This is a genomic window from Erwinia wuhanensis (genome assembly GCF_030484085.1).
Classification (GTDB): domain Bacteria; phylum Pseudomonadota; class Gammaproteobacteria; order Enterobacterales; family Enterobacteriaceae; genus Erwinia; species Erwinia aeris.
Genome location: NZ_JAUJUH010000002.1, coordinates 172,581 through 629,155, shown reverse-complemented (window position 1 = coordinate 629,155; position 456,575 = coordinate 172,581). Strand labels below are relative to the sequence as shown.

Sequence of the window (456,575 nt, the reverse complement as noted above, 5' to 3'; positions counted from 1 at the left end):
ACCGAACGTTTTTATCGCGTCGATAAGGCGCGCTCGCGGCAGACCGGCGGCAGCGGGCTGGGGCTGGCTATCGTCAAACACGCGCTCAGCCATCACCATGCCCGTCTGGAAATTACCAGCCAGCCGGGTAAAGAAACCTGTTTCTGCTTCTCGCTGCCTGCAAGGTTGATCGTCAACAACGAACTGGCTCAGAATGCGGTTCACTGAGCTGGCGGATAAAAAAATGAAAAAGTGGTTTTTGGCGCTGCTGCTGCTGTGCGGCACGGCAACAGGCGCGAACGAAGGGATGCTGGCGGGCAACCTCAGCAGCGTGGGTTCGGATACGCTCGGCACGCTGATGGCGCTGTGGGGGGAGAGCTTTAACCGCCACTATCCGGGCGTTAACGTACAGATTCAGGCTGCGGGATCGTCGACGGCGCCGACCGCGCTGGCGGCGGGCGCCGCACAGCTTGGCGCGATGAGTCGCCCCATGCAGGCGGTGGAGCGCCAGCTGTTCGAGAACCGCTACGGCTATGCGCCGCTGGCCGTGCCGGTGGCGATGGACGCGCTGGTGGTGGTGGTCAATCAGGATAATCCGCTACAGGGCATCAACGCTCAGCAGCTCGACGCTATTTTCTCCGTAACCCGCCGCTGCGGCGCGACGTTTGCCGTACGCAACTGGGGCGATCTTCAGCTTAAGCAGCAGCAATGGGCGCAGCGGCCTGTGCAGCGCTTTGGCCGCAATTCCGCTTCCGGCACCTGGGGGTTCTTCCGCCAGCAGGCGCTGTGCAACGGCGATTTTCGTAACGACGTGGGCGAATATCCCGGTTCCGCTGCGGTGATCCAGGCGGTGGCAAGCACGCTGAACGGTATCGGCTACGCCAGCATGGGCGCGCATATGACCGGGGTAAAAACGCTGCCGGTCGCCCTTGACGGCGATCGCGAGATTGCGCCTTCGGTAGAGAATATTCGCAGCGGCCGCTATCCCTACGCGCGTCCGCTCTATATCTATGTCAACAAAGCGCCGGGCCAGCCGCTGGAGCCGCTGACAAAGGCTTTTTTACGGCAGGCGCTGTCGGCGCAGGGCCAGGCGCTGGTCACCCAGGCGGGCTATCTGCCGCTGTCGGACGATCAGCTGAAGAAGGCCAGAGCGATGGTGGAGGGGTAAGCACCATCAACATGAATTTTTTTCATGGGTAATGAAATTTCCTCGTTTGCCGCTGAATCTTTCTCATGACATTCTTGCATTCAGCCATTTAGACATCCAGATGTCTCAGGATAACAAACAGTAACTATTTCACCATGAAATTATGCGCCGCTGCGCAGGCCAGGAGTGACCGATCATGCAAAGAGATTCAGCCCAATACCGCGCCGAAGTTGTAGGAAGTTTTCTGCGTCCTGCCGTTATCAAGCAGGCCCGCGAGCAGTTTCAGACCGGGGAAATCGACGCCGCCGCCCTGCGCCAGATCGAAGACAAAGCGATCCGCGAGGTGGTAGAGCACCAGCGCGCCAGCGGCCTGAAAGTAGTCACCGACGGCGAGTTCCGCCGCGCGTGGTGGCACTTCGATTTCTTTGACGGCCTGGACGGCGTGGAGCGCTATGAAGCGGAGCAGGGCATTCAGTTCAACGGCGTGCAGACCAAAGCCCGCGGCGTAAAGGTCACCGGCAAGCTGGGCTTCGGCAACCATCCGATGCTGGAAGATTTCCGTTTCCTGAAAAGCATCAGCGGCGACGCTATCCCTAAAATGACTATCCCAAGCCCAAGCGTGCTGCACTTTCGCGGCGGCCGTAAAGTGATTGACGCTAATGTCTATCCCGATCTGAAGGATTACTTCAACGATCTGGCGCTGACTTACCGCGATGCGATTAAAGGTTTTTATGACGCCGGCTGTCGTTACCTGCAGCTGGACGATACCGTCTGGGCTTATCTGTGTTCGGAAGATCAAAAGCGTCAAATCCGCGAGCGCGGCGACGATCCTGAAGAGCTGGCGAACATCTATGCTCAGGTGCTGAATAAAGCGCTGGAAGGCAAGCCGGACGATATGACCGTGGGCCTGCATGTTTGCCGTGGTAACTTCCGCTCGACCTGGATTTCCGAAGGCGGCTATGAGCCGGTCGCGGAAATTCTGTTCGGCACCGTGAATATCGACGCCTTCTTCCTGGAGTACGACAACGAGCGTTCTGGCGGGTTTGAGCCGCTGCGCTTTATCAAACCGGGCAAACAGCAGGTGGTACTGGGTCTGGTAACGACCAAAACTGGCGAATTGGAAGATCCGGAAACGGTGAAGAAGCGCATCGCGGAAGCGGCGCAGTTCGTCAGCCTGGATCAAATCTGCCTCAGCCCGCAGTGCGGCTTTGCTTCTACGGAAGAGGGCAACAGCCTGACCGAAGCGCAGCAGTGGGCCAAGCTGCGCCTGGTGGTGGATATCGCTAAACAGGTCTGGTAAGCCGGGCAAAAGATGCAAAAGGCGCGTTTATACGCGCCTTTTGTGCATCCATTGGCAAAATAATGCAGAAAATAACGCCGGGAAGTTCAAAAAAAATACAAATCATGTAAGGCATCTCGCCTGTAATCTGAAGTGATTATCTGGCTTAAGCAATTTCTACGCTATATCACTCTGCTTTCTCGATCCCGTATTGCCTTTCTCCGCTATAAACGTTTTACTTACCGCCGTTTTATTTATCTCCCTGTATAAAAGATCATAAATAGCGCAAACGCGCCGGTATTTCTGTCAGGCAGTTATCCGCCGTGGCAAAAGATCGGGCGCTGAAAGCGCACGGGGAAACGGAACCGACATCGCGATTTCACTCAACATCAGTACGGGCCTTATGACAAATCGTTTAACTTCTAAAGATATCCTCGCGCTGGGCTTTATGACATTCGCCCTGTTTGTGGGTGCCGGTAACATTATTTTCCCGCCGATGGTGGGTATTCAGTCCGGGGAACACGTCTGGATCGCCGCGCTTGGCTTTTTGCTGACCGCCGTCGGCCTGCCGGTTATCACCGTTGTCGCGCTGGCGCGCGTGGGGGGCGGTATCGATGCGCTCAGCTCGCCGATTGGCAAAGCGGCGGGCATCGTGCTGGCCACCGTCTGCTATCTGGCCGTCGGCCCGCTGTTCGCCACGCCGCGCACCGCGACCGTCTCTTTTGAAGTGGGTATTGCGCCGATGACCGGCGACAGCCCGCTGCCGCTGTTTATTTACAGCCTGGTCTATTTCGCTCTGGTCATTGGTATCTCCCTTTATCCGGGCAAGCTGCTGGATACCGTCGGGCATATCCTGGCGCCGCTGAAGATCGTGGCGCTGGCCGTACTGGGCATCGCCGCGCTGATCTGGCCAGCGGGCGGCCTGGCACCGGCTACCGAGGCTTATCAGCATGGCGCTTTCTCCAGCGGCTTTATTAACGGCTATCTGACGATGGATACGTTGGGCGCGCTGGTGTTTGGCATCGTTATCGTTAACGCGGCGCGTTCTCGCGGCGTCAGCGAAGCCGGTCTGCTGACGCGCTATACCATTATCGCGGGCCTGATCGCCGGGGTTGGTTTGACGCTGGTTTACCTTGCTCTGTTTAAACTGGGTTCCGACAGCGCCTCTATAGTCGATCAGAACGCCAACGGCGCTGCTATTCTGCACGCCTATGTGCAGCATACTTTCGGCGACCTGGGTAGCCTGTTCCTGGCGGCGCTGATTTTTGTTGCCTGTATGGTGACGGCGGTTGGCCTGACCTGCGCCTGCGCCGAGTTCTTCCAGCAGTATCTGCCGCTGACCTATCGCCAGCTGGTATTTATTCTGGGCCTGTTCTCGATGCTGGTGTCGAACCTGGGGCTGAGCCAGCTGATCCAGTTCTCTATACCCGTGCTGACGGCTATCTATCCGCCTTGCATCGTGCTGATTTTGCTGAGCTTTACGCTGCGCTGGTGGAACAAGAGTACGCGTATTATCGCACCGACCATGCTGGTGAGCCTGATTTTCGGCGTTATCGACGCTATCAAAACCACCGGTTTTAAGGATGCGTTGCCTGCATTTACGGCCAATCTGCCGCTGGCCGAGCAGGGCCTGGCCTGGCTGCCGCCTTCGCTGGCAATACTGGTCGTCGTGGCCATCTGCGATCGCGTTATGGGACGCGCGCAGGTGAATGCGCACCAGCAGTAAAAGTGTGATACCTTCTCCTGCCCGATCTCCGGCAGGAGAAGTTGACAGAGTTTAAGCAGAATGAAAGATGAAAAATAATACGCTCAAAAAGGGACTGAGTACCCGCCACATCCGCTTTATGGCGCTCGGTTCGGCCATCGGCACGGGTCTGTTTTACGGTTCGGCTGACGCAATGAAAATGGCCGGGCCAAGCGTGATCCTCGCCTATATTATCGGCGGCGCTATCGCCTATATCATCATGCGCGCGCTGGGCGAAATGTCGGTGAACAACCCGCAGGCCAGCTCGTTCTCCCGCTATGCTCAGGATTATCTTGGCCCGCTGGCTGGCTATATCACCGGCTGGACCTACTGCTTTGAAATTCTGATCGTCGCCATTGCCGACGTCACCGCTTTCGGCATCTATATGGGCGTCTGGTTCCCCGACGTGCCGCACTGGGTGTGGGTGCTGAGCGTGGTGCTGATTATCGGCGCGATTAACCTGGCCACGGTAAGAGTGTTTGGCGAGGTAGAATTCTGGCTGTCGCTGTTCAAGGTCGCCACCATCATTATTATGATTGTGGCAGGCATCGGTATTATTTTCTGGGGCATCGGCAACGGCGGCCAGCCTACCGGCATCAGCAATTTGTGGACTAACGGCGGCTTCTTTGCGCACGGCGTTATCGGCATGGTGCTGTCGTTGCAAATCGTGATGTTTGCCTATGGCGGTATTGAGATTATCGGCATTACCGCTGGTGAAGCGAAAGATCCCGCCACGTCGATCCCACGCGCCATTAACACGGTGCCGCTGCGTATCCTGGTGTTCTATGTCGGCACGCTGTTTGTGATTATGTCCATCTATCCCTGGAACCAGGTTGGCACCAACGGTAGCCCGTTCGTCCTCACTTTCCAGCATATGGGCATAGCCGCTGCGGCAGCCATTCTGAACTTTGTGGTGATTACGGCTTCGCTTTCGGCGATTAACAGCGATGTTTTCGGCGTTGGCCGGATGCTGCACGGTATGGCGGAGCAGGGCCATGCGCCTAAAATTTTCGCCACCGTCTCACGCCGTGGTATTCCGTGGATCACCGTGCTGGTGATGATGTTAGCGATGCTGATTGCGGTATACCTGAACTACCTGATGCCGGAGAAAGTCTTCCTGGTGATTGCCTCGCTGGCGACGTTTGCCACCGTCTGGGTATGGATTATGATCCTTTTCGCCCAGATCGGCTTCCGCCGCACGCTGACGCCCGCGCAGGCGAAAGAGCTGAAGTTCGCCATGCCTGGCGGGATATTCACGGCCATCGTCGGTATCCTGTTCCTGTTCTTTATTATCGGCCTGATTGGCTACTTCCCGGATACCCGCGTATCGCTTTACGTCGGTATTGGCTGGATAGCCCTGCTGCTGATCAGCTGGACGCTGGTGAAGAAAAGAATCAAGGCGTAGGCCGGAAAGCGAACAGCATTTCTGCCTGCCACCCTGAAAAAGCCTGAGTCCGGCAGCACGCCCGGCTCAGGTTTTTTTATGCGTCAGACTCAGGGCGACGATGGCAAACAGGCGGTAAAAAAATTTTATTTGCAACGCTTGAAATAGATTCGGCCGACCCTATTTTACTTACGAGCAGGCGGCGAACCTGCCCGAAATGAGCTTTTGAATAGAGACTGTATTCAGGAGGTTATGATGATGACCGTACGCAACTTCTCCCTGATCCCTTCCTTAAGCGACGCGCTGTTTTCAGACCGTTTCAACCGTATGGATCGGCTGTTCAGCCAGCTGACCGGCGACACGCCCGTAGCCGCTACGCCCGCCTATGATATTCGTCGCGTAGATAAAGATCGCTATGCGCTGGCGATGAGCGTACCCGGCTGGAAAGAGAGCGAGCTGTCTATTGAAACGGTAGGCGGACAGCTAACCATTTCCGGTAAGAGGGAAGAGCAGAAAGAAACGGAAAGCGCAGAAAATGGCTGGCTGCATCGTGGCATCAGCCGTGCCGACTTCCGTCTTAGCTACACGGTGCCGGAGCATGTAAAAGTCACCGGCGCGAAACTGCAGGACGGCATTCTTGCTGTGGATCTGTATCAGGAAATCCCTGAAAGCGAAAAACCTCGCCGTATCCCTATCACTCACGGCCAGCAGGCAATTGAAAGCCAGCAGGCTATTGAGCATCAGTCTGCGTAAAAGCTTTGTGGCATAAAAAGACCGCTATCTTTTGGTAGCGGTCATTTTTTAATGAAACGCGCGGAAAGCTATTATTAACGGGACAATGCCGGATGCAAAAATCCTCCGGCATTTTTGAAAGCGCGATTTATAATTTAATGGCGAAAATATCAGGCGTTAGAAGCTATAGCCGAGGCCGATATTAAAACCGTTGACAGAATGGTTTTTATCGCCAGCATTAAGGCGAGAGCCTTCATAACCGATATCAATGGCCAGATACTCTACCGGGTTGATTTGCAGGCCGATGCCGTACATCAGAGAGGCTTTATTTTGATTGCCGGACTCTTCTCCCTTGTTAATATACCCTCTGTCACCCTCATAATTATTCCATTTTGAGCGATAATCCAGCTTGTTATAATTTAACCCTAATAATCCATAGGCGCTGATATACTCATTGAAACGATATGTTGGGCCAGCTGCGAAAGAGTAATATTTTAAATCGATATGGTTATTTATTATATCCCGGTATGCCATAGAAGTACTGTTTTCTTTACCGCTCATATAAGTAAAGGAGCCAATAATTCCAAAAGGTGAATTCCACTCGTAACGGTATTTAAGGTTAACTCCTCTGATATTTTTAAAATCCTGCACTTTGCTTTGTGCGTAACCGATGCTGAAGGTCTGTTGATCGGCATTCGCGGTCGCGCTGAAACCCAGAGTTGCAAAAACAATGCTGACAATAGCCAGATTTTTCATAAATCATCCTTAATTTAAAATTGACATTGTGTTACAGATTCAGCTAAAGGGCGTGCTTACTATAAAGATTGAAGATGCCTGTATTTCTGCTGAAACAGCTGCATAATAACATGGTGATATTTGCTTTGGGAAGGGTGAGATTTAAATTATGATCCAAGTCTTATTTTTATTTCATTGTTTTTTGTCATGATAATCAATAACCTTTGTCTGGATTTTCTGTTGTTTTGCTTGGTTTTTAACAAAAAAATAGCATTACTTAACGTAAATGGCATAATTTGTTATTATTTTAAAATGCTTATACTTATTGTGTGTCGATTATCCTGCTGTCATAAATCACTGTCCTGAAGGTTAATTATGTAAAATCCGATTTATATAGAGTTTTACGCGGACCTGTCTCGCCTGATGCAGGATAAAAACAGGGGGCTTAACGGTATGTGTTATTTATAATGCTGGTGCGGAAACCGACCTGAATTTTATCCTGTTCTTTATAGCGCGGAATGCTGATAATCCTTGCCGCTTTGCAGGTTAGTCTCAGTCTGAAAGGGTAGGGGAGAATAATTGATTTTTCCGAGTCGCCTCGCATTTTAATATTGTCTTTTCAGTGAGTTTGCATGGGGGAGGGTGTATATTTAAACAGATAAAAGCAGGAAGAGTAAAAGTGGATAGATGATTTTTAGCGCGGCGATATTGGGCTGGACCCCTTTACCGCCGCTAACCACAAGCAACTATGAAGGAGTTGATCATGGCTGAGCATGATATTAAGCCAGAGGCGGGTATTTCCAAAGCATTACGTAAACTGAAAGTGGGATATACCAGCATACGTCACGAAAATCGTTCAACCGGTATGACCACATACTACAGCCAGTGCCCCACCATTAACCTCAAAGGTCACTGGCTGGAAGAGGCGGGGTTTGCGACCGGGCAGGCGGTTGAGGTACGGGTGCTGCCCGGCTGTCTGATCCTGAGCCTGTGTGAACCGGCGGCGGAATTGCCCGCCGAACCGGAGGTAGTAAGCACGCTGCGTAAGGCCTGTAAAAAGCTTTCGGCTCACAAGCAACAGCAGGTTGAGGAGTTTATCCGGGTAATTGCCACGCCGCAAAAGCGGCCCCGTAAAATCCCGGAAGGGACGATTGAGTGGCGGCCTGTCTGAGGTAACGGACTGGTTATAAGGTAAAATCCCGGCGTTTTGGCCGGGATCCCTGTTTATTGAGGATCTGACGGGGGAGATTTTCGGCTCTTAATTTTGTTTATCAAATCAGTACGCCATCTTTATAACCCTCAACAATGGCTTTAGTAATATTTGCGCCTTCCGGTAAATCACCTTTCGCATTCTTACTCAGCGCGGCACTGGTTTCTTCCATGGTTGCTCCGGCATCAATCATTGAGATTCCCTGCGTTGAAGCTGCCTGGCCGTATCCCATTAGCCCGCCTGGCATTGAAAGGTTATTGTTTTCGGACGAGTTTTTCCCAGCCTGCGCCCCGGCAACAGCATTACCGGTACTGTCACCAGCAACGCCTCCGGCAAGACCTGTCGCCAGCGTGCCCAGCGCGCTGATGGTCTGTTTCTCCGTTTCAGTCAGGTCACCGACGTCTTTACCCGGATACAGCTGTTTCATCACCAGCCCGGCCATCAGCTCGCCGCTGACCGCGCCCGCTGCGCCCGCCAGCGCCGAGTTGCCGGATGCGTAAGACGCTACCGCCCCGACGACCGCGTGGGCCATCGCTTTCGCTTCCGGGTTACCTTCCGTCAGGGTATGGATTTGCTCCGCCAGTTAAGGTCTTGCCGCACCGCTGATGGCCTGACCGATGTTGCCACCCGCCAGGCCCTGTATCGCCGCCGTCGCTGCCTGAATACCCTGTTGCAGCGCGCTGCCGGTGTCGAACGGCGCCATCGCGTTGTTGTACGCAACAAATATTAAAAACCTTTAACCCCAAAATATCGAAGCATGGCAATCCCTACTCCCATTATACCTCCTCCACCGGCCCCAACTTTCAGGTAGTGCCATGCTGATGTCAGGTCAAAATTAAAACTTCCAAGCATCACATACTCAATGATAAGTAAAAAAACATATGCAATTTCAGCTAAAAGTATCCCTGCCAAGATTGAAAATAAAGTGAAAAGGATATTGATCATTTTTTATCTCCATTACTGCTTGGAGATGATATTTTTTCGATTCCTTTACCTGTTACTTCAGAGAAAACAGAACCACCTAAGTCCCCAAAAGAACTGGGAACATTGCTGGGTGTTATTTCTTTTGAAATCCCAAATCCTCCTTTAATATCAGTATATTTTTGAAGCGTTGGATTGAATTTCGGATCCCAGCCACCTTTCCACCAGTTTGCCCCGGCATTAACTCCCCATGAGAGTCCTTTACCAATGCCATAGCCGATACCAGATCCAGCACCATTGATGAGCGCACCAGACAGTGAATCTTTGTCATCAATCCAGTTACCCAGCGCACCACCTGACGAATTTTTCCCGCCAGGATGCTCAGCTTCAGCTCGCCGCTTTTCAGATCCTGTGAAGGCGCCAGCACGCGAGTGGTGATATAGCCGTGATCGATCAGGCGGTTTTGCAGCGCGCTCATCAGCAGATTAATGCCTTTCCCGCCCAGACAGTGACCAACAGCCTGACCGGCGATCCGCTGCAAAGGCAGCCAGTGCGGTAGCGCGCCTGTTCCCGTCAGAACAACCCGATTCAGTGGGAAACAGGGCTTTTCCTGGGGAAAGACCAGCCGACTGAAACCTGAGGCCGGTGGCGTAAGGCGTACGTCCGGCACCGTGGGCCGCAACTGCTGCTCCAGGGCATTTTGCCGCTGCAAAATCAGCGGTTCGTTAGCGGGCGTTACGGCGGGTGTTTTTAATGGCAACATTGCCGTTGTGAAAATGAAGCTGTAAAGGCAAAGCGGGGCGAAACGATGGCCGAAAACCAACATTGACGAATCCTTGTCAAATAATTAGTTAATTAATAAAGAATTTTTCAGCGTAACGATCGAGGGTCGATCGGGCAGCGTAACTATATCGCCTTATGATAAGTAGGGTTTTTCTGATTTACAATCAGAAATATTGTCTGGTCAGGAAGGTGAGGGGCCGAAGCCGATCCTGCTTTCGGCCAGAACTAAGGAAGCAGCGCTTCAGAGAAAGGCGATCGGCCCCTTCCTTACAAAGGGGCGATATGTTTTTCTATCCGCTGCATAGCGGCCTGCCAGGGACACAGCGTGCCTGGGGCCATTTGCCTGCATCCCGGAAACGTCAGCTCGGTCAGCAGCGGAGGGTGCTGCTTATCGAGTGGCGTAAGCTCGCGCAGCTGGGCAAGGCTTTGCGCCTGAAAATAGATGCGGATAAAACGCTCGCCCTTGTATCGCCACCGTTCGAATACCAGACTGCCGCCGGGCGGAATATTGCCGTGCGGATAATCGGCCTGCTGCCAGCGGAAATCCAACAGGGTACGCAGCCAGGCGATATTGATATCATGAGCGACATAGAGCAGCCAGCGCACGTCCGGCGGCGCGTCGGTTGCTCTCTCTCCGGTCGCGCCTGCGCGCAGCGCGCTGGCAATCTGGCTCATCAGCCCTGAAGCGCCGCGGCTGGCCAGCGTGGGCAAATCGTTGGTGTAATCATATTTAGCGCTCAGCAGCGGCAGCAGCGCGGCCAGTTCCGCCTGATTATTAACCTTGCCAAAGGCCACTTCGCTAAGTGGCTTGTTTTCGCTCCATTCCAGCCGCAGCGTTTCCGCCATTGCAGCCAGCGTATCCAGTCCCTGAATGCCGACCGTGCCGTTCGACCAGGTGGCAAGCTGCCAGGGCTGGCTGAAAACAGGGCAGGGCCGGGCGGGCTGACAGACGGCTTTTTTTAACGCGTCGATTTGCGGTTGCAGCCGCCGCTGCGCGTCTGCCAGGCTGCCGCCCATCGCGCGTAGCGCTTCCTGACGATGCGTCGCGGCCTGCTCCTGGCTGACTTTCTCGTTGGGAAGCTGAAACAGCGAGGCCGCCATGACATGTGCCGCAATGTCGCAGCCCGGAAAAGCCGCCTCGGCTAACACCTGCGCTGTGGCCCGGGTACGCTGCATCGGACTGGCTATCAGGTGAAAATCCCGTTCCTTCGGGCAGCCTTCGCCCAGCAGGCCCGCTTCACGATAGTAACTGCTCTCGTAACGTCCTTTCAGCCAGGCTGCCGTATAGCCGTGACCGGTCAGGTTACCGTCTGCGGTCAGCCAGTCGGGCCAGCGCCGGGCCGAACCGTTTTCAATAGCTCGTCGGTTATCCGGCGAAGGCGGGCGAACGCCATGTCGGCTGACTTCCACTACCTTTTCCAGCACGTAGTCCGCCTGTACGGGCTGGCTAAAAAAAGCCGTGAGGCCAGCAAAAAGCACGGCCGCGGAGAAAAACTTGTACATCCATACATCCTTAAAGATTCGTGCTGCCAAAAGCATCCTGGTGACTATTCAATCTGTAGGGAGCGAAAAACGCAGCTTCGCCTGCTATAACACCTGAATATCCCTCTCAAAAAACAGGCTGACAGAGTATTACACTGCGGGCCGCACTTTTTGCTACAAGAAATCGGCTTGTACAACTTCAAAATAGCTGTACACATTTGCCGAAACTGGTTAACTTAAGCGCAGAATTATTTAAACACGTTTTAACCTACCAACTGAAGGGGGCTGTATGCGTCAGGATGGATTTAACCCGAAAACTGAAGGTGATATCAGTCGCTACTTCAGTGAAGCGATGATGCCCTCTCAACAGGAAACGTTGGGGCAGATCGTGGTGGAGATTCTGCGTTCGGGTAAAAATATTAACCGCAAGGCGATCTGTTCTAAACTGCTGAGGCGGCTTGAACTGGCCTCCGATGCGGAACAGGAAAAGCATTATCACGAGCTGATAGGCATGTTGTTTGGCCGTGAGGACTGAGTTTCAAAGCCTGGATGATGATTACCAGACGTCCTAACTTTTCTGCTCGGCCCGGCCTGCTTTCCCGCCTGGCCCTTTGATCGGCGGTGGTTGGCAAACCTGCTGCCTCCCAGGGTTACTTCCGGGAACTGTGGCTATTTATGTGCCCACATCACTGATACAGAGAAGCTGGTATGTACAGAAATGACGATGAAAAACTGATTGATATAGTGCTGGGTGAGGCCGTACTGGTGCTGTTAAAAACCGATGCTACCATCAATAACGCCGCGCTGATCCGTCAGCTGCAGGCGATGGCCGCCGTGGAAAAAAGCGCTGCCAGGCACCGTGCCTGCAAACAGGCTATTATCGATGTCAGAAATAATATAAAGACTGGTAACAATCGCTATACGCACGAAATTCGAGACGTGGATAACGTGACGCACCTTTTTACCAGCGAAGGCCCGCCGGACGGCACCAAAAAACATTGAGTCAATTCAGGTGGGGATATCCCGCCCTTTATAAAGGCGAATACTATGCAGCAGCACTCTTCAGAGCCGGGCATCCTTGAACATTTTCAGGGAGAAGGTGATTTACTGGCTCAGGAAACCAAAGTTATCGGCGCCGTGATCAGAGAAATTGCGGCAGCCGGTGGCTACGTAACGAACAAAGCGATTATCCTGAAGCTGATTGAAAAGCTGGAAAACACCTCTGATGTCGTCCAGCTGGATATCTTCCGCCAGGCGCTGGAAGTGGTGGTGGCCCGCACGCCTGACGACGCATAACCTTCACCCACATCCCAGGCGGCTTATGCAGATCGGCAAAAAGCCATAGCCGAAGCCTGCTGCCTGGGACAGTTGAAAAAAGGGGTTGTGCAGGGACTATAAGGGGTTAATGGAAGCGGTCGAGTATCGATCGGAAAGCGCGCTGAATAGCGGCCTTCATGTTTTCGTCTGTAGCTTGTGCGCTGTGGATCTGAAGTCTAATCAGGATGTTATGTCGTCCTACCGGTTCGCCGCTTTCCAGCAGCTCTGCTACGGCTCTGCCGATGAGGGCACAGATTTCTGAAGAATACGCCTGCTCTTTTTTGGGCACTCTCTTCCCTCTTTGAACTGTACTGGTAAACAGACTATCACAGCCCGCCGCGGCGTGCTGTATATTTAACCTGGTGCGCCCGCATCAAAAGCTTAAGCCGCCTGAATTGCCCGCATAAAAAAAGCTCGCCGAAGCGAGCTTTATTCAGCAGTCTGCAAAAAGATATTACAGCTTGCCAGCGTTCTCAGACAGGTATTTCGCTACGCCGTCCGGAGAAGCGCCCATGCCTTCTTTGCCTTTTTCCCACTGAGCCGGGCACACTTCGCCGTGCTCTTCGTGGAACTGCAGCGCGTCAACCATACGCAGCATTTCATCAACGTTACGGCCCAGCGGCAGATCGTTAACAACCTGGTGGCGAACCACACCGGCTTTGTCGATCAGGAAAGAGCCGCGCAGCGCAACGCCTGCATCCGGATGCTCGATGCCGTAGGCTTTCTGGATTTCACGTTTGATATCCGCAACCATCGCGTATTTTACTTCGCCGATGCCGCCTTTATCGATTGGGGTCTTACGCCATGCGTTGTGAACGAACTCGGAGTCGAAAGAGACGCCGACCACTTCCACGCCGCGCTTCTGGAATTCTTCATAACGCTTGTCGAAAGCGATCAGCTCAGAAGGGCAAACAAAAGTGAAGTCCATTGGCCAAAAGAACACAACGGTGGCTTTACCAGCGGTGTGTTTTTTAAAGTTAAAGTTTTCTACGATTTCACCGTTGCCCAGCACGGCTGCGGCGGTGAAATCAGGGGCCTGACGAGTTACGAGAACCATAGTCACTCCTGTAAGGATAAATTAAGGGAAACGGCCGCCAGTATGGGGCGGGATAGCGTTGTAAACCAGCGATAACCGCCGATTTCTCTGATAGGCTTTACCTATCAAAAAGCTTTTTTATTCAATGTGTTCGCCAACAATAACCTTTTTCAGCAAAAGGGCAAGCGGCAATCGTGGCTACAGTAACTGCTGGCGGGCTTTTGCCATCATCTGCGGATAAAACTGCCGGAAAACAGCGTCGAGCTGTTGATAATTATCAACAAAATCCTGATAGCAATCTGCCAGCGCGGCCAGGCGAGGACGGCGGCTGGCCATCCCGGTCAGCACGTTTTGCAAATAGGGCGCTTCCGCATACTTTTCCATCCAGCGATCCGTCCACAGATAGCGATTCAGATGCTGGAAACGCTCCGGCGTGGTGGCAAGGTGCGGGCCGATCTCCGTCCGCGCCTGACGTAAAAAATACGGTAAGGCCGTTTCCGGCACGATCTCATCCCAATGACGGGATAAAAAGTGATCCCAGATGACGTCCAGCGCGATAGGCGATACGCGATAGGTTTCGGGGCGGAAAAAACCGCGTGCGACCCGGACTTCCGGCAGGGCGTCGGTCATGACGTCAACGCGTCGGTGCAGCAAAATGCCGGCGGCAACGTTATCAGGCCAGACGTCACGCGGATTGCCGCGCACGAAGTCAGCCATCAGGTTGCCGAGCAGGGAGCTGTTGGCCAGCCGCGCCAGATGAAGGTGAGCGAGAAAGTTCATCGCGGCAGTATATCGGCTTCTGACGTGTCGGGATACCGTTGATAGTGGCGTGCAGAGCGCATCGACGCCCGTTGGCGGACGGTTTAACCGATAGATGCGGCGAATGGTTCAGAATTGGCGGGTTTTCAGCTAGAATGTGCGCCCTGATTTCCCTGACTGTGAATGACCATGCGCGTTGCCGATTTTTCTTTTGAGTTGCCCGAATCTTTGATTGCCCACTATCCGCAGGCCCAGCGCAGCGGATGCCGTCTGCTGTGCCTTAACGGCCCGGACGGCGCGCTGACCCACGGGGTGTTCACCGATTTACTGGATTTGCTCAATCCGGGCGACCTGCTGGTTTTTAACAATACGCGCGTGATCCCGGCGCGTATTTTCGGACGTAAAGCCAGCGGCGGCAAAATCGAAGTGCTGGTTGAACGGATGCTGGACGAGCATCGCGTGCTGGCCCATATTCGCGCCTCTAAAGCGCCGAAAGCGGGCGCCGAGCTGCTGCTTGGCGACGACGAAAGCGTCAAAGCGACGATGGTTGCCCGTCACGACGCGCTCTTTGAGCTGCATTTCGACGACGAGCGCGCCGTGCTGGATATTCTGGACGCCGTCGGCCATATGCCGCTGCCGCCTTATATCGATCGTCCTGACGAAGACGCGGATCGCGAGCTTTACCAGACTGTTTACAGCGAACGTCCCGGCGCGGTGGCTGCGCCTACTGCTGGCCTGCATTTTGACGAACCTATGCTGGAAGCGCTGCGGGCGAAAGGGATTGAAACCGCTTTCGTTACGCTGCACGTCGGCGCGGGCACGTTCCAGCCGGTACGCGTGGACAGCATTGAAGATCATATTATGCACGCCGAGTATGCTGAGGTTCCGCAGGAAGTGGTGGATGCGGTGCTGGCGTGCAAAGCGCGCGGCAACCGTGTCGTCGCCGTAGGCACAACTTCCGTGCGCTCGCTGGAGAGCGCGGCGGCGGCGGCCAAAGACGCGCTGATTGCGCCGTTCTTCGACGACACCAAAATTTTTATTTATCCCGGCTATGAGTATCAGGTTATTGATGCGCTGGTCACCAATTTCCATCTGCCGGAATCGACGCTGATTATGCTGGTTTCCGCTTTCGCGGGCTACCGTCACACCATGCACGCTTACGAGCAGGCGGTAGCGGAGAAGTATCGCTTCTTCAGCTATGGCGACGCGATGTTTATCACCCGCAATCCGCAGGCGATAAACGAGCAGGTCGGTAAATAATGCCATAACCGGCTTTGTCCGGTTGCGACGCCTGCGCCCGACCGGGGCGCAGGTCAACTCTTAAGCATCAGACTGTTTCTCTGATGGAGGCAACGTGAAGTTTGAATTAGATACTACTGATGGGCGCGCGCGCCGTGGCCGTCTGGTTTTCGATCGCGGCGTGGTGGAAACCCCGGCCTTTATGCCTGTGGGCACCTACGGCACCGTAAAAGGCATGACGCCGGAAGAAGTGCAGGATACCGGCGCGCAGATTATTCTCGGCAACACTTTCCATCTGTGGCTGCGTCCCGGCCAGGAGATCATGAAGCTGCATGGCGATCTGCACGACTTTATGCAGTGGAAAGGGCCAATCCTGACCGACTCCGGCGGTTTCCAGGTGTTCAGCCTGGGCGACATTCGCAAAATCACCGAAGCGGGCGTGCATTTCCGCAACCCGATTAACGGCGACAAGATCTTCCTCGATCCTGAAAAATCGATGGAGATCCAGTACGATCTCGGTTCCGATATCGTGATGATTTTCGACGAATGCACGCCTTATCCTGCCGACTGGGATTACGCCAAACGCTCGATGGAGATGTCGCTGCGTTGGGCGCAGCGCAGCCGCGACCGCTTTGATTCGCTTGAAAATAAAAACGCGCTGTTCGGGATTATTCAGGGCGGCGTTTACGAAGATTTACGAGATGTCTCCGTAAAAGGACTGGTAGAGATCGGCTTTGATGGTTACGCTGTGGGCGGCCTGGCGGTCGGCGAGCCGAAAGAGGACATGCACCGTATTCTGGAGCACGTCTGTCCGCAGATCCCTGAGGACAAACCGCGCTATCTGATGGGCGTCGGCAAACCGGAAGATCTGGTTGAAGGCGTACGTCGCGGTATCGATATGTTTGACTGCGTGATGCCTACCCGCAATGCCCGTAACGGCCACCTGTTCGTGACTGACGGCGTGGTGAAAATCCGTAACGCGAAATATAAAGATGATACGGCGCCGCTGGATGCGGAGTGTGATTGCTACACCTGTCGCAACTATAGCCGCGCCTATTTGTATCATCTGGATCGTTGCAACGAAATACTGGGTGCGCGTCTTAACACTATTCATAACCTGCGCTACTACCAGCGTCTGATGGCTGGTTTACGCAAGGCTATTGAAGAGGGTAAATTAGAGCACTTTGTTACCGAATTTTATGCGCGGACGGGCAAAGCGGTTCCGCCGTTAAACGTCTGATAATTAATCAATGAGGGAAAATTAATGAGCTTGTTCATTTCTGATGCAGTGGCTGCTGCGGGTGCGCCAGCACAGGGAAGCCCGTATTCGCTGGTCATCATGCTGGTGGTTTTTGGTCTGATCTTCTATTTCATGATCCTGCGTCCACAGCAGAAACGTAGCAAAGAGCATAAAAAACTGATGGATTCCATCAGCAAGGGTGACGAAGTGCTGACCACCGGCGGCCTGGTCGGACGCGTAACCAAAGTGGCGGATACCGGCTATGTAGCTATCGCGCTGAACGAGACGACGGAAGTTGTGGTCAAACGTGATTTCGTGGCTGCCGTTCTGCCGAAAGGTACGATGAAGGCGCTGTAATTTTTTGTTTTCCCTAAGGGAACTGCCGTGTTAAACCGTTATCCTTTGTGGAAGTACATCATGCTGATCGTCGTGCTTATCGTCGGTCTGCTCTATGCGCTTCCCAACCTGTATGGTGAGGATCCGGCTGTTCAGATCACCGGCGCGCGCGGAAGCGCCGCCAGTGAACAGACGCTGAATCAGATCCAGAATGCTTTAAAAGAAGAGAAAATCCAGAGCAAATCCATTGCGCTGGAAAACGGCGCTATCATGGCGCGCTTCGCTAACGGCGACGTGCAGCTGCGCGCTCGTGACGCCATCATCAAAACGCTGGGCGAAGACTACGTTGTCGCGCTCAACCTTGCTCCAGCCACGCCAGGCTGGCTGAGTATGCTGGCCGCAGAACCGATGAAACTCGGTCTCGATCTGCGCGGCGGCGTGCACTTCCTGATGGAAGTCGATATGGATACCGCCCTGGGCAAGCTCCAAGAGCAGAATATCGATAACCTCAGAAGCGATCTGCGCGACAAAAATATTCCCTACACCAACGTGCGTAAAACCGATAACTACGGTCTGGAAATTCGTTTCCGTGACGCACAGGCGCGTGACGACGCCGTCAGCTATCTGACCGGCCGCCATCGCGATCTGGTGATCAACGCCAGCGGCAGCAACCTGCTGCGTGCGGTCATGTCGGATGACCGCCTGCGTGAAGCGCGCGAATATGCGGTTCAGCAGAACATTACTATCCTGCGTAATCGCGTGAACCAGCTTGGCGTTGCCGAACCGCTGGTGCAGCGTCAGGGCGCTGACCGCATCGTGGTCGAGCTGCCGGGTATTCAGGATACCGCGCGTGCTAAAGAGATCCTGGGCGCGACCGCCACGCTGGAATTCCGTTTGGTTAACACCTCCGTCGATCCTACCGCTGCCGCCAACGGCCGCGTACCGGGCGATTCCGAAGTGAAAAATACCCGCGACGGCCAGCCGGTAACGCTGTACAAGCGCGTGATCCTGACCGGTGATCACATCACTGACTCGACGTCGAGCATGGATGAGTACAACCAGGCACAGGTTAACATCTCGCTGGACAGCGCGGGCGGCAACATCATGTCCAACTTCACCAAGGATAATATCGGCAAGCCGATGGCAACGCTGTTTGTGGAATACAAAGACAGCGGTAAGAAAGACGCCAACGGTCGCGCTATCCTGGCGAAGCAGGAAGAAGTGATTAACGTCGCGAATATCCAGTCTCGCCTGGGCAACAGCTTCCGCATCACCGGCATCAGCAATCCAAACGAAGCGCGTCAGCTGTCGCTGCTGCTGCGTGCGGGCGCGCTGATTGCGCCAATCCAGATTGTGGAAGAACGCACCATTGGTCCAACCATGGGCGCGCAAAACATTACTCAGGGTCTGGAAGCCTGCCTGTGGGGCCTGATCGCCTCTATCGTGTTTATGGTGGTTTACTACCGTAAATTCGGCGTGATTGCGACCACTGCGCTGGTGGCAAACCTGGTGCTGATTGTGGGGATTATGTCTCTGCTGCCCGGCGCCACGCTGACCATGCCGGGTATTGCCGGTATCGTGCTGACGCTGGCGGTCGCCGTTGATGCTAACGTACTGATTAACGAACGTATCAAGGAAGAGCTGAAGAACGGACGCTCCGTTCAGCAGGCGATCCATGAAGGCTACAGCGGCGCGTTCTCCAGTATTATCGACGCCAACGTCACCACGCTGATCACGGCTATTATCCTTTATGCTGTCGGTACGGGATCCATTAAAGGCTTCGCTATCACCACGGCTATCGGTGTAGTGACCTCTATGTTTACCGCTATTGTCGGTACCCGCGCCATCGTCAACCTGCTGTACGGCGGTAAACGCATCAACAAGCTGTCTATTTGAGGAGTGCGTTGTGGCACAGGACTATAGCGTTGAACAACTGAACTACGGCCGTAAAGTCCATGACTTTATGCGCTGGGACAAGCTGGCCTTTACTCTTTCCGGCCTGCTGCTGATCGCCTCATTTGCGATCATGGGCCTGAAAGGGTTTAACTGGGGTCTGGATTTCACCGGCGGTACGGTGATTGAAATTACCCTGGAGAAACCGGCCGAGCTGGATAACCTGCGCGGCGCGCTGGAGAAAGCGGGCTTTACCGATCCGCAGGTGCAGAACTTCGGCAGCAGCCGCGACGTGCTGGTGCGTATGTCGCCGCACGAAGGCAACGCGGGCCAGGAGCTGGGCAACAAGGTCGTCAGCATTATCAATCAGGCGACGGCGCAAAACGGCACCGTGAAGCGCATTGAGTTTGTTGGCCCAAGCGTGGGCAGCGATCTGGCGCAGACCGGCGGCATGGCGCTGCTGGTGGCGCTGATAGCCATCCTGGTTTACGTCGGTTTCCGCTTCGAGTGGCGACTGGCGTTAGGCGCCGTGCTGGCGCTGGCGCATGACGTGATTATCACCATGGGCATTCTTTCTCTGTTCCATATTGAGATTGATTTGACCATTATTGCGTCGCTGATGTCGGTTATCGGTTACTCGCTGAACGACAGCATCGTGGTATCGGACCGTATTCGTGAGAACTTCCGCAAGATCCGTCGCGGTACGCCTTACGAAATCTTCAACGTCTCGCTGACGCAGACGCTGAGCCGTACCATTATGACCTCCGCCACCACGCTGGTGGTGGTGCTGATGCTGTTTATCTTTGGCGGCGCGCTGCTGGAAGGCTTCTCGCTGACCATGCTAATCGGCGTGTCCATCGGGACAATTTCATCTATCTACGTGGCTTCGGCGCTGGCGCTGAAACTGGGGATGAAACGCGAGCATCTGCTGCAGCAGAAAGTGGAGAAAGAGGGCGCCGATCAGCCTTCGATTCTGCCTTAAGCTTTCCGCTGTTAAATAAAAAGCGCCGCATCTGCGGCGCTTTTTTTATGGTTTCGTCTGGGCCACAACGTCATGAACCCGGACATAGCCCAGCTGTTCCGGCGGCAGATTGCTCAGGCGCAGCGGCACCGTGACTTCGCTACGAGGCAGCAACGAGGCCGCCACGCTGAAGGTCTGGCTCTGGCTGTTTACCTGTAGCGGTTTGCCGGTAGTCGGATCCAGCTCGCCCCATTCTACCGTTGCGCTGAACGCAGGCAGATTGTTGTCGCCGGCAGAGCGAATATGCAGCATCGCCCGCGTGCCGTTGGCTTCATTTTCTATATGGCTCAGCGACAGCTTCACCTCGCCCAGCTGGCTTTGCAGCGGCACGGCCGTATTGGTGGCCGGCAGCAGCCAGGCGCCCTGGGTAGAATTGCCGTTAAGCATATTCTGCCGCGTCAGCGCCGTTGCCTGCTCGGTAAGCTGCTGCATCTCATTGTTGAGCTTGCCCACCTGGTTATGCAGCTTGTTGATCTGCGGCTGCTGCGGTGAGGCGCAGCTTGCCAGCAAAACAACCAGCGGCAGCAGCGAGGCCTTTTTCAGGTATCCGGCCATAGTTGCCTACTGAGGAATGCGTAAGGTCTGACCCGGATAGATCTTGTTCGGATCGGAGAGCATCGGCTTGTTAGCCTCAAAGATTTGATTGTACTTGTTCGGATCGCCATACACTTCTTTCGAGATAGCGCTCAGCGTGTCGCCTTTCTTCACCGTATAGAATTTTGCTTCGGTCGCGGTTTCAGCCACCTTCACGTTATCCTCAACGTGGGTGATACCGGCTACGTTACCGGCCGCTACCAGGATTTTTTCCTTCAGCTCTTGCGAAATGCTGTCGCCGCTGATGCTGGCCTTATCGCCATCCACCTTAACGTCCACCTTGTCGCTGCCCGGCAGGCCCAGCTTGTGGATATATTCTTTCAGCTTCGCGCTCTGGTCTTCACCAGCGCCGCTTACGGAATCCCACAGCTTCTCGCCAGCTTCTTTTACAAAGTTAAATAAACCCATATTTCCTCCGGCTAATCCTTGTTTTTAAAAAAGTTACGCCTGAGCGTTCTCTCATTATAGCGGAAGAACGAGGAGATACCTGGTCAGATGCCAGACAAAGCGATACGGCAGGGGAAAGAAGGGCAACCCGATATTTTGTTGCTCGCCACTTCGCGCTACACTGTGTTCACTTTTCCAGGATCCAGGAATTATCATGCATTGCCCGTTCTGTTCTGCTGTGGATACCAAAGTTATCGATTCCCGCCTTGTGGGGGAAGGAACCTCGGTGCGCCGTCGCCGTCAGTGCCTGGTGTGTCATGAACGCTTCACCACTTTTGAAGTGGCCGAGCTGGTGATGCCGCGCGTGGTGAAAAGCAATGATATCCGTGAGCCCTTCAATGAAGACAAGCTGTGCAGCGGCATCATGAAGGCGCTGGAGAAGCGGCCGGTCAGCTCGGACGACGTTGAAAACGCCGTCAGCCATATCAAAAGCAAGCTGCGCTCCACCGGCGAACGGGAAGTACCCAGCAAGATGATCGGCAATCTGGTGATGGACGAGCTGAAAAAGCTGGATAAGGTGGCCTATATTCGCTTCGCCTCGGTTTACCGCAGCTTTGAAGATATCCGCGAATTCGGCGAAGAGATCGCCCGCTTACAGGATTAAGGCATGGATGAAATCTATATGGCCCGCGCGCTTGAACTGGCCAGGCGCGGACGCTTTACCACAACGCCCAATCCGAACGTAGGCTGCGTTATTGTACGCGACGGGGAGATTGTCGGCGAAGGCTACCATTTTCGCGCAGGCGAACCCCATGCTGAAGTTCACGCTCTGCGTATGGCTGGCGAAAAGGCGCGCGGCGCGACGGCTTACGTCACGCTGGAGCCCTGTAGCCACCATGGCCGCACGCCGCCATGCTGTGAGGCGTTGATTGCCGCAGGCGTAGCCCGAGTCGTCGCCGCCATGCAGGATCCCAACCCGGAAGTGGCGGGGCGCGGCCTTTACCGCTTGCAGCAGGCCGGTATCGAGGTCAGCCACGGGCTGATGATGCAGGAAGCGGAAGCGCTGAATCGCGGCTTTCTGAAGCGGATGCGCACCGGCTTTCCCTGGGTGCAGCTGAAGCTGGGCGCGTCGCTGGATGGCCGTACGGCAATGGCAAGCGGCGAAAGCCAGTGGATCACCTCGCCAGAGGCGCGACGCGACGTGCAGCGCCTGCGGGCGCAAAGCGCCGCGATCCTGACCACCAGCGCGACGGTGCGGGCGGACGATCCCTCGCTGACCGTGCGCTGGGACGAGCTGAACCAGGACGTGCGCGCAATCTATGCGCAGCAGGATTTACGCCAGCCGGTCAGAGTGGTTATCGACAGCCACAATCGCGTTACGCCGCAGCATCGGCTGATTTCCCAGCCGGGGGAAACCTGGCTGGCGCGTCAGCAGCCCGACGGGCTAAGCTGGCCGGATAACGTGCAACAATTTTGCGTGCCGCGCCTCAATGGGCAAACCGATCTGGTTTCCCTGCTGATGCTGCTGGGACGCCGCCAGATCAACAGCGTCTGGGTAGAAGCAGGCGCTGCGCTTTCCGGTGCGCTGCTGAGCGCGGGCGTGGTTGATGAGCTGATCGTTTATCTTGCGCCGAAATTATTGGGCGATGCGGCACGCGGTTTGTGCCATCTGCCCGCTTTAGCACAACTTGCTGAAGCGCCGACGTTTATATTCAGCGATAGTCGTCAGGTTGGGCCAGATTTGCGCCTGACGCTGACGCCGCGATAGCGCTCTGCAGAAAAGCGGAAGCAGAGCGTTAAAGAGTGTGATAGAATCCGCCCCCCTGCGGGGCCATAACAAACCCTGAAAGGAAGATTATGAACGTTATTGAAGCTGCTGTTGCTACTCCTGACGCGCGCGTGGCCATTGTTATTGCGCGTTTCAACAATTTTATCAACGACAGCCTGCTGAGTGGTGCCCTTGATGCGCTGAAGCGTATCGGCCAGGTAAAAGATGAAAACATCACCGTTATCTGGGTGCCGGGCGCCTATGAAATGCCAATGACGGCGCGTGCGCTGGCGAACGCCGGCAAATACGACGCGGTTGTGGCACTGGGCACCGTGATCCGCGGTGGCACCGCCCACTTCGAATATGTTGCTGGCGAAGCCAGTTCTGGCCTGGCCAGCGTCGCTATGAACAGCGATATTCCGGTTGCCTTTGGTGTTCTGACGACGGAAAACATCGAGCAGGCCATTGAGCGCGCCGGAACCAAAGCGGGTAACAAAGGGGCGGAAGCCGCTCTGACCGCACTTGAAATGATTAACGTATTGAAAGCCATCAAAGCCTGATTTTAAGGGGAATTTTGTGAAACCTGCTGCTCGTCGCCGCGCCCGTGAATGTGCTGTCCAGGCGCTTTACTCCTGGCAGTTGTCAAAGAACGACATCTCTGATGTCGAATACCAGTTTCTGGCGGAGCAAGACGTCAAAGACGTTGATATCAGCTATTTCCGCGAGCTGCTGGGCGGCGTTGCGACCAACAGCGCGTACCTTGACGGCCTGATGAAGCCTTACCTTTCCCGCCAGCTGGAAGAGCTGGGTCAGGTGGAGAAGGCGATTCTGCGCATTTCGCTGTACGAGCTGAGCAAGCGCTCCGACGTTCCCTACAAAGTGGCTATTAACGAGGGGATTGAGCTGGCGAAAGTGTTTGGCGCTGAAGACAGCCACAAGTTCGTTAACGGCGTGCTGGATAAAGCCGCTCCGCATATCCGCCCCAACAAGAAGTAATCCTCTCAGGCCGGTCTTATCCGGCCTTCTTCCTTTTTTCTGCTGGAAAGCATTATGGCATGTGGCGAATTTGAACTTATCACGCGCTATTTTGATCGCATAACTAGCTCTCGTCGTGATGTGGAAAAAGGCATTGGCGATGACTGCGCCCTGCTTAACCTGCCCGAAAAACAGACGCTGGCGATCAGCACCGATACGCTGGTAGCGGGCGTACACTTTTTGCGTGACATCCATCCCGCCGATCTCGGTTATAAAGCGCTGGCGGTCAATCTCAGCGATTTGGCGGCAATGGGCGCCGATCCCGCCTGGCTGACGCTGGCGCTGACGCTGCCCGAGGTAAACGAAGCCTGGCTGAAAGAGTTCAGCGACAGCCTGTTCGAACTGCTGGATTATTACAATATGCAGCTGATCGGCGGCGATACCACGCGCGGCCCGCTGAGCATGACGCTGAGCATTCACGGCCTGGTGCCGCAGAGCAGGGCGTTGAAGCGGTCTGGCGCAAAGCCCGGCGACTGGATTTACGTTACCGGCACGCTGGGCGACAGCGCGGCAGGCCTGGCGCTGTTGCAGCACCATATCAAAATTAACGATCCCGCCGCGCATGAAGCCTTAATCAAACGCCACTTGCGCCCGATGCCGCGCATTCTGCAAGGGCAGGCGCTGCGCGACCTGGCCAGCGCCGCTATCGATATCTCCGACGGGCTGATCTCCGATTTGGGGCATATCCTGAAAGCCAGCGGCTGCGGCGCTCGTCTGCATCTGGATGCGCTGCCGCTTTCTGGGGTGATGAAAAGCCATTTTGACCCGGAGCAGGCAATCAGCTGGGCGCTGAGCGGCGGTGAAGACTACGAACTCTGCTTTACCGTCCCGGAAATCAATCGCGGCGCGCTGGACGTGGCGCTGGGGCATTATGGCGTGCCTTTTACCTGTGTAGGCCAGCTGGCGCCGCAGTCAGAAGGGCTGGTACTGCTGGAAAACAACCGGCCCGTCGAGCGCAAACTGAAAGGATTTGATCACTTTGGATAAGCACGAGGCGAAAAAACGCCTGAAGATGAGCAATCCCTGGCACCTGCTGGCAACCGGTTTTGGCAGCGGATTAAGTCCGGTGGTGCCCGGCACCATGGGATCGCTGGCGGCTATTCCTTTCTGGTATCTGATGTCGTTTCTGCCGCCGGATATCTACTCTCTGCTGGTGATGTTCGGCATCTGCATCGGCGTTTATCTCTGCCATCGCACCGCGAAAGATATGGGCCTGCACGACCACGGCAGCATCGTCTGGGACGAGTTTATCGGTATGTGGATCACGCTGATGGCGATCCCGGTGAACAGCTGGCAGTGGGTGCTGGCCGGATTCGTGATTTTCCGCATCCTGGATATGTGGAAGCCGTGGCCGATCCGCTGGTTTGACCGCAACGTCCACGGCGGCATGGGCATTATGATAGATGATATTGTCGCCGGCATTATTTCCGCCGGTATTCTCTATTATGCCGGGCACCATCTGGCGCTGTAGCGAGCCGTGTAAAAAGGAGGCCAGCATAGCTGGCCTCTTTGCTTTATGCTTTAGTCCTGGCGCAACAGCGGCGCGGCTTATTCAAATCCCACCACGTGATGCGGCTGATAAACGCTTTCCAGTTCCGCGATCTCTTCCTGCGTCAGCTCAATATCCACTGCTTTTACCAGATCGGCCAGCTGCTCTGCGCGTGAAGCGCCGATAATCGGCGAGGTGACCACCGGTTTTGCCAACAGCCATGCCAGCGCTATCTGCGCACGGCTCACACCGCGAGCTTCGGCAATAGCCGCCACGCGCTGCGCAATCACGCCGTCGTTCTCTTCGCTTCTGGCATACAGCGTGCTGCCGTATTCGTCGGAAGCGGTACGCGCGGTGGTTTCACCCCACGGACGGGTCAGGCGACCGCGCGCCAGCGGGCTCCACGGCAGCACGGCGATATTTTCTGCCTGGCAGAGCGGGTGCATTTCGCGCTCCTCCTCACGTTGGATCAGATTGTACTGATCCTGCATGCTGACAAACCTTGTCCAGCCGTGACGATCCGCCGTGTAGAGCGCCTTAGCGAACTGCCAGGCATACATAGAAGACGCGCCAATATAGCGCGCTTTCCCGGCCTTCACCACGTCGTGCAGCGCCTCCAGCGTCTCTTCCAGCGGCGTGTTGTAGTCCCAGCGGTGGATCTGCAATAAATCCACGTAGTCGGTGCCCAGGCGCGTCAGGCTGTCATCAATCGACTGCATAATGCTGGCGCGTGAAAGGCCGCCGGCAAGATTACTCATCGGAAAGTAGACTTTGGTCGCCAGCACGATATCTTCGCGGCGCGCGTAGTCTTTCAATGCGCGGCCCACAATCTCTTCGCTGCTGCCGTCGGAATAGCTGTTGGCGGTATCGAAGAAGTTAATGCCCGCCTCCAGCGCCTGTTTGATCAGCGGACGGCTGCTCTCTTCAGGCAGTGTCCAGGCGTGGCGGCCGCGTTGGGGTTCGCCATAGGTCATACAGCCCAGGCACAAACGGGAAACGGTGAGATCGGTATTGCCTAACGGAAGGGTTTTCATGCGTGCTCCTGCTGATGTTAAAAAGGCGCAAAGGCCTAAGCATAGCAGGTACAGGCTCCCCGGAAGGGGAGCCTCGTGCGGTATTACAGCGCCAGCCAGCGCTTAATCTGCTGTTCGATGCCTTCGGCGTCCAGCTGATAATCGTGGCGGATCTCTTCCTGGGTGCCCTGCGGAATAAACTCATCCGGCAGGCCGATATTCAGCACCGGCACCAGCACGCGTTTCGCCATCAGCGCTTCAATCACGCCGCTGCCCGCGCCGCCTTTAATCGCGCCTTCTTCCAGCGTGATCAGCGCCTCGTGGCTGGCGGCCAGCTCAACGATCAGCGCCTCGTCCAGCGGTTTCACAAAGCGCATATCCACCAGCGTGGCGTTCAGCGATTCCGCGACGGCGGCGGCTTCCGGCAGCAGCGTGCCGAAGTTCAGGATTGCCAGCTTCTCGCCTTCGCGTTTCACCACGCCTTTGCCCAGCGGCAGCGACTGCAACGGCTGCAGCTCCGCGCCGGTTCCGGTGCCGCGAGGATAGCGTACCGCGCTTGGGCCAGCGCTATAGTGATAGCCGGTATAGAGCATCTGACGGCATTCGTTCTCGTCGCTTGGCGTCATGATCACCATATTCGGAATGCAGCGCAGGAACGAGATATCAAAAGCGCCCTGGTGCGTCTGACCGTCCGCGCCAACGATGCCGCCGCGATCGATAGCAAACAGCACCGGCAGCTTCTGGATCGCTACGTCGTGGATCAGCTGATCGTAGGCGCGCTGCAAAAACGTCGAGTAAATGGCGACCACGGGCTTATAGCCACCAATCGCCAGTCCGGCGGCAAAGGTGACGGCGTGCTGTTCGGCAATCGCCACGTCAAAATATTGCGCCGGATAGTCGCGCGAAAAGCTGACCATGCCGGAGCCTTCACGCATGGCAGGCGTAACGGCCATCAGCTTGTTGTCATCGGCGGCGGTTTCGCTCAGCCACTGGCCGAAAATCTTCGAGTAGCTCGGCAGACCTTCGATCGCTTTCGGCAGCAGGCCGCTGGCCGGATCGAATTTCGGTACGGCGTGCCAGCTGATCGGATCTTTCTCCGCAGGGGCGTAGCCTTTGCCTTTTTTGGTCATGATATGCAGGAACTGCGGGCCTTTCAGATCGCGCATGTTTTTCAGCGTCTGCACCAGCGTCAGCACGTCGTGGCCGTCGACCGGGCCAATATAGTTAAAGCCCAGCTCTTCAAACAGCGTGCCGGGCACCACCATACCTTTCAGATGCTCTTCGGTGCGTCTGACCAGCTCTTTGATCGGCGGCAGGCCGGTCAGCACTTTTTTGCCGCCTTCGCGCAGCTTCGAGTAGGTTTTACCGGAAAGGATTTGCGCCAGGCGGTTGTTCAGCGCGCCGACGTTTTCCGAAATCGACATCTCGTTGTCGTTCAGCACGACCAGCAGATCGGATTTGATATCGCCCGCGTGGTTCATCGCCTCAAACGCCATGCCCGCCGTGATGGCGCCGTCGCCGATCACGCAGGCGGTGCGGCGGCCTTTGCCTTCTTTCTCTGCGGCAACGGCCATGCCCAGTCCGGCGCTGATCGAGGTACTGGAGTGGCCGACGTTCAGCACGTCATATTCGCTTTCGTCGCGCCATGGGAACGGATGAAGGCCGTTTTTCTGACGGATAGTGCCAATACGATCGCGGCGGCCGGTCAGAATTTTATGCGGATAGGCCTGGTGACCCACGTCCCAAATCAAATGATCAAAAGGCGTGTTATAGACATAGTGCAGGGCAACGGTCAGCTCTACCACGCCCAGTCCGGAGGCAAAGTGGCCGCTGGAGCGGCTGACGCTGTCGAGTAAATACTGTCGTAGCTCATCACAGAGTTTTGGCAGGCTCTCTTTAGGAAGCGAACGTAGTTCTTGTACCGAAGCGGCCTGCGCCAGCGTTGGATATTTTGCAGTATCAAAACTCATCAGAGACTCATTGTGAAAGTTATTTATTGCGTTCAATTATGTAACTTGCAAGCAGCTGTAGTGATGCTGTGTCAAAGCCTTGCGCGGCAAGTATTTCCAGTGCGCTGAGCGACTCCTGACAGAGCTCCCACGCTTTTGCCCGCGCGCGCTCAAGTCCCATCAACGCCGGGTAGGTACTTTTTCCTAACTGCTGATCGGCTCCCTGCCGTTTGCCGATGATGGCGGTGTCGCCCACCACATCCAGAATATCGTCCTGCACCTGAAACGCCAGGCCGATGGCTTCGGCATAGCGATCGAGCGCGGGCAGCGCGTCGCGTCCTCTGTCGCCGGCGGTCAAAGCGCCCAGGCGAACCGCGCAACGGATCAGCGCGCCGGTTTTATAACGGTGAATTTGCTCAAGCTCGCGCAGACCGACCTGCTGGCCTTCCGCCGCCAGATCCAGCGCCTGGCCGCCGCACATGCCCGCAACGCCGCTGGCCTGCGCCAGCTCGGAAATCATCGCAATACGGTACTCTGCCGTTACGCCAGGCAAAGGCGTATCGGCAAGTATAGTGAAGGCCAGCGTTTGTAGCGCGTCACCGGCCAAAATAGCCGTATCTTCGCTGAATTTAATATGGCAGGTCGGCTGGCCGCGACGCAGGCTGTCATCGTCCATCGCAGGCAGATCGTCATGGATCAGCGAGTAGGCATGAATGCACTCGACCGCCGCAGCGGGCGCATCCAGCGCGGCATCGTCAGCATGAAGCATTTTGCCGGTAGCATACACCAGAAACGGGCGCAGGCGCTTGCCGCCGAGCAGCGCGCCGTACTCCATGGCATTCACCAGCGGAGACTGCTGAAAGGGCAGCGCGGTAATAAAGCGTTGTAAAGCCTGGTTGACGCGCGCGTGATGCGCGGTAAGAAGAGCGCTAAAATCCATCAGTCGTTTTCCGGCGTGAAGGGCTGAAGGTCGCCATTTTTGTCGTCGTTAAGCAGGATTTGCACACGCTGTTCCGCCTGCTGCAGTTTCTGCTGGCCCGCTCGCGCCAGCTGCACGCCGCGTTCAAATTCGTTGAGCGCCTCTTCCAGCGGCAGCTCGCCGCTTTCAAGACGGGAGACAATTTGCTCCAGCTGGGCAAGCGAGGTTTCAAAACTGGCGGGCTGTTCGGCTTTTTTCGGCATAATAACGGTTGCTCGGTGATGTTTTAGTCTGTCAGGTCACTCATGGTAGCCGACTCAAATTGATTAGCAAAATAATGATTCCGGGCGCTGTTGAAGAAGCAGTCGCCGGGCAGATGTGATACACTCATCTCCCCTGGATGTGAAGGGCGTAAGCTACTTTGCAATTCTCTGATTTTACCAGCTAAGTGCGCTCCATTTCAGCACTTAATTGCCCGTTGAGCCCGTGCCACCATGAAGTTTATCATTAAATTATTCCCTGAAATCACCATTAAAAGCCAGTCCGTTCGCCTGCGTTTTATCAAAATGTTAACGACGAACATTCGTAACGTATTGAAACAGTGCGACGAGACGCTGGCCGTGGTGCGCCACTGGGACCATATCGAAGTCCGTTCCAAAAACGAAAGCCAGCGCGGCTATATTATTGACGAACTGTCGCGCATTCCCGGTATTCATCACGTGCTGGAAGTCGAAGAGCGCGGCTATACCGATCTGCACAACATTTTTGAGCAGACGCTGGCGATGAACCGCGAGCGTATCGAAGGCAAAACCTTCTCCGTACGCGTCAAGCGTCGCGGCAAGCATGAGTTCAGCTCGCAGGACGTTGAGCGCTATGTAGGCGGCGGGCTGAATCAGCACGTCCAGAGCGCGCAGGTCAAGCTGAACCATCCGCAGGTCACGGTCAACCTGGAGATCGAAGACGATCGCCTGCTGCTGATCACCGGACGCTATGAAGGCATCGGCGGTTTCCCTATCGGCAGCCAGGAAGACGTGCTGTCGCTGATCTCCGGCGGCTTCGACTCCGGCGTGTCCAGCTATATGCTGATGCGTCGCGGCTGCCGCGTGCACTACTGCTTCTTTAACCTTGGCGGCGCGGCGCATGAAATCGGCGTGCGTCAGGTGGCGCATTATCTGTGGAACCGTTTTGGCCGCTCGCACAAGGTGCGCTTCGTGGCTATCAACTTCGAACCGGTGGTTGGCGAGATCCTGGAAAAAGTGGACGACGGCCAGATGGGCGTGGTGCTGAAACGCATGATGGTGCGTGCGGCCTCGACTATCGCCGAGCGCTACGGCGTGCAGGCGCTGGTGACCGGCGAAGCGCTGGGCCAGGTCTCCAGCCAGACGCTGACTAACCTGCGGCTGATCGACAACGCTTCCGATACGCTGATCCTGCGCCCGCTGATTTCGCATGACAAAGAGCACATCATCAAGCTGGCGCGCCATATCGGCACGGAAGATTTTGCCCGCACCATGCCGGAGTATTGCGGCGTGATCTCGAAAAGCCCAACGGTAAAAGCGGTAAAGGCGAAAATCGAAGCGGAAGAGCAGAACTTTGATTTTGCCGTGCTGGAGAAAGCTATCGAAGAAGCCACCAATGTCGATATCCGTCAGATTGCGGAAGAGACCGAGCAGGAAGTGGTGGAAGTCGAAACCGTGGTGTCGTTTGGCGACAACGACGTGGTGCTGGATATCCGCTCGCCTGACGAGCAGGATGACAAGCCGCTGGAGCTGGAAGGCGTTGAGGTAAAAGGCATGCCGTTCTATAAACTCAGCACCCAGTTCGGCGATCTGGATCAGAGCAAAACCTGGCTGCTTTACTGCGATCGGGGCGTAATGAGCCGTTTGCAGGCGCTCTATTTACACGAGCAGGGCTTTAAAAACGTTAAGGTTTACCGTCCGTAAGCGGAAAGGTAAAAGGCGCTGGCTTCAGCGCCTTTTTTATCTCTTAACTCCGCTTTTGTTCGCAACAGGTTACCGGCTAAAGCGCTGGCCTGGCTGCTTCTCTGTCGCCAGCAGGCCTTTGCCCGTCAGCGACGCCGCTCAAACGGGTAGTCGCGCAGGCCGGATCTATTCCACCCATTCCCGATAGTCAAAAATACCCGCCGCCGGCACCAGCTGCTGCGCCACCTCATGCGCTTTCTCTTTACCTGCCAACAGATCGATCAGCTTCAGGGCAAAGTCGATCGCGGTGCCGGGCGCCTGGCTGGTGAGCAGATTGAAGCGGCGATCCCAAACCACACGTTTATCCATCCACTGGCTTTCGGGAATAGTCTCCTTCAGGCCGGGAAAGCCGGTCATATTGGCAATCGGAAACAGCTTATGCGGCACCAGCACCGTGCCGGCCGCTGCGCAGATCGCCGCGACAATACGGCCGGACTGGTGAAACTGCCGCACCGTTTCCACCAGCAGCGGGCTGTCGCGAAAGGCTTCCGCGCCTTTCAGGCCGCCGGGCAGCACGATGGCGGCAAAATCGTTGTCGGCTACCTCAACCAGCGTGGCATCGGTTAACAGCCGTACGCCGCGCGAACAGCGGATTTCTTTGCTGCCGTCATCCGTTACGCTGGCGGTAGTGACCGTGAAGCCCGCGCGCACCAGCAGATCGATAGTGGTAACGGCTTCGGTTTCTTCACTGCCAGGTGCCAGGCAAACCAGTACGCTCGCGCTCATAATCTTGTTCCTTACGCTTAATCATTTCATAAAGTCGGCTGTTTTCCGGCGTGGTCAGCCCCTGCGCCCGCGCACGACGGATAACGTAGCCGGTAATATAGTCAATCTCCGTACGCCGCTGCGCGCGGATATCCTGCAGCATGGAAGAGGTATTGGCGGCGGTCGCGATAATAATCTCTTTCACGTAGTCCAGCAGCGCCTCGCGAGAGGTATGTTCACCTTCACGCTCCATAACCATCGCCACTTCATCGCAGAGCAGGGCTACCTCCTGCGGATGGTTAAGCAGCTCGCCGTTGGTGCAGTCATACTGAACCGTCAGCGGATTGATCACGCAGTTTACGGCCAGCTTTTGCCAGGCGGCGGAGGAGACATTGTTATGCCAGGCGACGTCCGGCAGCGCCTGTTGCAACGTTTCTGCCAGCCTGCTGAGCATGGCGCCGTCCGGAGAAGTCGGGCCGATGTGGGTAATGCCGGAAGCAACATGGATAACCATGGTGCCGTCGCGCTTTGCCGCATGGGTCGTGATCCCGCGCAGCAGCGGCTGCGTGAGCATTTTAAGCTCGTCAAGCGTGCCCATGCCATTATGCAGCAGCAGGATCGGGCAGTCTTCACGCAGAATAAACCGCAAATTTTTTACCGCTTCGGATACCTGCCACGCTTTCAGCGTTACCAGCAGCAGGTCGCTTTCCGCTAAAAAAGCAGGGTCGTTGGCAATAAAGGTTTTGTTACTTATGTTGCCCTCAAGATCCACCACGTTGACCGAGCAATAAGGCTGCGGTACGCGTAGCCACCCCTGCACCTCATTGCCCTGAGCGTCCAGCGCAGCCAGCCAGATCTGCCCTAAAGCGCCGCATCCCAATACGGTAATCTTCATTCTTCCTCTCCGCAGCGGGTTGGATTAATTCTGCCGGGCCGAAGGCCGCGCTGGCAGAGCTGTTCTTATTATAGCTTTCCATGCCGATGGTTTTTTTACTGATGCTAAGTCGGTATTATGCCTGTCACAACAGAATCAGGAGAAAAAATCATGCCATCATTCGATATCGTATCTGAAATCGACCTGCAGGAAGTGCGCAACGCCGTTGAAAACGCCAACCGTGAAATTTCCACCCGCTTCGATTTTCGCAACGTGACGGCCAGTTATGAGCTGAACGAGAAAAACGAAACGATCAAGGTGCTGAGCGAGTCTGATTTTCAGGTGAAGCAGCTGGTCGATATTCTGCGCGAGAAACTGCTCAAGCGCAGCATTGAAGGCGGCGCGCTGGAAGTGCCGGAAGAGATTGAGCACAGCGGCAAAAGCTGGAGCGTGGAAGTCAAACTGAAAAAAGGCATCCCGTCTGACGTGGCGAAAAAAATCGTCAAGCTGATCAAAGACAGCAAGCTGAAAGTGCAGTCTCAGGTGCAGGGTGAAGAAGTGCGCGTGACCGGTAAGTCCCGTGACGATCTTCAGGGCGCGATGGCGCTGGTGCGCGGCGGCGACCTGGGGCAGCCTTTCCAGTTTAAAAACTTCCGCGATTAATGATAAAAGGGCGATGCATCGCCCTTTTATTCAGTTTTCCCCGCCTGAATTCCACCGCTTCCGCCAGACTTTGTCATCGTAAAGGCGTTATCACGGCATTACGCAGCGCGACAAAGAGGGGAGGGCGGGGAGCGAGGCCGGAAATAATGGGGCGACAGGCCCCATTAACAGATAATCAGCAGCTGCCGACCAGCGCTTCCAGCTCGGGGCGATTGGTGACTTTGCTGTCAATCTTCACGTAGGCGCTTCGCTCTTCCGGCACGATAAAGACGGCGGCGACGCCAGGCTGCGCCCTCAGGCGTTTTTCCAGCGCGGCGGTGTCGGTAATATCATCGTGCAGCACGATACGCAGGCTGCTGACGTACGGCGGCTCCTGCATGGTGCAGCTCACCAGCAGCCAGACTACGGCGATAAAAGCGCCGACCACAAAGACGGTGGAGGCATCGAAGTGGCCATACAGCCAGCCGCCCAGGCTACCGCCGATCGCCACGCCAATAAACTGGCTGGTGGAGTAGACGCCCATCGCGGTGCCCTTATAGCCCGGTGGCGATTCTTTACTGACCAGCGAAGGCAAAATCGCCTCCATCAGGTTAAAGCCGATAAAGAACAGCTGCACGCCTAAGACCTGCGTCCAGAAGTGGTTGCCCGCGCCCCAGAGCACGATTTCTGCGATCAGGATAATCGCCACGCAGGCGATAAATACCCGCTTCATCTGGCGCTTCACTTCCGCATAGATAATAAACGGGATCACGCCGCAGAAAGCGATCAGCATGGTGACCAGATAGACTTTCCAGTGCTGCTCCGCCGGGAAGCCAGCCTGCTCGAACTCGCCGGGCAGCGCCACGAAGCTGGACATCAGCAGAATATGCAGGCACATAATGCCGAAGTTCAGCTTGACCAGGCGGCTGTTGGCCAGCACCGCGCGGAAGCTGCCCTTAACAATGCCGGATTCGCGGTTAAGCATATGGTTAGAGGCAGAAGGCACCACCAGCAGCGTGATCACAATGCCGCTGGACGCCAGCAGCGCAATCATCCAGAACAGCGCATGCAGACCAAGCGCATGGGTCACAATCGGCCCAAGCACCATCGCAATCGCAAAGGTAACGCCGAAGCTGATACCGATAAAGGCCATTGCTTTGGTGCGGTTCTGCTCGCGCGTCAGGTCGGAAAGCAGAGCCATTACCGCCGCCGCAATCGCGCCGGAACCCTGTAAAGCGCGGCCCAGGATCACACCCCAAATAGAGTTGGTGCTGGCGGCAATCACGCTGCCGAGCACGAAAATCAGTAGTCCGCCGACAATCAGCGGCTTGCGGCCGATACGGTCGGAAAGCAGACCAAAAGGAATTTGAAACACGGCCTGTGCCAAACCGTAGATGCCGATAGCAAGACCTATCAGCGCTTCGCTGGCTCCCTGTAATGCCATGCCGTAAGTGGTCAGGACGGGCAGAACCATAAACATGCCCAGCATACGCAGGGAGAATACCGTTCCCAAACCCCATGTCGCACGCAGTTCGACCGGAGTCATTTTATTATCGTTCATTACTACCTCAGTTTATCTGGTGAGCATATTTTAAGGCGTTGGGAAAGGTGGGTAAAATTATTATTAACGAGAAGTGGTAACAAAAAGAAAGGGCGCGATAATCGCGCCCTTCGGAGGAGGTGGAAGTTACCAGACGTAAGTCAGTAAATCCTTTGAGGCCGGCGTCATAAAGTCAACCGACATCATCACGCTTAGCGCGGTGATGGCGACGATGGAGAAAACGAACAGCTTGCGTGCCCAGACGCGATCGTTCTGCGTCTTATAGCCCGAAAGCGCCATTCCCAGCCACCATACGCTCACGGCGGCGGCGACCACCAGATATTTGTAGCCCGCGTAGCCCACCAGCGTCAGCATCAGTGTCGCAACCATAAACGCCAGGATATACAGCGTGATATGGTTTTTCGCCACGGAGATGCCTTTTACCACCGGCAGAACCGGGATATTCGCTGCCTGGTAATCTTTAAAGCGGAAGATAGCAATCGCATAGGAATGCGGCATCTGCCACAGGCTAAAGATAGCCAGCAGGATCAGCGCGCCAGCGTCGAACTGGTTGCTGACGGCACAGTAGCCGATAACCGGCGGCGCAGCGCCGGAAAGGCTACCAATCAGCGTGCCGTAGACGGATTTACGCTTCATATAGAGGCTGTAAATACCGACGTAAACCACAAAGCCCATCACCGCCAGCCACATGGCCAGCGGGTTTGCTCCGAGATACAGCAACGCGAATCCAGCAATACCCAGAACGGTTGCATAAACCAGAGAGACTGTCGGAGAAATGAGGCCTTTTACCAGCACACGGTTTCTGGTTCTCTCCATTTTTACGTCGATGTCGCGGTCAATAAAGTTGTTATAAACACAACCCGATGCGACCACCAGCGAGACGCCGACTAAGGTGGTGAGAAACAGGGAATAGTCGATGCTGCCTTTAGAAGCCAGCAGAAATCCCCCGATGACAGAAATTAAATTCCCGAAAATAATTCCTGGTTTCGTTACTTGCAGGTATTGCTTAATCATCACAGGCGACTCTTTAACGGACCATCATGTTGTAATTGAGGTTCCACATAATCCATATAGAGCCCACTACGACAATCAGAATGATGACGGCGGAAAACACTATCGCCACCAGATTCCAACGCTGATCGGTAGACGTGCTGAGGTGCAGGAAGTAATAAAGATGCACCAGCACCTGTACCACGGCTGCAATTACCACCACGGCCAGCATCGTCGTTTTAGACGCGCCACCTTCCATGACGATCCAGAATGGAATCGCAGTCAGAATGATCGACAGAATAAAGCCGATCATATAAGTCTTCACGTTACCGTGAGAGGTACCATGATCGCTTAATGTCTTGCTCATTACATGGCCCCCAGCAGATAAACAATGGTAAATACGCAGATCCAGACAACGTCCAGGAAGTGCCAGAACATGCTCAGGCACATCACGCGGGTGTGGTTGGTGGAGGTCAGGCCCTTAGTGGCAACCTGATACATCAGCACCAGCATCCAGATCAGACCTGACGTCACGTGCAGACCGTGCGTACCTACCAGCGTGAAGAACGCCGACAGGAAGCCGCTGCGCTGCGGACCAAAGCCTTCGGTAATCAGGTGATGGAACTCATAGATTTCCATCCCGATAAAGCCAAGACCAAACAGGAAGGTCAGGCCCAGCCAGCCGAGAACGGCAGACTTAGTCCCTTTTTCCATGCTGATAACGGCAAAGCCGTAGGTAATGGAGCTGAACAGCAGCAGGGCGGTTTCAACCAGAACAAACGGTAATTCAAAAATATCTTTCCCTGACGGGCCGCCAGCGGTGTTGTTGACCATAACAGCATAGGTCGCGAACAGCGTGGCGAAGATGATGCAGTCGCTCATCAGGTAGATCCAGAAGCCAAACAGCTTATTGGCTCCCGCATCGTGATGCCCATGCTCCGCATGGGCGTCGTGGTGCTTAGTCAGAGTTTCAGTTGACATTTTTCAGACCTGCTTTGCTAATTTCGTCAAAGTGCTGATTCTCGATTTTTTCGATCTCGGCAACGGGAACGTAGTAATCCACGTCATCGTCGAAGCTCTTGATAATCCAGGTAAGGATCATGCCGAGGAAGGTGAGACCAGCCAGCCACCAGATGTGCCAGATAGCGGCAAAACCAAACACCATGCTGAACAGACCGATGACCAGACCCGCGCCGCTGTTTTTCGGCATGTGGATCTCTTCATACTTAGCAGGACGTTTGTACGCTTCGCCTTTCTCTTTCATTTCCCAGAACGCATCGCGCTCGTGGATAACAGGCACTTCAGCAAAGTTGTAGAACGGTGGTGGTGAAGAGGTTGCCCACTCCAGCGTACGACCGCCCCACGGGTCACCGGTCAGGTCGCGCAGCTGCTCGCGGTCACGTACAGATACCCAGAACTGGGTAAGCTGGCACAGGACGCCACAAGCGATCAGCGCAGCACCGACTGCCGCAACCACCAGCAGAGTGTGGAACTGAGGATCGATATTCTGGCTCAGACGACGGGTCATACCCATGAAGCCCAGCGCGTACAGCGGCATAAAGGCAACAAAGAAACCAATGATCCAGAACCAGAAGGCGCGGATACCCCATTTTTCGTTCAGGCAGAAGCCGAACGCTTTCGGGAACCAGTAAGTCACGCCAGCAAAGCAACCGAATACCACACCACCGATAATAACGTTATGGAAGTGGGCAATCAGGAACAGACTGTTGTGCAGAACGAAGTCAGCACCCGGCACCGCCAGCAGAACACCGGTCATACCACCTACAGAGAAGGTGACCAGGAAGCCTACGGTCCACAGCATGGCAGAGTGCATCTGAATGCGGCCCTGGTACATGGTGAACAGCCAGTTGAAGATCTTAACACCGGTCGGGATGGCGATAATCATCGTCATGATACCGAAGAAGGCGTTAACGTTCGCACCGGCACCCATCGTAAAGAAGTGGTGCAGCCACACGATGAAGGAAAGGACGGTGATAACAACCGTTGCCCAAACCAGCGAGGTGTAACCAAACAGGCGTTTTTTCGAGAAGGTTGCAACCACTTCGGAGAACACGCCGAAGACAGGCAGAACCAGGATATAAACTTCCGGATGTCCCCAGACCCAAATCAGGTTGACGTACATCATCATGTTGCCGCCCATTTCGTTGGTAAAGAAATGGAAGCCCAGATAACGGTCAAGGGTCAGCAGCGCCAGCGTCACGGTCAGAACCGGGAAGGAGACGATGATCAGTACGTTAGTACACAGGGATGCCCAGGTAAACACAGGCATTTTGAACATGGTCATGCCCGGAGCGCGCATTCTCAGGATAGTAACGAAGAAGTTAATACCTGTTAATGTCGTCCCGATACCGGAGAGCTGCAGACTCCAGATCCAGTAGTCGACCCCGACCCCCGGACTGTATTCCGCGCCGGAAAGCGGTGGATAAGCCAGCCAGCCGGTCTGAGCAAACTCGCCCACACCCAGTGACAGGTTAACCAGCACCACGCCCACAGCCGTGAACCAGAAGCTCAGGTTGTTCAGGAACGGGAAGGCCACGTCGCGCGCGCCGATCTGCAAAGGAACAGCAATGTTCATCAGACCGATAACGAACGGCATTGCTACGAAGAAGATCATGATCACGCCGTGAGCGGTGAAGATCTGGTCGTAGTGATGAGGCGGCAGGAAGCCTGGATCGCCCATCGAGGCCATCACCTGCTGGCTACGCATCATGACCGCATCGGCAAAGCCGCGCAGCAACATGACGAAAGCCACGATGATATACATGATACCCAGTTTTTTATGGTCGACTGACGTCAGCCATTCAGTCCACAGGTATTGCCACTTACCGAAGTAAGTGATTGCTCCAGCAACAGCCAGACCACCAAGAATGATGGCGGCAACCGTAACCATGATAATCGGCTCATGGTACGGAACAGCATCAAGGGTTAATTTTCCCAACATCGTATTATTCCTCGGCTCCCGCGTGAGAGGCGTCGTTCATGTCCATGCCTTCATGCTCAGAGGACATAGCCATATTCCCGTGGTTCATCTTGAATTTGCCAATAACCTGCTTGAACAAATCAGGATTCGCCGTAGAGAAGAACTCCACCGGATGGTTTTCGCTTGGCGCAGCCAGTTTCTCGAAATCATCCATGGTCATCAGCTGGTTAGAAGACTCTTTCGCTTTCGCTACCCACTGATCGAATGCTGCATTATCAGGTGTGGCGATAGCTTTGAACTTCATGCCGGAGAAGCCGCGACCGCTGAAGTTAGAGGAGATACCGTCAAACGTGCCGGCCTCATTCGCGATCAGGTTCAGCTGAGTCTGCATACCCGCCATAGCGTAAATCTGGCTACCGAGGGTAGGAATGAAGAAGGAGTTCATCACGGAGTTCGAAGTGATCTTAAAGGTCACTGGCGTGTTGGCCGGGAAAGCAATCTGGTTAACGGTTGCAATACCCTGTTCAGGGTAGATAAACAGCCATTTCCAGTCCAGCGCCACCACATCAATCTCAATGGGTTTCACATTGGAAGCCAACGGTTTGCTTGGTTCCAGCGCGTGGGTTGATTTCCACGTCAGGACGCCAAGGAAGAGAATGATAAGGATGGGCACAGTCCATACCACGGCTTCCACTTTATTCGAGTGTGACCAGTTTGGACTGTATTTTGCTTCGGTATTCGATGCCCGATATTTCCAGGCGAACACCACGGCCATCAGGACTGCGGGAATAACGACGATCATCATCAAGCCGAAGGCTGTCAGTATCAGCGAACGTTGCTCCATTGCAACCTGTCCTTTGGGACTCAACAATGCACTATCACAGCCACTTAACAATACAGTGCCTGCGATTAATGACAGAATCCCCAAACTTTTATTGTATTTCCTGAGTCTCATTTAACGACCTCAATGACAAGGGCTCTATTGTCGTTTAAGTGTGGCGGCATTTTACGGGAACGTTTCAGTACTGTAAACCAGCAACAGCTTGTGTCAGCGAGGTGTTGACACCTTTTGCAAACACTGTCACACATGTTTCGGAGGGTGACAAAATATGAATAATAGCAGGGCTTTGGGGGTGATATAACAAAAACAGATGGAAAATCCCCTTCAGAAATCAGGGTCGCTATAAACAGCGAAATTGGTACTCAATTATTTAACATAGCCGTAGCATTTGATCTATGTCAAATAAACAAAAATAGTTTCGCAGCGGTTGTGTTTTCTCGTTTTATTGTAAATGTAAAGACGAGAATCTTTAGGAAATAACGGACGAGGCAAAATAAGCGCAGCGGTGGAATTGTTAAAAAATGATTAAATTACCTACACCACTGACGCTATTTACAGCGAAAAAAAAGGGCGTTTGTTACGTTGCTGTTAGCTTATTTTCTGCTATGGGCAATAAATAATAGCCGTTAAGGGTGCACAGAACAGCGCTGCTAATGTATTCCGGCTTCTTCAATGCTAACCCGATGTAATCAGACGGCACTGAGTTTGCCTTAAATCCGGGGTGGTCTGCATCCGCTTTCTCGGGTGAACGAGCTTGTTACGTGAGGTTTATCACACTATTCACTCTGGTTATCAATTGTTGTTGACAATGGCAAACGCACATCAATGAGTGAAGCCCGGCCCGGCCAGACGGGTGACAACGGGAACCGCCGTCCGATTGCCGGACGGCAAATGACCTTAGTCCTGCGCGCTGCGCTGCGCCAGATAATCGAGCAGCGAACCCAGCATCACGCCCGCCAACCCCAGCAGCGCCGCGCCGCCAAACAGCGTTGCGAGTAAATGGTCGATATGCGCCACGCCCAGGGCATCCAGTGCCAGCAGCGCCAGCGCAATCCCCGCCAGCGCGCAGCCCAACAGCAGCAGACGGATAGCCCAGCGGTAGGCATGTGGCCAACGATCGCGGGGAGCGAAGTCGCGCGTTTTCTCTGCCCTGTCCAGCGTGCGCTTACAGCCCGCCAGCAACACCAGCCCCGGCAGCGCCGCCGCGACGGAAAAGGCGTAAAACGCGGGCCAGCCCCAGCCTGCCACAAACCAGCCCGCGACCGGCCCGACATAGACGCGACCGACGGCGGACAGGGCAGAAAGCAGCGCGAACTGCGTGGCGGAAAACGACTTGTTGCACAGCGTCATCAGCAGCGCCACAAAGGCCGCCGTGCCCATACCGCCGCACAGATTCTCTGCAAAGACGGCCGCCGCCATGCTGTAAAGGTGTTTGTCGGTCACCGACAGCAGCCAGTAAGCCAGGTTTGACAGCGCCTGTAGGATGCCAAACAGCATCAGCGCGCGATAAAGGCTCAGCCGCTGCATCAGTACGCCGCCGAACAGCGCGCCGATAATCGTGGCGAACAGACCAAGCGTTTTGTTCACCAGCCCCACGTCGCCTGCGTCAAAGCCCACGCCGCGAATAAGGAAGATAGTGGTCAGGCTGGCGGCAAAGGCGTCGCCAAGCTTATAAAGGACAATCAGCGACAGGATCAGCCAGGCGTTATTACGGGTGAAAAAATCGCGCAGCGGCGCAATCACCGCTTCTTCCAGCGAGCGCGGCTGAACAATTACCTCATCCGGTTCCTTCGCCAGCAGCGTGGCGATCACGCCCGGCACCATCATCGCGGCCATCAGCCACCAGATGGCCTGCCAGCCCAGATAACGGTCGGCCAGCCAGAGCGCCAGCCCGCCGGAAACCAGCATCGCCAGCCGGTAGCCGAACACGCTGATTGCCGCGCCGCTGCCGCGCTCTTCGGCAGGCAGGATATCCGTTTTCCAGGCGTCAAAAACAATATCCTGCGAGGCGGAACAGAAGGCGACCAGCACCGCCAGCGAGGCGAGCAGCGTCAGATCGCGTGACGGCTGCATAAAGCCCATCAGCGCAATAGCGACGATCAGCAGCAGCTGGGTCACCAACAGCCAGCCGCGCCGACGTCCTAAAAACGGTGGCGTATAGCGGTCCATCAGCGGCGACCAGAGAAACTTAAAGACGTACGCCTGCCCAACCAGCGAAAAAAAGCCGATGGTTTTAATATCGACATTTTCTACGGCCATCCAGGCCTGTAACGTGCCGGACGTCAGCGCCAGCGGCAAACCGGAAGAGAAACCGAGCAGGAGCAGAAGGGCGGCGTTACGACGAGTGAAAATTTGCAGATAGTGACTGGGCATACAAACCTTAAACAGTGCCCGCCAGCGCGGCGGGCAAGGCTATATTAACGGGCGTTTTGCTTGATAAACTCGTGAATACTGGTGTCCTGCGCCATATCGTCGATGACGTCGCCCAGCGTCGCGTTGACCGCGTTGGTGATCTTATCGTTGGTGGCGTTAAACGCGCCTTCGACGCTGTAGGTCTGACGGTAGTTTTTCACCTGCTTGTTGCCGTTTTTTGCGGTAGCAATAATAGAGATATCGGCCTTGGTGGTAATGCTGTAGCGCACGTTGCCCTGGGTAACGTCTGAATAAAGGTTGTTCACCACGATCTGCAAATCAACCGCGCCGTTCGGGCCGATCATATAGCCGCGCGCGCCCATCTGTTTCTCCAGCACTTCCTGAAGCAGGAAACGCAGATCGCGGGACGGCGTCAGCGTGACCAGCTGGCCGTCGCGGTTCACTTTGGCGAGCGCTTTATCACTGCGCTGATCGGCACCGTTAATGCTGACGGTGACGCCCATCAGGCTGGGATCCTGCTGCGGCAATTTGATGACTGGCGAAACGTTCAGCGTGGTGCTGTTGGTGGCGCAGCCGGCCAGCATAAATACCGCCAGCAGAGGGAAGAATAATTTTTTTAGCATGCTTATGTTCTCGATTTTATGGGGTGTAGTCCGGACAAAACCGAGGTCATCATAACATTGCCTGTAGCAAGAGGAAGCCCCGGCGACGCGCAAATTCATTACCTTATCTTTTCACCCGGGCGGTCGGACGCGCTTTCTGCGCGCGGACAGTTGCAGCCGCCAGCGGGAAAATGCACAGTAGCGCGCCTGAACGGCGGATATTTTTCCGTAAACGGATCGGCAGGCGGCGAAATCCGGCTAATATTGAATAAGATGGGGCGCATCAGGTCGTAGAGGAGTGTGGTTATGATCCGCGAACAAATAGAAGAAAAGTTGAGAACGGCATTTACACCCGTGCACCTGGAGGTTCATGACGAAAGCTATCGTCACAATGTGCCTGCAGGGGCGGAAAGCCACTTCAAGATAGTTATCGTCAGCGACAGCTTTCTTAACCAGCGCTTTCTGATGCGGCATCGCGCCATTTATGGCGTGCTGGCCGACGAGCTGGCGGGAAGCGTCCACGCGCTGGCGCTGCATACCTATACCGAAAAAGAGTGGGTAGGGTTACAGGACACGGTTCCGGCTTCGCCCAACTGTCGTGGTGCCGGTACGCTGGCCTGAGGCAATCTCTGAAAATCTGAAGCGGCCTGCGGGCCGCTTTGTTGTTTCTGGTCGAAAAAACCGCGTTAACCCTTTCTTTTACTCCTTTCAGATGCAAAAAGCGTGAACCTTAACAAAATGGCGGCGCGTTGCAGCCTCGACTCGCTTTGCCGTTGCCGCTATAATGCTGCGTCTGTTTTTCCGAATGTCTTCGGGACGCTTCTGACAACAGGGAATGCGGTTCTGACATCAGAGGCCGTCCCGGTTCTTAGTCTTACTTTGCCCTGACGGGTAGAGCGAGTCTGAAGTTGACCGAGCACGTGATTTTTTGAGGTAATAAGATGCAAGTTTCAGTAGAAACAACTCAGGGCCTGGGCCGTCGCGTTACGATTACCGTTGCTAAAGATGTGATCGAAAACGCGGTGAAAAATGAGCTGGTCAGCGTAGCGAAAAAAGTGCGTATCGACGGTTTCCGTAAAGGGAAAGTGCCGATGACCGTGGTTGCACAGCGTTACGGCGCGTCTGTTCGTCAGGACGTGCTGGGCGATCTGATGCAGCGCAACTTTGTTGATGCGATCATCAAAGAGAAAATCAATCCGGCTGGCGCGCCAAACTACGTGCCGGGCGAATACAAAACCGGCGAAGACTTCACTTTCTCCGTAGAGTTCGAAGTCTATCCGGAAGTCGAGCTGAAAGGCCTGGAAGCAATCGAAGTTGAAAAACCGGTTGTTTCCGTGACCGACGAAGACGTCGATGCCATGCTGGACACCCTGCGCAAGCAGCAGGCGACCTGGAAGGAAACCGATCGCGCAGCGGAAGCTGAAGATCGCGTGACCATCGACTTCTCCGGCTCTGTAGACGGCGAAGAGTTCGAAGGCGGCAAAGCGTCCGACTTCGTACTGGCGATGGGCCAGGGCCGTATGATCCCAGGCTTTGAAGACGGTGTGGTTGGCCACAAAGCGGGCGAAACCTTCACTATCGACGTGAACTTCCCGGAAGACTACCACGCTGAAAACCTGAAAGGGAAAGCGGCGAAGTTCGAGATCGTGCTGAAGAAAGTTGAAGAGCGCGAGCTGCCGGAATTCACCGAAGAGTTCATCAAGCGTTTCGGCGTGGAAGATGGCTCCGTAGCGGGTCTGCGTACCGAAGTGCGTAAAAACATGGAGCGCGAGCTGAAAGGCGCCGTGCGTAACCGTGTGAAGACTCAGGCTATCGACGGCCTGGTCAGCGCTAACGAAATCGAGGTGCCGGCTGCCCTGATCGACAGCGAAATCGACGTGCTGAAGCGTCAGGCTGCACAGCGCTTCGGCGGTAACGAGAAGCAGGCTCTTGAGCTGCCTCGCGAACTGTTCGAAGAGCAGGCTAAGCGCCGCGTGGTGGTTGGCCTGCTGCTGGGCGAAGTTATCCGCAGCCACGAGCTGAAAGCGGATGAAGATCGCGTGAAGACCCTGATCGAAGAGATGGCGTCTGCCTACGAAGATCCGGCTGAAGTGATCGAGTTCTACAGCAAAAATAACGAGCTGATGAACAACATGCGCAACGTCGCGCTGGAAGAACAGGCGGTGGAAGCCGTGCTGGAAAAAGCCAAAGTGACCGAAAAAGCGACAAACTTCCAGGAACTGATGAACCAGACCCAAACGGCCTGATCGTCTGATTTTTCAGGATAAATTAAAGCCCGCGGTCATCATGACCGCGGGCTTTTTTCTTTTATCCGCCGGATGGCGTGACATTATGGGCCTTATTCGCTCATTAAAGCGGCAAATTATCGACTATGCTACTTTTCCTGGTTAGCAGCCGCCTGAAAACGTTGTTATGCTTGAATTAGCGGGGGTGTATCCCCAGATAGTAAAGTTACGGTAAGGCTTTAGGATCGCCGATAGCTTTCGGGTGAATAAAGTTGGGGACATAGTGTTCCGGAACGCTCTCAAGTAGAATTGGTAGTGTGGCCAAATGAAAAATCCAGGAGACGGTAATGTCATACAGTGGCGAACGTGAACAAACAGCACCTCATATGGCTTTAGTGCCAATGGTGGTTGAACAAACTTCTCGCGGAGAGCGTTCTTACGACATCTTTTCCCGCCTGCTGAAGGAGCGCATTATCTTCCTGACCGGCCAGGTCGAGGATCATATGGCGAACCTGATCGTCGCGCAGATGCTGTTTCTGGAAGCAGAAAACCCGGAAAAAGATATCCACCTTTATATTAACTCTCCTGGTGGCGTAATTACCGCGGGCATGTCTATTTACGACACCATGCAATTTATCAAACCTGACGTCAGCACCATCTGTATGGGCCAGGCCTGTTCAATGGGTTCTTTCCTGTTGACCGCCGGCGCGAAAGGCAAACGCTACTGCCTGCCGCATTCCCGCGTGATGATCCACCAGCCGCTGGGCGGCTTCCAGGGTCAGGCGTCGGATATCGATATTCACGCGCGTGAAATTATCAAAACCAAGCAGATGATGAATGAGCTGATGGCCAAACATACCGGTCAGAGCGTCGAAACCATCGAGCGCGACACCCAGCGCGATCGTTTCCTTTCTGCCAGCGAGTCGGTGGAGTACGGTCTGGTCGACGCCATTTTGAACCAGCGCGGTTAAGCGGCGCTGGTTGGTAAAAGAGATTGCTGCCGTCATAAAGGCAGACTGACGGCCCGGGCCGTCAGCGTTAAACAAGAGGGGCAAGTTAATGACAGATAAGCGCAAAGACGGTTCAGGGAAGCTGCTGTACTGCTCTTTTTGCGGCAAGAGCCAGCATGAAGTCCGCAAGCTGATTGCCGGCCCGTCAGTGTATGTCTGCGACGAATGCGTCGATTTATGTAACGACATCATTCGCGAAGAGATCAAAGAAGTCGCGCCCCACCGCGAGCGCAGTTCGCTGCCGACGCCGCACGAAATCCGCGAGCATCTGGACGACTACGTTATCGGCCAGGAGCGGGCGAAGAAGGTGCTGGCGGTGGCGGTCTACAACCACTACAAGCGCCTGCGCAACGGCGACACCAGCAACGGCATCGAGCTGGGCAAAAGCAACATCCTGCTGATTGGCCCGACCGGCAGCGGCAAGACGCTGCTGGCGGAAACGCTGGCGCGCCTGCTGGACGTGCCGTTTACCATGGCCGACGCCACCACGCTGACCGAAGCGGGCTACGTGGGCGAGGACGTGGAAAACATCATCCAGAAGCTGCTGCAGAAGTGCGACTACGACGTGCAGAAAGCGCAGCGCGGCATCGTTTACATCGATGAAATCGACAAGATTTCCCGCAAGTCGGACAACCCATCCATCACGCGCGACGTGTCGGGCGAGGGCGTGCAGCAGGCGCTGCTGAAGCTGATTGAGGGCACGGTCGCCGCGGTGCCGCCGCAGGGCGGGCGCAAGCATCCGCAGCAGGAGTTTCTGCAGGTGGACACCTCGAAAATCCTGTTTATCTGCGGCGGCGCGTTTGCCGGGCTGGACAAGGTTATCTCGCAGCGCGTGGATACCGGCTCGGGCATCGGCTTTGGCGCGACGGTAAAAGGCAAGGCGGAGAAGGCGACGGAAGGCGAGCTGCTGGCGCAGGTGGAGCCGGAGGACCTGATTAAGTTCGGTCTGATCCCGGAGTTTATCGGTCGTCTGCCGGTGGTGGCGACGCTGACCGAGCTGAGCGAGGAAGCGCTGATCCAGATCCTGTGCGAGCCGAAGAACGCGCTGACCAAGCAGTATCAGGCGCTGTTCAGCCTGGAAGGGGTGGAGCTGGAGTTCCGGGAAGAGGCGCTGAAGGCGATAGCGGGCAAGGCGATGTCGCGCAAAACCGGGGCGCGCGGGCTGCGCTCAATCGTGGAGGGCGCGCTGCTGGACACGATGTACGACCTGCCGTCGATGGACGACGTGGAAAAAGTGGTGATCGACGAGTCGGTTATCGCGGGCGAATCGGATCCGATGCTGATTTACGGCAAGGGCGAGGCGCAGCAGGCGTCCGGCGAATAGTTCTCTGTACGACCTGCCCCCCTGAAAAAGAGAGCCTTCCGGCTCTCTTTTTTTATCGGCCCGATCCTTCAGCCATTGACCGCCTGAAAAGCCAGATGTGGAGCCTGCTGCCTGTCGTGCCCTCAGCCTGCTCTGACGCTACGGCCCCGCAGCATCTTCCACGCGCCGCCTCTTTCAATCAAATGGTAGAGATGTTTTGAAATAAACAGCGACAGCGCGATAAACAGCAGCAGAACCGCCACCTTGATCGGGGAAGAGTCCAGGCCGACACGGGCAAGATTATTAAAGACAATCCACTTCGCGGTATAAAAGTTGGCATGGAAAAGATAGAGCGAATAAGAGTACATGCCGATAGCGTGAAGTTTATCGTAGGCAAAGCCTTTAAAATCCTCCATGTTGGCCATCAGCAGCACAAAGGTCCAGGAAGGCAGGCATGACCCCAGCAGATCGCGGATTTGCAGATTGGTTACGCCCTGTCTGGCCATCAGCCACAGCAGCAGCATAGCGACAGGGATCAGCAAAAATACGGCGGGATTTTTTTTCACGTGGTGGAAACCCAGCTGCCGTCCGCACATGCCGACGATAAACGACAGCAGCGCAAGGTTGCCCGCCACGGATTTGAACGTAACGCCGTGCCAGCCCAGATAGCCGTCATTACCCCAGGTCATGTTGGTCGCAATAAGAATGGCGAGCATCGCTACGGTGGTAAAGGAGAAAACAAAGGCTTTTTTATTCAGCAACGTTTTGCCTACGCAAAGCAGCAGATAAAAATAGAACTCGTAGACCAGCGTCCAGGCCGCCGGATTCGCCATCGATTCCGACCAGTTATAGGGCAACGCCTCTCTGTCCCACTCCGTCCAGGGGATGAGAAAGAGATTATGCAGAAGATAAGTTAATGAGCCGGTCTTGTGGAGCGTATATAAGATAAGGGGAATGGAGAGGATGAGGTAGGCGGGGTAGATCCTTTTTATTCTGTTTTTAATAAAGGCGCCCGCTGACTGATCCTCTCTGAAGGTGTGCATCATAATATAGCCGCTCAGGAAGAAGAACATCGATACGCCAACCTGTCCTGCACTGAAGAAGTGAGCAACGGCGCGGGGTGAGAGATGCTCCAGCACCACGCACAGCGCGGCCAGCCCCCTGACAATCTGCAGATTGTAGATTTCTTTACGGATCATTTTCTTTTCCTTAACCATAAACGGCAAGGAATATACACGGAGTTATGGCTGGTACATATTCCTGGGCGGGAGATTCGGATAATGCTTAGTTTTACTTATGATTTGGCAGTGAGGCAGAATAAAAAAAGCCTCCGGTTAAGGAGGCTTCAGGCTGCTGAAAATTAAAGGGTCTGTACGAAATGGTTTTTTACAGCGAAACATCAGCTTCGTAGCAGCAGAGGCTGAGCGGACAAACGGACCGTTTGGCGCATGGACGCGCCAACCGAGCCTCCACGGACGGATCTACGGCGTGTCCGTATTCCGATCTGCCTCTGGTGTTATTCTCCGGCCCGAACGCGACTTAATGAAAGGGCAGGAGTTTGTCAGCAACCTCAGCCTCCGGTTAAGGAGGCTTCAGAAGGAAGGAAAAGGGATTAACCTTTCAGCTCGTCCCAGTGGGTGATCAGATGGCTGGCGATGCCGTATTCAATCGCCTGCTGTGGACCCATCCAGTAGTTGCTGTCCGTATCCTGTTCCACTTTTTCCAGCGGCTGGCCGGTTGCTTTGCTGATCAGCCGGTTGATACGGTCACGCGCGCGCAGCAGCTCGTTGGCTTCGATTTCGATATCGGAAACCTTGCCGCGCACGCCGCCCAGCGGCTGGTGGATCATAAAGCGGGTATTAGGCAGCGTATAGCGATCTTCTTTCTCCGCCGCCAGGAAAATGGTGATGCCCGCGCTGGCTACCCAGCCGGTGCCGATAACCTGTACCTTCGGCTTCACGAACTTGATCATATCGTGAATGGTATCGCCAGCTTCGACGTGGCCGCCCTGACTGTTGATAAACAGCTTGATCGGCTCATCGCCCATTTCCTGCAGGATCAGCAGCTGGGCGGTAACTTTCTCCGCCAGCGCCTGATCGATTTCGCCAGAAATGATCACAGATCGGGCTTGCAGTAACTTGTTAAGCGCCAGAGAGGATTTCTCTTCCGGGCTCTCTTTCTTTGGCTCCTGAGACATTATTTAGACTCCATAGGAAACGATCTGTATAAGTGACAAGAGTTTAGCATAATCCATTCAACAGCTAAATCAACTGTGGCGGCGCTGAATGATTGCCTGCCAAAACAGCGGCTTATTAGCCGTTCCCGTTACTTTTCATCACCTGGCAACCGCTGCCTTACCGGATACTGATAAAAAATCACGGCGGCTGACAGGCGCAGCGCGTCCCGGTTTTGCTGCCAAAACGCCCCTGAAATGCGCTATATTAGGATCTGGTCCATTAATGAACACAGCCTGTAAGGGCCGCTGATAAGCCATGAGGTTAACTGATGACAGATAAGCGCAAAGACGGTTCAGGGAAGCTGCTGTACTGCTCTTTTTGCGGCAAAAGCCAGCATGAAGTCCGCAAGCTGATTGCCGGCCCGTCAGTCTATATCTGCGACGAATGCGTCGATTTATGTAACGACATTATTCGCGAAGAGATCAAAGAAGTTGCGCCCCATCACCGCGAGCGCAGTTCGCTGCCGACGCCGCACGAAATCCGCGAGCATCTGGACGACTACGTTATCGGCCAGGAGCGGGCGAAGAAGGTGCTGGCGGTGGCGGTCTACAACCACTACAAGCGCCTGCGCAACGGCGACACCAGCAACGGCATCGAGCTGGGCAAAAGCAACATCCTGCTGATTGGCCCGACCGGCAGCGGCAAGACGCTGCTGGCGGAAACGCTGGCGCGCCTGCTGGACGTGCCGTTTACCATGGCCGACGCCACCACGCTGACCGAAGCGGGCTACGTGGGCGAGGACGTGGAAAACATCATCCAGAAGCTGCTGCAGAAGTGCGACTACGACGTGCAGAAAGCGCAGCGCGGCATCGTTTACATCGATGAAATCGACAAGATTTCCCGCAAGTCGGACAACCCGTCCATCACGCGCGACGTGTCGGGCGAGGGCGTGCAGCAGGCGCTGCTGAAGCTGATTGAGGGCACGGTCGCCGCGGTGCCGCCGCAGGGCGGGCGCAAGCATCCGCAGCAGGAGTTTCTGCAGGTGGACACCTCGAAAATCCTGTTTATCTGCGGCGGCGCGTTTGCCGGGCTGGACAAGGTTATCTCGCAGCGCGTGGATACCGGCTCGGGCATCGGCTTTGGCGCGACGGTAAAAGGCAAGGCGGAGAAGGCGACGGAAGGCGAGCTGCTGGCGCAGGTGGAGCCGGAGGACCTGATTAAGTTCGGTCTGATCCCGGAGTTTATCGGTCGTCTGCCGGTGGTGGCGACGCTGACCGAGCTGAGCGAGGAAGCGCTGATCCAGATCCTGTGCGAGCCGAAGAACGCGCTGACCAAGCAGTATCAGGCGCTGTTCAGCCTGGAAGGGGTGGAGCTGGAGTTCCGGGAAGAGGCGCTGAAGGCGATAGCGGGCAAGGCGATGTCGCGCAAAACCGGGGCGCGCGGGCTGCGCTCAATCGTGGAGGGCGCGCTGCTGGACACGATGTACGACCTGCCGTCGATGGACGACGTGGAAAAAGTGGTGATCGACGAGTCGGTTATCGCGGGCGAATCGGATCCGATGCTGATTTACGGCAAGGGCGAGGCGCAGCAGGCATCTGGCGAATAAATAACCACATCTTTCCAACCGGTTAGCGCAAATGGGGGAAATTTTTCCCCCATTTACTTTTCTCTCGCACATAACGTTGAATGTCTTACATTCATCCCCATATACTCAACTACCTGTGGGTAAAACTGCATGCCTGACGATTGCGGTTCCCCTCACCCTGGCGGAAATTAAACTAAGAGAGAGCTCTATGAATCCTGAGCGTTCTGAACGCATTGAAATCCCTGTGTTGCCGTTGCGTGACGTAGTGGTTTATCCGCACATGGTAATTCCGTTGTTTGTAGGCCGTGAAAAATCGATTCGCTGCCTTGAAGCCGCCATGGATCATGACAAAAAGATCATGCTGGTCGCACAGAAAGAGGCTTCAACGGATGAACCTGGCATTAACGATCTCTTCTCTGTAGGGACCGTAGCGTCAATTTTACAGATGCTGAAGCTGCCTGACGGCACGGTAAAAGTGCTGGTCGAAGGGCTGCAGCGCGCGCATATCACTACGCTCGCCGATAACGGTGACCATTTTACGGCTCAGGCGGAATATCTGGTTTCGCCTGAAATTGACGAACGCGAGCAGGAAGTGCTGGTCCGCACGGCGATTAACCAGTTTGAAGGCTATATCAAACTGAACAAGAAAATCCCGCCGGAAGTGCTGACCTCGCTGAACAGCATTGAAGACGCCGCGCGTCTTGCGGATACCGTCGCGGCCCATATGCCGCTGAAGCTGGCCGACAAACAGTCCGTGCTGGAGATGTCCGACGTCAATGAACGTCTGGAATATCTGATGGCGATGATGGAGTCGGAAATCGATCTGCTGCAGGTGGAAAAACGCATTCGTAACCGCGTGAAAAAGCAGATGGAAAAGAGCCAGCGCGAGTACTATCTGAATGAGCAGATGAAGGCGATTCAGAAAGAACTGGGCGAAATGGACGACGCGCCGGACGAAAACGAAGCGCTGAAGCGCAAAATCGACGCGGCGAAAATGCCAAAAGAGGCGCGCGATAAAACCGAAGCCGAGCTGCAGAAGCTGAAGATGATGTCGCCAATGTCTGCGGAAGCAACGGTGGTGCGCGGCTATATCGACTGGATGGTCCAGGTGCCGTGGAACGCGCGCAGCAAGGTGAAGAAAGATCTGGTGAAGGCGCAGGAAACGCTGGATACCGATCACTTTGGCCTGGAGCGCGTGAAAGACCGTATCCTGGAATATTTAGCGGTGCAGAGCCGCGTCAGCAAAATCAAAGGGCCGATCCTGTGCCTGGTGGGACCGCCGGGCGTGGGTAAAACCTCGCTGGGCCAGTCGATCGCTAAGGCGACCGGCCGTAAATATGTCCGTATGGCGCTGGGCGGCGTGCGCGACGAAGCGGAAATCCGTGGGCACCGTCGTACCTATATTGGTTCTATGCCGGGCAAGCTGATCCAGAAAATGGCGAAGGTTGGCGTGAAGAACCCGCTGTTCCTGCTGGATGAGATCGATAAAATGTCCTCGGACATGCGCGGCGACCCGGCATCGGCCCTGCTGGAGGTATTGGATCCCGAGCAGAACATCGCTTTTAACGATCACTATCTGGAAGTCGATTACGACCTTTCCGACGTGATGTTTGTAGCGACGTCTAACTCCATGAACATTCCGGCACCGCTGCTGGACCGTATGGAAGTGATCCGTCTGTCGGGCTATACCGAGGACGAAAAGCTTAATATTGCCAAACAGCACCTGCTGCCGAAGCAGATTGAGCGTAACGCCCTGAAAGCGAGCGAGCTGACCGTAGACGACAGCGCCATCGTGGGTATCATTCGCTATTACACCCGTGAAGCGGGCGTGCGTAGCCTTGAGCGTGAGCTGTCTAAGCTGTGCCGTAAAGCAGTGAAAACGCTGCTGATGGATAAGAGCGTTACCCATATCGAAATCAATGCCGATAACCTGAAGGATTTCCTGGGCGTGCAGCGTTTCGACTATGGCCGCGCCGACAGCGAAAACCGCGTAGGACAGGTTACGGGTTTGGCATGGACGGAAGTGGGCGGCGATCTGCTGACCATCGAAACCGCGTGCGTGCCGGGCAAAGGCAAGCTGACCTATACCGGCTCGCTGGGCGAGGTGATGCAGGAGTCCATCCAGGCGGCACTGACCGTGGTACGCGCGCGTGCAGAGAAGCTGGGCATTAACGGCGACTTCTACGAAAAACGCGACATCCACGTGCACGTGCCGGAAGGCGCCACGCCGAAAGATGGCCCAAGCGCGGGTATCGCTATGTGTACGGCGCTGGTTTCCTGTCTGACCGGTAACCCGGTGCGCGCCGACGTGGCGATGACCGGCGAGATAACGCTTCGCGGCCAGGTTCTGCCTATCGGCGGCCTGAAAGAGAAGCTGCTGGCAGCGCATCGCGGCGGCATCAAAACCGTGCTGATCCCGGATGAAAACAAGCGCGATCTGGAAGAAATTCCGGACAACGTAATTGCCGATCTGGATATCCACCCGGTGAAGCGTATCGAAGAAGTGCTGACCCTGGCCCTGCAAAATGCCCCATACGGCATGCAGGTTGCCACGGCGAAATAGTGATATAAGACAAAAAGACCCTAAATCCAGAGCTGGCAGACGAATTCGTACTTGCCAGCTTTTTTTTGTGCCGTTAATTTAGGGGGCTGTTAAGCCGGTGAAGGTCTGAACAGGCCCTGCTTTTACGACTCGACAAACAACGATAATTGATGCGTGCTCGTAACGGGGGGAAGCCCGTTTGCGAAGTAAATAATAAAGAGGGGATGATTGAGTGAATAAGTCACAGTTGATCGACAACATTGCTGCAAACGCTGATATCTCTAAAGCAGCGGCGGGACGCGTGCTGGATGCTTTTATGGAAGCGGTAACCGACTCTCTTAAAGCGGGCGACGAAGTGGCGCTGGTAGGGTTTGGCACATTTTCCGTGCGTGAGCGCGCAGAGCGTACCGGACGCAACCCGCAAACCGGTAAAGAAATTACTATTCCTGCGGGCAAAGTCCCGGGATTCCGCGCCGGTAAGGCGCTGAAAGACGCGGTTAATTAACGTCAGGCAAGCAATTTCTTCGGTGGAATGAGGACTGTCCTGACGTTCTCATGTACCATACGAGGCACATCACACTATGATGTGCCTTTTTTGTTTCAACGGTCGCAAGAGCCTGATACGCAGCGGCGTGGAGCGCCCCGGGAACGTGGGAAGCAAGCGCAAGGGTTTACATTCATAATACAGCGGAGTGTTGTCACACCATGATGGACAATTTACGCGCGGCGTCGAACCATGTCGTGCTCAAAATTATACTGGGTCTGATCATCCTCTCTTTTGTTCTGACCGGGGTGGGCAACTACCTGATCGGCGGCAATGGAGATTATGCAGCTAAGGTCAATGGCCAGGAAATCAGTCGCGCCCAGTTGGAAAGAGCGTTCAGCAACGAACGTTCACGTCAGCAGGAAATGCTGGGCGAGCAGTTCTCACAGCTGGCCAGCAATCCCGCTTATCTTCAGCAGATCCGCCAGCAGGCGCTTTCTCAGCTGGTAGATGAAGCGCTGCTGGATCAGTATGCGAAAGATCTGCAGCTGGCGGTTAGCGACGATCAGATCAAGCAGGCTATTTTCAACCAGCCGGCCTTCCAGACTAACGGCAAATTCGATAACGCCCGTTATCTGGCGATTATTAACCAGATGAATCTCACTGCCGATCAGTACGCTCAGGCGCTGCGCAAGCAGCTGACCACGCAGCAGCTGATTGCGGCGGTGACCCGCACAGACTTTATGCTGCCGGGCGAAACTGAATCGCTGGCCGCGCTGGTTTCTCAGGAGCGCCTGGTGCGTGAAGCGACTATTAACGTCGCGGCGCTGGCAGCGAAGCAGAACGTCAGCGACGAAGAAGTCAAAAACTACTACGAGCAGAATAAAAACAGCTTTATGGCGCCGGAGCAGTTCCGCGTCAGCTATATCAAGCTGGATGCGGCCTCGTTGCAGAAAGCACCGAGCGAAAGCGATATTCAAAGCTGGTACGACAGCCATCAGCAGGATTATACCCAGCCGCAGCGCAGCCGTTTCAGCGTGATCCAAACCAAAACCGAAGCCGATGCGCAGGCGGTTCTGGACGCGCTGAAAAAAGGTGGCGATTTTGCCGCGCTGGCGAAAGAGAAATCCATCGATCCTATCTCTGCCCGTAAAGGCGGCGATATGGGCTGGCTGGAGCCGGATACCACGCCGGACGAGCTGAAAAGCGCTAACCTGACGCAGAAAGGTCAGCTGTCGGGCGTGATCAAATCCTCCGTCGGCTTTATCGTTGCTCGTCTTGATGACGTTCAGCCGCAGCAGATCAAACCGCTGGCGGCCGTACACGACGACATCGCCGCTAAGGTGAAACACGAAACGGCCGTCGACGCTTATTACAAGCTGCAGCAGAAAGTGAGCGACGCGGCCAGCAACGACAACGAGTCGCTGGCGAGCGCGGAAGAAGCGGCAGGCGTAAAAGCGGTGGAAACGGACTGGTTCAGCCACGACAATCCACCGGCCGAGCTGAATTTCAGAGCGGTAGAGCAGGCGATCTTTAACGGTGGTCTGCTGGGGGATAACGGCGCGCCGGGCAGCAACTCCGATATCATCACGGTTGATGGCGATCGTGCTTTTGTGCTGCGTATCGCTGCCCACAAGCCGGAAGCGGTTAAGCCGCTGGCCGAGGTCAGTGCCGAAATCGTAGCCACGCTGAAAAACCAGAAGGCGCAGGCGGAAGCGAAGGCCCAGGCGGAAAAACTGCTGGCCGATCTGCAGGCGGGCAAGGGTATGGATGCCATGAAGGCGGCTAATCTTAGCTTTAGCGAGCAGAAAACGCTGACGCGCAGCGGTCAGGATGCGGTAACGCAGTCCGCCTTCGCGCTGGCGCAGCCGACCAAAGACAAGCCTGTGTACGGCATCAGCGAGGACGGACAAGGCAACGTCGTGCTGCTGGCGCTGGATCAGGTACGCAGCGGCACGCTGCCGGAAGCGCAGAAGAAAGCGATGGTGCAGGGCATCACGCAGAACAATGCGCAGATCGCCTTCGAAGCGCTGCTGAGCAACCTGCGCAAAGAAGGCAAGATCAAGTACGGCGCAGCCGCGCAGGCGCAATAAGCCTCGCAAAAATCCTGCAAATTATTGCAAACCCAAAGGCCGCTTATGCGGCCTTTTCCATTTCTGTCATCTGCCGTTTGTGGCGCCGGTTGGTTGGGCGTAGCCTGACGTTGCTGTCAAACACATGGAGGAGAACAGCATGAAAACAACCTTACAGGCTTTATGTTTTACCCTGCTGCTGGGCGGCGCTTCGCCGCTGTACGCCGGGCCGGCCATCGATAACGTCAGCGCGCCGCAGGCCAGCGCGCAGCCGAGCGAGGAAAAGAAACCGCCGCAAAGCGAATCGGTCAGTATTAATCACGCCACGGCCGAAGAGCTGAGCGCCGTAATGAACGGCGTAGGGCTAAAAAAGGCGCAGGCTATTATCAGCTATCGCGAGCAATACGGCCCTTTTACGCAGATAGAGCAGCTAAAAGAAGTGCCCGGTATTGGTAATGCGCTGGTAGAGAGGAACCTGACCAAACTGAAACTGTGATCGCTTTCTCGACTTGTCGTTGCGGCCCCACGCATCGTGGCGTACGGGCTGCTACGCTGAAAGAGGTCATACCAGTCGGTATGGCCTTTTTTGGGAGAAGATTATGCAGATTACGATTAAGGTTCGCGGTTATCATTTGGATGTTTACCAACACGTCAACAACGCGCGCTATTTAGAATTTCTGGAAGAGGCGCGCTGGGCCTGGCTGGAAAAGCTGGCCGCCTTTCGCTGGATGAATGATAACCGGCTGGCTTTTATCGTAGTCAATATTAACATTAACTACCGTCGCCCGGCGGTGCTGGGCGACGAGCTGGCGATTGCCAGCCATCTGGTGCAGCTGGGCGGGAAAAGTGGCGTTATCGGCCAGACCATCACGCTGCTGCCGGAGGGGGAAGCAATAGCCGATGCGACGCTGACCTTTGTCTGCATCGATCTGCGCACGCAAAAAGCGCAGCCGATCGTCGGCGAGCTGAAGCAGCGGCTGGAAGAGATGCTGTCAGCGTAGCCCAGTTTTGCGCTGCATCTCCTGCATCACCGTAGCGCTGTTGATCTGGTAATCGCGCAGGCCGTTGGCGCGCAGATGGCAGGCAGCGCATTCGCCGCAGCCGTCGCCCTTGATGCCGTTATAGCAGGTAAGCGTGTCGTTGCGCACCAGCGCCAGCTGCTGCCAGTAGTCCGCCAGCGCCCAGGTTTCGGCTTTGTTCAGCCACATCAGCGGCGTTTCAAAGCGAACCGGACGCGCCATACCCAGCTCCACGGCATGGTTCAGCGCCTTAACAAATTCGTCGCGGCAGTCCGGGTAACCGGAAAAGTCGGTTTCGCAAACGCCGGTAATTACCGCTTCGGCCTCAACCTGGTAAGCATAAATTGAGGCCAGCGTCAGAAACAGGATATTACGTCCCGGCACAAAAGTGCTTGGCAGGCCGCTGGCGTCGGGATCCCAGGCCGGAACGGGGATGCTGTCGCGGGTCAGGCTGCTGACGGCCAGCTCGTTAAGCAGCGTGACGTCCAGCACTTTGTGCGCTCTTGCGCCCAGCGACTGCGCCAGCTCGCGAGCGATATCGATCTCTGCACGATGCCGCTGACCATAGTCAAAGGTCAGGCAGTGCACTTCGTCATACTGCTGCAAAGCCTGGATCAAACAGGTGGTTGAATCCTGTCCGCCGCTGAATACCACTACTGCACGTTTCATACTTTTTACCTCATTAATCTGTTGGGGCGTATGGTACTGCCTGACGTGGCATAAAAACAGGGGCAGGAGCCGCGCATGTTGGTTAGCCAGGCGAAGCCCGGCACGGCGTTGTGTTGCCCGCGCGGAAGCTGACAACATGGCTATAAACCTGACGGCAACGCCCTGGCGGCTCGGGTCGTTACGGTCATGCGTGCCAATGGTTCGTGAACAAAACGCTGTTTCTTCAGGTAACAACAGGCTGAACGTAACGCATTTACGGGAAAATCATTTACGCTATTCCCTGTAAACTACAGGGGCAACGGAGATTTATTCTTCTGCAGGCGCATACAAAAGATAAAACAGGGTCCAGGCTGTTTTTACGGCACCCGATAGCGGAACAAGGCCACCGTAAATTATGGCGGATGCCGCGTCTCTCATTACTCCGACATGCCGGAAACGCTTGAAATGGCCGGAACAGGAAGGCTATATTCGCGGCCGGGTCGCGCTGATGGCGGCGGTCCAGAGAAATAAATACACATTGGCGCTGCCGCTGAACCACGGCGCTCGCCCGAACCTGACCAGGACGTTTATTGTGCGACTTTTCAGCCAGTTGAGCTGGTACTTTATGCGTGAATGGCGCCGCTATCTTGGCGCCGTTTTTCTGCTGATTATCATTGCGCTGCTGCAGCTGCTGCCGCCGAAGCTTGTCGGTACTATCGTGGACGGCGTCTCCCATCAGCAGATGAGTGCTTCGCGCCTGCTGATGTGGGTGGGCGTGATGCTGCTCACGGCTATTGTGGTCTATCTGCTGCGCTACGTCTGGCGCGTGCTGCTTTTCGGCGCCTCCTATCAGCTTGCCGTCGAGCTGCGGCAGGACTTCTATCGTCAGCTCAGCCGTCAGCATCCCGAATTTTACCTGCGTCACCGTACCGGCGATTTGATCGCCCGCGCCACCAACGATGTGGATCGCGTGGTGTTTGCCGCCGGAGAAGGCGTGCTGACGCTGGTGGACTCGCTGGTGATGGGGCTGGCGGTGCTGGTGGTGATGAGCACGCAGATTAGCTGGCAGCTGACCCTGCTGGCGCTGCTGCCGATGCCGGTCATGGCGATAGTGATCAAACGCTACGGCGACCAGCTCCATCATCGTTTTAAGCATGCTCAGGCCGCCTTTTCGTCGCTTAACGACAGAACGCAGGAGAGCCTGACCAGCATTCGTATGATCAAAGCCTTTGGGCTGGAAGACCATCAGTCCGCACAGTTCGCCGATATCGCCCGCGACACGGGCCAAAAAAACCTGCGCGTGGCGCGGATTGACGCCCGCTTCGATCCTACTATTTATATTGCCATCGGGCTGTCGAACCTGCTGGCGATCGGCGGCGGCAGCTGGCTGGTCTGGCACGGTCAGATGACGCTGGGCCAGCTGACCAGCTTTGTCATGTACCTTGGCCTGATGATCTGGCCAATGCTGGCGCTGGCCTGGATGTTCAATATCGTCGAGCGCGGCAGCGCGGCCTGGAGCCGCATTCGCTCGCTGCTGGCAGAGGCGCCGGCGGTAGAGGACGGCAGTAAAACGCTGCCGGAAGATCGCGGCCAGCTGCAAATCGCTATCAGGGAATTTTGCTATCCTGGCGCGCAGCAGCCCTCGCTACGCCATATCAACGTTAACCTTAAGCCCGGCCAGATGCTGGGGCTGTGCGGGCCGACAGGCGCCGGGAAAAGCACGCTGTTAAGCCTGATCCAGCGGCACTTCGATATTGCGCAGGGCGACATCCGCTATCACGGTATTCCGCTGCCGCAGCTGCGTCTGGACAGCTGGCGTAGCCGCATGGCGGTCGTCAGCCAGACGCCGTTTCTTTTTTCCGACACCATCGCCAACAATATCGCATTGGGTCGACCTACGGCGCAGCAAAGCGATATTGAGCGCGCCGCGCGGCTTGCCTGCGTACATGAAGATATTCTGCGGCTGCCCCAGGGCTACGATACCGAAGTTGGAGAGCGCGGGGTGATGCTTTCCGGGGGACAGAAACAGCGTATATCTATTGCCAGGGCGTTGCTGCTGAACGCGGAAATCCTGATCCTGGACGATGCGCTGTCGGCGGTCGACGGCCGTACAGAACACCAGATACTGCATAATTTAAGAAAATGGGGCGCAGGAAGAACCGTGATTATCAGCGCGCACCGTTTGTCCGCCCTGACGGAAGCCAGTGAAATCCTGGTGATGCAGCAGGGCACGGTGGCCCAGCGCGGGCAGCATGAGGCGTTGATTGCCCAGGACGGCTGGTATCAGGATATGTATCGTTATCAGCAGCTGGAAGCCGCGCTGGACGAGGACGAAATCGCGAAAGGGGTACCGCATGGCGAATCTTAATCAGCTCTGGCCCACGCTGAAACGCCTGCTGCGCTACGGTTCGCCGTGGCGGAAATCGCTTGGCCTGGCGATAGTATTGCTGTGGATAGCGGCGGTGGCGGAAGTGCTCGGCCCGGTGCTGGTCAGCTATTTTATCGATAACATGGTGGCGAAGCATTCCATGCCGCTGGGGCTGGTCACCGGGCTGGCCGTCAGCTTTCTCCTGCTGCAAATCCTGGCCGCCGCGCTGCACTACTGGCAGTCGCTGCTGTTTAACGAGGCGGCGGTAGGCGTAGTGCAGCGGCTGCGTACGGACGTCATGGACGCCGCGCTGCGCCAGCCGCTGAGCGCTTTTGATACCCAGCCCGTTGGCCAGATTATTTCACGCGTGACCAATGACACCGAAGTCGTGCGCGATCTCTACGTCACCGTGGTAGCCACCGTGCTGCGCAGCGCGGCGCTGATCGGTGCCATGCTGGTGGCGATGTTCAGTCTCGACTGGCGCATGGCGCTGGTGGCGATAATGATTTTTCCGGCCGTGCTGACCGTGATGCTGATTTATCAGCGCTACAGTACGCCTATCGTACGGCGAGTGCGTAGCTATCTGGCCGATATTAACAACGGCTTTAATGAAGTGATCAGCGGCATGAGCGTGATCCAGCAGTTTCGTCAGCAGGCGCGCTTTGGTGAGCGGATGAGCGAAGCGAGCCGCTCGCACTATCTGGCGAGAATGGAAACGCTACGGCTGGATGGCTTTCTGCTCCGGCCGCTGCTCAGCCTGTTTTCCGCCATGATCCTGTGCGGGCTGATGCTGCTGTTTGGCTTCTCCTCCAGCGGCAGCTTCGAGGTTGGCGTGCTTTACGCGTTTATTAACTACCTGGGCAGGCTGAACGAGCCGCTGATTGAGCTGACCACCCAGCAGTCGATGCTGCAACAGGCGGTAGTGGCCGGCGAGCGCATTTTTGAACTGATGGACGCGCCTCGCCAGCACTATGGTCAGGATAGTCGGCCGCTGGCCTCGGGGCGCATTGAGATTGAACATCTGAGCTTCGCCTACCGCGACGATCGCAACGTGCTCAACGATATCAACCTCAGCGTGCCTTCGCGCAGCTTTGTGGCGCTGGTCGGCCATACCGGCAGCGGGAAAAGCACGCTCGCTAACTTGCTGATGGGCTACTACCCGGTGAAGCAGGGTGAAATTCGCCTGGACGGCAGGCCGCTGACCGGGCTCAGCCACGGCGTGCTGCGCGAAGGCGTGGCGATGGTGCAGCAGGATCCGGTGGTGCTGGCCGACACCTTTTTCGCTAACGTGGCGCTGGGGCGTTCGATAAGCGAAGAGGCGGTCTGGCACGCGCTGGAAACCGTTCAGCTTGCCGAACTGGCGCGCTCGCTCTCCGACGGTATCTATACGCGGCTGGGCGAACAGGGTAACAATCTTTCCGTGGGTCAGAAGCAGCTGCTGGCGATGGCGCGCGTGCTGGTCGCCTCGCCGCAAATTCTGATCCTGGATGAAGCGACGGCGAATATTGATTCCGGCACGGAGCAGGCGATCCAGAAAGCGCTTAAGGCCGTTCGTCAGCAAACCACGCTGGTGGTTATCGCTCACCGACTCTCTACTATTATCGATGCGGATACCATTCTGGTGCTGCACAGAGGCCATGCGGTAGAGCAGGGCAACCATCAGCAGCTGTTGGCGAAACAGGGCCGTTACTGGCAGATGTATCAGCTCCAGCTGGCGGGCGAGGAGCTGGAAGAAACGTAATACCGCTTCGCTGCACTAAAAGCAGGCGGTCGGGCTGATAAAACAGCGGCGATGCACAATTTCGACGCGTAACGCACCTTAATGGTGCGTTTTCTTTTTCCCTCTATGCTTAATGTCATCATCAGGCCGCCACGCGTACGCAATATCTGCCGCCGCGCCTTTTAAAACGCACGTTTCTGATTTATGGCACAGCCTTTGCTTTGGTTAACGCAGGGCGGAATCACCGTTTTCTTTAGCTGGAGGGGATCGTATGAAGCTGGTTACCGTGGTAATCAAACCGTTTAAATTAGAAGACGTGCGCGAGGCGCTTTCTGCCATTGGCATTCAGGGCCTGACCGTCACCGAAGTCAAGGGATTTGGTCGCCAGAAAGGCCATGCCGAGCTTTATCGCGGCGCTGAATACAGCGTGAACTTCCTGCCAAAAGTTAAAATCGATGTGGCGATAGCGGACGACCAGCTGGACGAGGTTGTCGACGTTATCAGCAAGGCCGCCTACACCGGCAAAATTGGCGACGGTAAGATTTTTGTCGCTGAACTACAGCGGGTTATCCGTATTCGCACCGGCGAAGCGGACGAAGCCGCACTCTGATCTCGGGGCTAAGAATTGTGATGGGATGGGATAAAATGAGAAAAATGACTACCTTCGGCCTCGCCAGCCTCAGCCTGTTGCCCTCGCTTGCGATGGCGGCGCCGCCAGCCGTGGCGGACAAGGCCGATAACGCCTTTATGATGATTTGCACCGCGCTGGTGCTGTTTATGACGCTACCCGGCATTGCGCTTTTCTACGGCGGCCTCATCCGGGCCAAAAACGTCCTGTCCATGCTGACTCAGGTTTCCGTGACCTTTGCAATGGTGTGCGTTATCTGGATGCTCTACGGCTATTCGCTGGCCTTCAGCACGGGCAACGCTTTCTTTGGCGACTTCAGCATGGCGATGTTGAAAAACATTCAGCTGACGGCGCTGGTTGGAACCTTCTACCAGTATATTCACGTTTCGTTCCAGGCTTCCTTTGCCTGCATTACCGTCGGCCTGATCGTTGGCGCGCTGGCCGAGCGTATTCGTTTCTCTGCGGTGCTGATCTTTGTGGCTATCTGGGTCACTTTCTCCTATCTGCCCATCGCGCACATGGTCTGGTCCGGTGGACTGCTGGCGCAGGACGGCGCGCTGGACTTTGCCGGCGGCACCGTGGTGCATATCAACGCCGCCGTTGCCGGTCTGGTCGGCGCTTACCTGGTCGGCAAACGCGCGGGCTTTGGCAAAGAAGCCTTTAAACCGCACAACCTGCCGATGGTCTTCACCGGCACGGCGATCCTGTATGTCGGCTGGTTCGGCTTTAACGCCGGTTCGGCGAGCGCGGCTAACGAAATCGCGGCGCTGGCATTCCTGAACACCGTTATGGCGACCGCAGGCGCGATGCTGAGCTGGACGTTTGGCGAATGGGCGCTGCGCGGCAAGCCTTCGCTGCTGGGCGTCTGCTCTGGTGCGATCGCGGGTCTGGTGGCGATTACGCCAGCCTGTGGCTATGTTGGCGTCGGCGGCGCGTTGGTTATCGGTATTATCGGCGGTCTGGCGGGCCTGTGGGGCGTTACCGTGCTGAAAAGATGGCTGCGCGTTGACGATCCCTGTGACGTGTTCGGCGTGCACGGCGTGTGCGGTATTGTAGGCTGCATCCTGACCGGCGTTTTCGCTTCTTCTTCACTGGGCGGCGTCGGCTATGCCTCTGGCGTAACGATGGGGCATCAGATTTGGGTGCAGCTCTATAGCGTAGGCATTACGGTGGTCTGGACCGGCGTGGTCGCCTTTATCGCCTTTAAGGTTGCGGATATGACAGTCGGCCTGCGCGTGACCGAAGATCACGAACGTGAAGGTCTGGATGTGAACAGCCACGGCGAAAACGCTTATAACCAGTAAGCCGACTCGCAGCCGCTCTCGCTATCAAACCCCGCGCTCTGCGGGGTTTGTTATTTCAGCTACTGACGTAGGCGCATCACGCCTTCCTGCACCGTTGAAGCGACCAGTACCCCATCCTGGGTAAAGAATTCGCCGCGCACAAAGCCTCTGGCGCCGGATGCTGACGTGCTCTCCACACTATAGAGCAGCCACTGATTCAGGTCGAAAGGGCGGTGAAACCACATCGAGTGATCGATAGTGGCGACCTGCATTCCCGGTTCCAGAAACCCTTTGCCGTGCGGCTGGAGCGCGACCGGCAGGAAGTTAAAGTCCGAAGCGTAGCCCAGCAGGTATTGGTGTATACGCCTGTCGTCCGGCATGGGGCCGTTAGCCCGCAGCCAGACATGGCGCACCGGTTCGTCAACGTGGCCTTTCAGCGGGTTGTGAAATTTAACCGGGCGGATTTCAAACGGTTTTTCTGACAGGAACTTTTCCCGCGCCTTTTCAGGAATAAAATGCGACAGCTGTTTGGCGATTTCGCCTTCCGTGGTGAGGGACTCCGGGCCGGCAACGTCCGGCATCGGTTTCTGATGCTCAAAACCTGTTTCCGGCGCCTGGAAAGAGGCGGTCATATAAAAAATAGGCTGGCCGTTCTGGATGGCGCTGACCCGGCGGGCGCTGAAGCTGTGCCCGTCGCGCAGGGTTTCTACGTCGTAAATAATGGCTTTCTGGCTGTCGCCGGGCCGCAAAAAGTAGCTGTGGAACGAATGGATAATGCGCTCCGCCGGGACCGTCTGCTTGGCGGCATAAAGCGCCTGGCCGACCACCTGACCGCCAAAAACCTGACGCAGGCCGAGATCCTCGCTCTGGCCGCGAAACAGGCCCTCTTCCAGCTTTTCCAGGTTCATTAAATTTAACAGTTCGTGCAGTGCCTGACTCATGGCGGCTTCCTCAATAGTCGGTTCCCTTTCAGTTTGCGAAACCGAACCCGCTGCCGTCAACGTCGGGGAAAAATATTCTTCCGCACGCGTTCCTTATTTGGCTTACAGGCGAAAATCAATAACCTGTGCCAGAATTAAGGCTTACGGGGCAGGCTTGCTGTCCCTTATGTCCCGCATTGATCGCAAGGAGAATAAATCAATGAAACTTTGGCCTGTATTGACCGGCGCCGCTTTGGCGGTCGCACTTTCCGGATGTGCTGATAAAGGTAGAGATGTCCCCACGCCGACGCTGGCTTCCAAAGTCGCGGGGGAAGCAGATACGCTGCGCCAGCCGCACGTTAGCGGAACCATTACGCTTCCGGCCAACGTGCGCCTGCCGCCTGATGCTTCATTAACCGTGATGCTTTCTGATGCTTCCCTGTCAGACGCACCGGCAAAAGTGATTTCACAGCGCGTAGTGCTGACCGATGGCAAACAGGCGCCGTTCAAATTTATCCTGCCTTTCAATCCGGCGGACATTCAGCCTAACGCCAGGATCCTGCTGAGTGCAGCGGTAATTGTCGATCGCAACGTCGTATTAATAGCCGATTCTATTAAGCCGGTTATTAACGGCGGCGGTACAAAAGACCAGACGCTTAACCTGAAGGCCGTGCCGGCGAAAGCCCTACCGACGGCTCAACGCGCGCCTGTAGCGGTACCCTCGACTTCACCTACGCTGGTGACGCCGACCTCAACCGTGCCTGCGCCAACTTCACTGTAATGGTTTCCGCCCCTTTACGGGGGCGGTTCATCCCTGCCAGCGGTAGCGCTCCAGCGCGATTTTTCCGTTATGATCTACTTCTACGCCCTCTGCCAATAAAGCCTGGCGTTGGCGATCGAGATCGCCGCCCGTTAACGAAATCTCACCCAGCCGGTTAATGACTCTGTGCCATGGAAGCTTGCTGCCTGCCGGTAGCCGTTTTAATACGCCGCCAACCTGACGCGCGGCGCGCGGCGAACCCGCCAGCCGGGCAATATCGCCATAGGTGGTCACCTTACCGTAGGGGATAGCGGCAACAATTTGCCAGATACGGCGTGGAAAAGTGTCTTGTTCAGTCATCTCTGCTCCCCGTTACTGCAAATAAAGTAATCGAAAGCGGTCTTAAGCTGAAGGGATGTGGCGGATAATAGCAGGGGAAAGGGCGATGTTGTGCAAGAAAACAACGGTCGTCGGGCGCGGGCTTGCAATTGCCCAGGGGTTCATTGATAATGCCCTCGCTCCATTACATGGGGCAATCAATGGGGGCCCGGTTGGTTCTCCCGCAACGCTAACTTGTGAACTCGGTCAGATCCGGAAGGAAGCAGCCGCAGCAGGTGACGCGTGTGCCGGGATGTAGCTGGCAGGGCCCCCACCCAATTCCTCCGGGGAACCCTCACCGCTTCATCTCTTATCGTACAAACTTCCAGACAGAAACCGGCACTTTATCGTAAAGCTTATTCATGGTCAGTTCGGCAAGCCGATGATCCGCCGCTGAATAAAATACGGCCAGCTCATTATCAGATAATTCGTATTTGTTTTTTTCGATAACGCGTTCGAGCGTGTCAATTGAACGGCATCGTCTTAAACGCATCAGATAATCAGTTTTCGTAAGTAGTTTATCTGTCATTATTAAACCATTGAAAAAATAAAGGTTACTAAAATGAATGGCTTGTCTGTGCGGTAACGACAGCACATTCCTCTGTAAAAACGTTGAACAGCCGTTTCGCTGATTTCTGCCAGCGCTGAAGATCCTGGCCATTAATACCGTAGTTGCTGAAAAGCATAAAGGTATCGTCAAGATATTCATCAATCTGACTAATCAACTCGCTGTCTTCAATATGCTTAATTTTGTAATTCATGGTAAACCCGGCAATATGCTCAATCAGGTCATTAAGCTGCAGGTTAATTGCTGAAGTTGGATCGTTAACCCAGCCGTGATGGCTATCGCCTAACGTGGCCAGACTTTCATCATACAGGTTTTCACACAAAAATTTCAGCTGGGCAATATCATGCCTTTTCGGTGAGTATTCGTCCATCTTTTTCCCCTCCATAGCCAGTGAAAAATGGTATACCGCAGGCTTTCTGCGAGCGGGGTGCCAGGAAGCGATATTGAATCTCGTGCGAGTGCTTTAATAAATATAACTCTCTTAAATTGTATTTTGAGTACTATTACTAAAAATTACAATTCATCCGCGGCTGCGGCGCGTTCCGTATCAATAAAATCAAATATCAGCGCATCGGGCTGGCTTTCAAAATTTACTGACTGGGTGGTCGTTTCATCTGCATCGATATCAAGACAGGCGTTGAAAACGTTCCAGCAGAAACTGTAAGTCATTTTGTAACCCGACGGCGCCGTTTGTTCAACTGAAATAATTTTCACACTTCCCGGAACATATTGCGCATTTTGTGAATACCATAACAGTGAGCCAGTTAACTCGGTTTCTATTTTGGGAATAATCCGCTGAATAAGGCTAATCCATTCGGACTCATTTTCTTCATCAGGCGCTGAAGAGACAGGAATACGTTTGCGCATTTTTTCTCCACAGAGTTAATAAACGCTTATACAGATAATTGTTGTTAGCTTTAAAATAATCAAGCCGCTTAAAAAGAGAAAAAACTATCTTGATGATTTGACTGTTAATTATTTTAGTAGAGGATCCCGCTTTCTGCGATAGAAAAACCCGATTAAGGTGAAGAAATTTTATATAACCGCATCTCTTTTTATTACTTTTTGTGGAAATAAAAAGATACATTTTAGTTCAGCGCGCTTTCCATCATCGTAATATGCTATTGTTATGTTATAACGTAACTATAGTGCTGCCATGTTAAGTTTTACTGCTTCTTCTCGTCCCACATTACTGATGCAATCAGCCCGAGCACGTTTACTTTTTGCTCTGATCGCCGTGCTGGCTTTGCTGGCGCTGAGCGGATGGGCGGTATCCCCATGATTACGCTAACAGATCTCCGGGTCGGCTATCGCGGGAGCGCCGTTACCCCGTCCCTTAACGGGACGTTCCAGCCGGGGTCAATGACCGCGCTGGTGGGGGCAAACGGCTGTGGAAAATCCACGTTGCTAAAAACCTTCGCGGGCCTGCTGCCGCCCGTAAGTGGTCAACTCAGCTGCCTGACGCAGGATACAGCATGGTTACCGCAGCAATCCGAAATTGAGAGAAATTTCCCTGTCAGCGTAGCCGATCTGGTGGCGATGGGCTGCTGGCGACGCTGCGGCTGGTTTGGGGCTATCGGTCGACCTGAAAGGCAGCGGATTATGGCGGCGCTGGAAGAGGTCAATATGGCTGAATTCGCCGCCGCGCAGCCCGGCACGCTTTCTGGCGGACAGCTGCAGCGTGTGCTTTTTGCCAGGCTACTGGTACAGGATGCTTCGCTACTGCTGCTTGATGAACCTTTTACCGGCATCGATACGGCAACGACCAGTCTGCTGCTGGCGCTGCTGCAGGCGCGGCATCGGGCTGGCTGCACGCTGATCGTGGTGCTGCACGATATGACGATGGTTACGCGATCCTTCCCGCAGATCCTGCGGCTGGACTCCACTCAGGCGGAATGGATCACGCAATCGCCGGAACCGATCGTGTTGGAGTCAGCATGACGCTTTTACAGCCTTTTATCGAATTCGCCTTTATGCGCCGCGCGCTGGTTGCCTGCATTGCGCTTTCGCTCAGCGCCACGCCGCTGGGCGTCTTTTTGCTGCTGCGTCGCATGAGCCTGGTCGGCGACGCGCTTTCCCATGCGGTGCTGCCCGGCGCGGCTATCGGCTATTTGATTTCCGGCCTTTCGCTGGTCGCAATGGGCATTGGCGGCATTATCGCCGGGCTGTCGGTAGCGCTGCTGTCGGGCGCGGTCAGCCGCTATACGCCGCTGCGTGAAGACGCCAGTTTTGCCGGTTTTTATCTCGGCTCGCTGGCGCTGGGCGTGACGCTGGTTTCACTGCGCGGCTCCAGCGTCGATCTGCTGCATGTACTGTTCGGCTCGTTGCTGGCCGTTGATAATCCCTCGCTTCTGCTGGTCAGCGCGATAGCGTCGGTGACGCTGCTGGCGCTGGCGTTGATTTATCGTCCGCTGGTGATCGATGCCTTCGACCCTGCTTTTTTACGCGCGCAGAGCCGCTGGGCTGCACTGCTGGTACACGCGCTTTTTCTGATACTGGTTGTGACCAACCTGGTGGCAGGCTTTCAGGTTCTCGGCACGCTGATGTGCGTGGGGCTGATGATGCTGCCCGCAGCGGCATCCCGCTTCTGGCGTAAAGAACTGCCCGGCATGGTTGGCACCGCCATGACACTGGGGCTGATCGCCAGCTTCAGCGGTCTGTCGGCCTCATTCTACCTGGCGCTGCCTGCCGGGCCCGCCGTGGTGCTCTGTGCCGCGCTGCTGTTCTTTATCTCGATTTTAGTAGGGCCATGCGGCGGAATATTGCGCGCGCGTTTTTTTACTGTTGATAAGGAAAAAAGATGAAAAAGTTACCCCTTATGCTGGCGCTGGCCGCCCTGTGTGCCACGCCGCTGGCGATGGCGAAAACGCTGGAGACGGTAGCCAGCTTCACGGTGTTGGCCGATATCGTTAAGCAGGTCGGCGGCGAGCATGTAGAGGTAAAAAGCCTTGTCGGGCCGAATGGCGATCCGCACAGCTTTGAGCCGACGCCGCAGGACAGCCAGGCGCTGGCTAAAGCGGATGTGGTGTTCGTCAGCGGCCTGGGGCTGGAAGGCTGGATGGACCGCCTGATCTCAGCCTCGGAATACAAAGGCCATGTCGTTGTCGCTTCAGCAGGCATTACGACGCGCACTATGGAGGAGGAGGGGAAAACGGTTACCGATCCGCATGCCTGGAACAGCATGAAAAATGGCGAAATCTATGCCAGCAACGTGATGAACGCATTGATTGCTGCCGATCCGCAGGATGCAAACGACTTCCGCCAGCGCGGCGCGGCCTATATTGCCCGACTGCAAAAGCTGGACGAATGGGCCGCTGACCAGTTTGCGGCCATCCCGGCGGCGAAGCGTAAAGTGCTGACCAGCCACGATGCCTTCGGCTATTTTGGCCAGCGCTATGGCGTAACCTTTATGTCGCCAGTCGGCTTCTCTACGGAATCTGAGGCCAACGCTGCCGACGTGGCGGGGCTGATTACCCAGCTGAAAAAGGAGCATATCCACAGCTACTTTATTGAAAACCAGACCGATCCTCGCCTGGTGCAGCAGATCGCTTCGGCAACCGGCGCCCGGCCCGGCGGCGAGCTCTACCCGGAAGCGCTGACGGAAAAAGGTGGCGCGGCTGATTCTCTGGAAGCGGCTTTTCGTCATAACGTAACGGCGATGCTGGCCAGCATGAAATAAAAAAGCGGGCCGATAACCGGCCCGCCTGAATAAATACTCCTGACCAGATAAAAGTAGCCTTCTTGTGGACTGCATTCCTCAGCACTTTTTATTGCATAAGCAGCCTTCTGGCGGATCGCATTCTTCAGACGCTTTTTATGGCAAAAGCAGACTTCATGCCGGTTGCTTTTTCCCGGCATTTAATCGACAGAAATAGAGTACGTGGTGGATACGGTACCGGAAGAGAACGCGCACGATATTCTTTATGGCAAAAGCGGCTTTGATGCCGCTTGCATATCCTCAGCGCTTTTTCTTTTTGCCCTGAACCGCTTTAAAGCGCGGATTGCTTTTGCAAATCACAAAAACCCGGCCGTGACGACGCACGATCTTGCAGTCTTTATGGCGTTTTCTGGCCGAAGCCAGCGAGTTAAGCACCTGCATTTTCACTCCTTACTTACTAAAAAAGCGGCCAAAGCGCTGGTTAAAGCGGTGCGCGCTGCCTTCTTTGGCAAACTCTTTTTGTTTGCCGGTGTAGTAAGCATGGGAAGCCGAAGAGACGTCCAGTGTTACATAAGGCAGCGTTTTACCGTCCAGCTCGATTGTGCGGTCGGTTTTAATGGTAGAGCCGACGACAAAAAAGGTATCGGCGCTGGTGTCGTGAAAAGCGACAGTGCGGTAAGCCGGATGGATTGCTTGTTTCATAAAACCCCCTGATTTTGTATGTTATAACATAACAATAATTATGCGCGCCGTGATTTTAAAATGCAAGCGTAAAGGAGGCACGCAGACCAGCAACGATAACGGAACACAGAAACAGAGAGCCCCGGAGCAGAAAAACATTGGAACAGGGGAGCAGGAGAGCAGGAGAGCAGGAGAGCAGGAGAGCAGGGGAACAGGGGAGCAAGGGAGCAAGGGAGCAAAGGAGCAAAGGAGCAAGGGAGCAGGCGAGCAGGCGAGCAGGCGAGCAGGGGAATAAGGGAACAAGGTAGCAGGGTACGAAAACAGAGAACAAAAAAGTATGGCGGGAAGATGATTGGAAGAAGAAGACGCGTGCGCTGCCAGAGACGGTCACAAAAACAGGCATTACCGGCACCTGAAGAAAAAAGAGGCCGCAAAAGCGGCCTCTTAAAGATCAAGCGGGATGCCTTAGTGAGGACGGTCCGTATGATGCGGTTCCAGATCCTCTTTATGCTTGCTGAAGCGGCGGCGAACCACCACGAAGAACACAGGCACGAAGAAGATAGCCAGAATAGTTGCCGTTACCATACCGCCCATTACGCCGGTACCTACCGCGTTCTGCGCACCGGAGCCTGCGCCGGTACTGATGGTCAGCGGCAGTACGCCCAGGATAAAGGCCAGCGAGGTCATCAGAATAGGACGAAGACGCATACGTACCGCTTCCAGCGTCGCTTCTATCAGACCTTTGCCTTCTTTCTCCATCAAATCTTTGGCGAACTCGACGATTAGAATGGCGTTCTTCGCCGACAGCCCGATGGTGGTCAACAGGCCTACCACAAAGTACACGTCGTTGCTCAGGCCGCGCATAGTGGTGAACAGCAGGGCGCCGATAACGCCCAGCGGCACAACCAGCATAACCGAGAACGGAATCGACCAGCTCTCATACAGCGCTGCCAGACACAGGAACACGACGATCAGCGAGATAGCATAGAGCGCTGGCGCCTGGTTACCCGAGAGACGTTCCTGATAGGACATGCCCGTCCACTCGTAGCCAATGCCCTTCGGCAGCTTCGAGGCCAGCTCTTCCATCAGGTTCATGGCATCGCCCGAACTTTTGCCTGGCGCAGCCTGACCCAGGATCTCCATAGAAGGCAGACCGTTATAGCGTTCCAGACGTGGTGAACCGTACTGCCATTTCGCGCTGGCGAAGGACGAGAACGGCACCATTTCGCCATTTGAGGCGCGCACGTACCATTTATCGATATCGCCAGGCAGCATACGAGCATCGGCTTGTCCCATCACGTAAACTTTCTTCACACGACCGCGATCGATGAAGTCATTGACGTAAGAGCCGCCCCAGGCCGCACCCAGCGTGGTGTTGATATCAGAAATAGACACGCCCAGCGCTTCCGCTTTCTCCTGGTCGATAGTCAGCTTGTACTGCGGCGTATCTTCCAGACCGTTTGGACGCATACCTACCAGCGTATCCGGATGCTGGGCAGCCATGCCGAGCAGCTGGTTACGGGCATTGGTCAGGGCTTCATGGCCCAGGTTGCCCTGGTCAATCAGCTCAAAGTCAAAGCCGGTGGCGTTACCGAGTTCGATAATCGCCGGCAGGTTAAACGGGATCACCATCGCATCTTTGATGGCGCCGAAAGCCTGCATGGCACGACCAGCAATGCCTTCCACTTTGTTTTCCGACCCGCTGCGCTCGTCCCACGGCTTCAGGCTGACGAAGGCGATACCGGTGTTCTGGCCGCGTCCTGCAAAACCGAAGCCGTTAACGGTAAACACCGAACGCACGTTATCCTTCTCTTTGGTCAGGAAGTAGTCCGTTACCTGGTCCAGCACCTTCTGCGTACGGCCCTGAGTCGCGCCGGCAGGCAGCGAAGCCTGAGCCAGCAGCAGCCCCTGATCCTCTTCCGGCAGGAAGGCGCTTGGCAGCTTCACGAACATATAAGCCATGCCGACCACAATCACCAGATAGATCAGCAGATAGCGGCCGGTGCTGCGAATGATATGGCCAACGCTGTCGGTATAGTGGTTGGTACTTTTGTCGAACATGCGGTTAAACCAGCCGAAAAAGCCGGTGGTTTTACCGTGGTCGCCTTTCTTGATCGGCTTGAGTAACGTTGCGCACAGCGCAGGCGTCAGGATCAGCGCTACGATAACCGACAGCACCATCGCGGAAACAATCGTGATGGAGAACTGGCGATAGATAACGCCGGTAGAGCCGCCGAAGAAGGCCATCGGAATAAATACTGCCGAAAGCACCAGCGCAATACCGACCAGCGCGCCCTGGATCTGCCCCATGGACTTGCGGGTAGCCTCTTTAGGCGGCAGACCTTCTTCCGCCATCACGCGTTCGACGTTCTCCACCACCACGATGGCGTCATCCACCAGCAGGCCGATGGCGAGCACCATCCCGAACATCGTTAGCGTGTTTATCGAATAGCCGAAGGCGCTGATAATGGCAAAGGTCCCCAACAATACGACCGGCACAGCGATCGTCGGGATCAGCGTGGCGCGGAAGTTCTGCAGGAACAGATACATGACGATAAAGACCAGCACGATCGCTTCGATCAGGGTTTTTACCACCTCCATGATGGAGATTTTAACGAACGGCGTAGTATCGTACGGATAAACCACTTTCAGGCCGGCCGGGAAGAACGGTTCCAGCTTGCCCAGCTCCGCTTTGACCGCTGCCGCCGTGTCCAGCGCGTTAGCGCCGGTAGCCAGTTTGATACCGATACCGGAGGCCGGTTTGCCGTTATAACGCGCGACAACCTCGTAGTTTTCGCCGCCCAGCTCGATTTTCGCCACGTCTTTTAACAGCACGCGAGAACCATCCGTGTTGACTTTCAACAGGATCTTGCCGAACTCATCGGTAGAGGTCAGACGGGTTTGCGCAATGATAGAGGCGTTAAGCTGCTGGCCCGGCACCGGCGGCGAACCGCCAAGCTGACCGGCGGCCACCTGGGCGTTCTGCGCGGTGATAGCGCTGATGACGTCAACCGGCGTCAGCTGATAGTTATTCAGCTTGTGCGGGTCCATCCAGATACGCATCGCATACTGAGCACCAAATATCTGGGTATCGCCTACGCCGGTGGTACGGCTGATAGGATCCTTGATATTTGACGCCACGTAGTCCGCAATATCATTCTGCGTCATGGTGCCGTCTTCGTTGACGAAACCTGCCACCATCAGGAAGCTGCTGGAGGATTTTTGTACCTGGATACCCTGCTGCTGAACTTCCTGCGGCAGTAGCGGCGTGGCCAGCTGCAGTTTGTTCTGCACCTGAACCTGCGCGATATCCGGATCGGTACCTGACTCAAAGGTCAGGGTCAGCTGCAGCGTGCCCGATGAATCGCTGTTTGACGACATATACATCAGGCCGTCAATCCCGTTCATGTTCTGCTCGATAACCTGCGTTACCGAGTCCTGCAGCGTTTTAGCATCGGCACCCGGATAGGTGGCGCGAATCTGTACGGCCGGTGGCGCAACATTAGGATATTGCTCAATCGGCAGTTTTAGAATCGACAGCACGCCCACCAGCATAATAATGATGGCGATGACCCATGCGAAGATGGGGCGATCGATAAAGAACTTAGCCATGTATCAGCGGCTCCTGTTTAAGACTTCGGTTGGTCAGACTGCGTTTTGGTCACGTCGTCTGCACTCACTTCCTGCGGAGTCACAGTGGCGCCCGCTTTGGCTCGCTGTACACCGGTGGTGATGACACGGTCGCCCTCTTTCAGACCTGCCGTAACCAGCCACTTGTCGCCAACTGCCTGTTCCGTGGTCAAATTACGGGATTCCACTTTATTGTCCGCGCCCACGACCATTGCCGTAGCCTGGCCGGTTGGCGTGCGGGTAACGGCCTGCTGCGGCACTAACAGCGCGGAAGGATTGGTGCCTTCTTCCAGGCGAGCGCGCACAAACATACCGGGCAGCAGCGAATGATCCGGATTAGGGAACACGGCGCGCAGCGTAATGGAACCGGTCGTTTCGTCCACCGTCACATCGGAGAATTCCAATGTTCCGCTTTGCGCGAATTCGCTACCATCCGGTAATAACAGTTTCACTTTTGCCTTACCGTCGGCCTGCTGCAGCTTGCCAGAGTTCAGCTCCTGACGCAGACGCATGAAATCTTCGCTCGATTGCGTGACGTCGACGTAAATAGGATCAAGCTGCTGAACTGTGGCGAGAGCAGTGGTCTGGCCGCTCTGAACCAGCGCGCCTTCGGTCACGGCAGATTTACCAATGCGACCGCTGATAGGCGAAATCACTTTGGTGTAGGCCAGATTGATGCGGGCAGTCTCTACGCTGGCTTTTGCCACCTGTACGGCTGCGGCGGTCTGGCTCTGCGTCGATACGGCGTTATCGTAGTCCTGCTGACTGATATATTTGGTACCCATCAGCGGCTTATAGCGTTTAACGGTCAGCGCGGCGATTTGCGCGTTGGCCTGAGCCTGAGCTAAATCCCCTTTTGCGCTGTCGTAGGTCGCCTGATAAGGCGCCGGGTCAATCTGATAAAGTGACTGACCGGCTTTTACATCGCTGCCTTCCACAAAATTACGCTTGAGAATGATGCCCGAAACCTGAGGGCGAACTTCTGCAACACGGAACGAGGAAGTACGACCCGGAAGATCGGTCGTAATGGTTAGCGGTGCGCTTTTCAGGGTAAGTACGCCCACTTCCGGCGCTTTTTGCTGACCGCCCTGTTGTGCGTCTTTGTTATCACATCCCGTTAGCACCAGGCTGCCTGAAAGCATCAGAACGGCCGCCAGAGGCGTTAACCCCCTGTTTTTGTTCATAAATAAACCTCGAGTGTCCGATATCGATTGTTCAATGGATCACAAAATCCATAAACCCATTGCTGCGTTTAAATTATGGTCGTGCTATGGTACATACATTCGCAAATGTATGTAAGTGCACCCTGGTTGTTAACATCCCCTTATGGCACGAAAAACCAAACAGCAAGCGTTAGAAACACGAAATCATATCCTTGACGCAGCTATCGCCAGGTTTTCCGAGCATGGTGTAGCGAAAACTTCTCTGGCCGACATCGCCGCCGCTGCCGGCGTAACGCGTGGCGCAATTTACTGGCACTTCAAAAACAAAACCGATTTGCTCAATGAAATATGGGCGCAGTCCGAGACCGGACTGGAGAATATAGAGCTTGAGTATCAATTAAAATACCCATCCGATCCACTCTCTGTTTTACGCGCCATGCTGACTTATGTCCTTGAAGCTACGGTAAGGGATACGCGCAGGCGTGCGCTGATGGAAATTATCTTTCATAAATGCGAATTTGTCGGCGAAATGACCACGTTGCAAATGATGCAGCAAACGTTATATCTGGAATGTTACGACAAAATTGAAGATGTATTGCGGCAGTGCATGACGCAGCAGCAGCTGCCGGGCGAGCTGGATACGCGGCGAACGGCCGTGGTCATGCGCGGCTATATAACCGGTATTATGGAAAACTGGCTGTTTATGCCGGAAAGCTTCGATCTGGCTTCGGATGCGCCGCAGCTGGTAGAGGTGCTGCTTGATACCGTCATGCACAGCCCGGCGCTCCGCAAGGCCGCCTGCTAGGGAAGGGCGCCTGGATTTTCGCCGCGCGCCTTTTTCTCAAAATCTCGTTGCACGATAGCTAAAGCAGCCAGTACCGTTTGCGGCGCGATCTGGTTCTCCTCAAGCAGCATAATCAAATCAACAGCCAGCTTTACTTCTTCTGGCGCGCTTTCCAGCGACATATTCTTCTCCCGATTTAAATACGGAGTTTTTTAGCAACCAATACCATCAGCAGCGCGCCAGCCAGCGCAATCAGCTGCGCTCTGGGTTCCGCTACGGCCAGGCTGCCATAATTAAAAAAGACCCCGATATAGCCGCCGACCAGCGAGCCAATGATGGCCAGCGCCAGCGTCGCTATCAGGCCGCCGGGGCGGCCAGGAAAGACATAGCGGGTAACGAATCCTACCGATAGCCCGATGATTATCCAGGAGAGAAGTCCCATTTGCGATCTCCAGTCAGCTTTTTCAAAAAGTATAGCAACGCCGCTGCGTACTCATTGTCGGTCGCGGTTTTCAATCGCGCGCTCGATTTTTTTTAATGCCAGCAGACAACGCTGTAACCGCCCCTCCAGCGCCGCGATTTCCTGCTGCAGCTTCCGCTGCTGCGCCAGCGTTTCCTGATGAGCAAGCTGGCTTTCCCGATCGGCGACCATTGCGCGCAGGCGGCGCTCGTAATCCTGATGTTTCGCCAGCTTCTCGTAAAGATTCTCCGGCTCTGGCTCCGGTCTGGTTTCGCTGTTGCGCAGCTTTAGCGTAGCCAGCTCGCGCTGTAGCGCGCTTATCTGCAGCACCACGCGTTCGGCCATCCAGGCAACGCGCTCCGTGCGGTGGCCGTTTACGCTTTGCCTGAGTAAGGCCATACTTTGCCGCGCTTCCTGTAGATAGTCGGCAAGCCGCGTACCGTGGCAGTGAAACAGCTGGCTGTCAAAACGCGCTTTCGCGGTGCGTTGGTTAGCGTGAGGCGCAATGGTCTGCGCCAGTTGTTCCAGCTTTGCTTCCAGCTGCTCAAGCAAATGGGCGCTTTTCATTTTTCTCTCTCCCCTGGTGAGCCGCGCCTATAATACGCTTAATTTGATCGATCTGTGCGCTGGTCTGCTTTTTCCTGAGCGACTCAGGTTGATTAAGGGCAACAAATACGTGGATTTTGCTTCCGACGGTTGCAATTGTCGGACGATTTGCATAGATTTGGTCGTTTTCGTGCGTGGCTTCCCCCGGACACTCCCGTCTTGCTCTGCGACTTCCTCGCCAGAGCAACGAAGCTGCGCGAGTCAGATTTGTATTTACCAGGCATAACACTATGACCGCGACTGCGCAGCAGCTTGAATTTCTTAAAAACAGTATCAAAAGCATTGAGGATTATCCTAAGCCAGGCATTCTGTTCCGTGACGTCACCAGCCTGCTGGAAGATCCAAAAGCCTATGCACTCAGCATTGAACTGTTGGTTGAACGCTATCGTGATGCAGGTATTACTAAAGTTGTAGGTACCGAAGCGCGCGGCTTCCTGTTTGGCGCGCCGGTGGCTCTGGCACTTGGCGTAGGCTTTGTGCCCGTACGCAAGCCGGGCAAGCTGCCGCGTAAAACCTTCGCTGAAACCTACGAGCTGGAATACGGCACGGACTGTCTGGAACTGCATTGCGATGCCATCGGACCGGGCGATAAAGTGCTGGTGGTAGACGATCTGCTGGCTACGGGCGGCACGATTGAAGCGACCGTCAAACTGATCCGTCGCGCAGGCGGCGAGGTAAAAGACGCGGCGTTTATCATCAATCTGTTTGATTTGAGTGGCGAAGCGCGCCTGAAGGCGATGGGGCTGGAGTGCTTCAGCCTGGTGAACTTCCCCGGTCACTAAGCCGTTGCAGAAAAAAAAAGGCTGGCGCTTGCCAGCCTTTTTTTATTTAAAATTTTATGTTGAAGGAGGCCGAAACCGCCTGAGCAGTTTCGTGCGACGATTTTTGCAGGTCGTAATGCAACCCATAGGTCAGATCGCCTTTTTGCAGCACCGCGCCCGTGCTGAAGCTGAAAGCCGAACCGTCGGCAAGCCGGGACTCGCTCCAGCCCGTGCCGCTAACGTCGGCCATGCTGACGCGGGTACCGTGAGTGGTATCGCCGGTGGTGGCGATAAATGAAAGATCCACTCTGGGCTTCAGCGTATAGCCCGATTCGTACTGAAATTCGCGAGCCAGGCTGACTCCCAGCGGCACCGACCAGAGCGAGGCCGAAGCGGCAGCGTTATTGAACAAGGATTTACCGCTGCTTTTCGCCGTAAAGCTATTGGTTTTCAGCCGGGTGTAGCGCAGGCCGATATGCGGTATCACATCCAGATATTCCAGGTTGAACAGATACTCCGCCGTCAGCCCGGCGCTTATGATGGTTGATTTCGCTTCGCCTGAGAGGGTTGGGTAGCCCGCAGCCGGAAGCGACATCTTCATATCATGGCTCACCCGCGAGTAGTCTACGTCAGCCACCAGATCCCAGTTATTGTTCAACCAGCTGCCGTACAGGGAGCCGCCCCAGAAATCCAGGTCGTTTTTCACCGGATAGAGATTGCCGCTTGTCCTGCTTTTTCCCCGGCCGGTATGCAGTGCGACGCCGGTTTTCAGGATCGCGCCCTGTTGCGTAATCAACGTATCTTCAGCGCCGATAAAAGCGCCGCCCATACTGGTTTTACTTTTACTGTCAAAACCGCCAGCGCTATAGCCTTTCAGACGGGCGTTATCGTAGAACAGCGATGTCCACAGATTAAAGCCTTCTTCCGGCGGCGTGCCGTCAAAAAGATGTTCGCTTTGGGAAAGATGGCGGGCGAGGGCGCGGGTCGCGGCAGACATCGTCTGATAGCTGGCGCCTGCAACGTTAGCCACGGAGGCGAAGTTAATGGCGGATTCCACCAGGCGTGCAGCGGTAGCGGCATCGCTGACGTAGCGCACGTCCATCGTTTGTGAAAGGAACTGCTGGGCAGCGTTGTCGGAAGCCGTGTTTACCCCAACTTCAGCAGTCATCGCCTTAAGCAGCTTTACCGAGCCGGCAGAGAGCTTCGGCAAGGCAGCGCTGTAATCGGCATTGCCGAGCGTAAGCAGCGTTCCTTCTGCATTGGTCGATGAAGTCGCCATTATCAGACGGCTGGTGGTATTAATGTTCGCCTGCTGCCAGCCGGGCGTCGTCAGGGGGTTTGCTCCTGTTGCTATCGTAAAACTTTCACCGGCGGCTACGCCATCATCCGTCAGCACCAGCAGGCTGGCTTTATTGTCAATCTGCGCATTGCCCAGCGCCAGCGCGACTTTGCCGGAGTCTATGTAGGATCGGGCATGGATCACCGTTAGCGAAGAGGATCCTAATCCCTGCGTTGCCTCATCGCCGCCGATCCGCCAGGCGAGCTCGTTGCTGGCGAAATCGATCGTGCCGTCGCCGCTCAGGATCAGCTTGCCGTTCCAGCTTGTTTGCAGCGCTTGCTGAAGCTGCGCCACGCTTTCCTGCCAGTGATGCGCGTTCAGCTCCGTAGAGCCAAAAACGATCGAGCCGTCGCCGCTGACGGTCAGCGTTCCCTGCGTCGCCTCCAGCGTTTTACTGGTAAAGGTGCCGCCGCTGACGATCAGGCTGCCGTTGTTCAGTTCCGTATTATTGACCCGGAAAGTCCCGCCGCTCTGCAAATAGCGCCCGTCTGCCGTTGAGGCGACGCCGGTCAGCGCGTTCCAGACCGTGGCGGTGCCGATAGCCAGCGTGCCGGCGGTAAAGGTGCCGCCGCGCAGTTCCAGCTGGCCCGTGCCGCCAGCGCCAGCTGTCTGCGCCCAGGCGCTGCTGTTTAATACGCCGTTGTGGCTGCCGCTGGCCCCGCCGAGCTGAACGGTTGTACCGATTTGGCCGCTGCCGCTGGTGAAGATGGCGATACCGTTGCCGCCGTTACCCGCTTTGCCGCCGTTGCCCGAGCGACCTTTGGCACCGTTGTTGCTGCCGCCATCGCCCGCATCGCCTCCCTGGCCGCCCAGCTGTAGCGTGCCGCCGTTGTTGAGCGTACCGCTGTTAAACCACAGCGTACCGGCCGCGCCGTTGGAAGCATTGCCGCCACTACCGGCGGCGGCGCTGCCCTGTAACGCACCGCCGTTGCCGCCGCTGCCGCCGTCGCCGCCAAGAGAGATGCCGGAGGTCACGGTCAGCGTGCTGCCTTCCACCGTCAGCATGCCGGTGCCGGCCTGTCCGGCGTTGCCGCCCAAACCGCCCTGGCCGCCAGCTGCGCCTTTTCCGGCTGCCGCAACGCTATCCGCCGCGCCTGCCTGGCCGTTGCTGCCGCTGTTGCCGCCGTTAGCGCCTTTCCCACCGTTAGCGCCAACCTTCAGCGCCTGCGCGTTTACGGTGCTGTTGTTAAGCAACAGCCTGCCTTCGCCACCGTTGCCGCCGTTAGCGCCGCGCCCGCCGTTTCCGCCTTTAGCGCCGCCGCCGCCGTTGCCGCTGTCGCCCGTTTCGCCTGTGACGTTGGTTTCGATATAGGGATCGGCAGTGTGTCCCGCATCGCCGCCGTTGCCGCCGTTTGCGCCATCGCCGCCGTCCGATCCGTCACCGGCTGCGCCGCCGACGGCCAGCGTACTTCTGACCGTTACCGTAGTGCCGTTGAGGGTCAATACGCCGCTGCCGCCGTTACCGCCATCGGCTCCGTTGCCGCCGCTGCCGCCTTTGCCGCCCGCGCCACCGCTGCCGCCGTTGCCCGGCATCCCACCGGCAGCCTGCAAACCGGGGACGCCCGCCTCGCCGCCGCTTTTTCCGGCACCGCCGCCGCCGCCGGGCTGACCGTTTCCTCCCGCACTGGCGGCGCCGCCATCACCGCCGACGGCCAGAACCGTGCTGGTAAAAGCGCTTTGATTAATAGTCAGCGTGCCGTTTCCGCCTGTCGCCGCGACGCCGCCGCTGCCGCCGTTCGCGCCATGACCGCCGCTGCCGCCGTCGCCACCGTTACCGCCATCGCCGCCCATGCCTGCATTACCGCCGCTGCCGCCGTTTCCGCCTTTTCCTGCCGCGCCGCCGCCGGCACCGGCTGAGGCTTCGCCCGCCAGACCGCCATGGCCGCCGCCGCCGCCAATTTGCAGTATGCCCAGCTGTCCTTTCACATTATGCAATGAGCCAGTCGCGTCGGAGCCTCTGGTGCCGATCGCGCCGTCGACGCCCGGCGTACCGTTGGCGCCGTTGCTGCCCGACACGCCGTCGCTGCCGCTGCCGCCGTTGCCGTTTCCCGCCGCGTTAGCACCGTTGCCGCCGTTGCCGCCGGTGCCTGCTTCACCCGGCAGGCTGGCGGTGCTGCCGCTGCCGCCATCGCCGCCCTGGGCGCCGACGGTAATATTATCTTCCGCCTGGGCAGAATGAATAAAAACGGTGCCGGGCGAGATAAAGATTGCCAACGCATTAAAAGCGCCGAGCCATATTTTTTTATTCTGCATACCCGGCTTTTCAGGATGAAATGTCCTTTTCTTATTTTCCATTTTACCAGTCCATTAGTTTTATTTGACAAGGATTGTATAAATTTTTCTTATAAAATCGCTTATTTTCAATTGGTTAAATATAATGTAATTTGATTCACTCTTAAATAACTCCAGCTCCTCCAGCTATTTTTTAATAAAGCTATTTTTTAGGGTGTCGTTATTAAATACGTTAATTTTTGGAGGGTAAATCTGTTTTGTCATTTTAGGAAAAGTGACTGATTTTCGGGTTGTGCGGTTTTCTGGCTGCAACAGGTAATTTTCTGCCCAACTTCACGCTATTCTTTTTTTATCATTATCTGAACGGCGTTTTTACTGGTGCTGGCCACAAGCGGATTTAGCCGCTGGTTTTACGCAAAGTGATAGGAATGACCCAGGCCGTACTGGTACACTGTAGCGGCAATCAGCAACGAGGCTAAAACACGGGTTAACGGTGTTTAGATGAATTATTCTCTATAAATCAATGATGAATCACGAATGAGCTACCAGGTACTGGCCCGCAAGTGGCGTCCCCAGGCGTTCAGTGATGTCGTCGGTCAGGAGCACGTGCTGACCGCGCTGGCGAACGGCCTGTCGCTTGGCCGCATCCATCACGCTTATCTTTTTTCCGGCACCAGGGGCGTGGGAAAAACCACTATTGCCCGTCTTCTGGCAAAAGGCCTTAACTGTGAAACCGGCATTACCGCTACGCCCTGTGGAAAATGCGACAACTGTCGCGAAATCGAACAGGGCCGCTTTGTCGACTTAATTGAGATCGACGCCGCCTCGCGCACCAAGGTCGAGGATACCCGCGATCTGCTGGATAACGTGCAGTACGCGCCCGCGCGCGGCCGCTTTAAAGTTTATCTGATCGATGAAGTGCATATGCTTTCGCGGCACAGCTTTAACGCGCTGTTGAAAACGCTGGAAGAGCCGCCCGAGCACGTGAAGTTTTTGCTTGCTACTACCGATCCGCAAAAGCTGCCGGTCACTATTTTATCGCGCTGCCTGCAATTCCATCTGAAGGCGCTGGACGTTGGCCAGATCCGTGGCCAGCTTGAACACGTGCTGGAAGCGGAGCAGATCGCCTCCGAAGCGCGCGCGTTACAGCTGTTGGCAAGAGCCGCCGATGGCAGTATGCGCGACGCGTTAAGCCTGACCGACCAGGCTATCGCCATGGGGCAGGGGCAGATCACCACGGCGACGGTCAGCACTATGCTTGGCACGCTGGACGACGAGCAGCCGCTGGCGCTGATCGAAGCGCTGGTGAACGCCGAAGGCGAGCAGGTCATGTCTTTGCTGGACCAGGCCGCTTCACGCGGCGTCGAGTGGGAAGCGCTGCTGGTAGAAATGCTGACGCTGCTGCACCGCGTGGCGATGATACAGCTGCTGCCCTCCGCGCTGGGTGAAGAGTTCGCCACTGCCGAGCAGCGCCTGCGCGAGCTGGCGCGCGTTCTGCCGCCTGCCGACGTACAGCTTTATTATCAAACGCTGCTGGTCGGCCGCAAAGAGCTGCCGCTGGCACCCGATCGCCGCATGGGCGTAGAGATGGCGCTGCTGCGCGCGCTGGCTTTTCATCCTAAACAGGTGATTGCAGAGCCGGTCGCGCGTCCTGCGATGGTGCCGCAGGCTCAGCCTTCAGCGCCGGGCCAACAGGAAACGATCCCGTCGCCGTCCGCAGCGCAGAGCCAGCCGCCGGCAGGCCCGGCGCCGACGCATACCGTGCAGGCCAGCGCGCCGCTGCCTGATACCACCAGCCAGCTGTTGCAGGCGCGAACGCAATTGATGCGCCAGCAGGGAGCGACCAAACTAAAAAAGAGTGAGCCGGCAGCGCCCAATGCGCGGCCGGCAGGCTCGGCGCTGGAGCGGCTGGCTGCCGCGACCGAGCGTGGTCAGAAGCGGCAAAGCGCCGTTATCGCGACTGAACCGGTAAAGCCGGAGGCCTATCGTTGGAAAGCGCAAACCGTCGAGGCGAAGCCGGAACCGGTGGCCACGCCCAAAGCCTTGCGCACGGCGTTAGAACATGAGAAAACCCCGGAGCTGATGGCGAAGCTGACCACGGAATCGCAGCAGCGCGACGCCTGGGCGGCGGAAATCGCCGGGCTGACGCTGCCGAAGCTGGTGCAGCAGCTGGCGCTGAACGCCTGGAAAGAGCAGACGGCAGACGGGATCTGTCTGCACCTGCGTTCCAGCCAGCGTCACCTGAACTCGCCGTCGGCACAGAAAGCGCTGAGCGAGGCGCTGAGCGCGGCGGCAGGCAAGCCGGTTGAACTGACGCTGATTGAAGACGATAATCCGACGGTGCTGACGCCGCTGGAGTGGCGACAAAAAATCTACGAAGAGAAACTGGCGCAGGCGCGTCAGTCAATTATCGCGGATAATCATATTCAGACGCTGTGTCGCTTTTTTGATGCGGACGTGGATGAAGAGAGTATTCGCCCCCTTTGAAACGCTGTTCCCGTGCTGCGGCATGAGTACGGCCCTTCTTAAGAGAGAAAATTATGTTTGGAAAAGGCGGACTGGGTAACCTGATGAAGCAGGCCCAGCAAATGCAGGACAAAATGGCGCAGGTGCAGGAAGAGATCGCGGCCATGGAAGTAACGGGCGAATCGGGCGCGGGACTGGTGAAGGTCACCATCAACGGCGCACACAACTGCCGTCGCGTAGAGGTTGATCCAAGCCTGCTGGAAGACGACAAAGATATGCTGGAAGATCTGGTCGCTGCCGCATTTAACGATGCCGCCCGTCGCGTAGCGGAAGCGCAGAAAGAGAAAATGTCTGCGGTATCCAGCGGGATGCAGCTGCCGCCTGGCTTCAAGATGCCGTTCTGATGCAGACCAGCCCGCTCCTTGAAAGCCTGATGGAGTCGCTGCGCTGTCTGCCCGGCGTGGGGCCGAAATCGGCCCAGCGTATGGCGTTCCAGCTGCTGCAGCGCGATCGCAGCGGCGGAATGCGTCTGGCGCAGGCGCTGACGCGCGCCATGTCGGAAATTGGACACTGTGCAGATTGTCGCACCTTTACCGAGCAGGAAATCTGCACCATCTGCGCGAATACTCGTCGTCAGCAGACGGGTCTTATCTGCGTGGTAGAAAGCCCGGCCGACATTCACGCCATTGAGCAGACCGGGCAGTTCGCCGGCCGCTACTTTGTGCTGATGGGGCACCTTTCGCCGCTGGATGGCATTGGCCCGAACGATATCGGTCTTGACCGGCTGGAACAACGGCTGGAAAAAGAGGCGATTCAGGAGGTGATCCTGGCCACTAACCCTACGGTTGAAGGCGAGGCGACCGCCAACTACATTGCCGAGCTGTGCGGTCAGTATGGCGTTGACGCCAGCCGCATCGCCCACGGCGTGCCGGTTGGCGGCGAGCTGGAGATGGTGGACGGCACCACGCTGTCCCACTCTCTGGCCGGGCGCCACAAGATTAAATTTTAGTCATTTAACGGCACGATGCGTCGTGCCGTCTTGAAAACCCGCCAGTCGTCCCCATTCTACTTCTCAATGTAAACCGCCAAGTTAACTGAGGTAGCAATGACCATGAAAGGACAAGAGACGCGTGGCTTCCAGTCAGAGGTAAAACAGCTTCTGCACCTGATGATCCATTCCCTCTATTCAAACAAAGAAATCTTCCTGCGTGAGCTGATCTCCAACGCCTCCGATGCGGCCGACAAGCTGCGCTTCCGCGCGCTTTCTTCGCCGGAACTTTACGCGGGCGACGGCGATCTGCGCGTGCGTGTTTCTGTTGATAAGGAAAATCGTACCCTGACGCTGAGCGATAACGGCATCGGGATGACGCGAGACGAAGTCATTGAGAATCTGGGCACCATTGCCAAATCGGGCACCAAATCCTTCCTGGAATCATTAGGATCCGATCAGGCGAAGGACAGCCAGCTAATCGGCCAGTTCGGCGTCGGCTTCTATTCCGCCTTTATCGTGGCGGACAAGGTTTCCGTGCGCACCCGCGCTGCCGGCGCCGCTGCGGATGAAGGCGTGTTCTGGGAATCCGCAGGCGAAGGCGAGTACACCATTGCCGATATCACGAAAGAAGATCGTGGTACGGAGATTACGCTGCATCTGCGCGAAGGCGAAGACGAGTTCCTGGACGCGTGGCGCGTGCGCAGCATCATCAGCAAATATTCCGATCACATCGCGCTGCCGGTAGAGATCGAAGAGCATAACGAAGAAGAGAAAACCTCCAGCTGGGAAAAAATCAACAAGGCGCAGGCGCTGTGGACGCGCAACAAGTCTGAGATCAGCGACGACGAGTACAAAGAGTTCTACAAACACGTTTCGCACGATTTTGCCGATCCGCTGACCTGGAGCCACAACCGCGTAGAAGGCAAGCAGGAGTACACCAGCCTGCTGTATATCCCTTCGCAGGCGCCGTGGGACATGTGGAACCGCGATCACAAGCACGGGCTGAAGCTCTACGTGCAGCGCGTGTTTATCATGGACGACGCCGAGCAGTTTATGCCGAACTACCTGCGCTTCGTGCGCGGCCTGATAGATTCCAGCGATCTGCCGCTGAACGTCTCGCGTGAAATCCTGCAGGACAGCCGCATTACCCAGAATCTGCGTAACGCCCTGAGCAAGCGCGCGCTGCAAATGCTGGAGAAAGTGGCGAAGGATGACGAAGAGCAGTATCAGAAATTCTGGCAGCAGTTCGGTCTGGTGCTGAAAGAAGGCCCGGCTGAAGACAGCGCCAACAAAGAAACCATCGCCAAACTGCTGCGTTTTGCCTCTACCAGCAGTGAAGGCTCCGCGCAGACCGTGTCGCTGGAAGACTATGTCAGCCGCATGGTGGAAGGGCAGGAGAAGATTTACTACATCACCGCCGACAGCTATGCCGCCGCGAAAAGCAGCCCGCATCTGGAGCTGTTCCGTAAGAAAGGCATCGAGGTGCTGCTGCTCTCCGATCGTATCGACGAATGGATGATGAGCTATCTGACCGAGTTCGATGGCAAAACCTTCCAGAGCGTCAGCAAGGCGGACGAAGCGCTGAGCAAGCTGGCAGACGAAGAAAGCGAAGAGCAGAAAGAAGCGGAAAAAGCGCTGGAGCCGTTTGTCGACCGCGTGAAAACGCTGCTGGGCGAGCGCGTGAAGGATGTGCGTCTGACGCACCGCCTGACCGACACGCCTGCTATCGTCACCACCGACGCCAACGACATGAGCACCCAGATGGCGAAGCTGTTCGCCGCTGCGGGCCAGCCGGTGCCGGAAGTGAAGTACCTGTTTGAGCTGAACCCGGAGCACGCGCTGGTTAAACGCGCTGCGGATACGCAGGATGAAGCCCGCTTCGGCGAGTGGATTGAGCTGCTGCTCGATCAGGCGATGTTTGCCGAGCGCGGCACGCTGGAAGATCCTAACCAGTTTATCCGCCGCATGAACCAGCTGTTGCTGGGCTAAATCGGTCAAAGGCAGGGGGCAACGCCCTCTGCCTTTCTGTTTGGTTTCCCTCCTGCCTGGTTCTTAACTCAACTCCCTGTCATCCCGACGCTTTCCCGCAAGCGCGATCCTGCCGAAAACCGCGTCTCTCAAGGGACTATACCGGTAGCGATCCTGCTGGCGAAAAGGTGAAATTGTCTGAAAACAAGGCTTTCGGCACGACGGCGCCCGTAAAGCGCTAAAGCGGCGTCAATAATGCCGAAACCCCCTGGCGTTACCGGTAACTTTACCGGGCGATAACCCAGCTTAACGGCCGCGTTCCTTGTGGATACAGGGGCATGATGGTATGTTCATGCCCTACATAACTTGATTAAAGCGATTCGCAAGGGGATTTACGCAATGCGTATTATTCTGCTCGGTGCTCCGGGTGCAGGTAAGGGGACACAGGCTCAGTTTATTATGGAGAAATACGGCATTCCGCAGATCTCCACGGGCGACATGCTGCGCGCAGCGGTTAAAGCCGGCAGCGAGCTGGGTCAACAGGCCAAAGAACTGATGGATGCAGGCAAACTGGTCACTGATGAACTGGTTATTGCCCTGGTTAAAGAGCGCATCGCGCAGGAAGATTGCCGTAACGGTTTCCTGCTTGATGGCTTCCCGCGCACTATCCCTCAGGCTGACGCCATGAAGGAAGCGGGCATCAAAATCGACAACGTGCTGGAGTTCGCCGTACCGGACGAGCTGATTGTTGAACGTATTGTGGGTCGTCGCGTTCATGCGCCATCCGGCCGCGTTTACCATGTGACCTTCAACCCGCCTAAGGTGGAAGGCAAAGACGACGTGACCGGTGAAGAGCTGACCACGCGTAAAGACGATCAGGAAGAAACTGTGCGTAAGCGCCTGGTGGAATATCATCAGATGACCGCGCCGCTAATTGCCTACTACAGCAAAGAAGCGGAAGCGGGCCACACCGCTTACCACAAAATTGACGGCACCCGTAAAGTGTCTGAAGTCAGCGCCGAACTGGAAAAAATCTTCGGTTAATACCTTCCGGGGCCAGCAAAAGCTGGCCCTACTACAGCAATTGGTTACCCCTTCCTGATTTTCCGCTAGAATGATTCTCGTTTTCATCACCTGACATGCCCAGAGAAGGAATAACAATGAGGCAAGATAAACCCGGCGTGCTGCTGGTGAACCTAGGTACACCTGACGCGCCAACCACGCCTGCTGTTAAACGCTACCTGAAACAGTTCCTCAGCGACAAGCGCGTGGTCGATACGCCGCGCTGGCTGTGGTGGCCAATCCTGAACGGCGTGATCCTGCCGATCCGTTCGCCGCGCGTTGCAAAACTTTACGCATCGGTCTGGATGGAAGACGGCTCGCCGCTGATGGTCTACAGCAAACGGCAGCGCGAAGCGCTGGCGGCCCGGCTACCTATGCCTGTGGAACTGGGCATGAGCTACGGCAATCCGAGCCTGAAAAGCGCGCTTGACAGCCTGATGGCGCAGGGCGTAACCCGCCTGATCGTGCTGCCGCTGTACCCGCAGTTTTCCTGCTCTACCGTGGCGGCGGTCTGGGACGGCATCACCGAGGTCTTTGCCGGTTATCGCAGCCTGCCTTCGGTGCAGTTTATCCGCGATTACGCCACGCATCCGGCCTATATTGCCGCGCTGAAGGCGTCGGTCGAACGGTCGTTTGCTAAACATGGCAAGCCGGATCTGCTGGTGATGTCTTTCCACGGCATTCCGCAGCGTTTTGCCGATCAGGGCGACGATTATCCGCTGCGCTGTCGGGAAACCAGCGAGGCGCTGATTGCCGCGCTGGGCCTGGCCGAACACGAAGCGATGCTGACTTTCCAGTCGCGCTTTGGCCGCGAGCCGTGGCTGACGCCCTATACTGACGAAACGATGCAGTCGCTGCCGGCAAAGGGCGTGAAGCATGTACAGGTCATGAGCCCTGGCTTCTCCGCCGACTGTCTGGAAACGCTGGAAGAGATCAGCGAGCAGAACTGCGAATTCTTTATGCACGCGGGCGGCACCAAGTTTGAATATATCCCGGCGCTGAACGACGATGAGCTACATATCGATATGATGGTTGAGCTGGTCAACAGCCAGCGCTAAAAAAGAGGGGTGTGGGCACTTAGCCGCATCCCTGTTATCATTGGCTGCTTCCTATTCTTTCCAGAAGTCAGCAATATGAAATTTCCCGGCCAGCGTAAATCCAAACACTACTTTCCCGTCAGCGCGCGCGACCCGCTGCTCCAGCCCGTGCAGCCGGAAAGCGAAACCGCGACCAGCTGGATAGCGGGTATCGATCAGATCCTGGTGGATATCGAAGCGAAGGTGGATGACGCTTTTGTGGCGCGCTACGGCCTGAGTGCGGGCCACTCGCTGGTGATTGAAGACGAGGTTGCCGAAGCGCTGTATGCAGAGCTGACGCAAAACAACCTGATCACCCATCAGTTTGCGGGCGGTACCATCGGCAACACGCTGCACAACTACTCGGTGCTGGCCGACGACCGCTCGGTGCTGCTGGGCGTGATGTGCAGCAACGTGCAGATCGGGAGCTACGCCTATCGCTACCTGTGCAATACCTCCAGCCGTACCGATCTGAACTATTTGCAGGGCGTCGACGGCGCTATCGGCCGCTGCTTTACGCTGATTGGCGAACACGGCGAGCGTACCTTTGCCATCAGTCCGGGCATGATGAACCAGCTGAGCAAGGAAAGCATTCCTGAAGAGGTGGTAGCGGGCGCGTCCGCGCTGCTGCTGACCTCTTATCTGCTGCGCTGCAAGCCGGGCGAACCGATGGCGGAAGCAACGATGCAGGCCATCGCCTGGGCGAAAAAGCATAACGTACCGGTGGTGCTGACGCTGGGCACGAAATACGTGATTGGCGACAATCCGCAGTTCTGGCGCGATTTCCTGCGCGATCACGTTTCCGTGGTGGCGATGAACGAGGAAGAGGGCGAGGCGCTGACCGGCTTCAGCGATCCGCTACAGGCGGCGAATATGGCGCTGGACTGGGTGGATCTGGTGCTGTGCACCGCCGGGCCGAACGGTCTGTATATGGCGGGCTACACTGAGGAAGAGGGCAAGCGCAAAACGCAGCATCCGCTGCTGCCAGGCGCGATCCCGGAGTTCAACCAGTATGAGTTCAGCCGCGCGATGCGCCACCAGGACTGCGAGCAGCCGCTGCGCATTTTCTCGCATATCGCGCCTTATATGGGCGGCCCGGAGAAGATCATGAACACCAACGGCGCGGGCGACGGCGCGCTGGCGGCGGTGCTGCACGATATCACCGCTAACGACTATCATCGTCTGAACGTGCCGAACTCCAGCAAACACGGTCGTCGCTACCTGACCTATTCCTCGCTGGCGCAGGTTTGTAAATACGCCAACCGCGTCAGCTATCAGGTGCTGAATCAGCACTCGCCGCGCCTGACCCGAGGGCTGCCGGAGCGCGAAGACAGCCTGGAAGAGTCCTACTGGGAAAGATAAGACGAGCGCGGCCTCTTCCAGAGACCGCCTGAGACTGTTAACAAAGCTATGCTCAGCCATCAGTTGGCTATCAGTCTGGTAAATAGCCGCAGAGGCAGAGCGGAACACGGACGCGCACGTCCATGTAGGCTCGTTTCGCGCGTCCATGCGCGAACGCCTATCCGCTCAGCCTCCGCCGCTGTGAAGCGGTTGGATCGCTGTAAAAATGGCAGTGTAAGCCGCAGGCTTTTAAGTTTGTCATCAAACTCGCCTTTTCAGATCGGGCTGGGTTGCGGCGCGCTTGCCTTTTCATTGGCGAGCATAATATTCAGCATGCTGTTGGCAATCTCCCGCTCGCCCATCACCACCTGATTTGCGCCGCGCTCGGTAATGTAGTGCACCTCTTCGTCATGATGCGCCCGCGCGAGGATCTCAATCGATGGGCGCTTCTCTCGTGCGGCGATGACGATTTCGCCCGCTTCAAAACCATTAGGGATAGTGAGCAGCAGCCAGCGCGCGCAGTCCAGACGCGCCAGATCCATCGTCTCCGTGCGGGCAGCATTGCCCAACACAGCGCTGATCCCTTCCGCCCTTAAGGCATCCACCCGCGTCCGGCTGTTCTCAACCACCACAATCGGCACGCCATTTTCTATCAGTTTCCTGCCCAGCAGGCTGCCGACGCGGCCAAAACCGACGATGATGGCGTGGTTACAGAGATTAACCGGGATCGGGTTTTCCTCTTCCATTATTGCGGCCTGCTGCTGCTCTTCCTCGGCCTCTTTTTTACCGAGATAGCGCTGCAGCAGCGCGAAAAGCAGCGGATTAAGCATGATGGAAAGGATGGCGCCCGCCAGCACCAGATTGCGGCCTTCATCAGGCAGCAGCTTTAGCGAGATCCCCAGTCCGGCGAGAATAAAGGCGAACTCGCCGATCTGCGCCAGGCTCACCGAAATGGTCAGCGCGGTACGGCGGGAATGGCCGAACAGCAGCACCAGCAGCAGCGCGGCCAGCGATTTGCCCAGCACGATAATAGCCAGCACGCCCGCAACCGCCAGCGGCTGTTCCAGCAGGATCATCGGGTCGAACAGCATCCCGACGGAGACGAAAAACAGCACCGCAAAGGCGTCGCGCAGCGGCAGCGTATCATGCGCGGCGCGATGGCTCAGCTCGGACTCGTTCAGCACCATGCCCGCAAAGAAGGCGCCCAGCGCAAAGGAAACGTCAAAAAACTCTACCGCGCCAAAAGCGATGCCCAGCGCCAGCGCCAGCACCGCCAGGGTAAACAGCTCTCTGGAACCGGTTGCGGCGCTGCGAGCGAGGATCCAGGGCACCGCGCGTCGACCGACCACCATCATCAGCACCATAAAGGCCACCACCTTGCCGATGGTAATCAGCAGATCGATCAGCAGCATACTTACGCTGGCGTTGCCTTGCTCAAACATGCCCGCGATAGCCGGAAGCAGCACCAGCGCCAGCACCATTACCAGATCTTCCACAATCAGCCAGCCGATAGCGATCTGCCCGCGCTGACTGTCAAGAAGCTGCCTGTCTTCCAGCGCGCGCAGCAGCACCACGGTACTGGCGGTCGAAAGGCAAAGGCCGAACACCAGCCCGGTCATCCACGGCCAGCCCAGCAGCGAAGACAGCCCCATCCCTAACAGCGTGGCGACGGCAATCTGTGCCACGGCGCCGGGGATGGCGATTGCTTTAACCGCCATCAGATCCTTCAGCGAGAAATGCAGGCCAACGCCAAACATCAGCAGCACGACGCCCAGCTCCGCCAGCTCGGGTGCCAGATTGGTATCGGCGACAAAACCGGGCGTGAACGGGCCGGCCAGCACGCCAGCCAGCAAATAGCCAACCAGCGGCGAAACCCGCAGCCGATTGGCCAGCATACCCAGGAGAAAAGCGAGAACAAGCCCGCCGACAATGGTGGTGATAAGCGGGGTAGTGTGGTGCATGCTTCTCTCCTTGTATGTGCAAATGTATCCGAATGTAAGCTTAAAGTGTATGGTATATCCGGCTAGTCTGCCTGCCTTATTCAGGTAAAAATGTGAAAAAAAGCGCTGGCAGCAAAAACACACAGGATCGCGTGATTTTAATGTGTTAAGTGGCTGGAGAGCTGAATAATGACTGTTCTGATAATAAAGATTATGCAGTTATCTTTCAAAACGCAGGCCGCTTTTTTGCGACACAGCTGCAAACAACCGCACTAAACAGGATGCGTATGCAGCAAGGCCGCAGATTTAGCACTCATCTTGCCGTCGCGCTTGTTTTAAGGGCCCGTGACGCGCTATCGAAAACCGGCACCGCTTGCCATTCGCCGCGCCTGTAGTAGATTGCTGGTTACGCCAGCCTTATAAGTGCTTCAACAAGGAGATCCGTTGTGCTTTCACTGAAAAAAAACTCGCTGACGCTATTGGCGCTGGCTTTACTCAGCGCGCCGCTTGCCGCGCAGGCCTGGGTTAAAGACCGGGTTTATAAATTCACCGTGCTGCATACCAACGATCATCACGGCCGCTTCTGGCAAAACGAGCATGACGAGTACGGGCTGGCGGCGCAAAAAACCATGATGGATCAGATCCGCTACGACGTGCAGGCGCACGGCGGCGCGGTGTTGATCCTCTCCGGCGGCGATATCAATACCGGCGTGCCGGAATCGGATTTACAGGATGCCGAACCCGACTTTCGCGGCATGAACCTGATTGGCTACGATGCGATGGCGATCGGCAACCACGAGTTTGATAACCCGCTTTCCGTGCTGCGTCAGCAGCAAAAATGGGCGAAATTTCCGCTGCTTTCCGCCAACATTTATCAGAAAAGCACCGGACAGCGCCTGTTCCAGCCCTATGCGTTGTTTAATCGGATGGGACTGAAAATCGCGGTGATCGGACTGACCACTGACGACACGGCTAAAATCGGCAACCCAGAGAATTTTACCGACATCGTTTTTCATAAACCGGCGACGGAAGCGAAGGCGGTGGTGGAAGCGCTGCGCCAGCAGGAGAAGCCGGACGTGATTATCGCGGCGACGCATATGGGCCACTACGATAACGGCAATCACGGCTCCAACGCGCCGGGCGACGTGGAGATGGCTCGGGCGCTGCCGGCAGGCTATCTGGATATGATCGTGGGCGGCCATTCTCAGGATCCGGTCTGTATGGCGAAGGAAAACGTTAAGCAGGCGGATTACGTGCCGGGCACGCCGTGCCAGCCGGATCGGCAAAACGGCACCTGGATTGTTCAGGCGCACGAATGGGGAAAATATATCGGCCGGGCCGATTTTACCTTCCTGAACGGCAAGCTGACGCTGGAACATTACGAACTGGTGCCGATCAATCTGCGGCATAAGGTGACCAACGCCGACGGCAGCGTCAGCTGGGTGAATTACACCCAGGAAATCGCCAAAAATCCGGCGATGATGAAGCTGCTGACGCCTTTCCAGAAAAAGGGAGAAGCGCAGCTTAACGTCAAAATCGGCAGCGTAGACGGCCATCTGGAGGGGGATCGCAGCAAGGTGCGCTTTGTGCAGACCAACCTTGCCCGTGTGCTCCTGAGCGCGCAGGCAGAGCGAACCGGCGCTGATTTCGCGGTAATGAGCGGCGGTGGCGTGCGGGACTCCATCGAACCCGGCGACATCACCTACAAGGATGTGCTGAAGGTGCAGCCTTTCGGCAACACGGTCGTCTATGTCGATATGAAGGGCAGCGAAGTTGAAAAATATCTGGCGGTAGTGGCGAATAAACAGGTCGATTCCGGCGCCTACGCGCAGCTGGCCAACGTTAGCCTGACGGCCGATGGCAGCAGCGTTCATGACGTAAAAATCAAAGGCGAACCGCTCCAGGCGGACAAAACCTACCGCATGGCGACGCTCAGCTTCAACGCGACCGGCGGCGACGGCTATCCTGTTATCACCTCTATGCCGGGCTACGTAAACACCGGCTTTGTCGATGCCGAGGTGCTGAAACAGTATATTGAGAAGCACTCGCCGCTGAAAGCCAGCGCTTTTGCACCGCACGACGAAATTCTTTATCAGCAGAAGGCCGCCGTGACGGAACAAAAAGCCGACGAGCCGCCGAAAAAATGGCGGCTGCCGCGTATTGAACTGGCTATGCGCCAGGTCTGGTCGTCACTGTTCTGAAGACACAGGATGCGCTTTGCGCTGCCATTTGGCGCGAAGCGTATCGTATAACCAGTTATAGACCACCGTATAGGGCAGGAAGAAAAGGAAAAAGCCGATTTCCAGCAGCAGCGCCTGCCACAGCGAAACGCCCAGCATCCAGGCGGCGATTGGCAAACCAATCAGAATAAACCCGCCTTCAAAAGCCAGCGCGTGCACGATACGCAGCAGCCAGCTCTGACGGCCGTTCGGGAATAGACGGTCGAAACCGGCGTTGTAAACCATGTTCCAGAGCATGGCGACGGTCGACAGCATAATAGCCAGCGCGCCCATCTGGAACAGCGGTTTATCCATTGCCCACGCGGCCAGCGGCGAAACTATCGTCACGGCCAATGCTTCAAAACCCAGGGCGTGGAAAAAACGTTCTTTCAGTGTACGGCTCATTGGTTCTCCTTAAAATCAGACCGGTATTTTGCCTGCCCGGTTTGCTAAGATAAAATGATTACCCATCGGAAAAAGCGATACTTAAATGCGATATTCACCGGAATCGTTACAGGCGTTTGTACAGACGGTGGAAAGCGGCTCCTTTTCTGCCGCTGCCAGAGCGCTGCGTAAAAGCCAGTCCACCGTCAGCGCTGCCGTGGCCAACCTGGAAACAGATTTGGGGTTCGCCTTGTTCAGCCGCGACGGGCGCTCGCCGGTGCTGACAGAGAACGGGCAGCGGGCGCTGGCACAGGTGCGGGAAATACTGGCGGCCAGCGAGCGGCTGGATGAGCTAGCTATCCGCCTGACTGGCGATGTGGAACCCTGCCTGAGCATGGCGATCTCCGATTTCTGGCAGGCGGATTACCATGAATCGCTGCTGAGACGCTTTGCCGATCGCTATCCGCAGATTGAATTTGAATGCATGATTGCCGAAGATGCCGACGTTATCGATCTGATCCAGGCCGGAAGGGCGCATATTGGGGTGATCCGCGTGCAGCCGCATTACCCGGCTGATATCGCCACTGCAAGGCTTCAGGTTAAAGCGCAGATGGCTATTTATCTGCATCAGGATCATCCGCTGACGCGGCAGGCTGTCGTCAGCAGCGAAGCGTTAAAAAGCGAGCGGCAGCTCTGTCTGAACACGTGGGTAGAGAAGGGGCGGCCCCGGCCGGGCAACGGCGTCTGGTCTGCGCCTTCTTATCTGCTGCTGCTGGAGATGGCGGAACAGGGCTTTGGCTGGACGATACTGCCGCGCTGGCTGGTGGAGCAGTTCGGCCATCAGGTGCTGCGCGAGCTGCCGATCGCCGGCTGGCCGCAGAATCTTTCGGTGGATGTCGCCTGGTCGCGGCTGTCGCCGCCCGGCCCGGCCGGGCGCTGGATGATCGATCGGCTGCTGGCGCAGACCAACTAGCTGCGGTCGCGCTTCGCGATAGCGGCAAAGCTGGCGTTGAGCTGCCGCGCCAGATCCTGCGGAGCCAGCTCTATCTCAAGCCCGCGTCGTCCGCCGGAAACAAACACGGTGGGAAACTGCTGCGCCAGCGTATCCACCACTACGGGCAAACGTTTTTTTTGCCCCAGCGGACTGATGCCGCCCAGCTGATAGCCCGTGATTCGCTGGGCGATCTGCGGATCGGCCATTTCGACTTTCTTTACGCCCAGCGCTTTGGCGACGCTTTTTAAATCCAGCTGGCCGGCAACGGGCGTGACGGCTACCGCCAGCGTGTTCGCCTCGCCATTCAGCGAAACCAACAGCGTTTTAAACACCCGATCGGGATCCTGGTTCAGCATCCGTACGGCTTCATCGCCAAAGTGGGTCTCGCTGCTGTCGTGCTCATAGCTGTGCAGCTGAAATTTTATTTTTTGCTTTTCAAGCAGTTTTACGGCTGGCGTCACGACGCTTCTCCTCAGGTGGCGCATGGAACAACTGGCGAAAAAAAGTACTGGCGAAAATGTGGGATCCAGGCGACAATCTTTGCCCCTTCGGCCTTTGTCGAAGGCGAACTAAAATCATAAAACAGATCTTATTCATGGCCGGTAGCGATATTGGCCTTTTTTTTAGCCTTTTTTCAGCAGGTCCGGCAAATTGCCTTCGCCATACAGGTGCAGCGCGCCCACGGCCACCACATACTCCCCTGGCGGCAACGCCGTCAGATCCTGCCGCCAGCGCTGATTGCGTTGCAGCATCAGCACCTCGTTTAACGCGCTGTTAAAGGTACCGGGCAGGGCCGGTCGGCTGTCCGCAGGCGGCGTTTCCAGCCACCAGCCAATCATGGTTTGCAGCAGGCGCGCGTTGGTGTGCCAGTGCTGCAGCGTATCCTGCAGCAGCGACAGACCGTTATCGGGCAGCGCTTTCAACAGATCCAGCTGCGCCTGCGGCCCTTCCAGCTCGATGATTTTTTTCCCCTGCGCTTTGGCGGCGCTGAGCAGCTGGAAATCGATACCGTAATCCGTCCGCAGCCCAAGACGCTGGGCCTGCTGCGCCTGCAGCATTAAGGCTAGCTGCCAGGCGGGCAGCCGATCGATAACTTCTGCGTCAATAGCGACCTCGCGGCAGACACGCTGCAGTTCCTCCAGCTCCCGCTCGCTCAGACGCTCCGCCAGCGGCGGGCAGATTTCACTGGCGCTAAAAGGCGAGGCGCCGGAGGTGATATCCGCCTCCACAATCAGCGCATCGGCCCGCGCCAGTTTTTTTTGCAGCGCCGCCGGAAGCGGCATCATGGTTTGCGTGCCCATATGAATACTGCCCACCAGATGCAGCTGGCGGGCGCCGAGCGCCATATCCTGCGCCGGATAGGCATAGCTAATGGGCGAGAGTTTGCGCCACAGCGCGACAGCCTTTTGCAGTAATTTTCCCATAGGCTCCGCTCCGTTAGTTTCCCTTATGCTAACGGTTTAGCCCACCGAAGGACAGACGGAGACCGGGCTTTCAGACAAGACCGTGCGTCACTTTGGCGGCTGATAGCGAAGCAGTCGGTTGGCGTTGCTGACGACGGTTACCGAAGAGAGCGCCATCGCGGCACCGGCTACGACCGGGCTGAGCAGGGTGCCGGTTAACGGATAGAGCACGCCAGCCGCAATCGGGATGCCGCAGGCGTTATAGATAAACGCTCCCAGCAGGTTCTGCTTCATATTGCGCAGCGTCGCTTTTGCCACGGCCAGCGCGTCCACCACGGCGTGCAGATCGTGACGCATCAGCGTGATGCCTGCCGTCTCAATCGCCACGTCGCTGCCGCTGCCGATAGCGATACCCACATCCGCCTGCGCCAGCGCCGGCGCGTCATTAATGCCGTCGCCAATCATCGCCACGCTGGCTCCCTGCTGCTGTAGTTTTTTAATCGCTTCTGCTTTCCCGTCCGGCAAGACCCCGGCAATAACGTCATCGATGCCGGCTTCGCTGGCAATAGCCTGCGCGGTGATTTCATTGTCGCCCGTCAGCATCACTAAACGATAGCCCTGCTCGCGCAGCTGCTGCAGCGTGGCGACGCTTTCCTCACGCAGGGCATCGCGCAGGAAAAAGATAGCTTTAAGCTGATTGCCCGCTGCCAGCAGCACCGGCGTCATGCCTTTCGCGGCCTGAGAGGCGATCGCCTTGTCCATTTCCTCCTCAACCACATTGTGTTGCGCCATCAGCGTACGGTTGCCCAGCCGCCAGGTTTCGTCCTGGATCTGCCCGCTGACGCCCAGGCCGCCCAGCGTGCGAAAGCCGGTGACCTCGGGCAAAGCAGCCTGACCGGCGCGCCCGATAATGGCGCGGGCCAACGGATGCTGCGAACCTTGCTCCAGCGCGGCCGCCAGCGAGAGCACCTGCTGCTCGTCGGCACCGTTAAACACCCGGATGGCCGCCACCTGCGGTTTGCCTTCCGTCAGCGTACCGGTTTTATCAAAAACCAGCGTATCCAGCGTGCTGGCGCGCTGCAGCGCGTCCGCGTCCCGCACCAGCACGCCAAACTCGGCGGCGCGGCCCATCCCGGCGGTAAGCGACATCGGCGTGGCTAACCCAAGCGCGCAGGGACAGGCGATGATCAGCACCGTCGTGGCAATAACCAGCGTATAAACCAGCTGCGGCGCAGGCCCGATAAAATACCAGACGGCCGCGCTCAGCAGCGCGATAGCGACCACGGCGGGCACGAAAATCGCAGAAATTTTATCTACCAGGCGACTGAGTTCGGGCTTGCTGCTTTGCGCCTGGCGAACCAGATTCACAATGCGCGACAGCGTGGTATTTTTTCCGACCGCGCTGGCGGTGAACAGCACGCTGCCGTCCTGCATTACCGTGCCCGCGTGAACCTTGTCGCCCGCGCTTTTCTCCTGCGGCAGCGCTTCGCCGGTCAGCATCGCCTCATCCAGCCAGGCCTGGCCCTGGACGATGACGCCATCAACGGGCACGCGATCGCCCGTGGTCAGGCGCAGCGTCATGCCCGGCGTCACTTCGCTGAGCGGCATCGCTTTCTCTTCACCGGCGATAACCACACGGGCGGAAGGCGGGGTGAGATCCAATAATCGCTCCAGCGCCTGAGAAGATCGCTGGCGCGCGCGCTGTTCAAGCATATGGCCAAGGTTAATCAGGCCAATAATCATTACGCTGGCTTCGTAGTAAAGGTGACGCGCTTCTGAAGGAAAAGCAGCGGGCCACAGGGTGACCGCGCTGGAATAGAGCCAGGCCGCCGCCGTGCCGAGCGCGACCAGCGTATCCATCGTCGCGCTGCCGTTCAGCAGGCTGCGCCAGGCGCTACGATAAAAATGGCCGCCCGCAACGACCATAATTACCAGCGTCACGGCGCCCAGTGTCAGCCAGGTGACGCGGTTATCGGCGGTTAACATCATGTTGTCGCCGAGCATGCCCCAGCCCATCAGGGGCAGACCAAACGCCAGCGCCAGCAGCGCCTGCCAGCGAAAACGACGCATCGCTTTAAGCGCCGTTTGCTGCTGTTTTTCGCGGCGCTCGCTTTCATCTTCGATAATTTCGGCATCGTAGCCCGCGTTGCGCACCGCCTGAATCAGCGCATCGGGCGAAACGTCGCCCATCACCAGCGCGCTGCGTTCGGCAAGATTTACCCGCGCCTGATGCGTGCCGGGCACCTGCTGCAGCGCGTGCTCAACGCGCCTGACGCAGCTGGCGCAGCTCATGCCGCCAATTAACAGATGAAAGCTGTCATCGGTTGCCGGAAGCTGAGAAGGGGCCGCTGTCAGCGCTTCCGGCTGGGGATCTGATACTGTCAGCGGTTCAGGCTTTGGGCGCGCGTCGTCCGCCAGCGCGGCCTGATAGCCTGCCTCTTCTACCACCGCGATAAGCGCCTGCGGTGCAGCGTCGCCGGTTACGCGGGCTTCATCCAGAGATACCTCGGCCTGATCCACATCATCCCGTTTCTCCAGCGTTTCTTTGACTCTTTTTATGCAATGACCGCAGGAAAGGCCATCCAGTTTTAATACCGTTGTTTGTGACATAAAAACTCCTTTGCTTAGTCGGAACACCGTCAGGATTAAGGATAAACCTTCCATCAAGGGGAGGGTCAAGCTTGTCTCTGGCCGGCACGGACAATTTTAGTCCCACCGTGAAGAGTGTTAAAATTAAGCGATAGCAGACAGGCGGATCCCTATATGAACATTAGCGACGTAGCTAAAAAAACCGGGCTGACCAGCAAGGCCATCCGATTTTATGAGGAAAAAGGGTTGTTGACCGCGCCTTCGCGCGGCGAGAACGGCTATCGCCACTACACGACAAAGCATCTGGAGGAGCTGACGCTGCTGCGCCAGTCGCGCCAGGTGGGCTTTAGCCTGGAAGAGTGCCGTGAAATGCTGCTGCTCTTCCACAATCCGCAGCGCCATAGCGCCGAGGTAAAAGCCAGAACGCTGAATAAAGTGGCGGAAATCGAAGCGCATATCAGCGAACTGAACCTGATGCGCGAGCGGCTGCTGGCGCTGGCGGCCAGCTGTCCGGGCGATGAGGGCGCCGATTGCCCTATTATTGATAACCTGGCGGGATGCTGCCACGAGAGCAAGGGGCGTTAAGCGGGCGCTCGCTAAGGCATCTTTACGGCCCGTAAAAATCGAAAGGGCTACGCCGATTGCTCGTTGTTGGGATCTCGCCTGACGATCCGCAGCGTAATCCCTTCCACCGCCACCACCGTAACCGGCGTACCGGCAGGAAGGTTTTCCGTAGCCTGGACGCGCCAGCTGCTGTCGCCAACGCGAATATGCCCTATACCGTCGTGCAGCGCTTCCTCCAGCCGTAGCGCAGAGCCAATCAGCTGGCTGCCGCGCTGGTTAAGCGAGGAGGGCGGCTGCTTACGATCCCGGCCGCGCAGCCAGCTATACCACCACAGCGCGGAAAGGATGGTCAGGATGGCAAAGCATAAACCCTGCCACTCCCAGGGCAGCGGCACCAGCCAGACCAGCAGGCTGACCAGCACGGCAGCGACGCCGCTCCAGAGCAGATAGCCGCTGGCGCCCAGCATTTCCGCCGCAAGCAGGATGCCGCCCAGCGTCAGCCACAGCCAGGCAGGATTGGCGAACAGTTCGCTCGCCATCAGCTTTGCCTGTCTTTTTTGGTTTCCTTCAGCAGCTCGGCGATGCCAGCGACCGAACCGATCAGGCTTGACGATTCCAGCGGCATCATAATCATTTTGCTGCTTTGCGAGGTGCCAATCTTCTGCAGCGCATCGGTGTATTTCTGCGCCACGAAGTAGTTGATGGCCTGAATATCCCCGGCGGCGATGGCTTCTGAAACCATTTTGGTGGCGCGTGCTTCGGCTTCTGCGCCGCGTTCCCTCGCCTCGGCCTGGAGGAAAGCTGACTGGCGCTCGCCCTCCGCTTTCAGGATCTGTGACTGCTTCTCGCCTTCCGCACGCAGGATCGCGGCCTGGCGGACGCCTTCCGCTTCCAGAATATCGGCGCGCTTGGTACGTTCCGCCTTCATCTGCGCGTTCATAGAGGCAATCAGCTCGGCCGGTGGCCGCACGTCGCGAATTTCAATGCGGGTAATTTTGACGCCCCACGGGTTGGTCGCTTCATCCACGATACGCAGCAGCCGGGTGTTGATGTTATCGCGCTGCGACAGCATCTCGTCCAGCTCCATCGAGCCCAGTACGGTACGCATATTGGTCATGGTTAAATTCACGATAGCCAGCTCAAGGTTGCTGACCTCGTAGGCCGCGCGTGGCGAGTCGATTACCTGAATAAAGCAGACGGCATCGATAGTCACGCTGGCGTTATCTTTCGAGATGATTTCCTGCGAGGGGATATCCAGCACCTGTTCCATCATGTTGATCTTGCGACCAACGCGATCCATAAAGGGCACCAGAAGGTTAAGGCCGGGCTGCAGCGTTTTGGTGTAGCGGCCAAAACGTTCGACCGTCCACTGGTAGCCCTGCGGCACAATTTTGATGCCGGACCAGACAATCACCAGCGCGACAAGAATAATAACGGGAATAACAGTCAACATATAACCTCCGGGTTGTTGAAAAACGGGCTGATCCATTCAGCCCGGATGCTTTGTTAGTAAAGCAGGGAATAGAGCTGGCGACGGTATTTTGCGGCCAGCGCATTGCCCGTGCCCAGCGCCGCCAGGATCTCCTGCAGGATCTTGCGCGCGTGGCCGTCCGCCGCACCTAAATCTTTTTGCAAATGGCCGAACAGCAGCGCCAGCGCCTCTTCGTTGCGGCCGACCTGATGCAGCTGAACGGCCAGCCTGGTCGCCAGTTCAGGGTTGTCAGGATCGGCATCAATTTGCTGCTGCAGCTGCTGAATTTCCGGCGTATCGGCCGCCTGCTTCAGCAGGTCGATTTGGGCGATCAGTCCCTGATAGCGGGTATCTTTATCCTGTAACGGCACCACGTCCAGCACCGCCTGCGCTTCATCGCTGCGGTTCAGGCTGATTAACACCTCGGCCAGCAGAAAGCCCATTTCGCTGTTTTGGTTGCTTAACTGCCAGGCTTCTTTCAGCAGCGGCAGCGCTTCCAGCGGCTTACCTTCCTCCACCAGCTGCATGGCCTGCTGCGCCTTCAGCTCTTCTTCTTTCGGCAGCACCTTGTGCAGCAGCGCGCGCACGGCTTCTTCCGGCTGCGGGCCCTGGAAACCGTCTACCGGCTGACCGTTCTGGAACAGATAAACGGTAGGAATGGCGCGCAGGCCAAACTGCTGGGCAACGGCAGGCTCCGCGTCGCAGTCCAGCTCGGCAAGGATAAACTGACCGGCATACTCCTGCGCCAGGCGCTCCAGCAGCGGCGTCAGCTCCTGACAGTGCTGGCTGCGCGCAGACCAGAAGTAAAACAGCACGGGGATCTGCATCGACTGCTCAAGCGTCTGATGCAGGTTGCTTTCGTTAATGGTGACAATAGCAGCTTGTGATGACATGAATTCGTCTCTTTATTCCGGGTTTCTTACTTTATTGGGGCGGATGCTTTGGCTTCAAGGTTTTGTTGGCGTCTGCGTCGGTTTACCGCGCAAAATGCGATCCAGCATCCGGCCCGGCAAAATACGCCGCAGCAGCGTGATGGCGTGAGCGACCATCGTTACAGGATAGCGTAAGCGAGGTCGCGGGCTCTCCAGCGCGTGGCGCAGCTTCGGCAGGATCGCCTCCGGCGGCAGCGTAAAGCGGGCGGCGATACCGGGATTTTCTACCGGTTTCTCCCGTTCGGCCTGATTCACATTGTCGGTAAAACGGGTTTTGATCGGGCCTGGCTCAATCAGGCTGACCTGAACGCCGCTGCCGTGCAGCTCCATGCGCAGCGTGTCGGACCAGGCTTCCAGCGCATATTTGCTGGCCGCGTAGGCGCCGCGTCCCGGCGTGGCGATCAGGCCCATTACCGAGCTGGTATTGATAACGCGCGCGTCGCCGCTGGCGCGTAAAGCCGGCAGCAGCAGCATCGTCAGCTGATGCGTGCCGAAAAAGTTGGTGGCGAACTGCTGTTCCATCTGTTGACGGCTAATTGCGGTAAGCGGGCCGTAAACGCCATAGCCGCCGTTATTAAACAGCGCGAAAATCCGGTTATCGCTTAAAGCAAGGATCTGCTCTGCCGCGCGGATAACGCTTTCGCTGCTGTTCAGATCCATTTCGACGCCGGTAAAACCCAGCTCGTCCATGCGCTGCACGTCTTCCGGTTTACGGCAGACGGCCAGAATACGGTAGCCGCGTCGCAGCAGATCGTTGGCGGCGACCAGGCCGATCCCGCTGGAGCAGCCGGTGATAACAACTGTTTTTTGCATAACTTTACCTGTAGGCGATCTGCAATCTCGGTTACTCATGGTTAACTAGCGGAGCCAGCGCTTTTGCCATCTGATCGGCAATAAAGGGCTGCGCATCAGGATTCGGGTGAATGCCGTCCTGCTGCATCCATTCCGGCTTCAGATAGACCCGCTCCATAAAAAAGGGCAGCAGCGGCAGAGAAAACTCTTTCGCCAGTCTGGGGTAAACGTCGCTGAATGCTTCGGTATAGCGACGGCCATAGTTAGGCGGCAGGCGAACCTGCATCAGCAGCGGCTGTGCGCCAGCCGTTTTCACCAGGCGAATAATTTGCCGCAGTTCCTGCTCCAGCTGCTGAGGAGGAAAACCGCGCAGCCCGTCGTTGCCGCCCAGCTCAATCAGCACCCAGCGAGGCTGATGCTGCTGCAGCAAAGCGGGCAGGCGGGCCAGACCCTGCGCCGCCGTATCGCCGCTTATGCTACCGTTAATAATGACGGGAGATTTCTGCCATTTATCATTGAGTAACGCTGGCCACGCGGCGCTGGCGGACATGCGATAGCCCGCGCTCAGGCTGTCGCCCAGCACCAGCAATTTGTCCGCCGCCGCCGCACGCAGCGTCGTCAGAGCCAAAAATAACAGGATAAGGTAATGCCAGCGGAAAACATTCTTGAAGTTCATCGTCTTAGTAAGTCCGTCGGTCAGGGTGAGCATCAGCTTTCCATCCTTACCGGAGTTGAGCTGGTTGTCAAACCGGCCGAGACCATCGCGCTAATCGGCGAGTCCGGTTCCGGGAAGTCGACGCTGTTAGGGATCCTGGCCGGTCTGGACGACGGCAGCGAAGGCGAAGTTTTTCTGCTGGGGTCGCCTTTACATCAGATGGATGAGGAACAGCGGGCAGCGCTGCGTGCTAAAAGCGTCGGCTTTGTGTTTCAGTCCTTTATGCTGGTGCCGACGCTGAACGCGCTGGAAAACGTGCAGCTGCCAGCGCTGCTGCGCGGCGAAAGCGATGCGCAAAGCCGCGAACAGGCGAAAAACCTGCTGGGCCAGCTGGGGCTGTCGGCGCGCCTGAGCCATCTGCCGTCGCAGCTTTCCGGCGGCGAGCAGCAGCGCGTGGCGTTAGCGCGTGCCTTTAGCGGGCGTCCGGCGCTGCTGTTCGCCGATGAGCCGACCGGTAATCTCGATCGCCAGACGGGCGAACGGATCGTCGAGCAGCTGTTTTCACTGAACCGCGATTTTGCCACCACGCTGATCCTGGTTACCCATGATGAGCAGTTGGCCGCCCGCTGCGATCGCCGCTTAAGAATGCGCGATGGCAAACTTCAGGAGGAAGTATGATTTGGCGCTGGTTCTGGCGGGAATGGAAATCGCCTTCGCTGCTGATCGTCTGGCTGGCGCTAACGCTGGCGGTGGCCTGCGTGCTGGCGCTGGGATCGCTCAGCGACAGGATGGAAAAGGGGCTGACCCAGCAAAGCCGCGACTATATGGCGGGCGACCGCACGCTGCAAAGCTCGCGCGAGGTGCCGCAAGCCTGGCTGGATGAGGCGCGCCGCGAAGGGTTGCAGGTGGGCCGTCAGCTGACGTTTATGACCATGACCTTCGCCAGCGACACGCCGCAGCTGGCTGCCGTAAAAGCCGTGGACGACCGCTATCCGATGTTCGGCCAGCTTGCTACCGAACCCGCCGGGCTGCGTCCCGTGGCGGGCACCGTGCTGGCCGCACCGCGGCTGCTGGCGCTGCTGGATGTGAAGGCGGGCAGCAAGCTGGACGTGGGCGATGCCACGCTGCACGTAGCCGGAGAGGTCATTCAGGAACCCGACGCCGGGTTTAATCCCTTTCAGACCGCGCCGCGTCTGTTAATGAACCTGGCGGATGTGGCAAAGACCGGCGCCATTCAGCCGGGAAGCCGGGTGACATGGCGTTATAAATTTGCCGGGACGGCTTCGCAGCTGGCGAACTACGACCGCTTTATCGCGGCGCGTATTCAGCCCGAACAGCGCTGGATCAGCGTGGAGAACTCAGAGGACGCCCTCGGCAAATCGATGCAGCGCGCGCAGCAATTTTTACTGCTTTCAGCGCTGCTGACGCTGATGCTGGCGATTGCCGCCGTGGTTGTCGCCATGAACCACTACTGCCGCAGCCGTTACGATCTGGTTGCCGTGCTGAAGACGCTGGGCGCCAACAGAGCGGCCCTGCGCAAACTGATTGTCGGTCAGTGGCTGGCCGTGCTGCTGCTGGCGGCGCTTTGCGGCGGCATCGTGGGAAAAGGCTTTGAGGCGCTGCTGCTGCAAATGCTGCGGCCGGTATTGCCGGGCGAACTGCCTGCGGCCAGTTTCTGGCCCTGGCTGTGGGCAACGGGATCGCTGTTTGCCATTTCCCTGCTGGTTGGCCTGCGGCCCTATCGGCTGTTGCTGGCTACCCAGCCGCTGCGGGTGCTGCGGCGCGATGTCATCGCTTCCGTCTGGCCGCTGAAATTTTATCTTCCGATAATGGCGCTGACGATAGTGGTTCTGCTTGCACTGCTGGTCGGCGGCAGCAGGCTGCTCTGGGCGCTGATCGCCGGCATCCTGCTACTGACGCTGCTGCTGGGCGGGCTGGGGTGGGGCGCGTTGTTGCTGCTGCGGCGGCTGCGCGTGCGTAACCTGGCTTTCCGGCTGGCGGTTAACCGACTGCTGCGTCAGCCCTCGGCGACCTTCAGCCAGCTGGCCGCTTTTTCGCTTTCTTTTATGCTGCTGGCTCTGCTGCTGGTTATGCGCGGCGATCTGCTCGATCGCTGGCAGCAGCAGCTCCCGCCCGACAGCCCTAATTATTTCCTGCTTAATTTAACCGGGGAGCAAATCTCGCCGGTGCGTGCTTTCCTGGAGCAACATCATATCCAGCCACAGACTTTTTATCCGATTGTCAGAGCGCGGCTAACCTCGATTAATCAGCAGCCTGCCGATCCGTCGCTGGATAACGCGCTGAACCGCGAGCTTAACCTGACCTGGCTTGAAAAGCTGCCCGACCATAATCCGCTGGTTGCCGGTAGCTGGCCGCCCCGGGCGGGCGAAGTCTCGATAGAAGAAGCGCTGGCGGAGAGGCTGGGCGTTAAGCCTGGCGATACGCTGACCTTCACCGGCGATACGCAAACCTTCTCTGCAAAAATTACCAGTCTGCGCAAAGTGGACTGGGAAAGCCTCAAGCCCAACTTTTTCTTTATCTTTCCGCCCGGCGCGTTGGATGGACAGCCGCAAACCTGGCTGACCAGCTTTCGGCTTGATCATGATAATGCGCTGCTGGCGCAGCTGAATCGCGCCTTTCCTACGCTCAGCCTGCTGGATATCGGCACTATCCTGCGGCAAATAGGGCAGGTGCTGGCGCAGGTGAGCCAGGCGCTGGAGATCATGGTCGTGCTGGTCACCGCCTGCGGTATTTTACTGCTGCTGGCGCAGATACAGGTCGGGATGCGTCAGCGCAGGCAGGAGCTGGTGGTATATCGAACGCTGGGCGCCGGTAAAAAGCTGCTGAGGCACACGCTGTGGTGCGAGTTTGCGCTGCTGGGCTGCGTCTCCGGCATCGCCGCCACGCTGGGCGCCGAGGCGGCGCTGTGGGGCCTGCAGCGTAAGGTGTTTGATTTCCCGTGGCAGCCCGACTATCTCCTGTGGGTAAGGTTGCCTCTGGCCGGCACCTGTTTACTGTCGCTGTGCGGCGGCTGGTTAGGCATAAGGTTACTTAAAGGAAAGGCATTGTTCAGAGGGTATAACGCAGCGTAGAATAAAGGCCGATATGTATCGGCCTTTATCATTTATTTTCTTTCGTATTCTGAGGCGGCCGGGAACCTCTGAATCGTTTCGCCTGACCGGTTTTGCTTTCCTGCGGGCTGTGATAAAGGTCATAAATAACGTAGATAGTGGAATAGGGAAATAGCTGAAATGTTGGATCTGCTGGATATAAAATATCGTCATCTCTCTGAAATGAAGTCAACTGAGCTATTTGGTTTAAGAAAAAGAGTATTTAAAGACAGACTCAACTGGATGGTCAACAGCCAGGATGAGATGGAGTTCGATGAATATGATAATGAACAAACCACTTATGTTTTTGGCGTCCACCAGGATACCTGCGTTTGTAGCCTTCGCTTTATAGAAACCCAACACCCGAATATGATTACCGGCACGTTCCGGTCATGGTTTAAAGATTTTACGCTTCCCGAAGGGAACTACGTAGAGGCCAGCCGTCTGTTTATCGATAAAGAGCGGATGACGATGTTAAAGCTGCGTGAGAAACCCGTCAGCGCGCTGCTTTTTTTATCGATGATTAATTATGCCCGGCACTATAAATATGACGGCATATACGCCATCGTCAGCCATCCTATGTATCTCATTTTTAAGCGTTCTGGCTGGAAGGTTTCGGTAGAGGCACAAAGTCTTTCCGAGAAAAAAGAAAAGATATTTCTGATCTTTATGCCTGTAGATGATGATAACCAGCGTATATTGATTGACCTGGTAAAATCTAAGGCACCCGAGTTAACAATGGCCCTGGATGCCTGGCCGCTCTCATTCCCCGTCAGTCAGCACCGGCCTGATTAGCTGTAGCTCAATGCTTAATCTGATGGCATGTTTCATATTGGTAACGCCCAACTTTTTCACCGCGTTACCAATATGATATTTAACCGTGGTGAGCTTGATGCCCAGAATTAACGCGATTTCCTGGTAGGATTTGCCCACGCTGGCCCAGTAAATAATCTCATTCTCTCTTTTAGAGAATATTTCCCGCGTGTTCATTTCATCAAAATCAGTTTTTCTTGCCTGCTCCTGATACAGCTCCGTCAGCTTTTCATGGGCGTTAATCAGCAGCATTTGCAATTTGCTTTTATTCGTCTGGATCACTTCTTCAATATTATCGTCACAGTGCTCGTCCAGCATGATTGAGAGCACGACAAGATTGTTATTGTGGTCGTGAAGAACAAACGTATAGCCGTTGATGATATTGTGGTTACGCGCCATATCAAAAAGCTTAGGAACCTTGACGCCCTTGTTCAGCATAATGTTTTCGTCCCATGAGAAGGGCGAAACACGGTAAAGCGCCGTGATCAGAACGGGATCGATAAACTGAAAGTTGTTTTCGACATAAACCTGAAACCATTCCGGCCTGTTAGAAATTATAGAGAAATCCGCAGGGTTGCGTTTACTCATAATCGCATAGGCATACTTAACGTTACTGAACTGAGTCAGTTTCCTCTCAAGGTAATCTTTTATGGAGGAATTGATAACCTGATTACTAAAATATGATTTAGACATGTAATTATCTCCCTGAGAAAGTGGGGCTTCCATCGTCAATAGCCGACTTTACCATGTTTTTAAAGCCAGACCTAACGATGCACCCTGCTCAGACAGGCTGCCGTAGATGAGCGGCGTTAAAGTAAATGGCGGAATAATGTTCAGCACGTCCGGCGCAGCCGAAAAATCATAGTAACTTTTTATGGAAGCTGAAGAAACAGGGTGTTGACGTAAGGGCACAATTTGATGAGAGAAGCGAGGGAGGAGAACCAAACCAGACCCTGACACGTCAATCATGAAGCAAAATTTACGTGTTTATCCAGAAAATCTGAGAGTGGTTCCCTTGGTGTTGGCAAAAAAAACTTCTAATTACTTAATAGTATTATGTATTTATTGTTTTGTTCGCCAATACAATACGACTTTCACCAACAAATTAATAGCCATACTTAAGTACAGTTAAGCACTGTCTTTTTTCAGATGGGTGTTTGCCCAGGCAATGCCTTCAGCATAATCGGCAGGTAAATCCTGCGCCAGCGCGCTCAGTGCCTGCTGAAGCGATTCACGGCTGGTATCGCAAAGGTTCAGGTGCCCTACCTTGCGTCCCGGACGCACTTCTTTTTCATACCAGTGCAGGCGAACCAGCGGTTGCTCCAGCCACGCAAGGTTAACTGCCGTGCCGATCAGGTTAATCATAACCGACGGCGTGCTGACGACGGGCGCAGGCAAAGGCAGATCCAGAATGGCGCGCAGATGCAGCTCGAACTGGCTGATGGAAGCGCCGTTCTGCGTCCAGTGGCCGCTGTTGTGCACGCGGGGCGCCAGCTCGTTAATCAGCAGTCCTTCCGGCACCACAAAGCATTCCATGGCCATAACGCCTACATAGTCCAGCTCGTTCATAATAGCGGCCAGCATACTTTCAGCCTGCTGTTGACGTTCCGCATCCGGCGTCGGTAACGCGACGCTGGCGCGCAGAATACCGTCCTGATGCAGATTGTGGGTGAGGGGATAGAAAACCGTGCGGCCGTCATGAGCGCGAGCGCCAACCAGAGACACCTCGCCGGAAAAATTAATGCCCTGTTCCACAATGCACTCGCCGTAGCAATCCGCAGGCAGGGAAGCGACATCGTTCTGCCGTAAACGCCACTGGCCGCGACCATCGTAGCCGCCCGTACGGCGCTTAACGATAGCCAGCTCGCCCAGCCTGGCGAAAACATCGGGCCACTGCGCGGCATCGCTCAGCAGCTGCCAGGGCGCGGTAGCCAGGTTCAGCCGATCCAGCAGCTGTTTTTGCGTCAGACGATCGGCCAGCAGCGGGAAAATATCGCGGTTTACAAAGGCATTATGATGCGAGAGTTCACGCGTCAGCGCCGTTTCCGGCCAGCGTTCGATTTCCGCCGTGATCACGCTTTGTTGGATAGGCAGCGCTTCCGGTTCCGCATCCAGCCCGACAGGATAAACGGCTATTCCCAGCGGTTCACCAGCCTGGCGCAGCATCCGCCCCAGCTGACCATTTCCTAATACGCAGACTGGCTTCATGCTTCCTCCCGCGGATCCGGGTTATTCAGAACTTCGTCAGTCTGGCTTTGACGCCAGGCGGACAGACGCTGGTTTAACTCCGCATCGTGTAGCGCCAGGATTTGTGCGGCCAGCAGCGCCGCATTAGCCGCGCCTGCTTTACCGATAGCCAGCGTGCCGACCGGGATGCCGCGCGGCATCTGGACAATGGAGTAAAGGCTGTCAACGCCGCTCAGCGCCGCGCTCTGCACCGGTACGCCCAGCACGGGCACCAGCGTTTTCGCCGCCAGCATGCCGGGCAGGTGCGCCGCGCCGCCAGCGCCGGCGATAATAACCTGAATACCGTTCTCTGCGGCCTGTTCGGCAAAGCTGAACAGCTTGTCCGGCGTACGGTGCGCTGAAACCACTTCACAATGAAAAGGAACGGCCAGGCTGGTGAGAATGTCCGCGGCGAATTGCATGGTTGCCCAGTCGCTTTTAGAACCCATTACAATGGCGATGCGGGCCGGTGCGGCAGTAGAAGACATGCGGGTGTGACTCCTGTGATTATACAAACAGTGTCTGAAAGCTGGTCGGTCAGCCAGACAGGAAGGGCTGAGAGAATAGCATGACTCACCGGGCAGGAAAACGGTTGCGTCGGTTCAATCGCATCACGGAATGGGGAACTTCGCGCCTGTCAGCTGACCAGCAGCAGGCTTAAAGCCACTGCATCAGATGCCGGAACGTTAAGCCGGGAGGCTTTTGGCGTAGCTCAGACAGCAAGCGTTTTGGTCGACGCAATATGGGAAGAATTTACAGGGGAAAAGCGATCAGTTCCGTTCCGGATGAGGTTACGCGGATCATCGATCCTTCCGTGTGCCAGGCGCCCAGCACCACGCGTTCGGCGGGCAGACCGTTAACGGTGAGCGTATGAACGGCGGGGCGGTGCGTATGGCCATGAATAAGGCACTGCACCTGATAGCGGCTCATCGTATAGGTAACGGCTTCGTTATTAACGTCCATAATCGCCATCGTTTTGCTGCTGTTGGCCTGCTTGCTGCCAGCACGCATTTTCTGAGCGATACGCTGGCGCAGCGACAGCGGCAGCGACAGGAAAAGCTTTTGCAGCCAGCGCTGATGGACCTTGCGGCGAAAGCGCTGATAGCCTTCGTCATCAGTACACAGCGTGTCGCCATGCATAATCAGCAGCGGCCGACCATACAGCTCCAGCCGTTGCGCTTCCGGCAGCAGCCGCATACCGCATGATTTTGCAAAGCGCTGACCGAGCAGGAAATCGCGGTTGCCGTGAATAAAGTAGCAGGGAACGCCCGCCAGCCTTAATTCATCAAGCGCGGCGGCGACTTTGGCGTGAAGCGGATTGGGATCGTCATCGCCAATCCAGGCCTCAAACAGGTCACCGAGGATGTACAGTGCATCGGCCTGACGCGCGTCACGCCGCAAAAAAGCAAGAAAACCGGCAGTGATTGCCGGTTCTTCTTCACACAGATGTAAATCTGCGATAAACAGCGTATGCGACATTATTCGCTAACGGTGACTTTCTGGATCACGACGTCTTCTTTTGGCACGTCCTGATGCATTCCGCTGCGGCCAGTAGAAACGGCTTTGATTTTCTCAACCACGTCCATGCCTTCCACAACTTCAGCAAAGACGCAGTAGCCCCAGCCCTGCAGACTTTCGTCACGGAAGTTCAGGAAGTCGTTGTCCGCCACGTTAATGAAGAACTGCGCGGTCGCGGAGTGTGGCGCCTGGGTACGGGCCATCGCCAGCGTGCCTTTGGTGTTTTTCAGGCCGTTGTTGGCTTCGTTACGGATTTCCGCTTTGGTGGCTTTCTGCTGCATGCCAGGCTCAAAACCGCCGCCCTGGATCATAAAGCCGTTGATAACACGGTGGAAAATGGTGTTGTCGTAAAAACCTTCACGGCAGTAATCCAGGAAGTTTTTAACAGTTTCAGGCGCTTTATCGTCAAAGGTTTTGATAACGATATCGCCATGGTTAGTCTGGAAAGTGACCATATTCTCATCCTGTAAAGGTTGAAGGGGTGGATTTAGCTGCCGTCAGCGGAATAATCAGGCTGACAGGCGATAAAATAGAGGGCTCTTATATCACAAAATGTGATGACGAGTCAGCACCGCCGCATAAACGGAAGCGTGCCGAACCTTGCTTTGCGTGGCGCTTGCGTTAACAATACGGCAGAATATGCCTGTTACTATCACGATCGCACACGTTAAAAACGGAATGTCTCAATGCTAAAGATTTTCAACACCCTGAGTCGTCAAAAAGAGGAATTTAAGCCTATTCATGCCGGTCAAATCGGCATGTACGTGTGCGGCATCACCGTCTATGACCTGTGTCATATTGGTCACGGGCGCACCTTTATTGCCTTTGACGTGGTCGCCCGCTATCTGCGCTATTTAGGCTACTCGCTGAAGTACGTGCGTAACATCACCGATATTGATGACAAAATCATCAAGCGCGCCAACGAAAACGGCGAAACTATCGACGTGCTGACCGATCGGATGATCGCGGAAATGCACGCTGACTTCGCCGCGCTGAATATTCTGCCGCCGGATCTGGAACCTCGCGCTACGCACCATATCACCGACATCATTGAACTGGTCAGCAAGCTTATTGAGCGCGACCATGCTTACGTCGCCAGCAACGGCGACGTGATGTTCTCTGTTGCCAGCGACGCCGATTACGGCCTGCTGTCGCGTCAGGATCTGGAACAGCTCCAGGCCGGCGCGCGCGTTGAGGTGGCCGCCGACGTTAAACGTAATCCTATGGACTTTGTGCTGTGGAAAATGTCCAAGGCCAATGAGCCGGGCTGGCCTTCGCCGTGGGGCGAGGGGCGTCCGGGCTGGCATATTGAATGTTCCGCCATGAACTGCAAGCAGCTTGGCGAGCACTTCGATATTCACGGCGGCGGTTCCGACCTGATGTTCCCGCATCATGAAAACGAAATCGCCCAGTCTACCTGCGCGCATGACGGCCCCTACGTCAACTACTGGATGCATTCCGGCATGGTGATGGTTGACCGTGAAAAGATGTCCAAGTCGCTGAACAACTTCTTTACCGTGCGCGACGTGCTGGGCTATTTCGATGCCGAGACCGTGCGCTACTTCCTGATGTCGGGCCACTATCGCAGCCAGCTGAATTACGGCGAAGATAACCTGAAGCAGGCGCGCGCGGCGCTGGAGAGGCTTTATACCGCGCTGCGCAACACCGATCCGCAGGCTGAAGCCGTGGGCGGCGAGGCTTTTGAAGCCCGTTTCCGCGAGGCGATGGACGACGATTTCAACACGCCGGAAGCCTATTCCGTGCTCTTTGATATGGCGCGCGACGTTAACCGCCTGAAAACCGAAGACAGGGCGGCCGCAAACGGGCTGGCGGCAAAACTGCGTCAGCTGGCTGGCGTGCTGGGCCTGCTGGAACAGGATCCTGAAGTCTTTTTGCAGAGCGGTGCGCAAAGTAACGACGATGAGGTCGCCGAGATCGAAGCGCTGATCAAAATGCGCCTGGATGCACGTAAAGAGAAAAACTGGGCGCAGGCTGACCTGGCGCGTGACAAGCTGGTCGAAATGGGGATCGTGCTGGAAGACGGCCCGCAGGGAACCAGCTGGCGTCGTAAATAAGCTAAAAAAGTTCAGGAGCCAATTGGCTCCTGAATGGTTTTTACTTTCTTCACCGACCGCTCAGCTTTTAAAATGCAGCCTGCAGCTGACTTTACTCAGCGACGGTGATGCTGTTGCCGTTAAAGCTGACGGTCTGGCCCGCAACGATTTTACAGCGTTTACGGGTTTCTGTTTTGCCATCTACCGTAACCTGGCCGTCCGCGATTGCGTCTTTTGCCGCACCGCCGCTTTCCACCCAACCTTCCAGCTTCAGCAGATCGCATAAATCGACGTGGGCATGTTTACCCAGAGAAAAAGTTGCCATTATTGTACTGCTCCATCATGAAATTCTTCGCAGGCTTGCAGGGTATTCTGAATCAGCGTTGCCACGGTCATCGGGCCAACACCGCCTGGAACCGGCGTAATATAAGCTGCCCGCTCGGAAGCTGCAGCAAAATCTACGTCACCAACCACTTTGCCGCTTTCCAGACGATTAATGCCCACGTCAATCACGATCGCGCCAGGCTTGATCCAGTCGCCAGGAATAAAGTTTGGTTTACCCACGGCCACCACCAACAGATCGGCATGTTCGATATGGTGACGAAGGTTTTTGGTAAAGCGATGGGTAACGGTAGTGGTGCAGCCTGCCAGCAGCAGCTCCATGCTCATTGGACGACCAACGATATTGGACGCGCCAACCACCACGGCGTTCAGGCCAAAGGTGTCAATGTTATAACGCTCTAGCAGCGTGACAATGCCGCGCGGCGTACAGGGACGCAGCTTAGGCGCGCGCTGGCACAGGCGACCAACGTTATAAGGATGGAATCCATCGACGTCTTTTGACGGCGAGATGCGCTCCAGCACCTTAACGTTATCAATGCCTGCCGGGAGCGGCAGCTGCACCAGAATGCCGTCAATTTCGCTATCGTCGTTCAGCTTATCGATCAGCGCCAGCAGCTCCGCTTCGCTGGTGGAGGCCGGCAAATCGTAAGAGCGGGAGATAAAGCCCACTTCTTCACAGGCACGGCGTTTGCTGCCCACGTAGATTTGTGAAGCCGGGTTCTCACCTACCAGTACCACCGCCAGGCCAGGCGCGCGTTTACCCGCGGCCAGACGCTGCTGCACTTTTTCTGCAACCTCAAGGCGCACCTGCTGCGCAATCGTTTTACCGTCAATAATCTTTGCTGCCATCAGAGAGAGGATCCATCTGTGTTGAGTTGAAACGGGAGATGGCGCCTATTCTGGCAGAAGCGCGCGCCGCTGTCAGGCACAGATTCGGAGCGGGCTGTTCAATAGTGCAGCAACAGATTGGCTTAGTAAGCAAAATCGTTGACTCGACGGCTTCGCGCCGTATAATCCGACCCTGTTCCCCATGCGCCCTTAGCTCAGTTGGATAGAGCACCGGCCTTCTAAGCCGTAGGTCACAGGTTCGAATCCTGTAGGGCGTACCATTATCTTTCAATAGCTTACGCTAATTTCAATCCCATCTGATTTCCGCCTTGTGTCGTATTTGTGTCGTCACTCCCCAAAAGTGAGTCAATTTTACGCGCATGCTCGGTCAAATGGTTCGGTGCGAGATGCGCATACCGGCGCACCATTTCTATCGACTCCCAGCCACCCATTTCATGTAAAGCAGAAAGCAGAAAGCGGAACGCCGGACGGTATCAGCCAGCTCGCCTAAGGGTGTCGCAAATCTTGAAAGCGGAAATCCTTAATGCCTTCCTGATTAACGCTGCCCGCCAGGCCGTATTCGAGCCACCCCACATTTTCCTGTAGCCGTCGTTTCGTCATTATGCTTGACCGCTTCAGCGTGCACAAACACCCAGCAGCTATGTCTGATTGCCTCTGCAGTTCCGGGCAGCCTGCCTCTGCGTGAGTACCTGTCACCAGATCGTTTCTGGATATCGGCTTAAGGATATAAAATACAGGCCACGCCAGCGCACAGCTCCTAAAATGACATACGTGCAAAAGATATTAAGAATATTTCCGATTGCATTAAATTAATAATCCTTTGAAAGCCTGAATAAGATTAATTTCTATAAGTTGTTGTTTCCTTGGGTTACTCCAGAGTATGAATTTTCAAGTTGTAAAATACAAAGTTCCTTCCAACCGCTTTTAGCAGAAGCTGCTTTCAGCGCCGCTCGTGCTTTAATGTAATATACATCTATTTCTTCAACTGTTGGTTCAATAAAGGGAATTCCGCAAATATGCTCGATATTGTCTTTGTTGAGATATTGTAATGTTCCTATGGTATTGTTTATCAATGCTTCAGCCATCGAAATATGTAATCCTTCCTGAAAATAAGTGATGCTTAAAAAGGGTTCTTTGTCGAGCGCAGGGTAAAGATTTATCCAGCGATCCTGTCCTTTAGATAAGTACTCTAATATGTTCTCGTAATCCGTATCAGAGAATTTTTCGGTTTTCTGCTCATTAATGGCCATTAACACCTTTCTGTAAAGCTTATCCTCTGAGCTATTTAATGCGCAAGCGCTGAGCAGCAATATAAGAAGAGCGGTTGTGAATTTTTTCATTGTACAATCAGCTCCTTATCGCCGCTTTCTATTATCTTTTCCCTGTATCCCCGCATCAAAATAATACAGCCATTGGATGCGGTTCCTCTGCCATTACCACCATGAATCAAAAACCCCTCACGCCCGCACATGCTGTTCCCGCTGTGTGGCGTAAGCCTGATAACATATCTTCCTGCCGTAGGGTGAACTGCAATCGGGCCAGTTATATGATAATTGCCGCGCGGCAGCAGCCCTTTATTCTTAACGCACTCATCATCAGGGTTGTCTTTGTAACCCGGCGATCCCGCATACTCAGCGCTAAATTTATAGTCGCCATTGCGGGAGAATTTTTTAGTTATTACATTGTAGATCCAGGCCATAATTCTATATCCTTATATTATTAAATTTATTCCATCTGCTTCGCCAGCATCTCTACAAACCGCGTGACCGGCCACCCCTTAAGATCTGAAACCTGCCCGTCGCCAATTTCCACCAGCCGTGGTTATCCGAGCGTATTCTCAATCATATCTATCGTAAAAAACGAGCTGTCTATCCGGCTGGCTATCTCTCTTACGCTTGTCGATACATCGCCGTCGGCGGCGTAAACCTGTTTGTTCAGCACAAAATAGCGCTTTTCACTGTGAGGTTTAAAAGATTCAAAACGACGCAGGCAAATACCGCCTTCGATTTCGCCACGAAATTTTTTCAGCAGCTGAACAATCTCGCGGATCTCATTGGCGTTATGCGCAACCGATCCTCGGGACGTGGTTAAAGATTTTACGTAGTCTTTGACAAAACAGACGGGCCACTGTAGCTCAGCCAGCAGGGCATCAAAATCTACATCGGGATGAACAACTCTCGTTTCCGGCGTGAAATCGCGGCAAAGATTATACCAGCCCGGCAAATGATGGCAGCGAAGATAGTCTTCTGGCGACGTCATCATCGCGGCCCCACGCACGGTTACGGCATGATGCAGCTGCCGATATTCCAGTGCCGACATCATCCAGCCGCGCCAAATCACGTGGTCGGACAGAAAAGGCGAGGAAAAACGATAATCGCCCATAGCCGCCGCATCTGACGACAGGAGCAGGCAATGCAGACCTTTTTCACGCGCGCAATAATACTCTTGCGCAAAGGCTTCATCAGGACGTTTTGGTTGAAATAACTCGCTGGGATAGATAATTTGCATCGAATTCTCCTTTTCTTTGCACAAGCAGTCCTTTAGCCCATACCCAGCCCGATAACGATATTGACAAAAGCGGCGATCGGCATCACAAAAGCGGGAAAAAAGTAATTTTTCTCTTTTTTCCTCCGGCCTGAATAAACTAATACCAGCCCAACAGCCAGAAAGGGAAACCGAGTATTAAATAAGGCACGGAAGCTCCTGAGATGAGTATGCTGGCAGCTATTTATCAGGCCGCTCAAGGTAGCAATATTTATAACGCTGTTTTGACGATAAGCAAAGCGGCATCGGCCAGCGGCAAAAGCACTTAACGCTGTAGCGGCATTTTTTACCCTGTCAAAATGAACCGTACTCAGAAATATTGGGTAAGCAGGGCGTGTGCTAAGTGGCAGGCGGGAAAGAAAATGGCTGAGGCAAATTGTTTATCGGCGGCAGGGGAAACATAGCCATCATCAGCAATCTGCCGATTAATGAGCAGCATTCATAGCTTTAACTCCATATGGCCTATAAATGTCCCGAATTTTAGCTGCTATGCTTCCTCACGCTATGGCTATATAAGCCCTGAACAAGCTAAAACCGGCATATAGCTCTATTTAATTACAACATACTAAAGACGATAGCGGCAGAAGAGAAAAGACAATGCAGCGAGAGCAGATCATCATTTATGAGCTGGCGGCCTGGATAGACGCCAACATTCATCGGCCGTTAAAAATCGACGACGTGGCGGAAAAAGCAGGCTATTCAAAATGGCATTTGCAGAGAATGTTTCAGCGCGTGATGGGCAAAAATCTGGGCAACTACATTCGCGACACCAAACTGGCGCTGGCGGCAGGGGACTTAATCAAAACCACCGAAACGGTGATGACTATCTCACAAAAATACGGCTATGAATCTCAGCAGACCTTTACCCGTATTTTTGCTAAAAAATACCATAAGCCGCCAGCCGCCTTCAGAAAATACAATGCGCTAAAAAACGGCCCGGACTGCTGTCGGACTAACCGTTAGTTAAAGACGTTATCAAGCCAGTACCTTATACATAATCGTCACGACACAGAATCACTCGGCCAGCCGGCCGTCATTCATTCAGTCATTGTCAGCAGTTATTGTCAGTCGTTCAGTCAGTCAACCCGTGAGTCGGTAAGGCCCGGCGTTGATTCCCTGCGCTGCGGCTGTCTGGCTTTAACGCTTAGTAATTAATTCGGTTCACCCTTTCTTTGTTGCCCTGTACTTTTCTTCACCGGTGCCGATAACACTCACAGAGTGATAAGCCGCGTGCCGTTGTGCGCCGCTTACCAGCGTACAAACAGTCAGGCAACCCAGAGGTAGTAATGGATAATTTCCAGAAAGAGATTGATGAGAGAGCGAATCTCGCCTTATCCAACAAGTTTGAGCTTCTGTTATTCCGTTTAGGCTCAGATCAGAACGATGCGAAATCAGAACTTTTCGGTATTAACGTGTTTAAGCTGCGCGAGATCGTCCCTATGCCGACTATTACCAAAGCGGCGGGTATGAAATCACCTCTGCTGGGCATGGCGAACATTCGCGGCCAGTTTATCCCGGTTATCGATCTGCCGGCCGTTGCAGGCTGCACGCCGGAAACAGGCTTAAACCTGCTGCTGGTTACCGAATATGCCCGCAGCACGCAGGCTTTCGCCGTGGAATCCGTGGACGATATCGTACGCCTCAACTGGAGCCAGATCCATACGGCGGAATCCGGTATCAGCAGCCGCAATATCACCAGCATTGCCTGCCTGGATGACAAAACCAACAGCATGGCGATGGTGCTGGACGTAGAGCAGATCCTGCATGACGTTATTCCTTCCGTGCGGGACGTAAAAGCAGAAGACGTTAAGGTGAAAGAGTTTAATATCAGGCCCGGATCGGTCGCTATCGTAGCGGAAGACTCTAAGGTCGCGCGCCAGATGCTGGAGCAGGGTCTGAAAGTGATGGGCATCCCTGCCGTTATGCACACCACGGGCCTCGAAGCCTGGGAAAAAATCAAGCTGATGGCGCAGCAGGCGATGACGGAAGGCGTTTCCATTCACGACAAAATCGCGATGGTATTAACCGACCTTGAAATGCCGGAAATGGACGGTTTTACCTTAACGCGCAATATCAAGAGCGATCTGGGCCTGAAAAATATCCCGGTAGTGATCCACTCTTCGCTTTCGGGCAGCGCTAACGAAGACCACGTGCGTAAAGTCGGCGCCAACGGCTACGTGGCTAAATTTGAGATCAACGAGCTTTCCGCCGTGATCCACAAAGTGCTGGAAGAAGCCGGTAACTGATTTGTTATTATCGGCGGTTAACAGGCCGCCTGATAACAATGACGTGCTGATAAGGCGAAATAAAAAAATACTGCTTCTTTAAAGTTTATATTAATGTCAGTAAATGCCGGACGATGCGCCAGAACATTATCTGTAGGTAAAGAAGAGGAAGTCATTTATTATTCAGCCGCTGTCAGACCATAAGGAGATCAGGATGACAATGCTGGAACAAATAAAAGTTCTTTATCTTAATGACGAACAGGGCGAATTTCTCAAATACGCTATTCTGGCCGATCAAACCGGACGCGCCGCGCTGGTTCTGGTGCATATCTCATTGCAGCACCAAATCGGGCAGCTGTCCTGGGCCGTCTGGACGAAAGTAGACGAGCTGAGCGTGCCGCTGGCGGAGGAAACGCCCGAAGCGGCGTTAAGGCTGGCGGTCGCGGCCTGCGTCGACCATCGCGCCAGCTGGCAAAAGTAGCGCTTAAGCTGCCTGCGGGCAGCTTTTCTACGCGGTTGCCTCGCCACATTGCTGCTGTTACTCTGACGCCCCCTGTGCCCGCAATTCCCGGTAAAAAAATGATCTGGCTGATGCTTCTGACTTTGGTGGTGGTTTTTATTATTGGCTTTCGCGTGCTGAATTCACGATCCCGCCGCGCGACCAGCGCGCTGACGAAGCGGCTGAATATCGATCCGGTCTACGTTGAATCATTGCTCAGCCTGATGGGGCGACCGGCCGGAGAAGAGTTTGTTGCCTATCTTTCTCGCGATAACGAGGCGCATTTAAGCAATGCGGCAAGCGTGCTGCTAATCTGGCAGCTTTGCCTGGTGGATGAATCGGAAGAAAATATCGCTTTCTGGCGTGGCGTACTGCGCGAAGCCTGGCTGCCGACCGAGCTTTCCAGTGAACACGTTCGGCTGGCGCTGAAATTTTTACGCGAGCTGGAGCCGGACGCGCAGGAAATGCACGCATTTCGCCTGCGCTATAACGCCCGGTTCGCACCCGATAGCAATACTGTGGAGAACGGAAGCAATAACGTGGTATCGATTCATTCTCATTCTCATCACCACTGAATAATTTTTTCCGTCTGTTCAGTGTGGGCATTATCACTTATCTGAATTATTTTTAAGCGGTTATAAGGAAATAGTGCCTTAATCGGGCAGGAAAGTAATGGCGAAGCGCTTTTTTTGTACACAACACTCGGGTATCAATTCTATTGCAGTTTTATAACAAATTTATAAAGCTTAACTAAAAATAATTAGAGTTTAATTTTTACATTTAGAAATAATTTTATCCATAACATTACTTTTTTTCTGGTCGATAACAAAATCTATTAACTCAAATTACATTTTATTATCATGTGAGAGTCGTAATGTTATGTTGCTACAAAAAGAAACTACCCGGCGCAAGTTTTTACTGGGGTCGCTGTTAGCATTACCGCTCGGCGAGCTGGTCTTTAAAGGATTAACGGCGGCGCAGGCTGCTGAAATGGCCGCACCCGAGCTGCTCGATTATAAACCCATCTTTTTTTCTGCCGACGAATGGCAATTCGTGATGGCCGCCTGCGATCGCCTGATCCCGGCCGGTGGCAAAGGCAAGGCGCCAGGCGCGCTGGAAACCAACGTGCCGATTTTTATCGATCAGCAAATGCATGGCGATATGGGCAGCGAAATCTATATGCAGGGGCCGTTCAACCCTCATGCGCCGGCCACCATGGGGTATCAAATCCCGTTCCGTCCGCAGCAAATCCTGCAAACCGGTATTCGGCTGGTCAACAGCTGGTGCCAGCAGCAGCATCAGAAGGCGTTCCACGAGCTGGAAATAGCCGATCGTGAAGCCGTACTGACTCAGGTGCAGAAAAACCAGATCGTCTTTGCCGACCTGGGCGAAAGCGCCCTGCAGGGATCGCAATTCTTCAGCGAATTACTCTCCAATACCAAGCATGGCTACCTCTCCGATCCGATGTATGGCGGCAATAAAGGGATGAAAGCCTGGATTGCCATCGGCTTCCCCGGCGCGCGCGCCAGCTATATGGAATGGGTGAAGCAGCACAACGTGCCGTATCCGCTGGGCCCGATAAGCATTAAAGGCGAGCGAGCCTGAGTTTTTCTCTGATTACAGACTGGCAGGATTAAAAATGGCAACAATCAATAAAGAAGAAGTCGACGTTGTAGTCGTCGGCCTGGGCTGGGCTGGCTCGCTGATGAGCATCGAGCTGGCGATGGCCGGATTAAAAGTGCGCGCGCTGGAACGCGGCGGCGATCGGGGATATGAAGAGTTCGCCTATCCTAAACCGGCCGATGAATACGCCTACGCCGTGCGTAATAAAGTGATGGCGACCCCGGCGGAAGCGGCGGTGACCGTCCGTTACAACATGAGCCAGACGGCGCTGCCGACGCGTAAATGGGGCGCTTTTGCGCCAGGTACGGGCGTGGGCGGTTCCGGCCTGCACTGGACGGCGGTGCTGATCCGTCCAACGCCAACCGATCTGAAGCTGAAAACCTATGCGGATCAGGCCTACAAGCCAGGTATCCTGCAGGAAGATATGCGCATCATGGATTTCCCGTTCACCTGGGATGAAATCGAGCCGTATTACACCAAATTTGAAAATATCTGCGGCCAGTCCGGCAATACCGGCAACCTGCGCGGGCAGATCCTGGAAGGCGGCGACCCGTTTGAAGGGCCGCGCTCAGAGCCTTACCCGCTGCCGCCTCTGGAAGATACGCTTAATACCAGCATGTTTGCGAAAGCGGCGAAAAAGCTCGGCTATCATCCGTTCCCGAACCCGTCCGCCTGCGTTTCCCGTGCCTGGACCAACCCTTACGGCAACCAGATCGCGCCCTGTAACTACTGCGGCTACTGCAGTAAATATCCGTGCCTGAACTACTCCAAAGCCTCGCCGCAGACCGCCGTTATGGATGCGCTTAAGCGTATGGATAACTTCTCTTATGAAGTGCACGCCAACGTGATGAAAGTGGTGCTGCATGACGATAAGAAAACGGCTAAGGGCGTGATTTATATCGATGCGCAGGGCAACGAGTGCTTTCAGCCCGCGAAAATCGTGGTATTGAGCAGCTTCCAGTTCTGTAACGTTCGCCTGATGCTGCTGTCCGGCATCGGTCAACCTTACAACCCTATCACCGAAGAGGGCGTGATTGGTCGTAACTACGCTTTCCTGAGCAACGGCGGCGCCACGCTGTTCTTCAAAGACAAAAACTTTAATCCGTTCGCTACGGCTGGCGCTACCGGCCAGATGATTAACGATATTTCGCCGGGCAACTTTGACGGCCCGTCGCTGGGCTTTATCGGCGGCGCGAAAATTCACAGTTCGCAGGCTACCGGCACGCCAATCAGCACCGCGCTGCCAAAAGGCACGCCGTCGTGGGGAACCGGCTGGAAAGAGGGGCTGGAAGAGTGGTACGGCCATTCGATGAAAATCAGCATTACCACCACCTGCCAGTCCTATCGCGATATCTATCTCGATCTGGATCCGAACTACAAGGATGAATACGGCTATCCGCTGCTGCGTATGACCTTCGACTGGAAACAGAACGAGCTGAAGCTGCAGCAGTATCTGAAAGACGTGGTCAGCAACATCACCAAAGAGCTGAACCCGGACAGCTACAGCGAAAGCTTCCTGCCGATGGACGCGCATTTTGACCTGACCAAATACGTCTCGACCCATAACGTGGGCGGTGCAGTAATGGGCGATAACCCTAAAACCTCGGCGCTGAACAAGTATCTGCAAAGCTGGGATGTGCATAACGTCTTTGTGCCGGGCGGCAACGCTTTCCCGCAAAACTTCCAGGCGAACCCGACCGATACCATCGGCGCGCTGACGCTGATGGCGGCGCAGGCAATCAAAGATATCTATCTGAAAAATCCCGGTCCAATGGTACAGGCGTAAGCGACGATGAAGATTAAACATTTTTTACTCGCCAATGCCGTGCTGCTCAGTGCAGGTTCAGCGCTGGCGGCTCCGGCAGACAACGGCGAACTGATTAAACAGGGCGAGTATCTTTCACGCCTGGGCGACTGCAGCGCCTGCCACTCGCTGCCCGGCAAACCGGCTTTTTCCGGCGGCCTGGCGATCGAGTCAAACCTGGGCACCATTTATTCGACCAATATCACGCCGGATAAAGAGCATGGCATCGGTAATTACAGCGAACAGCAGTTTTCCGACGCGGTACGTAAAGGCGTGCTGCCTGACGGCAAGCGGCTGTATCCGGCTATGCCTTATCCTGATTACGCTAAAATCAGCGACGAGGATATGCACGCGCTTTACGTCTATTTTATGCAGGGCGTGAAGCCGAGCGCGGAACAGCCGCCGGAAACCGATCTGAGCTTTCCGTTCAGCCAGCGTTGGGGCATGCGCTTCTGGAACTGGGCCTTTGCTTCCGATAAGCCTTTCCGGCCGATTGGCGGCGCTTCGGCCGAGGTTAATCGCGGCGCCTATATCGTCGAAAGCCTGGGTCACTGCGGCAGCTGCCACACGCCTCGCGGACTGGGCATGAACGAAAAAGCGCTCGACAGTGGCGACAAGGATTTCCTTGCCGGCGGCAGCCTGAACGACTGGGAAGTGCCTTCGCTGCGCGGCTTACCGCGCTGGACGGAGCAGGAAACCATCGATTACCTGGCGACGGGCCGCAACGATAAGGCAGCGGTAGGCGGCGAGATGACCTCGGTGGTGGAGCACAGCACCTCTTATATGAGCGAGGCAGATCTGAAAGCGATCACGGCCTATCTGAAGTTCCTGGGCGGCAATCCTTCACTGCCTGCCGGTGACGACAAAGCGGCCAGCGCGACGGAGGCTAAGCTGACGGCGGCCAAAAACCTGACCACCGGCGAGCGTCTCTATCTGGATAACTGCGGCGCCTGCCATTTTGTGACGGGCAAGGGCGCGCCTGGCGTCTTCCCGCAGCTGGATCAGGCCACTATCGTTAACGCAGGCGATCCGACAGGGCTTATCCATACCATTCTGGCCGGCGCACAGCAGCCTTCTACGGCGAAAGCGCCTTCCACGCTGGCGATGCCGGGCTTTGTTGCCCGCCTGAACGACGAGGAGGTCGCGCAGCTGGCTACCTTTATCCGTCAGGGCTGGAGCAATAAAGCCGCTGCGGTGAAAGCCGCCGACGTGAAAAAAGTGCGCGAAACGCTGAAGCACTAGCGGTAACAGGAGAGGCGCAACGCCTCTCCTTTTTTATGCCTGAACCGCCTTTCCCGTTATATCAGAAAAAAATCCAACGTTATGCGGGCCACTTCTGTGTATTTAGCCAGCTTTACGCCTTTAACCTATATATCAAACGGTTATCAAGGATCGCCAGGCTGCGTCGTTTGCATCGCTTATCAATATGAATAATCAGTGACAGCGGAACTCCACTGTATTTTCCGCCACTTAGCTCAGGTATCAGACGTTCCGGCTAATCAGACGTTCCGGCTAAGGAGATATACCGTGCTATCGGGGATCAGAACAGCTTTCGCATCAGCATCAAGCAGCGCACAGCGCACCACTTCATCGCAAACCCGTCATGACATGCTCCGGCAGCAGGACGCTTCGCCCAGCCAACGCGGTGGCGGCACACTACAGAGCAGCGAGCCGCCAGATACCGCGGGTTTGCAGCAGGGCAGCGCGGCGCGTGCGCCCGGCCAGGGACGTTTTCGTGCCTTTAGCCATCTTCCGCTGTTTAAGAAAAACCACGCCCGCGCGACGATAGCCAACCCGGAAAGCCATCCGCTGCGCCCGCTAAACCAGCTGGACGTTGCCATTCCCTCTATAGCCGAAGGCGCGCTGGAGCAGGAGATTATGACAACGCTGGCCGACCGGCTGGCGCATCAGCCGGAGGAGAAAGGCTCGCTGGGCGTGCAGCTGACCGCAAAGCGCAACGCCGCTATCGCCGCGCCTGCGGGCCGTGACGCTCAGCGCGCGCTGCTTAAGCAGACCGTTGGCCATCCCAAAATGCACTATCAAAGCGTGGCGGCCAATAAAAACGGCCAGCAGCACGCGTTGCTGAGCGACGAAGGTAAACTGCTGTCGCTGCACTCATCGCGGGATACGCTGGTCGGCGTGGCCCACAGCAAACCGGCCTGGGCAAGAGAAGAGACGCCGGGCAGCGCATTTCCCCGGCGTAAAGCGGCAGAGGTCGTTGACCACCAGCTGACGTTCAGCGAGGACGGCGGCAGCGTGCAAATTCGTCGTAGCGATGCCCCCGGCGGACGAGCAGCCGAGGTAAAGCTACCGGATGCCGCCGTACTCAGCCAGCTTACCGGCGTGCATCATCAGGCGACGCCCGACGGCAGCCGCGCATTTTGCCTCAGCGACAACAAACTTTATCAGCTGGCTTCGCATGAAGAAGGCTGGCAGAAGGTCGACCTTTTCGGCGACGACAAAGACCAGTCGAAGCTGTCACGTCAGGGCGACAACTCGCTCTATCTGATCCATGACGATCGCCATCTGCATCATTTATCGACGCAAACGCAGAGCGCGCGCTTTGCCGATAAAATCAGCGGCGCCTCTGTGGCGGCGGATGGTCAGGCAATCGTGCTGCTTGCCAGCGAAGAGAGCAAGCAGCAAAGCATTAAGCTGCTGCCGCGCATCGACAGCCCGGAAGCGCAACACCGTACGCTACAGCCAATACCGGCTAAAACCTCGCTGGCGGCGGTAGCGCAGACCGACAGCCTGGTTATCGCCGCCGATCATCAGGGCCGTCTGCTGGTGGCAAACCGCCCCGGCGAGGCGAACGAGCTTAATTTTGGCGACGCGCAAAGCCTGAGCCTGCGCGACGCGCTGCATCAGCAAATCGCCGACGCTATCGGCGACCGCTTTCACGTACAGAGCCTGCTGTGCGGCGAAAACGGCCAGCTGCATGCGGTGGTAAAAGACAGCATGGACAGGCAGCACGCTATCGCGCTGAACCCTCATGCAGACAGGCCGCAGACGGCCTCCGGCTGGAACCTCAGCGACAGCCTGGTGATGGATTACCAGAAAGGCCTGCCAAAACCCACGCCGGCCCGTACCGATATTGTTTCTATTGGCGCCAACGGCAAGCTGGCGCTGCACGACGGCAAGGTGCGCTTCTTTAACGAGCTGACCAGCAGCTGGGAAGCGACAGAGGTCAAAGCCGACCAGCTGCGCGCCGGGCAGGACGGTCAGGCCTGGGCGCTGAAAGATAACCAGCTGAAAAGGCTGAAGGTCAACGTAGCCAGCAACAAGATAAATTTTCAGCAGAACACCTTTGCGCTGCACCAGGTGAAAAAAAGCGTCAGTGAAGAGCTGGCGATGCCCGGTCTGGATAAAAAACAGAAAACCGTCGCGGCCAGCGCGCTGGACGACGGGCGTTTCGTCACGCTGGAAGAGCAAGGCGATATCCATTTTCATCACGTTGATACGGAAAGCCGCCGTAACAAGCGGCTGCCGCAGACGCTTTCGCGTCAGGCGCTGAGCCAGGCGATGAATCAGGCCGGTGCGGTACTGAGCCGTCTTCCTGAGGATCGGCTTGAGCATAAAGCCAAAGACATAGTGCTTGGCCCGGAAAACCGCCTGTTTATATTGAGCGATAAAGGCAAAGTTTTCAGCCTGCCTGCCGAGAGCTGGCAGCAAGGAAAAGTTACCGACATGCAGGCGGAGCGGCTGCCTGCGCCGCTGAAAGATGAACTTGGCGAAGCCGCCGAGGCGCTGCCGGTTAAATTTTATGGCAACCAGAAAGGCACGCTGCTGCTGGAGAGGGATAATAAACAGGTACTGACGCGAGACGAGCACGACTGGCATCCGGTTTCCGCCGATATTTCTGCGGGCGTGCACGATACGGAAAATCAGGCCGATCGGCATTTTGAACGACTGAGCGCCGCCACGCGCGATGCCAAATTGAGTAAAACCGGTCTTACCTACAAGCGCGAGGTCAACACCTTCGGGCAGTCCGGTCACGACGGACACAAAGTCCATACGCCTTTCCGCACGCGGCTCAGCACCTTTGTATTCCGTCCCACGCTGGAGACGCCGCGCCCGCTAAAAAACCTGGGCAATCTTGTGCAGCACGCGCACGGCGGTCGTCAGGGCCTGACGGCGATCTATCAGCAGCAGTCGCAGCAGATAGCGGCGCTGACGCAGCATCTTAAACGTCAGCCAAAAGGCAGGGCGGAAGAGCCGCTCAGCCTGAAGCTGAAAACGCTGGCCGCGCGGGAAGATTTGCCCGGCTGGTTCGGCGAAATGCAAAAATTCAATACGGTGCTGGCAGACAGCGCCGCGCATCAGGCCGGTCTGCTTCAGCAGCATTATGGCGCGCAGAGCGGCGCAGGCAGGCAGCTTGATAAGCTGACCGGCAGCCTTAATCCGGCCAGCAGCCAGGGCGACGATCTGTTGAACAAGCTGCAGCAGCTTTACGCCTTGCATCCCAGCGGTAAAGGCAATCACGCGCAGCTCTCCCTGGCGGCGATGCGCGAGAGCAACGTCACGCTTTCCTGGCAAAAGCCCACGGAGGCGATCCCGGCAGGGATAAATCGCGACAAGCACGATCCGATGGGGCTGACGAAATCCCGCCTGATCCTCGACGGCCTGACCAACGTCAAAATGCACGATTTAACGACGCGCCTGACGCGCGCGCTGGATTTACAGGGAGAACCCCGTGAAAAAGCGTTGCAGGCGCTGGGGAGAGAGTTCCGCGAGCTGCGGGATGACGAGTGGGAAAATAATCCGCTTAAACAGCTCACCGGCCAGGGATTTACCGGGAACGACAGGCTGGAGGCCAACTACGACGCCATCAAATCCATGACCAAAGCGTTCAGCAAAACGAACCACGCGATGAACGTCACCACCCGCACCGTGATGCAGGCCGAGGATCAGCAGCTGCTTGCCCGCAGGCTGGAAACCACGGTGCTGGACATGGATAAGGGCGAAAGCCTCTCTTTCAGCCGGGCTTACGGCGCAACAACCACCATCAGCGCGCTGCCGGGTTCACAGGTCATTGCGGGCGTAGGCGGCAGAGGCAGTCTGGATCGCGGCTACAGCATGAGCCTGACGCGAGGCGAAGGCGGCGTGACCGTCAGCTTCGGGCGCGACGGCGGCGGCGCGTTAACCGCCTTTACCGGCCTGGGCTACAACCTGCTGACCGGCTATATGAAAGATCCGGCGCACGATGTCGCCGTCGATCAGCAGCGCAATCTGGCGCCTGCCGTTCGGCTGGGCGGGGTCTTCTCTGTCACGCCGCTGGATCTAAAAAAGCAAAACAGCGTCAGCTTCGAGATTACCGAAGCGGAACTGCCCGCTTTTATCGAAGGGCTGACGCAGGGCACGCTCGATCCGCTGGCGCTGCTCAACCGTGGAATAAATCACAGCGTGAAGCATGGCGAGGTGCTGAACGTCAGCCTGGACGCGAATGCCGCCGCGCTGGCTTCGGCGGGCGTGCCGTTGACCAACAAACATGAAAAGGATACGCCTGCCAGCTTCCGCGTGGGCGGCGGCGCTTATGCAGGCGTTAACGTGCTTTCCGGCACACGGGAAAGAGGCGCCACCACCAAAGAAAGCAGCAGCGCCATCAGCCGCAGCAATAACCGTCCGCGCGGTCTGAACAAAGCCAGCGTGGGCGTGAACTTTGCGTTGCCGACCGGCGTGCTGATTAAGGGCGAAACGGGACGGACGCCGATGTTCGCCGGGCCGGCCGCCAGCGTGCAGCTTTCGATAGATAACAGGACAAAGCAGAGCCTGGCGATAGAAACCAAAACGGCCCGGCCGCTGGCGGAAGTGCATATCGACAAGCTGACCGAAACGCTGGGGAAAAAATTCAGCGATCCGGCTACGGCGGCGCTTATCGCGTCGCTGAAGGATAAAGACGATGAAACGCCGCTGACGCCCAGGCAGAAGCTGGACAAGCTGGACGCGCATTTTTCGCCGCGCGATCTGCGCGAAAAAAGCAACGAACAGCAGGCCGCGTTGCGCGATCTTGATAAGCATCTGCGTCAGCAAAGCGCGGCGGAGCGGGGGCAAAAACTGTTGCAGGGCGGCGAATATCAGACAACCTACGCCAACCTGAGCAAGGTCGACAGCAACGGGCTGTGGCATCAGCTTTCGCATCTGCTCGACGGCAGCCTGAATGCCAGCAACGCCAACAAAATGCGCGAGCTGATGAAGGACGACCACCAGCTGCAAACCCTGATTGCAGCGCTACAGGACAACGTCAGCACCGAGGCGACCGTCACGCTGGAGCTGAAGGACGAGGTACGGGAGAGATTAGAGCAGCGCTGGTTGGAGCAGGGCAACAGCCCGGAAGAGATGCAGGCCGAGCTGACCAACCGCGATAATCTGCGGCTTAAATCCATCGCCTTCACCAAGTCGCAGGTAAAAACGGACGGCTTCGCCACGCCCGCTTTTCTGCTTGGCGGCGCCAACAGCGCTTCGGTTTCCATGAAGCGTAACCTGGGGAAAATCAACTTCAGCTACGGCGAAGATCAGGATAAACCGGTCAATTATGCGCTGGAAGGGCGTATCGCCAAAGCCACGACGGAACTTGCCGGCGCGCTGCGCCAGGGGCAGGAACAACACTTTGTGCTTAAAAGCTAACGGAGACAGGCATGAACGCAACAGAGCAGCTTAATCACTTCCTGGCCGGGTATGGCCGCCGCCTCAATCTTAGCCTGGGCCTGAAAAACGGCGTGTGCGCGCTGATGCGCAACCGGCACGAGGTTGCCATTATCGAACTGCCGCCGGACAGCGACTGCGTGATTTTTCACCGCAGGCTGGAGGATCTGCAAAGCGCTGCGGAAAGTCACTTGCGCACGCTATTGGCGCTGAATTTTGAGATGAATGCGATGCGCGGCTGCTGGCTGGCGATGGATGGCGACGACGTTCTGCGGCTTTGCAGCCAACAGCCGCTGGCCTCTCTGGATGCCACAGGCTTTAGCGCAGCGCTGAATGCGTTTATCGTGCAGGCAGACGAAGTCGGCGAATTTCTGGCCGAAAATCACCGCGCCGCCTGACTTAACGCAAATTATTGCCGGGCAGCGGATCCACAATTCATTCACAGTGTTAAGAAAGGGTCAGGGCGAGGTAAAGTACGGTAATTAAAGAGGTTTTAAGACAGTTAGCGATATTTTTAAGGCCAGGGTTAGACGATAGTGTCGTTCAACGGTGCGACAAAAGCCGTGAGCAAATCGAGGATATAACCATGAAAAAAACGCCCCTGGCGCTGTTGATTGCCGTATTTTCAGCAAGCTCGCTCTTTTCAACCGTTACGCAGGCCGACGGCCCTCCGGGACAGGCGTGGCATCATCAGGGCGGACATGAAGGACACGGCGGCCCGGGCGATCGCGACAGGCCTGGACGTGGCCCGGATCGCGGCCCCGATTTCGATAGTCACAGAGGTCATGGCCCCGATCGCCATTTTGAAGAGCGCGACCGTTTTGCCTGGCAGGGGCATGAATTCCATCGCGGCCAGCCGCTGTCGCCTCGCTTCCGGGGTAACGATTACCGGGTAAACGACTGGCATGCTCGCGGCCTGCACGAGCCGCCGCGCGGCGAGCGCTGGGCCTCTATCGACGGCAACTATGTGCTGATTGCCGCTGCGACGGGCGTCATTACCTCTATTCTGCTGAACAACGCTTTTCACTAAAAGCCACTTGCCGACATCGCAGGATGTCGGCATATTTTCACGCACTTCACGCACTTCACGCACTTCACGCACTTCACGCACTTCACGCACTTCACGCACTTCACGCACTTCACCTGTTGGCTTTTTTGCCCCTTTCACCAAAGCAGACCGCTGCCCAAATCCCGCTATCCGCTCTCCGACTAATGAAATTCTTTTTCTTTGTTGCAGTAATTTTCATCAATATTTCAGAGGATTGCCGCATTTTCCTCGCAAAAAAACGCTGGTGTTTTTTTGTTCATATCCTATGATCGCATCAAGGCTGGCTTAGGCTAAAGGGAGAAAAAAATGGAGCAAAAGATGAAGCTACTGGAAGGAAAGGTCGAGACGCTGCTGATTGACGTTGCCGTTATCAAAGCGAACTACGCCACGAAAGTCGATATAGAAAGCGTCAGAAAAGAGCTACATTCCTCGCTCAACACGCAAACCATCTGGCTAATCGCCGCGCTGTTTGTGGTGCTGGGCGTTGGGCTGGGCGTGGCCAGGCTGATTTTTTAAACGAATGCCCCTGTTTTCCTGACCATCTCAACAGGGATAAAAAGGGCTGCTCAAAAAGGACAGCCCCCCGATCGGTCTGGTAAGGCAGATTAACTGCCGTTAGTGATGCGCGATCACCGAGACGATTGCGCCGGTCGCGATGGCAATCAGCACATAGTTACCATCAATGTTCTGCCAGCGATGGCCCGCCGGTGGCGCTTTCAGGCCGCGTTTATGCCAGTCATTTACCTGATAGCCTTCGCCGCGATATTTTTCCGGCAGCGGACGGCCCTTGCGGAATTCCGGATGCGCTGCCTGACGGCGCTCTGCCGGATGCGCGTTGTGCCGGGGGTCGCGGTGCTGTTCTGGTTGTGAATTGCCGTGCGATGGATTGCCGTGCTGCTGCTCATGCTTAACCGGCGGCTGGCCGTCCTGCCGTGGCCCCTCGGCAAACGCGCTCAGGCTGGTGGCGAATAAAAGCGCGGAGAGGGCAATAGCGCCTGACTTTTTCATTTTCATTTCCTTGCAGGTCTGATTTTTTCTGGTCGATGGCGTTAATCTGGGGGGCAGGCGGGCGCTTAACAATATCATTATTCTTAAGAAGCAGGGGTTTAACGGTTAATTTACGCTTTGCTGGCAGAAAGCTGACAGGCTTCGCCGCTTCTGTCAGGCACGAGCGGTAAAGCCTGTTGTCGCAAAAGGTAAGGCAAAGTTTGCCGCTTCTGTCGGGCGCGGCGGTAAAGCCTGTTGTCGCAAAAGGTAAGGCAAAGTTCGCCGCTTCTGTCAGGCACGAGCGGCAAAGCCCGTTTTCGCAAAAGGTGAGGCAAAGTTCGCCGCGCTTGTCGGGCGCGGCGGTAAAGCGGGATTACGGCAAATATCAGGCGATATGGAACGCCTGCTCCAGCATAAAGCGCAGCTGCGCCTCGCTGTACTCGATCAACGCGTTCTTGCTGTTGGCGCGTGTCAGGATCCAGTCGGCCTCGGCCTGCGTGAGCGGCGGCGGATCCTGCCAGAAAGGCGTGATGGCTTTATCCTGTAGCCATGAGGCCAGCATACGCGCGGGCGGCAGCGTAAAACCGGGGAAAAGCGCGACGGCCAGCTCGTCCATCAGCTTTTGCTGTTGCGCATTTTCACTGTCGTTCAGCAGCTGTAAGAACGGCAGCAGCAGACGCCCGCACACTTCGCCGTGGTGATAATCTTTAATCGCGCCCAGCTCGCCTGCAATACCGTGGATTACGCCCAGCCCGGCCATGCTCAGGCTCAGCCCGCCCTGCCAGGAAGCAATCATCATCTGTTCGCGTGCCAAATCGCCCTGTTCGCCAGGATCGTTCAGATAAGGCCACGCGCTGAGAAAAGCGCGCAGGCCGCTAAGGGCAGCGTGACGGCTGAACAGATTGCCTTTGGCAGACAGATAAGCTTCAAAAAGATGGGTGAAAGCGTCGATAGCGCAGCAGGCCAGCACGTGGTCTGGCGCGCCGCGCAGCAGATCGGGATCGAGGATCGCAACGTGCGGCACAAAATGGGCGTGACGCAGCGAAGCCTTCACTTTGATGTCGGCTTTATCTGTTACCACCGCGTTTTGCGTCGCCTCGCTGCCGGTTCCGGCCGTGGTTGGTACCGCAATCACGGGCAGCGTGTTGCCGCTTATCGGCGTATCGCCCACCTTTTCCAGATAGCGCAGAGTATTTAACGGATGCTGACTTACGGCGGCAAAGGCTTTAGCGGCGTCCAGCACGCTGCCGCCGCCAATTGCCACCACGCGCGCGGCCCGCTCGCGCCAGCGTGCCACCCAGCCGTCGATTTCTTCAGGCGATGCTTCGTGGCGCACTACTTCAATCCCGATCAGCAGCGGCTCCAGCTCGGCTTTTATTTTTTGCCAGGCTTCGCTCTGTAAAAACGAGTTGGCGCAAAACAGCAGCGTCGGCTGCGGATCTTCGCTTAGCAATGGCACCAGCTTGTTCAGGCTGCCACGGCCGAAAAAGGTTTGTCGGTTTGCTAACTGACTGACGATCATTTCTGTCCCTCGGCACTTAAAATAAAAACAGCTTTGCGCACTCAGATGGCGCGCGCAGGGCAGCTGAAGGTAATCATCCTGTCCTGCTGCGCGTTGATCACGCTAAAGCGGGTATCGGAAAGCCGCTGCGCCAGCCAGCCCTCTCTGGTCACGGCAGAAGGAATATATTGCTGCGGGTTGCTGGAGTAAAGCTCGCCGCTTTCCAGCTTCAGCTTGTCCATAGTGACGTGAAAAGAGGTAAAGCGGTCGATAATTTTACCTTCGGTATTGCCCAGAACCTGGCCGCTCAGCGTTTCGACTTTACCTTCGCAAACCATACCGCTATTGCCGGAGGAACAGGCAGACAGCAGCAGCGGGGCCGCAATCAGTAAAGCCGTCGTGGGGAAAAGGTCGGAGAGTTTTAGTGGATCCAGCCAGCGCATGATATTCCCTTAACAACGGATAATGGCCTAAGTATAGCCTTCGCTCTGGATCCGCCCTGTAAAAGCGCAAAACCGCACAAAAAGCGGGGTCAAGCCGCGCCGCGCGGGGATGTAACGAACCTATTATCATTTTGTGGCTTATTGCTGAATCAGTTCAGCCAAATCTTTAACAACGGTTGCAAACAGGTTATTGAGTGCTACAATCCGGACGTTTTTGATACTTTCATCTTATTCTCAGCCTGCGCACAGGCGTTTGCACGGGCGGAAAGCGCAATTACCCTTATTTTGCAGGGGATTAGCAGGCAAGTTTCAAAACAGCTTGTATACTTTTTCTGCGCTGGCGATTTTATCGACAGCAGAGAAGCTTTATCGGGCGTCAGGCTGCACGCATTCTGGCAACGAATTGATCAACCGAACCAATCCTGTGAATAGAAAATCTGCTCTTTTATTGACGCCGCTGGTCCTGCTTCAGCCTGCGACCAGCCATGCACAGTCTGCCGCCGCGCAGAAGGATGCCGCCTCCACGCCGGAGAGCTCGCTGATGGTCATCAAACAGCGCAGCGGGCTTTCTGAACTGGATACGCCAGCCGCCGTCAGCGTGGTCAGCGGTCAGCAGCTGCGCAACAGCGCGCCACAGGTGAATCTGTCAGAAACGCTGGGCAGCGTGCCCGGCCTGCAAATTCAGAATCGACAGAACTACGCACAGGATCTCCAGCTCTCCGTTCGCGGCTTTGGCAGCCGTTCCATGTACGGCGTGCGCGGCGTGCGCGTCTATGTTGACGGCATCCCGTCCACCATGCCGGACGGGCAGGGCCAGACGTCTAATATAGATATCAATTCGGTTGATAAGGTTGAAGTGCTGCGCGGCCCTTACTCCGCCCTTTACGGCAACGCTTCCGGCGGCGTGGTAAATATCGACAGCGAAACCGGCAGCCAGCCGACCACCTTAACCGCAGGCACTTATTACGGCAGCTACGGCAGCTGGCGCAACAGCGTTAAAGCGAGCGGCGCCACCGGCGACGGTACGCATGCGGGCGACGTAAACTATATGATTTCCGGGTCGCGTTTCACCACGCACGGTTTCCGCGACCAGAGCGGCACGCAAAAAAGCCTGGGCAACGGCAAATTCGGCGTGCGTATCGATGATGTCAGCACGCTGACGCTGATGTTTAACAGCGTTTCGGTGGATGCCAACGATCCGGGCGGCCTGACCCGCGACGAGTGGAAAGCGAACCCTCGCCAGTCGCCGCGCGGTGAGGCTTACAATACTCGCAAGAGTCTTGACCAGACCCAGCTGGGCCTGCGCTATCAGCGCGAAATGAGCGATAACGATCGGCTTACGCTGACGGCCTGGCACGGCGAGCGTCACACCACGCAGTATCAGTCGATCCCCGTCGCCGTACAGAAAAACCCGGCTTATCCGGGCGGCGTGATCGTGCTGGAGCGTAAATATTCCGGCGTGGATACGCGCTGGCAGCACGACGATCGGCTCGGTTCCGTGCCGTTCAGCCTGATCGGCGGCCTGGACTATGAAACCCTGACCGAACGTCGTCAGGGATTTGAAAATTACCGTATCGATAACGGCAGCACGCTGTTGGGCGAAAAGGGCAGCCAGCGCCGCAACGAAAAGAACGTGATGTGGAATCTCGATCCTTATCTGCAAACCAGCTGGAACCTGACCTCAAAATGGACGCTGGATGCCGGGCTGCGCTACAGCACCGTCAGCTTTGATTCCACCGACTATTATATGACCGCCGGCAACGGTGACGACAGCGGCAGCAAGCGCTATCACAAGCTGTTGCCGATGGGCTCGCTGAATTATGCGCTGACCGACGCCTCCAATCTTTACTTCTCTGCCGGTCGCGGTTTTGAAACGCCGACGATTAACGAGCTTTCCTACCGCTCCATCAGCGGCAGCCAGACCGGGCTGAACCTGGGCCTGAAGCCGTCAACCAGCGACACCTTCGAGCTGGGCAGCAAAACCCGTATCGGCTACGGTTTATTTACCGCCGCGCTGTTCCAGACCAATACCGATAACGAGCTGGTGGTGGCGCAAAGCAGCAACGGCCGCTCCGTGTATAAAAACGCGGGTAAAACCCGGCGTCGCGGCCTGGAGCTGGCGCTCGATCAACAGTTCGCCGAAAACTGGCAGCTGAAAATGGCCTGGACGCTGCTGGACGCTACCTACCGCAACGAAACCTGCGATAGCGCTGGCAGCTGTACGCCTTCCGGCAATCGCCTGCCGGGTGTGGCGAAGAATATGGGCTACGCTTCTTTAGGCTGGCTGCCGGAAGAGGGCTGGCACGCGGGCGCGGAAGTCCGCTATATGGGCAGCATTCAGGCCGACGATGAAAATGACGCTAAGGCGCCATCCTATACCGTTGCCAGCCTGAATAGCGGCTATCGTTTTAACTGGGATAAGTGGTCGCTCGATACCTTTGCCCGCGTCGATAACCTGTTTGACAAAGAGTACGTCGGATCGGTCATCGTTAACGAAGGCAACGGACGCTACTACGAACCGGCGCCGGGACGGAATTACGGCGTCGGCGCAACGCTCACTTATACCTTTATGTAAACTCTAATCCAGAACAGCCAGCCGTCGGGCGTAAGCCTGGCGGCAGGTTCAAAGCACCGGGATGGATAAGCTGTATGTAACCGGGTGTTTTTTTACGATTGGGCTGCTGCCTAATCGAAGACGTTAAATTTTGGTAAGGTCCATACTATGCAAAGTAAAGCACCGTTATCACGGACTCTCGTGATCCTTACGGCTGTATTTGCCGCACTCAGCGGGTTATACCTGCTGATTGGCGGTATCTGGCTGGCCAAACTCGGCGGCTCGTTCTACTACATCATCGCGGGTGTGGTTGAACTGGTTGTCGCCTGGCTGCTGTTCCGTCGCCGTTCTTCAGCGCTGATGCTGTATGCGGTATTCCTGCTGGCAACGCTTATCTGGTCGTTGTGGGAAGTAGGCTCAGACTTCTGGGCGCTGACGCCGCGTCTGGACGTGACCTTCTTCCTCGGCCTGTGGCTGGTGCTGCCTTTCGTTTACCGTGGATTGTCTCAGGGCAAAGCGGCACGCGGCGCGCTGAGCGCGGTGCTGGCGGTTACGGTTATCGCCCTGGCTTACGCGGTGTTCAACGATCCGCAGGAAATCAACGGCTCACTCAGCACGGAACAGGCCGCGAACGCTGAAAAATCGGCTGACGGCATCGCTGCCGGCGACTGGCCTGCTTACGGTCGTACCCAGGCCGGTACTCGCTATTCGCCGCTGACGCAGATCAACGATAAAAACGTTGGCCAGCTGAAAGAAGCGTGGACCTTCCGTACCGGCGATATGAAGCGCCCAACCGATCCGGGCGAAATGACTGACGAAGTCACCCCGATTAAAATCGGTGATTCCCTGTACCTGTGTACGCCTCACCAGATCCTGTTTGCGCTGGATGCGGCTACCGGTAAAGAGAAGTGGAAATTCGATCCGCAGCTGAAAACCGATCCTTCCTTCCAGCACGTAACCTGCCGTGGCGTTTCCTATCATGAAACCCCGGCGGCGGCCGATGTGCCGGCTGGCGGCAAGCCTGCGCTGTGCGCACGTCGCATTATCCTGCCGGTGAACGATGGTCACCTGTACGCACTGGATGCGGAAACCGGCGCGCTGTGCCCGGAATTCGGTGAAAACGGCAAGCTGAACCTGCAGCAGAACATGCCTAACGCGCGTGCTGGTGCTTACGAACCGACTTCTCCGCCAATCGTTACCGATACCACTATCGTTGTGGCCGGTGCGGTAACCGATAACTACTCCACCAAAGAGCCTTCTGGCGTGGTGCGTGGTTTCGATGTCAACACGGGTAAACTGCTGTGGGCATTCGATCCGGGCGCGAAAGATCCAAACGTGGTGCCGGAAGGCGAGCAGCACTATGTGGCTAACTCACCTAACTCGTGGGCGCCTGCTGCTTACGATGCCAAACTGGATCTGGTTTACCTGCCAATTGGCGTAGCTACGCCGGATATCTGGGGCGGTAACCGCACGCCAGAAATGGAGCGTTACGCGACGGGTATGCTGGCGCTGAATGCGACCACCGGTAAAGTGGCCTGGTTCTACCAGACCGTTCACCACGATCTGTGGGATATGGATGTGCCGGCCCAGCCGACGCTGGCGGACATTACCGTTAAAGACGGCAGCACCGTTCCGGTTATCTATGTACCAACCAAAACCGGCGATATCTTCGTTCTGGATCGTCGTAGCGGTAAAGAAGTCGTTCCTGCGCCAGAAACGCCAGTGCCTCAGGGCCCGGCAAAAGGCGACCGTCTGTCTCCTACTCAGCACTTCTCTGAGCTGACCTACCGTCCAAAAGACAAGCTGTCCGGCGCGGACATGTGGGGCGCGACGATTTACGATCAGCTGATCTGCCGCGTGATGTTCCACAGCCTGCGTTATGAAGGCCCGTTCACGCCACCGTCAGAGCAGGGCACCCTGGTATTCCCGGGTAACCTGGGCATGTTCGAGTGGGGCGGTATTTCAGTTAATACCGATCGTCAGATTGCCATTACCAACCCAATGGCGCTGCCGTTCGTTTCCCGTCTGATCCCACGTGGTCCAAACAACCCAATGTGGCCGGATGAGAACGACAAAGGCGGCAGCGGCAGCGAGACTGGCGTTCAGCCGCAGTACGGCGTGCCGTACGGCGTGACCCTGAACCCGTTCCTGTCTCCGCTGGGCTTCCCTTGTAAGCAGCCAGCATGGGGCTACATCTCTGCGGTTGACCTGAAAACCAACGATATCGTGTGGAAAAAACGCATCGGTACCGTTCGTGACAGCTCGCCGGTGCCGCTGCCGTTCAAAATGGGTATGCCTATGCTGGGCGGCCCAATCTCTACGGCGGGTAACGTGATGTTTATCGGCGCAACGGCGGATAACTATCTGCGTGCGTTCAACGTCACCAACGGCGAAAAACTGTGGGAAGCGCGTCTGCCAGCTGGCGGCCAGGCAACCCCAATGACCTATGAAGTGAACGGCAAGCAGTACGTGCTGATCGCGGCAGGTGGTCACGGCTCCTTCGGCACCAAGCTGGGCGACTATATCGTTGCCTATGCGCTGCCGGACGATGCGAAAAAATAAGTCCGAAGCCGCTGGCTTCTGACGGATAACAAGGGCGGCCTTCGGGCTGCCCTTTTTTTATAGGCTGGCGACAGGGCGCAAAGCCTGCCCAACAGGAGCGCCGCCGAAAGAGAAGCAATGCAGAATGATTATCGGTATAGTCAGCCTCGCTTATTTTTAAAGGAGAGATGCAATGATCCGCCGCTGGCTGTTACTGGCTTCCCTGGCTGTGTCTGCGGGCGCCGCCGCGACTACCTATCCGCTACAGATTACCGATATGGATAATCAAAACATTACCCTGGCCAAAGAACCGCAGCATGTCATCCTGCAGGACGGTCGTGACATCATGGCGCTGGCCTTGCTTGATCGGGAGAACCCTTTTCATCGCGTCGTAGCCTGGAATAACTTGCCGAAAAAGCAGGATCCGCAGACCTGGGCGCTGCTCAGTAAAACCTGGCCGGATGCAGCTAAGATCATTGATATGGGCTTTAATGACCAGGGACAGGTGAATCTGGAAAGCGTGGTGGCACAGCAGCCGGATCTGATGATCGCTCAGCTGCGCGCCAAAGCGGCATTAAAGCAAACTGGCGTGCTGGATACGCTGCAGCGCCTGCATATCCCGGTCATGTTTATCGATTATGAACTGCACCCGGCGCAGAACACTGCCAACAGCATCACGCTGCTGGGCAAGGTGCTGAACCAGGAGCCGCGCGCGAAGGCTTATACGGATTTTTATCACCAGCGTTTTGATGCCATGCAGCAAACCATTGGGCAGATCGCTAAAAAACCTACGGTCTTTATTGAACCGATAGCGGGCAACTCGGACAGCTGCTGCTTTACGCACGGCCATAACGGCTGGGGCGGTCTGGTAGAAGCCGTTGGCGGTAAAAACATCGGCTCGGCGCTGCTGCCCGGGGCTTCAGGCTTTGTCGCGCTGGAGAAAATTATCGCCATGAAACCAGACGTTTATATTATGACAGGCTCGAAACGGCCGAATAAAAACGTGCTGCCGTTTGGCTATAACGTGTTGCCGCAGGAGGTAAAAACGACCTTTACCACGCTGGTCAACCGCAGCGGACTTCAGCAGATTACGCCGGTGCAGCAGGGCAGGGTGTACGGGATTTACCATCATTTCTACAATCACCCGTATAACATTATCGGGATGGAAATTCTGGCGCGCGATCTTTATCCACAGGCGTTCAGCAAGCTGGATCCCACCGCCGATTTCCACCAGATTATTACCCGCTTTACTAAATTGCCTGATGCGCCCGTCACCCTCAGCTATGCGCAGCAGTAAACGACGGCGTTTGTGTGGATTGATAACGTAAGGGAAGAGGCATTGCGGGGAAAAAAAGCGGGCCGTAAAGCCCGCCTGAACAACATCAGAAGTTGATGGTAGCGGTAATGCCGCCAACAAAGGCATCTTTCACTTCACTGACTGCACCCGGCGATGCAACGTATTGCAGGTTAGGACGCAGGTTCATCCAGTTAGTGACGTGCGCGTTGTAATAAATCTCGTAGTTATATTCCGAACCGCTCTGGATCGGCAGATAAGTTGGATTATCGTAATCGTTCACGCCGTTTTCACGGTTGGTCTGGCGCAGCATTTTGCTGTAGTCGTCATTGACGTGAATACGCGCCGCGCCGATACCGATTTCATCTTCCGTACGGGAGTCAAACGGCCCGGTCCAGACCAGCGCCAGCGACTGGTAATTGTCGGTTTTCGAGGTCTTGTGATCGTTCATTACGCCCTGGGCCACAATGCTCAGGCCGCGCTTGTTATCGCCGCCCATCGCGAACAGCTGCTGTTGTAACAGCAGGTAGCCGCCGTAAGAGTGGTTATCCTCGCCGTATTGACCGTTGCTGTAAGAGCTGTAGTTGTCGCCTTTTACCGAAGAGTAGTAGAAGCCCGCGCGGTAGTTGCCCTGCAGCTTATCCGCGCCCAGCGTCGGCTGCCAGCCCAGCTCGACCGGTACCAGATTGCCTTCGGTAGGGCTGCCGTCAAGGCGGAAGCCGTTGCCGGTGTCGTAGTTGGAAGGCGTCTGGTTATAGAAGCCGACCTGCAGGAAGACTTCCGGCGTAAAGTTGAACTTCACGCGGCCGCCCCACTGGGAAACCGGCCAGTTATACCAGCGATCGCCACGCCAGTTGCCCGCCTGACCGCCGCCGAACGCCAGGTTCTGGAACTTGCTTGGCCAGCTGTCGAAGTCTTCACCCACGGTTACGCGACCCGCTTTCACTTCCACCGTGTGGTCAAAGAAGCCTTTGTTGATCCAGAACTGCGTCAGACGCCAGGTTTGTCCACGTCCCCAGACTTCCTGCACCGATGACAGGCCGCCGGAGCGCGGATCGTTGATATAATCCGTCAGGTTCTGGCCGTTACGGCTGGTGATGGTTGCCTGAAATTGGGTATCGGTCCAGTTCAGCAGTTTTTCCAGGTCCAGCGTGGTGCCGAAGCCCCACTGATCGGTATAGCGTGCCGACGTGGACTGGTTATAGCCGCCGGAGAAATTGCTGGCGGATTCCATGGTGTAGTTCACCTGAAACTGCACGCCGTCCTGCTCAAGCTGGCTACGGTTGCCGCCCCAGTCGCCAAAGGCGTAAGGCGAGTCGATGCTGAGCGGCGCGTAGTCCGCCAGCGCCTGGCCGGAGGCCAGCAGTAATCCAACACCACAGAACGCCACTGTTCTTTTCAAGGTGGATTCGCTTTTCATATTGGGAAACCCTGTTTTAGTGATAGCGCTGCGCTTCCACAAGCGGAAACGCTGTCGCGGCCATCATGCTTTTATCAGCATTATCTCCGGCACAATGCGTACTGTAAGGAGGAAACGGCTGACTAAAGGCGGGAGCGATGGCCTGTGCGGCAGAATGAAAGCACTAATTCGGAATTTTATTGTTATAAATAGTGCTGAATAAGTCCGGGTTTTGCCAAAAAAGCGGCATGGATCACGGTTTGCAGGGCCTGTGCGGGCGAGGGCGGGGGGAAAAAGGACAAAACGACGAATGACGGGCAAAAAAAAGGGCCGGATAACCGGCCCTGATGCAGTAACGTTACGCGACTAGCGGCGACCGAAAATCTTCGCGGCAAGGAAGCCCACGCCCGCGGCAATCGCCAGCGAAACGAAAGGGGAATCCTGCGTTTTGGTCTTCACGCAGTCCAGCGCATCGTCAACGGCATAAGAAGCTTTGGCTGCGCCCTGACGAACCTTGCCTTTGAACTCATGCTCCGGAGACTCGGCGGCCTTACCAAACTGCTCCTGGCCTTTGCCCAGCGCTTCTTCGGCTTTATCGTTAGCTTTATCTAGTAGACTCATAGTGCCTCCTTCTTGATGACATGATTTCCTCATGAGAAATTAAAGCATAGACCATCAGTGAAGGCTTGCCGCTGCGGTTGTGTGTAAATTTATGAATGATGTAAAGAAAAAGCGGTAAAAGGCTCGGATAGTTCCTGGCCTCACGCGCTTTAAGTACGCCAGGCATAAAAAAAGCCCACGCGGGCGTGGGCTTTCAAACAACCGGCAATCAGAGTATCAGTGAGACTTCATGCCAGCTGCGGTCATCATAAAGCGAAACAGTGTCGCGACAACGCCAAGCGCCAGCACGCTGCCTGCATAAATGACGGCCAGCCACAGGATGCGTTTCCACACCGGAAGCTTAGGCGCCTGCTGAGTTTCAACCATACTATCCTCCGATAAGCCGTAATTAATGGTAATGCTCGTCCGGTTTGATCTTCCCGCGGAACACGTAGTAGCTCCAGAAGGTGTAGAACAGAATAACCGGGATAATCAGCAGCCCGCCAACCAGCATAAAGCCCTGGCTCTGCGGTGGCGACGCCGCCATCCAGATGGTGATGTGTGGCGGAATAATGTTTGGCCACACGCTGATGCCCAGACCGGTAAAGCCCAGGAAAACCAGCGCCAGCGTCAGCAGGAACGGCGAGTAGTGCGCATGACGCTTCAGCGCGCGCAACAGCGCGATGGAAGCCAGCAGCACCAGTACCGGTACCGGCAGGAACCAGAACAGGTTAGGCAGCGTAAACCAACGATGCATAATGTCGGCGTGCTCCAGCGGCGTCCAGACGCTGACGATAGCGATAATCGCCAGCAGCACCAGCAGCAGGGGCTTAGTGATCGCGGTCATTTTGCGATGCAGCTCGTTCTCGGTTTTCATAATCAGCCAGGTGCTGCCCAGCAGCGCGTACGCCACGACCAGACCCAGACCACAGAACAGCGAGAATGGCGTCAGCCACAGCAGCTCAGGGCCGCTGTAGGCACGGTTAGTTACTTCAAAACCGTTGATAAAGGTGCCCAGCACCACGCCCTGGCTGAAGGTCGCCAGGAACGAGCCCACGATAAAGGACTTGTCCCAGAACGGACGGTGCACTTCGGTTGCCTTAAAGCGGAACTCAAACGCCACGCCGCGGAAGATCAGACCAATCAGCATCAGGGTCAGCGGCACGGAAAGCGCATCCAGGATCACCGCATAGGCCAGCGGGAAGGCGCCATACAGCGCCGCGCCGCCCAGTACCAGCCAGGTTTCGTTGCCGTCCCACACTGGCGCGACGGTATTGACCATCATGTCGCGCTCGGCGGCATCTTTATTGAACGGAAACAGAATACCGATACCCAGATCGAATCCGTCCATCACGATGTACATCAGCGTCGAGAAGACGATGATGGTGAACCAGATAATAGAAGTATCAATGCCCACGTTATTTATCCTTTTCCGGCGCGTTTAACTTTTCTTTCACGGCAGACAGAGGACGCGCCTGAGTATGACGTGTGCCAGGGCCGCCTTCAGGTTCATCGTGGCCTTCGCCCTGTTTCGGTCCTTTTTTGATCAGGTTAAACAGGTAGATATAGCCCACGCCGAACACCGACATATAGACCAGGATAAAGGCGAGCAGGCTGATGCTCATATGCATCTCGCCGTGCGCCGATACCGCGTCTTTGGTACGCAGCAGGCCATAAACCACCCACGGCTGACGACCAATCTCGGTGGTGAACCAACCCGCCAGCAGCGCGATCAGACCGGAAGGGCCCATCAGCAGCGCGAACCACAGGAAAGGACGCGAGGTGTACAGGCGTTTGCGATAACGCAGCCACAGGCTGACCACGCCCAGGGTAATCATCAGCATGCCCAGGCCGGCCATCACGCGGAATGACCAGAACACGATCAGCGAGTCAGGACGATCCTCTTTCGGGAAAGTCTTCAGCGCCGGCACCTGCTTGTCCAGGCTGTGCGTCAGGATCAGGCTGCCCAGGTAAGGAATTTCCAGCGCGTATTTGGTTTTTTCCTGCTCCATATCCGGGATACCGAACAGGATCAGCGGGGTAGGTTCGCCCGGCGGATTTTCCCAGTGGCCTTCAATCGCCGCGATTTTCGCCGGCTGATGCTCAAGCGTATTCAAACCGTGGGCATCGCCCAGCACCGCCTGGATTGGCGATACGATCAGCGCCATCCACAATGCCATAGAGAGCATTTTGCGAATTGCCGGCGTGTCGTTTTTGCGCAGCAGATGCCAGGCAGCGGAAGAGCCAACAAAGAAGGCGCTCGCCAGGAAAGCCGCGGTGGACATATGCAGCAGGCGGAACGGGAAGGACGGGTTAAAGACAATCTTAAACCAGTCTACCGGCACCACCAGCCCATCCTGAATGGCATAGCCCTGCGGCGTCTGCATCCAGCTGTTAGAGGCGAGGATCCAGAAAGTAGAGATGATGGTGCCCAGCGCTACCATGCAGGTCGCGAAGAAGTGCAGGCCCGGCCCCACGCGGTTCCAGCCAAACAGCATCACGCCCAGGAAGCCGGCTTCCAGGAAGAATGCGGTAAGCACTTCGTAGGTCAGCAGCGGACCGGTGATGCTGCCCGCAAACTGCGAGAAGCCGCTCCAGTTGGTGCCGAACTGATACGCCATCACCAGGCCGGACACCACGCCCATACCAAAGTTGACGGCGAAGATTTTCGACCAGAAGTGGTACAGGTCGCGATAATCTTCGTTTTTCGTTTTCAGCCACAGACCTTCCAGCACCGCCAGGAAGCTGGCGAGCCCGATGGTGATAGCCGGGAAGATAATATGGAAGGAAACGGTAAACGCGAACTGTATCCTCGCCAGGTGGAACGCATCTAATCCAAACATTGCTGACCTCGATCTAACATAAACTGCCTTTCTTTTTTATTTACCGCACGTTAACAATAGAGCTGCAGTGCAGTCCCTGTTTATGCGGTTATTTCAACGAAGTTTGATCCTGAGACCAAATCGGGAGAAGGAGTAGCAACAGTAATAGGAATCTCAGATATAACAGCATGGATCTTTGCGATGAATTGTTTCACCGCTGCGTTAAATTATTGACTCCTATTGTTAAACTATAATTACCTCTTGCTACATTTGTGTAAAAATAATGTGCTTTTCAGCGCGTGAAAACGTTTTCATTGCGTTTTGACGCCTGTGGACGGGTGAGCCAATAAAAAAAGAAACTTATCTTTTTTTTATAATAGCGCGTAGCACAGAAACTTAACAGAATATCAATCCTGCGAATAAGCGCACAAATTGGAAATTAAACTGCCGATTAACGCCCCTACAGAAGCTAATGTTATCTTTATGTTGCCATTAGGATTTCTGAGGTTTAAAAATTGCGTGAATGATTGTTACCACCGGGCTGATAGTTCCCGAAAGCAATCATCGTTACGCAAAGCAATGTAAATGTTAAACCAGAAAAACGCATTTCGATGCATACAGAATTATTTTGTTACATTATCTTTGGCTTTAAGTCAAATTTGCTTGTTGCAGGTCAAGTCGGCGGACTAAAAAGTATGTGTATGGATTTGCCACAGGGACAGGAGGATGACGGCCATAGTGTTAACATTATTACCGATGTATCTGGCTTCCTTAGCGTCGGCCCAGACAATCTGGCCATGATGAGCGTGGCGATACGGCAGGGCAGGCGGCCCTCGCTGGCTTTAGCTGCTGACGTTATGAGTGGCTTTCCGTGCCGGGCGGTATTCGGCAGCTATACGCCGCTTTTCCAAACCGCTATAGCCGCCCAAACTTACCTGGGTGCGGCGTCTGATTGAGGCAGCTTTTGCGCTCTTTTTGGCGCTGCCGGTATTGGCTTGTTGATTAAAAGGCAGACCGCTGTTTAAAACAGGGTTGGCCTTGCGGTCAGGCTGGGTTCTTCTCACAGTTGTTATCATTACGTAAAAAACGGTAGTAACAAAAGTTTGATCTTCATCTCAAATTGTAAATTCCTCTGCGGCAGCCCATTTTAGTTGCGCCATGTTACCGTTAACATGCCAGCAGCAGGTCACTACCTGTCTGTTGTTCCCTACTTATGCCTGCCGCATCTGGCAGAAAAACAGAAGCGGCCCACAGGCTGCCGGAGAAACATCATGCCAATACTCTTTGTCGTCATCGGCGTAGCGCTGCTGCTGTTGCTGATGGTTCGTTTCAAGCTGAACGGTTTTATCGCCCTGATCCTCGTGGCGCTGGCGGTGGGCGTTATGCAGGGAATGCCCGTCAATAAAGTTATCACCTCAATAAAAGCCGGCGTTGGGGGTACGCTGGGCAGTCTGGCGCTGATTATGGGATTTGGCGCAATGCTGGGGAAGCTGCTGGCGGACTGCGGTGGCGCGCAGCGCATCGCCACTACGCTTATCAATAAGTTTGGCAAGGATCACATTCAGTGGGCGGTGGTGCTGACTGGCTTTACCGTCGGCTTCGCGCTGTTTTACGAAGTTGGCTTTGTGCTGCTGCTGCCGCTGGTATTGTCGATCGCGGCGGCGGCCCGCGTGCCGTTGCTGTTTGTTGGCGTGCCGATGGCGGCCTCGCTTTCGGTGACGCACGGGTTTCTGCCGCCGCACCCAGGCCCCACGGCTATAGCAACGCTGTTTCATGCCGATATGGGCAAAACGCTGCTGTACGGCACGCTGCTGGGGATCCCGACGGTAATCCTGGCCGGGCCGGTATTTGCACGCTTTTTAAAAGGAATTGATAAGCCGGTGCCGCAGGGGTTGTATAACCCGAAGAGCTTTAGCGAAGCGGAGATGCCAACGTTTGCAGTCAGCGTCTGGACGGCGCTGGTGCCGGTAGTGCTGATGGCGGTGCGCGCGGTGGCGGAGATGGTGCTGCCAAAAGGGCATGTATTGCTGCCGTACGCGGAGTTTTTCGGCGATCCGATTATGGCCACCCTGATTGCGGTGCTGATTGCCATCTTTACGTTTGGGCTGAATCGTGGCCGCACCATGGAGCAAATTACGGACACGCTGGGCGATTCCATTAAAATCATCGCCATGATGCTGCTGATTATCGGCGGCGGCGGTGCCTTCAAGCAGGTTCTGGTCGACAGCGGCGTGGATAAATATATCGCCAGCCTGATGGAGGGCAGTTCGGTATCGCCTATTTTGATGGCATGGTCTATTGCCGCCGCGCTGCGTCTGGCGCTGGGGTCGGCCACGGTTGCGGCGATCACCGCAGGCGGGATTGTGGCGCCGATTATTGTCACCACGGGCGTCAGCCCCGAGCTGATGGTGATTGCGGTGGGTTCCGGCAGCGTAATTTTCTCGCACGTTAACGATCCTGGTTTCTGGCTGTTTAAAGAGTACTTTAACCTGAGCATCGGGGAGACGCTGCGCTCCTGGTCAGTGCTGGAAACGATTATTGCGGTATGTGGGCTGGCAGGCTGCCTGCTGTTACAGATGGCGCTGGGGTAATGTCGCGGCGGAGCTGGCGCAAGGCAGTGATGCTGGAGTCAAAGTCGCGGCAAGCCTGAGGTAAGGCAGCAAGGGCAGATCGGAACACGGACACGCCGTGAATCCTTCCCTGGAGGCTCGGTTGGCGCGTCCATGCGCCAAACGGTCCGCTTATCCGCTCAGCCCTTTCTGCCCTCTGACTGTGGCATTGCGGTAAGAGAGTGGCGGCAAGCCTGAGGTAAGGCAGCAAGGGCAGATCGGAACACGGACACGCCGTGAATCTTTCCCTGGAGGCTCGGTTGGCGCGTCCATGCGCCAAACGGTCCGCTTATCCGCTCAGCCCTTTCTGCCCTCTGACTGTGGCATTGCGGTAAGAGAGTGGCGGCCAGCCTGATGTAAAGCAGAAAGGGCAGATCGGAACACGGACACGCCGTGAATCCTTCCCTGGAGGCTCGGTTGGCGCGTCCATGCGCCAAACGGCCCGCTTATCCGCTCAGCCCTTTCTGCCCTCTGGCTGTGGCATTGCGGTAAGAGAGTGGCGGCCAGCCTGAAGCAGAGCGATAAAGGTTGTGATGCTGTACATAGGGTTGCGGTAGGCCTGGCGTAAGCGCAACGGCTGCGCCGGTTTGCCCTATGCCGGTTTAAAACCAGTAAAAACCTTTCGCCATCAGCGCCGCCAGCCCCAGCACCGAGGTAATAAGCACAGCAAACATCAGCCGAAAGTCGGATTTCATTTCCAGACGCAGATTGATGTTTAATTTGTCGATATCGTAACGCATCTCCCGCAGGTCCGTTCTGATATCGCTGATATGGTTTTTGATGTTATCCACGTCAGATTCAAGTTTTGCGATTTTGACTTGCATGCTTTCTCCTTTTGCGTTGCTTCCTGCTGAAACGACCGGCCCGCGAGCTGGGATAATTCGTGTTTACCATGCTGCCTCACCTTATCGCTTTGCTTCTCCTGAGTGCTGCCGCGCTGATGTTTCAGGCCAGTGCCGTTTTGCTGCGGTGCGGATCAACTTTATGCCTCTCATTTTTTCCGTCAATAACGAACAGGCGCTTTTTGGCCGCAGAAGGGTATCGCTTTTTAGTTTTGGATAACGGCGCATAAAATAATGAAAATGCATGAAACAAGGCTGGCGTGATTTGCGAGCCGCATCAGCTCGTCTGGCTATCAGAAAGCATCGGCCGACGTGGCAAAAAAACAAAAGTTATTGTTACCGCCAATTTAACTTAAGCGTAGTTATTCTGCCGAATCGCTCCCTTTCATTATTCTGCTACTTTAATTGTGGATTAACCGTCTATGCTTACCTTTTCTTTTTTAACGACTATTTTCCTGGCGCGGCGAACCTCATCCTTTTTCTTGTTGCGGGTTATTTCATTGGTTGCCAGATAACAAGGCTGGTACGTATAATCTTTTGAATTGTCGCAACTTTTTAACTTAAGCCAAATTTTTTGGCGTGGCTGCCGTCGGCCGCTGGCGCAGCTTTTTATATTCAGCCTTGCGGCTTCTTTTTATTATCTGACCGAATGGGCGGGCGCTCGCCTTTGGGGATTATTGCAGTATGGAAGAACAAACAGACATCGCTTTCCAGGTGCCCGATCTGCCGCTGGACGGCATTCCGTCGTCGATTCTGCGGCTGGGTAAAAGGCTGGCGGATACCAAATATCAGGTCGATTTGCTGGGTAAAAACGGCTGGGCGGAGCTGACCTCGAATCTGCATGGCCTGGAAGCAGGCGGTGAATGGGATGGGGCGGATGACGCGCTGACCTTTTTCAGCAAGATTTTTCCTTTTGCCATTCTGCCTGCGGAAACGGAGCCGATGGGCGTATTTAACGTGCCGACCGAACGCGTAATTGGCCGCAGCTGGCGCTGGTGGCCTGAACATCTGAACGGCAGCAGCGAAGCAAGGTTTCTTGAACATCTTAATGGCCCGTTCGCGGCGGATGGTACCTCCTGGTATTTTTTACCTGCGCTGGGCGTGCTGCTGGCCGCGCAGGGACAGGGGCGGGTCAACTACTGCCGCTATCACCATATTCCTTCGATACGCGCGCGCGTCAGTCATCTGCATTACCCGCCAGCGGATCGCTTTCGGCTTTATCACGTTATGCGGGGTGAAACGCGCCAGAGCTGGGTGGTTTACAACAACCGCTATCTGCAACCCGTGCAGCTGCCGCGCATTACCTTGCCCGCGCTGACCGCCTACGGCGTGCACAGCGCCAGCTGGCCGCTGACTTTCCCGCCCGTCGCGCGCGTCTTTGACGAGCTGCATCATCCGCAGCAGCTGGGCGATTTTATTGCGCCAGGTATCGATCTGGAAGCGGTAAAAGGCAGGATCCGGGCAGAGAAAGAGGCCGAGAAGCGCGCGGTAAAACCGGTGAAAATGGCGCTCAGCGATATGGATATTACCAATATCTGGCCGGTCAGCCTGACGCTTTCCTTCTTCTTTATCCTGGCGTTGGTCGTGGCCGGATTAACCTCCGGCGCGGGCTGGCCGGGCGGCATCAGCCTGCTGGTTTGCGGTATGGCGGGCAGCCTGCTGCTGTTTATCGCCACGCCGATTTTCCTGGTCAGCAAGCGCCACCACCGCGCCTGGCAGCCGGAGAAACCACAGGCGGCAGAGACGCCGCCCGTGGAAGAAACGGAGGTCAAAACGCCTGAAGCTACTGCACCAGGCGGTGGCTGATCGCGTATCTGACGATATCGGCGTTGCTGCTGAACTGCATTTTCTCCATCATGCGCGACTTATAGGTGCTGACGGTTTTATTACTGATTGCCAGGGCTTCGGCAATGGCGTTGATGGTTTCGCCGTGCGCCAGCATCAGCAGGATCTGGCGTTCGCGGGTCGTCAGCGTTTCGTGCAGCGCGCGGTTGCCGTTCTGGTATTCGGCAAAGACGATTTCCTGCGCCAGATCATGGTCGATATAGCGCGATCCGCGCGCCACGCTGCGGATCGCCGCCAGCAGCGCATCCGGATTTTTGTCCTTGGTGATGTAGCCTCCCGCGCCGCAGTTCAGCACGCGACGGGCGATCTGCGGTTCGTTAAACATGCTCAGCACAAGAATAGGCAGATCTTCATACTGCGAGCGAATACGGTTAATTAAATCTTCGCCGCTGATGCCGGGCATAGAGATATCCAGCAGCAGCAGATCGAGGCCGCCAAGACGCAGCCTTTCCAGTACCTGACCGCCGTCGCCAGCCTCGCCCACGACGGTGATATGGTCGTCGAGCGCAAATATCTGTTTCAGCCCTTCACGCATCAGGGCGTGATCGTCGGCGATCACTAATCTTATGACATCATTCATCCTGCATCCCTGGTTGCTGACGGAAAATAGGCCTGGTTTTTTAAAGGAAGGGTCAGTTCCAGCTGCGTGCCTTCGCCGGGACGGCTGGTGATGGTCACCTGACCATTCAGCATATCCACACGCTCTTTAATCCCTAAAAGCCCGAAGGCGTCGTGACGCACGGAGTGCATCTGGAAACCGCGGCCGTTATCGCGTACCTGGATCACCAGCGCGTCGCGGGTGGTCTGGACAATAATAGATACCTTACTGGCGCGGGCGTGACGGGAAATATTGGTAAGCGACTCCTGCACGATGCGGAACACCGTGGTCACTACCTGGTCGGAGAGCGCTACCGGCTTGCCTTCCGGGACGATCAGCATACAGCTACAGCCGCCGTTTTTGACAAACTCGTCGCGCAGCCACTCCAGCGCGGGCATCAGCCCCATGTTCAGCATATTGGGGCGCAGCCGCGTGGAGACGTCGCGCACCACCTGGATGGTGCTGTCGATCAGCGTCATCAGGTAATCCACCTGGCTGGAAACGCGAGCGGGATTTTTGCTTTGCATGCCGATAACCGACAGCCCGGCGCGCAGGCTGGTTAAATGCTGGCCCAGCTCGTCATGGATCTCCCGCGCGATATGCTTGCGCTCCTGCTCGGTGCGCTCCTGCTGATTACTGGCAAGAAGGCGCAGCTGATGATGCGCGGCGCGCACTTCGTTTTCCACTTCCCGCAGGCGCGTGATATCGCGACCCACGGCCAGGATTGTCACCACTTCGCCTTTCAAATCGTATTCCGGTACGCAGCGCACGTGCAGCACCATCGCGCGTTCGCCAAAGCGCGCCTCCAGTTCCGATTCGCTCTTTTCGCCGCTTGCCAGCGTATTGGAAACCAGGCGAAACAGCTGCATACCAGGCTCATCAAACGGAATGCTGTCGGTAAGCCGCCAGCCGCGCGCCTTCTCTTCGCTACAGCCGATTAAATCAAGCACGCGCGGATTAGCATAAAGGCAGCGCAGATCGGTATCGAAGCGTGCGATCAGATCCGGCGAGTTTTCCACCAGCGAGCGAAACTGCTGCTCCTGCTGCAAATAGCGCTCCGTGCGCTGCTTCAGCTCGCGCACGTCGCGCACCACGCACAGTACCAGCATTTCGCCCTCGTGCTCCCAGGCGCTGGAGTTAACCTCGACCGGGATGATTTCGCCGTTATGCATACGGTGCTGCGAGGTAAAGCGGATCCCTTCCGGCCGCAGGCTCAGTTTCCACCACAGCGCGGCGACGTCGGGATCCTGCAGTTCGCCTTCAATATCGGAATAGCTTAATCGAATAAGCGCCTGGTAATTATAACCGAGCATTTCGCAGGCTTTATTATTGATATAAGCCAGTTGGGCATCCTGACGCACCAAATAGATGGCGTCGTTAACGCGGTCAAGCGCGAAGTCGGGCAGAATGGCGCGGCCATTATAAGGCTCTTTACTGACGTTAAGGCTAAATATCTCAGACGAAAGCATTTCTCTCTCTGTTTAATGAAAAAGGGATAATAAGCATAAATTATTACAGCTTATCGTGCAGCTCAGAAAAATTTTTTAACTGACTCAGTACAGCAAATATTCTGTCAGGAGGCCATTAACCTGACTCTGAAAATGGTGACGGATCGCAAATAATTAATTATTACGCGCATCAGCCTGCAAAAATCCTGTTCCTCAGCTTATCGTGCTTTTCAGCGATTCACGCACGCGCGACAGGCGCGATTTTACCGTGCCTAAAGGGATATTCAGCGAGGTTGCCACGTCCTGGTAGCTCCCGTTGCGCTCCACCAGGATCGTCAGCATCCGCCGCGTCTCTTCCGGCAGGCGATCGATCGACGCGGCCATTACGCTGAGTAGCTGATCGTTAGCGATAATATCGCTGGGATCGCATTCCTGAATCAGCTCCAGCACGTTGTCTTCGTTGATGCTGTCAAAGAGGAAACGGTTCTGATGCGTTTTGTAGTAGTTGCGGATCAAATTGGCGGCGATGCCAAAAAGCCAGGTTTCCGGCCGCGATGCGCCTAAAAATTTATGGCTGTTGCGCAGCACTTCCACACAGGTCATTTGCGCAATGTCCTCCACGTCTTCCCGATTTGAAACACGCTTGCGAATAAAATTATGCAGCTTGCGATTTTGCTGGCAAAGAATTTCCTGCCATAAAACGGCGACCGGGGCTTCAGGGGTAAAAGACATTTCAATTGGCGTGGCAGTTAACATTTTTTTGCTCCTGGCATTATTCAGATACGTTGTTATTGCAAAGGGTGTGCCAGGCCAGAAAAAAGATGAAATAGCAGTCATAGCGCGGTTGTTCTGAATTAACTAAGAATCATCTGAGACAAATAGCGACAAAAAAGCAAAAAGAGTTGTGCAAGTTTTTACACTAATAACGGAGGTTGAAAGTTTCAGCTGGTCGTCTTTTTTTTACTTTTATTTATTGGGGAACCGGCTTCGTTTTTTTACCACTTAATCCCATCGCGAAATCAACCTTTGGGGCCGGGATGATAAAAGTCCAATCTTCTCTTCAGTATCAACAGGCGCTGGCCAAAACGGTGTTAAAGCAGGATATACCGCGTCCGGCAGCAACGGGCACGGGTACAGGCCCGGAGGTTCGGGCAAGACCAGTAAACACCCCTCTGGCGGCCGCCTCGCTGACCGATTCGCTGGAAGAGATCGGCATGATGTTCAGCGAAAAGGTAGAGAAAAAAACCAAGGGCCTGAACCGTCGGCAGATCAATACCCAGCATCTGCGCAGCAATCGCGGCGCGGTAGAGCGCATCGAGCGGCTTGGCGAACTCTACCAGATGCTGGACGACGAACAGCAGGAGAAGCTGGAGGCGCGGCTTGGTGCCCTGAAAGGGGTGCTGGGGCGGGAGCCGGATGCGGAGCAGCTGGTGGCCTCTGTGGACAACGATCCGGCGCGCTGCGATCTGCTGCTGCGGATGACGCTGCGCGAAGCCGATCGCAGCGGCGATATTGCGACCGCCAACGCCGCTGGCGAGGCGCTGAACAAACTCGACGAGCAGTACGGCGAAAGCGTAAGGGCCGGGCTGAATACGGCCTCGGCCATCGCCAGCTTTACCACCGACCCCACGGAAAAGCAGGCGATACGTCATCTCTACTATCACGGCATCGTTAAGCATCAGTCGGCGGCGGTAATGCTGGACAGCCTGCTGGAGCGTTTTGGTCGTGAGCAGTTTGTACCAGGGCTGCGTACTCTACAGCGCGCGCTGGCGGAGGATATTGCCTCGCTGACGCCTTCGCTCTCTTCGCGCTCGCTGCACAAAATCCATGTTGCCCTGAGCGAGGCGGGGCAGCTGACGCAGATGATCGCTAACAGCGACAAACTGCTTAACCGGCTACGCAGCGGCGGGAAAATTCCGCTCTCTGCGCTCGACGGCCTGGCGATGACCCGACGTCTGCTGGGCATCGCGGAGATGGGGCTACAGCCGCGCGATATCACCGCCATCGTGAAAGAGTTCGAGGTCGAACAGCCGCAGGCGCGGATGCGCTTTCTGAACGGGCTGCTGCCGCTGGTCAACGATATGCCGCCGAAGCTGTGGCGGGACCAGAAAAATCAGCCGGAAGCAGCGACGCTGCTGCGCGCTACCATCACCAAACTTATCAATGACCAGAACCGCGCGGGAAGTCAGGGAGCGGTATGAACAACCTGTTTTTGATCCTCAACCGCATCGCGCTGGCGGCCATGCAGCGCTCCGAGATCATCGGCGCGATGTTTGCGCTGGCGATCGTGTTTATGCTGATTATTCCGCTGCCGCTGGGGCTGATCGATGCGCTGATTGCCGTCAATATCTGTCTCTCTTCGCTGCTGGTGGTGCTGGCGATGTATCTGCCCAAGCCGCTGGCGTTTTCCAGCTTTCCGGCGGTGCTGCTGCTGACCACCATGTTCCGGCTGGCGCTGTCGATTTCCACCACGCGACAGATCCTGGTACAGCAGGACGCGGGCCATATCGTGGCCGCTTTCGGCACCTTCGTGGTCGGCGGCAACCTTGCGGTGGGGATGGTGATGTTCCTGATCCTGACCGTGGTGAACTTCCTGGTGATCACCAAAGGGTCGGAAAGGGTGGCGGAGGTGGCCGCACGCTTTACGCTGGACGCGATGCCGGGCAAGCAGATGTCGATCGACAGCGATTTGCGCGCGGGCATCATCGATGTGAATACCGCCAAACGTAAACGTGTCGATCTGGCGAAAGAGAGCCAGCTGTTCGGCGCAATGGATGGCGCAATGAAGTTTGTAAAAGGCGATGCGATCGCCGGGTTAGTTATCCTCTTTATTAACCTGATCGGCGGTTTCAGCATCGGCGTAATGCAGCTGGGAATGCCGGCAGGCGATGCGATGCACACCTATTCGGTGCTGACTATCGGCGACGGCCTGATTGCGCAGATCCCGGCGCTGCTGATCTCGCTGACGGCCGGGATGATTATCACCCGCGTTTCGTCCGACGGCGACAGCAGCATGGATAACAATATCGGTCGGGAAATTGCGGAGCAGCTCACCAGCCAGCCTAAAGCCTGGATTTTTTCCTCCATCGGCATGTTCGGCTTTGCGCTGCTGCCGGGGATGCCGACCGGCGTCTTTGTGGTGCTGGCGCTGCTGACGCTGGCCTCGGGCAGTTTTCAGGTGTGGCGCACAAAAAGAGAGCTGGTAGCCAGCCAGCCGCAGATGGAAAACGAGGTGATCCCGCCCGAGCTGAACGGCACGGAAGATTTACGCCAGTTCAACCCCACGCGGCCCTACCTGCTGCAATTTCCGGCCAACGCGCGCGGCACGGCGGAAACGCTGGAGCTGGTGCAGGCTATCCGTCGCCTGCGCAACAGCATCGTTTATAACTACGGCTTTACGCTGCCCGCTTTTGATATCGAGTTTCAGGAGCAGCAGCCCGCCGATGAGTTTCGCTATTCGGTCTACGAGATCCCGCGCGTTATCGGCACTTTTGGCGTAACGACGCCTGCCGTCAGCCGCCACGAACATGAAGCGTTGGCGGCGCAGGAGGGCGTGCAGCCCGGCACGGAAGCCAGAAGAGAAACGACGCTGCTGTGGCTGCCTGCCGATCACGCGGTGCTCCAGGACGAAAACGTGCCGCGCTGGGGTTTTCACGAACTGCTGATGAAAAGGATGGAAAACGCCATCCACGCCAGCGCGCCCAACTTTATCGGTCTGCAGGAGACGCGCGCGCTGATGGGCTGGCTGGAGAGCGAACAGCCCGAGCTGGCGCAGGAGCTCCAGCGGGTGATGCCGATTGCGCGTTTCTCTAACGTGCTGCAAAACCTGGTGGCGGAACGCATCCCGCTGCGCTCGGTGCGCGCCATTGCCGAAGCGCTGATCGAACACGGTCAGCATGAGCGGGATATCAGTCTGCTGACCGATCTGGTGCGTATCTCGCTGAAAGAACACATCTGTTATCAGTACGCGCAGGATGATGGTCTGCACGTCTGGCTGCTGACGCCGGAGATGGAAGAGCAGCTGCGCGACGCGCTGCGCCAGACGCAGAACGAGGTCTTTTTTGCGCTGACGCAGGAACAAACGATGGCCATCCTGACCCAGTTGCGCAGCGCCTTTATGCCAGAACAGTCGGCGTTGGCGGTGCTGCTGGTGGCGCAGGATCTGCGCAGTCCGCTGCGCGGTTTGATTCAGGATGAGTTCCATCAGGTGCCGGTGCTGTCGTTTGCCGAGCTGCAAACCAACCTGGCGATTAACGTTGTCGGTCGTCTTGAACTGGAGGAGGGCATCGACGCTTTCGATGCCTGAGGAGCGGATTATGTTTGAGCTACGCGTACTCACGGGCCGCCATCAGGGAGCGGCATTGCCGGTCAGCGGCGGGCGCTGGACGCTGGGCCACAGCGAAGAGGCCGATCTGCAATTAACTGACGACGGCGTGGCTTCTCAGCACGCCGCGCTGTGTTTTGAAGGCGAGCGCTGGCAGCTGCACGGCATTGAAGGCCAGGTGCGCCAGGCGGAGGGCGAGCCGCTGCCACTGCTGGATCCGCTGTCGCCCGATACGCCTTTTGCGCTGGGCGAGGTCTGGCTCTGTCTGGCGCCGGCGGAGCAGCCCTGGGAAGCGATGCGCGCGGCGCCGCTGCCCGTCGCGCCTGCGGCCGTCGCCGCACCGGTTGCTGCCTCCGCGCCCGCGCCTTCGCGCCTTTTTTCTCGCGGTATTCAGGTGCTGTCGGTCAGTCTGATCCTGCTGCTGAGCTTCACGATTATCAGCTGGATCCTTCAGCCCACCGTGGCGCAGACCGCCACCACGCCTTCCAGCCGTAAAATGCTGGAAACCTTACAGGAGGTGCGGCCGCCGCTGCTGGCGATGCTGCGGGAGCGAGGCCTGACGCCGGGGGTGAAAATCGATATGGATAAAGGACGGCTGATCCTGAACGGCGAGCTGAGCAAAGAGCGGTTACAGATCCTCGACAGGATGCTGACGCGCTTTCAGGCGCAGTATAACGTGCTGCCGCAGCTGGTTAACCATACGCGACTGCGCAGCGCGAAGCTGCCTTTCCGCATCGTGCAGATCACCACCGGCAAGCGGGCTAACGTGGTGACGGACGCCGGCGAACGGCTGTTTGTCGGCGATCAGGTTGGCGATTTGCGGCTGGTGGCGATCACCTCCAGCGAAGTTGAATTCGCCGGTCGGGAACAGATAAAGGTGAACTGGTGAAGTCTGATTTTCCTCTGCTTGACGACTGGTTTGCCGCCCATCAGCAGCGGCTGGCGCGCTTCTCGCCGGTGGCCATTTACGGGCGTATTACCGGCATCAGCGGCATTCTGCTGGAGAGCAGCCTGCCGGGCGCCCGCATTGGCGATCTCTGCCAGATTGAGGGCAAAAACAACACGCGTGTGCTGGCGGAAGTGGTGGGATTCAACCCTCAGCACACGCTGCTTTCCGCCTTAGGCCAGCTGGACGGCATCGCCCAGGGCGCCCGCGTGACGCCACTGTTTCTGCCGCACAGCATCCGCGTGTCTGAGCAATTGCTGGGCAGCGTGCTGGACGGCTTTGGTCGCCCGATTGAAGCGGGCAGCGTCAGCGCGTTTGCGTTGCCGGGCGAAGCGGACAATGTCAAACCGGTGCTGGGCGATGCGCCGCCGCCAACGGCCCGACCCAGGATCGACACGCCGTTGCCGACCGGGATGCGCGCCATCGACGGGCTGCTGACGCTGGGCGTCGGCCAGCGCGTGGGTATTTTTGCGGGTGCAGGCTGCGGCAAAACCACGCTGCTGGCCGAACTGGCGCGCAATACGCCGTGCGACGTGATTGTGTTTGGTCTGATAGGCGAGCGCGGCCGCGAACTGCGTGAGTTTCTTGACCATGAGCTGGATAGCGAGCTGCGCAGCCGTACGGTGCTGCTGTGCGCCACGTCCGATCGCAGCAGCATGGAGCGCGCCCGCGCGGCTTTTACCGCCACCGCCATCGCCGAAGCCTTTCGCGACCAGGGCAAAAGCGTGCTGCTGATCCTGGACTCCCTGACCCGTTTTGCCCGCGCGCAGCGTGAAATCGGCCTGGCGCTCGGCGAACCGCCGGGACGTGGCGGCCTGCCGCCCTCGGTCTATACGCTGCTGCCAACCCTGCTTGAACGCGCCGGACAAACCACTACCGGCGCGATCACCGCGCTCTATTCGGTGCTGATTGAACAGGATTCGATGAACGATCCGGTCGCGGACGAGGTGCGCTCGCTGATTGACGGCCATATCGTGCTGACGCGCAAGCTGGCGGAGCGCGGTCATTATCCGGCTATCGACATTCTTGCCAGCCTCAGCCGCACCATGATCAACGTGGTGGCGCGCCAGCAGATTAAAGAGGCGACCTCCGTGCGCCAGCTGATGGCGGCCTGGCAGCAGGTGGAAATGCTGATCCGGCTGGGCGAATACCAGCCGGGCAACGACAGCCTGACGGATGCGGCGGTAGAGGCGCAGGACGCCATCAACGGCTATCTGCAACAGGCGATGCGCGCGCCGTCCGGCTTCGAGCAGACCTGTTTTCAGCTGTCAGAGGTGAGCCGCTATGCGCCGTCACGTTAATCCGGAACCGGAGCCGGTTGCCGACGTCGCCGCCGTTGAGCTGCGGCGCACGCTGGATCTGCTGCTGCCGATCCGTCGTCAGCGGCTCAACCGCAGTGAAAGACAGCAGCGCGAGCAGGAGCAGACGCTGCGCCAGCTGGAGACGCAAACAGATCGGGCTGGCGAACAGCTGAACGAGCGGCGGCAGGGCTATCAGCAGCTGAGAGCGGGTTTCGCGGCGCAAAACTGCGGCGTGCGTCAGGCCAGCTATCTGCTGGAGCGCGCCCTCGAACAGGAGCAGCAGGCGCTGAAAAAGGTGCACAGCGGACAGCTGAAGCTGCACGAACTGACCCAGGCTCAGCATGATCAGCAGCAGCGCGTCGAGGCGGCGCGTCAGGAGACGCGGCAGCGACAGCGCGATGTGGAGAAACTGGAATTTTTACTACAGCAGGAGGTAAGCGAATGATTACCCTTTCCGCACAGAGACAGGCGGCGCGGCTGCAACAGCAGCACGATCTCCAGCGCCAGACAACGGAACGCCACAGGGAGCAGCGCGGCGAAGCGCGCATCGCGCAGCGTAAAGAGAAGCCTGCCGACGACGGTGAAAAGGTTGCGCTACGCCGCGAGCCGCGCAAGCCCGCGCGTGAAGAAGATGCATTGTTCAGCGAACTGCTGGAAGAGGGCGAGAGGCCGTTTACGCCGCCGCCTTTCAGCCAGTCCGATTCTCAGCAGCAGGGCTTTGCGCAGCTGGATGAAAGCAGCGCTTACGGCGCGCCGCCCGCGATGGCGATGTGGCAGGAAATCGAAACGGATCTGCTCGCTGCCACGGAGCAGCGCCCGCCCGCTGAGATGACGCTGACGCTGCTCTTGCCGAAGCTGGGCCACGTCGACGCCCGCTTTTCCGCGCTGGCCGCAGGCGGTTGGGATATCGCCCTGCAGCTGCAGCCCGCCGCCTGGCGCGTCCTGCTGCCGCATCAGGAGCGCTGTCGTCTGTCGCTGCGTCAGCGCATGGCCTGCCAGGTACGGCTGCGTTTCGAACGACGCTCGTCGGAGCAGGAAGCATGAACAGGCTGTCGCTAAAAAAACTCAGTAAACAGGCCGCGCGGCTGCGCGGGCAAATCGGCGCGGGCTGTTTTTATCCCTGGCAGCTGGCCGGTGAACCGGGCGTGCTGCGTCTGGCGCTGGCTGACGGCTATCAGCCCGGCGAAATGAGCGTCTGGCAGTGCGAAGCGGGCACGCTGGCATTTACCGACGCGCAGGCGGTGCTGTCGCTGATGGCCGCCACGCCTACTTTTGCCCTGCCTGCGACCGCGCCGGAACAAAGCTGGTACTGGCCGTGGTGGCAAAGTCAACTTTCTGGCGAACTTCTGGCGTTGTTCGGCCACATAGCTGTAACGGAAGAAAAAGCAGCGGGCGAATTTCTGCTGGTGATGACGCTGGCATGGGGAGACAGAGAGGCGCGCAGTCTGCTGGCGCTTTCAGCCGACACCCTGTCGCGTCTTCTGAGCAAACCCGGCTGGCAGCGAGAAGCCATGCCGCTACCGCCCGATTTACCACTGGCTTTGCCGCTGATTATCGGCGAAGTCGAGCTGTCGCCAGGCGCGCTGAAGCGCGGTGATGTGGTGCTGCCGCCGCAGCCTTTTTTTGCCCCGGACGGGCGTGGAACGATCCGTTGCGCCGGGCGTTTGCTGCACGGAGAGTTGCGGATAACGCCCGGTACGACGGCTCATTTTTATCTTAGCGAGATGGAGAACGATGACGTGACTTTGCCCCCTGACGAGTTTGAGCAGCCGATCACTCCCGATCCCCAGTGGGACGAGGGATCGACGACGGAAGCCACGGATTTCTCCGTACTGCCGCTGGCGCTGTCGGTACGCTGCGGCCAGCTGCAGCTGACGCTGGGAGAACTCTCTGCCCTCGCTCCGGGCGCGACGGTGATGATCGATAACGTGACGCCCGGCGAAGCGCTGCTCTGCCACGGCGACTATGCGGTAGCGAAAGGCGAGCTGGTCGACGTGGAGGGCCGCCTTGGCCTGCAAATCACCCAGATGCTGCCGGGCCACAACCCGCTGGCGCGGTAGACGCATGGATGCTTTATCGCTGAACCCGATGACGCTGGCGCTGTTTCTTGGCGCGCTGTCGCTGGTGCCGATTTTAATGATTGTCTGCACCTGCTTTTTAAAAATCTCTATGGTGCTGATGCTGACCCGCAACGCGATGGGCGTGCAGCAGGTGCCGCCCAACATGGCGATTTACGGCATTGCGCTGGCCGCCTCGCTGTTTGTGATGGCGCCGGTTTTCAACGAAATCAGCCAGCGGGTAAAAACGGTGCCGATTGACACCCAGTCCGCGGAGCGGCTCGACTATACGGTCAGCAACGGCGCGGAGCCGCTGAAGCGTTTTATGGTGAAGAATACCGACCCGGATATCTTGATCCACCTACAGGAAAACGCGCAGCGCATGTGGCCAAAAGAGATGTCGGCCACGGTATCTCACGACAGCCCGCTGCTGCTGATCCCCTCGTTTGTTTTGTCGGAGTTGCAAAACGGCTTCAAGATCGGCTTTCTGATTTTTATCCCCTTTATCGTGGTGGATCTGATCGTCTCCAACGTGCTGCTGGCGCTGGGGATGCAGATGGTGTCGCCCATGACCATTTCGCTGCCGCTGAAAATTCTGCTGTTCGTGCTGGTCAGCGGCTGGACGCGGCTGCTCGACGGCCTGTTTTACAGCTATCTGTGAGGGAAAAATGGATATCCTGACCCTTTTTCGCCAGGCGATGCTGCTGGTGGTGATCCTTTCCGCGCCGCCGCTGATCGTGGCGGTAATCGTCGGCGTCATCGTCTCGCTGCTGCAGGCGGTGATGCAGCTTCAGGATCAGACGCTGCCTTTCGCCATTAAGCTGGTGGCGGTGGGCGTCGCGCTGGCGCTGACCGGCCGCTGGATCGGCGTGGAGCTGACCGAACTCACGCAAAGCGCCTTTGCCATGATGCCTAACGTGAAATACTAACCAGAAGTTAGCTTTATAAAAAAATAAACCCGCCGGATCGGCGGGTTGTTATTACAGGGTAAAGGACAGGTTTATTCACGCGACTGCTCTGGCAATCAGGCGCTGTAAATTTCTCTGTCAGCGACTTCATAGCCGTTATTTTGCGTGCCGCGACAGCTTCGCCGCCAGGAAACGAGGTGTTCGTAAGTGCCTGTTGCAGCTCGCCATCAACATAAATTTTACTGCCGCTGCCTTTTACCGTCGTGCCATTAATGTTGGCCGGTCATAAAAACCGGCTGATAGTCAGGAATCGATTTCCAACGGAATACGATAGTTAATACCGTTGATGCGCACGCGCAGCTTGTTGTCTTTCGGCAGTGCTTTCGTGGTCAGCACCAGCGTGCCGTCGGTATCAAAAGCGATGCCGTGCCCGCTAAGCGTACCAAAAGCAGCGGCATCAACCGGTGTCCACGGAGAGCTCAGCTTGCTGACTACCGTATCTGCCACGACCTCGCCACGCGGTGTCCACAGGAAGCACTTGCCGCCATGAAAACGGCTGTCGGTAGTGCTTTCAACCTGTACGTGAACGTAGCCGCTGTTGGCGGGCAGCTTCACATAGATGCTCACATTATTCGCATAGGGCCGGTTTAGCCGGATATCGGTTACCGGGCTCGATCCCCTGACTTCCACCGCGCCCACTGCTTTAACCGTATCGTCGCCTTTCGCCCGGCGCATACGCAGGATAGCTTCCCCGCCGCCAAAGTTATTGGTCAGATTATTAATGGCGCCGCTTGCTGCCGGGCTCTCAGAACGGGCGCCTAAAAAGCGCACGGTAACCTGATCGCTTTCGGCCGTGGTGACATAGTCGCCAACGTAAACCCATACCGGCGCTTCGGTGGTGTTGTTAAAGCGCAGATTGGAGCTGTACCAGTTAGCCGCCATGGATCCGGCCAGCGTGGTGCCAAAAGATTCTTCACGACGGTAGCCCATATCGTAACCGCCGAGATAGCGCACTACCGTGGCGTTATTACGGTTAAACGCGGCGTTTTGCAAATTGATATGGCGCAAAATAGCTTTTGTAAAGGTGATATCGGCAGGCACCGTTGCGCCTTCCATACTGAACACGTCAATGGTCCACTCGCCGTTACTGATATCCATCGGGTAGTTACATTTCTCCATCCAGCCGTTGTAGATACAGCACTGGGTGGCGCGCGGTAAATCAAAGGCCGGCGTAGTAGAGTGGCTTTCCTGCACGTTAAAGTTGCTGAGTTCGATAGCGGTAAGATGATTCCATGAATTTTGATAAGACGGACGGCCTTTCAAAATAGAGTCGTAAGTATTGCTGGTGTAAAAGCTGTTGAACTTCGTATCCAGCGTATCGATCATATTAAATACGATGCCGCCCGTTTGGCTAATATTAAGCCTGTCGCACTGATAGTACTGTCCTTCGGCGCATTTATTCGTCATAAAGCCGCGCGTATTTTTTGCTAAATCGTACTGACCATAAATTTCGAGGCAGGAAACTTCCGTGCGGCGAGCATTGGTATTAAAAACAAAACTGCCTTCATCGCCTATAAGCGTGAGCTTTGCCACAGGCGAGTAGCCGTAAGCAACGGTAGGCCCATTAATTCTCAGCATACGCAGGTAAACAGAAGAAATATTCAGGCTGGATACGGCATAATTACCTTCAGGAAAAGTAATCCAGGCTTTATATGCCTCGCCTGAATGCTTAAACGTGAAGTTATACATGGCTTTGATCGCGGCGATAGCGTCCGTTTTACCATCCGGTACGGCGCCAAAGTCGCCAATGTTTAAATCTGCCAGGTTATTGATTTGTCGACGCCAGTGGTAGGCGTTGCCGGCGGTATTGGCAATGGTGCCGCCATCGTCCGTTGCTGCCGTCAGCGAGCCGACAAACCAGCCGCCGCCGGTGCCTTTATAAATGGCCTCACCAGGGGCGGTGTGACAGCGAAGCAGCACGCTTTCGCCTTCATAGGCAGGGGCAAGCTTGCGCAGATCGTTAAAAGTGGCAACGCTTTTCGTATGTACGTCATTAACAGTAGTAGTGGGCATTTTTTTCTCCAATGAAAAAATAATTTTTAATTAACCAGGCGAGTTAACCCATTGGATATTTAATCTTAAAATCCGGTTTCATTTAATATTATGCAACCTTGTAAGGGTCTTAACTGCGCCTGCTTTCTTTTTTAACATGGGAAATTCGTTACGAATATGATTTTTTTACGATGATCGTTAATATTATTTTTTCAGGGCGCGATTTACCTTTTTTTATTTTTTTTGCAAGGGGCTTGTGATGGGGGTTTTTCTTAAAATATCTTGTAAGAATAATCTTGCCCGCAATGAACGTAAGCAGGCGCTTACCATCTTTAAGTAATCCGTACATCCGTATAGCTTTTTTAGTGAACTTTCTGTGGTTTTCTGCCACTCAGCTATAAACGGCAACCCGAAAGATTTAACAATATGTGGAACAACGTCCTTTTTGATGGCTACCACTTTATCCTTGCGCTGACGCTGGCGATGGCGCGCATTTTCCCCTGCCTGCTGCTGTCGCCGGTGTTCTCGTTCAACGCCATTAAAGGCGGCCTGCGCTCCGGCATCGTGCTGGCGCTGGCGCTGTTTCCCGCACCGATGATCCAGCAGCAGCTGGCGGCGGACGATCCCTCGCTGTTTCTGCTGGCGGCGCTGGCGCTGAAAGAGGTGATTATCGGCGTGGCGATCGGCCTGCTGATGGCGATGCCGTTCTGGCTGTTCGAGTCGGTGGGCGCGTTGTTTGATAACCAGCGTGGCGCGCTGACGGGCGGCCAGCTCAACCCGCAGCTCGGGCCGGACGCCACGCCGCTCGGCTTTTTGATGCAGCAGTCGATTATCCTGCTGCTGGTAGTCGGGCTGGGCCTGTCGACCATTACGCAGATTATCTGGGATAGCTATAGCCTCTGGCCGCCGATGCAGTGGCTGCCGCTGCCGGGCGAAGCCGGGCTGAAGGTCTATCTGGAGCTGCTGGGTGGTATCTTCACGCATATGGTGCTTTACGCCGGGCCGCTGGTGGCGCTGCTGCTGCTGGTGGATTTTAGCGTCGGCATCCTCAGCATCTACAGCCCGCAGCTCCAGGCTACCGTGCTGGCGATGCCCGCCAAATGCCTGTTGGGCATGCTGTTCTTTGTGCTCTATTTGCCGATCCTGAATTACGTTGCGGGCGAGCGGCTGTTCGATTTAAAAGATCTGGTGCCGCAGCTGGCGGACATGTTTAAAGGGGTGCGCTGATGGCGGAAAAAACCGAAGACGCCACGCCCCAAAAGCTCAAGGAGTCGCGCAAAAAGGGTCAGGTCGCCCAGACGCCGGATATTCCCAAACTGCTGATTTGCGTAGGCGTGATGGAGACGATTTTCGCGCTGGTCGGCGGCGGCATGCAGCGGCTGGAGGCGATGATTATGCTGCCGCTTGCCCGCCTGAACGATCCTTTCGGCCATGCCATGCAGGAAGTGATGCTGGACGGGGTGATGGTGCTTTGCTATTTCTGCGGCATCGTCTGCGCGCTGATTTTTCTGCTGCGCATTATCGGCGGCTGGCTACAGTTCGGCCCGCTGTTTTCTACCGAGGCGCTGGCGCCAAAGTTCGACGCCATCAATCCGGTCGGCCACCTGAAGAATATGTTTTCCGGCAAACAACTGAGCACGCTGCTGACCAGCGTGCTGAAGGCGGTCGCCATCGGCGTTATTTTTTACCTGGCGATCGAACCCGACCTGGGGCCGCTGGCGCAGCTGGCCTACGGCGAGGATCTCAACGGCTTCTGGCAGGCGGTGCTGGCGCTGTTTATAAAAATCGTGCGGGAAACGCTGGCGTTGCTGCTGGTGCTGAGCGCGTTCGATTTCGGCCTGCAAAAATATTTCTTCCTCAAACAGCAGCGCATGAGCCATGACGATATCCGCAACGAGTTCAAGCAGAGCGAAGGCGATCCACACATGAAAGGGCATCGCAAATCGCTGTCGCATCAGATCCTTAACGAAGAGCCCAGGCCCAGAAGAGAAGTGGCGGTGGAAGAGGCGGATATGGTGCTGGTCAACCCTACGCACTTTGCCGTCGGGCTTTATTACCGCGCCGGTGAAACGCCGCTGCCGCGCCTGCTGTTTAAGGCGGAAGGCTTAGATGCGCAGGATATTATTGAGGAAGCCAAAAAACGGCAGATGCCGGTGATCCGTTTCGTCTGGCTGACCCGCACGCTGTTCAGAACGGTGAATGAAGGCGACTATATCCCGCGAGAAACGCTGAAGGCCGTCGCCCAGGTCTATCGCCTGCTGAAAGAGCTGGAGGATCAGCAGCTGGATGAAGTGCTGGAAATCGAAGAGTAACAGAGCGTGCAATGCCAGGGCCGCTTTACTGAGCTCGGGTGTGATGTCATTTTTAGTAAGTTCAAAGTTGGCTGATTGGATTTATATCATTAAAATCAATATATTAATGGTAAAGCTTCCATTTGAAGATGGCCGTTTACGGCTTATTTCCCGGAATACGGAAACCTTTCCGCTACGGAAACTGCTTAAGGAAATTTAGTGCCAGATAATCCGTAGCCTAAACGGGAATACGCTTTTTTATATTATACGTTTCCCCGTTTTATGTCGGGGCCTGCTGGCTACGTCATATCCGCCAGCGAATACAGCGTGCCGATCGCATCCTGCGGCACTTCGCTGCCGGTGAGTTGGAGCATCAGCAGCGGCGCGCCTTCGGGCGTAGCGGAAAGATAACAGCCTTCGTAACGGCCGGGCGCGAGAAAGCGGCGCATCAGCGCCTCGCGCAGCCGGAAAGGGGAAAAAGGAGCGGGCAGCAGCTGGAGCGTCGGCACGGGCTGCGCATAAAAACGCAGCTCGTGTCCGACGGGATCGCACCAGCAGCACGCCTCACCACGCTGCCATGCAGCCAGAAAGGCGCGATGGGAATCGACGCGGATCACTGATTAACCGAGGCCTGTGAATAGTCAAAAGGCCCGTTGCGCATATCCGGCTGCCACCAGATGGTGACGGCCCGATCGTCCGACACCGGGCGGCAAGACATCTCGCTACAGCCCGCGAACTTAGGCTTTGCACAGGCGGTAAGCAGCATCGCCATCAGCAGGATCAGAACAGGTTTTTTCATTATCAGCCTCATTAGCGCGACAGCAGGCGCGTCGTTTTTACGCCGCTGGTGGACAGCGACACCGGCGCCGATTGCAGCAGCGATACGCGGCCAGGTCTGGCCGGCGCCTGCGTATCGTAAGCCACGTACACCTCGGTGGATTCGCCCGGTTGCAGGCGGGTATGCGGCCAGGCGGCCACGGCCAGCGTGCGATCGCCCCGGCAGGATGCCTCGTCAAAGCGCGCCTCTTTTCCGCTGGTGTTGGTGATCACGCCTACCGAAATCTGCATCGCGTCGTTGCCGTACCACTGCTGGCGAGCGCTGGCGCGGAAGGTCAGCGGTACCGAACAGAGCGAGCCGAGCGGCAGCCCCGTCTGGCTGGGCTGTAAACCGCCCGGCTGACGGCTTTCGGCCAGATCCTGCATCGCGTTTTCGATGGTGCGCTTCATGTCGCCGAACTGATGGCGTCGGTTGATATCCCGCAGCGCATCGTTAATCTGCGCGCTGTTTTGCGCATCAACGTAGCGGGAAGGATCGACCTGGTCGCCAATCAGGTGCGGCGTAATAATAAACAGCCGCTCGCGCTGAGAAGTGGTGCGGTTGTTGGAGGTAAACAGCTTGCCCAGCAGCGGAATTTTGCCGAGGATCGGCACGCGCTCTTCGTCATCACCGCTCTGCTTGGTGTGGAAACCGCCCATCACCAGCGACCGTTTTTCCTGCACCAGTGCCTGAGTGCTGATCACGCCGTTTTCCGTACCCTGCGCGCTGCCGTCCTCGTTTTTGTCCAGCTTGCCGTCTTCCACATCCACCACCAGCTGCACGGCGGCTTTTTCCGGGTTATCACCGATTGAACGCGGCGTGACGCGCAGGCTGGTGCCCGCCGTTACTTCCCGAATGTCCGCAACCCGCTCGCCGATGGCGGTGATAAAGGCGGTATTGCTGAAGTCGATCACCGCAGGCTGGTTTTCCAGCGTCAACACCGACGGATTGGCGATAATCGACGCGGTGCCTTCGCCTTCCAGCGCCTGAATATCGGCGAAGAAGCGGTTAAAATCGGTAACGAACAGGGTACTGGCGCCGTTCAGCATCGACGCGCCGGCGGTTACGTTGCCGAACTGCCCGGACCAGTTGGTGGAAAGACGGGCCAGCTCGTTGCGGTCGATATCCACGATGACCGCATCGATTTCAATCAGCTTCTGCGGCACGTCGATCATTCTGACCAGCTCCTGATACTCCGAGCGCAGCTTTTTGTTGTCGCGCACCAGCAGCGTGTTGTTGCGTACGTCGGCGGAGACTTTCCCCTGCAGCGTTTTGCCCGGCTGCTGCTCGTTGCTGCGGCCAAGCCGGGTATTGCGGCCAATCATCTGTTCCATGATGCTGCGGCTTTCGTTCTGCATCGCCTGGTAGGGGCTGTCGCTGCCGCCGCGACCGTTCTGCGTGGTGGTGGCGCCGTTGGCCGAACCGTTGCTGTTTTGCCCCAGCAGTTCGTTAAGCATGGTGGCCACGCCGGGCACCACCAGCGTCTGGTTGCGATATTTGATAGTGCGATCCGCCACGTCAGCATATTTCAGCGGAAACGCCATCATTTGCTTGTCTTCGCTGGTTTCCGGCTCGGATTTTTTGCTGAAATCCGCAATCAGATCGACATATTTCGGCGGCCCGGTGACCAGCACCACGCCGTCGTCGGGCAGCTCGCCCCAGCCGAATCGCGGCTCCAGCAGGCCGACGCCCTGTAGCGCCTGTTTGATATCGGGCGCGGCATCCGGGCTGATCTTCAGACGACGCGAGGTCTGCTGCGACTGCGGGCTGACATAAAGCGTGTTGTTATAGACGAACCACTGAAAGCGATACTCCAGCGCCAGCCTGTTCAGAAAGGCCTCGGCATTGTCGGAGCGCAGGCGCGCGGTGACAAAGGTATCGGGCAGGCCGGTGACGTTGGCATCCACGCCGTGGCTGCCGGCGAAATCCTGCAGGATCACGCTGAGCGGCGTATTGTCAGCGGAATAGGCGTAGGCGCCTTCGCGCCATTCTTCCGGTGTAGTGGCGTAGCTGTGTGAGACAGAAAGCCCGATCGCCAAAGCCAGCAGCAAAGGGCGAAAGGGTAAAAAAGCAGACGGCGTAGGCACGCTTCTCTCCTTGTTACAGGCTCGTTGGCCGCATTAGCATCAGCAGGGTGTCCTGCCAGATTTCACATTGATTACAAAGACTTTCTAACAGCGCGACGGCGGCCTCTTTTGCGTCGCTTTTTAACCGCGCCAGCAGACAAAGCGTTTCGCGCTGCGGATGCAGGCAAAGCGCGGCGGTAAGGTCGCCGAAGTGATGCAGCGCCGGGTCGGTCAGCCGCAGCGCCCGCTGCATCAGCGCATCATTAACAGGCACAGGCAGCTGTAGCTCGGCAAAAAAAAACCAGCCGCCGGGCAGGCGCTGTAGCGTGATCGGCATCTCGTCAATCCACAGCGCCAGCTCGCCGTTGGTTTTATCCAGACAGGCTTCAATCAGATCGGCGACATCAGTTGATGGCATCAATGATGGCCTTGCGGATACCATGCTTGTACTGGGTGTACTGCGAGCTGGCCCAGTTGGCGTTGGAGACGTCGAGCATCTCGTTCTGGAAGGCGTACATATCACTGACGTTAAACGGCTGGTCCTGACTCTCTTGCGCGAACTGATACATATCTTTTTGCGCGTGCGCGACCTGACTGGTCAGGCGACGCTGGATCGAATCTTCATAGCTCATCGTTTCAGTCTCCGGTTGGGGGGTGCCATTAAGTGGCGGAGAACGCGAGCGGGTTCCGACGAGGCGAAAAAATTGTTGTGGCAGAAAAGAAGGGCGCTAGTCGGGGATCAGCGCCGCGCAAACCTGAGTCCAGCTCAGGCTCAGCTCGCCGTTGTCGGTGGTCAGCCGCAGCGTGTCGGCATCCAGCGAACTGTCGCTGACCAGCTGCCAGTCGAGCGGATGCTGCTTCAGCCAGGCGGCAGCTTCATCCTGTCGGACGGGCGCGCAGCTTAGCGTAGCGGCAGCCTGACGGCCCTGCGCCTGTTGCAGCTGCCGCAGCATGGCGGTCAGGCGGTCATCGGCGGGCAGCGCCGCCAGCAGCTGATTCATTGCCTGTTTCAGCAGCGCCTCGGCCTGGGGGATCAGCGCCTCCTGCCACTGCTGCTGCTGCTGCTGCCAGTCGGCGAAAAACTGCTCCGCCTGCGCGACAAAAGCCTGCTGTCGATCGGCAACGGCCGCGTCCGCGCGCGTTCTGGCTTCTTCCAGCAGCCGATCGGCTTCTTCTTCGGCACGGGCCAGCCGCTGCTGCGCCTGTTGTTCCGCCGTTTGCAGCAGGCTCAGCGCCTGCTGATGGTCAACCAGCGCTTCGCGGCTCAGCAGCGGCCCGGCAGGCATCGCCAGCACGGCAAGTTTTTTAGTGATCCACATGCGGCTCGGTTCCTGATTGCTGACACTGCCAGATGGCCGCGTCGTAAAGCGCCGCCAGCCTGGCGTGCGGCAGCGTTAACGTGGGGTATTCTTCCAGCTGTGCGGCCCATTCAGGGGGAAAACGCAGCCGTAAACGAGGCCAGCTTTCCGGATGTAGCGCGCGCAGCAGTAGCAGGCCGCCGATGGGCCAGGGATGAAAGCAGGCGGCATCCAGCCAGCTGTCGCAGCGCAGGCCTTTGCTTAAGCGCCGACACCAGATCAAATCGCTGCCCGCCATCCCGGACGGCGTGGCCTGTGGGGCGCAGGTGGCGGCCAGCAGCGCCAGTAGACGCTGCCAGCGCTCGTCGTCGAACGCGATCAGCGCCAGCATCCGCGCTGACGGTTCCGGCGGCAGGGCGGGGGAGATGCCGAAGCTGGCCGCGACGGCCTGCGGCTGCTGCCAGCTCAATGCCTGCTGCGCCGCCGGCGGCAGAGCGAAAAAGTCGGATGTCCAGCCCGCCTCCGCCTGTTGCCACCAGCCCTGCTGCCACCAGTGCAGCCAGTCCGCGATGGAAGCCTGCTCCACGGCTTATTTTCCTGTCGCCGCAGCGGCGCTGGCCGGTTTTTCTTTTTTCCGGCCGGGTTTGAACAGCAGCAAAGCGAAGGCGATCAGCAGCACGATGGCGAACAGCGCGAATACCCATTTCACCGTGCCGTACTCATCCGGCGAAAGCTGAAACGGCCCCATCTGTACCACTTCAATCTTGTCTTCATAGGTCTGCGCCGGCACAAAAACGATCGCTAAATCCTTATCGCTTTTGCCCGCCAGGCCCGGAATGCTGGTGGAAACCATCTGGCGGATGCGCGGCTCAATGCTGTCCGGATCCAGGGTGTTATGGTATTTGATAAACACCGAGGCGGAAGCGGGCTGTACCGGCTCGCCGGGCGCCAGCCTTTCCGGCAGCACTACGTGCACGCGCGCCACCACCACACCGTCGATCTGCGCCAGCGTCGATTCCACCTCCTGCGAAAGCGCATAGATATAGCGGGCGCGCTCCTCCATCGGGCTGGAAATCACGCCGCTTTTCTGGAACACCTCGCCAAGATTGGTGCGCGCCTTGTGCGGCAGCCCGGCGGAGTCGAGGATTTTTACGCTGCGCTCGATATTTTCCGCATCGACCGACACGGAAATGCCCGCTTTTTCAATCAGCTTTTGCGCGGCAATTTGATGCTGATTCAGTTCGGCGATGATATCGTTGGCGTCGCTTTCCGCCAGCCCGCTGTACAGCACGGTTTTATCGCCGCAGCCGACCAGAAAAAGCGCCAGCGAGCTAATCATTAGCCATTTCAGCAAAAGTTTCATAGGGGCTTACTGTAGGTTGGTCAGTTTATCAATGCTCTGAACGCCTTTGGCGACGATTTTTGCATTCATTAAATTTTCAATATAGTAATTAGATAAGGCGGCATTAGCCTGACTAAATTCTAATAAATTGGACGAGCGGGAAGCTTTTTGTAAATCCTGATAGGCTTCTTTTCTCTGGTGTTCATTATTACTTAATGAACTGGCAATGCCGGAAAGAAAATTCGTGACTTCGGCAGGGGCGGAAACTTTTTCAACCTGCGGTTCTTTAAGCTGGGCCGAAAAAAAATCGACGTCGCTTTGCTGCGGCTCCGCCGTGGTTTTTATTTGCGGAAGCTCGGTTAAATCTGCCGGGGAGGAATTTATTTTCATAACGATCTCGCGCTGGATAACAGAACGAAAAGCGGTGCGGGTCAGGGGCGCAGACCCGCACCAGCAGGCGAAACTAGTACTGGATTTTTACCTGAGCGGCAGCAGAACCCGCCTTACTGGCACTGTCTGCAACGCCGTTCATTTTGTTGTTCTGTGCATCAAGCTTGGCTTTATCGACCATATCCTGCTGCATCTGGCCCTGAACATCCTGCATCTGTGACATAAAGCTTGCGCCATCAGTTGCGCTTTCAACTCTTGTTGCCGCTGTAGCTGCAGTAGAGATACCTGAGGATACTGAAGACATAGTGTGGCTCCTGATTATATTAAGGGGTGGTTGTTAGCATATTCGTTAATTAAGTGGGTGTGGCGCAAAAAGGGTTCCAAAGAAAATAAATTATTTTTATAAACGCATCAGGCAACAATATTCAACAATTTGATACGGTGATAAAGGGTGCGGCGCGGAATACCTAATTCATGCACCACGTCATCAATCTTATGGCCGTGGCGATGCAGACACTCTTTAATCAGGCTGCGCTCAATGCGACGCAGGCGATCTTTTAATAATGTCGCTTCGCCTTCGCCCGGCGTGATATTACACAGCGGCGGCAGATGCAGCACGTGGCGTTCCGCCGCGGCTTTCAGCTCGCGAATATTGCCGGGCCAGCTGTGCAGCAGCAGGGCTTCGTCCAGCGCCAGCGAACGCGGCGGAATAGGCTGCTGTAGCCGCATGGCCGCTTCCTGGGTAAAGCGGCGAAACAGCGGGATAATCAGTTCGGCATGGGAACGCACCGTCGGCGTCTCCAGCTTGATGGTGGAAAGCCGAAAATAGAGGTCGCGGCGAAAACGTCCTGCGTCCACCAGCTCAATCAGCGGCGTCTGGGAAGCGGCGATCACGCGTAGATCCAGCGGCACGGGCTGCGTGGAACCCAGCCGGTGAATGGCGCGGGTTTCCAGCACGCGCAGCAGCTTCGCCTGTAATATCAGCGGCATGCTGTCTATTTCATCCAGAAACAGAATGCCTTTGTCAGAGGCTTCAATGTAGCCCGGCCGGGAATGCGTGGCGCCGGTGTAGGCGCCGGCGATCACGCCGAACAGTTCGCTTTCCGCCAGGTTTTCCGGGATAGCCGCGCAGTTCACGGAAATCAGCGGCCCTTTCGCGCCCGAAAGCTGGTAGATGCGGCGGGTCAGCGTATCTTTGCCCGTCCCGGTTTCGCCTTCCAGCAGCAGATCGACTTTCAGCGGCGCAAGGTTGTCGATCAGCGGATGCAGGCTGGCGTGGATATCCGTTCTGGCTGCGCCAGGCTCGGTAAGGAAAGCCGTGACTTTATCGTGACGGATACTGCCTGATTGTTTCTCACTACCCGTTACCATATTTTCTCCTGTCTACCCTCGGACTATGCAGTTAGCAATCTGCTGCAACTTAAGCGAAAACAACACGGGATCAGCGGCGGGCTGCTCGGGGTAACACTCAATATTCGCTTACTATTTACTAGCGCGGCCTTGAGAGGCTATCAGTTTCCTCTGAAGTTGTTGTGGGGATCTCCGTGGGGCAAGGTAGGGAAATCCCTACACAAATTTCGCAGCGCAGCGGTAAGCTGATGTAAACAAGCGCATTATTTAGATTACAAAACGTTAAGAATGTGTAATTTAATTTACCGTAATTAAGACTTTACCAGCGCCAATGGAACATGCCCGGCCCGATCGCCACCCAACACGGAGACGAAGCCTTGACGGGTGGACTCGTGACGATCATTTCACTGAACAGAGGAAGCGGCATGAAAATAGGCGGCGGTGTAAACGGCGCGATTGGCGGCGGCAAAACGGGTGGCGATGCGGGTCTGGAGCTACCACTCAGCAACAAGCAAAATAACGGTCAGGGCAGCCCGGGACTGGGTAATATCCTGAATTTTGCTACTTCGGCGTCAAACAGCGGCGGCGGCCAGGGCGTGCAGTTTGGCAGCAAAGAGGCGCTTGCCCAGAACGGCAGTAACGGCAGTAACGGCAGCAGCCAGTCGACAGGCAACGAAAGCAGTATTACGCAATTGCTGAACGCCATTCTGGAGCTGTTGAAAGGCAGCGAGGCGAACAGCGATAAAAACGGCTCTGGCTCTTCGGGCTCTGGCAACGGAACGTCCGGCGCTCAGGAAGCCGCCGGCAGCGGCGATATCATGACCCAGCTGATGGAGATGATTAAAAAGATGCTGGGGCAGTCATCTGAAGGCGCCAACGCATCCGGCCAGGGTGGCTCAGGCGGCTCGGGCGGCGCAACGCAGGGTGGTAAGGGAGCCGAAGACGAGCAGGGCAGCAGCGGGCTGGCTGCTAAGCTGGGCGGTGCCCTGCAGATGCTGGGCCTGGGCGCCATTCTTTCAGCCCTTTCCGGCGGCGCTGGTGCGCAGGGCGGCGGCGAAAGCAAATAGGTTTTCCGGCATACCTTTTCAGGGCGATCGTCGATCGCCCTTTTTTTATCAGGCTGGCAGCGTGCCTTTACCGGTAGCAATGGTATTGGCAAAATCCATCACCTTATCGACATAGGTCGCGTCGCCCGTGCCCGTTTTGGAAATATCACTTAAATCAGCGGTGTTGACGTTGTTTGGCCCGGAATTATAGGCGCGCAGAGCTGCGCCCATACTGCCATCAAATGCGCCGAGCTGCTCTTTCATGTAGAGCGCGCCCGCCATGATATTGTCATGCGCGTTATCAGGGCTGGCGTTGGCGCCCAGCAAATCCGGATTTTTACTTTGCAGATCGGCAAAGGTATTGCTGTTGACCTGCATCAGACCGGCATCCTGTAGCCCGTTGCCGCCGTTGACCGTCGCCGCGCCCAGATTGCCGCGGGACTCCTGCCAGATTTGCGCGGCAAGTACGTTAGCAGGCACGCCGGTAGCCTGCGCCGCATCCTGAATGTCGGCCTCAAAAGGCTTGAGCGAGTCGGGCAGATGAAGATCGCTGCTGCCGAGAGAGAGGGCCGGAGAGCTGCCTGACGTCGCGCTCGTCTGGGCTGCGGACAGCGCTGGGACAGCGGTTTGCGCTCCGCTGTTTTCCGCTGGGTTACCGCTGTTTTTGAACGTTACTGGCGCGGTGGTGCTGCCTGAACCGGTAGCGCCGTTTTCGCCACTGCTGGCCTGCTGGCCCTGAAGCAGCTGCTGGATCAGCGGCAGCACGGCCTTCATGATTTCCGATATCAGCTGCGATACCTGCTGCGACAGGTCGCTGTTTTGCTGCGTGTCGTTGCCGTTATTATCAAGCAGACTTTCCAGCGAGGTGCCCTGGCTGCCTGACTGCGCGAAATTAATCGAGGCCTGGTGTTTTTCATTAAGCGGACTAAGTAAATCTTCGCCGGGCGACAACAAACTATCCAGGCCGGGGATAGTCGGCGGCAAAGCGTTAGCGGAAGAAATTGGGGTCATCATGAATTTCCTTAAGCGTAGACCAGGGAAGAGTGATGATTAGTGGCCCGGAGGCGGTATGGGTTCCGCCTGAGGGGAACTTCCCGTTTTGTCACGCCACTTACTGCTACGGATTTTTACCAGATGGAAAATTTATGCCCTTTAATCTTTTTGGTACCTCTTCTGGCGCCAGCCACCGCACCCGTCATGACGCGAAAGTAATGCTGCCGGGCAAGCCGGGCCTGGAAGGGACGCGCAATGGCCGCATCATCACCGTGACGGAAAGCCAGCAGCAGATCCTGAAAAAAGCGAATCGCTCGATCGAAGACACCTGGAAAACATTAGATAAGGGGTCTGCTAACCAGATCCACGACATCCTGCACACGCGCGGCGGCGTGGTAAAACGTACGGTCGCCTGCCGGGCCGAAAACAGCTCTGAGGATAACCGCCCATGGCGCGCCGCCCGCTTTCGGGCCGGAAACTGCGGCGAAATGGCGGCGGTAAACGGCCTGCTGCTGGCCTCCTCCGGCATCAGCGAGCCGGTAGCCGTTTGCAGCGCGCTGGATGGCGATCACGCCTTTGTGATGGTAGGCGACAGGCGCATCAACGGCGAGCGCATCTATTCCGATGCCTGGCCGCTCTATGGCCGTGCCGACAAAGAGCAGAACTACGACCTGTCCAAACGCTATCGCATCGTGAAAGAGTACGCGCCGCAGGCCGCTAATCCCGAGGTGCGGGAGCGATTAGTGCATGGCGACAAGGCCAGCCGCGAGGAAGTCAATGCGCTTTACCAGCGCGAGATGCGGCGGGAGGGGCAGCCTATCGACAGTAAGGATCTCAGCTCGTTGAAACAGATTGCCCGGCGCCACGGTGGCGGGCTGTATCAGCAATATCAGGCCTCGAAAAATATCAATGTGTACTATCAAACCGAAAGCGGCGGCGATGCCACCGAGCTAAAACCAGAGATGAAGCGATCCGTGTATGAATCCCGGCGCCGTCGTCAGGATGATGCGACCCGTACAGAGGTGGCGGAGCTGATGCGCAACATTAACCGCGGCGTGTAAACGCTTAACAGGAAAATTATGGCTATCAGTCGACTGAAAACGCTACTGGCTCCGCTGCTGCGTCAGTTGCGCATTGATGAGGCGCAGCTGGAAGAGAGCGGAAGCTACGTAATGGAAGCGCAGGGCATCGCGCTGCTGTGGGAGGAGAGCCCGCGAGATTACCTGACGCTAAGCTGTCAGCTGCCGATGCGCGAAAGTGATTTTGCCGATCCCGCCACGTTGAACATGCTGTTGCAGTGCAATCTGCTGGGGCTGGCGCATCCGCCGGTGCTGACCGCCACGCTGCCGGAGCAGCAAAGCGTGCTGCTGTGGACCCGCGAGCCTTTTATTTTACTGGAGCCGCACCAGCTGCTGGCGCTGTTTGAACGCTTTATCGCACAGGCGGAAAGCATGCAGCGCTTTTTGACCCTGCCGACCACAGGCTCGTCATAAAAAAAGGGCCACGAAAGTTGGCCCTTACGCTGTCAGTGCGGCTGTTTAAACCCGGCCTTCACCAGCTCTTCTTTGAAGGCGTTGGTAATGGCACGGTTGCCGCCGGTGACAGGATAGATAACGTTATTGATCACATCATCCAGATAATGCTCATCGAACTCCTGCAGCGTCAGCGGCGAGCCGCCTTCATCATTAATGGCAATTGAGCCGTGGATATGATCGCCCTCGTTTTTTGCCTTCAGGCTGTATCGACCCAGGCTGCTGTCCAGAGTGCTCATAAGATCTCCTTATTACCGTCAGGGATTGGTATCGCAAGCCCTGTTAAGTCTAGCCAGCGCCTGCCTGCGCGCCTAAAATTCCTCTGTAAAGAAAGCGCAAAGTGCGATCGCTGTCGCTTAAAAAATGCATGGCTGGATATTTATTTAATTCATTGATTTTTAACTATTTTTATTTAAACACCGTGAAGGTGCCTGAAATCACAATGATTTAAGGATAAAAGGCGAAAAATGGTACTAAATTGCTGGCAGAGGTCAGGAACGTCTGCGAACGAAGCGGTAAAAGGTCATCATGAAAAGCGACGGAGGCTGTTTTACCACGGGCGGCGGCCGGAAAAAACGGACGGCGAAAACGGCAGGACGGAAATCTTCTTCTATAATCAAGTGGCTACACAGTAGTAATTTTTTTATCTGGCTGAGGAAAATGGAATGAAGATTATTCTCTGGATTATTGCGATTATTTTTATTGTCGGCCTGCTGACGTTAACCGGCGTCTTTAAAGTACTTTTCTGATTAGTCATCAGGTGGCAATACGCGCGTATTGTCACCTTTTGCCCGCCGGTTTCGCCAGAGCGGACGCCGCGGTCATTTTTTCCTTTTTATCCGGTAACTGATGGAATATGTCGGCTTCATCCTGCTCTGTTACCGCGATAGCCTGACGAAACAGGCAATCTTTTAAGGTGATGGGTTTCCAACAATACGCACATATCGCCCCGTGATGATCGCCAAAGCGGTCGCCGCGAGTCGTGAAAATGAGCTCTGCGTGCCCACATCTCCCGCATCGTATTCTCACGTCGGCTCCTTAAATTTCTGTGTTAACCAGGATTAATTTTACCAAAAAACGCGTATAGATCGATAAATAATATTTATCAGTTTCGTGAAATGATATTAACCCATAACAACATGATTCAAAAGAGATAACCCAGTTCTTTCCTTTTATTTACAATAGGGAGACGATGAATATTGTTACTTTGGGCGCTTTTATTTCTTTTTTTGGTTAAATAAGCATTAATTGCGCTAAATAAATGATCCAGATCAAACTCCATTAAAACAATTCATGATTGTAACTGACCCCATTAGCGCATTATTTCGTCCCGTTTTTAATCAGAAAAAAAAGAGAACTTTGCATAACCGCAATGTCGACCGGCTCAACTTTAAAAAAATTTGCACAGTTGAAAATTTGTTCGCTGTGCATTCATGAACCGTTTAATGGCGGTAATTACAATAGGGGCCGGATTAACAATATGACCAGGCCTGCCGTTTTTAATCAGCAACGGCAGAGATTTTTTAACAGCACCACGGGTGAGCGGTAGATTAAAATGACATTTTTTCGCTTTTTTCTTCTTTTCCTGAGCCTGGCAGGCGCAGGAAGCCTGTCCGCTACAGCTCAGGCACAAACACTGGGCGCCGCGATCTCCGGCGGCTGGCAAAATTTTAGCGACGGCGTCAGCACGACCTGGAACGAGCCGCAGCATTACGACCTTTACGTGCCGGCTATCACCTGGCACAACCGCTGGACTTACGACCAGGCGCATATTGATAAATACAACGAGCGCCCCTGGGGCGCAGGCGGCGGCATGTCGCGCTATGACGAAAAAGGCAACTGGAACGGCCTGTACGTGATGGCCTTCAAGGACTCCTTTAACAAATGGGAACCCTTCGGCGGCTACGGCTGGGAAAAAATCTGGCAGCCGCTGCGCAATAAAGATTTTCGGCTGGGGTTGGGCTATACGGCTGGGGTAACGGCAAGAGACAACTGGAAATATATCCCGGTTCCGGCGGTTTTGCCGCTTGCTTCAATAGGTTTTCGTGATGCCACCTTCCAGATGACTTATATTCCGGGGACTTACAACAACGGCAACGTCTATTTTGCCTGGCTGCGCTGGCAGTTTTAACAACAGGCGCACGCTAAAATTAAAATTGATGCGTAAAAAAAGCGATATTTATCACTTTTTCGTGAAAGGCCACTGGACAAAAGGCTCAGCAATTGCTGTACTAACCGTCGACACAGTTTAGTGTCCATTTTTCATGTAAAGGTAATATAGATGTCTAAGATCAAAGGTAGCGTTAAGTGGTTTAATGAGTCCAAAGGATTCGGTTTCATTACTCCTGAAGATGGTAGCAAAGACGTGTTCGTTCACTTCTCTGCCATCCAGAGCAACGGTTTCAAAACTCTGGCTGAAGGTCAGCGCGTAGAGTTCGAAATCACCAACGGTGCCAAAGGCCCATCTGCTGCTAACGTTGCCGCTATTTAAGTTATCAGACAGAATTTTAAAAACCCGCCTTATGGCGGGTTTTTTTTCGCCTGAGTGATGCCTCGTCTCCATGGAATGCCCGGCCAGGTGAGCCTGTAAGCCGGATAGCTGTTGCGAAAGTTCCCGTACTGCTCTGTGCCTGCATATTGCGCAGGTTCCCGCCTGTGTAAGTACTGCTCTTTGCCTGCGTGTTGCAAAGGTTCCCGTAATGCTCAGTGCATGCGTGTCGTGCAGGTTACCGCCTGTAAGTACCGCTCTTTGCCTGCGTGTTGCAAAGGTTCCCGTAATGCTCAGTGCATGCGTGTCGTGCAGGTTACCGCCTGTAAGTACCGCTCTTTGCCTGCGTGTTGCAAAGGTTCCTTTAATGCTCTGTGCTTGCGTGTCGCACAGATTTCCGCCTGCGAGTCCTGCTCTCTGCTTGCGTGCGCAAAGATCCTGTCCTGTTAGCGCTTCTTCCTGTTTGCGTAAAGAGTGTGCCAAAACGTGATAAACGAAACAGTCATCGTTAACTGCGCCGGGTGCAGATGCCTGTTTTGCGCTCTGTGAAGCCCAAACGCGGCTTATTCTGTAACAGGCGTCGGCGTCGGTCGGGTTGCTTATCGTGTCAGTCAGGCTATATAACCTGTAGAAGAAAAGCGCTGACGCCCTGAGCGGGCCGCAATTAACAGGAGAGAGAATGAGGATCCGACTGGCGAATACGCACGACGGTTTTGCCCTGAGCGCGCTGTTAACCGAACTGGGCTATGCCAACACCGAAGTCTTTATTGAGCGTCGTCTGGCGCAGCTGATCGACGACAGGGCAGAACAGCTGCTGATTGCCGAGCAGGGCAGCACCGTATTAGGCTTTCTCTCGCTACATTTTATTCCGCAGCTGGCGCTGGCGGGGGATTTCGCGCGCATCAGCTATTTTTGTATCGCGGACGGCAAGCGTAGCGAAGGCGTCGGACATCAACTGTTAAGCCACGCCGAGAAGCTGGCAAAAGCCCACGGCTGCGATCGGATGGAAGTCCACTGCCATGAGCAGCGCACCAAGGCTAACGCCTTTTATAGCCGGGAAGGCTATAGCGAGGCTCCCCGCTACCTGATTAAAAATCTCGATGCGCACGCTTTTTATCCCCACGGAGAGACATAATGAAAGTGGCTTCAGGACAGTTTGCGGTCAGCCGCAGCTGGCAGGAGAATGCGGCAACCTGTACGGACTTAATGACCAGGGCGCTGGCCGGCGGTGCCGATCTGCTCGTTTTACCGGAAGCCGTGCTGGCTCGTGATATCGCCGATCCGGATTTGGTGCTGAAAGCCGCTCAGCCGCTGGACGGGCCATTTTTAAACGAAATCCGTGCAGCCAGTCGCGGCAACGGGTTAACCACAATAATGACCGTACACGTGCCGACCGATAACGGCAAAGCGCTGAATGTGCTTATCGTCATTCGCAATGGCGAAATCCTTGCCCGCTACGACAAGCTGCATCTTTATGACGCTTTTACCATGCAGGAATCCCGCAATGTCACCGCCGGTGACGAGGTGCCGCCGCTGGTGGAAGTTGCCGGTATGCAAGTGGGTCTGATGACCTGTTACGACGTGCGTTTTCCTGAACAGGCTCGTCGTCTGGCGCTGGACGGCGCGGAAGTGCTGGTGCTGCCAGCCGCCTGGGTGAGAGGGCCGCTGAAGGAGATGCACTGGGAGGTGCTGGTAACGGCGCGTGCGCTGGAAAACACCTGTTATATGGTGGCCGTCGGCGACTGCGGCCCGCGTAATATTGGTTGCAGCCTGACGGTCGATCCGCTGGGCGTGGCGATAGCCAGGGCGGCTGAAGCGCCGATATTGCTTTTTGCTGATTTGGATCCCGCCCGTATCGCTCATGCGCGTAGCGTGCTGCCGGTGCTGGAGAATCGCCGTTTTGCTCGCCCTGAACTTATCAGCTCGCGGAAGCTTTGAAATATTGGGTAAGGAACGCTTCGGAGTGAGAGGGCAACGGGTGATATCACCATACCGCTATGGAACAATGGTGTGGCATTGATAACGCGTTGTGGTACACCAGCCCCCAACATCCGCGATTTCAGGCTTTCCTGAGCCGCTTTATCTGATATCATTTCGCAGGCCGCTGTGCAGATATTACTCTGTTACAGATGGCAGTTTGTATTGACCGACAATCTGCGCGTTAATACACTTTATGCTTATTGACCTTTACCGGTCCGGTTAAATAAAGAAGGTGTGTATGGAAGGTATCAGTATTGCCAAACTGCTGATTATTGGCGCTCTGATTGTATTGCTTTTTGGAACCAACAAGTTACGCTCGCTGGGCGGCGATCTGGGTTCGGCGATCAAAGGCTTTAAAAAGGCGATGAGCGACGATGACACCTCCGCGAAGAAAGCGCCTGTCGCTGAAGAAAAAGCGGCTGAACAGGTTGCTCATAAAGAGTAACGCCCGCGTTAAGCGATAAAAAAACGGATGACAGGGTCATCCGTTTTTGTTTTTGTTGCAAATATGTAAAGAGTTATTTCACTTCCAGGCCTTTCGCCTGCATATCCGCATGGTAGGAAGAACGCACGAACGGGCCGCAGGCCGCGTGGGTAAAGCCCATTTCCATCGCCGCCTCTTTCATTTCGTCAAATTCCGCCGGACTGACGTAGCGCTGTACCGGTAAATGGTGGCGGCTTGGCTGAAGATACTGCCCCAGCGTCAGCATGGTCACACCGTGACGGCGTAAATCGCGCATCACTTCCACGATCTCGGCATTGGTTTCGCCCAGACCCACCATCAGGCCTGATTTGGTCGGGATCTCAGGATGCGCTTCTTTAAAGCGCTCCAGCAGCTTCAGCGACCACTCATAGTTGGCGCCGGGACGAACCTGGCGGTATACGCGCGGCACGTTCTCAAGGTTGTGGTTAAACACGTCCGGCGGCGTGGCGTTCAGAATATCCAGCGCGCGATCCATACGGCCACGGAAGTCCGGCACCAGCGTTTCGATTTTAATGGTCGGATTTTTAGCGCGGATAGCAGTGATGCAGTCGGCAAAGTGCTGAGCGCCGCCGTCGCGCAGGTCATCGCGGTCAACGGAAGTGATCACCACGTAGCGCAGGCCCATATCGGCGATGGTCTGCGCCAGCTTTTCCGGCTCGTTGGCGTCGGGCTGCACGGGACGCCCATGCGCCACGTCGCAGAAAGGACAGCGGCGGGTACAAATCGCGCCCAGGATCATAAAGGTGGCGGTGCCGTGGTTAAAACATTCTGCAAGGTTAGGGCAGGAAGCCTCTTCACAGACGGAGTGCAGACCGTTTTTACGCATGGCGGCTTTAATGCCCTGAATGCGGCTGGAGTCGGCAGGGAGTTTGATTTTCATCCACTCCGGCTTACGTAAAATCTCTGTGCGTTCGGTGACCACGGTTTTGACCGGGATCAGCGCCATCTTATCTGCGTCGCGGTACTTAACGCCGCGTTCCATCTGAATAGGTTTACTCATAATCTTGCTGTTTCCAGGTTGGCATGCGCTAATCAGCCGCGTGACGTTCAAATTTTTTTGAGAAAAGCGCAAAAATTATATCACCTCGCGGCGCGGGTTTCAGCCAGGGCAGAGGAGAAAATGTGACGGAATTGTAAATTTATGGCGTTCGCTCGTCCAGCCACTTTACGTCCGCTATCGCCAGCTCGCGGGCAAAATGCTTGATTAACAACGGCTGCACGTCGGCCAGCGTCACGCCCTTTTTATAGGCGCTGATTTGTGTCATCTCCAGCCCGGCGTAGCCGCAGGGATTGATGCGCAGAAAAGGCGCAAGATCCATATCCACGTTCAAAGCCAGCCCGTGAAAAGAGCTGCCGTTGCGGATGCGCAGGCCCAGCGAGCAAATTTTTTTGCCCTCGACGTAAACGCCGGGCGCATCCGGCCGGGCAGCGGCCTCGATATCGTAGTGCGCCAGCGTGGCAATCACCGTTTGCTCAATGGCGGTAACCAGCTCCCGCACGCCGGTTTTGCGCCGTTTCAGGTTTATCAGCACGTACATGACCTGCTGACCTGGCCCGTGATAGGTGACCTGTCCGCCGCGATCGCTCTGCATAACCGGGATATCGCCCGGCATCAGCAGATGCTCCGCTTTACCGGCCTGGCCTTGAGTAAATACCGGCGGGTGTTCCACCAGCCAGATTTCGTCAGGCGTTTCCGCGCCGCGCTGATTGGTAAAATCGTGCATGGCCTGAGAGACGGGCGCCCAGGGCTGCAAACCGAGCTGACGAACGAGTAGGGTATCCTGATGCATGGAGAGTCCGGTCAGGGAGTAAAGAAGGGAGTATAACGCCGAACGAGGGCCGTGGTCAGCCCCCGATCGGTGATGGCTACAGCACCATCCGCACGATTTCTATTTTGCCCAGCTCGTCATACAGCGTTTCCACCTGCTCGATATGGGTCGCCGTAATGGTAATAGAAACCGAGTGATAGTTGCCTTTGCTGCTGGGTTTTACATCCGGAGAGTAATCGCCAGGCGCATGGCGCTGTACGACTTCAACTACTTGATCAACCAGCTCCGGCTGCGCCAGACCCATCACTTTATAGGTGAACGGGGTAGGAAATTCGAGCAGTTCTTTAAGATTGGTTTTCATAGGGGCTCCGGTAACGCTAAAACAAAGACTCCCGCCAACAGCGGGAGCCTACAGATAATATCAATATGCGGGCCATTCAGGCCGAAATCAAGCGCGGAACGCGACAGATTTAGCCAAACCAGTGATGGAACATCAGCTTGATGTAGTCAACAATACGGCCGAAGAATCCGCCTTCCGGCATATCGTTCAGCACCACCAACGGATGCTGCTCGATGGTTTTGCCGTCCAGCTGGAAGTTGATGGTGCCGACCACCTGGTTTTTCGCCAGCGGCGCGTGCAGTTCAGTGTTGCTCAGCGTGTAGCTGGCTTTCAGATCCTTCATGCGGCCGCGAGGGATAGTCAGGTAAACGTCTTTCTGCACGCCCAGCTGCACGCGGTCGCTGTTGCCGAACCACACCGGCTCGGAGGCGAACTCTTTACCGGCTTTCAGTGGCGCCACGGTTTCAAAGAAGCGGAAGCCCCAGGTCAGCAGCTTTTTGCTCTCGACTTCGCGGCCTTTAAAGGTACGTCCACCCAGCACGGCCGAAATCAGACGCATCTGGCCTTCGGTCGCAGAAGCGACGATGTTATAGCCTGCCGCATTGGTGTGGCCGGTTTTGATGCCGTCAACGTTCAGGCTGGTATCCCACAGCAGGCCGTTGCGGTTGGTCTGGCGGATATTGTTAAAGGTGAAATCTTTTTCTTTATAGACCGAGTACTCATCCGGCACGTCACGGATCAGCGCCTGGCCGATCAGCGCCATATCGCGCGCCGAGCTGTACTGACCTTCGGCGTCCAGGCCGTGTACGGTCTGGAAATGGGTATTTTGCAGACCCAGCGCCTTAACGTAGTTATTCATCAGGCCGACAAAGGTGTCCTGACTGCCTGCGACATAGTCGGCCATCGCCACACAGGCGTCGTTGCCGGACTGAAGCACGATACCGCGAGTCAGCTGCGAAACCGGCACGCGATCGCCCGGCTTCAGGAACATCAGCGAAGAGCCTTTAAACACCGGGTTGCCGGTCGCCCAGGCATCTTTACCCACGGTGACCATATCATCCTGATGAATTTTGCCCGCTTTGACCGCCTGGCCAATCACGTAGCTGGTCATCATTTTTGTCAGGCTGGCCGGATCGCGGCGCGCGTCGGCGTTTTTCTCCGCCAGCACTTTGCCAGAGTTGTAATCGATCAGCACATAGGCTTCGGCATCAATATCCGGCACGCCCGGGATCATGGTTTTGATGTTCACGTCTTCAGCGTGGGCGAAGGCGGTAAGGCTGAGGGCGATCAGCGAACCTGCCGTCAGGCGTTTGAACAGTTGGGAAGAGGTCAGAGTATTCATGTCGGGGACAACAACATCCATGGCTAAGTTAAAAAAAAGTGACTCACTATAGCAAATGCATTTCGGAGCGGCATCCGTCTTTACCTGGCTCATACAGCGTAACGCCAGGTAAAGATGGATTGCCGGATCGTTATCACATTTTGCCAGCTGCCGTGGTCACGAAAGAGGTGAGGTTGGCTTCGCTGGCAAGCCGTTGCTGCAGCGCTGCCGCCTGCTGACGCGAGGTAAAATGCCCCAGCTGCACGCGATAAACGCCGCCGCGCGCGTCAACGCTGCCCGGCACGCCAAATTGTTTGCTCAGCGAGGCCGCCAGCTGCTGTGCGCGTGCGCCATCTTTCAGCGCGCCCGCCTGCACCGTAAAGGCCGTTCCGGCTGCGGCCGGTGCCGAAGTCGCTGCGGCTGGCGCCGAGACAGGGGCTGGCTGAGTCGGCACCGGTGCCGGTTCCGCTGGTGCAGGCTCGCTGCCTTCCAGGACGCCATTGGCCAACGGCTGCGGCGCGCCTAAAAAGCCGCTGCTGCGTACCGGCGCGCCCAGGTTGTCGTCGCTGCTGAGCGTGCTGTTATCCACGGGCCGGACGTCAGGCGGTGTTTGTTCAGAAGACGAGGCGCCGGTGCTTTCCTGCGCGCTTGTCATGCCCTGTGCCGCCGCCGCGCCGCCCATTACCACCATGCCGCCGCTGAGATCCGGGCGAGGCGGCAGCGCGTAGCTTTGTTTCGCGACCGTGGTGCCGATGGTGCCGGGGCCGGAAACCGAGCCGTCCGGCGCGACCTTAATAAAGTCCACCTTCACGCGGGAGTTATTGGAAATATTCAGGCGATCGCCCGCCGCTTTGGACAGATCGATAATGCGGCCCGGCTTGTAAGGCCCGCGATCGTTGACCCGCACCACGATTTGTCGTCCGTTCGCCAGGTTGGTGACGCGCACATAGGACGGCAGCGGCAGAGTAGGGTGCGCCGCCGTCAGCGCCTGCGGATCGTACTGCTCGCCAATCGCCGTGCGGCTGCCGTCGGCCGATTCGCTGTACCAGCTGGCCAGCCCGGTTTCGCTGAAATTAGACGGATCGGTGACGATGCGGTAGTTCTGGCCGTTGGCCCGATAATCCTGGTTGGCATTGGGGCTTAACGGCTCGTAGCGCGGCTCGACGCCGCCGATTTCAACGACCGGGCCGTTATAGGTTTGCTGTTGCTGTGTAACCGGTGCCTGCTGTTGTTCAGTAACACAGCCTGCCAGCAGCGCCGCTGCCAGACTAATCCAGAGCCAATCCTTACGCATATAAGCCTCTTAAACGCTTTTCGACAACAGTTTACGGTGGGTATGGATCGACATAATAATGCCAAACCCGGCCATCAGAACAATCAGGGCGGAGCCGCCGTAGCTTACCAGCGGCAGCGGGACGCCGACCACGGGTAATATACCGCTGACCATGCCAATATTCACAAAGACATAAACAAAGAAGATCAGCATCAGGCCGCCTGCCATCACGCGGCCAAAAGTGGTTTGCGCTCTGGCCGCCATCAGCAGGCCGCGCATGATCACCAGAATATAGAGCACCAGCAGCACCAGCACGCCGACCAGGCCCAGCTCTTCCGCCAGCACGGCAAAGATAAAGTCGGTGTGACGCTCGGGTAAAAACTCCAGCTGCGACTGGGTTCCGTGCAGCCAGCCTTTGCCGCGCAGCCCGCCGGAGCCGATAGCGATTTTGGACTGAATAATATGGTAGCCCGCGCCCAGCGGATCGCTTTCCGGATCCAGCAGCATCATGACGCGGTCGCGCTGGTAGTCGTGCATCAGGAAGAACCAGAGCACCGGAATGAAGGCGGCGACCAGCATCACGGCCACGAGGATCAGCTTCCAGCTCATGCCTGATAAAAACAGCACAAACAGGCCGGAGGAGGCGATCAGGATAGCCGTTCCCAGATCGGGCTGCGCCGCCACCAGCAGCGTGGGCATAAAGATCAGCACCAGCGCAATCGCGGTGTTTTTAAGCGTGGGCGGACAGACGTCGCGGTTGATAAAGCGCGCCACCATTAGCGGCACGGCTATTTTGGCTATTTCCGAGGGCTGAAAGCGCACCACGCCCAGATCCAGCCAGCGCTGCGCGCCTTTACTGATATGGCCGAAAGCGTCCACGGCTATCAGCAGGATCACGCAAAGGATGTAAAGATAGGGCGCCCAGCCTTCGTAAACGCGCGGCGGGATCTGCGCCATGACCAGCATGATCACCACGCCCATCGCAATCTGGCCCAGCTTGCGCTCCATCATGCCCGGATCCTGGCCGCTGGCGCTCCAGATAACCAGCGCGCTGTAAACCAGCAGGGCGGAAATCAGAATAAAAAAGGTCGGGTCGACGTGGATCCTCGTCCAGATAGTGCTTTTCTGGTGCCGATCGTTCATGGTTATTCGCCTTCATAGCCAGACGGCACCGGAGCGGCGTCTGGCAGGTTGGTATTGTTGTCCCCGAGCATAATATGGTCGAGAATTTGCCGCATAATGGTGCCGACCGCTGGCCCCGCGCCGCCGTTTTCCAGGATCATCGCCACCGCTACCCGAGGATGATCGTAAGGCGCAAAAGCGGTCATCAGCTTATGGTCGCGCAGCAGTTCGGAAATTTTATGGGCGTTATAGGTTTCGTTCTCTTTCAGGCCGAATACCTGCGCCGTTCCTGACTTGGCAGCGATTTTATAAGGCGCGTCGGAAAAACTTTTGCGCGCCGTGCCGTTAGGTCGGTTGGCTACGCCATACATGCCGTCCTTGGCGATTTCCCAGTAGCCGGAATGAATATCGGCGACCGGCGGGATCGCCGGCTGCTTCCACGGCACGGTAACGTTATTCACCTTGTTGGCCATCATCAGATGCGGCGTACGCACGATGCCGTCGTTAATCAGGATCATCATCGCTTTGTTCATCTGCACCGGCGTGGCCGTCCAGTAGCCCTGGCCGATGCCTACCGGAATGGTGTCGCCCTGATACCAGGGTTTTTTAAAGCGCTTCATTTTCCATTCGCGGGTCGGCATGTTGCCGGCGGTTTCTTCCACCAGATCGATACCGGAAAGATGGCCGTAGCCAAATTTACCCATCCATTCGGAAAGCCGGTCGATGCCCATATCGTAGGCGACCTGATAGAAGAAGGTATCGGCGGATTCTTCCAGCGATTTGGTGACGTTAAGGTGGCCGTGGCCCCAGTGCTTCCAGTCGCGGAAGCGTTTTTCAGAGCCGGGCAGCTGCCACCATCCCGGATCGAACAGGCTGGTGTTTTTATTGATTACGCCGGCGGAAAGCGCCGAAACGGCAATATAGGGTTTTACCGTGGAGGCTGGCGGATAGGCGCCCTGAGTCGTACGGTTAATCAACGGGCGGTTCGGATCCTTCAGCAGCTTGTTGTAATCTTTGCTGCTGATGCCGTCGACAAACAGGTTCGGATCGTAGCTGGGCATGGAAACCATCGCCAGGATTTCGCCGCTGCGCGGATCGGTTACCACCACGGCGGCGCGGCTGCCCGCCAGCAGCGTTTCGATATACTGTTGCAGCTTGAGATCGATAGTCAGCCAGATATCCTGACCCGCCTGCGGCGACTGTTCGTGTAGCTGGCGGATCACGCGGCCACGGTTATTGACCTCGACCTCTTCATAGCCGGTTTTGCCGTGCAGCATATCCTCGTAGTAGCGCTCTATGCCCAGCTTGCCGATATCGTGCGTGGCCGCGTAGTTAGGCCATTTGCCTTCTTTATCCAGTCGCTCAACGTCGCGATCGTTGATCTTGGAAACATAGCCCAGCACGTGGGTGAGGGCTGAGCCGTAAGGATAGTAGCGGCGCTGGTAGCCTTTGACTTCCACGCCGGGAAAAGCGTATTGATTCACCGCGAAACGTGCGACCTGCACCTCATTCAGCCCGGTTTTTACCGGAATAGAGGTAAAGCGGCGCGAACGCTTGCGCTCTTTTTCAAAGGCGACGATATCTTCATCGGTCAGGTCGACCACCGGGCGCAGCGCCAGCAGCGTTTTTTCGAGGTTTTCGACCTTCTCGGGCACCAGCTCAATCTGATAGATAGTGCGGTTCAGCGCCAGCGGCGTACCGTTACGATCGTAAATAATGCCGCGGCTTGGCGCGACAGGCACCAGCTTGATGCGGTTTTCGTTGGAGCGGGTACTGTAATCGGTGTAGCGGATAATTTGCAGATGATAGAGATTAGCTACCAGGATGCCGGAAAGCAGTAAGATGCCGAAAAAAGCGATCATTGCCCGCCGAACAAACAGCGTCTGCTCGGCGGTATAGTCACGAAAGGCGTTACGTTGTAATTTCATCCGCTGCGTTAATCTGTCCAGTTAAGGGCTATTCGCGATGGTAAGGGTGATTAGTGGTAATACTCCATGCCCGATAAAGGCTTTCCGCCACCAGCACGCGCACCAAAGGGTGAGGCAGCGTCAGCGTGGAGAGCGACCAGCTCTGCTCGGCGGCAGCCTTGCAGGCGGGCGCCAGGCCTTCCGGGCCGCCGATCAGCAGGCTGACGTCGCGGCCGTCCTGCTTCCAGCGCTCCAGCTGCGTCGCCAGCTGCGGCGTTTCCCACGGCTGCCCCGGAATATCCAGCGTCACGATGCGGTTGCCTTTGCCCACCGCCGCCAGCATCATTTCGCCTTCCTTTTCCAGAATGCGTTTGATGTCGGCGTTCTTCCCGCGTTTGCCGGCCGGCACTTCAGTCAGCTCAAACGGCATATCCTTGGGAAAACGGCGCAGGTATTCCATAAATCCGGTTTGCACCCAGTCAGGCATTTTCGTGCCGACGGCAACCAGCTGCAGCTTCACGGATTAGCTCCAGAGCTTTTCGAGTTCGTAGAGACGACGGCTCTCTTCCTGCATCACGTGGACGATCACATCGCCCAGATCGACCACCACCCACTCGGCGGCGGCTTTGCCGTCAACGCCCAGCGGCTTCAGCCCCGCCGCGCGCGATTCCTGCACCACGTGATCGGCGATAGAGGCGACATGGCGCGTTGAGGTACCGGTACAGATAATCATGCAGTCGGTGATACTGGATTTGCCCTGTACGTTAACAGTGACAATATCCTGGCCTTTCAAATCGTCAATTTTATCGATGACGAATTCCTGGAGTGCTTGACCTTGCAAAAGGTTCCCCTCTGAATACGGTTGAATGAGATGTCTGTCCGCCAGGCGGAAGCGCTATTATCCCACGTCGGCGCGGAAGATCCACGTTCCTGAGTCGAATAATTGTGAGCTTGTGTAGCCGCCGGGTAAAAAACATGGCAGCGGAGAATAACAGCCCCCGGCTGAGAGTCAATGGCTGCCGGGCCGATAGTTGCCCCGGAGAAGAGATGACGGCCGCAGAGGTAGGGCCGTCGACAGAAAGAAAAAAGCGCAAGCGCGCAACGGCTCTTCCGCCTGTGTTAACGAAGTTGTAGCTTTATGCCGTTAACGGTTATTTGTCGGTTATCACCAGGGCGGGAAAATGCGTTTTAACGCATTCGGTATAGTCGCCTTTTTTGAAGGCGCTATAAGGCGTTTGCTAACCTACCCGCTTACAGGCGTAGCTTTTGCCGCCCGGATTTTTTGCGTTGTAATCCCAGTTCATTTCCCGGTAGATGGGCAGGGCGCTGCCGCCGCACTCGACACGACCGTTGATGACCTGCGCCGTTACGCCGAAACCAGGCACCATGCCAGCCGCTTTAATCCAATGCACTTATAAGAAGGACAAGTTTTGCTAAAAGTAAAGTCTTGATAAAAAAGGAAAGGCATTCTGTAAAAAGGCTGAATCAGCTTCGTACAAAATCCGCTGCTTTATTTAAGGGATATAAAGCAGCGTTATGAACGAAATAATTATTTTTGTGCCGGATAAAGATTTTGCTGGTTTATCCAGTTAATCACTGCCTCTGGCAGCATCCCGTCGCAGGAAAGGCCGGCGCGGCGGCGTTGCCGGATCTCGGTAGCGGAAATCGGCAGCAGCAACGTATCAGCAAGAAAAACCGATCCGGCGGGAAAATGATGCAGCCGCGAAATATCTTCTGTGCGGTGCGTGTCAAGCCAGTGCTGCTGTTCCGGCGTGGCCATGTTTTCGGCATAGCCGGGACGTTTACAAACCAGCAGATGGCAATAATCCAGCAGCTCCTGCCAGCGATGCCATTTATGCAGCGTCAGCAGGGAATCCTGACCGATAATAAACCCCAGCGGCTGCTGTTCTCCACGCTCCCGGCGAAGCTCAATTAATGTATCAATCGTCCACGAGGGAGTCTGACGCTGTAATTCGCGCTGGTCGATATCAAAAAGTGAATTATTAGCGATAGCCAGAGAAAGCATTTTTACGCGCTGGGCCGGAGAGGCTTCCGGCTGAGGGCGATGGGGCGGCACGTTGTTGGGCAACAGGGTAATCTTTTGCAGGCCAAGCCGGGCGGCCAGCGTTTCCACCGGGCGAAGATGGCCGTAGTGGACAGGATCGAAGGTGCCGCCAAACAGCGCCTGGAGCGTGGCCGGTTCAGTCATCGCAGAAGGTCTCGGGAAAAGCAGTGGTGCAGAGCAGCAGCGACAGCGTTTCCAGCTCGCGCCAGACAGCCTGACCATAATCCTGCTTGATCGTCAGTTCGATACGCGTCAGCAGCCTCACCGCCTGCGCCAGCTGTTTCGCCGTCAGCCGCTGCAGGGCCTCCGTAAACAGCGGGCGACGGTTCTGCCAGACGCGATGCTGGTCAAACAGCGTGCGCAGCGGCGCCTGCTGCATTTGCCGCTGTAGCGTCAGCAATGTCAGCAGCTCTCTTTGCAGCGTGCGCAGCAGGATCACCGGCTCGCTCTCTTCCGCTTTAAGCTGACGCAAAATATGCTGCGCCCGCTTGCTTTTGCCGGCCAGCAGCGCATCCACCCAGTGAAAGGGCGTAAAATGGGCGGCGTCATTAACCGCCTGTTCCACTCTGGGCAGCGTTAATTTGCCGTCCGGCCAGAGCAGCGAAAGGCGTTCCAGCGCCTGCGACAGCGCCAGCAGATTGCCTTCGTAGCAGTAGCAGAGCAGCTGCACGGCTGCATCGTCCACCGTCAGCCGCATGCTTTTCGCGCGCGCGTTTACCCAGCGAGGCAGCTGAGCCTGCTCGGGCGTCTGACAGGGCACGATAACCGCGTTGACGCTGAGCGCTTTAAACCACGCGCTGTTTTCCTGAGCTTTGGTCAGTTTAGGCGCGCGCAGCAGCAGCAGAATATCCTCGTGCAGCAGCGTGGACAGCGTCAGCAGCTTTTCCGCTATCGCGGCATTCGGGCCGTTTTCCGGCAGCGACAAAAGCAGCGTCTGGCGGCTGGCGAACAGGCTGAGCGCCTGACAGGTTGAATAGATGGCGTCCCAGTCGGTCTGTTGATCGACCGCGACGCTGAAATGTTCGGTGAAGCCCTGCTGCTGGGCGCCGGCTCGTACGGCATCCTGCGCCTCCTGCAGCAGCAGCGGTTCATTACCGCTCAGAATATAGCAGGCGCGCAGCCCCTCACGGAGCTGCGCGACAAGCTGTTCAGGATAGATCCTGATCATCTGGCGTAAGAGCTATCTGGTAAAACAGCGCGCGATGAAGTCTGGTCAATCGCAGGCGGTGAATTCCCTAGCGTATTGACGGAGCTGTCGTTTTCCGCCGCGTGGACGGTCAGCAGCTTACGCACCAGCTGCTGGGCAGCCTGCACGCGCATTTCACTGATGATGATGTCCTGCTCGGAATCTTTCGCCAGCGCCGCCAGCGGGTTATCAAAGAAGGAGCGATAAACCGTGGCGCTCAGCGGATAGATGCCTTTATTCGGGATCAATACCTGCGCGTTAACGGTCATCACCAGCGAGTACTCGGCGGTTTTACCATCCTGGAAAATAGACGCGGTGTCGCGTCCCTGAGTTTCCGTCCCCAGACGCAGCGACGGCACGTCTTTGCGCAGGCCCGGTTTTTCCAGCACGGTTACGTTGTTAAGACGCAGCTGCTCACGAACGGCACGCGCCAGCGGCCCGTACGGATCGCCCGTATCCACGATCATGGTTTTCATTTCGTGCGGAACCGACGTGGTTCCGCGCAGGTGATAGCCACAGCCGGCGGTAAGCAACACCAGCCCGGCGATAAGCAAAGAGATAATCTGTCGCACGCTTCCTCCTGACATTAACCCACGACCAGGTTAAGCAGCTTGCCCTGAACGTAAATCACTTTACGAATAGTTACGCCATCAAGATATTTTGCGACCAGATGCTCCTGTGCGGCACGCGCCTGCACCTGCTCCTGAGTCGCATCCGCCGGAACGGTGATCTTGCCGCGAACCTTGCCATTTACCTGCACCACCACCAGCAGAGAATCCTCTACCATTGCGGCGTCGTCAGCCTGCGGCCACGGCGCATTATCCACTTCGCCTTCGCCGCCCAGCGCTTCCCACAGGGTGAAGCAGGCGTGCGGGGTGAAAGGATAGAGCATACGCACGACGGCCAGCAGCGCTTCATGCATCAGCGCCCGATCCTGCGGCTCTTCCTGCGGCGCGCGCGCCAGTTTGTTCATCAGCTCCATAATGGCGGCGATGGCGGTGTTAAAGGTCTGGCGACGGCCAATATCGTCCGAGACTTTAGCGATGGTTTTGTGCAGATCGCGACGCAGCGACTTCTGATCTTCATTAAGGCTGTTCAGGTCGAGCGCGCCAGCCGGGCCTTTCGCAGTATGTTCAAAGACCAGCTTCCACACGCGCTTCAGGAAGCGGTTAGCGCCTTCCACGCCGGACTCCTGCCATTCCAGCGTCATTTCGGCCGGAGAGGCGAACATCATAAACAGACGCACGGTATCCGCGCCGTAGCGCTCGACCATGACCTGTGGATCGATACCGTTGTTTTTCGACTTGGACATTTTGCTCATGCCCGCGTACACCAGCTCGTGGCCCGCTTCGTCGGTGGCCTTCACGATGCGGCCTTTTTCGTCGCGCTCGACGGTTACGTCAACCGGCGATACCCAGTTGCGCTCGCCGTTGGCGCCCAGCCAGTAGAAGGCGTCAGCCAGCACCATGCCCTGGCAGAGCAGGCGTTTGGCTGGCTCATTGGAGCTGACCAGACCGGCGTCGCGCAGCAGCTTGTGGAAGAAGCGGAAGTAAAGCAGGTGCATGATCGCGTGTTCGATGCCGCCTACATACTGATCGACCGGCAGCCAGTAATTGGCCGCAGCCGGATCCAGCATCCCTTTGTCGAAATCCGGGCAGGTATAGCGCGCGTAGTACCAGGATGACTCCATGAAGGTGTCGAAGGTGTCGGTTTCACGCAGCGCTGGCCGGCCGTTGACGGTGGTTTTTGCCCACTCGGGATCGGCTTTAATCGGGCTGGTGATGCCGTCCATGGTGACATCTTCCGGCAGGATCACCGGCAGCTGATCTTCCGGCGTCGGCATAACCGTGCCGTCCTCCAGCGTTACCATAGGGATTGGCGCGCCCCAGTAGCGCTGACGGGAAACGCCCCAGTCGCGCAGGCGGTAATTGACCTTGCGCTCACCCACGCCTTTCTCCGCCAGGCGGGTGGCGATGGCGTTAAAGCCTTCTTCATAGGAGAGGCCGTCGAATTCGCCGGAGTTGAACAGCGTGCCTTTTTCGGTCATCGCCGCCGCGCTCAGATCCGGCTCGCTGCCGTCCGCATTGAGGATAACCGGCTTCACCGGCAGATCGTATTTGGTGGCAAACTCCCAGTCACGCTGATCGTGGCCCGGAACGGCCATCACTGCGCCGGTGCCGTATTCCATCAGCACGAAGTTGGCGACCCACACCGGCAGCTGTTCGCCGGTCAGCGGATGCGTGGCGAACAGACCGGTCGCCATGCCTTTTTTCTCCATTGTCGCCATTTCTGCTTCGGCGACTTTGGTGTTGCGGCATTCAGCGATGAAATCCGCCAGCACGGGGTTGTTCATTGCGGCCTGGATGGCCAGCGGATGACCGGCAGCAACACCCAGATAGGTCACGCCCATAAAGGTATCCGGACGCGTAGTATAGACGGTCAGCTTCTCTTCACTGTCTTTGACGTCAAAGGTGATTTCCACGCCTTCGGAGCGGCCAATCCAGTTGCGCTGCATGGTTTTGACCTGCTCAGGCCAGCTTTCCAGCGTGTCCAGATCGTTTAACAGCTCGTCGGCATAGGCGGTGATTTTGATAAACCACTGCGGGATCTCTTTACGCTCGACCTTGCTGTCGCAGCGCCAGCAGCAGCCGTCGATAACCTGTTCGTTAGCCAGCACGGTCTGGTCATTCGGGCACCAGTTAACGGCGGAGGTTTTTTTGTAGACCAGGCCTTTTTCATACAGTTTGGTGAAGAACCACTGCTCCCAGCGATAGTATTCCGGCTGGCAGGTTGCCAGTTCGCGGCTCCAGTCATAGCCAAAGCCCAGCAGCTTAAGCTGGTTCTTCATATAGGCGATATTGTCGTAGGTCCACGGCGCTGGCGCGGTGTTGTTTTTTACCGCGGCGCCTTCGGCAGGCAGGCCAAACGCATCCCAGCCGATAGGCTGCAGCACGTTTTTGCCCAACATGCGCTGATAGCGGGAGATCACGTCGCCGATGGTGTAGTTACGCACGTGGCCCATATGTAGGCGGCCAGAAGGATAGGGCAGCATGGAGAGGCAGTAGTACTTCTCTTTGCCTTCCTCTTCGGTGACTTTAAAGGTTTGCTTCTCGTCCCAGTGCTGTTGAACACGGGATTCTATCTCTTCCGGGCGATATTGCTCTTGCATGGCAGCCAGTGGTCCTTTGTAAATAGCGCCGGGCACCTGGTGAGTCGCGCCGGGCTTAATGTTCGTTCAGATCCGCATAGCATAGCTGATCCGCCCCCGGCGCAACAACAGTAACCGCCCCGACAACGGGCATTTCTCTGCAAGCTGGAAGATGGCAGGCAAATTTCACCGCCGTCCCGCTGCAATAATCCGTTTAGCGCTAAACTGAATGAAGCATATATCGGCACGCTCAGGAGATAAAATGAACAAGGTTGCTCAGTATTATCGTGAACTGGTTTCCTCTCTGACCGAGAGAATTAATAAAGGCGAGCATGATATTGATGCTTTGGTGGAGGCCGCCCGGCAGCGCATGAATAATCGCGGCGAACTGACGCGCAGTCAGATTGACGACGTTACCCGCGCCGTGCGCCGCGATCTGGAAGAGTTCGCCCGCAGCTATACGGAAAATCAGGCGGACAGCGGCGACAGCGTTTTTATGCGGGTTATTCGGGAAAGCGTCTGGAAAGAACTGGCGGATATCACCGACAAGAGCCAGCTGGAGTGGCGCGAGGTTTTCCAGGATTTAAATCATCACGGCGTTTATCAGAGCGGCGAGGTGGTCGGGTTGGGCAATCTGGTCTGCGAAAAATGCCAGTTTACCCGAGCTATCTATACGCCGGAAACGCTGACGCGCTGTCCGGAATGCGGCAACGATCAGTTTCAGCGTCAGGCTTTTGAACCCTGAGCAGCAGGTAAACGCGCGGGCTGCTTTATTGCCCGCGCGGCAGATCCTGGGTCGAATTCCATTTACAGCGCCGGGCCTTTTTACTGCCCGCGCTGGCTCAGGGACTAGTGCAGAATTTTGGCTAAGAAATCTTTCGCACGATCGGAGCTGGGATTATTAAAGAAATCGTCTTTCGGCGAATCCTCAATAATTTTGCCCTCATCCATAAAGATCACCCGGTTCGCCACTTTGCGGGCAAAGCCCATCTCGTGCGTCACCACCATCATGGTCATGCCTTCGTTCGCCAGCTCCACCATTACATCCAACACTTCGTTGATCATTTCCGGATCCAGCGCGGAAGTGGGTTCATCAAACAGCATCGCGACGGGATCCATACAGAGCGCCCGGGCGATAGCCACGCGCTGCTGCTGACCGCCGGAAAGCTGACCGGGATGTTTATTGGCGTGCGCAGACAGCCCTACGCGCTCCAGCAGCTTCAGGCCTTTCTGACGCGCCTCTTCTTTATTACGCCTGAGCACTTTAACCTGCGCCAGCGTCAGGTTTTCCACAATCGTCAGATGCGGGAAAAGCTCAAAATGCTGGAAAACCATGCCGACTTTCGCGCGCAGCTGCGCCAGATTAGTTTTCTTCTCCGTCACCGCCGTGCCGTTGACGGCGATGCTGCCTTGCTGAACGGGTTCAAGACCGTTGACCGTTTTGATCAGCGTCGATTTGCCGGAGCCGGAAGGGCCGCAGACCACGACCACTTCGCCTTTTTTAACTTCGGTAGAGCAGTCGGTCAGTACCTGAAAGTGACCATACCACTTAGAAACGTTTTTCAGGGTAATCATTTAAACCGTCCTTTTTTTCTTCAGATAGCTGACCAAAAGCGAAGCGCTAAGGCTGATAACAAAGTAAACCGCGCCGGCAAACAGCACCATCTCGATCTCGGTGCCGTTATTGATGCCGATAGTGTCGGCGGTGCGGAAGAAGTCGGCAAGGCTGAGGACGTACACCAGCGAAGTATCCTGAAACAGCACGATGCCCTGAGTCAGCAGCAGCGGCACCATGGCGCGAAACGCCTGCGGCAGAATAATCAGCTGCATCGCCTGCCACTGCGTCATGCCCAGCGCCAGCGCGGCCTTGCCCTGACCGCCCGCGATACTCAAAATGCCCGCGCGGATAATTTCCGAATAGTAGGCGGCTTCAAACAAGGCGAAGGCGACCATTGCGGAGATCAGCCGGATATCGGTTTTAGGGGAGATCCCCAGCACCTGCTGTAAAAAGCTGGGCACCACCAGGTAAAACCAGAGCAGCACCATCACCAGCGGGACGGAGCGGAACAGGTTAACGTACAGTTTGGCGAACCAGCTGACGAGCTTAAATCTCGACAGCCGCATCACGGCCAGCAGCGTGCCCCAGATAATGCCGAACACTACGGCGATAGCGGTGATTTTCAGCGTGATAATCATGCCGTTAATCAGGTAGGGCAGATTGGGAACAATGGTGCTCCAGTCAAACTCGTACATTATTTGCCTCCCATGCCGCCGGGCAGGCGCACTTTGCGTTCGACCAGGCTCATCAGCAGCATGATTACGACGTTAATGGCGATGTAGGCCACGGTGATTGCGGTAAAGGATTCATAAGCGTGCGCGGAATAATCCAGCAGTTTACCCGCCTGCGCCGCCATATCGACCAGCCCGATGGTTGAGGCGATAGCGGAGTTTTTTACCAGGTTCAGCATTTCCGAGGTCATCGGCGGCACAATTACCCTGTAGGCGTTGGGCAGCAGCACGTAGCGGTAGGTTTGCGGCAGCGTCAATCCCATCGCCAGGCCGGCATTCTTCTGACCGCGCGGCAGCGACTGAATGGCAGCGCGCACCTGTTCGCAGACGCGAGCGGCGGTGAACAGGCCCAGGCAGAGTACAGAACAGGTGAAAAACTGAATATTGGGATCCAGCTCTGACTTAAACCACATGCCGACGCTTTCCGGCAGCAGCTCCGGCACCACCAGATACCAGATAAAAAACTGTACGATCAGCGGTACGTTGCGGAACAGCTCCACGTAGCAGGTGCCAAGAGCGGAAAGCCAGCGGTTGGGTACGGTACGCAAAATACCGAACAGCGATCCGACACAGAGGGCGATGATCCAGGCGCAGACGGAGACGGCGATGGTGACCTGAAAGCCGGACCACAGCCATCCCAGATAGGTGGTATTACCGAACGGGGCCTGCTGCAGGAAAATACCCCAGTTCCAATCAATAGACATAAGTCACTCCGGTAGAAAAAAGGGTAGCAGCGCTACCCTGAAGATTGATGAGAGGCGTGTTTACCGCGGGGAACGACCGCGGCAAACGTCAGCCTGACTGTCGGCTTGTTGGTGCCGAACTTTTCAGGCCGCTGTCTGTTCTTGCCCGTGTTCAACAATCAAAGGCGGCACGCCGCCCTTATTTTTGTTATTAATTCAGCGCCTTATCATTCGGTGTTTTGAACGTGGCTTTCATATCTTCAGAAAGCGCGAAGTTCATATTCAGGTTTTTAGGCGGAATAGGCTGGGTAAACCATTTGTCGAACCATTTTGTCGCCTCGCCTGACGTCTGCGCTTTAGCGATGGTTTCATCCATCAGCTGTTTAAAGGCGGTATCGCCTTTGCGCAACATACAGCCGTAGGCTTCTTTCGACTGCGGCGTGCCTACGATTTCCCAGTTATCCGGTTTTTTGGCCTTGGCGCGTTCGCCTGCCAGCAGCGCATCGTCCATCATAAAGGCGACGGCACGGCCGCTTTCCAGCGTACGGAACGAGTCGCCGTGATCTTTAGCGCTGATGATACGCATCTCCAGCTTCTTCTCGTCGTTCAGCTTGTGCAGCAGGATCTCAGAGGTAGTGCCGGAAGTGACCACCACGGTTTTGCCTTTCAAATCCGGGAAATCCTTAATCGGACTGCCTTTTTTCACCAGCAAACGGGTGCCGATAACAAAGACGGTATTGGAGAAGGCCGCCTGTTGCTGACGTTCCGCGTTATTAGTGGTAGAGCCGCACTCAAAATCATAGGTGCCGTTTTGCAGCAGCGGGATACGGTTTTGCGAGGTGATCGGCAGCATTTTCACCTGCAGATCGGGCTTGTTCAGTTTGGCTTTGATCGCCGCCACGATGGCGTTGGAATAATCCTGCGAATAGCCGACGACTTTTTGCTGGTTGTCATAGTAAGAAAAAGGAACGGAAGACTCACGATGGCCGACGACGATAACGCCGTTTTTGGCAATTTTGTCCAGCGTGCTTTGCGGGGCATCAGCTGCGTGAGCCACGGCGGAGGACAGGCCAGCCAGTGCCAGCAGGCACAGCCCAGTTTTCCGAAATTTCATCTCCAACTCCTTCGTTGTAAAGCGCCATAACGGTGCGCCGATTGTGATGTTGTGTTTGTAACCGTTTATTGTTGTATTTTCAGCGCCAGGGCCGCGCCGGATAGCCATAACATAGCTGAATGTTAACGGTATGAAACAATAAAGTTTCGGTTTTGCGAAGCGTGCCGCACCAAAATAATGCATTGCCTGAAGGGCTGCCCGCTGGTGGCGCAGAGGACGAGCAGTTATGGTGCATTTCCGGCCAGCCGGTCGCTGTCGCTGACGTTTTCAGCGTAGTCGGGAAATAAATTGCAATCGCCATGCCAGATTTTCCGTATGGCTTTGTTGTGAGTGGTTTTTACGCGGGAAAGGTTCGGAAGAAAGCAGAAAAACGGGATGTGAAAGGCATGGAGGAAATAAAGCGCAGGGAGCCGGCAAAACGCCCTGCGCTTTAACTATCAGCGTCTGTTCCGCCGGCCGGTAAACAGGGCGGCCGCAGCAAACAGCGCTGTCACAATCCATACCGTCCAGTTGCCGAAACGCGCGTACGGCGTAAGTCCACGGGTTGGCGTAACGCCGGTTGCCAGTACATCCGGAACAAATTGCGGGATCATCTCTTCCGCGCTGCCGTCCGCATCAATTACCGCCGTCACGCCGTTGTTGGTATCGCGCAGCAGCGGTCGGCCCAGCTCCAGCGCGCGCATCCGCGCCATCTGGAAATGCTGCCACGGCCCAATGGAATGACCGAACCAGGCATCGTTAGAGATAGTCAGCAGAAAATCGGTATCGGGACGGAAATTATCCCGCAGCTGCTGGCCCAGCACGATTTCATAGCAGATTGCCGCCGTCAGCTTATAGCCGCCCGCCTGGAGCTGCGGCTGGCGATAGGCGCCACGGCTAAACGAAGACATTGGCAGATCGAAAAAGGGCGCCAGCGGACGCAATAACGCCTCCAGCGGCACGAATTCGCCAAATGGCACCAGATGGTTTTTCTGGTAGCGGCTGCCGCTTTCGTAGCTGTAGGGCTGTTTATCACCCAGCACAATGATCGAGTTGTAATCGTGATAGCGATTATTTTCCAGTCGCGAATCGACAATACCAGTGATCAGGCTGCTGCCCTGGGAACGCAGCTCGCGGTCTATGGTTTGCAGGAAAGGCTGCTGATTGGTTTCCAGATCGGGAATAGCCGACTCCGGCCAGATAATCAGCGGCGTCTTATTAACGTAAGGCCGCGTCAGCGCTGTATAGGTTTTCAGCGTGTTGATAAGCTGGTTGGGATCCCATTTCAGCGACTGAGGAATGTTGCCCTGCACCAGCGCGACATTTACCGTGCGTCCGGGCTGCGGCTGATACCAGCTAATCATGCGCAGCGGCCAGGGCAGCAGCAGCAGCGCCAGCGCGCCGACGGCCGCTATCCAGCTGCGTTTTGCCGCAGCAAAGACCACCAGCCCGGCGACGATGGTCAGGACAAAGGTAATGCCCTCCACGCCCGTCAGCGGCCCCAGCCCTTTTAGCGGCCCGTCAATCTGGCTGTAGCCAAATTGCAGCCACGGGAAGCCAGTGAGCACCCAGCCGCGCAGAAACTCGGTGATTTGCCACAGTACGGGCGCGGCCAGCGCCAGCCGCGTCAGCGAGGTTTTGGGGAACAGCCGGTTCAGCAGAGCGGCAAACAGCATGGTGTAGAGCGCAAGGTAAGCCGCCAGCAGGATCACCAGAAAAACGTTGACCGGGCCAGGCATGCCGCCAAACGTGGCGATACTGACATAGACCCAGTTAACGCCGCTGCCGAACAGGCCGAAACCCCAGACGAAACCGATAGCGGTTGCCTGGCGCGTCGAGCGGTTAAGGGTCAGCGCCAGCAGGCCGCAAAGCGAAACCAGCGCGGCGGGCCAGAAATCATAAGGCGAAAACGCCAGGGTGCCAGCGGCACCCGTCAGCAGCGCTAAAAGCAGGCGAACCCGCTGGCGCTGGTATAAAGAGGCAATAGCCATAGGGAAATTATTCTTCCAGTATCGGTTGCGTCGCGTTTTCCGGAATTTTGACGTGCACCTGAATAATACGGCGGCTGTCGGCCATGGCGACCTTGAACTGATAGCCTTCAATTTCGATGCTTTCGCCGCGCGCGGGCAGATGCCCGAACGCCTGCATCACCAGCCCGCCGATAGTATCCACTTCCTCATCGCTGAAGTGCGTTTCAAAGACCTCGTTGAAATCTTCAATCGGCGTCAGGGCGCGGATGGTGTAGGTATGACGGCTCAGCTGACGAATATCGCGATCTTCCTCGTCATCATATTCGTCTTCGATTTCGCCGACGATCAGCTCCAGAATATCTTCAATGGTGACCAGACCGGATACGCCGCCGAACTCATCAATCACAATCGCCATATGGTAGCGCTGCGAGCGAAACTCTTTCAGCATCCGGTCGACGCGCTTGCTCTCCGGCACCACTACGGCCGGACGCAGCACTTTTTCGATGCTGAACGGGGCGGATTCGCTACTCATAAAAGGCAGCAAATCTTTCGCCATCAGAATGCCTTCGACATGATCCTTATCTTCGCTGATAACCGGAAAGCGCGAGTGGGCGGATTCGATAATGGTATCCAGGCACTCGTCGAGCGACTGGTTACGCTTCAGCGTCACCATCTGCGAGCGCGGGATCATAATGTCACGCACGCGCTGTTCAGCGATATCCATGACCCCTTCAAGCATGTCGCGGGTATCCTGGTCTATCAGCTCGTTCTGCTCGGAATCGCGGATTAGCTCCAGCAGATCGTCGCGGTTTTTAGGCTCACCGTGAAACAGCTGGTTGAGGATAAGGGTGAAAAATCCCTTTTTGCTACTGGGACTGTCGTTGTTCTGTGAATGGTCATCGCTCATGGCGTTTTTGTTTCTGTCACTCTTGCTGAGATTAAGGGTGTCCCTTCCGGTGGGGAAGGGACGCGGTTTAGAACTCTTTCTCCGAAATGTACGGGTCGGCATAACCAAGAGCAAGCATTATCTCGGTCTCGATCGCCTCCATCTCTTCGGCTTCGTCATCTTCGATATGATCATAGCCCAGCAGATGCAGGCTGCCGTGAATGACCATATGCGCCCAGTGCGCCAGCAGCGGTTTTTCCTGCTCTGCCGCTTCCTGCTCCACCACCTGGCGACAGATGATCAGGTCGCCCAGCAGCGGCAGCTCAATGCCCGGCGGCGCTTCAAAAGGAAACGACAGCACGTTAGTGGGTTTGTCCTTGCTGCGATAGGTGTGGTTCAGCTCGCGGCTTTCTGCCTCATCCACCACGCGGATCGTTACTTCGCTTTCTTCCTGAAACTGCGGCAGCACCGCTTCCAGCCAGCGCTGAAAATCCGCTTCGGCCGGTAAACCTTCCGGCTGTTCGCACGCCAGCTGTAAATCCAGTATTACGGTACTCATTTCTGCTCCTGCGCGGCCTGCTGCAGCGCCAGCGCCTCGCGTTTACGTTCTTCGGCCAGCGCGTCACGGCGCTTCTGGTCGGCGGCTTCCCAGGCTTCATAGGCGATAACCACGCGGGCGACCACCGGGTGACGCACAACGTCCTCGCTGTGGAAGAAGTTAAAGCTGATCTCTTCCACGTCGGCCAGCACTTCAATCGCGTGGCGCAGGCCCGATTTCAGGTTGCGCGGCAGGTCAATCTGTGTGACGTCGCCGGTGATGACCGCTTTGGAGTTGAAGCCGATGCGGGTCAGGAACATCTTCATCTGTTCGATAGTGGTGTTCTGACTTTCATCCAGAATGATAAAGGCGTCGTTCAGCGTGCGGCCGCGCATATAGGCCAGCGGCGCGACTTCAATCACGTTGCGCTCAATCAGCTTTTCCACGCGCTCGAAGCCCAGCATTTCAAACAGGGCGTCATACAGCGGACGCAGGTAAGGATCGACCTTCTGGCTCAGATCGCCGGGCAGAAAGCCCAGCTTTTCGCCAGCTTCCACCGCCGGACGCGTCAGCAGGATACGGCGCACTTCCTGACGCTCCAGCGCGTCTACCGCCGCGGCTACCGCCAGGTAAGTTTTCCCGGTACCGGCCGGGCCGACACCAAAAGTGATATCGTGATCGAGCATATTTGCCACGTACTGCGCCTGGTTAGGCGTACGCGGTTTGATGACGCCGCGTTTGGTCTTGATGGTGACCGCTTTGCCATATTCCGGCACGCTCTCCGCCGACTGTTCCAGCACCCGGCTCTCTTTGATCGCCAGATGGATCTGCTCGGGATCGATATCCGGGATATTGCCGCGTACGGGAGCCGTATCGACATAAAGGTCGCGCAGAATACGAACGGCGGCGTCGACAATCAGTGATTTGCCCGTCAGCTTAAAGGCGTTATCGCGACGATTAATCTCAATGCCTAACCGGCGTTCCAGCTGCTTGATATTGTCGTCGAACGGGCCGCACAGGCTCAGCAGACGATGATTATCAGCAGGATCTAAAGTGATTTCGCGTGTTTCAATATTCAAACTAATCCTTTGGGTCGCTCAGGGCCAGGTTGAGGATGGCTTTTTACAGGCTGGTCACGCCGGTAACGCCGTGACCATAAGGGAATTATTTATGGCTGCGCCCTAATGCGCAAGCGCAGGTGAAGATATTTGGGCACAGTGCGCAGAAAGCAAGCCGCGTACGCGTTTTCAGGCGGCGAACCTGTGAAATTCGCCGCAAAAATTCGGTGGGATCAGGGCTGGAACAGGCCAACGCCCAGCTCGTTTTCCTTGCGCGTGCGCGCAATCACGGAAGCCGGGGATTCAATAGTGCGCAGGCCCATTTCCTCTTCGGTGCGCACGACTTTGCCGCGCAGCGAATTGGTATAGACATCGACGATCTCAACATCCACAAACTTGCCGATCATCTCTGGCGTGCCTTCAAAGTTCACCACGCGGTTGTTTTCCGTGCGGCCGGACAGCTCCATCACGTTCTTACGCGAGGTGCCTTCCACCAGGATACGCTGAACGGTGCCCAGCATCCGGCGGCTCCATGCCATCGCCTGCTGGTTAATGCGATCCTGGAGGATCCACAGACGCTGCTTCTTCTCTTCTTCCGGCACGTCGTCCGGCAGATCGGCGGCAGGCGTACCCGGACGGGCAGAATAAATAAAGCTGTAGCTGGTGTCGAAATTGACCTCGCCGATCAGCTTCATGGTCTGCTCAAAATCCTGCTGGGTTTCGCCAGGGAAGCCGATAATGAAATCCGAGCTGATCTGAATGTCCGGTCGCGCCGCGCGCAGCTTGCGAATAATCGCTTTATATTCCAGCGCGGTATGGGCGCGCTTCATCAGCGTCAGAATACGGTCTGCGCCGCTCTGGACGGGCAGATGCAGGAAGCTGACCAGCTCCGGCGTGTCGCGGTAGACTTCAATGATATCGTCCGTGAACTCAATCGGATGGCTGGTGGTGAAGCGAATGCGGTCGATGCCGTCAATCGCCGCCACCAGGCGCAGCAGGTCGGCAAAGGTGCAAACTTCGCCGTCAAAGGTTTCGCCGCGATAGGCATTGACGTTCTGACCCAGCAGATTGACTTCACGCACGCCCTGCGCCGCCAGCTGGGCGATTTCAAACAGAATATCGTCGCATGGACGGCTGACTTCCTCACCGCGGGTATAAGGCACCACGCAGAAAGTACAATATTTATTGCAGCCTTCCATAATAGAAACGAAGGCCGTCGGGCCGTCTGCTTTGGGTTCCGGCAGGCGGTCAAATTTTTCAATCTCCGGGAAGCTGATATCAACAATCGGGCTTTTGGAGCCGCGCACGGTATTGATCATTTCCGGCAGGCGATGCAGCGTCTGCGGGCCGAAAACGATATCGACGAAATGCGCACGCTGGCGAATATGTTCGCCTTCCTGCGACGCCACGCAGCCGCCCACGCCGATGACCACATCGGGATTGCGATCCTTCAGCGTTTTCCAACGCCCAAGCTGATGGAAAACTTTTTCCTGGGCCTTTTCACGAATGGAACAGGTGTTGAGCAGCAGCACATCCGCCTCTTCCGCCACTTCCGTCAGGGAATAGCCGTGGGTGCTGTTTAACAGGTCAGCCATTTTGGATGAGTCATACTCATTCATCTGACAGCCCCAGGTTTTGATATAAAGTTTTTTCGTCATCTGGTTGCCATTTATCATGCAGGAGAGAATGCAGGGCGCGTATTGTAAAGCTTTGCTGCTGTGGTGACCAGCACCGCGCCGTTTTCTCAACAGCCGCTAAAAATCCGGTACACTTAGGGTAACAGAATTAGCCCGTCGGACGTCCACTGGACAGGAAAATATGATGACAGAAACAACGCAAAAATGGGATGTCGCTATCGTGGGCGGCGGGATGGTAGGCGCGGCGCTGGCCAGCGGACTGGCGGCGCAGGGCTTTCAGGTAACGGTATTGGAAAAGCAGGAGCCGGCTGAATTCGTGGCCGAGAGCGATCCGGATATCCGCATTTCCGCGCTGGGCGCCTCTTCGGTTGACCTGTTGAAGCAGCTGGAGGTCTGGCCTCGCGTTCAGGCAATGCGCAGCGCGCCTTACCGCAAGCTGGAGACATGGGAGTGGCAGACGGCGCAGGTTGGTTTTGACGCCGCTTCGCTGGGCCTGCCGGAGCTGGGTTTTATGGTGGAGAACAGCGTACTGCAACGGGCGCTCTGGCAGCGGCTCCAGCAGCAGGAAGTCGCGTTGAAAACGCCTGCGCGGCTGCAAACGCTGCAGGCCTGTAACGGCGGCTGGGCATTGACGCTGGCGGACGGCGAAAAGCTTCACGCCAGGCTGGTAGTGGGCGCCGACGGCGCCAGTTCACAGGTACGCCAGCTGGCAGGCATTGGCATTCGCGGCTGGAACTATGCGCAGGCCTGTATGCTGATCAGCGTGCGCTGCGAGCACGACGCCGGCGACTGTACCTGGCAACACTTTACGCCAACGGGGCCAAGAGCTTTCTTGCCGCTGTTTAACGGCTGGGCGTCGCTGGTGTGGTACGACAGCCCGGCGAGGATTCGTCAACTACAGGCTATGAGCATGGCGCAGCTGGCGGAGGAGATCAAAACGCATTTCCCGGCGCGGTTAGGCAAAGTGACGCCGGTAGCGGCAGGATCCTTTCCGCTGGTACGCCGGCATGCTACCCGCTACGTGCTGCCGGGGCTGGCACTGGTAGGCGACGCTGCACACACCATTAATCCGCTGGCGGGGCAGGGCGTGAATTTAGGCTATCGCGACGTGGACGCGCTGATTGATACGCTGACCGCCTCACGTGAGCGGGCCGAAGACTGGGCGTCGGAAAGAGTACTGCTGCGCTACCAGCGCTCACGCCATACGGATAATCTGCTGATGCAGAGCGGCATGGATCTCTTCTATTTCGCCTTCAGTACGCAGGCGGCGCCTCTACGTATTTTGCGTAATCTGGGCCTGATGGCGGCGGAGAGGTCGGGCGTGCTGAAGCGGCAGGCGTTGCGCTACGCGTTGGGATTATAGGTTTTAAGACGCAGCGCACGGGTATGAAGCGCAAGAGGTTTCTTTAAGCTTAAGGTCCGACAGGACCTTATTATTTGCGGCGTTCGGCGGCTTTTTTAGCTGTTGCTGCGGATAAAGAGCGATTTACGCGTTGTATGCGCATCGCAAAGCGGTTGTGAGGAAAGATCGCAGACGTAAAAAAGCCCGCTTGCGCGGGCTTCTTTACTTATTGGCTGGGGTGCAGGGATTCGAACCCCGGAATGCTGGTATCAGAAACCAGTGCCTTACCGCTTGGCGACACCCCAATTTTTTGGGTGCGATCCGCTTGGGCAGATCGTCTTTTTTATGGCTGGGGTGCAGGGATTCGAACCCCGGAATGCTGGTATCAGAAACCAGTGCCTTACCGCTTGGCGACACCCCAATAAAATTGGTGGCTACTACGGGAATCGAACCTGTGACCCCAGCATTATGAGTGCTGTGCTCTAACCAGCTGAGCTAAGTAGCCTAATTTTACTGCGTTACAACTATACTACATTCTGACTGGCTGGGATACCTGGATTCGAACCAGGGAATGCCGGTATCAAAAACCGGTGCCTTACCGCTTGGCGATATCCCAATGTCCGTACACAAGTCACAAAACCATCAGAACAAACTGGCTGGGGTACCTGGATTCGAACCAGGGAATGCCGGTATCAAAAACCGGTGCCTTACCGCTTGGCGATACCCCATCCGTGCAATGCTTCGAAATGGTGCGGGAGGCGAGACTTGAACTCGCACACCTTGCGGCGCCAGAACCTAAATCTGGTGCGTCTACCAATTTCGCCACTCCCGCTAAAAAAAAGATGGTGGCTACTACGGGAATCGAACCTGTGACCCCAGCATTATGAGTGCTGTGCTCTAACCAGCTGAGCTAAGTAGCCATCTTTTTTCGCGTTACCTTCATCGGCGTTGCGGGGCGCATTATGCTAAGTTGGCCTGAAAGCGTCAACAAGTTTTTTCCCGTTTTTTCGCTGAAATGATTCGTTTGTCTGGCTTATAACCAGTATGGCGACTAATTCAGCAAAGTCAGCGTTTTTTTAAACAATTACGGGCCGCTGGCGGCCCGATTTGTGAATAAAAGCCGTAAGTTATTTATAGGCGGACTGATGAACGCCTACCGCACGACCGGAAGGATCGTCCATGGTTTTGAACGCTTCGTCCCATTCAATTGCTTTTGCCGAAGAACAGGCGACGGATGGACCGCCCGGCACGCATTCAGCCGCGCTGGGAACCGGAAACAGCTCTTCAAAAATTTCCCGATACAGATAGCCTTCTTTTGAGGTCGGCGTGTTGTACGGGAAGCGGAAATGCGCCGTTTGCAGCTGCTGGTCGCTGACCTGTTTCGCCGCGACTTCTTTCAGCGTATCAATCCAGCTGTAGCCTACGCCGTCGGAGAACTGCTCTTTTTGACGCCACGCCACGCTTTCCGGCAGATAAGAAGAGAAGCATTCACGCAGGATATGCTTTTCCATTTTGCCGTTGGTGCCGCACATTTTGTCCGCCGGGTTGATGCGCATCGCCACGTCGAGGAATTTTTTATCCAGAAAAGGCACGCGTGCCTCTACGCCCCATGCCGACATCGCCTTGTTGGCGCGAGCGCAGTCGAACATATGCAGCGCCAGCAGCTTACGCACGTTCTCTTCGTGAAACTCTTTAGCGTTGGGGGCCTTATGGAAATAAAGATAGCCGCCAAAGACTTCATCGGCGCCTTCGCCGGACAGCACCATCTTAATGCCCATCGCTTTAATTTTACGCGACATCAGATACATCGGCGTGGAGGCGCGAATAGTAGTCACATCGTAAGTTTCGATGTGATAGATAACGTCGCGGATCGCATCCAGGCCTTCCTGCACGGTAAAGTGGATCTCGTGGTGCACCGTGCCCAGATGGTCGGCGACGGATTTCGCCGCTTTCAGATCCGGCGATCCTTCCAGACCTACCGCGAAGGAGTGCAGCTGTGGCCACCATGCTTCGCTCTTGTCCTGATCTTCGATACGCTTGGCCGCGAATTTTTTGGTCACGGCGGAAATAATAGAGGAGTCCAGGCCGCCGGAAAGCAGCACGCCATAAGGCACATCGGACATCAGATGGCTTTTCACGGCCTCTTCCAGCGCATCTTTCAGCGCCGTCGCGTCAGTTTTGTTGTGCTCTACCGCCTCATAGCTGAACCAGTCGCGCTGCCAGTAGCGGCGGATCTCGCCATCGGTGCTGGAAAGGTAGCTTCCCGGTGGGAATTCTTTAATTGATTTACAGACCGGCACCAGCGCCTTCATTTCTGAAGCAACAAACAGGTTGCCGTGTTCGTCGTTACCCATATACAGCGGAATGATGCCGATATGATCGCGGCCAACCAGGTAAGTGTTTTTTACGCTGTCATAGAGGATAAAGGCGAACATGCCCTGCAGGTCGTCCAGAAAATCGACGCCTTTTTCCTGATAAAGCGCAAGAATAACTTCACAATCCGATTCGGTCTGAAACTCGTAGCGGTCACTCAGCTCTGCACGCAGCGCCTGATGGTTATAGATCTCACCGTTTACCGCCAGCACGTGGGTGTGGGCTGCGTTGTAGAGAGGCTGCGCGCCGTTGTTGACGTCCACAATAGAGAGACGCTCGTGGGCCAGAATCGCGTTGTCACCTGCATAAACGCCTGACCAGTCCGGGCCGCGATGACGCATAAGACGAGAAAGCTCCAGCGCTTTCTTACGCAGTTCAACCGGATCGCTTTTGAGATCCAACACGCCAAAAATAGAACACATAGCTAACTCCCTAACGACAAACCGCAACGGTGATATTGATGAAAAAAGGCATAGTTAACGGCGACTTCTTCGCCCGGTAGATAAGAAAATGCGCCAGATTGAGAGAGTGTGCAAGCCTTTTAGCTGTTTTCTGATAAATGGCCTGTTGCATCGCGCTTAAGTTTGATGATTATGCAATATATGGTGTTATTTTTTGCGGAATCGATAATAAACATCAAAAAGCGGTCAAAAAACAGGCAGGCGAGGCGGATAAAAAAGCCCGGCGCGTTGGCCGGGCTGGCGATTCAGAGAATGTCGATGTCCGCGACCGACGGGAATACCCAGCTGGGTCGGAAAGGCATGGCGTCAATATCGCTCAGGGTGGAAACGCCGGACAGCACCAGAATAGTTTCCAGACCGGCCTGGAAACCAGCCAGAATGTCGGTGCGCAGATTATCGCCGACGATCACCGTCTCTTCGGAGTGCGCCTGCATCTTGTTCAGCGCCGCGCGCATAATCCACGGGCTGGGTTTACCCACGTAAAAAGGCGTCCGGCCGGATATTTTCTCAATCCCCGCGCACAGCGCGCCACACGCCGGTACAAAGCCACGGGCGTGCGTATCGGGGTTAGTTGCGATAAAGCGCGCGCCGTTCGCCACGAAATAGGCGGCCTTATGCATCATATCCCAGTTAAACGAGCGCGTTTCGCCCACGATAACAAAATCGGGATTGATGTCGGTAATGGTAAAACCGGCTTTATACAGCTCATGCACCAGCGCCCCTTCGCCAACCACATAGGCTTTCTTGCCTTCCTGACGGCGTAAAAAATCGGCGGTAGCCATCGCTGAGGTATAAAACACGCTTTCCGGCAGATCGATGCCCGCCGAAGAGAAGCGGTTAGCCAGATCCAGCGCGGTTTGCGAAGGGTAGTTGGTCAGCACCACCAGCGGCATCCCTTTAGCCAGGATGCGCTGCAGGAAATCGTTAGCGCCGGGTACGGCGGTATTATCGTGCATCAAAACGCCGTCGATATCGCAGATGACGTTTTTGATAGCTATTTTTTCGCTGTCGTTCAGGGTTAGAGCGCTCATCAACTTTCCATTAAATGTTGTAACAGGATGCCGTTAAGCATGGCACGCTTTGCCAGCGCGAAAGCGCCTATGGCAGAACGATGATCGAGCTCAGAACGCACCACCGGTAAATTCTGGCGGAAAGCTTTCAGCGCCTGAGTGTTGATACAGCCTTCAATAGCGGGCAGCAGGATTTTATCTGCTTCAGTGATCTCGCCCGCAATCACTACTTTTTGCGGGTTGAACAGATTAATGGCGATAGCGATCGCCTTGCCTAAGTGGCGTCCGACGGATTCTATCACTTCGGCTGCCAGCGCGTCGCCGCGGTTGGCGGCCTTGCAAATTTTCGGCATCACACAGTCATCCAGCGTCAGCGTGCTCGGATAACCCTGGGTAAGCAGATGACGGACGCGATTTTCTATCGCGCTGTTGGCCGCCAGGGTTTCCAGACAGCCGAAATTGCCGCAGTGGCAGCGCTCGCCCAAAGGATCGACCTGGATATGGCCCAGTTCGCCCACGTTGCCGTTACTGCCTAAAAAGATATGACCATTGGTGATGATGCCTGCGCCTGTACCGCGATGGACTCGCACCAGAATCGAGTCAGCACAGTCGCGAGACGCACCAAAATAGTGCTCGGCAAGCGCCAGGCTTCGGATATCGTGACCTACAAAGCTGGTGACGTTGAAACGCTTTTGCAGATTGGCGACCAGCGGCCAGTGATGAACCGCGATATGTGGCATATAGCGGATAACGCCGTTATTAGGATCGACCAGACCTGGGAGGATAACGGCGATGGCGATCAGCTCGCGCAGCTTGCGCTGATACTGCTCGCAGAAACTGGCGATAGCGTTGAACAGCGCATGTTCCAGCGTTTCCTGGGTGCGTTCCGGCAGCGCGTAGTCCTCCTGCGCCAGCACTTTTCCACTCAGATCGAACAGGGTAAGCGTGGCGTCATTGCGGCCCAGACGGATGCCGATAGTATTGAAGCCGCGGGTTTCGGTGACGATAGAGATAGCGCGGCGGCCGCCGGTAGAGGCCTGCTGATCCACTTCTTTGATCAGGCCGCGCTCTATCATCTGGCGAGTGATTTTGGTGACGCTGGCGGGCGCTAGCTGGCTATGTTCGGCAATCTGAATGCGCGATATAGGGCCTTGCCGATCGATAAGCCGGTAAACGGCCGCGCTATTGAGTTGCTTAACAAGATCGACATTTCCTATTTGAGCCTGGCCGCCAGTGGTCATTCAGTTTCTACTCGCTTAAGACTTCGTCACCATTAACGACAGTCTGGATTATTTGATAGTCACGGGTGAACACCGTCAGGTTCGCGACTTTTCCGGCTTCGACGGAACCTAACTTATCCTCTACACCCATAGCGCGGGCTGGGTACAGCGTTGCCATCCTGATCGCCTCATCCAGCGCAATACCGACATGTTCGACGCTGTTCGCGACAGCTTCAATCATGGTCAGCGCAGAGCCGCTGAGCGTGCCGTTTTCGTCAACGCAGAGTCCATCCCGATAGTATATTGTTTTTCCTGCAAAAATGAACTGGTCAATCTGCGCGCCCGCCGGCGCGGTGGCATCGGTGACCAGGATTAGCCTGTCGCCTTTGAGGCGTTTTGCATTACGAATATTAACGTAGTTGACGTGTAAACCGTCGGCGATGATGCCGCAGTAGACGTTGGGCGAGTCAAAAAGCGTACCGATTAAGCCTGGCTCACGGCCGGTCAACGGCGGCATAGCATTATACAGATGGGTGGCAAAACTGATGCCGGCGGCAATACCCTGGCGCGCCTCTTCGCTGGTGGCATAAGAATGGCCAGCGGAAACCACGATGCCCGCCTGATGCAGCTGGCGGATCACGGCAGAATCAACCTGTTCCGGTGCCAGGGTGATTTTGGCAATCACATCGCTGTTTTCACACAGATAATCGACCATCGCTTTTTCCGGGGGACGGATCAGCGCCGGATTATGCGTGCCTTTTTTGAGTGGATTCAGCCAGGGGCCTTCCAGATGCAGGCCGAGCGCCTGGTTAGCGTTTTGCGCCAGGTAAGCGCGCATCACTTCCACCGCGCGTTTCATCAGCTCGTCGCTGCTGGTGATTAGCGTCGGCAGGAAGCTGGTACAGCCCGACTTCTCGTTAGCTTTTTGCATAATCGCCAGCGTTTCAACGCTGATAGCGGCGATATCATCATTAAACTGCACGCCGCCGCAGCCGTTAAGCTGCAAATCGATAAAGCCGGGAGCAATCAGCGCGCCGTTTACATCACGCCGGGTGATATCCGCAGGCAGCTCTTCCAGCCTGCAGACACGGTCAATCAGGCCGTTGGCGATGACGACGGCGTGATTATCCAGTACTTCGTAGCCGGTAAAGATACGGCCATGGGTTAAAGCATACATAATTTTCTCCCGGCCAGCGCCGATAGCCTTGTGCAGATGAGTTACAGATTTTCCATATTTTCCGCTTCCATTTCGCGGAAATATTTAACCGTTTTCACTTTCAGTTCCATCGTCGCGGGCTCGTCGCAAACCACGATCGATTTGGCATGCAGCTGCAGGCAGCTGATGGTCCACATATGATTAACGTTGCCTTCGACGGCTGCCTGCAGCGCCTGCGCTTTCAGGTGTCCCGTCACCAGAATCATCACTTCCTCCGCGTCCAGCAGCGTGCCCACGCCAACGGTCAGCGCATATTTCGGTACCTGGCTGACGTCGCCGTCAAAAAAGCGGGAATTCGCCAGGCGCGTATCGTGCGTCAGCGTCTTGATACGGGTACGGGAAGCCAGCGATGAAGCGGGTTCATTAAAAGCGATATGCCCGTCATTACCTACGCCGCCCATAAACAGGTGAATTTTACCGTAAGCGCGGATTTTCTCTTCATACTGGCGACATTCTGCGTCAATATCAGGCGCGTTGCCATTAAGAAGATTGATATTTTCACTTTGAATATCAACGTGATTGAAAAAGTTGCGGTACATAAAGCTGTGATAGCTTTCCGGATGCTCTTTCGGCAGGCCGACATATTCGTCCATATTGAACGTAACGACGTGTTTAAAGCTGACCTGGCCCGCTTTATGCATTTCAATGAGATGACGATAGGCTTCCAGGGGCGTGCCGCCCGTGGGTAAACCCAGCACAAACGGACGCTCTGCGGTGGGTTGAAACGCGTTGATACGGTTTACAATATGGCGGGCGGCCCATTTACCGACCTGGTTTGGCGTCGTAAGAGGGATCAATCTCATTTTTTTACCTCGTTATAAGCAATTTAAGGAAATATTTTACACCGGTTTCACTGTAGTAAGCGTAATCTGCATAATCAGTAACGGGCGCGAAACAGCACCACGATCATTTTTTTCATCATAAAATAAGTAGGCAGGGTTCGCCAGCATCAACCGCGTTAAAATAGCTTCTTTGGTGATAAATATCACAAATGCTATGGTTTTAATTTGCGCAGCGAATTAATTTTTCCTTACACTGCGTCGAATAATGATTGGTGTCATTCAGAGCAGTCCGCTCAATAAAAACTGCACAACGGGCGCCTGGCGGCTCTCATAGGGGGAATAGTGAATATTTTAGGGTTCTTTCAAAGGCTGGGGCGCTCTTTACAGCTACCGATAGCCGTATTACCAGTGGCGGCGCTGATGTTGCGCTTTGGTCAGCCCGATCTGTTGAATATGCCGTTTATCGCGCAGGCTGGCGGGGCGATTTTTGACAATCTGGCATTAATCTTTGCTATCGGGGTGGCTTCTACATGGTCTAAAGATAACGCAGGCGCCGCTGCGCTGGCAGGCGCCGTGGGCTACTTTATTCTGACCAAAGCGATGATCACCATTAATCCGGCGATCAATATGGGCGTGCTGGCGGGGATCGTGACTGGCCTGGTAGCGGGCGCCACCTATAACCGCTGGGCGGATATCAAGCTGCCCGATTTTCTCAGCTTTTTCGGCGGCAAGCGTTTCGTTCCTATCGCAACCGGCTTCTTCTGTCTGATCCTGGCCGCTGTGTTTGGCTACGTCTGGCCGCCAGTGCAAAACGCCATTCATGCGGGCGGCGAGTGGATTGTCTCGGCTGGCGCGTTTGGCGCAGGCGTCTTCGGTTTCGTTAACCGCCTGCTGATCCCAACGGGTTTACATCAGGTACTGAATACCATCGCCTGGTTCCAGATTGGCGATTTCACCAACGCCGCTGGCGCCGTTTTCCATGGCGATATCAACCGTTTCTATGCGGGCGACGGCACGGCGGGCATGTTTATGTCCGGCTTCTTCCCAATCATGATGTTTGGCCTGCCCGGCGCTGCGCTGGCCATGTATATGGCCGCGCCGAAAGCGCGTCGTCCTATGGTTGGCGGTATGCTGCTTTCGGTGGCGGTTACCGCTTTCCTGACCGGCGTGACGGAGCCGCTGGAATTCCTGTTTATGTTCCTGGCGCCGATGCTTTATCTGATCCACGCCATCCTGACGGGCATTAGCCTTTATATAGCGACGGCGCTGGGTATCCATGCCGGTTTCTCTTTCTCTGCGGGCGCAATCGACTATGTGCTGATGTATAACCTGCCGGCGGCCAGCAGCAATGTCTGGGTGCTGCTGGTGATGGGCGCTATCGCATTTGTGGTTTACTTTGCGCTGTTCAGCGCGGTTATCCGCATGATGAATCTGAAAACGCCGGGCCGTGAGGATGCGACCGTGCAGCCGGAGGAAGAGGCTAACAGCAACACGGAAGAGGGGCTGGAACAGCTTTCCCGCCACTATATTGCCGCCGTCGGCGGGTCGGAAAACCTGAACGTTATTGATGCCTGTATTACCCGCCTGCGTCTTTCCGTAAAAGATGCCGCGCAGGTAAACGATGCGGCCTGTAAGCGTCTGGGCGCTTCGGGCGTGGTGAAGCTGAACAAGCAAACCATTCAGGTTATTATCGGTGCCAAAGCGGAATCCGTGGCGGAGACGATGAAAAAAATCATTGCCAAAGGGCCGGTTGCGCCAGTTGCGGTCAGCACCGTCGCCGCGACCGTCGCGCCAACCACGCCGCCTGCACCGGCTGCTGCTGCAAAGGGCGTGCTTGAAACGCTGCTGGCGCCGGTAAGCGGAGAAGTTGTGGCGTTGGAGCAGGTGCCGGATGAGGCTTTCGCCAGCAAGGCGGTCGGCGAGGGCGTAGCCATCAGGCCAACCGGCAGTACGGTGGTTTCGCCTGCCAGCGGCACCATCCTGAAAATCTTCAACACCAACCATGCTTTCTGTCTGGAAACGGAAAAAGGCCTGGAAGTGGTGGTGCATATGGGCATCGACACCGTCGCGCTGGAAGGAAGGGGCTTTACGCGGCTGGTAGAAGAGGGCGCGCAGGTTAAAGCGGGTGAACCAATTCTGGAGATGGATCTGGCCTGGCTTAACAGCCATGCGAAATCGATGATCAGTCCGGTCGTGGTCACCAATATTGAAGATTTTAGCGGTATCAGGCTGGTTGCGGGCGATACCGTCATTGCGGGCGAAAGTCCACTTTGCGAAATTACCGGCTGACGGCAGCGGTAAAAAAACGAGGGCGGGAAGCGATTCCCGCCCTTTTTTATGCGATACGCTAACAAACGGTTGTTTCCCTGAACGGCTTTGTGGATCATACTCCGTTATTTCACGCACTAAAGTATTCCAGAGGATATTAAGATGAGTGAGGCTGAAGCCCGCCCAACTAACTTTATTCGTCAGATCATCGACGAAGATCTGGCGAACGGTAAGCACACCAGCGTGCATACTCGCTTCCCGCCGGAGCCGAACGGCTATCTGCACATTGGTCACGCCAAATCAATCTGCCTGAACTTTGGCATCGCTCAGGATTACCAGGGCGAGTGTAATTTGCGTTTTGACGATACTAACCCGGTCAAAGAAGACCTGGAGTATGTCGAATCAATCAAGCGTGACGTACAGTGGCTGGGCTTCGAATGGAGCGGCAAGGTCCGTTATTCCTCTGACTATTTTGACCAGCTGCATCACTATGCCGTTGAGTTGATTAATAAAGGCCTGGCCTATGTAGACGAGCTGTCGCCGGAGCAGATCCGTGAGTATCGCGGCACCCTGACCTCGCCGGGTAAAAACAGCCCGTACCGCGATCGCAGCGTAGAAGAGAACCTGGCGCTGTTTGAGAAAATGCGCAACGGCGAATTCGCCGAGGGCAGCGCCTGCCTGCGTGCCAAAATCGATATGGCCTCTAACTTTATCGTCATGCGCGATCCGGTGCTTTATCGCATCAAGTTTGCCGAACATCATCAGACCGGCAACAAGTGGTGCATCTACCCGATGTATGACTTTACCCACTGCATTTCCGACGCGCTGGAAGGCATTACGCATTCGCTTTGTACGCTGGAATTCCAGGACAACCGTCGCCTGTACGATTGGGTGCTGGACAATATCACCATCCCGACGCATCCGCGCCAGTACGAGTTTTCGCGCCTGAATCTTGAATACGCCATCATGTCCAAGCGCAAGCTGAACCTGCTGGTAACCGAAAAAATCGTGGGAGGCTGGGACGATCCGCGCATGCTGACCGTTTCCGGTTTGCGTCGTCGCGGCTATTCGGCCGCCTCGATCCGCGAGTTCTGCCGTCGCATTGGTATCACCAAGCAGGACAACATTGTTGAGATGGCCTCGCTGGAATCCTGTATCCGCGACGATCTCAATGAAAACGCGCCGCGTGCTATGGCCGTTCTCGATCCGGTTAAGCTGGTGATCGAGAATCTGCCGGCCAACTATGAAGAAATCATCACCATGCCGAACCATCCGAACAAGCCGGAGATGGGAACGCGTGAAGTGCCGTTCAGCCGTGAGATTTATATCGATCGTGCGGATTTCCGTGAGGAAGCCAATAAGCACTACAAGCGTCTGGTGCTGGGTAAAGAAGTTCGTCTGCGTAACGCTTACGTTATCAAAGCCGAGCGCGTGGCTAAAGATGAAGCAGGCAACATCACCTGCCTGTTCTGCACCTGCGACGTCGATACGCTGAGTAAAGATCCGGCTGACGGCCGTAAGGTGAAAGGCGTTATCCATTGGGTATCCGCCGAGCATGCGCTGCCGGCCGAGTTTCGTCTTTACGATCGTCTGTTCAGCGTGCCGAATCCTGGCGGCGCCGAGGATTTCCTGACCACGATCAACCCGGACTCGCTGGTTATCCGTCAGGGCTTTGTCGAGCCTGGCCTGAAGGCTGCCGAAGCGTCCAGTCCGTTCCAGTTTGAGCGTGAAGGCTATTTCTGCGCGGACAGCGTTTACTCCAGCAGCAGCCATCTGGTGTTTAACCGCACGGTAGGCCTGCGCGATACCTGGGCTAAAAGCGGTGAATAAGTCATAATTTAATAAAAAAGCAGCCTTCAGGCTGCTTTTTTTTTGGATAATATATTAATCTGCTTAACGGCTAAAAAACAAATATAATACAACCTGTTTTGCATCATAGTTTACAACGACAATAATTGTTATTAATTGCCAGCTGCCTCACCAGTAAATATAATCAGCGCGCAGTCGGTTAATTACTGTTTGTTATTTTTTATATTTTACGATTATTTATTTATTGTTTATATTTCTTTCGAGAAGGATTTCTCAATGCACTCTGTTAATTTAGCGCGAAAAGCGCTGGCGATGGCTGTCGCCTGCGGATCTGCTCTTGCCGGAAACTTTTATGTTCCTGCTGCTTCCGCCGCCGGGTTTATTGATGACTCGACGCTGACGGGCGGTATTTATTACTGGCAGCGGCAACGCGACAGAAAAGAGATGGATCCGGTTCATAATAAGTATGGCCAGTACACAGAAAATCTTCACCATTCAACTTTTAACGGCAGCCTCGATTTCTCTTCAGGCTATGCGGCCGATTTTATTGGTATAGAGCTGGGCGTGAATGGTTCGCTACAGCTGGCGGGAACCGGGCCTGCCGCGCCGAATGAAATTGCTTTCAGCAACGCAAAAAGCCGCTGGGACGAAAGATTTGATGGCGACGCCGACGGTGCTTCCTTTTATAAAGCCGCTATTAAGCTGAAGCATGATAATTATTGGTTAAGAGCCGGTTATATTCAGCCGCAGGGACAAACATTAATCGCGCCGCAATGGGGGTTTGTACCCGGCACCTATCGCGGATTTGAAGTCGGCTCGGTTTATGATTTTGACAATGCGGGCGCGCTTTCCCTCTCCTATATGTGGACGGATGAATATAAAGCGCCCTGGTATCGTAAAATGTATAATTTTCGTAAACCCGATTTAAAAACTGAAATAAAATATCTTCATTCCATCGGCATAAAGTACGATTTTAAAAACAAACTGGTGCTGGAAGGGGCGCTGGGCCAGGCCGAAAATTATATGGAGCAGTATTTTAGCAAAGTGTCGTGGGCGTTTCCTGTTGCCGGCAACGATCTGCATACCAGCTGGCAATTTTACGGCGCGCGTAATAAGGAACAGGGCGGCGTAAACAATATCAATAATGTTTATGATGGCCTGGCCTGGCTCCAGGCCGTGACGCTGAACTACAAAACCGGCCCGTTCGATTTTCGCGTTGAGGGCACCATGGTAAAAGCCCATGGCAACCAGGGCTTTTTTCTGGCGCGCATGACGCCGGTAGGGGCGACCTCCAACGGACGTAACGACGTCTGGTGGGATTCCCGCAGCGACTTTAACGCCAACGGGCAGAAGGCGCTGTATGGAGGAGTGATGTATGACCTGAAAGGCTGGCAAATGCCGGGCTGGGCGGTAGGTACTTCTTACGCTTACGGCTGGGATGCCCGTCCGTCCACGGATCCGATTTACGATCAAAGCATGCGCCGCCGCGAATCCGCCTGGAATATGGATCTGCGCTACACGGTACAGCATGGTCGCGCCAAAGATACGCAGGTCAACCTGCACTATACCCGTTACAAAAACCACTCTGATATCCCGAGCTTCAGCAACGGCTACGGCAATATGTTCCAGGATGAGAAGGACGTGAGGCTGACCGTGATCGCGCCTTTCACCGTGTTCTGATGCCCCATGCTGCCAGACCCGGCCGCGGCAAAAGCGCATCAGACGGGGAATAAGCGCTTTTCCGCTAACGGCAAAAAATTTAACTAGCGGATGAGGAAAGAGATGAAAAAAGTGAGATTAACACTGGTGGCGACAGCGCTGATGATGGCGATGGCCAGCGGCAGCGCCGTTGCGGATCAACGCGTCGTCGATCAAATCAGCCAGTTTGGCGTAAAGTATACCGTTAACGATAACCATGCCGCGCTGCACGACGTTGATTGTGCCGCGCTGGGGGCCGACTGGGCCTCCTGCAATCGGGCAACGATTACCTTAACTAACCCCGGCGAAGCGCTAACCAGTAAAGACTGGGTTATCTGGCTGCCCAATATTCGTCAGACGCTGCGGGTGGACAACGACCAGTTCCGCATGGTGCACGTGGTAGGCGATCTGACGCGGCTGGAGCCAACCGAAAAATTCAAGGGTTTCGCCGCCGGTGAATCGGTGGATATTCCCATTGTTAACGAATACTGGCAGCTGTTTATCACGGACGTGATGCCGCGCTGGTACGTTACTTCTGAAAACGCCCAGCCTAAAATCATTGCCAGCACCGATACGGAAGATCTGACCTCGTTTGTCTCGCCAATGGATAACTACTGGAAGCGGACGGCCGACGATCGCAACGTGTTGATGACGCCTGTCAGCCGCTTTGAAAAAAACAGTGATACGGCGCAGCTCGCTGGCGAAGCGCTGCGCGGACAGATCCTGCCGACGCCGCTGCATACTACCCTTCATGCAGAAGATGCCGATTTAAGCCGGGGCGTGCAATTCGAGCTGACCGGGCTTAACGCCGATTCTGCAGAAGCGGTAAGGGATCGTTTTGCGCTGCTGAGTCTGGCAGAAAATGGGCAGGGCTACGTGATTAAAAGCAGGCTTGCACCCGCCGCTTTCACGGGCAACGAGGCGGTTTCCGGCGCCTACAGGCTGAGCGTCCGCGCGCAGGAAGCGCAGGTAGAAGGTTTTGACGAGGCGGGCATCTACTACGGCATGATGTCCATCCTGTCGCTGCTGCCGGCCAGCGGCGAACAAAAGATCGCTACCCTGGACGTCACCGATGCGCCCCGCATGGCCTATCGCGGTATTTTTCTCGATATCGGCCGTAACTTCCACAGCAAAGAGGCGGTGCTGCGCCTGCTGGATCAGATGGCGGCGGTTAAACTCAATAAATTCCATTTTCATCTGAGCGATGATGAAGGCTGGCGTATTGAGATCCCCGGCCTGCCGGAGCTGACTGATATTGGTGCCAGACGCTGCCACGATCTGACGGAGCAGCGCTGTCTGCTGCCGCAGCTGGGATCCGGGCCTTTCGCCGACGCGCAGGGCAATGGCTATCTGACCCGCGACGACTACATTGCTATCCTGCGCTATGCCAAAGCGCGCGGCATCGAAGTCATCCCGGAAATCGATATGCCTGCTCATGCCAGGGCGGCGGTGATTTCTATGGAAGCCCGCTACAACCGGCTGATGAAAGAGGGTAAGACCAAAGAGGCAAACGAGTATCGCCTGGTCGATCCAACCGATACTTCGAACACCACCTCCGTACAGTTTTACGATCGCACCAGCTATCTGAATCCCTGCCTGGATTCCTCCATGCGTTTTGTTGATAAGGTGATTAGTGAAATTCAGGCGATGCATCAGGCGGCAGGCGCGCCGTTAACCACCTGGCACTTTGGCGGCGACGAGGCGAAAAACATCCGCCTGGGCGTTGGCTATACCGATGCGGCCAGTCCCGAAGCAGGCAAGGGCAGGGTCGATTTGAGCAAGGAAGATAAACCCTGGGCGAAATCGCAGGTTTGTCAGGCGTTGGTGAAATCGGGCAAGGTCGCGGATATGGATCATCTGCCCAGCTACTTTGGCAAAAAGGTCAGCGAGCGGGTAAACGCGCACGGTATTGAAAAGATGCAGGCGTGGCAGGATGGCCTGAAGGATGCGAAGAGCGCTAAAGACTTTGCGACCAGGCGCATCGGCGTTAATTTCTGGGACACGCTTTTCTGGGGCGGCTTTGACACCGTTAACGACTGGGCTAACAAAGGCTACGAAGTCACCGTCTCCAACCCGGACTATCTCTATATGGATTTCCCTTATGAGGTCAATCCGCTGGAAAGAGGCTATTACTGGGGCACCCGCTTCAACGACGAGCGCAAAATGTTCAGCTTCGCGCCGGACAATATGCCGCAGAATGCAGAGACATCGGTGGATCGCGACGGTAACTTCTTTGATGCTAAATCCGATAAGCCCTGGCCGGGCGTGTATGGGATTTCAGCCCAGCTCTGGAGCGAAACCGTACGTACCGACGAGCAGATGGAATGGATGATTTTCCCACGCGCGCTGGCCGTGGCGGAGCGCGGCTGGCATCGTGCTGCCTGGGAGCAGACTTACCAGGCCGGACGTGAGTATAAAGGCGGCCAAACGCGGCATGTCGATCGGGCGGCGTTGAATAAGGACTGGCAGCGTTATGCAAACCTGCTGGGCCAGCGCGAGCTGCCGAAAATGGATAAAGCCGGGATCCACTATCGTCTGCCGCAGCCGGGCGCACGTCTTGTCGCGGGCAAGCTGGCAGCCAATATCGCCCTGCCGGGCGTGGCTATTGACTACTCGCTGGACGGTGGCAACAGCTGGCAGCGCTATCATGACAGCGCCCGTCCGTCGGTTTCCGGCGAGGTGTTGATCCGCGCCGTCAGTAGCGACGGCAAGCGCTTCAGCCGCGTGGAAAGCCTGAAATAGGCGGGGCGCAGGCAAAAAAAAAACCGGCGAGCGATCGCCGGTTTTTTATTGAAATCGATTACTTATCGTGCAGCGTGTCGTCTTCACGGCAGTCGCCGGTGGCGCAGTGGCCGTAAAGATAGAGGCTGTGGTTGCTGAGTTTGATACCGTGCTTCGTCGCAATATCACGCTGGCGGGATTCAATAGACTCGTCGCTGAATTCGATTACTTTGCCGCAGTCCAGGCAGATCAGGTGATCGTGATGCTGCTGCTGGGTCAGTTCAAACACGGACTTGCCGCCTTCGAAGTTATGACGGGTCACGATCCCCGCATCGTCAAACTGGTTCAGAACGCGGTAAACCGTCGCCAGGCCAATCTCTTCGCCCATGTCGATCAGGCGTTTATACAAATCTTCCGCACTGACGTGATGGCACTCTGGTTCCTGAAGCACTTCCAGAATTTTCAGTCGAGGAAGCGTGACTTTCAGGCCGGCCTTCTTTAATGCGGTGTTATTGTCAGTCATGCGGATATTGTCCTGTTACTTTGCTGGTCACTAAGTGGCTGAGAAGCCGTGAGCATCGGTCGACGCAAAAGCTGAGCGTCTCATTATAGAACCGATGCCTTGAAGAAACCACAGCGGAGATGCAAAACCATCAGGGGATGTAAGGATAAGAAGTCGTTACGTCCGGAAAAGCAAGCACCCATTTACGCTGGGTTGTCAGTTCGCTCTGCCTGGTTTTCGGCGCCGCAGAAGCGGAGGCGGAGCAGTGCTATTCTACCGTTTTGACGGTAAAAGTTACAAATATGTATCTATCACTTCTATAGGAAAAACCATTGGCCCGCTGTGGATTCGTACAGCGGGCCAATGCTATCACGCTTCGAGAATATCCTGGAGCTGAAGCTCGTCAGAAATCTGTTTGACCCACTTTTCAACGCGTTCGTTGGTCAGCTCCGGCTGGCGATCTTCATCAATGGCCAGGCCAAGGAAATGGGTATCGTCCGCCAGGCCTTTAGAGGCCTCGAAATCATAGCCTTCTGTCGGCCAGTGGCCGACGATCACCGCGCCGTTAGGCTCGATAATGTCGCGAATGGTGCCCATCGCGTCGCAGAAATATTCCGCGTAATCTTCCTGATCGCCGCAGCCAAACAGCGCGACCAGCTTGCCGTTGAAGTCGATCTCTTCCAGCGTAGGGAAGAAATCATCCCAGTCGCACTGCGCTTCACCGTAGTACCAGGTCGGGATGCCCAGCAGCAAAATATCAAAGGCTTCAAGGTCTTCTTTGCTGCTTTTAGCGATATCATGAACTTCAGCCACCTCTTTACCGAGCTGCTTCTGGATCATTTTTGCAATGTTTTCCGTATTGCCCGTATCGCTGCCAAAGAAAATGCCTACGATTGCCATGAGTTTAATAACCTCTTGAAACTTAATGATATGCGGCGGCTAGCCTGAAAATGTTAAGGGCAATAATAGCAGACAGCAACAGGGGGATAAACGGCTAATCCGCCTGCATTTGTCGCTTTGTGCTTTACCGTAGCGCGTGCTTCAGCGCTCAGGCCTGGCTAACTGCGCCATGACCATCTCTTCTATCAGTTCGCTGCGGCTCATATTACGCTGCTCGGCGAGCTGGTTCAGGGCGTCAACTGCGTCACTGTTCATTTTCAGTTCTACGCGCTTCAGCCCGCGCACTTTATCACGCTTAAGCTGGTTGCGTTTGTTAATGCGCAACTGCTCATCACGTGCCAGTGGATTGGTTTTGGGTCGTCCCGGTCGACGCTCGTCTGCGAACAGATCGATCGTGGTGCGGTCCGTGTTTTCTTTTGCCATAGAATCGTGATACTGAAGGCTGGAGTTCTGATGGATTGAGCCGTTAGCGTTTGCGGCCGGTGCCGTCGACAAATTTTAGCGCGCCATCATACCCCAGCGAAAGTCGCGACGACAATTATTTAGCCTTTTACTGAAACATTTGTTTTCACAGGGCAAAAAAACGGCGGATGGCGCGCAAAACGGCATCAGGTTTCTCGGCATGCGCCCAGTGACCCGCGCCGGTAATCACGTGGGCGCGGGCGGCAGGGAACTGGGCCAGCAGCGCGTCACGATACGCTTCCTGTAGATAAGGCGAATGTTCGCCCCGAATAAACAGCGTGGGATGTGGCCAGGCGGGCAGCGTTTCCCAGCCGATAATCCGATCGTAGTGCTGCCAGAGCGCCGGCACGTTGAAACGCCATTCGCCGTCCTGAAACGATTTAAGCAGAAACTGAATGACGCCTTCTTCCTCTATGGTCTGACGCATCAGCGCGGCGGCTTCGCTCCGGCGGGTAATGCCCGCTTCGCTGACGGCGGCCAGCGCGGCGAAAATCGCGTCGTGATGGCGTTCCCGGTAGGCCACCGGCGCAATATCGATAACCACCAGCTGCCCGACGCGTTCCGGGGCAAGGGAAGCCAGCGTCATGGCGATTTTCCCGCCCATGGAATGGCCTATAATATCAAACCGGTCGGCATCAAGCTCATCCAGCGTTTCCAGCACGTCGCGCGCCATTGCGGCATAGCTTATTTCATCCGACCTCGGCGAAAGGCCATGATTTCGGACGTCCACCTGAATAATGCGGCGATCCGCTTTCAGGTCGCGCGCCAGCACCCCAAGGTTATCCAGGTTGCCGAAAAGGCCGTGAATAAGCACCACGGGCGCGTCAGAAACGGTCGTTTGTTCAGATTGCAGGCGGAAATTCAATTTCATGGCAAACTTCTTACGGAGGAAACGAGGGGTTAGGTTATCATAAAACAGCGATTTTCTGCCGCCGCGACAGACCCGATCTTTTTACGGCATATTCCGACTTTTGTCCGCAATTGGGGCTGGCGCTACAACCCGGCAGGATTTAACTTTATAATCCTCGTGTTAGAGCTGGTCCGTCCGCGCCTGGGTAAAACAGGTCGCTAACCGGCTCTTATCAGCAATAATCGTACTGGATCAAGATGAAAACTATTGAAGTCGACGAAGAGCTCTACCGTTATATCGCCAGCCACACTCAGCATATTGGTGAAAGCGCCTCCGACATTTTACGTCGTATGCTGAAATTTTCTGCTGGTCAGGCAGCGCCGAAGGCACCTGCTGTTACGGCTGCGCCCGCGCCTGTCGCCAGCGTACAGGAAACCGTGGTGAAAGAGACGTCTCGCCCGCAGGATCGCGTTCGCGCCGTGCGCGAGCTGCTGCTGTCGGACGAGTATGCGGAGCAGAAAAAAGCGGTAAACCGTTTTATGCTGATCCTGTCGACTTTATACAATCTGGATCCCAAAGCATTTGCCGCGGCGACCGAGTCACTGCATGGTCGTACGCGCGTCTACTTTGCAGGCAATCAGCAAACCCTGGTACAGAACGGCACCCATACCAAGCCGCAGCATATTCCCGGCACGCCGTATTGGGTGATCACCAACACCAACACAGGCCGTAAACGCAGCATGATTGAACATATCATGTCGTCCATGCAGTTCCCGACGGAACTGGCGGACAAGGTTTGCGGCACACTCTAAACACAGCGTCAGGGAGAAGCGCCAATGGCCAGTCACCCCCGTGCCGGGCAGCCAGCACAGCAGAGCGATTTGATTAACGTTGCACAATTGACCTCGCAGTATTACGTCCTGCAGCCGGAAACAGGCAACGCGGAACACGCGGTGAAATTCGGCACGTCCGGCCATCGCGGTAGCGCAGGCCGACAGAGCTTCAACGAGACGCACATTCTGGCTATCGCGCAGGCGATTGCGGAAGAGCGCAAAAAGAACGGCGTTACCGGCCCTTGCTACGTGGGTAAAGATACGCACGCGCTGTCCGAACCGGCGATTATTTCCGTACTGGAAGTGCTGGCGGCGAACGGCGTGGATGTGATTGTACAGCAGGACAACGGCTACACGCCGACGCCTGCCATCTCTAACGCTATCCTTGAGCATAACAAGGCGGGCGGCGCGCAGGCTGACGGCATCGTTATCACGCCTTCGCACAACCCGCCGGAAGATGGCGGCATCAAATACAATCCGCCAAACGGTGGCCCGGCCGATACTAACGTCACTAAAGTGGTGGAAGATCGCGCTAACCAGCTGATTAAAGACGGCCTGAAAGATGTTAAGCGCATGGCGCTGGACGAAGCCTGGGCAAGCGGCCATCTGCAGGAAAAAGATCTGATCCAGCCTTATATCGAAGGTCTGGCGCAGATCATCGATATTCCGGCTATTCAGAAAGCGGGCCTGAAAATCGGCGTCGATCCGCTTGGCGGCTCCGGCATCGCCTACTGGCAGCGTATCGCGGAATATTACAATCTGGATCTGACTATCGTTAACGATTCGGTCGACCAGACGTTCCGCTTTATGCACCTGGATAAAGACGGCGTGATCCGTATGGACTGCTCATCCGAAAGCGCGATGGCGGGCCTGCTGGCGCTGCGTGATAAGTTCGATCTGGCGTTTGCCAACGACCCGGACTATGACCGCCACGGCATCGTTACGCCTGCGGGCCTGATGAACCCTAACCATTACCTGGCCGTTGCTATTAACTATCTGTTCCAGCACCGTCCGCAGTGGGGCAAAGAGGTTGCCGTCGGCAAAACGCTGGTCTCCAGCGCGATGATCGACCGCGTGGTCAACGACATCGGCCGTAAGCTGGTGGAAGTGCCGGTAGGGTTCAAATGGTTCGTTGACGGCCTGTTCGACGGCAGTTTCGGCTTCGGCGGCGAAGAGAGCGCGGGCGCTTCCTTCCTGCGTTTTGACGGTACGCCTTGGTCAACGGACAAAGACGGTATCATCATGTGCCTGCTGGCCGCCGAGATCACCGCTGTGACCGGTAAAAATCCGCAGCAGCACTATAACGAGCTGGCGGAGCGCTTTGGCGCACCAAGCTATAACCGTCTGCAGGCTTCTGCGACCTCCGCGCAAAAAGCGGCGCTGTCGAAGCTGTCGCCGGAAATGGTCAGCGCCGATACGCTGGCGGGCGATCCTATCACCGCTCGCCTGACGGCGGCGCCAGGCAACGGCGCATCAATCGGTGGCCTGAAGGTGATGACCGAGAACGGCTGGTTCGCAGCGCGTCCGTCCGGTACGGAAGACGCCTACAAAATCTATTGCGAAAGCTTCCTGGGTGCCGAGCACCGCGAGAAGATTGAAAAAGAAGCGGTAGAAATTGTTAGCGAAGTACTGAAAAACGCCTGATATCAGGGCTGAAAATAAAAGGCGCTAATTTATTAGCGCCTTTTTTATATTCCAATTTTGCCTGTTTCAGCATGTCCCGAATAATTCAGCCGATTTTAAAGCTGTGAACTTCCCTTATTCGTATACCCAAGCCGTCTGTTCCGGGAGTGGCTGCAACAAACAGGGCGCAGTGATAAAACAGCATCAAGCTTAAACAGTTGAACAATAATGCATTTACCCTGTACAAAACTGCTTAAACCCCTTCAGGCAGTGGCCATGCGGCTACAGGCTTGCTGCAACGGCGCGGGGCGGTGGTTATGGCCATATTTAAACAGATGCAATGTAACGCAGTTGTTATTTATTTAATTTAAATTAACTTTAATTTAACTTATTGCCTTTGCCCGGATAATTTTTAATTTAATCTGGTCGGATGAGTGGTAAATATATCGCCAGATCGGTATTATTTTAGCCAGACTTTTACTTTTCCGGAGGGCGTATGAATCTCTATCATCAATACTCGCTGCCTCATCTTCTACTGCGTCGGCTGGCAACGCTTGCGGTCGGTGTTGTCGCGCTGCCTTTTATGCTTTTTTATCGCGACCGCTCGCGCTTTTACAGCTACCTGCATCGCTGCTGGTGCAAAACCAGTACGCAGCCCGTGTGGCTGGCGCAGGCGGAAAGGGCCGCTGCCGATTTTTATTAATCGCGCCCGCATGCTTTAACGCCGCCTTATCCTCATGCTTTAGATTTTTCTTAATGCTCCGGTTTCGAGGCATGCTTCTTATCTTTCCACCGCCTTCAGACCGCTGTTAATGCCCCGTTTTAGGGGCATTTTTCTTTTCTTCCTGCCGCTTTGCCTTGTTCCGTAAGGTTTTTCGTGGGCCGGCCTTTTTTCGATAAATCACCGGTAGCAATTCTTTCCATAAAGTTGTACAACTTATTTTGTCTTGTACAGATTTAACCGCTACACTTAATGATGAAAGTAGCGAAGGGGAGAAAGGTATGAGTGAGAAAATTCCGGTAGGCATCAGCGCCTGCCTGCTTGGCGACAGTGTCCGCTTTGATGGCGGCCACAAACGTTGCGCCTTTGCCGCCGAAGATCTGGCGCCTTTTATGCGTTATGAACCGGTTTGCCCGGAAATGGCGATTGGTCTGCCCACGCCGCGTCCGGCCCTGCGCCTGACCGAAACGGCCGAAAATAGCGTTGAGCTTTGCTTCAGCAACGGGAAAGGCGATCCGCTGACCCAGGAAATGCAAAGCTTTTCCGAGAAAAAAATCGCCAGCCTGCATCACCTTTGCGGCTACATCGTCTGCGCCAAATCGCCCAGCTGCGGCATGGAGCGGGTGCGCGTCTACCAGCCAGAAAATAACAACAACCGTAAAGAAGGCGTTGGCATCTTTACGCGTGAACTGATGAAGCAAATGCCGTGGCTGCCGGTCGAAGAAGACGGCAGGCTGCACGATCCCGTGCTGCGCGAGAACTTTGTTGAGCGCATTTACACGCTGCATGAATTTAACCAGCTGTGGCGCAGCGGCCTGACGCGCGGCAAGCTTATTGCCTTTCACAGCCGCTATAAGCTAACGCTGCTGGCGCATTCACAGCCGGAATATCGCGAGATTGGTCGCTTTGTGGCGGCTATTGAGCAGTGGCCTTCACTGGAAGCCTTTGCTTTTGAGTATCGTCAGCGCCTGATGGATCTGCTGAAGCATAAAGCCACGCGCGGCAACCACACTAATGTGATGATGCACGTACAGGGCTATTTCCGACCGCAGCTGAACGCCAAACAGCGCGAGGAGCTGACCTCGCTGATCGATCACTATCGTCAGGGCTTACAACCGCTGCTGGCGCCGATGACGCTGCTCAAACACTATATGTCGGAATATCCCGATCCTTACCTTACCCAGCAACGCTATTTTGAGCCTTATCCGGAAGCGCTTCGCCTGCGTTACGGCCATTAATTACAGGGAAAGCTATGGCCACCCATCTGGTCTGGATGCGCAACGATCTGCGCATCCACGATAACTACGCGCTTTATGCAGCCTGCAGCGATGTCAATGCGGAAGTGCTCGCCCTCCATATTGCCACGCCAAAACAGTGGCAATCGCATGATATGTCACCGAAGCAGGCCGCTTTTATTTATCAAAGCCTGCACGATGTCCAGGGCGCTTTGGCAGAAAAAGGCATCCCGCTGCACTATTTACAGCGCGATGATTTTTCCGCCTCCGTTGAAGCGCTGAAAGATTTCTGCCGTGAGCATCATGTCGACAGCCTGTTTTATAACTATCAGCACGAAGTCAACGAGCGCCAGCGCGATGCGCAAGCGGAACGCGAACTGAGCGAGCTGGATATAGTTGTGCAGGGCTTCGATGACGGTCTGCTGCCGCCCGGCAGCGTGCTGACAGGCAATCGGGAAATGTTTAAAGTCTTTACGCCATTCAGCAAAGCTTTTGTTCGCCGACTGCATGAAGGGATGCCGGAATGCGCGCCCGCGCCCAAACCGCGCGCTCAGGCGCCGCTGGAAAAACTACCCGCTCTGGAACCATTTGATTATCCGCAGGAAGATTTTAATACCGACCTTTTTCCCGTAGGGGAGAAAACGGCTATCCAACGTCTGCGCGAGTTCTGTCAGCAGCCGGTCGCGGAGTATGCGGCCAGGCGAGACACGCCGGCCATTGACGGCACAAGCCGCCTGTCCGTTTATCTGGTTACCGGGGTGCTGTCGCCGCGCCAGTGCCTGCATCGCCTGCTGCGCGAGCATCCCGACGCGTTAGAAAACGACAAAATATTCAGCTGGTTTAACGAGCTTATCTGGCGCGAGTTCTACCGGCACCTGATTGTCGCCTGGCCCGCGCTCTGCAAACATCAGCCCTTTATCAGCTGGACAAAAAAGGTGCAATGGCAGCGCAATGATGACCAGCTGGCCGCCTGGCAGCAGGGCAAAACCGGTTATCCGATAGTGGATGCCGCTATGCGGCAGCTGAACAGTCTTGGCTGGATGCATAATCGCCTGCGGATGATTACCGCCAGCTTCCTGATTAAAGATCTGCTGATCGACTGGCGGATCGGCGAACGCTATTTTATGTCGCAGCTGATCGACGGCGATCTGGCAGCGAATAACGGCGGCTGGCAGTGGGCCGCTTCCAGCGGCAACGATGCGGCGCCTTACTTTCGCATCTTCAATCCTACTACGCAGGGCGAACGCTTTGATAAAGAAGGCGAATTCATTCGGCAATGGCTACCGGAACTGAAGGCGGTGCCCGTTCAGCATATTCACCAGCCGCATGAATGGGCGCGGAAAAACGGCGTTCAGCTCGATTATCCTCACCCCATCGTTGACCACAAAGAGGCCCGCAAACGTGCGCTGGCGGCCTACGAGGCGGCAAGGAAATAGCCGCGCGTTTTGCCGCCCTCTGCTAAAGTAGCCGCATTGAGAACGGCAAAAGAGTGTACGCCCTATGCAAAACAGTGAATTAGAAAACATCATTAACCAGCAGCTGAATACCGCGAGCTTCAGCGACTATGCGCCGAACGGTCTTCAGGTAGAAGGGCGCGAGCAGGTACAGAAAATCGTTACCGGCGTGACCGCCTGTCAGGCGCTACTGGATGAGGCCGTACGTTTACAGGCGGACGCGGTGCTGGTGCATCACGGCTATTTCTGGAAAAGCGAAGCGCCGGTGATTAAGGGCATGAAGCGCAACCGGCTGAAAACGCTGCTGGCGAACGATATCAACCTTTACGGCTGGCATCTGCCGCTGGACGCGCATCCCGAGCTGGGCAATAACGCGCAGCTGGCGAAACTGTTTGGGATTGAGGTCAAAGGCGAAGTGATGCCGCTGGTGTTCTGGGGCGAGCTGCAGGAGCCGCTGACGGGCGAGCAGCTTGCCGCACGCATTGGTCAGACCCTGCATCGCGACCCGCTGCACTGCGGCGATAACGCGCCAGCGCTGATCCGCAAAGTGGCGTGGTGCTCCGGCGGCGGCCAGGGTTTTATTGATGCCGCGGCGGCTTTCGGCGTGGACGCTTTTATTTCCGGCGAGGTTTCCGAACAAACCATTCACAGCGCGCGCGAGCAGGGCCTGCACTTTTTTGCGGCCGGACATCATGCTACCGAGCGCGGCGGTATCAAGGCGCTGGGTGAATGGCTGGCGGCACAGCATGGCCTGGACGTCACCTTTATCGATATCGACAACCCCGCCTGACAGCAGACAGGCGGCCCCGGTGGCCGCCTGTTAACCTCAACGCCCGCTTAAGGGTAGGGTGCGACTGAGATCACCGTAAACTCTGCCGCGCCGTGATGCTTCGCAATATCCTGGCGCACCGCGTCCTGTACGGCTTCCTCTGTCGGTTCGCCCTCGCTTTCCAACAGCACTTCTTCGGAATGCAGATGGCCTTCGGCCTGATGTTCGTAATGAATTTTGAATGTCGTGCTCATCGCTACCTCCTTTATGCAGAAACCGTAATAGTAGCCACTGTGTCGCGCCTGGCTAATCGATTATTGACACTTCTCTGACATTTCCGCATAACTGTTTCTTCTTTCTGGAAAACGGTGGCCTTATCAACGGGCCGGGAGAGTGTTTTGCAACGAGCACGTTGTTACCTTTCAGGTGAGCGCGCGGTAGTGCTTGAGCTGGAACCCCCTGTCTCTCTCAGCAGCCAGCAGCGTATCTGGGGCCTGTCAGCGCGCCTGACCGGCCGGCCGGAAGTCACGGAAGTCATTCCCGGCATGAACAATATCACGGTGATTTTAAGCAATCCGCAACAGCACGCGCTGGACGCCATCGAGTGGCTCCAGGGCTGGTGGGAAACAAGCGAAGCGCTGGTGCTGGAAACGCGGGATATCGCCATTCCCGTTATCTACGGCGGCGCAGCAGGGCCGGATCTGGACGAGGTGGCGCGTCAAAGCGGACTGACGCCGCAGCAGGTGGTGGAAGCCCACGCGGCGGGGCGCTATACCGTTTATTTTATCGGCTTCCAGCCCGGTTTCCCTTACCTGGCGGGCCTGGACGAGCGGCTGCATACGCCCCGGCGGGCGGAGCCGCGCCTGAAGGTGCCGGCCGGATCCGTGGGCATCGGCGGTAGCCAGACGGGCGTTTATCCGCTTGCCGCGCCGGGCGGCTGGCAGCTAATTGGCCAGACGAGTATCGCTCTGTTTACGCCTGAACAGCAGCCGCCGACGCTTTTACGTCCCGGCGACCAGGTACGCTTTATTCCGCAAAAGGAGGGCCTGTGCTGAATATTATTCGGGCTGGTATGAGTACCACCTTACAGGACGCAGGCCGTATCGGCTGGCGTCAGTTCGGCGTCAGCAGCGGCGGCGCGCTGGACTATCCGGCAATGGCGACGGCCAACCTGCTGGTCGGCAATGAGCAGAACAGCCCGGTGCTGGAAATTACGCTCGGCCAGTTCTGCGCGGAGTTTACCCGGGACGGCTGGATGGCGCTGACGGGCGCGGGCTGTAGCGCCGAGCTGGACGGCAAACCGGTGTGGACGGGCTGGCGCCTCGCCGTACGCAAAGGATCGCGCCTGACGTTGAAAATGCCGCAGCGCGGGATGCGCAGCTACCTGGCGCTGGCTGGCGGTTTTGCCGCCGTGCCCGTGCTCGGCTCCTGCAGCACCGATTTGAAAACGGGCCTGGGCGGCTTTGCGGGACGGCAGATTGAAGACGGCGACAGGCTGCCGCTGGGCGAACCCGCGCGCACATTCAGCAAACCGGCGGGCGTGCGCCAGCTGCTGTTTGGCAACCGCGTTCGCGCGATGGCCGGCCCGGAATACCACGAATTCAGCCGCGAAAGCCGGGAGCTGTTCTGGCGGACGGGATGGCAGCTCAGCCCGCAGAGCAACCGTATGGGCTATCGCTTACAGGGCCGCGCGCTGGTGCGCGAAGCCGGGCGCGATATGCTGTCGCACGGGCTGATCCCCGGCGTGGTGCAGGTGCCGCCTAACGGCCAGCCGATTGTGCTGATGGCGGATGCGCAAACCACCGGCGGCTACCCGCGTATCGCCTGCGTGATTGAAGCCGATCTCTATCATCTGGCGCAGATCCGTCTGGGCGAGCCGATCCATTTTGTGCACTGCACACTGGAAGAAGCGCTGCAGGCGAAGCGCGAGCGCGATCGGGTACTGGAACAAATGGCATGGGGATTAGCGCATGAAAATTGATTTAAACGCCGATTTGGGTGAGGGCTGCGGCAACGATCGCGCCTTATTACAGCTGGTTTCCTCGGCCAATATCGCCTGTGGTTTTCACGCGGGCGACGCGGAAACCATGCGGCAGTGCGTGCGCTGGGCGCTGGAGTATGGCGTGGCGATTGGGGCGCATCCCGGCTTTCCCGATCGCGAAAACTTTGGCCGCACGCGTATGGCACTGCCTGCTGAAACGGTTTATGCGCAGACGCTTTATCAGATTGGCGCGCTCCAGGCTATTGCCCGCAGCGAAGGTGGCAAGGTAACGCACGTGAAGCCGCACGGGATGCTTTACAACCAGGCCGCTGAGGACGCCTCGCTGGCGGAAGCTATCGCGCAGGCGGTCAGGGCTGCCGATCCGCACCTGATCCTGGTGGGGCTGGCGGGCAGCGAATCTGTTCGCGCCGCTAAATCAGCGGGCCTGACCACCAGAGAGGAGGTTTTTGCCGATCGCGGCTATCAGGCGGACGGTTCGCTGGTGCCTCGCTCGCAGCCCGGCGCGCTGATAGAGAGCGACGAGCAGGCTATTGCACAAACGCTCGCGATGGTGCAGCGGGGGAAAGTGCGGGCCGTCAGCGGCGAATGGGTCAGCGTCAATGCCCAAACCGTATGCCTGCACGGCGACGGTGCCCATGCGCTGGCCTTTGCCCGCCAGCTCCGTGAGGCGTTCGCCGCACGAGATATTGCAGTCAGCTACGGCTGACGTATCGCTACGGACGGCCCGCTTGCCTGGCCGTCTCCCTTATTGCTCCTGCACGCAGCGGGAAGCTTCAGCCTTTATCAGGAGGATAAATGGATCCTGTCGTTAATCTCTGGCCGTTGGCCGGCATCGCTGCCATCGTGGTTGGTTTTCTACTGCGCTTTAACCCGGTGCTGGTGGTGCTGGTCGCCGGTTTAATCACCGGCCTCGCGGCAAAAATGCCGATCGGCGATATTCTGGAAAAACTGGGCTCTGGCTTTCTCAATACCCGCAACCTGCCGCTGATCCTGCTGTTGCCTTTAGTGGTGATAGGCCTGCTGGAGCGCCACGGGCTGAAAGAGCGCGCCCAGGCCTGGATTGCGCAGATCAAAAGCGCTACGGCGGGAAGATTGCTTATTGTCTACCTGCTGGTGCGTGAGCTGACGGCGGCGATGGGGCTGACCAGCCTGGGCGGCCATCCGCAAATGGTGCGTCCTCTGCTGGCGCCGATGGCGGAAGGCGCTACCGAAAATCGTTACGGCGAGCTGCCGCCGGAAGTGCGTCATCGCCTGCGCGCTATGGCGGCGGCGACCGATAACGTCGGGCTGTTTTTCGGCGAGGATATCTTTGTCGCTTTTGGCGCCATCATCTTTATGCATAATTTTATGCAGCAGTCGGCGGGCATCCAGACCGATCCGCTACAGATAGCGCTCTGGGGCATCCCGACCGCCGTTTGCGCTTTTCTGATCCACGCCTTTCGCCTGCGTCGCCTGGATAAAACCCTGGCGGCAGAGCTTGCCGCGCTGAATGCGCAGGCGCAGAAAGCCAAAGGAGGGCGCTGATGTTTCAGCAACAGTATCTTTACTGGCTGGCGGGTTTGATCCTGCTGGTGGTCGCCGTGATGTCCTGGCGAGACAAAGCTAATCCGCGTCGTCTGACTACCGGCCTGTTCTGGGCGCTCTACGGCCTGGTTTTTCTGGTCAGCGACGGGGCATCGGCATGGTTCGGCGCGCGTTCGCTCCATATTGCTATCGGCGTGGTGGTGGTGATTATGGCGCTGATTGCCGGTCTGGGCGGCGTAAAGCTGGGCTCCTACCATCAGCGCAGCCATCAGGAGCGCGAGGCGAGCGCCAAACGCCTGCGCAACCGGCTGTTTCTGCCTGCGCTGGCCATCCCGGTGGTTACGGTTGTCGGCGTGCTGCTGTTTAATAATTTGCCGGGCGCACGGGTGGCGCTGTTTGGGGAAGGCAATCAGGCCACGCTGGTCACGCTTTTCTCTATGATGGTTGGCTGCGTGGTGGGCTGGCTGATCGCGCTGAAAATGACGCATGAAGCGCCCGCGCAGTCCGTACAGGAAGCGCGCCGCCTGCTTGATGCTATCGGCTGGGCCTTTATTCTGCCGCAGATCCTCGCCACGCTGGGCCTGCTGTTTACTACCGCCGGGGTGGGCACGGCGATTGCGCATCTGACGGAAACTTACCTTGCCGTGGACAACCGTTTTATCGCCGTAGCGGCCTACGCTACAGGCATGGCGCTGCTGACCATGATTATGGGCAACGCCTTTGCGGCTTTCCCTATCGTCACCGCCGGTATCGGCATCCCGATCCTGGTCTTGCAGCACCACGGCAACCCGGCCGTGATGGCGGCGATCGGCATGTTCTCCGGCTATTGCGGCTCGCTGATGACGCCAATGGCCGCCAACTTCAATATCGTACCCGCCCGGCTGCTGGAGCTGCCCGATCGTAATGCGGTGATCAAGGCTCAGATACCGACCGGCGTGCTATTGTTAATAACCAATATTTTTCTTCTCTGGTTTCTGATGTTTCGGTGAGGCGGCAATGAAAACAGTATTAATGGCGGCGTTTGAGCCATTCGAGGGCGAGCTGGTCAACGCCTCCTGGGAAGCGGTCAGCCAGCTGCATGAAAGAATGATCTGCGGCGCGCACGTGGTGGCGAAACAGCTGCCTTGCGTATTTGGTGAATCGCTTCAGGTATTAAACGACGCGATGGATGAGCTGGAGCCGGAGCTGGTGATCGTGGTCGGCCAGGCGAACGGCCGGCCCAATATCACGGTCGAGCGCGTGGCAATTAATATTGACGACGCGCGTATTCCCGATAATGCGGGCAGACAGCCGATTGATGAACGCATCGTTGCGGACGGCCCGGCCGCTTATTTCGCCACGCTGCCGATTAAGGCGATCGTCGAAGGTATCCGCGAGGCGGATATCCCCGCGGCGGTATCCCAAACGGCCGGGACTTTCGTTTGCAATCATGTGCTTTACGGTTTGCTGCATCGCCAGGCGCAGCAGGGCGGTCGCGGTGGGTTTATCCACGTGCCGTATTTGCCGCAGCAGGCGGTGAGGCATCCGGGCGCGGCCAGTATGCCGCTCCAGACGGTAGTGCTGGCGCTGGAGATGGCGCTGAGCATCGCGCTGACCGTGGAAGAGGACAAAAAGCTGGAAGGCGGCGCCACACAATAACAAGGAGACACCATGCCGGAAGGGCTTGAGATCCGCCGCGCGGCGGACAAGCTGGAAAAAGCTATTAAGGGCAAGACGCTCACCGACGTCTGGTTTGCTTTTCCCCAACTGAAAACCTACGAATCCTCGCTGATTGGCGAAAGAGTAGAGGCGATCGAAACGCGCGGCAAAGCGATACTGACGCATTTCTCCAACGGATTGATCCTCTACAGCCATAACCAGCTTTACGGCGTCTGGCGCGTGATTAAAAGCGGCACCGAGCCGCAGAGCAATCGGATACTGCGCGTGAGGCTGGCGGCAGAAGATAAAACGCTGCTGCTGTATAGCGCCTCTGATATTGAACTGCTGACGCAGGACACGCTGGCGGCTCATCCTTTTTTGCTACGCGTCGGCCCGGACGTGTTGGATATGACGCTGACGGTGGAAGAGGTCAAGGCGCGCCTGCTGTCACCGCGCTTCCGGCGGCGCCAGTTCAGCGGCCTGCTGCTGGATCAGGCTTTCCTGGCGGGTTTAGGCAACTATCTGCGGGTAGAGATCCTCTGGCACGCCGGTCTGGCGCCGCAGCATAAGGCACAGGATTTAGACGAGGCGCAGCTGGACAAGCTGGCGGAAGCGCTGCTGGCCATCCCGCGGCTTTCTTACCAGACGCGTGGCGTGGCAAAAGAAAACAAGCATCATGGCGCGCTGTTCAGCTTTAAAGTTTTTCATCGGGCGGGCAAACCGTGCGAGCGCTGCGGTGGCATCATTGAGAAAACCTCGCTCTCTTCACGGCCTTTTTACTGGTGTCCGGGCTGTCAGACATAAAAAAAGCGCCGCATTGCGGCGCTTCTCATATCAACGTTAGCCTTATTTGGTCAACGAGTTAAAATCGCGCTGATCGTAGCCGGTGTAAAGCTGACGCGGACGGGCAATTTTAATGCCGTCGTCGTGCATCTCTTTCCAGTGGGCGATCCAGCCGACCGTACGCGCCATGGCGAAGATAACGGTAAACATAGAGGATGGGATACCCATCGCTTTCAGGATCAGGCCTGAATAGAAATCGACGTTCGGATAGAGTTTGCGCTCGATAAAGTACGGGTCGTTCAGCGCAATATGCTCCAGCTCCATGGCCACTTCCAGCAGATCGTCCTTCATGCCCAGCTCTTTCAGCACTTCGTGACAGGTTTCACGCATCACCGTGGCGCGCGGATCGTAGTTCTTATACACGCGATGGCCGAAGCCCATCAGGCGGAAAGAGTCGTTCTTGTCTTTCGCACGACGCAGGAATTCCGGGATATGCTCAACCGTTTTGATCTCTTCCAGCATACGCAGGCAGGCTTCGTTGGCGCCGCCGTGCGCCGGTCCCCACAGGGAAGCGATGCCCGCAGCGATACAGGCGAACGGGTTAGCGCCGGAAGAACCAGCTGTACGCACGGTAGAAGTGGAGGCGTTCTGCTCATGATCTGCGTGCAGGATCAGAATACGATCCATGGCGCGTTCCAGCACCGGGTTGACCACGTACTCTTCGCAAGGCGTAGAGAACATCATGTTCAGGAAGTTACCGGCATAGGAAAGGTCGTTGCGCGGATAGACGAACGGCTGGCCGATGGAATACTTGTAGCACATGGCGGCCACGGTCGGCATTTTCGACAGCAGACGGAAAGCGGCGATTTCGCGGTGACGCTCGATATTCACGTCCATCGCATCGTGATAGAAAGCCGCCAGCGCGCCGGTTACGCCGCACATGACCGCCATCGGATGGGAATCACGACGGAAGCCACGGAACAGATGGTGGATCTGCTCGTGGATCATGGTGTGGCGGGTAACGATAGTGCTGAACTCTTCAAACTGCTCTTTGGTTGGCGCTTCGCCATTCAGCAGGATATAGCACACTTCCAGGTAGTTAGAGTGCAGCGCCAGCTGGTCGATAGGGTATCCACGGTGCAGCAGAACGCCTTCGTCACCGTCGATATAGGTAATTTTGGATTCGCAAGAGGCGGTGGAGGTAAAGCCCGGGTCAAAAGTGAAATAACCTTTAGAACCGAGGCTACGGACATCGATCTCTTCCTGGCCTAGCGTGCCGCTCAGTACGTCGAGTTCGATAGCGTCTTCGCCGGGCAGGTTAAGCGTTGCTTTTTTATCAGCCATTTAAGTCTCCTTAGCGCCTTGTCGATGAATCTATGACATCTGAAACGCCGTTATGTCCACCGCTGCGGGTAAGCAGTATCAACTCTGTGGCATCTTATTACGTGCAGGGTACAGAGTGACGGCGCCTATGGGCCGGAAGGGCACAATCAGGCTTTGTTTAGCAGTTGTTAAAGATTCGGTATGGTCGTAACTTGTTAACCTGATGCTTAATAAGTTTAGCTCACCAATGTTACATAACTTGTGCTTAGGGGAAAGTGTATCCCCATAACTTTTGTGCATCATAGAACTTTTCGCGCTCAGTTTGTAACAAAAATGTTGAAGTTTTGTCAAATCAGATAATTAAATTTGTACAATTTGTGAAAAACGTGAGTGAGATCACTGTTCCATCTATTTTTCACCAAGATGTTTGTAGGGGAATTGTAATGAGATTGTGATCGACCTATACTGCCGCCAGGTCTCCGGAATACCCTGACACCAGGAGCCACCCAGCGTTTTAGCGCCACAATTAACACTGGATGTTGCTGTTTTGGTGCCGGTTCACAGTCCGAATGCTTATGTATTTGGCTGTCACCTTCAGGACCGGAGGAAGCAAAATAAGAAAGGCTCTGTGGGCAAAACCGTGAAAAAACAAAGACCTGTCAACCTGGATCTCTCAACGATCCGGTTTCCCGTTACCGCAATCGCGTCCATTCTCCACCGCGTGTCCGGCGTCATTACGTTTGTTGCCTTGGGCATACTGCTTTGGTTATTGGGCCTGTCGCTGTCGTCGCCCGAAGGCTTTTTGCAGGCGTCTGCCGTTATGCAAAGCTTCTTCGTTAAATTCATCATGTGGGGCATTCTCACCGCGCTGGCGTACCATACCGTCGGCGGGATACGTCATATGTTAATGGATTTTGGCTACCTGGCAGAGACGCAGGTGGTGGGAACGCGTTCGGCGCAAATCTGCTTTGGTATCACCGTCGTGCTTTCAATTCTGGCTGGAGTCCTCGTATGTTAAGCAACGCTTCCGCATTAGGACGCAACGGCGTTCACGACTGGCTGCTGGTGCGCGCCACATCTATTGTGATGACGCTCTACATCCTTTACATCCTCGGCTTTATCGTAATGACGGACACGCTGACTTACGACATCTGGCGCGGTTTTTTTGCCTCCTCCGTAACGAAAGTGTTCACGCTGCTGACGCTGTTCTCCATTCTGATGCATGGCTGGATAGGGATGTGGCAGGTGCTGACAGACTACATCAAACATCTGGCGACGCGTCTGCTGTTGCAGATGGCGATTGTGGTAGTGCTGTTTGTCTATGCGATTTATGGAACCGTCGTTGTGTGGGGTGTGTAAAAAATGAAGTTGCCAGTCAGAGAATTTGATGCCGTCGTAGTCGGCGCAGGTGGTGCAGGTATGCGTGCCGCACTGCAAATTTCCCAATCGGGCCAGACCTGTGCCCTGTTATCTAAAGTATTCCCGACCCGTTCCCACACCGTGTCCGCGCAGGGCGGTATTACCGTCGCGCTGGGCAACAGTCATGAAGACAACTGGGAATGGCATATGTACGACACGGTGAAAGGTTCCGACTATATCGGTGACCAGGACGCCATTGAATATATGTGCAAAACCGGCCCGGAAGCGATTCTGGAGCTGGAGCATATGGGCCTGCCGTTCTCCCGTCTGGACGATGGCCGTATCTATCAGCGTCCGTTCGGCGGCCAGTCGAAAAATTTCGGCGGCGAGCAGGCGGCACGTACCGCGGCAGCGGCTGACCGTACCGGCCACGCGCTGCTGCATACGCTCTATCAGCAGAACCTGAAAAACAAGACCACCATCTTCTCCGAGTGGTATGCGCTGGATCTGGTGAAAAACGCCGACGGCGCGGTGGTCGGCTGTACCGCACTGAATATCGAAGATGGCGAAGTCGTCTACTTTAAAGCGAAAGCCACCGTGCTGGCGACCGGCGGCGCAGGCCGTATCTATCAGTCCACCACCAACGCACACATCAATACCGGTGACGGCGTGGGCATGGCGCTGCGTGCCGGCGTGCCGGTGCAGGATATGGAAATGTGGCAGTTCCACCCGACCGGCATTGCTGGCGCGGGCGTGCTGGTGACGGAAGGCTGTCGCGGCGAAGGCGGCTACCTGCTGAACAAGCACGGCGAGCGCTTTATGGAACGCTACGCGCCTAACGCCAAAGATCTGGCCGGACGCGACGTGGTTGCCCGCTCGATGATGATCGAAATCCGCGAAGGCCGCGGCTGCGAAGGCCCGTGGGGCCCGCATATCAAGCTGAAGCTCGATCATCTGGGTAAAGATGTGCTGGAAGCGCGTCTGCCGGGTATCCTGGAGCTTTCCCGCACCTTTGCCCACGTCGATCCGGTCAAAGAGCCTATCCCGGTTATCCCGACCTGCCACTATATGATGGGCGGCATTCCGACCAAAGTGACCGGCCAGGCGATAACGCTGAACGAGCAGGGCGAAGACGTCGTGGTGCCGGGTCTGTTTGCCGTAGGCGAAATCGCCTGCGTATCCGTACACGGCTCTAACCGTCTCGGCGGCAACTCGCTGCTGGACCTGGTGGTATTTGGCCGCGCGGCTGGCCTGCATTTACAGCAGTCGATGCTGGAGCAGGGCGAGCTGCTGGACGCTACCGACGAAGAGATCGACGCCTCGCTGGCGCGCCTGAACCGCTGGAACAATAACGAAACCGGCGAAGATCCTGCCGAGCTGCGTAAAGCGCTGCAAACCTGCATGCAGAACAACTTCTCGGTATTCCGCGAAGGCGACGCGATGGCAAAAGGTCTGGAAGAGCTGAAAGTCCTGCGTGAGCGGCTGAAAAGCGCCCGTCTGGACGACCGTTCGCCTGACTTCAATACCCAGCGTATTGAGTGTCTGGAGCTGGATAACCTGATGGAAACGGCTTACGCCACCGCGGTTGCCGCCAACTACCGTACGGAAAGCCGTGGCGCGCACAGCCGCTTCGATTACCCGGAACGTGACGACGCAAACTGGCTGTGCCACAGCGTCTATCTGCCGCAGAGCGAAAGCATGACTCGCCGTGAGGTGAACATGGAGCCGAAACTGCGCGCGGCTTTCCCGCCGAAAGCCCGTACCTACTAGTTCGCGGAGCATATGATGAGAATCGAATTTTCAGTTTATCGTTATAACCCGGACGTCGATGACGCGCCGCGGATGCAGGACTATAGCCTGGAGTCGGAAGAAGGGCGCGATATGATGCTGCTGGATGCGCTAATCCGTCTGAAAGAGAAAGATCCGACGCTGGCTTTCCGTCGCTCCTGCCGCGAAGGCGTCTGCGGCTCCGACGGCATCAATATGAACGGTAAGAACGGCCTGGCCTGCATTACGCCGGTTTCCGCGCTCGGCGCGGGAAAACGTAAAATTGTGATCCGTCCCCTGCCTGGATTGCCGGTCATCCGCGATTTGGTAGTAGACATGGGCCAGTTCTACACTCAATATGAGAAAATTAAGCCTTACCTGTTGAATAATGGGCAAAATCCGCCGGCTCGCGAGCACCTGCAGCAGCCGGAACAGCGGGAAAAACTGGACGGCCTGTACGAGTGTATTCTTTGTGCGTGCTGTTCCACTTCCTGCCCGTCGTTCTGGTGGAACCCGGACAAGTTTATCGGGCCGGCGGGGCTGCTGGCGGCCTACCGTTTCCTGATCGACAGTCGCGATACGGAAACCGGTGCACGCCTGGATGACCTTAACGATGCGTTCAGCGTATTCCGCTGCCACAGCATTATGAACTGCGTCAGCGTTTGTCCGAAAGGGCTGAACCCGACGCGCGCCATCGGCCATATCAAGTCGATGCTGCTGGCGCGAAGCGCTTAAGCGCAGACCGTCCGGGAGCCTGGCTCCCGGTCGTTTTATCAGGCCGGGTTTTGCTTAAGCGGAACACGGCCGAGGGCAAGCCGCTGACGCGGCGCGGGGCTTAGCTGTTCCGTTACATAATCACGGCAACAAAAAAGCGTAATGCTTTAAGGGATCACAATGCAGAACAGCGCGATGAAACCCTGGCTGGACTCCTCCTGGCTGGCCGGCGCGAATCAGACCTATATAGAGCAGCTCTATGAGGACTATCTGACCGATCCTGACTCTGTCGATGCGGCCTGGAAAACGCTGTTTCAGCAGCTTCCGGGTCACGGAGTCAGGCCAGAGCAATTCCACTCCACCACTCGCGAATATTTCAAGCGTCTGGCGAAAGATGCCTCTCGCTATACCTCTTCCGTCAGCGATCCCGACACCAACGCCAAGCAGGTGAAGGTGCTCCAGCTGATTAACGCCTTCCGCTTCCGTGGCCATCAGCAGGCCAATCTCGATCCGCTGGGCCTGTGGAAACAGGAGCCGGTGCCGGATCTGGATCCCGCGTTTCACGATCTGACCGAGGCCGATTTCCAGGAAACCTTTAACGTAGGTTCCTTCGCCTTCGGCAAAGATACGATGAAGCTGGCCGATCTGTTCAGCCTGCTGCAGCAAACCTACTGCGGCTCGATCGGCGCGGAATATATGCATATCACCAACACCGAAGAGAAACGCTGGATCCAGCAGCGCATTGAATCGGTGGCGGGCCAGGCCTCTTTCTCTACGGATGAGAAAAAAGGCTTTCTGAAACAGCTGACCGCTGCGGAAGGGCTGGAGCGCTATCTGGGCGCGAAATTCCCCGGCGCGAAACGCTTCTCGCTGGAAGGCGGCGATGCGCTGGTGCCGATGCTGAACGAGATGATCCGTCACGCGGGCAAAAGCGGCACGCGCGAAGTGGTGCTGGGTATGGCGCACCGTGGTCGTCTGAACGTGCTGATCAACGTGCTGGGCAAAAAGCCGCAGGACCTGTTCGACGAGTTCTCCGGCAAGCATAAAGAGCATCTCGGCACCGGCGACGTGAAATACCATATGGGCTTCTCGTCCGACGTGGAAACCGAAGGCGGCATGGTGCATCTGGCGCTGGCGTTTAACCCGTCGCACCTGGAAATCGTCAGCCCGGTAGTCATGGGATCGGTTCGCGCCCGTCTGGATCGTCTGGACGAGCCGCGCAGCAGCAAAGTGCTGCCGATCACCATCCACGGCGACGCGGCCGTTACCGGCCAGGGCGTGGTGCAGGAAACCCTGAACATGTCGCAGGCACGCGGCTATGAAGTTGGCGGCACCGTGCGCATCGTGATCAACAACCAGATTGGTTTCACCACGTCTAATCCGCAGGATGCGCGCTCCACGCAGTACTGTACCGACATCGGTAAAATGGTGCTGGCGCCGATCTTCCACGTCAACGCTGACGATCCGGAAGCGGTGGCGTTTGTTACCCGCCTGGCGCTTGATTTCCGTAACACCTTCAAGCGCGACGTCTTTATCGATCTGGTTTGCTACCGCCGCCACGGCCACAACGAAGCCGACGAGCCAAGCGCAACGCAGCCGGTGATGTACCAGAAAATCAAAAAGCATCCGACGCCGCGTAAGCTTTACGCCGACCGTCTGGAAGCGGAACAGGTCGCCAGCCTGGAAGACGCGACGGAGATGGTCAATCTCTATCGCGACGCGCTGGATGCCGGTGAATGCGTGGTGCCGGAATGGCGTCCGATGAGCCTGCACTCCTTTACCTGGTCGCCTTACCTGAACCACGAGTGGGACGAAAGCTATCCGGCGACGCTGGATCTGAAACGCCTGCAGGCGCTGGCCAAACGCATCAGCACCGTGCCGGAAGCGATTGAAATGCAGTCGCGCGTGGCCAAGATCTACAACGACCGCGCCGCGATGGCCGCAGGCGAGAAGCCATTTGACTGGGGCGCAGCGGAAAACCTGGCCTACGCCACGCTGGTAGACGAAGGCATTCCGTGCCGTCTGTCCGGCGAAGATATGGGCCGCGGCACCTTCTTCCATCGTCACGCGGTGATCCATAACCAGGCCAACGGCTCTACCTATACGCCGTTACAGCATATCCATAACGGTCAGGGCACGTTCCGCGTCTGGGATTCCGTGCTCTCTGAAGAAGCGGTGCTGGCGTTTGAATATGGTTACGCCACGGCGGAACCGCGCACGCTGACTATCTGGGAAGCGCAGTTCGGCGACTTCGCCAACGGCGCGCAGGTGGTTATCGACCAGTTCATCAGCTCCGGCGAGCAGAAATGGGGCCGCATGTGCGGTCTGGTGATGCTGCTGCCGCACGGCTATGAAGGGCAGGGGCCGGAGCACTCCTCCGCGCGTCTGGAACGCTATCTGCAACTCTGCGCCGAGCAGAACATGCAGGTTTGCGTGCCTTCCACGCCGGCGCAGGTTTACCACATGCTGCGTCGTCAGGCGCTGCGCGGGATGCGTCGTCCGCTGGTGGTGATGTCGCCGAAATCGCTGCTGCGTCATCCGCTGGCGGTCTCTTCGCTGGAAGAGCTGGCTAACGGCAGCTTCCAGCCGGCGATTGGCGAAGTCGACGATCTCGATCCAAAAGGCGTTAAGCGCGTGGTGCTCTGCTCCGGCAAAGTCTATTACGATCTGCTGGAAAAGCGGCGTAAAAACGAGCAGACCGACGTGGCTATCGTCCGCATTGAACAGCTCTATCCGTTCCCGCACAAAGCGGTGCAGGAAAAACTCCAGCAGTACGCGCACGTGCATGATTTTGTCTGGTGTCAGGAAGAGCCGCTGAATCAGGGTGCCTGGTACTGTAGCCAGCATCATTTCCGTGAGGTAGTGCCGTTTGGTGCTTCATTACGTTACGCCGGTCGTCCCGCTTCGGCCTCGCCGGCAGTTGGCTATATGTCCGTTCACCAGCAGCAGCAGCAAGATCTGGTTAATGACGCGCTGAACGTTAATTAATTAAAGGAAAAATAATGAGTAGCGTAGATATTCTCGTTCCCGACCTGCCTGAATCCGTCGCCGACGCCACCGTAGCGACCTGGCACAAAAAACCTGGCGACGCGGTCAGCCGTGACGAAGTGCTGGTAGAAATCGAAACCGACAAAGTGGTGCTGGAAGTGCCTGCTTCCGCCGACGGCGTGCTGGAAGCGATTCTGGAAGACGAAGGTGCCACCGTAACTTCTCGTCAGGCGCTGGGTCGCCTGAAAGAAGGCAACAGCGGCGGCAAAGAAAGCTCCGCCAAAACGGAAGAGAAAGAGTCTACTCCGGCGCAGCGCCAGAGCGCCTCGCTGGAAGAAGAGAGCAACGACGCGCTCAGCCCGGCTATCCGTCGCCTGATTGCCGAACACGGTCTGGAGCCGTCGGCGATCAAAGGCACCGGCGTGGGCGGACGTCTGACCCGTGAAGACGTAGAGAAACACCTGGCGAAAGCGCCAGCTGCCAAAGCCGCCGAGCCGAAAGCGGCTGAAGCCGCGCCTTCGCTGGCTGGCCGCAGCGAAAAACGCGTGCCGATGACTCGTCTGCGTAAGCGTATCGCCGAGCGTCTGCTGGAAGCGAAAAACAGCACCGCGATGCTGACCACGTTTAACGAAGTCAACATGCAGCCGATCATGAACCTGCGCAAGCAGTACGGCGAAGCCTTCGAAAAACGTCACGGCATCCGTCTGGGCTTTATGTCCTTCTACCTGAAAGCGGTAGTGGAAGCCCTGAAGCGCTTCCCGGAAGTTAACGCCTCTATCGACGGCGAAGATGTGGTTTACCACAACTACTTCGACGTCAGCATCGCGGTATCCACGCCGCGCGGCCTGGTTACGCCGGTGCTGAAAGATATCGATGCGCTGGGCATGGCGGATATCGAGAAAAAAATCAAAGAGCTGGCGATCAAAGGCCGTGACGGCAAGCTGACCGTAGACGAACTGACCGGCGGTAACTTCACCATTACCAACGGCGGCGTCTTCGGCTCGCTGATGTCCACGCCGATCATCAACCCACCGCAGAGTGCCATTCTGGGGATGCACGCGATCAAAGATCGTCCGATGGCGGTCAATGGTCAGGTGGTGATCCTGCCAATGATGTATCTGGCGCTCTCTTACGATCATCGCCTGATCGACGGCAAAGAGTCCGTGAGCTTCCTGGTCGCGATCAAAGAGCTGCTGGAAGATCCGTCTCGTCTGCTGCTGGACGTTTAATTCCTGTCGGGCGCGGTGAAAGCCGCGCTCAACCCTATGTGTGGCCAAAGCGCTGGCATACTGCCGGATTTGGCCAAGTCTTTTCCGAACTGGATGGATTAACAACATGAACTTACATGAATATCAGGCAAAACAGCTGTTTGGCCGGTATGGTTTACCGGCACCTGTCGGCTATGCCTGCACCACTCCACGCGAAGCAGAAGAAGCCGCTTCTAAAATTGGCGCTGGCCCGTGGGTCGTGAAATGTCAGGTTCATGCCGGAGGCCGTGGTAAAGCGGGCGGCGTGAAGGTAGTAAAAAGCAAAGAAGAGATCCGCGCATTTGCCGAGCACTGGCTGGGCAAGCGTCTGACCACTTACCAGACCGACGCTAACGGTCAGCCGGTCAACCAGATCCTGGTGGAAGCGGCAACCGACATCGATCAGGAACTTTACCTGGGCGCGGTCGTGGATCGCGGCACCCGTCGCGTAGTCTTTATGGCCTCGACCGAAGGCGGCGTGGAAATTGAAAAAGTGGCGGAAGAGACGCCGCATCTGATCCACAAAATGGCGCTGGATCCGTTAACCGGCCCGCAGCCTTATCAGGGCCGCGAGCTGGCGTTCAAACTGGGCCTGACCGGCAAACAGGTTGGCCAGTTCACTAAAATCTTTATGGGTCTGGCGACCATGTTCCTGGAGCGCGATCTGGCGCTGGTCGAAATCAACCCGCTGGTGATCACTAAGCAGGGCGATCTGATCTGCCTGGACGGCAAGCTGGGCGCAGACGGCAACGCGCTGTTCCGCCAGCCGGAGCTGCGTGAAATGCGCGATCCAAGCCAGGAAGACTCCCGCGAAGCGCACGCTGCGCAGTGGGAACTGAACTACGTGGCGCTGGAAGGCAATATCGGCTGTATGGTTAACGGCGCAGGCCTGGCGATGGGCACCATGGACATCGTGAAGCTGAGCGGCGGCCAGCCGGCTAACTTCCTGGACGTTGGCGGCGGCGCCACCAAAGAGCGCGTGACCGAAGCGTTCAAAATCATCCTTTCTGACGACGCGGTGAAGGCCGTCTTCGTCAACATCTTCGGCGGCATCGTCCGCTGCGACCTGATTGCTGACGGCATCATCGGCGCGGTAGCGGAAGTGGGCGTTAACGTGCCGGTCGTGGTGCGTCTGGAAGGAAACAATGCCGAGCTGGGCGCGCAGAAACTGGCGGACAGCGGCCTGAATATTATTGCAGCAACCAGCCTGAGCGACGCGGCGCAGCGCGTTGTTGCCGCAGCGGAGGGTAAATAATGTCCATTCTGATCGATAAAAACACCAAGGTAATCTGCCAGGGCTTCACCGGCGGACAGGGCACTTTCCACTCCGAGCAGGCGCTGGCTTACGGCACCCAGCTGGTTGGCGGCGTAACGCCAGGCAAAGGCGGCACCGAACATCTGGGCCTGCCGGTTTTTAATACCGTGCGTGAAGCGGTAGAAGCCACTGGCGCCACCGCCTCCGTAATTTACGTTCCGGCGCCGTTCTGCAAAGACGGCATCCTGGAAGCGATCGACGCGGGCATCAAACTGATTATCACCATCACCGAAGGTATCCCGACGCTGGATATGCTGACCGTGAAGGTGAAGCTGGATGAAGCGGGCGTGCGTATGATTGGCCCGAACTGCCCTGGCGTTATCACCCCAGGCGAATGCAAAATCGGCATCATGCCGGGCCACATTCATAAGCCAGGCCGTATCGGCATCGTGTCCCGTTCCGGCACGCTGACCTATGAAGCCGTGAAGCAGACTACCGATATCGGTTACGGCCAGTCCACCTGCGTGGGCATCGGCGGCGACCCGATCCCTGGCTCTAACTTTATCGATATCCTGAAACTGTTCCAGGACGATCCGCAGACTGAAGCGATCGTCATGATCGGCGAGATCGGCGGCAGTGCGGAAGAAGAAGCCGCCGCCTTTATCAAAGAGCACGTGACCAAGCCGGTTGTCGGCTATATCGCAGGCGTTACCGCGCCGAAAGGCAAGCGTATGGGCCACGCGGGCGCGATTATCGCAGGCGGTAAAGGCACGGCGGACGAGAAGTTCGCGGCGCTGGAAGCGGCCGGCGTGAAAACCGTGCGCAGCCTGGCCGATATCGGCGATGCGGTGAAAGCGGTTCTGCCGCAGTAAGCCGGATCCGTCTTCTCATCAGGGCTGCCTCAGGGCAGCCTTTTTTATTTTTGCATTCATGCCGGAATATTGGTTAAGCTTTCTTATTAATAAGCTAATATAATGCAAAGCTTCCTGTAAAATAACGCGATAAAATTAACCCCTCCGGTTAATATTACAAAATTGTTTTCTGTATTGAATATTAATTAAATTAAATCATCCTCTTTGTTAAAGTAATCCCTTTCATATTTACTTTATCGCAATTAATTAATCGCGATCAAAGAAACGCAAGTTATTTACGCTTCGGAGGCTGGCTAAAAATCAGCTTTGGGATTAAATTGCTCTGCGTCAAAAAATCAGCTTTACGCTTTTAATTATAAAAAGGGACTTCCTGTGTCGATCGCAAATTTTCCCGATCGCTATCCTGCAAAAACAGCAACGGCGCGGGCCCGCTGATTTTTTCTCATTAACATTATTCACTTACCTACAGGGTTACGTCACCCCGATGAGGAGCGATCCTGTTGGGCCATACGCTGGCCGCCCGGCGCATGGACAAAACTGAGCACGGAGCAAGGAGTCAACATGTTAGATGTGGTCGAACTGTCGCGTTTACAGTTTGCGCTAACGGCGATGTACCATTTTCTGTTTGTCCCTTTAACGCTGGGAATGGCGTTTTTGCTGGCAATAATGGAAACGGTTTATGTGCTGTCAGGCAAACAAATCTATAAAGATATGACGAAATTCTGGGGGAAACTCTTCGGTATTAACTTTGCGCTTGGCGTGGCCACCGGCCTGACGATGGAATTCCAGTTTGGCACCAACTGGTCTTATTATTCCCATTACGTCGGCGATATATTCGGGGCGCCGCTGGCTATTGAAGGCCTGATGGCTTTTTTCCTTGAATCCACCTTTGTCGGCATGTTCTTTTTCGGCTGGGATCGGCTGAGTAAAGTGCAGCACCTGACGTGCACCTGGCTGCTGGCGTTAGGCTCTAACCTGTCGGCGCTGTGGATCCTGGTGGCGAACGGCTGGATGCAGAATCCCGTCGGCTCAGAATTCAATTTTGAAACCATGCGCATGGAGATGGTTAGCTTTTCCGAACTGATCCTCAATCCGGTGGCGCAGGTCAAATTTGTGCATACCGTTGCGGCAGGCTACACCTGCGGCGCCATGTTCATTATGGGCATCAGCGCCTTCTATCTGCTGCGCGGTCGCGATATCGCTTTTGCTAAGCGCTCTTTCGCTATTGCCGCCAGCTTCGGCATGGCAGCCGTTCTGGCCGTGATCCTGCTGGGCGACGAGTCGGGCTATGTGGTCGGCGACGTGCAGAAAACCAAGCTTGCCGCTATCGAAGCGGAATGGGAAACGCAGCCCGCGCCGGCGGCCTTTACGCTGTTCGGCCTGCCCGATCAGCAGGCGCAGCAAAACCGCTACGCCATTCAGATCCCCTGGGCGCTGGGCCTGATCGCTACCCGCTCTGTGGATCAACAGGTTACCGGCATCAAAGATCTGATGGCGCAGCATGAGATCCGCATCCGCAACGGGATGCGCGCTTACCAGCTGCTGGAACAGCTACGGGAAGGCAACAGCGATCCGGCAGTGCGCGCCGCCTTTAACCAGGCGAAGCAGGATTTGGGTTACGGGCTGCTGCTGAAACGCTATACGCCGAACGTAGCCGACGCCAGCGAGGCGCAGATCCGTCAGGCCACGCAGGATTCCATCCCACGCGTCGCGCCGCTCTATTTCGCTTTCCGCATCATGGTGGCGTGCGGCGTGCTGATGCTGCTGGTTACCCTCTGCTGTTTCTGGAGCGTCATCTGTAACCGCATTGGTCAAAGCCGCTTCCTGCTGAAATGCGCGCTGTACGGCATCCCGCTGCCGTGGATTGCTGCGGAAGCCGGCTGGTTTGTTGCCGAATATGGCCGCCAGCCGTGGGCGATTGGCGAAGTGCTGCCGACGGCCGTTGCCAACTCATCGCTGACCACGGGTCAAATCCTGTTTTCGCTGCTGCTTATCTGCGGGCTTTACACGCTGTTTTTGCTTGCCGAGATGTACCTGATGTTTAAGTTCGGCAGGCGCGGGCCAAGCAGCCTGAAAACAGGGCGTTATCACTTTGAACAGGCCACCGGAACAGGAGTTTAACCATGATCACCTATGAACTGTTGCGTTTCGTCTGGTGGGTACTGATTGGCGTGCTGCTGATCGGCTTCGCGGTTACCGACGGGTTTGATATGGGCGTTGGGATGCTTGGCCGTCTGATTGGCCGCAACGACGTTGAGCGCCGTATTATGATCAACACCATCGCGCCGCACTGGGACGGCAATCAGGTATGGCTTATCACCGCAGGCGGCGCGCTGTTTGCCGCCTGGCCGATGGTCTACGCCGCCGCCTTTTCCGGCTTTTATGTGGCGATGATGCTGGTGCTGGCCTCGCTGTTTTTCCGGCCGGTAGGATTCGACTACCGCTCCAAAATAGAAAATCCGCGCTGGCGCGGCATGTGGGACTGGGGCATTTTTATCGGCAGCTTTGTGCCGCCGCTGGTTATTGGCGTGGCGTTTGGCAATCTGTTACAGGGCGTGCCTTTCTATGCCGATGAATATCTGCGTCTGTTCTACACCGGCAGCTTCTTCCAGCTGCTGAACCCGTTTGCGCTGCTGGCAGGCGTGGTCAGCGTCACCATGATCCTGACTCAGGGCGCCACTTACCTGCAAATGCGCACCACGGGTGAGCTGCATCTCAGATCCAAAACGATCGCGCAGATCGCCACGCTGGTGATGATGGCGGGCTTCGTGCTGGCCGGTATTTGGGTGAAGTACGGCATTGAAGGCTATCAGCTGGTGTCCACGCTGGATCACAATGCGGCTTCCAATCCGCTGGCGAAAGAAGTGACCCGCGTAGCGGGCGGCTGGCTGGTAAACTTTACCCATCAGCCGCTGCTGTGGATTATCCCGGCGCTGGGCGTGCTGCTGCCGCTGTTTACCGTTATCTGTTCACGGATGAATAAAGGCGGCTGGGCGTTTCTTTGCTCTTCGCTGACGGTAGCCTGCGTGATCCTGACGGCGGGCGTGGCGATGTTCCCGTTTGTGATGCCTTCCAGCAGCATGATGAACCATAGCCTGACCATGTGGGACGCCACTTCCAGCCTGCTGACGCTGAAAATCATGACCGTTACGGCCGCGATCTTTGTGCCGCTTATTCTGATTTACACCAGCTGGTGCTACTACAAAATGTTTGGCCGCATCACGCGCGCGCAGATAGAAGCCAACACGCATTCCCTTTACTGATTAAGGAGCAGAACGATGTGGTATTTTGCCTGGATCCTCGGCACGCTGCTGGCCTGCGCCATCGGGGTGATTACCGCGCTGGCTATCGAACATCTCGATAAGCGCGCATAAAAGAATTTTACTGCCTGCCGTAATAAAAGCGGGATAATAACGGATCGGTTCGCCGGTCCGTTTTTCCTGCTCGTCGCCGCTGCTCTCCACCGTTAACCCGGCTTTTTTCAGCCCTGGGTTATGTCAGTAAACGTTTAAGATTTCTCCCTAAATCCACATAATTGTTTCCGGAAGATAATTATTTTGTTTAGCCTCTGGCAATCCATTCCAAAGGCGTATGCTCTTGCGTATAGTAGCAACGTTTAAAAAGTTATACCGGGATGTAGAGTGAGTACAATGCTTTTTCGATGGCCGGTGCGTGTCTACTATGAAGACACCGACGCCGGTGGCGTGGTTTACCATGCCAGCTATGTCGCTTTTTATGAACGGGCACGAACCGAGATGCTGCGCCAGCACCATTTCAGTCAACAGACGCTGCTGGAACAGCAGGTCGGTTTTGTCGTGCGTCGTCTCACGGTTGATTACCTGTCCGCCGCGCGTCTTGATGAACTTCTTGAGGTGCAGAGCGAGGTCGTCAACATGACCAGAACGACCATGACATTCGCACAACGTATTGTTAATGCAGAAGGCCGGACGCTGAATGAAGCCGAAGTCCTGATCGCCTGCATCAATCCACATCTGATGAAGCCCATTGCGCTTCCCAAGTCTATTGTCGCGGAGTTCAAGCAGTGACTGACATGAACGTTCTTGATTTGTTCCTGAAGGCGAGCCTTCTGGTCAAACTTATCATGTTGATTTTGATTGGCTTTTCTGTTGCCTCTTGGGCAATCATTATTCAGCGCACCCGTATTCTGAATGCGGCGGGCCGTGAAGCCGACGCGTTTGAAGACAAATTCTGGTCGGGCATTGAGCTGTCGCGCCTGTATCAGGAAAGCCAGGCGCGCCGTGATGAGCTGGCCGGATCTGAACAAATTTTCTATGCCGGCTTTAAAGAGTTCGCCCGGTTGCATCGTGCCAACAACCACGCGCCGGAAGCGGTGGTGGAAGGCGCAACGCGCGCCATGCGCATCTCGCTGAACCGTGAGCTGGAAGCGCTGGAAAACCATATTCCTTTCCTGGGCACGGTTGGCTCGATCAGTCCTTACATCGGCCTGTTCGGTACGGTCTGGGGCATCATGCACGCCTTTATCGCGCTGGGCGCGGTAAAACAGGCCACGCTGCAGATGGTGGCGCCGGGGATTGCCGAAGCGCTGATCGCGACCGCTATCGGTCTGTTTGCCGCTATTCCGGCAGTTATGGCGTATAACCGCCTCAACCAGCGCGTGAACAAGCTGGAGCAGAATTACGATAACTTTATGGAAGAGTTCACCGCTATTCTGCACCGTCAGGCTTTCTCCAGCGAGAACAGCAGGTAGGAGTGACCTATGGCCAGAACGCGCGGTCGCCGTAAACGCGACCTGAAGTCCGAAATCAATATTGTTCCGCTGCTCGACGTTCTGCTGGTACTGCTGCTGATCTTTATGGCGACGGCGCCGATTATCACCCAGAGCGTAGAGGTGGATCTGCCGGACGCCACGGATTCCAAAACGGTGTCCAGCGACGATAATCCGCCGGTGATTGTTGAAGTGGCGGGCGTGGGACAATACACCCTGGTGGTCGATCACGATCGCATGGAACAGCTGCCGCCGGAGCAGGTCGTCGCTGAAGCGCAGCGCCGTATCGAAGCGAATCCGAAGACGGTGTTTCTGATCGGCGGCGCGAAAGAGGTGCCTTACGATGAGATCATCAAGGCGCTGAACCTGCTGCATCAGGCGGGCGTGAAGTCGGTTGGATTAATGACGCAGCCGATTTAATTTCGGACCGTTTTTGGGAATCGAAAGTGTCGAAGGTAACCGAACAGAACGATAAGTTAAAACGCGCCATCATCATTTCAGTGATCCTGCATATCTTTCTGATTGCGTTACTGATCTGGAGCTCGTTTGACGAACATATCGACGCCAGCAGCGGCGGCGGCGGGGGTAGCGACATTGATGCCGTCATGGTCGATCCTGGCGCTATCGTCGAGCAGTACAACCGCCAGCAGAATCAGCAGAGCGACAGCCAGCGCGCCGAGCAGCAGCGTCAAAAGCAGGCGAAGCAGCAGGCGGAAGAGCTACAGCAGAAGCAGGCTGCGGAACAGCAGCGTCTGAAAGCGCTGGAAAAAGAGCGGCTGGAGGCGAAGCAGGAAGCGGCGCAGGCGGCGGAACAGAAGAAAGCGGAAGAGGCCGCGAAGCAGGCCGCAGAACAGCAAAAAGCTGAGGAAGCGGCGAAGCAGGCGGCCGAGCAGCAGGCCGCGGCGCAGGCAGAGGCGAAAGCCAAAGCCCAGGCGGATGCCAAAGCGGCCGCGGCGGCAGAAGCGAAAGCCAAAGCCCAGGCGGATGCCAAAGCGCAGGCCGATACGCAGGCGAAAGCCGCGGCGGACGCGCAGAAGAAAGCGGAAGCCGAAGCGAAAAAAGCCGCGGCGGATGCGAAAAAAGAAGCGGAAGAAAAAGCGGCCGCGGCGGCGCAGGCGGCTAAAGTGAAAGCGGCGCAGGAGGCAAAAGCCAAAGCGCAGGCCGATGCGAAAGCCCAGGCTGCCGCCGAAGCGAAGGCGGCGAAAGAGAAAGCCGCCGAAGAAGCCAAAGAGAAAGCGGCGCAGCAGGCGAAAGAAGCCAAAGAAAAAGCGGCTGAGGCGGCGAAGGCAAAAGCGGCTGAGGAAGCAAAAGAGAAAGCCGAAGCGGCGGCGAAAGCGAAGGCCGAAGCGGCGGCAAAAGCCAAAGCGGACGCAGCCGCAAAAGCGAAAGCGGCGGCCGATGCGAAGAAGAAAGCCGCGGCGGAAGCGGCTAAAGAGAGCAGCGACGTCGACGACCTGCTGGGCGGCCTGACCTCCGGCAAGAACGCGCCAAAAGAGGGTAAAACCGGCGGCGCGGGCGCGGCGGGGCAGGGCAACCAGAAGAAATCGGGTGCCTCCGGCGCCGCTATCGACAGCTACCTTGGCCAGGTACAGAGCGCTATCCAGAGCAAGTTTTATGACGCGGATACGTTTAAAGGACGCACCTGTAACGTGCATATCAAGCTGGCGCCGGACGGGCTGTTGATTTCGGCCACCCCGGCAGGCGGCGATCCGGCGCTGTGTCAGGCGGCTATTAACGCTGCCCGCATGGCGAGGATCCCGAAACCGCCAAGCACGGATGTGTATCAGGCGGTGAAAGAGGCGACGTTAATCTTCAAACCGTAAGATTAGCTGTAAGAAGATGCCAGGACGCGGCAGGTTGAACTATGGTCAACTTGCCGTACTCTATAAATGCACCATTGGTTTGTTGAAACACTGCTAATTATCGTGGACGTAGCGTTCAGGTAAGGGAGAGAAGATGAAGCAGGCATTACGAGTAGCACTAAGTTTCCTGATGCTGTTTGTCGCTATGGCGCATGCAGAAGTTCGCATCGAGATTACCCAGGGCGTTAACACCGCACGTCCTATCGGCGTAGTCCCGTTTAAATGGGCTGGCCCGGGCGCAGCCCCGGAAGATATTGGCGGCATCGTGGCGGCGGATTTACGCAACAGCGGCAAATTCAATCCGCTGGATCGCGCTCGTCTGCCACAGCAGCCAGGCACCGCAGCGGAAGTGCAGCCTGCTGCATGGACCGCGCTGGGTATTGATGCGGTGGTGGTCGGGCAGATCCAGCCTGGCGCCGACGGCAGCTATACCGTTTCTTATCAGCTGGTGGATACCTCCGGTAATCCGGGCACCGTGCTGGCGCAGAATCAGTACAAGGTGACTAAACAATGGTTGCGCTACGCGGCGCATACGGCCAGCGATGAAAGCTTTGAAAAGCTGACCGGCATCAAAGGCGCGTTCCGTACCCGTATCGCCTATGTGGTGCAGACCAACGGCGGCCAGTTCCCGTATGAGCTGCGCGTATCCGACTATGACGGCTATAACCAGTTTGTGGTGCACCGTTCGCCTGAGCCGCTGATGTCTCCGGCCTGGTCGAAAGATGGCAGCAAGCTGGCCTATGTGACCTTTGAAAGCGGCAAATCGGCGCTGGTGATCCAGACGCTGGCCAACGGCGCTATCCGCCAGGTTGCTTCTTTCCCTCGTCATAACGGCGCGCCTGCGTTCTCGCCTGACGGCAGCAAGCTGGCGTTCACCCTGTCGAAATCCGGCAGCATGAATCTTTACGTGATGGACTTAGGTTCAGGCCAGATGCGTCAGATCACCGACGGCCGCTATAACAGCACTGAACCTACCTGGTTCCCGGACAGCCAGACGCTGGCCTATACCTCGGATCAGGCCGGTCGTCCACAAATCTATAAAATTGGTGTAAACGGCGGCGCGCCGCAGCGTCTGACCTGGGAAGGCTCTCAGAATCAGAACGCCGATGTCAGCACCGATGGAAAATCTCTGGTGATGGTAAGCACCAACGGCGGTGCGCAACATATCGCCAGACAAGATCTGGAAACGGGAGCCGTTCAACAATTAACGGACACGTTCCTGGATGAAACGCCGAGCCTCGCGCCAAACGGCACTATGGTTATCTACAGCGCTACTCAAGGCATGGGATCCGTACTGCAGCTGGTGTCGACCGACGGTCGTTTCAAAGCGCGTCTTCCGGCTACTGATGGACAGGTAAAATCACCTGCCTGGTCGCCGTATCTGTGATGCATATAAATATGTATGGCAAACAATAATAGGATTGTAGAAATGCAACTGAATAAAGTGCTGAAAGGCTTAATGCTGGCACTGCCAGTTATCGCAGTGGCTGCATGTAGCTCACACAAAAACAACAACAACGACCAGACCAGCGGTATGGGTATGGGCGATGACGCAAACGGCGGCATGAACAGCGGCATGAACGGCGGCAATATGTCCTCCGACGAGCAGGCGCGCCTGCAGATGCAGCAGCTGCAACGCAACAACATCGTGTACTTCGGTCTGGACAAGTATGACATCCAGTCTGAATTCGCTCAGATGCTGGACGCGCACGCTACTTTCCTGCGTAACAACCCGTCTTACAAAGTGACTGTAGAAGGTCATGCGGATGAGCGTGGTACGCCAGAGTACAACATCGCCCTGGGCGAGCGTCGTGCTACTGCCGTTAAAATGTACCTGCAGGGCAAAGGCGTTTCTGCTGACCAGATCTCTATCGTTTCTTACGGTAAAGAGAAGCCAGCCGTACTGGGCCACGACGAATCGGCTTACGCCAAAAACCGTCGTGCCGTACTGGTATACTAAGAGAATCATATGATTAGTAACTTCAGACTTCACTTGCTGGGTCTGTCGTTACTGGTTGGCGTAGCGGCCCCCTGGGCCGCTAATGCCCAGGCGTCAATCAGTAACGTAGGTTCAGGCTCGGTCGAAGACCGCGTCACCTCGCTTGAGCGTATCTCTAACGCGCAGGCACAGCTTCTTCAGCAATTCCAGCAGCAGCTTGCCGACAACCAGCGTGACATTGACTCGCTGCGTGGTCAGATTCAGGAAAACCAGTATCAGCTTAACCAGATCACCGAACGCCAGAAGAATCTCTATCAGCAGATAGATACGCTGAGCAGCGGCGCGTCTGCGCAGCCTCAGGCGGCTTCAGGCGCTACGGCTCCGGCAGCGGCCGCAGAAGGCGCTACAGCCAGCGACAGTGCTTCTGCTGCGCCGACGCAGGGTGGCGACGCCAACAGCGACTACAACGCGGCTGTGGCGCTGGTATTGGAGAAAAAGCAGAACGAGCAGGCTATCGCTGCGTTCCAGGCTTTTATCAAGAAGTATCCGGATTCAACCTACCAGCCGAATGCTAACTACTGGCTGGGACAGCTGAATTACAACAAGGGTAAAAAAGACGACGCGGCCTACTATTTCGCCACCGTAGTGAAAAATTACCCTAAATCGCCGAAAAGCGCGGATGCGCTGTATAAAGTGGGTGTGATCATGCAGGAGAAGGGCGACAGCGCGAAAGCGAAAGCCGTCTACCAGCAGGTGATCAAACAGTATCCAAACACCGACGTGGCGAAACAAGCGCAAAAACGTGCGGCTGCGCTGTAATTAACCGCTTACGAACGGGTTTAGCCTAATTTATGGCCCGGTCGGGTGAAACTCAGGCAGTTGAACAAGTTATCTGAAAATAGTGGTTGCGCTGAAACGGTAAATCAGTAATATATGCCGCCGTTGCCGGGACATATGTTAAAACGTTCTGACAGCGTAAAAGTGGGTCGTTAGCTCAGTTGGTAGAGCAGTTGACTTTTAATCAATTGGTCGCAGGTTCGAATCCTGCACGACCCACCACTAATTAAGTAGTGACAAAAGGTAAGCGTGAAGGATTTGAACCTGCAGCAGGTTCGGTTAAGCGAAGCGAAACAACGTTGCGTTAAGCAACGGGCCGACAGGCCGAGGGACGCCGAGTCATCCTGCACGACCCACCACTAATTAAGTAGTAAGCAGTACCGCATGATGCGGGTCGTTAGCTCAGTTGGTAGAGCAGTTGACTTTTAATCAATTGGTCGCAGGTTCGAATCCTGCACGACCCACCACTTTTAAGTGGTATCTGATGCAAGACGTGAAGGATTTGAACCTGCAGCAGGTTCGGTTGAGCAAAGCGAAACAACGTTGCGTTAAGCAACGGGCCGACAGGCCGAGGGACGCCGAGTCATCCTGCACGACCCACCACTTTTTAAGTGGTATCTGATGCAAGAAACAGACATTAAGCGGCAGGCAGTACACAGCGGGTCGTTAGCTCAGTTGGTAGAGCAGTTGACTTTTAATCAATTGGTCGCAGGTTCGAATCCTGCACGACCCACCACTTTTAAGTGGTATCTGATGTAAAACGTGAAGGATTATCTTTCACGAAAAGAAGTACCGAAGTGGGTGATTAGCTCAGTTGGTAGAGCATCTCCTTTACACGGAGGGGGTCGGCGGTTCGAGCCCGTCATCACCCACCACTTCGGGTCGTTAGCTCAGTTGGTAGAGCAGTTGACTTTTAATCAATTGGTCGCAGGTTCGAATCCTGCACGACCCACCAATGTAGAAAGGCGCCCTAAAGGCGCCTTTTTGCCGTTTGTAATTCGGGCGGGGTTCGAACCTGCCGCAGGTCGAGTCGACCAGAGGGAGACAGCGTTGCCAACGGCAACGACCCGAAGGGCGAGGCTTTAGCCGAGTCATCCTGCACGACCCACCAATGTAGAAAGGCGCCCTAAAGGCGCCTTTTTGCCGTTTGTAATTCGGGCGGGGTTCGAACCTGCCGCAGGTCGAGTCGACCAAAGGGAGACAGCGTTGCCAAAGGCAACGACCCGAAGGGCGAGGCTTCAGCCGAGTCATCCTGCACGACCCACCAATGTAGAAAGGCGCCCTAAAGGCGCCTTTTTGCCGTTTGTAATTCGGGCAGGGTTCGAACCTGGCTAACTGGCCTGAAGCAGCAGTATTATTATTCTGTCGCGATAAGATCGGAGAATGGCGGCTGAGGCAGCTCGGAACACGGACGCGCCGTCCCCCAGGCTCGTTTCGCGCGTCCATACGCGCCCAGCTCCGGTCGCTCTAAAGCGGCCTGAGTGCAGCGCTTCAACTGCCGTGCTACTTCAGCGGCGTCAGGTTTTTCCAGATATGCATCACCGCGTAGCTGCGCCACGGCCGCCAGGCTTCTGCCAGCCGTTCCGCTTCTTTTGCCGTCACGCTACCCAAATTTTTTCGCACCACGGTATCCGCCGCCGGAAACGCATCGGGCCAGCGTAAGGCGCGCATAGCTATGTAATGTGCCGTCCACTCGCCGATGCCCGGCAAGGCGGTCAGCCTGGCTATCATCAGCTCCGGCTGCGCGGCTGTTTCTGGCATGCCCTGCGCGCAGGCATCTGCCAGCGCCAGCAGCGTTCTGGCTCGCGTACGTACGATGCCAAGGCTGGCTATTGCTTCAGGCGTGCTGCACGCAACTGTAGACGCCTCAGGCGACAGATGCGTCAGACCGGGAACAGATGTGGTAATAACCTCGCCAAAAGCGTCAGCAAAGCGCCCGCCAAGCGTTGTGGCTGCCTTTACCGTAATCTGCTGGCCCAGTACGGCCCGCACCATCATTTCAAAGCTATCGAAAGCGCCAGGCACGCGCAGGCCGGGGTTTTTCAGCAGGCTTTCGCTCAATAAAGGATCCTGACCAAGATGCTCCGCAACGATCTGCGGATGCGCATCCAAATCGAATAAATTTCGCAGCCGCAGAAGCAAAGCAGACAAAACCGGCGCGAGTGAATGCGTAAAGGTTACCTGAAGCGAGTTTCCTGTGTGGATGACGCGGATCCAGCCCCGATGCGCGCCCAGACGCACCGTACGGGCATAGCTGACGTCATCGACCGCTTCCACGCCTTTTAGCGCGCGCAGGCGAAGAAAATCCAGCAGGGCCACCCAGTCAAAAGGGGGGCGGTAATGCAGTAACAGCGTCGAGGTATCGCTATCCGCAGGTATCTGTTTGCGCAGGCGGCCGGGCGGCATCCGGTAGCGCTTGCTAAAGGCATCGTTGAAGCGGCGCAGGCTGGCAAAACCGCTGGCCAGCGCAATTTCCGTCACCGGCAGCGCGGTTTCAGTCAGCAGCTGTTTTGCCAGCAGCAGCCGGCGAGTCTGCTTTAGCTCCAGCGGCGATACGCCCAGTTCTTTATGTACAATGCGCCGCAGCTGCCGCAGGCTGACAGAATAACGGGTCGCCAGCGTTTCCAGACTGGCGTCTTCTTCCAGCACGCCCTCGGCAATATGCTGGATAAGGCTGTCCGCAATACGTCTGCCGTTATCAATAGGCGCATTACCGGGTGCCAGTTCAGGCCGACAGCGCAGGCAAGGGCGGAAATGCGCTTTTTCGGCGGCGGCAGCGCTGTCAAAGAACAGACAATTTTTCGCCAGCGGCGCCTTTACGGGACAGACCGGGCGACAGTAAATCCCCGTCGAGGTCACGCCTACATAGAACACGCCATCGAAACGGCTGTCGCGCGAGGTAAGCGCAAGGTACGCGATTTTTGCATCAATCATCATCTTTTCCCGTCAGGCAACCTGTCTGGCAGAGTAGGCCGCTTTTCGATGCCGTGCCAGCCATTTTCGGACAGCTAACTATTTCAGATCGATGACCGAAAACGGCTGGCAACTCGGGCCGTTACGCGGATAATTACTGTCCGTAGCACGGAGGAGGAGGAAATAAGATGAGTCATTTTTACACGCTTATGCCGTCGCCGGTCGGCACGTTAAAACTGATTGCCAGCGATAAAGGGCTTGCAGCCGTACTGTGGGAAAACGAAGATCCCAGGCGTTACCGACTTCCCGAGCTGTTGCGGGAAGGATCGCATCCGATTTTGCTGGAAACGGCGCGCCAGCTTTCGGAATATTTTGCTGGCAAACGCAGGCAGTTCGCGCTGCCGCTTGATTTTGTCGGCACGGAATTTCAGAAAAAAGTCTGGGCCGCGCTGGTGGCGATCCCCTTTGGCGAAACCCGCAGCTATCGGGAGATTGCCTGCGAGATTGGGCATCCAGCCGCAGTACGCGCGGTAGGCGCGGCTAACGGCAAAAATCCCGTATCGATTATTGCGCCCTGCCATCGGGTGATCGGCGCCAACGGCAAGCTGACCGGTTTTGCCGGTGGGCTTGAGGTTAAGGCTTATTTACTGAAGCTGGAGGCGACGGATAACTTCCAGCTTCGTTAAGGGCAGCAAATAATCCGCGACAGCGGTGAAAGTTTCGGCTATCTTGTTTAGCATATAAAACAAGCCGGGCGGATAAGCGCGTAACGAACGTTATGGCCGCCACTCTGGTTAAGTGCACAAAACGAGAGCCGTGTGATGAGCCTGATGTTCGATCCCGAAACCGCTGTCTATCCTTTTCCGCCTAAGCCTGCCCGCTTAACGCCTGATGAAAAGCAATTTTATCGCAGCAAAATCAAAAGGCTGCTGAAAGAACGCGATGCAGTGATGGTCGCGCATTACTATACCGATCCGGAAATCCAGGCGCTGGCGGAAGAGACCGGCGGCTGCGTGGCGGATTCGCTGGAGATGGCGCGCTTTGGCAGCCAGCATCCTGCTTCCACGCTGCTGGTGGCGGGCGTACGTTTTATGGGCGAAACCGCAAAAATACTCGGCCCGGAAAAAACCATTCTGATGCCGACGCTTCAGGCGGAATGCTCGCTGGATTTGGGCTGTCCGATTGACGAATTCACCCGGTTTTGCGATGCGCATCCCGATCGTACCGTTGTCGTGTATGCCAACACTTCCGCAGCGGTAAAAGCGCGCGCGGACTGGGTAGTGACCTCCAGCATCGCCGTTGAACTGATTGAACTCCTTGACGGTCTGGGGGAAAAAATTATTTGGGCGCCGGATCGACATCTTGGCCGCTACGTTACCCGCCAGACCGGCGCGGATATTCTGTGCTGGCAAGGGGTCTGTATCGTCCATGACGAATTCAAAACCCAGGCGCTGGCGCGGATGAAAGCGCTCTATCCCGATGCGGCGGTACTGGTGCACCCTGAGTCGCCGCAGGCCATTGTCGAGCTGGCCGATGCAGTAGGCTCAACCAGCCAGCTGATTCAGGCGGCGAAAACGCTGCCGCAGCGGCAAATGATTGTGGCAACCGATCGCGGTATCTTTTACAAAATGCAGCAGGCCTGCCCGGACAAAGAGCTGCTGGAAGCGCCAACGGCGGGCGAGGGCGCAACCTGCCGCACCTGCGCGCACTGTCCGTGGATGGCGATGAACGGGCTACAGGCTATTGCAGAAGGGCTGGAGCACGGCGGCAGCGAACATGAAATTAACGTTGATGCGGCGCTGCGCGAAGGCGCGTTACGGCCGCTGGATCGTATGCTAACCTTTGCTGCATCATTAAAATAACGCCCGTTTTCAGCTACAAGGTGCCAATATGGATTTTTTCAGCACGCAAAATATTCTGGTTCACATCCCTGTAGGGGCGGGCGGCTACGACCTCTCCTGGATTGAAGCGATCGGCACGCTGGCGGGTTTGCTCTGTATCTGGCTCGCCAGCCTTGAAAAAAACATCAACTACGTTTTTGGTTTGATCAACGTCACGCTCTTCGCGGCGATCTTTTTCCAGATCCAGCTTTATGCCAGCCTGCTGCTGCAGCTCTTTTTCTTCGGCGCTAACGTTTACGGCTGGTATGCATGGACGCGGCAGACCACCGACAACCAGCAGGCGCTGCAAATTCGCTGGCTGGGCCTGCCAAAAGCCCTTGGCTGGGCGCTGTTCAGCGTGGTGGCGATTGCCCTGATGACCCTGTATATCAACCCGGTTTTTGGCTGGCTGACGGAAGTCGCCGTTAAGCTGATGCAGACGCTGGGACTGGCGGTGGCGATGCCGCAGCTTCAGCCGGACGCTTTCCCGTTCTGGGATTCCTGTCTGCTGGTGCTGTCGGTGGTGGCGATGATTTTAATGACGCGGAAATATGTCGAAAACTGGCTGCTGTGGGTGGTGATTGATGTGATTAGCGTGATGATCTTCGCTCGTCAGGGAGTTTATGCAATGTCGCTGGAATATGCCATTCTGACGTTAATTGCGCTGAACGGCTCGTGGCTCTGGATTAAAAGCGCCCGCAGGCAGGCGCTGGCTTAATCAGTGATGATGGTGGGCATGGTCGTGCCCGCTTTTTCCCCATGACAGCTCGCAGTCGCTATCGTCACAGCTCTGGTATTCCATCTGCACCGTGGCGTGCTCGATCTGATAGTGCTCGTGCAGGTAGTCATGAATACGGTGCAGCAGGGCGTCGTGATCGTAAGGCGGGATCACCTGCGTATGCAGCGTGATCACCGGCTTTTCGCCCACCAGCCACAGGTGAACATGGTGCACGTTGCGTACCTCAGGAATATCACGCGTTAACGCCCGCTTCAGCTTCTCCACGTCCAGCTGCGGCGGCGTCCCTTCCAGCAGTTCATGAAAACTCTCTTTCAGTAGCGCCCAGGCGCTGCGCAGCACCAGCACCGCCACCAGCAGCGACAGGATCGGGTCGATGGGCGTCCAGCCGGTAAACATAATAATCAGCGCGGCAGCAATGGCGCCAACGGAACCCAGCAGATCGCCCAGCACGTGCAGCGCGGCGGCGCGAACGTTAATGTTCTTCTCTTCACTACCGTGATGCAGTAGCCAGAAAGAGAGCAGGTTCGCCAGCAGGCCCGCTACGGCAATGCCCAGCATAAAGCCACCGGCCACGGGTTCGGGATGCATAAAGCGCTGGACGGCTTCCCAGACGATCAGCGCGGTAATCACGATCAAAGCGATAGCATTGATAAACGCGGCCAGCGTAGTCAGCCGCAGCAGACCGAAAGTGTGGCGTGCGTTTGGCTTGCGGCTGGCGAACTGCACGGCCAGCAGCGCCATCAGCAGCGCGGCGGCGTCCGTGAGCATGTGTCCGGCATCGGCCATCAGCGCCAGCGAGCCGGAAAGCAGGCCGCCAACAACTTCCGCGACCATAAAAACAGCCGTGACCAGAAAGGCGGCCAGTAAACGATTGCGGTTTCCGCCGCTATGAGAATGCGAATGCGCCATAAGTATCCATCTTTTTAATAAACCTGCTTTATCATAACAAGGAATGGAGCATGCCCGTGACGGGCTTTTTTATTGTGAATGCGCTGGGGCGGCCAATAAAAAAAGGAGAGCCTCAGCTCTCCTTTTGTCATCCGCGGCTAACTTACTGCGAGGTGCCGTCGGTTTTTCTGTCAGTGCCCGGGCCTACTTTCTGGTTAATGTCAGGACATTTACCGTCTTTGCACTGGGTATTTTTATCGATCTCATCCGCGGTCATTTTCTTTTTAGCGTGATGGGTCGTTTTGTGGGTGGTATTGGCAGTGGCGTCGCCGGTATTATTGATATGGCTGTTATCAACGTTGTTCGGCGCAATATTCTGTTTTGCGCTGCCCGCTGCGGCCCCGGCGTCTGCCGCCTGGTTAGCGGTACCGTTGTTGCTGCCCGCCGCCATGGCGGAAGCGCTACCCAGAGTCATTGCTGCTGTCAGGAAAACGATTGCAAACTTTTTCATCATCTTACTCCGTTAATTTTTTTTGCGTCTTGGCGAACCAAACCCTGCTAAAAAAGCGGTTTGCATAAAGTGGAAGAGGCAACCTCTCCTTACGCAAGCGATACGCGGCGATAAAGCAGGCGATCCCTGTGCGTTTTTTTTAAGTATTAACAAGTTAAAGTGTAGTAAAAAGCGCGAAAACGGCAACTCCTACTGATAATAATTTGTGCAAAGTCGATTTACAGGCTGGGGTTCACGCGATAAATTGGTCTGGATGCGCCTGGTGTGCAGTACGGCTCAGTAACTATCTGGAAATATTATGAATTATCAGAATGATGACTTAAGAATTAAAGAAATAAAAGAACTTTTACCTCCCGTTGCGCTGCTTGAAAAATTTCCTGCCACGGAGACGGCGGTTAAAACTGTCGCTGATACCCGCCAGGCCATTCACCGTATCCTGCAAAAAAATGACGATCGCCTGCTGGTGGTGATCGGCCCTTGCTCAATTCACGATACCGAGGCCGCAAAGGAGTATGCTGCCCGTCTGCTGAAGCTGCGCGCAGAGCTGAGCGACTCGCTGGAAGTGGTCATGCGCGTTTACTTTGAAAAACCGCGCACCACGGTTGGCTGGAAAGGGCTGATCAACGATCCGCATATGGATAACAGCTATCAGATCAACGACGGTCTGCGCATTGCGCGCAAGCTGCTGGTGGACATCAACGATACCGGCCTGCCGGCGGCGGGCGAATTTCTGGATATGATCACGCCGCAGTACGTGGCCGATCTGATGAGCTGGGGCGCGATTGGCGCGCGCACTACCGAATCTCAGGTGCACCGCGAGCTTTCCTCCGGGCTTTCCTGTCCGGTCGGCTTCAAAAACGGCACCGACGGCACCATTAAAGTGGCTATTGATGCGATCAATGCCGCCAGCGCGCCGCACTGCTTCCTGTCGGTGACCAAATATGGACACTCCGCCATTGTGGAAACCAGCGGCAACGGCGACTGCCATATCATTCTGCGCGGCGGCAAAGAGCCGAACTACAGCGCGCAGCATGTGGAAGAAGTGAAGACAGGCCTGGCGAAAGCGGGCCTGGAGCCGCAAATTATGATCGACTTCAGCCATGCCAACAGCAGCAAGCAGTTTAAAAAGCAGCTGACCGTGGCGGACGACGTGGCGCAGCAGATTGCGGGCGGCGAAAAAGCGATTATCGGCGTAATGATCGAGAGCCATCTGGTTGAAGGCAATCAGAGCCTGGAAAGCGGCGAGCCGCTGGTCTACGGCAAGAGCGTGACCGATGGCTGCATCGGCTGGGAAGATACTGAAACCGTGCTGCGCCAGCTGGCAGAGGCGGTGAAAGCGCGTCGCGGATAAGTTTCCCGTACGCGACATAAAAAAATCCGCCTTTCGGCGGATTTTTTATTGGCTCTTACTTCGCTTTACCCTGATTCGCTACGGCGGCGGCTTTAGCCGCGATCTCGTCCGCATCGCCCAGATAGTAGTGCTTGATTGGCTTGAAGTTTTCGTCGAACTCATACACCAGCGGCACGCCGGTTGGGATGTTCAGCTCAAGGATCTCTTCTTCGCTCATGTCGTCCAGGTATTTCACCAGCGCGCGCAGCGAGTTGCCGTGTGCAGCAATGATCACTTTCTCGCCTTTCTTCATGCGCGGCAGAATAGACTCGTTCCAGTAAGGCAGCACGCGATCGATGGTCAGCGCCAGGCTTTCGGTAGTCGGCAGCTGCTCGGCAGTCAGCGCGGCGTAGCGCGGGTCGTGGCCAGGGAAACGTTCGTCAGCGCGATCCAGCTCCGGCGGCGTGACGGCAAAGCCGCGACGCCACTGTTTAACCTGCTCGTCGCCATATTTCTGCGCGGTTTCCGCTTTATCCAGACCCTGCAGCGCACCGTAGTGACGCTCGTTCAGACGCCAGGATTTTTCAACCGGCAGCCAGGCCTGATCCACTTCGTCAAGAATGTTCCACAGCGTGTGGATGGCACGTTTCAGCACGGAGGTATAAGCGAAATCGAAGGTAAAGCCTTCTTTTTTCAGCAGCTGACCCGCCGCTTTCGCTTCGGTACGCCCTTTATCGGACAGATCGACATCGTACCATCCGGTAAAGCGGTTTTCGTTGTTCCACTGGCTTTCGCCGTGACGTACCAGAACCAGCTTAGTTACAGCCATAGCTTAACTCCTTAATAATCTGACGTTTCTAAGATAACGGAAAGCGAAAATTGCCGACGCAATTTTAACTGGTCATTACCATAGCGGAAATCTGCGCGCCACGTAAGCCTGCCGCAGGCGCGATGCACGTTTTTCATGCGCTTAATCAAAGCGGCGTCAGGCGATAACGCGTTTCTGACTGATACGATTCACCTGGCTGCAGCCAGCAGTCGGGCTGCGGCCATTCCGGATGATTAGGCGAGTCGGGTAAAAACTCGCTCTCCAGCGCAATGCCCTGAAAGGCAGTATAGACGTCCTGCTCGCGAGCCGGAGTGCCTTCCAGATAATTTCCCGAATAGAACTGTAGCGCAGGCGCGGTGGTAAACACGCTGAGCTTCAGCCTGCCGTCGGCCGACCACAGCTCCGCGTCCGGCTGCGTATCGTCGCCGCCGTTCAGCAGAAACGCGTGATCGTAGCCTTTGACCGCGCGCTGATCGTCATCCAGCAGGAAGTCCTGCGCCACCGTTTTGATCTCTCTGAAATCAAAGCCGGTATCGGTGACGTCGGTCAGCAGGCGGTTGGGAATGCCTTCGCTGTCGACCGGCAAATAATGGTCGGCACGCAGGCGCAGGCGATGATGGCGCGCGTCGCCGTGCTGCGCATCCAGATTGAAATAGGCGTGGTTGGTCAGATTAACCGGACAGGCCTGGTCCACCGTGGCGTGATAGCGGATCGTGAGCGTATTGTCCTCTTCCAGCCGATAGCGCAGGGTAACCTGGAGATGGCCGGGATAGCCCTGATCGCCGTCAGGGGAATCCAGCTGATATTCGACTTCCTGGCCGGTCTGGCTGACGATGTGCCAGCGACGGGCGTGAAAGCCCTGTGGCCCGCCGTGCAGCTGATGTTTCCCCTGATTGGCCGCCAGCTGCCAGCGCTGCTCGCCTGCACTGATAGCGGCGTTAGCGATACGGTTGGCGTAGCGGCCAACCGTTGCGCCCAGATAGGCGGTCTGATTAAGGTAGTCGGCCGGCGTGGCACAGCCCAGCAGCGCTTCGCGCACGCTGCCGTCTTTCATCGGCACGCGCGCGGAAAGCCAGGTGGCGCCCCAGTCCATAAAGGTCGCTACCATGCCGCCCGCGTTGCGCAGCGTTGTGATGCGCCACGGCTGGCCGTCTGGCGCATGCGAGTGACTCAGCATGGGCCCGCTCCTTCAGAGGCTTTGCAGACGTAGAAAGTTTCTTTAATGCCGGACTGCGCCTCGTACTGCTCCGCCACGGCCGCTTTCACGCTGTCGACCAGATCCAACGGCATCAGCGCCACCACGCAGCCGCCAAAGCCGCCGCCGGTCATGCGCACGCCGCCGCGATCGCCCAGGCTGTTTTTCACAATGGTTACCAGGGTATCGATTGGCGGCACGGTGATTTCAAAATCGTCGCGCATGGAAGCGTGAGATTCCGCCATCAGCACGGCGATGCGCGCCAGATCGCCCTTCGCCAGCGCATCCGCCGCTTCCAGCGTGCGGGCGTTTTCGGTCAGCACGTGGCGCACGCGTTTGGCGACCAGCGGGTCAAGCTCATGCTCCATCGCTGCAAACTGCGCCAGATCGACATCGCGCAGCGAACTTTTGTTAAAGAATTTTGCGCCCGCTTCGCACTGCTGACGGCGAGTGTTGTACTCACTGCCCACCAGGTTACGGCGGAAGTTAGAGTTGATGATCACTACTGCGATATCTTCCGGCATCGGCACCGGACGCGTGCCCAGCGTGCGGCAGTCGAGCAGCATCGCATGATCTTTCTCGCCCAGCGCCGAGATCAGCTGATCCATGATGCCGCAGTTACAGCCGACAAACTGGTTTTCCGCTTCCTGGCCGTTTACGGCAATCTGCGCGCCGTCCAGCGGCAGCGCATACAGATGACGGAACACGGTGCCGACCGCCACTTCCAGCGAGGCAGAAGAGCTGAGGCCCGCGCCCTGCGGCACGTTGCCTGCAATCACCATATCCACGCCGTTGAAGTCAGGAATGCGTTTTTGCAGGTGCTTGACCACGCCGCGCACGTAGTTTGACCACATCTGCGTGTCATGCGGAGTAATCGCCTCGTCCAGCGAAAAAATATCTTCCTGATTTTCATAGTCGGCGGCGATGACGCGTACCTGGCGATCGTCGCGTTTGGCGCAGGCGATCACGGTCTGATAATCAATAGCGCAGGGCAGCACAAAACCATCGTTATAGTCGGTGTGCTCGCCAATCAGGTTAACGCGGCCCGGCGCCTGGATAGTTTGCGGCGCGGCATAGCCAAATTTTTCGCTGAAAATCTGTTGGGTCAGGGTTTTTAAACTCATGGTTATGCTCCGGTCTCGCGGAAATGAATATCGCTGACGGCACGCAGCCGTTCAGCCGCCTGTTCCGCCGTTAAATCACGTTGGGTTTCGGCCAGCATTTCATAGCCAACCATAAACTTGCGCACCGTGGCGGAACGCAGCAGCGGCGGGTAAAAATGCGCGTGAAGCTGCCAGTGGTCGTTGGCGTCGTCGTTGAACGGCGCGCCGTGCCAGCCCATAGAGTAGGGGAAGGAGCACTGGAACAGGTTGTCATAGCGGCTGGTCAGCTTTTTCAGCGCCACGGCCAGATCGGCCCGCTGCGCGTCCGTTAAGTCGGTCAGGCGCTTGACGTGCGCTTTCGGCAGCAGCAGCGTCTCGAACGGCCAGGCGGCCCACCAGGGCACCACGGCCAGCCAGTGGTCGGTTTCCACCACCGTGCGGCTGCCGTCATTCAGCTCGCGGCTGGCGTAATCCACCAGCATCGGCGACTGGTTTTTCGCAAAATAAGCGCGCTGGAGATCGTCCTCGCGTTTGGCTTCGTTAGGCAGGAAGCTGTTGGCCCACACCTGGCCGTGAGGATGCGGATTGGAGCAGCCCATCGCTGCGCCTTTGTTCTCAAACACCTGTACCCATGGGTAGTGCTGACCCAGATCGGCAGTCTGCTCTTGCCAGGTGCGAACCACGTCTTCCAGCGCGGAAACCGACAGCTCCGGCAGCGTTTTGCTGTGATCCGGTGAAAAGCAGATCACCCGGCTGGTGCCGCGCGCGCTTTCACAGCGCATCAGCAGGTCGTCGCTCTCCGGCGCGTCCGGCGTATCGGTCATCAGCGCGGCAAAGTCGTTGGTAAACACATAGGTGCTGGTGTAATCGGGATTTTTATCGCCGGTTACGCGCGTGTTGCCGGGGCAAAGAAAGCAGTCCGGATCGTGCGCAGGCAGCTTCTCCTGAGAAGGCGTCTCCTGTGCGCCCTGCCAGGGGCGTTTGGCACGATGCGGAGAAACCAGAATCCACTGATCGGACAGTGGGTTATAGCGGCGATGCGGATGATCGACCGGATTAAATTTCTGCATATTGAGTCCTGATTACTTTGTAATGCCTGCAAGCCTGAAAGAAAAATAGCACAGCGCGGAACGATAAAGCGTGATCGAGTGTGAATAAATGGAATCGTTTACACAAGATGAAAATTCCGAAGAGGCAGGTTTCACGGCTGTTTAATCCATAAATTCCTTTCCCGCTACGGTTGAAAGTGGTAGCGGTTACACGGGGCGTGCCGCCTGTCGACAGGGCAGGGGAAATCTATGGCGGGTAAATATCAGATTAATCGGATGACGCTCTGGCACACCGGCACCTTGAAACCATCGTTGGTGTTTAGTGCCAACATACTAAGGCTGCGCGAACTATTAGTGCCAACATACTAAAAGAACGAAAAGAGTAGCGCTAACATCCAGGCAGGCGAGCGTTCGCCGCTTGTCAGGACGTATAGACGAGACACGACCGTCGAACACAGGGATACGCGTGCCGAGGCTCCAGGAACGGACTTACGCCATGTCTACGTCATGCATGGCGCAGTTGGTGTGTACCAAAAGGTGTAGCGGTACTATGCACGGTTATTCAGGCTACCTTCGATGCGGCTCCTTTCTTTGAACAGGCAGCCTGAGCCAGCCTGACGGCTGACCCTAAGCTCGCCTCAGAGCCTGTCCTGCTGATAGCGATAGCCGTCACCGTCCGGCACGAACGTCAGGCGATGGGTGATGCACTGTGGCGCATCTTCAGCATGGTGCGAAACGAAAAGAAGCTGCGTGGCGCCTTCGCCAATCAGCACGTCAACAAAGCGGCGCACGAGCTGGCGGTTGATCGAATCCAGCCCCTGTAGCGGCTCGTCCAGGATCAGCAGAGCCGGATGCTTGACCAGCGCGCGGGCTATCAGCACCAGCCGCTGCTGCCCCCATGACAGACTCTGAAAAGGCGCGTCCGCCACGGCACGCATCCCCAGCAGCTGTAGCCACTGCTCCGCCAGCTTTTGCTGCCGATCGGAAACGGCCTGATAAATACCGATAGAGTCAAAATAGCCGGAAAGGATCACGTTGCGCACGCTGCTGCTGACGCGGTAATCCAGATGCAGGCTGCTGCTGACGTAGCCAATATGCTGTTTGATATCCCAGATGGTTTCGCCGCTGCCGCGACGGCGGCCAAACAGCGTTAAGTCATTGCTGTAGCCCTGGGGATGATCGCCCGTTACCAGGCTCAGCAACGTTGATTTTCCCGCGCCGTTCGGGCCGACGATCTGCCAGTGCTCGCCCGCCTGCACCGTCCAGTCAAGATGGTTAAGAACAGGGCGATCGTTATAAGAGACTACGCCGTCCCGCAGCACCACTAGCGGCGTCTGCGATGACAGCGCCGTTTTTGCCGATGCGTCGTCCGCTTCCGGTAGCGCCATCCCCTGCAGGTTTTCACTGTGTGCCAGCTGAGCGACCAGCGCCTCGGCCAGGATTGCTTCGCGTGCGCCTACATGCGTCAGCTCACATTCGGCCAGCACGCCAACCCGTTCGACAAAGTCGGGAATATCGTCAAAACGGTTCAGCACCAGCACCAGCGTGTGCCCCTGCTGGTGGAGTTGCGCCAGAACCTGGGCCAGATTGGCGCGCGACGCAACGTCCAGCCCGTCAAAAGGCTCGTCGAGGATCAGCAGGTCCGGCTCGGCCATCAGCGCCTGGCAGAGCAGCGTCTTGCGGGTTTCCCCGGTCGAGAGATATTTAAAACGACGATCGAGCAACGAAGCGATGCCAAAGGTTTCCGCCAGCTGACGACAGCGTGCCTCATCGCGCACCTCCTGCTGAATAATGTCGGCAGCGGTGCGGCCGGTATCTTCTTCATCCGGGCTGAGCATATCGGTGTTGTTACGCTGCCATTCCTCGGAAACCAGCTTTTGTAACTGCTCAAGCGAAAGACGAGTGGGGCGGAAAGTGTTGACGACTTCGCCTCGTGCGGCGGCAAGCTCGCCCGCAAGGGCGCGCGCGAGGGAAGATTTGCCGCTGGCGTTAGCGCCCACAAAAGCCCAGCTTTCGCCAGCCCGGATCGTCAGCGACGGCAGCATCAGGTTACGGGTCGCGCTAAGATGAAACGTGCCTTGCGAAATTTGCAACGTAGACATTGTTTATTCCATTTTATGCATTATTCCCTTCACTATCGACGCTGAGCGGCGGCGCTGTCAAATGGTGCCGCCGTTTTCAGAGCAGCGTGGCGATAATCACGCGATCGGCATTAAAATGTGCTGTTACCGCCGCGCCAGGCTGAAGATTTTGCTCCTGCGCGCGCTGGTTGGTTAAGGTAGCGCACAGCGTTTCGCCGCCCGGCAGCGCGATCAGCGCTTCACTGTGGGTCTCGCCCTTAATCAACTCGCTCAGTACGCCGTCGAGCTGGTTATCGGCCTTGCTCGCGGATTGGGTCACGTCTATCCACGGCGCTTTTATCAGCACCAGCACCTCTTTGCCCGGCGTGAGTTCAAGGCGATTGGCGCTCTGTTCAGTCAGCGCGGCTTTGATGCGCGTCTCGCCGTTGGCCAGCAGGATCTCAACATGCTGCTGCACCGTCTGCGCGTCGCGCTGCACCAGCGTGCCGAAAAGCTGGTTGCGGGCGCTGGTTTGCAGCGAAAACCGGGCGATGGCGCCCAGCAGGCTGCCCAGCGGCACGTCATCCTGCAATACATCGAACGCTTTCTGCTGAATCTGCTCCAGCAGCGCGAAAAGCTGAATCAGTCTGTCACCGTAGGCGGTGACCTGCGCGCCGCCGCCGCCTTTGCCGCCCGTGGCGCGCTCTACCAGCGTGCGGTCGGCCAGCGTGTTCATCTCGTTAATTGCATCCCAGGCGCTTTTATAGCTGATCCCGGCCATTTTCGCGCCCTGGCTGATGGAGCCGGTCGCGGCGATCTGTTTAAGCAGTTCGATACGGCGGGGATCGGCGAAAAGCCGCTGCTGTAATTTCAGGATCAGGGAAAGCTCAGCCTGCATGGTCGCTCCTGGCAAGAAAGGGTTTCCGGAATTGTACACTGTTGCGCAGGCGGGGCGTAAAAACAGGTAAAACGCACAAAAGGTCAGTGCACTTTTATCCGCTACGGATACAATAACTTCTTTTATTCAGTGAGGAAAAATACCATGCTGGAATTACTCATCGGTCTTGCAGAAGCGATCCTCATGGTTCCCGTGGTGATGGCGATAATCCTTGGCCTGATCTATGGCCTTGGCGAAGTCTTTAACGTCATTTCAAAGTTTGGTCATCGCAACGAGCAGCCTGCGAAAGAACGCCGCTAGATCCCTGCCCGATACGCCCGGCGACACCGGGCGCTATTTTTTGCGAGCCGCCTCAACTTCTCTCCGTTTATGCCGATAATCTTTATGACACCGGTTGTTAAATCGTTATAGTGAAGGCTACATAACGAGACCTTCGGAGAAGACCATGTCTGTGAAATTACGCCATTTCTTGATCGGTGCCGTGGTAACGGCAAGCCTGACCGGCCAGGCCGTAGCGGCTGAAAAAATTACCGTTTTTGCCGCCGCCTCCTTAACCAACGCGTTGCAGGATATCGCTAATCGCTACCAGCAGGGAAAAGAGGTAAAAATTGTCTCCTCTTTTGCCTCTTCTTCTACGCTGGCGCGGCAGATAGAGCAGGGCGCGCCCGCCGATCTTTTTATCTCTGCCGATCAGCAGTGGATGGATTACGCGGCGCAGAAAAAAAGCATTGAAGAAGCCAGCCGCTATACGCTGTTAGGCAACGAGCTGGTGCTGGTAGCGCCGAAAGAAGCGAAATCGCCGCGAGTCACGCTGTCGAAAAACACCGACTGGAAAAGCCTGTTGCAGGGCCAGCGTCTGTCCGTAGGCGATCCCGATCATGTTCCGGCAGGGCTCTACGCCAAGGAAGCATTGCAGTCGCTGGGCGCCTGGTCAACGCTGGAGCCGATGCTGGCGAGAGGCAACAGCGTGCGCGCCGCGCTGGCACTGGTGGAGCGCAATGAAACGCCTTACGGCATCGTGTATGGCTCCGATGCGGTAGCCAGCAGCAAAGTGGCCGTGGTTGGCGTTTTCCCGGCAGACAGCCACAAGCCGGTGGAATATCCAATGGCGAAAGTGAAAGGGCATGATACCGCCGGCGTCGCCGCGTTTTATCATTATCTGAAAGGGCCGGAAGCTGCGGCCGTGTTTAAACACTACGGATTTACGCCTCTGTGATATTAAGCGATCCCGAATGGCAGGCGGTTCTGCTCAGCCTGAAAGTCTCCAGCGTGGCGGTGCTGTTCAGCCTGCCGTTGGGCATAGCAGCGGCCTGGGTGCTGGTACGCTGCCGGTTTCCCGGCAAGACGCTGCTCGACAGCCTGATCCACCTGCCGCTGGTGCTGCCGCCGGTGGTGGTCGGCTATCTGCTGCTGATTGGATTCGGCAGACGCGGCTTTATCGGCCAGTATCTCTACGACTGGTTCGGCTTTACCTTCGCCTTTAGCTGGCGCGGCGCGGCGCTGGCCTCTGCCGTGGTCGCTTTTCCGCTGATGGTACGGGCAATTCGCCTGGCGCTGGAAGGCGTTGACGGTCGGCTGGAGCTGGCGGCGCGCACGCTGGGCGCAGGCCGCTGGCGGGTGTTTTTCACCATCACCTTGCCGCTGACGCTGCCCGGCATTATCGCCGGCACGGTGCTCGCCTTCGCCCGTTCGCTGGGCGAATTCGGCGCGACCATCACCTTTGTGTCCAATATTCCTGGCGAAACCCGCACGCTTCCTTCCGCCATGTATACGCTGATTGAAACGCCGGGCGCGGAAAACGCGGCGGCCAGGCTTTGCCTGATCGCTATTGCGCTGGCGCTTTGTTCGCTGTGGCTGGCGGAATGGCTGGCGCGTCGGGGACGCAAAAAGTTGGGGATGCCATGTTAGAGCTTGATATTGTCCAGCGCCTTGGCGACCACACTTTGCAGGTAAACGCAAACATACCGGCGCAAGGCATCACGGCTGTTTTCGGCGTCTCTGGCGCCGGCAAGACGTCACTTATTAACGCTATCGGCGGCCTGACCACGCCGCAGGAAGGACATATTTCCCTGAACGACAGGGTGCTGTTCGATGCTCAGACCAGCGTGAACCTGCCGCCGGAAAAGCGCCGTATCGGCTATGTTTTTCAGGATGCGCGCCTCTTTCCGCACTACAAGGTGAAAGGCAACCTGGAATACGGCATGGCGAAAACGATGCGCTCGCAGTTCGATGAACTGGTAGCGCTGCTAGGCATCGGCGAGCTGCTGTCGCGTTTTCCTTTTTCGCTGTCCGGCGGAGAAAAACAGCGGGTGGCGATAGGCCGCGCTCTGCTCAGCGCGCCGGAAATTTTGCTGATGGATGAGCCGCTGGCCTCGTTGGATCTGCCGCGCAAGCGTGAGCTGCTGCCCTATTTGCAGGCGCTGGCGAAACAGGTGGCCATTCCGGTGCTGTACGTCAGCCACAGCCTTGAAGAGATTATCCAGCTGGCGGATAACGTGCTGGTGCTGGATAAAGGCGAAGTGAAAGCGCTGGGCGCGCTGGAAAAAGTCTGGGCCAGCAGCGCCATGCGGCCGTGGCTGCCGCGCGCGGAGCAAAGCAGCGTGCTGCGCGTTCAGGTGCTGGAGCAGCATCCGCACTATGCGATGACGGCCCTTTCGCTGGGCGATCAGCATATCTGGGTTAACCGCATCGACGCGCCGCTGAAAACGCCGCTGCGCATTCGCATTCAGGCCGCCGACGTCTCGCTGGTGCTGCAGCCGCCGCTGAACAGCACTATCCGCAACGTCATTCCGGCGCAGGTCGGCGAGCTGCTGGATATCGATAATCAGGTCGAGGTGAAGCTGCTGATAGGGCAAAGCGAACTCTGGGCGCGCATTACGCCCTGGGCGCGGGATGAGCTGATGATTAAACCGGGCATGTGGCTCTACGCCCAGATCAAAAGCGTGGCGATCGCCGCCTGACGCGCCGCTTATACATTTTGCCGTCGCGTTGATGCAGATATCGCTTTCAGGGCGATGCCCGCGTCAACAGGCGGACATCGTCAGCCAGGCTGGCAGCACTTCCTGACAGATAGTCTGTGCAATCCCCAGCGCCAGACTGCTGCCGAACGCCTGCCATCGGCAAGGCCGCTACAACACTTCCTGATAAATAGTCTGTGCAATCCCCGGTTCCAGACTGCTGCCGATCGCCTGCCACCGGCAAAGCCGCTACAGCACTTCCTGATAAATAGTCTGTGCGATACCCAGCGCCAGACTGCTGCCGATCGCCTGCCATCGGCAAGGCCGCTACAGCACTTCCTGATAAATAGTCTGTGCAATCCCCGGTTCCAGACTGCTGCCGATCGCCTGCCACCGGCAAAGCCGCTACAGCACTTCCTGATAAATAGTCTGTGCGATACCCAGCGCCAGACTGCTGCCGATCGCCTGCCATCGGCAAGGCCGCTACAGCACTTCCTGATAAATAGTCTGTGCGATACCCGGTTCCAGGTTGGTGCCGATTACCCGACGCGCGCGCGCCTTGATGGCGTCGTCAGCGTTGCCCATCGCCACGCCCAGCCCGACGTTTTCCAGCATACTCAGGTCGTTATAGTTATCGCCGAAGGCCAGCACGTCGCTCATCTGGTAGCCTTCAGATTCAACCCACTCCGCCAGCCGTTTGCCTTTGCTGTTGCCCGCTTTGGCAATATCGACCTGATCGTGCCAGGACCATTCGCAGGCCAGGCCCATTTCCTGCTCCACGCTGTCGGCAAACTGTTGCAGCGCGCGGGTATCGGGATGGGATATGGCAAATTTCCAGATCGATTCCGCTTCTTCTGCCGCCTTGCTCAGGCTCGGCACCTTAATAAACACCGGACGCTGATGTTCCGGCAGCGACAGCCCCCAGTTAATGGTGCGGGTTACATGGCCGGTTTCGGCCTGGTAAAGCATCGCGTTATCAACATACAGCAGGCCATGAATGGCGGCCTCGTCCAGCATCTCAATCACCCGCAGCGCCTGATCCTGCGGCAGCGGATCGGCAGATATCACCTTTTTTGCTTGATAATCATACAAATAGGTGCCATTACAGCAGATTGCAGGTGTGTCGAGCGCCAGCGCCTGATAAAAAGGGTGGATAGCGACGTGATGGCGGCCGGTCACTATCACAATTTTTACGCCAGCCTGCCGGGCCTTTTGCAGCGCTTCCAGCGATTCAGGAAGAATGGTCTTACGCGGCGTCAGCAGCGTACCGTCCAGATCTAAAGCAATAACGCGATAACTCATAAATCGTTCCGAATATGGTTTGAAAACGAATTTTTGAGTCTACACCCTGTGGCGGCGCTGACAAAATCGTCCGGCACAAATCCGCCTGCGTGGCCTGCGAAAACGCGCTACGCTGAAGCAGACCCGATTGACCTGAAAAAGGAGCATTTATGAAACAAGTCGTTTATACCGCCAGCCCGGAAAGCGGGCAGATCCATGCCTGGCAGCTTGACCCGCAGGGCGCGCTGACGCTGCTGCAGGTGGTCGATCTGCCAGGCCAGGTTCAGCCAATGGTGGTCAGCCCGAATAAAGCTTTTCTGTATGTCGGTATCCGTCCTGATTTCCGCGTTATCGCTTTTCATATCGACAGCGAAGGCAAGCTGACCAAAGCGGCAGAAGCGCCGCTGCCGGGCAGCCCGACCCATATTTCTACCGATCTTCAGGGACGCTTTATTTTTACCGGTTCCTATAACGACGCCTGCGTCAGCGTCACGCCGATCGATGCGCAAGGCCTGCCGGGCGAACCGTTGCAGGTGATTAAAGGGCTGGATGGCTGCCACTCGGCTAACATCGATCTTAAAAACGAAACGCTGTTCGTCCCGGCGCTAAAACAGGATCGCATCTGTCTGTTTGATTTACAGGAAGACGGTCAGCTGCTGCCGCACGCGCAGCCTCAGGTCAATACGGTTGAGGGCGCTGGCCCGCGCCATATGGTGTTTCATCCGAACCAGCAGTACGCCTACTGCGTAAACGAACTGGACAGTACGGTCGACGTCTGGCAGCTGAATAACGCGCATGGCGAAGTCGAACGCGTGCAGAGCCTGGATATGATGCCCGCAGGCTTCAGCGACACGCGCTGGGCGGCGGATATTCGCCTGACCCCGAACGGTCGTCACCTTTACGCCTGCGATCGTACCGCCAGCGTACTGACCACGTTCAGCGTCAGCGAGGACGGCGGACTGTTGACGATTGAGGGCCATCAGCCAACGGAAACGCAGCCGCGCGGCTTTAACATCGACGCCAGCGGTCGCTACCTGATTGCGGCGGGACAGAAGTCGCACCATATTGCAGTCTATAGCATTGCGGAAGAGAGAGGACTGCTGACGCCGCTGGGACGTTATGCGGTAGGGCAGGGGCCGATGTGGGTAACCATCACGGAAATTTAAAGGACAGGCGGCGATAAGGCCGCCTGTTTTTTATCAGCTGTAGATAGCGGTAAGCGAAGCGCTCGCCAGCTGATGGAAATGCACGTTAAAGCCCAGCATCGCGCCGCTCGCCTGCTCGTCCACGTCCAGCTTTTCCACGTCCAGCGCATAGACGGTGAAAATGTAGCGATGGCTTTCGCCTTTTGGCGGTGCCGCGCCGCCATAGCCCGCTTTGCCGAAATCCGTGCGGGTCTGCACCGCACCGGAAGGCATTTCGGCCACGCCGGAGCCTGCGCCCTGCGGCAGCACGCGCGTGTCGGCAGGCAGGTTGGCCACGCCCCAGTGCCACCAGCCGGAGCCAGTTGGCGCATCGGGATCAAAACAGGTGACGACAAAACTTTTGGTGCCGGCGGGCACGTCATCCCAGGTCAGATGCGGCGACAGGTTATCGCCTTCGTAGCCCATCCCGTTAAAAACCTGGCGCGCCGGTAGCTTGTCGCCGTCGTTAAAATCCTGACTAAAGAGTTTCATTTCCCCTCCTGGCATTATTGATGAAGCAGTTTCAGCAGCTCCTCGGCTGCGGCGACGGAGGATGCGGGATTCTGGCCGGTCACCAGGTGACCGTCCGTAATGGCGAAACTGCCCCAGTCATGGGTTTTTTCATAGTTGCCGCCCAGCCCTCTCAGCGCATCCTCAACCAGGAAAGGTACCACATTCGTCAGCCCGACGGCGCTTTCTTCACTGTTGCTGAAGCCCGTCACGCGTTTTCCGGCCACCAGCGGCGAACCGTCCGGCTTTTTCGCCCGCTTCAGCACGCCCGGCGCGTGGCAGACCGCGCCGACCGGTTTGCCGTTAGCGTAAAAACTCTCAATCAGTTCAATGCTCTGCCGATCCTCCGCCAGATCCCAGAGCGGGCCGTGGCCGCCGGCATAAAACACCGCGTCGAATTTGCTGCTGTCGATGTTGCCCAGCTGCTGGGTATTGGCCAGCGCCTGCTGAGCGGCAATATCTTTACGGAAGCGTTCGGTATCGGCGCTTTGCGCATCCGGCTCGTCGCTTTTGGGATCCAGCGGCGGGTGTCCGCCAGCGGGCGACGCCAGCACCACGTTGATGCCCGCATCGCGGAAAATGTAATAAGGCGCTGCGAATTCCTCCAGCCAGAAACCGGTTTTTTTGCCGGTTTCGCCAAGTCGGTCATGCGAAGTCAGCACCATTAAAATTTTCATTTCAGGCTCCTGTTGGCGTGTCGCCAGCCACTTTAATCAGCACTTTACCGAAGTTTTTACCTTCGAGCATGCCGATAAAGGTTTCCGGCGCGTTGTCCAGACCCTCTACTATGTCTTCGCGGAAAACAAAACGATCCTCCGCGACCCACTGACTCATCTGCTGGAAAAATTCGTTAAAGCGATGACCGTAATCCTGATTGATGATAAAGCCCTGAACGTGCAGGCGTTTACGCAGGATGGCGCTCTGGAAAAGCGGCAGGCGATTTGGCCCTTCCGGCGCATCCTTGCTGTTGTAGTCGGCGATCAGGCCGCAGACCGGGATACGGCCTTTGGTATTCATCAGCGGCAGGACGGCGTCAAATACCGGGCCGCCGACGCTTTCAAAATAGACGTCGATACCGTCGCGGCAGTAGCGTTTAAGCGATTCTGATAAGTCGCCTGACCGATGGTTGAGGCAGCGGTCAAAGCCCAGCACGTCTTCGGCGTAGCGGCATTTTTCTTCGCCACCGGCGATACCCACCACGTAACAGCCTTTCAGCTTCGCTATCTGGCCTACCATCGAGCCGACCGCGCCGGTTGCCGCCGCCACGACCACGGTTTCGCCCGGCTGCGGATTACCAATATCCAACAGGCCCATATAGGCGGTAAAACCGGTCATCCCCAGCATGCCGAGCGCCCACGAAGGGTGTTTCAGCACGGGGCCGCTGAGCTTAAACAGATCTTTGCCGTCCGACAGGGCAAAATCCTGCCAGCCGCTCTGGCTGACTACCCAGTCGCCAGGCTGGTAATCTTCATGATTTGATTGTTCAACGATGGCGACGGTGCCCGCGCCCATGACGTCGTTAACGGCGATCGGCGGCACATAGGAAGGCGCGTCGCTCATCCGGCCACGCATATAAGGATCCAGCGAGAGCCAGATCGTCCGAAGTAGAATCTGGCCTTTCCCTGGCGTTGGTACGTGCTGTGACTCCAGACGAAAGTTAGCTTCAGTCGGTGCGCCATGCGGGCGCGAGGCGAGCACGATACGGCGATTTGTCTGTTTGTCTTGCGGCATGGTTTTTCTCCTTTACAAAATACAACCCGTAAAAAGCGTAGTGCATATGTCTCGTGCTCGCTTTGCTCTGGGCCGTAAAACAGGTAAAACAGCGCCACTGAAATTTAGTGAGGCTTTTTAATCTTTTTCTGCTTGCCTGTGGGTTAAAAACGGGGCGGTGACGCAATCATTATTAACAATTTTTAAAAACTTTATCGCGCAATCAATGTAAAAGCGTTCATATAATTAACGCAAAAATAGAGCTTGTATTGGGATATAAATAGGTTAGTTATTGCGTATTTCCTGATGAAGATGTGCGTTTCATTAACAATGTTTTAATTATTGTCCGGGCGAGAAATTCAGTATTTTAGGTATAAATCATGAATCTTCTGACAAAACGTAGTTTAACTTAAGAGTATTGTTAGTTAATTAATGTATTTATATTTATTTTTATCGTTACTCTTAACATGATTTACTATTTATTTAAACAATAGCTAAGCTTTTTGATGGGACTGTTTAATTAGATTTGTCCTAAAAACTATTTACAAGAAATTAGAAATAGGGCGATAATAAGGCTCGGGGCCTTCTTAAGGAATGCTATATTCCTGAGCTGGAATGTTCCTGATGAATTTATATCTAAAAAGTCAGCCACATAAACATGTGAAGTAGAGGGAATTTATGGAAGAATTTAAAAAATTATTATTAGCTACCGCTATGGCGGGTACCCTTTTTACTGGCAGCGTATATGCAGCAACCGGCACCTCTGTCGCCGGGGGCACTATTACCTTTAACGGCGCGGTCAGCGACACAACCTGTAATGTCACCACGAATAGCGGGTCGGACTTTACCGTTAACGTGTCGCCTGTCACTAAAGAAGACATGGGCACCACGCCAGGCGTGATCGGCAGCAGCGCCACGCCTTTTACGATTACCGTTTCGGGCTGTAGCGGTTTTGATGACGCCAGCACGGCTGCACAGTCGTTGAATATTGTCTTCACCGGCGCCAATGTTTCGGATGATATGAATTACCTGAAAAACGAATCGGGTTCAGCCGAAGGTGTCGGTATCGCCATCACTAAAAACGGTAGCGATCTGGTAAAAATGAACGAGGCTCTGGCAACAGGACTGGCTACAAGCCAATCCGCTGCCAGTGGGAATTACGATACGGCTGCGGCAGGCGACATTAATCTTTACGCGCATTATTACAACTACGGCGGCAGCAACGTTTCTACTGGTTCAGTAGTGACTACCGCAACTTATACGTTCAGCTACGAATAATCTACCTTGCACCCGGACAGGAGAGCGTCGGCTTTCCTGTCTCTTCCGGACGGCATTTCAGGAGTGTTTGTGAAAAAGTTTTTGCTTATTATCGTCTGTTATGTCTTCAGCTGTGCCGCCAGCGCCAATGTTATTATTAATTCAACCCGCGTGATCTTTCCTGCCGACGCTAAAAGTGTTTCAGTGCAGCTAATCAATAAAAGTAAAGAACAGCATCTGGTGCAGGCATGGATAGATGACGGCAGACAAAACGAAAAGCCTGAAAATATCTCAACGCCCTTTATGGTGGTTCCCCCGGTGGTAAAAATTCAGGGTAACGATGGCCAGGTTTTAAGGATTAATCACAACGATCAGGTCAGAACCCTGGCCAAAGATCGCGAGTCGCTGTACTGGCTGAACGTGCTGGATATTCCTCCTGTACCGAAAAAGCTGGATGCGGCGGCTAACTATATGCAGGTCGCTATACGCAGCCGGATAAAAATTTTTTGGCGTCCGACAGGACTAAAGATCTCGCCTGAAAATATTGGTCGGTACCTGAGCCTGAAAAGGAAAAACCAGAATGTCTGCATCAATAATGCATCGCCTTTTTATCTGACTGCCATACAGCTGATGAGATGGGACGGAAAAAGCACGCGCGTTCAGCAAGGAAAAAAACAGGATAATCTGATTAGTAAAACCGTTTCGGTACCGCCTTTTACCTGTCAGCCTCTTGATGCAGGAAAAGTATCCGCTTCAGGCGGCAAGTATCAGCTGACTTATATTGACGACTATGGCAGCAGAGTCCCTGTTACAATTGATTTAGTAAAATAAAAGGAATTATTCAGGAGCAAATAATGAAGGCGACAGTAAATTTGCTTGCCCCAACAGGCTATGGAAAGCTATTTTATCTCACCTGTATTATTCTGAACTGCTCTGTAGTCAACGCGGCTGAAACATTCAATACCAGTTTGATGGTAGGGGATTCTTCTCAGGCTGACTGGAATAATCAGGGGCAGACCATTTTATCCGGAGTTTACGATCTGGATATTTATATTAACGGCAGCTGGAGCGGTAATTTTCCGGTGAAAGTGGATTCAGGGGAAGCTTTCTGGCTGTCAGGCGCAACGCTTAAAGCTCTGCCAATTAAATATATTGATAAAAAAGCGATAACTAAAAAAGAGTGGGTGCCGGTAGCCGAAATACTTTACGGCGGACAGGCCACGCTTAACAGAGGAATGCTGCGACTGAATCTGACTATTCCTCAGGCCAGGATAGATAAAAAAGATCGCCGCTGGATCGCGCCGGAACTGTGGGATGCAGGGATTAATGGCGCTTTTACCAATTACAGCCTCAGCTATAATAACCTCCAACAGCATAACAACGATGGCAATGCGGATAACGTTTTTCTTTCGCTCAGCAGCGGCATTAATTTAGCCCACTGGCAGTTGGTCGATAACAGCCAGTTTCAACGTACGCGTAGTCGCCAGGGAGAATGGAATACGCAATCCCGCTATGTCGAACGCGCGCTGCCAGCTATTAATTCGTTATTCAGGATAGGGGACAGCTATACCAATTCGCCCTGGTTCGATAACGTACGTTTTCGCGGCATCACCTTAAAACAAGACCAGCGCATGTATCCCGATTCTTATCGTACCTATATGCCGGTTATTCGCGGTAACGCCACGGCGAACGCCGTAGTCAGCGTTTATCAAAACGGCAGCGCCATTTATCAAACAAACGTGCCGCCGGGCCCTTTTGTTATTGACGATCTTATGCCTGGCGGATCGCGCAGCGATCTCACGGTAGAAGTTGCCAACGCTGGCGGCATCACCGAGCGTTTTACCGTCCCTTACTCTACCGTTTCCGATATGTTGAGAAGCGGCTCGTCAGAGTGGCTGTTAACGGCGGGTAACGTTCAGCTGCATGACGTGGATTTACACCCGGCCTTTGTTCAGGGCAATGGCTCACACGGCATTAATAACTATCTGACGCTCTATAGCGGCGCCACGCTAAGCCAGGATTATGCTTCTTTTCTGCTGGGCGGCGCGTTCAGTTTGCCACGGGTCGGGTCGTTTTCAACCAATGTGGACATGGCTCGCGCGCATCTGAACAGTGGGGAATCGATGCAGGGAGAGCGCTGGAAATTAGCTTACAGCCGCTTCTTTATGACCAAAACCAACCTGACGCTGGCGACTTACTATTACAACACGGCGCGCTATCTTTCCCTGTATGACACGGTACAAACCAATGCGCTAGCGCGTGAGGAGAACGGTAAGCAATACCTGCGAAGCAAACAGAGCTTCAGCGTTAACCTCGATCAGACCCTGCCGCCGGGCTGGGGACGGATTGCGATTGACGGCTTGTGGCGTCAGTACTGGAACAGCGATCGCATGCTAAAGCAATACAGCCTGACCTACAGCAACCTGTACAAAAAAGCGACGTGGAGCCTGGCCTTTCGTCGCAATCACTATGAATATGACGGCAGCGAAGAAGAGCGGCGTTACAGCAGCAAAAGCTACGATGAACAGCGGATCGACCTGGCTGTTACTATTCCGCTCTCTCTGTCCGGCAACCGCCACAGCGTCACGCTGCGTACCTCGTCGCAGGACGGTAAATATAGCGGTATGGAAGCCGGGGTCAACAGCTCGCTGGAAAGCCTGGACTACAGCCTTAACTTCAGCCATGACCGTACCGGACACAGCGCAAAGTTTGGGGCCTACAGCGCCTGGCGCACGCCTTATGCAAAGTTAACGGGTCAGTACAGCGAGGCGAGCGATTTCCGCCAGCTTGGCATAGGCGCCAGCGGCAGCGCCGTACTCTGGCGCGATGGCGTGTTGGCTTCAGGCAACACGGGCAATACTTTTGTGATCCTGGACGCGCCGGGTATTGCTCAGGCCACGGTCAACGGCAATCCCAATATGAGAACCAACCGCGCAGGCCGGGTTCTGGTGCCTTCCGTCACGCCTTACCGTATGAACACTTATCTGTTGGATAACCCTCGCGGTGAAAGCGAGGGCGAACTGCTGGGCAATATCGGACGCGTGACGCCCTGGGCAGGCAGCATTAACTATGTGCAATATAAAACCGACACGCGTGCCGTGTTTACCTTCAAAGCGCTGTTTGATAACGGGCAGCCTTTGCCTTTTGGGGCCGGCGTCACCGATGCAGAAGGCAACTCGCTGGGCTACGTAGCGCAGGGCAGCCTGATTTATCTCAAAGCGAAGCAGCTTCCCGAATGGCTGCACGTGCAGCTGACGGAAGGGCAGGAAAGTAAAACGTGCAGGATCCATTTAGCCAACGCGGCGCAGACCTCTTTTTGCGTGCGCTAAGCCGAAAAGGCGCCGCATTCATTTTCAGGGAGTCATCATGAAAAAATACTGGATAGCGTTACTGCTCGGGTTGTGCGCTGTTTCCGCAGGCGTGCAGGCGGGCTGTACCCTTATAAGCGGTTCGACGGTAAAGGCCAACGACAGCCTGAACCTTTCAGGTTTGCTGACCGCGCAGGATAGCCACAGCGAAACCCGAACGGCAACCTGGTCAGTGCCGGTAACATGCTATCTTATTTTCAATAGCAACGCGGTGCACTTTGTCAGCCCGATACAAAATGGCTTTTGGGTGAAGTTTGTTAACGCAGCGGGCACGGCACGCTGGATAAAACTTCAGACCAGTGGATTTATCGAAAAGATAGATTATGAAAACGGCGACAGAACGCTGCAAGGCTCAGATTTTAGCTATCAGCTTACCGCCACCTTACTGGACAGCGATCCGGGCGTAACCGACAGCAAATTTTACAAGGTGACCGACGCCGGGAGCGCGGAGATCGTGACCATGGTGATGCATAACGCCAACTTTATTGGCTCCACGCCTACGGTGGATCAGGCGGCTGAAGTGGCGGCTTCGGGCAACTGGAACAATGATTACCTGGGCTATCAGTCCCTGACGGTGACCTTTAACCCGGCGGAAACCACCTGTGAAATGCCGGATCAGCAGGTGACGCTACCCAGGGTGTCGTTGAATATGCTGCGTAACGGCATTGCCACCGACAGTACCTCTTTTACGCTGCCGATCAGCTGCTCTGCAACCCTGGCGGGTGGCGCTACGCGTTCGGTTAATGCCTGGCTTATAGCGCCGACCTGGTGGAGAACAGCCAGCAGATTATGCGTAACAGCCGCTCCAGCTCGCAGGGCGTCGGCATCGTCTTGAACGACAGCGCCGGTAAGGCCGTTTCTCTGTCAGGCGGGACGGCGGCAGGTGAAGCCACTTCGCTGCTGTCGATTACCAAAGGCGCCGACATTCATGCCAGCGCCATTAACCTGAACGCTGCCTATAAGGTGTTCGATCCGGCTAATCTCAGTCCAGGGTCGGTCGTTGCCACCGCGACTATTTATTTTGACTATGACTGATCGCCGTCGTCAGGATAAAAACAGCGTGGGGCAGGCAACCGCCGCCGCTATCGCTGTCGTCAGCTTTTGCAGCGCTTCCGGCTCGATAACGTAAGGCGGCATTAAATAGATAAGCCTGCCGAAAGGACGGATCCAGACGCCGCGCTCAACGAAAAAGCGCTGCAGCGCCGCCATATTCACCGGTCGACGAGTTTCGATAACGCCAATCGCACCCAGTACCCTGGCATCCGCCACTTCCGGCTGCGCTTTTAGCGGCAGCAGCGCGGCTTTCAGCTGCGCTTCAATCGCGCTTACCTGCCGCTGCCAGCGATTTTCCTGCAGCATCGCCAGGCTTTCGCTGGCCACCGCGCAGGCCAGCGGATTGCCCATAAACGTCGGGCCGTGCATAAAACAGCCCGCCTCGCCGTTGCTGATGGTATTGGCAACCTCGCGCGTGGTCAGCGTGGCGGAAAGCGTCATGGTGCCGCCGGTCAGCGCTTTGCCAACGCACAGAATATCAGGCGATATCCCGGCGTGATCGCAGGCGAAAAGCTTGCCGGTACGGCCAAAGCCTGTTGCGATTTCATCGGCTATCAGCAGCACGTTGTGGCGATCGCACAGCTCGCGCACGCCTTGCAGATAGCGCGGATGATAGAAGCGCATTCCGCCCGCGCCCTGCACGATGGGTTCCAGGATCACCGCGGCCAGTTCGTGCGCCTGTTCGCCAATCAGACGGGCAAAATCGGCGATATCGCTTTCCTGCCACTCATCGTCGAACCCGCAGCCCGGCGCGGCGGCGAACAGGTGGTTCGGCAGATAGCCCTGATAGAGCGAATGCATGGAGTTCTGCGGATCGCATACCGACATCGCGGCAAAGGTATCGCCGTGATAGCCGTTGCGCAGCGTCAGAAAGCGCTGACGCCTTTCGCCGCGCGCCTGACAATATTGCAGCGCCATTTTCATGGCAACCTCAACGGCTACCGAGCCCGAATCCGCCAGAAAAACGCACTCCAGCCCCTGCGGCGTCATCTCTACCAGACGACGACAGAGCGCCACGGCCGCAGGATGGGTGATCCCGCCAAACATCACGTGCGACATCTGCTCGATCTGCGCGTGCATCGCCTGGTTCAGGCGCGGATGGTTATAGCCGTGGATAGCTGCCCACCAGGAAGACATGCCGTCCACCAGCTCGCGGCCGTCAGCCAGCTGCAGCGAGGTGCCAGAGGCCGCGACCACCGGATACACCGGCAGCGGTTTGCTCATTGACGTGTAGGGATGCCAGATATGGTCGCGGTCAAAAGCGAGGTCGAGAGGGGTCATAAAATACTTGTAAACCAAAATTAAAAAATTTAGTTTACAAGTATAACCGTAAAATGAACATGAGATCTTTTCTTTTGGAGCAAGCAATGGCAAATCGCTGGACAGTCGCCCAGGCCCAGGCCCTTTTCGACAAGCCTTTTCTGGAGCTGATGTTTGAAGCGCAGCAGGTGCATCGTCAACATTTCGATCCGCGTCAGGTGCAGGTCAGCACGCTGCTGTCGATCAAAACCGGCGCCTGTCCGGAAGACTGTAAATATTGTCCGCAGAGCGCCCGCTACAAAACCGGCCTGGAAGCGGAGCGCCTGATGGAAGTGGAAGAGGTGCTGACCTCTGCCCGCAAAGCCAAAGCCGCAGGATCTGACCGCTTCTGCATGGGCGCGGCGTGGAAAAACCCGCACGAACGCGATATGCCTTATCTGGAGCAGATGGTCAAAGGCGTTAAAGCAATGGGGCTGGAAACCTGTATGACGCTGGGCACGCTGAGCGATGAGCAGGCGCAGCGGCTGGCGCACGCCGGGTTGGATTTCTACAACCATAACCTGGATACCTCGCCGGAATTCTACGGCAGCATTATCACCACCCGCAGCTATCAGGAGCGCCTGGACACCCTGGGCAAGGTACGCGACGCGGGCATTAAAGTCTGCTCCGGCGGCATCGTCGGCCTGGGCGAAACCGTTAACGATCGGGCCGGTCTGCTGGTGCAGCTGGCTAACCTGCCGGTGCCGCCGGAAAGCGTGCCGATCAACATGCTGGTCAAGGTCAAAGGCACGCCGCTGGCCGACAACGACGATGTCGATCCTTTCGATTTTATCCGCACCATCGCCGTGGCGCGCATTATGATGCCGACCTCCCACGTGCGTCTTTCCGCCGGCCGCGAGCAGATGAGCGAGCAGACGCAGGCGATGTGCTTTATGGCTGGCGCTAACTCGATTTTCTACGGCTGCAAGCTGCTGACCACGCCGAACCCGGAAGAGGACAAGGATCTGATCCTGTTCCGCAAGCTGGGCCTGAATCCGGCGCACACCACCACGGAAGCGGGCGACAACGAGCAGCAGCAGGCGCTGGCGGGTCAGCTGCTGAATGCCGATACCGACCAGTTCTATAACGCGGCCGTGTAAATGGGCTGGCAACAACGCATCAGCCTGGCGCTTGCGGAGCGCCGGGAGAAGCAGCAGTTTCGCCAGCGCCGCGTCAGCCAGCACGACGACGTGCGCACCCTGTGCGTGAACGACCGTCGCTACCTGAACTTCTCCGCTAATGACTATCTGGGGCTGAGCCGGGATCGGAACGTTATCGCCGCCTGGCAGCAGGGGGCCGAACGCTACGGCGTCGGCGCAGGCGGATCGGGTCACGTTACCGGCTATGGCGCGCCTCATCAGGCGTTTGAGCAGCAGCTGGCCGACTGGCTGGGCTATCCGCGCACGCTGCTGTTTATTTCAGGCTTTGCGGCGAATCAGGCAATCATTGCCGCAATGCTGCAGAAAAACGATCGCATCTTCGCCGATCGCCTGGCGCACGCTTCGCTACTGGAAGCGGCCTCGCTCAGTCCGGCTACGCTGCGCCGCTTTGCGCACAATCAGCCGGAAGCGCTGGCGAAACTCTTCAGCCCTGCCGACGGCGGCGAAACGCTGGTGGTGACGGAAGGCGTTTTCAGCATGGATGGCGACAGCGCGCCGCTGCAAGAGCTGCATCAGCTTACCGCTCTGCACAACGGCTGGCTGCTGGTGGATGATGCGCACGGCATCGGCGTAACGGGCGAGCAGGGGCGCGGCAGCTGCTGGCAGCAGAACGTGCGTCCGGAGCTGCTGATCGTGACTTTCGGCAAGGCATTTGGGCTGAGCGGCGCGGCAGTGCTCTGTAGCGAAGAGACGGCGGACTACCTGTTGCAGTTCGCGCGTCATCTGATCTACAGCACGGCGATGCCGCCCGCGCAGGCTTTCGCGCTCCAGACGGCTTTACGCGCCGTACAGCAGGGCGACGACCTGCGCGCGCGGCTGCAAAAGAATATCCGCCTGTTTCGCGAAGGCGCGGCGGCTGGCGGGCTGGCGATCCTGCCTTCTTCAACGGCCATTCAGCCGCTGCTGGTAGGTGAAGAGCAGGCGGCGCTGCGGCTGGCGGAACGGCTGCGGGAAAGGGGATGCTGGGTAACGGCTATCCGCCCGCCCACCGTGCCGCCGGGAACGGCGAGGCTGCGCATCACGCTGAGCGCGGCGCATCAGGAAGAAGATATTCAACGACTGCTGGAGGCGCTGCATGACGCAAACGGTCAATAAAGCGGCGATCGCCAGAGCCTTCGGCCGGGCGGCGCAGAGCTACAACCGGCACGCGGAGCTGCAGCGGCTGAGCGGCGAAGCACTCTTTTCGCTGGCGCGCGGCCGTGAGCAAAAGCAGGTGCTGGATGCGGGCTGCGGGCCGGGCTGGTTCAGCAAGCGCTGGCGCAGTGCGGGCAACAAGGTCACCGCGCTGGATCTTTCTCCGGCCATGCTGAACGAGGCGCGGCTTGGCGACACGGCCGATGCCTATCAGCTGGGCGATATCGAAGCGCTGCCTTTTACCGATGCCGCTTTCGACGTGTGCTGGAGCAATCTTGCCGTGCAGTGGTGCAGCGACTTACGGCTGGCGCTGGCCGAAATGCGCCGCGTGATCCGGCCTGGCGGCCAGGTGCTGTTTTCAACGCTGGCCGCCGGCTCGCTGAACGAGCTTAACCAGGCCTGGCAGGCGCTGGATCTGCCCGCGCCCGTTAACCGTTTTCTGAGCGAGGCGCAAATAGCGGACGCAGGAAGCTCGCTCGGGCTTCGGCTGGAGGCGCAGACGCAGACGCTGGCTTTCCCGGACGTGCTCGGCGCGCTGCGTTCACTGAAGGGGATCGGCGCCACGCATCTGCATCAGGGCCGCCGTGATGGCCTGCTGAGCCGTCATCATCTGAGTCAGCTGGCGCAGAGCTGGCCGCGCGACGAGCGCGGTTTCCTGCTCAGCTATCATCTGCTGTATGGAGTGATTGATTGTGAGTAGCTGGTTTATTACCGGAACGGATACGGAAGTAGGGAAAACGGTCGCCAGTACCGCGCTGTTGCAGGCTGCCCGCGCCGCCGGATTGCGCAGCGTAGGCTATAAGCCCGTTGCTTCCGGCTGTGAAATGACGGCGGAAGGTATCCGCAACAGCGACGCGCTGGCTTTACAGCGCAACAGCGTGCTGACGCTGCCTTATGAGCAGATCAATCCGCTGGCCTTTCTGGAGCCGACGTCTCCGCATATCGTCAGCGCGGAAGAAGGCAGGCCCATTGAGTTTACTCAGCTTTCGGCTGGCCTGGCGGCATTGCGCGAGCAGGCGGAGTGGGTGCTGACCGAAGGCGCGGGCGGCTGGTTTACGCCGCTTTCAGCCACGACGACCTTCGCGGAGTGGGTGACGCTGGAACAGCTGCCCGTGGTGCTGGTGGTCGGCGTCAAGCTGGGCTGCATCAATCACGCCATGCTGACGGCGCAGGCCGTCACGGCCAGCGGTCTGCGTCTGGCTGGCTGGATAGCCAATACGGTGCAGCCGCCGGGCAGGCGTCATGCGGAATACATGGCGACGCTGCAACAGCGGCTGCCCGCGCCGCTGCTGGGTGAAATCCCTTATCTCACCGACAGCGCCGATTTTGACCGGCTTGGTCACTACGTGCGCCTGCCGGAATAAGGCGATGCCCTCTGGCAGCGCGCCGGAGGGCATGACTAAACGGTAAGCCAGGTGTTGACTATTCTCTCATCCAGCTGCGCCACGCTGCCGTGGGCCACGTTGCGCCCACGATGCAGCAGCAGGAAATAGTCCGCCACTTTACGGATAAAAGAGATCCGCTGCTCAAGCAGCAGAATGGTCAAGCCGAAATCGTGATTCAATCGATGGATCAAATTCCCCATCTCCTCTTCCAGCCAGGGCGACATGCCCTCCGTCGGCTCGTCCAGGATCAGCAGCTTCGGCTGGAGCACCAGCGCTCTGGCCAGCGCCAGCTGCTGCTGCTGATCGAGCGGCAGTTCGCCGCTGCGCCGGTGACGAAGCGAATAAAGCGCGGGAAAAAGATCGAAAACCATCGGCGGAATGGCCGGATGGCGCTGTTGTCCTGCGCCCGCCAGCAGCGCTATCTGCAAGTTATCCTCGACGCTGAGCTGCGAGAAAATATGCCGCCCCTGAGGCACATAGCCGATGCCGAGCGCCGCGCGTTTTTCTACCGGCTGCTGCAGCAGATTTTGCGGCGGCAGATTGCCTTCCTGCCACATAATGGTGCCGCTGTTAATCGGCAGGTGGCCCATAATGCAGTTGACCAGCGTGGTTTTCCCCATTCCCGGCCTTCCCAGCACGCCCGTACAGGTGCCCGGCGGCAGTTCCAGATCCACATCCCATAAAATATGATCCTGCCCGTAAAACTGATTTATCGCATGTAAGCTCAGCATCTGACACTCTCCTCCAGACAGTTTTCGAGCGCGCCTTCGTAGCGTGACGAAGGATTGACCATGGACGCAGCGTCCATGGCTTGGGCTTCTCGCTCTGGTATGTTGAAAGCGTGAGGCGGTCAACAGGAACTGCAATTCGCAGGCCAGGTTTTAAAATGCAGAAAAAAACGACCGGCAAATCAGGAAAGCAGGGCGGGTAATTGGTCAGAAAAGGTTAACAATTGCCCACGGAAATTTCCGACTGCACTTTGATGGTGCCCTAAACCCAACATTTATGGTGCAGGCGCCTGCCTGTAAGGCAGATCGGCCGCCCGACCCGCTGAAAAAAAAGCCTTAATGGGGATAGCCCTGAAGGCAGAAGTATGCTTCAGGTCGGACAAGACCGCGCAGGACAGGTAAAAAATTTAAGGAAAAAATTTTTTTTGCGTACGCGCTCACAGGACGCTGCGTTTTATACACAGCAGACGGGTTGGGCGTTGAAATCAGTTATCCACCATTCCTGTGGATAACCATGTGTATGAATGACTGAAAACCTGTAAAAGGCGAGAGCCGGCGCGGCTTAAGCTTGAGTTGGTGCTAAACTCGGCTGAAATAACATTGCGTTAAATTTCAAGGCGTTAGTGAAAATCAAGCGGGGAAGGATCGCAGCATATTTTGCCCGCGCCATTTTGTCAGGATGTCTTGACAAATGTTAAAGTTTCAGTCCGGCTGGGGATAACCCCTTCACTTTCTTGCCGCTTAAGCATCCGTTCAACGCTGTTGGCCCACACGCGCGCTGCCTTCCCTTTGTTCTAATCGATAACTGGAGATATATCCAGTATTTTTTGCTGGCAAAATCGTCATAGCAGAGTAAAATTACCACCCTGTCCGCGCTTTTCATCATCAGGTAGCCATGCAATGAGCAAAGTCTTTAAACTTAATTCCGCCTTTCAACCTTCCGGCGATCAGCCTGAAGCCATTCGCCGCCTTGAAGAAGGGCTGCAGGATGGACTGGCGCATCAGACGCTGCTCGGCGTAACGGGGTCGGGCAAAACGTTTACCGTTGCCAACGTCATCGCCGATCTCAATCGGCCTACGATGGTGCTGGCGCCGAATAAAACCTTAGCGGCGCAACTTTACGGGGAGATGAAGGAATTCTTTCCGGAAAACGCCGTGGAGTATTTCGTCTCCTACTACGACTACTATCAGCCGGAAGCCTACGTGCCCAGTTCGGATACCTTTATCGAAAAGGACGCCTCCGTTAACGAGCATATTGAACAGATGCGTCTGTCGGCGACCAAAGCGCTGCTGGAGCGTCGGGATGTCATCGTGGTGGCGTCGGTGTCGGCGATTTACGGCCTGGGCGATCCGGATTCCTATCTGAAAATGATGCTGCATTTGACGCGCGGCATGGTTATCGATCAGCGCGCCATTCTGCGGCGTCTGGCGGAGCTGCAATACAGCCGCAACGACCAGGCTTTTCAGCGCGGGACTTTCCGCGTACGCGGCGAAGTGATCGATATCTTCCCGGCGGAATCGGACGACTATGCGCTGCGCGTCGAGCTGTTTGACGAAGAGGTCGAACGGCTGTCGATTTTCGACCCGCTGACGGGCCAGATCACCTCGGTGATCCCGCGCTATACCATCTATCCAAAGACGCACTACGTGACGCCGCGCGAGCGCATCATACAGGCGATGGAAGACATTAAAGTCGAGCTGGCCGATCGCCGTAAAACGCTGCTGGCGAACAATAAGCTGCTGGAAGAACAGCGTATTTCCCAGCGCACGCAGTTCGATTTAGAAATGATGAACGAGCTGGGCTACTGCTCGGGCATTGAGAACTACTCGCGCTACCTTTCCGGCCGTGGGCCTGGCGAGGCGCCGCCGACGCTGTTTGACTATCTGCCGGCGGATGGCCTGTTGGTGATTGACGAATCGCACGTCACCATCCCGCAGATCGGCGGCATGTATCGCGGCGACCGGGCGCGTAAAGAAACGCTGGTGGAGTACGGCTTCCGCCTACCGTCGGCGCTGGATAACCGTCCGATGAAGTTTGAAGAGTTCGAGGCGCTGGCGCCGCAGACCATCTACGTTTCCGCTACGCCAGGCAAGTACGAGCTGGAAAAATCGGGCGGCGAAGTGGTGGATCAGGTGGTGCGTCCGACCGGCCTGTTGGATCCGCTGATCGAAGTGCGTCCGGTCGCTACTCAGGTTGACGATCTGCTGTCGGAAATCCGCAAGCGCGTGGCGATTGACGAGCGTGTGCTGGTGACGGTGCTGACCAAGCGTATGGCGGAAGACCTGACCGAGTACCTCACCGAACACGGCGAGCGGGTGCGCTATCTGCACTCGGATATCGACACCGTAGAGCGTGTGGAGATCATTCGCGACCTCCGCCTCGGCAAGTTTGACGTGCTGGTCGGCATCAACCTGCTGCGTGAGGGTCTGGATATGCCGGAAGTTTCGCTGGTGGCGATCCTGGATGCCGACAAAGAGGGCTTCCTGCGTTCCGAACGCTCGCTGATCCAGACTATCGGTCGCGCCGCGCGTAACGTTAACGGCAAGGCTATTCTCTACGGCGATAAAATTACGCCGTCGATGGAAAGGGCGATTGGCGAAACTGAACGTCGCCGCGAGAAGCAGGAGATCTACAACAAGGAAAAAGGCATTGTGCCGCAGGCGCTCAACAAGAAGATCGCCGACATTCTGGAGCTGGGCCAGGGCATCAACAAAAATAAACCGAAACGCCTTAAATCGCCTCGCGATGTGGTGGAGGACGATGCGGCGGTGGTCGATTTATCGCCAAAAGGGTTGCAGAAGCGTATCCGCGAGCTGGAAACGAAAATGCAGGAGCACGCCAAAAACCTGGAGTTCGAAGAGGCCGCCAACGTACGCGATCAGCTGCATCAGGTACGCGAGCTGTTTATTGCCGCTTCCTGAGACGCGGCACCAGGCCGTCGCCGTCTCGTCCTGGGAGCAAGGGTTTCGGCGCGCTAGCCCAGTCGCTGGATCGCGTGCTCCAGCGCGCTGTGCAGCAGCTGGCGGTCGTGGCGGTATTTGATATCCGCCGCCTCCAGCGGCTCCTGCACGATCAGGCGTTCGCTGACGCCCGTAGTATCCACATGCGGGCCGACCACGACGGCATCAATCACCTTCCTGCCGATATATTTTTCCATGACGGTCAGCTTATCCGCCAGCGTCAGCTGTGCCGCCGCCGGGCTAAGCTCTTTGCCCAGATTACCGATAAACACCATCGGCGCGGGCGTGCGTCTGAGCGCCTGCGCCATATCCGGCAGCAGCAGCACCGGCATCAGGCTGGTATAGAAACTGCCTGGCCCAATCAGGATCAGGTCGGCCTCGTGGATTGCCTCAACCGCTTCTTTGGTCGCGTTGGCTCTGGCCGAAAGCAGCAGCTCGCGCGGCGGCATGGCAAGCTTGTCGATCGCCGTTTCGCCGTAAACCTGCTGACCCCGATCGTCAAGGGCTATCAGGTCGACCGGCTGTTCGGACATGGGGATCAGAAAAGCATCCACCTTCAACAAACTGCGGATCAGATTGATCGCCTCGATCGGCCGCACGCTCAGGTGATCCAGCGCTTTCAGCATCAGATTACCCAGGTTATGTCCGGCCAGCTCGCCCTGGCCACCGAAGCGATACTCGAACATGGCGGAGGCCACGCTGGGTTCGGTAATCAGCTGGTTCAGGCAGTTGCGCATATCACCCCAGGCGATGCCGCCTTCCGCATGACGAATACGTCCCGTGGAGCCGCCGTTATCGGTGGTCGTGACAATGCCGGTCAGGCGTGAGCCGAGCGACGACAGCGCGGATAAAACACGGCCCAGGCCATGCCCGCCGCCAAGCGCCACGACGCGATCGAGATCGGCCAGAGTACGGTTACGCATAAAATTCCTTCAATATGTTAACAGTGCAGCCAGCCTGTCAGTGGTTTTTGCCTTATTTTACGCTAAGGTGCCGTAAAACGGCGGTAAAAAAACGTTATATATCAAAATACATAGCGAAATTCCTTACTGGCAACCGCGCTTCGTTAGCAGTAGACTTTTACTACCATGGCTTACCATACCGGTAAGTCACACTTAGCCCTGGCGCCTAAGTCTTCGGATAGGGTGCTTTGGCCGCAACTTTACGTTGCCAGGGTGCAGAAAGAAATGCCTGCATCTCCCGATATTTGGAAAGGTGTTCTGGTGTCACAATTTACTGATAATTTCGACCGCAGCTTTTACTATCTGCGCCTGTCGATCACGGACGTTTGTAATTTCCGCTGTACCTATTGCCTGCCGGATGGCTACAAGCCGCAGGGCATCACCAACAAAAGCTTCCTCTCGCTGGATGAAATCCGGCGCGTCACCCGTGCCTTTGCGGCGGCGGGCACGGAAAAGGTGCGCCTGACGGGCGGTGAACCTTCGCTGCGTCGCGATTTTACCGACATTATCGCTGCGGTGCGCGAAAACAGCGCTATTCGTCAGCTGGCGGTCACCACTAACGGCTACCGGCTGGCGCGTGACGTGGCGTCCTGGCGTGAAGCGGGGCTGACGGCGCTGAACGTCAGCATCGACAGCCTTGATGCCCGTCAGTTTCACGCTATCACCGGTCAGGACAAATTCCATCAGGTCATGGCGGGTATTGACGCGGCCTTTGACGCAGGCTTCAGCAAGGTCAAAGTCAACACCGTGCTGATGCGCGACGTTAACCATCACAGCCTGCAAACCTTCCTTGACTGGATCCGCGACCGGCCAATCCAGCTACGCTTTATTGAGCTGATGGAAACCGGCGAAGGCGGCGATCTGTTCCGTAATCACCACGTATCAGGCGAGGTGATCCGCGACCAGCTGCTCCAGCAGGGCTGGGTTCGCCAGCTACGCGGGCGCAGCGACGGCCCGGCGCAGGTGTTCTGCCATCCGGACTATGCCGGTGAAATCGGCCTGATCATGCCCTACGAGAAAAATTTCTGCGCCAGCTGTAACCGCCTGCGCGTGTCGGCCGTCGGCAAGCTGCACCTCTGTCTGTTTGGCGATGGTGGCGTGTCGCTGCGCGATCTGCTGCAAAGCGACGATCAGCAGGCAGAGTTGCAGGCGCGCATTGCCGCCAGCCTGAAAACCAAAAAGCAGACGCATTTTCTGCATCAGGGCAACACCGGCATCACGCAGAATCTCTCTTTTATCGGCGGCTAACGCATGGAGTCTACAATGGCAAAATCGACGGCGGAATTTATCCCGCTTAACGTGGCGGTGTTGACCGTCTCCGACAGCCGCGACGCGGCGGAAGATACCTCGGGCGACTATCTGCGTGAAGCGCTGGCGGAAGCCGGGCATCAGGTGCTGGATCACGCGCTGGTGAAAGACAACCGCTACCGCATTCGCGCCGTGGTCTCCAGCTGGATCGCCAGCGCGGATGTCCAGGTGGTGATCGTGAACGGCGGGACGGGCTTTAACAGCAAAAACAGCACGCCGGAAGCGCTGCTGCCGCTGTTCGATCGTGAAATCGACGGCTTTGGCGAGCTGTTCCGCATGGTTTCCTGGGAAGATGTCGGCAGCGCGACCATTCAGTCGCGCGCCGTCGCGGGCATGGCCAACCAGACGGTGATTTTTGCCGTTCCCGGCTCCACGCGCGCCTGTCAAAGCGCCTGGGAAAGCATTATCCGCGATCAGCTCGACGCCCGCACTCGTCCCTGTAATTTTGTCTCGCACCTGAAGAAGCCCTGAACTATGTCCCAACTGACCCATATTAACGCCTCCGGCGAGGCGCACATGGTGGATGTCTCCGCCAAAAACGACACCGTACGTGAAGCGCGTGCGGAAGCCTTTGTGGTGATGCATCCCGATACGCTCCAGATGATCCTGGACGGCAGCCATCACAAGGGCGATGTCTTCGCCACGGCGCGCATTGCGGGTATTCAGGCCGCCAAGCGTACCTGGGAGCTGATCCCGCTGTGCCATCCGCTGCTGCTAAGCAAGGTCGAAGTGACGCTGAGCGCCGATACCGCCAACAGCCGCGTGCGTATCGAATCGCTGTGCCGTCTGACCGGCAAAACCGGCGTAGAGATGGAGGCGCTGACGGCGGCCTCGGTGGCCGCGCTGACCATTTACGACATGTGCAAAGCGGTGCAGAAAGATATCAGCATTGAACAGTGCCGACTGCTGAGCAAAAGCGGCGGCAAATCCGGCGATTTTAAGGCGGATAAGCATGATTAACGTCCTTTTTTTTGCGCAGGTGCGCGAGCTGGTCGGCACCGACAGCATCAGCGTTACCGAAGACTACGCCACCGTGGAAGCGCTGCGTGCGGCACTGGCGCAGCGAGGCGATCGCTGGTCGCTGGCGCTCTCGTCAGACAAGCTGCTGGCGGCGGTCAATCAGACTTTGGTTTCCGCCCAGCATCCGCTGAAAGCGGGCGACGAGGTCGCGTTTTTCCCACCGGTAACCGGAGGCTAAAATGGAAACCCGGATCAGAGTAGGGCAGGCGCCGTTTGAGATGGCCGAAGAGTACCGCTGGCTGGCCGCCTGTGATGAAGATGGCGCGGTGGTGACCTTTACCGGCAAAGTGCGCAATCACAACCTGGGCGATAACGTTTCTGCGCTGACGCTGGAGCATTATCCGGGGATGACCGAAAAGGCGCTGGCGGAGATTGTGGCCGAAGCGCGCGAACGCTGGCCGATGCAGCGCGTGACGGTGATCCATCGTATCGGCGAGCTGTTTCCCGGCGATGAAATCGTGCTGGTTGGCGTCAGCGGCGCACATCGAGGCGCGGCTTTTGCGGCGGCGGAATTTATTATGGATTATCTGAAAACCCGCGCGCCGTTCTGGAAAAGAGAAGCCACGCCGGAAGGCGAGCGCTGGGTTGATGCCCGCGACAGCGATAAAGAAGCCGCCTCGCGCTGGGCATAGCGGTTCTTTGCCGCCGGTCGGCAAGGGCGGGCCGTTCCGGGGCTGTTTTAGCCCGCTCTGATGGATTAATCATGTTTCGCTGTGTAACCTTGAGGTAAATTTTTTTTACACAGGGAAAGTCATGGTTTACTCCGCCGTTAAACGTCTGTCGCTGCTGGCCTTGCTGGTGCTGGCAGGCTGTAGCACTCAGCCTGAAAAGAAGCTGCCCGAGCGGCGCCCGGCCGATGTAAAAGCGCAGATCACCCGGCTGCTGCCGTCCAAAGTCAGCGATCGTCAGGGCTGGACCGACGACATCTTCGCCGCGTTCACCAGCCAGAAGCTCGATCCTTCCGTCAGCAACGTCTGCGCCGTTATTGCCGTCGCCGATCAGGAAACCACCTTTAATGCTAACGCCAGCGTGCCGGGCCTGCCGAAAATCGCCTGGGGCGAGATCGACCGCCGCGCGGGCAAGCTGCATATTCCCTCCTTCGTGGTGCGTACCGCGCTGCGGATCAAATCGCCGAACGGCGAGAGCTATACCGACAGGCTGGACAAGGTGCGCAGCGAAAAAGAGCTGAGCGCCATTTTTGATGATTTTATCAATATGGTGCCGATGGGGCAGACGCTGTTTGGCAACCTCAACCCTATCCACACCGGCGGCCCGATGCAGGTCAGCATTGCCTTTGCCGAGGCCCATGCCGATGGCTACCCTTACCCAATCGATGGCACTATTCGTCGGGAAGTGTTCAGCCGTCGCGGCGGCGTCTGGTTCGGCACCCGCCATCTGCTTGGCTATCCGGCTAACTACAGCAAAACGCTTTACCGCTTCGCGGATTTTAACGCGGGCTGGTATGCCAGCCGCAACGCGGCGTTTCAGGCTGCCGTGGCGCGGCTTAGCGGCATTAAACTGGCGCTGGACGGCGATTTGATCCAGTACGGTTCGGATGCGGCCGGCTCCACCGAGCTGGCGGTACGGGCGTTGCACTTAGGGTTAAGCGACGGCGCCATCCGCAGCGCGCTGGAGAAAGGCGAAACGCTGGCGTTTGAAAAAACCGACTTATGGCAGCAGGTGTTTGCCCGGGCGGATAAAAATGCCGGCAGGCGTCAGCCGCGCGAGATGCTGCCCGGTATTAAGCTGGAAAGCCCGAAAATCACCCGCAGTCTGACTACCGCATGGTTCGCGCAGCGCGTGGACGGACGTTATCAAAGCTGTCTGGGACGGGCAAACTAAGTCGATCTGGTGAAATATTGCGCTTTGCTACTGTCCTTAGTACGGTAGCATAAGCGCTGTCAGAGGCAGGAAGCACTGACCGCAGGAAAAATGCGAGAGGTTAAATTTGATGGTTGACCATTTAAAGGACTTACAGGAAATCGCCCACGACTTTCATGAAGTCGGCGGCGTTTCTGCTGAAACCGTGCACTACATTGATGCCCGTGTTCGATTGCAGGAGCTACGCCAGCGTCTTCCGGCGGTGCAGGATATGCCCGGCCAGGCGATACGGCAGCTGCGCGAGCGTTTCGATCTCAGCCAGGCGATGCTGGCCGAATACGTCAATATGTCGGTGGTAACCATTTCCAAATGGGAGCGGGGCGAAAAGAAACCTAACGGCGCGGCGTTAAGGGTACTGAATACGCTGGCGCGCAAAGGCCCGGATGCTTTTGCCTGACGTTATCCTGAGCGATTAAGGCAGCCTCACTAAGAGGCTGCCATCTTCCGTTATGCCGATTCCAGCCTGAAAATTTGTACCGTTTGCGCCAGCTGTTTCGCCTGATCTTCCAGCGAAGCGGCGGCGGCGGACATTTGCTGAACCAGCGCGGAGTTCTGCTGCGTCGCGCCGTCCATCTGGTTGACGGCCACCGTCACCTGGCCAATGCCCTGCGACTGCTCGTCGGAAGCGTGCACGATCTCGCCGATAATCGTCTTCACGGAATTCACGGCGGTATTCATCTCCTGCATGGTTCTGCCCGCGTCCTGCACCAGCGAAACCCCGGTATTCACGCGCTGCGTTGATTCGCCAATCAGCGCCGAGATGTCTTTTACCGCGTTGGCGCTGCGCTGCGCCAGACTGCGTACTTCCGACGCCACCACGGCGAAACCACGGCCCTGTTCGCCAGCCCGAGCGGCTTCCACCGCGGCGTTAAGCGCCAGAATATTGGTCTGGAAAGCAATGCCGTTAATGATGCTGGTGATCGCACCGATTTTCTGCGAGCTTTCGTCAATCTGCTGCATGATTTCCACCACCTGCTGCACCAGCTGCTCGCCTCGCTGTGCGATAGCGGTGGCGTTATCGGTCAGCTCGGTGGCGCTGTGCGCGTTATCGGCATTGTGCTTCACCGTGGCGGTAAGCTGTTCCATGCTGGCGGCGGTCTCTTCCAGCGCGGCGGCCTGCTGTTCGGTACGTGATGCCAGATCGAGGTTGCCGGAAGCGATCTCTTCTGCGCCCTGGCGGACGGAATCGCTGGCGGAAATGATCTCGCCAACCATCGTGCGCAGCTGCTGCTGCATGGTCTGCATGGCGAAGAAAATGCTTTGCCTGTCCTGCGCACCAACCGGAATATCCGCGCTGAGGTTGCCTTCCGCCACGCCAAGCGCGATTTCTGCGGCCTGAGAGGGTTCGCCGCCCACCGGCCGGGAGATTTTTCGGCTGAACAGCACACCCAGCACGGCGCAGACAATCACAATGCTCAGCACCATCATAATCAGCGCATGGATCAGCTGACGGTTGGCCTCAGCCATTACCGCACTGACCGGCGCCACCACGCCCAGATACCAGGGCTGCTGGCTGTTGCCGATGGTCACAGGGCGCCAGGTTTCCAGCACATCCTCGCCCAGCACGCGGTCAAAATGCTGCACCACATCCTGGGTAAAGCCGTTGGTTTCGCCTTTATACGCCTTGCCCGCTTCCGCTTTGTCAGGGCTGGACACCACCAGGCCTTTGTTGGAAAGCAGCAGCGCATAGCCGGTGCCGCTCCAGGGCTTCACCGCGCCCACGCTTTTTTGCAGCGAGGCGAGCGAGATATCGGACGTGGCGACCGCTTTCAGCTGGCCGTTATCCATAATCACCGCCGCCACCGAGGTCAGCAGCGTCGGCACGCCGTTATAGGCGTAGCTGTAAGGTTCAATCAATACATCCTTTTGCAGCTTTTGCGGGATCAGATAGTAGTCGCCCTGGCCGGGCGTGAAGATGGATTCCAGATTATGCATGGCGAAATTGCCCGCGCTGTCGCGATCGACAAAGCGCGCGAAACGTCCCTGCGGCGGCGTACCGGGCTGGGCGGCGAATTCCGCATCTTTGCCGTCAAAGGCATTGGCTTCAAAGGTGATCGACAGCGACAGATAGTCCGGATTCTGCTTCATGGCTGCCTTCATTAACTCTTCCGCGACTTTGCGGTCGGGCACGCCAGCGGCGGGCAGGGCGAGAATGCTCTGGCCCATATCTCTGGCTACCGTGCGGGCGTAATCAAGGCTTTGCTGCACGCTGAGCGCGTTGCTTTGGGCAATTTGTCCCAGATACTGCTCGGCGATTTTGCGCTGCTGCTGGCTGGACTGCCAGCTGAGCAGACCAATAGTGATGGTAAAACCGAGCGTGATAGTTAATGCGCCGGTCAGGAGCATCATGGTGCGCGTGCTCATTTTTCGCTTCTGGTGTGGCTTGTTCATCAGGAACCCCTGGAGTGAATTAAATTGTTCTCAGACTTCCCGGTAAGCGTTCTCTCTGTGTTCACTCTATCGGCAAAAAATGGTTGACCTTTATACAGTCGCGGGGCGTCAGGCCAGGTTTGTGGTGCAAGGGGAATTTTTGTCACGAAAAAGCTACAGGCGCTGCTGGCCCAACCCGGCCGGACTGTGCCAGACTTAGCAGTAAATTCACCTTAAAGGAGAGCATCATGGAAAGATATCCTCGTTCCAACGGTTCTATTGTTTCCGGCGCCACCACGGGCCTGCAAACCTACATGGCGCAGGTCTACGGCTGGATGACCTGCGGTCTGCTGCTGACCGCTTTCGTGTCCTGGTTTGCCGCCAACACCCCTGCGGTCATGCAGCTGGTTTTTGCCAATAAAATTACCTTTTACGGGCTGATTATCGCCCAGCTGGCCGTGGTCTTTGTGCTGTCCGGCATGGTGCACAAGCTGAGCGGCGCGGTCGCGACCGGTCTGTTTATGCTCTATTCGGCGCTGACCGGGCTGACGCTGGCCAGCATCTTTTTGCTATATACCTATTCGTCTATCGCCAGCACTTTTGTGGTCACCGGCGGGATGTTCGGCGTAATGAGCTTCTGGGGCTATACCACTAAGCGCGATCTGAGCCGGATGGGCAGTATCCTGTTTATGGCGCTGATCGGTATTCTGCTGGCGTCGCTGGTTAACTTCTGGCTGAAAAGCACCGCGCTGATGTGGGCCGTTACCTATATCGGCGTGCTGGTGTTCGTCGGGCTGACCGCGTATGACACGCAGAAGCTGAAAAATATCGGTGAGAATATTGATGTGCGGGATAAAGAGAATCTGCGCCGCCACTCGATTATGGGCGCGCTGACACTGTATCTGGACTTTATTAACCTGTTCCTGATGCTGCTGCGGATTTTCGGCAACCGCCGTTAATGAACAAGGGGCGTTTACCGCCCCTTTTTTTACGCCTGCTTTTGCATATCCTGCTGGTTTTTATGCCTCAGGCTTTTCGCCCGGCTCTCCAGCCACAGATAAAGCACCAGCGCCAACAGCAGCGGCGCGATAAAGTAGATGACGCGATAGGCCAATAGCCCGGCGATAATGGCGCCGTGCGACAGATGCTCGCCGCTCAACAGCGCCAGGAATACCGCTTCCAGCACGCCAATCCCGGCAGGGATATGAATAATCACGCCCGCAATACTGCTGATCAGCAGCACGCCCAGCACCTGAGGATAATCAACCTGCTGCGCAAACAGCAGCCAGATAATCATCCCCATCACCAGCCAGTTAGCGCTGGACACCGCAAACTGCAGCATCGCCATGCGGAAAGAGGGCAAAGCCAGCTTGTGGCCTTTTACCGTCCAGCGGCGACGTTTGGAGAAGGCGCAGAGCGCAAGATAAAACACCACAAAGGCCAGCAGCCCCACGCCGATCGCGCGCAGCGTGCCTTCGCCAATAAACCAGCCTTTGGGGATCGGCACCGCGCCGCTGCTGAAAACGATACCGGCCACCAGCACGTAGCCCAGCCAGTTGGTGGCGATACTGAGCGAAAAAATACGCGTAATGGTGCTGCCGCTCAGGCCGAGCCGCGAATAGAGCCGGTAGCGCATCGCCACGCCGCCTACCCAGGTACTGAGCGTCAGGTTAAAGGCGTAGCAGATAAACGACACCAGCATCACCTGCCGCTTTTGCAGCTTGTGGCCGCAGTAGGCCTGGCCGATTAAATCGTAGAGGCCATAGGTCAGATAGCTGACCACCACCAGAGCTACGGAGGCGAGAATAGCCGTGCGGTTATAGTTGGTAATAACGTTAAGCACGTCATGCCAGTTAACCTTGCGGGCGTAAATCACCAGCAGCACGATTACCGCGATAAAAAACAGGCCGGTCAGCCCTTTTTTTATCCATTTCCAGCGAGTATGTGACTGAGACATCAGGATTTAGCCCTCTCTTTTTCACTGTCAGATTCGACGCGATCCTGGGTTTCCATTTCAGGCTGCACCGGCGGCGCGATCTGCGCCAGCTTAGGCGTATGCGCGGGCAGCCAGCCGGCAATCGCCGGGAAATGCCGCAGGAAGTGGAAGACCACAATGCTTTTCCCCAGCTGCCACCAGTTTTGAGGAGGGAGCTTATCTTCATCCACCCGTACGCAATCTTCGGCCAGCAAACGCGCCAGTTCGGTGCGCAGGGTCTGGTTGAATGCGCGATCGTGAATGATCAGATTCGCCTCCAGATTCAGCGACAGGCTAAGCGGATCGAGATTGCTGGAGCCAACCGTTGACCAGAATTTATCCTGGATGGCAATTTTGGCATGGAGCGGACGCCGGATATATTCGTATACCTCCACGCCGCCGCCGACCAGATAGTTATACAGCAGCTCTGCGCCGACCTTGACGATCGGCATATCGGGCTTGCCCTGCACGATCAATTTCACCGATACGCCGCGCTGGGCCGCCGAGCGCATTTCGCGCAGCAGACGATAGCCGGGGAAGAAATAGGCGTTGGCGATAATCACCTCTTCTTTGGCCTCGCGCAGCATATCGATATAGTGTTGCTCGATATCGTCGCGGTGCTCGTCGTTATCTCGCCAGACAAACAGCACCTGCGCATCGCCCGGCGCACGGTTGCGCACGGCGCGGTGCGACCGTCCGTTCCACCAGCGCCTGACAGGCTGTTCGCTGTTGATCGCCTCCTTGACGTAGCGGGCAATATCTTCCACCACCGGGCCTTTGACCTCGACGGTGTAGTCCTGCTTCGCTTCCTCGCCGTAGCTGGAATTATGCTCGGCGGAATAGTTAATGCCGCCGACAAAAGCGATTTCACCGTCGCAAACCACGGTTTTACGGTGCATGCGGCGGAAAACGTTGGTTCTCATGCCAAGCACCAGCGGGCGCGGATCGTAAAAGATAAAGCGCACGCCAGCGGAGGTGAGACTGCGGATAAATTCCGGCGAAAGGTCGTTAGAGCCATAGCCGTCCAGCAGCATTTCAACCTTTACGCCGCGCGTGGCGGCATCCAGAATAACTTCCTGCAGGGCTTTCCCGACTTCATCCTCAAAAAGAATAAAAGTTTCCAGCAGCACGCTCTCTTTTGCGCGGCGGATCGCCTCGAAGACGCGGGGAAAATATTGTTCGCCATTGGCCAACAGGCGCAGGCGATTACCGTCACGCCATTCCGTTTTCATAAGTGTATCTCCACAGCCAGAGGCGCGTGATCGGACAGGTGCGACCAGGGTCGCAGCGGTATTTTGTGCGGATGACTGACGGCGGCATTACGAACGTAAATTCGATCCAGTCGTAACAGAGGAAAGCGGGCAGGGAAGGTACGTGCCGGGCGGCCGTTTTTCTGGCTGAATACCTCTTCCATCCCCGCTCCTCGTTGTAATATTTTATTGGCTTTTTGCTGCCAGTCGTTGAAGTCGCCCGCCACCACCACGGGTTCATCCGGCGGCAGACTATTAAGCAGCTCGCAGAGCATGGTTAGCTGAGCGGCGCGATGCGCGTCCCGCAGGCCCAGATGCACGCAGACGGTATGCAAAATCTTGTCGCTGTCGGGGAGCGTTATTTTACAGTACAGGAGGCCCCGCTTTTCCGTGCCCTCTACGGAGATATCCCGGTTTTCATAGGACAAAATGGGAAAGCGGGACAGCAGCGCGTTGCCATGATGGCCTTCAGGATAGACGGCGTTGCGCCCATAGGCGAAATCTTGCCACATCATCTCGGCAAGAAATTCGTAATGGGGCGTGTCGGGCCAGTTCTGCACCTTAATAGAGTGCAGATCGTGAGAGCCCATGACCTCCTGCAAAAAGACAATATCGGCCGAGGTATCTCTGACCGCATCCCTTAATTCCGGCAAAATAAAACGCTTATTGGTCGCGCTGAAACCCATGTGCGTATTGATCGTCAGGACTTTTAATGAAAATCCTTGCGGTTTTTGTGACATACTGTGCGCGCTCTCCTCTTCGGATCAGGAAGAGTAAAGTGTAGTCCTTGTCACAAAAGTGTGCCGCTAAGTGCAGAAATTTACGGCATTAATTAAGAACTACGGTAGTCTGATGAAATGCGTTGTCACTTACTGTGACAGCCAGGCTTGGGCAGACCTCAGTCAGGTCTGTCGGGAGATAAAATAATGAAATGGTCCAATCGTGTTCAGATTGTTACCGGACAAACCTGTGTCCATATCACGCTGCACCTGCTGCTGATTGCCGCCCTTGTCTGGGGCTGGCAGCATCATGCGCTGTTCCAGGTCAGCTCGGTGTTACTGGCGATGTACGCCAGCGTCTTTATCGTCATGCTGCCGGCCCAGCGCCTGCCGCGTTTACGTCGCCTGGGCGACTTCCTGGAAGACGTCACCACCACTTACTATTTTGGCGCCGCGATGCTGGTGCTGTATCTGCTGTCCCGCGTAGTGCATAACAACCTGCTGCTGGGCTGCGTTGGCGTGGTCATGCTGACCGGGCCCGCCGTGGTTTCGCTGCTGGCTAAAGAGCCGGTGCGCGTTCGCCGTTAACGCCGGGCGGGCCGCGACGGCCCGCCATCCTGCAGCTTCCCGCCATCCTGCAGCTTCCCGGCCCCTGTTTCCGTGATAAACCCGCCGCTTTTTTGACCGTGAAAGAATATTTCGCGCCGGGCGTGGAACATCTGTTATAATCCGGCCCTTACGCACCGTGGTTTGTGCCCCCTTTCAAGCGTCAGGCTGAGCCTGGCGTCATATTCTCCCCCTGGAAACTACACCGCTTGTCGCGGTCAGGGCGGAACCGGAGTCAGTCAACTTTATGTCATTTGATTCTCTCGGCCTTAATGCCGATATTTTGCGTGCAGTTAACGAACAGGGCTATAACGAGCCAACCCCTATTCAGCGTCAGGCGATCCCTGTCGTACTGGGCGGGCGCGACCTGATGGCCAGCGCCCAGACCGGTACCGGTAAAACCGCTGGTTTTACGCTGCCGCTGCTGCAGCTGCTGAGCAGCTCAAGCCCGCATCCAAAAGGTCGCCGCCCCGTTCGCGCGCTGATCTTAACCCCAACCCGCGAGCTGGCCGCGCAGGTTGGCGAAAACGTGCGCGATTACAGTAAATATCTGGATCTGCGCTCGCTGGTCGTCTTTGGCGGCGTCAGCATCAACCCGCAGATGATGAAGCTGCGCGGCGGCGTTGACGTGCTGGTGGCAACACCGGGCCGTCTGCTGGATCTGGAGCATCAGAACGCGCTGGATCTGTCACAGGTTGAAATCCTGGTGCTGGACGAAGCGGACCGTATGCTGGATATGGGCTTTATCCACGATATCCGTCGCGTGCTGTCCAAGCTGCCGGCTAAGCGTCAAAACCTGCTGTTTTCCGCTACCTTCTCCGACGAGATCAAAACCCTGGCGGAAAAACTGCTGCATAACCCGGAGCAGGTGGAAGTGGCTCGCCGCAACACCGCTTCCGAGCAGATTACCCAGCACGTGCACTTTGTGGACAAAAAGCGCAAGCGGGAACTGCTTTCTTTCCTGATTGGTCGCGACAACTGGCAGCAGGTGCTGGTGTTTACCCGCACCAAGCACGGCGCTAACCATCTGGCTGAACAGCTGAATAAAGATGGCATCACCGCCGCCGCCATCCACGGCAACAAGAGCCAGGGCGCGCGTACCCGTGCGCTGAGCGACTTTAAAGACGGCAACATTCGCGTACTGGTGGCGACCGACATCGCCGCGCGCGGTATCGATATTTCCGAACTGCCGCACGTAGTTAACTACGAGCTGCCGAACGTGCCGGAAGATTATGTGCACCGTATCGGCCGTACGGGTCGTGCTGCCGCCACCGGCGAAGCGCTGTCGCTGGTCTGCGTGGACGAGCACAAGCTGCTGCGCGATATCGAGCGCGTGCTGAAGCGTGAGATCCCGCGTATCGCTATCGAAGGCTACGAGCCGGATCCGAGCATCAAAGCGGAGCCGATTCAGAACGGTCGTCAGCAGCGTGGCGGCGGTGGCGGCGGTGCAGGCCGTGGTCGCGGCGCGCCGCAGGGCAATCGCGGCGGCGAACGCGGTCGTAGCGGTAACGGCGGTGGCCGTGGCCAGGCAGCCAGCGGCGAGCGTAGCCAGTCGGAGCGTCAGGGCAGCGGCCCACGTCGTCAGGGCGAAAGCGCTGGCGCACCGCGCACCAACAAAACCCGTCAGCGTCGTTCTAATCCGGCGTAACGGTAAATAAAGGGGATCGCCCGATCCCCTTGTTTTCGCTGGCGGTTAAGCCAGCCTCCTCTTTCCTTTATCAGCAACGGTTTGTGACATGCGCGTTTTACTTGCCCCGATGGAGGGCGTGCTTGATTCACTGGTGCGCGAACTGCTCACCGACGTCAACGATTACGATCTCTGTATCACCGAGTTTCTGCGGGTGGTCGATCAGCTTTTGCCTGCCAAATCCTTTTACCGGCTCTGTCCGGAGCTGCTTCACGCCAGCCGTACGCCTTCCGGCACGCTGGTGCGTATTCAGCTGCTGGGTCAGTATCCTGAATGGCTGGCGGAAAACGCGGCGCGCGCGGTGGAGCTGGGCTCCTGGGGCGTCGATCTGAACTGCGGCTGTCCTTCCAAAACCGTTAACGGCAGCGGCGGCGGCGCCACCCTGCTGAAAGATCCCGAGCTGATTTATCGCGGCGCGAAAGCGATGCGCGCAGCCGTTCCTGCGCATTTGCCGGTGACGGTGAAGGTGCGGCTGGGATGGGAGTCAGGCGCGCGACAGTTTGAAATCGCGGATGCGGTAGAGCAGGCCGGCGCCAGCGAACTGGTGGTGCACGGGCGAACCAAAGAAGATGGTTACAAGCCGGAGCGGATTAACTGGCAGGCGATTGGCGAGATCCGCCAGCGTCTGAGTATCCCGGTTATCGCCAACGGTGAAATCTGGGACTGGCAAAGCGCGCAGGATTGTCTGCGGGTAACGGGCTGCGACGCCGTGATGATCGGGCGCGGCGCGCTTAACGTGCCCAATCTGAGCCGGGTGATCAAATATAACGAACCGCCTTTGCCCTGGCCGCAGGTGGTGACGCTGCTACAGCGCTACGTGCAGCTGGAAAAACAGGGTGATACCGGGCTTTATCATGTTGCCAGGATCAAACAGTGGCTGGGCTATCTACGCAAAGCCTATCAGGAAGCCAGCGATCTGTTTAGCCAGGTGCGCGCGCTGAAAACCTCAGGCGAGATCGCGCTGGCGGTGGATCGCTATGCGTTAACGGTGAGATAACTCGCCGTTCCTATTACAAATTTGTAACATTTGGCCGCAGGATCTCACCTTGTGCTAAGGGTATGATGTGAGGCTTATCACACTTATTTTCCGGCTCTGACATGTCTGCGATCCCAGCCTTATCCAGCGCTCAGCTCAACAAGCGCATTATTTCCGTGGTGATTTTCACCTTCTTTTGCTACCTCTCTATCGGTCTGCCCCTGGCGGTTCTGCCGGGCTACGTGCATAACCAGTTGGGCTACAGCACCTTTATCGCTGGCTTAATTATCAGCCTGCAATACTTCGCTACCCTGATCAGTCGTCCACAGGCCGGGCGCTATGCCGATCTGCTCGGCCCGAAAAAAGTGGTGCTGATGGGCCTGGTGCTGTGCGGCGCCAGCGGTTTGTTCAGCATCCTGGCGGTGATGTTTAGCACGCCGCTAACCAGCCTGATTTTATTGGCTATCGGGCGCATTATGTTAGGGCTGGGCGAAAGCCTGACCGCCACCGGCTCCATTCTCTGGGGCATTAATATTGTCGGCACCACGCAAAGCGCGCGGGTAATCTCGTGGAACGGCGTAGCGACCTATCTGGCGATGGCGCTGGGCGCGCCGCTGGGCGTGATGCTTAACGCCGCCTTCGGCATCCCTGGTTTTGCCGGATTGATTGTGCTGATGGCGGTTTTTGGTTTCTGGCTGGCGTCTCGCCGTGCGGCGGTGGTGGTCACTACAGGCCAGCGCATTCCGTTTAACCAGGTGTTTTCCCGTATCTGGCCGTACGGACTCTGTCTGGGGTTAGGCACCATCGGCTTCGGCGTTATCGCCACCTTTATCACGCTCTATTTTGCCAGCCACGGCTGGCGCGGCGCGGCCTTTTCGCTGACGCTGTTCAGCGCGGGTTTTGTGGCGATGCGTCTGGTGTTCAGCAACTTTATCAGCCGGTTTGGCGGCCTGCGCGTTTCCGCCTGCTCTTTCGCTATCGAGTGCGTTGGCCTGCTGATTATCTGGCAGGCGCACTCGTCGCTGGTGGTGGATATCGGCGCGTTTCTGACCGGCTCCGGCTTTTCGCTGATCTTTCCGGCGCTGGGCGTGGAGGCTATCAGGCAGGTGGCGCCGCAAAACCAGGGATCGGCGCTCGGCCTCTATTCTGCCTTTCTGGATTTTGGCCTGGGCATCACCGGGCCGGTGGCGGGACTGCTGATAGGGCGCTGGAGCATTGATACCGTTTATCTGGCAGCGGCTGTGGTGGTGGCGTTTGCGCTGGTGGTAATAATGCGGCTACGCCTGCGGGCGGGCGCAGCGGTAGAAAACTAAGGCTGCATCAAGGTGATGCAGCCTGAAGCGGCGGTTAAAAGCGGGTAAAAAGCCAGTAAAGCGAGGCGGAAAGCAGGATCGACACCGGCAGCGTTAATATCCAGGCCATGGCCAGGTTGCGCAGCGTGGCAAGCTGTAGCCCGGAACGGTTAGCGGCCATGGTGCCCGCCACGCCGGAAGAGAGCACGTGCGTGGTGGAAACCGGCAGGCCAAAACCATCTGCGGCGCCGATAGTCGCCATTGCCACCAGCTCCGCGCTGGCGCCCTGGGCGTAACTCAGGTGCGTTTTGCCGATTTTTTCACCCACCGTTACCACGATCCTGCGCCAGCCCACCATCGTCCCCAGACCCAGCGCGATAGCGACCACCACCTTCACCCACCAGGGAATAAAGCGCGTGGCGTTATCCAGCTCTGCCTTCAGCGCATCCAGATCCCGCTGCGTCTGCGCGGGCAGCCTGAACTGCGGTTCGCTCTTCAGATGCTTGATGGTTTCCGAAGCCAGATACATAGTATTGCGGGTATTAGAAACGGCCTGCGCCGGGATCTTATCCACGGTGCCGTATTGTCGGATCTGATCGCCAATAGCGCCGGTTAGCTGCGCCAGCGCGGGAAGAACCTGCGGCGTCAGCGTGGTGGTGCGCACGTAGGCCGTCAGCACGTCGTAGGGCGAAGCGGGCATCGGCACGCCGGACGACTGGCGCAGCAGCTCCTGTTGCGTCACGGTAGCCAGCGCCGCCACGCGCGGGCTTTGTTCAGCAGGGATAGAACGGTTCAGCGCGTAGGCCATCGGCATGGTGCCGACCAGGATCAGCATTATCAGCCCCATGCCTTTCTGACCGTCGTTGGAACCGTGCGCGAAAGAGACGCCGGTACAGGTTAAAATCAGCAGCCCGCGTATCCACACCGGCGGCTTGCGGTTGCCCTGCGGCGCGCTATACAGGCGACGATTTTTCACCACGCGCTTCATCACCAGCAGCAGCAGGCCCGCGCAGACAAAGCCCACTACCGGCGACAGCAGCAGCGCATAGCCCACTTTCAGCGCCTGATCCCAGTCCACGCCGCTGGTGCCGGTACGGCCGTGGATCAGCGCGTTCGCCACGCCGACGCCGATAATAGAGCCGATAAGCGTATGGGAAGAGGAGGCGGGCAGGCCAAACCACCAGGTGCCCAGGTTCCAGAGAATAGCGGAAAACAGCAGCGCATAAACCATCGCGAAGCCGCCGCCGCTGCTCGCCTGTAAAATCAGCTCCACGGGCAGCAGCGAAATAATGCCGAAGGCGACCACGCCGCTGGAAAGCAGCACGCCCAGGAAGTTAAAAAATCCCGACCAAATCACCGCCACGGTTGGCGTCAGCGAGTGGGTATAGATCACCGTCGCCACGGCGTTGGCCGTATCGTGAAAGCCGTTGACGAACTCAAAGCCCAGCGCAATCAGCAGCGCCATGCCGAGCAGCAGATAGGGAACGTAGCTGGTGCTGGCGCCGCCCGCGTCGCTGACGTCACGAAAGAGGTTCACGCCGGCGAAGGCGATGCCCAGCACCAGCAGCAGAATAAACAGCAGCACGGAGAGCCGACTGTTCTTTTGGAAAACGGGGCGACTGCTGGCCGCCGGATAGTGCGGTACTGCGCTATTGTCGCTCATAAATCCTCTCAGCCGTCAGCGAAAAAGAGACACCTGTCTGAAGATGTACGCAGGCTTGATGACAGTAAGATGACCGAAATAGTGTCTGATAACGCCTACTAACGCAGCATATAACGTTAATCGCCTTATTTATCAGATATATTCCCGTGCTTAGCGCCCGCGTTATCAACCAGGATATAAAGACACTCGTCCACCGTTTCAGAGGATTCTGTTCACGCCTATGTCTTATTCTTTATTTCGCCCGCGGCTTACCGGCCTGCTATTACTGCCCGTGCTGGCGACGGGGGCTGCCCGCGCCGATACGGTCTGGATGAAAAATGGCGATCGCCTCAGCGGTACCATCCGCTCGTTAAGCGACGGCAAACTGGTGATGGACAGCAGCTACGGCGGTACGCTTTCGCTGGACTGGGGGGCGGTCAGCACGCTTTCCAGTGAAAAGGCGATAGATCTGCGCAGCGGCGATACGGTGTTTAAAGCGCAGCTGGAAGCCGCCGATCGGGGCTATATTGTGGTGCGGCGCGGCGATGACGAGCAACGCGTTCAGGTTGCGAAGTTCGACGAATTTATGAAGCCTAAACCCAAAACCGACGCGCTGACCTGGACCGGCAATATCGATGTGGGCGTCAGCCTGAAAAAAGCATCTACCCATACTCAGGACTCGCATTTCGCTTACAACAACAAGGTCAACGTGGGCAAATGGCGTAACGATTTCGGCGGCACCTATACGCGCGAAAAAGAAGACGACAGCATGAACACCGAAAACTACAGCCTTCGCTATGCGCTGGACTATAAGTTTCAGGATCGGCTGTTCTGGCAGGGCAGGGCCAGCTACAAGCGCGACTGGGTGGAGGATCTTTCCGAACAGGCGCTGCTGGGCACCGGTCCTGGCTATCAGTTCTGGGATGACGAGCTGGGTTCTTTCTCGCTGGCCCTGCTGGGCGGCGCGTTTACCTATGGCTATAGCGACGGCAGTTATGACAGTCATTTAGGCGCGTCGCTGCGCTGGGACTATCAGCGCTTTCTTGAGGGCAGAAAGATTGCGCTGTTCAGCCACGGCGACGCGGGGCATTCGCTGGATGGCAACATCTTTACGCTGGATGCGGAAGTCGGCCTGCGTTACCAGCTGACCAGCTGGTCTTCGCTGAACGTCAGCTACGGCCATAACCTGGTCAGCGGCACGCGCGATACGCTCAACGAGCGTAACTTTACCACCGGCCTGGGCCTGAAATGGTAGCGCCCGGAGGTCTTCGCCGCAGACGGACTAACGCTCCGTCATTTTTAGCGGCCTTTTCTCAGACTACCAGCAGCTTGCCGGCGGCCTGTTTGCGTTTGTAAATCGCCATCGTAAGCAGCAGCGGAATAACAATAGCGACGACCATCGCCATGCCAAACACGGCCCAATATTGCGTTTTAACCGACAAAATAGCCGGCAGCCCGCCAACGCCAATCCCGTTCGCCATCACGCCGGAAAGCCCGCAGATAAGACCGGCGCAGGCCGATCCCACCATGCCGCACAGCATGGGAAAACGGTATTTCATGTTGATCCCGTACATGGCCGGTTCGGTTACGCCCAGATAAGCGGAGATAGCCGCTGGTACGGAGATTTCACGCTCGTTCACTTTTTTGCTCATAAAGATGATGCCGAGCACCGCTGACCCCTGCGCCATGTTCGACAGGGCGATAATGGGCCAGACCGGTGTGCCGCCAAGATTCTGGATCAGCTGTAAATCTACCGCCAGCGTGGTCTGATGCACGCCGGTGATAACCAGCGGGGCATACAAAAAGCCAAACAGCGCGGAGCCGACGGGGGCAAAAGGCCCGGTCATCAGGTGGCTTACGCCCCAGGCGATACCGTTACCGACAATGCGGCCAAAAGGCCCAATAAGGGTATGCGCCAGAAACACCGCGATCAGCAGCGATACCACCGGCACCACCACCAGCGTTAAATAATCCGGCACGATACGCTTCAGCTTAAGCTCAATCCATGCCAGCGTCAGGCCAGCCAGAATTGAAGGGATAACCTGAGACTGATAGCCGACCTTATCGATAGTAAACCAGCCAAAATTCCACGACTCAGGCACCTGCTGGCCTAACAGGTAAGCATTCATCAGCTGCGGCGAAACCAGGGTGATCCCCAGCACGATCCCTAAAATCGGGGTACCGCCCATTTTTTTAACCACAGACCAGCACAGGCCTACCGGAATATAAAAGAAGATCGCCTCGCCAATTAACCACAAGAAATCGTAAACGCTTTTCCATACTACCGACGCGGCGGTAAGCGGAGCATCGTTATAAAGCGGTAAATCCCCAATCAGATTACGGAAGCCTAATATTAACCCTCCGCTGATAAGCGCCGGCAGCAGCGGGAAAAAGATTTCGGCAAAGTGCGAGATCAGGCTTTCGTGCCATTTCATATTCTGCCTGGCGACCCGCTTGGCGCTTTCTTTATCGGTGCCGCTAAGCTGTGTTTGTTTGAGCAATACCTGATACCAGTCATCGACATCCGTGCCGATAACCACCTGAAACTGACCGGCATTGGTAAAACAGCCTTTCACCATCGGCAGCGTTTCAATCTCTTTGGGCCTGGCTTTCGCCGGATCGTTAAGCACAAATCTGAGCCTCGTAATACAATGGCTCACCGTTGCTATATTTTCTTTTCCGCCCACCAGTTCGATCAGTTTATCAATATCCTGAGCATTACTTTTTTTCGCCATTTTTGCCTTCCAGAGGTGAAAGATAAGTCTTGCTGGCCATTATTGTTTTAATGGGATGTCGTTGCGTTTTTAAAACGTAGCCGTTTAAAAAATAATCTCTGGCAGGAATGTAGTAATTATTGAAAACGATCACAGAACAGGTTGAGAAAAAAATGAAAGTTGCGGGAGAGAACGGTCAGAAAGCCCACGGCGTGCAATAAAAAACGGGCCATAAGGCCCGTTTTTGCTGGTGAGTGAGCGAGTTCGGTTACGACTGCGCTGGCACCGCGACTTTCGCTGCCGGTTTGGTGGTCTTATCGTAAACCGGGCCAGGCTGCGCCGGCACGACAAAGCCGTTGTCGCCTGCCGCCGGTGCCTGCGGCGCGTCGGTTGCGCCTTCGCCGGTGGCCTGACCGTCTACGGTCGCGGGCTGGCCGTCTACCGTAGCCGCCGGAGCCGCCTCGCCGCCCACGTTAGCGCCCTGCGGCGTAACTGGCGTGGTTGGCTGCTCTGTTGGCTGCGCACTGTTGTTCTCCTGAACAGGGATCGGGGCCGCATAGCCGTTGCCGGACGCACCGTTGACCTTGGTCGGCATGCCGGTACGGGCTTTCAGCGCGGCTTCGAGGCTTGCGCTGTCCACGCTGGCGTCGCCAACCACTTTATTCACGGCGGCGGTCAGCGTCAGCGGTACCGGCTCGCGAGAGTTGAACTGCTCTTCGGTCTGCGACAGCGGGTTGTGCACCTCGATATAGCGGGTGCCGTCCGGCTCCACGCTCGCCTTCACCGGCTGGTCGATAAACTGTACGCGCGTACCGACAGGCACGTTGTCGAACAGCCATTTGATATCGTCGGCACGCAGACGCACGCAGCCGTGGCTGACGCGCAGGCCGATGCCAAAGTTAGCGTTGGTGCCGTGGATAGCGTACAGGCGGCCGATATAGAGCGCGTAAAGGCCCATCGGGTTATCCGGGCCGGCCGGGAAGATCGGCGGCAGCGGCGAACCGGCCGCCGCGGCGTCTTCATGCATCTTTTTCGTCGGCGTCCAGGTTGGGCCGTCTTTCTTGCTTTGTACCGTTGTCGTCCAGTTTACCGGCGTATCTTTACCCAGTTCGCCCACGCCGACCGGCAGCACGACCACGGTCTTACCGCCTTTCGGATAGTAATAAAGACGCATTTCAGCGCTGTTGATCACCACCCCTTCGCGCGGCGCGTCGGGCAGGATCAGCTGCTGAGGCACGATCAGTTTTGAGCCTGCTTTCGGCAGATAGACATCCACGCCGGGATTGGCTTCGAGCATATTGCTCAGGCCCATCTGATACTGTGCGGCAAACGCCTCCAGCGGCAGTTTGCTGTCCTGAGGCACGGTAATTTCAATGTTTTCGCCAATAAGACGGCTGTTGGCGGCGGGCAGATTATAAACCACGGCAAAAGCAGACTGGCTGTAAGCGGTGGCGGCCAGCAGTAAAGTGGCTAACGCGCGGATGCTTTTTTTCATATTCTTCAAGGTATTGCGCCATGTAAACTGTGGATAAAGGAGCCTGTGCAGGTCGGCTGTGACCGGCTGCACATTATATGGTCATAACTCAGCAGGAATAAACCTGCATTTGCGGCCAAAGGCCAGCTTTACGTAAATTTAGCCGCAGAGCGTTCTCTGCGGCACGCCGCGTCAGGGCTGCCATAGCGGATCGTCGCCGTTCAGCTTGCGGTTCAGGAAAAAGGCCGCGCTGATCAGCGCCAGATGGCTGAGCGCCTGCGGCGTATTGCCTAACGCATAGCCCTGGTGATCGAACTCCTCGGCATAAAGCCCGAGCGGATTGGCATAGCTTAGCAGTTTTTCAAATTCAAAATGGGCTTCGTAAACCCGCCCGGCGCGCGCAAGGCACTCTACGTACCAGAACGAACAGGCGGTAAAGGAGCCTTCCGTGCCTTCCAGCCCGTCAGCCGGCGTTTCGGTTCGGTTATAGCGTTTAACCAGGCCGTCACTGACCAGCTTATCTTTAATGACGTCGAGCGTCGCCAGCCAGTCAGGATCGGTCGCGCCGACGAACCTCACCAGCGGCATCAGCAGCATTGAGGCGTCAACAAAGTCGCCGTGGCGTGTGGCAACGAAATGGCCCTGTTCTTCATTCCAGAAGTTTGTCCAGATATCTTCGCGGATCTCGTCGCGGATGCGTAGCCAGCGCTCATAGGGAAACGACAGCGAGCGCTTCTGGCCCAGCCGTATCGCCCGATCCAGCGCCACCCAGCACATCAGGCGCGAATGCAGAAAATGCTCCGGTTCACCGCGCATTTCCCAAATCCCCGCATCGGGCTTGTTCCAGTTTTCGCCGACGTGATCGATCATTTTACTGACGTGTAGCCAGCCGCGATGGGAGATGGCCTCGCCATATTTATTAGCCAGGTAAACGGCGTCCATCAGCTCGCCATAGATATCCAGCTGCGTCTGATTCCAGGCGTCGTTGCCGATGCGTACCGGCGTGGAGTTCGCGTAGCCGGAAAGATTAAGCAGCTCGCTTTCGTGCAGCTCGGTACCGCTGTCGATGCGATACATTACCTGAAGTTTTTCCACGTCGTGATGGCTGTTTTCGACGCAGCGCCCAACCCAATGCGTAAAGTGGCGGGCTTCATCGACGTAGCCCAGCCGCATCAGCGCGTACATGCTGAAAGAGGCGTCGCGCAGCCACGAGGCACGATAGTCCCAGTTGCGTTCACCGCCCAGCTCCTCCGGCAGGCCGAAGGTGGCGGCGGCGGCGATCGAGCCGTGCTTCCACGAGGTCAGCAGCTTCAGGGTCAGCGCCGAACGGGTCACCATTTCCTGCCAGCGGCCGCGATAGGTGCTTTTCGCGCTCCAGTCCCGCCAGAAACGCAGCGTATCCTGGAAACACAGGGCGGTCTTTTCCTCATCCACCTTCTCGTCGTCCGCGCAGCCCAGCACGAACTCGCGGTGTTCGCCAGCCTGTAAGGTAAAAGTAGAAGTTGCCGCGTTGCGCGCCAGCTGGAAGTCAGCTTTACCGCTCAACCGCAGCGTGGGCTGGTTCTCCGCGCTGAAGAGTACGTCGCCCTCGCTCAGGCTGGCCGTGGTCTCCGCGCGGGCATAGTCATGAACCGGCGCGCAGCGCAGCGTAAACGTTGCTTCGCCATGAATGACCTTAACCCGTCGGATCAGGCGTGGCTGCCGGTCTTCCGGCTGGCAGAGCGGCATATAGTCGGTAATTTCCGCCACGCCTTTGCGATCCAGCCAGCGGGTTTGCAGAATATTGGTATCAGGCAGATAAAGCTGCTGGCGGCGCGCCTCCGGCCAGTCAGGCTCAATGCTGAACAGGCCCGCTTCGTCGCCGTCCAGCAGCGCGGTAAACACGGACGGGCTGTCCAGATCCGGCCAGCAAAAGTAGTCGATTGCGCCATCGTTGGCGACTAAAGCACAGGTGCGTAAATCCCCGATAACGCCATGATCCTCGATCTTTCTTTTTATCTTGCTCATGCCCCTTCCTCGGGTAGCCGGTTGTTTTTTAACTATAGCCAGCGTCCGGCGGGACGGGCGTCAGGAAGCGCAAGCAAGTGTAAATGCCGCTGAATCTCCCTCATCTATACTTAGCTTTTTTACAGCGACCGAGGAGAAACCCATGAGTAAAGCAGAGCAGAAAGTTGCCGTTGTTACCGCTTCCGATTCCGGGATAGGCAAGGCCAGCGCGATTATGTTAGCGGAGCAGGGGTACGATATCGGCATTACCTGGCGCTCGGATGAAAAGGGCGCGCAGGATACGGCGGAACGGGTGCGTGCACTGGGCAGGAGAGCGGAAATTCAGCATCTTGACCTGGCGGATCCGCAGGAGGGCGGCAAGGCGCTGGAGGCGTTAATCAGTAAACTCGGCCGCATTGACGCCCTGGTCAATAACGCCGGCACCAACGATAAATCTCCTTTTCTGGAAACCTCGTTTGATTCGTGGCGGAAAGTCTTTACCGTGGACGTGGACGGCGCTTTTATCTGTGGGCAAATTGCCGCGCGCCATATGGTTGAACAGGGCGAGGGCGGCAGGATTGTCAATATTACCTCTGTACACGAGCACACGCCGCTGCCGGATTCGACGGCCTACACCGCTGCCAAACATGCGCTGGGCGGCCTGACCAAATCGATGGCGCTGAGCCTGATGCCGCATAACATTCTGGTAAATTCGGTAGCGCCCGGCGCGATCGCCACGCCGATGAACGACATGAGCGATGATGATGCCCGTAACGTTTCTATTCCGGAGATCCCGGCAGGCCGACCGGGCGATCCGCGTGAAATAGCCAGCATGGTCGCCTGGCTCTGTTCCGAATGGGCCAGCTACACTACCGGGCAGTCTTTTGTGATAGACGGCGGCTTTACGCTGGCGAACCCGCAGTTCTATATTCAGAAGTAGCCGATGACAAAGGGCGACCTCGCCCTTTATCTGTCAGCGTTACTCTTCATCCGTCTGGTGCGCCGCGCGGCGCTTAAACCAAATCCTTACTCCCCAGACCAGCGCCACAATCAGCACCACCCAGAAAATCTGCTTGAGGTGGCGATCCAGCGTATGCAGCCACGGCGCGATAACCTGGCCGCCGATATAGCCCAGCGAAACGAAAATTAGCGCCCACAGCACCGCGCCAATCACGTTCAGCAGCATAAATTTTTGTGGCTTCAGGCGGCTGGAACCGATGATAATCGGGCCGACAATTCTCAGGCCGTACATAAAGCGTACGCCGATCACAAACAGTACCGGCCGCTTACGGATTAACGAGTTGGCTTTTTTGATCTGCTTCTGATGTTTTGTAAATTTTTTAAGGATATTTGCGCCGTAGTAACGGCCGAGGAAAAAGAGCGCGGTATCGCCCAGAATGCCGCCCGCCATCGCCACCAGCACCACCAGACCGTAGTGCAGCAGGCCTTCATGCGCCGCCACGCCGCCCAGCAGCGTGAAGGTTTCCCCTTCGGCAATACAGCCTAAAAACAGCGCCACGTAACCGTACTGCGTGATCAGTTGATTGATATCCATTTGCCTTTGCTCCTGCGGTTAATGCGCTAAAAGACTCTTAGTCTAAACGTTGATGGCCAAAGCGGGACAAAAGTTGCCGTAAAGCGCACTTTTTTTCGTAACAAACAGAACCGCTTAGCCTGAGGATGCAGCGTTTAAAAAATAAACAGTTTACGATCGTTTATACTTTATCCTGACCCGCCAGTCCGCTGCGGCCTCTCAAAGCTAAAGGAGTGAAGATATGAACCATGTCTGGGGACTTCTTGCGCATCCTGACCGTGAAATGCGCGATATCCGGCAAGAAAACGAAACCGTTTCGCATCACTATACCCATCACGTTTTATTGATGGCGCTGATCCCGGTGATCTGTGCGTTTATCGGCACCACCCGATTAGGTTGGGACTTTGGCGCGCAGCGTACCGTTCAGCTGTCACTGATGACTGCTTTCGCCCTCGCCATTCTGTTTTATGGCCTGATTTTAGGCGGCGTTGCGGTGATGGGCCGGGTGATCCACTGGATGGCACGGAACTATCCGCAACGTCCCAGTCTGCAACGCTGTACCGTTTTTGCGGGCTATGTCGCTACGCCGCTGTTTATCAGCGGGCTGGTCGCGCTTTATCCGCTGGTCTGGCTTTGCGTTTTTGTCGGCGCGCTGGCGCTGGCCTATACCGGCTATCTGCTGTACCTCGGCATCCCTATGTTTCTGAATATCGACCGGGAAGAAAGCCTGCGCTTTTCCGGCTCGACGCTGGCGATTGGCGTGCTGGTCTTTGAAGTGCTGCTGGCCATGACCGTGGTTCTTTGGGGCTACGGCTATCGGCTGTTCTGACTGTCGCCGCCGTCGGGTCGCCGACGGCGGATTCGTTACGCCCGGATACGAATATCCCTTAGGAAAAAGATGAGTCACCATCGTATGATGACGCCGCCAGCCCCCGCGTGGCGTGCATTGTGCGGCGGCGGCGTATGGCCTGGCCATACCTGAATCACTACCCGATTAAGTTTTCAATAATGCCTGCAAAAATTCGCTTGTCTCTTTTAAGTTTGGCCCTGCTTTTTTCCGGACAGGTTGCTGTGCATCAGGCCGCTGCCAGCCCGCACGAGGTCTCGCTGGCGCAACCGCAGATTGCCTCCGGCAGCGCGATGATTGTCGATCTCAATACGAATAAAGTGATCTACGAAAGCCATCCCGATCTGGTGCGGCCGATGGCCTCTATCACCAAGCTGATGACGGTGATGGTGGCGCTCGATGCGCATCTGCCGATGAACGAGATGCTGAAAGTGGATATCAGCCATACGCCGGAAATGCGCGGCGTCTTTTCCCGCGTGCGTTTAAACAGCGAAATCAGCCGCAAAGATATGATGCTGCTGGCGCTGATGTCCTCGGAAAACCGGGCGGCCGCCAGCCTGGCGCATCACTATCCCGGCGGCTACGACGCCTTTATCCGGGCGATGAACGCGAAAGCGCGCGAGCTGGGCATGACCCATACCCGTTACGTAGAGCCTACCGGGCTGTCGATTCAGAACGTGTCGACCGCGCGCGATCTCACTAAGCTGCTGATCGCCAGCAAGCGCTATCCGCTGCTTGGGCAGCTGAGCACCACCCATGAAGAGATGGCGACCTTCGCCAATCCACCCTATACGCTGCCGTTCCGTAACACTAACCATCTGGTTTACCGGCCGGACTGGAATATCCAGCTGACCAAAACCGGCTTCACCAATCAGGCGGGCCACTGCCTGGTAATGCGCACCGTCATCAAACAGCGTCCGGTGGCGCTGGTGGTACTGGACGCTTTTGGAAAATATACCCACTTTGCCGACGCTAATCGTCTGCGCAGCTGGTTGGAAACGGGGAAAGTTTCGCCGGTTCCCGCCGCCGCCCTGAGCTATAAAAAGCAGCGCGCGGCGGAAATGGTCAGCAATGGCGGTAACGGCGACGTTACTGAATAGTTAAGCATCTGCTGGTTTTCAGGCGGGCAAACCCCTAAAATAGCGCGCGTTTGCCCGCCCGATTGTCTGATATCTGGAACTTTTCATGTCTACCATAGTGACTTTTTTACGCGCCTGTCTGTTTGCGCTGATCGCGTTTTCGCCCGCGCTGAGCTGGGCCGCTGACGATGATGCCAGCCAGCAAACCGCCGAGGCACCGGCCAAACTCAACGCCGCCGTTGAGCTGCCTAAAATGCAGAAGGTGCTGGATAAAATCAAACAGCAGGTTTCCGGCGAAACCAACGACAGCAAGCTTAGCGCGCTGAACGAGATGGCGCAGGAGCTGTCCGGCGACGCCGACACGCTGGTGCAGGCCATTACGCCGCAGCGTGCTCAGCTTCAGGCCCAGCTTGACGTGCTCGGCCCGCCGCCGAAGCCGGAAAGCGGTGTTAAAGAGACTTCGGAAGTCACCAGCAAGCGTAAAAATCTGCAAAACCAGAAGGCAAAAATCGACGATCAGATTAGCCAGGCGGAAGCGATTAAAAGCGGCGCGACCAACCTGTCTACGCAGATCGTCAGCCTGCGCCGCGATGCGTTAAAGACCCAGCTGGCCCTGAACGCGGGCAGTATTTTCGGGCCACGCTTCTGGTCGCCGCTGTACAACAGCCAGAGCAACGACAATGAGAAAGTGAAAGGCTTTCTTGACGAGCTGGCCGATACGGCGGTGCTGGCCTGGCAGCCGGACTGGCGCATGGGCACGGTGGTGTGGATAGTGTTAGCGGGCCTGGTGGCGACGTTCGGACGCCGCTATATGGAAGAGTTTCTGGCGTGGGTGGGTATTCATCGTCTGCCGGAAGGACGTTTGCGCCGCAGTTTTCTTGCCGCCGCGATTGCGCTGACCACGCTGGCCGCCGTGGTGCTGGCCTTTAACTTCCTCAACCTGGCCTTTACCCGTCATCCTGACGTGACGGACGACGTGCGCGCCTTTGCCGATAAGCTGGTCGGCCTGAGCATCTTCTGCGGTCTGATTGCGGGCCTGGGCCGGGCGTTTCTCTCCACGCGTCGGCCTTCCTGGCGTCTGCCGACGATTTCCAACGAAGTAGCGCTGGCGTTAAAACCCTTCCCGCCGCTGATGGCGGGACTGGTGTTTGTGTTTCAGGCGCTGGAAAACCTTAACAGCAGCGCCAATACCAGCGTCGCCACCACGGTGATGGCAAACGGCATCACCGCGCTGCTGATCGGCGCGGCGGCGCTCTCTATCAGTTTCCGCACCAATCGCGTGCGCCGCAAACTGGCGCTGGAAGGCGCGCAGCCGGAAGCCAAATCGACGCTGGTTGGCCTGATCCAGATGGCGATCACGCTGACCGGCGTGGCGATTATGGCGGCGCTGGTGATCGGCTACGTCACGCTGGCGCGCTTTCTGAGCTACGAGCTGGTTTGGGCGGGGATCGTCTGCGGCTCGTTTTATATTCTCAGCCACCTGGTGGCCGACGCCAGCGAATCGCTGTTTTCTACCAGCAACGCCACCGGCAAAGGCATTCAGCGCTCGCTGAATATCGACGAGCGCCACCTTTCCCAGGTCGCTGCGCTGCTGGGCGCGCTGGGTAAAACCGTGCTGGTGCTGATCGCCGCGATAGCCTTGCTGAACGGCACATTCAGCAGCGCCACGCCGATTGAGCTGGTGCAAAAAGCCATTGAGTTCTGGGGCGGCAAAGGGCTGGAGTCGCTGAACATCGTGCCGGCGCACGTGCTGAACGCGCTGCTGTGCCTGATTGTCGGCATCTACGTGCTGCGTTCGGCTCGCCGCTGGCTGGATCAGGATTTCCTGCCGAAAACCACTATGGACACCGGGATGCGGGTGTCGCTGATTACGCTGTTCAGTAACCTGGGCTATGTGTTGGTGATCCTGCTGGCGCTGTCGGTGATGGGGCTGCAATGGAACAAGCTGGCCTGGATCGTCAGCGCCCTGTCGGTCGGTATCGGTTTCGGCCTGCAGGAAATCGTTAAAAACTTTATCTCTGGTCTGATCCTGCTGACCGAACGGCCGGTAAAAGTGGGCGATCTGGTCAGTATCAGCGGCATTGAAGGGGATATCCGTCGTATTAACGTGCGCGCCACCGAGATCCAGCTGGGCGATAAATCCACGGTGATCGTGCCGAACTCGCAGTTTATCTCGCAGAACGTGCGTAACGCGACAATGGGTAACGCGCAGGGCGTGGCGACCATTACGCTGACGTTCCCGCTGGATATCGATCCGGTCAAGGTGCGCCAGCTGCTGCTGGACGTTTATGTCGATAACGAGCGCATTCTGGATACGCCGGAGCCTTCCGTCACCTTTAAGGATCTTACCCCGGCCGGCATTGTGCTGTCGGTGACCGGCAACGTCACCAGTCCGCGCCAGGTTTCCGGCGCGAAGAGCGATCTGCTGTTTGATATTCTGACGCGGCTGCGCAAAGAAGGCATCGTGCTTTCCACGCCGCAGACGATGATCGTCGAGCAGCGTAACGGTCAGAAAGTGATGGTGCAGGACGGCGAGGCGTAAACGCCAGGCGGCATATGCCGCAGGAGATTACTGACAAACTCATATGCTGTCACCAGGTCGCGTTCGGGCCGGTGAAAAGCAGCAGAGGCAGATCGGAACACGGACGCGCACGTCCCTCCAGGCTCGTTTGGCGCGTCCATGCGCCAAAACGGTCCGCTTATCCGCTCAGCCTCTGCTGCTGCGGGGCTGCGGTTTCGCTGCAAAAAGTCCGGTTCGCACGTATTCTTTATCTTTATCTTTATCTTTATCTTTATCTTTGTCAGCAGTCTGAGGCGGCATGACTATCGGTCATGCCGCTATCTGGCTTAGCGTTCCGCTTTCCCTGTACAGCCACACTCCGCCCAGTTTTTCGCCCGGGTGGTCTTGCCGATGCCGGGGTTAAAACTGTTGGTGGGATCGAGCTGCTGATAAAAAGCTTTCAGCTGCGGTTTGGCCTGGTAAAGATGGCCTACGTTATGTTCGGCAGGATATTCCGCGCCGCGCTCGCTGAGGATCTGCAACATCTTTTCCTTCAGGGCATGCGCGTCAACGCCCTTTTTCACGATGTAATCCTGATGGAAGACGTGGCAGAAAAAGTGGCCGTAATAAAGACGATGCACCAGCGCGTCGTCAAATTCCGGCGGCAGCTTTTCAAACCAGTCGCGATCGTTGCGGCGCAGGGCGATATCCAGCGCCAGAATATCCTCTACTTCCTGCTGATGCACCGCATGATAGCGAACGGCCGCGCCTGCTGCGGCAAAGCGATGCAGAAAGGCCTTGCCGCCTTCTTCCGGCGTGCACTCAAAATAGTCGCCGTCCGCCTGCTGAAAATAATCTTTCAGGTACTGGCGCGCTTCCTCCACGCCCGGCCCGGCCATTTTCAACATCAGATGATGCTCGAAACGATCGCGGTAAGCTTTCAGCCTGGCGGGAAGGTGTGAAGGCAGCAGGCCGCTGATTTTTTGCATCACGCGGTCGGTAAGGTTGGGCTTAATAAACGAGAAGCGCTTCAGCAGCGCGTCGGTATGGCCTTTCAGCGCGAAAAACAGCGGCATTTTATCGGTGCCGAGTTTATCGATCATCACAAAGGTGTCTTTACCGTAAGTTTCGGCAATATCAAACATATCGCGGTGCAGATATTCGCCTGCCACCGGCAGTTCGTTAAAGTGTTGCAGGATATAGCGGCGCAGCTCGTCCAGCACGGCAGGCTGATTGGTGCCGATATAAAAAACCTGCTGGGCTTTTTCGCTGGTGAAGGTATCCAGCCGCACGGCGAAGACGGCCAGCTTGCCCGCACAGCCGGAAGCCTCAAACAGCCGCCGCGCATCGGCGTTAAAGCGGGAGGGCGTATCCGCCTCGACTTCGCGCACGCGTTCCGCGTAGTCGTGATCCGACGCGTGTCGCCTGTCGTAGCGCACATCTTCAGGCCGCCAGGTTTCATCATCAAGCCGGCTGAGAATTTGCTCCGGCGTGCTGCCCAGCTCAATACCAAGATGGTTTACCAGCACCAGCCTGCCGCTGGCATCTTTTTGCGCATAGAGCGCCATTTCGCTGTAGGCCGGGCCGCGCTTAATCAGCGAACCGCCGGAGTTGTTGCAGATGCCGCCCAGCACCGACGCGCCAATGCAGGAGGAGCCAATCACCGAATGCGGTTCGCGCCCCAGCGGCTTAAGGATTTTTTCCAGCTGATAAAGCGTGCTGCCGGGAAACGCCAGCACCTGTTTGCCGTCATCCAGCAGCTGAATTTTATCCATCCGGCGGGTGCTGACAATCACGATGTCGCGATCGTAATCGTTGCCGTTTGGCGTCGAGCCTTCGGTAAGGCCGGTATTGGCCGCCTGCATCAGCACGATGACGTCTGCCGCCACGCAGGCCTGTAAAATGCGCCACTGTTCCAGCAGCGTGCCGGGAAACACCACGGCCAGCGCTTCGCCTTCGCCAGAGCGGAAGCCTTTGCGGTAGCGTTCGGTTTTTTGCGGATCGGTCAGCAAGTGGGCGCGGCCGACGATGCGGCCCAGTTCCGAAACCAGCCTGCTGCCGGTTGATGAGGGTCTGTTCATATCCTTGTGTCCTTTTTTATCGCACGCCCTAACTTTAGCACCGCTGAACTAAAGCAGGCTCAACCGGCTTGAAAACTACCTGCTATCCTCAACTTATGGCACACTCGCCGCACGATTTTCTGTCGTTTACCTGAGAGAAACTACCCTGATGAAATGGATTTGTTCTGTTAGCTTCGCCGTTGCGCTGGCGCTACAGCCTGCCTTTGCCGACGATAACCACGGGCAGCACCCGCTGACGCCCGAAGCTCGCGATGCCTTTGTGAGCAACCTCCTGCAGAAAATGACGCTGGATGAAAAAATCGGCCAGCTCCGGTTAATCAGCGTCGGCCCGGATAACCCGAAAGAGGCTATCCGGGAAATGATCAAGCAAGAGCAGGTCGGCGCGATCTTTAATACCGTCACGCGCCACGATATCCGCGCGATGCAGGATCAGGCGATGCAGCTCAGCCGCCTGAAAATTCCGCTGTTCTTTGCCTATGACGTGGTACACGGTCAGCGTACCGTTTTCCCTATTCCGCTGGCGCTGGCGGCAAGCTGGGATCTGGATGCTATCGCAACCGTGGGGCGCGTGTCGGCTTATGAAGCGGCGGACGACGGCCTGAACATGACCTGGGCGCCGATGGTGGACGTCACGCGCGAACCGCGCTGGGGCAGGGTATCGGAAGGGTTCGGCGAGGATACCTGGCTGACCTCGGAGATGGGCCGCATGCTGGTGGAATCCATGCAGGGCAAAAGCCCGGCGGATCGCTATTCGGTGATGACCAGCGTGAAGCACTTCGCCGCCTATGGTGCGGTAGAGGGCGGTCGCGATTACAACACGGTGGATATGAGCCCGCAGCGGCTGGCGCAGGACTATCTGCCGCCTTACAAAGCGGCGCTGGACGCGGGCAGCGGCGGCGTGATGGTCTCACTGAATTCAATCAACGGCGTGCCTGCCACTTCCAATAGCTGGCTGCTGAAAGATTTGCTGCGGGATGACTGGAAGTTCAAAGGCATCACCATCAGCGATCACGGCGCGATCAAAGAGCTGATGAAGCACGGCGTGGCCAGCGATCCGCAGGATGCCGTACGTGTCGCCATCCAGTCCGGCGTGAATATGAGCATGAGCGACGAATACTACAGCAAGTATCTGCCGAACCTGGTAAAAAGCGGCGCGGTCAGCATGGCGGATATCGACGATGCCACGCGCCACGTGCTTAACGTCAAATATGATATGGGGCTGTTTAACGATCCCTACAGCCATCTTGGCCCGGCGGAGAGCGATCCCAAAGACACCAATGCCGAAAGCCGCTTACACCGGCCGGAAGCGCGTGATGTCGCTCGCAAAAGCATCGTGTTGCTGAAAAACCGCAATGACACGCTGCCGCTGAAAAAAGCGGGCACTATTGCGCTGATCGGCCCGCTGGCCGACAGCCAGCGCGATATTATGGGCAGCTGGTCGGCGGCAGGCGTTGCCTCGCAGTCCGTTACCGTCATGCAAGGCATTAAAAACGCTACCGCAGGCAAAGCCACGCTGCTTTACGCCAAAGGCGCTAACGTCAGCGACAACAAGGGCATTCAGGACTTTCTGAACCTCTATGAAAAAGCGGTCACGGTGGATGCGCGCACCCCGCAGCAGCTGTTGGACGAAGCGGTAGAGACGGCGAAAAAAGCGGATGTGGTGGTTGCCGTGGTGGGCGAAGCGCAGGGCATGGCGCATGAAGCGTCCAGCCGCAGTGATATCACCATTCCGCCTTCGCAGCAGGCGCTGATTAGCGCGCTGAAGGCGACCGGCAAGCCGCTGGTGCTGGTGCTGATGAACGGGCGCCCGCTGGCTATCGTTAAAGAGAGCCGCGAAGCGGATGCGCTGCTGGAAACCTGGTTCAGCGGCACCGAAGGCGGCAACGCCATCGCGGACGTGCTGTTCGGCGATTACAATCCGTCCGGCAAGCTGCCGATGTCTTTCCCTCGTTCGGTAGGGCAGATCCCAATCTACTACAACCACCTGAACACGGGGCGGCCTTACGATCCGGCAAGGCCGAACAAATATACCTCGCACTATTACGATGCGGAGAACGGCCCGCTTTATCCGTTTGGCTACGGGCTGAGCTATACCAGCTTTACGGTATCGCCGGTCACGCTTTCGGCTAAAACCATGCCGCGTAACGGTCAGGTTTCGGCTTCGGTCACGGTGACCAACACAGGCAAGCTTGACGGCGCGACCGTGGTGCAGCTTTACCTGCGTGACCAGGTCGCCAGCGTTAGCCGCCCGGTGAAGGAGCTGAAGGGCTTTAAGCGCATTATGCTGAAAGCGGGCGAGTCGCAGACCGTGACCTTCCCTGTTGACGTGAAGGCGCTTAAATTCTGGAACGCCAAAATGCAGCAGGTGGCGGAACCAGGTAAATTCAGCGTGATGATCGGGCTGGATTCTGTTCACACCAGCGATGCGGAATTTGATTACCTGTAAAAACCGGGCGTGAAGGCCCGGCTGTAGACATCAGGAGGCGAATATTCGCCTCCTTTTCACTTTCCTGCTTCGGCAAATTTCAGCAGCGCGTCGCCGTCCAGGCGATAACGCACCCATTCGCTTTGCGCCACGGCGCCAATGCTTAAATAGAAGTCGATAGCGGGCTGATTCCAGTCCAGCACGCTCCACTCCAGACGACCGCAGCGGCGCTGCACGGCCAGCTGCGCAATATGCTTAATCAGCGCTTTGCCCGCGCCGTTGCCGCGCGCATCGGGCGAAATATAGAGATCTTCCAGATAAATGCCGTTGCGGCCAAGCCAGGTTGAGTAGCTGGTAAAAAACACCGCATAGCCGACGGCGGTGCCATCCACTTCGCAAATCAGCGCTTCGGTTTTGCTTTCTGCGCCAAACAGCGTCTCGCGAATTTCCTCCGGCGTGGTCACAACTTCTTCCGGCGCTTTTTCATAAACGGCCAGCTCATAAATCATCGCGTAAATGGTTTGCGCGTCTGCCGGACGGGCCTGGCGGATAGTGATACTCATGGCTTTTCCTTTTCCCTGCGGGTTAAAGCGGATAAGCATAAAGGTTATTGCGTGCGGAATTAAGCGCAATCAAAATTTTTACCTGCGCCCGACTCTCCCTGTGATGCGAAGTTTCCGCACCGATATGGTGGATTTTTCAGTCAGGAACCACGCGTGACCTTTTTACATAATCTGGATAACAGCTGGAAAGCTTTCGCCGCCGCTACGATCGCCAGCTTGCCGCTGCAGAGGGCATTTGTGCATTTCGTCGTGGTATGGCCGCCGATTTGCTACCGTAGACGGCGTTTGTACATTCCTGCCCCCTGGCGGCAAGAAAATCCGGGCAACTAACGGTGAGCATACCGGCTGGCGTGGCTTGTACTGGTTAAATATTGGCTATCATTTCTGCCAGCTCCGTGACTCTTTTTTCCGACATATCAGTAACACATTGATTAATTGCCGCGGTATGACGCTGGTTATTTTCGTCGATCTGAAAGGCATAAATATCACAAGTAGCGTGCATATAATTAAGCCATGCTACCTGAGATTTTTTAATTTTAGCCAGAAGATCCTCACCAATATTTTTATGCTCAGTGTGGCTATGAGTAACTTCAGTTAAATACTTACTGTAAACAGCATCCAGCCTTTTGGTAGCGGCCTCCTTTTTGATATATGAGCAGTTATAGTACTGCTCGCTATTGGTGATCGTCGCGCAATTCTCCTGAGCAAAGCTCGCCTGGCAGATAAGTAATACGAACGCGAGAGATTTTTTCATCGCGACTCCAGTAAATAGTTTTCTCTTTGTCTGGCAGGCTCATCATCACGAAGGGTCGGCGTATTTCTTATATAATTAATAAGTTCCTGTGGATTATTATGTGCACCAGCCAGCATAGGGCGCGCGCTTTTGGTATATTTACTATTGCTGCCTTCAGCTCTGAAGGTTAATAATCCTTTTTCTGGTTCAAGCATATTCCCTTATCCTTTTGATATCTGATTTAAAGGCTGAGTAAGCTACTCGAGAAATATAACGAAGTATCATCTTGCTTGCAAAGTCTAAAAAAGAACAAAGGAATATTATATAATTTATTACATCGGCAAGGCCGGATGTCACGTTGGCACGAAGATGAACTGCCCGAAAACGCAGCCTGGGCTGTATCAGACGTCATTAACGCCCCAAAATCAGGAAAATAATGCTTTCACTCAGAGACAGGATCCAGCAGCAGGTCTTTCGCCTGAACGGGCTGGCGATGAACGACTTCGACCTCAGCCAGCCGCCTGGCGATCCCGGTCTTTACGGGCCGGACAGCGTTATCTGGCAGGTGCACGGCGATTTCTCGTCGATGCTGTGCGGCGGTATCTCCGCGCTGCTGATGCAGATGCTGCATCCGCAGGCGCTGGCAGGCGTCTGGGATCACTCAACCTTTCGCGAGGATATGTCAGGCAGGCTGCGGCGCACCAGCCAGTTTATCGCCGTGACCACCTTTGGCAACACGGCGGACGCCCATACGTTAATTGAGCGCGTAAAACGGATCCATCTGCGGGTAACGGGCGTTGATGGCCAGGGCAACCCCTATGCCGCCAGCGATCCGGCGCTGCTGACCTGGGTACACGTGGCGGAAACCAGCCGCTTTCTGGCTGCCCATTTACGCTATAAAAATCCGCAGCTCAGCCGCGAGGATCAGGATCGCTATTATGCGGAGGCCGCCGTGGTGGCCGAAGCGCTGGGTGCGAAGCAGGTGCCGAAAACGGTACAGGAAGTTGAGGCTTATCTGACGGCGATGCGGCCGCAGCTGCGCTGTGACGAGCGCACCAGAGCGGTGCTCGCCGTGCTGCTGACCATGCCCGCGCCGAGCTGGCAGGCGCGTCCGGCCATGCGCACTATGATGATGGCGGGCATTGAGCTTTTGCCCGAATGGACGCAGCAGCAGTTTGGCTTTCGCTTTTCCGGCTGGCGGCGGGCGCTAATCCGCCAGCGGATGAAATGGCTGGCGTCCGGGCTGCGCTGGTGCGTGCGTCGCGGCGGCTATTATCGTGCCATGCAGCGCATGGGGCGCGAAATTTGAGATTATTACCCTTGTTGTGACATGGCGCGCACGGGCATCCTGCTCTATTCTCCGGGAAATTCCGGGAAAAGGGATGACCCTGAACCCTTGTCGAGGCGCTATGACACAGACGTACCGGCTGGCTGAAGTCTTTAATCAGCAACAAACCCTTATTGCCACGGTTGAGCAGGATGAGCGCACCGCCTATTTCTACATTCGTCCGGCCGAGCCGTTTCGCGGCCAGTTTGCCGTGCGCGGCTGTTGGCTGAGGAACCTGCTGCCCGCGCCCGCGCAGGAAGACAGCGAGGCGATGGCGCAGGGCATTCCGCCGCTGCTCAGCGCCGAATACTGCCGCACGCTGGAAGCGGAGCCGATATTGCATCCGGCAGGCCTGCAGGTTATCTGGACGCCCGGCGATGACGGTGCGGCGCTCTGGTATCAGGGGCAGCTGCTGGCGGTTATTCCCGGCTGGAGCCTGTATCAGGATAAACAGGTCAGCTTTTCCGCTGGCTGCATCAAAGAGAACCGGCTGACCGCGCCGCTGGGTTCCGCCTCTACCAACAGCTGGTACGCGCGGGCGGAGAAAGATCGTCTTTTCTGGCGCGACTGGCAGGATGCCCAACCGTGGGAAGGCATTCAGCGAGAAATGCTGCGCTACTACGAGACGCAATATGGCGAGTCGCTAAAGTACTACGCTATCGACCAGGGCAGCTGGCCGCCAATGGCCATCTCGCAGCACTATCATCAGGGCAACTGGTATTTTCTGACGCTGGGCATGAGCATCCGGCCCATGCCGTGGATCGATTTCCTCTATAAGGATAAAGACGCTGCCGATCATCGCCGTATCGAGCTGGCGATGGCGATCGACGGCGAGGTGATGAGCGAAGAGAACGCGGTGCAGATGGCCAGCGCGCTGGCAAGCTTTGCGCATTTTCCCTGGGCGCGCCTCAGCTGGCTGGGCGAAGGGCACACGCTCTCTTCCGCCGTCGCGCCGATAGGTTTTGAAGGCTTTTTGCTTTCGGCCACGCTGGGCGACAGTTTCACACTGCCGCCGCGCGAAGGAGAAAAAGTGACGCTGTTATGGGCCACGCCGGTGACGGCCGCCGAGCAGGAATTCGTCGAACAGGAACCACAAGGCGGCCTGCAATTAGTGGAACGTTTAACCGAGGCGGGGTGTAATCCTGTCTTTCGGGCGCGGCCCGAGCTGGTGGATCCGCCGGCTGGCTAAGCCGTCATACTTTCGCTCGATTTTACCCAGCCACGGCCGCCAAAGATATGCCACAATTATCTGAGATAATTCTTAAGAGGTGTGCATGTCTGCAATCGAAGTTATCCTGGTCGACGACCAGGATCGCGCCATCGGTCGAATGGAAAAGCTTGAGGTTCATCAGAAAGGATTGCTGCATCGCGCGGTCACCGTTTACGTGTTTAACTCCCGCCATCAGCTGCTGCTGCAACGGCGCGCCAGCGGTAAATACCACTGCGGCGGGCTGTGGAGCAACACCACCTGCGGCCATCCTTACCCGGAAGAGTCGACGCGACACGCGGCCGAGCGACGCCTCAATGAAGAAATGGGGTTATCGCTGAGGCTACAGCCCATGTTTGAGCTGAGCTATTACCTGCCGCTGGCAAATGGCCTGATCGAACATGAATATGGTCACGTCCTGTTTACCCTGAGCGATGAGCTGCCGCAGCCTAATCCGGAAGAAGCGGACGACTGGCGCTACGCTTCTCTGCCGGAAATTCAGCAGGAAATGGCGGTGCACCCCGAGCGTTTTACGCCGTGGTTTCTGCATACCTTCGCCCGCATCCCCACCGAATTTGCCCGCTTTACTGCGGCCGCGCTGGCGGTTCAGCCGTAAAATCCTCGGCGTCCACGTCGTAGCCTGACGGCTCCCAGTGTACCAGCAGCAGCGCCAGCAGGCCCGCCAGCGGCGCAAGGCCGATGACCCAGAACACGTTAGTGCCCAGCGCCGCCGACAGCAGCGGAAACAGAAACAGCGACAGGGTAGAGCTGCCGCGCATCAGCGTCTGGTTCATACCCACGCCCACGCCGCGTAGCGAGGTTGGATAGCTAAGCGAGGCAAAAGTCATGGTATGCGAGCCTGGCCCAAAGCCCTGGCCCAGCAGAAACAGCGCCAGCATGGCGACAGACACCGCCGCCTGCGTGCCGTCGTCCGGCCTGCCCACCAGCGCCAGGCCGAGCAGCGCCACAAACTGGCAGCCGTAGCCGGCTACCGTCATCCGCCAGGCGCCCAGACGCGGCACTAAACGTACCGCCAGCAGCCCGCCAACAAAGGCGAACAGCAGATTCAGCGCCAGCGAGACCAGGATGGTGGTCAGCATCGACTGCGCCAGAAAGCTGGAGAGGATCACCGGCAATCCAAACGCAACGGCGTTATAGGCGAAAGCCGAAGCGACGGCGGTAACGGTAGCGAGCAGCGTACGACGCAGGTAAATGCCCTTAAACAGTTCGCCATAGTTGCGCCAGCTGGCGCGACGAACCGGCACGGCGGGCGTCAGATCGGCTTCTTTCGCCACCTGCGCATTGATGCCGTAAGAGCGCCGTAAAATAGCGGCCGCACCATGCAAATCGCCCTGGTTAGCGGCCCAGACGGGCGATTCGCTCATATAGCGACTGCGAACGGCGATAATCAGCAGCGCGGGTACCGCGCCAAAGCCCAGGATAATCCGCCACAGCAAGCCCGCCTGTGCTTCCGGTAGCACCGAGTAAAAAAACAGCACCAGCAGATAAGAGACAGAAATAGCGGCATACCAGGTAGGGCACCACATGGCAATGCTGGCCGCCTTGTTGCCTCGTCCTTTCAGCTTCGAGAACTCCGCTAAAAAAGCCATCGCTACCGGCAGATCGATGCCCACGCCCAGCCCCATCACAAAACGCGCGCCCGCCAGTACGTATTCGTTTGGCGCAAAAGCGCAGGCCAGCGCGGCCACCACAAAGAAAAACATATCGGCCATAAACACGCGGTAGCGGCCAATTTTATCGGCGAGATAGCCGCCAATCAGCGCGCCGACGATAGCGCCAAAGGCGATAGCGGAAGCCACCATGCCTGCGCCCGCAGGCGTCAGGCCAAACTCTTTGGTGACGTCCTTCATGCCAAACGCCAGCGCGCCCAGATCGTAGGCGTCCAGAAACACGCCACCCAGCGCAATCGCGATCACGATATGCGCATTGCTACGCGCCTGGGTACTGTTGTTGACCAGCGTTGCAACGTCCGCAGCCTGACGGATAAACAACGTTTCGCCCGTTGGCTCGCTCCCTGCCGTGGCGACATGCGATTCAGCCGTTAAGTCAGTCATGAGGTTATATTCAGTTTTAGTGGTGTGGTTTGTGAGCATACTCCCGGCACTGGCAGAGTTAAATTCCCGCTGGTTATAAGTTACAACCAAACGGTGCAATGTAATTTAGTTGTAAGGCGGCGGTTTTAAGTGGTTAATTCTTCAGCTACTCTTGAAGCTGAGTCGATAACAGGGAAACGCGAAATGGCTAAAAGCATAAGATTGGGCGGCGCGCTGGCGCTGGCGGTTTGGCTGGCGATGGCGGGCGGCGCGCAGGCGGCGGAGGCGGTAAAGGTCGGGTCGAAAATTGATACGGAAGGTTCGCTGCTGGGCAACCTGATTTTACAGGTGCTGGATAAACACGGCGTAAAAACCGTGAACAAAATTCAGCTGGGAAATACGCAGGTCGTCAGGGGCGCCATCACGGCGGGCGAACTGGATATCTATCCGGAATATACCGGCAACGGCGCTTTCTTCTTCCACGACGAGAAAAATCCCGCCTGGAAAAATGCCCAGGCAGGCTATCAGCTGGTTAAGAAGCTCGACGGCGAGAAAAATCATCTGATCTGGCTGACGCCGTCGCCCGCTAACAATACATGGACCATCGCGGTACGCGGCGATGTGGCGCAGAAAAACAAGCTCGCCACGCTGGCCGATCTCAGTGCCTGGCTGAAAAGCGGCGGCGAATTTAAGCTGGCGGCCTCGGCGGAGTTTATCGAAAGGCCCGACGCGCTGCCCGCTTTTGAGCGTGCCTACCAGTTTAAGCTGGATCAGGATCAGCTGCTGTCGCTAGCGGGCGGCGATACGGCCGTTACGCTGAAAGCGGCAGCGCAGCAAACCTCCGGCGTTAACGCGGCGATGGCTTACGGCACCGACGGCCCGGTAGCGGCGCTTGGCCTGCAAACGCTGAGCGATCCCAAGGGCGTGCAGCCCGTATACGCGCCGACGCCGGTTATCCGCGAAGCGGTGCTGAAAGCGTATCCGCAAATCGGCGACTGGCTGAAGCCGGTTTTCGCCTCGCTGGATGAAAAAACGCTGCAGCAGCTTAATGCCAAAATTGCGGTAGAAGGGATGGACGCGAAAAAAGTGGCTGCCGACTATCTGCAACAGAAAAATCTGTAGCCACGCGCGGCAAAATGACTATTCGGGTACATAACCGCGTTACGTTGACGCTGGCGCTGCTGCTGACGGCAGCGCTGACGGCGCTGCCGTTTCTCAACTGGGCGCCGAACCGGCTTGTTTCCGGTCAGCCGCTTGGGCTGCAACAGGTAGCCAACGGCCTGGGCTGGTGGCTGTTGCTGCCCGCATTGTTACTGATGCTGCTCGCTTTTTGGCCGCAGAAGCGCACCAGCCTGGCCTTAACGCTGCTCTGTAGCGAAACGCTGTTTATCGCGCTGATCGCCGCTGGCGGTTATGCGGCCGCCTCGCTGGCGCAGCAGGGCCATCCGCTGGCAAGAACCTCTCTGGGCAGCGGCTTCTGGCTGGCAGCCGCGCTGGCGCTGCTGATGGCGACAGATGCCATCAGCCGTTTGACCCGACAGGCGTTATGGCGTTTGCTGCTGAACGCGCAGATCTGGCTGCCGGCGGTCTTTTTGCTGCTGAGCGGCCAGCTCGACGCGCTTTCCCTGCTGAAAGAGTATGCCAACCGGCGCGATGTCTTCGACCAGGCGCTGTCACGACACCTGCTGATTTTGGGCGGCACGCTTTTGCCGGCGCTGCTGATCGGCGTGCCGCTGGGCTGGTACTGCTGTCGTCGTCCGGCCATACAGTCATCGGTTTTCGCCACGCTGAATATCATTCAGACCGTGCCTTCCGTCGCGCTGTTTGGCCTGCTTATCGCCCCACTCAGCGGGCTGGCGCGCGAGTTTCCGGCACTGACCACGTTAGGCATCAGCGGCATCGGTATGGCGCCCGCGCTAATCGCGCTGGTGCTCTATGCGCTGCTGCCGCTGGTGCGTAGCGTCGTGAGCGGGTTGCAGAACGTGCCGCAAGCGGTGATTGAAACCGCGCGGGGCATGGGCATGAGCGGCGGCCAGATATTCCGCCAGGTCGAGGTGCCGCTGGCGCTGCCGGTACTACTTGCCGGTCTGCGCGTCACGGCGGTGCAAACCATCGGCATGGCGGTTATCGCCGCGCTGATCGGGGCGGGCGGCTTCGGGGCCGTCATTTTTCAGGGCCTGCTCAGCAGCGCGCTGGATCTGGTCATGTTGGGGGTGATCCCTGTTATCGCCCTGGCGGTGGCGGTGGATACGTTATTTAAGCTGTTGCTCTCCGGGATACAACGCCAGTGATTGAATTCAAAGAGGTGAGTAAATATTTTGCGGGCAAGGCGGCGGTCAGCGATTTGACGCTGCATATCGCCAAAGGCGAATTTACCGTGCTGATCGGCACGTCCGGCTGCGGTAAATCGACCACGCTGAAGATGATTAATCGTTTGATCGAACACGATAAGGGCGCGATACGTTTTGGCGGCGAAGAGATCCGTCGCTTCGACCCGCAGGCGCTGCGGCGGCGAATGGGCTACGTTATCCAGTCCACCGGGCTTTTCCCGCACTGGACGGTAGAAAAAAATATCGCCACCGTGCCGAAACTGCTGGGCTGGAGCAAGCCGCAAATCGACGCGCGCGTCAGTGAACTGCTGGCCTTGCTAAATATGGAAGAGACGTTTCGCCATCGCTATCCGCATCAGCTTTCCGGCGGGCAGCAGCAGCGTATTGGCGTGGCGAGAGCGCTGGCAGCCGATCCGGAAGTGCTGCTGATGGATGAGCCTTTCGGCGCGCTCGATCCGGTGACTCGCGCCACGCTTCAGCAGGAAATTGCCCGTATTCATCGCCTTTCCGGCAAGACGATAGTGCTGGTAACGCACGATATCGACGAGGCGCTGGCGCTGGCAGACCGGCTGGTCTTAATGGACGGCGGCAAAGTGGTGCAGCAGGGCACGCCGACGGCGCTGCTGACAAAACCCGTTAATGACTTTGTGCGTCGCTTTTTCGGCCAGAGCGAATGGGGTATTCGCCTGCTTTCGCTGGGGCTGGCAGGCGAGGCGGCGCGGCGAGACGAATGGCTGGAGGAGGAAGGCATTGCGGAAACGCTGACGCTGCGCGAAGCCCTGTCGCTGTTTATTGCGCGTGGAACCGACCGGCTGGCGGTACGGGACAGCAATCAGCAGCCGCTCGGCGTGCTGCATTTTGCCGATTTACTGCGGCAAAAGAAGCCATAATATGCGCCTGCTTCGCGATCCGCTCCTCTGGCTGATTTTACTGTTTGTAGCGCTGCTGCTGCTGATGCCCTATAGCGGCCCGCTGTTCGCGCGCGCTTTTCCCCAGCTCGACAGGCCGCTTTACCAGCAGGAAAGCTTTATCCGGCTGGCGCTGGCGCATATCCGGCTGGTGGCGTTCTCCAGCTTCGCTGCGGTGATAGTGGGTTTGGGCGCCGGTATTGCGGTAACGCGCCGGGCGGGAAAGGAGTTTCGCTCGGTAGTAGAAACGCTGGTGGCCGCAGGCCAGACCTTCCCGCCGGTGGCCGTGCTGGCGCTGGCGGTGCCGGTTATCGGCTTTGGCGAACAGCCTGCGATGGTCGCGCTGCTGTTGTATGGGCTGCTGCCGATCTTACAGGGCACGCTGGTCGGTATTGACGCGGTGCCGCCGACTTTGCGCGAGGTGGCGGCGGGCGTCGGTATGAGTCCGCGTCAAATACTGTTTAAGGTAGAGCTGCCGCTGGCCGCGCCGGTGATCCTGGCCGGGATCCGCACTTCGGTGATTATTAATATCGGCACGGCCACCATCGCTTCAACGGTGGGCGCTAACACGCTGGGCTCGCCGGTGATTATCGGGCTGAGCGGCTTTAATACCGCCTATATCTTACAGGGAGCCTGCCTGGTAGCGCTGCTGGCGATCGTGACGGACCGCCTTTTCGAGCGCCTGCTACGGCGGTTTAAGCGCGAATAAGGATGGTGTAGCCGGTCAGCATGACGCCGCCGATACCGCCCAGCGCCATCATTAAGAAGATAAAAATTACGCCGATTTTCTGCCAGTTCATACCGTTATCCGCCTGCCGTAAAAAAGAGAGCAAAGTATATCGCTTTTACTGAGCGGACGTTAAGCCTTTGCTGGTTTTTAGCAGGAGAAAACGGACGAGGCCAGCAGGGTGCTGGCGACGATGACCATAAAGCTATGCGGCCTGATGCGCCACGGCGTAGCCCTGTTCCTGCCAGTGGGCGATCTGCTCCTGCTGGCGGCGCGTCAGAGGTTTGCCGGTGAAAATAAACAGCTGCTGGCCGGGAAAAAGTTCAGGACGCGGCATCTCCAGCGGTTCGGCCAGCACTTCCATACGCCAGCCCTGCTGCGACAGACGCCAGGCCTCCAGCCAGATGCGCGTACGATCTTCCGTGCCCCAGCCGATAATCAGCGCATCCTTGCCGGGCTTCTTGCGGCTGCCTGCAAGGCAGAAGGTCACGTAATCGATCAGGATGCCGTCAAGCAGGCTGCACATCGTTCTGGCCGTATTTTGATCCAGGTTCAGTCGCTGGCGGATAGGAATAAAAACATGGTCAATCAGCGCCGCCGCCGGATGTTCCCGACCGGCCGTTGCCACTTTTGCTCTGAGCTTAGCGGGCCTGACGTGACGCAATACCGTCATCATCTCTTCCTGTAGCGTCATCCAGCCGTCGTGCGCGTTAACGCTTTCGCCTTCCAGCAGCGCTTTAACTTTGCCTACCGGTACGCCGCTCTCTATCCAGCGTTTAATCTCTTCAATACGCTGTATATCTTCATCATCAAACTGACGATGGCCGCCTTCGGTGCGCTGCGGTTTCAGCAAACCGTAGCGGCGCTGCCACGCACGAAGCGTAACAGGATTTATCCGACAGCGTTCGGCGACGTCACCAATACTGTATAAAGCCATGCCTTTCCTTAAACCTGTTTGACTCCCCTGAGCCTAACCAACTCTCTATTGTTGTACAACTATTATTTAATTGTACAACTTGCCGGGCGAGGCGCCACGTCGTATATCTTATTGAAACGCGGCGGGAAACCCTCAGTCTCCGTCACGCACGATAACGGTAGTCTACCCGTTAATCCACGTGTCGCCAAAGCACGATTTACAGGACGATCTGCTACTTATGACCACTATCACTTATTCGCTTCTTACCGCAGAAGAGGCCGCTAAAGGCCAGGATGAATTATACAATGTATTGAGCGCTTGTGTTGCGCTGGGCGCCAGTATCGGCTTTGTCAGTAACGAACCTGCACCTATGAAACAGTTCTGGACAGGGGTAATCGCCAGCCTCGCCAGCGGCGAAAAGCGGCTGCTGGTTGCACGTCGACAGCAGGAGATTGTCGGCACGGTCATCGTAGAATTTTGCGGCAAGCCAAACGGCTCTCATCGTGCAGAAATCGCCAAATTGCTGGTACATCCTGATGCCAGACGGCAGGGCATCGCTCGTGAGCTGTTAGGCCGCGCTGAACGGCTGGCGGAGCAGGAGGGCAAAACGCTGCTGGTGCTTGATACGCGCTCCGGCGATGCGGCCGAGCAGCTTTACCTGGCGCAGGGCTGGCAGGTTTGCGGGCAGATCCCGTATTTTGCTCTCTCGACCCGTGGCGAACCGGAAGCGACTACCGTTATGTACAAACAGGTCACGGCGGGTGTATAGCTACAGCCCTCGCAGTCCCGGATACAATAGCCGTCGCCAGTTTTTATAGATAAAAACACGACGTAGTTCTATTTTTATGTTGTTCTCATAGAATATAATATCTATATTTATCGAGTTTGATAAGGATGTATCCTTTAAAAGGTGGGCAAGGAATGCCGGAACTGAAATGGCGCAAAGCAGCGCGGAAACAACTTCTTGCTATCAAAAGCAAAAGCGACAGAGAAGCGATTAACGCAGCGGTGAATGAGTTAAAAAATTTTCCGCTGCACACGCCAAATCTGGACGTAAAGCCCTTGACGGCAGGTGAAGCCGATTACCGGCTAAGATGGGGTAACTATCGGGTATTATTCGACTATGTAAAAGACGGGGAACCCAAAATCATTGCCATCCAGCAAATTGCGAGGCGTACCAGCAAAACTTATTGAATAAAATTCGATTTGCCGAATTTGTCTTAAATAACTTCATTATTGCCGGTCTACTACAATGAGAAACGATATGATTGAATTCATCACTGACAGCGCCGGAAATCGCAAGGCGGCAATAGTGCCAATAGCGCTATTTGAAAAACTAACGCAAAGCGCCGATCTGGCTGAATTATGGGAATCAGTACCCTATGTTGCGGGAAAAAATGATGATGCTTTTATCCCCGGCGAGGTAGTCGATATTTCTGTGCAAAAAGGCGTAACGCTTCATGCGGCGTGGCGTCTTTATCGTGGCCTGACCCAAAAGCAGGTCGCTGAGGCGCTGAACATTACTCAGGCTTCTGTATCAGCCATGGAAAAAAGCGAGAGGCCACGCAATTTTAATTTGCACAAGCTGGCGGAGCTGTACAGTTGCCAGCCAGAGCAATTAACTGATGAATAACTAAAAGGCCGGGCAACCGGCCGGTTTTTGTGAATTTTACTCACGACGGCATGCGGTGGACAAAGATTGAATGCCGCGCCGGTTTTCAGTAATGTGATTCTGCTCACACCTTAAGCGACAGCATGCTGCTCGCTGATGTTATCCCACTCTCTGATCCGACCCGCAGCTGCGGGCAGCCAAAGGTATTATGTTCCTTGTAAAAGTGATAGGTATCAGTTTTATCTGTATGCTGCTGCTCTCTTTCGCGCAGAGCTACGTTAAGGCGACCCACAGCGGCGTCGCCATCAATGGCCAACATTGGTCCACAGCCAGACGTGATTCAGCAGAGATGGCGCCCGATCCGCAGAAGTTTATCGATACGGCCATCGTGCAGGTTTATACCGCGCCGACCTTTGGCTGGCGTGGACTGTTCGCCGTCCATCCGTGGATCATTTTTAAAAAGGCCGGCGAGAGCCAGTATCACCGCTACGAGGTGGTCAGCTGGGGCAGCAGCAACGTTATTCGCCATAATTACGCTTTGCCCGACGGCTACTGGTTTGGCGCTAAGCCCAGACTGCTGGTCGATCATCGCGGCGAACGCGCGGCGGCGATGATCCCGGCGATCGAAGCCGCTATCGGCAGCTATCCCTGGCCGCAAAGCTATCGGGTCTGGCCCGGTCCCAACAGCAATACTTTTCTGGCCCATATCGGCAGAGAAGTGCCGGAGCTGAAGCTCGATCTGCCTGCGAACGCCATCGGTAAAGATTTCCGCCCGCTGAGCCGTCCGGTGGGGCTGCCCGCCTCAGGCAAAGGCGTGCAGGTTTCACTGCTGGGCGTGCTTGGGCTGACGCTGGGTGCGGAGGAAGGCGTAGAGTTTAACGTGCTGGCCTTTAATTTCGGCATCGATTTTAAGCATCCGGCGCTGCGGCTGCCTTTTACCGGCAGGCTGGGCACCAATAAAATCGAAACGGACAGCGGCGAGTAAATTCGGCCCGTCAGCAGGCGCGGACAGCACCAGGTTGCGAGCCGCGCCGCAGGATTAACCTTCAGGGACTATTGCTGAACGAAATACTGTGTAAAAATACAGGCCGTTTCAATAAAAAGTGATTGATATGGCGCTAACTGCCGCGTTAAAAGCGCAAATTGCCGGCTGGTATAAGGCTCTCCAGCAGCAAATCCCCGATTTTATTTCCCGAGCGCCGCAGCGGCAGATGATTGCCGAAGTGGCGAAAACGCTGGCGGGCGACGAAGGGCGCCATCTGGCGATTGAAGCCCCGACCGGCGTCGGCAAAACGCTCTCCTATCTGATCCCCGGCATCGCCGTCAGCCGTGCGGAAGATAAGCCGCTGGTGGTCAGCACCGCCAACGTGGCGCTACAGGATCAGATCTTCACGAAAGATCTGCCGCTGTTGCAGAAGATCATCCCCGATCTGCGTTTTACCGCCGCGTTTGGCCGGGGTCGCTACGTCTGCCCGCGCAACCTGTCCGCGCTGGGCGGCGATGAAGAAAAGCAGGGCGATTTGCTGCTGTTTCTTGATGATGAAATGACCGCCAGCAAGGATGAGCGGGCGCTCTGTACTACGCTGGCGAAAAACCTCGATCGCCATCAGTGGGACGGCCTGCGCGACCACTGCGAAGAGACGATTGAAGATTCGCTCTGGCAGCGCATCAGTACCGATAAAGCCAACTGTCTGGGCAGCAACTGTCACTGGTTCCGTGAATGCCCGTTCTACCTGGCCCGGCGGGAAATCGAAAACGCCGACGTGGTGGTGGCTAACCATGCGCTGGTCATGGCGGCCCTGGAAACGGAATCGGTGCTGCCGCCGCCGAAAAATCTGCTGCTGGTACTTGATGAAGGACACCACCTGCCGGACGTGGCGCGCGACGCGCTGGAAATGAGCGGGGATATCACGCCCGCCTGGAGCACGTTACAGCTCGATCTTTTCTGTCGTCTGGTTGAACAGTGTATGGCGCAGTTCCGGCCGAAAAAGCCGCCGCATCTTGGCAATCCGGAGCGGCTTAAAGCCCACTGTGAAGAGGTGCGCGAGCAGCTGCAACAGCTGTCGCAAATCCTGGTGCAGCTGTTGCCGCCCGGCAATCAGGAAGGCGAATACCGTTTCGAGATGGGCCAGCTGCCGGAAGAGGTGATGACGCTGTGCGCGCGCCTGTTCAAACTCAGCGACGGGCTGCGCGGGCTGGCAGAGGCGCTGCTGAACGATCTCAGTGAAAAAACGGGGCAGTTTGACGTAGTGCGCCTGCACCGTACGCTGATCCAGATGAACCGCGCACTGGGCTGGTTCGAGGCCAGCAGCAAGCTGTGGCGGCTCGCCTCAATGGCGCAGGCCTCCGGCGCGCCGGTGTCCAAATGGGTGACGCGCGAGCTGCGTGAAGGTAACCCGCACTTACTGTTTCACTGCGCCGGTATCCGCGTCAGCGAGCAGCTGGAAAAACTGCTGTGGCGTAAAATCCCGCACGTGGTGCTGACCTCGGCCACGCTACGCTCGCTGAACAGCTTTCAGCGCCTGCAGGAAATGGCGGGCCTGAGCGAAAAGCCGGGCGATCGCTTTGTCGCGCTGGATTCGCCTTTTAACCACGTTGAGCAGGGCAAGCTGATTATCCCGCAGATGCGCTACGAGCCGATGCTGGCTAACGAAGTGGAACACCTGGCGGAAATGGCGCACTTTTTCCGCCAGCAGATTAAAGAAGGCAAACACAAAGGGCTGCTGGTGCTGTTTGCCAGCGGGCGGGCGATGCAGCAGTTTATCTCTTACCTGCCGGAGCTGCGGCTGATGCTGCTGGTGCAGGGCGACAGGCCGCGTCCGGCGCTGGTGGCGCTACATCGTAAAAAGGTGGAGCAGGGCGAAACCAGCGTGCTGGTGGGCCTGCAATCCTTTGCCGAAGGGCTGGATCTGAAGGGTGACCTGCTGTCGCAGGTGCATATCCATAAAATTGCCTTTCCGCCGGTGGACAGTCCGGTTATTTTGACGGAGGGCGAATGGCTGAAAAGCCTGAAGCGCTATCCTTTTGAAGTACAAAGCCTGCCGAGCGCCTCCTTTAACCTGATCCAGCAGGTGGGCAGGCTGATCCGCAGCCACGACTGTTTCGGCGAGATAGTGATTTACGATCGTCGTTTGCTGACCAAAAGCTATGGCGCGCGCCTGCTGGGCGCGCTACCGGTTTTCCCCATTGAGCAGCCGCCTATGCCGCCGGGGGAGCCGCCAAAAGCCGTTGCGGCCGTACCGGGTAAGAAAACCGTACGTCACCGCCGTCGCTAACCACCCAACAGAGCAGAAGCATGGACTATACAAAAATTATTAAAGAGATCGGCCGAGGGAAAAATCATGCCCGCGACCTTGATTTCGCTACCGCCAGCGAGCTTTACAGCCGGATGCTGGCGGACGAGGTGTCGCCGCTTGAGATGGGCGCGATCCTGATTGCGCTGCGAATCAAAGGCGAGGGCGAGGAGGAGATGCTCGGCTTTTATCAGGCCGTACAGGCGCGCGTGCTGAAACTACAGCCGCCTGCCAGCCTGCCTATGCCGGTGGTGATCCCAAGCTATAACGGCGCGCGTAAACAGGCGAACCTGACGCCGCTGCTGGCGCTACTGCTCTCCCTGCTCGATTTTCCTGTGGTGGTGCACGGCGTTAGCGATGACCCGACTCGCGTTACCAGTGAGGCGGTGTTTGCCGCGCTGGGCGTTAAGGCGGTATCGGACATGCAGGAAGCGCAGCAGCGGCTGGAAGAGGGCAATCTGGTCTTCGTGTCGGTTGAAACGCTTTGCGCGCCGCTGGCACGGCAGCTCTCGCTGCGCTGGCAGCTGGGCGTACGCAACAGCGCGCATACGCTGGCGAAGCTGCTGACGCCGTTTGGCGAAGATGCGGCGCTGCGGCTTTCCAGCGTGTCGCACCCGGAATATATCCCGCGCGTGGGCAAATTCTTCCAGGCCATCGGCGGCCGCGCGCTGCTGCTTAACGGTACGGAAGGCGAGGTTTATGCCAATCCGCAGCGCTGCCCGGCGCTGAACCTGATTGCCGGAGAGGAGCCAGAGGTGCTGTTACCACGCCAGCCGGAAAGCCATATCGCCCGCGACGCGCTGCCTGCGGGTAAAGAGGCTGAAACAACGGCTGAATGGATCAGGCGTTGCCTCAATCGCGAAGTAGCGGTACCGCAGTCGCTGCGTCAGCAGATCGCCTGCTGTTACGTCGCTACGGGCCGCGCGGTGGACGTAGAGAGCGCGCTGGAGCAAATCGCGAAGGCCGGATACTGAGGCGGACCGAGCGTTTTAGCCAGGGCGGCGATAAGCTGTTTATCGGGGAAACGATTTTGCCGGGCTGAGGCTGAACGTTTCGCCTGACTGAGATTGAACGCTTCGCCGGGCTGAGGCTGAAAGTTTTGCCGGGTGAATGGCTTCGCCGGGCAGGTAAGCGTTCGAAAGGTAAGGCTTTGCAAGCCTTACCTGGCGGTTACGCATCCGGCCTGAAAAAAATAACGGATGCGCTGCGCTTTTTGTCCTGCTTCTGAAAGTGCTCATAAACAGCTTTCATCCGCCGGGCTTTAAGCGCGATGGCCTCTTCCAGCGTCAGCGGCCTGGTGGGTTTATCTGAGTTTAACGGCATAACCCCTCCTGTGAGGATCAAGGTTTGGGTAAACGGCGGCTATCCGCTGCGGCTGGCTTCTGCTGAGCTGTAGTATTCGCAAGCGATAAGCTCGTGAAAGCAGTTCGTCAAAAGCCAAAAACGTATAGCAATAAGGCCGGTACGCAGTGTAGTGCTTGTCGATTATATAATCAATAATGCAGTTCAGAGCCTGCGCGCGCTGACCCCTAAATCGCCTTTTAAAAAAGGGCGTGTCGGCTTCGATATTATCCAGGCTGTCAAAAGCGATATCATAACAGCCGCCCTTCAACGTTAGCCTGTGCGGTCGTTTACCTGTCAGTAGCCCCTGCGGCAAATTAATAAGTGAATCCTCAACCGTAACAATTTCCGTTAACTGCACCAGGTAAACGCCCGCTTCGCCTGCCTCAACCCGATATAACATGGCGTGGTACGCTTCGCGTTCTGTGCATAAATCCCGCCTTCCCTGAAAAATCTGCCGTCAGGATAAAGCGGTTTGGCCGTGAAGTCAGCGACGTTTTCATGAAGCGGAACAGGTCACGCAAAGTTTTTTACGTGCCTGCCTGCTTCTTGCATTCTTTTTTGAAGTGGATCTAAAAAGCGAGGCAGCCTTCCCGTCGGGCCGGAAAGCGCATGGCGCTTATCCGAGCGGCAGAAGCTTTTCCGCCAGCGCCGTCCAGAACGTAACGCCTTCCGGGATAACATCATCGTTAAAATCGTAGCGGGCGTTATGCAGCGGAGCAGAAGGCACCTCGCCGTCTGTACCTATCCAGAAATAGGCACCGGGGCAGGCTTCCAGCATGCAGGCAAAATCTTCCGACGCCATTGATGGGCTGGTTTCCCAGTGCACCTGTTCTGTCGGCAGTAATGCCAGCGCGCAGTCGCGAACCTGCTGTGCGGCGGCGGCGTGATTGCAGGTCACCGGGTAATCGGTCAGGTAGTCAATGCTGCCGTCAATGCCCAGCGGCGCGGTAAAAGTAGTGACAAAGTCGTCAATCATGCCGCGCACCCGGCTACGCACATCGGCCTGCAGGCATCTTAGCGTGCCGCGAAGCACCACGCTTTCCGGGATAACGTTAATGGCTTCGCCGCCATTAATTTGCGTGATGCTGACTACCGCAGAGGAGAGCGGCGACAGGCGTCGGGCCGGGATAGTTTGCAGCGCAAGAATGAGCTGCGCGGCGGCTACGATCGGATCTGCGCCGTTTTCCGGCATCGCCGCGTGGCAGCTTTTCCCGCGCAGCGTAATTTCGAAAGCGTCCAGCGAAGCCATCATGGGGCCGCTGTTCACCGCCACATGACCGACCGGCAGGCCTGGCCAGTTATGCAGGCCGTAGATAGCGTCCATGGGAAACAGCGTAAACAGGCCGTCGGCGACCATTTTTCTGGCACCGCCCAGGTTTTCTTCCGCCGGCTGGAAAACAAAATGCAGCGTGCCGCTGAACCGCCGCGTGGCGCTGAGATGTTTCGCCGCCGCCAGCAGCATGGCCGTGTGGCCATCGTGTCCGCAGGCGTGCATCACGCCAGGCTGCGAGGAGCGCCACGGCGCATCGCCCAGCTCGGTGATGGGCAGGGCGTCCATATCCGCACGAAAACCGATAGCGGGACCGGGACCGTTCTCCAGCGTGCCCACCACGCCGGTGCCTGCCAGGCCCATATGCACCTGCAAACCAAACTCGCGCAGCAGCGCCGCTACGCGCTGTGAAGTCTCATCTTCGTGATAGCCCAGCTCCGGCCTTGAGTGAAACTGTCTGCGCCATTCAATGGCTTCCTGAATCAGCGAAACGGGGATCATATCTTCTCCTTTGCGGACGATAAGCCGGAAGGCGAGCGCGGCACTGCTGCCTGACAGGTATTTTTCAAAAGTGAGGGAGTTCAGAGCAACAGGTTCTCTATTTCCTGCCAGTTTTTAACCCGCCTGTAGCCGGTTACCTGCAGGTTGTGCGGGGCGCTATAAAGGATGCCTTCTCCGCAAAACCCTGTGAAATTATGGGCGTTATCATCAATCATATAATCCGCATTGATAATGCTTTTGTTGCCGCAGAACACAATATTACTGGGTTTGATGGCCGGGAAATGGGTATTTAACCAGCGGAATTTTGCATTAAACGAAGAGGGCATCTGCATGGCGGCCGTGGTGATAAAGATCTCGTAACGATGGCTTAGCGCCTCAATCACACGCTGGCTGTCGGCAATGACGCCCAGATCGCCAAAAAATTCCGCGTCTTCGCTGACCCGGCTAAAGATCTCCTGCAGCATCTCGGGCTTTTCCTCTGCCAGGCTGAACAGATTGAATTCGCTGTGCGCCAGTTCCAGCGAGAAATGGCTGTTAAACGTGGCGACCATTTTAGGATGGAAATCGGCAATGACCTCATCCATATCAATAGCAATTCTCTTCATTATCACTCCATGATGGCTTTCGGGATGCATAACATCATACCAAAAAAAGGTGCGCAGCAGGGTTTCCCGCTCGCGTTGAAAAGCAGAGCTGCGCGTCTAAAAACAGTGCGGGGCGTGGCCGTTCACTCAGGCTTTTCGTGGCTGCGGCCGCTTACGGCGCGGCCGCCAGCATGTCTGCGCCAGGCTGCCTGGCGAGCTTGCCTGATAGCAATGCTGTATAAGCTAAAAGAAAGCGATCTAAGCCGCCCTGTATAAGGCGGCACAGAACGGCTCAGGACTGGCGCGCGTCCGGCCGTACCAAATCAAAACGTAAATCGTCGCTAATGGCGTAATAGGCGCTGGGGCCGCCCGCCCGCAATATAGGGTTGGCTTTCGCCGTCTGATAGATGCCGTTTTCTAGCAGCTTGTGATCGATATGTATCGCCACCGCTTCGCCCAGCACCAGCCACTGCTCCAGCTTGCCGCCGTCGGCGTCTTGCAGCTGGATAACCTGCGTCAGCTTGCATTCAAAATTCACCGGGCTTTCGGCTACCATGCTGACCGCTACCTGCGTGCCGGGAATGGGCGTCACGCCGGAAAAAGCGAATTCATCCTCGCCGCGCGGCAGCGAAGCCGAACTTTCATTCATCGCCACGGCCAGCTCGCGGGTAGCCAGGTTCCAGACAAACTCGCCTGTTTCCACGATGTTCGCCACGCTGTCTTTCCAGCCCTGGCTGGAGAAACCAATAATAGGCGGCTTATAGTTAAAGCAGTTAAAAAAGCTGTAGGGCGCCAGATTGCGCTCGCCGCTGGCGCTTTGGGAACTGATCCAGCCGATGGGACGCGGGCCAATAATGGCGTTCAAAGGATCATGAGGCAGACCGTGGCCAAGACGCGGTTGATAAGTATGGCGGGAAGAGGACATCTGAACTCCTGATAAAGGGATAGTTATTACATAGTAGCCGCTTCGCCGTGGGAAAAAAGGCGGGAATTGTTTACGATCTTTACCGCAGCAGGTATCTTACGCGCCTGCAGATAAGAGAGCCGTTCATGAAAAAGATTGTCGAAAAAACCCAGCTTCATCCCCGTAACCGCCATCGTGGCCGCTATGATTTTCCTGCCCTGATTGCCAGTCATCCGCCGCTGGCGGAGTTTGTGGCGGTTAATCAGTACGGTGATGAATCGGTGAATTTCGCCGATCCGGCCGCGGTAAAAATGTTAAATCAGGCATTGCTGAAGCATTTCTATCAGGTTGAACAGTGGGCGATCCCGGATGGTTTTCTTTGTCCGCCGGTGCCGGGCCGGGCTGACTATATTCATCATCTGGCCGACCTGCTGGCGGAAGATAACCGCGCCGTCGCGCCGCGCAATATTAACGTGCTCGATATCGGCTGCGGTGCCAACTGCATTTATCCGCTGATTGGCTATCGGGAATATGAGTGGCGCTTTACCGGCAGCGAAATCAATGAAGAGGCGATGCGCGCCGCTAACGCCATTATCGCCGCCAATCCGGGCCTGAATCGCGGTATTCGCCTGCGTCGTCAGAAAAATACGCAGGCGATTTTTCACGGCGTTATTCATAAAAACGAGCAGTATCATGCCGTGCTGTGCAACCCGCCGTTTCACGCATCCGCCAGCGAAGCGCAGCAGGGCACCCAGCGCAAGGTGCGCAATCTCGGTCTGGATAAAAACGCGCCGTTAAATTTCGGCGGCCAGCAGGAGGAGCTGTGGTGTGAAGGCGGTGAAAAAGCCTTTATCAGCCGCATGATTAATGAAAGCGTGGATTTTGCGAAACAGTGCGTGTGGTTTACTTCGCTGGTGTCCCGCCGCGAAAACCTGCCCGAGCTGTGGCGTGCACTGGAGCAGGTCGATGCGGTAGCCGTACGCACCGTGGAAATGGCTCAGGGCCAAAAGCAGAGCCGTTTTATCGCCTGGACCTTTATGGAAAAGACGGCTCGCGAACGCCAGATGAGCCGTCTTTAATACCGCCAGTACGGCCGTCCGTTACTCCGGCGCAGGCAGCGCAGGCACAGCGGCGGCGGCGTCCAGCCCGCTGCCGTTTTGCATGACCTGCACCGTTGGATGCGGCGCTTTGATCCCCGCCGCATCAAAATGCTTCTTCACCCTATTGTCGAGCGCGAAACGCACCGTCCACTGCTTCAGTGGTTGGGTAGTAAAGGAGACGCGCACGGTAAAGGCCTGGTTGGTCAGCCCGACCAGTCCGGCGAAATTAGGCTCGCCAATGACCATGCCGCGGATGGTTTCGTCCTGCATCAGTTCGTTCACCGCCTCGCGCAGCGTGGCATTCACTTTATCGCTGTCCTCACTGCGATCCACATCGTAATTCGCCACGAAAGAGCCAATGCCGCGCACGAAATTAGCGAAGGTAGTAATCGAAGACCAGGGGATAATATGGTAAGCGCCGGTATCCTGGCGAACGCCTACCGAGCGGATTGACATGCGCTCCACCGTGCCGGTAATGGCGCCGATAGTGACCAAATCGCCCGTGTTCATTCCGTTCTCAAACTGAATAAAAATACCGGTAATAATATCCTTAACCAGCGTTTGCGAACCAAAAGATACTGCCAAACCCAGCGCGCCTGCGCCCGCCAGCAGCGGTGCGATATTCACGCCGATTTCCGACAACAGGATCATGATAGTGATGGTACTGATGACCACGGCCAGCGCGTTGCGAAACAGCGTCAGCAGCGTGCGGGTTCTGGCGCTGGGCATCGGCCTGCCGTGAGAATCGGAAGCGAGACGGCTCTCTATAAGACTGGCAAGCAGCGTCCAGCCCACCGCCGAGAAAAACAGGATCATGACAATACGGATGATCACATCTACCAGCTTCACGCCTGCGCCGACCGTCAGCCAATGCCAGAGGTCGAAAAGATTCCAGGCGTTCAGCAGCAGTAGGCAGACGGCAAACACCGTCAGCGTACGCGCCAGCTTTAACATCATGGAAACCCAGCCGTTCACTCTTTTTTGTAGCTCGGGATAGTTGCGACGCAGCTCTGGCGAGAGAATAATGGTTTTTGAGATCCAGCGGCTGAGAACGCCGGAAATCAGCGCGCCCAGCCCTATTATTGCCAGCGAACGCACGGTAGCGGACATCATAAATCTGAGGCTGTCGCCGGGGTTAAAGATCGAGAGCAGGAACAGCGCGATAAAATAGGCGCTGGCAAGCCAGTGCCAGATGACGGCGAAAGCGCGGATAAACAGTGAAAAAAAGCTCATCGAGCGGTCGGCCAGCTGAACCAGCGCCAGCTGCACGGGGCGGCGGTTGCGGAAAATCAGATAAAGCGCCCACCCGGTGATCAGACACATCAAAACCAGGTTAACCAGCGCCGCCGCCTGCACGTTAACCTGATTAGAAACAATAGGCACGATAACCAGCAGTCCGTAGCCGATAACGCTGCTCAGCCAGCTTAGCCGCGTATTCCAGTAGTTAGCGCGCTCGTCAGAAAGATGGAAAAAACGCAGCTGCGGATAGCGCGGGCAGAAAATCAGCCGCAGGATCGCCTTGAAGAATTCAATCAGTGCAAAAGCGCTTAAGAACAGGCCCTGCTGGCGGGCAATCGTCCTGCTACCGGCATTGAGCGTATCGCTGAGCATCTGGCCGACAAACAGCGCGATGCCCAGCAGCAGCAAATCAATGATAAACGCGCCCAGGATCATCGCCGGGAGGTGCAGCCAGCTGGTGCGCTCGCTATTTTTACGGCGGCCCCATGACCCCATGCGGCGATAAAGCGGCGTCGCCGCCCGGCAGAGCAGCCAGTAGAAAGCGAACAGGGCGATGGCCAGCATCGCAAAGTGGCTCAGCGCGTTATAAAAAGTTTTTGGGTTAAAGGTTTTATGAGGAGCGTTAACGATATTGCGGTGGAGTTTTTCTACTTTACCCAGCACCTCGCTGCCAAACTGACGGCTGACGTCGGTGACGCTTTCCAGCACCGTTTTATCCTCTTCTTCATCCGGCGGCGTCAGCACGGGATCTTCAGTTTTAGCAGTGCTTTCGGAAGCGCTCCGCAGCTGGTTAATCAGCTCGGTTCGCGATTGATCATTTTGCAAAATGTTGGCCAGCGCGGCGTAGGCGGCTTTTTTCTCTTCCAGGCTCGGTTCGCCGGAAGCATCGGCCGCGGGTTGCGACCGGGACGCCGCAACGGCGGCGACAGGCAGGCTGACGGCCTCAGCCTGACAGCAAAAAACAGCAGCGACTAACGGTAGCCATCTGAACATACAGCGCCAGAAGGGCGGGGTTCCCGACATCATATTCTCCTTTAACGGCGCAAAGAAGCGTCGAGCAGCAAGTATAGCCGGACAAAGAAAAGGAGAGAGGTGGGGGAGGGTTTTTTAAGAGCGGGCCGGGAAAGCGGGGCGGCCTGACCGCCCCAAAAGATTAGGAGACGTGCTGTAAGAATTCCTGCAGGCGTGCGCCCGGCGGGTTATCAATCAGCTCTGCCGGATCGCCGTCTTCCGCAATGCGGCCTTTATCGATAAAGATCAGGCGTGAAGCGACTTTCTTCGCAAAGCCCACTTCGTGCGTCACAATAACCATGGTCATGCCTTCTTCCGCCAGGTCCTGCATTACCTTCAGCACTTCATGACGCAGCTCCGGATCCAGCGCGGAGGTTGGCTCATCGAACAGCATCATCTTCGGCTTGACCGCCAGCGCGCGGGCAATGGCCACACGCTGCTGTTGGCCGCCGGAAAGCTCCGACGGGAAATGGTGCGCGCGTTCGGCCAGGCCGACCTTGCCCAGCAGCTCTTTTGCCAGACGCTGCGCATCGGCTTTGCTGGCGCCGCGTACGCGGATTGGGCCAAAAGCGACGTTATCCAGCGCGCTCATCTGCGGGAACAGATGGAACTGCTGGAACACCATGCCCGCTTCCTGGCGGATCAGGCGATCGTCTACTTTAGGATCGTTGACCTTCAGCCCGTCCACAATCAGCTCGCCGGTGGTGATCTCTTCCAGCTTGTTAATGCAGCGCAGCAGCGTGGATTTGCCGGAGCCGGACGGCCCGATAATTACCACGACCTCGCCCTGTTTAATGGTCAGATCGATATTATGCAGAACCTGCGTTTCGCCAAAATGTTTGGAGACGTTTTTAAATTCAATCACAGGATCTTCATCCTTTTTTCAATGCGACGCAGAACAAAGCTCAGCACCAGCGTAATAAACAGATAGATAACGGCTACGGCGCTCCAGATTTCCAGCGCGCGGAAGTTACCGGCAATGATTTCCTGGCCCTGGCGAGTCAGCTCCGCCACGCCGATAACGATAAACAGGGAGGTATCCTTGATGCTGACGATCCACTGGTTACCCAGCGGCGGCAGCATACGGCGCAGCGCCAGCGGCATGATAACGTAGCGCAGCGTTTCGCGACTGGAAAGACCCAGCGCCAGACCGGCTTCACGAAAGCCCTTATTGATTGACAGCACGGCGCCACGGGTAATTTCAGCGATGTAAGCGCCGGAGTTAATCATGATGGTGACCACTGCCGCGCTGAAAGGGTCGATGCGCAAATCGTTAAAGGCCATCGGCAGCGCAAAATAGATAAACATCACCTGCACGACAATCGGCGTGCCGCGGATCAGTTCAATAAAGACCAGGGCGATATTACGCGACAGCCAGCCGCCGTAAGCGCGGGCAAAACCCGCTATAAGGCCGATAATCAGGCCGCCAATCAGGCCGAGGACGGATATCCACAGCGTCAGGCGGGCGCCCTCGAGCAGGGCCGGAATAGATGGCCAGATGGCGCTCCAGTCAAACTGCATTCTTATTTCTCCGGATCAAAACCATATTTCGTTGGTGTGGAAAACGCAGGCGCACAGCGCGCCTGCGAAAAGTAAAAGCGATTATTTAGGCTCGGAACCGAACCATTTTTTATAAATTGTGTTGTAGGTACCGTTTGCACGCAGCGTTTTCAGCGCGCCGTTTACTTTTTCACGCAGCTCGTCGCTGCCTTTCGGGAAGGCGATACCGTAATCCTGCGCTTCGATCGATTCGCCTACGGCTTTGAACTGGCCTTTGCCTGCGGTGTTAATGAAGTAAAGGATGTTTGGCGTATCGTGCAGCACGGCGTCCGCACGGCCCGTGCCCAGCTCCATATAGGCATTATCGATATTAGGGAACTGGCGCAGATCTTTGGTTTTGATGTGCTGCTTAGCGTAATCCACGGAGCCGGTGCCGCTTTTCACCGCAACGACTTTGCCATCAAGATCTTTCAGACCCTGAATTTTGTCGTTATTGGCTTTGACCATCACCAGCAGACCGCTTTTATAGTAGCTGTCGGAGAAATCAATCGCCTGCTTGCGGGCGTCAGTGATAGTGATACCGGCCAGCGCCAGATCGACGTTACGCGTCTGCAGACCCGGAATGATACCGCTAAAATCCATTGGTTTAAGGGTATAGTCCAGCTTCAGTTCCTTCGCGATAGCCGCCCACAGCTCCACATCGAAGCCCACATATTGGTTACCCTGTTTGAACTCAAAAGGAACAAAGGCGGTATCGGTGGCGACAACCAGCTTTTTTTCTGCGGCGGTAGAAGAGACGGCAAACGCCAGCGTCAGCGCAGCCAGGGAAAACTTAACAAGTGACTTCATCTTTTTATCCTTATTGCAGTCGGACAAGCGCCTTGTCCGATTGAATGCCAGCAGCCATATGAAAAAACTATGCCAGGTTTTCAAAATATATTGAAAACAGCACGTTGAGTCAATTTAACAGGGATAATTACGCCTTAAGTAGCGCGATGCACCATAATGAGGCACCAAAATAGTGCGCTGGTTTCATTATGGTGCAATCCAGTTTTAACCTGGCGGAGGATAAAAAACAAAGTAAAAAAGGAAAGGGTGCGAGAGCGCTCGCGTGATTAACGCAGCTGGCTGTCTTTACTGCCGCGGCGATTAAAAAGCGTCGACTGCTGCTGTTTGTCTCGCTGTGCCTGGCATTGAATACAATATTGCACGCCGGGCAGGGCCAGACGGCGAGCTTCAGGAATGGCATCCCCGCACTCTTCGCAATATTTTGCGCTGGCGCCATGATGAATGGCGCGCCGGGCGCGATTAACGGCGTCTTCAACCGTTGAGTCGATCTGTTCCTGTACGGCATCATCACGTGCCCAACCACTGGCCATCGCTTTCCTCCATATAAGAAGAGCAGATGAAAGGCCTCATCTGCTCGCAAAAACCACGCTATGAAAAGTGGGGCTACTGGCGCAGCCCGCATCGACTTACTCGATGTTAGATTCGATAAACCACAGGAATTTATCCAGGTCGCGTGAAGCGGCGGTAAAGATATCTGCGGTGTCTTCGTCTTCAACTTCACTAATCGCTTTACGAGTATCGTTAGCGACAACGGCATAGCGTTCTGCCAGCGCTTTAAGGTGATCCTGAACGGTATGAATGTTCAGCGGATAGCTTTTCAGCGGAGTGCGATCGTTCACTACCTGAGTGGTGCCCAGCGCCACGCCGCCCAGCTGTACTACGCGCTCTGCAATGGTGTCCTGATGATCGGTAATCGTAGTGCGGAAACCGTCCAGCATTTCGTGTACGCCAATAAAGTTAGCGCCGCGCATATTCCAGTGCGCCTGTTTGGTAATCAGGGACAAATCAATGAATTCCGTTACCAGACGATTCAACACCTCAATGGTGGCTTTCTTTTCCTCATCGGCCACGTTGTTGCGGGTGTAATGCAGATCGGTCGCAGTCGTTTTTACCAGTTTAGCGGTACTCATCATTAATATCCTCTTAATGGTCAGTTGTCCTGAATGTACCGAATAAGTATAGCAGCGCTTTTCAACATTGCCATCACGATACTGCCTATCGCACAAATAGTAGCGGCCTTAGGGTTTAAATGACTGGTATTTAAGAGGAATAATTTATCGAATGCGATTAATAAATATTCTCATTTAGATTGATAAATATAAATGACTGATAAAAAATAGATTTTTAATTTATCGTTTCGTTACAAATTGCGTAAAAAATCCTGTTAAAAAGCCACGATTTATTAAATTGGCTCAGAATTATCCGAGCCATATATGACATATTCCTTTTTTAACAGACGCCTCTTTAAATTTGTCTGCCGGGATAAACTTTTCTGAATATAGCTATTCACGCAGCTCGCTAATCGGAACGACTTTTTGCTTAGCGGGACGCAGACTCAGCGTAGCGCCTGCCGAGGCGATAATAATGGACAACAGGCCCAGCCATTGCGGCAGCGTCAGCAGCTCGCCCAGGAAAATCATGCCGGAAAGCGCGCCCATGGCCGGCTCCAGGCTCATCAGTGTGCCAAACGTCCTGGCCGGCAGCCGGGTCAGCGCGACCATCTCCAGCGTATAGGGGAACGCGCTGGAAAGAATGGCGACAATAAGCGCAACCGGTAAAACTGCCAGGTTCCAGACGCCGCTTTCGGCAAACGTAAAGCCAACAGGGACAAAGACCAGCGAAGCGATCAGCGATCCCATAGCGACGGTAGCAGGGCCGTGCTCCGCTCCTGCGCGTTGGCCGCTCAGAATATAGATGGCCCAGCAGGCACCAGCCAGCAGCGCAAAAAATGCGCCTTTGGGATCGATGCCCGACATGCTCTTGCCAAGAGGCAGCAAAAGCCACAGCCCAAGCAACGCCAGCGCCACCCAGAGAAAATCGCGAGGCTTTCTCGACCCCACCAGCGCCAGCGTCAGCGGACCGACAAATTCCAGCGCAACGGCAATGCCCAGCGGGACGGTACGCAGCGCCAGATAAAACGTATAGTTCATGCCGCCCAGCGCCAGGCCATACAAAACCAGAGGCACTACGCGATCGCGGCTGAACCGCAGCCGCCAGGGTTTGAAGATAAGGCAAAGAATAAGCGTGCCCAGCCCAAGACGCAGGGCGGTGATCCCCGGTGCGCCGACTACCGAAAACAGGGTTTTCGCCAGCGCGGCCCCGCCCTGAATTGAGGTCATGGCGAGCAAGAGCAGTAAGACAGGAAACCAGATTGAAGAACCGCGTGAAGAGGGAGACATCCTTTTGACCAACCTTATTTGTCCATCGAACGGGAGAAAAGTTCCCCGAAGTGTACCAACAGATTGTGCAAACCAGGCAAAAATGGCCTGGGAAAACGTTAAAGAAATTCGGAAAATTCGTCGCCAGGCGCACGCAGACGGGTAAAGAAGTGTCAGTTTAATTAAGATTTATCTCAATGAACAAATTTTTACATTGCTGGTCAGGCGAAGCGGTAAAGAGAGAAATATAAGTAAAAAGAATGAGATAGAAAGAATCATTAACGTCCTGTTACACCAAACATTGTCTTGGACAACAAAAACGGGGCAGAGTTTCTGGCTGAGGTTTGTTATATTTTCAGCGTTGTCAGGAGATAAGTACTTTCACATTTGAGGTGGTTATGAAAAAAATTGCATGTCTTTCAGCACTGGCTTGTGTACTGGCAGTTTCTGCTGGTTCAGCGATGGCACAGAGCACAGTTTCCGGTGGTTACGCACAAAGCGATATGCAGGGCGTGGCTAACAAAGCTAACGGTTTCAACCTGAAATACCGCTACGAAAACGGCAGCGATCCACTGGGCTGGATCGGTTCTTTCACCTACACCGAGAAAGATCGTACCGACGCTGGCGTCTATAACAAAGGCCAGTACTACGGCATCACCGGTGGTCCTGCTTACCGTCTGAACGACTGGGCCAGCATCTATGGCGTGGTTGGTATCGGTTACGGTAAATTCCAGCAGAACGCACCAGCGCGTGACAAGTCTGACTCAAGCGACGTAGGTGTTTCCTACGGTGCGGGCCTGCAGTTCAACCCAGGCATCGAAAACGTTGCTCTGGACGTTGGCTACGAGCAGAGCCGCATCCGCAGCGTAGACGTTGGCACCTGGATTGCTGGCGTTGGCTACAGCTTCTAAGATTGCCTGAAACCAGCTTCGGTTGGTTGATAAAAAATCCGCCCACGTGGCGGATTTTTTTTATGGCTGAATCAGCCGCCGGACTTTTTTTCTGCTGTCAGCATCTCCAGCAGCATCAGCCGTAGCGTAAAAGGCGAACGACAGAGCAGCTGTAGTAAAAGTGGTTTTTTCATGGTCTCCTCCGTTCGCTTTATGTACAGGTATAGCACAGGCTATAATTCGTAGCCAGCGCTATTGCGCGAGATTTTGTGCTTCCGTGCGCTTCGTTTACAATGTGGCACCATCAGGCTGATGCGAGCGCCCGCACGCGCCAGAAATAATAATGAGGAAGCTGAATGAGTCGTCGCGCTAAAACCGCAGTGCCTGCGCCACTGAAAGAGATAGAAGAGCATGTCGAAGGCTTCCGTCAGGTCCGTGAAGCCCATCGGCGTGAATTAATTGATGACTATGTTGAGCTGATTTCCGATCTGATCCGTGAATTTGGCGAAGCCCGCCAGGTTGATATGGCGGCGCGGCTCGGCGTTTCCCAGCCTACCGTTGCCAAAATGTTGAAACGCCTGGCTACGGTTGGACTGGTCGAGCAGGTTCCCTATCGCGGCGTGTTCCTGACTGCTGAAGGAGAGGCGCTGGCGGAAGAAAGCCGCAAACGCCACCATATTGTGGAAACGTTTTTGCTGGCGCTGGGCATCAGCCCTGATACCGCCCGCCGCGATGCGGAAGGGCTGGAACATCACGTCAGTGACGAAACCCTGGCTATTTTTCAGCAATTCTACGAAAGCCGTCAGTAATTTCCTCTCAGGTGAGTCCGTATGGCAACGCTGCTCAGGCCTTTTTTGCACGATCGCTTTCTGCATCTGTTAATTTTACTGGGCCTGCTGCTGGCCTGCTTTGCGCCTTTCTCGCTGCGGCAGCTGCCTGCGGCGGTGGACTGGTCGACCATACTGACGCTGGGCGGGCTGTTGATGCTGACCAAAGGCATCGAAGCCAGCGGTTATTTCGACGTGTTGGGACGTCGCCTGGTGCAGCGCTTTCAGTCAGAGCGTTCGCTGGCGCTGTTTCTGACCGCTGCCGCCGCGCTGCTGTCCACTTTCCTGACCAACGATGTCGCACTCTTTATCCTGGTGCCGCTGACGCTGACGCTGCGTCGCTACTCTTCGCTGCCGATCGCCCGGCTGGTCATCTTTGAGGCGCTGGCGGTTAACGCCGGATCGCTGCTCACGCCCATAGGCAATCCGCAAAATATCCTGCTGTGGCAACACGGCCACGTCGGCTTCGCCGGTTTTATCGGCCAGATGCTGCCGCTGGGCGGGGCGCTGCTGGCCAGCCTGCTGCTGCTTACCGCCGTCAGTTTTTCGGCGAAACGGATCGAGCGCTCGTCACAGTCGCCGGAAACGCAATGGCAGCGCTCGTTGCTGATTGCCAGCGTCGTGCTCTATTTGCTGTTTATTATCGCGCTGGAGATGGGCTATGCGGGCTGGGGCGTTCTGCTGGTATTTGGCGTTTTCCTGCTGATGGCACGCCGCACGCTGCTGGCGATCGACTGGAGCCTGCTGGCGGTATTTATCGCCATGTTCGTGGATGTTTTTCTGTTAACCCGACTTCCCGCTTTACAGCATCTGCTCCAGCAAATTCCGCAGCTGCCGGAGGGCGGGAAATATCTGCTGGCGATCGGCCTGTCGCAGATTATCAGCAACGTGCCGGCTACTATTTTACTGCTGGCGAATCTGCCAGCCAGCACGCTGCTGGCCTGGGCGGTGAATATCGGCGGTTTCGGGCTGCTGCCCGGTTCGCTGGCAAACCTTATCGCGCTGCGGATGGCGAAAGATCGCTCTGTCTGGCTGCGTTTCCACTTCTACTCGCTGCCCATGCTGCTGTGGGCGATGGCGCTGGGCTGGGTGCTGCTTTTAGGCATTGATGCGCTGTAGCCTGAATCTTTTCTGACTTTGTAAAGAAACACTGGCATTTGTCAATTTAGGCCCTATGTTTATAACAGCGTGAATCTTGCGGGCTCGGCTTGAGCCCGCCGTAACCTGATGAGAACTATGGCTAATCAATCAAATTCTTCCTCAGATGATGACCAGCGTCATCCGCAGAATAATTCGCAGTCTGACGACCAAAACGACAAACCGCAGCAGGACGACCAGCAGCAGGACGAGGGCCAGGCGGAACGTAAACGCCCCGGCAAAAAGCCGCTGATTATTCTGGCGATTGTGGTGATCGTCATGATTATTGTCGGCTTTTACTTCTGGTTTACCGGCCGCAATATAGAAACGACGGACGACGCCTTTACGGAATCGGACGCCGTGACTATTGCGCCTAAAGCCTCCGGCTACGTCACTAAGCTGCTGGTTACCGATAACCAGCGGGTGAAAAAGGGCGATCTGCTGGTGGTTATCGATCCGCAGGATACCCAGGCGCAGCGCGATCAGGCTCAGGCCCAGCTTGGCCTGGCCGTGGCGCAGTTGCATCAGGCGCAGGCTTCTCTGGCGCTGTCTAAAGTGCAGTATCCGGCGCAGAAAGATCAGGCGCTGGCGCAGCAGGCCAAGGCGGAAGCTAACTTCCTTAACGCTCAGGAAGATTACAAACGCCAGCGCGGCGTCGATCCGCGTGCAACCTCGCAGCGTAATATTGATGCGGCCAGCGCGCAGTTAAGAAGCGCGAAGGCCGAGCTGGAAAGCGCGAAAGCGCAGGTAGAAGTTGCTTCGCAAATCCAGCTGCAAATTCGCCAGCAGGAAACCAACGTGGAAGCTCGTCAGCAGCAGGTCGAACAGGCCAAAGCGCAGCTGAACACGGCTAACCTCAACCTTTCCTATACAGAAGTGCGCGCGCCTTACGATGGCTTCGTCACTAAACGTAACGTGCAGGTCGGCACGCTGGTTCAGGCTGGCACCTCGCTGTTTTCGCTGGTTTCGCCAGATGTCTGGATCACCGCCAACTTTAAAGAGTCGCAGCTGGAAAGAATGAACCCTGGCGATAAAGTGCATATTTCCGTGGATGCCTGGCCGGATATGAAGCTGGAAGGGCACGTGGAAAGCATTCAGATGGGTTCAGGCTCCCGTTTCTCTACCTTCCCGTCGGAAAACGCGACCGGCAACTATGTGAAAATTGTCCAGCGCGTGCCGGTCAAGATCGTTATCGATAAGGGACTGGATCCGAACAAGCCGCTGCCGCTGGGGCTGTCGGTGGAGCCTGAGGTAACAGTGGAATGAGTCAAAGCCAGAGCTGGCAGCCGGCCAGTAACCCCTGGCTGGTCGCGATGACGGTGACGCTGGCGGTGTTTATGGAGATCCTGGACACCACCATTGTCAACGTGGCGCTGCCGCACGTCGCCGGTTCGCTCTCATCCAGCTATGACGAGTCAACCTGGGTGCTGACCTCCTATCTGGTGGCGAACGGCATCGTGCTGCCGATCTCCGCCTTCCTCAGCCGCGTATTTGGCCGCAAGCAGTTCTTTCTGATCTGTATTGTGATGTTTACCGTCTGCTCTTTCCTGTGCGGCATCGCTACCGAGCTGTGGCAGATCATTCTGTTCAGGATCCTGCAGGGCTTTTTCGGCGGCGGCCTGCAGCCGGTACAGCAATCGGTACTGTTGGACTACTTTAAGCCGGAAGATCGCGGCAAGGCGTTTGGTCTTTCCTCTATCGCCATTATCGTCGCACCGGTGCTTGGCCCGACGCTGGGCGGCTGGATCACCGATAACTACAGCTGGCGCTGGGTATTCTTTATTAATATCCCGGTCGGCATTCTGAGCGTGCTGGCTATCTATCAGCTGCTGGAAGATCCGCCCTGGGAGCGTAAATGGGCCAAAGGGAAACTGAATATCGACTATATCGGTATCGGTTTAATTACCCTGGGGCTGGGCTGTTTGCAGGTCTTTCTCGATCGCGGCGAAGATGACGACTGGTTCAGCTCTAATTTCATTATGACCTTCGCCATACTGAGCGCTATCGGGCTGGTCGGCGCGGTTTACTGGCTGCTCTATGCTAAAAAGCCGGTGGTGGATCTGCACGTGCTGAAAGACCGCAACTTTGCCGTCGCCAGTATTCTGATGTCCGGCATGGCGGCTATTCTCTACGGCAGCTCGGTGGTGATCCCCCAGCTGGCGCAGCAGGATCTGGGCTATACCGCCACCTGGTCAGGGCTGGTGCTTTCGCCCGGAGCGGTGCTGATTGTGCTGACCATTCCGCTGGTGCTGAAGCTGATGCCGATCGTCCAGACGCGCTGGATTATCGCCTTCGGTTTTACCTGCCTGTTTGTCTCTTTTCTCTATTCCGCGAAGCTGACGCCCAATATCGATTTCACCACGCTGGTGATGATGCGCAGCGCGCAGACCATCGGGCTGGGTTTCCTGTTTGTGCCGTTAACGACCATTGCGTTCGTGACTATTCCACAAAAGCTAAATGCGGATGCGTCAGCGCTGTTCACCATGTGTCGTAACGTGGCGGGTTCGATAGGCATTTCGCTTTCTACGGCGATGATTACCGAGCGGGAGCAGGCGCGTAGCGCGCACATGGTGCATAACATGACGCCGCTTAACGAGCCGTTCAATCTGACGGTAGAACGCTGGGCGCAGGGGGTCAGAGACTTTACCTCAGCGGTGGGCGATCCGATTACGATAGCGACAGGGCAGGTCTATAAAGAGATGATCGTCCAGGCGCGTATTCTGGCCTATATCGACGTTTTTATGGGCCTGAGCATTGTCGCCCTGGTTCTTATTCCATTTTGTTTACTGCTGGCGCCGATTAAGAGCGAGGGCAGTGCAGGAGCACACTGACATGAACGTTTCTCCTTTATTTACGCGTTCGCGGCTCGGCGTGCTGCTGGTTGCGGCTATTACGCTGTCGGCCTGTAGCGTCGGGCCGGACTACCGGGCGCCGAAACCGTCCACGCCCGCTGCTTTCAACTCGCTGGCGTCGGATCGCGCGTCTCGTCCCCAGGCCACTGTCACCAATCCGGGCTGGTGGAAATCGTTTAACGATCCGCAGCTAAACAGCCTGATCGATCGCGCCATCGTCGGCAATCTGAGCCTGCAGCAGGCTGTTTTGCGCATCGCCGGTTCTCGTCAGCAGCTTAATCAGGCTCGCGGCGCATGGTTCCCCTCGATCAACGGTGCCGCCTCGGCACAGCGCCAGCAGCTGGGCCTGAAAGGCGAGCTGGAATCGAAAGGCGTCTACAGCCAGCTGGATGAGGTCAGCGGCGATACCGACGTTCGCTCGGCGCTGAACGGGCTGACCAAGCCGGTCGGGCTTTACCAGGGTAGCTTCGACGCCTCCTGGGAGCTGGATCTGTGGGGCAAAGTCCGTCGGCAGGTTGAGGCAGCAGGCGCGCAGCAGCAGGAGTCGCTGGAAAGCCGTAACGACGCGCTGGTTTCGCTTGAGGCCGAGGTAGCCCGCACCTATTTACAGCTGCGCGGCGCGCAGCTGATTAGCCAGACGCTGCAAACGCAGATTGAAGTGGCGCAGCAAACGCTGGAGCTGACGCAAAGCCAGCAGCGCAACGGCCTCGCGCCTCAGATGGACGTGGAAAACGCTCGCGCCCAGCTGCATTCTCTGCGCGCGCAGCTGCCGCAGTATGAATCGCAAATGCATCAGGCGATGAACGGGCTGGCGGTGCTGATCGGCAAGCCGCCGGGGGCGCTGGATGCCGAGCTGGCCGCGCCGAAAGCGATGCCGGCCTTGCCAAAAGCGGTATCGGTGGGTCTGCCGTCCACGCTGGCGCGCCGGCGTCCGGACGTGCGTCAGGCGGAAGCGAGACTGCATGAGGCGACAGCCAGTATTGGCGTTTCCGTCGCACAGCTGTTCCCGGATTTCTCGCTGACTGGGCAGTTCGGAATGCGTAATACCGACGCCAGCTATCTGGATAACTGGAGCAGCCATTTCTACAGCTACGGCGCCTCGGTCTCGCTGCCGATTTTCCAGGGCGGCAGGCTGGTTTCTGGCGTAAAACTCGCCAGAGCGGAGCAGGCCAGCGCCGCGCTTGGCTATCGGCAGACGGTTCTGACTGCCTTGCAGGATGTGGAAAACGCGTTAGTCAGCTATCGCACCGATCAGCAGCAGGTGGAAGGGCTGGATCAAACGGTTGACGCGCTGCAAAACGCCTTCGATTTGGCTAACGACAGCTATGGCAAGGGGCTTTCTTCGTTTATCGACGCGCTAACCGCGCAGCGCCAGCTGGCTCAGGCGAAGCAGCAGGCCGCATCTGCCAGGGTGCAGAGCAGCCTGGATCTGGTCGCGCTCTATAAAGCGCTGGGCGGCGGCTGGGAGCTTTATCAAAACGTGCAGCTGCCGGACTACTCCGTTTTCGGCCCCGCAGAAAGCGGCGATACGCCGGCGGGCTGAGGCCCTTGCCCGACCGGCGGTAACGCAACGTCGCCGCCGGTCGCCTTACCTGGCTTTGCCCGTTCCTGCCAGTGCGGCCTTTTATGAAAACATCTGCCTCGCCTGTTACAGCCGTGTTTCCCTCCACGATCGAAATGCTTAACGGTCATAAACCGCCCACGGCAAAATTATCCGATGCTTTTTCATTAAAATGAAATAAAAGTTTTAGTTGGATAAGGGTGCGCTTTTCTGTTTTAACCCAGACAGGGTAGGGTGTGGCGACAGGTTGCGCCCCACTTATGATACTTGCGTCACAAAAGCAGCGATGCGGTGAGAGCTGTGCCGCAAAATTTAATTTTCATTGTTATTTTAAATGAAAGAAATGCACTAAGTTAAGAGCCTGGAGAACACACCAGGCGCCACTTTATTTCTGGCGGCCTGACCTGCGAATAACGAAGAGGTCAACATAATGCCTAAAGAACAATATCTCACGCCCAATCGGGCCTCGGGGCCTAACAGCACGTCGCGAACGGAACCCTTCGTCAAAGTGATCGCCGTTATCGCCACGCTGGGCGGCCTGCTGTTTGGTTACGACACCGGGGTTATTTCCGGTGCGCTGCTGTTTATGGGCACGGAGCTGCATCTTACGCCATTCACTACCGGCCTGGTGACCAGTTCGCTGCTGTTCGGCGCTGCGTTCGGCGCGCTGATTTCCGGTCATTTCGCCGCGGCAGCCGGGCGGAAGAAAATCATTATCGTTCTCGCCGTCATTTTCGCCATCGGCGCACTGGGAACCTCACTGGCACCTGATGTGCACTGGATGATTTTCTTCCGCCTGGTATTAGGCGTGGCGGTAGGCGGCGCGGCGGCAACCGTGCCGGTCTACATTGCCGAAATCGCGCCTGCCAACAAGCGCGGACAGCTGGTTACGCTCCAGGAGCTAATGATCGTGTCCGGTCAGATGCTGGCCTATATTTCCAATGCCGGTTTTAACGCGGCCTGGGGCGGCGAGCAGACCTGGCGCTGGATGCTGGCGGTCGCTACCGTACCCGCCGTAGCGCTCTGGTTCGGCATGATGTTTATGCCCGATACGCCGCGCTGGTACGCGATGAAAGGACGTCTGGCGGAGGCGCGCAAGGTGCTGGAGAGAACCCGTGCCAAAAGTGACGTCGAGTGGGAGATGACGGAAATTGAGGAAACGCTCAGCGAAGAGGAAAACAAAAACAAGCCCAGCCTGAAAGAGCTGCGCAAGCGCTGGCTGTTCAAACTGTTTCTTATCGGGATCGGCGTAGCGGTGATCCAACAGCTTTCCGGCGTAAACACCATTATGTATTACGCGCCTACCATGCTGAAGGCGGTGGGTATGAGCACCGACGCTGCGCTGTTTGCCACTATCGCCAACGGCGTGATTTCAGTACTGATGACCTTTGTGGGGATCTGGCTGCTGGGCCGTTTGGGACGCCGCACCCTGACCATGATCGGTCAGTTCGGCTGCACCGCCTGCCTGCTGTTTATTGGCTGCATCAGCTATTTTATGCCGGAAACGGTCAATGGCCAGCCGGACATGATGCGTAGCTATCTGGTATTGCTGGGCATGCTGATGTTCCTTAGCTTCCAGCAGGGCGCGCTGTCGCCGGTCACCTGGCTGCTGCTTTCGGAAATCTTCCCGACTCGCCTGCGCGGGATTTTTATGGGCGGCGCGGTATTTGCTATGTGGATTGCCAACTTCATTATCTCGCTGGTTTTCCCGATGCTGCTGGCCACGGTAGGGCTTTCCGGCGCGTTCTTTATCTTCGCCTTTATTGGCCTGTTTGGCGCGGTCTTTGTTATCAAATGCGTGCCGGAAACGCGCAACCGCAGCCTGGAGCAGATCGAACATTATCTGCATGACTGGCTGAGTAACGACGTTGAGACACGAGCCGTACGATCGCCGGAACGTAAAGCGGAAAGTCATTAGCGAAATCGGGAAGCTTCAGCGGGCGGCGGTGTATTCGCCGCCCCTTTTTTTTGGCATACTATGCGCTGATTTATTCCCCCATCGTAAATGAAAGGCAATCCTGTGCTAGTTTCCAGCAACGTCACCATGCAGTTTGGCAGTAAGCCGCTGTTCGAAAACATCTCTGTCAAATTTGGCGGCGGCAACCGCTATGGCCTGATCGGTGCCAACGGTAGCGGCAAGTCCACCTTTATGAAAATTCTCGGCGGCGACCTGGTGCCGTCTGCGGGCAACGTGTCGCTCGATCCTAACGAGCGCATCGGTAAACTCCGTCAGGATCAGTTCGCCTTTGAGCAGTACTCGGTGCTGGATACGGTCATCATGGGCCACGGCGAGCTGTGGGAAGTGAAAGAAGAGCGTGACCGCATTTACGCGCTTCCGGAAATGAGCGAAGAAGACGGCTATAAAGTGGCCGATCTGGAAGAAAAATACGGCGAAATGGACGGTTACACCGCAGAATCGCGCGCTGGCGAACTGCTGCTGGGCGTGGGGATTCCGCTGGAGCAGCATTACGGCCCCATGAGCGAAGTTGCGCCGGGCTGGAAGCTGCGCGTGCTGCTGGCGCAGGCGCTGTTCTCTAATCCAGAGATCCTGCTGCTCGACGAACCAACCAACAACCTGGACATCGATACCATTCGCTGGCTGGAGCAGGTGCTGAACGAACGTAACAGCACCATGATTATTATTTCGCACGACCGTCACTTCCTGAATATGGTCTGCACCCATATGGCCGATCTGGATTACGGCGAGCTGCGCGTTTATCCGGGCAACTATGACGAATACATGACGGCGGCAACCCAGGCGCGCGAACGTCTGCTTGCCGATAACGCCAAGAAGAAAGCGCAGATTAACGAGCTGCAATCTTTCGTCAGCCGCTTTAGCGCCAACGCCTCTAAATCGCGTCAGGCAACTTCCCGCGCCAAGCAGATTGATAAAATCAAGCTGGATGAGGTGAAGGCCTCCAGCCGTCAGAACCCGTTTATTCGCTTCGAGCAGGATAAAAAGCTGTTCCGTAATGCGCTGGAGCTGGCAGGACTGACCAAAGGCTTCGATCAGGGCCCGCTGTTTAAAAACGTTAACCTGCTGCTGGAAGTAGGCGAAAAGCTTGCGATTATCGGGCCGAACGGTATCGGTAAATCCACGCTGCTGAAAACGCTGGTGGGCGAACAGCAGCCGGATAACGGCACGGTTAAATGGTCAGAAAACGCCCGCATCGGCTATTATGCGCAGGATCACGCGCATGATTTTGCCAACGACCTGACGGTGTTCGACTGGATGAGCCAGTGGATGCAGGAAGGGGATGACGAGCAGGCAGTACGCAGCATTCTGGGTCGCCTGCTGTTCAGCCAGGATGATATCAAAAAGCCAGCGAAAGTCCTTTCCGGTGGCGAAAAGGGCCGTATGCTGTTTGGCAAGCTGATGATGGAAAAGCCGAATGTGCTGATTATGGATGAGCCGACCAACCACCTGGATATGGAATCCATCGAGGCGCTGAACATGGCGCTGGAGATGTACGAAGGCACGCTGATTTTCGTTTCGCACGACCGTGAGTTCGTCAGCTCGCTGGCGACCCGCGTGATTGAAATGACGCCGGGCAAAATCCACGACTTCACCGGTAATTACGAAGATTACCTGCGCAGCAAAGGTATCGCCTGAATTAAATAAAAAGGCGGGGCATCTGCTCCGCCTTATTGGCCCGGTAAGCTATCGGGTCAGATTTTCAGGATCGCGGTTTTAACAAACCACAGAAGAACGGCCACCAGCGCCGGTATCATCAGCGTCCAGGTGATCCTGCTGTTGATATCGTTAAACTTCTCAAACATTCGCTCGAATTTTTCATCTATTCGCTCGAATTTTTCGTCTATTCGCTCGAATTTTTCATCGATCTTTTCAAATCTGATATTAGTGCGCGCCTCGCTGGCGGCTATCTCTTTTATCAACTCGGCTCTGAGTTCCGCCACGTCCGTTTTGGTGGCAAAATTTTCTGAACGAGCCGTAAGCACGGCAAGATCGAGTTTTATCTGTCGCGTATCTTCTTCAAGTCGCTCAACGCGCTGTTCCAGAATATCCATATTTTCTCCGTTTCCTTCGTCCTTATGCCAGACATCACTCATGTCAGACGGGCATAAATAGCTACCCATATCCCTGTTCCTTGTGTCCTGTAAACTACGCCAGCGGGGCGAGATAAGCAAAGGGCTGGCTGGTTTGGCGCGTAAAGAATAAAGGATAACAGCGCAGAAAAAGGTGAAGGTGCGCAACTATTTGATGTTTTCTGGAAATTACTGGAATATTTCCACTCTATTCCTTCCGGCTAATTTTGCCTGATAAAGCGCTTTATCCGCCTGGCCTATCAGCGTCTGGCGATCTTCCGGCTGATTGCTCTGCATCACATGGAGACCTATGCTGATAGTCACTACTTTAGCCGCGCTTTCGCTGTTACGATGTGGGATCTCCAGCGCGGCAACGGCTTCTCTTATCCTTTCCGCCACTTTCATCGCCGCCTCCTGGCCGCAATCGGTAAGGATCACCGCAAACTCCTCGCCGCCGTAGCGTGCGATCAGGTCATCGGAGCGAAGCCCAATGTTCAACAGGGCGTTGCCGACGTATTTCAAACACTCGTCGCCGGCCAGATGGCCGTAGGTGTCGTTGAACCGCTTAAATGAATCCACATCTATCATCAGCAGCGCCATCGGCGAACGCAGCTTATTGGCGCGCTCCAGGCTGCGATCCAGATAGAGGTCGAACTGGCGGCGATTCGCCAGACCGGTAAGGCTGTCCACCAGCGCCAGCGTTTGCAGCGTACGGTTTATCGCCGTCAGCCGGTCGCGCGCCGTGGCCAGCTCCTCCTGATCGCGGATAGTATGGCCAATATTACGCAGCAGCAGCCAGCCCAGCGCGGCAATCACCAGCAGCAGCAGCGCGCACAGCGACAAATAAACCACCAGCTCGGCCAGCCAGGCCTGCACCAGCTGCTTTTTGTCATAGCCGACGGTAATCACCAAGGGATAGCGTTTCAGGCTCGCATAGCCAAAAATACGTTCGACGCCGTCAAGCGCGGCTTTGTAGCTTGCCGTTCCGTTGGGGGAAGTTTTTAACAGATGCGTAAACAGCGGACTGTTGGCTATGTTGCGGTTAAGCAGATTATCGACAAAAGGACGAACGTAAAGAATATTGCCCGTATGGGTCATCAGCGCCAGCAGGCCTTTGTCACCCAGGCTGTAATAGCCAAAAATCTGCCGAAAATAGTCGATGCGAAGCGTAGCCAGCAGCACGCCGCGAAAAGTGCCGTCGCGGTTGTTCAGCCTCATTGAAACGGGAATAACCAGCTCGCCGGTGGTGCGGCTGCGAATGACCTCATCGATATGCAGATCCAAATCGCTATGCTGCTGATGATATTTAAAGTAGGCGCGATCGGCATTATTGCTGCGCTGGTTAAGCATTCCCTGAGAAGTCAGCACCCAGTTGCCTGCGCGGTCGTAGACAAACAGGCCGTGCAGCTGCGGCAGCGAAGCTTTTCGCTCCATTAACAGCGTGCGCAGGTAGTTTTGCCGCTCGGCGTCCAGACCGACCAGCGTAATACGATCGCGTAGATCCTGCAGCGTCAGCTCGACCGGCAGCAGCGTATCTTCGGCTTGTCGTGACAGCGATTGTGATAAATTCCGGGCGTTATTCTGAGTTTCATTCACAACGCGCTGCCAAATACTGTAAACCACCCATCCGTTCACCAGCACAACGGCACAGCCTATCACCAGCAAAAATACAACCAGCAGGCGACGCAGACTCTGCATGCTGACATCCGGTTGCGGGTGATGCTCCTCACTCATGCAATACTCCCTGGCGCGACATTCGCAGTGATCTAACTATAGCGGCAGCCGGAAGAATGGCTTGTTTTTACAGACTAAGCGGGCAAGTAATGAGCGCGCCGTTGCAAAAAAAGGCGCGCTAAGAAGGTCAGCCGCCGCAAACCTCGCAGCAGGGGTCTTTGGCAAGCTTAAGCGTGCGGAACTGTAATGTCATCGCATCATACATCAGCAGTTTTCCCGCCACGCTGTCGCCATATTTGCTCAGCAGGCGGATGGTTTCCATCGCCTGGAGCGAGCCGATGACGCCGACCAGCGGCGCCATCACGCCCGCTTCCACACAGCTGAGCGCGGCATCGCCAAAGAGGCGGCTCAGGCAGCGATAGCAAGGCTCCGCTTCCTGCCAGGTAAAGACGCTAATCTGGCCTTCCATGCGGATAGCCGCGCCGGAAACCAGCGGCGTTTTGCTGGCGAAGCAGAGCCGGTTTAGCTGCTCGCGGGTCGCCACGTTATCCGTACAGTCCAGCACCACGTCATGCCGGGCGATCAGATCGGCCAGTTCTGCCTCTTCAAGCTGGCGATCGATGCTTTCCAGCACGATATGCGGATTGATTTCACCTAGCTGACGGCGTGCGGAGTCAACCTTCGGCAGGCCAACCTGCGCATCGCGATGCAGGATCTGCCGCTGCAAATTAGAAACGGAGACGTGGTCAAAATCGAGCAGCGTCAGATGGCCCACGCCAGCGGAAGCCAGATAGGGGCTGGCGGCGCAGCCTAAACCGCCCAGCCCAACGATTAATGCTTTTGCCGCCTTCAGCGCTTCCTGGCCGTCGAAATCGAAGCCGCGCAGCACAATTTGCCGGTTGTAGCGCAGCATCTCTTCGTCGCTCAGTTCCGGTTTCATTACCCCTCCAGCAGGCTGTTGAACGGCTCGACTTCCACCCATTCCCCGGCCTGCACGTTGCCGCGATCGCGCTCCAGCACGATAAAGCAGTTCGCCTGGCTGAAAGAGCTGAAGACGTGCGATCCCTGCGGGCCGGTGCTGCTGACTTCCAGCTCGCCCAGCGCGTTGCGCGACAGTTTGCCGCGCTGAAAATCGAGCCTGCCCGGCGTTTTTTTCAGGCTGCTGGCGCTTTTCACCCGCTGGCGCGGCGGCAGCGCGACAGCGGTCAGGCCGCTAAGCTTCGCCAGCAGCGGCTGCACCAGCTGATAAAAGGTCAGCACCGCGGAAACGGGATTGCCCGGCAGGCCGCAGAACCAGCTGTTTTGCAGTCGGCCGAAAGCAAAAGGTTTGCCCGGCTTGATCGCCAGCTTCCAGAAGCCGATTTTGCCCAACTCTTCCAGCATCGCTTTGGTGTAGTCTGCTTCGCCCACCGAAACGCCGCCGCTGCTGATCACCACGTCGGCCCGGCTGTCCGCTTCAATAAAGGCGGCGCGCAGCGCGGCCTGATTATCGCGAATAATGCCAAGATCTATCACCTCGCAGCCCAGCTTTTCCAGCATCAGGCGCACGGCAAAACGGTTAGTGTCGTAGATCTGACCGGCGGCCAGCGGTTCGCCGACCGGCTGAAGCTCATCACCGGTAGAGAATACCGCCACGCGCAGCCGACGTTTAACGGCCACTTCCGGCACGCCCAGCGAGGCCAGCAGCGGCAGCTCCGCCGTGCCCAGACGAATACCGGCGCTCAGCACGCTGGCGCCCTGAGCAATATCCTCACCGGCCAGGCGAATATTCTGCCCGGCGTTGACCGTGGCCAGAAACTTCACCGCTTCGCCAGCCTGTTCGGTTTCTTCCTGCATCACCACGGCCTCCGCACCTGCCGGTACAGGCGCGCCGGTCATAATGCGAATGCAGCTGCCGACCGGCCACTCGCCGCTAAAGGGCGTTCCGGCAAAGGCTTTCCCGGCGACGGGCAGCGGATTTCCCGTCGCCAGGTCGGCCAGGCGTACGGCGTAGCCATCCATAGCGGAGTTGGCAAAGGGGGGAACATCAACAGGAGAGATAACGGCGGCGGCGGTAATTCTGCCCGTGGCCGCGGTCAGCGGCACCGTTTCGGTTTCTGCAACCGGCGTGACGCGATCCAACATGGTAGACAGCGCGTCGTCAAGGGAGATAAGTCCCGCAGTAAAAGCTTCCATAACGTCCTCGGCATGCCCGACAGCCGGGCAGGCGTATACAATCAGATGGCAAATAGTATGGCGTGAATTATTGACGCGGTCACGTAAAGCTACCAACAGGTTATAAACCATAAGCTTTCGTTATTACCGCCGTACCCACTTTCCGCTTTACATCACTTTACAGCCTGCCTATAGTCAAAAACGGTCACAATTTGACAAAACCATTCTAACACAGTGTTTTTCTTGCCGATTTGGCACGCAGGGTAAAAGGATTATGAGCAGAGCAGCAATCGTCATCCATGGCGGCGCTGGCGCTATTGCCCGCGCCAGCCTGAGCGCGGAAAAAGAACGGCTTTATATCGAGGCGCTTTCCGACATCGTCGCCAGCGGACAGGCTATCCTGGCGCAGGACGGCAGCGCGCTGGATGCGGTAACGGAAGCCGTGCGTCTGCTGGAGGAGTGCCCGCTGTTCAATGCGGGAAAAGGCGCGGTCTTTACCCATCAGGGCACCCATGAGCTCGACGCCTGCGTGATGGACGGCAGATCGCTGGAAGCGGGCGCGGTCGCGGGGGTCAGGCAGGTACGCAATCCGGTGCTGGTCGCGCGTGCCGTGCTGGAGAAAAGCCCGCACGTGCTGTTTATTGGCGAGGGCGCGGAGCGGTTTGCCGTTGAGCAAGGCTTCGCGCCGGTGCCGCCCGACTTCTTTTCTACGCCGGAACGCTACGAGCAGTTACAGCGAGCCTTAAAGATGCAGCAAACCATGCTGGATCATGACGGCGCGGCGCAGGCGTCCGACGATCCGCTTGACCCCGATCGTAAATTCGGCACCGTAGGCGCGGTGGCGCTGGATCGGCACGGCAATCTGGCGGCGGCTACCTCAACAGGCGGCATGACCAACAAGCAGGCCGGACGCGTCGGCGACTCGCCAATTGTCGGCGCAGGCTGCTACGCCAATAACGCCAACGTAGCGGTTTCCTGCACCGGCAGCGGCGAAGTGTTTATGCGTACGCTGGCGGCCTATGACATCGCTGCCCTGATGGAGTACGGCGGCCTGTCGCTTAAGCAGGCCAGCGAGCGCGTGGTGATGGAAAAAATCAGCGTGCTGGGCGGCAGCGGCGGCGTGATAGCGATAGATCGCGAAGGCAACATTGCGCTGCCGTTTAACAGCGAAGGCATGTATCGGGGTTTTGGCTACGTGGGCGATGCGCCAAACGTGGGAATCTATCGCGAAGAATAGGGAGTCAGGATGGCCAGTGGATCCGATCTGTCCGCCGGACAGGTTTTGTCGGTCAAAAACTTGAGCGTCAGCTTTGCGCAGGAAGGCGACACCGTGCAGGCGGTGAAAAACCTTTCGCTTGAGGTGCAGCGTGGCGAAACGTTGGCGATAGTAGGCGAATCCGGCTCGGGAAAATCCGTCACCTCGCTGGCGCTGATGCGGCTGGTGGAGCAGGGCGGGGGACGCATCGACAGCGGCGAAATCTGGCTCCGGCGCCGCAACGGCGAAGCGATCGATCTGCTGCGCACGCCGCAGTCGGGGCTGCGCAGAGTACGCGGCGCGGATATGGCGATGATTTTTCAGGAACCGATGACCTCGCTTAACCCGGTCTTTCCCGTCGGCGATCAGATCGCGGAATCGATTGTTCTGCATCAGGGTAAAAGCCACCGCGAGGCGCTGAAGGAAGCCGAACGGATGCTGGATCTGGTGCGCATCCCGGAGGCCAAAAACGTGCTGGGCCGCTTTCCGCATCAGCTTTCCGGCGGCATGCGTCAGCGGGTGATGATTGCGATGGCGCTCTCCTGCCGTCCGGCGCTGCTGATTGCCGACGAACCCACCACGGCGCTGGACGTCACCATTCAGGCACAAATCTTACAGCTGATCCGCGTACTGCAAAAAGAGATGCAGATGGGCGTTATTTTCATCACCCATGATATGGGCGTGGTGGCGGAAATGGCCGATCGCGTGCAGGTGATGTATCGCGGCGACGTGGTAGAAACCGGGCCGGTTGAGGCCATTTTTCAGCATCCGCAGCAGGATTATACCAAAGCGCTCCTGGCCGCGGTGCCTAAGCTGGGCGCGATGCGGGGCAGGCCTTTCCCGGCTCGTTTTCCATTGTTAATGGCCGACAGCGAAACGGCGCAGGAAAAACAGGATACCGTGGTGAGCGACGCGCCTCCGGTGCTTCAGGTGCGGGATTTGGTGACGCGGTTCGATATACGCAGCGGCATTCTGAATCGCGTCACGCGGCGCGTTCATGCCGTGGAAAAGGTCAGTTTCGATCTGCGCGCGGGTGAAACGCTGGCGCTGGTTGGCGAATCGGGCTGTGGGAAATCCACCACCGGTCGTTCGCTGCTGCGGCTGGTCGCCAGCCAGGGCGGCACCATCACCTTTAACGGCCAGCGCATCGACAACCTTACCGGCGCGGCGCTTTCTCATCTGCGGCGCGATATTCAGTTTATCTTTCAGGATCCCTACGCTTCGCTCGATCCACGTCTGACGGTTGGCTTTTCTATTATGGAGCCGCTGCTGGTGCACGGCGTGGCGAAAGGCAAAGAGGCCGAGGCGCGCGTGGCCTGGCTGCTGGAGCGCGTCGGCCTGCTGCCGGAACATGCCCGGCGCTATCCGCACGAGTTTTCCGGCGGCCAGCGCCAGCGTATCTGCATTGCGCGAGCGCTGGCGCTCAATCCTAAAGTGGTGATTGCTGATGAATCCGTCTCGGCGCTGGACGTGTCGGTGCAGGCGCAAATCGTCAATCTGATGATGGATCTGCAACGGGAGTTTGGCATCGCCTTTCTGTTTATCTCTCACGATATGGCGGTAGTGGAACGGATCAGCCACCGCGTGGCGGTGATGTACCTCGGGCAGATCGTTGAGATAGGTTCGCGCCAGGCGGTATTCGAAAATCCCCAGCATCCCTATACGCGTAAATTAATGTCTGCCGTGCCGGTAGCCGATCCGCAGCATCGCCGTCGCGAACGGGCGCTGCTGGCGGATGAGATACCCAGCCCGATTCGGGCTATCGGCGAAGAGCCTGAAGTCGCGCCGCTGGTAGAAGTCGGTGCGGGGCACTATGTCGCCCGTCATGCCGTCGGCGGCGTCTGAATATGCTGCATAACAAAATCACTGGAGAAAAAGCATGATTATTGAACGCAAGCTGCTGTTGGCTGCCGGGATCCTGAGCAGCCTGACGGCGATCCCGGCCTGGGCGGCAAAAGATGCGGTGATCGCCGTTGGCTCTAATTTCACCACGCTCGATCCTTATGACGCCAACGACACGCTGTCGCAGGCGGTCGCCAAATCTTTCTATCAGGGCCTGTTCGGCTTTGATAAAGAGATGAAGCGGATTAACGTGCTGGCGGAGAGTTTTGACGCCAGCAAGGACGGCCTGACTTACACCATTAAACTGCGCAGCGGCATCAAGTTCCAGGACGGTACCGATTTCAACGCTGAAGCGGTGAAGGTGAATCTGGATCGCGCCAGCAACCCTGATAATCACCTCAAGCGCTACAACCTGTTTAAGTCGGTGGCGACCACGGAAGTGATCGATCCCACTACCGTGAAAATTACCCTGAAACAGCCGTTCTCCGCTTTTATCAACACGCTTGCCAGCCCGGCAGCGGCGATGATTTCACCAACTGCGCTGAAAAAATATGGCAAAGAGATCGGCTTCCACCCGGTGGGCACCGGCCCGTACGAGCTGGAAACCTGGAACCAGACCGATTTTGTAAAGGTGAAAAAATTTGCGGGCTACTGGCAGGCTGGCTATCCGAAGCTGGACAGCATTACCTGGCGGCCGGTAGTGGATAACAATACCCGTGCGGCAATGCTGCAAACCGGCGAGGCGAATCTGGCTTTCCCGGTGCCTTACGAGCAGGCCAAGCTGCTGGAAAAAAACAGCAAATTAGATTTGGTGGCTACGCCTTCCATCATGCAGCGCTATATCAGTTTTAACGTCACGCAGAAGCCATTTGATAATCCCAAAGTGCGCGAGGCCATCAACTACGCCATCAATCGCCAGGCGCTGGTGAAGGTCGCCTTTGCCGGTTACGCCACGCCGGCCACGGGCATCGTGCCGCCATCGATTCAGTATGCGCAAAGCTATCCGCCGCTGGCGTACAACCCGGCGAAAGCGCGCGAGCTGCTGAAAGAAGCGGGCTATCCGAACGGCTTCAGCACCACGCTGTGGTCTTCGCATAACCACAGCACGGCGCAGAAAGTGTTGCAGTTTACCCAGCAGCAGCTGGCGCAGGTAGGCATTAAAGTTACGGTCACCGCCATGGATGCCGGCCAGCGCGCGGCACAGGTTGAGGATAAAGGGCAGAAAGAGAGCGGCGTGAAAATGTTCTATACCGGCTGGAGCGCCTCGACGGGCGAAGCTAACTGGGCGCTGACGCCGCTGTTCGCCACGCAGTCCTGGCCGCCGACGATTTTCAATACCGCTTTCTACAGCAATCCGCAGGTGGATAAAGATTTGGCCGATGCGCTAAACACCACCGACGCTCAGAAGAAAGCCTCGCTCTATAAAGACGCGCAGGATCGCATCTGGAACGATCGCCCGTGGGCACCGCTGGTGGTGGAAAAGCTGGTTTCAGCCAATACCAAAAACCTGACGGGCTTTTATGTCATGCCGGATACTTCGTTCAGCTTTGAAGAGGCCGATCTGAAGTAACCGCTCCGGCGGCGCCTGGTGTGGCGGGCGCCGCCGTGAACGTGTCAGGAAACCTATGCTTAACTATTTTATTAAACGACTGCTGGGCCTGATCCCCACTTTGCTTATCGTGGCGGTGCTGGTCTTTCTGTTTGTGCATATGCTGCCGGGCGATCCGGCCAGGCTGGTGGCCGGGCCGGAAGCGGACGCCACCGTCGTGGCGCTGGTACGCCAGCAGCTGGGCCTGGATCAGCCGCTGATTCAGCAGTTCTGGCATTTTATCAGCCAGGCGATACGGGGCGATTTTGGTCAGTCGATGGTTTCCCGTCGACCTGTTTCGGCGGAAATCGCCCAGCGTTTTCTGCCCACGCTGTGGCTGACGCTGAGCAGCATGGTCTGGGCAGTGATTTTCGGCATGACTATCGGCATCGTCTCGGCCGTCTGGCGCAATCGCTGGCCGGATCGTATCGGCATGACGCTGGCCGTTTCCGGCATCTCTTTTCCCGCCTTCGCGCTGGGCATGCTGCTGATGCAAATCTTCTCCGTGGAACTGGGCTGGCTGCCTACCGTCGGCGCGGATGGCTGGCGCAACTATATTCTGCCTTCCATCACTTTGGGTGCGGCCGTTGCCGCAGTGATGGCCCGTTTTACCCGCGCCTCTTTTGTGGAGGTGATGCAGGAAGATTACATGCGTACCGCGCGGGCGAAAGGCGTGCGCGAAACGTGGGTGGTGATCAAGCATGGCCTGCGCAACGCGATGATCCCGGTCGTTACCATGATGGGCCTACAGTTCGGCTTTTTGCTGGGCGGCTCGATTGTGGTGGAGGTGGTGTTCAACTGGCCGGGACTGGGGCGCCTGCTGGTGGATTCGGTAGAAATGCGCGACTACCCCGTGGTACAGGCCGAAGTATTGCTGTTTTCACTGGAATTTATTCTTATTAACCTGGTTGTCGATATGCTGTATGCGGCGATTAACCCGACTATTCGCTACAAATAAGGACGGGCGATGAAAAACTGGCGACGTAGCGCGGCCCTGGCCGCGATGCCAACGATAAAACAGCATCGCGTACGCACGCCGTGGCGGGAATTTTGGCGGCGCTTTCGTCGCCAGCCGGTGGCGATGACGGCCGGCCTCTTTATTATCCTGCTGATTGCGGTTGCCTTTGTGGCGCCCTGGCTGGCGCCCTTCGACGCGGAAAACTACTTTGATTACGATCGCCTGACGGAAGGGCCATCGGCGATGCACTGGTTCGGCGTCGATTCGCTGGGCCGCGATATTTTTAGCCGCGTGCTGCTGGGAACACGCTTATCGCTGATTTCCGGCTTTTTTTCGGTAGCGATCGGCGCGGCCATCGGTACGGTGCTGGGGTTGCTGGCGGGCTATTATGAAGGCTGGTGGGATCGCATTATTATGCGCATCAGCGACGTGCTGTTCGCTTTCCCCGGAATTTTACTGGCGATTGCCGTGGTCGCTATTATGGGCAGCGGCATGGCGAACGTGGTTATCGCCGTGGCTATTTTCAGTATTCCTGCCTTTGCGCGTCTGGTACGCGGTAACACGCTGGTGTTGAAACAGATGACATACATTGAATCCGCCAGAAGCATTGGCGCTTCAGATGTCACTATTATCCTGCGCCATATTCTGCCGGGTACGCTCTCCTCTGTGGTGGTCTATTTCACCATGCGTATCGGCACCTCGATTATTACCGCCGCCAGCCTCTCTTTTTTGGGGCTGGGCGCGCAGCCGCCCACGCCGGAATGGGGCGCGATGCTGAACGAGGCACGCGCGGATATGGTGATGGCGCCGCACGTGGCGATTTTCCCCAGCCTCGCCATCTTTTTGACCGTGCTGGCATTTAATCTGCTGGGCGATGGGCTGCGCGACGCGCTGGATCCTAAACTGAAAAACTGAGCCATGCTGGCGTCTTTTTCTTTTCCTGTGCCAGGCTTAGCTTTTTACCCAGAGGTGGGCCGTGAAGGAATTTGATTACGAGCAGGATTTTAAAACCATCGATTTTCGTCAGCATCCTGAGCTGTATCAGGTTGGGCGCGGTGAACAGGGCGTCCTGATGGTCGAGCCTTATAAAGGCGAAATATTACCGCACTGGCGCTTCAGAACGCCTGCCATTGCGGAAGCCTCGGCTAAAAAAATTATGGCGCTGTTCGAAGAGTACCGTGCAAAAGATGATTTTGTCGGTATGGACATGGCGCGAAAATTTATTCAGATGGGCTATACGCGAGCCAGGCGCTACGCCAATCATAAAGGCGGCCGCAAATATGACGAAGATCGGCAGGTACTGCCTTATCACGTGAATGAAGAGAAAGCGGAAGCGGCGGCTATTTTTAAAGTCTGGTGGGATAAGATCCGTGAGGACGAAGATTACCTGAAACGTAAAAAAGCCCATCAGGCGAAATATGGCTAACGCGGTTAAACGTTAAAAGGCCGCAGTTAAGCGGCCTGAATACAGCATTAATTTTCCAGCGGAGCGCCCGGCTGGATCTGTTCTTTCTGCGCGCCGGAACCCGGTCTGGCCGGGCCAAGGATAGGTTCCTGTCCCAGGATGTCCGGTTTCTCTTTCGCGGTAAACTGCCCTACGCCGTCGTAGGCCGGGCCTTCACTCCAGCGGCCTTTCGGCAGCGGTTTATCCAGCGAAGTGTTCAGACAGTAATAAGAGTGCTCCTGCGCCTCCTCCGACTGCGGGAAGCTGTTCGGAACAGGCATAGACGCACCGATACCGCCCATATCCTCAATTACCGCCAGCCACTGCTGCTGGTGCATGGTATCGCGGGCAATCAGGAAAGAGAGGAAATCCTTCATGCCTTTGTCTTCCGTCAGGTTATACAGGCGGGTTGCCAGTACGCGGCCGGTAGCCTCTGCGGTAACGTTAGCCAGCATATCCGCAGCGACGTTGCCGGAAGCGTAAATGTGACTCATATCAAAAGACATCCCGTTGGCGTTGACGGGCATGGCCGCCAGGCCTGACGACAGAATATGACGCGGATTCATGCCGCCCAGGATAGCGTTAACTACCGGATCCTTTGCCGACTCTTCCTGATAGGAGAGCGGTGCGCCTTCAAGGTTAAGTGCGACGGCGTGACCAAGCATTTCGATATGAGCCAGCTCTTCGGTAGCGGTGGAGATCAGCAAATCTTTAATGCGTGGATCGCCGCGAGTCCCCATCGCCTGGAAAAAATATTGCATAGCAACGCGTATTTCCCCTTCGACACCGCCGATGGCCTGCTGCAACAGCATGGCAAATTCTGGATCGGGCTTGTCGACTTTTACCGGATATTGCAGTTTCGATGAATGATGAAACATGTTTTCCTCCTGGTAGATTACGTTAGTTAAGCAACGCAATAAGCCTGGTAGAAATTGGTAAAAATGGGAAGGCAAACACGATAGATTCTCATTTACCCACACCGGATGCCCAGAAAACAAGCAGATACAGCGCGCGTCAAAACGTGGCGGAAAGCAGGCATGGCGCTGAAAAGCGCTTAAAACCGAACGGAATATTCCAGATAAGCCTCCCCGCAAAAACAGACTTTTCTGAAGCCTGCAGCGCGTCACAAATCTTCAGGCGGGATGATTAACAGCGGTCAGCTACAACAGGCAACGAGTTTTATCCATATAACTAACTGCAGCCCGGTTTCAGGCAGGAAACTGTCAGGCGGAAGGGAGAGTCATAGCATAAACGATGGTTCTGAAAGCCGATTACCGGTACCGGGTTTAAGACAGGATATCAGATAGCATAACCGGCAATCAGGAGGGTTAGCCTCAGCATAAAAGACGGCTCTTAAAGCCGCCCAACTGTACCGTGTTCCAGGCGGAATAACCGACAAGCGGAAGGGATAGCCTCCGCATAAACAACGGTTCTGAAAGCGGGCGTGCTGCGGATTATTTTAGCCGGAACATCAGCCACCCGATCAGAGTGACAACACGCTATAACCCAGCCAGTCCATGGCCGATTACTGCTGTTATGCCGCTGCGCCTTTTGGCTGTGCAGCAAGATGCGCTGCCCACAGGTTAGTCACCCATTTCACGCCTTTAGCAGTAAAGCGAGCCTGTGAAAAGGCGTGCAGGTTCTCGCCTACGCTGGTGCGCACCGTAAAGTAGCCCGCCTGCACATGGTGCTGCTGCGGCATCAGCGTGCCGTTGGCGCGGTACATAATATTGCGTTCAAACAGGAACTGACGGAATTCAGGTTCTTTCACCTTCAGCATTTTGCAGAGCTGGCGAAAACCCAGCGAATCTTCCACCTGCACAAAGCGGTCAAAAAACTCCGCCTTTGGGGCGAAAAGGGCAAGCTGCTGCTCGGCTGCCTGGCGCTGTTCAAACTGTTCGGCCCAGGCCCGCGCCGCCGCTGCGGGATTGGTGAAATCCGGCAGGCGAGTACTTCTCTCGCGTTCCTGCCAGCTGTCCAGCGCCTGGGTGATAAACGCGGGCGCAAGACGCGCCACGGCCAGTAACGAATCGCGCTTGTTCAGGCAATACTCCTGACGCGTTTCGCCATCACGCTCGTAAACACCAATCGTCAGCGGTTGAGAAAGACGCTGGGTGGTTTCCAGCGTTTTGATCAGCCGTTTTACTTCGCCGTGCGGAATACCAGCTAACTGAGCGATTTCCCGGCTGCTCATCGTGACCGATTGATTCAGCGAGCTGAGGTTTTCTGTCGAAATCATCATAGGTTTTACCCCCAAGCTTTTCAAAAGACACCCGAGCGGGCAGTAGAAATATTATACAGTTGCCTGTTTAAATATCCAGTACTTTTTTTAAGCGATCGAGTTAATTGAATCTGCTATCAATTTTGAATTTTTGTAAAGGTAGCCCGCCTGAAAAGCATCTCCACTAGAGTTATTTCAGCCCCTTTATCTGGAGAAAAAGTATGTCCCGACTGCTGCAAACTTGCCTGCTGAGCGCCTCGCTTTTGACCATGGGAACGGCTGTGGCCGAAGAAGTTACCGTGACCGAACTCCAAAAAGGATTAGATCATCCCTGGGGCATCGCCTTCCTGCCGGAGGAGCAGGGATTACTGATCACCGAACGCGGCGGGCAGCTGCGCCTGTGGCAGCAGGGAAAGGGGCTGTCGGCGCCGCTGACAGGCGTCCCCAAGGTCTGGGCCGAACGACAGGGCGGCCTGCTGGATATCGCGCTGGCGCCTGATTTTGCGCAAAGCCGTCGGGTCTGGCTCAGCTATACGGAAGCAGATAAAGAGGGACGTGCCGGCGCGGTTGTAGGTTATGGCAGGCTGAATACAGCCCATACCGGGCTTGAGAGTTTTCGCGTTGTACTGCGTCAGGAACCGAAACTCTCAGGTGGCGCCAACTTAGGTTCACGGCTGGCTTTTGATGACAAAGGCTATCTCTACATCAGCTTTGGCGATAATTTCCAGGCCGCGACGGCGCAGGATCTTAAAACGCTTACCGGCAAAATTGTGCGGCTGAAAGCGGATGGCAGCGTGCCTGAAGATAATCCATTTGTGCAGCAAAAGGACGCACGGCCTGAAATCTGGACATACGGCATGCGCAATCCGCAGGGGCTGGCGCTGAATCCGACGACGCGGGAAATGTGGGAAAATGAGCACGGCCCGCGCGGCGGCGATGAGATTAATCTTCTGCGTAAGGGAGAAAACTACGGCTGGCCGCTGGCGACCTGGGGCATAGATTATGGCGGCGACAAAGTGCCCGGTTCTCAGGGCGGCGAAGCACCGAATACGGTTCAGCCGCAGCTTTACTGGAAGGTTTCGCCTGCGCTCAGCGGAATGGCGTTTTATCAGGGCGATCGCTTTCCGGCATGGAAAAACTCGCTCTTTATCGGCGCGCTGAAAGACAAAAGTCTTATCCATCTGACCGTGGACGGCGAAAAGGTGACGGAGCAAGCCCGCCTGCTTAAGGATCGCGGCGAGCGCATTCGGGACGTGCGCACCGGCCCTGACGGCTATTTGTACGTATTAACGGATGAAACAGACGGCAAACTGCTGCGCATTGCGCCGAAATAAAACCGGCCGAGGGGCCGGTTTACCAGGGAAAGCGAGGGCAGCCCGCTATTTTATCCAGCGGCACACTTCCCAGCCGCGCTGTAGCGCCAGCTGATAGAGCGGCTCCGCTGGATTAATAACGTGGGCGCGATCGGCACGTTCCAGCAGCGGCAGATCGTTAATGGAATCGCTATAGGCCCAGATTTGCGTAAACCGCGCGTCATCCTCTAGCGCCAGCCAGTCCGTCAGTCTGGCCGTCGCATCCCTGCCGTTATTGCCTACGCTGCAGGGGCGGCCGCTGTAGCGATCGTTGACGATCTCCACGCCGACAGCCAGCGCGCCATCTGCGCCAAGCTGCTGCGCGATAGGCGTCGCCAGATGGTCGCCGCCTGGCGACATCACCATCACTTTATCGCCACGCTGCTGGTGCCATGCCAGCTTTTCGCGCGCGGCAGGATAGAGGCGAGGCAGGATATCGCGCTGAATAAAGCGCCTGACCCAGCCGGCAACGGTAAGCGTACCCATGCCTGCCAGCGGCGTTAGCGTCGCCTGCATATACTCCTCTGCCGACAGCAGGCCCTCACGATAACGAGCCATTAGCGCTCTTTCCTGCTCTACCAGCACGGCCGGCGCATACCCTTGCGAAACCAGCCAGCGGCACCACAGGCTGGCGCTGTCTTCGCAAATAAGCGTTTCATCAAGATCGAACAGGGCTAAATCCATCATGTTGACTCCACCAAGAGACTGAATTCAGATTAGCGGAGTTTTGTGACGGACTTAACAGCCTGCTGCAAAATCAGACTAACGCCCCTGTGGCGCGGTGAGTTTCTCTAATAAATTTTAAAAAACTTTACTGAATCAAGGTTCTTTTTAGCGGCCATAAACGCTAGCGTAAAAGACCCTTCGCCCGTAAATGCGACAAGCTTTTATTTTTCATAAGGATAGCCAGAAACCGCCATGACCATGATGCGCCTCTCCGCCGGAATTCACGCTGCCACGCTCCCTGTTTTGTTGCTCGTGGCCTCTTTTAGCAGCCGCGCAGCGGAAGCCCCTGTGCCGCCACAGGTTGAGGCCAAAGCCTGGATCCTGATGGACTACCACAGCGGTAAGGTACTAACCGCATCCAATGCGGACGAGCGCCACGATCCGGCCAGCCTGACCAAAATCATGGCCAGCTATGTTATTGGACAGGCGATGAAAGCGGGAAAAATTCACGATGACGATCTGGTCACCATCGGCCAGGATGCCTGGGCTACCGGTAACCCTATACTGAAAGGCTCTTCGCTGATGTTTTTAAAGCCGGGCGATCGCATTCCCGTCGCCGAACTGAACAAAGGCGTGGTGATCCAGTCCGGCAACGATGCCAGCATTGCGCTGGCGGATTACGTGGCGGGAAGCCAGGACGCCTTTGTGGGGCTGATGAACAATTACGTCCAGGCGCTGGGGCTAAAAAACACGCATTTTAAAACCGTGCACGGGCTGGATGCAGACGGCCAGTACAGCACCGCCCGTGATATGGCGCTGCTTGGCCAGGCTTTGATCCGCGACGTGCCGGCGGAATACGCGCTGCATAAAGAGAAAGAATTCACGTTCAATAATATTAAACAGCACAATCGTAACCGTCTGCTGTGGAGCACAAATCTGCAGGTAGACGGCATCAAAACCGGCCATACCGCCGGAGCGGGAAACAACCTGGTCGCTTCAGCGACGCAAGGAGAACAGCGGCTGATCTCCGTGGTGCTGGGCGCAGCAACCGACGCCATACGCTTTCGCGAAAGCGAAAAACTGCTGACGTGGGGTTTCCGTTTTTATGAAACTATCACGCCGATAAAAGCCGACAAACCCTTTGCTTCGCAGCGGGTCTGGTTCGGTGATCGGAAAGAGGTGCGTTTGGGCGTGGCGGAAGATGCAGCGATAACCTTGCCAAAAGATCGGGCAAAGGAGCTGAAAGCGAGCTTTACGCTCAACGAGCCGCAGCTGACGGCGCCGTTAAAGAAAAATCAGATCGTCGGCACCATTGATTTTCAGCTGAACGGTAAAACTATTGAGCAGCGTCCGCTGGTGGCGATGGATGAGGTGAAAGAGGGGGGCGTGTTTAGCCGGATGTGGGACTTTGTGCTGATGAAGCTGCAAGGCTGGTTCGGCAAATGGTTAGGCTAAGCGCTTAATATCGACATGCTACGGCGCCATCCGTGGCGCATCCTTGGTCAGAACAGGTCGTAAGCGATAGCCGAAATGGCGATCAGGCCTGTCAGCACCACAAATACGTTGCTGATTTTCCCGCTGTACTGGCGCATCGACGGCACCTTGTTAATCGCGTACATCGGCATCAGGAAAAGCAGCACGGCAATCACAGGCCCGCCCAGCGTTTCAATCATCCCCAGAATGCTGGGGTTTTTGGTTGCTACCAGCCAGGTGGTCAGAAACATAAAGACTGCCGTTATCCGGTTCAGTTTGTTTTCCGCCGGCGGCTGGCGGAAAGTCCTGGCGATCAGGCCGTTAAAGCCTTCGCGCGCGCCCAGATAGTGGCCCAGAAACGATTTGGTGATAGCGACCATCGCGATCAGCGGCGCAAGCCAGCCCATCAGCGGGGTATTAAAATGGTTAGCCAGATAAGAAAGAATAGAGATGTTCTGCTCTTTCGCTTCCGCCAGGTTTTCCGGCGACAGGCTAAGCACACAGCTGAAGACGAAAAACATCACCGTCACTACCATCATCAGATGACTGCGGGCCAGAATGCGCGCGCACTTTTTTGCCGCGTTATCGCCATATTCCTGACGCTTTGCTACCGCAAAAGCCGAAATAATCGGTGAATGATTAAAAGAAAACACCATGACCGGGATAGCCAGCCAGAGCGTCATCCACAGGCCCTTGCTGCTGCCTTCCGCATGATGAAAAATCGTGCTGTTCCAGTGTGGGATCAAAAATAGCGCCAGCGCCATCAGCACCAGGACAAAAGGATAAACCAGCACACTCATGGTTTTAACGATGGTCTCTTTGCCGAAGCGCACGATTGCCATCAAACCTGCAATCAAAATCAGCGACAGCAGCGCTCTGGGCGGCGGCGACAAATGAAGCTGATGGGTGATAAAGCTCTCGACGGTGTTGGTGATAGCCACGCTATAAACCAGCAGGATAGGATAGATAGCAAAGAAATAGAGCAGGGTAAGCAGCGTGCCCGCGCCCGCGCCGAAATGTTCTTCCACCACGCCGGTAATATCCCGATCGCCGCGTCCGGAGAGTACAAAGCGACAGAGACCGCGATGAGCGAAAAAAGTCATAGGAAAAGCGAGAGCCGCCATAATAAGCAGAGGAATCAGCCCGCCGATACCGGCATTGATCGGTAAAAACAGCACGCCAGCGCCGATAGCCGTGCCGTACAGGCCGAGCATCCACGTGGTGTCGCTTTTGCGCCACTCTGTCGACGCGTCCGTTGACGGCAGCGTAGCCGTTTTAGTGGATTCCATTGACAATCTCCCGGTTGAAAATAGTGAGCTAAATAACCTGAACGTAAAGCAGGAAAACGGCGCTCGTCAGCGTAATTAACTACTCTGGCTGAGGCGAGCAACACTCTACCACCAGAAAAAGAAGAAGAAAGGGAAAATTAGAAGGCACAGATCTCAGATAAAGGGATTACTTTGCGTATTTATAGCGCGATCGTCTGAATGGAAAGGTGAGCACCATAAGAAGTGCTGAGTGGAAGCGGTTACTATAGTCATTAAAACTAAATCTGGCCGCTGCGCGATTGGTTAAATAATGCTCTCTCACGAGCATTTACAGTATTTATGAGTTTTATATAAATAAATCAATAACTTAAAAATTAATCTTCAATGCGTAGGGTTAATTTTATTCATTTGCGCAACGGACGAATAAAAGGCGTTTATTATTTCGGCCTGTTGCGCAATATTGTGTCGATAATGTAAGCCGTTGCTTCGGCCTGATTATTACACTTAACCTGGCAAAGTATTATTCACGCACCCAGCCTTTGCGAATAGGGAAAGCAAACAAGAGTCGGTAAAGCGAAGAAATATTATGCAATAAGCGACGGCCGCAAAAATGCCACGTAACCTGCGCCACCAGGCAGGAAAGCATCCCCAACAGCAGGCCGCCCAGCATATCCATTGGCCAGTGAACGCCCAGGAAGATGCGTGACCAGGCAATTGCCAGGCCGGCCGCCAGCAGCACTACACCTGACCAGGCGCGATGCCAGCAGAAAAAGGCGATGGCAAAAGTGAAAATAATGGTGCCGTGATTGCTGGGATAGGATTCCGTCGCGTCGTGCGCAAGAAACTGATGGCCCAGCCCGATAACAAAGGGGCGTGGATGAGGATACAGGCTGCCAATCAGCCAGGATACGGTTAAGGCGCAGGCCAAAGCGATAGCGGTTTTCAGGACCAGCCGGCGCTGCGAGCCAACCTGACTTCTCGGCCCCCACAGCCACAGCGCGACAATAAGTACGGGCACAATGGTGATCAGATCGCGAGCCACCAGGGTAGCCAGCGATATCAACCAGGCGGGCGTGTCGGGCGTGGCGTTAATCCAGAGAAACAGCGACCGGTTTAGCGCTTCCAGCATGGTTATTTCCTCATCTCGTTCAGCGGTACCTGACGTACCTGAAAGTAAAAACGGGCCGGTGACGGCCTTAAAGTGTCGCAATCTGCTCAGAGGTTTGCGCGGCGGCCAGCCCGTCACGGCATCCCTGAAGGCAGCCGCATAAGGTAGAAGCGGCCCAATAAAAGTTAAATAGGCTCGCTCTTAATTCCGTTAGCGGTTGTGGTTTCGTTAAGGATTGAGGACAGAAAAAGGGGAACGGGCAGGAAACAGCGGAAAACAAAAAGAAAAAAACCCGTCAATCATAAGATTAACGGGCTCCACAATCTGGGGATTTCAAAGAAAAGCAGTGGCATTAATTATGACTGCGGGCACCAGCAAAAGTTCGCAAACAATCGGAAATTATTTTAGCCACCCATCATTGGCCAGATCAGCACGATTAACGTTCCGGCCAGCGTGAGCAGGACGTTAGCGATAGCGTAAGTTCCCGCATAGCCGAGGGCCGGAATATTGCTGCGGGCCGTGTCGCTGATAATTTCCATGGCTGGCGCGCAGGTGCGAGCGCCCATAATGGCGCCAAACAGCAAGGCGCGGTTCATTTTCAGTACCCAGGCGCCAAAAACAAAGCTGATCACCACCGGCAGCAGGCTGACCGTCAGGCCGGCCGCCAGCATCAGCAGACCGGTATCGCCCATGCCGTGCGAAAGACCGCTGCCCGCGCTTAATCCTACGCCGGCCATAAATACCATCAGGCCAAACTCTTTCACCATCGTTAAGGCGCCCTGCGGGATATAACCAAAGGTCGGATGGTTCGCCCGCAGAAAGCCCAGCATGATCCCGGCGAACAGCAGGCCAGCCGCGTTGCCCACGCTAAAGCTGAAGCGGCTGAACTGAAAGGTGACCATGCCCACCATCAGCCCGATAATAAAGAAGGCGCAAAAGGCCAGCAGATCGGTAACCTGGCTGTGAATAGAAATAAAGCCGATTTTGTCAGCCACCGATTTCACCCGCCGCGCTTCACCGCTGATTTGCAGCACGTCGCCTTTGTTTAAAATAATGCTGTCATCAATAGGCATTTCAATCTGGCTACGGATCACGCGGTTCAGAAAGCAGCCGTGATCCGTCAGCTTGAGCTGGCTGAGCCTTCTGTTCACGGCGTTATTGTTTTTGACCACGATCTCTTCGGTGATGATGCGCATATCCAACAGATCGCGATCGAACACCTCTTTGCCGTTGCGGAAGCTGGGGTCGAGACGGGAATGCGCATCCGGGTAGCCCACTAATGAAATCTCGTCTCCCTGCTGCAGGACGGCATCGCCGTCAGGATTGGCAAGAATGCCGTTGCGGCGGATACGCTCTATATAGCAGCCGGTTTGCCGATAGATGCCCAGCTCGCGCAGGTTCTTACCGTCAATCCAGGCGACCAGCTCCGGCCCTACGCGATAGGCGCGGATCACCGGCAGGTAAACCTTGCGCTGTTCGGCATCCAGGCCACGCTCACGGGCAATCTGCTGCGCGCTGGTCGGCAGATCCTGGTGCTGAAGCCGGGGAAGATAGCGTGCGCCGAAAATCAGGCTGACCAGCCCGACCAGGTAGGTCAGCGCATAGCCCAGGCTGAGGTTGTTCTGCGCCTGGCTCAGCATCGCACCGCTGGGATAGGTATGGCGCAGCGTGTCGCCAGCCCCCACTAATACCGGCGTGGACGTCATGGAGCCTGCCAGCATACCGGCGGTCAGACCGATATCCCAGCCAAAGAGTTTGCCCAGCCCCAGCGCAATCAGCACCGCGCTGGAAACCATGACCAGCGCCAGCATCAGATAATTTTTGCCGTCGCGGAAGAAAATAGAGAAAAAATTCGGCCCGGCTTCCACACCCACACAAAAAATAAATAACATAAAACCGAGATTAAGGGCGTTGGGATTCATCGTAAAATGCTGCTGGCCAAGCAGAAGAGAAACAACTAAAACGCCAATAGAATTACCCAGTTGGACTGAACCCAGGCGTAATTTACCCAGACAGAGCCCGAGCGCCAGTACGACGAATAATAACAGAATGTCATTTCCACTTAACAAATCTGCGACGTTTATATTCACGGTTTAACTTCTTGTTTACTAGTAACATGTTGAATTAAAGGGTGTTTTACGCTAAATTTATTGCACTGCCATCAGAGCAGCGGCAACATTCAGGAATTTCCGCGAATTACAGCCCAGAGCCAAATAAAACGGTCGTCATTTTAATCGCTTCACGCTTTTTCAGCCAGTAAAAGCCATGGCTTTTGTTTATTTAGAACAGGGAAAATCAGTCCGGCGTCATTCCGGCCAGGTGATAACATCAATTACCGAGAGAAGATCCTATTATGTTTAAGGGTATGTCCTGGACAAGCGTAGCGTTTAGTTTTGTTCTCTACAGCGTCGTTTTTCTGGCGGTACGTTACGGTATGGTCATAGAGGGGACGGCCTGGGCACAGGCGAGGCCGGGCCTGTTGATGTTTACTCTGCCGGGCGCTATCGCGGCGCTGACCTCAAAAGAGCACCCGCTGACGATAGCGTTATTGGGCGCTTTACTGGCTACGCCGCTTTGCCTGATTTTTCTGCACTACTATTCGCTGCACTATCACGCACCGTTGCAGGAGCTGGCTTTTGATACCAGCGCGATATTCTGGTGCGGTTCCGGCGCGCTGGCCGTTATGCTCTGCCGCACGCTGTTCTGGCATTCGCACAGCTAAGCGCGGCAGGCAAAAAAAAGAGGGCCGCATGGCGGCCCTCTTTTTTATCATCCCAACAAAAGTCAGGAACAGAAAGTCTTACTGGAACAGGCCCAGGTTTTCTTTGGCATAGGCTTCAAAATCGGTGCAGCCGCCAATGTGAGTCTGGTCGAGGAAAATCTGCGGTACGGTTTCCACCGGTTTGCCCACGGTTTTTTCCAGATCGGCTTTGGTGATGCCTTCAGCGTGGATGTCCACGTAGCGGAAGTTAAAATCTTCACGCTCTTCGGTCAGTTTTTCAGCCAGTTCTTTAGCGCGGACACAATAAGGACAGCCAGGACGTCCAAAAATTACGGCAAACATAGGGTTCTCCTCAAAGGTCAGATTTAGTGTGATGTACATCACAACTTATCATGTAATGGCGCTTATCATGCCCACTTCCGCAGGTGAAAGAAAGAAGGAATTACCTGTCGTTTCGATTCGTTTCATCTATATAGAGATAAACCGGTTACGCTGTATGAACGCTTAACACCCAGAGACGGAGGCGGTATGGGCGGTTTAACCTTCAGTAACATGCCTAAACCAGTGCTGATTGCCGAGGCGCTGGGCGGAATTATCCTGCTGCTCTCTTACTTAGCGCTGCATCAGGTGCTACCCTTGCCTGCATCTTTTTCCGGAGCCTTTGCTGCCACGATCCTGCTTATCGTTGGCCTTATGATGATGCTGCCCGCCGCCATTGTGATGATGTGGCGTACGGCGAAAGCAATGGCGCCGGAGCTGTTTAACTTGTCTGAAAAATCCTCACCAGGAGAGAAGCATGACGCCGACCATTGAGCTACTTTGCTCCCACCGTTCTATCCGATCTTTTACTGACCAGCCCATCGGCGAGGCTGAACGAGCGGCGATTATCGCGGCCGCGCAGGCGGCTTCCAGCTCCAGCTTTTTGCAGTGCTCTTCCATTATCCGCATCACCGACAAAGCGGTGCGTGAGAAGCTGGTCGAGCTGACCGGCGGACAAAAATATGTTGGCCAGGCCGCCGAGTTTTGGGTTTTTTGCGCCGATTTTAACCGTCATCAGCAGATCTGTCCGGAAGCGCAGCTGGGCCTGGCGGAGCAGCTGCTGCTGGGCTGCGTGGATACCGCGCTGATGGGGCAAAACGCGCTGGTGGCCGCAGAATCGCTGGGGCTGGGCGGCGTTTATATCGGCGGCATCCGTAACAGCATCGCCGAAGTCACCGAGCTGCTGGGCCTGCCGAAGTTCGTGCTGCCGCTGTTTGGGCTGTGCCTGGGCTGGCCTGAGCAGATCCCGCAGTTAAAACCCCGCATGCCGGCCGCTATGCTGGTTCACGAGAATCGCTATCAGCCGATCGACCCGGACACGCTGGCCGCTTATGACGCCCAGCACGAGGCGTATTATCTGACGCGTGAAAGCAACGCGCGGCGTGAAAGCTGGAGCGAACATATCCAGAAAACCATTATCAAAGAAAGTCGTCCGTTTATGCTGGATTATCTGCATAAGCAGGGATGGGCAACCCGTTAAAACCCTTTCGGAGAAATCGGGTGAAAATAGCGATTCTTTCCCGGGACGGCTCGCTCTATTCCTGCAAGCGGCTGCTGGCAGCCGCCCAGCTACGCGGTCACAGCGTTGAAGTTATCGATCCGCTGTCCTGCTATATGAATATCAATCCCGGATCGTCGGCCATTCATTACCAGGGCAGGCAGCTGAGCCATTATGATGCGGTTATCCCGCGTATTGGACCGGCTATTACCTTTTACGGCACGGCCGTTTTGCGGCAGTTTGAGGTTTGCGGCAGCTATCCGCTTAACGAATCGGTCGCTATCACCCGCGCGCGTGACAAGCTGCGTTCTTTGCAGCTGCTTGCCAGGGAAGGCATTCCCATGCCGATTACGGGCTTTGCGCATTCGCCGGACGATACCAGCGATCTGATCGAGATGGTGGGTGGCGCGCCGCTGGTCGTCAAGCTGGTGGAGGGCACGCAGGGCATCGGCGTGGTGCTGGCGGAGACGCGTCAGGCGGCCGAAAGCGTGATTGACGCCTTCCGCGGCCTTAACGCGCATATTCTGGTGCAGGAATTTATCAAGGAAGCCAGAGGCAAGGATATCCGCTGCCTGGTGATCGGCGGCAGGGTAGTGGCGGCTATTGAGCGGCAGGCCAAAGAAGGCGAGTTCCGCTCGAACCTGCATCGCGGCGGCAAAGCGCGCAGGGTGGAGATCACCGACAGCGAGCGGGAGATTGCCGTGCACGCGGCGGCGACGCTGGGTCTGGACGTGGCGGGCGTGGATATTTTACGCGCCGAGCGCGGGCCGCTGGTGATGGAGGTTAATGCCTCACCGGGTCTGGAAGGCATCGAAAAGACCACGGGGAGGGATATCGCCACGCAGATGATCGCCTGGATTGAGCAGCAGGCGAAGCCTGGTTTCTGTCTGAAAACCGGCGGTTGACCTGATATTTACTACACAGTCGTGGTGTTCAGGGGCTTTTTTACGTAAGCTAGGGCGCAATTTTAAGGCAGTAAGAGACCAATTACATGGATTCACTCGTCGTTCCCGATATCGAGCTTTTACGACGTTGGCTGGATCAGCAGAGCATCACCTGGTTTGAGTGCGATTCCTGTCAGGCGCTTCACCTGCCGCATATGCAGAATTTCGACGGGGTGTTTGATGCCAAGCTGGATCTGGTGGACAACGTTATTCTGTTTTCCGCGCTGGCGGAAGTCAAACCCACCGCACTGATCCCGCTGGTGGGCGATCTGTCACAGATCAACGCCAGTTCACTGACGGTGAAAGCTTTCGTTGATATTCAGGATGATAATCTGCCCAAGCTGATTGTCTGCCAGTCGCTTACCATCACGGCTGGCCTGACCTATGGGCAGTTCGTGCATTTTATGAAGCAGAGTGAAGAGCAGATCTCAATGGTAGTGATGGAAGCCTTTGCCAATCATCTGCTGATGATGAGCGAAGAGGAAGATCGCGGCGAAATCATCGCTTCACACTCTATGCTGCACTGATTTTCAGTCACTATTTCAGGGCCTGGCGGCCCTGACGGACGCATATCTCCCTGTTTAAGGCCGCATCCGGCCGTTTCCTTCATTTTTCCCCCGCGCTTTTCCCGCTTTTATGCTGGCTCAGGGCCGTTTTTCCCCTATTTTCTGCGCCGTTTTCCCGCTCCCGGCTCGCTTGCATAGAGTAAAACCAGGCGAATATCGATAAAAGGCGTTTTTTGCGCCCGGCTCTGGTCTGGCCTGCATTGTGGGACTATCCTTGCGAAACTGCATTTTGTGTGCAAGGTCGCAGCAGGTATAGGTTTTTTCTATTTAACAGCGCGGCGGCTAATCCTTACAGTAAGCGAAACGCCGTTGGCCCGCTTTTAGCCGTAATTATCTCTGTTCAGGAGGATGGAAAACATGTTCAACCAGCGTAAAAAATGGTTGTCAGGCTTGGTTGCTGGCATGGTGATGGCGGTTTCAGCTGGCGCCACGGCGGCGGATAAGACGCTGCACGTCTATAACTGGTCCGACTATATTGCGCCCAATACCGTGCCTGATTTTGAGAAGCAGAGCGGCATTAAAGTCGTCTATGACGTGTTCGACTCCAACGAGGTGCTGGAAGGCAAGCTGATGGCCGGCAGCACCGGCTACGATATCGTGGTGCCATCCTCCAGTTTTCTGGCTCGCCAGCTACAGTCCGGCGTCTTTCAGCCGCTGGATAAGAGCAAGCTGCCAAATTATAAAAACCTCGATCCTGATTTGCTGAAAAAGGTTGAGCAGCACGATCCGGGCAACAAATACGCCATTCCCTACCTTTGGGCCACCACCGGCATTGGTTATAACGTCGATAAGGTGAAAGCCGCACTGGGCAAAGATGCGCCGGTTAACAGCTGGGATCTGGTGCTGAAGCCGGAGAATCTGGAAAAACTCAAAAGCTGCGGCGTCTCTTTCCTGGACGCCCCGGAAGAGATTTTTGCTACCGTTCTGAACTACCTGGGCAAAGATCCTAAAAGCAGTGATGCCAAAGATTATTCCGGCGCGGCGACCGATCTGCTGCTGAAGCTGCGTCCGAGCATCCGCTACTTCCACTCTTCGCAGTACATTAACGATCTGGCGAACGGCAATACCTGCGTGGCTATCGGCTGGGCGGGCGACGTGCTGCAGGCGAAGAATCGCGCTGCCGCCGCGAAAAACGGCGTGAACATCGCCTATAGCATTCCAAAAGAGGGCGCGCTGGCGTTCTTCGATATGCTGGCCATTCCTAAAGATGCGAAGAACATGGATGAGGCTTATCAGTTCCTGAACTATCTGATGGAGCCAGCCGTGATGGCGAATATCTCCAACAAGATTTTTTACGCCAGCGGCAATAAAGCGTCGGTGCCGTTAGTGGAGGCCAGCGTACGCGACAATCCGGGCATCTATCCCAACGCCGAGACGATGGCTAAATTGTTTGTGCTGAAAGTCCAGGATCCGAAACTCGATCGTGTGCGCACGCGGGCATGGACTAAAGTTAAAAGTGGCAAGTAGCTGAAGCCTCACTGAGTTATCACAGAGGCGACCCCGCCTCTGTTTTCTTTTTATACGGCATGACCGTTTAAAAGCGCCGGAGTGTAATGGAAGTGAACGACGCGATCCCTCGTCCGCAAAAAAAAGTCAGCAGGGCGGTTACGCCGCTGCTGGAAATTCGCAATCTGACCAAGTCCTTTGACGGACAGCACGCGGTTGACGACGTCAATCTGACAATTTACAAAGGTGAGATCTTCGCGCTGCTGGGCGCTTCCGGCTGCGGCAAATCCACGCTGCTGCGGATGCTGGCCGGGTTTGAAGCGCCTACCTCCGGGCAGATTATGCTGGATGGCCAGGATCTCTCCCACGTGCCGCCCTATCAACGCCCGGTCAATATGATGTTTCAGTCCTATGCGCTTTTTCCGCATATGACGGTGGAGCAAAATATCGCCTTCGGCCTGAAACAGGATCGGCTGCCCAAGGCTGAGATCGCCGAGCGCGTCAGTGAGATGCTGGCGCTGGTGCATATGCAGGAGTATGCAAAGCGCAAGCCGCACCAGCTTTCCGGCGGACAACGGCAGCGCGTGGCGCTGGCCCGCAGCCTGGCTAAACGCCCTAAGCTGCTGCTGCTGGACGAGCCGATGGGCGCGCTGGATAAAAAACTCCGTGACCGGATGCAGCTGGAGGTGGTGGACATTCTGGAGCGCGTTGGCGCGACCTGCGTGATGGTTACTCACGATCAGGAAGAAGCGATGACGATGGCCGGACGTATCGCCATTATGAATCGCGGCAAGTTTGTGCAGATCGGCGAGCCGGAAGAGATCTACGAGCATCCCACGACGCGCTACAGCGCCGAGTTTATCGGTTCAGCAAATATTTTTCAGGGAATGCTGCGCGAGCGCCAGCCAGACGGCCTGATTATCGACAGTCCAGGCCTGATCCATCCGCTGAAGGTTGATTCCGACGCATCCATTGTGGACGGCGTGCCTGTACACGTGGCGCTGCGCCCGGAAAAAGTCATGCTGAGCGATGAAGTGCCCGCCGATGGCTGTAACTTTGCCGTGGGCGAAGTGGTGTATATTGCCTATCTGGGCGATCTCTCCATCTACCATGTGCGCCTGCACAGCGGCCAGATGATCAGCGCGCAGTTGCAGAATGGCTATCGCTTCCGTAAAGGGGCACCGACCTGGGGAGACGAAGTCCGCCTCTGCTGGGATACGGATAGCTGCGTCGTGCTGACGCAATAAGGGGAGGCGTTTATGACTCAAGTTACTGCGTCCAGACGTCCGGCATTGCTGAACAGGCTGCGCTCAAGCCGCAAGCTGGCGATCGCGCTGCCTTATCTCTGGCTGGTCCTGCTGTTTCTGCTGCCGTTTCTGATCGTGCTCAAGATAAGCTTCGCCGATATTGCGCGAGCTATCCCACCCTATACGGACCTGTTCAGCTGGGCGGATGGTCAGCTGACCGCGGTGATCAATTTTGGCAACTATCTAACGCTGACGGACGATCCACTCTATATCGATGCCTACCTGCACTCGCTCCAGGTGGCGGCAATTTCTACCGTAGCCTGCCTGATTATCGGCTATCCGCTGGCGTGGGCCGTGGCGTACAGTTCGCCTTCTACCCGCAATATCCTACTGCTGCTGGTGATCCTGCCTTCCTGGACCTCCTTTTTGGTGCGCGTTTATGCCTGGATGGGCATTCTGAACGATAACGGCGTGCTGAACCGTTTTCTGATGTGGAGCGGCATTACCGATCATCCGGTGGCAATCCTTTATACCAATCTCGCGGTCTATATCGGCATCGTCTACTGCTATCTGCCTTTTATGGTGCTGCCTATTTACACTGCGCTTACCCGTATCGACTATTCGCTGGTGGAAGCCTCGCTGGATTTAGGTGCCCGTCCGCTGAAAACGTTCTTTAGCGTGATAGTGCCGCTGACCAAAGGCGGCATTATCGCCGGCTCCATGCTGGTGTTTATTCCGGCAGTCGGCGAATACGTTATCCCGGAACTGCTCGGCGGCCCGGACAGCATCATGATCGGCCGCGTGCTGTGGCAGGAGTTCTTTAACAACCGCGACTGGCCGGTCGCCTCGGCGCTGGCGGTAATTATCCTGCTGATCCTGATCCTGCCTATCATCTGGTTTCATAAGCATCAGAACAAAGAGCTGGGAGAAAAAGCATGAGTGCTTTGCCGACCGTGCGCTCCCCGTGGCGTATTGCAATCCTGATAGTCTGCTTTTTCTTCCTGTACGCGCCGATGGTGCTGCTGGTGGTCTATTCCTTTAACTCATCGCAGCTGGCCGCATGGGAAAGCTTCTCGCTGCACTGGTACAACGTGCTGTTCCACGATGGCGCGATGATAAGCGCGGTCACGCTGAGTCTGACCATCGCCGCGCTGTCGGCAACGGCCGCGGTGATTTTGGGCACGATGGCGGCGGTAGCGATCGTCCGCTTCGGCCGCTTTAAGGGATCAACCGGCTTCGCCTTTATGCTTACCGCACCGCTGGTGATGCCGGACGTGATCACCGGGCTGTCGCTGCTGCTGCTGTTTGTGGCAATGGGCAATACCTTTGGCTGGCCTGGCGATCGCGGCATGCTCACTATCTGGCTGGCGCACGTCACTTTCTGTACCGCCTATGTAGCGGTAGTGATCAACGCCCGTCTGCGCGAGCTGGACCGCTCTATTGAGGAAGCGGCAATGGATTTAGGTGCCACGCCGCTGAAGGTCTTCTTCGTGATCACCGTACCGATGATCGCGCCCGCGATCGTCACCGGCTGGCTGCTGGCCTTTACGCTGTCGCTGGACGATCTGGTGATTGCCAGCTTCGTTACCGGGCCGGGCGCGACCACGCTGCCGATGCAGATTTTCGCCACCGTGCGGCGCGGCGTTAATCCGGAGATTAACGCGCTGGCGTCGCTGATCCTGTTTGTGGTGGGCATTGTTGGCTTTATTGCCTGGCGGTTTATGGCGCACGAAGAGAAACAGCGCATTCGGGATGCGCAGCGCGCGCAAAAAGGTCACTAACGGCAGGCCGATCAGGGACGATCGGCCTGGCGGCGCCGCCAGCCTGAATGGCGGCGCGACTAGCCTAAAATCTTTATCACGCAGGCCTTAAAGATTTTCACCCCGACCGGCAGCGCATCCAGGTCAAAACGCATATCCGGATGGTGCAAACCCGGCGTCAGGCCGGTGCCCAGCCCCCAAAACCCTGCTTTGATTGCCGGACGCTGCACGGGATAGTGGAAGAAATCTTCACTGCCCGGCGTTGAGCGTACCGGCATTAACGCCGCTTCACCCAATACCTCTTTGATCGCTTCCGCCACCAGCGCCGTCATCTCCGCATCGATCTCAGCGGCGGGCATCGCTTTCAGCACTGCAATTTTAGCGGTAGCGCCGTAGGCCGCCGCGCTTTGCGTTATCGCTCGCTCCACCCGACTTTGCAGCTGCGTCATATCCTCGTTTTCCGCCGCGCGCAGGTCAAACACTACGCGGGCCGTGTCGGGAACGGAGTTAGTGACGCCCGCATCGCATAAAAACCGGGTGGCCTTGGCGCTCCAGCTTTTACCCGGCGCCATATGCACGGCGTTAACAGCCTGTACGGCGCTGACCGCGGCATCCAGCGCGTTGATGCCCAAATGCGGCCGCGCGGCGTGAGCGGTTTGCCCACCTATGGTGGCTTCAAGAGTGACGCAGGCGGAATAGTACATGGCGGGGATCGCGGTGCCGACGGCGCACTCCTCCGCCGGACGAAGATGAAAGCCCAGCAGCATATCCACATCCTCGACCGCGCCGCCTGCTACCATTGCCAGCGCGCCGGTGCCCAACTCTTCCGCTGGCTGGAAAATGAGCTTCAGGCGGCCTCGTTTAACTGCGTTCTCTGCTTTTAGCTCCTGCGCGGCGGTCAGCACCACGGAAGAGTGCGCGTCGTGCCCGCAGGTATGGCGCGCGCAGGCCTCGCCGTCGATGATATGCCCCAGCGCGTCCATATCGGCGCGCAGCGCCAGCGTTGGGCCGGGTACGCCGCTGTCGAGCAGGGCGACGATACCGGTTGTGCCGTTGACGTTTTCCGTCACCTGAAACCCGGCGGCTTTCAGCTGCTGACCCAGGTAAGCGGAAGTCTTAAACTCCTCAAATCCCAGCTCCGGGATTTCATGCAGAAAGGCGTAATGTTCCAAAACTTTTAACACGATAAAGCCTCCATTAAGCGATAAAACGCATCACCAGCATGGCGATAACGGCATTCAGAACGCTGGTCAGCATCAGTAGCGGCCAGTGCTTTTTCGGCACGTCGGCCACGCCCAGCAGGCGACCCATATATTGCAGCTGCGATCCCATCAGAAAGATGGCCGGCGCCAGGATGGTAATATCGGCGCCGGTCAGCACGCCTTTCGCCAGCAGGCTTACCGCCACGCCGGTTCCGGCCGACGACGAAAGCCAGGCGGTAAGCAGCACCGTCACGGCTTCGCCCGGTAGCCCAAACAGGCCCATTACGGGCGCAAAGACCTTGCCGATAAAGGCCATCACGCCCAGCAGGTTAAGCATCTCGGCAATCACGTACGCCATAATGACGTTAGGCATTAAATTATGAATAGCGATATGAAACCCTTTGCGCGCGCCAACCACGAACACATCAAAAGGATTATGGGAAACGGCAACGGGCGGATTATTTTTCATGCTGGAAATCCTGCTTATAAACAGTAGCTAACACCAGGCGCACCACGGCAGCGCCAACAAACTTTAATACAAACATCAGCACCAGCGGCACCAGCACCGGGACGGAAAGCGAGACGAACAGCGCCGAGCCAATGGCAAAATAGTTGTTAATCAGCCCCGCGCCGGAGTATTGCCAGGCGGCCATAATCACCACGTCCTTTTTACCTATCTGTTTCTCATCGTGCAGCTCTTTGGTCAGCGCCGCGCCCGCATCGGTGCTTTGCAAATCGGTGATCAGCGCCAGCCCGCAGCGGCCCGGAATGCCGAGCAGGGGTTTTAACAGCGGCGTCAGCAGCTTATGAGCGGCGCGGATGGCGCCATAGTGGGTGAAGATTTCCAGCAGGCCCAGCGCCAGCATCACCGTCGGCACCAGCGAAAGCGCAAACAGAAAACCGGCTTTAGCGCCCGTGCCGCCCTCACCGAGAAAGGTGGCGCGCGCGGCATCCTTAATGGTGCCGAACTTGCCGCCGAGGGTGGTGAAGTCAAACGCGCCCAGCCATTTTGCCCCTTCCACGTTTAAAAACAGGCCGGAAAAAAAGAGAATAGCCACGATCAGGGCCAGATAAGCGCCAATGCCTGGCGTCCAGTGTTCACGAGCTTTTGCCGATCCAGTCTCCATTTCTGTCTCCCGAGTAGCGATCCGAAAAATCTTATCCAGTGGCAATTGTGCGTAAACTGGACTAAACATAAATTGCTGCCAATTCAACAGGTGAGAAGCAGTTATCGTGCCAGGAAAGAGGCTCGAGCAAAGAAAGCCTCGCGCTTTCTTTTTCTCTGGCGCTAACGAAGCGACAGCCGTGGCCGAAAGCACGGCAAACGGGGGCAGGGGAACGCTGCACGGGCATACCTGCACTAAAACGGAGCATGGACGGGAGAAAATGATGTCAGAGGTGCTGAAACAGGAGCCAGCCTGCGAGATCCCCGTCCCGGTGGTGGTGGCGGCAATCGCTATCATTATGACACGCTGCCTGAGCGTCGCGCTGGAAGTGCATGAAATGGGGCTGAATACGCTGCTGAATGTTATCCATCTTGCCGCGCAAAGCTGGAGCGCCACCCTGATATTTATCGCCAGCCAGCTGCTCTTTTTTATTGAGCTACGCTGTGCGCTTGCGCTATTGCATGGCCGCCGCTGGGGACGTCTGGGCTACGGCTGTTCGCAGCTGATCGTGATCGGTTATATGCTGATGGCGTCGGCGGGCTGGATCGGCCCGGAAATATTTTCTTTACACGGCGAGCAGGGGCATCTGCTGCTCTCGCAAAAGCTGCCTGACCTGCTGGTGCTGGTGCTGCTCTTTTTCCCTGCCAGCAGCCGGGAATTTTTTCAGCAGCGCTGATCCCACAGTGGTACAATCCCCGCCCGCTTTTGTTTGACGAGATTTGACATGCACTGCGCCCTTTATGATGCCGATCGCTGCCGCTCCTGCCAGTGGCTGGATCGCCCCTATTCGCAACAGCTGAACCAGAAGCAGTCTGAGCTGCAACAGCTTCTGTCCGCGCAGGCGGTCAGCGAATGGCTGCCGCCGGTCACTTCGGCGCAGCAGGGCTTTCGCAACAAGGCGAAAATGGTGGTCAGCGGCAGCGTGGAGCGCCCGCTGCTCGGCATTGTGCATCGCGACGGGACGCCAGTCGATCTTTGTGGCTGTCCGCTTTATCCCGACAGCTTCGCCGCGGTATTTGCGCAGCTGAAACCCTTTATCGCCCGCGCGGGTCTGACGCCGTATAACGTGGCGCGCAGGCGCGGCGAGCTGAAGTTTATCCTGCTGACGGAAAGCAGCCGCAGCGGCGAGCTGATGCTGCGCTTTGTGCTGCGATCCAAAGAGAAGCTGACCCAGCTCACTAACGCGCTGCCCGCCCTGCAGGCGCAGCTGCCGCAGCTGAGCGTGATTTCAGCCAATATTCAGCCGGTGCATATGGCGATTCTGGAAGGCGAAGAAGAGATCCCGCTAACGGAAAATCAGGCGCTGGCCGACCAGCTGAACGACGTGCCGCTGTGGATCCGGCCGCAGAGTTTTTTTCAGACCAACCCGGCGGTAGCCGCCTCGCTGTATGCTACGGCAAGAGCATGGGTAAGCGAGCTGGGCGTCAAAAGCATGTGGGATCTGTTCTGCGGCGTAGGCGGCTTCGGCCTGCATTGCGCCACGCCAGAGATGTCGCTGACCGGTATTGAAATCAGCGCGGAGGCCATCGCCTGCGCTAAACGGTCAGCGGAAAAGATGGGGCTGGAGAAAGTCAGCTTCGCCGCGCTGGACTCTACGGCGTTTGCTACCGGCGAAGGCAGCACGCCCGATCTGGTGCTGGTCAATCCGCCGCGTCGCGGTATTGGCGCCGCGCTCTGCGAGTATCTGAGCCGCATGGCGCCGCCGTTCATTCTTTATTCCAGCTGCAACGCGCAGACCATGGCTACCGATATCGCCCGCCTGAGCGAATACACCCTTGTTAAAGTCCAGCTGTTCGATATGTTCCCGCATACCGCGCACGGCGAAGTGCTGACGCTGCTACGGCATCTCTGACTCGGCGGGCAGATCGGCTGTCGGGCCAAGCCAGCGCTGCTTCAGCATGTGCAGCGTACCGTCATCGCTCAGGCTTTGTAGCGCGCCATTCAGCTGCTCCAGCAGCGCCTTATCGCCTTTACGTACTGCGATACCCAAGCCTGCACTAAAATAGCGATTATCCGTAATCGGCTTGCCTACGGCGTCCAGGCCGGGATTGCTTCTCAGGATGGTCTGCATGGAAGGCGTCTCGCCAAAAATGGCGTCGAGCCTGGCGCTGCGGATATCCAGAAGCGCATTCTGATAGTTGTCGTACGCGACAGGAATGATATCCGGCCACGAACTTTGCAGCCAGGCCTGTAAGGTTGTGGCATCGGCGACGCCAACGCGCTTGCCGCGTAGCTCCGCTAAAGAGGCGTAGCGGCCTTTAACCGCAATCACCATGCCGGAACTTTCCAGATAAGGCTGGGTGAAATCCGCCTCTTCCCGGCGCTCTTCGGTAATATCCAGGCCGGAAATCACCGCGTCATAGCGGTTGAATTTTAGCGAAGGCAGCAGGCGGTCAAAATCATTATTGGTAAAGAGGCACTGCCGCGCTATTTTTTCGCACAGGGCTTTTGCCAGCTCGATATCAAACCCCACCAGCTGATGCCCGGCATTCAGGTAGACAAAAGGCGGATAGGTCGCCGAAGTGGCAAAGCGAAGCGGGCCGCTGGCCAGCGCGTTGGCAGCAAATCCGACAAGTAGAAAAACGCAAACCTTAAGCATGTCTCCGGCCCTTGCGTGAATATTATCGGGATAGTATGACGGCTGCCGCCGCGGCGTTATGCGCGGATTAACTGACGGTTAAGCGCTGTTATTTGACGAATGCCGACGACCGATGCCGCCGGCATGGTGGCTCAGCTACGGCGCTCGAAAGCCAGCGCTCGTCGTTCTATCAGGCGCATCATCAGCGTCAGCAGGCCGTTAACGCACAGGTAAATGACGCCTGCTGCGGCAAAAACCGTCACGTCGTAGGTTCGCCCGTAAAGCTGCTGTCCCTGGCCCATCACTTCCATTAGCGTAATGGTATAAGCCAGCGAGGTGCTCTTAAATACCAGTACCACCTCGTTGGAATAAGAGGAAAGCGCGCGTTTAAACGCGTAGGGCAGCAGAATGCGCAGCGTATCTTTACGGTTCATCCCCAGCGCGGCACAGGATTGCCACTGACCGGCAGGAATAGCTCTGACCGCGCCGTAAAACAGCTGGGTAGTATAGGCCGCGCTGTTAAGCGAAAGCGCGAGCAGGGCGCAAAGCCAGGGCTGCGACAGCCCGTTCCATAGCCACGGGATCGCCTGAATGGAAGGAAACTGTCCCGGCCCATAGTAAATCAAAAAGATTTGCACCAGCAGCGGTGTGCCGGTGAACAGCGTAATATAGCCGCGCACGACCTGGCTCAGTACCGGGATCTTCAGCGACAGGAACACCGTGAACAGCAACGCCAGCAGCAGCGCCAGCAGCAGTGAGGCCACCGTCAGCGTCAGGCTGGTATGCAGCCCTTTCAGCAGCTCGGGTAAATAGCTCAGCATCCGTTATTCCCCTGCTCAAAACGGGTGGTACGCGCTTCGATACGCTTTAAAACCTGCTGGCTGAGCAGCGTGATAATTAAATAAATCGCCGCCGCCACCATGTACCAGGTAAAAGGCTCCTGCGTGCGTGAGGCGATGCTTTTGGTTTGCAGCATAATATCGTTGACGCTGATCAGCGATACCAGCGCCGTATCCTTCAGCAGCACCAGCCACTGGTTGCCCAGGCCCGGCAGCGCGTGACGCCACATTTGTGGCAGGATCAGACGGAAGAATATCGCCGGCGTTTTCATGCCCAGCGCCTGGCCCGACTCCCACTGTCCCTGAGGCACCGCCTTCAGCGCGCCGCGCAGCGTCTGCGAAGCGTAAGAGGAATAAAGGATCGACAGCGCGATAACGCCGCAGAGAAACGGGCTGACGTCGAAATTCTCAATCGTCATCTGCACCGGCAATGAAGCGAAGCCCAGATGCAGCGTAAAGCCGTCGGAAAGCGTCAGTAACAGCTGCGAGGCGCCAAAATAGACGAACAGCACCACCAGAATTTCCGGCAGCCCGCGAAACAGCGTCACCAGCGCGGTGCCGATCCAGGCGACCGGCCGCCAGCGGGCGGATTCCCAGACGGCGAAAATCATCGCCAGAATCAGGCCTGCGGCCAGCGCAGAAACGGCAAGGCCGACGGTCATCCCGGCGGCGCTTGCAAGAGGATAAAATTCGTTCATTCCGTTATTGCTGGAACCATTTGCTGTAGATGGTTTTATAGGTGCCGTCGGCTTTCACTTTATCCAGCGCGGCGTTGAATTTGCCCTGAAGCTGGGTGTTGCCCTGGCGCAGGGCAATACCCAGTCCGGTGCCGAAGTAGTCTTTATCGGTGACCTTCTCGCCAACCGCGGCCAGCGAGGTGTTCTGCTTCAGCCACTCGTTTACCACCGCCGTGTCGCCGAATACGGCATCAATACGGCCATTTTTCAGATCCAGAATGGCGTTCTGATAGCTGTCGTAAGGTACGGTTTTCACCTCCGTCAGTTTCTCGGCCAGGTATTTCTGGTGCGTGGTGCCGTTCTGCACGCCGACGCGTTTGCCTTTCAGCGCGGCTACGTCAGCAACTTTGCCTTTCTGCGCGATAAATAAAGCGGAATTATCGTAATAGGCTTTGGTAAACAGCACCTGTTTTTCACGCTCGGGCGTAATATCCATTCCGGCCATCACGGCGTCGAAGCGACGGAACTTCAGGCTTGGGATCAGGCTGTCGAAAGCCTGATTGGTAAAGGTGCAGGTCGCGTCCATCTCTTTACACAGCGCGTTCGCTAAATCGACATCAAAACCCTGAATTTTGTTGTCGGAATCGACAAATTCAAAAGGAGGATAAGAGGCTTCAGTAGCAAAACGGATGGTCTGCGCGGCGCTGGCGCTCAGGCTTACACCGGCTAACAGCGCGGCAAGTACGATTTTTTTCATCATTATGTCCTGCATCAGTGCGAAAGATAATTGGCAAACGCTTCGGTTTGCGGCTGTGTAAAGCGGCTGGCGTCACCCTGTTCCACGATATAACCATTCTCCATATAGACGACGCGGCTGGCCGTTTTGCGCGCCACTTCGACCTCATGGGTAACGATCACCTGAGTGATATTGGTTTCAGAGAGTTCCTGAATAATCGCCACGATCTGCGCCGTGATTTCCGGATCCAGCGCCGCCGTTGGTTCATCAAACAGCAGCACGGCCGGTTCCATCATTAATGCGCGGGCGATAGCAACACGCTGCTGCTGTCCACCGGACAGGTGCAGAGGAAAACGGTCGGCGAATTTGGTCAGGCGCAGGCGTTCCAGCAGTTTTTCGGCACGAGCCAGCGCCCGATCCTTGCTTAATCCCAGCACGCGGCAGGGCGCTTCGATCAGGTTCTGCATCACCGTCAGGTGCGGCCAGAGATTGTACTGCTGGAACACCATGCCGACGTTTTGACGCAGCTCGCGGATAGCCGCGTCGCCCGGCGCTTTGCTGAAGTCGAAATGGTGACCGGCGATCCCCAGCGTGCCGGAGCGCGGCATCTCCAGCAGGTTCAGCACGCGCAGCAGCGAGCTCTTGCCGGCGCCGCTTGGGCCGAGCAGCACCAGCGTCTCGCCTTCGGGGCAGGTCAGCTGAATATCAAAAAGCGCCTGATGGGCGCCATAAAAGCAGTTTACAGCGTTTAGTTGAATACTCATGCGCAAAAAGTGAATAGCGATTAGTTCTGCGAATCTTAACGTTGACGGCATAGTTATGCAATCAGCGCGGCGAAAAATTCGCTTATGCAGGCAAGTTAACTACAAGGCTAGCACAAAATGAGGGAGGCTGGATGAAAATGCAGCAGGGGAAAGAGGCGCACCGCTCGTCGGCGGTGCGCGGAAAACACTATCGCAGCAGGCGCTGGCTGAGGGAGCCGCCTTCAATATGCGGCGCGGGGCCAAGATAGCGCACGTCGTCCACCGCCCAGCAGGTGCCCTCATGGATCATCAGCACTTCATCCTGCCAGCTTTGCGGCTTGTCGCCGTCGCGGCTGAGCTTAACCCGCAGCGGAATATTGCGCGCGTCGTGGTTAGGGATTGACGATGAATCCGCTACGCTCGCCGAGGTGGCGCCCGCCGCCTGGCTTGAGAAGATATCCCCGCGCAGGGTCGCTTCTTTTTGCGGATCGCTATCGGCCTTCAGCAGCGTCTGATAGAGCCTGTCGCTGAGGTAAGGACGATATTTAGCCAGCTGGGTGGCGTTCGGCAGGCCCTGAGCAGGCTGCTCAAGGCGCAGATCGTAAAACGCCTGGGCAACAGAATCCGGGCCGCCTTCGACGCAGGGAGAGGTGCGGCTGCCATTATCCTTAAAGACGGGTTGTACCGTGGTACAGGCGCTGAGCAGCAGCGCCAGCGGAGCCAGAGCGGCAAGCTGTAACTTCATCTTGATTTCCTTATGGTTTCTGGATGGCGTTTTTTAGCATAAAGTATAGCTGGTCTGCCTGGCCATAAGAGCTAAAACCCTGGATTGAAGTTAAGGAGAAAATCATGCAATTTTCCACTACCCCAACGCTGGAAGGCCAGCCCATAACGGAATACTGCGGCGTCGTGACCGGCGAAGCGATACTGGGCGCCAATATCTTCCGCGATTTCTTTGCCGGCATTCGCGATATCGTCGGCGGCCGTTCCGGCGCATATGAGAAAGAGTTACGCAAAGCGCGCCAGATAGCCTTTGCCGAACTGGAAGAGCAGGCGAAGGCCATGGGCGCGGACGCCGTGGTCGGGATTGATATCGATTACGAAACCGTTGGCAAAGACAGCAGTATGCTGATGGTCAGCGTCAGCGGCACCGCGGTTAAAACACGTCGTTGATGCGCCTGCTGACGGCGCTGGCGGCGGCCATCGTACTGAGCGCCTGTACATCCGGTCTGGAAAAACAGAATGGCTACGTAGTGGATACGCGCCACGCCGCTTACGGGGCTCGTCCGCGTATTAAGGTGCTGGTTATTCACTATACCGCTGAGGATTTTCCCCGCTCGCTGGCTACGCTGACCGACCGGGAAGTCAGCGTGCACTATCTTATTCCGGCCAAACCCTTCCAGCATGGAAAGCAACCGGTGGTGCTGCGGCTTGTGCCGGAATCCGAGCTGGCGTGGCACGCGGGCATCAGTTTCTGGCGCGACGCGACGCGGCTCAATGATACCTCACTCGGTATCGAACTGGAAAATCCGGGCTATCGCCGCACGCCGCAAGGGCGAGCCTGGTATCCTTTTTCCCGCGAGCAGATGGCCGCGCTGATGCCGCTGGCGCGGGATATCACCCGGCGCTACGGTATTCGCCCGCAGGATGTCGTCGGACACAGCGATATCGCGCCGCAGCGCAAGCAGGATCCCGGCCCGCTGTTTCCGTGGCGCTGGCTTTATCAACAGGGCATTGGCGCGTGGCCGGACGAGGCTCGCGTAAGCTATTACCTGGCGGGAAGAGCGCCTGGCCAGCTGACGGACAGCGGGCATCTGCTGTCGCTGCTGGCGCGCTACGGCTATGAATCGACGCCTGATATGTCGGCCACGCAGCAACAGCGGGTGATTGCCGCTTTTCAGATGCATTTCCGGCCCGCTGACTATTCAGGCGTGGCGGACGCGGAAAGCGAGGCTATCGCCGAGGCGCTGTTAGAAAAGTATGGCGGTTAGTCCGGCTGGCTGGCCAGAAACGCTTTCCATTCCGCGACCACTTTTTCCAGCGCCGGACGATCGACATCCAGATGCGTGACCAAACGCGTCACCGCGCCGGTATGCAGAACGATGCCTTTGCCACGCATCCAGGCTTTAAGCGGCTCAGCCTGATGTGCCGGCAGACGCACAAACACCATATTGGTGTTCTGACTGGAAACCTGCACGCCAGCGGCCTTTAGCTGCGCAGCCAGCCAGGCGGCGTTATCGTGATCGTCCTGGAGCCGCGTGACGTTGTGCTCCAGCGCGTAAAGCCCGGCCGCCGCCAGAATGCCCGACTGCCGCATGGCGCCGCCGGTCATTTTGCGCCAGCGCTTCGCGCGCTCGATATAGTCTTTGCTGCCGCACAGCAGCGAGCCGACCGGCGTACCCAGACCTTTCGACAAACAGATTGTCAGCGTATCGCAATACTGCGTAAGATCGCGCAGCGTGACGCCCAGCGCCACGGCCGCATTGAAAATGCGCGCGCCGTCCACATGCAGCGCCAGCTTATGGCTGCGCGTGAATGCCCAGGCTTCCTGCAAATAGGCCAGCGGCAGCACTTTACCGTTATGGGTGTTTTCCAGGCTCAGCAGCCGGGTCATTGCAAAATGAAAATCATCCGGCTTGATAAACTGTTCGACCACGTCCAGCGGCAGCGTACCGTCTTTTGCTGCAAGGATCGGCTGCGGCTGAATACTGCCCAGCACCGCCGCGCCGCCAGCTTCATATTTGTAGTTATGCGCCAGCTGGCCGACGATATATTCTTCGCCGCGCTGGCAGTGGCAGAGCAGCGCCACCAGGTTGGCCTGGGTGCCGGTCGGCAGAAAAAGCGCGGCCTCTTTCCCGCTGAGTGCGGCCGCTTTGGCCTCGAGCGCGTTAACCGTAGGGTCGTCGCCATAAACATCGTCGCCGGTTTCCGCCGCCATCATTGCGGACAACATCGCGGCGGAAGGGCGGGTTACCGTATCACTGCGTAAGTCGATCACCGTTGCGCTCCTTAAAGGGCAAAACGGACGCCGCAGCGTCCGTGAGACAGACCAATGTTTTACCGCAGCCAGTTGGTTTTAGCCAGCTCGACCACTTCGTCGCCGCGACCATTGATCAGCGCGCGCAGCATATAGAGGCTAAAGCCTTTCGCCTGCTCCATCTTGATCTGCGGCGGCATCACCAGCTCTTCGCTGGCTGTGACCACATCCAGCAGCACCGGGCCGTCGTGCGCCAGCATCTCTTCGATAGCGCGAGGCAGCTCGGAAGCGCGCTCCACGCGAATGCCCTTCACGCCGCAGGCGTTGGCGATATCGGCAAATGCCGGGTTTTGCAGTTCGGTGCCGTCGGTCAGATAGCCGCCGGACTGCATTTCCATCGCCACAAAGCCCAGCACGCTGTTATTAAACACCACCAGCTTCACCGGCAGCTTAAGCTGTGCTACCGACAGGAAATCGCCCATCAGCATAGAGAAGCCGCCGTCGCCGCACATCGCTATCACCTGGCGCTGCCTGTCAATAGCCTGCGCTCCCAGCGCCTGCGGCATGGCGTTGGCCATGGAACCGTGGTTGAACGATCCCAGCAGACGACGTTTGCCGTTCATTTTCAGATAGCGTGCGGCCCAGACGGTAGGCGTGCCGACGTCACAGGTAAAAATCGCGTCTTCGCTGGCCAGCTCGCTAAGCTGCTGCGCCAGGTACTGCGGGTGGATCGCCTGTTTGTCGTTGGCGGTCGCCAGCTCGTCCAGACTCTTTCTGGCTTCCTGGTAATGCTTCAGCGCCTTATCCAGAAACGCGCGATCCTCTTTTACTTCGAGGCGCGGCAGCAGCGCGCAAAGGGCGGCCCGAACGTCGCCGACCAGCGCCATATCCACATGGCAATGCGACCCGATACTGCCCGGATCGATATCAATCTGGATAATTTTCGCTTTTTCAGGATAAAAAGCGCGGTAAGGGAAACGCGTTCCCAGCAGGATCACCGTATCGGCATTCATCATGGCGTGATAGCCGGATGAAAAGCCAATCAGGCCGGTCATACCGACATCGTAAGGGTTGTCGTACTCAATATATTCTTTGCCGCGCAGCGCGTGAACGATGGGCGCTTTCAGCGTTTCCGCCAGCTGCACCACTTCCGTATGCGCGCCCGCACAGCCGTAGCCGCACATCAGCGTGATATTTTTTGCTTCATTAAGCAGCTGCGCCAGCTTGTCCAGTTCGCTGGCGGGCGGCTGCACGATAGGGAACTGCGGCGGATACCATTCGGCGCGAGCGTTTTCCGGCGCGGGCTGTAGCGCCACGTCGCCAGGAATAACCACGACCGACACGCCCCGATTGATAATAGCTTTACGCATCGCGATGCCCAGCACCTGTTGCAGCTGCTCGGGATTGGAAACCAGCTCGCAGTAGTGGCTGCACTCTTTAAACAGCTCCTGCGGATGCGTTTCCTGGAAATAGCCGCTGCCGATCTCGCTGGAGGGAATATGCGCGGCAATCGCCAGCACCGGCACGTTGTTGCGGTGGCAGTCGTACAGGCCGTTGATCAGATGCAGGTTGCCCGGCCCGCACGAACCGGCGCAGACGGCAAGCTGGCCGCTGATTTGCGCTTCGGCCCCGGCAGCGAAAGCGGCGACTTCCTCATGACGAGTCGGCATCCATTCGATGGTGCCCATGCGGTTCAGGCTGTCGCTCAGTCCGTTAAGCGAGTCCCCGGTTACGCCCCAAATGCGTTTTACGCCGGCGTTTTCAAGTGTTTTCGCCACCAGTGCGGCTAGCGTTTGCTTCATTTCTGCTCCTTTAAAGCTTTAATTAGTGTCCCGAAGGGAGGGATCTTCAGCAAAAAGCATAGTCGAGGCTGAGCAAAGGGTAGGGCATTATACGGCGCGCGCCGCAGGCGAAAATAATGCGGCAAGGCATCAATGCAGCGCCGTTGCCAGATCTGCGGGTACGGAAGATGTCGGCCGCAGACCAAACTCTTTTTTCAGCAGCGCCTGAAGATTATCCGTGAGAAAACCCGGCGCCGTCGGGCCGGTGTAAATGTTTTTTACCCCGAGGGACAAGAGCGTCAGCAGCACGACAATCGCTTTCTGCTCAAACCAGGAGAGCACCAGCGATAAAGGCAGATCGTTAATGTCGCAGTTTAATTTTTCCGCCAGCCTGACCGCCAGCACGATAGCCGCATAGCTGTCGTTGCACTGGCCCACATCCAGCAGACGAGGCAGGCCGCCCAGCGTGCCGAAAGCCAGTTTGTTAAAGCGATATTTACCGCAGCCCAGCGTCAGGATCAGACAGTCATCGGGAATGGCGGTGGCCAAATCGGTAAAGTAGCTGCGCTGCACGCGATTGCCGTCGCAGCCGCCTACCAGAAAGATATGCCTCAGCTGACGCTGTTTCACCAGCTCAATCACGCTGTCGGCGGCGTCAAGCAGCGTCTGGCGGCCAAAGCCCGTGGTAATGGTGCGGGGGATCTCGCTGGTGGAGAAGCCCGGCATCTGCTGCGCCTGCGCGATAACGGCAGAAAAGTCGTCGTCGTGCAGGTGATTCACGCCGGGCCAGCCGACAATGCTGCGGGTCCAGATACGCTGCTGATAATCGCCTCTGAAAGGATCGATAATGCAGTTGGAGGTCATAACGATCGGGCCGGGAAAGGCGGCGAACTCTTTTTGCTGGTTCTGCCAGCCGCTGCCATAGTTGCCGACCAGATGCGCATAGCGCTTCAGTTGCGGATAGCCATGTGCCGGCAGCATTTCGCCATGCGTGTAAATGTTGATACCGCTGCCTGCGGTTTGTTCCAGCAAGAGTTGCAGATCCCGCAGATCGTGCCCGGAAATCAGGATCGCTTTTCCCGCCACCGGCCGGGTATTAACCGCCACGGGCTGCGGCGAACCGTAAGTGGTGGTCTGCGCCTTATCCAGCATCGCCATGATGGCGAAATTCATTTTGCCGATATCCATCGCCGCCGCCAGCAGATCGCTGGCGCTGTCCGGCTGCGCGCCCAGCCAGACCATGATCTGATGAAACTGTTGGTAAATGGTGTTATCGAAGTAGCCGTGAACATGGGCATGTTCCATATAGGCCGCCGCGCCTTTCAGGCCATACAGGCACAGCAGGCGCAGACCGATAATATCCTCATGCTCGCTGCCGCGATTGGGGCGCCACGCCAGCGCCTGTTGCTGTAGCTGCCCAGGGTCATCGCTTTCCAGGTCTATTGCCGCCGCAGGATAATTTTCTGCGCTGCAAGGAAGCTTGCAGCACGCTTTTAGCTGTTCCCGATAGCTGATGGCCTGACGGACAAGCGCTACGATGCGTGAGGAATCAAAATTGACGTTGGTTAGCGTGGCAAACAGCGCCTTTGGCGTGAAACTGTCGATATCATGCAGAATAATACCCTGCTGTCGCGCCACCAGCGCCCAGGCGGAAAGCCCCTGAAGCGTGGCAATCAGCAGATCCTGCAAATCTGACGTTTGCGCCAGTTTCCCACAGGCGCCGCGCACGCCGGTACAGCCGTTACCCGCAAGACGGCGCTGAGTTTGTTCACATTGCACGCAAAACATAGCCTTATCCTTTAAAGTTTCATTTAAAATGCAACATTAATCCTTCAGGACATAATCTGTCCTGAAAAAACGCAGCCAGGTTGATTTAACGCAAATTTACTGCGCTGAAACGCGGCGGTGGGCAAGAAGCGAGGATGAAAATTAATTTCGTGCAAAAAGGGGGCTTGAAAAATGACAGGACGGCGCCACTTTACTAAGGTTGGTAAAAGTTGCCCATAAAAATGCCAGCGACGCTGGCTGGCATTTTATTGCAAGGTTGGTCAGAATATCACTAAGCGGTCAGGCGCTGACAGCAACTGCCGCTTCGGCATTAACGGGGACAATCAGGCTGGCGTGATTGCCTTTTGGCCCCTGGTGCACATCAAACTGAACCTGCTGCCCGGCTTTCAGCGTTCGGTAGCCATCCATCTGGATAGTGGAATAATGAGCAAAGATATCTTCGCCGCCACCGACCGGACAGATAAAGCCGAAGCCTTTGGCATTGTTGAACCATTTAACAGTACCCGTCTCCATGCTTTTGGATCCCTCGCAAGACATTCAAATGGGTGAGGTAGTGAGGCATTGGCCTCCAGGCTGGTTAAAACGCATCCAGCATACGCCTGTACTGTAGAGAAATCGTACCAGGCGTCAAGCGAATGAAGAGGAGATGCCGGGATGAATTCATCAAAATTTGAAGCAGTTAACGCTATTGCTATTTTTGTGATGAAGGTCGCGTAGTTGCAGGTTGGTGCAAAAATTCACCGGCTTCGGACAGCATTTCGGGCGTGCTAAACTTACGCTTAAGGGTGTTAGTCTGATGCAGGCAGGCAACGTTTTCATATTGGGTACGTATGGGAAACACTAACGATTGGCTTAATTTTGAACATCTTGCAGAAGACAAACTCCGCGAAGGTCTCAAGCCGCCTTCGATGTATAAAGTTATTCTGAATAATGACGATTATACACCTATGGAATTTGTTATTGACGTACTGCAAAAGTTCTTTTCTTATGATGTTGAACGTGCAACGCAACTGATGCTGACGGTTCACTACCAGGGAAAGGCAATCTGCGGTGTCTTTACCGCCGAAGTGGCGGAGACCAAGGTCGCGCATATCAATAAATATGCGAGGGAGAACGGACATCCGTTGCTGTGTACGCTGGAAAAAGCCTGAATAAGGCGATCTAATGGGGGAGGTGCCTATGCTCAATCAAGAACTGGAACTCAGTTTAAATATGGCTTTCGCCAGAGCGCGCGAGCACCGACATGAGTTTATGACCGTCGAGCATCTGCTGTTGGCGTTGCTCAGTAACCCATCAGCAAGAGAGGCCCTTGAAGCCTGCACGGTGGATATTGTGGCTCTGCGGCAGGAGCTCGAAGCCTTCATTGAACAAACAACCCCGGTGTTGCCGGTCAGCGAAGAAGAGCGCGACACACAGCCTACGCTCAGCTTTCAGCGCGTTCTACAGCGCGCCGTTTTCCATGTGCAGTCATCCGGCCGCAGTGAAGTAGCGGGCGCTAACGTGCTGGTCGCTATCTTCAGCGAACAGGAATCCCAGGCTGCCTATCTGCTGCGCAAGCATGAAGTCAGCCGCCTTGACGTGGTTAATTTTATTTCTCACGGCACGCGCAAAGATGAGCAGGGGCCCGCTTCGGGCGCAGAAAACCCTGTTAACGAAGAGCAAGCAGGCGGGGAGGAACGTATGGAAAACTTCACCACCAATCTTAACCAGCTTGCTCGCGTAGGCGGTATCGATCCGCTGATCGGGCGGGATAAAGAGCTGGAGCGTACCGTTCAGGTTCTCTGCCGCCGCCGGAAAAACAATCCGCTGCTGGTGGGCGAATCGGGCGTGGGTAAAACCGCGATCGCCGAAGGGCTTGCGTGGCGTATCGTGCAGGGCGACGTGCCTGAAGTGATGAAAGACGCCACCATCTACTCGCTGGATATCGGGTCGCTGCTTGCCGGTACTAAATACCGCGGCGATTTCGAGAAGCGCTTTAAGGCGCTGCTGAAACAGCTTGAGCAGGATAACAGCAGCATTCTGTTTATCGATGAGATCCATACTATCATCGGCGCCGGTGCCGCTTCCGGCGGGCAGGTAGATGCCGCCAACCTGATCAAACCGCTGCTTTCCAGCGGCAAAATTCGCGTGATGGGTTCCACCACCTATCAGGAATTCAGCAATATCTTTGAGAAAGATCGCGCGCTGGCGCGTCGTTTCCAGAAAATCGATATTACCGAGCCTACGGTAGATGAAACGGTGCAGATCCTGAACGGCCTCAAGCCGAAGTATGAAGCGCACCATGACGTCCGCTATACCGCAAAAGCAGTACGTGCAGCGGTCGAGCTGGCGGTGAAATATATCAACGACCGTCATCTGCCGGATAAAGCGATTGACGTGATTGACGAAGCGGGCGCGCGCGCACGTTTGCTGCCGGTCAGCAAGCGCAAGAAAACGGTTAACGTGGCTGATATTGAATCCGTGGTTGCCCGTATCGCGCGTATTCCTGAGAAGAGCGTTTCCGCCACGGATCGCGACACTTTGAAAACGCTCGGCGACCGGCTGAAAATGCTGGTGTTTGGTCAGGACAACGCTATCGAAGCCTTAACCGAAGCGATCAAGATGAGCCGCGCCGGTCTGGGACAGGATCGCAAGCCTGTCGGTTCCTTCCTGTTTGCCGGCCCTACGGGCGTGGGTAAAACAGAGGTCACCGTACAGCTGGCGAAAGCGCTGGGCATTGAGCTGCTGCGTTTCGATATGTCGGAATATATGGAACGCCATACCGTCAGCCGTCTGATCGGCGCGCCTCCGGGCTATGTCGGTTTCGATCAGGGCGGGCTGCTGACGGACGCGGTGATCAAGCATCCGCACGCCGTGGTGCTGCTTGATGAAATCGAGAAAGCGCATCCGGACGTCTTCAACCTGCTGCTGCAGGTGATGGATAACGGGATGCTGACCGATAACAACGGGCGTAAAGCCGATTTCCGCAACGTGGTGCTGGTGATGACCACGAACGCTGGCGTACGTGAAACCGAACGTAAGTCTATTGGTCTGATCCATCAGGACAACAGCACCGATGCGATGGAAGAGATCAAAAAGATCTTTACGCCAGAGTTTCGTAACCGCCTGGATAACATTATCTGGTTCAAACACCTCGACAGCGAGGTTATCCATCAGGTAGTGGATAAGTTTATCGTTGAGCTGCAGGCGCAGCTGGATGCGAAAGGCGTCTCGCTGGAAGTCAGCGACGAAGCGCGCAACTGGCTGGCAGAAAAAGGCTACGATAAAGCGATGGGCGCGCGTCCAATGGCGCGTACGGTGCAGGAAAACCTGAAAAAACCGTTGGCGAACGAGCTGCTGTTTGGCTCCCTGGTGGACGGCGGGTCGGTTTCGGTGGCGCTCGACAAAGAGCAGAACCAGCTGACTTACCAGTTCGTGAGCGCCGAAAAGCGCAAAACGGAAGGCTCTGTACATTAGGCGTAAAAAAACTAAAGGCCGAAGATTCTTCGGCCTTTTTTTTACCCGTGCGGCGCATCAGGCGCCAGCATCTGCAGTAAAGTAGGTTAGCGGATACGGAAGGTGATACGACCTTTGTTCAGATCGTATGGGGTCAGTTCTACGGTAACCTGGTCGCCCGTTGAGATACGGATATAGTTTTTGCGTATCTTACCGGAGATATGCGCAGTAATGACGTGTCCATTTTCCAGTTCAACACGGTACATAGTGTTAGGTAATGAATCCACTATCTTACCCTGCATTTCAATATTATCTTCTTTGGCCATCAAATCCTCTGGGTGTTATAACCTTTGTCTCGAATCAGCAAATAATGCCGATTTAAGAACGTTATGTAAAGAATAGCTGATGATTCCACCAGCGTCGGCCTCCCTGCGGCATAAGCAGCGCACGGAAACGCGTAATCAAGAGTTGGTACAAAACCGGGGGGAAAGTGCGGTCTTCAAAAAGGCTTATACACGCATACCAAGCTCTCATATTATACCATTATTATCCTGGTCTGCGTGGAAAACATCACCGTACGGTCTTAAAAAAGGGTCTGCTGACGCCAGCATTCGGGCGGAAGCGGCTGTTTGGCCAGCAAATCAAGCTGTTTAAGATAGTCAGCGCGGGACATCTCTTCGGCGCCAAGCGAAGCGGTATGGGGATTCAGCACCTGACAATCGATCAGCCTGCCGCCCTGCTGTAGAAAATAGCGGCTGAAAACCAGCAGTGCCGTTTTTGAGGCATTTTCACAGCGGCTGAACATCGATTCGCCGCAAAAAATCTGTCCCAGCGCCAGGCCGTACATACCGCCAACCAGTTCTTTGTCGTGCCAGACCTCGATGGATTGCGCTTCGCCAGCATCAAACAGCTGCTGCCAGGCGTGCTTCACGGCGGGCGTGATCCAGGTGCCTTCCTGACGATCGCTGGCGCAGCCTTCCACTACTTCGCTAAAGCTTTGATTCAGCGTCACGCGATAGGGCGATCGCTGATGAAAACGCTTCATGCTGCGGCTAAGGTGAAACTTTTCCGGCCACAGCACCGCGCGCGGATCCGGCGACCACCATAAGATAGGATCGCCTGGCGAAAACCAGGGAAAAATCCCGCGCTGATAGGCGCTGAGCAGGCGGGGCAGACTTAAATCGCCGCCCATTGCCAGCAGGCCGTTCGGTTCACGCAGCGCCATCTCCGGCGGTGGAAAATTAAGTGATTCTCTTGAGAGCTGCATCAGGCGCATAGTCACTGTCTCAGTAATGCGAGAAGGCTATGACTATACCGTAATCCGCTGCAGGAAAGCGCTGTAACGGCTGCGTTTTGAGATTAATTCGACGTGGGTTCCCTGTTCGACCACGGTGCCGCCTTCCATAAGGCAAATTTTGTCGAAATGGCGTAGCCCCTGCGGACGATGCGTGACCACGATCATCGTTTTGCCGCGGGCGGCTTCCCGCAGCAGGGTAAGGATCTGCCGTTCGGTGTGGGTGTCCAGCCCTTCCGTCGGCTCGTCGAGCAGCAGTAAAGGGCCGTCGTGCAACAGCGCGCGGGCCAGCCCCAGCCGACGCCGCTCGCCACCCGACAGCTGACGGCCGCCTTCGCCCAGCCAGGCATCGAGGCCTTCAGCGTTAATCAGCGTTGTCAGCCCGACTTTTCGCAGCATGGCGAGCAGCTCGTCGTCATGGCGATGCGGCGCGGCCAGCAATAAATTATCGCGTAACGTGGCGTTAAACAGATACACGCGCTGCGTCACAACGCCGGTAGCCCTGCGTAATGTGGCTTCATCCCACGCGGCCAGCGGACGATCGTTTAACCGGATTTCGCCGTTTGTCGGATCCCATGCGCGGGTGAGCAGCTGAAGCAGCGTGGATTTACCGCAGCCGCTGCTGCCCAGCAGCGCAACGTGTTCACCTTGCGCAATGTCCAGGGAGATCGAGCGCAGCACGGGAAAACCTTCGTTATAGCTGAAGCTGACATCATGCAGCTTTAGTCGGATACCGGCAGGGCTTTTGCCCTGCTCAGCCGGAAAGTTCACGGCCGGATTTTGCAGAATCACTTCATTAACGCGACGGGCAGAGGCGAAGACTTCCCCCAGATGCAGAAAGGCGCCGCCAACCGGAGCCAGGGCTTCGAAGGCCGCCAGCGCGCAAAACAGGAACAGAGCGAGCGTGGCGTCATGAAACAGCGCTGAGGCTGACCAGAGCAGTAAAACGGCCGTCGCGCCGGTAATAATCGTCAGCAATCCCTGCGATAAGCCGGTAAGACGGGCGCGGAAGCGCTGAGCGCCCAGCCAACGCGCTTCCGTGTTATCAAGCCGGGCGCGAAAGCGCTGCACGCCGCCATAAATTCGCATCTCCGCCTGGCTTTGCAGCCATCCTGTCAGCTGGCTACGATACAGGGCGCGCAGGTGCGCCAGCGCTTCGCCTTCTTTCCGTCCCAGGCAGTAAAAGATTGGCGGCAGCAGCAGCAGCGTCGCCAGCATGATACCGCCCAACATCAGCGCCAGCGGCCAGTTCAGCGAGCCGAGCAGAAGCGTTACCGTCACAATCGCGACAAGCGCGCCGAGTAGGGGAGAGAGCAGGCGCAGATAAAGGTGATCGAGCGTATCCACATCGGCTACCAGCCGATTCAGAAGGTCACCCCGCTGGAAACGAGCCAGCGCGCCGGGCGAAAGCGGGATCAATTTATTAAAAGTGAACACGCGTAAATCTTCCAGAATACGAAAAGTACCGTCATGGCTGACCAGCCTTTCCGCATAGCGAGCGACGGTGCGTAAAATTGCGGCGCCTCTTACGCCAGCCGCAGGAAGCATATAGTTAAAACTGTAAAGCCCGGCGGCGCCCGCCAGCGAGCAGGCCGCAAGAAACCAGCCGGAAAGCGTCAGCAATGCGATGCTCGCCAGCAGCGTCACGACCGCCAGCAAAATGCCCAGCATCAGGCGCGGAGCATGCGGGCGCAAAAGCGCAAGCCAGGGTCGGATTAGCTTCATGCCTGCGCCTCCTCAACCAGCGCTTTAAAGGGGCCGGGCCGTTGCAGCAGCTGCGCTTTACTGCCCTGCTGGACGATTTCTCCCGCCTGGAGCAGCCAGACTTCATCCCACTCCGCTAAGCGATCGAGCCGATGGGTAATAAACAACGTGGTCTGATTGAAAGAGGCGGCCAGCAGCGCCCGGTTTACGTGCTCGCCAGCCGGGCCGTCAAGGCTGGCATCAGGCTCGTCCAGCAGCAGCAGTCGACAAGGCTTGTAAAGCGCTCTCGCCACAGCGATGCGCTGCGCCTGCCCTACGGAGAGGGCCGCCGCCTGTTCGCCGACCGCGCTTTCCAGGCCTTCAGGCAGGCGCGCCAGAAACTCGTCCACGCCAGCCAGCTCGCAAACCTGCTGTAACCTGAGCGGATCGCCCTCGCCATGCGCAACAATATTTTCGCGTACGGTCTGCGCAGGTAAATGTGGGTTCTGTCCCACCCAGGCAAGCTGCTGTTGCCACCAGGACGGCAGGATATCACGCAGCTCCGTATCGTTTATTTTCAACGATCCCTGATAGGGCAAATACCCGGCCAGGACGTTCAGCAAAGAGGTTTTGCCCGCGCCGCTTCGCCCAATCAGCGCCACTCTTTTCCCTGCGCTAAGGGTAAAATTGAGCGGCCCGACAAGCTCTATCCCCTCGTGCGTCATAATCCGCAAATCAGCGGCGGTAAGCGTCATACCTTGCTCAACGTTGGGCGTCAGCGTGCCGGATGATGCCTGAAGCAGTTCCGCTGTCAGGAATTTTTCCAGCGCGTCAGCGGCGCCTGTAGCCTGCGCTTTGGCATGATAAAACGTGCCCAGCTCTCTGAGCGGTTGAAAAAATTCCGGCGCAAGGATAAGCGACAGAAAGCCGGCAAAAAGCGTGATGCCGGTGCCGTAATGGCCGAAGTTCAGCTCGCCGAGGTAGGAAAAACCAAAATAGACCGCCACCACTGCTACAGAAACGGCAGCAAAAAACTCCAGTACGGCGGAGGAGAGAAAGGCCAGCCGCAGTACTTCCATGGTTCGTTGACGAAAGCTGGCCGAAGCGGTGCGAATACGATCGGTTTCCGCGTCGGCCTGATTAAACAACCGCAGCGTTTCCATGCCCTGAAGGCGGTCGAGAAAATAGCCGCCGAGCCGTGCAAGGGCCTGAAAATTACGCCGGTTAGCGTCAGCCGCGCCCATGCCGGCCAGCGCCATAAACAGCGGAATAAGCGGGGCCGTCAGCAGCAGGATCAGCGCTGCCACCCAGTTTACGGGAAACAGAACAGCAAGGAGCAGGCAGGGGATGAGCGCGGCCAGCAGCGTTTGCGGCAAATAACGCGCGTAGTAATCCTGAAGGTTATCAATTTGCTCCAGCAAAAGCGTGGTCCAGCTTCCGACAGCCTGACCCTGGATAACGGCGGGGCCAGCCTTAGTCAGCTTGTCCAGAATATCGCGGCGCAGTTTCTCCCGGATGGCCCGGCCCGAAGCGAACCCGGCCAGCTCACGCAGCCACAGCAATACGCCGCGCAGCACAAAACAGGAAAGCAGCAGAATAAATTGCGGAAGAAGCGCATCGCGAGAAAGATGATCAACGATCAGCCCTTGCAGCAGCGTGGCCAATAGCCAGGCCTGGTAAACAATAAGCAGCGCGCCGACCATGCCGATTAGCAGCGATAGTCTGAACCAGAAATTGCCGTAGATACGCTGTTTTTTTAGCCAGGAAAGGAGCTGTTGCTGTCGGAATTTATCCATGCTGTACCAATATGCCGCGCGTTGGGGCAGGTAAAATTGCAATGCCATGCCCTTAGTAAGGGTAATCGCGAGCAATGGTACAGCGCAGAAAATAAAAAGGCGACCTTAACAGGTCGCCTTTACCGAGATCGCATCAAAGCAGTAACGATTACTGAGATTCTTTAACTAAACCATCCAGATAGCGTTCCGCATCCAGCGCGGCCATACAGCCGGTGCCGGCAGAGGTAATCGCCTGACGATAGGTATGATCCATAACGTCACCTGCGGCGAACACGCCCGGAATGCTGGTTTGCGTTGCATTACCGTGCAGGCCTGACTGCACTTTGATGTAGCCGTTTTCCAGATCCAGCTGATCTTTAAAAATCGCCGTATTCGGGCTGTGGCCGATAGCGACAAACAGACCGGCAACGCTCAGTTCCTGCTGCGACTCGTCCAGCGTGGAGCGCAGGCGCAGCGAGCTGACGCCCATCTGATCGCCCATGACCTCGTCCAGCGTCTGGTTGGTATGCAGCACGATATTGCCGTTGCGTACTTTTTCCATCAGGCGATCGATAAGGATTTTCTCTGCGCGGAAGCTGTCGCGACGGTGGATCAGATGCACTTCCGACGCAATATTCGCCAGATACAGCGCTTCTTCTACGGCCGTATTGCCGCCGCCGATCACGGCTACCTTCTGATTACGGTAGAAAAAGCCGTCACAGGTTGCGCAGGCTGAAACGCCGCGGCCTTTAAACGCTTCTTCAGAAGGCAGGCCAAGGTAGCGAGCGGAGGCGCCGGTAGCAATAATCAACGCATCTGCCGTGTATTCACCGCTGTCGCCGATCAAACGGAAAGGGCGATGCTGTAAATCAACGCTGTGAATATGATCGAAGATAATTTCGGTATTAAATTTTACCGCATGTTCATGCATGCGTTCCATCAGACCCGGACCGGTCAGATCGTGCGGGTCGCCGGGCCAGTTTTCCACATCCGTGGTGGTGGTCAGCTGGCCGCCTTTTTCAAGCCCGGTGATCAGCACGGGGTTGAGATTAGCGCGCGCTGCGTAAACAGCCGCCGTGTATCCAGCGGGGCCGGAACCTAAGATAAGTAATTTACTGTGTCTGGCCGTGCTCATGAGACCCTCATTATTTAGCTGCCAACTATGTTGCGATTGTAGGGAATTTAGGTCGGCAACAAAAGCGTTCTGCGATTTTGTTAGCGATGGTTGCAAAAGGTTTAACCGATTTCCCTTAGGGAGCAACGGCACCACTGCGCCAAAGCAGGGCGAAACGCGCTGTAAAATGGTGCAATGAGTAAATTTTTTCATTATAAAACAGTCATGCAGCGCAACATCTGGCATGTTGTACTGATTTTGGTTGTTTTACTTTGACAATCGGCTGTGCTTTTGCGAAAACAGTGGGGGAAGCAGAGGACATTTGAGCTTACAAGACAGATTTTTCCTGTTTTGGGACATCCGGCTCAATAAACTCAGTCTGTCATTGGTCATGACGCATGGTGTGGACAGACAACATGCGTCATACGGATGGGCGTGATAACACCGCAACAGGCTCCAGACTTCACTTAGAACAACCCTGCGATAATGATTTCGTTCAGGGTGTGGCAGGCAAAGGGAAGGCATTAAGAGAGACAATAATAATGGTAGACAATAAAAAACGGCCTGGAAAAGATCTCGACAGAATCGATCGTAATATCCTTAACGAACTGCAAAAGGATGGACGTATCTCTAACGTCGAGCTTTCCAAACGCGTAGGTTTATCACCTACACCATGCCTTGAGCGCGTTCGTCGTCTTGAAAGACAGGGGTTTATCCTTGGCTATACCGCCCAGCTGAATCCGCACTATCTGGATGCCTCGCTGCTGGTATTTGTTGAGATTACTCTGAATCGTGGCGCGCCCGACGTGTTTGAACAATTTAACGCCGCAGTGCAAAAACTTGAGGAAACTCAAGAGTGTCACCTCGTTTCAGGCGATTTCGACTACCTGTTGAAAACGCGCGTGCCGGATATGTCCGCCTACCGTAAATTGCTGGGTGAAACCCTGCTGCGCCTGCCTGGCGTAAACGATACGCGGACCTATGTGGTCATGGAAGAAGTGAAACAAAGTAACCGCTTAGTCATTAAGACGCGGTAACACAGGGCAGGTGCAAAACCTGATAGGTTTCGGTACACTCCTGTGAATTCATACAGTTTCAGCGTCGGGCCTGCCCGACGCTGTTGCCTCCATTGTTTACAGGCACCTGGAGAGTACTCTTGAGCCAGGAATATACAGAAGATAAAGATGTTTCCCTACAGTCGCTGAGCAGCGGTCGTCGCCTGCTTGAAGCGTTACTGATTGTTGTGGCGCTTTTTGCCGTCTATTTGATGGTGGCGCTGTTGAGCTTTAACCCCTCCGATCCCAGCTGGTCGCAAACTGCCTGGCATGAACCCATCCATAATTTGGGCGGCGGCATTGGCGCATGGCTGGCAGATACGCTGTTCTTCATTTTTGGCGTGATGGCCTACGCCATTCCTGCGGTTATCCTGGGACTATGCTGGATCACTTTCCGCCAGCGGCATTCGCAGGATTACATTGATTACTTTGCCGTGGCGCTGCGCCTGATCGGCGTACTGGCGCTCGTGGTCACATCATGCGGCCTGGCGGCGCTAAACGCTGACGATATCTGGTATTTTGCTTCCGGCGGCGTAATTGGCAGCCTGCTCAGCAATGCAATGGCGCCATGGTTTAACGCCGCAGGCGGCACCCTGACGCTGCTGTGCGTGTGGGCGGCCGGTCTGACGCTTTATACCGGCTGGTCCTGGCTGACCATCGCTGAAAAAATTGGCGCGGCTGTCATGGGCGTGCTGACTTTCGCCAGCGGGCGTGCGCGCAGTGACGAATACAGATATGATGATTATGACGATGAGCCGGATGAAAAACCGGTTCCGAAGCAGCGTGCCCGCTACGATGATGAAGACGATATCCTGCTGGCAGTGCCGGCAACGGCCGAAGAGGACGACAACGATCCGCTGCTGAGCAAGCCTGCGGCAGCCCCGACGGCAGCCGCTGCCGCTGCACAGACGGTTTCCACGGCAGCACCTGTGGCGCCGGTAGCGTCCGCAACTACGGCAACGCCGGCTTCCACGGTTACTGTAGCGCCCGGGAGCGCTCAGCAACAGGCCGAGCCTGCTGCACAGGTTTCCACGCCGTCAGCAGCGGCAGAGCCTGAACTTTATCGCTTCGAGATGCCGGCGGAAACGCCTGCGCCATCGGTTCCTGTCGCTGATGAAGATGATGCTCCCCGCATGGGCAACTGGCGGGAAGCGGATGCCTCACCTTTCGATTTCTCTACGACGCAGCCGGCTCAGCCGCAGCAGGTCGCACAGGATCTGGCCAGCGCGGCGCAGTCTGCCGCCGCCCCCACTGCGTTTATGCCAGGCTTCAGCGCCACCAGCGAGGCGGCTCCGGCTAATCCGCAGGTCAAGCAGGGTATTGGCCCCGCTTTGCCGCGGCCGAATCCGGTTAAGCTGCCTACGCGTCGCGAGCTGGCTTCCTATGGTATTAAGCTGCCTTCGCAGCGTATAGCGGAAGAAAAAGCGAAAGAAGAGGAGCAGCGTCTTCAGGCTTCTGCGCCAACAGGGGCGGAAGAGCCGGGCCAGGATGAAAGCCATCTGCGCGACGCTTTTGCCGCTCAGCAGCAGGCGCGTTACGCTGAGCCTGATAGCGCAGCAAACAGCGCGCCTGTAGCAGAAAGCGCTGAGGAAGATGAAGAGGAAGCGCGTCATCAGGCCGAGCTTGCCCGTCAGTTTGCCGGACAGCAAAGCCAGCGTTATGGACAGCCGCAGCAAAGCGCACCTGCCTCCACGCTGGATACCGGTGGCGCATTTGATTTCTCGCCTAAAGAAGATTTGGTTGATGATGGCGCAGGCGAACCGCTGTTTACGCTGCCGCCTGAAAATCAACAGAGCAGGCCCGCTGCGCAGTGGCAGCAGCACAGCCAGCCTCAGGAGCCCGTACAACCTGCCGCGCCAGCATGGCAGCCAGCCGCTCAGGAGCCCGTACAACCTGCCGCGCCAGCGTGGCAGCCAGCCGCTCAGGAGCCCGTACAACCGGCCGCGCCAGCATGGCAGTCAGCCGCTCAGGAGCCCGTACAACCGGCCGCGCCAGCGTGGCAGCCAGCCGCTCAGGAGCCTGCGCAACCGGCCACGCCAGCATGGCAGCCAGCCGCTCAGGAGTCTGCACAACCGGCGGCGCCAGCGTGGCAGCCAGCGGCTCAGGAGCCTGCACAACCGGCTGCGCCAGCATGGCAGCCAGCCGCTCAGGAGTCTGCACAACCGGCTGCGCCAGCGTGGCAGCCAGCGGCTCAGGAGCCTGCACAACCGGCCGCACCAGCATGGCAGCCAGCGGCTCAGGAGCCGGTACGCCAGGCTGAACAAATCCAGCCGGAAGTCAAGCCACAGGATAGCCTGTTCCATCCATTCCTGGTGCGTCATGAGCAGCCGCTTGAGAAACCAACCACGCCGCTGCCTACCCTGGATCTACTGACGGCACCGCCAGCGGAAGCCGAACCCGTCGATATGTTTGCTCTTGAGCAGACTGCCCGCCTGGTGGAAGCCCGCCTGGCCGACTATCGGGTTAAAGCCGAGGTGGTTGGTATCTCTCCGGGGCCGGTTATTACCCGCTTTGAACTGGATCTTGCGCCTGGCGTGAAGGCCGCGCGTATTTCCAATCTGTCGCGCGACCTGGCCCGCTCGCTTTCTGCCGTAGCGGTTCGTGTGGTGGAGGTGATCCCCGGCAAGCCTTACGTTGGACTGGAGCTGCCAAACAAGCATCGCCAGACCGTTTATATGCGTGAAGTGCTTGAATGCGATAAGTTCCGCGACAATCCGTCGCCGCTATCGGTGGTGTTAGGAAAAGATATCGCAGGCCAGCCGGTGGTGGCCGATCTGGCGAAAATGCCGCACCTGCTGGTCGCCGGTACAACTGGTTCCGGTAAGTCCGTTGGCGTTAATGCCATGATTATTAGCATGCTTTATAAAGCCACGCCGGAAGAAGTGCGCTTTATTATGATCGACCCGAAAATGCTTGAGCTGTCGGTCTATGAAGGCATCCCGCATCTGTTGACCGAAGTGGTCACGGATATGAAAGATGCCGCCAACGCGCTGCGCTGGAGCGTCGGCGAAATGGAGCGTCGCTATAAGCTGATGTCGGCGCTGGGCGTGCGTAACCTGGCGGGTTATAACGAAAAAGTTAAGCTGGCGGAAGAGATGGGGCGGCCTATTCCCGATCCGTTCTGGAAGCCGGGCGACAGTATGGAAACATCGCCGCCGATGCTCGAAAAACTACCTTACATCGTAGTGCTGGTGGATGAGTTCGCCGATCTGATGATGGCCGTGGGTAAAAAGGTGGAGGAGCTGATTGCGCGTCTGGCGCAGAAAGCGCGTGCCGCCGGTATTCACCTGGTGCTGGCGACGCAGCGTCCGTCGGTGGATGTGATCACCGGCCTGATTAAGGCTAACATCCCAACCCGCATCGCGTTCACGGTTTCCAGCAAGATCGACTCGCGCACCATTCTTGATCAGGGCGGTGCGGAATCGCTGTTGGGCATGGGCGATATGCTTTATATGCCACCTAACTCTTCAATGCCGGTGCGCGTACATGGCGCCTTTGTGCGGGATGAAGAAGTCCACGCCGTGGTACAAGACTGGAAGGCGCGTGGTCGTCCGCAATATATCGAAAGCATTACCGCTGGCGAAGAGAGCGAAAGCGCGTCGCTGGGGCTGGATGGCGATGAAGAGCTCGACCCGCTGTTCGACCAGGCGGTCGCCTTCGTGGTAGAAAAGCGTCGTGCGTCTATTTCCGGCGTGCAGCGGCAGTTCCGTATCGGTTACAACCGTGCAGCCCGTATCATTGAACAGATGGAGGCGCAAAGTATCGTGTCGCCGCCTGGCCATAACGGCAACCGCGAGGTGCTTTCGCCACCGCCGCACGAGATGTAATATTTTGTCAAAAGCAGCGGGTCGGTTATGCCGACCCGTTGAATTTCAGCGCTTTGTCCCCATCTCCGATCTATCGCAATCAGCTTATTCCCCTGTTGCTTTCTTTGCTGCCTGGCTACAGTTAAGCCTGCCCGCTAATCGGGATACAAAAGTTTCAATAAGGATGTCGTAAATGAAAAAACTCACTATCACATGCTGTCTGCTTGCTACTTTTGCCTCTGCCAGCGCTATGGCGGACGCTTCTTCCGACCTGCAGCAGCGTCTGGATAAAGTCACCAGTTTTCACGCCAGCTTCCAGCAAAAAGTCACCGACGGCAGCGGCCAGTCCGTGCAGGATGGCGAAGGCGAGCTGTGGGTTAAACGTCCCGATCTTTTCAACTGGCATATGACCGCGCCGGACGAAAGCATCCTGATCTCGGATGGCAAAACGCTGTGGTTCTATAATCCCTTTGTCGAGCAGGTCAGCGCGACATGGCTGAAAGACGCCACCAGCAATACGCCGTTTATGCTGATTGCCCGCAACCAGCGCAGCGACTGGAAGCAGTACAACATCAAACAGCTTGGCGATAACTTCGAGCTGACGCCAAAATCAGCCGATGGCAACCTGAAGCAGTTTACGATTAACGTCTCCGCCAGCGGCACCATCAATCAGTTCAGCGCCGTTGAACAGGACGGGCAGCGCAGCAGCTATACGCTGAAAAGCCAGCAGAACACCGCGGTCAGCCCCGACAAATTCCGTTTTACGCCGCCCAAGGGCGTGACGGTGGACGATCAACGTCAGTGAGGTCAGCGTGAGCACACTCTCTCTGGATTTCTCTCATAACGAGTTTCAGCCTCTGGCCGCGCGTATGCGGCCACGCACGCTGGCGGAATATATCGGTCAGCAGCATCTGCTGGCGGCGGGGAAGCCGCTGCCGCGGGCCATTGAGGCAGGGCACCTGCACTCAATGATCCTTTGGGGGCCGCCAGGTACCGGCAAAACCACGCTGGCAGAAATCATTGGTCGCTACGGTCAGGCGGATGTCGAACGCATTTCTGCCGTCACTTCAGGCGTAAAAGAGATCCGTGAGGCCATTGAGCGTGCGCGGCAGAACCGCAATGCCGGACGTCGCACTATCCTGTTTGTCGATGAAGTGCATCGCTTTAATAAAAGCCAGCAGGACGCCTTTCTCCCGCATATTGAAGACGGCACTATTACCTTTATTGGCGCTACGACGGAAAACCCTTCTTTCGAGCTCAATTCCGCTCTGCTTTCCAGGGCGCGCGTCTACCTGTTGAAGTCTCTGACCGTTGAAGATATAGAAAGCGTGCTGGATCAGGCGATGCAAGACAGCGAGCGGGGCTACGGCAAGCAAAACATCGTGCTGCCTGATGCTACGCGCAGAATGATTGCGGAGCTGGTCAACGGCGACGCTCGCCGCTCGTTAAATACCCTGGAAATGATGGCCGATATGGCCGAGGTCAGCGACAAAGGCGAGCGTCTGCTAACGCCGCAGCTGCTTAACGAAGTTTCCGGTGAACGTAGCGCCAGGTTCGATAATAAAGGCGATCGCTTTTACGATCTGATCTCCGCCCTGCACAAATCGGTGCGCGGCTCTGCGCCCGATGCTGCGCTTTACTGGTATGCCCGTATTATTACGGCAGGCGGCGATCCGCTTTATGTGGCCCGTCGCCTGCTGGCTATCGCCTCCGAAGACGTGGGCAACGCCGATCCGCGTGGCATGCAGGTGGCTATTTCCGCCTGGGACTGCTTTACGCGTGTAGGGCCGGCCGAAGGCGAAAGGGCTATTGCTCAGGCGATTGTTTATCTTGCCTGTGCGCCGAAAAGCAATGCCGTTTATACCGCCTTTAAGGCAGCGATGCGCGACGCGCGCGATCGGCCGGATTACGATGTGCCTGACCATCTGCGTAACGCGCCTACAAAGCTGATGAAAGAGATGGGGTTGGGCGCCGAATACCGCTATGCGCATGACGAACCCGGCGCCTACGCCGCGGGGGAGAACTATTTCCCGGGGGAAATGGCGCAGACGCGCTATTATCAGCCGACCTCGCGCGGGCTGGAAGGAAAGATTGGCGAAAAGCTGGCCTGGCTTGCTGAACAGGATCAAAATAGCCCGACAAAACGCTATCGTTGATCCGGGCGTTGCGGTAAGGTTAGCAAGGAATTCAATGCATTCGCCTGGCGAATGCGCCCACTTTTTTTACTGATCACAGGACAAGCATGCTCGATCCCAATCTGCTGCGTAATGAGCCAGACGCAGTCGCTGAAAAACTGGCACGCCGGGGCTATAAGCTGGACGTTGAAACGCTGCGCTCGCAGGAAGAGCGCCGCAAAGTTCTGCAGGTCGAAACCGAAACGCTGCAGGCTGAACGTAACTCCCGATCCAAATCTATCGGGCAGGCCAAAGCGCGTGGGGAAGATATCGAGCCGTTACGTCAGGAAGTGAACGCGCTGGGCGAACGCCTGGATGCGGCCAAAGCGGAACTTGATGCGTTACAGAACGAAATTCGTGATGTCGCTTTAGCGATCCCTAATATTCCCGTTGACGAAGTGCCGCTGGGCAAAGACGACAGCGAGAATCAGGAAGTCAGCCGCTGGGGCGAGCCGCGCAAATATGATTTTGCCGTGCGTGACCACGTCGAGCTGGGCGAAATGGCCGCCGGTCTGGATTTTGCCGCCGCTGCCAAACTGACCGGTTCGCGCTTTGTGGTAATGAAAGGGCAAATTGCGCTGATGCATCGTGCGCTCAGCCAGTTCATGCTCGATCTGCATACCGAACAGCATGGCTATCTGGAAACTTACGTCCCTTATCTGGTTAACCACGCCACGCTTTACGGAACGGGCCAGCTGCCGAAGTTCGGCGAAGATCTTTTCCATACTCGTCCGCTGGATGAGGAAGCCTCGGCCAGCGATTATGCGCTGATCCCTACCGCAGAAGTGCCGCTGACCAACCTGGTCCGTGATGAAATTCTGGAAGAAGAGTCGCTGCCGTTGAAACTGACCGCGCATACGCCTTGCTTCCGCTCTGAAGCTGGCGCCTACGGTCGTGATACGCGCGGGCTGATCCGCATGCACCAGTTCGACAAGGTTGAAATGGTGCAGATCACGCGGCCGGAAGACTCCATGCAGGCGCTTGAAGAGCTGGTAGGCCATGCGGAGAAGGTGCTGCAGCTGCTGGAGCTGCCTTACCGCAAGGTGCTGCTGTGCACCGGCGATATGGGCTTCGGTTCATGCAAAACTTACGATCTGGAGGTTTGGCTGCCCGCGCAGGATACCTACCGTGAAATCTCTTCCTGTTCCAATATGGGCGATTTCCAGGCTCGTCGTATGCAGGCGCGCTGCCGTAGCAAAACGGAGAAAAAACCGCGTCTGGTGCACACGCTCAATGGCTCTGGCCTGGCGGTAGGCCGCACCCTGGTTGCCGTTCTGGAAAACTATCAGCAGGCAGACGGCCGAATTCAGGTGCCGGAAGCGCTGCGTCCTTATATGAAAGGCCTTGAGTTTATCGGCTAATCTTCGGGACAGCTAAAAAACCTGTGGTTCATACCCACAGGTTTTTTTTTGCCTGCGGTTTTAGCAGCCCTTAACCATGCAGGCTATCCAGCAATAAATATCATCGATAAAGAAACCCGTTTTCGTTATTAGCTATTAATTATCAAAGGATTAAACAGGTATGGGTTGCCTTTTAATCAGTGCTTACAGAGCTGCGGATAAAAAATTTAAATCACCGCACGGCAAATTGTGCGGTGCCCCAAAACGCCCCGTTGACAATAATTCGGCCAGTGGCATTATGCGCGCAAAATCTTCCTTTATTTTGGTCATTTCTGACTATGTCTACCTGGTCCCGTCCCGTTATTGTGCTGCTTTGCGGCCTGCTGCTGCTGACTATCGCCATCGCCGTGCTCAACACGCTGGTGCCGCTCTGGCTTACTCATGAGGCTCTGCCTACCTGGCAGGTCGGCACGGTCAGCTCCGCTTATTTTACGGGAAACCTGATCGGCACCCTGATAGCTGGCTGGCTAATCAAGCGGCTGGGCTTTAATCGCGCTTACTACATTGCTACCGCGCTGTTTGCCCTGGCTACGGCCGCGCTGGGCTTCGAACACGGTTTCTGGGCATGGTCCGTCTGGCGTTTCGTCGCGGGTATCGGCTGCGCTCTGATATGGGTAGTGGTTGAAAGCGCCTTATTGTGCAGCGGCACCTTGCGTAATCGTGGTCAGCTGCTGGCGGCCTATATGATTGTCTATTATGTGGCGACGGTGATTGGTCAGCTGCTGGTCAGCAAGGTGTCAACGGAACTGCTGCATACTCTGCCCTGGGTAACCGGTTTTATCGTAGCGGCTATTCTGCCGCTGGTTTTTACCCGGATTACCGCCAGCGGCGAGGGAGAAGAAGCTCCTGCCGGGCGCATGTGGTCTATGCTGCGTCGACGCAGCGCACGCCTGGGGATCAACGGCTGCATTATTTCCGGGATCCTGCTGGGATCGCTGTACGGCCTGATGCCGCTGTATCTTTCCCATCAGGGAATGAACGACTCCGCCGTCGGCTACTGGATGGCGCTGTTGGTCAGCGCCGGCATTATCGGACAGTGGCCGGTAGGGCGCCTGGCCGATCGCTATGGGCGGCTGCTGGTGCTGCGCGTGCTGGTGTTTGGCGTCATCCTGGGCGCGGTAGCGATGCTCAGCAATGCGGCTATGGCACCCGCGCTCTTTGTGCTGGGTTGTTCAGGCTTTACGCTTTACCCTGTCGCGATGTCCTGGGCCTGCGAAAAAGTGGCGCATCATGAGCTGGTGGCGATGAATCAGGCGCTGCTGCTGAGCTATACCACCGGTAGCCTTGCAGGACCGGCGCTGACCTCAATGTTGATGCAGAGCTATTCTGACCGTGTACTGTTTGTGATGATTGCGGGCGTGGCGTTGGTTTATCTGATGATGCTGCTGCGCAAGGCCGATCGTCATGCCACGCCGATCGCACATGCCTGATGGGCGAAAAGTAAAATAACGAGCGGGTCTCCGCTCGTTAATACATCACTTTATGCCCGTATCCTTCGAGGATATGTTTGACCCGCTCCATCGTCTCTTTTTTGGGAGGATGGACGCCGTCCAGCTTATACTCCTCACCCATTGCCAGCCACTTGTGTTTACCCAGCTCGTGATAGGGTAACAGCTCTATTTTCTCGACGTTGCCCATGTCGCGGGTAAATTCGCCCAGCCTGTGTGCGGAGTCATCATCATCGGAATAACCGGGGACAACCACATAGCGTATCCAGGTACGGATATTCTTTTTGGCCAGATATCGGGCAAAATCCAGCGTGCGATGGTTAGAGACGCCGACGAGGATTTGGTGAACATCATCATTGATTTGCTTGAGATCCAGCATCACCAGATCGGTTACTTCCAGCAGTTCATCAATAACCGGATCGTAGCGGCGAACAAAGCCGTTGGTATCCAGACAGGTATGAATGCCTTCTGCATGACAGGCGCGAAACCAGTCGCGGACAAACTCAGCCTGCAGGATAGCTTCACCGCCCGAAGCGGTAACGCCGCCGCCTGATGCGTTCATAAAATGACGATAGGTGACAACTTCTTTCATCAGCTCTTCCACCGTAACCTCTTTACCGCCGTGCGTATCCCAGGTATCCCGGTTATGGCAGTAGAGGCAGCGCATCAGGCAGCCCTGAAAAAAGGTGATAAAGCGGATGCCGGGGCCATCAACGGTCCCGCAGGATTCGAACGAGTGGATACGACCTTTAACTGACATTGCGGTGAATTCTCCATAGTCATGCCGCTTGTAGCGGCTGCGCAGTCTGAAGCTGCGTTAAGTCTGTTTTGCCAGCCGCCTGCGAAGAAGAGGGCTGGCAAAGCAGGCTGGGCTCCGGCGAACCGGAGCCCTGAGGCTTACATCGTTTGCGTAAAGGTACGGGTAATCACATCCTGCTGCTGCTCTTTGGTCAGCGAGTTAAAACGCACCGCATAACCCGAAACGCGAATGGTCAGCTGAGGATATTTCTCAGGATTATCCATCGCTTCCAACAGCATTTCGCGATTCATCACGTTAACGTTCAGGTGCTGACCGCCCTCAATGCTGGATTCATGATGGAAATAGCCATCCATCAGACCGGCAAGGTTGGCTTTACGTACGTCGTCATCTTTACCTAACGCGTTTGGCACAATAGAGAAAGTGTAGGAGATGCCGTCTTTAGCGTAGGCAAATGGCAGCTTCGCAACGGAGGTAAGCGAAGCCACAGCGCCTTTCTGATCGCGGCCGTGCATTGGGTTAGCGCCTGGGCCAAAAGGTGCACCGGCACGGCGACCGTCTGGCGTGTTGCCGGTTTTCTTACCGTATACCACGTTAGAGGTGATAGTCAGCACCGACTGAGTCGGGACAGCATCACGATAAGTTTGCAGCTGCTGAATTTTCTTCATAAAGCGTTCAACAAGGTCACAGGCAATATCATCTACGCGTGAGTCATTGTTGCCGAACTGCGGATATTCACCTTCAATTTTGAAATCAACGGCCAGTCCATCTTCGTCGCGAATAGGGGAAACTTTGGCATATTTGATCGCGGAAAGTGAATCGGCAGCGACGGACAGACCGGCAATACCGCAGGCCATGGTGCGATAGACATCGCGATCGTGCAGCGCCATCAAAGAAGCTTCGTAGCTATATTTGTCATGCATATAGTGAATGATGTTCAGCGCGGTAACGTACTGTTTCGCCAGCCAGTCCATAAAGTGATCCATGCGATCCAGCACTTTTTCATATTCCAGCACGTCGTCCATCATCGGCGGATCTTTTGGGCCTACCTGCATTTTAAGTTTTTCATCCACGCCGCCGTTGATAGCGTAAAGCATGGTTTTAGCGAGGTTGGCGCGGGCACCGAAGAACTGCATCTGCTTGCCGACGATCATCGGGCTGACGCAACAGGCGATAGCATAATCGTCGTTGTTGAAGTCAGGACGCATCAGATCGTCGTTTTCGTACTGAACGGATGAAGTATCGATTGAAACCTTGGCCGCAAATTTCTTGAAGTTCAGCGGCAGTTTTTCAGACCACAGGATGGTCATGTTTGGCTCTGGCGAAGGACCCATAGTGTACAGGGTATTCAGGAAGCGGAAGCTGTTTTTGGTTACCAGCGTACGGCCGTCAACGCCCATACCGGCCAGCGATTCCGTTGCCCAGATTGGGTCGCCGGAGAACAGCTCATCGTATTCAGGCGTACGCAGGAAGCGCACCATACGCAGCTTCATCACCAGGTGGTCAATCAGTTCCTGTGCATCCTGCTCGGTGATTTTGCCCGCCTGCAGATCGCGTTCAATGTAGATATCCAGGAAGGTGGATACGCGACCAAAAGACATTGCCGCGCCATTTTGCGATTTAACGGCGGCCAGGTAGCCAAAGTAGGTCCACTGCACGGCTTCCTGCGCCGTTGTGGCCGGGCCGGAAATATCACAGCCGTATTTGGCAGCCATTTCTTTAATCTGCTGCAGCGCGCGATGCTGGTCGGCGATCTCTTCACGCAGACGGATTGTCGCTTCAAGATTGACGCCATTTTCAAGATCGCTTTGCAGCGAGGCAAACTGGGCGAATTTATCTTTCATCAGCGCATCAATGCCGTAAAGCGCAACGCGACGGTAGTCGCCAATGATGCGGCCGCGGCCGTAGGCATCTGGCAAACCGGTAAGCACGCCGGACTTACGGCAGCGCAGAATATCCGGCGTATAAACATCGAATACGCCCTGGTTATGCGTTTTGCGGTACTCGGTAAAGACTTTTTTCAGGCCGGCGTCCAGCTCGCGTCCGTAAACTTTACAGGAGCCTTCCACCATCTTAATGCCGCCAAAAGGGATCAGCGCGCGTTTCAGCGGCGCTTCAGTCTGTAAGCCGACAATGGTTTCCAGTTTGCGGTCAATATAGCCAGCGTCATGGGAGGTAATAGTAGAGGCTAAATCGGTATCGAAATCGACCGGCGCGTGGGTGCGGTTTTCGAGCTTGATGCCCTCCATTACCTTATCCCACAGCTTAGTGGTCGCTTCAGTTGCGCCGCTCAGGAAGGATTCATCACCTTCATAAGGCGTATAGTTTTTCTGAATGAAGTCACGGACGTTGATGCTGTTCTGCCATTCGCCCTCTGCAAAGCCTGCCCAGGCAGCAGCCTGGTTTACATTTTGCTCGCTCATGTGATCACCTTTTCAATGAAGTTCTTTCGTTCCTGCTGCAGCACAGCAGGGCTTAATCCTGTTGTCGGCAATCAGTGATGATCGCCGTCCCGCAAATAGATAACCCAGTAGGTCAGGCCGACCAGCAATCCACCGCCAATAATGTTGCCAAGCGTCACGGGGATAAGATTGTCAACAATGAAGTTGCCTACTGTCAGACTGGAAAAGTGTGCTGCCGTGGTTCCCGTGGCCTGCCAGAACTCCGGTGCGGCGAAATCTTTAATAACGATCGCCATGGGGATAAGGAACATGTTGGCGATACTGTGCTCAAAACCACTGGCGACAAACATCGCTACGGGCAGCACCATCGACAGCATTTTGTCCGTCAGGCTGCGGCCGGAATAGCTCATCCAGACCGCCATGCAAACCATCAGGTTAGCGAGGGTGCCGAGGCAGACAGCTTCAATAAAAGTATGGTGCATCTTATGGTCAGCCGTTTGCAGAACATTTAACCCCCATGCACCATTTGCCACCATATACTGGCCGGCAAACCAGATCAGCCCGACAAAAAACATCGCGCCGAAGAAATTCCCTATATAGACATTGAGCCAGTTGCGCGCCAGCTGACCCCAGGTAATCCGTCCGCTGGCTTTAGCCACCATGGTTAACACGGTCGAGGTGAAAAGGTCGGCACCGCAGACCACGACCAGCATCAGCCCCAGCGAAAAGCAGATGCCGCCAATAAGCTTCGCTACGCCATAAGGGATAGTTTCAGTCCCTGTTGTGGCCGTGATATAAAAAACAAACGCTATGGAAATAAAAACGCCTGCGGTAATCGCCAAAAAAAACGTGGTGAAGGGGTGCTTTTGAGCTTTATAGACACCGGCTTCCTCAGCGACTTTAGCCATTTCAGACGGTAAAAGTAAATCGAACGGATTGCCAGCTTTCACACTAACGTCTCCTGAAGTTTATCAACAACGAAATACTAACAAAGCAGTATAGGTGAGAAATTGATGTGGATCATATTGACGCCGGACATTGTCGGAACGAGTTAAAAAAAAGGCGTGTAAGGTGGGTTAATTTATTGATTTTATTAGTTAAAATTTATTTTAATTTATCTATTATTTTTTAAATAGCATCTGCTTTTCTGGTTAACAACTGCAATAAAATAGATCCCGAATAAATAAATTTTTTAATACCTGGAAATAAATAAACTACTTTTTATTAACCTTAAGAAAAGTTAATGGATTAATTAGCGTTAAAACTGGCCCTGATAAAAGGCCCGCTTTTGTCGAGCGGGCCAAAAATATTATTTCCAGTAACGGCGTTTCGCCTGCTGCAGCTTTTCATAGGCAGCCAGCAGCGACTGATGAGCCGGGAAGGCCAGCAGCTCTTCATCCACGCTCTGCAACCCGTAGAAAGGCGCTTCACCGCTAATGGCGGCAGATGCCGCGTCTACGGCTTCCTGTCCATACATACGTACGAAAGCAGTATGATACTGCACAGGATCGCGTTCATCCTCAAGGCTCAACAGCAGCAGCGTTTGCAGACAGCGATAGTAGTTGGCGCGGGCGGGTGAAAACAGGGAGGCATTAAACTCCATAGTCCATTCCGTCCAGATCAGCGCCTGATCGATATCGCCGCCTGCCAGGGCCAGCATCGCTTTCAGCTCGCCGATACGCAGCGTGTACCAGCCGTTGTCTTTGCCTGTTGCCAGGCCCAGCAGCTCGCGTACGCGGGTAAAGTCGTCATGGCCGTCTTCGTCCAGGCGTTCAATCAGCGCCAGGTAATCCTCTTTTTCCCACTGGCTGTCGGGCAGTGATAACAGCGTATCGCGCAGGTAAGCGCCCATGCTGTTATTAGCCAGCAGCAAATCTTCCGCAGGATAGATATCTGACATGCCTGGCACGATGATACGGCAGGCATACACGTCCAGATGCTGATAGTCAGCAATATAGACTTCTTTATCTTCCGCTTTAAAGATGGCCATCAGCGTGGCGAATTCTTCCTGCGTGGTGCCTGCAAAGCTCCAGTCGACAAAAGGATAATCCGCCTCGTCCTTGAACATATCCCAGGAGATCAGACCGCTGGAATCGATAAAGTGCGTTTCCAGATTAGCGTGCTCGGCGACTTCTTCATCATCAAAGGTTGGCGGCGTAAAGACATCCAAATCTTTCAGCCCGCGTCCCTGCAGCAGTTCTGTCACGGTACGCTCCAGCGCCACGCCAAAATCAGGATGCGCGCCGAATGAAGCAAAACAGGTACCGTTTTGCGGGTTGAAGAGCACCACGCAAATAACCGGATAGTTGCCGCCCAGTGAAGCGTCGTAAGCAAAGATTGGGAAGCCTTCAGCTTCCAGTTTAGCAATGGACTCCACTACGCCCGGATAGCGGTTAAGCACCTCCTGCGGGATGGCCGGCAGACTGATAGATTCGGCGATAATGCGGTTTTTGATATAGCGCTCGAAGACTTCAGAAAGGCCCTGAACGCGCGCTTCGTTGGCCGTGTTGCCTGCCGACATGCCGTTAGAGACGTAGAGGTTACCGATGATGTTCATCGGAATATAAACCGTTTGCCCATCGGACTGACGCGTGAACGGCAGGCCGCAGATGCCGCGTGCGGCATTGCCGGACTGCAGATCGATCAAATCGCTGGCGCTAAGTGCCTGCTCAGGATCGTAAAACGCCTTCAGTCGCGCATCAAGAATGCCTTCCGGCAGGCTGTCGTCATCCGACAGCGGAAACCATTTTTCGTCAGGATAATGCACGAAATCGCCGTTGGCGATCGCGTTACCTAACCAAAAATCAGCAAAGAAATAGTTGGTCGACAGACGCTCAAAATATTCACCCAATGCCGAAGCCAGCGCCGCTTTTTTGCTGGCGCCTTTACCGTTGGTGAAGCAGAGCGGGCAGTCGCGGTCGCGAATATGGACCGACCATACATGAGGAACCGGATTCAGCCAGGAGGCCTCTTCAATATGGAAGCCAAAATCCTGTAATTTTTGCTGAAAGCGTGCGATGGAATCTTCCAGTGCGGCATCTTTGCCTGGAATATAAGTTTGCGTCATAGTGCCCACTCGTTTTTGGGTTGTGCCGAAAACGCGCCATGATACGGGGTTTCCCGACCATTCGCTATCCGACGAACTGTTTTACCCGGCTATTGTGGCATTTTTGCCTGCGCAGATCGGCCATAAAAAAAGCTAACCGGAAGACGCCTCACAAAATATCGTGGTCACTATATTTCACGCTACAAGCTGTTGCGGCGCAGGCCGTATAACTGGTCGGCTGACCCGATTAAACATTGCAGCGCCAGGGTGGCAATGATAAAACCGGTAGCAGACTCGAAATCGATTGATCTGAAAGTGGTGAGGGGAAATGAGCCAGGTTTTCAATTTTAGCTCCGGTCCAGCAATGCTGCCGGTAGAAGTGCTACGTCGTGCCGAACAGGAACTCTGCAACTGGCAGGGTTCAGGAACTTCCGTGATGGAGATCAGCCACCGCAGCAAGGAATTTACGCAGGTGGCCGTGGAAGCGGAAAAAGATTTTCGCGATCTGCTGAAAATCCCCTCAAATTACAAAGTATTATTCTGTCACGGCGGCGCGCGCGCGCAGTTTGCTGCCGTTCCGATGAACCTGTTGGGCAGCCAGAGTACGGCAGACTATGCCGACGGCGGCTACTGGGCGCACAGCGCGATTAAAGAGGCGGAAAAATACTGTACGCCTAACGTCATCGACGTGAAAACAACCGTTGACGGGCTGCGCGCTATTACGCCTATGAGCCAGTGGGCGCTTTCAGATGAAGCAGCCTATGTTCACTATTGTCCAAACGAAACCATTGACGGTGTTGCTATTAATGAAGAGCCGGACTTCGGCGATAAGATTGCTGTGGCCGATCTCTCTTCCACTATTCTTTCCCGTCCGTTGGATATTAACCGCTATGGCGTCCTTTATGCCGGTGCGCAGAAGAACATTGGGCCGGCTGGCCTGACGCTGGTGGTCATACGTGAAGATCTGCTGGGCAAAGCCCAGAAAGCGCTGCCGTCAATCCTGGATTACACGGTATTAAACGAAAACGACTCCATGTTTAACACGCCGCCGACTTTTGCATGGTATCTTTCCGGCCTGGTCTTTAAATGGCTGAAAGAACAGGGCGGCGTAGCGGAAATGGACAAGCGGAATCAGGCTAAAGCCGATCTGCTTTACGGTATCATTGATAACAGTGATTTTTACCGTAACGATGTGGCTCACGTTAATCGCTCGCGCATGAATGTACCTTTCCAGCTGGCTGATGCAGCGTTGGATAAGGTTTTCCTCGAAGAATCATTCGCGGCTGGCCTGCATGCGTTAAAAGGTCATCGTGCCGTAGGCGGAATGCGCGCTTCAATTTACAATGCTATGCCGCTGGCAGGCGTTAAAGCGCTAACCGAATTTATGACTGATTTTGAACGTCGTCACGGTTAATTAGCCGGTACGGTTTTGATAGTAAAACCTCGCCCGGTGCGGGGTTTTGTTGCATTTTATCTGGAGAAGAAGTCTCACATGCAGGAATCCCTGACTTTACAACCCGTCGCGCGAGTAGAAGGTACCGTTAACCTACCTGGTTCCAAAAGCGTCTCAAATCGCGCTTTGCTGCTCGCTGCGCTGGCAAAAGGCACTACTCGTCTGACCAACCTTCTGGACAGTGATGACGTGCGTCATATGCTGAACGCGCTAAAAGCGCTGGGCGTAAGCTTTACGCTTTCTGAAGACCGCACAGAGTGTGAAGTGACTGGTCAGGGCGGCCCTCTGCAGTCGACGCAGCCGCTGGAGCTTTTTTTAGGCAATGCCGGGACGGCGATGCGCCCGCTGGCCGCCGCGCTTTGCCTGGGTTCTAACGATATTGTGCTGACCGGAGAGCCGCGGATGAAAGAACGTCCGATTGGTCATCTGGTCGATGCGTTGCGCCAGGGCGGCGCGCAGATCGACTATCTTGAACAGACGGATTATCCGCCGCTGCATATCAAAGGCGGCTTCAGCGGGGGCGAAGTGGCCGTCGACGGTAGCGTCTCCAGCCAGTTCCTGACCGCGCTGCTGATGACCGCGCCGCTGGCTCCACAAAACACGACCATTGCCATTAAGGGCGAGCTGGTTTCAAAACCTTATATCGATATTACCCTGAACCTGATGCAGACCTTTGGCGTCACGGTAGAAAACGATAATTACGCTGTATTTCGTATCAGGGGCAACCAGAACTATACCTCGCCAGGCGATTATCTGGTGGAAGGCGATGCCTCTTCCGCCTCCTATTTCCTCGCAGCGGCCGCAGTCAAAGGCGGTACGGTTAAAGTCACCGGTATCGGTCGAAAAAGTATGCAGGGCGACATTCATTTTGCCGACGTGCTGGAAAAAATGGGCGCGGTTATTGAATGGGGCGACGACTATATCGCCTGCACGCGCGGCGAACTGAACGCTATCGATCTGGATATGAACCATATTCCGGACGCGGCGATGACTATCGCCACGGCGGCGCTGTTTGCCAAAGGCACTACGGTAATGCGTAATATCTACAACTGGCGCGTGAAAGAAACCGATCGTCTTGCGGCAATGGCGACCGAGCTTCGTAAAGTTGGTGCTGAAGTCGAAGAAGGGCATGACTATATTCGCATCACGCCGCCTGAAACTATTCAGTATGCTGAAATCGGCACCTACAACGATCACCGTATGGCGATGTGCTTCTCGCTGGTGGCCTTGTCTGCTACGCCAGTGACCATTCTCGATCCGAAATGCACGGCCAAGACCTTCCCGGATTATTTCGAGCAGTTTGCACGTCTCAGCCAGCCGGCATAACGAACGCCCCCGCTGCATAGCTGTGCAGCGGGTTGCGATCTGCTTCACGCTCCTGGCATTGGTTTCCTGGGAAATCCTTTTGCGGCTCTCGATTAATTTCAGCCCGTCTACGCTTAAGGGGTAACGATCGTCAGTAGAGCAGCGTATAATATGCGTCGTTATTTGCCTGAGCAGGTTAAGCAGGCATTCCACCAACAGGAGAACGACATGACGCCTATAGCCCAGGTGATCACCATTGATGGTCCAGGCGGAGCCGGTAAAGGGACCTTGTGCAAGGCAATGGCTGAGGCATTAAACTGGCATCTGTTGGATTCAGGCGCTATTTATCGCGTGCTGGCGCTGGCCGCGTTACACCATCAGGTAGACATGACTTCTGAAGAGGCGCTGGTCCCTATCGCGGCGCATCTGGATGTTCGCTTTGTGCCCAGCGATGGCGAGATGGAAGTCATCCTTGAGGGCGAAAACGTCTCAAGCGAAATTCGCACTCAGGATGTCAGCAATACGGCTTCGAAAGTCGCCGCTTTCCCGCGCGTACGTGAAGCGCTGCTGCGCCGTCAGCGGGGATTCCGGGAAGCACCAGGCCTTATTGCGGACGGAAGAGATATGGGTACGGTGGTTTTTCCGGACGCCCAGGTAAAGATTTTTCTGGATGCCAGCCCTGAAGAGCGTGCGCATCGCCGTATGCTACAGTTGCAGGAGAAGGGCTTTAGTGTTAACTTTGAACGCCTTTTATCTGAGATAAAAGAGCGTGACGATCGCGATCGCAACCGTGCTATCGCACCGTTAAGACCGGCAGAAGACGCGTTAGTGCTGGATTCAACCAGCATGTCAATCGAGCAGGTGATTGAAACTGCTCTGAATTATGCGCGCGAAAAACTTTCTCTGCCGCAGTAGCATCGCAGAACCGATTTTTTTAACCCTTTGATATGGATATCACAGGGCATGTGAAACAACCCCACCCGGCAGGATGTCAGGTGGACGTTAAATTGAAGAATCCTGAAGATTATCAATATGACTGAATCTTTTGCTCAACTATTTGAAGAATCCTTAAAAACAATCGAAACCCGCCCGGGTTCCATCGTTCGTGGCGTTGTTGTCTCTATCGACAAAGACGTAGTTCTGGTTGATGCGGGTCTGAAATCTGAATCTGCAATTCCTGCAGAGCAGTTCAAGAACGCAGCCGGCGAACTGGAAATCCAGGTAGGCGACGAAGTTGACGTTGCTCTGGACGCAGTGGAAGACGGCTTCGGTGAAACCCTGCTGTCCCGTGAGAAAGCTAAGCGTCATGAAGCCTGGATCACGCTGGAAAAAGCTTACGAAGATGCTGAAACTGTTACCGGTGTTATCAACGGCAAAGTGAAAGGTGGCTTCACAGTTGAGCTGAACGGTATTCGTGCGTTCCTGCCAGGTTCCCTGGTTGATGTTCGTCCAGTACGCGACACGCTGCACCTGGAAGGCAAAGAGCTTGAATTCAAAGTAATCAAGCTGGATCAGAAACGTAACAACGTGGTGGTTTCACGTCGTGCGGTTATCGAATCCGAAAACAGCGCAGAGCGCGATCAGCTGCTGGAAAACCTGCAGGAAGGCATGGAAGTTAAAGGTATCGTTAAGAACCTCACTGACTACGGTGCATTCGTTGATCTGGGCGGCGTTGACGGCCTGCTGCACATCACTGACATGGCCTGGAAACGCGTTAAGCACCCAAGCGAAATTGTCAACGTTGGCGACGAAATCACTGTTAAAGTGCTGAAGTTCGACCGCGAACGTACCCGTGTTTCTCTGGGTCTGAAACAGCTGGGCGAAGATCCATGGGTCGCAATCGCTAAGCGTTACCCGGAAGGCACCCGCCTGACTGGTCGTGTAACCAACCTGACCGACTACGGCTGCTTCGTTGAAATCGAAGAAGGCGTTGAAGGCCTGGTGCACGTTTCAGAAATGGACTGGACCAACAAAAACATTCATCCGTCTAAAGTTGTTAACGTGGGCGATGTTGTTGAAGTTATGGTTCTGGACATCGACGAAGAACGTCGTCGTATCTCCCTGGGTCTGAAGCAGTGCAAATCTAACCCATGGCAGCAGTTCGCAGAAACCCACAACAAGGGCGACCGCGTTGAAGGTAAAATCAAGTCAATCACTGACTTCGGTATCTTCATCGGCCTGGACGGCGGCATCGACGGCCTGGTTCACCTGTCTGACATCTCCTGGAACGCTACCGGAGAAGAAGCAGTTCGTGAATACAAGAAAGGCGACGAAATCGCTGCTGTGGTTCTGCAGGTTGACGCAGAGCGCGAGCGTATCTCCCTGGGCGTTAAGCAGCTGGCAGAAGATCCGTTCAACAACTACATCTCTCTGAACAAGAAAGGTGCCATTGTTAACGGTAAAGTAACTGCAGTTGACGCTAAAGGTGCTACAGTTGAACTGGCAGACGGCGTTGAGGGTTACCTGCGCGCTTCTGAAGCTTCAATCGACCGTGTAGAAGACGCTACGCTGGTTCTGAACGTTGGCGACGACGTTGAAGCTAAGTTCACTGGCGTGGATCGCAAAAACCGCGTAGTGAGCCTGTCTGTTCGTGCTAAAGACCAGGCTGACGAGAAAGAAGCTATCAATACTGTTAACACCAAACAGGAAGAAGGCAACTTCTCTAACGCTATGGCTGAAGCATTTAAAGCAGCTAAAGGCGAGTAATTGCGTTTGCATCAGGGCGGCTTAAGCTGCCCTGAACCAGCCGTGATTGCCAAAGCTTTTTCCAACAGGGATTAACCGGAGGATTTATGACCAAGTCAGAACTGATTGAAAGACTTGCTGGCCAGCACTCTCATATTCCGGCGAAAGTCGTTGAGGATGCGGTAAAAGAGATGCTTGAGCACATGGCCACTACGCTGGCCCAGGGCGAACGCATCGAAATCCGGGGCTTCGGCAGTTTTTCTTTGCACTATCGCGCTCCCCGTACCGGTCGTAACCCTAAAACGGGTGACAAGGTTGAGCTGGAAGGTAAATACGTTCCGCACTTCAAACCGGGCAAGGAATTACGCGATCGCGCGAATATCTACGGCTAAGGTTTCGCATTACCACGCAATAAAACGACACTTCGGTGTCGTTTTTTTTTGCCTGCAGCATAGCTGGATCCAGTCCGATAGTGGATTAACCAGAGCCTCCTCGCAAACCCTGTATTGCTTTCTGCAACCTGATAAAAATGTTGCGCTACGTTTCTGAAGACTGAGAAATGCTGGCTGCGCCCGTAATGAAACCCCGTCAGACTTCCGTCATGCGTAACGGAGGTAGCATTATGTCCTATAGCCTTAGCCGACTCTCGCTGTGGATGATTATCGCAGCGCTGCCGCTTTGTTGGTTGCGGGCGCTGCCTGATACAGCCGCCATCCAGCTTTTGCTGGGGCTGATTGCGCTCCTGTTGATAACCCGACAGTGCTGGTTAAGAGAAAGTGCCCTGGTTCTGCTGCTTTTTATCTGGGCCGTTATCCCGGCAAAAACGCTTCTACAACAAACCGCCTTTCTCTCAGCGGCTCCTGTTGAAGCCGTAGTGGGCATTGAACAGCTACAGCCGCAGTCGCAACGCGTCAAAATACGCATTGAAAGCGTGGCGGAGAAACGTCTTTTTCCACCTGTTTACGCCCTGATCGCTATACCGGGTACCCAAACGTTTTGTCCGGGCCAGCATTGGCGTATGAAGCTCAGGCTGCGGCCCGTGCATGCGCGCCTTAACGAGGGCGGCTTCGATGCGCAACGTTTCGCGCTGGCTGTCAGCACGCCGCTGACGGGCAGGGCGCTGACATGGCAGATTGTCGACAGCCGCTGTGGCTGGCGTGAAAAAGTCATGCAGAAAAGTCGTGACTATTTCGCCGCCTTGCCCTGGCATAGCGTTATCCTGGCGTTGACGTTTGGTGAACGTAGCGAACTAAGCAGCGAGACAAAAGCGTTGCTGAGGGAGACCGGGACGGCGCATTTGATGGCGATTTCAGGCATGCATATAGGCCTGGCTGCGAGCGTAGGCTGGCTGATAGCGCGAATTTTCCAGCCTTGCTTCCGCGCCAGCTGGATAGAGTATCGTTTTCCCCTGTTTAGCGGCATCGCGCTGGCGCTGATCTACTGCTGGCTTTCCGGCGGAAGCCCTCCGGCGCTGCGAGCGATAGTGGCGCTGCTTAGCTGGAGCCTGCTGCGCCTGAAGGGGCGTAACTGTAGCGGCTGGCAGGTTTGGCGGCTGTGTATCGGTGCTATTTTGTTTTTCGATCCCTTAAGCATTTTGTCGGACAGCTTATGGTTGTCAGCTGTTGCCGTCGCCGGGTTACTTCTCTGGTATCAATGGTTTCCGCTTTCCGGACGCTTTATCGGGAAAAAACGCTGGCTGCCGTTACAGCTGCTGCACTTACAGACCGGGCTGTTTTTATTATTGATGCCGCTACAGATCTTTATTTTTCACGGCGTGAGCGTCAGCGCGCTGCTGGCTAACCTGTGGGCAGTGCCGCTGGTCACGTTGCTTACGGTACCGCTGATCCTTGGCGCCGTTTTATCGCTGCCTGTCGCATCGCTAAGCCAGCTGCTCTGGTGGGCGGCGGATCGCTCATTGGCGCTGGTTTTTTATCCCTTACGGCAGCTGCCCGACGGCTGGCTTACCGTCAGCCAGCAGGCATTATGGCTCAGTCCCGTGTGCCTGCTGCTGCTCTTTGCCTGGCGCTTTCACTGGTGGCGAAGTTCCCCTTTGACGCTGGCCAGCTTATGTCTGGCGCTGCTGTGCTGGCGGCTGCACGTCAGGCAGCCAGAGTGGCGTATGGATATGCTGGATATCGGTCATGGACTGGCCGTAGTAATTTCGCAGCAGGGAAATGCGGTTGTGTATGATACCGGCAACAGATGGGCAGGGGGCGACGCGGCCTCAAGCCAGATTATTCCCTGGCTTCGCTGGCAGGGCATAAGCGTACAACACATTATTTTAAGCCACGGCCATCTCGACCATATCGGCGGCCTGGAAAGCCTGCACAAGGCGTTTCCCGCAGCGAAAATCCACAGCGATTTGGGCGTATCGGGACATTTACCCTGCTATCAGGGCCAAAACTGGCGCTGGCAGACGTTAAATTTTCAGGTTCTCTGGCCGGAGCGACCGCAGAAAGAGCACGGTAATAATCAGTCCTGCGTCGTAATGGTGACGGATGGTAAATGGCGGGTTTTGCTGACCGGGGATATTGAGACGCCCGCAGAGCTACAGCTTGTCAGGCGCTATGGCGAAGCGTTACGGGCGGATCTATTACAGGTGCCGCATCACGGTAGTGGAACGTCGTCTTCGCCGCCCCTGCTGCGAAGGGTGGCTGGCCAGGCCGCGCTGGCTTCCGCTGCCCGCTATAGCGCCTGGAAGCTACCGGCGGAAAGGATAATTACCCGCTATCTGAAGGACAATTACAGCTGGTACGACACGGCTGTGGCAGGGCAAATCAGCGTAGAATTTTCTAAGGATAACTGGCGTGTTTTAAGCTTAAGAGCGCAAATAATGCCCCGTTGGTACCATCAGTGGTTTGGCGTAACACGTTATTCCAGTTAGAATGAGCGGCTATTTCAATTGGAAGCTGGTTAACACATGCATCAGGACAAAGATCTCTCCACCTGGCAGACCTTTCGACGCCTCTGGCCGATGATCAAACCCTTTAAACCGGGGCTGGCCGTCTCCTCCGTTGCTCTTATTATTAACGCAGCGGGCGACGTGCTGATGATGTCCTTACTTAAGCCGCTGCTGGACGATGGTTTTGGTAAAGCGGACTCCTCCGTACTGGTCTGGATGCCCCTCGCCGTTATCGGCCTGATGCTGGTACGCGGCATATCAAGCTATATCTCAAGCTACTGCATCTCCTGGGTATCGGGGAATGTGGTGATGTCGATGCGTCGGCGTCTTTTCAGCCATATGATGGGGATGCCGGTCGCTTTCTTCGATCAGCAATCTACCGGCACGTTGCTGTCGCGCATTACTTATGATTCCGAACAGGTCGCCTCATCGTCTTCCAGCGCGCTGGTAACGGTAGTGCGCGAAGGCGCATCCATTATCGGCCTGTTTATTATGATGTTTTACTACAGCTGGCAGCTGTCGCTAATCCTGATCCTGCTGGCGCCGGTCGTCTCCTTTGCAATCCGTATGGTGTCAAAACGCTTTCGTAATATCAGCAAAAGCATGCAAAACACCATGGGCCAGGTGACCACCAGCGCAGAACAGATGCTGAAAGGGCATAAAGAAGTGCTGATCTTTGGCGGACAGCAAATCGAAACCCAGCGTTTTGACCGCGTCAGCAATCGGATGCGTCAGCAGGGGATGAAACTGGTTTCCGCTTCTTCCGTGTCCGATCCTATTATTCAGCTTATCGCTTCGCTGGCGCTGGCTTTTGTTCTGTATGCTGCCAGCTTCCCAAGCGTAATGGCAACGCTGACACCGGGCACGATTACCGTCGTCTTTACCTCTATGTTTGGTTTGATGCGCCCGCTAAAATCGCTGACGAACGTTAACGCCCAGTTCCAGCGCGGCATGGCCGCCTGCCAGACGCTTTTCTCCATTCTCGACAGCGAGCAGGAAGTTGATACGGGCACGCGCGTGATTGAGCGCGCTCGCGGCGATGTGGAGTTCCGCAATGTGACCTTTACCTATCCGGGACGCGAAACGCCTGCGCTGCATAATATCAACCTGGCGATCCCGGAGGGCAAAACCGTTGCGCTGGTGGGACGGTCTGGATCGGGTAAATCCACGATTGCCAGCCTGATGACGCGTTTTTACGATATCCAGCAGGGCGAAATTCTGATGGATGGTCACGATCTGCGTGAATATACGCTCAGCTCGCTGCGAAATCAGGTCGCTTTAGTCTCGCAAAACGTGCATCTGTTTAACGACACGGTAGCCAATAATATCGCCTACGCCCGCAACGAGCAGTACAGCCGGGAAGATATCGAAAAAGCGGCAACGATGGCGCACGCTATGGACTTTATCAGTAAAATGGATAACGGCCTGGATACGGTCATCGGTGAAAATGGCGTGCTGCTTTCCGGCGGCCAGCGCCAGCGTATTGCCATTGCCCGCGCGCTGCTGCGTGACTGTCCGATCCTGATCCTGGATGAGGCTACTTCCGCGCTGGATACCGAGTCGGAGCGCGCTATTCAGTCAGCGCTGGATGAGCTGCAAAAAAACCGTACCTCGCTGGTTATTGCGCATCGCCTCTCCACTATTGAAAAGGCAGATGAAATCGTTGTGGTTGAGGATGGCCATATCGTGGAGCGCGGCAGCCATACCGAGCTGTTAGCGCGCCAGGGTGCCTATGCTCAGCTTCATAAAATGCAATTTGGTCAATGATTGAGCGCCTCTGGAGCGGTCGGTCCGGCCTCTGGCGGCTGCTGCTGCCGTTCAGCTGGCTGTACGGGCTGATCACCAGCCTGATCCGCTTTAGCTATCGTCAGGGCTGGCGAAAGGCCTGGCGCGCGCCGGTGCCCGTGGTCGTGGTCGGGAATCTGACGGCTGGCGGCAACGGCAAAACGCCGGTGGTGATTTGGCTGGTGCAGGCACTGCAGCAGCGTGGTCTGCGCCCCGGCGTGGTATCCAGAGGCTACGGCGGTAAAGCGGAAGCTTATCCGCTGGTGCTTGATGGCAATACGACCACTAGCGAGGCGGGTGACGAACCGGTACTGATCTATCGCCGCACCGGCGCGGCGGTGGCCGTTTCACCCCGCCGTAAAGACGCCGTGCAGGCGCTGCTGGCGCAGGGCGAGGTGGATATTATTATCACCGACGACGGTCTGCAGCATTACGCGCTGGCCAGAGATTTTGAAATAGTCGTCATTGATGGTCAGCGTCGATTTGGCAACGGCTGGTGGCTGCCGGCCGGGCCAATGCGCGAGCGGGCATCACGCCTGCAAACGGTGGACGCGGTCATTACTAACGGCGGCGCGGCGCTGGCTGATGAAATAGCGATGCGCCTGACGCCCGGCCTTGCTGTCAATCTGCAAACCGGCGAAACCCGCCCTGCGGCATCGCTTGGCGACGTAGTCGCTATGGCAGGCATCGGTCATCCGCCGCGTTTTTTTGCCACGCTGCGTCAGCTGGGCGTTATCCCGATTAAGGAAGTCTCTTTCGCCGATCACCAGGCCTACAGCGAGGCGCAGCTGGCCCCGCTGGCGACTGCACACCAGGCGCTGCTGATGACGGAGAAGGATGCGGTTAAAGCCAGCCGCTTTGCCGCGGCTAACTGGTGGTATCTGCCGGTGGACGCGGCGCTACCGACGGATCGGGCTGACGCGCTGCTGAACCGCATTATTGCCCTTACGCAAAAATAACTCGCTAAACTGAATGCACTATGTGAATACAGGTGCATTATGTCGATTTCTCTCTCACTAATTCAGGCCCGCCATATTCATCTTGCCGCTCAGGGGCTGCTTCGTCCGCCCCAGCGAAAGGCGCAATTTACCGATCTGATCAACTGCGTGCGGCAAATGTCCCTGCTGCAAATCGACACTATCCATGTAGTAGCCCGCAGCCCTTATCTGGTGCTGTTCAGCCGACTTGGCGACTATCCGTCCGCGTGGCTGGAAGAGGCGTTGGCTACCGGCAGGCTGTTTGAATACTGGGCGCATGAAGCCTGCTTTATTCCTGCTGAAGATTATCCGCTGCTGCGCCACCGTATGCTTTCGCCGCAGGCTATGGGCTGGAAATATAACGGGGAGTGGGCCGCGACGCGGCAGCAGGAGGTCGCGCAGCTGCTGGCGCATATCAAAGATCACGGGCCGGTAAGATCGGCCGACTTCGCCGCGCCGCCGGGCCAGCAGTCCGGCTGGTGGGCGTGGAAACCGCACAAGCGCCATCTGGAAAACTTATTTACCGCCGGGGAATTGATGGTGGTCGAACGGCGTAATTTCCAGCGGGTTTATGACCTTCGTCAGCGGGTGCTGCCGGAATGGGATGATGCGCTGCACGCGCTGGAAGAGAAAGAGGCGGTCAGGCAAATGTTGTACAACAGCGCGCAAAGCCTGGGGCTTTTCCGGGCCGAGTGGCTGGCAGATTACTATCGGCTGAAGCGTGCGCCGGTAAAAGAGCAGCTGGCAGAGTGGATGGAGGCGGGCACGGTAGTGCCGGTGGAGGTCGAAACGTTAGGGCAGTGCTATCTCCATCACTCACAGCTGCCGATGCTGGAGCAAAAAAGCCAGGCCACGCATACTGCGCTGCTGTCGCCTTTCGATCCGGTGGTGTGGGATCGCAAGCGGGCGCTGGAACTGTTTAACTTCGCCTATCGTCTGGAGTGCTATACGCCAGAAGCGAAGCGGCAGTATGGCTACTTTGTTTTGCCGATACTGCATCGCGGCGCGCTAAAAGGGCGGCTGGATGCCAAAATGCAGCGCAAAGAAAAAGTTTTGCTGATCAGGCAACTGTGGCTGGAGCCGGGCGTGAGGATCACCGCCGGGCTGCTGACCGATCTTCAGCAGGCCATCAGCCGTTTTGCCCGCTGGCAGGGCGCGCAAAAAGTACATCTGCTAAACCTGCCTGCGGAACTGGCCGCGATCTGGCCAAAAGAATGGGCGCTTTAAGCCGACGGGGAGGTTAACCGCTCAACCGCGAGCTATGATATTCTAACGTTCTGTCTGATCGGATCCACCAGGGAGACACCATGGATCATCGTTTGCTTGAAATCGTTGCTTGCCCGGTTTGTCACGGTAAGCTGTATTACAATAAAGATCGTCAGGAACTTATCTGCAAGCCTGACGGGCTGGCTTATCCGGTGCGTGACGGCATCCCCGTTCTGCTTGAAACGGAAGCGCGCTCGCTGACGCTGGAAGAGACGCATCCATGAGTTTCGTCGCAATTATTCCGGCGCGCTACGCTTCCACCAGGCTGCCCGGAAAACCGCTGGTCGATATCCACGGCAAGCCGATGATCGTGCATGTTATGGAACGCGCGCGTGAATCAGGAGCCGAGCGCGTGATTGTCGCTACGGATAATAATGACGTCGCGCGTGCTGTAGAAGCAGCGGGCGGCGAAGTTTGCATGACGCGAGCCGATCATCAGTCCGGCACGGAAAGGCTGGCCGAGGTGATTGAGAAATACCGTTTCCCTGACGAGACGGTGATCGTCAACGTGCAGGGCGATGAGCCGATGATCCCGCCGGTCATCATCCGGCAGGTAGCGGATAATCTGGCGAAAAGCAGCGTAGGTATGGCGACGCTGGCGGTACCAATCGAGTCAGCGGAAGAAGCGTTTAACCCTAACGCCGTGAAGGTGGTCAGGGATGCGCAGGGCAACGCGCTCTATTTTTCGCGCGCGACCATCCCGTGGGACCGCGAGCGGTTTGCCGTTTCGCAGCAGGCGATTGGCGATCATTTTCTGCGCCATATCGGCATTTACGGCTATCGTGCCGGCTTTATCCGCCGCTATGTCAGCTGGCAGACCAGCCCGCTGGAGCAGATTGAGCTGCTCGAACAGCTGCGGGTACTGTGGTACGGCGAAAAAATCCATGTTGACGTGGCGCAGGCCGTTCCGGGCGCGGGTGTTGATACACCGGAAGATCTGGAACGTGTGCGGGCAGCCATGCAGTAACTATTTTCAGGGCCGGCAGCGGCCCTGGTTCTCTGCTTCTTGCTATTACCAGGAAAAAAACGGCAATCCGACTTCGCTTGCGATCAGGAGCAGCAGATGGAACATCTTCGTTCAGAACTTTCGATAGTGCTGGGTGAGACGCTAAGCCGTCTCGAATGCATCAGCGAACAGCCTTATGCCAGCCTCTACTCGCTTTACGATGGGAAAGGCCACTCTCTGCCGCTGATGGCAAAATACTTCAATACCAAAGGAATCGCCTCGCAGGAAGCCTATAAGCTGTCGATGCTGGCGCGCGAAAGCACCGTGCGTATGCCGACGGTATACGGGCTGATCGTCAGCCAGCTGCCGCCGCAGCATGAGATCCTGCTGATTGAGCGCATGGGCGGCGTTTCGGTCGAAGCGCCCACCCGCACGCCGGCTCGCTGGCAGCAGCTGCAGGATCAGATCGTCGCCGCGCTGCTGGCCTGGCATCGCATCGACAGCCACGGTCTGGTCGGTACGGTAGACAGCACGCAGGAGAATAACTGGCCCGCCTGGTATAAACAGCGGGTTGAGGTGTGGTGGTCAACGCTGAGCTATATGCGCCCGGAGCGGCTGACGATGGAAGATCACCGTTTTCTCTTTCGCTGTCGCCAGAACCTCTGCGCGCTTTTTGACGACTTCGACGATCCCTGCGTGCTGGTGCACGGCAACCTGTCGCTCAGCAATATGCTGAAGGAAGCCTGGAGCGACCAGCTGCTGTCAATGATCAATCCCGGCAGAACGCTCTGGGCGCCGCGTGAATACGAGCTGTTTCGCCTGAGTGAGGAAGGCCCGGCGGAAGCGCTGCTGTTCCGCTATCTGCAACAGGCGCCCGTCGCGGAAGGATTTATCGCCAGACGCTGGCTCTATATGCTGTGGGAAGAAGCGGATCGGCTGATCCATACCGGCCGTTTCAACCGCGCCCGCTTCGATTTAGCCGCTCGCTCCCTGCTGCCCTGGCTTGAGTGAAGGCGACGTTATCTTTTGCCAGAGTCGTCCCAGCGTCTCATAGATGGCGCGCTCGCTGTGACCAAGCCACAGCGAGGAGGGAATGGCTTTCTCCCACGCGTTCAGCGGCGAAGCGATAGCCAGCTGATTAGCCGGCGCGGGCAGCGGATCCAGCCCCTGCTGCTGAAAAAACAGCATGGCGCGCGGCAGATGCGAGGCGGAGGTCACCAGCAGGAAAGGGCGGCGGCCAACCACTTTAGCCACCTCCCGCGCTTCCTGGCTCGTATCGCGCGGCTTATCCAGCGTAATGATGGCGCTGCGCGGTACGCCCAATGACTGCGCCACTCTGGCCGTGACTTCCGCTGAGCTGACGGGATTGTTCTGCGCGGCCGCGCCGGTAAAGATCAGCGTCGATCCTGGATTTTCACGCCACAAACGGATCCCTTCCACCAGCCTTGGCAAACTGTTGCCGATCATATTCGATCCCGGCGCCCACTGCGGATTCCACGTATAGCCGCCGCCCAGCACCACAACGTAGTCCACCTTCCGGCTCTCCTGCCACGTAGCGAAACGGTTCTCAACAGGGGACAGCAGGCTATCAGCAACAGGCTGAAGGCTGATCAATAACAAGATTAGCCAGGCAGAAGAGAGTATAATTTTCCCGGTTTTTTGCCAGCGGCTGCGCCAGAGCAGAAAAAGCCCGACCGCCATCACTAACAGCAGCAGCGGCAAGGGCATCAGCAGGCCGCCAATCGCTTTTTTAAGCGTAAAAAGCATAAAAACAGCTTCCTTTTGTCCGAAAAAACGCCACCCGAAAGCGAAGCAGTGACGGAAAGGTTCATTCTCCCTCAGTGTATGCCAAAATAGCCGCCGGATTCACCCTTTTGCCCAGCCCGGAGCCCGCTTATGCAGGATCGCAACTTTGATGATATTGCGGAAAAATTTTCGCAGAATATCTACGGCACCACCAAAGGCCGTATTCGCCAGGCCATCGCCTGGCAGGAGCTGGAGACGATTCTGGCGACGCTGCCGCAAAGGCCGCTGAGCGTGCTGGATGCGGGCGGCGGCGAAGGCCAAATCAGCTGTGGGCTGGCGAGCCTTGGCCATCAGGTTCTGCTGTGCGATTTATCCGAAGAAATGCTGCAGCGCGCGCGCCTTAACGCCAGCGAGCAAGGTGTGAGCGACCACATGGAATTCAGACA

The 456,575-nt window shown here is 56.3% G+C and carries 428 protein-coding genes, 13 tRNA genes, 5 other RNA genes, 4 pseudogenes, 1 riboswitch and 1 other annotated feature (2 of these 452 cut by a window edge); of the genes and pseudogenes, 243 read left to right on the top strand and 207 right to left on the bottom strand.

Translation table 11 applies throughout. The features are described from left to right. From phoR to QZH36_RS07450, 6 genes are all read left to right on the top strand, one after another. A protein-coding gene (phoR, locus tag QZH36_RS07475; RefSeq protein ID WP_253455091.1) for a phosphate regulon sensor histidine kinase PhoR crosses the window boundary here: on the top strand, positions 1-207 show its final stretch. 1,107 nt of this gene lie to the left of the window's left edge; only the last 207 of its 1,314 coding nucleotides appear in the window; its start codon lies beyond the left edge, outside the window; its stop codon occupies positions 205-207. Positions 208-223: 16 nt separating this feature from the next. Further along, positions 224-1,147, top strand: a complete 924-nt coding sequence (locus QZH36_RS07470; RefSeq protein ID WP_253455089.1) for a PstS family phosphate ABC transporter substrate-binding protein — start codon at positions 224-226, stop codon at positions 1,145-1,147. A gap of 175 nt (positions 1,148-1,322) precedes the next feature. Beyond that, a complete protein-coding gene (locus tag QZH36_RS07465; protein ID WP_301729895.1) occupies positions 1,323-2,426 on the top strand; it encodes a cobalamin-independent methionine synthase II family protein in 1,104 nt (367 codons plus the stop codon). Between the two features lie 382 nt (positions 2,427-2,808). Further along, a complete protein-coding gene (brnQ, locus tag QZH36_RS07460; RefSeq protein WP_253455086.1) occupies positions 2,809-4,131 on the top strand; it encodes a branched-chain amino acid transport system II carrier protein in 1,323 nt (440 codons plus the stop codon). A gap of 67 nt (positions 4,132-4,198) precedes the next feature. Then, complete coding sequence (gene proY, locus QZH36_RS07455; protein WP_301252297.1) at positions 4,199-5,554, top strand: proline-specific permease ProY; 1,356 nt, start codon at positions 4,199-4,201, stop codon at positions 5,552-5,554. Between the two features lie 237 nt (positions 5,555-5,791). Next, positions 5,792-6,286, top strand: a complete 495-nt coding sequence (locus tag QZH36_RS07450) for an Hsp20 family protein (RefSeq protein WP_301729928.1) — start codon at positions 5,792-5,794, stop codon at positions 6,284-6,286. Positions 6,287-6,442: 156 nt separating this feature from the next. Here QZH36_RS07450 and QZH36_RS07445 read toward each other — a convergent pair whose 3' ends face one another. Further along, complete coding sequence (locus QZH36_RS07445) at positions 6,443-7,021, bottom strand: Ail/Lom family outer membrane beta-barrel protein (protein WP_301729893.1); 579 nt, start codon at positions 7,019-7,021, stop codon at positions 6,443-6,445. Between the two features lie 742 nt (positions 7,022-7,763). Here QZH36_RS07445 and QZH36_RS07440 point away from each other — a divergent pair. Further along, positions 7,764-8,171: a SymE family type I addiction module toxin gene (locus QZH36_RS07440; RefSeq protein WP_301729892.1), complete on the top strand. Its 408-nt coding sequence runs from the start codon at positions 7,764-7,766 to the stop codon at positions 8,169-8,171. A gap of 100 nt (positions 8,172-8,271) precedes the next feature. Here the strand turns inward: QZH36_RS07440 and QZH36_RS07435 are convergent, their stop codons facing one another. The 5 genes and pseudogenes from QZH36_RS07435 to QZH36_RS07420 all read right to left on the bottom strand — a co-directional run bounded on the left by QZH36_RS07435 (position 8,272) and on the right by QZH36_RS07420 (position 11,417). Continuing rightward, positions 8,272-8,742: a VENN motif pre-toxin domain-containing protein gene (locus QZH36_RS07435; protein WP_301729891.1), complete on the bottom strand. Its 471-nt coding sequence runs from the start codon at positions 8,740-8,742 to the stop codon at positions 8,272-8,274. 194 nt (positions 8,743-8,936) lie between these two features. After that, the gene (locus QZH36_RS07430) at positions 8,937-9,155 is read right to left on the bottom strand and encodes a hypothetical protein (protein ID WP_301252302.1); all 219 of its coding nucleotides are present in this window, start codon (positions 9,153-9,155) and stop codon (positions 8,937-8,939) included. Continuing rightward, a pseudogene (locus tag QZH36_RS21475) lies at positions 9,152-9,502 on the bottom strand (VENN motif pre-toxin domain-containing protein); the annotation flags it as partial. The pseudogene QZH36_RS21475 and the gene QZH36_RS07430, both read right to left, overlap by 4 nt. After that, a pseudogene (locus QZH36_RS07425) lies at positions 9,484-9,894 on the bottom strand (POTRA domain-containing protein); the annotation flags it as partial. The pseudogenes QZH36_RS21475 and QZH36_RS07425, both read right to left, overlap by 19 nt. A gap of 287 nt (positions 9,895-10,181) precedes the next feature. Next, positions 10,182-11,417, bottom strand: coding sequence for a histidine-type phosphatase (locus QZH36_RS07420; RefSeq protein ID WP_301252307.1), 1,236 nt, complete (start codon positions 11,415-11,417; stop codon positions 10,182-10,184). Positions 11,418-11,685: 268 nt separating this feature from the next. On the opposite strand from QZH36_RS07420, the gene ycgZ reads away from it, so the two are divergent. The 3 genes from ycgZ to QZH36_RS07405 all read left to right on the top strand — a co-directional run bounded on the left by ycgZ (position 11,686) and on the right by QZH36_RS07405 (position 12,692). Beyond that, a complete protein-coding gene (gene ycgZ, locus QZH36_RS07415) occupies positions 11,686-11,931 on the top strand; it encodes a regulatory protein YcgZ (RefSeq protein ID WP_253455081.1) in 246 nt (81 codons plus the stop codon). Between the two features lie 173 nt (positions 11,932-12,104). Beyond that, positions 12,105-12,398 (top strand): hypothetical protein, encoded by a 294-nt coding sequence (locus QZH36_RS07410; protein ID WP_253455080.1) that lies wholly within the window; start codon positions 12,105-12,107, stop codon positions 12,396-12,398. Between the two features lie 45 nt (positions 12,399-12,443). Continuing rightward, positions 12,444-12,692 carry a biofilm/acid-resistance regulator YmgB/AriR gene (locus QZH36_RS07405; protein WP_125288395.1) on the top strand — a complete coding sequence of 83 codons (249 nt, stop codon included), beginning with the start codon at positions 12,444-12,446 and terminating at the stop codon, positions 12,690-12,692. 475 nt (positions 12,693-13,167) lie between these two features. Here the strand turns inward: QZH36_RS07405 and QZH36_RS07400 are convergent, their stop codons facing one another. Beyond that, a complete protein-coding gene (locus QZH36_RS07400) occupies positions 13,168-13,770 on the bottom strand; it encodes a peroxiredoxin C (protein WP_125288397.1) in 603 nt (200 codons plus the stop codon). Positions 13,771-13,947: 177 nt separating this feature from the next. Continuing rightward, a complete protein-coding gene (locus tag QZH36_RS07395) occupies positions 13,948-14,529 on the bottom strand; it encodes an ACP phosphodiesterase (protein ID WP_301729890.1) in 582 nt (193 codons plus the stop codon). A 168-nt stretch (positions 14,530-14,697) separates the two neighbouring features. Here QZH36_RS07395 and queA point away from each other — a divergent pair, with 168 nt between their 5' ends. The 5 genes from queA (at position 14,698) to secF (ending at position 20,198) form a co-directional block, all read left to right on the top strand. Continuing rightward, positions 14,698-15,768 (top strand): tRNA preQ1(34) S-adenosylmethionine ribosyltransferase-isomerase QueA, encoded by a 1,071-nt coding sequence (gene queA, locus QZH36_RS07390; RefSeq protein ID WP_301252336.1) that lies wholly within the window; start codon positions 14,698-14,700, stop codon positions 15,766-15,768. A gap of 94 nt (positions 15,769-15,862) precedes the next feature. Continuing rightward, positions 15,863-16,987, top strand: a complete 1,125-nt coding sequence (gene tgt, locus QZH36_RS07385) for a tRNA guanosine(34) transglycosylase Tgt (protein ID WP_125288399.1) — start codon at positions 15,863-15,865, stop codon at positions 16,985-16,987. A gap of 24 nt (positions 16,988-17,011) precedes the next feature. Then, positions 17,012-17,344 carry a preprotein translocase subunit YajC gene (yajC, locus tag QZH36_RS07380; protein WP_125288400.1) on the top strand — a complete coding sequence of 111 codons (333 nt, stop codon included), beginning with the start codon at positions 17,012-17,014 and terminating at the stop codon, positions 17,342-17,344. Positions 17,345-17,371: 27 nt separating this feature from the next. Next, positions 17,372-19,219: a protein translocase subunit SecD gene (gene secD / locus QZH36_RS07375; protein ID WP_301252315.1), complete on the top strand. Its 1,848-nt coding sequence runs from the start codon at positions 17,372-17,374 to the stop codon at positions 19,217-19,219. A 10-nt stretch (positions 19,220-19,229) separates the two neighbouring features. Next, positions 19,230-20,198, top strand: a complete 969-nt coding sequence (gene secF / locus QZH36_RS07370; RefSeq protein ID WP_253455077.1) for a protein translocase subunit SecF — start codon at positions 19,230-19,232, stop codon at positions 20,196-20,198. A gap of 45 nt (positions 20,199-20,243) precedes the next feature. Here the strand turns inward: secF and QZH36_RS07365 are convergent, their stop codons facing one another. Both QZH36_RS07365 and lysM read right to left on the bottom strand, forming a co-directional pair. Beyond that, the gene (locus QZH36_RS07365) at positions 20,244-20,792 is read right to left on the bottom strand and encodes a SadB/YajI family lipoprotein (RefSeq protein ID WP_253455076.1); all 549 of its coding nucleotides are present in this window, start codon (positions 20,790-20,792) and stop codon (positions 20,244-20,246) included. A 6-nt stretch (positions 20,793-20,798) separates the two neighbouring features. Beyond that, positions 20,799-21,239, bottom strand: coding sequence for a peptidoglycan-binding protein LysM (lysM, locus tag QZH36_RS07360; protein ID WP_125288404.1), 441 nt, complete (start codon positions 21,237-21,239; stop codon positions 20,799-20,801). 193 nt (positions 21,240-21,432) lie between these two features. Between lysM and nrdR the strand changes: the two genes are divergently transcribed. The 6 genes from nrdR (at position 21,433) to pgpA (ending at position 25,492) form a co-directional block, all read left to right on the top strand. Next, complete coding sequence (nrdR, locus tag QZH36_RS07355; RefSeq protein WP_125288405.1) at positions 21,433-21,882, top strand: transcriptional regulator NrdR; 450 nt, start codon at positions 21,433-21,435, stop codon at positions 21,880-21,882. Between the two features lie 3 nt (positions 21,883-21,885). After that, positions 21,886-22,986, top strand: coding sequence for a bifunctional diaminohydroxyphosphoribosylaminopyrimidine deaminase/5-amino-6-(5-phosphoribosylamino)uracil reductase RibD (gene ribD, locus QZH36_RS07350; protein ID WP_253455074.1), 1,101 nt, complete (start codon positions 21,886-21,888; stop codon positions 22,984-22,986). A gap of 89 nt (positions 22,987-23,075) precedes the next feature. Further along, entirely contained in the window at positions 23,076-23,546 is a 471-nt protein-coding gene (gene ribH, locus QZH36_RS07345) for a 6,7-dimethyl-8-ribityllumazine synthase (RefSeq protein ID WP_125288407.1), read from the top strand. A gap of 16 nt (positions 23,547-23,562) precedes the next feature. Further along, the gene (gene nusB, locus QZH36_RS07340) at positions 23,563-23,982 is read left to right on the top strand and encodes a transcription antitermination factor NusB (RefSeq protein ID WP_125288408.1); all 420 of its coding nucleotides are present in this window, start codon (positions 23,563-23,565) and stop codon (positions 23,980-23,982) included. Between the two features lie 54 nt (positions 23,983-24,036). After that, positions 24,037-25,008 (top strand): thiamine-phosphate kinase, encoded by a 972-nt coding sequence (gene thiL / locus QZH36_RS07335; protein WP_301729889.1) that lies wholly within the window; start codon positions 24,037-24,039, stop codon positions 25,006-25,008. After that, the gene (pgpA, locus tag QZH36_RS07330) at positions 25,001-25,492 is read left to right on the top strand and encodes a phosphatidylglycerophosphatase A (protein ID WP_369896327.1); all 492 of its coding nucleotides are present in this window, start codon (positions 25,001-25,003) and stop codon (positions 25,490-25,492) included. Before thiL ends, pgpA begins: the two co-directional genes overlap by 8 nt. A 77-nt stretch (positions 25,493-25,569) precedes the next feature. Here pgpA and QZH36_RS07325 read toward each other — a convergent pair whose 3' ends face one another. The 4 genes from QZH36_RS07325 to xseB form a co-directional block, all read right to left on the bottom strand. Continuing rightward, complete coding sequence (locus QZH36_RS07325) at positions 25,570-26,544, bottom strand: aldo/keto reductase (RefSeq protein WP_301729888.1); 975 nt, start codon at positions 26,542-26,544, stop codon at positions 25,570-25,572. A gap of 83 nt (positions 26,545-26,627) precedes the next feature. Then, positions 26,628-28,493: a 1-deoxy-D-xylulose-5-phosphate synthase gene (dxs, locus tag QZH36_RS07320; protein ID WP_253455070.1), complete on the bottom strand. Its 1,866-nt coding sequence runs from the start codon at positions 28,491-28,493 to the stop codon at positions 26,628-26,630. 19 nt (positions 28,494-28,512) lie between these two features. Next, positions 28,513-29,412 carry a (2E,6E)-farnesyl diphosphate synthase gene (gene ispA / locus QZH36_RS07315; protein WP_301252319.1) on the bottom strand — a complete coding sequence of 300 codons (900 nt, stop codon included), beginning with the start codon at positions 29,410-29,412 and terminating at the stop codon, positions 28,513-28,515. Further along, the gene (gene xseB / locus QZH36_RS07310; RefSeq protein WP_125288415.1) at positions 29,412-29,654 is read right to left on the bottom strand and encodes an exodeoxyribonuclease VII small subunit; all 243 of its coding nucleotides are present in this window, start codon (positions 29,652-29,654) and stop codon (positions 29,412-29,414) included. The genes ispA and xseB overlap by 1 nt, the downstream gene beginning before the upstream one ends. Positions 29,655-29,885: 231 nt before the next feature. Between xseB and thiI the strand changes: the two genes are divergently transcribed. Beyond that, the gene (thiI, locus tag QZH36_RS07305; RefSeq protein ID WP_125288416.1) at positions 29,886-31,334 is read left to right on the top strand and encodes a tRNA uracil 4-sulfurtransferase ThiI; all 1,449 of its coding nucleotides are present in this window, start codon (positions 29,886-29,888) and stop codon (positions 31,332-31,334) included. 165 nt (positions 31,335-31,499) lie between these two features. On the opposite strand, the gene yajL is transcribed toward thiI, so the two are convergent. Together yajL and panE are read right to left on the bottom strand one after the other, a co-directional pair. Further along, positions 31,500-32,099 carry a protein deglycase YajL gene (gene yajL, locus QZH36_RS07300; RefSeq protein ID WP_253455067.1) on the bottom strand — a complete coding sequence of 200 codons (600 nt, stop codon included), beginning with the start codon at positions 32,097-32,099 and terminating at the stop codon, positions 31,500-31,502. Beyond that, complete coding sequence (gene panE / locus QZH36_RS07295) at positions 32,059-32,973, bottom strand: 2-dehydropantoate 2-reductase (protein ID WP_253455066.1); 915 nt, start codon at positions 32,971-32,973, stop codon at positions 32,059-32,061. Before panE ends, yajL begins: the two co-directional genes overlap by 41 nt. A 150-nt stretch (positions 32,974-33,123) precedes the next feature. On the opposite strand from panE, the gene QZH36_RS07290 reads away from it, so the two are divergent. After that, positions 33,124-33,615, top strand: coding sequence for a YajQ family cyclic di-GMP-binding protein (locus QZH36_RS07290; protein ID WP_125288419.1), 492 nt, complete (start codon positions 33,124-33,126; stop codon positions 33,613-33,615). 175 nt (positions 33,616-33,790) lie between these two features. Here QZH36_RS07290 and QZH36_RS07285 read toward each other — a convergent pair whose 3' ends face one another. The 8 genes from QZH36_RS07285 to QZH36_RS07250 all read right to left on the bottom strand — a co-directional run bounded on the left by QZH36_RS07285 (position 33,791) and on the right by QZH36_RS07250 (position 42,923). Then, the gene (locus QZH36_RS07285; RefSeq protein ID WP_253455063.1) at positions 33,791-35,155 is read right to left on the bottom strand and encodes an MFS transporter; all 1,365 of its coding nucleotides are present in this window, start codon (positions 35,153-35,155) and stop codon (positions 33,791-33,793) included. 126 nt (positions 35,156-35,281) lie between these two features. Further along, positions 35,282-36,169: a heme o synthase gene (gene cyoE, locus QZH36_RS07280; RefSeq protein WP_125288628.1), complete on the bottom strand. Its 888-nt coding sequence runs from the start codon at positions 36,167-36,169 to the stop codon at positions 35,282-35,284. A gap of 13 nt (positions 36,170-36,182) precedes the next feature. Beyond that, entirely contained in the window at positions 36,183-36,512 is a 330-nt protein-coding gene (locus QZH36_RS07275) for a cytochrome o ubiquinol oxidase subunit IV (RefSeq protein ID WP_125288421.1), read from the bottom strand. Further along, positions 36,512-37,126 (bottom strand): cytochrome o ubiquinol oxidase subunit III, encoded by a 615-nt coding sequence (locus QZH36_RS07270; RefSeq protein WP_253455061.1) that lies wholly within the window; start codon positions 37,124-37,126, stop codon positions 36,512-36,514. Before QZH36_RS07270 ends, QZH36_RS07275 begins: the two co-directional genes overlap by 1 nt. Next, a complete protein-coding gene (gene cyoB / locus QZH36_RS07265; protein WP_253455059.1) occupies positions 37,116-39,107 on the bottom strand; it encodes a cytochrome o ubiquinol oxidase subunit I in 1,992 nt (663 codons plus the stop codon). The genes QZH36_RS07270 and cyoB overlap by 11 nt, the downstream gene beginning before the upstream one ends. A gap of 4 nt (positions 39,108-39,111) precedes the next feature. After that, positions 39,112-40,041 (bottom strand): cytochrome o ubiquinol oxidase subunit II, encoded by a 930-nt coding sequence (gene cyoA / locus QZH36_RS07260; protein WP_125288424.1) that lies wholly within the window; start codon positions 40,039-40,041, stop codon positions 39,112-39,114. A gap of 783 nt (positions 40,042-40,824) precedes the next feature. Continuing rightward, positions 40,825-42,300, bottom strand: coding sequence for a muropeptide MFS transporter AmpG (gene ampG / locus QZH36_RS07255; RefSeq protein ID WP_301729887.1), 1,476 nt, complete (start codon positions 42,298-42,300; stop codon positions 40,825-40,827). A 44-nt stretch (positions 42,301-42,344) separates the two neighbouring features. Beyond that, entirely contained in the window at positions 42,345-42,923 is a 579-nt protein-coding gene (locus QZH36_RS07250) for a lipoprotein (RefSeq protein WP_253455055.1), read from the bottom strand. A gap of 285 nt (positions 42,924-43,208) precedes the next feature. Between QZH36_RS07250 and bolA the strand changes: the two genes are divergently transcribed. The 4 genes from bolA to clpX (QZH36_RS07230) all read left to right on the top strand — a co-directional run bounded on the left by bolA (position 43,209) and on the right by clpX (QZH36_RS07230) (position 47,461). Further along, the gene (gene bolA / locus QZH36_RS07245) at positions 43,209-43,523 is read left to right on the top strand and encodes a transcriptional regulator BolA (protein ID WP_253455054.1); all 315 of its coding nucleotides are present in this window, start codon (positions 43,209-43,211) and stop codon (positions 43,521-43,523) included. A gap of 320 nt (positions 43,524-43,843) precedes the next feature. After that, positions 43,844-45,148 carry a trigger factor gene (tig, locus tag QZH36_RS07240; protein WP_301729886.1) on the top strand — a complete coding sequence of 435 codons (1,305 nt, stop codon included), beginning with the start codon at positions 43,844-43,846 and terminating at the stop codon, positions 45,146-45,148. Between the two features lie 326 nt (positions 45,149-45,474). After that, complete coding sequence (clpP, locus tag QZH36_RS07235; protein WP_125288429.1) at positions 45,475-46,098, top strand: ATP-dependent Clp endopeptidase proteolytic subunit ClpP; 624 nt, start codon at positions 45,475-45,477, stop codon at positions 46,096-46,098. A gap of 88 nt (positions 46,099-46,186) precedes the next feature. Next, positions 46,187-47,461: an ATP-dependent protease ATP-binding subunit ClpX gene (gene clpX / locus QZH36_RS07230; RefSeq protein ID WP_253455051.1), complete on the top strand. Its 1,275-nt coding sequence runs from the start codon at positions 46,187-46,189 to the stop codon at positions 47,459-47,461. Positions 47,462-47,583: 122 nt separating this feature from the next. Here clpX (QZH36_RS07230) and QZH36_RS07225 read toward each other — a convergent pair whose 3' ends face one another. Together QZH36_RS07225 and QZH36_RS07220 are read right to left on the bottom strand one after the other, a co-directional pair. Continuing rightward, positions 47,584-48,639, bottom strand: coding sequence for an acyltransferase family protein (locus tag QZH36_RS07225; protein ID WP_253455050.1), 1,056 nt, complete (start codon positions 48,637-48,639; stop codon positions 47,584-47,586). Between the two features lie 413 nt (positions 48,640-49,052). After that, the gene (locus QZH36_RS07220; protein WP_253455049.1) at positions 49,053-49,637 is read right to left on the bottom strand and encodes an ATP-dependent Clp protease proteolytic subunit; all 585 of its coding nucleotides are present in this window, start codon (positions 49,635-49,637) and stop codon (positions 49,053-49,055) included. Between the two features lie 308 nt (positions 49,638-49,945). Here QZH36_RS07220 and clpX (QZH36_RS07215) point away from each other — a divergent pair, with 308 nt between their 5' ends. The 6 genes from clpX (QZH36_RS07215) to QZH36_RS07190 all read left to right on the top strand — a co-directional run bounded on the left by clpX (QZH36_RS07215) (position 49,946) and on the right by QZH36_RS07190 (position 57,301). Continuing rightward, complete coding sequence (clpX, locus tag QZH36_RS07215) at positions 49,946-51,223, top strand: ATP-dependent protease ATP-binding subunit ClpX (RefSeq protein ID WP_253455047.1); 1,278 nt, start codon at positions 49,946-49,948, stop codon at positions 51,221-51,223. A gap of 187 nt (positions 51,224-51,410) precedes the next feature. Beyond that, a complete protein-coding gene (gene lon / locus QZH36_RS07210; protein WP_125288434.1) occupies positions 51,411-53,765 on the top strand; it encodes an endopeptidase La in 2,355 nt (784 codons plus the stop codon). Positions 53,766-53,976: 211 nt separating this feature from the next. Then, on the top strand, positions 53,977-54,249 hold the full coding sequence (gene hupB / locus QZH36_RS07205) for a nucleoid-associated protein HU-beta (RefSeq protein ID WP_125288435.1): 273 nt from the start codon (positions 53,977-53,979) through the stop codon (positions 54,247-54,249). A 200-nt stretch (positions 54,250-54,449) separates the two neighbouring features. Continuing rightward, complete coding sequence (gene ppiD, locus QZH36_RS07200) at positions 54,450-56,321, top strand: peptidylprolyl isomerase (protein WP_301252338.1); 1,872 nt, start codon at positions 54,450-54,452, stop codon at positions 56,319-56,321. A gap of 139 nt (positions 56,322-56,460) precedes the next feature. After that, positions 56,461-56,796: a ComEA family DNA-binding protein gene (locus QZH36_RS07195; RefSeq protein WP_253455045.1), complete on the top strand. Its 336-nt coding sequence runs from the start codon at positions 56,461-56,463 to the stop codon at positions 56,794-56,796. Between the two features lie 103 nt (positions 56,797-56,899). After that, entirely contained in the window at positions 56,900-57,301 is a 402-nt protein-coding gene (locus QZH36_RS07190) for an acyl-CoA thioesterase (RefSeq protein WP_125288629.1), read from the top strand. On the opposite strand, the gene queC is transcribed toward QZH36_RS07190, so the two are convergent. After that, positions 57,293-57,988: a 7-cyano-7-deazaguanine synthase QueC gene (gene queC / locus QZH36_RS07185; protein ID WP_301729885.1), complete on the bottom strand. Its 696-nt coding sequence runs from the start codon at positions 57,986-57,988 to the stop codon at positions 57,293-57,295. The two genes, QZH36_RS07190 and queC, sit on opposite strands and share 9 nt — an antisense overlap. A gap of 571 nt (positions 57,989-58,559) precedes the next feature. On the opposite strand from queC, the gene QZH36_RS07180 reads away from it, so the two are divergent. The 4 genes from QZH36_RS07180 (at position 58,560) to amtB (ending at position 63,987) form a co-directional block, all read left to right on the top strand. Beyond that, positions 58,560-60,335 carry a SmdA family multidrug ABC transporter permease/ATP-binding protein gene (locus QZH36_RS07180; RefSeq protein WP_301252404.1) on the top strand — a complete coding sequence of 592 codons (1,776 nt, stop codon included), beginning with the start codon at positions 58,560-58,562 and terminating at the stop codon, positions 60,333-60,335. Beyond that, complete coding sequence (locus QZH36_RS07175; RefSeq protein WP_253455041.1) at positions 60,322-62,076, top strand: SmdB family multidrug efflux ABC transporter permease/ATP-binding protein; 1,755 nt, start codon at positions 60,322-60,324, stop codon at positions 62,074-62,076. Before QZH36_RS07180 ends, QZH36_RS07175 begins: the two co-directional genes overlap by 14 nt. A gap of 250 nt (positions 62,077-62,326) precedes the next feature. Continuing rightward, positions 62,327-62,665, top strand: coding sequence for a P-II family nitrogen regulator (gene glnK, locus QZH36_RS07170; RefSeq protein WP_125288441.1), 339 nt, complete (start codon positions 62,327-62,329; stop codon positions 62,663-62,665). 20 nt (positions 62,666-62,685) lie between these two features. Continuing rightward, positions 62,686-63,987 (top strand): ammonium transporter AmtB, encoded by a 1,302-nt coding sequence (gene amtB / locus QZH36_RS07165; protein WP_370256072.1) that lies wholly within the window; start codon positions 62,686-62,688, stop codon positions 63,985-63,987. Positions 63,988-64,046: 59 nt separating this feature from the next. Here the strand turns inward: amtB and tesB are convergent, their stop codons facing one another. Continuing rightward, positions 64,047-64,907: an acyl-CoA thioesterase II gene (gene tesB, locus QZH36_RS07160; protein ID WP_301729884.1), complete on the bottom strand. Its 861-nt coding sequence runs from the start codon at positions 64,905-64,907 to the stop codon at positions 64,047-64,049. A gap of 199 nt (positions 64,908-65,106) precedes the next feature. Here tesB and QZH36_RS07155 point away from each other — a divergent pair, with 199 nt between their 5' ends. Then, a complete protein-coding gene (locus QZH36_RS07155) occupies positions 65,107-65,667 on the top strand; it encodes a YbaY family lipoprotein (RefSeq protein WP_253455036.1) in 561 nt (186 codons plus the stop codon). 27 nt (positions 65,668-65,694) lie between these two features. Here QZH36_RS07155 and QZH36_RS07150 read toward each other — a convergent pair whose 3' ends face one another. Next, positions 65,695-66,006: an MGMT family protein gene (locus QZH36_RS07150; protein ID WP_394148814.1), complete on the bottom strand. Its 312-nt coding sequence runs from the start codon at positions 66,004-66,006 to the stop codon at positions 65,695-65,697. A 189-nt stretch (positions 66,007-66,195) separates the two neighbouring features. Between QZH36_RS07150 and ffs the strand changes: the two genes are divergently transcribed. Next, positions 66,196-66,292, top strand: an RNA gene (gene ffs, locus QZH36_RS07145) — signal recognition particle sRNA small type. Between the two features lie 42 nt (positions 66,293-66,334). On the opposite strand, the gene hha is transcribed toward ffs, so the two are convergent. The 3 genes from hha to QZH36_RS07130 all read right to left on the bottom strand — a co-directional run bounded on the left by hha (position 66,335) and on the right by QZH36_RS07130 (position 67,459). Then, on the bottom strand, positions 66,335-66,553 hold the full coding sequence (gene hha, locus QZH36_RS07140) for a hemolysin expression-modulating protein Hha (RefSeq protein ID WP_125288446.1): 219 nt from the start codon (positions 66,551-66,553) through the stop codon (positions 66,335-66,337). A gap of 28 nt (positions 66,554-66,581) precedes the next feature. After that, on the bottom strand, positions 66,582-66,962 hold the full coding sequence (gene tomB / locus QZH36_RS07135) for an Hha toxicity modulator TomB (RefSeq protein WP_125288630.1): 381 nt from the start codon (positions 66,960-66,962) through the stop codon (positions 66,582-66,584). A 143-nt stretch (positions 66,963-67,105) separates the two neighbouring features. Then, on the bottom strand, positions 67,106-67,459 hold the full coding sequence (locus QZH36_RS07130; RefSeq protein ID WP_253455033.1) for a hypothetical protein: 354 nt from the start codon (positions 67,457-67,459) through the stop codon (positions 67,106-67,108). Positions 67,460-67,870: 411 nt separating this feature from the next. Between QZH36_RS07130 and QZH36_RS07125 the strand changes: the two genes are divergently transcribed. From QZH36_RS07125 to QZH36_RS07115, 3 genes are read left to right on the top strand one after another with little or no spacing between them, the layout of a single operon-like run. Then, a complete protein-coding gene (locus QZH36_RS07125) occupies positions 67,871-68,533 on the top strand; it encodes a metal ABC transporter ATP-binding protein (protein ID WP_301252349.1) in 663 nt (220 codons plus the stop codon). Next, the gene (locus QZH36_RS07120) at positions 68,530-69,396 is read left to right on the top strand and encodes a metal ABC transporter permease (protein ID WP_301252350.1); all 867 of its coding nucleotides are present in this window, start codon (positions 68,530-68,532) and stop codon (positions 69,394-69,396) included. Before QZH36_RS07125 ends, QZH36_RS07120 begins: the two co-directional genes overlap by 4 nt. Then, the gene (locus tag QZH36_RS07115; protein ID WP_301729883.1) at positions 69,393-70,271 is read left to right on the top strand and encodes a metal ABC transporter substrate-binding protein; all 879 of its coding nucleotides are present in this window, start codon (positions 69,393-69,395) and stop codon (positions 70,269-70,271) included. The genes QZH36_RS07120 and QZH36_RS07115 overlap by 4 nt, the downstream gene beginning before the upstream one ends. Before the next feature lie 279 nt (positions 70,272-70,550). On the opposite strand, the gene ykgO is transcribed toward QZH36_RS07115, so the two are convergent. The 4 genes from ykgO to QZH36_RS07095 all read right to left on the bottom strand — a co-directional run bounded on the left by ykgO (position 70,551) and on the right by QZH36_RS07095 (position 75,745). Continuing rightward, entirely contained in the window at positions 70,551-70,691 is a 141-nt protein-coding gene (gene ykgO, locus QZH36_RS07110; RefSeq protein WP_125288450.1) for a type B 50S ribosomal protein L36, read from the bottom strand. Positions 70,692-70,700: 9 nt separating this feature from the next. After that, positions 70,701-70,952 (bottom strand): type B 50S ribosomal protein L31, encoded by a 252-nt coding sequence (locus tag QZH36_RS07105; RefSeq protein ID WP_253455026.1) that lies wholly within the window; start codon positions 70,950-70,952, stop codon positions 70,701-70,703. A 444-nt stretch (positions 70,953-71,396) separates the two neighbouring features. Next, entirely contained in the window at positions 71,397-74,543 is a 3,147-nt protein-coding gene (gene acrB, locus QZH36_RS07100) for a multidrug efflux RND transporter permease subunit AcrB (RefSeq protein WP_253455024.1), read from the bottom strand. 17 nt (positions 74,544-74,560) lie between these two features. After that, on the bottom strand, positions 74,561-75,745 hold the full coding sequence (locus QZH36_RS07095) for an efflux RND transporter periplasmic adaptor subunit (RefSeq protein WP_253455023.1): 1,185 nt from the start codon (positions 75,743-75,745) through the stop codon (positions 74,561-74,563). 142 nt (positions 75,746-75,887) lie between these two features. On the opposite strand from QZH36_RS07095, the gene acrR reads away from it, so the two are divergent. Beyond that, the gene (acrR, locus tag QZH36_RS07090; protein ID WP_301252353.1) at positions 75,888-76,529 is read left to right on the top strand and encodes a multidrug efflux transporter transcriptional repressor AcrR; all 642 of its coding nucleotides are present in this window, start codon (positions 75,888-75,890) and stop codon (positions 76,527-76,529) included. Here the strand turns inward: acrR and rsmS are convergent. The 3 genes from rsmS to priC are packed head-to-tail and all read right to left on the bottom strand — an operon-like array spanning position 76,526 to position 77,535. Further along, positions 76,526-76,690, bottom strand: coding sequence for a pleiotropic regulatory protein RsmS (rsmS, locus tag QZH36_RS07085; RefSeq protein WP_253455020.1), 165 nt, complete (start codon positions 76,688-76,690; stop codon positions 76,526-76,528). The genes acrR and rsmS overlap by 4 nt on opposite strands. Positions 76,691-76,704: 14 nt before the next feature. After that, entirely contained in the window at positions 76,705-76,950 is a 246-nt protein-coding gene (locus QZH36_RS07080) for a GlsB/YeaQ/YmgE family stress response membrane protein (protein ID WP_253455019.1), read from the bottom strand. A 51-nt stretch (positions 76,951-77,001) separates the two neighbouring features. Then, positions 77,002-77,535 carry a primosomal replication protein PriC gene (gene priC / locus QZH36_RS07075; RefSeq protein WP_301729882.1) on the bottom strand — a complete coding sequence of 178 codons (534 nt, stop codon included), beginning with the start codon at positions 77,533-77,535 and terminating at the stop codon, positions 77,002-77,004. Positions 77,536-77,804: 269 nt separating this feature from the next. Between priC and apt the strand changes: the two genes are divergently transcribed. Further along, positions 77,805-78,356, top strand: coding sequence for an adenine phosphoribosyltransferase (gene apt / locus QZH36_RS07070; protein ID WP_253455016.1), 552 nt, complete (start codon positions 77,805-77,807; stop codon positions 78,354-78,356). A gap of 46 nt (positions 78,357-78,402) precedes the next feature. Here apt and QZH36_RS07065 read toward each other — a convergent pair whose 3' ends face one another. Beyond that, positions 78,403-81,927 (bottom strand): autotransporter outer membrane beta-barrel domain-containing protein, encoded by a 3,525-nt coding sequence (locus QZH36_RS07065; protein WP_301729881.1) that lies wholly within the window; start codon positions 81,925-81,927, stop codon positions 78,403-78,405. 516 nt (positions 81,928-82,443) lie between these two features. Between QZH36_RS07065 and dnaX the strand changes: the two genes are divergently transcribed. The 7 genes from dnaX (at position 82,444) to QZH36_RS07030 (ending at position 90,831) form a co-directional block, all read left to right on the top strand. Next, on the top strand, positions 82,444-84,393 hold the full coding sequence (gene dnaX, locus QZH36_RS07060) for a DNA polymerase III subunit gamma/tau (RefSeq protein WP_253455015.1): 1,950 nt from the start codon (positions 82,444-82,446) through the stop codon (positions 84,391-84,393). Next, positions 83,738-83,799 (top strand) — a sequence feature (DnaX frameshifting element). (Overlaps the previous gene by 62 nt.) A 53-nt stretch (positions 84,394-84,446) precedes the next feature. After that, positions 84,447-84,776, top strand: a complete 330-nt coding sequence (locus QZH36_RS07055) for a YbaB/EbfC family nucleoid-associated protein (protein ID WP_125288461.1) — start codon at positions 84,447-84,449, stop codon at positions 84,774-84,776. Next, positions 84,776-85,381, top strand: coding sequence for a recombination mediator RecR (gene recR, locus QZH36_RS07050; protein ID WP_125288462.1), 606 nt, complete (start codon positions 84,776-84,778; stop codon positions 85,379-85,381). The genes QZH36_RS07055 and recR overlap by 1 nt, the downstream gene beginning before the upstream one ends. A 96-nt stretch (positions 85,382-85,477) precedes the next feature. After that, a complete protein-coding gene (gene htpG / locus QZH36_RS07045; protein ID WP_253455013.1) occupies positions 85,478-87,352 on the top strand; it encodes a molecular chaperone HtpG in 1,875 nt (624 codons plus the stop codon). Positions 87,353-87,730: 378 nt separating this feature from the next. Beyond that, positions 87,731-88,375, top strand: coding sequence for an adenylate kinase (adk, locus tag QZH36_RS07040; RefSeq protein ID WP_253455012.1), 645 nt, complete (start codon positions 87,731-87,733; stop codon positions 88,373-88,375). 116 nt (positions 88,376-88,491) lie between these two features. Continuing rightward, a complete protein-coding gene (hemH, locus tag QZH36_RS07035) occupies positions 88,492-89,451 on the top strand; it encodes a ferrochelatase (protein ID WP_253455011.1) in 960 nt (319 codons plus the stop codon). A 75-nt stretch (positions 89,452-89,526) separates the two neighbouring features. Then, complete coding sequence (locus QZH36_RS07030) at positions 89,527-90,831, top strand: inosine/guanosine kinase (RefSeq protein ID WP_125288466.1); 1,305 nt, start codon at positions 89,527-89,529, stop codon at positions 90,829-90,831. Positions 90,832-91,085: 254 nt separating this feature from the next. Here QZH36_RS07030 and ybaL read toward each other — a convergent pair whose 3' ends face one another. Continuing rightward, positions 91,086-92,771, bottom strand: coding sequence for a YbaL family putative K(+) efflux transporter (gene ybaL / locus QZH36_RS07025; RefSeq protein WP_301729880.1), 1,686 nt, complete (start codon positions 92,769-92,771; stop codon positions 91,086-91,088). 434 nt (positions 92,772-93,205) lie between these two features. Here ybaL and ushA point away from each other — a divergent pair, with 434 nt between their 5' ends. Continuing rightward, positions 93,206-94,951 carry a bifunctional UDP-sugar hydrolase/5'-nucleotidase UshA gene (gene ushA, locus QZH36_RS07020; RefSeq protein WP_301289738.1) on the top strand — a complete coding sequence of 582 codons (1,746 nt, stop codon included), beginning with the start codon at positions 93,206-93,208 and terminating at the stop codon, positions 94,949-94,951. On the opposite strand, the gene QZH36_RS07015 is transcribed toward ushA, so the two are convergent. After that, positions 94,940-95,374, bottom strand: a complete 435-nt coding sequence (locus QZH36_RS07015) for a multidrug/biocide efflux PACE transporter (protein ID WP_253455007.1) — start codon at positions 95,372-95,374, stop codon at positions 94,940-94,942. The two genes, ushA and QZH36_RS07015, sit on opposite strands and share 12 nt — an antisense overlap. Before the next feature lie 85 nt (positions 95,375-95,459). Between QZH36_RS07015 and QZH36_RS07010 the strand changes: the two genes are divergently transcribed. Then, complete coding sequence (locus QZH36_RS07010) at positions 95,460-96,326, top strand: LysR family transcriptional regulator (protein WP_253455006.1); 867 nt, start codon at positions 95,460-95,462, stop codon at positions 96,324-96,326. On the opposite strand, the gene ybaK is transcribed toward QZH36_RS07010, so the two are convergent. The 3 genes from ybaK to copA form a co-directional block, all read right to left on the bottom strand. Further along, complete coding sequence (gene ybaK, locus QZH36_RS07005) at positions 96,323-96,808, bottom strand: Cys-tRNA(Pro)/Cys-tRNA(Cys) deacylase YbaK (protein ID WP_125288471.1); 486 nt, start codon at positions 96,806-96,808, stop codon at positions 96,323-96,325. The genes QZH36_RS07010 and ybaK overlap by 4 nt on opposite strands. A gap of 162 nt (positions 96,809-96,970) precedes the next feature. Further along, positions 96,971-97,771 carry a TraB/GumN family protein gene (locus QZH36_RS07000; protein WP_301729879.1) on the bottom strand — a complete coding sequence of 267 codons (801 nt, stop codon included), beginning with the start codon at positions 97,769-97,771 and terminating at the stop codon, positions 96,971-96,973. Positions 97,772-97,858: 87 nt separating this feature from the next. After that, the gene (copA, locus tag QZH36_RS06995) at positions 97,859-100,360 is read right to left on the bottom strand and encodes a copper-exporting P-type ATPase CopA (protein WP_301729878.1); all 2,502 of its coding nucleotides are present in this window, start codon (positions 100,358-100,360) and stop codon (positions 97,859-97,861) included. 153 nt (positions 100,361-100,513) lie between these two features. Between copA and cueR the strand changes: the two genes are divergently transcribed. After that, positions 100,514-100,924, top strand: coding sequence for a Cu(I)-responsive transcriptional regulator (gene cueR, locus QZH36_RS06990; RefSeq protein WP_253455001.1), 411 nt, complete (start codon positions 100,514-100,516; stop codon positions 100,922-100,924). A 47-nt stretch (positions 100,925-100,971) separates the two neighbouring features. Here the strand turns inward: cueR and QZH36_RS06985 are convergent, their stop codons facing one another. The 5 genes from QZH36_RS06985 to tesA are packed head-to-tail and all read right to left on the bottom strand — an operon-like array spanning position 100,972 to position 104,774. Further along, positions 100,972-101,442 carry an NfeD family protein gene (locus tag QZH36_RS06985; RefSeq protein WP_253455000.1) on the bottom strand — a complete coding sequence of 157 codons (471 nt, stop codon included), beginning with the start codon at positions 101,440-101,442 and terminating at the stop codon, positions 100,972-100,974. Then, complete coding sequence (locus tag QZH36_RS06980) at positions 101,442-102,356, bottom strand: SPFH domain-containing protein (protein ID WP_301729877.1); 915 nt, start codon at positions 102,354-102,356, stop codon at positions 101,442-101,444. Before QZH36_RS06980 ends, QZH36_RS06985 begins: the two co-directional genes overlap by 1 nt. Positions 102,357-102,409: 53 nt before the next feature. Continuing rightward, positions 102,410-103,267 (bottom strand): co-chaperone YbbN, encoded by an 858-nt coding sequence (locus QZH36_RS06975; protein ID WP_301729876.1) that lies wholly within the window; start codon positions 103,265-103,267, stop codon positions 102,410-102,412. 54 nt (positions 103,268-103,321) lie between these two features. Next, positions 103,322-104,119, bottom strand: a complete 798-nt coding sequence (locus tag QZH36_RS06970) for an SDR family oxidoreductase (protein WP_301252368.1) — start codon at positions 104,117-104,119, stop codon at positions 103,322-103,324. A 31-nt stretch (positions 104,120-104,150) separates the two neighbouring features. Further along, positions 104,151-104,774 (bottom strand): multifunctional acyl-CoA thioesterase I/protease I/lysophospholipase L1, encoded by a 624-nt coding sequence (gene tesA, locus QZH36_RS06965; protein ID WP_301729875.1) that lies wholly within the window; start codon positions 104,772-104,774, stop codon positions 104,151-104,153. On the opposite strand from tesA, the gene ybbA reads away from it, so the two are divergent. From ybbA to QZH36_RS06950, 3 genes are all read left to right on the top strand, one after another. Further along, complete coding sequence (gene ybbA, locus QZH36_RS06960) at positions 104,745-105,431, top strand: putative ABC transporter ATP-binding protein YbbA (protein WP_301729874.1); 687 nt, start codon at positions 104,745-104,747, stop codon at positions 105,429-105,431. The genes tesA and ybbA overlap by 30 nt on opposite strands. Then, a complete protein-coding gene (gene ybbP, locus QZH36_RS06955; protein WP_301729873.1) occupies positions 105,428-107,845 on the top strand; it encodes a putative ABC transporter permease subunit YbbP in 2,418 nt (805 codons plus the stop codon). The genes ybbA and ybbP overlap by 4 nt, the downstream gene beginning before the upstream one ends. Positions 107,846-108,004: 159 nt before the next feature. Next, positions 108,005-108,658 carry an acyl-homoserine-lactone synthase gene (locus tag QZH36_RS06950; protein ID WP_253454994.1) on the top strand — a complete coding sequence of 218 codons (654 nt, stop codon included), beginning with the start codon at positions 108,005-108,007 and terminating at the stop codon, positions 108,656-108,658. Here the strand turns inward: QZH36_RS06950 and QZH36_RS06945 are convergent. The 5 genes from QZH36_RS06945 to ppiB form a co-directional block, all read right to left on the bottom strand. Further along, the gene (locus tag QZH36_RS06945) at positions 108,626-109,369 is read right to left on the bottom strand and encodes a helix-turn-helix transcriptional regulator (RefSeq protein ID WP_125288482.1); all 744 of its coding nucleotides are present in this window, start codon (positions 109,367-109,369) and stop codon (positions 108,626-108,628) included. The genes QZH36_RS06950 and QZH36_RS06945 overlap by 33 nt on opposite strands. A 435-nt stretch (positions 109,370-109,804) precedes the next feature. Further along, entirely contained in the window at positions 109,805-110,884 is a 1,080-nt protein-coding gene (gene purK / locus QZH36_RS06940; RefSeq protein ID WP_301729872.1) for a 5-(carboxyamino)imidazole ribonucleotide synthase, read from the bottom strand. Then, positions 110,881-111,390 carry a 5-(carboxyamino)imidazole ribonucleotide mutase gene (gene purE / locus QZH36_RS06935; protein ID WP_253454991.1) on the bottom strand — a complete coding sequence of 170 codons (510 nt, stop codon included), beginning with the start codon at positions 111,388-111,390 and terminating at the stop codon, positions 110,881-110,883. Before purE ends, purK begins: the two co-directional genes overlap by 4 nt. Before the next feature lie 265 nt (positions 111,391-111,655). After that, on the bottom strand, positions 111,656-112,381 hold the full coding sequence (gene lpxH / locus QZH36_RS06930; protein WP_253454990.1) for a UDP-2,3-diacylglucosamine diphosphatase: 726 nt from the start codon (positions 112,379-112,381) through the stop codon (positions 111,656-111,658). After that, positions 112,381-112,875, bottom strand: coding sequence for a peptidylprolyl isomerase B (gene ppiB, locus QZH36_RS06925; RefSeq protein ID WP_125288486.1), 495 nt, complete (start codon positions 112,873-112,875; stop codon positions 112,381-112,383). The genes lpxH and ppiB overlap by 1 nt, the downstream gene beginning before the upstream one ends. A 231-nt stretch (positions 112,876-113,106) precedes the next feature. Here ppiB and cysS point away from each other — a divergent pair, with 231 nt between their 5' ends. Continuing rightward, a complete protein-coding gene (gene cysS / locus QZH36_RS06920; protein WP_301729870.1) occupies positions 113,107-114,495 on the top strand; it encodes a cysteine--tRNA ligase in 1,389 nt (462 codons plus the stop codon). A 91-nt stretch (positions 114,496-114,586) separates the two neighbouring features. Here the strand turns inward: cysS and ybcJ are convergent, their stop codons facing one another. Continuing rightward, positions 114,587-114,799, bottom strand: coding sequence for a ribosome-associated protein YbcJ (gene ybcJ, locus QZH36_RS06915; protein WP_301252378.1), 213 nt, complete (start codon positions 114,797-114,799; stop codon positions 114,587-114,589). Beyond that, positions 114,799-115,665 carry a bifunctional methylenetetrahydrofolate dehydrogenase/methenyltetrahydrofolate cyclohydrolase FolD gene (gene folD / locus QZH36_RS06910; protein ID WP_301252380.1) on the bottom strand — a complete coding sequence of 289 codons (867 nt, stop codon included), beginning with the start codon at positions 115,663-115,665 and terminating at the stop codon, positions 114,799-114,801. Before folD ends, ybcJ begins: the two co-directional genes overlap by 1 nt. 183 nt (positions 115,666-115,848) lie before the next feature. On the opposite strand from folD, the gene QZH36_RS06905 reads away from it, so the two are divergent. After that, positions 115,849-115,925, top strand: a tRNA-Arg gene (locus tag QZH36_RS06905). A 15-nt stretch (positions 115,926-115,940) separates the two neighbouring features. Here QZH36_RS06905 and QZH36_RS06900 read toward each other — a convergent pair. The 5 genes and pseudogenes from QZH36_RS06900 to QZH36_RS06880 form a co-directional block, all read right to left on the bottom strand. After that, positions 115,941-116,311, bottom strand: a pseudogene (locus QZH36_RS06900) (tyrosine-type recombinase/integrase); the annotation flags it as partial. Positions 116,312-116,510: 199 nt separating this feature from the next. Further along, positions 116,511-117,005: a hypothetical protein gene (locus tag QZH36_RS06895; RefSeq protein ID WP_301729868.1), complete on the bottom strand. Its 495-nt coding sequence runs from the start codon at positions 117,003-117,005 to the stop codon at positions 116,511-116,513. After that, a complete protein-coding gene (locus QZH36_RS06890; protein WP_301729867.1) occupies positions 117,002-117,364 on the bottom strand; it encodes a tlde1 domain-containing protein in 363 nt (120 codons plus the stop codon). Before QZH36_RS06890 ends, QZH36_RS06895 begins: the two co-directional genes overlap by 4 nt. A 122-nt stretch (positions 117,365-117,486) precedes the next feature. Beyond that, on the bottom strand, positions 117,487-118,173 hold the full coding sequence (locus tag QZH36_RS06885; protein ID WP_301729866.1) for an ATP-grasp domain-containing protein: 687 nt from the start codon (positions 118,171-118,173) through the stop codon (positions 117,487-117,489). A gap of 346 nt (positions 118,174-118,519) precedes the next feature. Next, positions 118,520-118,648, bottom strand: a complete 129-nt coding sequence (locus QZH36_RS06880) for a hypothetical protein (RefSeq protein ID WP_301729865.1) — start codon at positions 118,646-118,648, stop codon at positions 118,520-118,522. Between the two features lie 158 nt (positions 118,649-118,806). Here QZH36_RS06880 and QZH36_RS06875 point away from each other — a divergent pair, with 158 nt between their 5' ends. The 11 genes from QZH36_RS06875 (at position 118,807) to QZH36_RS06825 (ending at position 132,566) form a co-directional block, all read left to right on the top strand. Next, complete coding sequence (locus QZH36_RS06875) at positions 118,807-119,172, top strand: helix-turn-helix domain-containing protein (protein ID WP_253454982.1); 366 nt, start codon at positions 118,807-118,809, stop codon at positions 119,170-119,172. A gap of 323 nt (positions 119,173-119,495) precedes the next feature. Next, positions 119,496-120,455 carry a chemotaxis protein gene (locus QZH36_RS06870; protein WP_301252398.1) on the top strand — a complete coding sequence of 320 codons (960 nt, stop codon included), beginning with the start codon at positions 119,496-119,498 and terminating at the stop codon, positions 120,453-120,455. A 193-nt stretch (positions 120,456-120,648) separates the two neighbouring features. Further along, positions 120,649-120,915 carry a hypothetical protein gene (locus QZH36_RS06865; RefSeq protein ID WP_253454980.1) on the top strand — a complete coding sequence of 89 codons (267 nt, stop codon included), beginning with the start codon at positions 120,649-120,651 and terminating at the stop codon, positions 120,913-120,915. Between the two features lie 98 nt (positions 120,916-121,013). Then, the gene (locus QZH36_RS06860) at positions 121,014-121,508 is read left to right on the top strand and encodes a DUF1198 family protein (protein ID WP_301729864.1); all 495 of its coding nucleotides are present in this window, start codon (positions 121,014-121,016) and stop codon (positions 121,506-121,508) included. A gap of 304 nt (positions 121,509-121,812) precedes the next feature. Continuing rightward, positions 121,813-122,538: a gluconate 2-dehydrogenase subunit 3 family protein gene (locus QZH36_RS06855; RefSeq protein ID WP_253454978.1), complete on the top strand. Its 726-nt coding sequence runs from the start codon at positions 121,813-121,815 to the stop codon at positions 122,536-122,538. Between the two features lie 34 nt (positions 122,539-122,572). After that, positions 122,573-124,342 carry a GMC family oxidoreductase gene (locus tag QZH36_RS06850; protein ID WP_301729863.1) on the top strand — a complete coding sequence of 590 codons (1,770 nt, stop codon included), beginning with the start codon at positions 122,573-122,575 and terminating at the stop codon, positions 124,340-124,342. A 6-nt stretch (positions 124,343-124,348) separates the two neighbouring features. Beyond that, positions 124,349-125,602 carry a c-type cytochrome gene (locus QZH36_RS06845; RefSeq protein WP_301729862.1) on the top strand — a complete coding sequence of 418 codons (1,254 nt, stop codon included), beginning with the start codon at positions 124,349-124,351 and terminating at the stop codon, positions 125,600-125,602. 285 nt (positions 125,603-125,887) lie between these two features. Beyond that, positions 125,888-130,984 carry an AvrE-family type 3 secretion system effector gene (locus QZH36_RS06840; protein ID WP_301729861.1) on the top strand — a complete coding sequence of 1,699 codons (5,097 nt, stop codon included), beginning with the start codon at positions 125,888-125,890 and terminating at the stop codon, positions 130,982-130,984. 11 nt (positions 130,985-130,995) lie between these two features. Beyond that, entirely contained in the window at positions 130,996-131,400 is a 405-nt protein-coding gene (locus QZH36_RS06835) for a type III secretion system chaperone (RefSeq protein ID WP_301729860.1), read from the top strand. A gap of 188 nt (positions 131,401-131,588) precedes the next feature. Beyond that, on the top strand, positions 131,589-132,032 hold the full coding sequence (locus tag QZH36_RS06830) for an RcnB family protein (RefSeq protein WP_301729859.1): 444 nt from the start codon (positions 131,589-131,591) through the stop codon (positions 132,030-132,032). Between the two features lie 336 nt (positions 132,033-132,368). Further along, a complete protein-coding gene (locus tag QZH36_RS06825) occupies positions 132,369-132,566 on the top strand; it encodes a hemolysin XhlA (RefSeq protein ID WP_301729858.1) in 198 nt (65 codons plus the stop codon). Between the two features lie 99 nt (positions 132,567-132,665). Here QZH36_RS06825 and QZH36_RS06820 read toward each other — a convergent pair whose 3' ends face one another. The 3 genes from QZH36_RS06820 to QZH36_RS06810 form a co-directional block, all read right to left on the bottom strand. After that, positions 132,666-133,058: an RcnB family protein gene (locus QZH36_RS06820; protein ID WP_253454972.1), complete on the bottom strand. Its 393-nt coding sequence runs from the start codon at positions 133,056-133,058 to the stop codon at positions 132,666-132,668. Between the two features lie 364 nt (positions 133,059-133,422). Further along, the gene (locus tag QZH36_RS06815) at positions 133,423-134,559 is read right to left on the bottom strand and encodes an iron-containing alcohol dehydrogenase (RefSeq protein ID WP_301729857.1); all 1,137 of its coding nucleotides are present in this window, start codon (positions 134,557-134,559) and stop codon (positions 133,423-133,425) included. Between the two features lie 41 nt (positions 134,560-134,600). Continuing rightward, entirely contained in the window at positions 134,601-134,981 is a 381-nt protein-coding gene (locus tag QZH36_RS06810) for a hypothetical protein (RefSeq protein WP_253454970.1), read from the bottom strand. A gap of 463 nt (positions 134,982-135,444) precedes the next feature. On the opposite strand from QZH36_RS06810, the gene pqqU reads away from it, so the two are divergent. The 3 genes from pqqU (at position 135,445) to QZH36_RS06795 (ending at position 141,373) form a co-directional block, all read left to right on the top strand. Further along, a complete protein-coding gene (pqqU, locus tag QZH36_RS06805; RefSeq protein WP_394148856.1) occupies positions 135,445-137,556 on the top strand; it encodes a TonB-dependent receptor PqqU in 2,112 nt (703 codons plus the stop codon). Positions 137,557-137,703: 147 nt separating this feature from the next. Then, positions 137,704-140,097, top strand: a complete 2,394-nt coding sequence (locus tag QZH36_RS06800; RefSeq protein ID WP_253454969.1) for a glucose/quinate/shikimate family membrane-bound PQQ-dependent dehydrogenase — start codon at positions 137,704-137,706, stop codon at positions 140,095-140,097. 172 nt (positions 140,098-140,269) lie between these two features. Continuing rightward, positions 140,270-141,373: an ABC transporter substrate-binding protein gene (locus QZH36_RS06795; protein ID WP_301729856.1), complete on the top strand. Its 1,104-nt coding sequence runs from the start codon at positions 140,270-140,272 to the stop codon at positions 141,371-141,373. An 85-nt stretch (positions 141,374-141,458) separates the two neighbouring features. Here the strand turns inward: QZH36_RS06795 and QZH36_RS06790 are convergent, their stop codons facing one another. The 5 genes from QZH36_RS06790 to QZH36_RS06770 all read right to left on the bottom strand — a co-directional run bounded on the left by QZH36_RS06790 (position 141,459) and on the right by QZH36_RS06770 (position 146,212). Next, positions 141,459-142,790, bottom strand: coding sequence for a carbohydrate porin (locus QZH36_RS06790; RefSeq protein ID WP_301729855.1), 1,332 nt, complete (start codon positions 142,788-142,790; stop codon positions 141,459-141,461). Between the two features lie 345 nt (positions 142,791-143,135). Continuing rightward, entirely contained in the window at positions 143,136-143,390 is a 255-nt protein-coding gene (locus tag QZH36_RS06785; RefSeq protein ID WP_125288512.1) for a CsbD family protein, read from the bottom strand. A gap of 216 nt (positions 143,391-143,606) precedes the next feature. Next, the gene (locus tag QZH36_RS06780) at positions 143,607-143,756 is read right to left on the bottom strand and encodes a DUF2474 domain-containing protein (RefSeq protein WP_125288513.1); all 150 of its coding nucleotides are present in this window, start codon (positions 143,754-143,756) and stop codon (positions 143,607-143,609) included. Positions 143,757-143,778: 22 nt separating this feature from the next. After that, positions 143,779-144,786 carry a cytochrome d ubiquinol oxidase subunit II gene (gene cydB, locus QZH36_RS06775; protein WP_125288514.1) on the bottom strand — a complete coding sequence of 336 codons (1,008 nt, stop codon included), beginning with the start codon at positions 144,784-144,786 and terminating at the stop codon, positions 143,779-143,781. 1 nt (position 144,787) lies between these two features. Continuing rightward, complete coding sequence (locus QZH36_RS06770) at positions 144,788-146,212, bottom strand: cytochrome ubiquinol oxidase subunit I (protein ID WP_125288515.1); 1,425 nt, start codon at positions 146,210-146,212, stop codon at positions 144,788-144,790. 590 nt (positions 146,213-146,802) lie between these two features. On the opposite strand from QZH36_RS06770, the gene QZH36_RS06765 reads away from it, so the two are divergent. Then, positions 146,803-147,147 (top strand): hypothetical protein, encoded by a 345-nt coding sequence (locus tag QZH36_RS06765; protein ID WP_301729854.1) that lies wholly within the window; start codon positions 146,803-146,805, stop codon positions 147,145-147,147. A 315-nt stretch (positions 147,148-147,462) separates the two neighbouring features. Continuing rightward, positions 147,463-148,782, top strand: a complete 1,320-nt coding sequence (gene gntT / locus QZH36_RS06760) for a gluconate transporter (RefSeq protein WP_301729852.1) — start codon at positions 147,463-147,465, stop codon at positions 148,780-148,782. Between the two features lie 620 nt (positions 148,783-149,402). Here the strand turns inward: gntT and QZH36_RS06755 are convergent. After that, positions 149,403-149,624, bottom strand: coding sequence for a hypothetical protein (locus tag QZH36_RS06755; RefSeq protein ID WP_301729851.1), 222 nt, complete (start codon positions 149,622-149,624; stop codon positions 149,403-149,405). A 702-nt stretch (positions 149,625-150,326) separates the two neighbouring features. Between QZH36_RS06755 and QZH36_RS06750 the strand changes: the two genes are divergently transcribed. Beyond that, complete coding sequence (locus QZH36_RS06750; RefSeq protein ID WP_253454962.1) at positions 150,327-151,448, top strand: hypothetical protein; 1,122 nt, start codon at positions 150,327-150,329, stop codon at positions 151,446-151,448. On the opposite strand, the gene QZH36_RS06745 is transcribed toward QZH36_RS06750, so the two are convergent. The 3 genes from QZH36_RS06745 to QZH36_RS06735 all read right to left on the bottom strand — a co-directional run bounded on the left by QZH36_RS06745 (position 151,426) and on the right by QZH36_RS06735 (position 154,289). Next, the gene (locus QZH36_RS06745; protein ID WP_253454961.1) at positions 151,426-152,067 is read right to left on the bottom strand and encodes a response regulator; all 642 of its coding nucleotides are present in this window, start codon (positions 152,065-152,067) and stop codon (positions 151,426-151,428) included. The genes QZH36_RS06750 and QZH36_RS06745 overlap by 23 nt on opposite strands. Further along, positions 152,064-153,554, bottom strand: a complete 1,491-nt coding sequence (locus QZH36_RS06740) for a PAS domain-containing sensor histidine kinase (protein WP_253454960.1) — start codon at positions 153,552-153,554, stop codon at positions 152,064-152,066. Before QZH36_RS06740 ends, QZH36_RS06745 begins: the two co-directional genes overlap by 4 nt. A 192-nt stretch (positions 153,555-153,746) precedes the next feature. Continuing rightward, the gene (locus QZH36_RS06735) at positions 153,747-154,289 is read right to left on the bottom strand and encodes an RNA polymerase sigma factor (RefSeq protein ID WP_253454959.1); all 543 of its coding nucleotides are present in this window, start codon (positions 154,287-154,289) and stop codon (positions 153,747-153,749) included. A gap of 281 nt (positions 154,290-154,570) precedes the next feature. Here QZH36_RS06735 and sctW point away from each other — a divergent pair, with 281 nt between their 5' ends. Genes sctW through sctS form a run of 9 tightly spaced genes read left to right on the top strand, consistent with a single transcriptional unit; the run spans position 154,571 to position 163,090 of the window. Next, positions 154,571-155,734 (top strand): type III secretion system gatekeeper subunit SctW, encoded by a 1,164-nt coding sequence (gene sctW, locus QZH36_RS06730; protein ID WP_301252566.1) that lies wholly within the window; start codon positions 154,571-154,573, stop codon positions 155,732-155,734. Next, the gene (gene sctV, locus QZH36_RS06725; RefSeq protein WP_253454957.1) at positions 155,731-157,839 is read left to right on the top strand and encodes a type III secretion system export apparatus subunit SctV; all 2,109 of its coding nucleotides are present in this window, start codon (positions 155,731-155,733) and stop codon (positions 157,837-157,839) included. Before sctW ends, sctV begins: the two co-directional genes overlap by 4 nt. Positions 157,840-157,849: 10 nt before the next feature. Further along, a complete protein-coding gene (locus QZH36_RS06720; protein ID WP_301729850.1) occupies positions 157,850-158,746 on the top strand; it encodes an FHA domain-containing protein in 897 nt (298 codons plus the stop codon). Then, a complete protein-coding gene (sctN, locus tag QZH36_RS06715; protein WP_301729849.1) occupies positions 158,743-160,104 on the top strand; it encodes a type III secretion system ATPase SctN in 1,362 nt (453 codons plus the stop codon). The genes QZH36_RS06720 and sctN overlap by 4 nt, the downstream gene beginning before the upstream one ends. Then, entirely contained in the window at positions 160,088-160,549 is a 462-nt protein-coding gene (locus tag QZH36_RS06710) for a type III secretion protein (RefSeq protein ID WP_301252571.1), read from the top strand. Before sctN ends, QZH36_RS06710 begins: the two co-directional genes overlap by 17 nt. Next, positions 160,546-161,148, top strand: a complete 603-nt coding sequence (locus tag QZH36_RS06705) for a type III secretion system HrpP C-terminal domain-containing protein (protein WP_253454953.1) — start codon at positions 160,546-160,548, stop codon at positions 161,146-161,148. The genes QZH36_RS06710 and QZH36_RS06705 overlap by 4 nt, the downstream gene beginning before the upstream one ends. Beyond that, a complete protein-coding gene (locus tag QZH36_RS06700; RefSeq protein ID WP_253454952.1) occupies positions 161,145-162,164 on the top strand; it encodes a FliM/FliN family flagellar motor switch protein in 1,020 nt (339 codons plus the stop codon). The genes QZH36_RS06705 and QZH36_RS06700 overlap by 4 nt, the downstream gene beginning before the upstream one ends. A gap of 4 nt (positions 162,165-162,168) precedes the next feature. Next, entirely contained in the window at positions 162,169-162,822 is a 654-nt protein-coding gene (gene sctR, locus QZH36_RS06695) for a type III secretion system export apparatus subunit SctR (protein ID WP_125288530.1), read from the top strand. Positions 162,823-162,829: 7 nt separating this feature from the next. Further along, positions 162,830-163,090: a type III secretion system export apparatus subunit SctS gene (gene sctS / locus QZH36_RS06690; RefSeq protein WP_253454951.1), complete on the top strand. Its 261-nt coding sequence runs from the start codon at positions 162,830-162,832 to the stop codon at positions 163,088-163,090. 282 nt (positions 163,091-163,372) lie between these two features. Here the strand turns inward: sctS and QZH36_RS06685 are convergent, their stop codons facing one another. Beyond that, positions 163,373-165,142, bottom strand: coding sequence for a putative phage tail protein (locus QZH36_RS06685; RefSeq protein WP_253454950.1), 1,770 nt, complete (start codon positions 165,140-165,142; stop codon positions 163,373-163,375). Between the two features lie 405 nt (positions 165,143-165,547). On the opposite strand from QZH36_RS06685, the gene sctT reads away from it, so the two are divergent. Both sctT and sctU read left to right on the top strand, forming a co-directional pair. Then, positions 165,548-166,348 carry a type III secretion system export apparatus subunit SctT gene (gene sctT / locus QZH36_RS06680; RefSeq protein ID WP_253454949.1) on the top strand — a complete coding sequence of 267 codons (801 nt, stop codon included), beginning with the start codon at positions 165,548-165,550 and terminating at the stop codon, positions 166,346-166,348. Next, on the top strand, positions 166,348-167,433 hold the full coding sequence (gene sctU / locus QZH36_RS06675; RefSeq protein WP_253454948.1) for a type III secretion system export apparatus subunit SctU: 1,086 nt from the start codon (positions 166,348-166,350) through the stop codon (positions 167,431-167,433). The genes sctT and sctU overlap by 1 nt, the downstream gene beginning before the upstream one ends. A 278-nt stretch (positions 167,434-167,711) precedes the next feature. Here sctU and QZH36_RS06670 read toward each other — a convergent pair whose 3' ends face one another. From QZH36_RS06670 to QZH36_RS06620, 11 genes are all read right to left on the bottom strand, one after another. Continuing rightward, on the bottom strand, positions 167,712-168,029 hold the full coding sequence (locus QZH36_RS06670) for a hypothetical protein (RefSeq protein WP_253454947.1): 318 nt from the start codon (positions 168,027-168,029) through the stop codon (positions 167,712-167,714). Then, on the bottom strand, positions 168,026-168,211 hold the full coding sequence (hrpT, locus tag QZH36_RS06665; RefSeq protein ID WP_125288536.1) for an HrpT family type III secretion system protein: 186 nt from the start codon (positions 168,209-168,211) through the stop codon (positions 168,026-168,028). The genes QZH36_RS06670 and hrpT overlap by 4 nt, the downstream gene beginning before the upstream one ends. A gap of 11 nt (positions 168,212-168,222) precedes the next feature. After that, positions 168,223-170,316: a type III secretion system outer membrane ring subunit SctC gene (gene sctC, locus QZH36_RS06660; RefSeq protein ID WP_253454945.1), complete on the bottom strand. Its 2,094-nt coding sequence runs from the start codon at positions 170,314-170,316 to the stop codon at positions 168,223-168,225. A gap of 13 nt (positions 170,317-170,329) precedes the next feature. Further along, a complete protein-coding gene (locus QZH36_RS06655; protein WP_253454944.1) occupies positions 170,330-170,713 on the bottom strand; it encodes a type III secretion system chaperone in 384 nt (127 codons plus the stop codon). Beyond that, the gene (locus tag QZH36_RS06650) at positions 170,700-170,927 is read right to left on the bottom strand and encodes a type III secretion protein HrpF (protein ID WP_253454943.1); all 228 of its coding nucleotides are present in this window, start codon (positions 170,925-170,927) and stop codon (positions 170,700-170,702) included. The genes QZH36_RS06655 and QZH36_RS06650 overlap by 14 nt, the downstream gene beginning before the upstream one ends. Before the next feature lie 96 nt (positions 170,928-171,023). Continuing rightward, positions 171,024-171,614 carry a type III secretion system stator protein SctL gene (gene sctL, locus QZH36_RS06645; RefSeq protein ID WP_301252576.1) on the bottom strand — a complete coding sequence of 197 codons (591 nt, stop codon included), beginning with the start codon at positions 171,612-171,614 and terminating at the stop codon, positions 171,024-171,026. Next, complete coding sequence (locus tag QZH36_RS06640) at positions 171,601-172,179, bottom strand: type III secretion protein HrpD (RefSeq protein ID WP_253454941.1); 579 nt, start codon at positions 172,177-172,179, stop codon at positions 171,601-171,603. Before QZH36_RS06640 ends, sctL begins: the two co-directional genes overlap by 14 nt. Before the next feature lie 3 nt (positions 172,180-172,182). Next, positions 172,183-172,956, bottom strand: a complete 774-nt coding sequence (gene sctJ / locus QZH36_RS06635; RefSeq protein WP_253454940.1) for a type III secretion system inner membrane ring lipoprotein SctJ — start codon at positions 172,954-172,956, stop codon at positions 172,183-172,185. Positions 172,957-172,962: 6 nt separating this feature from the next. Beyond that, positions 172,963-173,325, bottom strand: a complete 363-nt coding sequence (locus QZH36_RS06630; protein ID WP_301252577.1) for an EscF/YscF/HrpA family type III secretion system needle major subunit — start codon at positions 173,323-173,325, stop codon at positions 172,963-172,965. Between the two features lie 73 nt (positions 173,326-173,398). Beyond that, a complete protein-coding gene (locus tag QZH36_RS06625) occupies positions 173,399-173,629 on the bottom strand; it encodes a hypothetical protein (RefSeq protein ID WP_253454938.1) in 231 nt (76 codons plus the stop codon). 107 nt (positions 173,630-173,736) lie between these two features. Then, positions 173,737-174,696, bottom strand: coding sequence for a sigma 54-interacting transcriptional regulator (locus QZH36_RS06620; RefSeq protein WP_253454937.1), 960 nt, complete (start codon positions 174,694-174,696; stop codon positions 173,737-173,739). Between the two features lie 404 nt (positions 174,697-175,100). On the opposite strand from QZH36_RS06620, the gene QZH36_RS06615 reads away from it, so the two are divergent. Further along, complete coding sequence (locus QZH36_RS06615; protein WP_301729848.1) at positions 175,101-175,742, top strand: hypothetical protein; 642 nt, start codon at positions 175,101-175,103, stop codon at positions 175,740-175,742. Positions 175,743-175,790: 48 nt separating this feature from the next. On the opposite strand, the gene QZH36_RS06610 is transcribed toward QZH36_RS06615, so the two are convergent. Then, positions 175,791-176,735, bottom strand: coding sequence for a lytic transglycosylase domain-containing protein (locus tag QZH36_RS06610; RefSeq protein ID WP_301252579.1), 945 nt, complete (start codon positions 176,733-176,735; stop codon positions 175,791-175,793). A 131-nt stretch (positions 176,736-176,866) separates the two neighbouring features. Here QZH36_RS06610 and QZH36_RS06605 point away from each other — a divergent pair, with 131 nt between their 5' ends. Both QZH36_RS06605 and QZH36_RS06600 read left to right on the top strand, forming a co-directional pair. After that, positions 176,867-177,775, top strand: a complete 909-nt coding sequence (locus tag QZH36_RS06605; RefSeq protein WP_253454934.1) for a hypothetical protein — start codon at positions 176,867-176,869, stop codon at positions 177,773-177,775. A gap of 18 nt (positions 177,776-177,793) precedes the next feature. Continuing rightward, positions 177,794-178,207: a CesT family type III secretion system chaperone gene (locus QZH36_RS06600; RefSeq protein ID WP_253454933.1), complete on the top strand. Its 414-nt coding sequence runs from the start codon at positions 177,794-177,796 to the stop codon at positions 178,205-178,207. A 32-nt stretch (positions 178,208-178,239) separates the two neighbouring features. Here QZH36_RS06600 and QZH36_RS06595 read toward each other — a convergent pair whose 3' ends face one another. Further along, a complete protein-coding gene (locus tag QZH36_RS06595) occupies positions 178,240-178,485 on the bottom strand; it encodes a hypothetical protein (RefSeq protein WP_253454932.1) in 246 nt (81 codons plus the stop codon). A 426-nt stretch (positions 178,486-178,911) separates the two neighbouring features. Between QZH36_RS06595 and QZH36_RS21470 the strand changes: the two genes are divergently transcribed. The 6 genes from QZH36_RS21470 (at position 178,912) to tatE (ending at position 183,159) form a co-directional block, all read left to right on the top strand. Beyond that, positions 178,912-178,995, top strand: a complete 84-nt coding sequence (locus tag QZH36_RS21470; protein WP_445084017.1) for a small membrane protein YohP — start codon at positions 178,912-178,914, stop codon at positions 178,993-178,995. Positions 178,996-179,801: 806 nt separating this feature from the next. Further along, on the top strand, positions 179,802-180,377 hold the full coding sequence (pagP, locus tag QZH36_RS06590; RefSeq protein ID WP_253454931.1) for a lipid IV(A) palmitoyltransferase PagP: 576 nt from the start codon (positions 179,802-179,804) through the stop codon (positions 180,375-180,377). A gap of 150 nt (positions 180,378-180,527) precedes the next feature. Further along, a complete protein-coding gene (cspE, locus tag QZH36_RS06585) occupies positions 180,528-180,737 on the top strand; it encodes a transcription antiterminator/RNA stability regulator CspE (RefSeq protein WP_004156612.1) in 210 nt (69 codons plus the stop codon). A 676-nt stretch (positions 180,738-181,413) separates the two neighbouring features. Then, positions 181,414-181,869 carry a GNAT family N-acetyltransferase gene (locus QZH36_RS06580; RefSeq protein WP_253454930.1) on the top strand — a complete coding sequence of 152 codons (456 nt, stop codon included), beginning with the start codon at positions 181,414-181,416 and terminating at the stop codon, positions 181,867-181,869. Then, complete coding sequence (locus QZH36_RS06575; RefSeq protein ID WP_301252587.1) at positions 181,869-182,672, top strand: deaminated glutathione amidase; 804 nt, start codon at positions 181,869-181,871, stop codon at positions 182,670-182,672. The genes QZH36_RS06580 and QZH36_RS06575 overlap by 1 nt, the downstream gene beginning before the upstream one ends. A gap of 280 nt (positions 182,673-182,952) precedes the next feature. Continuing rightward, positions 182,953-183,159 carry a twin-arginine translocase subunit TatE gene (gene tatE, locus QZH36_RS06570; RefSeq protein ID WP_125288552.1) on the top strand — a complete coding sequence of 69 codons (207 nt, stop codon included), beginning with the start codon at positions 182,953-182,955 and terminating at the stop codon, positions 183,157-183,159. Positions 183,160-183,232: 73 nt separating this feature from the next. On the opposite strand, the gene lipA is transcribed toward tatE, so the two are convergent. From lipA to leuS, 14 genes are all read right to left on the bottom strand, one after another. Next, entirely contained in the window at positions 183,233-184,198 is a 966-nt protein-coding gene (gene lipA / locus QZH36_RS06565) for a lipoyl synthase (protein WP_253454928.1), read from the bottom strand. Between the two features lie 139 nt (positions 184,199-184,337). Then, on the bottom strand, positions 184,338-184,988 hold the full coding sequence (lipB, locus tag QZH36_RS06560) for a lipoyl(octanoyl) transferase LipB (protein ID WP_253454927.1): 651 nt from the start codon (positions 184,986-184,988) through the stop codon (positions 184,338-184,340). A 76-nt stretch (positions 184,989-185,064) separates the two neighbouring features. Continuing rightward, positions 185,065-185,328: a DUF493 family protein YbeD gene (gene ybeD / locus QZH36_RS06555; protein ID WP_013201269.1), complete on the bottom strand. Its 264-nt coding sequence runs from the start codon at positions 185,326-185,328 to the stop codon at positions 185,065-185,067. Between the two features lie 109 nt (positions 185,329-185,437). After that, positions 185,438-186,649 (bottom strand): D-alanyl-D-alanine carboxypeptidase DacA, encoded by a 1,212-nt coding sequence (dacA, locus tag QZH36_RS06550; protein ID WP_253454926.1) that lies wholly within the window; start codon positions 186,647-186,649, stop codon positions 185,438-185,440. 133 nt (positions 186,650-186,782) lie between these two features. Next, positions 186,783-187,922, bottom strand: a complete 1,140-nt coding sequence (gene rlpA, locus QZH36_RS06545) for an endolytic peptidoglycan transglycosylase RlpA (protein WP_301729843.1) — start codon at positions 187,920-187,922, stop codon at positions 186,783-186,785. A 9-nt stretch (positions 187,923-187,931) separates the two neighbouring features. Next, a complete protein-coding gene (mrdB, locus tag QZH36_RS06540) occupies positions 187,932-189,044 on the bottom strand; it encodes a peptidoglycan glycosyltransferase MrdB (protein WP_253454924.1) in 1,113 nt (370 codons plus the stop codon). Positions 189,045-189,046: 2 nt separating this feature from the next. Further along, a complete protein-coding gene (gene mrdA, locus QZH36_RS06535) occupies positions 189,047-190,951 on the bottom strand; it encodes a peptidoglycan DD-transpeptidase MrdA (RefSeq protein ID WP_253454923.1) in 1,905 nt (634 codons plus the stop codon). Positions 190,952-190,979: 28 nt separating this feature from the next. Continuing rightward, complete coding sequence (gene rlmH / locus QZH36_RS06530; RefSeq protein ID WP_253454922.1) at positions 190,980-191,450, bottom strand: 23S rRNA (pseudouridine(1915)-N(3))-methyltransferase RlmH; 471 nt, start codon at positions 191,448-191,450, stop codon at positions 190,980-190,982. Positions 191,451-191,453: 3 nt separating this feature from the next. Next, positions 191,454-191,771, bottom strand: a complete 318-nt coding sequence (gene rsfS / locus QZH36_RS06525) for a ribosome silencing factor (RefSeq protein WP_253454921.1) — start codon at positions 191,769-191,771, stop codon at positions 191,454-191,456. Between the two features lie 397 nt (positions 191,772-192,168). Then, positions 192,169-192,318: a hypothetical protein gene (locus QZH36_RS21465; RefSeq protein WP_370734487.1), complete on the bottom strand. Its 150-nt coding sequence runs from the start codon at positions 192,316-192,318 to the stop codon at positions 192,169-192,171. A gap of 161 nt (positions 192,319-192,479) precedes the next feature. Next, entirely contained in the window at positions 192,480-193,139 is a 660-nt protein-coding gene (nadD, locus tag QZH36_RS06515; protein ID WP_253454920.1) for a nicotinate-nucleotide adenylyltransferase, read from the bottom strand. Further along, positions 193,132-194,163 (bottom strand): DNA polymerase III subunit delta, encoded by a 1,032-nt coding sequence (holA, locus tag QZH36_RS06510; protein WP_301252590.1) that lies wholly within the window; start codon positions 194,161-194,163, stop codon positions 193,132-193,134. Before holA ends, nadD begins: the two co-directional genes overlap by 8 nt. Further along, positions 194,160-194,753 (bottom strand): LPS assembly lipoprotein LptE, encoded by a 594-nt coding sequence (gene lptE, locus QZH36_RS06505; RefSeq protein WP_301252591.1) that lies wholly within the window; start codon positions 194,751-194,753, stop codon positions 194,160-194,162. The genes holA and lptE overlap by 4 nt, the downstream gene beginning before the upstream one ends. Before the next feature lie 14 nt (positions 194,754-194,767). Next, on the bottom strand, positions 194,768-197,350 hold the full coding sequence (gene leuS, locus QZH36_RS06500; protein WP_301252592.1) for a leucine--tRNA ligase: 2,583 nt from the start codon (positions 197,348-197,350) through the stop codon (positions 194,768-194,770). Between the two features lie 241 nt (positions 197,351-197,591). Here leuS and QZH36_RS06495 point away from each other — a divergent pair, with 241 nt between their 5' ends. Then, a complete protein-coding gene (locus tag QZH36_RS06495) occupies positions 197,592-198,074 on the top strand; it encodes a zinc ribbon-containing protein (protein WP_253454916.1) in 483 nt (160 codons plus the stop codon). 104 nt (positions 198,075-198,178) lie between these two features. Here the strand turns inward: QZH36_RS06495 and QZH36_RS06490 are convergent, their stop codons facing one another. The 10 genes from QZH36_RS06490 to miaB form a co-directional block, all read right to left on the bottom strand. Beyond that, on the bottom strand, positions 198,179-198,904 hold the full coding sequence (locus QZH36_RS06490) for an amino acid ABC transporter ATP-binding protein (RefSeq protein ID WP_253454915.1): 726 nt from the start codon (positions 198,902-198,904) through the stop codon (positions 198,179-198,181). After that, positions 198,905-199,582, bottom strand: coding sequence for a glutamate/aspartate ABC transporter permease GltK (gene gltK, locus QZH36_RS06485; RefSeq protein ID WP_253454914.1), 678 nt, complete (start codon positions 199,580-199,582; stop codon positions 198,905-198,907). Beyond that, positions 199,582-200,322, bottom strand: coding sequence for an amino acid ABC transporter permease (locus tag QZH36_RS06480; protein ID WP_253454913.1), 741 nt, complete (start codon positions 200,320-200,322; stop codon positions 199,582-199,584). Before QZH36_RS06480 ends, gltK begins: the two co-directional genes overlap by 1 nt. Before the next feature lie 190 nt (positions 200,323-200,512). Continuing rightward, on the bottom strand, positions 200,513-201,415 hold the full coding sequence (locus tag QZH36_RS06475) for a glutamate/aspartate ABC transporter substrate-binding protein (protein WP_253454912.1): 903 nt from the start codon (positions 201,413-201,415) through the stop codon (positions 200,513-200,515). A 79-nt stretch (positions 201,416-201,494) separates the two neighbouring features. Continuing rightward, positions 201,495-201,716, bottom strand: coding sequence for a hypothetical protein (locus QZH36_RS06470; protein ID WP_253454910.1), 222 nt, complete (start codon positions 201,714-201,716; stop codon positions 201,495-201,497). 136 nt (positions 201,717-201,852) lie between these two features. Further along, the gene (gene lnt / locus QZH36_RS06465; protein ID WP_253454909.1) at positions 201,853-203,385 is read right to left on the bottom strand and encodes an apolipoprotein N-acyltransferase; all 1,533 of its coding nucleotides are present in this window, start codon (positions 203,383-203,385) and stop codon (positions 201,853-201,855) included. Between the two features lie 7 nt (positions 203,386-203,392). Next, on the bottom strand, positions 203,393-204,271 hold the full coding sequence (gene corC / locus QZH36_RS06460) for a CNNM family magnesium/cobalt transport protein CorC (RefSeq protein ID WP_125288572.1): 879 nt from the start codon (positions 204,269-204,271) through the stop codon (positions 203,393-203,395). A 67-nt stretch (positions 204,272-204,338) separates the two neighbouring features. Further along, complete coding sequence (ybeY, locus tag QZH36_RS06455; protein WP_301252594.1) at positions 204,339-204,809, bottom strand: rRNA maturation RNase YbeY; 471 nt, start codon at positions 204,807-204,809, stop codon at positions 204,339-204,341. Next, positions 204,806-205,867 carry a PhoH family protein gene (locus QZH36_RS06450; protein WP_253454907.1) on the bottom strand — a complete coding sequence of 354 codons (1,062 nt, stop codon included), beginning with the start codon at positions 205,865-205,867 and terminating at the stop codon, positions 204,806-204,808. Before QZH36_RS06450 ends, ybeY begins: the two co-directional genes overlap by 4 nt. A gap of 212 nt (positions 205,868-206,079) precedes the next feature. After that, positions 206,080-207,504 (bottom strand): tRNA (N6-isopentenyl adenosine(37)-C2)-methylthiotransferase MiaB, encoded by a 1,425-nt coding sequence (gene miaB / locus QZH36_RS06445; protein WP_253454906.1) that lies wholly within the window; start codon positions 207,502-207,504, stop codon positions 206,080-206,082. Between the two features lie 163 nt (positions 207,505-207,667). On the opposite strand from miaB, the gene ubiF reads away from it, so the two are divergent. Further along, complete coding sequence (gene ubiF / locus QZH36_RS06440) at positions 207,668-208,846, top strand: 3-demethoxyubiquinol 3-hydroxylase (RefSeq protein ID WP_301729927.1); 1,179 nt, start codon at positions 207,668-207,670, stop codon at positions 208,844-208,846. Positions 208,847-209,055: 209 nt separating this feature from the next. Here ubiF and QZH36_RS06435 read toward each other — a convergent pair. The 12 genes from QZH36_RS06435 to nagB form a co-directional block, all read right to left on the bottom strand. Beyond that, a tRNA-Gln gene (locus tag QZH36_RS06435) sits at positions 209,056-209,130 on the bottom strand. 41 nt (positions 209,131-209,171) lie between these two features. Further along, a tRNA-Gln gene (locus QZH36_RS06430) sits at positions 209,172-209,246 on the bottom strand. A 7-nt stretch (positions 209,247-209,253) separates the two neighbouring features. Beyond that, a tRNA-Met gene (locus QZH36_RS06425) sits at positions 209,254-209,330 on the bottom strand. 36 nt (positions 209,331-209,366) lie between these two features. Continuing rightward, positions 209,367-209,441, bottom strand: a tRNA-Gln gene (locus QZH36_RS06420). 37 nt (positions 209,442-209,478) lie between these two features. Further along, positions 209,479-209,553 (bottom strand) — tRNA-Gln (locus tag QZH36_RS06415). Between the two features lie 19 nt (positions 209,554-209,572). Further along, positions 209,573-209,657, bottom strand: a tRNA-Leu gene (locus QZH36_RS06410). Positions 209,658-209,668: 11 nt separating this feature from the next. Next, positions 209,669-209,745, bottom strand: a tRNA-Met gene (locus QZH36_RS06405). Positions 209,746-209,952: 207 nt separating this feature from the next. After that, on the bottom strand, positions 209,953-211,620 hold the full coding sequence (asnB, locus tag QZH36_RS06400) for an asparagine synthase B (RefSeq protein ID WP_253454905.1): 1,668 nt from the start codon (positions 211,618-211,620) through the stop codon (positions 209,953-209,955). A gap of 284 nt (positions 211,621-211,904) precedes the next feature. Continuing rightward, entirely contained in the window at positions 211,905-212,657 is a 753-nt protein-coding gene (locus tag QZH36_RS06395) for an HAD-IIA family hydrolase (protein WP_253461076.1), read from the bottom strand. 32 nt (positions 212,658-212,689) lie between these two features. Beyond that, positions 212,690-213,910 carry a DNA-binding transcriptional regulator NagC gene (gene nagC / locus QZH36_RS06390; protein ID WP_301729842.1) on the bottom strand — a complete coding sequence of 407 codons (1,221 nt, stop codon included), beginning with the start codon at positions 213,908-213,910 and terminating at the stop codon, positions 212,690-212,692. A gap of 7 nt (positions 213,911-213,917) precedes the next feature. Further along, a complete protein-coding gene (gene nagA / locus QZH36_RS06385) occupies positions 213,918-215,066 on the bottom strand; it encodes an N-acetylglucosamine-6-phosphate deacetylase (RefSeq protein ID WP_253454903.1) in 1,149 nt (382 codons plus the stop codon). Between the two features lie 41 nt (positions 215,067-215,107). Beyond that, positions 215,108-215,908, bottom strand: coding sequence for a glucosamine-6-phosphate deaminase (gene nagB / locus QZH36_RS06380; RefSeq protein WP_301729841.1), 801 nt, complete (start codon positions 215,906-215,908; stop codon positions 215,108-215,110). Positions 215,909-216,229: 321 nt separating this feature from the next. Between nagB and nagE the strand changes: the two genes are divergently transcribed. The 4 genes from nagE to QZH36_RS06360 all read left to right on the top strand — a co-directional run bounded on the left by nagE (position 216,230) and on the right by QZH36_RS06360 (position 224,404). Further along, the gene (gene nagE, locus QZH36_RS06375) at positions 216,230-218,176 is read left to right on the top strand and encodes a PTS N-acetyl glucosamine transporter subunit IIABC (RefSeq protein WP_301729840.1); all 1,947 of its coding nucleotides are present in this window, start codon (positions 216,230-216,232) and stop codon (positions 218,174-218,176) included. A 141-nt stretch (positions 218,177-218,317) separates the two neighbouring features. Next, positions 218,318-219,985, top strand: coding sequence for a glutamine--tRNA ligase (gene glnS, locus QZH36_RS06370; RefSeq protein ID WP_301729839.1), 1,668 nt, complete (start codon positions 218,318-218,320; stop codon positions 219,983-219,985). Positions 219,986-220,240: 255 nt separating this feature from the next. After that, positions 220,241-221,644 (top strand): chitoporin ChiP, encoded by a 1,404-nt coding sequence (gene chiP / locus QZH36_RS06365; RefSeq protein WP_394150294.1) that lies wholly within the window; start codon positions 220,241-220,243, stop codon positions 221,642-221,644. Between the two features lie 102 nt (positions 221,645-221,746). After that, positions 221,747-224,404: a beta-N-acetylhexosaminidase gene (locus tag QZH36_RS06360; RefSeq protein WP_301729838.1), complete on the top strand. Its 2,658-nt coding sequence runs from the start codon at positions 221,747-221,749 to the stop codon at positions 224,402-224,404. Between the two features lie 58 nt (positions 224,405-224,462). Here QZH36_RS06360 and fur read toward each other — a convergent pair whose 3' ends face one another. From fur to ybfF, 4 genes are all read right to left on the bottom strand, one after another. Beyond that, positions 224,463-224,906, bottom strand: a complete 444-nt coding sequence (fur, locus tag QZH36_RS06355; RefSeq protein ID WP_253454897.1) for a ferric iron uptake transcriptional regulator — start codon at positions 224,904-224,906, stop codon at positions 224,463-224,465. Between the two features lie 348 nt (positions 224,907-225,254). Then, on the bottom strand, positions 225,255-225,785 hold the full coding sequence (gene fldA, locus QZH36_RS06350) for a flavodoxin FldA (RefSeq protein WP_125288585.1): 531 nt from the start codon (positions 225,783-225,785) through the stop codon (positions 225,255-225,257). A gap of 141 nt (positions 225,786-225,926) precedes the next feature. Then, positions 225,927-226,208, bottom strand: coding sequence for a LexA regulated protein (gene ybfE / locus QZH36_RS06345; RefSeq protein WP_125288637.1), 282 nt, complete (start codon positions 226,206-226,208; stop codon positions 225,927-225,929). 145 nt (positions 226,209-226,353) lie between these two features. Next, the gene (ybfF, locus tag QZH36_RS06340) at positions 226,354-227,118 is read right to left on the bottom strand and encodes an esterase (protein ID WP_253454896.1); all 765 of its coding nucleotides are present in this window, start codon (positions 227,116-227,118) and stop codon (positions 226,354-226,356) included. Between the two features lie 236 nt (positions 227,119-227,354). On the opposite strand from ybfF, the gene seqA reads away from it, so the two are divergent. The 6 genes from seqA to QZH36_RS06310 all read left to right on the top strand — a co-directional run bounded on the left by seqA (position 227,355) and on the right by QZH36_RS06310 (position 233,753). Then, positions 227,355-227,909 carry a replication initiation negative regulator SeqA gene (gene seqA, locus QZH36_RS06335; RefSeq protein WP_253454895.1) on the top strand — a complete coding sequence of 185 codons (555 nt, stop codon included), beginning with the start codon at positions 227,355-227,357 and terminating at the stop codon, positions 227,907-227,909. Positions 227,910-227,933: 24 nt separating this feature from the next. Then, on the top strand, positions 227,934-229,574 hold the full coding sequence (gene pgm, locus QZH36_RS06330; protein WP_253454894.1) for a phosphoglucomutase (alpha-D-glucose-1,6-bisphosphate-dependent): 1,641 nt from the start codon (positions 227,934-227,936) through the stop codon (positions 229,572-229,574). Positions 229,575-230,049: 475 nt separating this feature from the next. Next, positions 230,050-230,256, top strand: coding sequence for a DUF2517 family protein (locus QZH36_RS06325; protein WP_253454893.1), 207 nt, complete (start codon positions 230,050-230,052; stop codon positions 230,254-230,256). 299 nt (positions 230,257-230,555) lie between these two features. Further along, complete coding sequence (locus QZH36_RS06320; protein WP_253454892.1) at positions 230,556-231,512, top strand: YbgA family protein; 957 nt, start codon at positions 230,556-230,558, stop codon at positions 231,510-231,512. A gap of 14 nt (positions 231,513-231,526) precedes the next feature. After that, a complete protein-coding gene (gene phrB, locus QZH36_RS06315; protein ID WP_301729837.1) occupies positions 231,527-232,945 on the top strand; it encodes a deoxyribodipyrimidine photo-lyase in 1,419 nt (472 codons plus the stop codon). Positions 232,946-233,009: 64 nt separating this feature from the next. After that, a complete protein-coding gene (locus tag QZH36_RS06310) occupies positions 233,010-233,753 on the top strand; it encodes a type 2 GTP cyclohydrolase I (RefSeq protein ID WP_301729836.1) in 744 nt (247 codons plus the stop codon). A 47-nt stretch (positions 233,754-233,800) separates the two neighbouring features. On the opposite strand, the gene QZH36_RS06305 is transcribed toward QZH36_RS06310, so the two are convergent. Then, positions 233,801-233,986, bottom strand: a complete 186-nt coding sequence (locus tag QZH36_RS06305; protein WP_253454889.1) for a hypothetical protein — start codon at positions 233,984-233,986, stop codon at positions 233,801-233,803. Positions 233,987-234,130: 144 nt separating this feature from the next. On the opposite strand from QZH36_RS06305, the gene pxpB reads away from it, so the two are divergent. From pxpB to nei, 7 genes are all read left to right on the top strand, one after another. Then, positions 234,131-234,787, top strand: coding sequence for a 5-oxoprolinase subunit PxpB (gene pxpB / locus QZH36_RS06300; RefSeq protein ID WP_253454888.1), 657 nt, complete (start codon positions 234,131-234,133; stop codon positions 234,785-234,787). After that, positions 234,781-235,713 carry a 5-oxoprolinase subunit PxpC gene (gene pxpC / locus QZH36_RS06295; RefSeq protein ID WP_253454887.1) on the top strand — a complete coding sequence of 311 codons (933 nt, stop codon included), beginning with the start codon at positions 234,781-234,783 and terminating at the stop codon, positions 235,711-235,713. The genes pxpB and pxpC overlap by 7 nt, the downstream gene beginning before the upstream one ends. Beyond that, a complete protein-coding gene (gene pxpA / locus QZH36_RS06290; RefSeq protein ID WP_301729835.1) occupies positions 235,703-236,440 on the top strand; it encodes a 5-oxoprolinase subunit PxpA in 738 nt (245 codons plus the stop codon). Before pxpC ends, pxpA begins: the two co-directional genes overlap by 11 nt. Positions 236,441-236,529: 89 nt before the next feature. After that, positions 236,530-237,258, top strand: coding sequence for a DUF969 domain-containing protein (locus QZH36_RS06285; protein ID WP_253454885.1), 729 nt, complete (start codon positions 236,530-236,532; stop codon positions 237,256-237,258). After that, positions 237,255-238,247: a DUF979 domain-containing protein gene (locus QZH36_RS06280; RefSeq protein ID WP_301253179.1), complete on the top strand. Its 993-nt coding sequence runs from the start codon at positions 237,255-237,257 to the stop codon at positions 238,245-238,247. Before QZH36_RS06285 ends, QZH36_RS06280 begins: the two co-directional genes overlap by 4 nt. Positions 238,248-238,254: 7 nt before the next feature. Next, positions 238,255-238,896 (top strand): pyroglutamyl-peptidase I, encoded by a 642-nt coding sequence (pcp, locus tag QZH36_RS06275; RefSeq protein ID WP_253454884.1) that lies wholly within the window; start codon positions 238,255-238,257, stop codon positions 238,894-238,896. Positions 238,897-238,908: 12 nt separating this feature from the next. Further along, positions 238,909-239,700, top strand: coding sequence for an endonuclease VIII (gene nei, locus QZH36_RS06270; RefSeq protein ID WP_301729834.1), 792 nt, complete (start codon positions 238,909-238,911; stop codon positions 239,698-239,700). A 42-nt stretch (positions 239,701-239,742) separates the two neighbouring features. On the opposite strand, the gene QZH36_RS06265 is transcribed toward nei, so the two are convergent. Continuing rightward, positions 239,743-241,023, bottom strand: a complete 1,281-nt coding sequence (locus tag QZH36_RS06265) for a citrate synthase (protein ID WP_253454882.1) — start codon at positions 241,021-241,023, stop codon at positions 239,743-239,745. Between the two features lie 607 nt (positions 241,024-241,630). Between QZH36_RS06265 and sdhC the strand changes: the two genes are divergently transcribed. The 27 genes from sdhC (at position 241,631) to QZH36_RS06130 (ending at position 261,856) form a co-directional block, all read left to right on the top strand. After that, positions 241,631-242,020 (top strand): succinate dehydrogenase cytochrome b556 subunit, encoded by a 390-nt coding sequence (gene sdhC / locus QZH36_RS06260; protein WP_253454881.1) that lies wholly within the window; start codon positions 241,631-241,633, stop codon positions 242,018-242,020. Beyond that, positions 242,014-242,361: a succinate dehydrogenase membrane anchor subunit gene (gene sdhD, locus QZH36_RS06255; protein WP_125288605.1), complete on the top strand. Its 348-nt coding sequence runs from the start codon at positions 242,014-242,016 to the stop codon at positions 242,359-242,361. Before sdhC ends, sdhD begins: the two co-directional genes overlap by 7 nt. 3 nt (positions 242,362-242,364) lie before the next feature. Next, a complete protein-coding gene (sdhA, locus tag QZH36_RS06250; protein WP_253454880.1) occupies positions 242,365-244,131 on the top strand; it encodes a succinate dehydrogenase flavoprotein subunit in 1,767 nt (588 codons plus the stop codon). A 15-nt stretch (positions 244,132-244,146) separates the two neighbouring features. Beyond that, positions 244,147-244,863 carry a succinate dehydrogenase iron-sulfur subunit gene (locus QZH36_RS06245; RefSeq protein ID WP_253454879.1) on the top strand — a complete coding sequence of 239 codons (717 nt, stop codon included), beginning with the start codon at positions 244,147-244,149 and terminating at the stop codon, positions 244,861-244,863. Between the two features lie 159 nt (positions 244,864-245,022). Next, positions 245,023-247,830, top strand: coding sequence for a 2-oxoglutarate dehydrogenase E1 component (gene sucA, locus QZH36_RS06240; protein WP_253454878.1), 2,808 nt, complete (start codon positions 245,023-245,025; stop codon positions 247,828-247,830). A 14-nt stretch (positions 247,831-247,844) separates the two neighbouring features. Beyond that, a complete protein-coding gene (odhB, locus tag QZH36_RS06235) occupies positions 247,845-249,059 on the top strand; it encodes a 2-oxoglutarate dehydrogenase complex dihydrolipoyllysine-residue succinyltransferase (protein ID WP_253454877.1) in 1,215 nt (404 codons plus the stop codon). Between the two features lie 106 nt (positions 249,060-249,165). After that, positions 249,166-250,332: an ADP-forming succinate--CoA ligase subunit beta gene (gene sucC, locus QZH36_RS06230; protein ID WP_125288609.1), complete on the top strand. Its 1,167-nt coding sequence runs from the start codon at positions 249,166-249,168 to the stop codon at positions 250,330-250,332. Then, on the top strand, positions 250,332-251,204 hold the full coding sequence (gene sucD / locus QZH36_RS06225) for a succinate--CoA ligase subunit alpha (RefSeq protein WP_125288610.1): 873 nt from the start codon (positions 250,332-250,334) through the stop codon (positions 251,202-251,204). The genes sucC and sucD overlap by 1 nt, the downstream gene beginning before the upstream one ends. A 561-nt stretch (positions 251,205-251,765) precedes the next feature. Continuing rightward, positions 251,766-253,325, top strand: a complete 1,560-nt coding sequence (cydA, locus tag QZH36_RS06220) for a cytochrome ubiquinol oxidase subunit I (protein ID WP_253454876.1) — start codon at positions 251,766-251,768, stop codon at positions 253,323-253,325. Positions 253,326-253,327: 2 nt separating this feature from the next. Continuing rightward, positions 253,328-254,467 carry a cytochrome d ubiquinol oxidase subunit II gene (gene cydB, locus QZH36_RS06215; RefSeq protein ID WP_301729833.1) on the top strand — a complete coding sequence of 380 codons (1,140 nt, stop codon included), beginning with the start codon at positions 253,328-253,330 and terminating at the stop codon, positions 254,465-254,467. A 15-nt stretch (positions 254,468-254,482) separates the two neighbouring features. Further along, entirely contained in the window at positions 254,483-254,578 is a 96-nt protein-coding gene (gene cydX, locus QZH36_RS06210) for a cytochrome bd-I oxidase subunit CydX (protein ID WP_253454874.1), read from the top strand. Between the two features lie 276 nt (positions 254,579-254,854). Further along, entirely contained in the window at positions 254,855-255,250 is a 396-nt protein-coding gene (gene ybgC / locus QZH36_RS06205; RefSeq protein WP_445235118.1) for a tol-pal system-associated acyl-CoA thioesterase, read from the top strand. Between the two features lie 5 nt (positions 255,251-255,255). Continuing rightward, entirely contained in the window at positions 255,256-255,933 is a 678-nt protein-coding gene (gene tolQ / locus QZH36_RS06200; RefSeq protein WP_253454872.1) for a Tol-Pal system protein TolQ, read from the top strand. A 9-nt stretch (positions 255,934-255,942) separates the two neighbouring features. Then, the gene (gene tolR / locus QZH36_RS06195; RefSeq protein ID WP_125288616.1) at positions 255,943-256,371 is read left to right on the top strand and encodes a colicin uptake protein TolR; all 429 of its coding nucleotides are present in this window, start codon (positions 255,943-255,945) and stop codon (positions 256,369-256,371) included. Between the two features lie 26 nt (positions 256,372-256,397). Next, entirely contained in the window at positions 256,398-257,774 is a 1,377-nt protein-coding gene (gene tolA / locus QZH36_RS06190) for a cell envelope integrity protein TolA (RefSeq protein WP_301729831.1), read from the top strand. A 133-nt stretch (positions 257,775-257,907) separates the two neighbouring features. Then, positions 257,908-259,200 (top strand): Tol-Pal system beta propeller repeat protein TolB, encoded by a 1,293-nt coding sequence (gene tolB, locus QZH36_RS06185; protein ID WP_253454869.1) that lies wholly within the window; start codon positions 257,908-257,910, stop codon positions 259,198-259,200. A 42-nt stretch (positions 259,201-259,242) separates the two neighbouring features. After that, positions 259,243-259,773 (top strand): peptidoglycan-associated lipoprotein Pal, encoded by a 531-nt coding sequence (gene pal / locus QZH36_RS06180; RefSeq protein WP_253454868.1) that lies wholly within the window; start codon positions 259,243-259,245, stop codon positions 259,771-259,773. A gap of 9 nt (positions 259,774-259,782) precedes the next feature. Then, complete coding sequence (gene cpoB, locus QZH36_RS06175; RefSeq protein ID WP_301729830.1) at positions 259,783-260,571, top strand: cell division protein CpoB; 789 nt, start codon at positions 259,783-259,785, stop codon at positions 260,569-260,571. A gap of 164 nt (positions 260,572-260,735) precedes the next feature. Next, a tRNA-Lys gene (locus QZH36_RS06170) sits at positions 260,736-260,811 on the top strand. Positions 260,812-260,824: 13 nt separating this feature from the next. Next, positions 260,825-260,948, top strand: a non-coding RNA gene (locus QZH36_RS06165) — RtT sRNA. A 32-nt stretch (positions 260,949-260,980) separates the two neighbouring features. Further along, a tRNA-Lys gene (locus QZH36_RS06160) sits at positions 260,981-261,056 on the top strand. Positions 261,057-261,068: 12 nt separating this feature from the next. Then, a non-coding RNA gene (locus QZH36_RS06155) (RtT sRNA) lies at positions 261,069-261,192 on the top strand. A gap of 57 nt (positions 261,193-261,249) precedes the next feature. Further along, positions 261,250-261,325, top strand: a tRNA-Lys gene (locus QZH36_RS06150). A gap of 63 nt (positions 261,326-261,388) precedes the next feature. Beyond that, positions 261,389-261,464 (top strand) — tRNA-Val (locus QZH36_RS06145). A gap of 4 nt (positions 261,465-261,468) precedes the next feature. Continuing rightward, positions 261,469-261,544, top strand: a tRNA-Lys gene (locus QZH36_RS06140). A gap of 31 nt (positions 261,545-261,575) precedes the next feature. Further along, positions 261,576-261,700, top strand: a non-coding RNA gene (locus tag QZH36_RS06135) — RtT sRNA. A gap of 31 nt (positions 261,701-261,731) precedes the next feature. Then, a non-coding RNA gene (locus tag QZH36_RS06130) (RtT sRNA) lies at positions 261,732-261,856 on the top strand. A gap of 236 nt (positions 261,857-262,092) precedes the next feature. On the opposite strand, the gene QZH36_RS06125 is transcribed toward QZH36_RS06130, so the two are convergent. Then, entirely contained in the window at positions 262,093-263,523 is a 1,431-nt protein-coding gene (locus QZH36_RS06125) for a DNA-3-methyladenine glycosylase 2 (protein WP_301729829.1), read from the bottom strand. Positions 263,524-263,690: 167 nt separating this feature from the next. On the opposite strand from QZH36_RS06125, the gene QZH36_RS06120 reads away from it, so the two are divergent. The 3 genes from QZH36_RS06120 (at position 263,691) to pnuC (ending at position 266,100) form a co-directional block, all read left to right on the top strand. Next, complete coding sequence (locus tag QZH36_RS06120; protein ID WP_253454865.1) at positions 263,691-264,188, top strand: methylated-DNA--[protein]-cysteine S-methyltransferase; 498 nt, start codon at positions 263,691-263,693, stop codon at positions 264,186-264,188. Positions 264,189-264,323: 135 nt separating this feature from the next. After that, the gene (nadA, locus tag QZH36_RS06115; RefSeq protein WP_301729925.1) at positions 264,324-265,364 is read left to right on the top strand and encodes a quinolinate synthase NadA; all 1,041 of its coding nucleotides are present in this window, start codon (positions 264,324-264,326) and stop codon (positions 265,362-265,364) included. A 28-nt stretch (positions 265,365-265,392) separates the two neighbouring features. After that, positions 265,393-266,100: a nicotinamide riboside transporter PnuC gene (gene pnuC / locus QZH36_RS06110; RefSeq protein WP_253454864.1), complete on the top strand. Its 708-nt coding sequence runs from the start codon at positions 265,393-265,395 to the stop codon at positions 266,098-266,100. On the opposite strand, the gene zitB is transcribed toward pnuC, so the two are convergent. Both zitB and QZH36_RS06100 read right to left on the bottom strand, forming a co-directional pair. Continuing rightward, positions 266,101-267,030 carry a CDF family zinc transporter ZitB gene (zitB, locus tag QZH36_RS06105; protein ID WP_301729828.1) on the bottom strand — a complete coding sequence of 310 codons (930 nt, stop codon included), beginning with the start codon at positions 267,028-267,030 and terminating at the stop codon, positions 266,101-266,103. Between the two features lie 142 nt (positions 267,031-267,172). Beyond that, positions 267,173-267,523, bottom strand: coding sequence for a YbgS-like family protein (locus QZH36_RS06100; RefSeq protein ID WP_125288878.1), 351 nt, complete (start codon positions 267,521-267,523; stop codon positions 267,173-267,175). Positions 267,524-267,818: 295 nt separating this feature from the next. Here QZH36_RS06100 and aroG point away from each other — a divergent pair, with 295 nt between their 5' ends. Then, the gene (aroG, locus tag QZH36_RS06095) at positions 267,819-268,871 is read left to right on the top strand and encodes a 3-deoxy-7-phosphoheptulonate synthase AroG (protein ID WP_253454861.1); all 1,053 of its coding nucleotides are present in this window, start codon (positions 267,819-267,821) and stop codon (positions 268,869-268,871) included. A gap of 55 nt (positions 268,872-268,926) precedes the next feature. Here aroG and gpmA read toward each other — a convergent pair whose 3' ends face one another. The 6 genes from gpmA to modE form a co-directional block, all read right to left on the bottom strand. Further along, positions 268,927-269,679 (bottom strand): 2,3-diphosphoglycerate-dependent phosphoglycerate mutase, encoded by a 753-nt coding sequence (gene gpmA, locus QZH36_RS06090; protein WP_253454860.1) that lies wholly within the window; start codon positions 269,677-269,679, stop codon positions 268,927-268,929. 145 nt (positions 269,680-269,824) lie between these two features. Next, on the bottom strand, positions 269,825-270,856 hold the full coding sequence (galM, locus tag QZH36_RS06085; protein WP_301729827.1) for a galactose-1-epimerase: 1,032 nt from the start codon (positions 270,854-270,856) through the stop codon (positions 269,825-269,827). Next, complete coding sequence (gene galK, locus QZH36_RS06080) at positions 270,850-271,998, bottom strand: galactokinase (protein ID WP_253454858.1); 1,149 nt, start codon at positions 271,996-271,998, stop codon at positions 270,850-270,852. Before galK ends, galM begins: the two co-directional genes overlap by 7 nt. Positions 271,999-272,000: 2 nt before the next feature. Then, on the bottom strand, positions 272,001-273,047 hold the full coding sequence (gene galT, locus QZH36_RS06075) for a galactose-1-phosphate uridylyltransferase (RefSeq protein ID WP_253454857.1): 1,047 nt from the start codon (positions 273,045-273,047) through the stop codon (positions 272,001-272,003). Between the two features lie 617 nt (positions 273,048-273,664). Continuing rightward, entirely contained in the window at positions 273,665-275,128 is a 1,464-nt protein-coding gene (gene modF, locus QZH36_RS06070; protein ID WP_253454855.1) for a molybdate ABC transporter ATP-binding protein ModF, read from the bottom strand. Between the two features lie 76 nt (positions 275,129-275,204). Beyond that, on the bottom strand, positions 275,205-275,984 hold the full coding sequence (gene modE, locus QZH36_RS06065; protein ID WP_253454854.1) for a molybdenum-dependent transcriptional regulator: 780 nt from the start codon (positions 275,982-275,984) through the stop codon (positions 275,205-275,207). A 144-nt stretch (positions 275,985-276,128) separates the two neighbouring features. Here modE and QZH36_RS06060 point away from each other — a divergent pair, with 144 nt between their 5' ends. The 4 genes from QZH36_RS06060 (at position 276,129) to modC (ending at position 278,944) form a co-directional block, all read left to right on the top strand. Continuing rightward, positions 276,129-276,284, top strand: coding sequence for an AcrZ family multidrug efflux pump-associated protein (locus tag QZH36_RS06060; RefSeq protein WP_253454853.1), 156 nt, complete (start codon positions 276,129-276,131; stop codon positions 276,282-276,284). A gap of 145 nt (positions 276,285-276,429) precedes the next feature. Further along, entirely contained in the window at positions 276,430-277,200 is a 771-nt protein-coding gene (modA, locus tag QZH36_RS06055; RefSeq protein WP_301729826.1) for a molybdate ABC transporter substrate-binding protein, read from the top strand. Next, a complete protein-coding gene (gene modB, locus QZH36_RS06050) occupies positions 277,197-277,892 on the top strand; it encodes a molybdate ABC transporter permease subunit (RefSeq protein ID WP_253454851.1) in 696 nt (231 codons plus the stop codon). Before modA ends, modB begins: the two co-directional genes overlap by 4 nt. Further along, positions 277,886-278,944 carry a molybdenum ABC transporter ATP-binding protein ModC gene (gene modC, locus QZH36_RS06045; RefSeq protein ID WP_253454850.1) on the top strand — a complete coding sequence of 353 codons (1,059 nt, stop codon included), beginning with the start codon at positions 277,886-277,888 and terminating at the stop codon, positions 278,942-278,944. The genes modB and modC overlap by 7 nt, the downstream gene beginning before the upstream one ends. A 480-nt stretch (positions 278,945-279,424) precedes the next feature. Here modC and QZH36_RS06040 read toward each other — a convergent pair whose 3' ends face one another. Beyond that, positions 279,425-280,243: a pyridoxal phosphatase gene (locus QZH36_RS06040; RefSeq protein WP_301729825.1), complete on the bottom strand. Its 819-nt coding sequence runs from the start codon at positions 280,241-280,243 to the stop codon at positions 279,425-279,427. A 149-nt stretch (positions 280,244-280,392) separates the two neighbouring features. On the opposite strand from QZH36_RS06040, the gene pgl reads away from it, so the two are divergent. Beyond that, positions 280,393-281,388, top strand: coding sequence for a 6-phosphogluconolactonase (gene pgl / locus QZH36_RS06035; RefSeq protein WP_253454848.1), 996 nt, complete (start codon positions 280,393-280,395; stop codon positions 281,386-281,388). A 33-nt stretch (positions 281,389-281,421) separates the two neighbouring features. Here the strand turns inward: pgl and QZH36_RS06030 are convergent, their stop codons facing one another. Genes QZH36_RS06030 through curA form a run of 3 tightly spaced genes read right to left on the bottom strand, consistent with a single transcriptional unit; the run spans position 281,422 to position 283,647 of the window. Further along, positions 281,422-281,898 (bottom strand): kinase inhibitor, encoded by a 477-nt coding sequence (locus tag QZH36_RS06030; protein ID WP_301729824.1) that lies wholly within the window; start codon positions 281,896-281,898, stop codon positions 281,422-281,424. A 14-nt stretch (positions 281,899-281,912) separates the two neighbouring features. Beyond that, complete coding sequence (locus QZH36_RS06025; protein WP_253454846.1) at positions 281,913-282,593, bottom strand: type 1 glutamine amidotransferase domain-containing protein; 681 nt, start codon at positions 282,591-282,593, stop codon at positions 281,913-281,915. Position 282,594: 1 nt separating this feature from the next. Further along, a complete protein-coding gene (gene curA, locus QZH36_RS06020) occupies positions 282,595-283,647 on the bottom strand; it encodes an NADPH-dependent curcumin/dihydrocurcumin reductase (protein WP_253454845.1) in 1,053 nt (350 codons plus the stop codon). Positions 283,648-284,304: 657 nt separating this feature from the next. On the opposite strand from curA, the gene QZH36_RS06015 reads away from it, so the two are divergent. The 5 genes from QZH36_RS06015 to QZH36_RS05995 all read left to right on the top strand — a co-directional run bounded on the left by QZH36_RS06015 (position 284,305) and on the right by QZH36_RS05995 (position 289,286). Next, positions 284,305-284,904 (top strand): fimbrial protein, encoded by a 600-nt coding sequence (locus tag QZH36_RS06015; RefSeq protein WP_253454844.1) that lies wholly within the window; start codon positions 284,305-284,307, stop codon positions 284,902-284,904. Between the two features lie 69 nt (positions 284,905-284,973). Further along, entirely contained in the window at positions 284,974-285,714 is a 741-nt protein-coding gene (locus tag QZH36_RS06010; protein WP_253454843.1) for a fimbrial biogenesis chaperone, read from the top strand. Positions 285,715-285,737: 23 nt separating this feature from the next. Next, a complete protein-coding gene (locus QZH36_RS06005) occupies positions 285,738-288,212 on the top strand; it encodes a fimbria/pilus outer membrane usher protein (protein ID WP_301729823.1) in 2,475 nt (824 codons plus the stop codon). A gap of 37 nt (positions 288,213-288,249) precedes the next feature. Then, positions 288,250-289,086: a hypothetical protein gene (locus tag QZH36_RS06000; protein WP_301729822.1), complete on the top strand. Its 837-nt coding sequence runs from the start codon at positions 288,250-288,252 to the stop codon at positions 289,084-289,086. Continuing rightward, entirely contained in the window at positions 289,041-289,286 is a 246-nt protein-coding gene (locus QZH36_RS05995) for a fimbrial protein (RefSeq protein WP_301729821.1), read from the top strand. Before QZH36_RS06000 ends, QZH36_RS05995 begins: the two co-directional genes overlap by 46 nt. Positions 289,287-289,295: 9 nt before the next feature. Here the strand turns inward: QZH36_RS05995 and bioA are convergent, their stop codons facing one another. Next, a complete protein-coding gene (bioA, locus tag QZH36_RS05990) occupies positions 289,296-290,585 on the bottom strand; it encodes an adenosylmethionine--8-amino-7-oxononanoate transaminase (RefSeq protein ID WP_253454840.1) in 1,290 nt (429 codons plus the stop codon). Between the two features lie 86 nt (positions 290,586-290,671). On the opposite strand from bioA, the gene bioB reads away from it, so the two are divergent. Genes bioB through bioD form a run of 4 tightly spaced genes read left to right on the top strand, consistent with a single transcriptional unit; the run spans position 290,672 to position 294,261 of the window. Then, on the top strand, positions 290,672-291,703 hold the full coding sequence (gene bioB / locus QZH36_RS05985; protein ID WP_253454839.1) for a biotin synthase BioB: 1,032 nt from the start codon (positions 290,672-290,674) through the stop codon (positions 291,701-291,703). After that, entirely contained in the window at positions 291,704-292,858 is a 1,155-nt protein-coding gene (gene bioF, locus QZH36_RS05980) for an 8-amino-7-oxononanoate synthase (protein ID WP_301729820.1), read from the top strand. It abuts the gene before it with no gap. After that, positions 292,839-293,597 carry a malonyl-ACP O-methyltransferase BioC gene (gene bioC / locus QZH36_RS05975; protein WP_301729819.1) on the top strand — a complete coding sequence of 253 codons (759 nt, stop codon included), beginning with the start codon at positions 292,839-292,841 and terminating at the stop codon, positions 293,595-293,597. Before bioF ends, bioC begins: the two co-directional genes overlap by 20 nt. Continuing rightward, positions 293,590-294,261, top strand: a complete 672-nt coding sequence (bioD, locus tag QZH36_RS05970; RefSeq protein WP_253454836.1) for a dethiobiotin synthase — start codon at positions 293,590-293,592, stop codon at positions 294,259-294,261. The genes bioC and bioD overlap by 8 nt, the downstream gene beginning before the upstream one ends. A gap of 35 nt (positions 294,262-294,296) precedes the next feature. Here the strand turns inward: bioD and QZH36_RS05965 are convergent, their stop codons facing one another. After that, a complete protein-coding gene (locus QZH36_RS05965) occupies positions 294,297-295,013 on the bottom strand; it encodes an ABC transporter ATP-binding protein (RefSeq protein ID WP_301729818.1) in 717 nt (238 codons plus the stop codon). Between the two features lie 897 nt (positions 295,014-295,910). Here QZH36_RS05965 and uvrB point away from each other — a divergent pair. After that, complete coding sequence (uvrB, locus tag QZH36_RS05960) at positions 295,911-297,932, top strand: excinuclease ABC subunit UvrB (RefSeq protein WP_301251296.1); 2,022 nt, start codon at positions 295,911-295,913, stop codon at positions 297,930-297,932. Positions 297,933-297,985: 53 nt separating this feature from the next. Here uvrB and QZH36_RS05955 read toward each other — a convergent pair whose 3' ends face one another. Further along, positions 297,986-298,894: a gluconeogenesis factor YvcK family protein gene (locus QZH36_RS05955; RefSeq protein ID WP_301251295.1), complete on the bottom strand. Its 909-nt coding sequence runs from the start codon at positions 298,892-298,894 to the stop codon at positions 297,986-297,988. 177 nt (positions 298,895-299,071) lie between these two features. Next, positions 299,072-299,205: riboswitch (molybdenum cofactor riboswitch) on the top strand. Here QZH36_RS05955 and moaA point away from each other — a divergent pair. The 7 genes from moaA to QZH36_RS05920 all read left to right on the top strand — a co-directional run bounded on the left by moaA (position 299,192) and on the right by QZH36_RS05920 (position 303,539). Further along, positions 299,192-300,181 carry a GTP 3',8-cyclase MoaA gene (moaA, locus tag QZH36_RS05950; protein WP_301729924.1) on the top strand — a complete coding sequence of 330 codons (990 nt, stop codon included), beginning with the start codon at positions 299,192-299,194 and terminating at the stop codon, positions 300,179-300,181. (Overlaps the previous riboswitch by 14 nt.) Positions 300,182-300,196: 15 nt before the next feature. Further along, the gene (moaB, locus tag QZH36_RS05945; RefSeq protein ID WP_253454832.1) at positions 300,197-300,712 is read left to right on the top strand and encodes a molybdenum cofactor biosynthesis protein B; all 516 of its coding nucleotides are present in this window, start codon (positions 300,197-300,199) and stop codon (positions 300,710-300,712) included. A gap of 3 nt (positions 300,713-300,715) precedes the next feature. Continuing rightward, positions 300,716-301,201: a cyclic pyranopterin monophosphate synthase MoaC gene (moaC, locus tag QZH36_RS05940; protein WP_253454831.1), complete on the top strand. Its 486-nt coding sequence runs from the start codon at positions 300,716-300,718 to the stop codon at positions 301,199-301,201. Next, positions 301,194-301,439, top strand: coding sequence for a molybdopterin synthase sulfur carrier subunit (moaD, locus tag QZH36_RS05935; RefSeq protein WP_253454830.1), 246 nt, complete (start codon positions 301,194-301,196; stop codon positions 301,437-301,439). Before moaC ends, moaD begins: the two co-directional genes overlap by 8 nt. Before the next feature lies 1 nt (position 301,440). Further along, positions 301,441-301,893, top strand: a complete 453-nt coding sequence (moaE, locus tag QZH36_RS05930) for a molybdopterin synthase catalytic subunit MoaE (RefSeq protein WP_125288839.1) — start codon at positions 301,441-301,443, stop codon at positions 301,891-301,893. Between the two features lie 121 nt (positions 301,894-302,014). Continuing rightward, on the top strand, positions 302,015-303,103 hold the full coding sequence (locus QZH36_RS05925) for a DUF1615 domain-containing protein (RefSeq protein ID WP_253454829.1): 1,089 nt from the start codon (positions 302,015-302,017) through the stop codon (positions 303,101-303,103). A 109-nt stretch (positions 303,104-303,212) separates the two neighbouring features. Further along, positions 303,213-303,539 (top strand): helix-turn-helix domain-containing protein, encoded by a 327-nt coding sequence (locus tag QZH36_RS05920; RefSeq protein WP_301251287.1) that lies wholly within the window; start codon positions 303,213-303,215, stop codon positions 303,537-303,539. 50 nt (positions 303,540-303,589) lie between these two features. Here QZH36_RS05920 and QZH36_RS05915 read toward each other — a convergent pair whose 3' ends face one another. Continuing rightward, on the bottom strand, positions 303,590-305,533 hold the full coding sequence (locus tag QZH36_RS05915) for a methyl-accepting chemotaxis protein (RefSeq protein ID WP_301729817.1): 1,944 nt from the start codon (positions 305,531-305,533) through the stop codon (positions 303,590-303,592). 227 nt (positions 305,534-305,760) lie between these two features. On the opposite strand from QZH36_RS05915, the gene QZH36_RS05910 reads away from it, so the two are divergent. Beyond that, positions 305,761-306,471, top strand: coding sequence for a Bax inhibitor-1/YccA family protein (locus tag QZH36_RS05910; protein WP_125288836.1), 711 nt, complete (start codon positions 305,761-305,763; stop codon positions 306,469-306,471). 29 nt (positions 306,472-306,500) lie between these two features. Here QZH36_RS05910 and QZH36_RS05905 read toward each other — a convergent pair whose 3' ends face one another. From QZH36_RS05905 to QZH36_RS05895, 3 genes are read right to left on the bottom strand one after another with little or no spacing between them, the layout of a single operon-like run. Then, on the bottom strand, positions 306,501-307,469 hold the full coding sequence (locus tag QZH36_RS05905) for a lysylphosphatidylglycerol synthase domain-containing protein (protein ID WP_301729816.1): 969 nt from the start codon (positions 307,467-307,469) through the stop codon (positions 306,501-306,503). Beyond that, a complete protein-coding gene (clsB, locus tag QZH36_RS05900; RefSeq protein WP_301729815.1) occupies positions 307,469-308,719 on the bottom strand; it encodes a cardiolipin synthase ClsB in 1,251 nt (416 codons plus the stop codon). Before clsB ends, QZH36_RS05905 begins: the two co-directional genes overlap by 1 nt. After that, positions 308,716-309,477 carry an endonuclease/exonuclease/phosphatase family protein gene (locus tag QZH36_RS05895; RefSeq protein ID WP_253454823.1) on the bottom strand — a complete coding sequence of 254 codons (762 nt, stop codon included), beginning with the start codon at positions 309,475-309,477 and terminating at the stop codon, positions 308,716-308,718. Before QZH36_RS05895 ends, clsB begins: the two co-directional genes overlap by 4 nt. Positions 309,478-309,663: 186 nt before the next feature. On the opposite strand from QZH36_RS05895, the gene QZH36_RS05890 reads away from it, so the two are divergent. The 4 genes from QZH36_RS05890 (at position 309,664) to QZH36_RS05875 (ending at position 314,038) form a co-directional block, all read left to right on the top strand. Continuing rightward, positions 309,664-310,044 carry a YbhQ family protein gene (locus QZH36_RS05890; protein ID WP_253454822.1) on the top strand — a complete coding sequence of 127 codons (381 nt, stop codon included), beginning with the start codon at positions 309,664-309,666 and terminating at the stop codon, positions 310,042-310,044. Between the two features lie 265 nt (positions 310,045-310,309). Then, entirely contained in the window at positions 310,310-311,710 is a 1,401-nt protein-coding gene (rhlE, locus tag QZH36_RS05885) for an ATP-dependent RNA helicase RhlE (protein ID WP_301729814.1), read from the top strand. Positions 311,711-311,798: 88 nt separating this feature from the next. Continuing rightward, complete coding sequence (dusC, locus tag QZH36_RS05880) at positions 311,799-312,746, top strand: tRNA dihydrouridine(16) synthase DusC (RefSeq protein WP_301729813.1); 948 nt, start codon at positions 311,799-311,801, stop codon at positions 312,744-312,746. Between the two features lie 101 nt (positions 312,747-312,847). Continuing rightward, complete coding sequence (locus QZH36_RS05875) at positions 312,848-314,038, top strand: MFS transporter (RefSeq protein ID WP_301729812.1); 1,191 nt, start codon at positions 312,848-312,850, stop codon at positions 314,036-314,038. A 34-nt stretch (positions 314,039-314,072) separates the two neighbouring features. Here the strand turns inward: QZH36_RS05875 and QZH36_RS05870 are convergent, their stop codons facing one another. Beyond that, the gene (locus QZH36_RS05870; RefSeq protein WP_253454818.1) at positions 314,073-315,680 is read right to left on the bottom strand and encodes an inorganic phosphate transporter; all 1,608 of its coding nucleotides are present in this window, start codon (positions 315,678-315,680) and stop codon (positions 314,073-314,075) included. Between the two features lie 220 nt (positions 315,681-315,900). On the opposite strand from QZH36_RS05870, the gene QZH36_RS05865 reads away from it, so the two are divergent. Beyond that, positions 315,901-316,914, top strand: coding sequence for a DUF481 domain-containing protein (locus tag QZH36_RS05865; RefSeq protein ID WP_301251281.1), 1,014 nt, complete (start codon positions 315,901-315,903; stop codon positions 316,912-316,914). A 58-nt stretch (positions 316,915-316,972) separates the two neighbouring features. Here QZH36_RS05865 and treB read toward each other — a convergent pair whose 3' ends face one another. The 3 genes from treB to QZH36_RS05850 form a co-directional block, all read right to left on the bottom strand. After that, the gene (treB, locus tag QZH36_RS05860; protein ID WP_253454816.1) at positions 316,973-318,394 is read right to left on the bottom strand and encodes a PTS trehalose transporter subunit IIBC; all 1,422 of its coding nucleotides are present in this window, start codon (positions 318,392-318,394) and stop codon (positions 316,973-316,975) included. A 247-nt stretch (positions 318,395-318,641) separates the two neighbouring features. Continuing rightward, positions 318,642-319,868 carry a L,D-transpeptidase family protein gene (locus QZH36_RS05855; RefSeq protein WP_253454815.1) on the bottom strand — a complete coding sequence of 409 codons (1,227 nt, stop codon included), beginning with the start codon at positions 319,866-319,868 and terminating at the stop codon, positions 318,642-318,644. A 171-nt stretch (positions 319,869-320,039) separates the two neighbouring features. Then, positions 320,040-321,854 carry a glycoside hydrolase family 15 protein gene (locus tag QZH36_RS05850; RefSeq protein ID WP_253454814.1) on the bottom strand — a complete coding sequence of 605 codons (1,815 nt, stop codon included), beginning with the start codon at positions 321,852-321,854 and terminating at the stop codon, positions 320,040-320,042. A 142-nt stretch (positions 321,855-321,996) separates the two neighbouring features. On the opposite strand from QZH36_RS05850, the gene QZH36_RS05845 reads away from it, so the two are divergent. Then, positions 321,997-322,773, top strand: coding sequence for an SDR family oxidoreductase (locus tag QZH36_RS05845; protein WP_253454813.1), 777 nt, complete (start codon positions 321,997-321,999; stop codon positions 322,771-322,773). A 39-nt stretch (positions 322,774-322,812) separates the two neighbouring features. Here QZH36_RS05845 and QZH36_RS05840 read toward each other — a convergent pair whose 3' ends face one another. Next, on the bottom strand, positions 322,813-323,388 hold the full coding sequence (locus QZH36_RS05840; protein ID WP_253454812.1) for a DedA family protein: 576 nt from the start codon (positions 323,386-323,388) through the stop codon (positions 322,813-322,815). 220 nt (positions 323,389-323,608) lie between these two features. Between QZH36_RS05840 and QZH36_RS05835 the strand changes: the two genes are divergently transcribed. The 3 genes from QZH36_RS05835 to QZH36_RS05825 all read left to right on the top strand — a co-directional run bounded on the left by QZH36_RS05835 (position 323,609) and on the right by QZH36_RS05825 (position 327,835). Next, entirely contained in the window at positions 323,609-324,196 is a 588-nt protein-coding gene (locus QZH36_RS05835; RefSeq protein WP_125288822.1) for a Yip1 family protein, read from the top strand. A gap of 179 nt (positions 324,197-324,375) precedes the next feature. Further along, positions 324,376-325,314: a D-alanyl-D-alanine endopeptidase gene (gene pbpG / locus QZH36_RS05830; RefSeq protein ID WP_253454811.1), complete on the top strand. Its 939-nt coding sequence runs from the start codon at positions 324,376-324,378 to the stop codon at positions 325,312-325,314. An 85-nt stretch (positions 325,315-325,399) separates the two neighbouring features. After that, positions 325,400-327,835: a DUF3772 domain-containing protein gene (locus QZH36_RS05825; protein ID WP_301729811.1), complete on the top strand. Its 2,436-nt coding sequence runs from the start codon at positions 325,400-325,402 to the stop codon at positions 327,833-327,835. 305 nt (positions 327,836-328,140) lie between these two features. Here QZH36_RS05825 and dld read toward each other — a convergent pair whose 3' ends face one another. Next, positions 328,141-329,874, bottom strand: a complete 1,734-nt coding sequence (gene dld / locus QZH36_RS05820; protein ID WP_301251279.1) for a D-lactate dehydrogenase — start codon at positions 329,872-329,874, stop codon at positions 328,141-328,143. A 148-nt stretch (positions 329,875-330,022) separates the two neighbouring features. Here dld and bglX point away from each other — a divergent pair, with 148 nt between their 5' ends. After that, positions 330,023-332,320, top strand: coding sequence for a beta-glucosidase BglX (gene bglX, locus QZH36_RS05815; RefSeq protein ID WP_301729810.1), 2,298 nt, complete (start codon positions 330,023-330,025; stop codon positions 332,318-332,320). Between the two features lie 56 nt (positions 332,321-332,376). Here bglX and QZH36_RS05810 read toward each other — a convergent pair whose 3' ends face one another. The 3 genes from QZH36_RS05810 to QZH36_RS05800 all read right to left on the bottom strand — a co-directional run bounded on the left by QZH36_RS05810 (position 332,377) and on the right by QZH36_RS05800 (position 333,810). Further along, positions 332,377-332,862, bottom strand: coding sequence for a GNAT family N-acetyltransferase (locus QZH36_RS05810; protein ID WP_253454807.1), 486 nt, complete (start codon positions 332,860-332,862; stop codon positions 332,377-332,379). A gap of 364 nt (positions 332,863-333,226) precedes the next feature. Next, positions 333,227-333,616 (bottom strand): lysozyme inhibitor LprI family protein, encoded by a 390-nt coding sequence (locus tag QZH36_RS05805; protein ID WP_301729809.1) that lies wholly within the window; start codon positions 333,614-333,616, stop codon positions 333,227-333,229. Continuing rightward, a complete protein-coding gene (locus QZH36_RS05800; RefSeq protein WP_301729808.1) occupies positions 333,613-333,810 on the bottom strand; it encodes a hypothetical protein in 198 nt (65 codons plus the stop codon). The genes QZH36_RS05805 and QZH36_RS05800 overlap by 4 nt, the downstream gene beginning before the upstream one ends. A 221-nt stretch (positions 333,811-334,031) precedes the next feature. Between QZH36_RS05800 and QZH36_RS05795 the strand changes: the two genes are divergently transcribed. The 3 genes from QZH36_RS05795 (at position 334,032) to idi (ending at position 336,745) form a co-directional block, all read left to right on the top strand. After that, the gene (locus QZH36_RS05795; RefSeq protein ID WP_301729807.1) at positions 334,032-334,904 is read left to right on the top strand and encodes an oxygenase MpaB family protein; all 873 of its coding nucleotides are present in this window, start codon (positions 334,032-334,034) and stop codon (positions 334,902-334,904) included. A 100-nt stretch (positions 334,905-335,004) separates the two neighbouring features. Beyond that, positions 335,005-336,111 carry a suppressor of fused domain protein gene (locus tag QZH36_RS05790; protein WP_301729806.1) on the top strand — a complete coding sequence of 369 codons (1,107 nt, stop codon included), beginning with the start codon at positions 335,005-335,007 and terminating at the stop codon, positions 336,109-336,111. Positions 336,112-336,196: 85 nt separating this feature from the next. After that, positions 336,197-336,745, top strand: a complete 549-nt coding sequence (idi, locus tag QZH36_RS05785) for an isopentenyl-diphosphate Delta-isomerase (protein WP_301729805.1) — start codon at positions 336,197-336,199, stop codon at positions 336,743-336,745. On the opposite strand, the gene QZH36_RS05780 is transcribed toward idi, so the two are convergent. Then, positions 336,714-338,204: an MFS transporter gene (locus tag QZH36_RS05780; RefSeq protein ID WP_301729804.1), complete on the bottom strand. Its 1,491-nt coding sequence runs from the start codon at positions 338,202-338,204 to the stop codon at positions 336,714-336,716. The two genes, idi and QZH36_RS05780, sit on opposite strands and share 32 nt — an antisense overlap. A 183-nt stretch (positions 338,205-338,387) precedes the next feature. On the opposite strand from QZH36_RS05780, the gene osmF reads away from it, so the two are divergent. The 4 genes from osmF to QZH36_RS05760 are packed head-to-tail and all read left to right on the top strand — an operon-like array spanning position 338,388 to position 342,130. Next, the gene (gene osmF, locus QZH36_RS05775; RefSeq protein WP_301251268.1) at positions 338,388-339,305 is read left to right on the top strand and encodes a glycine betaine ABC transporter substrate-binding protein OsmF; all 918 of its coding nucleotides are present in this window, start codon (positions 338,388-338,390) and stop codon (positions 339,303-339,305) included. Positions 339,306-339,319: 14 nt separating this feature from the next. Continuing rightward, positions 339,320-340,474: an ABC transporter permease gene (locus tag QZH36_RS05770; RefSeq protein ID WP_301251266.1), complete on the top strand. Its 1,155-nt coding sequence runs from the start codon at positions 339,320-339,322 to the stop codon at positions 340,472-340,474. Then, positions 340,471-341,403, top strand: a complete 933-nt coding sequence (locus tag QZH36_RS05765; RefSeq protein WP_301251265.1) for an ABC transporter ATP-binding protein — start codon at positions 340,471-340,473, stop codon at positions 341,401-341,403. Before QZH36_RS05770 ends, QZH36_RS05765 begins: the two co-directional genes overlap by 4 nt. A 1-nt stretch (position 341,404) precedes the next feature. Continuing rightward, complete coding sequence (locus QZH36_RS05760) at positions 341,405-342,130, top strand: ABC transporter permease (protein ID WP_301729803.1); 726 nt, start codon at positions 341,405-341,407, stop codon at positions 342,128-342,130. Here QZH36_RS05760 and QZH36_RS05755 read toward each other — a convergent pair. Further along, positions 342,117-342,221, bottom strand: coding sequence for a protein YohO (locus tag QZH36_RS05755; protein ID WP_125288804.1), 105 nt, complete (start codon positions 342,219-342,221; stop codon positions 342,117-342,119). The two genes, QZH36_RS05760 and QZH36_RS05755, sit on opposite strands and share 14 nt — an antisense overlap. Before the next feature lie 132 nt (positions 342,222-342,353). Further along, on the bottom strand, positions 342,354-343,085 hold the full coding sequence (locus tag QZH36_RS05750; protein WP_253454795.1) for a MerR family transcriptional regulator: 732 nt from the start codon (positions 343,083-343,085) through the stop codon (positions 342,354-342,356). A 217-nt stretch (positions 343,086-343,302) separates the two neighbouring features. Here QZH36_RS05750 and QZH36_RS05745 point away from each other — a divergent pair, with 217 nt between their 5' ends. From QZH36_RS05745 to ybiB, 6 genes are all read left to right on the top strand, one after another. Next, the gene (locus QZH36_RS05745) at positions 343,303-343,833 is read left to right on the top strand and encodes a GNAT family N-acetyltransferase (RefSeq protein WP_253454794.1); all 531 of its coding nucleotides are present in this window, start codon (positions 343,303-343,305) and stop codon (positions 343,831-343,833) included. 152 nt (positions 343,834-343,985) lie between these two features. Beyond that, entirely contained in the window at positions 343,986-344,258 is a 273-nt protein-coding gene (locus tag QZH36_RS05740; RefSeq protein WP_301251263.1) for a type II toxin-antitoxin system RelE family toxin, read from the top strand. Positions 344,259-344,328: 70 nt separating this feature from the next. After that, complete coding sequence (locus QZH36_RS05735; protein WP_301729802.1) at positions 344,329-344,697, top strand: helix-turn-helix domain-containing protein; 369 nt, start codon at positions 344,329-344,331, stop codon at positions 344,695-344,697. Positions 344,698-344,884: 187 nt separating this feature from the next. Beyond that, positions 344,885-345,661 (top strand): DUF3750 domain-containing protein, encoded by a 777-nt coding sequence (locus tag QZH36_RS05730; RefSeq protein WP_301729801.1) that lies wholly within the window; start codon positions 344,885-344,887, stop codon positions 345,659-345,661. A 127-nt stretch (positions 345,662-345,788) separates the two neighbouring features. Continuing rightward, positions 345,789-347,951 (top strand): ATP-dependent DNA helicase DinG, encoded by a 2,163-nt coding sequence (dinG, locus tag QZH36_RS05725; RefSeq protein ID WP_301729800.1) that lies wholly within the window; start codon positions 345,789-345,791, stop codon positions 347,949-347,951. Positions 347,952-347,971: 20 nt separating this feature from the next. Continuing rightward, positions 347,972-348,943: a DNA-binding protein YbiB gene (gene ybiB / locus QZH36_RS05720; RefSeq protein WP_301729799.1), complete on the top strand. Its 972-nt coding sequence runs from the start codon at positions 347,972-347,974 to the stop codon at positions 348,941-348,943. A gap of 196 nt (positions 348,944-349,139) precedes the next feature. Here ybiB and QZH36_RS05715 read toward each other — a convergent pair whose 3' ends face one another. The 4 genes from QZH36_RS05715 to QZH36_RS05700 all read right to left on the bottom strand — a co-directional run bounded on the left by QZH36_RS05715 (position 349,140) and on the right by QZH36_RS05700 (position 352,593). After that, the gene (locus QZH36_RS05715; RefSeq protein ID WP_253454788.1) at positions 349,140-349,292 is read right to left on the bottom strand and encodes a hypothetical protein; all 153 of its coding nucleotides are present in this window, start codon (positions 349,290-349,292) and stop codon (positions 349,140-349,142) included. Positions 349,293-349,929: 637 nt separating this feature from the next. Next, complete coding sequence (locus QZH36_RS05710; protein WP_301729798.1) at positions 349,930-351,084, bottom strand: M20 aminoacylase family protein; 1,155 nt, start codon at positions 351,082-351,084, stop codon at positions 349,930-349,932. Positions 351,085-351,164: 80 nt separating this feature from the next. Beyond that, entirely contained in the window at positions 351,165-351,689 is a 525-nt protein-coding gene (locus QZH36_RS05705; RefSeq protein ID WP_301729797.1) for a 5' nucleotidase, NT5C type, read from the bottom strand. 271 nt (positions 351,690-351,960) lie between these two features. Beyond that, entirely contained in the window at positions 351,961-352,593 is a 633-nt protein-coding gene (locus QZH36_RS05700; protein ID WP_253454784.1) for a flavin reductase family protein, read from the bottom strand. Between the two features lie 125 nt (positions 352,594-352,718). Between QZH36_RS05700 and rlmF the strand changes: the two genes are divergently transcribed. Then, a complete protein-coding gene (gene rlmF, locus QZH36_RS05695) occupies positions 352,719-353,651 on the top strand; it encodes a 23S rRNA (adenine(1618)-N(6))-methyltransferase RlmF (protein WP_253454783.1) in 933 nt (310 codons plus the stop codon). Positions 353,652-353,672: 21 nt separating this feature from the next. On the opposite strand, the gene ybiO is transcribed toward rlmF, so the two are convergent. The 7 genes from ybiO to rhtA form a co-directional block, all read right to left on the bottom strand. Beyond that, positions 353,673-355,904, bottom strand: coding sequence for a mechanosensitive channel protein (gene ybiO, locus QZH36_RS05690; protein ID WP_301729923.1), 2,232 nt, complete (start codon positions 355,902-355,904; stop codon positions 353,673-353,675). 160 nt (positions 355,905-356,064) lie between these two features. Beyond that, positions 356,065-356,787: a glutamine ABC transporter ATP-binding protein GlnQ gene (glnQ, locus tag QZH36_RS05685; protein WP_125288793.1), complete on the bottom strand. Its 723-nt coding sequence runs from the start codon at positions 356,785-356,787 to the stop codon at positions 356,065-356,067. After that, positions 356,784-357,443: a glutamine ABC transporter permease GlnP gene (gene glnP / locus QZH36_RS05680; protein ID WP_125288792.1), complete on the bottom strand. Its 660-nt coding sequence runs from the start codon at positions 357,441-357,443 to the stop codon at positions 356,784-356,786. The genes glnQ and glnP overlap by 4 nt, the downstream gene beginning before the upstream one ends. Positions 357,444-357,524: 81 nt before the next feature. Beyond that, positions 357,525-358,271 (bottom strand): glutamine ABC transporter substrate-binding protein GlnH, encoded by a 747-nt coding sequence (glnH, locus tag QZH36_RS05675; RefSeq protein WP_253454782.1) that lies wholly within the window; start codon positions 358,269-358,271, stop codon positions 357,525-357,527. 266 nt (positions 358,272-358,537) lie between these two features. Further along, on the bottom strand, positions 358,538-358,801 hold the full coding sequence (locus QZH36_RS05670) for a DksA/TraR family C4-type zinc finger protein (protein WP_253454781.1): 264 nt from the start codon (positions 358,799-358,801) through the stop codon (positions 358,538-358,540). Between the two features lie 96 nt (positions 358,802-358,897). Continuing rightward, positions 358,898-359,401 (bottom strand): DNA starvation/stationary phase protection protein Dps, encoded by a 504-nt coding sequence (gene dps, locus QZH36_RS05665; protein ID WP_125288897.1) that lies wholly within the window; start codon positions 359,399-359,401, stop codon positions 358,898-358,900. A 372-nt stretch (positions 359,402-359,773) separates the two neighbouring features. Beyond that, positions 359,774-360,670, bottom strand: a complete 897-nt coding sequence (rhtA, locus tag QZH36_RS05660; protein ID WP_301729796.1) for a threonine/homoserine exporter RhtA — start codon at positions 360,668-360,670, stop codon at positions 359,774-359,776. A gap of 377 nt (positions 360,671-361,047) precedes the next feature. Here rhtA and ompX point away from each other — a divergent pair, with 377 nt between their 5' ends. The 8 genes from ompX to QZH36_RS05620 all read left to right on the top strand — a co-directional run bounded on the left by ompX (position 361,048) and on the right by QZH36_RS05620 (position 371,529). Then, positions 361,048-361,560 carry an outer membrane protein OmpX gene (gene ompX / locus QZH36_RS05655; protein ID WP_253454779.1) on the top strand — a complete coding sequence of 171 codons (513 nt, stop codon included), beginning with the start codon at positions 361,048-361,050 and terminating at the stop codon, positions 361,558-361,560. 335 nt (positions 361,561-361,895) lie between these two features. Then, a complete protein-coding gene (gene mntR / locus QZH36_RS05650; protein WP_253454778.1) occupies positions 361,896-362,348 on the top strand; it encodes a manganese-binding transcriptional regulator MntR in 453 nt (150 codons plus the stop codon). 21 nt (positions 362,349-362,369) lie between these two features. Next, a complete protein-coding gene (locus QZH36_RS05645; protein WP_301729795.1) occupies positions 362,370-363,485 on the top strand; it encodes an SLC13 family permease in 1,116 nt (371 codons plus the stop codon). A 108-nt stretch (positions 363,486-363,593) separates the two neighbouring features. Beyond that, positions 363,594-364,769 (top strand): HlyD family secretion protein, encoded by a 1,176-nt coding sequence (locus QZH36_RS05640; RefSeq protein WP_253454776.1) that lies wholly within the window; start codon positions 363,594-363,596, stop codon positions 364,767-364,769. Further along, a complete protein-coding gene (locus QZH36_RS05635; RefSeq protein WP_301251253.1) occupies positions 364,766-366,334 on the top strand; it encodes a DHA2 family efflux MFS transporter permease subunit in 1,569 nt (522 codons plus the stop codon). Before QZH36_RS05640 ends, QZH36_RS05635 begins: the two co-directional genes overlap by 4 nt. A 1-nt stretch (position 366,335) precedes the next feature. After that, complete coding sequence (locus tag QZH36_RS05630; RefSeq protein WP_253454774.1) at positions 366,336-367,898, top strand: efflux transporter outer membrane subunit; 1,563 nt, start codon at positions 366,336-366,338, stop codon at positions 367,896-367,898. Positions 367,899-368,346: 448 nt separating this feature from the next. After that, positions 368,347-369,834 carry a sugar porter family MFS transporter gene (locus QZH36_RS05625; protein WP_301729794.1) on the top strand — a complete coding sequence of 496 codons (1,488 nt, stop codon included), beginning with the start codon at positions 368,347-368,349 and terminating at the stop codon, positions 369,832-369,834. A 102-nt stretch (positions 369,835-369,936) separates the two neighbouring features. Further along, complete coding sequence (locus QZH36_RS05620; RefSeq protein WP_253454772.1) at positions 369,937-371,529, top strand: ABC-F family ATPase; 1,593 nt, start codon at positions 369,937-369,939, stop codon at positions 371,527-371,529. Positions 371,530-371,585: 56 nt separating this feature from the next. Here QZH36_RS05620 and QZH36_RS05615 read toward each other — a convergent pair whose 3' ends face one another. From QZH36_RS05615 to moeA, 4 genes are all read right to left on the bottom strand, one after another. Next, a complete protein-coding gene (locus QZH36_RS05615; protein WP_301729793.1) occupies positions 371,586-372,131 on the bottom strand; it encodes a coiled-coil domain-containing protein in 546 nt (181 codons plus the stop codon). A gap of 21 nt (positions 372,132-372,152) precedes the next feature. Further along, positions 372,153-373,697 (bottom strand): GGDEF domain-containing protein, encoded by a 1,545-nt coding sequence (locus QZH36_RS05610; protein WP_301729792.1) that lies wholly within the window; start codon positions 373,695-373,697, stop codon positions 372,153-372,155. Between the two features lie 127 nt (positions 373,698-373,824). Continuing rightward, positions 373,825-374,577 (bottom strand): molybdopterin-synthase adenylyltransferase MoeB, encoded by a 753-nt coding sequence (gene moeB / locus QZH36_RS05605; RefSeq protein ID WP_253454769.1) that lies wholly within the window; start codon positions 374,575-374,577, stop codon positions 373,825-373,827. Beyond that, positions 374,577-375,812 (bottom strand): molybdopterin molybdotransferase MoeA, encoded by a 1,236-nt coding sequence (gene moeA, locus QZH36_RS05600; protein ID WP_301729791.1) that lies wholly within the window; start codon positions 375,810-375,812, stop codon positions 374,577-374,579. Before moeA ends, moeB begins: the two co-directional genes overlap by 1 nt. Positions 375,813-376,065: 253 nt before the next feature. Here moeA and QZH36_RS05595 point away from each other — a divergent pair, with 253 nt between their 5' ends. The 6 genes from QZH36_RS05595 to QZH36_RS05570 all read left to right on the top strand — a co-directional run bounded on the left by QZH36_RS05595 (position 376,066) and on the right by QZH36_RS05570 (position 382,860). Further along, positions 376,066-377,028, top strand: coding sequence for an isoaspartyl peptidase/L-asparaginase (locus tag QZH36_RS05595; RefSeq protein ID WP_253454767.1), 963 nt, complete (start codon positions 376,066-376,068; stop codon positions 377,026-377,028). Positions 377,029-377,037: 9 nt separating this feature from the next. Next, positions 377,038-378,891, top strand: coding sequence for a glutathione ABC transporter ATP-binding protein GsiA (gene gsiA / locus QZH36_RS05590; protein WP_301729790.1), 1,854 nt, complete (start codon positions 377,038-377,040; stop codon positions 378,889-378,891). A 34-nt stretch (positions 378,892-378,925) separates the two neighbouring features. After that, positions 378,926-380,458: a glutathione ABC transporter substrate-binding protein GsiB gene (gene gsiB / locus QZH36_RS05585; RefSeq protein WP_253454765.1), complete on the top strand. Its 1,533-nt coding sequence runs from the start codon at positions 378,926-378,928 to the stop codon at positions 380,456-380,458. Between the two features lie 55 nt (positions 380,459-380,513). After that, positions 380,514-381,434 carry a glutathione ABC transporter permease GsiC gene (gene gsiC / locus QZH36_RS05580; protein WP_301729789.1) on the top strand — a complete coding sequence of 307 codons (921 nt, stop codon included), beginning with the start codon at positions 380,514-380,516 and terminating at the stop codon, positions 381,432-381,434. 9 nt (positions 381,435-381,443) lie between these two features. Continuing rightward, on the top strand, positions 381,444-382,349 hold the full coding sequence (gene gsiD / locus QZH36_RS05575) for a glutathione ABC transporter permease GsiD (protein WP_253454762.1): 906 nt from the start codon (positions 381,444-381,446) through the stop codon (positions 382,347-382,349). Positions 382,350-382,410: 61 nt separating this feature from the next. Then, positions 382,411-382,860 carry a DUF4385 domain-containing protein gene (locus tag QZH36_RS05570; protein WP_301729788.1) on the top strand — a complete coding sequence of 150 codons (450 nt, stop codon included), beginning with the start codon at positions 382,411-382,413 and terminating at the stop codon, positions 382,858-382,860. Positions 382,861-382,907: 47 nt separating this feature from the next. On the opposite strand, the gene QZH36_RS05565 is transcribed toward QZH36_RS05570, so the two are convergent. Both QZH36_RS05565 and QZH36_RS05560 read right to left on the bottom strand, forming a co-directional pair. After that, a complete protein-coding gene (locus QZH36_RS05565) occupies positions 382,908-383,756 on the bottom strand; it encodes a manganese catalase family protein (protein WP_301729787.1) in 849 nt (282 codons plus the stop codon). Positions 383,757-384,412: 656 nt separating this feature from the next. Continuing rightward, a complete protein-coding gene (locus QZH36_RS05560; RefSeq protein WP_253454759.1) occupies positions 384,413-385,120 on the bottom strand; it encodes a phage antirepressor KilAC domain-containing protein in 708 nt (235 codons plus the stop codon). 200 nt (positions 385,121-385,320) lie between these two features. Here QZH36_RS05560 and QZH36_RS05555 point away from each other — a divergent pair, with 200 nt between their 5' ends. Further along, positions 385,321-386,433 carry a PQQ-dependent sugar dehydrogenase gene (locus QZH36_RS05555; RefSeq protein WP_301251245.1) on the top strand — a complete coding sequence of 371 codons (1,113 nt, stop codon included), beginning with the start codon at positions 385,321-385,323 and terminating at the stop codon, positions 386,431-386,433. Positions 386,434-386,478: 45 nt separating this feature from the next. Here the strand turns inward: QZH36_RS05555 and QZH36_RS05550 are convergent, their stop codons facing one another. Further along, positions 386,479-387,135, bottom strand: a complete 657-nt coding sequence (locus QZH36_RS05550; RefSeq protein ID WP_301729921.1) for an HAD family hydrolase — start codon at positions 387,133-387,135, stop codon at positions 386,479-386,481. 234 nt (positions 387,136-387,369) lie between these two features. On the opposite strand from QZH36_RS05550, the gene QZH36_RS05545 reads away from it, so the two are divergent. Then, on the top strand, positions 387,370-388,572 hold the full coding sequence (locus QZH36_RS05545) for a serine hydrolase (RefSeq protein WP_253454758.1): 1,203 nt from the start codon (positions 387,370-387,372) through the stop codon (positions 388,570-388,572). A gap of 47 nt (positions 388,573-388,619) precedes the next feature. Here QZH36_RS05545 and QZH36_RS05540 read toward each other — a convergent pair whose 3' ends face one another. The 3 genes from QZH36_RS05540 to QZH36_RS05530 all read right to left on the bottom strand — a co-directional run bounded on the left by QZH36_RS05540 (position 388,620) and on the right by QZH36_RS05530 (position 393,056). Further along, positions 388,620-389,879, bottom strand: a complete 1,260-nt coding sequence (locus QZH36_RS05540; protein ID WP_301251244.1) for an HAAAP family serine/threonine permease — start codon at positions 389,877-389,879, stop codon at positions 388,620-388,622. 499 nt (positions 389,880-390,378) lie between these two features. Continuing rightward, positions 390,379-390,984 (bottom strand): undecaprenyl-diphosphate phosphatase, encoded by a 606-nt coding sequence (ybjG, locus tag QZH36_RS05535; RefSeq protein ID WP_253461051.1) that lies wholly within the window; start codon positions 390,982-390,984, stop codon positions 390,379-390,381. Positions 390,985-391,370: 386 nt separating this feature from the next. After that, positions 391,371-393,056 (bottom strand): aspartate:alanine antiporter, encoded by a 1,686-nt coding sequence (locus QZH36_RS05530; RefSeq protein WP_253454756.1) that lies wholly within the window; start codon positions 393,054-393,056, stop codon positions 391,371-391,373. Positions 393,057-393,319: 263 nt separating this feature from the next. On the opposite strand from QZH36_RS05530, the gene ybjM reads away from it, so the two are divergent. After that, a complete protein-coding gene (gene ybjM, locus QZH36_RS05525; RefSeq protein ID WP_301729786.1) occupies positions 393,320-393,688 on the top strand; it encodes an inner membrane protein YbjM in 369 nt (122 codons plus the stop codon). Positions 393,689-393,766: 78 nt separating this feature from the next. Here the strand turns inward: ybjM and QZH36_RS05520 are convergent, their stop codons facing one another. Continuing rightward, the gene (locus QZH36_RS05520) at positions 393,767-394,030 is read right to left on the bottom strand and encodes a GrxA family glutaredoxin (RefSeq protein WP_125288765.1); all 264 of its coding nucleotides are present in this window, start codon (positions 394,028-394,030) and stop codon (positions 393,767-393,769) included. A 186-nt stretch (positions 394,031-394,216) separates the two neighbouring features. On the opposite strand from QZH36_RS05520, the gene QZH36_RS05515 reads away from it, so the two are divergent. The 8 genes from QZH36_RS05515 to potI all read left to right on the top strand — a co-directional run bounded on the left by QZH36_RS05515 (position 394,217) and on the right by potI (position 401,209). Next, on the top strand, positions 394,217-394,501 hold the full coding sequence (locus tag QZH36_RS05515; RefSeq protein WP_253454754.1) for a DUF1418 family protein: 285 nt from the start codon (positions 394,217-394,219) through the stop codon (positions 394,499-394,501). Then, positions 394,485-395,207: an oxygen-insensitive NADPH nitroreductase gene (gene nfsA, locus QZH36_RS05510; RefSeq protein ID WP_253454753.1), complete on the top strand. Its 723-nt coding sequence runs from the start codon at positions 394,485-394,487 to the stop codon at positions 395,205-395,207. The genes QZH36_RS05515 and nfsA overlap by 17 nt, the downstream gene beginning before the upstream one ends. A gap of 20 nt (positions 395,208-395,227) precedes the next feature. Continuing rightward, on the top strand, positions 395,228-396,130 hold the full coding sequence (gene rimK / locus QZH36_RS05505) for a 30S ribosomal protein S6--L-glutamate ligase (RefSeq protein ID WP_253454752.1): 903 nt from the start codon (positions 395,228-395,230) through the stop codon (positions 396,128-396,130). An 86-nt stretch (positions 396,131-396,216) separates the two neighbouring features. Continuing rightward, a complete protein-coding gene (locus tag QZH36_RS05500) occupies positions 396,217-396,696 on the top strand; it encodes a YbjN domain-containing protein (RefSeq protein WP_253454751.1) in 480 nt (159 codons plus the stop codon). A gap of 396 nt (positions 396,697-397,092) precedes the next feature. Further along, positions 397,093-398,202, top strand: a complete 1,110-nt coding sequence (gene potF, locus QZH36_RS05495; protein WP_301729785.1) for a spermidine/putrescine ABC transporter substrate-binding protein PotF — start codon at positions 397,093-397,095, stop codon at positions 398,200-398,202. Between the two features lie 92 nt (positions 398,203-398,294). Then, positions 398,295-399,428 carry a putrescine ABC transporter ATP-binding subunit PotG gene (gene potG, locus QZH36_RS05490; protein WP_125288891.1) on the top strand — a complete coding sequence of 378 codons (1,134 nt, stop codon included), beginning with the start codon at positions 398,295-398,297 and terminating at the stop codon, positions 399,426-399,428. Positions 399,429-399,440: 12 nt separating this feature from the next. Beyond that, the gene (gene potH, locus QZH36_RS05485; RefSeq protein WP_367652763.1) at positions 399,441-400,367 is read left to right on the top strand and encodes a putrescine ABC transporter permease PotH; all 927 of its coding nucleotides are present in this window, start codon (positions 399,441-399,443) and stop codon (positions 400,365-400,367) included. After that, positions 400,364-401,209, top strand: a complete 846-nt coding sequence (gene potI / locus QZH36_RS05480) for a putrescine ABC transporter permease PotI (RefSeq protein WP_253454749.1) — start codon at positions 400,364-400,366, stop codon at positions 401,207-401,209. The genes potH and potI overlap by 4 nt, the downstream gene beginning before the upstream one ends. A 59-nt stretch (positions 401,210-401,268) precedes the next feature. On the opposite strand, the gene QZH36_RS05475 is transcribed toward potI, so the two are convergent. Genes QZH36_RS05475 through QZH36_RS05465 form a run of 3 tightly spaced genes read right to left on the bottom strand, consistent with a single transcriptional unit; the run spans position 401,269 to position 403,517 of the window. Then, the gene (locus QZH36_RS05475; RefSeq protein ID WP_253454748.1) at positions 401,269-402,372 is read right to left on the bottom strand and encodes a M20 peptidase aminoacylase family protein; all 1,104 of its coding nucleotides are present in this window, start codon (positions 402,370-402,372) and stop codon (positions 401,269-401,271) included. A 13-nt stretch (positions 402,373-402,385) separates the two neighbouring features. Continuing rightward, complete coding sequence (locus tag QZH36_RS05470) at positions 402,386-402,859, bottom strand: YjiG family protein (protein ID WP_253454747.1); 474 nt, start codon at positions 402,857-402,859, stop codon at positions 402,386-402,388. Then, on the bottom strand, positions 402,849-403,517 hold the full coding sequence (locus tag QZH36_RS05465; protein ID WP_125288756.1) for a nucleoside recognition domain-containing protein: 669 nt from the start codon (positions 403,515-403,517) through the stop codon (positions 402,849-402,851). The genes QZH36_RS05470 and QZH36_RS05465 overlap by 11 nt, the downstream gene beginning before the upstream one ends. Positions 403,518-403,779: 262 nt before the next feature. Here QZH36_RS05465 and QZH36_RS05460 point away from each other — a divergent pair, with 262 nt between their 5' ends. Together QZH36_RS05460 and rlmC are read left to right on the top strand one after the other, a co-directional pair. Continuing rightward, positions 403,780-404,232: a YbjO family protein gene (locus QZH36_RS05460; protein ID WP_253454746.1), complete on the top strand. Its 453-nt coding sequence runs from the start codon at positions 403,780-403,782 to the stop codon at positions 404,230-404,232. A gap of 48 nt (positions 404,233-404,280) precedes the next feature. Next, complete coding sequence (gene rlmC / locus QZH36_RS05455) at positions 404,281-405,408, top strand: 23S rRNA (uracil(747)-C(5))-methyltransferase RlmC (RefSeq protein ID WP_253454745.1); 1,128 nt, start codon at positions 404,281-404,283, stop codon at positions 405,406-405,408. On the opposite strand, the gene QZH36_RS05450 is transcribed toward rlmC, so the two are convergent. The 6 genes from QZH36_RS05450 to QZH36_RS05425 all read right to left on the bottom strand — a co-directional run bounded on the left by QZH36_RS05450 (position 405,394) and on the right by QZH36_RS05425 (position 409,874). Beyond that, a complete protein-coding gene (locus QZH36_RS05450; protein WP_253454744.1) occupies positions 405,394-406,155 on the bottom strand; it encodes a transporter substrate-binding domain-containing protein in 762 nt (253 codons plus the stop codon). The two genes, rlmC and QZH36_RS05450, sit on opposite strands and share 15 nt — an antisense overlap. Before the next feature lie 131 nt (positions 406,156-406,286). Beyond that, positions 406,287-406,955, bottom strand: a complete 669-nt coding sequence (gene artM / locus QZH36_RS05445) for an arginine ABC transporter permease ArtM (protein WP_301729784.1) — start codon at positions 406,953-406,955, stop codon at positions 406,287-406,289. After that, positions 406,949-407,671, bottom strand: a complete 723-nt coding sequence (gene artQ / locus QZH36_RS05440) for an arginine ABC transporter permease ArtQ (RefSeq protein WP_253454742.1) — start codon at positions 407,669-407,671, stop codon at positions 406,949-406,951. The genes artM and artQ overlap by 7 nt, the downstream gene beginning before the upstream one ends. A 4-nt stretch (positions 407,672-407,675) precedes the next feature. Further along, a complete protein-coding gene (gene artJ, locus QZH36_RS05435) occupies positions 407,676-408,407 on the bottom strand; it encodes an arginine ABC transporter substrate-binding protein (RefSeq protein ID WP_301729783.1) in 732 nt (243 codons plus the stop codon). A gap of 14 nt (positions 408,408-408,421) precedes the next feature. Further along, positions 408,422-409,150, bottom strand: coding sequence for an arginine ABC transporter ATP-binding protein ArtP (gene artP / locus QZH36_RS05430; RefSeq protein ID WP_253454740.1), 729 nt, complete (start codon positions 409,148-409,150; stop codon positions 408,422-408,424). Positions 409,151-409,337: 187 nt separating this feature from the next. Continuing rightward, the gene (locus tag QZH36_RS05425) at positions 409,338-409,874 is read right to left on the bottom strand and encodes a lipoprotein (protein ID WP_253454739.1); all 537 of its coding nucleotides are present in this window, start codon (positions 409,872-409,874) and stop codon (positions 409,338-409,340) included. A 104-nt stretch (positions 409,875-409,978) separates the two neighbouring features. Between QZH36_RS05425 and QZH36_RS05420 the strand changes: the two genes are divergently transcribed. Continuing rightward, a complete protein-coding gene (locus QZH36_RS05420; RefSeq protein ID WP_125288747.1) occupies positions 409,979-410,302 on the top strand; it encodes a heavy metal-binding domain-containing protein in 324 nt (107 codons plus the stop codon). Further along, complete coding sequence (locus tag QZH36_RS05415; protein WP_301729782.1) at positions 410,302-411,120, top strand: N-acetylmuramoyl-L-alanine amidase; 819 nt, start codon at positions 410,302-410,304, stop codon at positions 411,118-411,120. Before QZH36_RS05420 ends, QZH36_RS05415 begins: the two co-directional genes overlap by 1 nt. Here the strand turns inward: QZH36_RS05415 and ltaE are convergent. The 4 genes from ltaE to cspD form a co-directional block, all read right to left on the bottom strand. After that, a complete protein-coding gene (gene ltaE, locus QZH36_RS05410; RefSeq protein ID WP_253454736.1) occupies positions 411,117-412,127 on the bottom strand; it encodes a low-specificity L-threonine aldolase in 1,011 nt (336 codons plus the stop codon). The genes QZH36_RS05415 and ltaE overlap by 4 nt on opposite strands. A 59-nt stretch (positions 412,128-412,186) precedes the next feature. Further along, positions 412,187-413,908 carry a ubiquinone-dependent pyruvate dehydrogenase gene (gene poxB, locus QZH36_RS05405; protein WP_301251231.1) on the bottom strand — a complete coding sequence of 574 codons (1,722 nt, stop codon included), beginning with the start codon at positions 413,906-413,908 and terminating at the stop codon, positions 412,187-412,189. A 129-nt stretch (positions 413,909-414,037) separates the two neighbouring features. Next, positions 414,038-415,675 carry a hydroxylamine reductase gene (gene hcp, locus QZH36_RS05400; protein WP_301729781.1) on the bottom strand — a complete coding sequence of 546 codons (1,638 nt, stop codon included), beginning with the start codon at positions 415,673-415,675 and terminating at the stop codon, positions 414,038-414,040. 279 nt (positions 415,676-415,954) lie between these two features. Beyond that, positions 415,955-416,188, bottom strand: a complete 234-nt coding sequence (gene cspD, locus QZH36_RS05395; protein WP_125288742.1) for a cold shock-like protein CspD — start codon at positions 416,186-416,188, stop codon at positions 415,955-415,957. A 317-nt stretch (positions 416,189-416,505) separates the two neighbouring features. On the opposite strand from cspD, the gene clpS reads away from it, so the two are divergent. Next, a complete protein-coding gene (gene clpS / locus QZH36_RS05390) occupies positions 416,506-416,826 on the top strand; it encodes an ATP-dependent Clp protease adapter ClpS (protein WP_125288741.1) in 321 nt (106 codons plus the stop codon). Between the two features lie 28 nt (positions 416,827-416,854). Further along, a complete protein-coding gene (gene clpA / locus QZH36_RS05385; RefSeq protein ID WP_125288740.1) occupies positions 416,855-419,131 on the top strand; it encodes an ATP-dependent Clp protease ATP-binding subunit ClpA in 2,277 nt (758 codons plus the stop codon). Positions 419,132-419,217: 86 nt separating this feature from the next. Here the strand turns inward: clpA and infA are convergent, their stop codons facing one another. The 5 genes from infA to trxB form a co-directional block, all read right to left on the bottom strand. After that, entirely contained in the window at positions 419,218-419,436 is a 219-nt protein-coding gene (gene infA, locus QZH36_RS05380) for a translation initiation factor IF-1 (protein WP_125288739.1), read from the bottom strand. Between the two features lie 257 nt (positions 419,437-419,693). Then, positions 419,694-420,386, bottom strand: coding sequence for a leucyl/phenylalanyl-tRNA--protein transferase (gene aat / locus QZH36_RS05375; protein WP_253454730.1), 693 nt, complete (start codon positions 420,384-420,386; stop codon positions 419,694-419,696). Between the two features lie 33 nt (positions 420,387-420,419). After that, positions 420,420-422,129, bottom strand: a complete 1,710-nt coding sequence (cydC, locus tag QZH36_RS05370; RefSeq protein WP_301729780.1) for a heme ABC transporter ATP-binding protein/permease CydC — start codon at positions 422,127-422,129, stop codon at positions 420,420-420,422. Continuing rightward, entirely contained in the window at positions 422,126-423,883 is a 1,758-nt protein-coding gene (cydD, locus tag QZH36_RS05365) for a heme ABC transporter permease/ATP-binding protein CydD (protein ID WP_301729779.1), read from the bottom strand. The genes cydC and cydD overlap by 4 nt, the downstream gene beginning before the upstream one ends. Positions 423,884-424,031: 148 nt before the next feature. Next, positions 424,032-424,997 carry a thioredoxin-disulfide reductase gene (gene trxB / locus QZH36_RS05360; RefSeq protein WP_125288736.1) on the bottom strand — a complete coding sequence of 322 codons (966 nt, stop codon included), beginning with the start codon at positions 424,995-424,997 and terminating at the stop codon, positions 424,032-424,034. Between the two features lie 521 nt (positions 424,998-425,518). Here trxB and lrp point away from each other — a divergent pair. The 6 genes from lrp (at position 425,519) to QZH36_RS05330 (ending at position 434,841) form a co-directional block, all read left to right on the top strand. Further along, a complete protein-coding gene (gene lrp, locus QZH36_RS05355) occupies positions 425,519-426,013 on the top strand; it encodes a leucine-responsive transcriptional regulator Lrp (RefSeq protein ID WP_006118610.1) in 495 nt (164 codons plus the stop codon). 119 nt (positions 426,014-426,132) lie between these two features. Further along, positions 426,133-429,858, top strand: coding sequence for a DNA translocase FtsK 4TM domain-containing protein (locus QZH36_RS05350; RefSeq protein WP_301729778.1), 3,726 nt, complete (start codon positions 426,133-426,135; stop codon positions 429,856-429,858). 172 nt (positions 429,859-430,030) lie between these two features. Further along, complete coding sequence (lolA, locus tag QZH36_RS05345; protein ID WP_125288734.1) at positions 430,031-430,642, top strand: outer membrane lipoprotein periplasmic chaperone LolA; 612 nt, start codon at positions 430,031-430,033, stop codon at positions 430,640-430,642. A 7-nt stretch (positions 430,643-430,649) separates the two neighbouring features. Next, on the top strand, positions 430,650-431,993 hold the full coding sequence (locus QZH36_RS05340; protein WP_301729777.1) for a replication-associated recombination protein A: 1,344 nt from the start codon (positions 430,650-430,652) through the stop codon (positions 431,991-431,993). Positions 431,994-432,079: 86 nt separating this feature from the next. Then, positions 432,080-433,372, top strand: a complete 1,293-nt coding sequence (serS, locus tag QZH36_RS05335; RefSeq protein ID WP_125288732.1) for a serine--tRNA ligase — start codon at positions 432,080-432,082, stop codon at positions 433,370-433,372. A 317-nt stretch (positions 433,373-433,689) separates the two neighbouring features. Continuing rightward, positions 433,690-434,841: an MFS transporter gene (locus QZH36_RS05330; RefSeq protein WP_253454718.1), complete on the top strand. Its 1,152-nt coding sequence runs from the start codon at positions 433,690-433,692 to the stop codon at positions 434,839-434,841. A gap of 37 nt (positions 434,842-434,878) precedes the next feature. Here QZH36_RS05330 and pflA read toward each other — a convergent pair whose 3' ends face one another. From pflA to ycaO, 4 genes are all read right to left on the bottom strand, one after another. Then, a complete protein-coding gene (gene pflA / locus QZH36_RS05325) occupies positions 434,879-435,619 on the bottom strand; it encodes a pyruvate formate lyase 1-activating protein (protein ID WP_253454716.1) in 741 nt (246 codons plus the stop codon). A 137-nt stretch (positions 435,620-435,756) separates the two neighbouring features. After that, positions 435,757-438,039, bottom strand: a complete 2,283-nt coding sequence (gene pflB / locus QZH36_RS05320; RefSeq protein WP_301251220.1) for a formate C-acetyltransferase — start codon at positions 438,037-438,039, stop codon at positions 435,757-435,759. 71 nt (positions 438,040-438,110) lie between these two features. Beyond that, positions 438,111-438,968: a formate transporter FocA gene (focA, locus tag QZH36_RS05315; protein WP_253454714.1), complete on the bottom strand. Its 858-nt coding sequence runs from the start codon at positions 438,966-438,968 to the stop codon at positions 438,111-438,113. 359 nt (positions 438,969-439,327) lie between these two features. Then, positions 439,328-441,085 (bottom strand): 30S ribosomal protein S12 methylthiotransferase accessory factor YcaO, encoded by a 1,758-nt coding sequence (gene ycaO / locus QZH36_RS05310; RefSeq protein WP_301729776.1) that lies wholly within the window; start codon positions 441,083-441,085, stop codon positions 439,328-439,330. A gap of 307 nt (positions 441,086-441,392) precedes the next feature. On the opposite strand from ycaO, the gene serC reads away from it, so the two are divergent. From serC to QZH36_RS05250, 12 genes and pseudogenes are all read left to right on the top strand, one after another. Continuing rightward, positions 441,393-442,478 (top strand): 3-phosphoserine/phosphohydroxythreonine transaminase, encoded by a 1,086-nt coding sequence (serC, locus tag QZH36_RS05305; protein ID WP_301729775.1) that lies wholly within the window; start codon positions 441,393-441,395, stop codon positions 442,476-442,478. Between the two features lie 78 nt (positions 442,479-442,556). Next, positions 442,557-443,843, top strand: coding sequence for a 3-phosphoshikimate 1-carboxyvinyltransferase (aroA, locus tag QZH36_RS05300; RefSeq protein WP_253454711.1), 1,287 nt, complete (start codon positions 442,557-442,559; stop codon positions 443,841-443,843). A gap of 207 nt (positions 443,844-444,050) precedes the next feature. Beyond that, positions 444,051-444,737: a (d)CMP kinase gene (gene cmk, locus QZH36_RS05295; RefSeq protein ID WP_125288724.1), complete on the top strand. Its 687-nt coding sequence runs from the start codon at positions 444,051-444,053 to the stop codon at positions 444,735-444,737. A gap of 117 nt (positions 444,738-444,854) precedes the next feature. Then, entirely contained in the window at positions 444,855-446,528 is a 1,674-nt protein-coding gene (gene rpsA / locus QZH36_RS05290; protein WP_125288723.1) for a 30S ribosomal protein S1, read from the top strand. Between the two features lie 71 nt (positions 446,529-446,599). Further along, a pseudogene (gene ihfB, locus QZH36_RS05285) lies at positions 446,600-446,899 on the top strand (integration host factor subunit beta); the annotation flags it as partial. Between the two features lie 230 nt (positions 446,900-447,129). Continuing rightward, entirely contained in the window at positions 447,130-449,391 is a 2,262-nt protein-coding gene (locus QZH36_RS05280; RefSeq protein ID WP_301729774.1) for a ComEC family protein, read from the top strand. A gap of 36 nt (positions 449,392-449,427) precedes the next feature. Further along, positions 449,428-451,176: a lipid A ABC transporter ATP-binding protein/permease MsbA gene (gene msbA, locus QZH36_RS05275; protein WP_253454708.1), complete on the top strand. Its 1,749-nt coding sequence runs from the start codon at positions 449,428-449,430 to the stop codon at positions 451,174-451,176. Then, complete coding sequence (lpxK, locus tag QZH36_RS05270) at positions 451,173-452,153, top strand: tetraacyldisaccharide 4'-kinase (RefSeq protein WP_301729773.1); 981 nt, start codon at positions 451,173-451,175, stop codon at positions 452,151-452,153. The genes msbA and lpxK overlap by 4 nt, the downstream gene beginning before the upstream one ends. 39 nt (positions 452,154-452,192) lie before the next feature. Beyond that, the gene (locus QZH36_RS05265; protein WP_301729772.1) at positions 452,193-453,398 is read left to right on the top strand and encodes a winged helix-turn-helix domain-containing protein; all 1,206 of its coding nucleotides are present in this window, start codon (positions 452,193-452,195) and stop codon (positions 453,396-453,398) included. Positions 453,399-453,478: 80 nt separating this feature from the next. Next, positions 453,479-453,661, top strand: coding sequence for a Trm112 family protein (locus tag QZH36_RS05260; protein WP_125288718.1), 183 nt, complete (start codon positions 453,479-453,481; stop codon positions 453,659-453,661). Continuing rightward, complete coding sequence (kdsB, locus tag QZH36_RS05255) at positions 453,658-454,404, top strand: 3-deoxy-manno-octulosonate cytidylyltransferase (RefSeq protein ID WP_253454703.1); 747 nt, start codon at positions 453,658-453,660, stop codon at positions 454,402-454,404. The genes QZH36_RS05260 and kdsB overlap by 4 nt, the downstream gene beginning before the upstream one ends. 96 nt (positions 454,405-454,500) lie before the next feature. Beyond that, positions 454,501-455,394, top strand: coding sequence for a YcbJ family phosphotransferase (locus tag QZH36_RS05250; RefSeq protein WP_301251212.1), 894 nt, complete (start codon positions 454,501-454,503; stop codon positions 455,392-455,394). Here QZH36_RS05250 and elyC read toward each other — a convergent pair. Further along, complete coding sequence (gene elyC / locus QZH36_RS05245) at positions 455,359-456,150, bottom strand: envelope biogenesis factor ElyC (RefSeq protein WP_253454700.1); 792 nt, start codon at positions 456,148-456,150, stop codon at positions 455,359-455,361. The two genes, QZH36_RS05250 and elyC, sit on opposite strands and share 36 nt — an antisense overlap. 129 nt (positions 456,151-456,279) lie before the next feature. Here elyC and cmoM point away from each other — a divergent pair, with 129 nt between their 5' ends. After that, positions 456,280-456,575, top strand: the start of a protein-coding gene (cmoM, locus tag QZH36_RS05240; protein ID WP_301729771.1) for a tRNA uridine 5-oxyacetic acid(34) methyltransferase CmoM. 487 nt of this gene lie beyond the right edge of the window; 296 of the gene's 783 nt are visible here — the first part of the coding sequence; its start codon is at positions 456,280-456,282; its stop codon lies beyond the right edge, outside the window.

Excerpts from the sequence above, each read along its gene's own strand:
- QZH36_RS07470 (WP_253455089.1), top strand. The coding sequence starts at position 224 with ATGAAAAAGTGGTTTTTGGCGCTGCTGCTGCTGTGCGGCACGGCAACA.
- QZH36_RS07465 (WP_301729895.1), top strand. The coding sequence starts at position 1,323 with ATGCAAAGAGATTCAGCCCAATACCGCGCCGAAGTTGTAGGAAGTTTT.
- brnQ (WP_253455086.1), top strand. The coding sequence starts at position 2,809 with ATGACAAATCGTTTAACTTCTAAAGATATCCTCGCGCTGGGCTTTATG.
- proY (WP_301252297.1), top strand. The coding sequence starts at position 4,199 with ATGAAAAATAATACGCTCAAAAAGGGACTGAGTACCCGCCACATCCGC.
- QZH36_RS07450 (WP_301729928.1), top strand. The coding sequence starts at position 5,792 with ATGACCGTACGCAACTTCTCCCTGATCCCTTCCTTAAGCGACGCGCTG.
- QZH36_RS07445 (WP_301729893.1), bottom strand. The coding sequence starts at position 7,021 with ATGAAAAATCTGGCTATTGTCAGCATTGTTTTTGCAACTCTGGGTTTC.
- QZH36_RS07440 (WP_301729892.1), top strand. The coding sequence starts at position 7,764 with ATGGCTGAGCATGATATTAAGCCAGAGGCGGGTATTTCCAAAGCATTA.
- QZH36_RS07435 (WP_301729891.1), bottom strand. The coding sequence starts at position 8,742 with ATGGCCCACGCGGTCGTCGGGGCGGTAGCGTCTTACGCATCCGGCAAC.
- QZH36_RS07430 (WP_301252302.1), bottom strand. The coding sequence starts at position 9,155 with ATGATCAATATCCTTTTCACTTTATTTTCAATCTTGGCAGGGATACTT.
- QZH36_RS07420 (WP_301252307.1), bottom strand. The coding sequence starts at position 11,417 with ATGTACAAGTTTTTCTCCGCGGCCGTGCTTTTTGCTGGCCTCACGGCT.
- ycgZ (WP_253455081.1), top strand. The coding sequence starts at position 11,686 with ATGCGTCAGGATGGATTTAACCCGAAAACTGAAGGTGATATCAGTCGC.
- QZH36_RS07410 (WP_253455080.1), top strand. The coding sequence starts at position 12,105 with ATGTACAGAAATGACGATGAAAAACTGATTGATATAGTGCTGGGTGAG.
- QZH36_RS07405 (WP_125288395.1), top strand. The coding sequence starts at position 12,444 with ATGCAGCAGCACTCTTCAGAGCCGGGCATCCTTGAACATTTTCAGGGA.
- QZH36_RS07400 (WP_125288397.1), bottom strand. The coding sequence starts at position 13,770 with ATGGTTCTCGTAACTCGTCAGGCCCCTGATTTCACCGCCGCAGCCGTG.
- QZH36_RS07395 (WP_301729890.1), bottom strand. The coding sequence starts at position 14,529 with ATGAACTTTCTCGCTCACCTTCATCTGGCGCGGCTGGCCAACAGCTCC.
- queA (WP_301252336.1), top strand. The coding sequence starts at position 14,698 with ATGCGCGTTGCCGATTTTTCTTTTGAGTTGCCCGAATCTTTGATTGCC.
- yajC (WP_125288400.1), top strand. The coding sequence starts at position 17,012 with ATGAGCTTGTTCATTTCTGATGCAGTGGCTGCTGCGGGTGCGCCAGCA.
- QZH36_RS07365 (WP_253455076.1), bottom strand. The coding sequence starts at position 20,792 with ATGGCCGGATACCTGAAAAAGGCCTCGCTGCTGCCGCTGGTTGTTTTG.
- lysM (WP_125288404.1), bottom strand. The coding sequence starts at position 21,239 with ATGGGTTTATTTAACTTTGTAAAAGAAGCTGGCGAGAAGCTGTGGGAT.
- nrdR (WP_125288405.1), top strand. The coding sequence starts at position 21,433 with ATGCATTGCCCGTTCTGTTCTGCTGTGGATACCAAAGTTATCGATTCC.
- ribD (WP_253455074.1), top strand. The coding sequence starts at position 21,886 with ATGGATGAAATCTATATGGCCCGCGCGCTTGAACTGGCCAGGCGCGGA.
- ribH (WP_125288407.1), top strand. The coding sequence starts at position 23,076 with ATGAACGTTATTGAAGCTGCTGTTGCTACTCCTGACGCGCGCGTGGCC.
- thiL (WP_301729889.1), top strand. The coding sequence starts at position 24,037 with ATGGCATGTGGCGAATTTGAACTTATCACGCGCTATTTTGATCGCATA.
- QZH36_RS07325 (WP_301729888.1), bottom strand. The coding sequence starts at position 26,544 with ATGAAAACCCTTCCGTTAGGCAATACCGATCTCACCGTTTCCCGTTTG.
- dxs (WP_253455070.1), bottom strand. The coding sequence starts at position 28,493 with ATGAGTTTTGATACTGCAAAATATCCAACGCTGGCGCAGGCCGCTTCG.
- ispA (WP_301252319.1), bottom strand. The coding sequence starts at position 29,412 with ATGGATTTTAGCGCTCTTCTTACCGCGCATCACGCGCGCGTCAACCAG.
- xseB (WP_125288415.1), bottom strand. The coding sequence starts at position 29,654 with ATGCCGAAAAAAGCCGAACAGCCCGCCAGTTTTGAAACCTCGCTTGCC.
- thiI (WP_125288416.1), top strand. The coding sequence starts at position 29,886 with ATGAAGTTTATCATTAAATTATTCCCTGAAATCACCATTAAAAGCCAG.
- yajL (WP_253455067.1), bottom strand. The coding sequence starts at position 32,099 with ATGAGCGCGAGCGTACTGGTTTGCCTGGCACCTGGCAGTGAAGAAACC.
- panE (WP_253455066.1), bottom strand. The coding sequence starts at position 32,973 with ATGAAGATTACCGTATTGGGATGCGGCGCTTTAGGGCAGATCTGGCTG.
- QZH36_RS07290 (WP_125288419.1), top strand. The coding sequence starts at position 33,124 with ATGCCATCATTCGATATCGTATCTGAAATCGACCTGCAGGAAGTGCGC.
- QZH36_RS07285 (WP_253455063.1), bottom strand. The coding sequence starts at position 35,155 with ATGAACGATAATAAAATGACTCCGGTCGAACTGCGTGCGACATGGGGT.
- cyoE (WP_125288628.1), bottom strand. The coding sequence starts at position 36,169 with ATGATTAAGCAATACCTGCAAGTAACGAAACCAGGAATTATTTTCGGG.
- QZH36_RS07275 (WP_125288421.1), bottom strand. The coding sequence starts at position 36,512 with ATGAGCAAGACATTAAGCGATCATGGTACCTCTCACGGTAACGTGAAG.
- QZH36_RS07270 (WP_253455061.1), bottom strand. The coding sequence starts at position 37,126 with ATGTCAACTGAAACTCTGACTAAGCACCACGACGCCCATGCGGAGCAT.
- cyoB (WP_253455059.1), bottom strand. The coding sequence starts at position 39,107 with ATGTTGGGAAAATTAACCCTTGATGCTGTTCCGTACCATGAGCCGATT.
- cyoA (WP_125288424.1), bottom strand. The coding sequence starts at position 40,041 with ATGAGACTCAGGAAATACAATAAAAGTTTGGGGATTCTGTCATTAATC.
- ampG (WP_301729887.1), bottom strand. The coding sequence starts at position 42,300 with ATGCCCAGTCACTATCTGCAAATTTTCACTCGTCGTAACGCCGCCCTT.
- QZH36_RS07250 (WP_253455055.1), bottom strand. The coding sequence starts at position 42,923 with ATGCTAAAAAAATTATTCTTCCCTCTGCTGGCGGTATTTATGCTGGCC.
- bolA (WP_253455054.1), top strand. The coding sequence starts at position 43,209 with ATGATCCGCGAACAAATAGAAGAAAAGTTGAGAACGGCATTTACACCC.
- tig (WP_301729886.1), top strand. The coding sequence starts at position 43,844 with ATGCAAGTTTCAGTAGAAACAACTCAGGGCCTGGGCCGTCGCGTTACG.
- clpP (WP_125288429.1), top strand. The coding sequence starts at position 45,475 with ATGTCATACAGTGGCGAACGTGAACAAACAGCACCTCATATGGCTTTA.
- clpX (WP_253455051.1), top strand. The coding sequence starts at position 46,187 with ATGACAGATAAGCGCAAAGACGGTTCAGGGAAGCTGCTGTACTGCTCT.
- QZH36_RS07225 (WP_253455050.1), bottom strand. The coding sequence starts at position 48,639 with ATGATCCGTAAAGAAATCTACAATCTGCAGATTGTCAGGGGGCTGGCC.
- QZH36_RS07220 (WP_253455049.1), bottom strand. The coding sequence starts at position 49,637 with ATGTCTCAGGAGCCAAAGAAAGAGAGCCCGGAAGAGAAATCCTCTCTG.
- clpX (WP_253455047.1), top strand. The coding sequence starts at position 49,946 with ATGACAGATAAGCGCAAAGACGGTTCAGGGAAGCTGCTGTACTGCTCT.
- lon (WP_125288434.1), top strand. The coding sequence starts at position 51,411 with ATGAATCCTGAGCGTTCTGAACGCATTGAAATCCCTGTGTTGCCGTTG.
- ppiD (WP_301252338.1), top strand. The coding sequence starts at position 54,450 with ATGATGGACAATTTACGCGCGGCGTCGAACCATGTCGTGCTCAAAATT.
- QZH36_RS07195 (WP_253455045.1), top strand. The coding sequence starts at position 56,461 with ATGAAAACAACCTTACAGGCTTTATGTTTTACCCTGCTGCTGGGCGGC.
- QZH36_RS07190 (WP_125288629.1), top strand. The coding sequence starts at position 56,900 with ATGCAGATTACGATTAAGGTTCGCGGTTATCATTTGGATGTTTACCAA.
- queC (WP_301729885.1), bottom strand. The coding sequence starts at position 57,988 with ATGAAACGTGCAGTAGTGGTATTCAGCGGCGGACAGGATTCAACCACC.
- QZH36_RS07175 (WP_253455041.1), top strand. The coding sequence starts at position 60,322 with ATGGCGAATCTTAATCAGCTCTGGCCCACGCTGAAACGCCTGCTGCGC.
- glnK (WP_125288441.1), top strand. The coding sequence starts at position 62,327 with ATGAAGCTGGTTACCGTGGTAATCAAACCGTTTAAATTAGAAGACGTG.
- amtB (WP_370256072.1), top strand. The coding sequence starts at position 62,686 with ATGGGATGGGATAAAATGAGAAAAATGACTACCTTCGGCCTCGCCAGC.
- tesB (WP_301729884.1), bottom strand. The coding sequence starts at position 64,907 with ATGAGTCAGGCACTGCACGAACTGTTAAATTTAATGAACCTGGAAAAG.
- QZH36_RS07155 (WP_253455036.1), top strand. The coding sequence starts at position 65,107 with ATGAAACTTTGGCCTGTATTGACCGGCGCCGCTTTGGCGGTCGCACTT.
- QZH36_RS07150 (WP_394148814.1), bottom strand. The coding sequence starts at position 66,006 with ATGACTGAACAAGACACTTTTCCACGCCGTATCTGGCAAATTGTTGCC.
- hha (WP_125288446.1), bottom strand. The coding sequence starts at position 66,553 with ATGACAGATAAACTACTTACGAAAACTGATTATCTGATGCGTTTAAGA.
- tomB (WP_125288630.1), bottom strand. The coding sequence starts at position 66,962 with ATGGACGAATACTCACCGAAAAGGCATGATATTGCCCAGCTGAAATTT.
- QZH36_RS07130 (WP_253455033.1), bottom strand. The coding sequence starts at position 67,459 with ATGCGCAAACGTATTCCTGTCTCTTCAGCGCCTGATGAAGAAAATGAG.
- QZH36_RS07125 (WP_301252349.1), top strand. The coding sequence starts at position 67,871 with ATGATTACGCTAACAGATCTCCGGGTCGGCTATCGCGGGAGCGCCGTT.
- QZH36_RS07120 (WP_301252350.1), top strand. The coding sequence starts at position 68,530 with ATGACGCTTTTACAGCCTTTTATCGAATTCGCCTTTATGCGCCGCGCG.
- QZH36_RS07115 (WP_301729883.1), top strand. The coding sequence starts at position 69,393 with ATGAAAAAGTTACCCCTTATGCTGGCGCTGGCCGCCCTGTGTGCCACG.
- ykgO (WP_125288450.1), bottom strand. The coding sequence starts at position 70,691 with ATGCAGGTGCTTAACTCGCTGGCTTCGGCCAGAAAACGCCATAAAGAC.
- QZH36_RS07105 (WP_253455026.1), bottom strand. The coding sequence starts at position 70,952 with ATGAAACAAGCAATCCATCCGGCTTACCGCACTGTCGCTTTTCACGAC.
- acrB (WP_253455024.1), bottom strand. The coding sequence starts at position 74,543 with ATGGCTAAGTTCTTTATCGATCGCCCCATCTTCGCATGGGTCATCGCC.
- QZH36_RS07095 (WP_253455023.1), bottom strand. The coding sequence starts at position 75,745 with ATGAACAAAAACAGGGGGTTAACGCCTCTGGCGGCCGTTCTGATGCTT.
- acrR (WP_301252353.1), top strand. The coding sequence starts at position 75,888 with ATGGCACGAAAAACCAAACAGCAAGCGTTAGAAACACGAAATCATATC.
- rsmS (WP_253455020.1), bottom strand. The coding sequence starts at position 76,690 with ATGTCGCTGGAAAGCGCGCCAGAAGAAGTAAAGCTGGCTGTTGATTTG.
- QZH36_RS07080 (WP_253455019.1), bottom strand. The coding sequence starts at position 76,950 with ATGGGACTTCTCTCCTGGATAATCATCGGGCTATCGGTAGGATTCGTT.
- priC (WP_301729882.1), bottom strand. The coding sequence starts at position 77,535 with ATGAAAAGCGCCCATTTGCTTGAGCAGCTGGAAGCAAAGCTGGAACAA.
- apt (WP_253455016.1), top strand. The coding sequence starts at position 77,805 with ATGACCGCGACTGCGCAGCAGCTTGAATTTCTTAAAAACAGTATCAAA.
- QZH36_RS07065 (WP_301729881.1), bottom strand. The coding sequence starts at position 81,927 with ATGCAGAATAAAAAAATATGGCTCGGCGCTTTTAATGCGTTGGCAATC.
- dnaX (WP_253455015.1), top strand. The coding sequence starts at position 82,444 with ATGAGCTACCAGGTACTGGCCCGCAAGTGGCGTCCCCAGGCGTTCAGT.
- QZH36_RS07055 (WP_125288461.1), top strand. The coding sequence starts at position 84,447 with ATGTTTGGAAAAGGCGGACTGGGTAACCTGATGAAGCAGGCCCAGCAA.
- recR (WP_125288462.1), top strand. The coding sequence starts at position 84,776 with ATGCAGACCAGCCCGCTCCTTGAAAGCCTGATGGAGTCGCTGCGCTGT.
- htpG (WP_253455013.1), top strand. The coding sequence starts at position 85,478 with ATGACCATGAAAGGACAAGAGACGCGTGGCTTCCAGTCAGAGGTAAAA.
- adk (WP_253455012.1), top strand. The coding sequence starts at position 87,731 with ATGCGTATTATTCTGCTCGGTGCTCCGGGTGCAGGTAAGGGGACACAG.
- hemH (WP_253455011.1), top strand. The coding sequence starts at position 88,492 with ATGAGGCAAGATAAACCCGGCGTGCTGCTGGTGAACCTAGGTACACCT.
- QZH36_RS07030 (WP_125288466.1), top strand. The coding sequence starts at position 89,527 with ATGAAATTTCCCGGCCAGCGTAAATCCAAACACTACTTTCCCGTCAGC.
- ybaL (WP_301729880.1), bottom strand. The coding sequence starts at position 92,771 with ATGCACCACACTACCCCGCTTATCACCACCATTGTCGGCGGGCTTGTT.
- QZH36_RS07015 (WP_253455007.1), bottom strand. The coding sequence starts at position 95,374 with ATGAGCCGTACACTGAAAGAACGTTTTTTCCACGCCCTGGGTTTTGAA.
- QZH36_RS07010 (WP_253455006.1), top strand. The coding sequence starts at position 95,460 with ATGCGATATTCACCGGAATCGTTACAGGCGTTTGTACAGACGGTGGAA.
- QZH36_RS07000 (WP_301729879.1), bottom strand. The coding sequence starts at position 97,771 with ATGGGAAAATTACTGCAAAAGGCTGTCGCGCTGTGGCGCAAACTCTCG.
- copA (WP_301729878.1), bottom strand. The coding sequence starts at position 100,360 with ATGTCACAAACAACGGTATTAAAACTGGATGGCCTTTCCTGCGGTCAT.
- cueR (WP_253455001.1), top strand. The coding sequence starts at position 100,514 with ATGAACATTAGCGACGTAGCTAAAAAAACCGGGCTGACCAGCAAGGCC.
- QZH36_RS06985 (WP_253455000.1), bottom strand. The coding sequence starts at position 101,442 with ATGGCGAGCGAACTGTTCGCCAATCCTGCCTGGCTGTGGCTGACGCTG.
- QZH36_RS06980 (WP_301729877.1), bottom strand. The coding sequence starts at position 102,356 with ATGTTGACTGTTATTCCCGTTATTATTCTTGTCGCGCTGGTGATTGTC.
- QZH36_RS06975 (WP_301729876.1), bottom strand. The coding sequence starts at position 103,267 with ATGTCATCACAAGCTGCTATTGTCACCATTAACGAAAGCAACCTGCAT.
- QZH36_RS06970 (WP_301252368.1), bottom strand. The coding sequence starts at position 104,119 with ATGCAAAAAACAGTTGTTATCACCGGCTGCTCCAGCGGGATCGGCCTG.
- ybbA (WP_301729874.1), top strand. The coding sequence starts at position 104,745 with ATGCCAGCGGAAAACATTCTTGAAGTTCATCGTCTTAGTAAGTCCGTC.
- tesA (WP_301729875.1), bottom strand. The coding sequence starts at position 104,774 with ATGAACTTCAAGAATGTTTTCCGCTGGCATTACCTTATCCTGTTATTT.
- ybbP (WP_301729873.1), top strand. The coding sequence starts at position 105,428 with ATGATTTGGCGCTGGTTCTGGCGGGAATGGAAATCGCCTTCGCTGCTG.
- QZH36_RS06950 (WP_253454994.1), top strand. The coding sequence starts at position 108,005 with ATGTTGGATCTGCTGGATATAAAATATCGTCATCTCTCTGAAATGAAG.
- QZH36_RS06945 (WP_125288482.1), bottom strand. The coding sequence starts at position 109,369 with ATGTCTAAATCATATTTTAGTAATCAGGTTATCAATTCCTCCATAAAA.
- purK (WP_301729872.1), bottom strand. The coding sequence starts at position 110,884 with ATGAAGCCAGTCTGCGTATTAGGAAATGGTCAGCTGGGGCGGATGCTG.
- purE (WP_253454991.1), bottom strand. The coding sequence starts at position 111,390 with ATGTCTTCTACTGCCGCACCGGCCCGCATCGCCATTGTAATGGGTTCT.
- lpxH (WP_253454990.1), bottom strand. The coding sequence starts at position 112,381 with ATGTCGCATACGCTGTTTATCGCAGATTTACATCTGTGTGAAGAAGAA.
- ppiB (WP_125288486.1), bottom strand. The coding sequence starts at position 112,875 with ATGGTCACTTTCCAGACTAACCATGGCGATATCGTTATCAAAACCTTT.
- cysS (WP_301729870.1), top strand. The coding sequence starts at position 113,107 with ATGCTAAAGATTTTCAACACCCTGAGTCGTCAAAAAGAGGAATTTAAG.
- ybcJ (WP_301252378.1), bottom strand. The coding sequence starts at position 114,799 with ATGGCAACTTTTTCTCTGGGTAAACATGCCCACGTCGATTTATGCGAT.
- folD (WP_301252380.1), bottom strand. The coding sequence starts at position 115,665 with ATGGCAGCAAAGATTATTGACGGTAAAACGATTGCGCAGCAGGTGCGC.
- QZH36_RS06895 (WP_301729868.1), bottom strand. The coding sequence starts at position 117,005 with ATGAAAAAATTCACAACCGCTCTTCTTATATTGCTGCTCAGCGCTTGC.
- QZH36_RS06890 (WP_301729867.1), bottom strand. The coding sequence starts at position 117,364 with ATGGCCTGGATCTACAATGTAATAACTAAAAAATTCTCCCGCAATGGC.
- QZH36_RS06885 (WP_301729866.1), bottom strand. The coding sequence starts at position 118,173 with ATGCAAATTATCTATCCCAGCGAGTTATTTCAACCAAAACGTCCTGAT.
- QZH36_RS06880 (WP_301729865.1), bottom strand. The coding sequence starts at position 118,648 with ATGCTGCTCATTAATCGGCAGATTGCTGATGATGGCTATGTTTCCCCT.
- QZH36_RS06875 (WP_253454982.1), top strand. The coding sequence starts at position 118,807 with ATGCAGCGAGAGCAGATCATCATTTATGAGCTGGCGGCCTGGATAGAC.
- QZH36_RS06870 (WP_301252398.1), top strand. The coding sequence starts at position 119,496 with ATGGATAATTTCCAGAAAGAGATTGATGAGAGAGCGAATCTCGCCTTA.
- QZH36_RS06865 (WP_253454980.1), top strand. The coding sequence starts at position 120,649 with ATGACAATGCTGGAACAAATAAAAGTTCTTTATCTTAATGACGAACAG.
- QZH36_RS06860 (WP_301729864.1), top strand. The coding sequence starts at position 121,014 with ATGATCTGGCTGATGCTTCTGACTTTGGTGGTGGTTTTTATTATTGGC.
- QZH36_RS06855 (WP_253454978.1), top strand. The coding sequence starts at position 121,813 with ATGTTGCTACAAAAAGAAACTACCCGGCGCAAGTTTTTACTGGGGTCG.
- QZH36_RS06850 (WP_301729863.1), top strand. The coding sequence starts at position 122,573 with ATGGCAACAATCAATAAAGAAGAAGTCGACGTTGTAGTCGTCGGCCTG.
- QZH36_RS06845 (WP_301729862.1), top strand. The coding sequence starts at position 124,349 with ATGAAGATTAAACATTTTTTACTCGCCAATGCCGTGCTGCTCAGTGCA.
- QZH36_RS06835 (WP_301729860.1), top strand. The coding sequence starts at position 130,996 with ATGAACGCAACAGAGCAGCTTAATCACTTCCTGGCCGGGTATGGCCGC.
- QZH36_RS06830 (WP_301729859.1), top strand. The coding sequence starts at position 131,589 with ATGAAAAAAACGCCCCTGGCGCTGTTGATTGCCGTATTTTCAGCAAGC.
- QZH36_RS06825 (WP_301729858.1), top strand. The coding sequence starts at position 132,369 with ATGAAGCTACTGGAAGGAAAGGTCGAGACGCTGCTGATTGACGTTGCC.
- QZH36_RS06820 (WP_253454972.1), bottom strand. The coding sequence starts at position 133,058 with ATGAAAAAGTCAGGCGCTATTGCCCTCTCCGCGCTTTTATTCGCCACC.
- QZH36_RS06815 (WP_301729857.1), bottom strand. The coding sequence starts at position 134,559 with ATGATCGTCAGTCAGTTAGCAAACCGACAAACCTTTTTCGGCCGTGGC.
- QZH36_RS06810 (WP_253454970.1), bottom strand. The coding sequence starts at position 134,981 with ATGCGCTGGCTGGATCCACTAAAACTCTCCGACCTTTTCCCCACGACG.
- QZH36_RS06800 (WP_253454969.1), top strand. The coding sequence starts at position 137,704 with ATGCAAAGTAAAGCACCGTTATCACGGACTCTCGTGATCCTTACGGCT.
- QZH36_RS06795 (WP_301729856.1), top strand. The coding sequence starts at position 140,270 with ATGATCCGCCGCTGGCTGTTACTGGCTTCCCTGGCTGTGTCTGCGGGC.
- QZH36_RS06790 (WP_301729855.1), bottom strand. The coding sequence starts at position 142,790 with ATGAAAAGCGAATCCACCTTGAAAAGAACAGTGGCGTTCTGTGGTGTT.
- QZH36_RS06785 (WP_125288512.1), bottom strand. The coding sequence starts at position 143,390 with ATGAGTCTACTAGATAAAGCTAACGATAAAGCCGAAGAAGCGCTGGGC.
- QZH36_RS06780 (WP_125288513.1), bottom strand. The coding sequence starts at position 143,756 with ATGGTTGAAACTCAGCAGGCGCCTAAGCTTCCGGTGTGGAAACGCATC.
- QZH36_RS06770 (WP_125288515.1), bottom strand. The coding sequence starts at position 146,212 with ATGTTTGGATTAGATGCGTTCCACCTGGCGAGGATACAGTTCGCGTTT.
- QZH36_RS06765 (WP_301729854.1), top strand. The coding sequence starts at position 146,803 with ATGCATACAGAATTATTTTGTTACATTATCTTTGGCTTTAAGTCAAAT.
- gntT (WP_301729852.1), top strand. The coding sequence starts at position 147,463 with ATGCCAATACTCTTTGTCGTCATCGGCGTAGCGCTGCTGCTGTTGCTG.
- QZH36_RS06755 (WP_301729851.1), bottom strand. The coding sequence starts at position 149,624 with ATGCAAGTCAAAATCGCAAAACTTGAATCTGACGTGGATAACATCAAA.
- QZH36_RS06750 (WP_253454962.1), top strand. The coding sequence starts at position 150,327 with ATGGAAGAACAAACAGACATCGCTTTCCAGGTGCCCGATCTGCCGCTG.
- QZH36_RS06745 (WP_253454961.1), bottom strand. The coding sequence starts at position 152,067 with ATGAATGATGTCATAAGATTAGTGATCGCCGACGATCACGCCCTGATG.
- QZH36_RS06740 (WP_253454960.1), bottom strand. The coding sequence starts at position 153,554 with ATGCTTTCGTCTGAGATATTTAGCCTTAACGTCAGTAAAGAGCCTTAT.
- QZH36_RS06735 (WP_253454959.1), bottom strand. The coding sequence starts at position 154,289 with ATGTTAACTGCCACGCCAATTGAAATGTCTTTTACCCCTGAAGCCCCG.
- sctW (WP_301252566.1), top strand. The coding sequence starts at position 154,571 with ATGATAAAAGTCCAATCTTCTCTTCAGTATCAACAGGCGCTGGCCAAA.
- sctV (WP_253454957.1), top strand. The coding sequence starts at position 155,731 with ATGAACAACCTGTTTTTGATCCTCAACCGCATCGCGCTGGCGGCCATG.
- QZH36_RS06720 (WP_301729850.1), top strand. The coding sequence starts at position 157,850 with ATGTTTGAGCTACGCGTACTCACGGGCCGCCATCAGGGAGCGGCATTG.
- QZH36_RS06710 (WP_301252571.1), top strand. The coding sequence starts at position 160,088 with ATGCGCCGTCACGTTAATCCGGAACCGGAGCCGGTTGCCGACGTCGCC.
- QZH36_RS06705 (WP_253454953.1), top strand. The coding sequence starts at position 160,546 with ATGATTACCCTTTCCGCACAGAGACAGGCGGCGCGGCTGCAACAGCAG.
- QZH36_RS06700 (WP_253454952.1), top strand. The coding sequence starts at position 161,145 with ATGAACAGGCTGTCGCTAAAAAAACTCAGTAAACAGGCCGCGCGGCTG.
- sctR (WP_125288530.1), top strand. The coding sequence starts at position 162,169 with ATGGATGCTTTATCGCTGAACCCGATGACGCTGGCGCTGTTTCTTGGC.
- sctS (WP_253454951.1), top strand. The coding sequence starts at position 162,830 with ATGGATATCCTGACCCTTTTTCGCCAGGCGATGCTGCTGGTGGTGATC.
- QZH36_RS06685 (WP_253454950.1), bottom strand. The coding sequence starts at position 165,142 with ATGCCCACTACTACTGTTAATGACGTACATACGAAAAGCGTTGCCACT.
- sctT (WP_253454949.1), top strand. The coding sequence starts at position 165,548 with ATGTGGAACAACGTCCTTTTTGATGGCTACCACTTTATCCTTGCGCTG.
- sctU (WP_253454948.1), top strand. The coding sequence starts at position 166,348 with ATGGCGGAAAAAACCGAAGACGCCACGCCCCAAAAGCTCAAGGAGTCG.
- hrpT (WP_125288536.1), bottom strand. The coding sequence starts at position 168,211 with ATGAAAAAACCTGTTCTGATCCTGCTGATGGCGATGCTGCTTACCGCC.
- QZH36_RS06655 (WP_253454944.1), bottom strand. The coding sequence starts at position 170,713 with ATGCCATCAACTGATGTCGCCGATCTGATTGAAGCCTGTCTGGATAAA.
- QZH36_RS06650 (WP_253454943.1), bottom strand. The coding sequence starts at position 170,927 with ATGAGCTATGAAGATTCGATCCAGCGTCGCCTGACCAGTCAGGTCGCG.
- sctL (WP_301252576.1), bottom strand. The coding sequence starts at position 171,614 with ATGTGGATCACTAAAAAACTTGCCGTGCTGGCGATGCCTGCCGGGCCG.
- sctJ (WP_253454940.1), bottom strand. The coding sequence starts at position 172,956 with ATGAAACTTTTGCTGAAATGGCTAATGATTAGCTCGCTGGCGCTTTTT.
- QZH36_RS06630 (WP_301252577.1), bottom strand. The coding sequence starts at position 173,325 with ATGAAAATAAATTCCTCCCCGGCAGATTTAACCGAGCTTCCGCAAATA.
- QZH36_RS06625 (WP_253454938.1), bottom strand. The coding sequence starts at position 173,629 with ATGTCTTCAGTATCCTCAGGTATCTCTACTGCAGCTACAGCGGCAACA.
- QZH36_RS06620 (WP_253454937.1), bottom strand. The coding sequence starts at position 174,696 with ATGGTAACGGGTAGTGAGAAACAATCAGGCAGTATCCGTCACGATAAA.
- QZH36_RS06615 (WP_301729848.1), top strand. The coding sequence starts at position 175,101 with ATGAAAATAGGCGGCGGTGTAAACGGCGCGATTGGCGGCGGCAAAACG.
- QZH36_RS06610 (WP_301252579.1), bottom strand. The coding sequence starts at position 176,735 with ATGATGACCCCAATTTCTTCCGCTAACGCTTTGCCGCCGACTATCCCC.
- QZH36_RS06605 (WP_253454934.1), top strand. The coding sequence starts at position 176,867 with ATGCCCTTTAATCTTTTTGGTACCTCTTCTGGCGCCAGCCACCGCACC.
- QZH36_RS06600 (WP_253454933.1), top strand. The coding sequence starts at position 177,794 with ATGGCTATCAGTCGACTGAAAACGCTACTGGCTCCGCTGCTGCGTCAG.
- QZH36_RS06595 (WP_253454932.1), bottom strand. The coding sequence starts at position 178,485 with ATGAGCACTCTGGACAGCAGCCTGGGTCGATACAGCCTGAAGGCAAAA.
- QZH36_RS21470 (WP_445084017.1), top strand. The coding sequence starts at position 178,912 with ATGAAGATTATTCTCTGGATTATTGCGATTATTTTTATTGTCGGCCTG.
- pagP (WP_253454931.1), top strand. The coding sequence starts at position 179,802 with ATGACATTTTTTCGCTTTTTTCTTCTTTTCCTGAGCCTGGCAGGCGCA.
- cspE (WP_004156612.1), top strand. The coding sequence starts at position 180,528 with ATGTCTAAGATCAAAGGTAGCGTTAAGTGGTTTAATGAGTCCAAAGGA.
- QZH36_RS06580 (WP_253454930.1), top strand. The coding sequence starts at position 181,414 with ATGAGGATCCGACTGGCGAATACGCACGACGGTTTTGCCCTGAGCGCG.
- QZH36_RS06575 (WP_301252587.1), top strand. The coding sequence starts at position 181,869 with ATGAAAGTGGCTTCAGGACAGTTTGCGGTCAGCCGCAGCTGGCAGGAG.
- tatE (WP_125288552.1), top strand. The coding sequence starts at position 182,953 with ATGGAAGGTATCAGTATTGCCAAACTGCTGATTATTGGCGCTCTGATT.
- lipA (WP_253454928.1), bottom strand. The coding sequence starts at position 184,198 with ATGAGTAAACCTATTCAGATGGAACGCGGCGTTAAGTACCGCGACGCA.
- lipB (WP_253454927.1), bottom strand. The coding sequence starts at position 184,988 with ATGCATCAGGATACCCTACTCGTTCGTCAGCTCGGTTTGCAGCCCTGG.
- ybeD (WP_013201269.1), bottom strand. The coding sequence starts at position 185,328 with ATGAAAACCAATCTTAAAGAACTGCTCGAATTTCCTACCCCGTTCACC.
- dacA (WP_253454926.1), bottom strand. The coding sequence starts at position 186,649 with ATGAATACTCTGACCTCTTCCCAACTGTTCAAACGCCTGACGGCAGGT.
- rlpA (WP_301729843.1), bottom strand. The coding sequence starts at position 187,922 with ATGCGTAAGGATTGGCTCTGGATTAGTCTGGCAGCGGCGCTGCTGGCA.
- mrdB (WP_253454924.1), bottom strand. The coding sequence starts at position 189,044 with ATGAACGATCGGCACCAGAAAAGCACTATCTGGACGAGGATCCACGTC.
- mrdA (WP_253454923.1), bottom strand. The coding sequence starts at position 190,951 with ATGAAATTACAACGTAACGCCTTTCGTGACTATACCGCCGAGCAGACG.
- QZH36_RS21465 (WP_370734487.1), bottom strand. The coding sequence starts at position 192,318 with ATGGTGCCTGGTTTCGGCGTAACGGCGCAGGTCATCAACGGTCGTGTC.
- nadD (WP_253454920.1), bottom strand. The coding sequence starts at position 193,139 with ATGACTGAACCGGCCACGCTCCAGGCGCTGTTTGGCGGCACCTTCGAT.
- holA (WP_301252590.1), bottom strand. The coding sequence starts at position 194,163 with ATGATCAGGATCTATCCTGAACAGCTTGTCGCGCAGCTCCGTGAGGGG.
- leuS (WP_301252592.1), bottom strand. The coding sequence starts at position 197,350 with ATGCAAGAGCAATATCGCCCGGAAGAGATAGAATCCCGTGTTCAACAG.
- QZH36_RS06495 (WP_253454916.1), top strand. The coding sequence starts at position 197,592 with ATGAACAAGGTTGCTCAGTATTATCGTGAACTGGTTTCCTCTCTGACC.
- QZH36_RS06490 (WP_253454915.1), bottom strand. The coding sequence starts at position 198,904 with ATGATTACCCTGAAAAACGTTTCTAAGTGGTATGGTCACTTTCAGGTA.
- gltK (WP_253454914.1), bottom strand. The coding sequence starts at position 199,582 with ATGTACGAGTTTGACTGGAGCACCATTGTTCCCAATCTGCCCTACCTG.
- QZH36_RS06480 (WP_253454913.1), bottom strand. The coding sequence starts at position 200,322 with ATGTCTATTGATTGGAACTGGGGTATTTTCCTGCAGCAGGCCCCGTTC.
- QZH36_RS06475 (WP_253454912.1), bottom strand. The coding sequence starts at position 201,415 with ATGAAATTTCGGAAAACTGGGCTGTGCCTGCTGGCACTGGCTGGCCTG.
- QZH36_RS06470 (WP_253454910.1), bottom strand. The coding sequence starts at position 201,716 with ATGGCGATTGCAATTTATTTCCCGACTACGCTGAAAACGTCAGCGACA.
- lnt (WP_253454909.1), bottom strand. The coding sequence starts at position 203,385 with ATGGCTATTGCCTCTTTATACCAGCGCCAGCGGGTTCGCCTGCTTTTA.
- corC (WP_125288572.1), bottom strand. The coding sequence starts at position 204,271 with ATGAGCGATGACCATTCACAGAACAACGACAGTCCCAGTAGCAAAAAG.
- ybeY (WP_301252594.1), bottom strand. The coding sequence starts at position 204,809 with ATGAGTACCGTAATACTGGATTTACAGCTGGCGTGCGAACAGCCGGAA.
- miaB (WP_253454906.1), bottom strand. The coding sequence starts at position 207,504 with ATGACGAAAAAACTTTATATCAAAACCTGGGGCTGTCAGATGAATGAG.
- ubiF (WP_301729927.1), top strand. The coding sequence starts at position 207,668 with ATGACAGAAACAACGCAAAAATGGGATGTCGCTATCGTGGGCGGCGGG.
- asnB (WP_253454905.1), bottom strand. The coding sequence starts at position 211,620 with ATGTGTTCTATTTTTGGCGTGTTGGATCTCAAAAGCGATCCGGTTGAA.
- nagC (WP_301729842.1), bottom strand. The coding sequence starts at position 213,910 with ATGACCACTGGCGGCCAGGCTCAAATAGGAAATGTCGATCTTGTTAAG.
- nagA (WP_253454903.1), bottom strand. The coding sequence starts at position 215,066 with ATGTATGCTTTAACCCATGGCCGTATCTTTACCGGCTACGAAGTACTG.
- nagB (WP_301729841.1), bottom strand. The coding sequence starts at position 215,908 with ATGAGATTGATCCCTCTTACGACGCCAAACCAGGTCGGTAAATGGGCC.
- glnS (WP_301729839.1), top strand. The coding sequence starts at position 218,318 with ATGAGTGAGGCTGAAGCCCGCCCAACTAACTTTATTCGTCAGATCATC.
- chiP (WP_394150294.1), top strand. The coding sequence starts at position 220,241 with ATGCACTCTGTTAATTTAGCGCGAAAAGCGCTGGCGATGGCTGTCGCC.
- QZH36_RS06360 (WP_301729838.1), top strand. The coding sequence starts at position 221,747 with ATGAAAAAAGTGAGATTAACACTGGTGGCGACAGCGCTGATGATGGCG.
- fur (WP_253454897.1), bottom strand. The coding sequence starts at position 224,906 with ATGACTGACAATAACACCGCATTAAAGAAGGCCGGCCTGAAAGTCACG.
- fldA (WP_125288585.1), bottom strand. The coding sequence starts at position 225,785 with ATGGCAATCGTAGGCATTTTCTTTGGCAGCGATACGGGCAATACGGAA.
- ybfE (WP_125288637.1), bottom strand. The coding sequence starts at position 226,208 with ATGGCAAAAGAAAACACGGACCGCACCACGATCGATCTGTTCGCAGAC.
- ybfF (WP_253454896.1), bottom strand. The coding sequence starts at position 227,118 with ATGAAATTGAATTTCCGCCTGCAATCTGAACAAACGACCGTTTCTGAC.
- seqA (WP_253454895.1), top strand. The coding sequence starts at position 227,355 with ATGAAAACTATTGAAGTCGACGAAGAGCTCTACCGTTATATCGCCAGC.
- pgm (WP_253454894.1), top strand. The coding sequence starts at position 227,934 with ATGGCCAGTCACCCCCGTGCCGGGCAGCCAGCACAGCAGAGCGATTTG.
- QZH36_RS06325 (WP_253454893.1), top strand. The coding sequence starts at position 230,050 with ATGAATCTCTATCATCAATACTCGCTGCCTCATCTTCTACTGCGTCGG.
- QZH36_RS06320 (WP_253454892.1), top strand. The coding sequence starts at position 230,556 with ATGAGTGAGAAAATTCCGGTAGGCATCAGCGCCTGCCTGCTTGGCGAC.
- phrB (WP_301729837.1), top strand. The coding sequence starts at position 231,527 with ATGGCCACCCATCTGGTCTGGATGCGCAACGATCTGCGCATCCACGAT.
- QZH36_RS06310 (WP_301729836.1), top strand. The coding sequence starts at position 233,010 with ATGCAAAACAGTGAATTAGAAAACATCATTAACCAGCAGCTGAATACC.
- QZH36_RS06305 (WP_253454889.1), bottom strand. The coding sequence starts at position 233,986 with ATGAGCACGACATTCAAAATTCATTACGAACATCAGGCCGAAGGCCAT.
- pxpA (WP_301729835.1), top strand. The coding sequence starts at position 235,703 with ATGAAAATTGATTTAAACGCCGATTTGGGTGAGGGCTGCGGCAACGAT.
- QZH36_RS06285 (WP_253454885.1), top strand. The coding sequence starts at position 236,530 with ATGGATCCTGTCGTTAATCTCTGGCCGTTGGCCGGCATCGCTGCCATC.
- pcp (WP_253454884.1), top strand. The coding sequence starts at position 238,255 with ATGAAAACAGTATTAATGGCGGCGTTTGAGCCATTCGAGGGCGAGCTG.
- nei (WP_301729834.1), top strand. The coding sequence starts at position 238,909 with ATGCCGGAAGGGCTTGAGATCCGCCGCGCGGCGGACAAGCTGGAAAAA.
- QZH36_RS06265 (WP_253454882.1), bottom strand. The coding sequence starts at position 241,023 with ATGGCTGATAAAAAAGCAACGCTTAACCTGCCCGGCGAAGACGCTATC.
- sdhD (WP_125288605.1), top strand. The coding sequence starts at position 242,014 with ATGTTAAGCAACGCTTCCGCATTAGGACGCAACGGCGTTCACGACTGG.
- sdhA (WP_253454880.1), top strand. The coding sequence starts at position 242,365 with ATGAAGTTGCCAGTCAGAGAATTTGATGCCGTCGTAGTCGGCGCAGGT.
- QZH36_RS06245 (WP_253454879.1), top strand. The coding sequence starts at position 244,147 with ATGAGAATCGAATTTTCAGTTTATCGTTATAACCCGGACGTCGATGAC.
- sucA (WP_253454878.1), top strand. The coding sequence starts at position 245,023 with ATGCAGAACAGCGCGATGAAACCCTGGCTGGACTCCTCCTGGCTGGCC.
- odhB (WP_253454877.1), top strand. The coding sequence starts at position 247,845 with ATGAGTAGCGTAGATATTCTCGTTCCCGACCTGCCTGAATCCGTCGCC.
- sucC (WP_125288609.1), top strand. The coding sequence starts at position 249,166 with ATGAACTTACATGAATATCAGGCAAAACAGCTGTTTGGCCGGTATGGT.
- sucD (WP_125288610.1), top strand. The coding sequence starts at position 250,332 with ATGTCCATTCTGATCGATAAAAACACCAAGGTAATCTGCCAGGGCTTC.
- cydA (WP_253454876.1), top strand. The coding sequence starts at position 251,766 with ATGTTAGATGTGGTCGAACTGTCGCGTTTACAGTTTGCGCTAACGGCG.
- cydB (WP_301729833.1), top strand. The coding sequence starts at position 253,328 with ATGATCACCTATGAACTGTTGCGTTTCGTCTGGTGGGTACTGATTGGC.
- cydX (WP_253454874.1), top strand. The coding sequence starts at position 254,483 with ATGTGGTATTTTGCCTGGATCCTCGGCACGCTGCTGGCCTGCGCCATC.
- ybgC (WP_445235118.1), top strand. The coding sequence starts at position 254,855 with ATGCTTTTTCGATGGCCGGTGCGTGTCTACTATGAAGACACCGACGCC.
- tolQ (WP_253454872.1), top strand. The coding sequence starts at position 255,256 with ATGAACGTTCTTGATTTGTTCCTGAAGGCGAGCCTTCTGGTCAAACTT.
- tolR (WP_125288616.1), top strand. The coding sequence starts at position 255,943 with ATGGCCAGAACGCGCGGTCGCCGTAAACGCGACCTGAAGTCCGAAATC.
- tolB (WP_253454869.1), top strand. The coding sequence starts at position 257,908 with ATGAAGCAGGCATTACGAGTAGCACTAAGTTTCCTGATGCTGTTTGTC.
- pal (WP_253454868.1), top strand. The coding sequence starts at position 259,243 with ATGCAACTGAATAAAGTGCTGAAAGGCTTAATGCTGGCACTGCCAGTT.
- cpoB (WP_301729830.1), top strand. The coding sequence starts at position 259,783 with ATGATTAGTAACTTCAGACTTCACTTGCTGGGTCTGTCGTTACTGGTT.
- QZH36_RS06125 (WP_301729829.1), bottom strand. The coding sequence starts at position 263,523 with ATGATTGATGCAAAAATCGCGTACCTTGCGCTTACCTCGCGCGACAGC.
- QZH36_RS06120 (WP_253454865.1), top strand. The coding sequence starts at position 263,691 with ATGAGTCATTTTTACACGCTTATGCCGTCGCCGGTCGGCACGTTAAAA.
- nadA (WP_301729925.1), top strand. The coding sequence starts at position 264,324 with ATGAGCCTGATGTTCGATCCCGAAACCGCTGTCTATCCTTTTCCGCCT.
- pnuC (WP_253454864.1), top strand. The coding sequence starts at position 265,393 with ATGGATTTTTTCAGCACGCAAAATATTCTGGTTCACATCCCTGTAGGG.
- zitB (WP_301729828.1), bottom strand. The coding sequence starts at position 267,030 with ATGGCGCATTCGCATTCTCATAGCGGCGGAAACCGCAATCGTTTACTG.
- QZH36_RS06100 (WP_125288878.1), bottom strand. The coding sequence starts at position 267,523 with ATGATGAAAAAGTTTGCAATCGTTTTCCTGACAGCAGCAATGACTCTG.
- aroG (WP_253454861.1), top strand. The coding sequence starts at position 267,819 with ATGAATTATCAGAATGATGACTTAAGAATTAAAGAAATAAAAGAACTT.
- gpmA (WP_253454860.1), bottom strand. The coding sequence starts at position 269,679 with ATGGCTGTAACTAAGCTGGTTCTGGTACGTCACGGCGAAAGCCAGTGG.
- galM (WP_301729827.1), bottom strand. The coding sequence starts at position 270,856 with ATGCTGAGTCACTCGCATGCGCCAGACGGCCAGCCGTGGCGCATCACA.
- galK (WP_253454858.1), bottom strand. The coding sequence starts at position 271,998 with ATGAGTTTAAAAACCCTGACCCAACAGATTTTCAGCGAAAAATTTGGC.
- galT (WP_253454857.1), bottom strand. The coding sequence starts at position 273,047 with ATGCAGAAATTTAATCCGGTCGATCATCCGCATCGCCGCTATAACCCA.
- modF (WP_253454855.1), bottom strand. The coding sequence starts at position 275,128 with ATGTCTACGTTGCAAATTTCGCAAGGCACGTTTCATCTTAGCGCGACC.
- modE (WP_253454854.1), bottom strand. The coding sequence starts at position 275,984 with ATGCAGGCTGAGCTTTCCCTGATCCTGAAATTACAGCAGCGGCTTTTC.
- QZH36_RS06060 (WP_253454853.1), top strand. The coding sequence starts at position 276,129 with ATGCTGGAATTACTCATCGGTCTTGCAGAAGCGATCCTCATGGTTCCC.
- modA (WP_301729826.1), top strand. The coding sequence starts at position 276,430 with ATGTCTGTGAAATTACGCCATTTCTTGATCGGTGCCGTGGTAACGGCA.
- modC (WP_253454850.1), top strand. The coding sequence starts at position 277,886 with ATGTTAGAGCTTGATATTGTCCAGCGCCTTGGCGACCACACTTTGCAG.
- QZH36_RS06040 (WP_301729825.1), bottom strand. The coding sequence starts at position 280,243 with ATGAGTTATCGCGTTATTGCTTTAGATCTGGACGGTACGCTGCTGACG.
- pgl (WP_253454848.1), top strand. The coding sequence starts at position 280,393 with ATGAAACAAGTCGTTTATACCGCCAGCCCGGAAAGCGGGCAGATCCAT.
- QZH36_RS06030 (WP_301729824.1), bottom strand. The coding sequence starts at position 281,898 with ATGAAACTCTTTAGTCAGGATTTTAACGACGGCGACAAGCTACCGGCG.
- QZH36_RS06025 (WP_253454846.1), bottom strand. The coding sequence starts at position 282,593 with ATGAAAATTTTAATGGTGCTGACTTCGCATGACCGACTTGGCGAAACC.
- curA (WP_253454845.1), bottom strand. The coding sequence starts at position 283,647 with ATGCCGCAAGACAAACAGACAAATCGCCGTATCGTGCTCGCCTCGCGC.
- QZH36_RS06015 (WP_253454844.1), top strand. The coding sequence starts at position 284,305 with ATGGAAGAATTTAAAAAATTATTATTAGCTACCGCTATGGCGGGTACC.
- QZH36_RS06005 (WP_301729823.1), top strand. The coding sequence starts at position 285,738 with ATGAAGGCGACAGTAAATTTGCTTGCCCCAACAGGCTATGGAAAGCTA.
- QZH36_RS06000 (WP_301729822.1), top strand. The coding sequence starts at position 288,250 with ATGAAAAAATACTGGATAGCGTTACTGCTCGGGTTGTGCGCTGTTTCC.
- QZH36_RS05995 (WP_301729821.1), top strand. The coding sequence starts at position 289,041 with ATGCGTAACAGCCGCTCCAGCTCGCAGGGCGTCGGCATCGTCTTGAAC.
- bioA (WP_253454840.1), bottom strand. The coding sequence starts at position 290,585 with ATGACCCCTCTCGACCTCGCTTTTGACCGCGACCATATCTGGCATCCC.
- bioB (WP_253454839.1), top strand. The coding sequence starts at position 290,672 with ATGGCAAATCGCTGGACAGTCGCCCAGGCCCAGGCCCTTTTCGACAAG.
- bioF (WP_301729820.1), top strand. The coding sequence starts at position 291,704 with ATGGGCTGGCAACAACGCATCAGCCTGGCGCTTGCGGAGCGCCGGGAG.
- bioC (WP_301729819.1), top strand. The coding sequence starts at position 292,839 with ATGACGCAAACGGTCAATAAAGCGGCGATCGCCAGAGCCTTCGGCCGG.
- QZH36_RS05965 (WP_301729818.1), bottom strand. The coding sequence starts at position 295,013 with ATGCTGAGCTTACATGCGATAAATCAGTTTTACGGGCAGGATCATATT.
- uvrB (WP_301251296.1), top strand. The coding sequence starts at position 295,911 with ATGAGCAAAGTCTTTAAACTTAATTCCGCCTTTCAACCTTCCGGCGAT.
- QZH36_RS05955 (WP_301251295.1), bottom strand. The coding sequence starts at position 298,894 with ATGCGTAACCGTACTCTGGCCGATCTCGATCGCGTCGTGGCGCTTGGC.
- moaB (WP_253454832.1), top strand. The coding sequence starts at position 300,197 with ATGGCAAAATCGACGGCGGAATTTATCCCGCTTAACGTGGCGGTGTTG.
- moaC (WP_253454831.1), top strand. The coding sequence starts at position 300,716 with ATGTCCCAACTGACCCATATTAACGCCTCCGGCGAGGCGCACATGGTG.
- moaD (WP_253454830.1), top strand. The coding sequence starts at position 301,194 with ATGATTAACGTCCTTTTTTTTGCGCAGGTGCGCGAGCTGGTCGGCACC.
- moaE (WP_125288839.1), top strand. The coding sequence starts at position 301,441 with ATGGAAACCCGGATCAGAGTAGGGCAGGCGCCGTTTGAGATGGCCGAA.
- QZH36_RS05925 (WP_253454829.1), top strand. The coding sequence starts at position 302,015 with ATGGTTTACTCCGCCGTTAAACGTCTGTCGCTGCTGGCCTTGCTGGTG.
- QZH36_RS05920 (WP_301251287.1), top strand. The coding sequence starts at position 303,213 with ATGGTTGACCATTTAAAGGACTTACAGGAAATCGCCCACGACTTTCAT.
- QZH36_RS05915 (WP_301729817.1), bottom strand. The coding sequence starts at position 305,533 with ATGAACAAGCCACACCAGAAGCGAAAAATGAGCACGCGCACCATGATG.
- QZH36_RS05910 (WP_125288836.1), top strand. The coding sequence starts at position 305,761 with ATGGAAAGATATCCTCGTTCCAACGGTTCTATTGTTTCCGGCGCCACC.
- QZH36_RS05905 (WP_301729816.1), bottom strand. The coding sequence starts at position 307,469 with ATGTCTCAGTCACATACTCGCTGGAAATGGATAAAAAAAGGGCTGACC.
- clsB (WP_301729815.1), bottom strand. The coding sequence starts at position 308,719 with ATGAAAACGGAATGGCGTGACGGTAATCGCCTGCGCCTGTTGGCCAAT.
- QZH36_RS05895 (WP_253454823.1), bottom strand. The coding sequence starts at position 309,477 with ATGTCACAAAAACCGCAAGGATTTTCATTAAAAGTCCTGACGATCAAT.
- QZH36_RS05890 (WP_253454822.1), top strand. The coding sequence starts at position 309,664 with ATGAAATGGTCCAATCGTGTTCAGATTGTTACCGGACAAACCTGTGTC.
- rhlE (WP_301729814.1), top strand. The coding sequence starts at position 310,310 with ATGTCATTTGATTCTCTCGGCCTTAATGCCGATATTTTGCGTGCAGTT.
- dusC (WP_301729813.1), top strand. The coding sequence starts at position 311,799 with ATGCGCGTTTTACTTGCCCCGATGGAGGGCGTGCTTGATTCACTGGTG.
- QZH36_RS05875 (WP_301729812.1), top strand. The coding sequence starts at position 312,848 with ATGTCTGCGATCCCAGCCTTATCCAGCGCTCAGCTCAACAAGCGCATT.
- QZH36_RS05870 (WP_253454818.1), bottom strand. The coding sequence starts at position 315,680 with ATGAGCGACAATAGCGCAGTACCGCACTATCCGGCGGCCAGCAGTCGC.
- QZH36_RS05865 (WP_301251281.1), top strand. The coding sequence starts at position 315,901 with ATGTCTTATTCTTTATTTCGCCCGCGGCTTACCGGCCTGCTATTACTG.
- treB (WP_253454816.1), bottom strand. The coding sequence starts at position 318,394 with ATGGCGAAAAAAAGTAATGCTCAGGATATTGATAAACTGATCGAACTG.
- QZH36_RS05855 (WP_253454815.1), bottom strand. The coding sequence starts at position 319,868 with ATGAAAAAAAGCATCCGCGCGTTAGCCACTTTACTGCTGGCCGCCACC.
- QZH36_RS05850 (WP_253454814.1), bottom strand. The coding sequence starts at position 321,854 with ATGAGCAAGATAAAAAGAAAGATCGAGGATCATGGCGTTATCGGGGAT.
- QZH36_RS05845 (WP_253454813.1), top strand. The coding sequence starts at position 321,997 with ATGAGTAAAGCAGAGCAGAAAGTTGCCGTTGTTACCGCTTCCGATTCC.
- QZH36_RS05840 (WP_253454812.1), bottom strand. The coding sequence starts at position 323,388 with ATGGATATCAATCAACTGATCACGCAGTACGGTTACGTGGCGCTGTTT.
- QZH36_RS05835 (WP_125288822.1), top strand. The coding sequence starts at position 323,609 with ATGAACCATGTCTGGGGACTTCTTGCGCATCCTGACCGTGAAATGCGC.
- pbpG (WP_253454811.1), top strand. The coding sequence starts at position 324,376 with ATGCCTGCAAAAATTCGCTTGTCTCTTTTAAGTTTGGCCCTGCTTTTT.
- QZH36_RS05825 (WP_301729811.1), top strand. The coding sequence starts at position 325,400 with ATGTCTACCATAGTGACTTTTTTACGCGCCTGTCTGTTTGCGCTGATC.
- dld (WP_301251279.1), bottom strand. The coding sequence starts at position 329,874 with ATGAACAGACCCTCATCAACCGGCAGCAGGCTGGTTTCGGAACTGGGC.
- bglX (WP_301729810.1), top strand. The coding sequence starts at position 330,023 with ATGAAATGGATTTGTTCTGTTAGCTTCGCCGTTGCGCTGGCGCTACAG.
- QZH36_RS05810 (WP_253454807.1), bottom strand. The coding sequence starts at position 332,862 with ATGAGTATCACTATCCGCCAGGCCCGTCCGGCAGACGCGCAAACCATT.
- QZH36_RS05805 (WP_301729809.1), bottom strand. The coding sequence starts at position 333,616 with ATGAAAAAATCTCTCGCGTTCGTATTACTTATCTGCCAGGCGAGCTTT.
- QZH36_RS05800 (WP_301729808.1), bottom strand. The coding sequence starts at position 333,810 with ATGCTTGAACCAGAAAAAGGATTATTAACCTTCAGAGCTGAAGGCAGC.
- QZH36_RS05795 (WP_301729807.1), top strand. The coding sequence starts at position 334,032 with ATGCTTTCACTCAGAGACAGGATCCAGCAGCAGGTCTTTCGCCTGAAC.
- QZH36_RS05790 (WP_301729806.1), top strand. The coding sequence starts at position 335,005 with ATGACACAGACGTACCGGCTGGCTGAAGTCTTTAATCAGCAACAAACC.
- idi (WP_301729805.1), top strand. The coding sequence starts at position 336,197 with ATGTCTGCAATCGAAGTTATCCTGGTCGACGACCAGGATCGCGCCATC.
- QZH36_RS05780 (WP_301729804.1), bottom strand. The coding sequence starts at position 338,204 with ATGACTGACTTAACGGCTGAATCGCATGTCGCCACGGCAGGGAGCGAG.
- osmF (WP_301251268.1), top strand. The coding sequence starts at position 338,388 with ATGGCTAAAAGCATAAGATTGGGCGGCGCGCTGGCGCTGGCGGTTTGG.
- QZH36_RS05770 (WP_301251266.1), top strand. The coding sequence starts at position 339,320 with ATGACTATTCGGGTACATAACCGCGTTACGTTGACGCTGGCGCTGCTG.
- QZH36_RS05760 (WP_301729803.1), top strand. The coding sequence starts at position 341,405 with ATGCGCCTGCTTCGCGATCCGCTCCTCTGGCTGATTTTACTGTTTGTA.
- QZH36_RS05755 (WP_125288804.1), bottom strand. The coding sequence starts at position 342,221 with ATGAACTGGCAGAAAATCGGCGTAATTTTTATCTTCTTAATGATGGCG.
- QZH36_RS05750 (WP_253454795.1), bottom strand. The coding sequence starts at position 343,085 with ATGGCTTTATACAGTATTGGTGACGTCGCCGAACGCTGTCGGATAAAT.
- QZH36_RS05745 (WP_253454794.1), top strand. The coding sequence starts at position 343,303 with ATGACCACTATCACTTATTCGCTTCTTACCGCAGAAGAGGCCGCTAAA.
- QZH36_RS05740 (WP_301251263.1), top strand. The coding sequence starts at position 343,986 with ATGCCGGAACTGAAATGGCGCAAAGCAGCGCGGAAACAACTTCTTGCT.
- QZH36_RS05735 (WP_301729802.1), top strand. The coding sequence starts at position 344,329 with ATGATTGAATTCATCACTGACAGCGCCGGAAATCGCAAGGCGGCAATA.
- QZH36_RS05730 (WP_301729801.1), top strand. The coding sequence starts at position 344,885 with ATGTTCCTTGTAAAAGTGATAGGTATCAGTTTTATCTGTATGCTGCTG.
- dinG (WP_301729800.1), top strand. The coding sequence starts at position 345,789 with ATGGCGCTAACTGCCGCGTTAAAAGCGCAAATTGCCGGCTGGTATAAG.
- ybiB (WP_301729799.1), top strand. The coding sequence starts at position 347,972 with ATGGACTATACAAAAATTATTAAAGAGATCGGCCGAGGGAAAAATCAT.
- QZH36_RS05715 (WP_253454788.1), bottom strand. The coding sequence starts at position 349,292 with ATGCCGTTAAACTCAGATAAACCCACCAGGCCGCTGACGCTGGAAGAG.
- QZH36_RS05710 (WP_301729798.1), bottom strand. The coding sequence starts at position 351,084 with ATGATCCCCGTTTCGCTGATTCAGGAAGCCATTGAATGGCGCAGACAG.
- QZH36_RS05705 (WP_301729797.1), bottom strand. The coding sequence starts at position 351,689 with ATGAAGAGAATTGCTATTGATATGGATGAGGTCATTGCCGATTTCCAT.
- QZH36_RS05700 (WP_253454784.1), bottom strand. The coding sequence starts at position 352,593 with ATGTCCTCTTCCCGCCATACTTATCAACCGCGTCTTGGCCACGGTCTG.
- rlmF (WP_253454783.1), top strand. The coding sequence starts at position 352,719 with ATGAAAAAGATTGTCGAAAAAACCCAGCTTCATCCCCGTAACCGCCAT.
- ybiO (WP_301729923.1), bottom strand. The coding sequence starts at position 355,904 with ATGTTCAGATGGCTACCGTTAGTCGCTGCTGTTTTTTGCTGTCAGGCT.
- glnP (WP_125288792.1), bottom strand. The coding sequence starts at position 357,443 with ATGCAGTTTGACTGGAGCGCCATCTGGCCATCTATTCCGGCCCTGCTC.
- glnH (WP_253454782.1), bottom strand. The coding sequence starts at position 358,271 with ATGAAGTCACTTGTTAAGTTTTCCCTGGCTGCGCTGACGCTGGCGTTT.
- QZH36_RS05670 (WP_253454781.1), bottom strand. The coding sequence starts at position 358,801 with ATGGCCAGTGGTTGGGCACGTGATGATGCCGTACAGGAACAGATCGAC.
- dps (WP_125288897.1), bottom strand. The coding sequence starts at position 359,401 with ATGAGTACCGCTAAACTGGTAAAAACGACTGCGACCGATCTGCATTAC.
- rhtA (WP_301729796.1), bottom strand. The coding sequence starts at position 360,670 with ATGTCTCCCTCTTCACGCGGTTCTTCAATCTGGTTTCCTGTCTTACTG.
- ompX (WP_253454779.1), top strand. The coding sequence starts at position 361,048 with ATGAAAAAAATTGCATGTCTTTCAGCACTGGCTTGTGTACTGGCAGTT.
- mntR (WP_253454778.1), top strand. The coding sequence starts at position 361,896 with ATGAGTCGTCGCGCTAAAACCGCAGTGCCTGCGCCACTGAAAGAGATA.
- QZH36_RS05645 (WP_301729795.1), top strand. The coding sequence starts at position 362,370 with ATGGCAACGCTGCTCAGGCCTTTTTTGCACGATCGCTTTCTGCATCTG.
- QZH36_RS05640 (WP_253454776.1), top strand. The coding sequence starts at position 363,594 with ATGAGAACTATGGCTAATCAATCAAATTCTTCCTCAGATGATGACCAG.
- QZH36_RS05635 (WP_301251253.1), top strand. The coding sequence starts at position 364,766 with ATGAGTCAAAGCCAGAGCTGGCAGCCGGCCAGTAACCCCTGGCTGGTC.
- QZH36_RS05630 (WP_253454774.1), top strand. The coding sequence starts at position 366,336 with ATGAACGTTTCTCCTTTATTTACGCGTTCGCGGCTCGGCGTGCTGCTG.
- QZH36_RS05625 (WP_301729794.1), top strand. The coding sequence starts at position 368,347 with ATGCCTAAAGAACAATATCTCACGCCCAATCGGGCCTCGGGGCCTAAC.
- QZH36_RS05610 (WP_301729792.1), bottom strand. The coding sequence starts at position 373,697 with ATGAGTGAGGAGCATCACCCGCAACCGGATGTCAGCATGCAGAGTCTG.
- moeB (WP_253454769.1), bottom strand. The coding sequence starts at position 374,577 with ATGAAACCGGAACTGAGCGACGAAGAGATGCTGCGCTACAACCGGCAA.
- moeA (WP_301729791.1), bottom strand. The coding sequence starts at position 375,812 with ATGGAAGCTTTTACTGCGGGACTTATCTCCCTTGACGACGCGCTGTCT.
- QZH36_RS05595 (WP_253454767.1), top strand. The coding sequence starts at position 376,066 with ATGAGCAGAGCAGCAATCGTCATCCATGGCGGCGCTGGCGCTATTGCC.
- gsiA (WP_301729790.1), top strand. The coding sequence starts at position 377,038 with ATGGCCAGTGGATCCGATCTGTCCGCCGGACAGGTTTTGTCGGTCAAA.
- gsiB (WP_253454765.1), top strand. The coding sequence starts at position 378,926 with ATGATTATTGAACGCAAGCTGCTGTTGGCTGCCGGGATCCTGAGCAGC.
- gsiC (WP_301729789.1), top strand. The coding sequence starts at position 380,514 with ATGCTTAACTATTTTATTAAACGACTGCTGGGCCTGATCCCCACTTTG.
- gsiD (WP_253454762.1), top strand. The coding sequence starts at position 381,444 with ATGAAAAACTGGCGACGTAGCGCGGCCCTGGCCGCGATGCCAACGATA.
- QZH36_RS05565 (WP_301729787.1), bottom strand. The coding sequence starts at position 383,756 with ATGTTTCATCATTCATCGAAACTGCAATATCCGGTAAAAGTCGACAAG.
- QZH36_RS05560 (WP_253454759.1), bottom strand. The coding sequence starts at position 385,120 with ATGATGATTTCGACAGAAAACCTCAGCTCGCTGAATCAATCGGTCACG.
- QZH36_RS05555 (WP_301251245.1), top strand. The coding sequence starts at position 385,321 with ATGTCCCGACTGCTGCAAACTTGCCTGCTGAGCGCCTCGCTTTTGACC.
- QZH36_RS05550 (WP_301729921.1), bottom strand. The coding sequence starts at position 387,135 with ATGGATTTAGCCCTGTTCGATCTTGATGAAACGCTTATTTGCGAAGAC.
- QZH36_RS05545 (WP_253454758.1), top strand. The coding sequence starts at position 387,370 with ATGACCATGATGCGCCTCTCCGCCGGAATTCACGCTGCCACGCTCCCT.
- QZH36_RS05540 (WP_301251244.1), bottom strand. The coding sequence starts at position 389,879 with ATGGAATCCACTAAAACGGCTACGCTGCCGTCAACGGACGCGTCGACA.
- ybjM (WP_301729786.1), top strand. The coding sequence starts at position 393,320 with ATGTTTAAGGGTATGTCCTGGACAAGCGTAGCGTTTAGTTTTGTTCTC.
- QZH36_RS05520 (WP_125288765.1), bottom strand. The coding sequence starts at position 394,030 with ATGTTTGCCGTAATTTTTGGACGTCCTGGCTGTCCTTATTGTGTCCGC.
- QZH36_RS05515 (WP_253454754.1), top strand. The coding sequence starts at position 394,217 with ATGGGCGGTTTAACCTTCAGTAACATGCCTAAACCAGTGCTGATTGCC.
- nfsA (WP_253454753.1), top strand. The coding sequence starts at position 394,485 with ATGACGCCGACCATTGAGCTACTTTGCTCCCACCGTTCTATCCGATCT.
- QZH36_RS05500 (WP_253454751.1), top strand. The coding sequence starts at position 396,217 with ATGGATTCACTCGTCGTTCCCGATATCGAGCTTTTACGACGTTGGCTG.
- potF (WP_301729785.1), top strand. The coding sequence starts at position 397,093 with ATGTTCAACCAGCGTAAAAAATGGTTGTCAGGCTTGGTTGCTGGCATG.
- potH (WP_367652763.1), top strand. The coding sequence starts at position 399,441 with ATGACTCAAGTTACTGCGTCCAGACGTCCGGCATTGCTGAACAGGCTG.
- potI (WP_253454749.1), top strand. The coding sequence starts at position 400,364 with ATGAGTGCTTTGCCGACCGTGCGCTCCCCGTGGCGTATTGCAATCCTG.
- QZH36_RS05470 (WP_253454747.1), bottom strand. The coding sequence starts at position 402,859 with ATGAAAAATAATCCGCCCGTTGCCGTTTCCCATAATCCTTTTGATGTG.
- QZH36_RS05465 (WP_125288756.1), bottom strand. The coding sequence starts at position 403,517 with ATGGAGACTGGATCGGCAAAAGCTCGTGAACACTGGACGCCAGGCATT.
- QZH36_RS05460 (WP_253454746.1), top strand. The coding sequence starts at position 403,780 with ATGTCAGAGGTGCTGAAACAGGAGCCAGCCTGCGAGATCCCCGTCCCG.
- rlmC (WP_253454745.1), top strand. The coding sequence starts at position 404,281 with ATGCACTGCGCCCTTTATGATGCCGATCGCTGCCGCTCCTGCCAGTGG.
- QZH36_RS05450 (WP_253454744.1), bottom strand. The coding sequence starts at position 406,155 with ATGCTTAAGGTTTGCGTTTTTCTACTTGTCGGATTTGCTGCCAACGCG.
- artM (WP_301729784.1), bottom strand. The coding sequence starts at position 406,955 with ATGCTGAGCTATTTACCCGAGCTGCTGAAAGGGCTGCATACCAGCCTG.
- artQ (WP_253454742.1), bottom strand. The coding sequence starts at position 407,671 with ATGAACGAATTTTATCCTCTTGCAAGCGCCGCCGGGATGACCGTCGGC.
- artJ (WP_301729783.1), bottom strand. The coding sequence starts at position 408,407 with ATGAAAAAAATCGTACTTGCCGCGCTGTTAGCCGGTGTAAGCCTGAGC.
- artP (WP_253454740.1), bottom strand. The coding sequence starts at position 409,150 with ATGAGTATTCAACTAAACGCTGTAAACTGCTTTTATGGCGCCCATCAG.
- QZH36_RS05425 (WP_253454739.1), bottom strand. The coding sequence starts at position 409,874 with ATGAAGTTACAGCTTGCCGCTCTGGCTCCGCTGGCGCTGCTGCTCAGC.
- QZH36_RS05420 (WP_125288747.1), top strand. The coding sequence starts at position 409,979 with ATGCAATTTTCCACTACCCCAACGCTGGAAGGCCAGCCCATAACGGAA.
- QZH36_RS05415 (WP_301729782.1), top strand. The coding sequence starts at position 410,302 with ATGCGCCTGCTGACGGCGCTGGCGGCGGCCATCGTACTGAGCGCCTGT.
- poxB (WP_301251231.1), bottom strand. The coding sequence starts at position 413,908 with ATGAAGCAAACGCTAGCCGCACTGGTGGCGAAAACACTTGAAAACGCC.
- hcp (WP_301729781.1), bottom strand. The coding sequence starts at position 415,675 with ATGTTTTGCGTGCAATGTGAACAAACTCAGCGCCGTCTTGCGGGTAAC.
- cspD (WP_125288742.1), bottom strand. The coding sequence starts at position 416,188 with ATGGAGACGGGTACTGTTAAATGGTTCAACAATGCCAAAGGCTTCGGC.
- clpS (WP_125288741.1), top strand. The coding sequence starts at position 416,506 with ATGGGAAACACTAACGATTGGCTTAATTTTGAACATCTTGCAGAAGAC.
- clpA (WP_125288740.1), top strand. The coding sequence starts at position 416,855 with ATGCTCAATCAAGAACTGGAACTCAGTTTAAATATGGCTTTCGCCAGA.
- infA (WP_125288739.1), bottom strand. The coding sequence starts at position 419,436 with ATGGCCAAAGAAGATAATATTGAAATGCAGGGTAAGATAGTGGATTCA.
- aat (WP_253454730.1), bottom strand. The coding sequence starts at position 420,386 with ATGCGCCTGATGCAGCTCTCAAGAGAATCACTTAATTTTCCACCGCCG.
- cydC (WP_301729780.1), bottom strand. The coding sequence starts at position 422,129 with ATGAAGCTAATCCGACCCTGGCTTGCGCTTTTGCGCCCGCATGCTCCG.
- cydD (WP_301729779.1), bottom strand. The coding sequence starts at position 423,883 with ATGGATAAATTCCGACAGCAACAGCTCCTTTCCTGGCTAAAAAAACAG.
- trxB (WP_125288736.1), bottom strand. The coding sequence starts at position 424,997 with ATGAGCACGGCCAGACACAGTAAATTACTTATCTTAGGTTCCGGCCCC.
- lrp (WP_006118610.1), top strand. The coding sequence starts at position 425,519 with ATGGTAGACAATAAAAAACGGCCTGGAAAAGATCTCGACAGAATCGAT.
- lolA (WP_125288734.1), top strand. The coding sequence starts at position 430,031 with ATGAAAAAACTCACTATCACATGCTGTCTGCTTGCTACTTTTGCCTCT.
- serS (WP_125288732.1), top strand. The coding sequence starts at position 432,080 with ATGCTCGATCCCAATCTGCTGCGTAATGAGCCAGACGCAGTCGCTGAA.
- QZH36_RS05330 (WP_253454718.1), top strand. The coding sequence starts at position 433,690 with ATGTCTACCTGGTCCCGTCCCGTTATTGTGCTGCTTTGCGGCCTGCTG.
- pflA (WP_253454716.1), bottom strand. The coding sequence starts at position 435,619 with ATGTCAGTTAAAGGTCGTATCCACTCGTTCGAATCCTGCGGGACCGTT.
- pflB (WP_301251220.1), bottom strand. The coding sequence starts at position 438,039 with ATGAGCGAGCAAAATGTAAACCAGGCTGCTGCCTGGGCAGGCTTTGCA.
- ycaO (WP_301729776.1), bottom strand. The coding sequence starts at position 441,085 with ATGACGCAAACTTATATTCCAGGCAAAGATGCCGCACTGGAAGATTCC.
- serC (WP_301729775.1), top strand. The coding sequence starts at position 441,393 with ATGAGCCAGGTTTTCAATTTTAGCTCCGGTCCAGCAATGCTGCCGGTA.
- aroA (WP_253454711.1), top strand. The coding sequence starts at position 442,557 with ATGCAGGAATCCCTGACTTTACAACCCGTCGCGCGAGTAGAAGGTACC.
- cmk (WP_125288724.1), top strand. The coding sequence starts at position 444,051 with ATGACGCCTATAGCCCAGGTGATCACCATTGATGGTCCAGGCGGAGCC.
- rpsA (WP_125288723.1), top strand. The coding sequence starts at position 444,855 with ATGACTGAATCTTTTGCTCAACTATTTGAAGAATCCTTAAAAACAATC.
- QZH36_RS05280 (WP_301729774.1), top strand. The coding sequence starts at position 447,130 with ATGTCCTATAGCCTTAGCCGACTCTCGCTGTGGATGATTATCGCAGCG.
- msbA (WP_253454708.1), top strand. The coding sequence starts at position 449,428 with ATGCATCAGGACAAAGATCTCTCCACCTGGCAGACCTTTCGACGCCTC.
- lpxK (WP_301729773.1), top strand. The coding sequence starts at position 451,173 with ATGATTGAGCGCCTCTGGAGCGGTCGGTCCGGCCTCTGGCGGCTGCTG.
- QZH36_RS05265 (WP_301729772.1), top strand. The coding sequence starts at position 452,193 with ATGTCGATTTCTCTCTCACTAATTCAGGCCCGCCATATTCATCTTGCC.
- QZH36_RS05260 (WP_125288718.1), top strand. The coding sequence starts at position 453,479 with ATGGATCATCGTTTGCTTGAAATCGTTGCTTGCCCGGTTTGTCACGGT.
- kdsB (WP_253454703.1), top strand. The coding sequence starts at position 453,658 with ATGAGTTTCGTCGCAATTATTCCGGCGCGCTACGCTTCCACCAGGCTG.
- QZH36_RS05250 (WP_301251212.1), top strand. The coding sequence starts at position 454,501 with ATGGAACATCTTCGTTCAGAACTTTCGATAGTGCTGGGTGAGACGCTA.
- elyC (WP_253454700.1), bottom strand. The coding sequence starts at position 456,150 with ATGCTTTTTACGCTTAAAAAAGCGATTGGCGGCCTGCTGATGCCCTTG.